The sequence below is a fragment of the Dactylosporangium sp. NBC_01737 genome, from assembly GCF_035963215.1.
Lineage (GTDB): Bacteria > Actinomycetota > Actinomycetes > Mycobacteriales > Micromonosporaceae > Dactylosporangium.
In genome coordinates, this window is sequence record NZ_CP109153.1 from 11,040,648 (window position 1) to 11,495,439 (window position 454,792).

The 454,792-nt window shown below is 72.9% G+C and carries 424 protein-coding genes, 3 tRNA genes, 16 pseudogenes and 1 riboswitch (2 of these 444 only partly in view); of the genes and pseudogenes, 207 read left to right on the top strand and 236 right to left on the bottom strand.

From position 1 onward, the window contains the following. The 6 genes and pseudogenes from OHA72_RS50775 to OHA72_RS50795 form a co-directional block, all read left to right on the top strand. Positions 1–18 carry the 3' end of a protein-tyrosine phosphatase family protein gene (locus OHA72_RS50775; protein WP_327003287.1) on the top strand. The gene continues 516 nt to the left of window position 1, outside the view, so only the last 18 of its 534 coding nucleotides appear in the window; the start codon falls outside the window, past its left edge; the stop codon is at positions 16–18. A 675-nt stretch (positions 19–693) separates the two neighbouring features. Continuing rightward, positions 694–765: pseudogene (locus tag OHA72_RS65275) on the top strand (hypothetical protein); the annotation flags it as partial. A 173-nt stretch (positions 766–938) separates the two neighbouring features. Then, on the top strand, positions 939–1,715 hold the full coding sequence (locus tag OHA72_RS65280; protein WP_442788781.1) for a GGDEF domain-containing protein: 777 nt from the start codon (positions 939–941) through the stop codon (positions 1,713–1,715). Positions 1,716–2,122: 407 nt separating this feature from the next. Then, entirely contained in the window at positions 2,123–2,494 is a 372-nt protein-coding gene (locus OHA72_RS50785) for a diguanylate cyclase domain-containing protein (RefSeq protein WP_327011820.1), read from the top strand. A 645-nt stretch (positions 2,495–3,139) separates the two neighbouring features. Next, the gene (locus OHA72_RS50790; RefSeq protein WP_327003289.1) at positions 3,140–3,427 is read left to right on the top strand and encodes a hypothetical protein; all 288 of its coding nucleotides are present in this window, start codon (positions 3,140–3,142) and stop codon (positions 3,425–3,427) included. A gap of 44 nt (positions 3,428–3,471) precedes the next feature. After that, complete coding sequence (locus tag OHA72_RS50795; protein WP_327003290.1) at positions 3,472–3,672, top strand: hypothetical protein; 201 nt, start codon at positions 3,472–3,474, stop codon at positions 3,670–3,672. A 280-nt stretch (positions 3,673–3,952) separates the two neighbouring features. Here OHA72_RS50795 and OHA72_RS50800 read toward each other — a convergent pair whose 3' ends face one another. From OHA72_RS50800 to OHA72_RS50815, 4 genes are read right to left on the bottom strand one after another with little or no spacing between them, the layout of a single operon-like run. Next, positions 3,953–4,555: a TetR family transcriptional regulator gene (locus OHA72_RS50800; protein WP_327003291.1), complete on the bottom strand. Its 603-nt coding sequence runs from the start codon at positions 4,553–4,555 to the stop codon at positions 3,953–3,955. A 21-nt stretch (positions 4,556–4,576) separates the two neighbouring features. Continuing rightward, the gene (locus tag OHA72_RS50805) at positions 4,577–5,356 is read right to left on the bottom strand and encodes a fatty acid desaturase (protein ID WP_327003292.1); all 780 of its coding nucleotides are present in this window, start codon (positions 5,354–5,356) and stop codon (positions 4,577–4,579) included. Next, on the bottom strand, positions 5,353–6,837 hold the full coding sequence (locus OHA72_RS50810; RefSeq protein ID WP_327003293.1) for a phytoene desaturase family protein: 1,485 nt from the start codon (positions 6,835–6,837) through the stop codon (positions 5,353–5,355). Before OHA72_RS50810 ends, OHA72_RS50805 begins: the two co-directional genes overlap by 4 nt. Before the next feature lie 31 nt (positions 6,838–6,868). Next, positions 6,869–7,513, bottom strand: a complete 645-nt coding sequence (locus tag OHA72_RS50815) for a hypothetical protein (RefSeq protein ID WP_327003294.1) — start codon at positions 7,511–7,513, stop codon at positions 6,869–6,871. 112 nt (positions 7,514–7,625) lie between these two features. Between OHA72_RS50815 and OHA72_RS50820 the strand changes: the two genes are divergently transcribed. After that, positions 7,626–8,825 (top strand): trans-2-enoyl-CoA reductase family protein, encoded by a 1,200-nt coding sequence (locus OHA72_RS50820; RefSeq protein ID WP_327003295.1) that lies wholly within the window; start codon positions 7,626–7,628, stop codon positions 8,823–8,825. On the opposite strand, the gene OHA72_RS50825 is transcribed toward OHA72_RS50820, so the two are convergent. Continuing rightward, a complete protein-coding gene (locus OHA72_RS50825; RefSeq protein ID WP_327003296.1) occupies positions 8,777–9,184 on the bottom strand; it encodes a DUF4345 domain-containing protein in 408 nt (135 codons plus the stop codon). The genes OHA72_RS50820 and OHA72_RS50825 overlap by 49 nt on opposite strands. After that, the gene (locus tag OHA72_RS50830) at positions 9,181–9,981 is read right to left on the bottom strand and encodes a Rossmann-fold NAD(P)-binding domain-containing protein (protein ID WP_327003297.1); all 801 of its coding nucleotides are present in this window, start codon (positions 9,979–9,981) and stop codon (positions 9,181–9,183) included. The genes OHA72_RS50825 and OHA72_RS50830 overlap by 4 nt, the downstream gene beginning before the upstream one ends. 91 nt (positions 9,982–10,072) lie before the next feature. Here OHA72_RS50830 and OHA72_RS50835 point away from each other — a divergent pair, with 91 nt between their 5' ends. Then, positions 10,073–11,032: an AraC family transcriptional regulator gene (locus OHA72_RS50835; protein ID WP_327003298.1), complete on the top strand. Its 960-nt coding sequence runs from the start codon at positions 10,073–10,075 to the stop codon at positions 11,030–11,032. Here OHA72_RS50835 and OHA72_RS50840 read toward each other — a convergent pair. Further along, positions 11,010–12,827 (bottom strand): serine hydrolase domain-containing protein, encoded by a 1,818-nt coding sequence (locus OHA72_RS50840; RefSeq protein WP_327003299.1) that lies wholly within the window; start codon positions 12,825–12,827, stop codon positions 11,010–11,012. The two genes, OHA72_RS50835 and OHA72_RS50840, sit on opposite strands and share 23 nt — an antisense overlap. A 162-nt stretch (positions 12,828–12,989) precedes the next feature. On the opposite strand from OHA72_RS50840, the gene OHA72_RS50845 reads away from it, so the two are divergent. The 3 genes from OHA72_RS50845 to OHA72_RS50855 all read left to right on the top strand — a co-directional run bounded on the left by OHA72_RS50845 (position 12,990) and on the right by OHA72_RS50855 (position 16,257). Continuing rightward, positions 12,990–14,093 (top strand): sensor histidine kinase, encoded by a 1,104-nt coding sequence (locus OHA72_RS50845; protein WP_327003300.1) that lies wholly within the window; start codon positions 12,990–12,992, stop codon positions 14,091–14,093. Next, complete coding sequence (locus OHA72_RS50850) at positions 14,090–14,743, top strand: response regulator (RefSeq protein WP_327003301.1); 654 nt, start codon at positions 14,090–14,092, stop codon at positions 14,741–14,743. The genes OHA72_RS50845 and OHA72_RS50850 overlap by 4 nt, the downstream gene beginning before the upstream one ends. Before the next feature lie 71 nt (positions 14,744–14,814). Continuing rightward, a complete protein-coding gene (locus OHA72_RS50855; RefSeq protein ID WP_327003302.1) occupies positions 14,815–16,257 on the top strand; it encodes a serine/threonine-protein kinase in 1,443 nt (480 codons plus the stop codon). Here the strand turns inward: OHA72_RS50855 and OHA72_RS50860 are convergent. Continuing rightward, positions 16,244–16,369: a hypothetical protein gene (locus OHA72_RS50860; RefSeq protein ID WP_327003303.1), complete on the bottom strand. Its 126-nt coding sequence runs from the start codon at positions 16,367–16,369 to the stop codon at positions 16,244–16,246. The two genes, OHA72_RS50855 and OHA72_RS50860, sit on opposite strands and share 14 nt — an antisense overlap. A 10-nt stretch (positions 16,370–16,379) precedes the next feature. Beyond that, a complete protein-coding gene (locus OHA72_RS50865) occupies positions 16,380–16,808 on the bottom strand; it encodes a MarR family winged helix-turn-helix transcriptional regulator (RefSeq protein WP_327003304.1) in 429 nt (142 codons plus the stop codon). A 76-nt stretch (positions 16,809–16,884) separates the two neighbouring features. On the opposite strand from OHA72_RS50865, the gene OHA72_RS50870 reads away from it, so the two are divergent. After that, positions 16,885–17,496, top strand: coding sequence for a maleylpyruvate isomerase family mycothiol-dependent enzyme (locus OHA72_RS50870; RefSeq protein ID WP_327003305.1), 612 nt, complete (start codon positions 16,885–16,887; stop codon positions 17,494–17,496). 152 nt (positions 17,497–17,648) lie between these two features. Here the strand turns inward: OHA72_RS50870 and OHA72_RS50875 are convergent, their stop codons facing one another. From OHA72_RS50875 to OHA72_RS50890, 4 genes are read right to left on the bottom strand one after another with little or no spacing between them, the layout of a single operon-like run. After that, positions 17,649–18,845: a S8 family serine peptidase gene (locus OHA72_RS50875; RefSeq protein WP_327003306.1), complete on the bottom strand. Its 1,197-nt coding sequence runs from the start codon at positions 18,843–18,845 to the stop codon at positions 17,649–17,651. Then, positions 18,833–19,081 carry an RICIN domain-containing protein gene (locus OHA72_RS50880; RefSeq protein ID WP_327003307.1) on the bottom strand — a complete coding sequence of 83 codons (249 nt, stop codon included), beginning with the start codon at positions 19,079–19,081 and terminating at the stop codon, positions 18,833–18,835. The genes OHA72_RS50875 and OHA72_RS50880 overlap by 13 nt, the downstream gene beginning before the upstream one ends. A gap of 42 nt (positions 19,082–19,123) precedes the next feature. Then, positions 19,124–20,101, bottom strand: a complete 978-nt coding sequence (locus OHA72_RS50885; RefSeq protein ID WP_327003308.1) for a TolB family protein — start codon at positions 20,099–20,101, stop codon at positions 19,124–19,126. 5 nt (positions 20,102–20,106) lie between these two features. Beyond that, the gene (locus OHA72_RS50890; RefSeq protein WP_327003309.1) at positions 20,107–21,444 is read right to left on the bottom strand and encodes an MFS transporter; all 1,338 of its coding nucleotides are present in this window, start codon (positions 21,442–21,444) and stop codon (positions 20,107–20,109) included. A 228-nt stretch (positions 21,445–21,672) separates the two neighbouring features. Here OHA72_RS50890 and OHA72_RS50895 point away from each other — a divergent pair, with 228 nt between their 5' ends. Continuing rightward, entirely contained in the window at positions 21,673–23,049 is a 1,377-nt protein-coding gene (locus tag OHA72_RS50895; protein WP_327003310.1) for a CBM96 family carbohydrate-binding protein, read from the top strand. A 634-nt stretch (positions 23,050–23,683) separates the two neighbouring features. Here OHA72_RS50895 and OHA72_RS50900 read toward each other — a convergent pair. Continuing rightward, the gene (locus tag OHA72_RS50900; protein ID WP_327003311.1) at positions 23,684–26,050 is read right to left on the bottom strand and encodes a hypothetical protein; all 2,367 of its coding nucleotides are present in this window, start codon (positions 26,048–26,050) and stop codon (positions 23,684–23,686) included. 9 nt (positions 26,051–26,059) lie between these two features. Further along, entirely contained in the window at positions 26,060–27,334 is a 1,275-nt protein-coding gene (locus OHA72_RS50905; protein WP_327003312.1) for a WD40 repeat domain-containing protein, read from the bottom strand. A 95-nt stretch (positions 27,335–27,429) separates the two neighbouring features. On the opposite strand from OHA72_RS50905, the gene OHA72_RS50910 reads away from it, so the two are divergent. From OHA72_RS50910 to OHA72_RS50920, 4 genes and pseudogenes are all read left to right on the top strand, one after another. Then, positions 27,430–28,008, top strand: a complete 579-nt coding sequence (locus tag OHA72_RS50910) for a hypothetical protein (protein ID WP_327003313.1) — start codon at positions 27,430–27,432, stop codon at positions 28,006–28,008. Positions 28,009–28,462: 454 nt separating this feature from the next. Next, positions 28,463–28,681: pseudogene (locus OHA72_RS50915) on the top strand (histidine kinase); the annotation flags it as partial. Between the two features lie 118 nt (positions 28,682–28,799). Continuing rightward, the gene (locus tag OHA72_RS65285) at positions 28,800–29,117 is read left to right on the top strand and encodes an ATP-binding protein (RefSeq protein ID WP_442788782.1); all 318 of its coding nucleotides are present in this window, start codon (positions 28,800–28,802) and stop codon (positions 29,115–29,117) included. Continuing rightward, positions 29,114–29,742, top strand: a pseudogene (locus OHA72_RS50920) (response regulator). The gene OHA72_RS65285 and the pseudogene OHA72_RS50920 overlap by 4 nt, the downstream one beginning before the upstream one ends. On the opposite strand, the gene OHA72_RS50925 reads toward OHA72_RS50920, so the two are convergent. The 4 genes from OHA72_RS50925 to OHA72_RS50940 form a co-directional block, all read right to left on the bottom strand. Continuing rightward, positions 29,732–30,913 carry an amidohydrolase family protein gene (locus OHA72_RS50925; protein WP_327003314.1) on the bottom strand — a complete coding sequence of 394 codons (1,182 nt, stop codon included), beginning with the start codon at positions 30,911–30,913 and terminating at the stop codon, positions 29,732–29,734. The pseudogene OHA72_RS50920 and the gene OHA72_RS50925 sit on opposite strands and share 11 nt — an antisense overlap. 56 nt (positions 30,914–30,969) lie before the next feature. After that, on the bottom strand, positions 30,970–32,196 hold the full coding sequence (locus OHA72_RS50930; RefSeq protein ID WP_327003315.1) for an RNA polymerase sigma factor: 1,227 nt from the start codon (positions 32,194–32,196) through the stop codon (positions 30,970–30,972). Continuing rightward, on the bottom strand, positions 32,186–32,521 hold the full coding sequence (locus tag OHA72_RS50935; protein ID WP_327003316.1) for a YciI family protein: 336 nt from the start codon (positions 32,519–32,521) through the stop codon (positions 32,186–32,188). The genes OHA72_RS50930 and OHA72_RS50935 overlap by 11 nt, the downstream gene beginning before the upstream one ends. An 82-nt stretch (positions 32,522–32,603) precedes the next feature. Continuing rightward, positions 32,604–34,190: a methyl-accepting chemotaxis protein gene (locus OHA72_RS50940; protein WP_327003317.1), complete on the bottom strand. Its 1,587-nt coding sequence runs from the start codon at positions 34,188–34,190 to the stop codon at positions 32,604–32,606. Between the two features lie 162 nt (positions 34,191–34,352). On the opposite strand from OHA72_RS50940, the gene OHA72_RS50945 reads away from it, so the two are divergent. Beyond that, positions 34,353–34,526, top strand: coding sequence for a CsbD family protein (locus OHA72_RS50945; protein ID WP_327003318.1), 174 nt, complete (start codon positions 34,353–34,355; stop codon positions 34,524–34,526). Positions 34,527–34,568: 42 nt separating this feature from the next. On the opposite strand, the pseudogene OHA72_RS50950 reads toward OHA72_RS50945, so the two are convergent. The 6 genes and pseudogenes from OHA72_RS50950 to OHA72_RS50975 form a co-directional block, all read right to left on the bottom strand. Beyond that, positions 34,569–35,781, bottom strand: a pseudogene (locus OHA72_RS50950) (cupin domain-containing protein). Next, the gene (locus tag OHA72_RS50955; RefSeq protein ID WP_327003319.1) at positions 35,778–36,044 is read right to left on the bottom strand and encodes a hypothetical protein; all 267 of its coding nucleotides are present in this window, start codon (positions 36,042–36,044) and stop codon (positions 35,778–35,780) included. Before OHA72_RS50955 ends, OHA72_RS50950 begins: the two are co-directional and overlap by 4 nt. A gap of 56 nt (positions 36,045–36,100) precedes the next feature. Further along, positions 36,101–37,747, bottom strand: a complete 1,647-nt coding sequence (locus tag OHA72_RS50960) for a DUF6194 family protein (protein WP_327003320.1) — start codon at positions 37,745–37,747, stop codon at positions 36,101–36,103. A gap of 76 nt (positions 37,748–37,823) precedes the next feature. Next, a complete protein-coding gene (locus OHA72_RS50965) occupies positions 37,824–38,993 on the bottom strand; it encodes a PP2C family protein-serine/threonine phosphatase (RefSeq protein WP_327003321.1) in 1,170 nt (389 codons plus the stop codon). After that, entirely contained in the window at positions 38,990–39,811 is an 822-nt protein-coding gene (locus OHA72_RS50970) for an alpha/beta fold hydrolase (RefSeq protein ID WP_327003322.1), read from the bottom strand. Before OHA72_RS50970 ends, OHA72_RS50965 begins: the two co-directional genes overlap by 4 nt. A 3-nt stretch (positions 39,812–39,814) precedes the next feature. Next, positions 39,815–40,219, bottom strand: a complete 405-nt coding sequence (locus tag OHA72_RS50975; RefSeq protein ID WP_327003323.1) for an ATP-binding protein — start codon at positions 40,217–40,219, stop codon at positions 39,815–39,817. Between the two features lie 174 nt (positions 40,220–40,393). Here OHA72_RS50975 and OHA72_RS50980 point away from each other — a divergent pair, with 174 nt between their 5' ends. Together OHA72_RS50980 and OHA72_RS50985 are read left to right on the top strand one after the other, a co-directional pair. Next, the gene (locus OHA72_RS50980) at positions 40,394–40,720 is read left to right on the top strand and encodes an STAS domain-containing protein (RefSeq protein ID WP_327003324.1); all 327 of its coding nucleotides are present in this window, start codon (positions 40,394–40,396) and stop codon (positions 40,718–40,720) included. A gap of 36 nt (positions 40,721–40,756) precedes the next feature. Continuing rightward, positions 40,757–41,944: a low temperature requirement protein A gene (locus OHA72_RS50985; RefSeq protein ID WP_327003325.1), complete on the top strand. Its 1,188-nt coding sequence runs from the start codon at positions 40,757–40,759 to the stop codon at positions 41,942–41,944. Between the two features lie 138 nt (positions 41,945–42,082). On the opposite strand, the gene OHA72_RS50990 is transcribed toward OHA72_RS50985, so the two are convergent. After that, positions 42,083–43,234: a baeRF10 domain-containing protein gene (locus OHA72_RS50990; RefSeq protein WP_327003326.1), complete on the bottom strand. Its 1,152-nt coding sequence runs from the start codon at positions 43,232–43,234 to the stop codon at positions 42,083–42,085. 10 nt (positions 43,235–43,244) lie between these two features. Continuing rightward, positions 43,245–43,796: a hemerythrin domain-containing protein gene (locus OHA72_RS50995; RefSeq protein WP_327003327.1), complete on the bottom strand. Its 552-nt coding sequence runs from the start codon at positions 43,794–43,796 to the stop codon at positions 43,245–43,247. Between the two features lie 128 nt (positions 43,797–43,924). On the opposite strand from OHA72_RS50995, the gene OHA72_RS51000 reads away from it, so the two are divergent. Together OHA72_RS51000 and OHA72_RS51005 are read left to right on the top strand one after the other, a co-directional pair. Continuing rightward, a complete protein-coding gene (locus OHA72_RS51000) occupies positions 43,925–44,257 on the top strand; it encodes a TraR/DksA family transcriptional regulator (RefSeq protein WP_327003328.1) in 333 nt (110 codons plus the stop codon). 57 nt (positions 44,258–44,314) lie between these two features. Then, the gene (locus tag OHA72_RS51005) at positions 44,315–45,901 is read left to right on the top strand and encodes a cellulose binding domain-containing protein (protein ID WP_327003329.1); all 1,587 of its coding nucleotides are present in this window, start codon (positions 44,315–44,317) and stop codon (positions 45,899–45,901) included. Here the strand turns inward: OHA72_RS51005 and OHA72_RS51010 are convergent. The 3 genes from OHA72_RS51010 to OHA72_RS51020 all read right to left on the bottom strand — a co-directional run bounded on the left by OHA72_RS51010 (position 45,889) and on the right by OHA72_RS51020 (position 47,965). Further along, positions 45,889–46,821, bottom strand: coding sequence for an NADP-dependent oxidoreductase (locus OHA72_RS51010; protein ID WP_327003330.1), 933 nt, complete (start codon positions 46,819–46,821; stop codon positions 45,889–45,891). The two genes, OHA72_RS51005 and OHA72_RS51010, sit on opposite strands and share 13 nt — an antisense overlap. Next, a complete protein-coding gene (locus OHA72_RS51015) occupies positions 46,814–47,227 on the bottom strand; it encodes a MarR family winged helix-turn-helix transcriptional regulator (protein WP_327003331.1) in 414 nt (137 codons plus the stop codon). The genes OHA72_RS51010 and OHA72_RS51015 overlap by 8 nt, the downstream gene beginning before the upstream one ends. A gap of 69 nt (positions 47,228–47,296) precedes the next feature. Further along, positions 47,297–47,965, bottom strand: coding sequence for a hypothetical protein (locus OHA72_RS51020; protein ID WP_327003332.1), 669 nt, complete (start codon positions 47,963–47,965; stop codon positions 47,297–47,299). Positions 47,966–48,137: 172 nt separating this feature from the next. Between OHA72_RS51020 and OHA72_RS51025 the strand changes: the two genes are divergently transcribed. After that, complete coding sequence (locus OHA72_RS51025; RefSeq protein ID WP_327003333.1) at positions 48,138–48,365, top strand: hypothetical protein; 228 nt, start codon at positions 48,138–48,140, stop codon at positions 48,363–48,365. A gap of 34 nt (positions 48,366–48,399) precedes the next feature. Next, positions 48,400–48,570 (top strand): hypothetical protein, encoded by a 171-nt coding sequence (locus tag OHA72_RS51030; protein ID WP_327003334.1) that lies wholly within the window; start codon positions 48,400–48,402, stop codon positions 48,568–48,570. On the opposite strand, the gene OHA72_RS51035 is transcribed toward OHA72_RS51030, so the two are convergent. From OHA72_RS51035 to OHA72_RS51050, 4 genes are all read right to left on the bottom strand, one after another. Next, positions 48,551–49,249 (bottom strand): glycosyltransferase family 2 protein, encoded by a 699-nt coding sequence (locus tag OHA72_RS51035; protein WP_327003335.1) that lies wholly within the window; start codon positions 49,247–49,249, stop codon positions 48,551–48,553. The two genes, OHA72_RS51030 and OHA72_RS51035, sit on opposite strands and share 20 nt — an antisense overlap. Positions 49,250–49,282: 33 nt before the next feature. Further along, on the bottom strand, positions 49,283–49,669 hold the full coding sequence (locus OHA72_RS51040) for an ElyC/SanA/YdcF family protein (RefSeq protein WP_327003336.1): 387 nt from the start codon (positions 49,667–49,669) through the stop codon (positions 49,283–49,285). After that, on the bottom strand, positions 49,669–49,908 hold the full coding sequence (locus OHA72_RS51045; protein WP_327003337.1) for a hypothetical protein: 240 nt from the start codon (positions 49,906–49,908) through the stop codon (positions 49,669–49,671). The genes OHA72_RS51040 and OHA72_RS51045 overlap by 1 nt, the downstream gene beginning before the upstream one ends. A gap of 116 nt (positions 49,909–50,024) precedes the next feature. Then, positions 50,025–50,981: a hypothetical protein gene (locus OHA72_RS51050; RefSeq protein WP_327003338.1), complete on the bottom strand. Its 957-nt coding sequence runs from the start codon at positions 50,979–50,981 to the stop codon at positions 50,025–50,027. Positions 50,982–51,073: 92 nt separating this feature from the next. Between OHA72_RS51050 and OHA72_RS51055 the strand changes: the two genes are divergently transcribed. From OHA72_RS51055 to OHA72_RS51065, 3 genes are read left to right on the top strand one after another with little or no spacing between them, the layout of a single operon-like run. Further along, on the top strand, positions 51,074–51,901 hold the full coding sequence (locus OHA72_RS51055) for a helix-turn-helix domain-containing protein (protein WP_327003339.1): 828 nt from the start codon (positions 51,074–51,076) through the stop codon (positions 51,899–51,901). Between the two features lie 46 nt (positions 51,902–51,947). Next, entirely contained in the window at positions 51,948–56,081 is a 4,134-nt protein-coding gene (locus tag OHA72_RS51060) for a glycoside hydrolase family 38 N-terminal domain-containing protein (RefSeq protein ID WP_327003340.1), read from the top strand. Next, positions 56,078–56,635 carry a DUF7158 domain-containing protein gene (locus OHA72_RS51065; RefSeq protein WP_327003341.1) on the top strand — a complete coding sequence of 186 codons (558 nt, stop codon included), beginning with the start codon at positions 56,078–56,080 and terminating at the stop codon, positions 56,633–56,635. The genes OHA72_RS51060 and OHA72_RS51065 overlap by 4 nt, the downstream gene beginning before the upstream one ends. Before the next feature lie 80 nt (positions 56,636–56,715). Here the strand turns inward: OHA72_RS51065 and OHA72_RS51070 are convergent, their stop codons facing one another. Next, positions 56,716–57,243, bottom strand: a complete 528-nt coding sequence (locus OHA72_RS51070) for a hypothetical protein (RefSeq protein WP_327003342.1) — start codon at positions 57,241–57,243, stop codon at positions 56,716–56,718. Between the two features lie 94 nt (positions 57,244–57,337). Between OHA72_RS51070 and OHA72_RS51075 the strand changes: the two genes are divergently transcribed. After that, the gene (locus OHA72_RS51075; protein ID WP_327003343.1) at positions 57,338–57,523 is read left to right on the top strand and encodes a hypothetical protein; all 186 of its coding nucleotides are present in this window, start codon (positions 57,338–57,340) and stop codon (positions 57,521–57,523) included. Positions 57,524–57,597: 74 nt separating this feature from the next. Continuing rightward, a complete protein-coding gene (locus OHA72_RS51080) occupies positions 57,598–57,843 on the top strand; it encodes a hypothetical protein (protein ID WP_327003344.1) in 246 nt (81 codons plus the stop codon). A gap of 117 nt (positions 57,844–57,960) precedes the next feature. Here OHA72_RS51080 and OHA72_RS51085 read toward each other — a convergent pair whose 3' ends face one another. Then, complete coding sequence (locus OHA72_RS51085; protein WP_327003345.1) at positions 57,961–58,191, bottom strand: hypothetical protein; 231 nt, start codon at positions 58,189–58,191, stop codon at positions 57,961–57,963. Positions 58,192–58,269: 78 nt separating this feature from the next. On the opposite strand from OHA72_RS51085, the gene OHA72_RS51090 reads away from it, so the two are divergent. Continuing rightward, positions 58,270–58,692 carry a Rossmann-fold NAD(P)-binding domain-containing protein gene (locus tag OHA72_RS51090; protein WP_327003346.1) on the top strand — a complete coding sequence of 141 codons (423 nt, stop codon included), beginning with the start codon at positions 58,270–58,272 and terminating at the stop codon, positions 58,690–58,692. Positions 58,693–58,885: 193 nt separating this feature from the next. Here OHA72_RS51090 and OHA72_RS51095 read toward each other — a convergent pair whose 3' ends face one another. Then, the gene (locus tag OHA72_RS51095; protein WP_327003347.1) at positions 58,886–59,164 is read right to left on the bottom strand and encodes a hypothetical protein; all 279 of its coding nucleotides are present in this window, start codon (positions 59,162–59,164) and stop codon (positions 58,886–58,888) included. Between the two features lie 261 nt (positions 59,165–59,425). Here OHA72_RS51095 and OHA72_RS51100 point away from each other — a divergent pair, with 261 nt between their 5' ends. Continuing rightward, positions 59,426–61,438, top strand: coding sequence for a PQQ-dependent sugar dehydrogenase (locus tag OHA72_RS51100; RefSeq protein WP_327011821.1), 2,013 nt, complete (start codon positions 59,426–59,428; stop codon positions 61,436–61,438). A gap of 40 nt (positions 61,439–61,478) precedes the next feature. On the opposite strand, the gene OHA72_RS51105 is transcribed toward OHA72_RS51100, so the two are convergent. Next, the gene (locus OHA72_RS51105; protein ID WP_327003349.1) at positions 61,479–62,348 is read right to left on the bottom strand and encodes a hypothetical protein; all 870 of its coding nucleotides are present in this window, start codon (positions 62,346–62,348) and stop codon (positions 61,479–61,481) included. A gap of 141 nt (positions 62,349–62,489) precedes the next feature. Here OHA72_RS51105 and OHA72_RS51110 point away from each other — a divergent pair, with 141 nt between their 5' ends. After that, entirely contained in the window at positions 62,490–63,359 is an 870-nt protein-coding gene (locus tag OHA72_RS51110; RefSeq protein ID WP_327003350.1) for a dioxygenase family protein, read from the top strand. A 39-nt stretch (positions 63,360–63,398) separates the two neighbouring features. Continuing rightward, positions 63,399–64,670, top strand: coding sequence for a sulfite oxidase (locus OHA72_RS51115; protein ID WP_327003351.1), 1,272 nt, complete (start codon positions 63,399–63,401; stop codon positions 64,668–64,670). A gap of 46 nt (positions 64,671–64,716) precedes the next feature. Here the strand turns inward: OHA72_RS51115 and OHA72_RS51120 are convergent, their stop codons facing one another. Genes OHA72_RS51120 through OHA72_RS51130 form a run of 3 tightly spaced genes read right to left on the bottom strand, consistent with a single transcriptional unit; the run spans position 64,717 to position 66,499 of the window. Beyond that, entirely contained in the window at positions 64,717–65,370 is a 654-nt protein-coding gene (locus tag OHA72_RS51120; RefSeq protein WP_327003352.1) for a response regulator, read from the bottom strand. After that, positions 65,367–65,639: a sensor histidine kinase gene (locus OHA72_RS51125; RefSeq protein ID WP_327003353.1), complete on the bottom strand. Its 273-nt coding sequence runs from the start codon at positions 65,637–65,639 to the stop codon at positions 65,367–65,369. The genes OHA72_RS51120 and OHA72_RS51125 overlap by 4 nt, the downstream gene beginning before the upstream one ends. Continuing rightward, positions 65,624–66,499, bottom strand: a complete 876-nt coding sequence (locus tag OHA72_RS51130; protein ID WP_327003354.1) for a histidine kinase — start codon at positions 66,497–66,499, stop codon at positions 65,624–65,626. Before OHA72_RS51130 ends, OHA72_RS51125 begins: the two co-directional genes overlap by 16 nt. A gap of 110 nt (positions 66,500–66,609) precedes the next feature. Between OHA72_RS51130 and OHA72_RS51135 the strand changes: the two genes are divergently transcribed. From OHA72_RS51135 to OHA72_RS51145, 3 genes are read left to right on the top strand one after another with little or no spacing between them, the layout of a single operon-like run. Beyond that, positions 66,610–67,419 carry an ABC transporter ATP-binding protein gene (locus OHA72_RS51135; protein ID WP_327003355.1) on the top strand — a complete coding sequence of 270 codons (810 nt, stop codon included), beginning with the start codon at positions 66,610–66,612 and terminating at the stop codon, positions 67,417–67,419. Then, complete coding sequence (locus OHA72_RS51140) at positions 67,416–68,369, top strand: ABC-2 membrane transporter-related protein (RefSeq protein ID WP_327003356.1); 954 nt, start codon at positions 67,416–67,418, stop codon at positions 68,367–68,369. The genes OHA72_RS51135 and OHA72_RS51140 overlap by 4 nt, the downstream gene beginning before the upstream one ends. Positions 68,370–68,389: 20 nt before the next feature. Further along, positions 68,390–69,166: an arylamine N-acetyltransferase family protein gene (locus tag OHA72_RS51145; RefSeq protein ID WP_327003357.1), complete on the top strand. Its 777-nt coding sequence runs from the start codon at positions 68,390–68,392 to the stop codon at positions 69,164–69,166. Here the strand turns inward: OHA72_RS51145 and OHA72_RS51150 are convergent. Then, on the bottom strand, positions 69,142–70,371 hold the full coding sequence (locus OHA72_RS51150; protein WP_327003358.1) for an MFS transporter: 1,230 nt from the start codon (positions 70,369–70,371) through the stop codon (positions 69,142–69,144). The genes OHA72_RS51145 and OHA72_RS51150 overlap by 25 nt on opposite strands. Next, positions 70,343–71,011, bottom strand: a complete 669-nt coding sequence (locus OHA72_RS51155) for an ArsR/SmtB family transcription factor (protein ID WP_327003359.1) — start codon at positions 71,009–71,011, stop codon at positions 70,343–70,345. Before OHA72_RS51155 ends, OHA72_RS51150 begins: the two co-directional genes overlap by 29 nt. Before the next feature lie 176 nt (positions 71,012–71,187). Between OHA72_RS51155 and OHA72_RS51160 the strand changes: the two genes are divergently transcribed. Both OHA72_RS51160 and OHA72_RS51165 read left to right on the top strand, forming a co-directional pair. Continuing rightward, positions 71,188–72,306, top strand: a complete 1,119-nt coding sequence (locus OHA72_RS51160) for an epoxide hydrolase family protein (protein WP_327003360.1) — start codon at positions 71,188–71,190, stop codon at positions 72,304–72,306. Positions 72,307–72,339: 33 nt separating this feature from the next. Then, positions 72,340–72,963: a CbrC family protein gene (locus OHA72_RS51165; RefSeq protein ID WP_327003361.1), complete on the top strand. Its 624-nt coding sequence runs from the start codon at positions 72,340–72,342 to the stop codon at positions 72,961–72,963. Positions 72,964–72,967: 4 nt separating this feature from the next. On the opposite strand, the gene OHA72_RS51170 is transcribed toward OHA72_RS51165, so the two are convergent. Further along, positions 72,968–73,666: a tetratricopeptide repeat protein gene (locus OHA72_RS51170; protein WP_327003362.1), complete on the bottom strand. Its 699-nt coding sequence runs from the start codon at positions 73,664–73,666 to the stop codon at positions 72,968–72,970. Between the two features lie 17 nt (positions 73,667–73,683). Then, on the bottom strand, positions 73,684–74,970 hold the full coding sequence (locus tag OHA72_RS51175; protein ID WP_327003363.1) for an NB-ARC domain-containing protein: 1,287 nt from the start codon (positions 74,968–74,970) through the stop codon (positions 73,684–73,686). A 58-nt stretch (positions 74,971–75,028) separates the two neighbouring features. Between OHA72_RS51175 and OHA72_RS51180 the strand changes: the two genes are divergently transcribed. Both OHA72_RS51180 and OHA72_RS51185 read left to right on the top strand, forming a co-directional pair. Next, positions 75,029–75,358, top strand: a complete 330-nt coding sequence (locus OHA72_RS51180; protein ID WP_327003364.1) for a hypothetical protein — start codon at positions 75,029–75,031, stop codon at positions 75,356–75,358. Between the two features lie 173 nt (positions 75,359–75,531). Beyond that, complete coding sequence (locus tag OHA72_RS51185; RefSeq protein WP_327003365.1) at positions 75,532–78,285, top strand: tetratricopeptide repeat protein; 2,754 nt, start codon at positions 75,532–75,534, stop codon at positions 78,283–78,285. Positions 78,286–78,363: 78 nt separating this feature from the next. On the opposite strand, the gene OHA72_RS51190 is transcribed toward OHA72_RS51185, so the two are convergent. From OHA72_RS51190 to OHA72_RS51225, 8 genes are all read right to left on the bottom strand, one after another. After that, complete coding sequence (locus tag OHA72_RS51190) at positions 78,364–80,259, bottom strand: hypothetical protein (RefSeq protein ID WP_327003366.1); 1,896 nt, start codon at positions 80,257–80,259, stop codon at positions 78,364–78,366. 210 nt (positions 80,260–80,469) lie between these two features. Continuing rightward, positions 80,470–81,222: an NPP1 family protein gene (locus OHA72_RS51195; RefSeq protein ID WP_327003367.1), complete on the bottom strand. Its 753-nt coding sequence runs from the start codon at positions 81,220–81,222 to the stop codon at positions 80,470–80,472. Between the two features lie 255 nt (positions 81,223–81,477). After that, positions 81,478–82,269 carry a hypothetical protein gene (locus OHA72_RS51200; RefSeq protein WP_327003368.1) on the bottom strand — a complete coding sequence of 264 codons (792 nt, stop codon included), beginning with the start codon at positions 82,267–82,269 and terminating at the stop codon, positions 81,478–81,480. A 386-nt stretch (positions 82,270–82,655) separates the two neighbouring features. Next, on the bottom strand, positions 82,656–83,483 hold the full coding sequence (locus OHA72_RS51205; RefSeq protein WP_327011822.1) for a siderophore-interacting protein: 828 nt from the start codon (positions 83,481–83,483) through the stop codon (positions 82,656–82,658). Between the two features lie 22 nt (positions 83,484–83,505). Beyond that, the gene (locus OHA72_RS51210) at positions 83,506–84,417 is read right to left on the bottom strand and encodes an acyltransferase domain-containing protein (protein ID WP_327003369.1); all 912 of its coding nucleotides are present in this window, start codon (positions 84,415–84,417) and stop codon (positions 83,506–83,508) included. Positions 84,418–84,562: 145 nt separating this feature from the next. Beyond that, entirely contained in the window at positions 84,563–85,531 is a 969-nt protein-coding gene (locus tag OHA72_RS51215) for an ABC-2 membrane transporter-related protein (RefSeq protein ID WP_327003370.1), read from the bottom strand. A gap of 5 nt (positions 85,532–85,536) precedes the next feature. Beyond that, positions 85,537–86,421 (bottom strand): ABC transporter ATP-binding protein, encoded by an 885-nt coding sequence (locus OHA72_RS51220; RefSeq protein WP_327003371.1) that lies wholly within the window; start codon positions 86,419–86,421, stop codon positions 85,537–85,539. Beyond that, positions 86,418–86,807, bottom strand: coding sequence for a GntR family transcriptional regulator (locus OHA72_RS51225; RefSeq protein ID WP_327003372.1), 390 nt, complete (start codon positions 86,805–86,807; stop codon positions 86,418–86,420). The genes OHA72_RS51220 and OHA72_RS51225 overlap by 4 nt, the downstream gene beginning before the upstream one ends. A 286-nt stretch (positions 86,808–87,093) precedes the next feature. Here OHA72_RS51225 and OHA72_RS51230 point away from each other — a divergent pair, with 286 nt between their 5' ends. The 8 genes and pseudogenes from OHA72_RS51230 (at position 87,094) to OHA72_RS51265 (ending at position 95,308) form a co-directional block, all read left to right on the top strand. After that, positions 87,094–87,834, top strand: a complete 741-nt coding sequence (locus tag OHA72_RS51230) for a hypothetical protein (RefSeq protein WP_327003373.1) — start codon at positions 87,094–87,096, stop codon at positions 87,832–87,834. Between the two features lie 63 nt (positions 87,835–87,897). Further along, positions 87,898–88,461: a DUF7691 family protein gene (locus OHA72_RS51235; protein WP_327003374.1), complete on the top strand. Its 564-nt coding sequence runs from the start codon at positions 87,898–87,900 to the stop codon at positions 88,459–88,461. A 37-nt stretch (positions 88,462–88,498) separates the two neighbouring features. After that, positions 88,499–90,334: a WD40 repeat domain-containing protein gene (locus tag OHA72_RS51240; protein ID WP_327003375.1), complete on the top strand. Its 1,836-nt coding sequence runs from the start codon at positions 88,499–88,501 to the stop codon at positions 90,332–90,334. 490 nt (positions 90,335–90,824) lie between these two features. Further along, positions 90,825–91,214: an alpha/beta hydrolase-fold protein gene (locus OHA72_RS51245; protein ID WP_327003376.1), complete on the top strand. Its 390-nt coding sequence runs from the start codon at positions 90,825–90,827 to the stop codon at positions 91,212–91,214. A gap of 133 nt (positions 91,215–91,347) precedes the next feature. Then, the gene (locus OHA72_RS51250; protein WP_327003377.1) at positions 91,348–92,322 is read left to right on the top strand and encodes a hypothetical protein; all 975 of its coding nucleotides are present in this window, start codon (positions 91,348–91,350) and stop codon (positions 92,320–92,322) included. 2 nt (positions 92,323–92,324) lie between these two features. Next, on the top strand, positions 92,325–93,116 hold the full coding sequence (locus OHA72_RS51255) for an inositol monophosphatase family protein (protein WP_327003378.1): 792 nt from the start codon (positions 92,325–92,327) through the stop codon (positions 93,114–93,116). A 495-nt stretch (positions 93,117–93,611) separates the two neighbouring features. After that, positions 93,612–94,727 (top strand): annotated as a pseudogene (locus OHA72_RS51260) (IS630 family transposase); the annotation flags it as partial. A 77-nt stretch (positions 94,728–94,804) separates the two neighbouring features. Further along, on the top strand, positions 94,805–95,308 hold the full coding sequence (locus OHA72_RS51265) for a hypothetical protein (RefSeq protein ID WP_327003379.1): 504 nt from the start codon (positions 94,805–94,807) through the stop codon (positions 95,306–95,308). A 104-nt stretch (positions 95,309–95,412) separates the two neighbouring features. On the opposite strand, the gene OHA72_RS51270 is transcribed toward OHA72_RS51265, so the two are convergent. Beyond that, complete coding sequence (locus OHA72_RS51270) at positions 95,413–97,587, bottom strand: MMPL family transporter (RefSeq protein WP_327003380.1); 2,175 nt, start codon at positions 97,585–97,587, stop codon at positions 95,413–95,415. A gap of 144 nt (positions 97,588–97,731) precedes the next feature. On the opposite strand from OHA72_RS51270, the gene OHA72_RS51275 reads away from it, so the two are divergent. The 3 genes from OHA72_RS51275 to OHA72_RS51285 all read left to right on the top strand — a co-directional run bounded on the left by OHA72_RS51275 (position 97,732) and on the right by OHA72_RS51285 (position 99,972). Continuing rightward, positions 97,732–98,916, top strand: a complete 1,185-nt coding sequence (locus OHA72_RS51275) for a sensor histidine kinase (protein WP_327003381.1) — start codon at positions 97,732–97,734, stop codon at positions 98,914–98,916. After that, positions 98,913–99,590, top strand: a complete 678-nt coding sequence (locus tag OHA72_RS51280) for a response regulator (RefSeq protein ID WP_327003382.1) — start codon at positions 98,913–98,915, stop codon at positions 99,588–99,590. Before OHA72_RS51275 ends, OHA72_RS51280 begins: the two co-directional genes overlap by 4 nt. Positions 99,591–99,681: 91 nt before the next feature. After that, positions 99,682–99,972 carry a DUF4287 domain-containing protein gene (locus OHA72_RS51285; RefSeq protein WP_327003383.1) on the top strand — a complete coding sequence of 97 codons (291 nt, stop codon included), beginning with the start codon at positions 99,682–99,684 and terminating at the stop codon, positions 99,970–99,972. An 8-nt stretch (positions 99,973–99,980) separates the two neighbouring features. On the opposite strand, the gene OHA72_RS51290 is transcribed toward OHA72_RS51285, so the two are convergent. Beyond that, positions 99,981–100,844, bottom strand: coding sequence for a hypothetical protein (locus tag OHA72_RS51290; protein WP_327003384.1), 864 nt, complete (start codon positions 100,842–100,844; stop codon positions 99,981–99,983). Continuing rightward, entirely contained in the window at positions 100,841–101,242 is a 402-nt protein-coding gene (locus tag OHA72_RS51295) for a hypothetical protein (protein WP_327003385.1), read from the bottom strand. The genes OHA72_RS51290 and OHA72_RS51295 overlap by 4 nt, the downstream gene beginning before the upstream one ends. 111 nt (positions 101,243–101,353) lie before the next feature. Between OHA72_RS51295 and OHA72_RS51300 the strand changes: the two genes are divergently transcribed. Next, positions 101,354–103,135 (top strand): lysophospholipid acyltransferase, encoded by a 1,782-nt coding sequence (locus OHA72_RS51300; protein WP_327003386.1) that lies wholly within the window; start codon positions 101,354–101,356, stop codon positions 103,133–103,135. A 273-nt stretch (positions 103,136–103,408) separates the two neighbouring features. Here OHA72_RS51300 and OHA72_RS51305 read toward each other — a convergent pair whose 3' ends face one another. The 4 genes from OHA72_RS51305 to OHA72_RS51320 all read right to left on the bottom strand — a co-directional run bounded on the left by OHA72_RS51305 (position 103,409) and on the right by OHA72_RS51320 (position 107,078). Beyond that, positions 103,409–103,633, bottom strand: coding sequence for a hypothetical protein (locus OHA72_RS51305; protein ID WP_327003387.1), 225 nt, complete (start codon positions 103,631–103,633; stop codon positions 103,409–103,411). Positions 103,634–103,727: 94 nt separating this feature from the next. Next, complete coding sequence (locus OHA72_RS51310) at positions 103,728–104,165, bottom strand: hypothetical protein (protein WP_327003388.1); 438 nt, start codon at positions 104,163–104,165, stop codon at positions 103,728–103,730. 9 nt (positions 104,166–104,174) lie between these two features. Then, a complete protein-coding gene (locus OHA72_RS51315; protein ID WP_327003389.1) occupies positions 104,175–105,677 on the bottom strand; it encodes an RNA-guided endonuclease InsQ/TnpB family protein in 1,503 nt (500 codons plus the stop codon). A 57-nt stretch (positions 105,678–105,734) separates the two neighbouring features. After that, positions 105,735–107,078, bottom strand: a complete 1,344-nt coding sequence (locus OHA72_RS51320; protein ID WP_327003391.1) for a condensation domain-containing protein — start codon at positions 107,076–107,078, stop codon at positions 105,735–105,737. Positions 107,079–107,208: 130 nt separating this feature from the next. Between OHA72_RS51320 and OHA72_RS51325 the strand changes: the two genes are divergently transcribed. Further along, positions 107,209–107,823: a DinB family protein gene (locus OHA72_RS51325; RefSeq protein WP_327003392.1), complete on the top strand. Its 615-nt coding sequence runs from the start codon at positions 107,209–107,211 to the stop codon at positions 107,821–107,823. Positions 107,824–107,839: 16 nt separating this feature from the next. On the opposite strand, the gene OHA72_RS51330 is transcribed toward OHA72_RS51325, so the two are convergent. Beyond that, positions 107,840–108,154: a hypothetical protein gene (locus OHA72_RS51330; RefSeq protein ID WP_327003393.1), complete on the bottom strand. Its 315-nt coding sequence runs from the start codon at positions 108,152–108,154 to the stop codon at positions 107,840–107,842. Positions 108,155–108,194: 40 nt separating this feature from the next. Between OHA72_RS51330 and OHA72_RS51335 the strand changes: the two genes are divergently transcribed. Next, positions 108,195–109,097, top strand: a complete 903-nt coding sequence (locus OHA72_RS51335) for a serine hydrolase domain-containing protein (RefSeq protein WP_327003394.1) — start codon at positions 108,195–108,197, stop codon at positions 109,095–109,097. On the opposite strand, the gene OHA72_RS51340 is transcribed toward OHA72_RS51335, so the two are convergent. Further along, positions 109,078–109,830: a DUF8817 family protein gene (locus tag OHA72_RS51340; protein WP_327003395.1), complete on the bottom strand. Its 753-nt coding sequence runs from the start codon at positions 109,828–109,830 to the stop codon at positions 109,078–109,080. The genes OHA72_RS51335 and OHA72_RS51340 overlap by 20 nt on opposite strands. Before the next feature lie 91 nt (positions 109,831–109,921). Here OHA72_RS51340 and OHA72_RS51345 point away from each other — a divergent pair, with 91 nt between their 5' ends. Then, the gene (locus tag OHA72_RS51345) at positions 109,922–112,036 is read left to right on the top strand and encodes an MMPL family transporter (RefSeq protein ID WP_327003396.1); all 2,115 of its coding nucleotides are present in this window, start codon (positions 109,922–109,924) and stop codon (positions 112,034–112,036) included. Here OHA72_RS51345 and OHA72_RS51350 read toward each other — a convergent pair. Both OHA72_RS51350 and OHA72_RS51355 read right to left on the bottom strand, forming a co-directional pair. Further along, positions 112,027–112,452: a nucleoside deaminase gene (locus OHA72_RS51350; protein WP_327003397.1), complete on the bottom strand. Its 426-nt coding sequence runs from the start codon at positions 112,450–112,452 to the stop codon at positions 112,027–112,029. The two genes, OHA72_RS51345 and OHA72_RS51350, sit on opposite strands and share 10 nt — an antisense overlap. Before the next feature lie 82 nt (positions 112,453–112,534). Continuing rightward, positions 112,535–113,458, bottom strand: coding sequence for a PhzF family phenazine biosynthesis protein (locus tag OHA72_RS51355; protein WP_327003398.1), 924 nt, complete (start codon positions 113,456–113,458; stop codon positions 112,535–112,537). Between the two features lie 93 nt (positions 113,459–113,551). On the opposite strand from OHA72_RS51355, the gene OHA72_RS51360 reads away from it, so the two are divergent. The 3 genes from OHA72_RS51360 to OHA72_RS51370 are packed head-to-tail and all read left to right on the top strand — an operon-like array spanning position 113,552 to position 115,822. After that, a complete protein-coding gene (locus OHA72_RS51360) occupies positions 113,552–113,995 on the top strand; it encodes an Lrp/AsnC family transcriptional regulator (protein WP_327003399.1) in 444 nt (147 codons plus the stop codon). A gap of 59 nt (positions 113,996–114,054) precedes the next feature. Further along, positions 114,055–115,131, top strand: coding sequence for an NADH:flavin oxidoreductase/NADH oxidase (locus tag OHA72_RS51365; protein WP_327003400.1), 1,077 nt, complete (start codon positions 114,055–114,057; stop codon positions 115,129–115,131). 46 nt (positions 115,132–115,177) lie between these two features. Next, entirely contained in the window at positions 115,178–115,822 is a 645-nt protein-coding gene (locus OHA72_RS51370) for a nitroreductase family protein (protein WP_327003401.1), read from the top strand. Positions 115,823–115,830: 8 nt separating this feature from the next. Here OHA72_RS51370 and OHA72_RS51375 read toward each other — a convergent pair whose 3' ends face one another. Continuing rightward, positions 115,831–116,193: a DUF2203 domain-containing protein gene (locus tag OHA72_RS51375; protein WP_327003402.1), complete on the bottom strand. Its 363-nt coding sequence runs from the start codon at positions 116,191–116,193 to the stop codon at positions 115,831–115,833. 66 nt (positions 116,194–116,259) lie between these two features. Here OHA72_RS51375 and OHA72_RS51380 point away from each other — a divergent pair, with 66 nt between their 5' ends. Next, positions 116,260–116,403 (top strand): suppressor of fused domain protein, encoded by a 144-nt coding sequence (locus OHA72_RS51380; RefSeq protein ID WP_327003403.1) that lies wholly within the window; start codon positions 116,260–116,262, stop codon positions 116,401–116,403. Positions 116,404–116,406: 3 nt separating this feature from the next. Here the strand turns inward: OHA72_RS51380 and OHA72_RS51385 are convergent, their stop codons facing one another. Next, positions 116,407–116,910: a universal stress protein gene (locus tag OHA72_RS51385; RefSeq protein ID WP_327003404.1), complete on the bottom strand. Its 504-nt coding sequence runs from the start codon at positions 116,908–116,910 to the stop codon at positions 116,407–116,409. Between the two features lie 129 nt (positions 116,911–117,039). Here OHA72_RS51385 and OHA72_RS51390 point away from each other — a divergent pair, with 129 nt between their 5' ends. After that, complete coding sequence (locus tag OHA72_RS51390) at positions 117,040–117,936, top strand: TIGR03620 family F420-dependent LLM class oxidoreductase (protein ID WP_327003405.1); 897 nt, start codon at positions 117,040–117,042, stop codon at positions 117,934–117,936. Here the strand turns inward: OHA72_RS51390 and OHA72_RS51395 are convergent. After that, positions 117,926–118,666 (bottom strand): hypothetical protein, encoded by a 741-nt coding sequence (locus OHA72_RS51395; RefSeq protein WP_327003406.1) that lies wholly within the window; start codon positions 118,664–118,666, stop codon positions 117,926–117,928. The two genes, OHA72_RS51390 and OHA72_RS51395, sit on opposite strands and share 11 nt — an antisense overlap. A 60-nt stretch (positions 118,667–118,726) precedes the next feature. After that, positions 118,727–119,443 carry an SDR family oxidoreductase gene (locus OHA72_RS51400; protein ID WP_327003407.1) on the bottom strand — a complete coding sequence of 239 codons (717 nt, stop codon included), beginning with the start codon at positions 119,441–119,443 and terminating at the stop codon, positions 118,727–118,729. Positions 119,444–119,579: 136 nt separating this feature from the next. Between OHA72_RS51400 and OHA72_RS51405 the strand changes: the two genes are divergently transcribed. Further along, positions 119,580–120,410, top strand: a complete 831-nt coding sequence (locus OHA72_RS51405) for a helix-turn-helix transcriptional regulator (RefSeq protein ID WP_327003408.1) — start codon at positions 119,580–119,582, stop codon at positions 120,408–120,410. 10 nt (positions 120,411–120,420) lie between these two features. Here the strand turns inward: OHA72_RS51405 and OHA72_RS51410 are convergent, their stop codons facing one another. The 6 genes from OHA72_RS51410 to mddA all read right to left on the bottom strand — a co-directional run bounded on the left by OHA72_RS51410 (position 120,421) and on the right by mddA (position 128,237). Beyond that, entirely contained in the window at positions 120,421–120,891 is a 471-nt protein-coding gene (locus tag OHA72_RS51410) for a putative DNA-mimic protein (RefSeq protein WP_327003409.1), read from the bottom strand. A gap of 230 nt (positions 120,892–121,121) precedes the next feature. Further along, a complete protein-coding gene (locus OHA72_RS51415) occupies positions 121,122–123,464 on the bottom strand; it encodes a penicillin acylase family protein (RefSeq protein WP_327003410.1) in 2,343 nt (780 codons plus the stop codon). Positions 123,465–124,362: 898 nt separating this feature from the next. Continuing rightward, positions 124,363–124,701: an Imm51 family immunity protein gene (locus OHA72_RS51420; RefSeq protein WP_327003411.1), complete on the bottom strand. Its 339-nt coding sequence runs from the start codon at positions 124,699–124,701 to the stop codon at positions 124,363–124,365. Between the two features lie 75 nt (positions 124,702–124,776). Further along, positions 124,777–125,310: a hypothetical protein gene (locus OHA72_RS51425; RefSeq protein WP_327003412.1), complete on the bottom strand. Its 534-nt coding sequence runs from the start codon at positions 125,308–125,310 to the stop codon at positions 124,777–124,779. Between the two features lie 25 nt (positions 125,311–125,335). Continuing rightward, a complete protein-coding gene (locus tag OHA72_RS51430; RefSeq protein WP_327003413.1) occupies positions 125,336–127,489 on the bottom strand; it encodes an alpha/beta fold hydrolase in 2,154 nt (717 codons plus the stop codon). A 16-nt stretch (positions 127,490–127,505) separates the two neighbouring features. Further along, positions 127,506–128,237, bottom strand: coding sequence for a methanethiol S-methyltransferase (gene mddA, locus OHA72_RS51435; protein ID WP_327003414.1), 732 nt, complete (start codon positions 128,235–128,237; stop codon positions 127,506–127,508). Positions 128,238–128,346: 109 nt separating this feature from the next. Here mddA and OHA72_RS51440 point away from each other — a divergent pair, with 109 nt between their 5' ends. After that, positions 128,347–128,931: a TetR/AcrR family transcriptional regulator gene (locus OHA72_RS51440; RefSeq protein WP_327003415.1), complete on the top strand. Its 585-nt coding sequence runs from the start codon at positions 128,347–128,349 to the stop codon at positions 128,929–128,931. 118 nt (positions 128,932–129,049) lie between these two features. Then, entirely contained in the window at positions 129,050–129,949 is a 900-nt protein-coding gene (locus OHA72_RS51445; protein ID WP_327003416.1) for a pentapeptide repeat-containing protein, read from the top strand. On the opposite strand, the gene OHA72_RS51450 is transcribed toward OHA72_RS51445, so the two are convergent. Further along, positions 129,936–130,100, bottom strand: coding sequence for a hypothetical protein (locus OHA72_RS51450; RefSeq protein WP_327003417.1), 165 nt, complete (start codon positions 130,098–130,100; stop codon positions 129,936–129,938). The genes OHA72_RS51445 and OHA72_RS51450 overlap by 14 nt on opposite strands. Before the next feature lie 90 nt (positions 130,101–130,190). On the opposite strand from OHA72_RS51450, the gene OHA72_RS51455 reads away from it, so the two are divergent. Beyond that, complete coding sequence (locus OHA72_RS51455) at positions 130,191–130,616, top strand: hypothetical protein (RefSeq protein ID WP_327003418.1); 426 nt, start codon at positions 130,191–130,193, stop codon at positions 130,614–130,616. Here OHA72_RS51455 and OHA72_RS51460 read toward each other — a convergent pair. Both OHA72_RS51460 and OHA72_RS51465 read right to left on the bottom strand, forming a co-directional pair. Continuing rightward, positions 130,598–131,797, bottom strand: coding sequence for a cytochrome P450 (locus OHA72_RS51460; protein ID WP_327003419.1), 1,200 nt, complete (start codon positions 131,795–131,797; stop codon positions 130,598–130,600). The two genes, OHA72_RS51455 and OHA72_RS51460, sit on opposite strands and share 19 nt — an antisense overlap. Beyond that, complete coding sequence (locus OHA72_RS51465; protein WP_327003420.1) at positions 131,794–132,894, bottom strand: AAA family ATPase; 1,101 nt, start codon at positions 132,892–132,894, stop codon at positions 131,794–131,796. Before OHA72_RS51465 ends, OHA72_RS51460 begins: the two co-directional genes overlap by 4 nt. Positions 132,895–132,920: 26 nt before the next feature. On the opposite strand from OHA72_RS51465, the gene OHA72_RS51470 reads away from it, so the two are divergent. Continuing rightward, the gene (locus OHA72_RS51470) at positions 132,921–133,595 is read left to right on the top strand and encodes a GNAT family N-acetyltransferase (protein WP_327003421.1); all 675 of its coding nucleotides are present in this window, start codon (positions 132,921–132,923) and stop codon (positions 133,593–133,595) included. On the opposite strand, the gene OHA72_RS51475 is transcribed toward OHA72_RS51470, so the two are convergent. From OHA72_RS51475 to OHA72_RS51505, 7 genes are all read right to left on the bottom strand, one after another. After that, positions 133,590–134,483: an aldo/keto reductase gene (locus tag OHA72_RS51475; protein WP_327003422.1), complete on the bottom strand. Its 894-nt coding sequence runs from the start codon at positions 134,481–134,483 to the stop codon at positions 133,590–133,592. The two genes, OHA72_RS51470 and OHA72_RS51475, sit on opposite strands and share 6 nt — an antisense overlap. 43 nt (positions 134,484–134,526) lie before the next feature. Beyond that, positions 134,527–135,741: a D-alanyl-D-alanine carboxypeptidase family protein gene (locus tag OHA72_RS51480; protein WP_327003423.1), complete on the bottom strand. Its 1,215-nt coding sequence runs from the start codon at positions 135,739–135,741 to the stop codon at positions 134,527–134,529. A 43-nt stretch (positions 135,742–135,784) separates the two neighbouring features. Further along, positions 135,785–136,828 (bottom strand): hypothetical protein, encoded by a 1,044-nt coding sequence (locus OHA72_RS51485; protein ID WP_327003424.1) that lies wholly within the window; start codon positions 136,826–136,828, stop codon positions 135,785–135,787. Positions 136,829–136,889: 61 nt separating this feature from the next. Then, complete coding sequence (locus tag OHA72_RS51490; protein ID WP_327003425.1) at positions 136,890–137,507, bottom strand: hypothetical protein; 618 nt, start codon at positions 137,505–137,507, stop codon at positions 136,890–136,892. 26 nt (positions 137,508–137,533) lie between these two features. Next, positions 137,534–139,909 (bottom strand): family 43 glycosylhydrolase, encoded by a 2,376-nt coding sequence (locus OHA72_RS51495; RefSeq protein WP_327003426.1) that lies wholly within the window; start codon positions 139,907–139,909, stop codon positions 137,534–137,536. A 128-nt stretch (positions 139,910–140,037) separates the two neighbouring features. After that, positions 140,038–142,962 carry a beta-xylosidase family glycoside hydrolase gene (locus tag OHA72_RS51500; protein ID WP_327003427.1) on the bottom strand — a complete coding sequence of 975 codons (2,925 nt, stop codon included), beginning with the start codon at positions 142,960–142,962 and terminating at the stop codon, positions 140,038–140,040. A 396-nt stretch (positions 142,963–143,358) separates the two neighbouring features. Beyond that, positions 143,359–144,876 carry a sigma-70 family RNA polymerase sigma factor gene (locus OHA72_RS51505; RefSeq protein WP_327003428.1) on the bottom strand — a complete coding sequence of 506 codons (1,518 nt, stop codon included), beginning with the start codon at positions 144,874–144,876 and terminating at the stop codon, positions 143,359–143,361. A gap of 203 nt (positions 144,877–145,079) precedes the next feature. Here OHA72_RS51505 and OHA72_RS51510 point away from each other — a divergent pair, with 203 nt between their 5' ends. Then, positions 145,080–145,730, top strand: a complete 651-nt coding sequence (locus OHA72_RS51510) for a hypothetical protein (protein ID WP_327003429.1) — start codon at positions 145,080–145,082, stop codon at positions 145,728–145,730. Positions 145,731–145,816: 86 nt separating this feature from the next. Here the strand turns inward: OHA72_RS51510 and OHA72_RS51515 are convergent, their stop codons facing one another. Continuing rightward, positions 145,817–146,731, bottom strand: coding sequence for a LysR family transcriptional regulator (locus OHA72_RS51515; protein WP_327003430.1), 915 nt, complete (start codon positions 146,729–146,731; stop codon positions 145,817–145,819). Between the two features lie 74 nt (positions 146,732–146,805). On the opposite strand from OHA72_RS51515, the gene OHA72_RS51520 reads away from it, so the two are divergent. The 3 genes from OHA72_RS51520 to OHA72_RS51530 are packed head-to-tail and all read left to right on the top strand — an operon-like array spanning position 146,806 to position 149,779. Then, positions 146,806–147,633: an aldo/keto reductase gene (locus OHA72_RS51520; protein ID WP_327003431.1), complete on the top strand. Its 828-nt coding sequence runs from the start codon at positions 146,806–146,808 to the stop codon at positions 147,631–147,633. Positions 147,634–147,660: 27 nt separating this feature from the next. After that, a complete protein-coding gene (locus tag OHA72_RS51525) occupies positions 147,661–148,140 on the top strand; it encodes a nucleotide triphosphate diphosphatase NUDT15 (protein WP_327003432.1) in 480 nt (159 codons plus the stop codon). Positions 148,141–148,162: 22 nt separating this feature from the next. Next, the gene (locus tag OHA72_RS51530) at positions 148,163–149,779 is read left to right on the top strand and encodes a methyl-accepting chemotaxis protein (protein WP_327003433.1); all 1,617 of its coding nucleotides are present in this window, start codon (positions 148,163–148,165) and stop codon (positions 149,777–149,779) included. Positions 149,780–149,787: 8 nt separating this feature from the next. Here the strand turns inward: OHA72_RS51530 and OHA72_RS51535 are convergent, their stop codons facing one another. After that, on the bottom strand, positions 149,788–150,261 hold the full coding sequence (locus tag OHA72_RS51535; RefSeq protein ID WP_327003434.1) for a molybdenum cofactor biosysynthesis protein: 474 nt from the start codon (positions 150,259–150,261) through the stop codon (positions 149,788–149,790). A gap of 94 nt (positions 150,262–150,355) precedes the next feature. On the opposite strand from OHA72_RS51535, the gene OHA72_RS51540 reads away from it, so the two are divergent. The 5 genes from OHA72_RS51540 to OHA72_RS51560 all read left to right on the top strand — a co-directional run bounded on the left by OHA72_RS51540 (position 150,356) and on the right by OHA72_RS51560 (position 153,373). Then, positions 150,356–151,039 carry a VanZ family protein gene (locus OHA72_RS51540; RefSeq protein ID WP_327003435.1) on the top strand — a complete coding sequence of 228 codons (684 nt, stop codon included), beginning with the start codon at positions 150,356–150,358 and terminating at the stop codon, positions 151,037–151,039. Positions 151,040–151,271: 232 nt separating this feature from the next. Beyond that, a complete protein-coding gene (locus OHA72_RS51545) occupies positions 151,272–151,529 on the top strand; it encodes a PspC domain-containing protein (RefSeq protein ID WP_327003436.1) in 258 nt (85 codons plus the stop codon). Between the two features lie 22 nt (positions 151,530–151,551). Continuing rightward, positions 151,552–151,842: a hypothetical protein gene (locus OHA72_RS51550; RefSeq protein ID WP_327003437.1), complete on the top strand. Its 291-nt coding sequence runs from the start codon at positions 151,552–151,554 to the stop codon at positions 151,840–151,842. 43 nt (positions 151,843–151,885) lie between these two features. Further along, complete coding sequence (locus OHA72_RS51555; RefSeq protein ID WP_327003438.1) at positions 151,886–152,800, top strand: pyridoxamine 5'-phosphate oxidase family protein; 915 nt, start codon at positions 151,886–151,888, stop codon at positions 152,798–152,800. 48 nt (positions 152,801–152,848) lie between these two features. Further along, entirely contained in the window at positions 152,849–153,373 is a 525-nt protein-coding gene (locus tag OHA72_RS51560) for a hypothetical protein (protein ID WP_327003439.1), read from the top strand. Positions 153,374–153,545: 172 nt separating this feature from the next. Here the strand turns inward: OHA72_RS51560 and OHA72_RS51565 are convergent, their stop codons facing one another. Both OHA72_RS51565 and OHA72_RS51570 read right to left on the bottom strand, forming a co-directional pair. Next, positions 153,546–155,030 carry a phenylacetate--CoA ligase family protein gene (locus OHA72_RS51565; protein WP_327003440.1) on the bottom strand — a complete coding sequence of 495 codons (1,485 nt, stop codon included), beginning with the start codon at positions 155,028–155,030 and terminating at the stop codon, positions 153,546–153,548. A 15-nt stretch (positions 155,031–155,045) separates the two neighbouring features. Then, positions 155,046–155,978, bottom strand: a complete 933-nt coding sequence (locus tag OHA72_RS51570) for a GIY-YIG nuclease family protein (protein ID WP_327003441.1) — start codon at positions 155,976–155,978, stop codon at positions 155,046–155,048. Between the two features lie 84 nt (positions 155,979–156,062). Between OHA72_RS51570 and OHA72_RS51575 the strand changes: the two genes are divergently transcribed. Further along, positions 156,063–156,716: a hypothetical protein gene (locus tag OHA72_RS51575; protein WP_327003442.1), complete on the top strand. Its 654-nt coding sequence runs from the start codon at positions 156,063–156,065 to the stop codon at positions 156,714–156,716. Positions 156,717–156,786: 70 nt separating this feature from the next. On the opposite strand, the gene OHA72_RS51580 is transcribed toward OHA72_RS51575, so the two are convergent. The 3 genes from OHA72_RS51580 to OHA72_RS51590 form a co-directional block, all read right to left on the bottom strand. Next, positions 156,787–157,335, bottom strand: coding sequence for a DUF1062 domain-containing protein (locus tag OHA72_RS51580; RefSeq protein WP_327003443.1), 549 nt, complete (start codon positions 157,333–157,335; stop codon positions 156,787–156,789). Positions 157,336–157,547: 212 nt separating this feature from the next. Then, on the bottom strand, positions 157,548–158,654 hold the full coding sequence (locus OHA72_RS51585) for a hypothetical protein (protein ID WP_327003444.1): 1,107 nt from the start codon (positions 158,652–158,654) through the stop codon (positions 157,548–157,550). Next, positions 158,651–159,151, bottom strand: coding sequence for a SigE family RNA polymerase sigma factor (locus OHA72_RS51590; RefSeq protein WP_327003445.1), 501 nt, complete (start codon positions 159,149–159,151; stop codon positions 158,651–158,653). The genes OHA72_RS51585 and OHA72_RS51590 overlap by 4 nt, the downstream gene beginning before the upstream one ends. Before the next feature lie 127 nt (positions 159,152–159,278). Between OHA72_RS51590 and lexA the strand changes: the two genes are divergently transcribed. Then, positions 159,279–159,914, top strand: coding sequence for a transcriptional repressor LexA (gene lexA / locus OHA72_RS51595; RefSeq protein ID WP_327003446.1), 636 nt, complete (start codon positions 159,279–159,281; stop codon positions 159,912–159,914). Positions 159,915–160,012: 98 nt separating this feature from the next. Here the strand turns inward: lexA and OHA72_RS51600 are convergent, their stop codons facing one another. After that, positions 160,013–160,696, bottom strand: coding sequence for a Crp/Fnr family transcriptional regulator (locus OHA72_RS51600; RefSeq protein ID WP_327003447.1), 684 nt, complete (start codon positions 160,694–160,696; stop codon positions 160,013–160,015). Between the two features lie 146 nt (positions 160,697–160,842). Beyond that, entirely contained in the window at positions 160,843–161,601 is a 759-nt protein-coding gene (locus OHA72_RS51605; RefSeq protein ID WP_327003448.1) for a thioesterase family protein, read from the bottom strand. A 40-nt stretch (positions 161,602–161,641) separates the two neighbouring features. Between OHA72_RS51605 and OHA72_RS51610 the strand changes: the two genes are divergently transcribed. Beyond that, positions 161,642–162,187 carry an NUDIX domain-containing protein gene (locus tag OHA72_RS51610; protein WP_327003449.1) on the top strand — a complete coding sequence of 182 codons (546 nt, stop codon included), beginning with the start codon at positions 161,642–161,644 and terminating at the stop codon, positions 162,185–162,187. A 9-nt stretch (positions 162,188–162,196) separates the two neighbouring features. On the opposite strand, the gene OHA72_RS51615 is transcribed toward OHA72_RS51610, so the two are convergent. From OHA72_RS51615 to OHA72_RS51665, 11 genes and pseudogenes are all read right to left on the bottom strand, one after another. Beyond that, the gene (locus OHA72_RS51615; RefSeq protein ID WP_327003450.1) at positions 162,197–164,350 is read right to left on the bottom strand and encodes an FtsX-like permease family protein; all 2,154 of its coding nucleotides are present in this window, start codon (positions 164,348–164,350) and stop codon (positions 162,197–162,199) included. After that, on the bottom strand, positions 164,347–165,027 hold the full coding sequence (locus OHA72_RS51620) for an ABC transporter ATP-binding protein (protein WP_327003451.1): 681 nt from the start codon (positions 165,025–165,027) through the stop codon (positions 164,347–164,349). Before OHA72_RS51620 ends, OHA72_RS51615 begins: the two co-directional genes overlap by 4 nt. Then, the gene (locus tag OHA72_RS51625) at positions 165,024–165,548 is read right to left on the bottom strand and encodes a PadR family transcriptional regulator (protein ID WP_327003452.1); all 525 of its coding nucleotides are present in this window, start codon (positions 165,546–165,548) and stop codon (positions 165,024–165,026) included. Before OHA72_RS51625 ends, OHA72_RS51620 begins: the two co-directional genes overlap by 4 nt. An 82-nt stretch (positions 165,549–165,630) precedes the next feature. Then, entirely contained in the window at positions 165,631–166,320 is a 690-nt protein-coding gene (locus tag OHA72_RS51630) for a WD40 repeat domain-containing protein (protein ID WP_327003453.1), read from the bottom strand. 243 nt (positions 166,321–166,563) lie between these two features. Further along, positions 166,564–166,935: pseudogene (locus OHA72_RS65290) on the bottom strand (hypothetical protein); the annotation flags it as partial. Positions 166,936–167,507: 572 nt separating this feature from the next. Further along, a pseudogene (locus OHA72_RS65295) lies at positions 167,508–168,164 on the bottom strand (hypothetical protein); the annotation flags it as partial. A gap of 428 nt (positions 168,165–168,592) precedes the next feature. Further along, positions 168,593–171,550, bottom strand: a complete 2,958-nt coding sequence (locus OHA72_RS51645) for a WD40 repeat domain-containing protein (RefSeq protein WP_327003455.1) — start codon at positions 171,548–171,550, stop codon at positions 168,593–168,595. Beyond that, a complete protein-coding gene (locus OHA72_RS51650) occupies positions 171,547–173,163 on the bottom strand; it encodes a hypothetical protein (RefSeq protein WP_327003456.1) in 1,617 nt (538 codons plus the stop codon). The genes OHA72_RS51645 and OHA72_RS51650 overlap by 4 nt, the downstream gene beginning before the upstream one ends. Beyond that, a complete protein-coding gene (locus tag OHA72_RS51655; protein ID WP_327003457.1) occupies positions 173,160–174,413 on the bottom strand; it encodes a lipase/acyltransferase domain-containing protein in 1,254 nt (417 codons plus the stop codon). The genes OHA72_RS51650 and OHA72_RS51655 overlap by 4 nt, the downstream gene beginning before the upstream one ends. Before the next feature lie 3 nt (positions 174,414–174,416). After that, positions 174,417–174,539, bottom strand: a complete 123-nt coding sequence (locus OHA72_RS51660; RefSeq protein ID WP_327003458.1) for a hypothetical protein — start codon at positions 174,537–174,539, stop codon at positions 174,417–174,419. Between the two features lie 176 nt (positions 174,540–174,715). Further along, positions 174,716–175,099 carry a BlaI/MecI/CopY family transcriptional regulator gene (locus OHA72_RS51665; protein ID WP_327003459.1) on the bottom strand — a complete coding sequence of 128 codons (384 nt, stop codon included), beginning with the start codon at positions 175,097–175,099 and terminating at the stop codon, positions 174,716–174,718. Positions 175,100–175,232: 133 nt separating this feature from the next. Between OHA72_RS51665 and OHA72_RS51670 the strand changes: the two genes are divergently transcribed. Then, positions 175,233–175,979, top strand: coding sequence for a methyltransferase domain-containing protein (locus OHA72_RS51670; protein WP_327003460.1), 747 nt, complete (start codon positions 175,233–175,235; stop codon positions 175,977–175,979). Here OHA72_RS51670 and OHA72_RS51675 read toward each other — a convergent pair. The 5 genes from OHA72_RS51675 to OHA72_RS51695 form a co-directional block, all read right to left on the bottom strand. Continuing rightward, positions 175,942–176,745: a DUF4184 family protein gene (locus OHA72_RS51675; protein WP_327003461.1), complete on the bottom strand. Its 804-nt coding sequence runs from the start codon at positions 176,743–176,745 to the stop codon at positions 175,942–175,944. The two genes, OHA72_RS51670 and OHA72_RS51675, sit on opposite strands and share 38 nt — an antisense overlap. 2 nt (positions 176,746–176,747) lie before the next feature. After that, entirely contained in the window at positions 176,748–177,986 is a 1,239-nt protein-coding gene (locus OHA72_RS51680; protein ID WP_327003462.1) for a glycoside hydrolase family 3 N-terminal domain-containing protein, read from the bottom strand. 63 nt (positions 177,987–178,049) lie between these two features. Continuing rightward, positions 178,050–178,574, bottom strand: a complete 525-nt coding sequence (locus tag OHA72_RS51685) for a hypothetical protein (RefSeq protein ID WP_327003463.1) — start codon at positions 178,572–178,574, stop codon at positions 178,050–178,052. A gap of 51 nt (positions 178,575–178,625) precedes the next feature. After that, positions 178,626–179,015 carry a BlaI/MecI/CopY family transcriptional regulator gene (locus OHA72_RS51690; RefSeq protein WP_327003464.1) on the bottom strand — a complete coding sequence of 130 codons (390 nt, stop codon included), beginning with the start codon at positions 179,013–179,015 and terminating at the stop codon, positions 178,626–178,628. Between the two features lie 84 nt (positions 179,016–179,099). Further along, positions 179,100–179,396, bottom strand: a complete 297-nt coding sequence (locus OHA72_RS51695; RefSeq protein ID WP_327011977.1) for a hypothetical protein — start codon at positions 179,394–179,396, stop codon at positions 179,100–179,102. Between the two features lie 67 nt (positions 179,397–179,463). Between OHA72_RS51695 and OHA72_RS51700 the strand changes: the two are divergent. Together OHA72_RS51700 and OHA72_RS51705 are read left to right on the top strand one after the other, a co-directional pair. After that, a pseudogene (locus OHA72_RS51700) lies at positions 179,464–179,568 on the top strand (M56 family metallopeptidase); the annotation flags it as partial. 121 nt (positions 179,569–179,689) lie between these two features. After that, the gene (locus OHA72_RS51705) at positions 179,690–180,010 is read left to right on the top strand and encodes a hypothetical protein (protein WP_327011978.1); all 321 of its coding nucleotides are present in this window, start codon (positions 179,690–179,692) and stop codon (positions 180,008–180,010) included. Here the strand turns inward: OHA72_RS51705 and OHA72_RS51710 are convergent. After that, positions 179,982–180,581, bottom strand: coding sequence for a DedA family protein (locus OHA72_RS51710; protein ID WP_327011824.1), 600 nt, complete (start codon positions 180,579–180,581; stop codon positions 179,982–179,984). The genes OHA72_RS51705 and OHA72_RS51710 overlap by 29 nt on opposite strands. 182 nt (positions 180,582–180,763) lie before the next feature. Here OHA72_RS51710 and OHA72_RS51715 point away from each other — a divergent pair, with 182 nt between their 5' ends. The 4 genes and pseudogenes from OHA72_RS51715 to OHA72_RS51730 all read left to right on the top strand — a co-directional run. After that, complete coding sequence (locus tag OHA72_RS51715) at positions 180,764–181,267, top strand: sigma-70 family RNA polymerase sigma factor (RefSeq protein ID WP_327003465.1); 504 nt, start codon at positions 180,764–180,766, stop codon at positions 181,265–181,267. Continuing rightward, complete coding sequence (locus OHA72_RS51720; RefSeq protein ID WP_327003466.1) at positions 181,264–182,004, top strand: hypothetical protein; 741 nt, start codon at positions 181,264–181,266, stop codon at positions 182,002–182,004. The genes OHA72_RS51715 and OHA72_RS51720 overlap by 4 nt, the downstream gene beginning before the upstream one ends. Before the next feature lie 123 nt (positions 182,005–182,127). Next, positions 182,128–182,538, top strand: coding sequence for a GntR family transcriptional regulator (locus tag OHA72_RS51725; protein WP_327003467.1), 411 nt, complete (start codon positions 182,128–182,130; stop codon positions 182,536–182,538). Continuing rightward, positions 182,522–182,827 (top strand): annotated as a pseudogene (locus tag OHA72_RS51730) (ATP-binding cassette domain-containing protein); the annotation flags it as partial. The gene OHA72_RS51725 and the pseudogene OHA72_RS51730, both read left to right, overlap by 17 nt. A gap of 69 nt (positions 182,828–182,896) precedes the next feature. On the opposite strand, the gene OHA72_RS51735 reads toward OHA72_RS51730, so the two are convergent. Beyond that, positions 182,897–183,088, bottom strand: a complete 192-nt coding sequence (locus OHA72_RS51735; protein ID WP_327011979.1) for a hypothetical protein — start codon at positions 183,086–183,088, stop codon at positions 182,897–182,899. Between the two features lie 38 nt (positions 183,089–183,126). On the opposite strand from OHA72_RS51735, the gene OHA72_RS51740 reads away from it, so the two are divergent. The 5 genes from OHA72_RS51740 to OHA72_RS51760 all read left to right on the top strand — a co-directional run bounded on the left by OHA72_RS51740 (position 183,127) and on the right by OHA72_RS51760 (position 187,733). Beyond that, positions 183,127–183,504 (top strand): hypothetical protein, encoded by a 378-nt coding sequence (locus OHA72_RS51740; protein ID WP_327011980.1) that lies wholly within the window; start codon positions 183,127–183,129, stop codon positions 183,502–183,504. Positions 183,505–183,531: 27 nt separating this feature from the next. Further along, positions 183,532–184,299 (top strand): DUF4253 domain-containing protein, encoded by a 768-nt coding sequence (locus tag OHA72_RS51745; RefSeq protein WP_327003468.1) that lies wholly within the window; start codon positions 183,532–183,534, stop codon positions 184,297–184,299. 339 nt (positions 184,300–184,638) lie between these two features. Next, positions 184,639–185,664: a Bug family tripartite tricarboxylate transporter substrate binding protein gene (locus tag OHA72_RS51750; RefSeq protein ID WP_327003469.1), complete on the top strand. Its 1,026-nt coding sequence runs from the start codon at positions 184,639–184,641 to the stop codon at positions 185,662–185,664. A gap of 6 nt (positions 185,665–185,670) precedes the next feature. Then, complete coding sequence (locus OHA72_RS51755; RefSeq protein ID WP_327003470.1) at positions 185,671–186,192, top strand: tripartite tricarboxylate transporter TctB family protein; 522 nt, start codon at positions 185,671–185,673, stop codon at positions 186,190–186,192. Further along, complete coding sequence (locus tag OHA72_RS51760; protein WP_327003471.1) at positions 186,189–187,733, top strand: tripartite tricarboxylate transporter permease; 1,545 nt, start codon at positions 186,189–186,191, stop codon at positions 187,731–187,733. Before OHA72_RS51755 ends, OHA72_RS51760 begins: the two co-directional genes overlap by 4 nt. A 15-nt stretch (positions 187,734–187,748) precedes the next feature. Here the strand turns inward: OHA72_RS51760 and OHA72_RS51765 are convergent, their stop codons facing one another. Continuing rightward, entirely contained in the window at positions 187,749–188,426 is a 678-nt protein-coding gene (locus OHA72_RS51765; RefSeq protein WP_327003472.1) for a response regulator, read from the bottom strand. Further along, a complete protein-coding gene (locus OHA72_RS51770; protein WP_327003473.1) occupies positions 188,423–189,985 on the bottom strand; it encodes a sensor histidine kinase in 1,563 nt (520 codons plus the stop codon). Before OHA72_RS51770 ends, OHA72_RS51765 begins: the two co-directional genes overlap by 4 nt. Positions 189,986–190,080: 95 nt before the next feature. Between OHA72_RS51770 and OHA72_RS51775 the strand changes: the two genes are divergently transcribed. The 3 genes from OHA72_RS51775 to OHA72_RS51785 all read left to right on the top strand — a co-directional run bounded on the left by OHA72_RS51775 (position 190,081) and on the right by OHA72_RS51785 (position 192,932). After that, entirely contained in the window at positions 190,081–191,037 is a 957-nt protein-coding gene (locus tag OHA72_RS51775) for a tripartite tricarboxylate transporter substrate binding protein (RefSeq protein ID WP_327003474.1), read from the top strand. Between the two features lie 23 nt (positions 191,038–191,060). Further along, complete coding sequence (locus OHA72_RS51780) at positions 191,061–191,330, top strand: hypothetical protein (protein ID WP_327003475.1); 270 nt, start codon at positions 191,061–191,063, stop codon at positions 191,328–191,330. Positions 191,331–191,426: 96 nt separating this feature from the next. Next, complete coding sequence (locus OHA72_RS51785; protein ID WP_327003476.1) at positions 191,427–192,932, top strand: alkaline phosphatase PhoX; 1,506 nt, start codon at positions 191,427–191,429, stop codon at positions 192,930–192,932. Between the two features lie 90 nt (positions 192,933–193,022). Here OHA72_RS51785 and OHA72_RS51790 read toward each other — a convergent pair whose 3' ends face one another. Then, positions 193,023–193,409, bottom strand: a complete 387-nt coding sequence (locus OHA72_RS51790) for a DUF5655 domain-containing protein (protein ID WP_327003477.1) — start codon at positions 193,407–193,409, stop codon at positions 193,023–193,025. 100 nt (positions 193,410–193,509) lie between these two features. Here OHA72_RS51790 and OHA72_RS51795 point away from each other — a divergent pair, with 100 nt between their 5' ends. Continuing rightward, a complete protein-coding gene (locus OHA72_RS51795; RefSeq protein ID WP_327003479.1) occupies positions 193,510–194,844 on the top strand; it encodes a condensation domain-containing protein in 1,335 nt (444 codons plus the stop codon). A gap of 16 nt (positions 194,845–194,860) precedes the next feature. Here the strand turns inward: OHA72_RS51795 and OHA72_RS51800 are convergent, their stop codons facing one another. The 5 genes from OHA72_RS51800 to OHA72_RS51820 form a co-directional block, all read right to left on the bottom strand. Further along, positions 194,861–196,207, bottom strand: coding sequence for a vWA domain-containing protein (locus OHA72_RS51800; protein WP_327003480.1), 1,347 nt, complete (start codon positions 196,205–196,207; stop codon positions 194,861–194,863). Between the two features lie 26 nt (positions 196,208–196,233). After that, the gene (locus OHA72_RS51805) at positions 196,234–196,425 is read right to left on the bottom strand and encodes a hypothetical protein (RefSeq protein WP_327003481.1); all 192 of its coding nucleotides are present in this window, start codon (positions 196,423–196,425) and stop codon (positions 196,234–196,236) included. A gap of 110 nt (positions 196,426–196,535) precedes the next feature. Next, positions 196,536–197,630 carry a hypothetical protein gene (locus OHA72_RS51810; protein ID WP_327003482.1) on the bottom strand — a complete coding sequence of 365 codons (1,095 nt, stop codon included), beginning with the start codon at positions 197,628–197,630 and terminating at the stop codon, positions 196,536–196,538. A gap of 7 nt (positions 197,631–197,637) precedes the next feature. After that, positions 197,638–199,422: a CHAT domain-containing protein gene (locus OHA72_RS51815; RefSeq protein ID WP_327003483.1), complete on the bottom strand. Its 1,785-nt coding sequence runs from the start codon at positions 199,420–199,422 to the stop codon at positions 197,638–197,640. 25 nt (positions 199,423–199,447) lie between these two features. Then, a complete protein-coding gene (locus OHA72_RS51820; RefSeq protein ID WP_327003484.1) occupies positions 199,448–200,722 on the bottom strand; it encodes a condensation domain-containing protein in 1,275 nt (424 codons plus the stop codon). Positions 200,723–200,850: 128 nt separating this feature from the next. Between OHA72_RS51820 and OHA72_RS51825 the strand changes: the two genes are divergently transcribed. From OHA72_RS51825 to OHA72_RS51865, 9 genes are all read left to right on the top strand, one after another. Next, positions 200,851–202,311: a class I adenylate-forming enzyme family protein gene (locus OHA72_RS51825; protein WP_327003485.1), complete on the top strand. Its 1,461-nt coding sequence runs from the start codon at positions 200,851–200,853 to the stop codon at positions 202,309–202,311. Further along, the gene (locus OHA72_RS51830) at positions 202,308–203,756 is read left to right on the top strand and encodes a condensation domain-containing protein (protein WP_327003486.1); all 1,449 of its coding nucleotides are present in this window, start codon (positions 202,308–202,310) and stop codon (positions 203,754–203,756) included. The genes OHA72_RS51825 and OHA72_RS51830 overlap by 4 nt, the downstream gene beginning before the upstream one ends. Beyond that, positions 203,737–204,690: a thiamine pyrophosphate-dependent dehydrogenase E1 component subunit alpha gene (locus OHA72_RS51835; protein WP_327003487.1), complete on the top strand. Its 954-nt coding sequence runs from the start codon at positions 203,737–203,739 to the stop codon at positions 204,688–204,690. The genes OHA72_RS51830 and OHA72_RS51835 overlap by 20 nt, the downstream gene beginning before the upstream one ends. Continuing rightward, on the top strand, positions 204,687–205,652 hold the full coding sequence (locus tag OHA72_RS51840; RefSeq protein ID WP_327003488.1) for an alpha-ketoacid dehydrogenase subunit beta: 966 nt from the start codon (positions 204,687–204,689) through the stop codon (positions 205,650–205,652). Before OHA72_RS51835 ends, OHA72_RS51840 begins: the two co-directional genes overlap by 4 nt. Next, positions 205,645–206,835, top strand: coding sequence for a 2-oxo acid dehydrogenase subunit E2 (locus tag OHA72_RS51845; RefSeq protein WP_327003489.1), 1,191 nt, complete (start codon positions 205,645–205,647; stop codon positions 206,833–206,835). The genes OHA72_RS51840 and OHA72_RS51845 overlap by 8 nt, the downstream gene beginning before the upstream one ends. Beyond that, positions 206,832–212,837: a non-ribosomal peptide synthetase gene (locus OHA72_RS51850; RefSeq protein ID WP_327003490.1), complete on the top strand. Its 6,006-nt coding sequence runs from the start codon at positions 206,832–206,834 to the stop codon at positions 212,835–212,837. The genes OHA72_RS51845 and OHA72_RS51850 overlap by 4 nt, the downstream gene beginning before the upstream one ends. Next, complete coding sequence (locus OHA72_RS51855) at positions 212,834–218,182, top strand: non-ribosomal peptide synthetase/MFS transporter (RefSeq protein WP_327003491.1); 5,349 nt, start codon at positions 212,834–212,836, stop codon at positions 218,180–218,182. The genes OHA72_RS51850 and OHA72_RS51855 overlap by 4 nt, the downstream gene beginning before the upstream one ends. A 10-nt stretch (positions 218,183–218,192) precedes the next feature. Continuing rightward, entirely contained in the window at positions 218,193–218,609 is a 417-nt protein-coding gene (locus tag OHA72_RS51860) for an MbtH family NRPS accessory protein (RefSeq protein ID WP_327003492.1), read from the top strand. A 73-nt stretch (positions 218,610–218,682) separates the two neighbouring features. After that, positions 218,683–222,060 (top strand): pyruvate carboxylase, encoded by a 3,378-nt coding sequence (locus OHA72_RS51865; RefSeq protein ID WP_327003493.1) that lies wholly within the window; start codon positions 218,683–218,685, stop codon positions 222,058–222,060. 31 nt (positions 222,061–222,091) lie between these two features. On the opposite strand, the gene OHA72_RS51870 is transcribed toward OHA72_RS51865, so the two are convergent. Then, positions 222,092–222,661: a TetR/AcrR family transcriptional regulator C-terminal domain-containing protein gene (locus OHA72_RS51870; RefSeq protein WP_327003494.1), complete on the bottom strand. Its 570-nt coding sequence runs from the start codon at positions 222,659–222,661 to the stop codon at positions 222,092–222,094. A 50-nt stretch (positions 222,662–222,711) separates the two neighbouring features. Here OHA72_RS51870 and OHA72_RS51875 point away from each other — a divergent pair, with 50 nt between their 5' ends. Both OHA72_RS51875 and OHA72_RS51880 read left to right on the top strand, forming a co-directional pair. Then, positions 222,712–223,962 carry an FAD-dependent monooxygenase gene (locus OHA72_RS51875; protein ID WP_327003495.1) on the top strand — a complete coding sequence of 417 codons (1,251 nt, stop codon included), beginning with the start codon at positions 222,712–222,714 and terminating at the stop codon, positions 223,960–223,962. Further along, the gene (locus OHA72_RS51880) at positions 223,959–224,348 is read left to right on the top strand and encodes a RidA family protein (protein WP_327003496.1); all 390 of its coding nucleotides are present in this window, start codon (positions 223,959–223,961) and stop codon (positions 224,346–224,348) included. The genes OHA72_RS51875 and OHA72_RS51880 overlap by 4 nt, the downstream gene beginning before the upstream one ends. 68 nt (positions 224,349–224,416) lie before the next feature. Here OHA72_RS51880 and OHA72_RS51885 read toward each other — a convergent pair whose 3' ends face one another. The 4 genes from OHA72_RS51885 to OHA72_RS51900 are packed head-to-tail and all read right to left on the bottom strand — an operon-like array spanning position 224,417 to position 229,260. After that, positions 224,417–225,382: an ABC transporter substrate-binding protein gene (locus OHA72_RS51885; RefSeq protein ID WP_327003497.1), complete on the bottom strand. Its 966-nt coding sequence runs from the start codon at positions 225,380–225,382 to the stop codon at positions 224,417–224,419. Between the two features lie 35 nt (positions 225,383–225,417). Next, positions 225,418–226,422 carry an ABC transporter permease gene (locus tag OHA72_RS51890; RefSeq protein ID WP_327003498.1) on the bottom strand — a complete coding sequence of 335 codons (1,005 nt, stop codon included), beginning with the start codon at positions 226,420–226,422 and terminating at the stop codon, positions 225,418–225,420. Beyond that, on the bottom strand, positions 226,419–227,930 hold the full coding sequence (locus OHA72_RS51895; RefSeq protein ID WP_327003500.1) for a sugar ABC transporter ATP-binding protein: 1,512 nt from the start codon (positions 227,928–227,930) through the stop codon (positions 226,419–226,421). The genes OHA72_RS51890 and OHA72_RS51895 overlap by 4 nt, the downstream gene beginning before the upstream one ends. 1 nt (position 227,931) lies before the next feature. Beyond that, complete coding sequence (locus OHA72_RS51900) at positions 227,932–229,260, bottom strand: L-fuconate dehydratase (RefSeq protein ID WP_327003501.1); 1,329 nt, start codon at positions 229,258–229,260, stop codon at positions 227,932–227,934. A 255-nt stretch (positions 229,261–229,515) separates the two neighbouring features. Here OHA72_RS51900 and OHA72_RS51905 point away from each other — a divergent pair, with 255 nt between their 5' ends. From OHA72_RS51905 to OHA72_RS51930, 6 genes are all read left to right on the top strand, one after another. Then, positions 229,516–230,853: an extracellular solute-binding protein gene (locus tag OHA72_RS51905; RefSeq protein ID WP_327003502.1), complete on the top strand. Its 1,338-nt coding sequence runs from the start codon at positions 229,516–229,518 to the stop codon at positions 230,851–230,853. Beyond that, the gene (locus OHA72_RS51910) at positions 230,850–231,815 is read left to right on the top strand and encodes a carbohydrate ABC transporter permease (RefSeq protein ID WP_327003503.1); all 966 of its coding nucleotides are present in this window, start codon (positions 230,850–230,852) and stop codon (positions 231,813–231,815) included. The genes OHA72_RS51905 and OHA72_RS51910 overlap by 4 nt, the downstream gene beginning before the upstream one ends. 7 nt (positions 231,816–231,822) lie before the next feature. Further along, the gene (locus OHA72_RS51915; protein WP_327003504.1) at positions 231,823–232,680 is read left to right on the top strand and encodes a carbohydrate ABC transporter permease; all 858 of its coding nucleotides are present in this window, start codon (positions 231,823–231,825) and stop codon (positions 232,678–232,680) included. Between the two features lie 81 nt (positions 232,681–232,761). After that, the gene (locus OHA72_RS51920; protein ID WP_327003505.1) at positions 232,762–234,831 is read left to right on the top strand and encodes a putative bifunctional diguanylate cyclase/phosphodiesterase; all 2,070 of its coding nucleotides are present in this window, start codon (positions 232,762–232,764) and stop codon (positions 234,829–234,831) included. A 53-nt stretch (positions 234,832–234,884) separates the two neighbouring features. Continuing rightward, on the top strand, positions 234,885–235,826 hold the full coding sequence (locus OHA72_RS51925; protein ID WP_327003506.1) for a sugar ABC transporter substrate-binding protein: 942 nt from the start codon (positions 234,885–234,887) through the stop codon (positions 235,824–235,826). Positions 235,827–236,200: 374 nt separating this feature from the next. Then, positions 236,201–237,853, top strand: coding sequence for a glycoside hydrolase family 71/99-like protein (locus OHA72_RS51930; RefSeq protein WP_327003507.1), 1,653 nt, complete (start codon positions 236,201–236,203; stop codon positions 237,851–237,853). Positions 237,854–237,908: 55 nt separating this feature from the next. On the opposite strand, the gene OHA72_RS51935 is transcribed toward OHA72_RS51930, so the two are convergent. From OHA72_RS51935 to OHA72_RS51945, 3 genes are all read right to left on the bottom strand, one after another. Further along, positions 237,909–241,190, bottom strand: coding sequence for a glycosyl hydrolase family 95 catalytic domain-containing protein (locus tag OHA72_RS51935; protein WP_327003508.1), 3,282 nt, complete (start codon positions 241,188–241,190; stop codon positions 237,909–237,911). A gap of 14 nt (positions 241,191–241,204) precedes the next feature. Then, entirely contained in the window at positions 241,205–243,694 is a 2,490-nt protein-coding gene (locus OHA72_RS51940; RefSeq protein WP_327003509.1) for a discoidin domain-containing protein, read from the bottom strand. Between the two features lie 311 nt (positions 243,695–244,005). Beyond that, positions 244,006–245,175, bottom strand: a complete 1,170-nt coding sequence (locus OHA72_RS51945; RefSeq protein WP_327003510.1) for an ROK family transcriptional regulator — start codon at positions 245,173–245,175, stop codon at positions 244,006–244,008. Positions 245,176–245,306: 131 nt separating this feature from the next. On the opposite strand from OHA72_RS51945, the gene OHA72_RS51950 reads away from it, so the two are divergent. The 8 genes from OHA72_RS51950 to OHA72_RS51985 all read left to right on the top strand — a co-directional run bounded on the left by OHA72_RS51950 (position 245,307) and on the right by OHA72_RS51985 (position 252,941). After that, positions 245,307–246,161: a LacI family DNA-binding transcriptional regulator gene (locus tag OHA72_RS51950; protein WP_327003511.1), complete on the top strand. Its 855-nt coding sequence runs from the start codon at positions 245,307–245,309 to the stop codon at positions 246,159–246,161. A gap of 200 nt (positions 246,162–246,361) precedes the next feature. Further along, positions 246,362–247,669, top strand: a complete 1,308-nt coding sequence (locus OHA72_RS51955; protein WP_327003512.1) for an ABC transporter substrate-binding protein — start codon at positions 246,362–246,364, stop codon at positions 247,667–247,669. 63 nt (positions 247,670–247,732) lie between these two features. Further along, on the top strand, positions 247,733–248,683 hold the full coding sequence (locus tag OHA72_RS51960; RefSeq protein WP_327003513.1) for a carbohydrate ABC transporter permease: 951 nt from the start codon (positions 247,733–247,735) through the stop codon (positions 248,681–248,683). Then, positions 248,680–249,510 carry a carbohydrate ABC transporter permease gene (locus tag OHA72_RS51965; protein WP_327003514.1) on the top strand — a complete coding sequence of 277 codons (831 nt, stop codon included), beginning with the start codon at positions 248,680–248,682 and terminating at the stop codon, positions 249,508–249,510. The genes OHA72_RS51960 and OHA72_RS51965 overlap by 4 nt, the downstream gene beginning before the upstream one ends. Next, a complete protein-coding gene (locus OHA72_RS51970; protein ID WP_327003515.1) occupies positions 249,507–252,179 on the top strand; it encodes a glycoside hydrolase family 2 protein in 2,673 nt (890 codons plus the stop codon). Before OHA72_RS51965 ends, OHA72_RS51970 begins: the two co-directional genes overlap by 4 nt. A gap of 47 nt (positions 252,180–252,226) precedes the next feature. Continuing rightward, positions 252,227–252,370: a hypothetical protein gene (locus OHA72_RS51975; protein WP_327003516.1), complete on the top strand. Its 144-nt coding sequence runs from the start codon at positions 252,227–252,229 to the stop codon at positions 252,368–252,370. Continuing rightward, on the top strand, positions 252,358–252,813 hold the full coding sequence (locus OHA72_RS51980; RefSeq protein WP_327003517.1) for a hypothetical protein: 456 nt from the start codon (positions 252,358–252,360) through the stop codon (positions 252,811–252,813). Before OHA72_RS51975 ends, OHA72_RS51980 begins: the two co-directional genes overlap by 13 nt. Further along, positions 252,777–252,941 (top strand): hypothetical protein, encoded by a 165-nt coding sequence (locus tag OHA72_RS51985; RefSeq protein WP_327003518.1) that lies wholly within the window; start codon positions 252,777–252,779, stop codon positions 252,939–252,941. The genes OHA72_RS51980 and OHA72_RS51985 overlap by 37 nt, the downstream gene beginning before the upstream one ends. A gap of 334 nt (positions 252,942–253,275) precedes the next feature. Here the strand turns inward: OHA72_RS51985 and OHA72_RS51990 are convergent, their stop codons facing one another. Genes OHA72_RS51990 through OHA72_RS52010 form a run of 5 tightly spaced genes read right to left on the bottom strand, consistent with a single transcriptional unit; the run spans position 253,276 to position 257,312 of the window. Then, entirely contained in the window at positions 253,276–253,683 is a 408-nt protein-coding gene (locus OHA72_RS51990; protein ID WP_327003519.1) for a nitroreductase family deazaflavin-dependent oxidoreductase, read from the bottom strand. 52 nt (positions 253,684–253,735) lie between these two features. Next, complete coding sequence (locus OHA72_RS51995; RefSeq protein WP_327003520.1) at positions 253,736–254,233, bottom strand: hypothetical protein; 498 nt, start codon at positions 254,231–254,233, stop codon at positions 253,736–253,738. Next, positions 254,217–255,059 carry a hypothetical protein gene (locus tag OHA72_RS52000; RefSeq protein WP_327003521.1) on the bottom strand — a complete coding sequence of 281 codons (843 nt, stop codon included), beginning with the start codon at positions 255,057–255,059 and terminating at the stop codon, positions 254,217–254,219. The genes OHA72_RS51995 and OHA72_RS52000 overlap by 17 nt, the downstream gene beginning before the upstream one ends. Next, positions 255,056–256,255: an ABC transporter permease gene (locus OHA72_RS52005; protein WP_327003522.1), complete on the bottom strand. Its 1,200-nt coding sequence runs from the start codon at positions 256,253–256,255 to the stop codon at positions 255,056–255,058. The genes OHA72_RS52000 and OHA72_RS52005 overlap by 4 nt, the downstream gene beginning before the upstream one ends. Next, positions 256,242–257,312, bottom strand: a complete 1,071-nt coding sequence (locus tag OHA72_RS52010) for a peptidoglycan-binding protein (protein ID WP_327003523.1) — start codon at positions 257,310–257,312, stop codon at positions 256,242–256,244. Before OHA72_RS52010 ends, OHA72_RS52005 begins: the two co-directional genes overlap by 14 nt. A 110-nt stretch (positions 257,313–257,422) precedes the next feature. Here OHA72_RS52010 and OHA72_RS52015 point away from each other — a divergent pair, with 110 nt between their 5' ends. Beyond that, the gene (locus tag OHA72_RS52015; RefSeq protein WP_327003524.1) at positions 257,423–258,925 is read left to right on the top strand and encodes a sensor histidine kinase; all 1,503 of its coding nucleotides are present in this window, start codon (positions 257,423–257,425) and stop codon (positions 258,923–258,925) included. Continuing rightward, a complete protein-coding gene (locus tag OHA72_RS52020) occupies positions 258,922–259,575 on the top strand; it encodes a response regulator (protein ID WP_327003525.1) in 654 nt (217 codons plus the stop codon). The genes OHA72_RS52015 and OHA72_RS52020 overlap by 4 nt, the downstream gene beginning before the upstream one ends. 115 nt (positions 259,576–259,690) lie before the next feature. Here the strand turns inward: OHA72_RS52020 and OHA72_RS52025 are convergent, their stop codons facing one another. From OHA72_RS52025 to OHA72_RS52070, 10 genes are all read right to left on the bottom strand, one after another. Next, positions 259,691–260,350 (bottom strand): ABC transporter ATP-binding protein, encoded by a 660-nt coding sequence (locus tag OHA72_RS52025; protein ID WP_327011825.1) that lies wholly within the window; start codon positions 260,348–260,350, stop codon positions 259,691–259,693. 91 nt (positions 260,351–260,441) lie between these two features. Next, positions 260,442–262,112 (bottom strand): alpha-keto acid decarboxylase family protein, encoded by a 1,671-nt coding sequence (locus OHA72_RS52030; RefSeq protein WP_327003526.1) that lies wholly within the window; start codon positions 262,110–262,112, stop codon positions 260,442–260,444. Further along, on the bottom strand, positions 262,102–262,899 hold the full coding sequence (locus tag OHA72_RS52035; RefSeq protein WP_327003527.1) for an MBL fold metallo-hydrolase: 798 nt from the start codon (positions 262,897–262,899) through the stop codon (positions 262,102–262,104). Before OHA72_RS52035 ends, OHA72_RS52030 begins: the two co-directional genes overlap by 11 nt. A 29-nt stretch (positions 262,900–262,928) precedes the next feature. Continuing rightward, a complete protein-coding gene (locus OHA72_RS52040) occupies positions 262,929–263,927 on the bottom strand; it encodes a sugar phosphate isomerase/epimerase family protein (RefSeq protein WP_327003528.1) in 999 nt (332 codons plus the stop codon). 2 nt (positions 263,928–263,929) lie between these two features. Beyond that, the gene (gene iolE / locus OHA72_RS52045) at positions 263,930–264,847 is read right to left on the bottom strand and encodes a myo-inosose-2 dehydratase (RefSeq protein ID WP_327003529.1); all 918 of its coding nucleotides are present in this window, start codon (positions 264,845–264,847) and stop codon (positions 263,930–263,932) included. Continuing rightward, positions 264,844–265,326: a hypothetical protein gene (locus OHA72_RS52050; protein WP_327003530.1), complete on the bottom strand. Its 483-nt coding sequence runs from the start codon at positions 265,324–265,326 to the stop codon at positions 264,844–264,846. The genes iolE and OHA72_RS52050 overlap by 4 nt, the downstream gene beginning before the upstream one ends. Next, positions 265,323–266,387, bottom strand: coding sequence for a ferritin-like domain-containing protein (locus OHA72_RS52055; RefSeq protein ID WP_327003531.1), 1,065 nt, complete (start codon positions 266,385–266,387; stop codon positions 265,323–265,325). Before OHA72_RS52055 ends, OHA72_RS52050 begins: the two co-directional genes overlap by 4 nt. An 85-nt stretch (positions 266,388–266,472) precedes the next feature. Next, positions 266,473–268,377 carry a GMC family oxidoreductase gene (locus OHA72_RS52060; RefSeq protein WP_327003532.1) on the bottom strand — a complete coding sequence of 635 codons (1,905 nt, stop codon included), beginning with the start codon at positions 268,375–268,377 and terminating at the stop codon, positions 266,473–266,475. A 14-nt stretch (positions 268,378–268,391) separates the two neighbouring features. Next, on the bottom strand, positions 268,392–269,789 hold the full coding sequence (locus OHA72_RS52065) for a glycoside hydrolase family 15 protein (RefSeq protein WP_327003533.1): 1,398 nt from the start codon (positions 269,787–269,789) through the stop codon (positions 268,392–268,394). Between the two features lie 713 nt (positions 269,790–270,502). Further along, positions 270,503–271,069: a hypothetical protein gene (locus OHA72_RS52070; RefSeq protein ID WP_327003534.1), complete on the bottom strand. Its 567-nt coding sequence runs from the start codon at positions 271,067–271,069 to the stop codon at positions 270,503–270,505. On the opposite strand from OHA72_RS52070, the gene OHA72_RS52075 reads away from it, so the two are divergent. The 3 genes from OHA72_RS52075 (at position 271,068) to OHA72_RS52090 (ending at position 275,352) form a co-directional block, all read left to right on the top strand. Further along, positions 271,068–272,279: a hypothetical protein gene (locus OHA72_RS52075; protein ID WP_327003535.1), complete on the top strand. Its 1,212-nt coding sequence runs from the start codon at positions 271,068–271,070 to the stop codon at positions 272,277–272,279. The two genes, OHA72_RS52070 and OHA72_RS52075, sit on opposite strands and share 2 nt — an antisense overlap. Before the next feature lie 127 nt (positions 272,280–272,406). After that, positions 272,407–273,486 (top strand): cellulose binding domain-containing protein, encoded by a 1,080-nt coding sequence (locus OHA72_RS52080; protein ID WP_327003536.1) that lies wholly within the window; start codon positions 272,407–272,409, stop codon positions 273,484–273,486. Between the two features lie 981 nt (positions 273,487–274,467). Beyond that, positions 274,468–275,352, top strand: coding sequence for a carbohydrate-binding protein (locus OHA72_RS52090; RefSeq protein ID WP_327003538.1), 885 nt, complete (start codon positions 274,468–274,470; stop codon positions 275,350–275,352). A 53-nt stretch (positions 275,353–275,405) separates the two neighbouring features. On the opposite strand, the gene OHA72_RS52095 is transcribed toward OHA72_RS52090, so the two are convergent. Then, entirely contained in the window at positions 275,406–276,179 is a 774-nt protein-coding gene (locus OHA72_RS52095) for a FadR/GntR family transcriptional regulator (RefSeq protein WP_327003539.1), read from the bottom strand. Between the two features lie 271 nt (positions 276,180–276,450). On the opposite strand from OHA72_RS52095, the gene OHA72_RS52100 reads away from it, so the two are divergent. The 4 genes from OHA72_RS52100 (at position 276,451) to OHA72_RS52115 (ending at position 280,570) form a co-directional block, all read left to right on the top strand. Then, the gene (locus OHA72_RS52100) at positions 276,451–277,605 is read left to right on the top strand and encodes an ABC transporter substrate-binding protein (RefSeq protein WP_327003540.1); all 1,155 of its coding nucleotides are present in this window, start codon (positions 276,451–276,453) and stop codon (positions 277,603–277,605) included. A gap of 156 nt (positions 277,606–277,761) precedes the next feature. Further along, entirely contained in the window at positions 277,762–278,589 is an 828-nt protein-coding gene (locus tag OHA72_RS52105) for a carbohydrate ABC transporter permease (protein ID WP_327003541.1), read from the top strand. Beyond that, entirely contained in the window at positions 278,589–279,416 is an 828-nt protein-coding gene (locus tag OHA72_RS52110) for a carbohydrate ABC transporter permease (protein WP_327003542.1), read from the top strand. Before OHA72_RS52105 ends, OHA72_RS52110 begins: the two co-directional genes overlap by 1 nt. Positions 279,417–279,418: 2 nt before the next feature. Continuing rightward, on the top strand, positions 279,419–280,570 hold the full coding sequence (locus OHA72_RS52115; protein WP_327003543.1) for a mandelate racemase/muconate lactonizing enzyme family protein: 1,152 nt from the start codon (positions 279,419–279,421) through the stop codon (positions 280,568–280,570). Between the two features lie 90 nt (positions 280,571–280,660). On the opposite strand, the gene OHA72_RS52120 is transcribed toward OHA72_RS52115, so the two are convergent. The 9 genes from OHA72_RS52120 to OHA72_RS52160 form a co-directional block, all read right to left on the bottom strand. Then, entirely contained in the window at positions 280,661–281,716 is a 1,056-nt protein-coding gene (locus OHA72_RS52120; RefSeq protein ID WP_327003544.1) for a HAMP domain-containing sensor histidine kinase, read from the bottom strand. After that, entirely contained in the window at positions 281,713–282,387 is a 675-nt protein-coding gene (locus OHA72_RS52125) for a response regulator transcription factor (protein WP_327003545.1), read from the bottom strand. Before OHA72_RS52125 ends, OHA72_RS52120 begins: the two co-directional genes overlap by 4 nt. Before the next feature lie 28 nt (positions 282,388–282,415). Continuing rightward, the gene (locus tag OHA72_RS52130; protein WP_327003546.1) at positions 282,416–284,143 is read right to left on the bottom strand and encodes a serine hydrolase domain-containing protein; all 1,728 of its coding nucleotides are present in this window, start codon (positions 284,141–284,143) and stop codon (positions 282,416–282,418) included. 124 nt (positions 284,144–284,267) lie between these two features. Further along, positions 284,268–285,626 carry an FAD-dependent oxidoreductase gene (locus tag OHA72_RS52135; protein ID WP_327003547.1) on the bottom strand — a complete coding sequence of 453 codons (1,359 nt, stop codon included), beginning with the start codon at positions 285,624–285,626 and terminating at the stop codon, positions 284,268–284,270. Positions 285,627–285,784: 158 nt separating this feature from the next. Further along, a complete protein-coding gene (locus OHA72_RS52140) occupies positions 285,785–287,293 on the bottom strand; it encodes an aldehyde dehydrogenase (NADP(+)) (RefSeq protein WP_327003548.1) in 1,509 nt (502 codons plus the stop codon). Beyond that, a complete protein-coding gene (locus tag OHA72_RS52145) occupies positions 287,290–288,159 on the bottom strand; it encodes a fumarylacetoacetate hydrolase family protein (RefSeq protein WP_327003549.1) in 870 nt (289 codons plus the stop codon). Before OHA72_RS52145 ends, OHA72_RS52140 begins: the two co-directional genes overlap by 4 nt. 83 nt (positions 288,160–288,242) lie before the next feature. Beyond that, on the bottom strand, positions 288,243–290,243 hold the full coding sequence (locus tag OHA72_RS52150) for an ABC transporter permease (RefSeq protein ID WP_327003550.1): 2,001 nt from the start codon (positions 290,241–290,243) through the stop codon (positions 288,243–288,245). Continuing rightward, positions 290,240–291,631, bottom strand: coding sequence for an extracellular solute-binding protein (locus OHA72_RS52155; RefSeq protein WP_327003551.1), 1,392 nt, complete (start codon positions 291,629–291,631; stop codon positions 290,240–290,242). The genes OHA72_RS52150 and OHA72_RS52155 overlap by 4 nt, the downstream gene beginning before the upstream one ends. A gap of 750 nt (positions 291,632–292,381) precedes the next feature. After that, positions 292,382–293,422 carry an AraC family transcriptional regulator gene (locus tag OHA72_RS52160; protein WP_327003552.1) on the bottom strand — a complete coding sequence of 347 codons (1,041 nt, stop codon included), beginning with the start codon at positions 293,420–293,422 and terminating at the stop codon, positions 292,382–292,384. A gap of 131 nt (positions 293,423–293,553) precedes the next feature. Between OHA72_RS52160 and OHA72_RS52165 the strand changes: the two genes are divergently transcribed. Then, the gene (locus OHA72_RS52165; RefSeq protein WP_327003553.1) at positions 293,554–294,519 is read left to right on the top strand and encodes an alpha/beta hydrolase family protein; all 966 of its coding nucleotides are present in this window, start codon (positions 293,554–293,556) and stop codon (positions 294,517–294,519) included. A gap of 14 nt (positions 294,520–294,533) precedes the next feature. On the opposite strand, the gene OHA72_RS52170 is transcribed toward OHA72_RS52165, so the two are convergent. Then, a complete protein-coding gene (locus OHA72_RS52170; protein ID WP_327003554.1) occupies positions 294,534–295,313 on the bottom strand; it encodes a maleylpyruvate isomerase family mycothiol-dependent enzyme in 780 nt (259 codons plus the stop codon). A gap of 145 nt (positions 295,314–295,458) precedes the next feature. Between OHA72_RS52170 and OHA72_RS52175 the strand changes: the two genes are divergently transcribed. Further along, positions 295,459–296,211, top strand: a complete 753-nt coding sequence (locus OHA72_RS52175; protein WP_327003555.1) for an acyltransferase — start codon at positions 295,459–295,461, stop codon at positions 296,209–296,211. Between the two features lie 158 nt (positions 296,212–296,369). On the opposite strand, the pseudogene OHA72_RS52180 reads toward OHA72_RS52175, so the two are convergent. From OHA72_RS52180 to OHA72_RS52195, 4 genes and pseudogenes are all read right to left on the bottom strand, one after another. Further along, positions 296,370–297,050, bottom strand: a pseudogene (locus OHA72_RS52180) (O-antigen ligase family protein); the annotation flags it as partial. A gap of 246 nt (positions 297,051–297,296) precedes the next feature. Next, a pseudogene (locus OHA72_RS52185) lies at positions 297,297–298,543 on the bottom strand (glycosyltransferase family 4 protein). After that, complete coding sequence (locus OHA72_RS52190) at positions 298,540–299,646, bottom strand: polysaccharide biosynthesis C-terminal domain-containing protein (protein ID WP_327003556.1); 1,107 nt, start codon at positions 299,644–299,646, stop codon at positions 298,540–298,542. The pseudogene OHA72_RS52185 and the gene OHA72_RS52190 overlap by 4 nt, the downstream one beginning before the upstream one ends. Then, positions 299,643–300,692, bottom strand: coding sequence for a polysaccharide biosynthesis protein (locus OHA72_RS52195; RefSeq protein WP_327003557.1), 1,050 nt, complete (start codon positions 300,690–300,692; stop codon positions 299,643–299,645). The genes OHA72_RS52190 and OHA72_RS52195 overlap by 4 nt, the downstream gene beginning before the upstream one ends. Before the next feature lie 198 nt (positions 300,693–300,890). Between OHA72_RS52195 and OHA72_RS52200 the strand changes: the two genes are divergently transcribed. Both OHA72_RS52200 and OHA72_RS52205 read left to right on the top strand, forming a co-directional pair. Then, entirely contained in the window at positions 300,891–302,702 is a 1,812-nt protein-coding gene (locus OHA72_RS52200) for a DUF4012 domain-containing protein (protein ID WP_327003558.1), read from the top strand. Positions 302,703–302,728: 26 nt separating this feature from the next. Next, the gene (locus tag OHA72_RS52205; RefSeq protein WP_327003559.1) at positions 302,729–303,349 is read left to right on the top strand and encodes a hypothetical protein; all 621 of its coding nucleotides are present in this window, start codon (positions 302,729–302,731) and stop codon (positions 303,347–303,349) included. A gap of 43 nt (positions 303,350–303,392) precedes the next feature. Here OHA72_RS52205 and OHA72_RS52210 read toward each other — a convergent pair whose 3' ends face one another. Both OHA72_RS52210 and OHA72_RS52215 read right to left on the bottom strand, forming a co-directional pair. After that, positions 303,393–304,634, bottom strand: coding sequence for a glycosyltransferase (locus OHA72_RS52210; RefSeq protein ID WP_327003560.1), 1,242 nt, complete (start codon positions 304,632–304,634; stop codon positions 303,393–303,395). Further along, positions 304,631–305,713 carry a glycosyltransferase family 4 protein gene (locus OHA72_RS52215; RefSeq protein WP_327003561.1) on the bottom strand — a complete coding sequence of 361 codons (1,083 nt, stop codon included), beginning with the start codon at positions 305,711–305,713 and terminating at the stop codon, positions 304,631–304,633. The genes OHA72_RS52210 and OHA72_RS52215 overlap by 4 nt, the downstream gene beginning before the upstream one ends. Before the next feature lie 79 nt (positions 305,714–305,792). Between OHA72_RS52215 and OHA72_RS52220 the strand changes: the two genes are divergently transcribed. Genes OHA72_RS52220 through OHA72_RS52235 form a run of 4 tightly spaced genes read left to right on the top strand, consistent with a single transcriptional unit; the run spans position 305,793 to position 311,018 of the window. Further along, the gene (locus tag OHA72_RS52220) at positions 305,793–307,031 is read left to right on the top strand and encodes a glycosyltransferase (protein WP_327003562.1); all 1,239 of its coding nucleotides are present in this window, start codon (positions 305,793–305,795) and stop codon (positions 307,029–307,031) included. Beyond that, positions 307,028–308,191 (top strand): non-hydrolyzing UDP-N-acetylglucosamine 2-epimerase, encoded by a 1,164-nt coding sequence (wecB, locus tag OHA72_RS52225; RefSeq protein WP_327003563.1) that lies wholly within the window; start codon positions 307,028–307,030, stop codon positions 308,189–308,191. The genes OHA72_RS52220 and wecB overlap by 4 nt, the downstream gene beginning before the upstream one ends. Next, a complete protein-coding gene (locus tag OHA72_RS52230) occupies positions 308,188–309,606 on the top strand; it encodes a lipopolysaccharide biosynthesis protein (protein WP_327003564.1) in 1,419 nt (472 codons plus the stop codon). The genes wecB and OHA72_RS52230 overlap by 4 nt, the downstream gene beginning before the upstream one ends. Next, a complete protein-coding gene (locus OHA72_RS52235) occupies positions 309,597–311,018 on the top strand; it encodes a tyrosine-protein kinase domain-containing protein (protein WP_327003565.1) in 1,422 nt (473 codons plus the stop codon). Before OHA72_RS52230 ends, OHA72_RS52235 begins: the two co-directional genes overlap by 10 nt. A gap of 57 nt (positions 311,019–311,075) precedes the next feature. On the opposite strand, the gene OHA72_RS52240 is transcribed toward OHA72_RS52235, so the two are convergent. After that, the gene (locus tag OHA72_RS52240; RefSeq protein WP_327003566.1) at positions 311,076–313,175 is read right to left on the bottom strand and encodes an ATP-binding protein; all 2,100 of its coding nucleotides are present in this window, start codon (positions 313,173–313,175) and stop codon (positions 311,076–311,078) included. Between the two features lie 80 nt (positions 313,176–313,255). On the opposite strand from OHA72_RS52240, the gene OHA72_RS52245 reads away from it, so the two are divergent. Then, entirely contained in the window at positions 313,256–313,600 is a 345-nt protein-coding gene (locus OHA72_RS52245) for a hypothetical protein (RefSeq protein ID WP_327003567.1), read from the top strand. Positions 313,601–313,608: 8 nt separating this feature from the next. On the opposite strand, the pseudogene OHA72_RS52250 reads toward OHA72_RS52245, so the two are convergent. The 3 genes and pseudogenes from OHA72_RS52250 to OHA72_RS52260 form a co-directional block, all read right to left on the bottom strand. Continuing rightward, a pseudogene (locus OHA72_RS52250) lies at positions 313,609–313,905 on the bottom strand (hypothetical protein); the annotation flags it as partial. Continuing rightward, complete coding sequence (locus OHA72_RS52255) at positions 313,788–314,213, bottom strand: AfsR/SARP family transcriptional regulator (RefSeq protein WP_327003568.1); 426 nt, start codon at positions 314,211–314,213, stop codon at positions 313,788–313,790. The pseudogene OHA72_RS52250 and the gene OHA72_RS52255, both read right to left, overlap by 118 nt. Before the next feature lie 80 nt (positions 314,214–314,293). Beyond that, positions 314,294–315,430, bottom strand: coding sequence for an FAD-dependent oxidoreductase (locus tag OHA72_RS52260; protein ID WP_327003569.1), 1,137 nt, complete (start codon positions 315,428–315,430; stop codon positions 314,294–314,296). 234 nt (positions 315,431–315,664) lie between these two features. Here OHA72_RS52260 and OHA72_RS52270 point away from each other — a divergent pair, with 234 nt between their 5' ends. The 3 genes from OHA72_RS52270 to OHA72_RS52280 all read left to right on the top strand — a co-directional run bounded on the left by OHA72_RS52270 (position 315,665) and on the right by OHA72_RS52280 (position 317,031). Further along, positions 315,665–316,300, top strand: a complete 636-nt coding sequence (locus tag OHA72_RS52270; RefSeq protein WP_327003570.1) for an SDR family NAD(P)-dependent oxidoreductase — start codon at positions 315,665–315,667, stop codon at positions 316,298–316,300. A 72-nt stretch (positions 316,301–316,372) separates the two neighbouring features. Then, positions 316,373–316,846, top strand: coding sequence for a GNAT family N-acetyltransferase (locus OHA72_RS52275; protein ID WP_327003571.1), 474 nt, complete (start codon positions 316,373–316,375; stop codon positions 316,844–316,846). Next, the gene (locus tag OHA72_RS52280) at positions 316,843–317,031 is read left to right on the top strand and encodes a hypothetical protein (RefSeq protein ID WP_327003572.1); all 189 of its coding nucleotides are present in this window, start codon (positions 316,843–316,845) and stop codon (positions 317,029–317,031) included. Before OHA72_RS52275 ends, OHA72_RS52280 begins: the two co-directional genes overlap by 4 nt. A gap of 69 nt (positions 317,032–317,100) precedes the next feature. Here OHA72_RS52280 and OHA72_RS52285 read toward each other — a convergent pair whose 3' ends face one another. Beyond that, positions 317,101–319,023, bottom strand: a complete 1,923-nt coding sequence (locus OHA72_RS52285) for an APC family permease (RefSeq protein ID WP_327003573.1) — start codon at positions 319,021–319,023, stop codon at positions 317,101–317,103. A 100-nt stretch (positions 319,024–319,123) separates the two neighbouring features. Next, the gene (locus OHA72_RS52290; protein WP_327011826.1) at positions 319,124–321,292 is read right to left on the bottom strand and encodes a CHASE3 domain-containing protein; all 2,169 of its coding nucleotides are present in this window, start codon (positions 321,290–321,292) and stop codon (positions 319,124–319,126) included. Between OHA72_RS52290 and OHA72_RS52295 the strand changes: the two genes are divergently transcribed. The 7 genes from OHA72_RS52295 to OHA72_RS52325 all read left to right on the top strand — a co-directional run bounded on the left by OHA72_RS52295 (position 321,291) and on the right by OHA72_RS52325 (position 328,965). Continuing rightward, positions 321,291–322,238, top strand: a complete 948-nt coding sequence (locus OHA72_RS52295) for an ABC transporter ATP-binding protein (protein ID WP_327003574.1) — start codon at positions 321,291–321,293, stop codon at positions 322,236–322,238. The genes OHA72_RS52290 and OHA72_RS52295 overlap by 2 nt on opposite strands. After that, positions 322,235–322,960, top strand: a complete 726-nt coding sequence (locus OHA72_RS52300) for an ABC transporter ATP-binding protein (RefSeq protein WP_327003575.1) — start codon at positions 322,235–322,237, stop codon at positions 322,958–322,960. Before OHA72_RS52295 ends, OHA72_RS52300 begins: the two co-directional genes overlap by 4 nt. Continuing rightward, the gene (locus tag OHA72_RS52305; RefSeq protein ID WP_327003576.1) at positions 322,960–324,795 is read left to right on the top strand and encodes a hypothetical protein; all 1,836 of its coding nucleotides are present in this window, start codon (positions 322,960–322,962) and stop codon (positions 324,793–324,795) included. The genes OHA72_RS52300 and OHA72_RS52305 overlap by 1 nt, the downstream gene beginning before the upstream one ends. Next, positions 324,792–326,114 (top strand): hypothetical protein, encoded by a 1,323-nt coding sequence (locus tag OHA72_RS52310; RefSeq protein WP_327003577.1) that lies wholly within the window; start codon positions 324,792–324,794, stop codon positions 326,112–326,114. Before OHA72_RS52305 ends, OHA72_RS52310 begins: the two co-directional genes overlap by 4 nt. Then, the gene (locus tag OHA72_RS52315; protein WP_327003578.1) at positions 326,111–326,242 is read left to right on the top strand and encodes a hypothetical protein; all 132 of its coding nucleotides are present in this window, start codon (positions 326,111–326,113) and stop codon (positions 326,240–326,242) included. Before OHA72_RS52310 ends, OHA72_RS52315 begins: the two co-directional genes overlap by 4 nt. Continuing rightward, positions 326,239–327,894, top strand: a complete 1,656-nt coding sequence (locus OHA72_RS52320; protein WP_327003579.1) for a hypothetical protein — start codon at positions 326,239–326,241, stop codon at positions 327,892–327,894. The genes OHA72_RS52315 and OHA72_RS52320 overlap by 4 nt, the downstream gene beginning before the upstream one ends. A 600-nt stretch (positions 327,895–328,494) precedes the next feature. Further along, positions 328,495–328,965, top strand: coding sequence for an FtsX-like permease family protein (locus OHA72_RS52325; RefSeq protein ID WP_327003580.1), 471 nt, complete (start codon positions 328,495–328,497; stop codon positions 328,963–328,965). A 47-nt stretch (positions 328,966–329,012) separates the two neighbouring features. Here OHA72_RS52325 and OHA72_RS52330 read toward each other — a convergent pair. Beyond that, positions 329,013–329,938, bottom strand: a pseudogene (locus tag OHA72_RS52330) (NADP-dependent oxidoreductase). Positions 329,939–330,105: 167 nt separating this feature from the next. Between OHA72_RS52330 and OHA72_RS52335 the strand changes: the two are divergent. Continuing rightward, positions 330,106–330,681: a TetR/AcrR family transcriptional regulator gene (locus OHA72_RS52335; RefSeq protein ID WP_327003582.1), complete on the top strand. Its 576-nt coding sequence runs from the start codon at positions 330,106–330,108 to the stop codon at positions 330,679–330,681. A 130-nt stretch (positions 330,682–330,811) separates the two neighbouring features. Here the strand turns inward: OHA72_RS52335 and OHA72_RS52340 are convergent, their stop codons facing one another. The 10 genes and pseudogenes from OHA72_RS52340 to OHA72_RS52380 form a co-directional block, all read right to left on the bottom strand. Next, on the bottom strand, positions 330,812–331,633 hold the full coding sequence (locus OHA72_RS52340; RefSeq protein WP_327003583.1) for a PrsW family intramembrane metalloprotease: 822 nt from the start codon (positions 331,631–331,633) through the stop codon (positions 330,812–330,814). Between the two features lie 46 nt (positions 331,634–331,679). Then, a complete protein-coding gene (locus OHA72_RS52345; protein WP_327003584.1) occupies positions 331,680–332,915 on the bottom strand; it encodes an ABC transporter substrate-binding protein in 1,236 nt (411 codons plus the stop codon). Further along, positions 332,806–333,942: an ABC transporter permease subunit gene (locus OHA72_RS52350; RefSeq protein WP_327003585.1), complete on the bottom strand. Its 1,137-nt coding sequence runs from the start codon at positions 333,940–333,942 to the stop codon at positions 332,806–332,808. The genes OHA72_RS52345 and OHA72_RS52350 overlap by 110 nt, the downstream gene beginning before the upstream one ends. After that, entirely contained in the window at positions 333,935–334,825 is an 891-nt protein-coding gene (locus OHA72_RS52355; protein ID WP_327003586.1) for a branched-chain amino acid ABC transporter permease, read from the bottom strand. Before OHA72_RS52355 ends, OHA72_RS52350 begins: the two co-directional genes overlap by 8 nt. Before the next feature lie 150 nt (positions 334,826–334,975). After that, positions 334,976–335,671, bottom strand: a complete 696-nt coding sequence (locus OHA72_RS65300) for an ABC transporter ATP-binding protein (protein WP_442788783.1) — start codon at positions 335,669–335,671, stop codon at positions 334,976–334,978. 138 nt (positions 335,672–335,809) lie between these two features. Continuing rightward, positions 335,810–336,529: pseudogene (locus tag OHA72_RS65305) on the bottom strand (ABC transporter ATP-binding protein); the annotation flags it as partial. Between the two features lie 87 nt (positions 336,530–336,616). Further along, positions 336,617–337,507, bottom strand: a complete 891-nt coding sequence (locus OHA72_RS52365) for an amidohydrolase family protein (RefSeq protein ID WP_327003588.1) — start codon at positions 337,505–337,507, stop codon at positions 336,617–336,619. A gap of 32 nt (positions 337,508–337,539) precedes the next feature. Beyond that, entirely contained in the window at positions 337,540–338,490 is a 951-nt protein-coding gene (locus OHA72_RS52370) for a 3-hydroxyacyl-CoA dehydrogenase NAD-binding domain-containing protein (RefSeq protein ID WP_327003589.1), read from the bottom strand. Beyond that, positions 338,487–340,463, bottom strand: coding sequence for an acetoacetate--CoA ligase (locus OHA72_RS52375; RefSeq protein WP_327003590.1), 1,977 nt, complete (start codon positions 340,461–340,463; stop codon positions 338,487–338,489). The genes OHA72_RS52370 and OHA72_RS52375 overlap by 4 nt, the downstream gene beginning before the upstream one ends. Then, a complete protein-coding gene (locus OHA72_RS52380; protein WP_327003591.1) occupies positions 340,460–341,308 on the bottom strand; it encodes a crotonase/enoyl-CoA hydratase family protein in 849 nt (282 codons plus the stop codon). The genes OHA72_RS52375 and OHA72_RS52380 overlap by 4 nt, the downstream gene beginning before the upstream one ends. Positions 341,309–341,384: 76 nt before the next feature. On the opposite strand from OHA72_RS52380, the gene OHA72_RS52385 reads away from it, so the two are divergent. The 4 genes from OHA72_RS52385 (at position 341,385) to OHA72_RS52400 (ending at position 346,897) form a co-directional block, all read left to right on the top strand. Continuing rightward, positions 341,385–342,278: a PaaX family transcriptional regulator gene (locus tag OHA72_RS52385; protein WP_327003592.1), complete on the top strand. Its 894-nt coding sequence runs from the start codon at positions 341,385–341,387 to the stop codon at positions 342,276–342,278. Between the two features lie 42 nt (positions 342,279–342,320). After that, positions 342,321–342,626, top strand: coding sequence for a hypothetical protein (locus OHA72_RS52390; protein WP_327003593.1), 306 nt, complete (start codon positions 342,321–342,323; stop codon positions 342,624–342,626). Positions 342,627–342,759: 133 nt separating this feature from the next. Next, entirely contained in the window at positions 342,760–343,770 is a 1,011-nt protein-coding gene (locus tag OHA72_RS52395) for a glycoside hydrolase family 5 protein (RefSeq protein ID WP_327003594.1), read from the top strand. A 265-nt stretch (positions 343,771–344,035) separates the two neighbouring features. Beyond that, positions 344,036–346,897: an alpha-L-rhamnosidase-related protein gene (locus OHA72_RS52400; RefSeq protein ID WP_327003595.1), complete on the top strand. Its 2,862-nt coding sequence runs from the start codon at positions 344,036–344,038 to the stop codon at positions 346,895–346,897. 27 nt (positions 346,898–346,924) lie between these two features. Here the strand turns inward: OHA72_RS52400 and OHA72_RS52405 are convergent, their stop codons facing one another. The 5 genes from OHA72_RS52405 to OHA72_RS52425 all read right to left on the bottom strand — a co-directional run bounded on the left by OHA72_RS52405 (position 346,925) and on the right by OHA72_RS52425 (position 352,961). Next, positions 346,925–348,532, bottom strand: coding sequence for a beta-N-acetylhexosaminidase (locus tag OHA72_RS52405; protein WP_327003596.1), 1,608 nt, complete (start codon positions 348,530–348,532; stop codon positions 346,925–346,927). Next, positions 348,529–349,365 (bottom strand): carbohydrate ABC transporter permease, encoded by an 837-nt coding sequence (locus tag OHA72_RS52410; protein ID WP_327011827.1) that lies wholly within the window; start codon positions 349,363–349,365, stop codon positions 348,529–348,531. Before OHA72_RS52410 ends, OHA72_RS52405 begins: the two co-directional genes overlap by 4 nt. Positions 349,366–349,367: 2 nt before the next feature. Further along, positions 349,368–350,216: a carbohydrate ABC transporter permease gene (locus OHA72_RS52415; RefSeq protein ID WP_327003597.1), complete on the bottom strand. Its 849-nt coding sequence runs from the start codon at positions 350,214–350,216 to the stop codon at positions 349,368–349,370. Between the two features lie 139 nt (positions 350,217–350,355). Further along, complete coding sequence (locus tag OHA72_RS52420; RefSeq protein ID WP_327003598.1) at positions 350,356–351,651, bottom strand: extracellular solute-binding protein; 1,296 nt, start codon at positions 351,649–351,651, stop codon at positions 350,356–350,358. 104 nt (positions 351,652–351,755) lie between these two features. After that, positions 351,756–352,961 carry an alanine racemase gene (locus OHA72_RS52425; protein WP_327003599.1) on the bottom strand — a complete coding sequence of 402 codons (1,206 nt, stop codon included), beginning with the start codon at positions 352,959–352,961 and terminating at the stop codon, positions 351,756–351,758. Between the two features lie 103 nt (positions 352,962–353,064). Here OHA72_RS52425 and OHA72_RS52430 point away from each other — a divergent pair, with 103 nt between their 5' ends. From OHA72_RS52430 to OHA72_RS52440, 3 genes are read left to right on the top strand one after another with little or no spacing between them, the layout of a single operon-like run. Further along, the gene (locus tag OHA72_RS52430; protein ID WP_327003600.1) at positions 353,065–354,375 is read left to right on the top strand and encodes a helix-turn-helix domain-containing protein; all 1,311 of its coding nucleotides are present in this window, start codon (positions 353,065–353,067) and stop codon (positions 354,373–354,375) included. Next, a complete protein-coding gene (locus tag OHA72_RS52435; RefSeq protein ID WP_327003601.1) occupies positions 354,365–355,627 on the top strand; it encodes an amidohydrolase family protein in 1,263 nt (420 codons plus the stop codon). Before OHA72_RS52430 ends, OHA72_RS52435 begins: the two co-directional genes overlap by 11 nt. A gap of 5 nt (positions 355,628–355,632) precedes the next feature. Further along, positions 355,633–356,010, top strand: coding sequence for a RidA family protein (locus tag OHA72_RS52440; protein ID WP_327003602.1), 378 nt, complete (start codon positions 355,633–355,635; stop codon positions 356,008–356,010). Positions 356,011–356,022: 12 nt separating this feature from the next. Here the strand turns inward: OHA72_RS52440 and recD2 are convergent, their stop codons facing one another. Further along, a complete protein-coding gene (recD2, locus tag OHA72_RS52445) occupies positions 356,023–358,230 on the bottom strand; it encodes an SF1B family DNA helicase RecD2 (RefSeq protein WP_327003603.1) in 2,208 nt (735 codons plus the stop codon). A 70-nt stretch (positions 358,231–358,300) separates the two neighbouring features. Between recD2 and OHA72_RS52450 the strand changes: the two genes are divergently transcribed. Together OHA72_RS52450 and OHA72_RS52455 are read left to right on the top strand one after the other, a co-directional pair. After that, positions 358,301–358,846, top strand: coding sequence for an Hsp70 family protein (locus tag OHA72_RS52450; protein ID WP_327003604.1), 546 nt, complete (start codon positions 358,301–358,303; stop codon positions 358,844–358,846). 179 nt (positions 358,847–359,025) lie between these two features. Then, positions 359,026–359,700, top strand: a complete 675-nt coding sequence (locus OHA72_RS52455; protein ID WP_327003605.1) for an MBL fold metallo-hydrolase — start codon at positions 359,026–359,028, stop codon at positions 359,698–359,700. 705 nt (positions 359,701–360,405) lie between these two features. Here the strand turns inward: OHA72_RS52455 and OHA72_RS52460 are convergent. From OHA72_RS52460 to OHA72_RS52470, 3 genes are all read right to left on the bottom strand, one after another. Then, positions 360,406–360,488: transfer RNA gene (locus OHA72_RS52460), tRNA-OTHER, on the bottom strand. A 10-nt stretch (positions 360,489–360,498) separates the two neighbouring features. Further along, a tRNA-Ile gene (locus tag OHA72_RS52465) sits at positions 360,499–360,572 on the bottom strand. Between the two features lie 38 nt (positions 360,573–360,610). Next, positions 360,611–360,686 (bottom strand) — tRNA-Asp (locus OHA72_RS52470). A 317-nt stretch (positions 360,687–361,003) separates the two neighbouring features. Between OHA72_RS52470 and OHA72_RS52475 the strand changes: the two genes are divergently transcribed. Beyond that, a complete protein-coding gene (locus OHA72_RS52475; protein WP_327003606.1) occupies positions 361,004–361,330 on the top strand; it encodes a YciI family protein in 327 nt (108 codons plus the stop codon). 5 nt (positions 361,331–361,335) lie between these two features. On the opposite strand, the gene OHA72_RS52480 is transcribed toward OHA72_RS52475, so the two are convergent. Beyond that, the gene (locus OHA72_RS52480) at positions 361,336–361,899 is read right to left on the bottom strand and encodes a hypothetical protein (RefSeq protein ID WP_327003607.1); all 564 of its coding nucleotides are present in this window, start codon (positions 361,897–361,899) and stop codon (positions 361,336–361,338) included. 50 nt (positions 361,900–361,949) lie between these two features. On the opposite strand from OHA72_RS52480, the gene OHA72_RS52485 reads away from it, so the two are divergent. Further along, a complete protein-coding gene (locus OHA72_RS52485) occupies positions 361,950–362,687 on the top strand; it encodes a VOC family protein (RefSeq protein ID WP_327003608.1) in 738 nt (245 codons plus the stop codon). On the opposite strand, the gene OHA72_RS52490 is transcribed toward OHA72_RS52485, so the two are convergent. Both OHA72_RS52490 and OHA72_RS52495 read right to left on the bottom strand, forming a co-directional pair. Next, positions 362,674–363,282, bottom strand: a complete 609-nt coding sequence (locus tag OHA72_RS52490; RefSeq protein ID WP_327003609.1) for a TetR/AcrR family transcriptional regulator — start codon at positions 363,280–363,282, stop codon at positions 362,674–362,676. The two genes, OHA72_RS52485 and OHA72_RS52490, sit on opposite strands and share 14 nt — an antisense overlap. Positions 363,283–363,325: 43 nt before the next feature. After that, positions 363,326–363,619 carry a putative quinol monooxygenase gene (locus OHA72_RS52495; protein ID WP_327003610.1) on the bottom strand — a complete coding sequence of 98 codons (294 nt, stop codon included), beginning with the start codon at positions 363,617–363,619 and terminating at the stop codon, positions 363,326–363,328. A gap of 99 nt (positions 363,620–363,718) precedes the next feature. Here OHA72_RS52495 and OHA72_RS52500 point away from each other — a divergent pair, with 99 nt between their 5' ends. Beyond that, a complete protein-coding gene (locus OHA72_RS52500; RefSeq protein WP_327003611.1) occupies positions 363,719–364,330 on the top strand; it encodes an NAD(P)-dependent oxidoreductase in 612 nt (203 codons plus the stop codon). Here the strand turns inward: OHA72_RS52500 and OHA72_RS52505 are convergent. Then, positions 364,320–364,802, bottom strand: coding sequence for a MarR family winged helix-turn-helix transcriptional regulator (locus tag OHA72_RS52505; RefSeq protein WP_327003612.1), 483 nt, complete (start codon positions 364,800–364,802; stop codon positions 364,320–364,322). The two genes, OHA72_RS52500 and OHA72_RS52505, sit on opposite strands and share 11 nt — an antisense overlap. A 92-nt stretch (positions 364,803–364,894) precedes the next feature. On the opposite strand from OHA72_RS52505, the gene OHA72_RS52510 reads away from it, so the two are divergent. Then, positions 364,895–365,764: an alpha/beta fold hydrolase gene (locus OHA72_RS52510; RefSeq protein ID WP_327003613.1), complete on the top strand. Its 870-nt coding sequence runs from the start codon at positions 364,895–364,897 to the stop codon at positions 365,762–365,764. On the opposite strand, the gene OHA72_RS52515 is transcribed toward OHA72_RS52510, so the two are convergent. Then, entirely contained in the window at positions 365,689–365,949 is a 261-nt protein-coding gene (locus tag OHA72_RS52515; RefSeq protein ID WP_327003614.1) for a hypothetical protein, read from the bottom strand. The two genes, OHA72_RS52510 and OHA72_RS52515, sit on opposite strands and share 76 nt — an antisense overlap. 235 nt (positions 365,950–366,184) lie before the next feature. On the opposite strand from OHA72_RS52515, the gene OHA72_RS52520 reads away from it, so the two are divergent. Then, positions 366,185–366,928 (top strand): VOC family protein, encoded by a 744-nt coding sequence (locus tag OHA72_RS52520; protein WP_327003615.1) that lies wholly within the window; start codon positions 366,185–366,187, stop codon positions 366,926–366,928. An 18-nt stretch (positions 366,929–366,946) separates the two neighbouring features. Here OHA72_RS52520 and OHA72_RS52525 read toward each other — a convergent pair whose 3' ends face one another. The 4 genes from OHA72_RS52525 to OHA72_RS52540 are packed head-to-tail and all read right to left on the bottom strand — an operon-like array spanning position 366,947 to position 369,714. Further along, entirely contained in the window at positions 366,947–367,588 is a 642-nt protein-coding gene (locus OHA72_RS52525; protein ID WP_327003616.1) for an SMI1/KNR4 family protein, read from the bottom strand. Positions 367,589–367,606: 18 nt separating this feature from the next. Then, positions 367,607–368,299, bottom strand: coding sequence for a CPBP family intramembrane glutamic endopeptidase (locus OHA72_RS52530; RefSeq protein ID WP_327003617.1), 693 nt, complete (start codon positions 368,297–368,299; stop codon positions 367,607–367,609). Beyond that, positions 368,296–368,781 (bottom strand): NAD(P)H-binding protein, encoded by a 486-nt coding sequence (locus OHA72_RS52535; protein WP_327003618.1) that lies wholly within the window; start codon positions 368,779–368,781, stop codon positions 368,296–368,298. The genes OHA72_RS52530 and OHA72_RS52535 overlap by 4 nt, the downstream gene beginning before the upstream one ends. A 51-nt stretch (positions 368,782–368,832) precedes the next feature. After that, positions 368,833–369,714, bottom strand: coding sequence for an ADP-ribosylglycohydrolase family protein (locus OHA72_RS52540; protein ID WP_327003619.1), 882 nt, complete (start codon positions 369,712–369,714; stop codon positions 368,833–368,835). Between the two features lie 227 nt (positions 369,715–369,941). Between OHA72_RS52540 and OHA72_RS52545 the strand changes: the two genes are divergently transcribed. Continuing rightward, positions 369,942–370,403, top strand: a complete 462-nt coding sequence (locus OHA72_RS52545) for a hypothetical protein (protein ID WP_327003620.1) — start codon at positions 369,942–369,944, stop codon at positions 370,401–370,403. A gap of 48 nt (positions 370,404–370,451) precedes the next feature. Here the strand turns inward: OHA72_RS52545 and OHA72_RS52550 are convergent, their stop codons facing one another. After that, complete coding sequence (locus OHA72_RS52550) at positions 370,452–371,210, bottom strand: DUF427 domain-containing protein (protein WP_327003621.1); 759 nt, start codon at positions 371,208–371,210, stop codon at positions 370,452–370,454. Further along, on the bottom strand, positions 371,207–371,671 hold the full coding sequence (locus OHA72_RS52555; RefSeq protein WP_327003622.1) for a MarR family winged helix-turn-helix transcriptional regulator: 465 nt from the start codon (positions 371,669–371,671) through the stop codon (positions 371,207–371,209). Before OHA72_RS52555 ends, OHA72_RS52550 begins: the two co-directional genes overlap by 4 nt. Positions 371,672–371,708: 37 nt before the next feature. Between OHA72_RS52555 and pip the strand changes: the two genes are divergently transcribed. Further along, the gene (pip, locus tag OHA72_RS52560; RefSeq protein WP_327003623.1) at positions 371,709–372,647 is read left to right on the top strand and encodes a prolyl aminopeptidase; all 939 of its coding nucleotides are present in this window, start codon (positions 371,709–371,711) and stop codon (positions 372,645–372,647) included. A gap of 15 nt (positions 372,648–372,662) precedes the next feature. Here pip and OHA72_RS52565 read toward each other — a convergent pair whose 3' ends face one another. Further along, a complete protein-coding gene (locus tag OHA72_RS52565) occupies positions 372,663–373,361 on the bottom strand; it encodes an NAD(P)-dependent oxidoreductase (protein ID WP_327003624.1) in 699 nt (232 codons plus the stop codon). Between the two features lie 39 nt (positions 373,362–373,400). Between OHA72_RS52565 and OHA72_RS52570 the strand changes: the two genes are divergently transcribed. Next, positions 373,401–373,988 (top strand): TetR family transcriptional regulator, encoded by a 588-nt coding sequence (locus OHA72_RS52570; protein ID WP_327003625.1) that lies wholly within the window; start codon positions 373,401–373,403, stop codon positions 373,986–373,988. Here the strand turns inward: OHA72_RS52570 and OHA72_RS52575 are convergent. The 3 genes from OHA72_RS52575 to OHA72_RS52585 all read right to left on the bottom strand — a co-directional run bounded on the left by OHA72_RS52575 (position 373,870) and on the right by OHA72_RS52585 (position 376,372). Continuing rightward, positions 373,870–374,733 (bottom strand): dienelactone hydrolase family protein, encoded by an 864-nt coding sequence (locus tag OHA72_RS52575; RefSeq protein WP_327003626.1) that lies wholly within the window; start codon positions 374,731–374,733, stop codon positions 373,870–373,872. The genes OHA72_RS52570 and OHA72_RS52575 overlap by 119 nt on opposite strands. Positions 374,734–374,858: 125 nt before the next feature. Further along, the gene (locus OHA72_RS52580; protein WP_327003627.1) at positions 374,859–375,542 is read right to left on the bottom strand and encodes a class I SAM-dependent methyltransferase; all 684 of its coding nucleotides are present in this window, start codon (positions 375,540–375,542) and stop codon (positions 374,859–374,861) included. A gap of 44 nt (positions 375,543–375,586) precedes the next feature. Next, positions 375,587–376,372, bottom strand: a complete 786-nt coding sequence (locus OHA72_RS52585) for an endonuclease/exonuclease/phosphatase family protein (RefSeq protein WP_327003628.1) — start codon at positions 376,370–376,372, stop codon at positions 375,587–375,589. 79 nt (positions 376,373–376,451) lie between these two features. Here OHA72_RS52585 and OHA72_RS52590 point away from each other — a divergent pair, with 79 nt between their 5' ends. Both OHA72_RS52590 and OHA72_RS52595 read left to right on the top strand, forming a co-directional pair. Further along, positions 376,452–376,916 (top strand): hypothetical protein, encoded by a 465-nt coding sequence (locus OHA72_RS52590; protein ID WP_327003629.1) that lies wholly within the window; start codon positions 376,452–376,454, stop codon positions 376,914–376,916. A gap of 47 nt (positions 376,917–376,963) precedes the next feature. Beyond that, complete coding sequence (locus tag OHA72_RS52595; protein WP_327011828.1) at positions 376,964–377,230, top strand: transcriptional regulator; 267 nt, start codon at positions 376,964–376,966, stop codon at positions 377,228–377,230. Positions 377,231–377,570: 340 nt separating this feature from the next. Here OHA72_RS52595 and OHA72_RS52600 read toward each other — a convergent pair. From OHA72_RS52600 to OHA72_RS52610, 3 genes and pseudogenes are all read right to left on the bottom strand, one after another. After that, a pseudogene (locus OHA72_RS52600) lies at positions 377,571–378,389 on the bottom strand (tetratricopeptide repeat protein); the annotation flags it as partial. Positions 378,390–378,430: 41 nt separating this feature from the next. After that, complete coding sequence (locus OHA72_RS52605) at positions 378,431–380,104, bottom strand: tetratricopeptide repeat-containing protein (protein ID WP_327003630.1); 1,674 nt, start codon at positions 380,102–380,104, stop codon at positions 378,431–378,433. A gap of 246 nt (positions 380,105–380,350) precedes the next feature. Beyond that, positions 380,351–383,062, bottom strand: a complete 2,712-nt coding sequence (locus tag OHA72_RS52610; protein WP_327003631.1) for a glycoside hydrolase family 9 protein — start codon at positions 383,060–383,062, stop codon at positions 380,351–380,353. Between the two features lie 147 nt (positions 383,063–383,209). Here OHA72_RS52610 and OHA72_RS52615 point away from each other — a divergent pair, with 147 nt between their 5' ends. From OHA72_RS52615 to OHA72_RS52630, 4 genes are all read left to right on the top strand, one after another. Further along, entirely contained in the window at positions 383,210–384,310 is a 1,101-nt protein-coding gene (locus OHA72_RS52615) for an endonuclease/exonuclease/phosphatase family protein (RefSeq protein WP_327003632.1), read from the top strand. Between the two features lie 219 nt (positions 384,311–384,529). After that, on the top strand, positions 384,530–385,486 hold the full coding sequence (locus OHA72_RS52620; protein WP_327003633.1) for a hypothetical protein: 957 nt from the start codon (positions 384,530–384,532) through the stop codon (positions 385,484–385,486). Beyond that, complete coding sequence (locus OHA72_RS52625; RefSeq protein ID WP_327003634.1) at positions 385,483–385,977, top strand: hypothetical protein; 495 nt, start codon at positions 385,483–385,485, stop codon at positions 385,975–385,977. Before OHA72_RS52620 ends, OHA72_RS52625 begins: the two co-directional genes overlap by 4 nt. Continuing rightward, positions 385,974–387,914 carry a DNA recombination protein RecN gene (locus OHA72_RS52630; RefSeq protein WP_327003635.1) on the top strand — a complete coding sequence of 647 codons (1,941 nt, stop codon included), beginning with the start codon at positions 385,974–385,976 and terminating at the stop codon, positions 387,912–387,914. Before OHA72_RS52625 ends, OHA72_RS52630 begins: the two co-directional genes overlap by 4 nt. A gap of 56 nt (positions 387,915–387,970) precedes the next feature. On the opposite strand, the gene OHA72_RS52635 is transcribed toward OHA72_RS52630, so the two are convergent. Then, on the bottom strand, positions 387,971–389,350 hold the full coding sequence (locus OHA72_RS52635; protein ID WP_327003637.1) for a glycerophosphodiester phosphodiesterase family protein: 1,380 nt from the start codon (positions 389,348–389,350) through the stop codon (positions 387,971–387,973). Between the two features lie 74 nt (positions 389,351–389,424). On the opposite strand from OHA72_RS52635, the gene OHA72_RS52640 reads away from it, so the two are divergent. Then, complete coding sequence (locus OHA72_RS52640; RefSeq protein WP_327003638.1) at positions 389,425–389,592, top strand: hypothetical protein; 168 nt, start codon at positions 389,425–389,427, stop codon at positions 389,590–389,592. On the opposite strand, the gene OHA72_RS52645 is transcribed toward OHA72_RS52640, so the two are convergent. From OHA72_RS52645 to OHA72_RS52660, 4 genes are all read right to left on the bottom strand, one after another. Then, positions 389,582–390,055, bottom strand: a complete 474-nt coding sequence (locus tag OHA72_RS52645; protein WP_327003639.1) for a TIGR00725 family protein — start codon at positions 390,053–390,055, stop codon at positions 389,582–389,584. The genes OHA72_RS52640 and OHA72_RS52645 overlap by 11 nt on opposite strands. 411 nt (positions 390,056–390,466) lie before the next feature. Then, a complete protein-coding gene (locus OHA72_RS52650) occupies positions 390,467–391,327 on the bottom strand; it encodes a DUF1996 domain-containing protein (protein ID WP_327003640.1) in 861 nt (286 codons plus the stop codon). Positions 391,328–391,468: 141 nt separating this feature from the next. Next, a complete protein-coding gene (locus OHA72_RS52655) occupies positions 391,469–392,686 on the bottom strand; it encodes a ricin-type beta-trefoil lectin domain protein (protein WP_327003641.1) in 1,218 nt (405 codons plus the stop codon). A gap of 189 nt (positions 392,687–392,875) precedes the next feature. Next, entirely contained in the window at positions 392,876–393,421 is a 546-nt protein-coding gene (locus tag OHA72_RS52660) for an AAA family ATPase (RefSeq protein WP_327003642.1), read from the bottom strand. Between the two features lie 333 nt (positions 393,422–393,754). On the opposite strand from OHA72_RS52660, the gene OHA72_RS52665 reads away from it, so the two are divergent. Beyond that, positions 393,755–394,885 carry a lysylphosphatidylglycerol synthase domain-containing protein gene (locus OHA72_RS52665; protein ID WP_327003643.1) on the top strand — a complete coding sequence of 377 codons (1,131 nt, stop codon included), beginning with the start codon at positions 393,755–393,757 and terminating at the stop codon, positions 394,883–394,885. A gap of 101 nt (positions 394,886–394,986) precedes the next feature. Next, complete coding sequence (rph, locus tag OHA72_RS52670; RefSeq protein WP_327003644.1) at positions 394,987–397,590, top strand: rifamycin-inactivating phosphotransferase; 2,604 nt, start codon at positions 394,987–394,989, stop codon at positions 397,588–397,590. Between the two features lie 21 nt (positions 397,591–397,611). Here the strand turns inward: rph and OHA72_RS52675 are convergent, their stop codons facing one another. The 7 genes from OHA72_RS52675 to OHA72_RS52705 all read right to left on the bottom strand — a co-directional run bounded on the left by OHA72_RS52675 (position 397,612) and on the right by OHA72_RS52705 (position 403,748). After that, the gene (locus OHA72_RS52675; protein ID WP_327003645.1) at positions 397,612–398,286 is read right to left on the bottom strand and encodes an RraA family protein; all 675 of its coding nucleotides are present in this window, start codon (positions 398,284–398,286) and stop codon (positions 397,612–397,614) included. A gap of 80 nt (positions 398,287–398,366) precedes the next feature. Next, positions 398,367–399,029, bottom strand: coding sequence for an HAD family hydrolase (locus OHA72_RS52680; RefSeq protein ID WP_327003647.1), 663 nt, complete (start codon positions 399,027–399,029; stop codon positions 398,367–398,369). Positions 399,030–399,056: 27 nt separating this feature from the next. After that, entirely contained in the window at positions 399,057–400,091 is a 1,035-nt protein-coding gene (locus OHA72_RS52685) for a hypothetical protein (RefSeq protein ID WP_327003648.1), read from the bottom strand. 45 nt (positions 400,092–400,136) lie between these two features. Then, positions 400,137–400,790, bottom strand: coding sequence for a hypothetical protein (locus OHA72_RS52690; RefSeq protein WP_327003649.1), 654 nt, complete (start codon positions 400,788–400,790; stop codon positions 400,137–400,139). 9 nt (positions 400,791–400,799) lie between these two features. Continuing rightward, positions 400,800–401,549 (bottom strand): MerR family transcriptional regulator, encoded by a 750-nt coding sequence (locus OHA72_RS52695; protein WP_327003650.1) that lies wholly within the window; start codon positions 401,547–401,549, stop codon positions 400,800–400,802. Between the two features lie 14 nt (positions 401,550–401,563). Beyond that, a complete protein-coding gene (locus OHA72_RS52700; protein WP_327003651.1) occupies positions 401,564–402,943 on the bottom strand; it encodes a serine hydrolase domain-containing protein in 1,380 nt (459 codons plus the stop codon). A 49-nt stretch (positions 402,944–402,992) separates the two neighbouring features. Next, the gene (locus tag OHA72_RS52705) at positions 402,993–403,748 is read right to left on the bottom strand and encodes an SDR family oxidoreductase (protein ID WP_327003652.1); all 756 of its coding nucleotides are present in this window, start codon (positions 403,746–403,748) and stop codon (positions 402,993–402,995) included. 100 nt (positions 403,749–403,848) lie between these two features. Here OHA72_RS52705 and OHA72_RS52710 point away from each other — a divergent pair, with 100 nt between their 5' ends. The 3 genes from OHA72_RS52710 to OHA72_RS52720 all read left to right on the top strand — a co-directional run bounded on the left by OHA72_RS52710 (position 403,849) and on the right by OHA72_RS52720 (position 405,457). Continuing rightward, entirely contained in the window at positions 403,849–404,703 is an 855-nt protein-coding gene (locus OHA72_RS52710) for a helix-turn-helix transcriptional regulator (RefSeq protein ID WP_327003653.1), read from the top strand. 62 nt (positions 404,704–404,765) lie between these two features. Beyond that, positions 404,766–405,059: a hypothetical protein gene (locus tag OHA72_RS52715; protein WP_327003654.1), complete on the top strand. Its 294-nt coding sequence runs from the start codon at positions 404,766–404,768 to the stop codon at positions 405,057–405,059. Continuing rightward, positions 405,056–405,457 (top strand): PIN domain-containing protein, encoded by a 402-nt coding sequence (locus OHA72_RS52720; protein ID WP_327003655.1) that lies wholly within the window; start codon positions 405,056–405,058, stop codon positions 405,455–405,457. Before OHA72_RS52715 ends, OHA72_RS52720 begins: the two co-directional genes overlap by 4 nt. A gap of 225 nt (positions 405,458–405,682) precedes the next feature. Here OHA72_RS52720 and OHA72_RS52725 read toward each other — a convergent pair whose 3' ends face one another. The 4 genes from OHA72_RS52725 to OHA72_RS52740 all read right to left on the bottom strand — a co-directional run bounded on the left by OHA72_RS52725 (position 405,683) and on the right by OHA72_RS52740 (position 408,825). Next, positions 405,683–405,886 (bottom strand): hypothetical protein, encoded by a 204-nt coding sequence (locus tag OHA72_RS52725; protein ID WP_327003656.1) that lies wholly within the window; start codon positions 405,884–405,886, stop codon positions 405,683–405,685. Between the two features lie 82 nt (positions 405,887–405,968). Then, positions 405,969–406,784 carry an SDR family NAD(P)-dependent oxidoreductase gene (locus OHA72_RS52730; protein WP_327003657.1) on the bottom strand — a complete coding sequence of 272 codons (816 nt, stop codon included), beginning with the start codon at positions 406,782–406,784 and terminating at the stop codon, positions 405,969–405,971. A 73-nt stretch (positions 406,785–406,857) separates the two neighbouring features. Then, complete coding sequence (locus OHA72_RS52735) at positions 406,858–408,159, bottom strand: flavin-containing monooxygenase (RefSeq protein WP_327003658.1); 1,302 nt, start codon at positions 408,157–408,159, stop codon at positions 406,858–406,860. Between the two features lie 33 nt (positions 408,160–408,192). Continuing rightward, positions 408,193–408,825, bottom strand: coding sequence for a TetR/AcrR family transcriptional regulator (locus OHA72_RS52740; RefSeq protein WP_327003659.1), 633 nt, complete (start codon positions 408,823–408,825; stop codon positions 408,193–408,195). A gap of 45 nt (positions 408,826–408,870) precedes the next feature. Between OHA72_RS52740 and OHA72_RS52745 the strand changes: the two genes are divergently transcribed. Beyond that, the gene (locus OHA72_RS52745; protein ID WP_327003660.1) at positions 408,871–410,184 is read left to right on the top strand and encodes an MFS transporter; all 1,314 of its coding nucleotides are present in this window, start codon (positions 408,871–408,873) and stop codon (positions 410,182–410,184) included. A gap of 79 nt (positions 410,185–410,263) precedes the next feature. Further along, complete coding sequence (locus OHA72_RS52750) at positions 410,264–411,076, top strand: polysaccharide deacetylase family protein (RefSeq protein WP_327003661.1); 813 nt, start codon at positions 410,264–410,266, stop codon at positions 411,074–411,076. A gap of 12 nt (positions 411,077–411,088) precedes the next feature. On the opposite strand, the gene OHA72_RS52755 is transcribed toward OHA72_RS52750, so the two are convergent. Next, entirely contained in the window at positions 411,089–411,862 is a 774-nt protein-coding gene (locus OHA72_RS52755) for an SDR family NAD(P)-dependent oxidoreductase (RefSeq protein WP_327003662.1), read from the bottom strand. A gap of 130 nt (positions 411,863–411,992) precedes the next feature. On the opposite strand from OHA72_RS52755, the gene OHA72_RS52760 reads away from it, so the two are divergent. Then, positions 411,993–412,889: an AraC family transcriptional regulator gene (locus tag OHA72_RS52760; RefSeq protein ID WP_327003663.1), complete on the top strand. Its 897-nt coding sequence runs from the start codon at positions 411,993–411,995 to the stop codon at positions 412,887–412,889. Between the two features lie 3 nt (positions 412,890–412,892). Here the strand turns inward: OHA72_RS52760 and OHA72_RS52765 are convergent, their stop codons facing one another. Continuing rightward, positions 412,893–413,144, bottom strand: coding sequence for a hypothetical protein (locus tag OHA72_RS52765; protein ID WP_327003664.1), 252 nt, complete (start codon positions 413,142–413,144; stop codon positions 412,893–412,895). Between the two features lie 26 nt (positions 413,145–413,170). Then, the gene (locus tag OHA72_RS52770) at positions 413,171–413,914 is read right to left on the bottom strand and encodes a hypothetical protein (protein ID WP_327003665.1); all 744 of its coding nucleotides are present in this window, start codon (positions 413,912–413,914) and stop codon (positions 413,171–413,173) included. Positions 413,915–414,002: 88 nt separating this feature from the next. Between OHA72_RS52770 and OHA72_RS52775 the strand changes: the two genes are divergently transcribed. Then, positions 414,003–414,449 (top strand): hypothetical protein, encoded by a 447-nt coding sequence (locus OHA72_RS52775; RefSeq protein WP_327003666.1) that lies wholly within the window; start codon positions 414,003–414,005, stop codon positions 414,447–414,449. A 21-nt stretch (positions 414,450–414,470) separates the two neighbouring features. Here the strand turns inward: OHA72_RS52775 and OHA72_RS52780 are convergent, their stop codons facing one another. Continuing rightward, positions 414,471–414,773 carry a DUF1905 domain-containing protein gene (locus OHA72_RS52780; protein ID WP_327003667.1) on the bottom strand — a complete coding sequence of 101 codons (303 nt, stop codon included), beginning with the start codon at positions 414,771–414,773 and terminating at the stop codon, positions 414,471–414,473. A 134-nt stretch (positions 414,774–414,907) separates the two neighbouring features. On the opposite strand from OHA72_RS52780, the gene OHA72_RS52785 reads away from it, so the two are divergent. Further along, on the top strand, positions 414,908–415,471 hold the full coding sequence (locus tag OHA72_RS52785; RefSeq protein ID WP_327003668.1) for a dihydrofolate reductase family protein: 564 nt from the start codon (positions 414,908–414,910) through the stop codon (positions 415,469–415,471). Here the strand turns inward: OHA72_RS52785 and OHA72_RS52790 are convergent. After that, entirely contained in the window at positions 415,461–416,561 is a 1,101-nt protein-coding gene (locus OHA72_RS52790) for a CU044_5270 family protein (protein WP_327003669.1), read from the bottom strand. The two genes, OHA72_RS52785 and OHA72_RS52790, sit on opposite strands and share 11 nt — an antisense overlap. Then, positions 416,558–417,082 (bottom strand): RNA polymerase sigma factor, encoded by a 525-nt coding sequence (locus OHA72_RS52795; RefSeq protein ID WP_327003670.1) that lies wholly within the window; start codon positions 417,080–417,082, stop codon positions 416,558–416,560. The genes OHA72_RS52790 and OHA72_RS52795 overlap by 4 nt, the downstream gene beginning before the upstream one ends. A gap of 116 nt (positions 417,083–417,198) precedes the next feature. Here OHA72_RS52795 and OHA72_RS52800 point away from each other — a divergent pair, with 116 nt between their 5' ends. The 3 genes and pseudogenes from OHA72_RS52800 (at position 417,199) to OHA72_RS52805 (ending at position 419,991) form a co-directional block, all read left to right on the top strand. Beyond that, on the top strand, positions 417,199–419,580 hold the full coding sequence (locus tag OHA72_RS52800) for an Hsp70 family protein (protein WP_327003671.1): 2,382 nt from the start codon (positions 417,199–417,201) through the stop codon (positions 419,578–419,580). A 112-nt stretch (positions 419,581–419,692) separates the two neighbouring features. After that, positions 419,693–419,767, top strand: a pseudogene (locus OHA72_RS65310) (hypothetical protein); the annotation flags it as partial. A gap of 86 nt (positions 419,768–419,853) precedes the next feature. Beyond that, the gene (locus tag OHA72_RS52805) at positions 419,854–419,991 is read left to right on the top strand and encodes a hypothetical protein (RefSeq protein ID WP_327003672.1); all 138 of its coding nucleotides are present in this window, start codon (positions 419,854–419,856) and stop codon (positions 419,989–419,991) included. Positions 419,992–420,018: 27 nt separating this feature from the next. Here OHA72_RS52805 and OHA72_RS52810 read toward each other — a convergent pair whose 3' ends face one another. After that, entirely contained in the window at positions 420,019–420,861 is an 843-nt protein-coding gene (locus tag OHA72_RS52810) for an alpha/beta fold hydrolase (RefSeq protein ID WP_327003673.1), read from the bottom strand. Positions 420,862–420,990: 129 nt separating this feature from the next. On the opposite strand from OHA72_RS52810, the gene OHA72_RS52815 reads away from it, so the two are divergent. Both OHA72_RS52815 and OHA72_RS52820 read left to right on the top strand, forming a co-directional pair. Further along, the gene (locus OHA72_RS52815; RefSeq protein ID WP_327003674.1) at positions 420,991–421,836 is read left to right on the top strand and encodes a metalloregulator ArsR/SmtB family transcription factor; all 846 of its coding nucleotides are present in this window, start codon (positions 420,991–420,993) and stop codon (positions 421,834–421,836) included. Then, positions 421,833–422,435, top strand: a complete 603-nt coding sequence (locus tag OHA72_RS52820) for a dihydrofolate reductase family protein (RefSeq protein ID WP_327003675.1) — start codon at positions 421,833–421,835, stop codon at positions 422,433–422,435. The genes OHA72_RS52815 and OHA72_RS52820 overlap by 4 nt, the downstream gene beginning before the upstream one ends. A 305-nt stretch (positions 422,436–422,740) precedes the next feature. On the opposite strand, the gene OHA72_RS52825 is transcribed toward OHA72_RS52820, so the two are convergent. Further along, a complete protein-coding gene (locus tag OHA72_RS52825) occupies positions 422,741–424,840 on the bottom strand; it encodes an MMPL family transporter (protein ID WP_327003676.1) in 2,100 nt (699 codons plus the stop codon). 135 nt (positions 424,841–424,975) lie between these two features. Here OHA72_RS52825 and OHA72_RS52830 point away from each other — a divergent pair, with 135 nt between their 5' ends. Then, positions 424,976–427,237 carry an exo-beta-d-1,3/1,6-glucosidase gene (locus OHA72_RS52830; protein ID WP_327003677.1) on the top strand — a complete coding sequence of 754 codons (2,262 nt, stop codon included), beginning with the start codon at positions 424,976–424,978 and terminating at the stop codon, positions 427,235–427,237. Then, the gene (locus OHA72_RS52835) at positions 427,234–427,749 is read left to right on the top strand and encodes a GNAT family N-acetyltransferase (protein WP_327003678.1); all 516 of its coding nucleotides are present in this window, start codon (positions 427,234–427,236) and stop codon (positions 427,747–427,749) included. Before OHA72_RS52830 ends, OHA72_RS52835 begins: the two co-directional genes overlap by 4 nt. On the opposite strand, the gene OHA72_RS52840 is transcribed toward OHA72_RS52835, so the two are convergent. Further along, the gene (locus tag OHA72_RS52840; RefSeq protein WP_327003679.1) at positions 427,746–428,936 is read right to left on the bottom strand and encodes a PP2C family protein-serine/threonine phosphatase; all 1,191 of its coding nucleotides are present in this window, start codon (positions 428,934–428,936) and stop codon (positions 427,746–427,748) included. The two genes, OHA72_RS52835 and OHA72_RS52840, sit on opposite strands and share 4 nt — an antisense overlap. A 13-nt stretch (positions 428,937–428,949) precedes the next feature. Beyond that, positions 428,950–429,786, bottom strand: coding sequence for a CPBP family glutamic-type intramembrane protease (locus OHA72_RS52845; protein ID WP_327003681.1), 837 nt, complete (start codon positions 429,784–429,786; stop codon positions 428,950–428,952). A 439-nt stretch (positions 429,787–430,225) separates the two neighbouring features. Between OHA72_RS52845 and OHA72_RS52850 the strand changes: the two genes are divergently transcribed. Continuing rightward, a complete protein-coding gene (locus OHA72_RS52850; RefSeq protein ID WP_327003682.1) occupies positions 430,226–431,131 on the top strand; it encodes a sensor histidine kinase in 906 nt (301 codons plus the stop codon). A gap of 50 nt (positions 431,132–431,181) precedes the next feature. Beyond that, positions 431,182–431,793 (top strand): response regulator, encoded by a 612-nt coding sequence (locus OHA72_RS52855; RefSeq protein ID WP_327011829.1) that lies wholly within the window; start codon positions 431,182–431,184, stop codon positions 431,791–431,793. Positions 431,794–431,826: 33 nt separating this feature from the next. On the opposite strand, the gene OHA72_RS52860 is transcribed toward OHA72_RS52855, so the two are convergent. Next, entirely contained in the window at positions 431,827–431,985 is a 159-nt protein-coding gene (locus tag OHA72_RS52860; protein WP_327003683.1) for a hypothetical protein, read from the bottom strand. Positions 431,986–432,049: 64 nt separating this feature from the next. Continuing rightward, complete coding sequence (locus OHA72_RS52865) at positions 432,050–433,771, bottom strand: MOSC domain-containing protein (RefSeq protein WP_327003684.1); 1,722 nt, start codon at positions 433,769–433,771, stop codon at positions 432,050–432,052. Positions 433,772–434,061: 290 nt separating this feature from the next. On the opposite strand from OHA72_RS52865, the gene OHA72_RS52870 reads away from it, so the two are divergent. The 5 genes from OHA72_RS52870 (at position 434,062) to OHA72_RS52890 (ending at position 439,523) form a co-directional block, all read left to right on the top strand. Continuing rightward, positions 434,062–436,863 (top strand): ricin-type beta-trefoil lectin domain protein, encoded by a 2,802-nt coding sequence (locus tag OHA72_RS52870; protein ID WP_327003685.1) that lies wholly within the window; start codon positions 434,062–434,064, stop codon positions 436,861–436,863. 89 nt (positions 436,864–436,952) lie between these two features. Further along, positions 436,953–437,738 carry an SAM-dependent methyltransferase gene (locus tag OHA72_RS52875; protein ID WP_327003686.1) on the top strand — a complete coding sequence of 262 codons (786 nt, stop codon included), beginning with the start codon at positions 436,953–436,955 and terminating at the stop codon, positions 437,736–437,738. Positions 437,739–437,848: 110 nt separating this feature from the next. Beyond that, a complete protein-coding gene (locus OHA72_RS52880; protein WP_327003687.1) occupies positions 437,849–438,319 on the top strand; it encodes a hypothetical protein in 471 nt (156 codons plus the stop codon). Positions 438,320–438,387: 68 nt separating this feature from the next. Beyond that, positions 438,388–439,173 carry an OmpA family protein gene (locus OHA72_RS52885; RefSeq protein ID WP_327003688.1) on the top strand — a complete coding sequence of 262 codons (786 nt, stop codon included), beginning with the start codon at positions 438,388–438,390 and terminating at the stop codon, positions 439,171–439,173. Positions 439,174–439,226: 53 nt separating this feature from the next. Further along, positions 439,227–439,523: a hypothetical protein gene (locus OHA72_RS52890; RefSeq protein ID WP_327003689.1), complete on the top strand. Its 297-nt coding sequence runs from the start codon at positions 439,227–439,229 to the stop codon at positions 439,521–439,523. Positions 439,524–439,525: 2 nt separating this feature from the next. Here OHA72_RS52890 and map read toward each other — a convergent pair whose 3' ends face one another. Beyond that, the gene (gene map, locus OHA72_RS52895; protein ID WP_327003690.1) at positions 439,526–440,314 is read right to left on the bottom strand and encodes a type I methionyl aminopeptidase; all 789 of its coding nucleotides are present in this window, start codon (positions 440,312–440,314) and stop codon (positions 439,526–439,528) included. A 65-nt stretch (positions 440,315–440,379) separates the two neighbouring features. Between map and OHA72_RS52900 the strand changes: the two genes are divergently transcribed. After that, a complete protein-coding gene (locus OHA72_RS52900) occupies positions 440,380–440,682 on the top strand; it encodes a helix-turn-helix transcriptional regulator (RefSeq protein ID WP_327003691.1) in 303 nt (100 codons plus the stop codon). Positions 440,683–440,849: 167 nt separating this feature from the next. On the opposite strand, the gene OHA72_RS52905 is transcribed toward OHA72_RS52900, so the two are convergent. Then, the gene (locus OHA72_RS52905) at positions 440,850–441,851 is read right to left on the bottom strand and encodes a C40 family peptidase (protein ID WP_327003692.1); all 1,002 of its coding nucleotides are present in this window, start codon (positions 441,849–441,851) and stop codon (positions 440,850–440,852) included. A gap of 8 nt (positions 441,852–441,859) precedes the next feature. Beyond that, positions 441,860–442,009: riboswitch (cyclic di-AMP (ydaO/yuaA leader) on the bottom strand. Between the two features lie 141 nt (positions 442,010–442,150). Further along, the gene (locus OHA72_RS52910; RefSeq protein WP_327003693.1) at positions 442,151–442,585 is read right to left on the bottom strand and encodes a MerR family transcriptional regulator; all 435 of its coding nucleotides are present in this window, start codon (positions 442,583–442,585) and stop codon (positions 442,151–442,153) included. A 23-nt stretch (positions 442,586–442,608) separates the two neighbouring features. On the opposite strand from OHA72_RS52910, the gene OHA72_RS52915 reads away from it, so the two are divergent. The 9 genes from OHA72_RS52915 (at position 442,609) to OHA72_RS52955 (ending at position 451,096) form a co-directional block, all read left to right on the top strand. Then, positions 442,609–444,015 (top strand): MFS transporter, encoded by a 1,407-nt coding sequence (locus OHA72_RS52915; RefSeq protein ID WP_327003694.1) that lies wholly within the window; start codon positions 442,609–442,611, stop codon positions 444,013–444,015. A 10-nt stretch (positions 444,016–444,025) separates the two neighbouring features. After that, positions 444,026–444,430, top strand: a complete 405-nt coding sequence (locus OHA72_RS52920; protein ID WP_327003695.1) for a VOC family protein — start codon at positions 444,026–444,028, stop codon at positions 444,428–444,430. A gap of 33 nt (positions 444,431–444,463) precedes the next feature. Beyond that, complete coding sequence (locus OHA72_RS52925; RefSeq protein WP_327003696.1) at positions 444,464–444,844, top strand: VOC family protein; 381 nt, start codon at positions 444,464–444,466, stop codon at positions 444,842–444,844. A 10-nt stretch (positions 444,845–444,854) separates the two neighbouring features. Next, the gene (locus tag OHA72_RS52930; protein ID WP_327003697.1) at positions 444,855–445,454 is read left to right on the top strand and encodes a hypothetical protein; all 600 of its coding nucleotides are present in this window, start codon (positions 444,855–444,857) and stop codon (positions 445,452–445,454) included. 112 nt (positions 445,455–445,566) lie between these two features. Then, complete coding sequence (locus tag OHA72_RS52935; RefSeq protein ID WP_327003698.1) at positions 445,567–447,657, top strand: hypothetical protein; 2,091 nt, start codon at positions 445,567–445,569, stop codon at positions 447,655–447,657. Between the two features lie 21 nt (positions 447,658–447,678). Then, complete coding sequence (locus OHA72_RS52940; protein WP_327003699.1) at positions 447,679–448,593, top strand: aminoglycoside phosphotransferase family protein; 915 nt, start codon at positions 447,679–447,681, stop codon at positions 448,591–448,593. A gap of 114 nt (positions 448,594–448,707) precedes the next feature. Continuing rightward, positions 448,708–449,511, top strand: coding sequence for an alpha/beta hydrolase fold domain-containing protein (locus OHA72_RS52945; protein WP_327003700.1), 804 nt, complete (start codon positions 448,708–448,710; stop codon positions 449,509–449,511). After that, the gene (locus OHA72_RS52950; protein ID WP_327003701.1) at positions 449,508–450,479 is read left to right on the top strand and encodes a DUF1152 domain-containing protein; all 972 of its coding nucleotides are present in this window, start codon (positions 449,508–449,510) and stop codon (positions 450,477–450,479) included. The genes OHA72_RS52945 and OHA72_RS52950 overlap by 4 nt, the downstream gene beginning before the upstream one ends. A 125-nt stretch (positions 450,480–450,604) precedes the next feature. Then, positions 450,605–451,096: a hypothetical protein gene (locus OHA72_RS52955; protein ID WP_327003702.1), complete on the top strand. Its 492-nt coding sequence runs from the start codon at positions 450,605–450,607 to the stop codon at positions 451,094–451,096. 28 nt (positions 451,097–451,124) lie between these two features. On the opposite strand, the gene lepB is transcribed toward OHA72_RS52955, so the two are convergent. Then, positions 451,125–451,664 (bottom strand): signal peptidase I, encoded by a 540-nt coding sequence (gene lepB, locus OHA72_RS52960; protein ID WP_327003703.1) that lies wholly within the window; start codon positions 451,662–451,664, stop codon positions 451,125–451,127. 152 nt (positions 451,665–451,816) lie between these two features. Here lepB and OHA72_RS52965 point away from each other — a divergent pair, with 152 nt between their 5' ends. After that, entirely contained in the window at positions 451,817–452,335 is a 519-nt protein-coding gene (locus tag OHA72_RS52965) for a TrmH family RNA methyltransferase (protein ID WP_327003704.1), read from the top strand. An 81-nt stretch (positions 452,336–452,416) separates the two neighbouring features. Continuing rightward, complete coding sequence (locus tag OHA72_RS52970; protein WP_327003705.1) at positions 452,417–454,501, top strand: HEAT repeat domain-containing protein; 2,085 nt, start codon at positions 452,417–452,419, stop codon at positions 454,499–454,501. A gap of 46 nt (positions 454,502–454,547) precedes the next feature. Here OHA72_RS52970 and OHA72_RS52975 read toward each other — a convergent pair whose 3' ends face one another. Then, a protein-coding gene (locus OHA72_RS52975) for a tautomerase family protein (protein WP_327003706.1) crosses the window boundary here: on the bottom strand, positions 454,548–454,792 show its 3' portion. 142 nt of this gene lie beyond the right edge of the window; the window shows 245 of its 387 coding nt (coding positions 143–387); the start codon falls outside the window, past its right edge — the gene reads right to left on this strand; its stop codon occupies positions 454,548–454,550.

Genomic DNA, 454,792 nt, shown 5'->3' on the forward strand with positions numbered 1-454,792 from the left:
CCGCTGCGCACCGGCTGAATCCTCAACGCGCCCCGTTCCCGGCCCGGCCGGCAGGGTTCGGCAGGTCGAGCGGGCGCGTTGTTGGGCGGTGCCGGCCGGCGACTGAGCGTGCGGTGCCGGCTGTACGGTATCGCCGTCGTAGGCGTCCTGCTCGCTGTCGTGCTGGGCGTGGTCGGGCTCACCGGGTACGCGCGGCGAACGAGGCCGAGGTGCGCATGGGCACCGTCCAGACCGTGACCCTGGAGGTCCTGGCGCTGCAGCACAAGGTGCGGGCGCAGGTCTGGTTCGCCCGCACCGTCAGCGCCGGCGCGGTCGACCGGCCCGCGACCGAGGTCCGCGCCGAGTTCGACGCCGCCGCCTCGCGCGTCCGCGACGAGGTCGTGCGGCTCTCGGCACTGCTGCCCGACGGCTCGCCCTTCGCGGCCCTGCGGGCGGCGGAGCTGGCGCTGCTCGGCGGAGCTGGCGCTGCTCGGCGACGCGGGCGGGATCATCGACAAGGCGTTCACCGACCGGCCGGCGGCCCTGGTGGACGCGGCGGCGTTCGAGGAGCGCGCCGACGCCCTCGACGCGCAGCTGTCGCAGCTGTCGGCCCAGCTCACCACGGACCGCGCCGCCCGGTTCGCCGCCGCCCGCGCCACCGAGCGGACCTGGAGCCTGGCCCTGCTGGCGGCGGCCCTGGCCGCCGCCGCGGCGATGGTCGCGCTCACGGCGCTGCTCGCCCGGTCCATCCTGCGCGGCCTGCACGCCCTCGCCGCGGTCGCCCGGCGGATCAGCGCCGGGGACCTGGACGCCCGCATCCCGGCCGGCGGCGCCCCGAAATCAACGCCCTCGCCGCCGCCTTCAACGACACCGCCGACACCCTGCGCGCCACCCTGCACCAGCGCACCGCCGAGGCCCAGCGCGAGAGCCTCGGCAGCCAGCTCGCCGAGGCGTTCGAGATGGCCGACACCGAACCCGACGCACACGCCGTCGCCGCCCGCGCCCTGCACACCCTCGTGCCGCGGCACCCGGCCGAACTGCTGCTCGCCGACTCCTCCAACGCCCGCCTGGACCGCCGCTCCGGCAACGCCCTGGACGCCCCGCAGCGCTGCCCCGTCACATCCCCCTTCGGCTGCGTCGCGATCCGCCGCGGCCACCCGATGGTCTTCGACGACAGCACCGCCCTGCACGCCTGCCCGAAGCTGCAAGGCCGCCCACAGGGCCCGCTGTCCGCGGCATGCGTGCCGGTCACGTTCATGGGCCGCCCCCTCGGCGTCCTGCACGCCACCTCCTCACCCGGCGCACCCCCGGACGACGCACGCCTCGCCGGCCTCAGGCTGCTCGCCGGCCAGGTCGGGTCGAGGATCGGCAACCTCCGCTCGTTCGAACAGGCCCAGCTGCAGGCAACCACCGACGCCCTCACCGGCCTGCTGAACCGCCGCGCGTTCGAAACCCGCGCCCGCAACCTGCTCGACACCGGAGAACCCCTCTCCGTCGTCATGGCCGACCTGGACCACTTCAAGCTCCTCAACGACACCCACGGCCACGAAGCCGGCGACCGCGCCCTACGCGCCTTCGGCCAACTCCTGCAAACCGGCCTGCCCCTACCCACTGGCACTTCCTCCCCCGACACCTCCTCCCTGACGACTCGTCCCCTGACACCTCCTCCCCTGACGGCTCGTCCTGTGACGGCCTCGTCCCCTGACGACTCATCCCGTGACGGCCTCGTCCCCTGACGACTCATCCTGTGACGGCTCGTCTCCTGGGAGCTCCTCTCACGACAGCTCTGCCCGTGACAGCTCGTCCCCTGACGGCTCTTACCGCGGCGGCTCACCTCCTGGCAGTTCCTCCCGTGGCGGTTCGTCCCCTGACGACTCCTCCCGTGACGACCCGTCCCCTGACAGTTCCTCTTCCCACGGCTCGTCCCCCCACGGCTCGTCCCCCCACGGCTCGTCCCCCACCGCTCGTCCCCACCGCTCGTCCCCCACGGCTCGTCCCCCCACGGCTCGTCCCCCGACGACCGGATCGCCGACGACCGGACCACCGACGGTCGGTCCCGTGACGGCCCGTCTCCCGGAGGACTGTCTCCCGCGGTCTGGCCCGTGGCGACCTGTCCGGCCGCATCGGCGGCGAGGAGTTCGCCCTGATCCTGAGGGCCCCAGACGTCCAGTCCGCCATGGCCCGCCTCGAGGCGCTGCGCGCCGCTGTGCCCCAGCTGGCCGTGGGCGGCACACCCGCGTTCACGGCAAGCTTCGGCGTCCGCTTCACCCCCGGCGGCGGCACCCTGAGCGACCTGCTCCGCGACGCCGACCACGCCCTCTACCAGGCAAAAGCCGACGGCCGCAACTGCATCGTCCTCGCCGGTGCCACACCCCGCGCGGTCACCCCCGCCCGCCGCCGCACCTTCGACGCCGACGACGCAGAGCACCAGACCCGCACGACAACGGCGGCGCGCGACGTCCTCGACCTGGCCGACCGCCTCCACCCACCCACCGGCGCCCACCGCGAACGCTGAACGCCCCGGCGCCTGAACACACCACCGCCCGCTGCTGCATTACGCAGTGATCGGGCCGCGGCTTCCGACCACCGCGGGCGGAGCCGTGGTGATACGGCGACGGACGTTCCGAGTTGCGGCGGGAGGCCGCGAGGGCAGAAGCGATGACCCGGGCCGGGGCAAGCAGGCAGGGATCGCGATCGCGCGGATGGGGGCGCGGATGCCGATTGGGGAGCACACCGGCCGCTGGTCGGCTGTCGCAAATGCCGGCCCGGCGACGCGGGCACTGGCCGAGCAGGCGCAAGGACGGTCGAGCTGGAACAGGAGCAGATGCCGACCGGCCGGCCGCGAGCGCCGGCCGAGCACACGCGGACGTTGGCCGATCTGGCGCAGGATCCGGTTGAGCAGACGTGCCTACCGGCTCCGCAAGCACGGATGCGGGCGCAGCGGACCGAGCAGTCGCAGGTGCTTGGCGCATGGATGCGGGGCGCGTGGAAGCGGACCTGGCAGAAGCGGACAGGGTAGGCGCAGCTGCTGGCGCTGGGCAGTCAGACGCAGGCCGGACAGGCCCGACCGCTTGCGCTGGGCGTGCTGGTGCGGGGCGGACAGGAGCAGGCCCGGCAGGAGCGTGCCGGGCAGGCGTAATTGCTGGCCCTGAGCGTGCAGGTGCGGAGCGGATCGGAACGGATCTGGCAGGAGCGGGTCGGACAGGCTCATGTGCTGGTGCTGGTGCTGGTGCTGGGCGGGCGCGTGGAGGCCGGGCAGGCGCAGCAGCCGGCGTCGGGCGGGCGACTGGAGGCCGGGCAGACGCAGCAGCCGGCGTCGGGCAGGCGACTGGAGGCCGGGCAGACGCAGCAGCCGGCGTCGGGCAGGCGACCGGAGGCCGGGCAGACGCAGCAGCCGGCGTCGGGCAGGCGACCGGAGACCGGGCAGACGCAGCAGGCGGGTGGGTAGGAAGAGGCGCTGGCTGAGCAGGCACGGGAGTTGGCCGGGCGGGCGTGGGCGTCGAGGTGATGACCAGTGAGTCGTCGGGTGCTGGGCTGCTCGGGGCAGCGCATGCCGCGCGCCTCGGCGGGGATGCGGAAGGCAGCGCCGCCACCGGCCCCGGCGTGGAAGGTCGTGCGACCACCGCCCCCGGCTCGGAGGACAGTTCCTCCAGCAACCGGGCGTTCCTCAACCGAGCCAGCTTCGTCGCATGACGGGCCGCCAACCCGTGCGACCGCGCCTCCGCGAACTCCGCCCTGACCCGCAGCCGCTCCAACCGGCGCCGCGACCACGAAGCCTGCGCCGCCGCGAGCCGGGCATCCCAGTCGATCGGCCCAGGAGCCGCAGAAGACCCGGAAGACGGTGCGTCCAAAGAGAAATACGGTCGTGGCACGTGCCGCCTCCCCCCGGGTAGGCGCTACCCGTCCATTCTCGAACCCGCACACCCCCGAGTCCAGCAGCGCGCCCCCGAGTCAACGGAACAAAGCCAGGCAACTACTCGCCGTCAGCGGGCAGGGAGAAGGCGTCCAGGAGAGCGGCGAAGCGGGTGGCGGCGGCGAAGAGGGTGTCGCTGCGGGTGCGGTCGCCGTCGAGGTGGGTCAGCATCTCGAGGCCCAGGTAGAACGCCATTGCGGCCATCGCCGCCTCGCGGCCCGGGATGAGGGCGGCGAAGGGGGTGTCGCCGAGGAGGCGGGCGATCAGGGCCTCGGTGAAGTCCTCCCAGCGGCGGACCTCGGCGCGCACGCCGTCGGCGAGGCGGGTGGAGCCGACCGCGCCGGCCACGAGCTCCTGCACGGCGGCGATGTGGCCGGTGGCGACGTCCTCGTCGTACAGCTCGCGCAGCACGGGCAGGAGCGCAGCCGCGCCGCGCACGTCGAGGGTGCGGGTGGTGTAGCGGTCCATCCTGCTGTCGCTGGTGTACCGCATCGCCGCCAGCAGCAGGTCCTCGAGGTCCTCGAAATGGTAGTAGATGACGCCCGGGGCGAAGCCGCCTGTGGCCGCGATGGCCCTGGCGGTGGTGGTCGAGAAGCCCTGCGTGGCCAGGGTGTCGACGGCGGCGCGCAGGATGCGCTCGCGGGTCTCTGTTCGGCGCGACATCACCGGCAACCGTAGGCGATGTCAGATCACCCGGTGCGGGCGGACTCCGGAGGCGGCGAGGAACGGGTCGAGGCGGCGGCCCAGCTCGGCGAGCTGGTGGCTGGGCACCTGGGGGTACAGGTGGTGCTCCAGGTGGTAGGTCAGCTCCAGGAACATCGCGGGGATCACCCGTCCGCGCAGCGTCCGGGTCTGGGTGAGCGGGGTGTCGCCGAAGTCGTGGTGCGGCAGGTAGACGGTCAGCAGCGGATAGACCCAGCTGCCCACCACGGCCACCGCGGCGTACCACAGCAGGGCAGGGATGAAGGTCCCGGCGGCGATGACGAGCACCGGCAAGGCGGCCTCGGCAAGCAGCCAGCGGCGTTGAGCAAGGGGGCGGCGGTACGCCCACCACCACAGCCGCACGAGAAACACCGGGCCGTAGCACACGGCGCCAAAAGGTCCCAGGTGCGCGGGGTAGCCCTCCGGGTCGTCGGACGGGGCGGACGGGAACGCGCGGTGGTGCTGCAGATGGGTGGCCCGGTAGGCGTGGCCGCTCTCCAGCAGGACGAGGCCGCACAGGAACAGCGCCCACTCGGTGGCGCGTGGCCCGAGGCCGATCGAGCGGTGCACGACGTCGTGGGTGACGGTGACGACCGCGACGAAGATCCCGAACATGATGAGCGGCGTGAGCCACCACAGCCCGAGCGCGGCGGCGAGCACGTAGGCGGCGACGCCGAGCAGCGGCCGGGCCAGGGCGAGCCGCCGCTGCCACCGGCGGGTGGTCAGGAGGTCCGTGCCGAGGTCGTCCAGCGCCGGCTTCACGACCGCAGCACCCCTTCGGCGACGATGCGGCTGCCGAGCACGCACGCGACGGTGCCGAGGCCGGGCCAGGTGGAGTCGCCGACCAGCCACAGACCTGGCACGGCGAGGCGGTGGGGTACGGCGTGCTGGTTGGCGTTGGACGGCCGCTGCCGCACGCCGCCGACGGCACCCCGGGGGCGGGAGGTGTACCGCGCGTAGGTCCGCGGGGTGCCGATCTCCCGGACCACCGCCCGTGAACCGAGGCGCGGGTAGACCCGGCGGGCTTCGGCGAGGAGCCGGTCGCCGAGCGCGTCGCGGCGCCGCGGGTATTCCCGGTCGTCGAGGTCCGACCAGCCGTCGAGGTCCGTGTGGGTGGACAGCATCACGGCGCGGTGGCCCGGTGGTGCGCTGTCGAGGTCGTCCGGCGCCGACACGGACATGAACATGTTGTTGCCGTCGCCGAGCCGCTCGGCATAGGAGCGCAGCAACTGATGATGGGTAAAGCGCTGCCCCTCGACCTCATCCAAGGGCACGCCGAGGCAGACCATCGCCGCGCCGCCGAGGTCCGGGGTGTCACGGCGCAGGAAGCCGGAGAGCGCGGGCCGGGCATCCGGGCACAGCGCAGCAGTCGTGGCGGCGGGCACCGCGCTGACGACCTGGGAAGCATGCACGGCGCCCCGCGGCCCGTCCACAACGAACCGTCCGGAGACAGCGGTGACGCGCCAGCCGCAGCGCAGGTCGCCGCCCAGCGACCGGTAGTGCGCCACGAGCGCCCGCCAGAACCCGCGCATGCCGCCGGTCGCGCGGGTGAGCCCGGCACCGCGGATGGTGATGCCGAGGGCCGCGTTGACCAGCGGCGCGTCGTCGACGGTGCTGTGGACCGTGTCCTCGACGAGCATCGACAGCAGCCCGACGAGGGCGGCGTCGTCGCGCAGGCCGTGCCGTCGCAGCGCCCCGCCGAGGGTACCGGTGACGTGCCTGGCCAGGTGCAGGTCGCTGACGCGCATCGCGCGGACGTTGTGGACCACGTCGGCGGGGCGCCGCACCGGCATCCGCGCGCCGGCCCGGCTGGCCCGCCAGAACGCGTCGGCGAGCCGGTCGAGCAGCGCCCAGAACCGCCGGTGCCGCTGCGTGTCGCCGAGCATCCGCAGCCGCTCGTCGTGCCACGCCGCGGGGTCGCGGTGCAGCACGACGGTCCGGTCGGGCAGCCATGCCACATACCCGGGCAGTGCCTCGCCGGCGAGCGGTGGCATGCCGACCGCGTCGAAGAGCTCGGCGCCGACGCCGCCCGGCTCGAAGTCGACGAGGGTGGTGGCGCCGACGTCGAAGGAGAAGCCGCGGCGCCGGTAGTAGCCCGCGCAGCCGCCGGCGTGCCCGTGTGCCTCCAGGACCACCGTGGCGCAGCCCGCCGCCTGCAGTCGCAGCGCGGTGGCCAGGCCGGCGAGCCCGCCACCGATCACCGCGACGTCGAACCGATCGTTCTGAACAGAAGTTCTGAACATATGTTCAACGTAGAATCGCGTCAATGCGGTGTCAACGGTTGCGCACCTCGATGACGGCGCCGGTGTCCAGGTCGACGCGGAAGCTGCGCCCGGGCGGCAGCGGCCGGTCCAGGGCGCGCACCCGCAGGTGCATGCCTTCGGGGGCGAGCGAGCGGGCGGCGGACAGCGCGTACTCGTCCGGGTCGACGTCCGGCGAGTCAGCGTCCTTGCCGGCCCGGGACGTCGTGACCGTGGAGAAGATGAACCCGGTGATCGCGTCGAAGACGATCCGGTAGGACTCCAGTTCGAGCTTCCCGTAGCCGGGAAAGACCGCGCCGGTACGGAAGACCAGCCCGGTGATGCCGGCCCAGCCCTGCTCCACGTACACGCGGAAACTGACGGCACGGCAGTCGTCGGATTCGGCGCGGGCCGAGACCGTGTAGTCCCAGCTGCCGGTCGCGCCGTCGCGGAACCCGACGAAGGCGTGCGCGCCGCCCCGCAGGTCCGACGGCGCCGACGGCACCCGCGGGAAGGGGAACGACGGCGGCTGGTGGTTGGACAGGTTCGCCACCGCGAGGACCTGGCAGCGCGGGATCCGCACGACGTGCTCGCCGATCACGTACGACTGGCAGGCCGGGGTGACGGAATAGTCGAGGATGTTGTCCGCACTGGCGTCGGCGCTGGCGATGAGATCCACGCCGCAAACCTAGGCAGTGACGGACGCCGATCACATGGACGCTGCCGGAAACCGGACACCGCAGGCGCCATGACAGGATGGGACGGCACCATCCGATCTTCGAGGGAGCATCGTGGCCGCACGTGTCGTCAGTCCCACCGGGCGAGGGTTCCTGCTGCTCGACGCGCACCCGACCGGTTGTTTCCGCAGCGTCGCCGACATGGTCGCGCAGATCCCCGCGCCGACCGGGACGGAGGCCGACCCGAAGGTCGCGCTCGTCATCGGCTCCAGCGCCGGCTACGGCCTGGCCGCCACCCTCGCGGGTCTGCGACGGCACGGCATCCACGGCGTCGGCGTCGCGTTCGAGCGGCCGCCCGGGCGGCGCACCGGCACCGCCGGCTGGTATCGCACGATCGCCACCGACGCGGTCGCCGCCGAGGCGGGCAGCGACTTCACGTTCGTCAACGCCGACGCCTTCGCCGACACCACCAAGGACGAGGTGCTGGACCTGATCGCGAAGCGCTTCGGTCAGCTCGATTTCCTGGTGTACAGCGTCGCCGCGCCCCGCCGGACCGACCCGCGGACGGGCACCACGTACGCGTCGGTCATCAAGCCGCTCGGGTCGGCGCACACGACGAGGACCCTCGAGTTCGACAGCGACGGCACCCCGCTGCTGCGGGAGGTGACCGCCCAGCCGGCCGGCGAGGCCGAGGCCGCCGACACGGTGCAGGTGATGGGCGGCGAGGACTGGTCCCGCTGGATCACCGCCCTGGAGGACCGCAAGCTGCTGCGCAGCGGGTTCCGCACCGTCGCACTGTCCTACATCGGCTCGAGCCTGACGGCGGCGATCTACCGCGACGGCACGATCGGCGCCGCGAAGGTGCACCTGGAGCAGACCGCCCGGGAGCTCGACGAGCGGCTCGCCGCGATCGGTGGCCGGGCGCTGACGTCGGTCAACGGTGCCGCCGTGACGCAGGCGTCGACCGCGATCCCCGGCATCGCCCTGTACGTGAGCCTGCTGCACGCCGTGCTCGGCGACGCGCTGCAGTCGCCGGTCGAGCAGTCGGTGCGGCTGTGGGACCAGCTCACCGGCGCCGCCCCGCTCGATCTCGACGAGCAGGGCCGGCTGCGGCTGGACCGGTGGGAGCTGGACCCGGATGTGCAGGCCGCCGTCGCGGAGCGCTGGCGGGCGATCACCCCGGAGACGATCGCCGAGGTCGCCGACGTCGACTGGTTCCGCGCGCAGTTCCGCGGCCTGTACGGCTTCGACGTCCCCGGCGTCGACTACGCGGCGCCGGTCGACCCGGACCTGGAGTGGCCCGCGCCGCGGTAGAGCACGGCACAGCAGGCCAGCCCGAGGACCAGCTCGACCACCCCGCCGAGCACCAGGCCGCCGGCGGGGGCGCCGTCCAGCGCGGCGGACAGCCCCCGGGACAGCGCGTACGCCAGATAGAACACGGCGCCGGACACCGCCGCCGCGAACGCCAGCCGGGCGACGAACGCCCCCGCGATCAGCAGCACGCCGACCGCGAGGACCGCACCGCCGGCCGACCTGGTCTCGCTGAGCAGGTTCGGGTCGTCGCCGATGCTGATGCCGTACTGGTCACGGAACGCCACCGGCGCGAACAGGCTCGCCGCGCCGACCGTGACCGCGACGAGTCCCGCCACCGTCAGCAGGATCCGCCGGATCACCGCCAGGCTCCCGCGGCCGCCGCGGCCCGGCAGTAGTCGGCGAAGTCGCGCGGCTCCCGGCCGAGCGCGTCGCGGACACCGGTGCCCAGCGTGGCGTTGCGGCCGTCGAACACCTCACCGCACAGGTCCGCGAACAGGTCCGCCTGCGGGTGCCCGGCGAGCGCGGCGCGGAACTCCTCGACGGTGACCGGCACGTAGGTCACCGGCCGGCCGGACGCGGCCGCGAGCTCCGCTGCCGCCTCGGCGAAGGTGAGCAGCCGCGGGCCGGTGACGTCGTACAGGCGGCCGGCGTGCCGCTCGTCCAGCAGCGCCGCGACCGCGATGTCGGCGATGTCCTCGACGTCGACGAACGGCTCGGCGACGGACCCGGCGGCCAGGACGACCGCGCCGTCCAGGACGCCCTGGCGCAGCTCGCCCTCGTCGAAGTTCTGCGCGAACCAGGCCGAGCGGACCAGGGTGTACCCGAGCCCGGACTCCCGCACGATGTCCTCGCAGCTCTCGGCGTGGTGCTCGCCCCGGCCGGACAGCAGCACGAGCCGCCGGAGGCCGGCCGCGGAGGCCGCCTTAGTGAACGCCTCGATCGCGGCGGGCGCCCCGGGTGCGGCGAGGTCGGAGTAGTACGAGACGTAGGCGGCCTCGACGCCGTCCAGGGCGGCCGGCCACGTCTCGGGCCGCTCCCAGTCGAACGGCGGGTCGGTGCGCCGGGAGGCGCCGCGGACGGGGTGGCCGAGGTCGGTGAGGCGGCGCACGATCCGCCGTCCGGTCTTGCCGGTCGAGCCGATGACGAGTGTTCTCATGCGGTCCAGCCTCGCCGGTACCAGCGAGATGTTGAATCATCAAAGCACCTGAAGTCTTTGCAGATCGTCCAATGTGCAGGACGATGGGGCGGTGACGACGATCCTGCCGCCGGCCGCGGACCCGCTGGGCGAGGCACTGCACCTGCTGCGCCTCACCGGCACGCTGTACTGCCGCTCGGAGCTGACCGCGCCGTGGGCCATCGACGTGCCGGCACTGGACGGGCTGATGGCGCTGCTCGTCGTGACCGCCGGCGAGGCCGTCCTGGAGGTCGACGGCGAGCCGCCGCGGACGCTGCGCCCGCGCGGGCTGACGCTGATCCCGCACGGCACCCCGCACCGCGTCCACAGTGGACCCGGCCACCCGAGGGCCACGCCGCTGTTCGACATCCCGGTCGAGCGGGTCAGCGACCGCTACGAGCTGCTGCGCCACGGCGGCGGCGGCGCGCTGACCCGGGTCACCTACTGCGTGCTGCGCTGCGACCACGTCCCGGCCCGGCGGCTCGTCACGCAGCTGCCGCCGGTCCTGCAGGTCGACGGGTGGGACGACGACGGCGGCTGGCTGCACAGCACCCTGCAGCTCATCGCCGCCGAGGCGACCGCGTTGCGGCCCGGCGGCGAGACGGTGCTGACCCGCCTCGCCGACGTCCTGGTGGTGCAGGCGATCCGCGGCTGGCTGGACACCGCGCCCGAGGCGCACCAGGGCTGGCTCGCGGCGCTGCGCGACGAGCACGTCGGCCGCGCGCTCACCGCGATGCACCGCGCGCCGGAGGCGCCGTGGAGCGTGGAGTCGCTGGCCCGGGAGGCGGCGATGTCGCGTTCGGCGTTCTCGGCCCGGTTCACCGCCCTGCTCGGCGAGCCGGTGATGCAGTACGTGACCCAGTGGCGGATGCAGCTGGCGCACACCCACCTGCAGCAGTCGCCGGAGCCGCTGTCGCAGGTGGCGCACCGCTTCGGCTACGCCTCGGAGGCCGCGTTCTCCCGCGCGTTCAGCCGCACGTTCGGCGTGCCTCCGGGCGCCGTGCGCACCGTCACGGATACCGCCAGCCGATGAGGTTCCACTGCCACACGAACCAGACGAGGGGCAGCATCCCCGCCAGCAGCGCGACCTGGTGGACCTTCGCCACGGCCCGGGCACCCGACGCGCGCCACGCCGTCACGGTGCCGGCCACGGCGAAGGCCCACGCGGCGAGGACCAGCAGCGGCAGCGCGAGCAGCAGCGTGAATCCCGCCGGCACGCCGTGGAGGAACGCGCCCGGGTTGAACAGCACCTCGGCGGCGAGCCCGACCAGGAACACCAGCCCGGTGAGGCAGGCCCCGGCGGCCAGGGCGCGCGACCACCGCCACCGGGCGCTGGTCCCGGTCCTGCGGCGCCACAGGTTCGCCAGTGCGGTGAGCGCGACGACGGTGAAGGCCAGCAGCACCAGCAGGTTGAACGGCAGCGTCTCGGCGCGGTCGAGCAGCTCGTAGGCGGGACCGTCGGTGGCCGCGTACCGCCGGCCGCCGCTGCCGGTCAGGAACACCAGGTGGTCCCGGCCGTCCTCGGCGGTGAACGTGCCGTCCGGCTGCCGCAGCCACGTCCTGCCCTTGAAATGCACGGCACCACCGGCGTCGACGCGCAGGCGCAGCGAGCCGAGCAGCGTCGTCAGTTTCTCCACTGTGGACTCGGCGTGCCGGGCCGGCTGGTAGAACCCCGCCGCCGGCGCGGACCGGGTCAGCTGCACCGGCCACGTCGCGGCGCCCGCCGGCTCCCGCACCGGTGCGGCCGGGGTGAAGCGGTCGAAGAACGCGTCGATGACCTCCCCGACGGCCTCGATGCCGCCGGTGCCGTTGGTGGACAGGAACAGGCCGAGGTCGCAGCCGGGCACCAGGATCAGCACGCTCTGGAAGCCTTCCCAGCTGCCGTCGTGCATGAGGACGCGGTGGCCGTTGCGGAAGCGTTCCATGAACCCGCCCGCGTACCCGCCGAGCACGGTGTCCGCGGCGAACGAGCGGGCCGGTGGCGCGGCGAGTTGCGACCGGGCGTACACGGCCATGTCGGCGGCGGTGGCGCTGATCGAGCCGTCCGGCGGCATCCGGTCGAACGTGAACGGGATCGCCGCCGGAGGCACCACGTCGGAGTCGTAGCTGCGGGCCAGGTCCCCGGCCAGCGCCGCCGGCACCGGCTCGGCGGCCGTCGTGTGCGTCATGTGCAGCGGGTCGAGGATGTGGGTCTGCACGTACCGGTCGTACGGCTCGCCGCTGACCCGGGCGACGACGTGCCCGGCGAGGGCGGCGCCGTAGTTGGAGTACGCGGAGATCTCGCCCGGCGGCCGGATCCGTGCCGGCATGTGCTCGGCGAGGTAGGTCTGCAGAGGTTCGACGTCGCCGGCGGTACGGGCACCGACACCGACGAAACGGTCCTCGAACCCGGCGGTGTGGTTCATCAGCGCCCGCAGCGTCACCGGCTGCGGGTAGGTGGCCGGGACGCTGAAGCCGCGCAGGTACGTGTTGACGTCGGCGTCCAGGTCGAGCCGCCCGGCGGCGGCCTCGCGCCGCACCGCCTCCCACGTGAACAGCTTCGTGATCGACGCGATCCGCACCAGCGACCGTTCGGGGTCGAACGGCACGGCACCGGCGACGTCGGCGGCGCCGTACCCCTTCGCGAAGACCGTCGCGTCACGGCCGGTCACGGCGACGACGGCACCGGGGACGTGGAACCGGTCCAGGCGCGGCGGCAGCATCTCGTCGAAGAATGCGGCGGCCTGCGCCGGATCGGTGCAGCCCGGCGGCGGCGCCGCCCGGGCGGCCGTGGGCGACACCTGCAGCAACGGTACGGCGACACAGATCGCCAGCAGTGCACGGCGCATCGGAACCTCCGAAGTGGACGGGACGGACGCTGCCGAGCCTGCCGCCGCGACCCGCCCCGGCACATCGCCGCCGGGTCGGTGCCCGGCTCCGACTTACGTCGGTGCCGCCGTCGACTCTCGACGCATGGGCGGCCGGCCGCGGGCTGTCTACGCTGCGTGGATATGAACCTCCTGCAGCGGCGTGGCGTGGCCGACGGCGCCCTGGTGCTGGCCTGCCTGGCGCTGACGGCCCTGGCGGTGAAGGCGTCGTGGTCGGCGCTGCCGGCGCCGGTCGTCGCGCTCGCCGGGGTCGCCGGCAGCGCGGCGCAGTGGTGGCGGCGCACGCTGCCGTGGCTGGCCGCGGTCACCGGCGCGGCGGCATACGCGCTGTCGGGCAACCCGGCGCCGCTGCTCGTCGGCGTCTACTCCGGCGCGGTGCACGGCTCCCGCCGCGGCGCGGCCGTCGCCGGGGTCGCGGGCTGGGCCGGGATCGCCGGCTGGTCGTGGATCGACGAGGGCCGTCTGCAGGCGGACGACCTGGCCTTCTCCGCCGTCGGCGCGGTCCTGCTCACCGGGCTCGGCCTGTACGTGGCGGCGTTGCGGGAGCTGCGGGCGTCGTGGCAGGAGCGGGCCGAACGCGCCGACACCGAACGGGTCCTGCGCGACGAGCAGGCCCGCGCCGCCGAACGCACCCGCATCGCCCGGGAGATGCACGACGTCCTGGCGCACAAGGTGTCGCTGATCGCGCTGCACGCGGGCGCGCTGGAGGTCACCACCGACACGGCCCGCTTCCAGCAGGGCGCCGGGCTGATCCGCGTCACCGCCCGGGAGGCGCTGCAGGAGCTGCGGACGGTCCTCGGCATCCTGGAGACCTCGCCCGCCGCCGCCACCGACGACGACGGGTTCGCCGACCTGCCGGCGCTGGTGCTCGCCGCGACGCGGGCCGGGCAGCGCATCGAGCTGCGGGAGCTGGCCGGGACGCTGCCGCCGGGGACCGCCCGGGTCGTGTACCGGGTGGCGCAGGAGGGCCTCACCAACGCCCGCAAGCACGCGCCGGGCACGCCGGTCACCGTGACCGTCGAGCGCCGCGGCGACGGTGCCGTCTGCGTCACCGTCGGCAACCCCGCGGGCGCCGGCGCCGCCCTGGACCTGCCCGGCTCGGGCGCCGGGCTGGTGGGCCTCGCCGAACGGGTCCGGCTCGCCGGTGGCACGCTGCACAGCGGACCCGTCGACGGCGGCTGGCGGCTGGCGGCGGTAGTACCGTGGACGGAGGCGACCCAGCGATGATCTCGGTGCTGCTCGTCGACGACGAGGCCCTGGTCCGCGCCGGCCTGCGGATGATCCTGGAGACCGCCGCCGACCTCACCGTCGTCGGTGACGCCGGCGACGGCCACGCCGCCCTCGAAGCGGTGACCCGGCTGCGGCCCGACGTGGTGCTCATGGACCTGCGGATGCCGCACCTCGGCGGGATCGCGGCCACCGCGGCGATCCGGGCCCGCACCGACGCGCCGGCGGTCGTCGTGCTGACCACGTTCAACACCGACGACGACGTGTTCCAGGCCCTGGCGGCCGGCGCCACCGGGTTCCTGCTCAAGGACACCCCACCGGCCGAGCTGCTGCACGCGGTGCGGATGGCGGCGGCCGGCGACTCGATGCTGTCCCCTGCCGTCACCCGGCAGGTCATCACCCGCCTCACCGCCGAGGACCTCGGCCGGCGCCGCCGCGACGCGCTCGCCCGGCTCGACCCGCTCACCGAACGCGAGCGGCAGGTCCTCGTCGAGATCGGCCACGGCCACCCCAACGCCGACATCGCCGCCCACCTGTACATGAGCGAGGCGACGGTGAAGAGCCACGTCACGCACCTGTTCGAGAAGCTCGGCACCACCAACCGGGTCCAGCTCGCCATCGCCGCGTTCCGCGCCGGCCTGGTCGACTGAACCGGACGGCACACCTGACGTCGACGACCGTGCGGACTGGCGCCGCGATCGATTCTCACGCAGGATACGGCGTGCAGGACGACGTCGATGCTTGGAGGCAGCCGGACGTGCAGGGACGGGTGCTGGGTGGCCGTTACCGGCTGGAGGATCAGCTCGGCAGCGGTGGGATGGCGGTGGTGTGGTCGGCGACGGACGAGGTGCTGGGGCGCCTGGTCGCGGTCAAGATGCTCGCCGGGCAGCACGCCGCGAAGCCCGAGTCCCTGCGGCGCATCCGTGCCGAGGCCAGGACCGCCGCGACCCTTTCGCATCCGAACATTGCCCAGGTCTACGACTACGGTGAGGCCGAGGAGGACGGGCAGACCGTCCCGTACGTGGTCATGGAGCTGGTCCGCGGGCAGAATCTCGAGCAGCGCATGGCCGAGGGGCCGGTCGAGCCGCGGGTCGCGTTCCGCATCTGCGCGGAGGTCGCCGCCGCCCTGACCGCGGCGCACGCCGCCGCGCTCGTCCACCGTGACATCAAACCCGGCAACGTGATCGTCACCGCGACGGGCGCCAAGGTCGTCGACTTCGGCATCGCCGCGTCCGTCACCCCCAGCGGCGACGGGGACCTGCCGCAGGAGGTCCTGGGCACACCGTCCTACCTGGCGCCGGAGCGGCTCACCGACGACGCGGTCGAGCCGGCCTCCGACGTGTACGCGCTGGGCATGCTGCTGTACAAGCTGCTCACCCGGCAGCTGCCGTGGCAGGTCGACAACACGGTGCAGCTGCTCGTCGCGCACGTGTACACGGAGCCGGCGCCCCTGCCGTCGCTGCCCGGGGTGCCCGACGAGGTCATCGACCTGTGCCACCGCTGCCTGCGCAAGGACCCTGCGCTGCGACCCGGCGCGCCCGAGGTCGCGGCGGTCCTCGCCGCCGCCGCCGGCCTGCGCGTCGTCGCGGACGAGCGGGCACACGCGGCGGCCGCCCCGGCCGTGGACGGCGAGCCGTCGGCGGTGCTCATCCCGCCCGCGGCGATCCGCGCCGCGTCGCCGCTGCCGCGCCCCGTCGAGCCGGCCGCCGAGACCGCCACGCCACGGCGCCCCGGGGGCTGGTGGTGGCCGGTGCGGCCGTCCTGGTCACCGCGGGCCTGGTCGCGGCGGCGTTCGCCGCCGGGCCACCCGCCGACCAGCCGAAGGCCGCCGCGTCGCCGACCGCCACGGGCGCGGCGAGCGCCGATCCGTCCATGTCCCTGTCCGGTGCCACCGCCGCAGGCAACCCGGCCGGCGGCGGCACGACCACGGCCGCCGGCGGCGGGCCCGCGGCCGGCGGTCCGACCGGCGGCGGCACCCAGCCCGGGCCCGATCCGACGGGAGGCGAGCCGGAGCCGACCGCCGCGCCGACCACGCCGGACGACGAGCCCCAGCCGCAGCCACGGACGCTGTCGTCGCCTGGCGGCCGGGTCCGCGCGACCTGCACCACCGACGGTCTCGCGCGGATCCTGTCGTCCGAACCGGCGGAGAACTACGAGATCCTGAAGGTCGAGCCGGGACCCGCCACCAGGGCGAGGATCGCCTTCAGGAGCGGCGACACCATAGTGCGGATGACGATCACCTGCGCCGGGGGCGTGCCCTCGGCTGTCATCACCACCAACTGAGCGTCACCGGTACGGGTCGGTGACCTCCCGCAGGTCGCCGAGGATGGCGCGCAGCTGGGCCATGCGTCCCTCGCCGAGCTGGGCGGCCCACTCGGCCTCGACCTCGGCGACCGCGGCGGCGGCGAGCGGGATCACCTCGGCGCCGCGGGCGGCGACGCGCACCAGGCGCGCCCGGGCGTCGGTCGGGTCGGCGACGCGTTCGACGTAGCCCGCGCGCTCCAGCTGGTCGACGAGAAACCCTGCGGACTGCTTGGTGATCTGCGCCTGCTCGGCCAGGTCGGTGAGCCTGCTGCCGTCCGGTGCGATGCGCTGGAAGACCCGTGCCTGCGCCGGGGTCACGTCGCCGAAACCGGCCTCGGCGAGCGCGGCGAAGACGCGGGCCTCCATCGCCCGGTACGGGATGAACAGCAGCAGCCCCAGGTTGAGCGGCACGGTCACCCTCCCTTGACGATAGTCAGAGCCTCTGACTACATTGGTCAGAGAATCTGACTATAGTAGCGGAGTCGTCATGGACGCTGAGACGAGCTGGCGGGTCATCGCCGAGCAACGGCGTGCCCTCGCCGACCTTCTGCAGGGGCTGACCGACGAGCAGTGGCGGACGCCGTCGCTGTGCGCCGGGTGGAGCGTCCGCGACGTCGCCGCGCACGTCGCGATGGCGCCGCAGCCGCCGGGCCTGGGCAGCATGATCCTGGAGGGCGTCCGCGCCCGCGGCAGCTTCGACCGGCTCAACCACGACCTGGCGGTCCGGCACGCGACCCGCCCCGCCGACCGGATCGTCGCCGAGCTGCGCGAGCACGCCGACTCCCGCCGCCTGCCGGCCGTGACCAGCTACCGCAACATCGTGCCGGACATCCTGGTGCACGGGCAGGACATCGCGGTCCCGCTCGGGCTGCCGCACCCCGTGCCGGTCGCGGCGGCGGTCGACGGCGCGACCCGGGTGTGGAGCATGGGCTGGCCGTTCTGGGCCCGCCGCCGCCTGCGCGACGTCCGCCTGGTCGCCACCGACGCCGACTGGACGGCCGGCACCGGCGGCGCCGAGGTGCGCGGCCCGATCGACGCCCTCCTGCTGCTGCTCACCGGCCGCCGCAAGGCCGCACTCCCCCGCCTGACCGGCCTCTGATCGACCCCAGGCCGGTCCCAGGCCGATCGCTTGCCGGCCCCAGGCCCGTCGCAGGCCGGCCCCAGGCCGGTTCCAGGTCGCCGCGCCGCCGGGACGATGTCAGCGGCGCCGGGCTCCGGCCGACGCTCAGCGCCGCCGGCCGCGGGACGACTTCAGCAGCGGGCGGGCGACACCGAAGATGAGCAGCAGCGCCAGCAGGAGCGACCCGCCGCCGACGGCCGCGGCGCGGATCGCGGGCGTGCCCAGGCCGTCCGGGCGCGCGGCGACGCGGCCGTGGAGGGCGGGACCGAGGGCCGCGCCGCGGACGGTGACGCGATCGGGCCGAGCGGGTCGGCGGTCACCGGCGGCACGGTCGCGGTCAGCGCGGCGTAAGGGTCGATCAGGCCGAAGCCGAACGCGTCGTCACGCCCGGCGGTGCCCTTGTCGCGGGCCGTGGCGAACAGGCGGTTCAGGACGTTCGCGGCATCCAGCGCCGGGTACTTCGACCAGATCAGCGCCAGCAGGCCGGAGACGATCGCGGCGGCACCGCTCGTACCGGAGCCGACCGCGAAACCCGAGGGGTAGCGGGACTTCGGGGCCGCGCCGATGATGTCCTGCGCCGGGGCGGCGATGTCGACGCTCCCGTCGGCGATCGAACCGTCCCAAAGCCCGCCGGCGCGGGTGGTGCCGGCGACGGTGACGACACCAGGGTAGCGGGCCGGCAGCGGGACGTGGTCGTCGCCCTGCGGGCGGTTGCCGCCGGCCGCGACCAGGATGGCGCCCTTGGCCCGCGCGTACGCGATGGCGTCGAGCTCGGGTTGCTTCAGCTCGTCGTCGGTGAGCGTGAACGACATGTTGATGATCTTCGCGCCGTGGTCGGCGGCGTAGCGGATCGGCTCGGCGAGGGTGCCTTCGGGGGTTTTCAGGGCCCGGTTGCCGATCGGGATCGCGACCGGGAGGAGCCTGGCCTTCGGGGCGATGCCGAGCACGTGGTTGGGGCCGTCGCCGCCGCGGCCGGCGAGGACCGTCGCCATCTGGGTGCCGTGGCCGTCGGGGTCGTCCCAGCCCTTCTCGCTGGCGACGCCGTTGGTGCCGGTGCCGGGCAGCAGCGCGCCGGCCAGGTCGGGCTGGGTGCCGTCGACGCCGGTGTCGATGACCGCGACGACGACGCCGTCACCCTTGGCGACCTGCTGGGCCTTCGCGATGCCGAGCGCGCCGAGCCACCACTGCTGCTCGCGGACGGTCTCGGCGCGGGCCGGCGCCGGCCGAGGGCGGCCGTGGCGCCGCCGAGCAGCACGGCTGCCATCAGCGACGCCACGGCGCTGCGCGTTGTCACGCCGCGACGGTACAGGCCGGGTCAGGACCACCACCACTTCTGGTTGAGCCCGCCGTGGCAGTCGTACTGCCCGACGGCCGCGAAGTCCGCGGTGCTGGACCAGGCGACCTCCAGGCACTTGCCGCTGTGCTGGTTGACGATCGAGCCGTTGCTCAGCAGGTACCACTTCTGGTTCGTGCCGCCGTGGCAGTCGTACTGACCGGCTGGCGCGAAGTTGGCGGTGCTGGAGTACTGGATCTCCAGGCACTTGCCGCTGTTGACGTTCTGCATGATGCCGGTGGCCGTGTTGTAGTTCCACTGCTCGACCGAGGTTCAGGCGGTCAGCGGGGACGGCGACTCGGCGCCGGGAATCAGCAGCTCAGGCGTGCCCGCGCCGTCCGCCGGGACCGTCCACACGTCGGGGCGGCCGTCGTCCTGCCGCAGCGTGTAGGCGAGGGTCGCGGAGTCCAGCCAGGCCGCCTGGTCGTCGACGCTTGCACGCTCCGCGGTCTGCGTCACGCGCATGCTCGCGAGGTCGAGGACCGACAGCCGCCAGCCTCGCATCGGGTCCGCGTCGATCGCCTGCTTGAACGCGATGCGGGTGCCGTCCGGCGACAGCGACGGGCACTCGACGTTGTCCCGCAACGTCTCCACGGTGCGTGCCGCGAGGTCGCCGCGGACGAGGTACCGGCGGCCCTCCGTCGACATGGTCGCGTAGAACAGGTTGTCGTCGGCGGCGAAGGTGACGCCCCAGAAGTTGACGTCGACGTTGCGGTACGGCCTGCCGTCACGGAGGACGGTGAACTCCTCGAGGGTGCCGACGGCCGCTCCCGTGCGGGTGTCGAGGATGCCGGTACGGGTGGAGAAGCCGCTGCTGGTGTAGGAGTCGCCGCCGACGAACACGGTCCACGCGACGAGCCGCCCCGACGGCGACACCCGCGCCCGGTTGGGCAGGCCCGGGACGGCGAACGTCTGGCGGGGGCGCAGGTCCGCGTCGAGCACCACGACCTCGTAGGCCCACGCGGTCTGCGGCCGCAGGCAGATCCCGGTGCCGGCGGCGGCGTACACCCGCAGGCACTCCACTGTGGACACGGTGCGCGGGCCGCCCGGGTCGCTCGCCGCCACCGTGGCCAGGTGCCGGTCGGTGATCGTCAGCAGCCGCGGCCCCGGGGTCAGGGTCAGCGTGCTGCCGGTGCCGCCGGTGCTGCTTCTGGTGGTGCGGTCCGCGGCCAGTGCCGTGTAGCCGGCCGCGACTCCCGCGAGCAGGACGACGGCGGCGGCGAGCACCGCGATCCGGACGCCGTTCGACATGGGCCTCATCGCACCGGACCTCGCTTCCGCAACAGCATCAGGGTCGCCACCACCACCGTGCCCACGACGGCCGCCGCGACCCGGCTGGCCGCCTCCGGGCCCCACGCCTGCCACGCCAGTCCGAAGAGGACGGACGAGACGAGGTACGCCAGCGCCTGCCCCGTCTGGATCAGCGCGATCCCGGTGGTGCGCAGCCGCGCCGGCAGCACCGGACCGGCGAACGCGACGAGCACGCCGTCCGTGGCGGCGTAGAACAGACCGTGCAGGGCCAGGGTCAGCACGAGCAGCGGCGCGCCGCCGAGCGGGCCGAACAGCAGCGCGTACGCCAGTCCCAGCGCGACGTAGCCGCCGAGGATGACCGGCAGCCGCCCGATCCGGTCGGCGAGCAGCCCCAGCGGCGTGGCGAGCAGCAGGTACGCCAGGCTGGTGCCGACGGCGAGGAGCGGGAACCACACGAGGCTCAGGTCTTCGCGGCGCTGGAGCATGAGGTACACGAATCCGTCGCCGATCGTGGCGAGGCCGAGCAGGCAGGCGGCCGCGACGAGCCGGCGCACCGGAGCGGCGCGCAGCAGCCCGGCCGCCTCCGCGGCCGTGACCTTCGGCGTCTCTGCCGGTTCGCCGGCCGGTCGATCGCTCCCGTCGCCCGGTCGTTCGCTTCCGCCGGCCGGTCGTTCGCTTCCGCCGGCCGGTCGTTCGCTTCCGCCGGCCGGTCGTTCGCTTCCGCCGGCAGGTCGTTCGCGGACGAACAGCACGAGGACCACGACGGCGAGCGCGGCGACGCAGAAGCTGGTGACGAACACGGCGTCGTAGGACTCCCCCGCCGCGGCGAGGACGGCGAGCGCGACCAGCGGCCCGAGGAACGCGCCGATGCCGTCCATCGTGCGGTGCACGCCGAACGCCCGGCCCAGTTCCTCCGGCGGCGTCGAGGCGGTGATGAGCGCGTCGCGGGGCGCGGTCCGCACCCCCTTGCCGAGCCGGTCGACGGCGATGACGGCCCCGATCGCGGTCATCGACCTGCCCGCCAGCAGCAGGCCGAGCTTGGCGACGGCGGACAGGGTGTACCCGATCCCGGCGACCAGTTTGCGCGAGCGGATCCGGTCGGCGACGAACCCGCCGACGAGCCGCAGCAGTGCGGTCGCACCGGTGTACACGCCGTCGACGACGCCGTACGCGAGCGGGCTGACGTGCAGGCCGAGCACCAGATACAGCGGCAGCACCGCGGTGACCATCTCCGCGGACACGTCGGTGATGAGGCTGACGGTGCCCAGCGCGACGACGTTGCCGCTGACGAGAGCCCTGCGGCGGGCCCCGCCGCCGGACGTGGCGGTGACCGGACTTGTCACGGTCGACAGATACACCCGGCTGTTCCCTTCCTGCGGCAGCGGTCCGCCATCGTCCGCCGCGGGCGGATCCCCTTGCAACGGACCGCGGGCGGCAAGCCGGAGTGCAGTTCGTGAACAGCGCCTTACATCGAATGATTTCGCTGCGCGTTCACCCGGCGGCACCGGATCCGTCCATCGATACCCCTATGTTCCTTGCGCTTCTGCACACGCCCAGAGAAGGGTTTCTGGATGGGCATCCGTCTCACCCGCCCCCCGATGACGATGGCGACGGTCGCGGTCCTGGTCGCCGCCACCGCCACCGTCGTCGTGGCCTCCGCGTCCCCGGCGTCGGCGGCCACCGCCACGTTCACGCCGGTCGCCGACACGTACGTCCAGAGCGACGCCACGTCCACCAACTACGGCACGACGACGCAGATCGTCGTGGACAACTCGCCGGTGCGCCGCCTGTTCCTGCGCTTCACGGTCTCCGGCGTCAGCGGCACGGTCACCACCGCCAAGCTGCGCCTGCGCACCATCAGCGGCAACGACGGCAGCGCCAACGGCGGCACGTTCAAGGCCATGAGCAACACGTCGTGGTCCGAGACGGGCACCACGTGGAACAACCAGCCCACGATCGACGGCGCCACCCTGGGCACGCTCGGCGCCGTCAGCCGCGACGGCTGGTACGAGATCGACGTCACGGCACTCGTGACCGGCAACGGCACGTTCAGCATCGGCGCGACCTCCAGCAACACCGACGGCGCCTACTACGACTCGCGGGAGAGCGGCGCCGACGCCCCGCAGCTCGTGGTCACCACCGGCACCACCACCCCGCCGTCGGGCGACCCCGTCTTCGTCGGCGCCGGCGACATCGCCAACTCCGGCTCGGGCGACAGCGCCACCGCGGCGCTCATCGACAACATCCCGGGCACCGTCTACACCCTCGGCGACAACGTGTACGACAGCGGCACGGCAAGCGAGTTCAACTCCTACTACGAGCCGACGTGGGGCCGGTTCAAGTCCCGCACCCGCCCCTCACCCGGCAACCACGACTACGTGACGTCGGGCGCTTCGGCGTACTACAGCTACTTCGGCTCGGTCGCCGGCCCGTCGGGTCGCGGCTACTACTCCTTCGACCTCGGCAACTGGCACATCGTCTCGCTGAACTCGAACATCAGCATGTCCGCCGGCTCCACGCAGGAGCAGTGGCTGCGCGCCGACCTGGCGGCCAGCACCAAGCCGTGCACCCTCGCCTACTGGCACCACCCCCTGTTCACGTCCAGCTCCAACCACGCCCCGTCCACGTCGACCCGCCCGCTCTACCAGGCGCTGTACGACTACAACGCCGACGTCGTGCTGTGGGGCCACAACCACGTCTACGAGCGCTTCGCCCCGATGAACCCCAGCGGCGGCCTCGACACCACCCGCGGCCTGCGCACCTGGGTCGCCGGCATGGGCGGCGCCAGCCACTACGCCTTCGGCACCATCCAGCCCAACAGCGAGGCCCGCAACAGCTCCGCGTACGGCGTCCTGAAGTTCACCCTGCACAGCAACAGCTACGACTGGCAGTTCGTGCCGGTCGCCGGCCAGTCCTACAGCGACACCGGCACCGGCTCCTGCCACTGACCGCACCCACGTGAACGGCGTGCGATCTACCCGCACCAGCGCACCTCGCGGGTAGATCGCACAACCGTGACCGCGGAACTTCACGGGGCTGGAGCGCCGCCGACGCTCCGCGATCACGGAGACGGGCATGCGCCGTCCCAGCGCTCACAAGGCCGGGCCCCGGGTCCGCGTTCCGCCTCGCCCATCGCAAGACCCGCACTCCGGTGATCGATGGCGACATCCGGCCATCCGGACAGCCACCCGGCGACTTCGATCAAGCCGTCCCAAGCCGTGAACACCCGCACCGGCCGCGAGTCTGGCGGAACGAACACGACAGCACATGACCCGCACTCCAGTGATCGACGGCGACATCCGGCCATCCGGACAGCCACCCGGCGACTTCGATCAAGCCGTCCCAAGCCGTGAACACCCACACAGGCCACGAGTCTGGCGGAACGAACACGACAGCACATGACCCGCACTCCAGTGATCGACGGCGACATCCGGCCATCCGGACAGCCACCCGGCGACTTCGATCAAGCCGTCCCGAGCCGTGGACACCCGCACCGGCCGCGAGCTTGGCGGAACGGACACGGCGGGACGTGCGATCGGACCGGGACGGGCCCGATGCCGCCGATCGTTGCGTAATCGAAGATCACAGCACGGGCAGGTCGGGCACCGGCCGGGGCTGCACGGGACGCTGGAGCACCGGCGTGTCCAGGACCGCGACCTCGAACCCGAAGCCGACCACCACACTGCCCGCGGCAGCCACCGAGACGGCGGTGACCGGCTCGGGAAACGGCCACTCCCGGCCGACCTGCTCCCCCGTGGTGAGATCCCACAGCCGCACCGTGCGGTCCTCGCCGCCGGTGACCGCCACCGGCCATCCGCCGCCGGACAGCACCGTCGCGACCGCGTTGACGGCGCCGGCGTGACCCGTGAGGGCCGGGCCGTGCTGCGTGCAGGTGCGCAGATCCCACTGCCGCACGACCCCGTCCACGTCGCCGGTCACCGCGTGCGTCCGCCCGGCGAATCCCACCGTCGCCACCGCCCGAACCCACCCGCCATGCCCGTCCAGCGGGCGCTGCCGGCCGGTGCCCAGGTCCCACACCCGCGGGACGGTCTCGGTCAGGCCGGCGGCAACCGCGACGGCCCGCCTGCCGACGACGGCGGTGGCCACCGAGGTGACGAACGATCCGTGCCCGGCAAGCACCTCGCCGACCCACGCCCCCGCGTCCCCGACCTGTCCACTCCGGCCGATCTCACCCGCCTGCCCACCGAAACCGACACCACCCGCCCCGACACCACCGGACCCGAGGTCGGCAGAACCGGCGCCGGTGGGCGGGTGATCGCCGGTGGGGAGGGCGACGACCCGGAGCTCGCCGCCCCACGCGCCGTCGTTGCCGACGACAACGGCGACCGGGCGGCCGTCAAGCACGGTGGTCGCCACGGACCACAGCCTGCGGCCGGCGACCGACGCGAGCAGCCCCGGCGCCGACCCGGCCTCCCAGCACCACACGTCGGTGCCGCCGACCCCGACGAACCGCACCCGCCCATCGGCGACATACGCGGCGACATCGGTGACGTCGACCGGCAACTCCCCGAGGTGCGCCGCATCGACGGTCCGCGCGGCCAGGTCCCATTGATGCACCGTGCGGTCCTGGCCGACCGAGACAGCGAACTGCCGCCCACCGGCCCGACCGGCCGCAGCCACATCCCCACCGGACACGGCCTCACCCGACGCAACCCCGTCCGACGCAGCCCCATCCGGCCCGGCAACCGTGGCCGTCGCGATGGCCGCCACCACTCTGCGATGGCCCTTCGCCGAGGCGGGCAGGGCACCAGCGCGTCCGGGCCGGGCCACCGAACCGCCGGTCTGCTGGTCCGCTCCTGGATCGGGGGTGAGGTCCCAGATCCGGACCGTCGTGTCACGCATCGCGGTGACGGCGACCGGCACGCCCTCCACAACGGACACGGCCAGCGCACCGACGCCGCGGGCGACGAACGGAGGCACCACAACGGCGCCGGTGACCGCGTCCCAGGCGCAGACGGCGTCGGCCGAGGCGGCCACCACGGCCGGGCGACCGGCGAGGTCGAGGGCGGCGAGGTGCACGGCCATGAAACCCGTGAGCGGCTCGCCGATCGGGGCGCCGGTGGCGAGGTCCCAGCGGCGCACAGTGCCGTCATGGCCGGCGGCGACAACGGCGGGGCGACCGGCCAGGACGGTGGTCGTGACCGCGGCGCTGCCGCCCGTGTGCCCCGCGAACGCCGGGCCGGTTGCCGCGCCGGTGGCGAGGTCCCAGACGCGCAGGGACCTGCCGGTGCTGCCGCCGGACACGACGACGGGGTTGCCGTCGAGGACCGCGGTGGCCACGTGGATGGCGCCGGTGTGGTCGGTGTCGATGACGTGCAGCGGGCGGCCGGTGGCGAGGTCGCTGACGGTGATCTCGGGCCACTCGCAGTAGGTGTCGGGGTCGCCGTCGTTGGTATACATGGTGGACGCGACGACCGGGCGGCCGTCGACCCACGCGGCGGCGAGGGAGCACACGAGGTCGCCCTCGCCGGCGTCGACGCGGCCGGTCGGGGCGCCGCCGGTGACGTCCCAGGTCTGGATGACGCCGTTGAAGCTGCCGGTGACGACGGTGGGCCGGTCGTGCAGGACGGTCGCCGCGAGCGCCCAGGCGTCCTCCTCGCTGGGGCGCAGCACCGCGGTCTGCGTGCCGGTCGCGAGGTCCCAGACGCGCACGGTCGCCTCGGCGAGGCCGCCGGTGACCGCGACCGGGCGGCCGGCCGCGTCGGTGGTCGAGACGACGGTGGACAGCGCCCGCTCGTGGCCGCAGAGGGTGACGCGCAGCCTCGTCGTGGCCTGGACGCCCGTCGACCAGCGCACCTGGGACCGCCCGACGGCCACGCCGAAGCGGGCGGCGTCGACGGCCAGCAGGAACGCGCGGGTCCACGCGTCGGCCGTGGCGTGCAGCGCGGCCGACGTGCGAGCTGCCGCGGCGAGCAGCAGTGACGTCATGCCGGGAACCTATCGCCGGGGTACGACAAGTTTCCAGAACGTGAGGTGCCCCGCGGCGTCCAGCACCACCAGCACGGAATGGTCCCCCGCCGTGGCGCAGACCGGCGCGGCCGGCAGCGGCACCGAGCCGACGACCGCGCCCGCCCGGTCGTGCAGCAGCACCGGACCGTCCCAGGTGGCACGCAGGCCGAGCGCCGGGAACACGGCCGGTGACGTGCGCTCCTCGATGCGCCCAGGGCCCAGGAGCACGCCGGCCGTCGACCACCGCAGGCTCCGCTCGCCGACCCTGACGACCACCTCCCCAGGGCGGGGCACATGCATCGCGAACCGCGGGACGCCTTCGCCGTGGCGCATCTGGTACGGCGGTGCCGAAACCCCCGCAGCCGCCGGATCCCAGTGGCAGACGGTCCCGTCGGCGGCGGCGGACAGCACCACCTGGCGGTCCGCGCTCACATCCAGAGCGGTGACGTAGCCCGCGTGCTCGCCGAGGCGGCGGCCGGCCGAGGGCGCGCCGGTGTCCCAGCGCATGACCGCGCCGTCCCAGCCGCCGGAGACGACGGTGTGTTCGTCCACGAAGGACAGTGCCTCGACCCACCCGTCGTGCCGGCCGAGCACGGTGGCCGGCGGCAGCGACGGCAGGCCGGACACGTCCCACAGCAGCACCTCGTTGTGCCAGTCTCCGGTCGCCAGCAGCCGCCCGGACGGGGAGAACCCGATCGCCGCCGTCGACCCCGCAGCCGGGCCGAAGGTGAAGGCCGGCGACAGCGACGGCAGCAGATGCACCGCGTGCCCGGCCCCGATGCTCCTGCCGACGACCACGAAGCGCTCGTCGGGACTGACCGCGAACGCGTGGGTGCCGGTCGTCGCGACGCTTGCCAGTACCGTGGCGGAGCGCGCATCCCACAGTGTCAGCGTGGACCCGTCGAGGGCGAGGAGCCGCCGCTCGTCCAGGAACCGCAGCATCGACGGTCCTTCGGTGTCGTCCAGCCGCCCGGCGGGCGCGAGCGACGGCAGCGCGTGCAGGGCGATGCCGCGGTGCCGGCGCACGGCGAGGAGGTCACCGGCGGGTGTCACGGCGAACGTGGCCTCGCCCTCGCGGGACTGCCCGGCCCGGCCGCCGATCAGCGGCGAGCCGTCCCAGGTCGTGACGGTGAAGAAGTGGTCGCGGTAGTACGCGACGTCGCCGGCGGGCGTGAACGCGGCGTGCTGGACCGCGAAACCGGCCGAGGAGCTGACGATGAGCGCCGGCGGGTGCTGCCGGGTCGACGCGGCCAGGGCGATCACCGACGCAGCGTGCCACACGGCACATGACGACCGGCCCGGAGGCCTGGCCGCCCGGCACTGCCGCCGGGCAGGGGCGCGACAATACGGTCCAGGGCATGGATCTCACGTGGTTTCAGCGGTTCGGCGCCGTCAGCGGCGTCCTGCTCGCGTTGTCGATCGGGGTGCCGGGCGCGGTCGAGGCGTTCACCGGCGAGACGTCGGCGACGAGCTTCGTCCTCGGCCTCGGGGTGGCGTTCTCCGCGCCCGCGGTCACCGCGCTCTACCTGCACCACCGGGCCACCGCCGGCCGGTTCGGGGCGTTCGCCTACGCCGCGAACCTGCTCGGGCTCGGGCTGTTCACCGGGGTCGCGTTCGCGTTGAACATGGTGCTGTTCTACCTGGATCAGTCCACTGTGGACACGCTCAGGGAAGGGCCGACGGGGTTGGCGTTGCAGATCAGCGCCGTGGTGTTCCTCGCCGGGACGATCCTGTTCAGCGTGTCGATGGTGCGCTCCGGTGGCTTCCCGAGGCTCCCCGCGGTGGGGTACGGCGTGACGCTGCCCCTCCTGGCCCTCCTCGCCCCGCTGCCGGACAGCCCGGCCACCAGCGGCGTGCACGTCCTGGCGGCGGTGTCGGTGGCGTGGCTGTCGCTGTCGGTGCTGCCGGCCCGCCGCGCCGCACCCGTCGCTGCGTAACCTGGTGGGCATGGGTCCGCCGCGTCCGGTGTCGTGGCTGCCGTACGTGGTGTACGGCGCCGTCCTCATCGCGGGCCTGCACGACCAGGTCCGCGGCCGGCACGGCGGCCCGGCGCAGGTGGCCGGGCTCGTCGCCGCGATCGGGGTGCTCGCCGCCCTGGAGCCGCTGGAGCGGCGGGTCACCGCGCCACCGATGGTGTTCCTGGTGGCCCGGACGGCGCTGTTCGTGCTGGTCGCGGCGCTGGACGGGTCGGGGTTGTCGAACCTGCTGTTCCTGCTGGTGCCGTTCACCGCGTACTTCGCCTTCGGCCGGCGGGTGGCGGTCACGCTCGCGGCGGCCGGGGTGGCGGTGCCCGTCGGGTGGGCGACGATCGCCGATCCGCACTGGTACCGCAGCGGCGAACGCGTCACGGACGTGCTGATGCTGGGCGTCGGCATGGCCCTGGCGGTCGCGATGGCGTCGGCCGCGGTCGGTGAGTCCGACTCCCGGGCCCGGCTGCGGCTGGCCCTCGCCGAGGTCGCGGAGCTGTCCGCGGCGGCGGAGCGCGGCCGGGTCGCCCGGGACATCCACGACAGCCTCGGGCACCACCTGACCGCGGTCAGCATCCAGCTGGAGAAGGCGACCGCGTTCCGGGACCTCGACCCGGCCGCGGCGGAGCAGGCGGTGCGCGACGCGCGGGCGTCGGCGGCCCGCGCCCTGGACGAGGTGCGCGGCGCGGTGCGGGCGCTCGCCGCGCCGTTCTCCTCGCCGGCGCGCTCGCCGACCTGGCCGGCGACGGCGGCGGCGGCCAGTGCGCCGTGGACGTGCAGGTGCGCGGCGAGGAGGGCGGCCTTCCCGTGGCGGCGCGGGTCGCGCTGTTCCGGGTGGCGCAGGAGGGGTCACGAACGCCCGCCGGCACGCCGGCGCCGGCCGGGTCACGGTCCGCGCGACGTTCGACGGTGCCACCGCGCGGCTGGTCGTCGCCGACGACGGGCGCGGGTTCGCCGACGGCACCGCCGACGGGTTCGGCCTGCGCGGCATCCGGGAACGCGTCGCCGCGGTCGGCGGCAGCCTCGACGTCACCGGCCGGCCGGGGGTCGTCCTCACCGTGACGGTGCCGGCCGCATGACGGTCGTCAGGGTGCTGGTGGTCGACGACCAGCAGCTGGTCCGCGACGGGATCGCGTCGCTGCTGGGCATCCAGCCGGGAATCGAGGTCGTCGGCACCGCCGCGGACGGCGCGGAGGCCGTCGCGAAGGCCCTGGAGTCCGCGCCGGACGTGGTCCTGATGGATGTGCGCATGCCCGGCATGGACGGCGTCGCCGCGACCCGGGCGCTGCGCCGCGACCTGCCCGCCTGCCGGGTGGTGATGCTGACGACGTTCGACGACGACGAGTACGTGACGCAGGCGCTGCGGGCCGGCGCCAGCGGCTACCTGCTGAAGGACCTCGGCGCGGCCGACCTCGCCGCCGCGGTCCGCCTCACCCACGCCGGCGTGGCGCCCTCGCCGCCGGGGTCGCCGCGCGGCTGGCCGTGGCGCCGGCCGAGCCCGGCGGCGGCGCGCTGACCGCCCGGGAGGTCGAGATCCTGCGGCTGGTCGCGAAGGGTGCGACGAACCGTGAGATCGGCCGGGCGCTGTTCGTCAGCGAGGGCACGGTGAAGAACCACGTGTCGCGGATGCTGAGCCGGCTCGGCCTGCGCGACCGCACCCAGGCCGCCATCTACGCCCGCGAACACGGCCTGCTCAACGAGTGACCGCGACGCCGCGGACGTAGACGGCGCGGATACGGTGCAGCGCGGATGCATCCTGCAGCGGGTCGCCGTCGACGGCGAGGATGTCGGCGTCGTAGCCGGCGGCGACGCGCCCCTTGCGGTCCCCCAGCCCGCACGCCGTCGCGGCCACGGACGTGGCGGCCCGCAGCGCGCCGGTCGGGGTCATCGCGATCTGGCCGAACTGGACGACGGCCCACCGCAGCACGTCGTGGGGTTTGATCGGCGCGATGCCGGCGTCGGTGCCGGCGACCATCACGGCCCCGGCGTCGTGCATCCGGCGCAGCCCCGCGATCATCAGCGGCATCCGGGACAGCACAGCCGGCGGCGGGACGATGCCTGGCACCGGCATGACGCCCAGGGTCATGCCGACGACGACCCGCCGCGAGACGATCGCGGTGAGCACCTCGTCGGGGATGGCGTCGACGCTGTCGGCGTTCATGAACGAGACGTGCTCGAGCCCGTCGACGCCGGCGGCCAGGGCGTCGACGATGGCCTGGGTGCCGTGCGCGTGCGCGGTGACCGGCAGGCCCAGGCGGTGCGCCTCGTCGACGGCGGCGCGCAGCTCGCCGGCGCCGAACTGGGACACCTCCGGCAGGCTGCCCGGCGTGAGGTTCCCGCCGCTCGCCATGATCTTGATGACGTCGACGCCGCGGTCGGCGTGTTCCCGCACGGCGGCCCGGATCCCGCCCTCGCCGGTGACGGCGGCGCCGCCGAGGTAATGGCAGTGCCCGCCGGGGGACGTGATCGGCGGTCCGGAGGCGACGATCGTCGGCAGCGACGGGTCGGCGGCCGCGGCGTCGCGCAGGCCGAGGGACAGGTAGCCGCGGTCGCCGAGGTCCCGCATCGTGGTCACCCCGCCCCGGACGGCATGCCGGGCCGCCACGGTCATCGCGGCGACGGCCTCGGCGTCGTCACGGGCCGCGAGGTTGCCGACCGGGTCGGCGGAGGCGTCGAACGCCAGGTGGACGTGGGCGTCGACGAGCCCGGGCAGGATCGTCGCGGCGCCCAGGTCGACGACGGTCGCGCCGTCGGGGACGGGTAGCGCCGTACCGACGGCGGCGATCGTGCCGCCGTCCAGAATCACGGTCGGGTCAGGCATCAGGGTGTCGGCGGTGCCGTCGAACAGCCACGCCGCGCGCAGGACGGTGGTCACGGCACCGAGCATGCACCGGGGCGGCGTGCAAAACCTCAGTGGAGGTACTGAACCGCTCAAACGGTGGACGCCCGGGCCAGCAGAGCGCGGCGTTCGTCGTCGCTGAACGCCGCCGCCGCGGCCCGCCGGAACAGCTCCGCGGCGCGGTCGCGGTCGCCGAGCCGGGCGGTGAGATCGGCCTCGACGGCGAGCGCGTGCGGGTAGCCGTCCAGGGCGCCGCCGGCGCGGGCCGCGGCCAGCAGCGCCAGCCCCGCACGCGGCCCGGACGCGTAGCCGTGCGCGACGGCCCGGTTCAGCGCGATCACCGGCGAGGGTTGCACGGCGGCGAGCCGGTCGTAGCAGCCGGCGATCCGGGCCCAGTCGGTGTCCTGCGCCGACGGGGCGGTGGCGTGGCACGCCGCGATGTGTGCCTGCAGCGCGTACGGGCCGCCGTCGGACTCGACCCCGGCCAGGATCGCGACCCCTTCGGCGATGGCGGCGTGGTCCCAGCGGGACCGGTCCTGCCGGTCGAGGGTGAGCAGGTCGCCGGCGGCGTCGCGGCGGGCGTCGCGGCGCGAGTGCTGGAACAGGAACAGCGCCAGCAGCGCCGGTACCTCCGGCTGGTCCGGCATGAGCCGCCCGAGCAGGCGCGCGAGGCGGATCGCCTCGTCGGCGAACGCGGGCTCACCGTCGGCGTTGTACCCCTGCGTGAACAGCAGGTACAGCACGGCGAGGACGCCGGGGAGGCGTTCGGTGAGCGCCGGTCCGGCCGGCACCCGGTACGGGATCCCGGCCGTCGCGATCTTCGCCTTGGCTCTGGTGAGCCGCCGGGCCATCGCCGGCTCGGCGACCAGGAACGCCCTGGCGATGTCGCCGGTCGGCACCGCGCAGATGGTGCGCAGCGTCAACGCGACCCGGGCCTCCAGCGGCAGCGCCGGGTGGCAGCAGGTGAAGATGAGCCGCAGCCGGTCGTCCAGTCCGTCCAGCCCCGTCACCGGCTCCCCCTCACCCGAGGTCAGTTCCAGCACCGCAAGGTCGCGCAGCTTGCGCTGCTCGACCTTCGCCCGGCGCAGCACGTCGATGGCGCGGTTGCGGGCGACCGTCATCAGCCACCCGCCGGGGTTGCCGGGCACGCCGTCGCGCGGCCACCGCTGCAGGGCGGCCGCGAGGGCGTCCTGGGCGCTGTCCTCGGCGAGGGTCCAGTCGCCGGTGACGCGGATCAGCGTCGCGACGATCTTCGAGTAGGCATCGGCGGCCGCGGCCGCGACGGCCGTAGCCGTCGCGGCCCGCCCGTCACTGTGCAACGGCCGCGTACGGGCGCAGTTCCAGCCGCCCCCAGCGCGACATCGGGTGCGCCCGGGCGACCTCGATCGCCTCGTCGAGGTCGGCGCACTCCAGGATGTCGAACCCGACGATGACCTCCTTGGTCTCGGCGAACGGGCCGTCGGACACCAGCAGCTCGCCGTTGCGGACGCGCACGGTGGTCGCGGCCGACGCCGGTGCCAGCTCGTTGCCGAGCAGCCGCCGCCCGGCCTGGTCGTTTTGCGCGACCCATGCGTCGATGTCGGGCTCGGGCGCGGTGTCCGTGTCGGGTTCGGTGTCGGTGCAGACGAACATCATGTACTTCATGGTCAGGCATCCTCCGCTGGACGGGATCTCACCATGGTGACGAACGCCGCCGCCGCATCCGGACACATCCGGCGGAAAATTTTCAGACGAGCTGGAACCGGGACACGATCTGCTGCAGCTCGGCCGACATGCGGGCCAGGTCGTCGGCGGCGGTGCGGGTCTGCGCGACGCCTTCGTTGGTCACCTGGCTTGACTCGGCGACGCCGCTGATGTTGCTGGCGATCTCGTTGGCGCTGGACGCGGCCTCGGCGACGTTGCGGGTCATCTCGTTCGTGGTGGCGCTCTGCTGCTCGACGGCGGCGGCGATCGTGGTGGCGTACTGGTTGGTCTCGTCGATGACGGCGGTGATCTCGGTGACCGCCGCGACGGCCGCGGCCGCGTCCTGCTGGATCGCCTCGATGCGGGCGGAGATGTCGCCGGTCGCCTTCGCCGTCTCCTGCGCCAGGTCCTTCACCTCGCCGGCGACGACCGCGAAGCCCTTGCCGGCGTCGCCGGCGCGGGCGGCCTCGATGGTCGCGTTGAGGGCGAGGAGGTTCGTCTGCTCGGCGATCGCGGTGATGGCCTTCAGGACGGTGGTGATCTCACCGCTGGAGTGCCCGAGCCTGCGGATCGTCTCCGACGCCGACCGGGCGGTCAGGACGCCGCCGCCGGCGACCCGGGCGGCGTCGGCGGCGCTGCGGGCGATCTCCGCGATGGCGGCGCCCATCTGCTCGGTGCCGGCGGCGACGGTCTGCACGTTGCTGGACACCTCCTCCGCCGATTGCGACACGACGCCCGCCTGGACGCTGCCCTCCTCGGCGCTCGCGGCGATCTGGTTGCTCACCGCGGACAGTTCCTGCGCCGCGCCGGCGAGGGAGGTGCTGCTCGCGCCGACGGCCTGCATCGACGCCCGCAGCTGTCCGGTGGCGGTGTTCAGCGCGCCCGCCATCGTGCCGAGCTCGTCGCGGCCGTGCACGTCGGCGGTGCGGGTCAGGTCGCCGACGGCGATCCCGGCCACGACGTGCGCGACCCTGGACACGGCGCGCACCAGCTGGCGGGCGACGAGCAGCGCGAACAGCACCGCGAGGGTGAGCCCGGCGCCCAGCAGCCCCCACGTCCAGCGCAGCGCGTTGCCGTACGCGGCGCGCACCCGGTCGTGGTGGCGCTCCGCGGCCACGCGCTCCGCCTCGCCGATGCGCTGCACCAGGTCCGCCGTCCTGGTGGCGAGGGGCCCGGTGACCTCGTCGCTGATCCGTTCGGCCTCGGGGAGGTCGCCGCTGCGGCTGGCGGGCAGCAGCTGGGTGTCGACCGCGTCGCGGTACTGGCCGAACACGGCGCCGAGGTCGTCTGCGAGGGCCGGCCCGCCGGTCGCCGCGCGGTACGCAGCCAGGTTGGCGGCGAACTTGGTGGCGGCGGCGGCGAACGCCTGCTCGTAGGTGGCCTTCTCCTGCGCGTCGGTGGTGTTCGCGTGGTTGAGCACGGCGACGCGCACGGCGGCCATGTCGTCGCGGACCTCGCTGAGCTCGGCGACCGGCAGCAGCCCCCGGACGTACAGCGCCTCGGCCTCGGTCTTGAGCTCGTGCAGGCGCAGGGTCGCGACGCCGCTGCCGGCGAGGGCCACGACGCCGAGGATCGCCACGACGAGCAGCACCTTCGTGCGGACCGCCCGGTTCGCGAGCCAACCCGTCATCACCGATCACCCCGTGGGTCGCAGGACTTCCCCAAGTGCAGATCGGTAGCGCGGCGGTGCGCCTGAGGTGAACCGCCGTTTCGGTGGGTCGGGAGGGGGCACCACTAGGACAGCGTGCCGCGTCGGCGGCGCCTGACGGACCGTCTGGGATTGGGGTTCGCTATGGGACTGAGCGACAAGATCGACAACCAGGCAGAAGAGGCCAAGGGCAAGGTCAAGGAAGGCGTCGGCAAGGCCACCGACGACGAGCAGCTGGAGGCCGAGGGCAAGGTCGACCATGCCTCGGGCAGCGTCAAGCAGGCCGGTGAGAAGATCAAGGACGTGTTCAAGGACTGATGCTCCGCATGAAGGGCCGGCACCTCACGGGGCGCCGGCCCTTCATGCGTCCAGGACCAGGATGCTCTCGGTGAGCAGCCGGCGGGTCAGGACGAGCCGGTCGTCGTCGTCGAGGCCGGGCAGGTCACCGACGCGGTGCACCCGGCCGTCGAGCACCGCGCGCACCGCCGCCGCGCAGATCGCGGGCATCGTGACGGTCCGGTCCGGCGCCTCGACCGCGACCCGGTCCGCCTCGGTGACGCGCACCGGCAGGCCGGGCCGCAGCCGGACCCGGTCGCCGGCGCAGAGCCGGGCGAGGGCCGCCGCCTGCGCGACCGGCCCATCGGCGCCGGCCGGGCGGCGGCGGTGGTCCGGCGCCACCGGCCGGCGACGGCGTGCGGGTCGAGGGTGTCGAGCCACTCGTGCAGCGCCTTGACGGTGTCGGCGAGCACGGGGCGATCGACGCCCCGTCGCCCGGGTCGGTGCCCATCGGCAGCCCGGCGCGCAGGGCCGGCTCGTCGGCGGCGAGGTCCAGCAGCGCCTCGACGACGCTGAGCCGGGTCGGTGCGCGCAGGCCCACCGTCAGGTGCAGCGACCAGTCGTCCTGCGCCTCGGCGGCGTGCAGCCAGCCCCGCGGCAGGTACAGCGCGTCGCCGGGTGCCAGCACGACGTCCAGCGCCGGCTCGCCCGCGGCGACGGCGGCGACCTCGTCGGCGCGGCCGCCCCACGGCTGCCGCTCGACCGGGTCGGTGACGACCGGCGGGTGGACCCGCCACCGTTTGGTGCCGGTGACCTGCAGCACGAACACGGCGTGGGTGTCGTAGTGGGTGGCGAAGCCCTGGTTGCCGGGTGGCGTCAGGTACGCGTTGATCTGCACCGGCACGCCCAGCTCGCGGCCCAGCCCACCGGCGAGGTCGACCAGCGGCGGCCATAGCCGGTGCAGGCCCTGCAGCACCAGGGTCGCGCCGCCGGCGAGGAGCTCGAAGACCCGTTCGTCGCGGACCTGGTCGCCGATCTCAGCGCCCGGCCCGCCGCCGCCGGTGTACCGCGCCGCCGGGATCACCTTGCCCGCCTGTGCCATCCGCACGAACGGCGTGCGCAGCGCCCGGCGGCTCAGCAACTCGTCGACGTCGTCGAGGTCGAGCAGGTCGGTGTAGTCGTCGAGCCGGCGCGACAGCAGCGGCGCGCGGTCCCAGTACCGCTCGGCGAAGTCGTCGGCGGGGAGTGGGACACACCGGCGCAGCGCGGACCGCGCGCCGCCGCTGCCGTCGGTCATTCGCTCGCGCCGCCGTCCGCGCCGCCGTCGGTTGCCCGCGCGTCCGCGCCGCCGTCGTTCGGGCCCTCGTTCGGGTCTGCGCCGCCGTCGGCGCCGCCGTCCTCGGCCTCGATGTTCGCGCCGCCGTCGGCGCTGCCCTCGTCCATCGTCGCGCCGCCGTCGGCGCCGCCGTCGTGCGCGGCCGGCACCGCACCGCCGTCGGCGGGTCCCTCGGGGCCGGGGCCGGGCGGGGTGGTGGTGATGTCGTCGTCGTTGAGCGCCATCGCTGAACTCCTCGTGGTGGGGTTGGAGTCTCCCCGGTACCCCACCCGTCACATGGTCAACCGGATCGACGCAGCCGTGCGGTCCCGGCCGCCCGCCGGTGCGCGATCGCGATGAGCTCCTCCAGGTCCGGGGCGGTCCGCGGGCCGGGGTTGAGGATGCAGACCCAGCCCTGGCGGCCGTACGCGGGGTGCGGCAGGACCGTGTCGAGGCGGGCGAAGTCGATGCCCGCCTGCCGCTCCTCCAGCTCCGCCGGCGGGTATCCGAGCAGCCGCTGGAACGCCTCGCGCCCGGCGTGGACGTTGACGCGGAAGACGCCCGGCCGGTCCAGCCGTGAGGCCTCGTCCCAGCCGGGGGTGTCCTGCCCGACGATCGTGGCGAACGGCATCCGCCGGTCCGGGCCGACGTAGAAGAACCGGTCGCCCCAGCTCGTGCGCGGCGCCCCGCCCTCCTCGGTCGCCAGGAGCAGTTCCACGCCGGGCATCGCAAGGATCCGTTCGGCGAGGTCGGCCGGTCGGGGCCCGTCCGGTGCGGCGGCGGGGACGTGCAGCACGGCGTCGCAGCCGGCGACGGTCGCCGCGTCGAGGGGGAAATACCCCTGCTCGGCGGTGACGTCGGTCCGCTGCCGCAGTCCACGCAGCGCGGCGGCAGGGGCCACGACGGCGGGACCGGCGGCCGCCAGGGCACCCTCGAACGTGTCGGGGTCCGGCGCGGCCAGACCGAGGGCGGCACTCGATCCGAGGCTGCCCGCGATGTACGCGTACCGCTCGCCGAGCAGGGTCGCGACGACGGCGCCGGCGCTGTGCCAGGTGAGGTCCATCCCGGCGAGGTGCCAGGTGCTCGGGTGCCGCTGGAGGTGCCGGTTGTGGGCGAAGACCAGAGTCGGGCCGCGGTGCCGCTCGCGGTCGCGGATGTCGAGGAGGTTGCGGGCCATCAGCGCGTCGCGGATCCCCAGCAGCCGCGACGTGCGCTGGGCCGGCGGGATCGGGTCGGCGGCCACGGCGTGGTAGCGCAGCAGCCCGAGCGCCGTCGTGCCGTGCACCTCGGCGTCCCGCCACGCCCGCGGTGAGGAGGCGGCGACCAGGCGGGGCGCCTCCGCGTACAGGGTGGTCAGCAGGTCGTCGGCGACGACCCGCAGCGTCACGGCGCCGGGACCGCCGCCGACGGACTTCGCGGCGTCCATGAGCGCGGCGAAGTCGCCCCAGCGGGTCTCGTCGCCGAGCAGTGCGGCGAGGTCGTCGTGGCCGTGCGCGAACCCGTCGGCGCCGAGGTGCGCGGTCAGGTATTCGTGCAGGTGCCGCAGGTACGGTCCGGGGCTGGGCGCGGTGGTCATCTCCAGCGGCGCGTCGAAGCCGTGGAACGCCACCTGGTCGCCGGGCGCGCGGCCGGCGTTGTGCTCACGCATCCAGGCGATGAGGTCGCGGTTGGCGTCGACCTGCCCGAGGCCGTGGCTGAGGCCGATGGCCGTCACCGCGTCGAGGGTGCCGTCGCCGCCGCGGACGAAGGCGTCGACGGTGAGCGCGGCGACGCGGTCGGACTCGACGGCGACGGAGCGGTAGCCGTCCTCGACGAGCGACCGCAGCAGTGCGTTGCGCAGCTGCGGGAAGGCGGGTTCGCCGTGCGTCGGCTCGCCGAGGGCAAGGAGTTCCGGCGGCGCGGGCAGCGTCGCGAGCAGGGCCCGGACCTGGGCGGCAACGGCAGTCATGACCTCAACCGTATCGTTGAACCGTCCTGTGAGACTTCCTCCGGACCTGGCACGGCATGGGCCGGAAAAGTCTCAATCAGCGGTGCACCTGCAGGGCGAGCAGGGCGGTGTCGTCGTCGATCCCGGTGCCGAGGTCGGCCAGCAGCCCCGTGAGGGCGTCGATGACGCCGGCGGCACCGGCGCTCGCATGGTCCGCGGCGAACGACCGCAGGGCCTGCGCGCCGAAGCGGCCGGTCGGGGTCCGCGCCTCGGTGACGCCGTCGGTGTACAGCAGCAGCGTGTCACCCGGGCCGAGCTCGACGGTGCGGGTGGCGATGGGTACCCGCGGGAGCAGGCCGATGATGGTGCCGCCGGTGGTGGGCTGGAACTCGGCGGTGCCGCCGTCGCCCAGCAGCAGCGCCGGCGGGTGACCGCCGCCGGCGAGGTCGGCGCGGTAGCCGGTCGCGGTCGGCGTGAGCACGCCGAACACGACGGTGCAGTAGTCGCCGGGGCCGGTGTCGGCGTCCTGGCAGAGCACGGTGTTGAGGTTGCCGAGGACGGCGGCGGGCGACGGGTCGTAGACGGTGGCGGCGCGCAGCGTGTACCGGGCCCGGGCGGTGACGGCGGCGGCCTGGACCCCCTTGCCGCACACGTCGCCGAGGAAGAACGCCCAGCGGCCGTCCGGCAGCGGGAACAGGTCGTAGAAGTCGCCGCCGACCTCGTCCGGTGAGGCCATGTGGTAGTGCGCGGCGGTGCGCATGCCGGGCGGGACGGGCAGGACCGCGGGCAGGAGGCTGCGTTGCAGGCCGGCGACGAGGCGCCGCAGCCGTTCGCGGTCGCGGTCGGCGGCCTGCCGGGCGCGCAGCAGCTCCCGCTCGTAGTCGCGGCGGTCGCGGGCGTCGAAGACGGTGGTGCGGATCAGGGCCGGGTTGCCCTCGGCGTCGTGCTTCACGGCCGAGGTGACCAGCACGGGCAGCCGCGCGCCGGTGGCGGTGCGCAGGTCGAGCGCGACGCCGCGGACCTCGCCCTGCATGTGCAGCAGCGGCGCGAAGTGCGTCTCGTGATACATGCGGCCGCCGACGGTGAGCAGCTCGCTGAAGCGGCGGTGGCCGACGACCTCGTCGCGGGTGCTGCCGAGCCAGCCGAGCAGCGTCGCGTTGATCTTCGCGATGGTGCCGTCGAGGTGGGTCGAGAGGTACCCGCACGGCGCGTTGTCGTACAGGTCGGCCATGTCGTCGTCCAGGCCGTCGCCCGGCGGCCCGGTCACGGCAGCGTCGACACGAACGATCTGATCGCCTCGGCCGTCTCGGCGGGGGCGCTGAGCTGCGGGCAGTGCCCGGTGGCGTCGAGGGTGACCAGGCGGCTGCCGGCGATCTGCGCGTGCACGAACGCGCCGACCTCCGGTGGCGCGATCATGTCCTCGCGGCACTGCAGGATCAGCGTCGGGAGCGTGACGCGGGCGAGGTCGGCGCGGTTGTCGGACAGGAACGTCGCCCGAGCGAACGCCGAGGCGACCGCCGGGTCGGTGCGGCAGAAGCTGTTGGTCAGCTCCGCGCCGAGCTCGGGACGGTCGGGGTTGCCCATGATGGCGGGTGCCATCGCCGCGGACCAGCCGAGGTAGTTGCTGTCCAGGGAGTCCAGCAGCTCTTCGATGTCGTCACGGCTGAAGCCGCCGGTGTAGCCGTCGTCGTCGAGGTACCGCGGCGACGGCGTGACCAGGACCAGCGCGGCGAACCGGCCGGGGGCGCGGTTGGCGGCGAGCACGCCGATCATCGCGGCCACGGAGTGCCCGACAAGCACGACCCGGTGCAGGTCGAGGGCGTCGCAGAGGGCCAGGACGTCCTCGGCGTAGCCGTCGAGGGTCGCGTGGCGCTGCGGGCTCCAGGCGGCCGGGTCGGCGCCGCCCGCCCCGGCGTGGTCGAAGGCCACCACCGTCGTGTCGCGGGCGAGGGTGGGCGCGACGAGCCGCCACATGTGCTGGTCGCAGCCGAACCCGTGGGCCAGCAGCAGCACGTGGCCGCCGCCGGGCCCGGACTCGGGCGCGGGGCCGCTGAAGGTCACGTTGTGCCGTGCCGGCACGTCCACGCGTCAGGCCGCCGGCTCGGTGCGGGGCATGAACAACCGGACCGTGACACCGCGGGCGGTGCTGGAGATGTGCAGGTCGCGGCACAGGTGGCGGACCATCCACAGGCCGCGGCCGCTGACCGCGTCGGGCGCCGGCAGCTCCTGCGACAGGTGCTCGGGCAGGCCGGGACCGTGGTCGCTGACCTCGACGCGGACGCCGTCGTCGGTCTGCTCGATGAGGATCCTGCCGCTGCCGCCGCCGTGGCGGACCGCGTTGGCGGCCAGCTCGCTGACCGCGATCACGAGATTGTGGGCGTTGGCGGCGGAGACCCCGGCGACGCGGGCGGTCTGGTCCACGAGGTCGCGGATGCGCCGGAGACCGTCACCGGTGAACTCCCTGGACACGGAGCGTAAGCGGTCGCGTGTCATCTGTCACCGCGCCCCTGCGCATAGATCGTGCCCTGCCATGTTGCCCCCGATCGTCACTGTACCCACACCGTGCATCAGCGAACCGTGGCGGGTTCGCGGCGGGTTCGTGACGGCCGGGGCGCGGGCGATACCATTCGCGCGGGCAAGATCAGACCTGGTCATGAAGGAGGCGGCATGGCGGCGTCGTACACCACCGGCGGCCCCCGACCGGACGGCACCGCGCGCCTCGACGTCGAGGGTGACCTGGACCTGACGACCAGGTCGGCGCTCGTCGGGCACGTCGACGCGCTACTGGAGGACGCCACGGTCACGGGCATCGTCATCGACGTGTCCGCGGTCGGGTTCATCGACTCCAGCTGCATCGGCGCGCTCGTGGGCTGCAAGCTCAACGCCGAGAAGACCGGCCGGACCCTGCGCGTGCAGGGCGCCCGGGGGCAGGTCGACGAGGTGTTCGAGATGACCGGCGTCACCGCGATCCTCAGCGGGCCGCCCGGGGCTTGAGGCGTGGCGCGCGAGCCGGATGGGTAACCGCGGTGGATGCCCGATGCCGAGCAGCGCCCCGCACCGTTGATCCGCCCGCCACGGCTGCTGACCGACGTGGACCGCGCCGCGACCCGGCTGGAGCTGTTCTTCGACCTCGCCTACGTGCTGGTCATCGCGGAGCTCGCGGCGCGGCTGGCCAAGGACCTGACGGCCGAGGGCGTCGCGGTGTTCGCCGGGCTGTTCACGGTCGCCTGGTGGTCGTGGGTGACGACGACGCTGTACGCGAACCGTTTCGACACCAACGACGTGCTGTACCGGCTGGGCAAGCTCGCCTCGACCGCCGCCGTGCTCGGCATGGCCGCCAGCGCCCCGGACGCGACCCGCGGCACGGCGACCGCGTTCACGCTGAGCTACCTGGCGACCAGGGTCGTGCTGTTCGCGTTGTACGCCCGCGCGTACCGGCACGTGCGGCAGGCACGGGCGACGATCGGCATCTACCTGATCGGCGCCGCGGCGGGCGCGGCCTGCTGGGTGGCGGCACTCGCGGTGCCGGGCGACTGGAAGTTCCTGCTGTGGGGCCTCGGGATCGCGCTGGAGGCCCTCGCACCGGTCGCCGCGACCCGGTTCGGCGACAACGTCCCGCTGCATCTGGAGCACCTGCCGGAGCGCTTCGGGCTGTTCGTGATCCTGGTGCTCGGCGAGTCCGTCGCCTCGGTCGTCCTCGGCGTCCACGACACGCACTGGACGACGGCGCCGGTGCTCGTCGCGGCGGTCTGCTTCGTGGCGGTGGCGGCGCTGTGGTGGAACTACTTCGACCTGGGCGGCGCGGCCGGCAAGCAGCACCTCGTGCACACCGACGACGAGCAGGAGAGCGGCGCCGCCGACGGTTACGTGTACGCGCACCTGCCGCTCACACTGGGCCTGGCCGCCGCCGCGATCGGCGTGGAGCAGCTGATCCTGCACCCGGAGGGTGACGTGTCGACGCTGGGGCGGTGGATGCTGCCGGCCGGCGCGGCACTGTTCCTGCTCGGCACCGCCGCGGTCATCGCCGGCACCGCCCGGCGCTGGCTGGCCGCGTGGCCGTGGCCCCTGGCCGCGGTGCCGTTCGTGGTGGCCGCCGGCGCACCGACCGCGTGGCCGCCGGCGGCGACGGCCGGGCTGGTGGCGGCGGCGCTGCTCGTGGTGGTCCTGGCCGGGATCCGGGCGCAGCAGCGCGGCGCCCTGCGCACCACCGAGACCTGACCGGCCGCGCACCGCGACGCCGGGCCGCAGCGGCCGGCCACCTACCGGGACGGCGGGCTTCGGCGGCCGGCCTCTCACACCGGACGCCGGGATCCGGCGGCCGGGCTCACCTCGGACGCCGGGAATCGGCGGCCGGGCTCACACCGGGACGGCTGGCTTCGGTGGCAGGGGGAAGCGCAGCCGGGCGCCGAGCCCGGGCAGGTCGGTCTCGGCGCGGATGTGCCGGACCGTGCCGCTGTCGTTGGTGACGGCCTCGATCAGCTCGTCGACGACGTCGGCGGTGGCGCGGGTGGCGCCGCCGCACACCGCGCAGGTGTCCCCCGTCAGCGCCATCCACCCGTCCCGGTCGCAGACCACGCCCGGCGCCTCGACACCGTCGGTCACCGCGAGCTTGTCGATCGCGGACACCGAGCCGGCCCACAGGCACGTCTCCAGGCCGAGCGCCGCCCACCGGCGCTCTGCGACCGCCTCGGTGATCTCGGCGACCAGGGCTTGCTGCTCCTGCTGCTCGTAGGCGTCCATGATGGTCTCGGCGGCCTGCCGCACGTCCGCGGGCGTGGCGGTGGCGGCGTCGACGGTGAAGGTCCCGGCGAGCCGGTCCCGCAGCTCCCGCGGCAGGAACCCGGTCACGGTCGACACCTGGTGCGATTGCCCGCCGACGGCGAGCAGGTCGAAGCCCTCGGCGCGGAACAGGTCGCCCAGCGTCGCCGCGACCCGCCGGTGGTGCCGCTTGGCGAGCTCCTCACCCTTGTTGTGGATGCGGTGCTCCACCATGCCGTACGCGTAGTCGGGCTTGCGCAGTGCCGGGTCCCGCAGCTGCCGGACCTCGCGGATCTCGCGCTGGTGCAGCTCCCAGATCTGCGCCGCCGCGTCGTCGGCGATCAGCACGCACATCCGGCGGTACTCCTGCAGGACGGCGAGCATCGGCCGCACCCACGGCGTGCCGTCCACGACGAGCCGGTCGCGGACCGGCCGCGGCAGCGAGACCTCCTCGAAGAAGTCGTGGCCGGCGCAGGAGAACAGCGCCATCATGCCGGGCTTCCAGCGCGAGTCCGCGGCGGCGCGGGTGATGCGGTCCAGGTCGCCGCGCAGCGACCGGCGCGCGCCGGCCTCCACCGAGCGGTCCTTCTCCCGGGCGCGGACGGGGTCCAGCAGGCTGTTGACGCGGGTCTGGACGTCGCCGTCGGTGTGCGGGGAGCCGTCCGGCTCGACCTTGACGTACAGCGACACGACGGGCAGCCCGCCGCCGTCGAACCGGATGATGCGATCGGTCTGCTCGTGCGTGGTCATCGACGCCTCCTCAGGCGGACACCTGCTGCCAGGTCGGTCGCAGCACGTCGCGGACCTGCAGCGACGCCTGCGGTACGCCCGGGCGCACCGGGCTCTCGGCGACGGCCCGGGCCTGCGCCACGCGCACGACGTCGCCCAGGTCCTGCAGCTCGCCGGCGGCGACGGCGAGCCGCAGCCGCGGGAACTCCTCGCGCAGCTCGCGGCGGATGTGCGTGGTGAGCATCTGGTGCAGCACGGCCAGGCCGTCCACCTCGCCGAGGTTGGCGGCGGCGTCGACGCGGACCATGTCGTCGAGGGCCTCGCTGATGCGGCGCTCCTCGTCGAGCAGGTGTTCGGCGAGGTGCTCGGCCGGGTCGAGGTGCCGGGTGATCGGGTGGATGACCTCCTCCTCGATCGTCTCGTGGACGGCGATCAGCCACGCGAGCTCACCGAACGCGGCGTGCCGCTCCTCGCCCGCCGCCGACAGGGTGCGCCGGAACTGCCGGTCGATGTGCTGCTGCTGACCGGCGAGCTCCCCCGGCAAGTCGGCGGGCTGCACCGGGTGTTCCAACAGGTTGAACATGAGGCCCTCCTCGGGATCGGTACGGAGGTGGGCAGCCGTCTGGCATGCCCGGGTGCGCTACCCCGCTTCTGCGGTGCGACACCTCATCCTCCTCCCGCCGGTGCACCGCGCGGGGCAGGATGGGCGGCATGCCCGCCGGACCACGCGAGACCCTGCTGCGCGCCCGCGAGGACGCCGCGGCGCAGATCGCCGCCCTGCACCGCGACCTCGACGGCGTCATCGACGCGTCCCGGTCCTCCAACGCCGACGACGAGCACGACCCGGAGGGCGCCACGATCGCGTTCGAGCGCGCGCAGGTGGCCGCACTGCTGGACGCCGCCCGGCGGCGGCTCGCGGAGCTGGACGCCGCCCTGGAGCGGGTCGAGGCGGGCACGTTCGGCCGGTGCGAGGTGTGCGGGCAGCCGATCCCCGCCGAGCGGCTGGAGATCCGGCCGTTCGCCCGGACGTGCGTCGGGCATTGACTTTTAGTTAAGTTTCTTTATCGTTGTGCCTCAATATACCTCGTCCTGGAGGCATTGATGGCGCTCCGACTCCGGCTGGTCCTGGCCGCCGCCGCGACACTCCTGGCGGCCGGTGGCACCGCCGTGATCACCACCACCCCCGCCGCCGCGGCCGGCTCGCTGACCGCGACCCTCACCTACGACTCCGACTGGGGCTCCGGCTACCAGGCGAAGTACACGATCGCGAACGGCACCACGGCGACCGTCACCGCCTGGAAGGTCGAGTTCGACCTGCCGGCCGGCTCGACGCTCGGCAGCTACTGGGACGTCCTGGCCTCCCAGTCCGGCACGCACGTCACGGCGACGAACCGGACCTACAACGGCACCCTCACACCGGGCGCGTCGACCAGCTTCGGCTTCCTGGTCACCGGGTCCGGCAAGCCCGCCAACTGCAAGCTCAACGGCGCGAGCTGCGCCGGCGTGATCGACACCCAGGCACCGACCGCCCCGGCGAGCCTGCGCAGCACCGGCGCCACCTCCAGCAGCGTCAGCCTCGCCTGGAACGCCGCCACCGACAACGTCGGCGTCACCGCGTACGACGTCTACCGCGGCGGCACCCTCGCCACCACCGTCACCGGCACCACCGGCACCGTCGGCGGGCTGTCGGCGTCCACCGCGTACACGTTCACCGTCAAGGCCCGCGACGCGGCCGGCAACACCTCCGCGGCCAGCAACCAGATCAGCGTCACCACGACCGCCGGCGGTGGCGGCGGAGGCGGAGGCGGCAGTCCCCTGCCCGTCGCGCCCTACGTCGACATGGGCGCGTGGCCGACGCCGTCGCTGGTGGACATGGCGACCGCCGGCAACCTGAAGAACTTCACCCTCGCGTTCGTCAACAGCGCCGGCTGCAAGGCGTCGTGGTTCAACGCGTACGACCCCCGGGCCGCGTGGGCGAAGGACCAGATCGACGCGATCCGCGCCCGAGGCGGCGACGTCAAGATCTCCTTCGGCGGGGCGAGCGGGATCGAGCTGGCCCAGGCCTGCACGACCGCAGCCGCGGTGAAGACGGAGTACCAGGCCGTCGTCGACGCGTACCAGCTCAACTACATCGACCTGGACATCGAGGGCGCGGCGGTGGCCGACCCGACCACGGTCGCGCGCCGCTCGCAGGCCCTCGCCCAGTTGCAGGCGGCCCGGCCGAACCTGAAGATCTCGCTGACCCTGCCGGTCCTGCCGGAAGGGCTCACCGCCGACGGGGTCGCCGTGGTCCGCTCCGCCCGCGACGCCGGGGTGAACCTCGACCTCGTCAACGTCATGGCGATGGACTACCAGCGCTCCAGCGGTGACTACGGCAACTTCGCCGTGCAGGCCGCGCAGTCGACGTTCGCGCAGCTCAAGACCCTGTACCCGGCGAAGACCGACGCGCAGGTGTGGCGGATGGTCGGGGTGACGCCGATGCTGGGCAAGAACGACGACGGCGGCACCTACGACCAGGCCGACGCCCGGCAGATGGTCGCCTTCGCGCAGGCCAACCACCTCGGGATGCTCTCGTTCTGGGAGACCACCCGCGACCGTAACGCCTGCACCGGCGCGCTCTACATGTGCACCAACGTCCCGCAGCAGCCCTACGAGTTCAGCCGGATCTTCGCCGCCTACACCGGCTGAGGCACCAGCACGATCTTGCCCCGGGTGTGCCGCTCGTCCAGGTCCTCGAACGCCTGCCGGACCTGGGCGAGCGGATACACCCGCGCGATCGGGACCTCGATGATCCCCGCCGCGACCAGGTCCGCCATGTACGTGAGCACCTCGGCGTTGGACGCGAGCACGCTCCCCTCCGCCTTCACCCCGACCTCCTCGGCCAGGTCGAAGGCGATGATCGTGTTGATGCGGTCCTTGGGCACGCCGAGCTCCAGCGCGAGCCGGACGTACTGCGGCCCGTACAGGTCGATGAACGCGTCGATCCCGTCCTGCCGGGTCGCGTCGCGGAGCCGCTGCGCGAGACCGTCGCCGTAGGGCACCTGGGTGGCGCCGTGCGCGGCCAGCCATGCCGCGTTGGCGTCCGACGCGATGCCGACCACCCGGGCGCCGAGATGCCGCAGCAGCTGCACGAGCACCGTCCCCACGCCTCCCGCCGCCGCCGACACGACGACGGTCTCGCCCGGCTTCACCTCCACCGCCCGCGCCGCCGCGAAGGCCGTGGCGCCGACGACGTACAGCGCACCGGCCACCTCCCACGACAGGGCCGCCGGCTTGTGGATCAGCTGGCTGACCGGCACCGCGGTATGGGTCGCGTGGCTGGACCTGGTCCAGGAGAAGCCGAGCACCTCCTCGCCGACGGCGAACGCGGTGACGCCCGCGCCGACCGCGGTGACGACCCCGGCGAGGTCGCTGCCCTGCCCGGACGGGAACCGAGCCGGGAAACGGGTCGCCAGGGTGCCGGAGCGGATGCCGGTCTCGCCGGGGTTGATCCCCGCCGCCCGGACCTCCACCACGACCTCCCCTTCCGCCGGCTCCGGCATCGGGATCGCGGCGAGGTGAAGCACCTCGGGTCCGCCGTACCGGTCGAACTGCACTGCCTCAGGCATGACGATGTCCTCTCAGTGTGCGCAGCACCTCGGCGAACTGCCCGATGTCCTCGGTCTCGAACCACCGGGCGAGCTCCGCGTCGAAGACCGGGCCGGCCAGCTGGAGCGCCGCCGCGCCGGCGCCGGTCAGCGCGACGACCGAGGACCGCCGGTCGGCGGGGTTGGCGCGGCGCTCGCAGAGCCCCCGGGCCTGCAACCGGTCGACCGCCTGGCTGGCCCCGCCGATCGTGATCGACAGCTGCTCGGCGATGTCGTTGACCCGGCACGCGGGGGTGCGCTCGATGACGAGCATGACGTTGAAGCTGCCCAGCGGCAGGTCACAGGACTGGCGGAGGGTGGCGTCGACGCCGTTCCACAGGTCCGTCTCGAACCTGACGAGGTCGTCGAAGAGCTGACGGTGATCCACACGAAGTACATTAGCACTAATCTGATTAGCGCTAATGTATGTTCGTCGTCACATGCGGCCAGGGGCCGGTCAGGCGCTGAAGGGGGTCTGCGGCGGGGCGGAGCGGCGGCGGCGGTCGTCGGTGTCCGCGAGGGTCTCCGCGGCCGGGTGCGAGAACACCGCGGGCGCGATCTTGGCCCGCGCGGCGGTCTCCTCGGCCTCCTCCTCGGCGGCGGGCTCCGGCGGCGCCTTGAACGTCTCCGCGGCGGGACGGGCAGTGCCGGCCTTGTAGGCACCCGGCGACTCGGGCGCCGACGCGCTGAAGGCGTTGTGGGACGCGCCGCGGGACTGGCCGGGCGTGGCGGCGGGCTGCTCCGCCCGCGAGGACGGGCCGCCGCTGAACGTGCCGCCCGACGGAGTGCCGGACGGGGCCGCGGCGGGCTTGAACGCGGCGGCGGCTTCCTCGGCGGACATCGCGCCGGAGGAGACCGCCCGCCACAGGGTCGTGGTGGTGCCGGCGGTGGTGACGACGTGCCGGTCCAGCGCCTCCGGGGTCGCACCGGCCGCGGCGAGGACCGCGGCGGCGGCCGGCTGCAGGTCGACCCATGGGCGGACCGTCGCGGAGTTGAAGCCGTGCGTCGCCCACTGCGCGGCGAGGCGGCTGATCCGCTCGGCGACCTGGGCGGGGACGACGTCGCGCCCGCTCGGCCGCTCACCCAGCAGCGCCCGGGCGAGCTCCGTGAGCTCCGTGATCGGCACCCATCGCACCGCCGTGTCGCCCCCGCTCACGTCGGTGTTCGGGGGTGTTGCCACTCGGGTGGCACGGCGGCCAGCGGTCGGTTCCATCAGCTCATGATCCCCCATCGCGTAATCGGACGGCTACGCACACCCCGGCACGGTGATGATCCCCGGCGTTGATAGGTTGCCCCCGATGAAGATCGACGCGGCCGGAGCCACAATCCTCGCCGCCGTGGCGGCTGGTGACGTCGAGCCACTACGAAGCCTACCCGGGTACACCGCCGCCGTCAGCGAACGGGTCCGGCGCACCGCCGACATGCTGCGCCGCCGGGACCTGATGCTCCACCTCGGCTGGACGCCGGAGGAGATCGTCGGCGCGATCCTGCGGGACCTCACCGCCGGCGCCGACCCCGCCGCGTGAGCGCTGGGAGACCCTCATCGACCTCGCCGACGGCGTGGACACCCGCACCGCGGCGCTGGACGGCTACACGTGGGGCGGCGGCACCGTCGAGCGGTTCGCGCCGCGGGCCGCGCTGGTGGCCGCGGAGCACCGGGCGGCGGTGTTCGCGGTGGGCTGGGCCCTGGGCCTGGCGCCGTTCACCGACCTCACCGGCTGGACCGCGTAGACGGGGACAGGGCGTAGCGCAGCAAGGGGCGGTAGACGCGGGCCGAGTCGGCGATCGAGCCGAAGTGCGAGGCGCCGTTGTCGCCGATGTACGTGGTCGTGATGACCGTCTCGGCGATCGGCCGGTCGGCGCGGGCGGCGTGCAGCAGGACGTTCATCTCGTACTCGAAGCGCTCGCCGGGTACCTCGCAGAGCCAGCCGAGCAGGTCCGCCGGGTACCCGCGCAGCCCCGTCTGCGTGTCCTGGACGGCGCAGCCGGTCGCGGCGCGGAACAGCAGCCGGGTGACGGTGTTGCCGAAGCGGCTGCGCAGCGGCACCCGGCCCTCGAACCGGCGGACCCCGAGCACCATGCGGCCGCTGACGTCCACGTGCTCGGCAACGCGCAGGATGTCCGCGACGTGGTGCTGGCCGTCGGGGTCGGCGCAGACGACGGCGTGCCCCGGGTGCGCCTCGGCGATGTGGCGGAACCCGGTCTTCAACGCCGCGCCCTTGCCCCGGTTCGTGTCGTGGCGCAGGACGGTGCAGCCGAGGTCCTCCGCGTCGCGGAGCATCCGCGCGGACGCGGGGCCGCTGCCGTCGTCGACGACGACCCGGTGGACGCCGGGCGCGGCGTCGCGCAGTGCCGTGACGGTCGTGACGAGGCCGTGGCTCGGTTCGTACACCGGCAGCAGGAAGATCATTGGGGCCCCTCACTCGATGTGGTCGAGTGGGTGTTACCCCGCGGCGCGCCGGCGCAACGACTCGACCATCGCCCGCTCGCGGCGCAGCAGGCGGGCGGGGTCGGTGGCGCCGAGGAACCACAGCCGCGACGCGACGTGTAGGGCCCGCTCCCGCCGCGACGCCGGCTCGCCACCGGTCGCCGGCACGTCCAGCAGCGCCGCGCCGCGCAGCCGCAGCACCTTGCGGGCCAGGAACCGGATCCGCGGCAGGTGCCACGCGTGCGAGACGAGCCCGAGCGGGTGCCCGGGGCCGAACACGTGCCCGTCCAGGAGCCCGTCGGCGGCGGTGTGCAGCAGGTTCTCCAGGGTGCTGCGGGAGCGGCACTCGGTCTTGAGCTCCGCGTGCGCCGACAGCCCCGCCGCGCGGGCCCGGGCGAGCATCAGGTCACCCTCGCGGCAGCCTTCGGGCGGCTGCGGCGCCCCCGCGACGCCTCGGCCCAGCCGCCGCTGAACACGACCAGGGGCGCCGCCGCGGCGGCGAACGCGCCCGGATGTGCCAGGACGTAGCCGACCGCGGCGTCGACCCTCGCCGCGCCGGCCGGGGTCAGCTCATACCGGCCGCCGGTCGTCGTGACGCCCCGCCCGAACACCAGCAGCACGGTGGCCACCGGTGCCGTCATGATCTCCACGGTACCGAAACGATCTGACGTTTCCGTCCGGCCGCAGTCACCTCAGCTGCGACGTCGTCGGCTCCGGACCCTGGTCTCCGGACTCCGGTTCTGCAGCGGCGCGGGGATCACTGGAACCTCAGGTACGGCAGGCGCTGCCCGGTGAAGGCGTCCAGCACGACGTCCGGCCGGGCCACGACGCTGTCCACGCGCACCACCGAGCCGGTCACCGTGACCGTGACCTCGTCGAACTGCGCGGCGATTGGCGTCTGGCCGTCGATCGGCGACCGGTACGACCAGTATGCGGTCTTCTGCGCCGCGGCCGCGCCCTGCGCCGCGCTCGGCGACGGCCACGCCGAGCACACCACGGCGTGGGTCCTGCCGTCGCCGGAGCGCAGCGCGCCGACGGCGATGGTGTCGGCGGGCGTGTCGGCGTACTGGGCGACCACGACCCCGCCGAGGCATTCGGCCAGCGAGCGCAGGACCGGGTCCGCGGCGAGCGACTTCGCCTGGTCCGCGGTGGCGAGCAGCGCGGCGTCCCTGCCCATGAGCACGTCGGAGCCGATGGCCCGCACCATCGGGTACGCGCCGCCGGCCGCCGCGGGCGCCACCAGGCGGTCGCCGTCGGCGGTCCAGCCCTTCGCGGTCAGCGCCGTCTTCACCGCGGCCGGGTCCTGCCCGCCGGACAGCACGGTCACGACGGGGCCGGTGACGGCCGGACCGGTCCCTGCCGTCACGGCGTACCGGGCCTGGGTGGAGCGGATGCCGGCGCCCTGCGCCTGCGCGAGCACCGCGTCGGTGGCGCCGTAACCGGCGAGCGCCGTCCAGTCCCCGCCGAGGCCGCCGAGCGCGGCGCTGTCGGAGAACCGGACGGCCGTGCGGGTGGCGTCGGTGGCGACGATCCGGCCGAGGGCGGTCAGGAAGACCTGTCCGGCGCCGGCGGCCCCGGGCGTGCTGCTGGCGCGTCCGGTCGCGCTGCTGCCGGTGGTCCCGGAGTTCTTCGACTTGGACCGCTTCGGCTTGGACGTGCAGGCCACCATGGAGCACACCAACGCGAAGGCGAGGATCACTCGCAGCGAATACATGGGCGCGATCCTAGAAGTGGCCGTCAAGCGCCGGCATTGACCGCGGTACATGGCAGCGTTACTTTGAGGATTGTTTACAGAAGGGTGGGGCGGTGCTGCCGAGGCACGAGCTGGACGTGCCGGACCCGGCGCCGCTGCCGTTCGCGATCGGCTCCTTCGAGTGGTTCGGGCCGATGGCGAAGGCCGGGTTCCCGCACCGGCACACGTTCCACGAGATCGCCTACGTCACCCGCGGCAGCGGCGCCCACGTGGTCGACCTCGCCGCGCACCGGCTGCGCCCACCGCAGCTGTTCGCGGTGGCGCCGGGGCAGGTGCACCACTGGCGGGACGTGTGCGGGCTGGACGGCTGGGTCGTCGTCTTCACCGACGACGCGCTCCTGCAGCACCCCGAGGACCGCCGCGCCCTGGCGGTGCTCGCCGGGTCGGGCGGGCTGCGGCCGGCGCACCGTGACGCCGCCGAGCTGGAGTCGCTGCTGACGGTCATGGCGCACGAGTACACCGAACGCCCGGCCGGCTTCGCCACGGTCCTTGCGGCACTGCTGCACGTGCTGGTCGTGCGGGCGCTGCGCATCGGCCCGCCGCCACGCCCCGGGCGGGAGGCGGGTGTCGCCGAGCGGTTCGGGCGGCTGCTCACCCACGACACCGGACCGGCGCCGACCGTGCGGGCGTACGCGGCCCGGCTCGGCGTGTCGACGAGCCACCTGACCGAGGCGGTGAAGGCGTCCACCGGGGAGCCGCCGGGCAGGCTGATCCGCCGCGCCCAGGCCCTGGAGGCGCGCCGGCTGCTGGCGCGCACCGGGCTCAGCGTCGCGCAGGTCGCGCACGCCGTCGGGTTCGCCGACCCCGCGTACTTCTGCCGTTTCTTCCGCCGCGAGGTCGGCGTCACGCCGGGCCGGTTCCGCGACCAGCACCGGCCCTGACGCCGACCCTCGTAGGCTTTGCGGGACGCAGAAGGGACCACAGCACATGCGCATCCTCGCCGTCACCGGCACCGAACTGTTCGTCACCGGCCCGCTGCAGGTCGTCCGCGTCGAGGTCTCGGACTGGCCGGGCCGGCTCGACATCACCGGAGACGGTGTCCACGGCCATGCCGACGTCCACAGTGGACCCTTCGTCGATGTGGGCGTCGCCTGTACGGCGTCGCCCGGCACCGCCGTACCGATCCAGGTGACCGCGGACGGCACGCAGACCGTCGGAGCGACGTTGGTCGTGGCCGAGCCCGGGTGGACGGTGTGGATGGTGTCGCACTTCCACTACGACCCGGTCTGGTGGAACACCCAGGCGGCCTACACGGCGACGTGGGACCGCGAGGGCCGCCTGGGCACCGGCTTCCGGTCGGCCTTCCAGCACACCGGCTTCGACCTGGTCCGGCTGCACCTGGAGACCGCGCGCCGCGACCCCGACTACAAGTTCGTGCTCGCCGAACTCGACTACCTCAAGCCCTACTGGGACAGCCACCCCGAGGACCGGCGGTACCTGCGGACCCTGCTCGCCGAGGGCCGCCTGGAACTGATGGGCGGCACCTACAACGAACCCAACACGAACCTCACCTCCGCCGAGTCGACGATCCGCAACCTGGTGCACGGCATCGGCTTCCAGCGCGACGTCGTCGGCGGCGACCCGCGCACCGCCTGGCAGCTCGACGTGTTCGGGCACGACCCGCAGTTCCCCGGCCTCGTCGCCGACGCCGGCCTGGACTCCTCGTCGTGGGCGCGCGGCCCGTTCCACCAGTGGGGCCCGATGCTGTGGACGTACGAGCCACGCGACGGCTGGGGTGACCCGTCGGGCATGCAGTTCAGCTCCGAGTTCGAATGGATCTCGCCGTCCGGGCGCGGGGTGCTGACCCACTACATGCCGGCGCACTACTCGGCAGGCTGGCACATCGACGCGCAGCCGACGCTCGCCGGCGCCCAGCAGAGCGTCTACGAGATGTTCCTGCTGCTGAAGCAGGTCGCCGCGACCCGCAACGTGCTGCTGCCGGTGGGCACCGACTACACACCACCGGCGAAGTGGGTGACGCAGATCCAGCGGGACTGGAACGCCCGGTACGTGTGGCCGCGGTTCGTCTGCGGGCTGCCGCGGGAGTTCTTCGCCGCGGTCCGCGCCACCCCCGGTTTCACCCCGTCGCCGCAGACCCGGGACATGAACCCGATCTACACCGGCAAGGACGTGTCGTTCATCGACACCAAGCAGGCGCAGCGGCACATCGAGGCGCTGCTGGTGGACGCGGAACTGTTCGCGACGGTCGCCGCCGCGCACGGCGCCGGCTTCCCGCACGCGGCCGTGGACAAGGCGTGGCGGCAGCTGGTGTACGGCGCCCACCACGACGCGATCACCGGCAGCGAGTCCGACCAGGTGTACCTCGACCTGCTGACCGGCTGGCGCGAGGCGCACGACCTGGCCGCGTCGGTGCTCGACGGTGCGCTGCGCCGGCTCGGCCCGCCGGACGCAAGCGGGCCGAGCCGGCACGACGGCCGGCGGGTGGTCGTGTTCAACCCCTCCGCGTGGTCCCGCACCGATCTGGTCCGGGTCCGCGTCGACCTGCCGGAGCCGGGCGTCGCCGGCGTCGGGGTCGGTGACCTGCCGGTGCTGCTGGAACACGCCCGGCACCACGACGACGGCACCCTCGCCTCCGCCGACGTCGTGTTCCGCGCCGCCGACGTCCCCGCGCTCGGCTACCGGGCCTGGTCCCTCGTGCCCGGCGGCGCCGCCGCGGGCTGGTCCGACGTGGACGGCCCGCCGGCCATCGGGAACGAGGCCTACCGGGTGGTCGTCGACCCGGCCCGCGGCGGCTGCGTGGCCGGTCTCGTCGACCTGCGCACCGGCCGCGAACTGCTGCAACCCGGGCAGGTCGGCAACGAGCTGCTGGTGTACGACGAGTACTCCGCCCACCCCCGCTTCCACGAGGGTCCCTGGCACCTGCTGCCGAAGGGCCCCGCCACCCACGGCTCGTCCCGCGCCCCCGCATCCGCGGTGCGGGTCGAGCACAGCCCGCTCGGCGAGCGGCTCACCGTGACCGGCGCGACCGGCCCGCTGCGGTACACCCAGACCCTGACGCTCTGGTACGGCGGCGACCGCCTGGAGCTGACCACCCGGGTCGACGACTTCACCGGCGAGGACCACCTGGTCCGGCTGCGCTGGCCGGCCGACGTCGCCGGTGGGCTGCCGGTCAGCGAGGTCGGCAACGCCGTCGTCGGCCGCGGCTTCGGCCTCATCGACGTGGACGCCGAGCGGGCGCCGTGGACGCTGGACAACCCGGCGCAGCACTGGTTCGCGGTCTCCAGCACCGCCCGCGTCGACGTGCACGACCTCACCGGGGTCCGCCGGCACAGCCGCGCGATCGGCATCGCCGAGATCGTCGCCGCCGACGCCGACCGGCCTGCCGTGCGGGATCTCGCCGTCGCCCTCGTCCGCCGCGGCGTCACCGCCACCACGTCCCGGCCGGACGGCACCCGGTACGGCCGGCTCGCCGTCGACTCCAACCTGCCCGACGTGCGGATCAGCGTCGGCCGGACGTCGTTCACCGCGGCGGTCCTCGCGGCCGCCGGCCCGGACTACGCCGACGAGGTCGACCGGCAGATCGCCACGCACGGGCGGGCCCGCGTACTGGTGCCGGCGACGAAGGCCCTGACCGGCGTGTGGCTGCCCGACGCGGACCTCACCGGCGTGCTGGACCTGCCGGTGCTCATCGTCGTCGGCGACGGCGCGACCGCGGCACTCAGCGCCGACCTGGCCACCGGGGTCGTGCCGGTGACGCAGCCGGCGACCGGCATGCCCGACCCGGACCTCGACGACCGGACCGTGGCACTGATCAACCGCGGCGTGCCGGGGTTCGCGGTCGACACCACCGGCGCGCTGCACCTGTCGCTGCTGCGCTCCTGCACCGGCTGGCCCTCCGGGGTGTGGATCGACCCGCCGCGGCGCACCGCACCGGACGGCTCGACGTTCCAGCAGCAGCACTGGACGCACACCTTCGAGACCGCGCTCGTCGCGGGCGCCGGCGACTGGCGCACCACCGGGCTCGTCCGGCACGGTCACGCGGTCAACCATCCGTTGCACGCCCGCGTCGCCGCCGGTACCGACGCCGCCGCCGGAAGCTACGTGACGGTGGAGTCCGCCGGTGACGTGGTCGTCGCGGCGCTCAAACCCACCGGCAACCCCCTGGCGGCCGGCGCCGCCGCCACCACCGTCGACAGCGTCACGGTCCGGCTGTACGAGGCCGCGGGCAGCCCCGCCGACGTCCAGCTGCGGCTGTGGGTACCTGCGACGGAGGCCGCCGCGACGAACCTCCTCGAGGTGCCCGGCGAGTCGCTGCCGGTGCGCGACGGCGCGGTGGCCCTGTCCCTCGGCGGCGCCGACATCGCCCAGGCCGTCGTCCGGGTCGGCCCCCTGCCGGCGGCGGCGGAGCCGGCCGCGCCCGCGTACGCGAAGTACTGGTTGCACAACACCGGCCCGGCGCCGACCGGGAACCTGCCGGTGACGGTGCACCTCGACCCGCCGGTCACCGCCGTGAACGGCCCGGTGTCCGTCACCGTGACCGTGGCGTCGGACCTGACCGCCGACCACGCGGCGGGCGCCGTCGAGCTGGAGGTGCCGCCGGGCTGGCGCGCCTCGCCTGCCGTGTTCCCGTACGACCTGGCGCCGGGCGGCTTCACCCGCAGGCAGGTCGCCGTCCACCCGCCGGAGTCGCCGGGGCGCGGCGTGTACTGGCTGCGGGCCCGCACCGAGGCCGGCGTCGAGGACGTGGCCCGGCTGCTCGTCGGCACCGACGGCCCCGAAACGGTGACGGCCACGTGGAGCGACCCCGCCGATCTGCTGCTGCGGCCCGGGCAGGAAGCGGCCCTGCACCTGGACCTGGCGACCGACGCCGCCGGCCCGATCACCGTCGAGGTGCAGCTGGTCAGCCCGTGGCACACCTGGGACCTGTTCCCGGTGGCGGAGCAGCGGGTGGGTCTGCCGGCCCGCGGCCGGGCCCGGCTGCGGCTGCCCGTCCAGGTCCCGGACGGGCACGAACCCGGCCGGTGGTGGGCGCTGTGCAAGGTCGCGCACGCCGGCGAGCTGCACTACACCGCGCCGGTCACGGTCGAGGTCGCCCCGTGACCGTCGCCGCCTGGGTCGCCGACCGGCCGCTCCTCGTCGCCACCGTCGAGGAGCGGCTCGACGCGCTGCGCCAGGGCCCGTACGCGTCCCGGCTCCCTCACCCGGGCACCGCCGAGGGCCGCAACCTGCGCCGCTGGCTGGTGCAGGTCCTCACGGTCGAGGCCGTCGTCGAGCACGAGGCCCGGGCGCGGGGGCTGTCCGCCGGCGACGACGCGCCGCGCCCGGTGACCCTCGCCGAGGCGCTGCGCACCGGCGGGGTGACCGCCGCCGTCGTGGCCGCCCACCCCCTGGCCAGGTCGCTGCGGGCCGCCGTGACGCCGCCGGTCCCGGCAACGGCGGCCGAGACGGCGGCGTACTTCGACCGCAACCGGGACCGCTATCCGCAGGATTTCGCCCCGGTACGGGATGAGCTCGCGGCCCGGCTCGGTGCCGAGGACGCCGAACGCCGGTTCGCGCACTGGCTCGACGAGCGCTGCGCGGCGCTGGTGCGGCTGGAACCGGGCTACGAGCACCCCGGCGACCCCCGGCACCCCGACGCCGTGCACCGGCACTGATCGGGCGCTGACCTGGCGCTGACCTGGCGCTGACCGGGTGTTGGGCGGGCGCTGGGCGGGCGCTGGGCGGGCGCTGGGCGTCAGCGCGTCAGGTCGAGTGCGGCGCGCACCACCGAGTCGGTGTCGATCCCGTGGTGCCGGTAGACGTCCTCGAGCCCGTCAGCCAGCCCGTGCCGGGCCTGTACCGCCTCGAACAGCCGGCCCGGGCTGGTCACGCAGACGACCTCGGTGTCGACACCGAGCGCGGCGAGCCGGTCCGCGGCGGCGAAAGCCTCGGTGATCATCGCGCCCATCCCGACGAGCGTGACCGCCGGTCGTGCGTCGTCCGCTTCCGTAGCGTGTACCCACGGCCAGCACCTGCCGCAGGCGCCGCTCCCGGGCGGCGGGGTCGATGGGGACGGCGCGACGGCGGCGGGCTGGCCGCGGTGCAGGCGGGCGGCGGCGCGGCACAGGCGCCCGGCGGCGGTGTCCGGCGCGAAGGCCGCCCAGGCTTGCCGGCGTCCGTGCCGTGCCCGGCGGCGACACCGGACGACCTCGGCGAGGCCGACCGGCTGCTGAAGGAGTTCACCCAGGCCGACGTCGACGCCGACGAGTCCTGGGAGATCCACAAATGCTTCCACCTCGCTGCTGCGACCGGCGCTGACCGAGTGGGACCTGCGGCTGCTGGAGCAGCTGTGGCACGCTTGCGACCGGTACACCCGGGTGGTCTACGAGACGTATCAGATCGACCAGGAGGAGCGGCGCCGCCGGGAGATCGCGCACCGGCTGCTAATCGACGCGGCCCGCACCGGCTCTCCCGCAGAGCTGAAGCTCACGGTCAACGAACACCCCGCCGAGCACGAGCCCGCCTGCCTGGAATGGATGACGGCACTCCCCCCGTCCACCTGACCGGCGCTACGATGGGTGACGTCCCTGATCCGATCCGTTCAAGACGGGCCGTCAATTTTTTCGACGGTGCTACGGTGCTTGGAAGCAGCCAGCCGTCACCGGGCCACGAGGCCGGACGCCACCCGATCGCGGCGAAGTTCGTCGTCGCCGCGGCGGAGAACGGCCGGACCGGGCCGGCGACGCTGGCGGTGGCCGGGCCGATGGGTGACGACTTCGAGCAGGTCAAGGCCGAGGTCGCGGCGGGCATCCAGGCGTCCAACGCATCGAGTTCCACAGCGACGGCCTGGTGGTCGGCCTGTGCTACGCCGACTACGCCGTAGGTCCAGACCACCAACGGGTCGGACTACACCCCGGTCGCCGCCGCCGGCAACCGCCTCCCGTACACCTGTCTGCCCAACGGGCAGTCGCTGTTCGACGTGCTCGGGCCGAGCTCACGATCATCGGCCCGGCCCGGCCCGGCCCGGCACATCGCCGGATTCGTTCGCCACGCCGATCGGCACGGCCTCCCGCTGGCCGTGCTCGACGATCCTGCGCTCGGGCTCGACGCGTTCTTCAGCGAACGACTGGTGCTGGCACGCCCCGACCAGCACATCGCATGGATCGGCGGTCCGGTCCCGGACGTCGAGGCCGGGCGGATCCTCGACGAGGCGATCCGCGGCCAACTCCATGCTGCCGCTGAAGCTCAGGCCGGTGTTCGAGCGGGGCGTGTTCGCGAAGCGAGGGTGAGCGCCACTACGGCACCACGTATGAGCTGGCCGGGCCCGGCCGGTACATCCGCGCACGAGCTCGGCGCGATCATCTCCCGGGTGCTGGGGCGGCCGGTCGAGGCGCGCCGCATCGACGCCGACACCTACCTCAGGGCGTGGGTCGGCGACGCGGACCCGGCCGAGGTCACCCACCAGCTGCGGGTGCTGCGCTCCATCACCACCTGCATCGGCCGCGGGCTCGCCGAGGAGCTGCGCCGCCGTGGCAACACGGTCACCGTCGCCGGCGCCGCCTGCCCGTCCTGCAGGAGGTCGCCGCGGCCTGCCCGGGTACGCGGTGCGTCCGGCTGGACGTGTCCGGCCCGGCGTCGATCGCCGCCGTGGCGCCCCGGCTGCTCGCCGAGCAACCGGACCTCAACGTGGTGGTCAACAACGCCGGCATCATGTTCGGCGACGAAGGCCTGACCGAGACCATGGCGGTGCTCGCCACCGACGAGGTCGAGGTCCTGGTGCGGCGGGCGGCGTCCCGACGAGGACGGGGTGACCCGGCGCTTCAACGACCTGATGCGCGGTGTGCAGGCATTGGCGGGCTGACCGGAAACGGTCATCGAGGTCCGCTTCCGGAGGGTTCCGTATGGAACGGAGTGTCCGAAACTGATCAGAACGGCGCCGGGCCGGTGCCGGCCAGCGACATCAGCACCTGGGTCGCGAGCAGGCGCCGCACGTTGGTGACGGCGACGGTGCCGATCTGCTCATACGGCAGCTCCAGCTGCAGCCCGTCCGTCGCGTTGCGGACCTCCGCGTTGACCTCGTTGGGCCGGAACGTGCCGCTCCAGCCGTTGAGGTTGCCGCGGTTGTTGGTGCCGAGCGAAGCCATGCCGGTGACCCGTGCCCCGTTGGCGAGGATCAGCGTTGCAGGTCCCGAGTAGGTGGTCATATGTGTGACCGTATCGGCTGGCGCCCGCCCGGGTCCACGTAAGCCCCACGCACGGTGTGGCGAATGCCGCCTGAGGCGCGCCTGAAGTGTGCCTTAAATGTTTCCCAGGGGTGTCCCTCGCGTTGACGCCCGCCTATCTTTCCTCTTCGATCGGACTTGTCGCACTTTGCGCGCAAAGCAATGGTCCTGGAGGCAACGATGCGAGTGTCGAGACTGCCCAGATGGTCCCGCCTGCTGGTCGGCGGGGTCGCCGCGGCGGGCGTGGTCGCCGCCGTCACGGTGGCGGTGCTCGTCCCGGCCGGCGCCGCGACCGGGTCGGCCATCGTCAGCGCCGCCTCCGGCCGCTGCCTGGACGTGGTCGGGCAGTCGCAGGCCGACAAGGCGGGCGTCAACATCTACGACTGCAACGGCCAGGCGAACCAGGCCTGGACGTTCACCGCCGCGGGTGAACTTCGGGTGTACGACACCCCGAAGTGCCTGGACGTGGCGGGCAACGATACAACCGCCCCGGCCGTGGTGCAGATCTACCCCTGCCACGGCGGCGCCAACCAGAAGTGGCGGATCAACGCCAACGGGACGATCACCGGCGTCCAGTCGGGCCTGTGCCTGGACGTCACCGGCGCCGCCACCGCCAACAGCACCCTGGTCGGCCTGTGGACCTGCAACGGGCAGAGCAACCAGCGGTGGACGACCACCGCGGGTGACACGCAGCCGCCGACGGTGCCCGGCAACGCCCGGGTGAGCAACCTGACCTGCGACGCGGTCACCTTCTCGTGGAACGCCTCCACCGACAACGTGGGCGTGGCGTTCTACGACGTGTTCCACGACGGGCAGCTGATGAAGTCGGTGACCACGCTGTCCACCGACCTGACCGTGGTCGCCGGGGTCACCTGGGGCCTGTACGTCAACGCCCGCGACGCCGCCGGCAACGTGTCGCAGGCCAGCACGACGGTGCCGATCACGCCGCCGCAGTGCCAGGTGGACACCACGCCGCCGACCGCACCGACGCAGCTGACCGGGTCGGCGTCCGGCACCACCGTGACCCTGCGTTGGACCGCGGCGACCGACAACGTCCAGGTCCGCGCGTACGACATCTACCGCGACAACGTGAAGGTCGGCACGATCACGGGCACCGCGACCACCACGCCCGCGACCACGTTCGTCGACAGCGCCCTGGCCGCGAACACCGCCTACGCCTACCAGGTCGTCGCGCGGGACGCGCAGGCCAACGTGTCCCCGCGCAGCAACACCGCCACCGTCACCACCGGCGCCGCCTGCGGCAGCTCCGTCTGCGCCGTCACCCAGATCGGCACGGACACCGACATCCCCTGGGGGCTGGCCACGCTGCCGGACGGCACGATCCTGTACACCCGCCGCGACGCGCACGACATCGTCCACCTCAACCCGGCCACCGGGGCGAAGACGAGCATCGGCACGGTGCCCAACGTGCAGAACACCGACGGCGAGGGCGGCCTGCTCGGCCTGGCGATCTCCGCGACCTACGCGAGCGATCACTGGCTGTACATCATGCACACCTCGCCGACCGACAACCGGATCGTGCGGATCAGGTACGAGAACGGCACCCTGAACACCGGCAGCGAGCAGATCCTGCTCAGCGGCATCCTGCGCAACAAGTTCCACGACGGCGGCCGGCTGCGCTTCGGCCCGGACGGCAAGCTGTACGCCAGCACCGGCGACGCGCAGAACGGCGACAACGCCCAGAACCTCAACAGCCTCAACGGCAAGGTGCTGCGGCTCAACGCGGACGGCACGGTGCCGTCGGACAACCCGTTCGGCAACTACGTGTGGAGCTACGGTCACCGCAACCCGCAGGGGCTCGCGTTCGACTCGCAGGGCCGGCTGTGGGAGCAGGAGTTCGGCAACTCGGTCATGGATGAGACGAACCTGATCACGAAGGGCGGCAACTACGGCTGGCCGGCCTGCGAGGGCACCAGCGGCACCTGCGGCACTGCCGGGTACATCGCGCCGAAGCGGACCTACCCGACCGCGGAGGGCTCCTGCTCCGGCATCGCGATCGTGCGTGACGTGCTCTACATCGCGTGCGAGCGCGGGACCCGCATGTACCGCGCCGTCATCAGCGGCACCTCGCTGACCAACGTGCAGTCGTACTTCAACGGCACGTACGGGCGGCTGCGCACCGTGGAACCGGCGCCGGACGGCGGACTCTGGCTGACCACCAGCACCGTCGGCGACAAGGACAGCATCCCCAACAACAGCAACGAGAAGCTCTTCCACGTCACGCTCGGCGCCTGACCCCGGCCCGGCCCGCCCCGGATGTCGCGGGGCGGGCCGGTCACCCGGTCGACAGGTGGGGCCAGACCTCGTCCCAGCTGAGCGTGAAGTCGTGCCCGGCGAGCCGGACCCGGTACAGGTCGACGTCGCCGGGGCGCCCCGGCAGCACCGCGACGACCCGCCGCCGGTCACCCGGCCGTGCGGGCAGATGCACCTCGTCGCCGACCGACGGCACCGGCGGCAGCTCGTAGCTCAGCAGCCGCCGCCGGAACGCCGCGGGGCGCCACTCAGCATCGGCGCGGCACACGGTCGGCACGTCCGGGACCGTCGCGGGCACCGGGTACGCCTCCAGCGCGGCGAGCAGCTGCGGCCCGTGGTACCGCCACGGCTGCCGACGCGGCAGGGTCAGGTCGCCGTCGAGGTGCGCGACGATCCGGTCGGCGACCGCGGCGGGCTCGGGCAGCAGCCCGTCGAACCAGTGCCAGATCCGCTGGCCGCCGGGCGGGAGCACGCCGCCGGGCGGCTCGATGACCGTCGCCCAGCCGCGGCCGGTGCCCCACTCGACGGCGAAGCAGGGCGTCACGGGGTGCGCGCCGACCGCCCTGGCCAGGTCGAGCACCAGCCGGCCGCGCAGGTCCAGCGACGGGCGCTCCAGCTCCCGGCACAGCACGCCGACGCCCCGGCCGGCGAGGGCGCGCTCGACGGCCAGGAGGTAGCCCAGCTGCGGATACCGGCCGTCGGGCAGCGCCGGGCCGGTCCCGTCCGCGGCGGCGCGCAACGCCATGAGGCCGGCGGTCGCCTCGAGCAACTGCCGGACGTCGCCGCCCCAGCCGGCCGCCAGGGTGCGCGCGGCCAGGTCGAGCTCGAAGCCTTCGACGTCGCGGACGGCGGCCAGCACGATGAACGCCTCAGCCCGCCGCACCGTCGACACGGCCGCAGATCGTACCCGGCGGCGGCGCCGTCGAATGCACCACGACTCCGGCGACCTGTCCATCGACCCACACCGATGCGGCTCCCTAGTGTCGGTCGGGCCCGGCACGACCGGGCCGACCAGCGAACCGAGGAGCCGGCAATGACAGGCCAGCGCAACGATCCGCACGACACCACCGGCGAGACCCGCACCGGTGGACCTGCCCTCACCCGCAAGCAGCTGCTGCGCGCCGCGCTCGTCGCGGCGCCGCTGCCGATCCTGCTCGCGGGGGTCCCGGCGCTCGCCGGGGACGCCACCAGCACCGACCTGGAGCCGACGCCGATGTGCGACGACGGCGACGACGAGACCCCGCCGCAGATGGAGGGCCCCTACTTCAAGCCGGACTCGCCGCAGCGCACCGCGATCGCGACCGGCCTGCCCGGCACCCGGCTCACCGTCTCCGGCTACGTCTTCGGTACGTCGTGCCAGCCGATCGCGGGCGCCCTGCTCGACTTCTGGCAGGCCGACAACGCCGGCGCGTACGACAACGCGGGGTACCGGCTGCGCGGGCACCAGTACACCACCGGCCAGGGCGCGTTCAGCCTCACCACGATCGTGCCCGGCCTGTACCCGGGGCGGACCCGGCACCTGCACGTGAAGGTCCAGGCGCCGGGCCGCCCGATCCTCACCACGCAGCTGTACTTCCCGGGTGAGCCGCGCAACGCCACCGACAGCCTCTACGACCCGCGCCTGCTGATGACGGTCCGCTCCGCCGGCGGCGGCCGGGAGGCGACGTTCGACGTTGTGCTCGACGTGCCGGGGGTCCCGCCGACCACCCCGCCCACCACGCCGCCCACGACGCCGCCGACCACGCCGCCGTCGACGCCGGGCGGGACCTGGGCCGCCGGGCAGACCTATGCCGCCGGCGCGCAGGTCACCTACGGCGGCGTGGCGTACAGCTGCCTGCAGGGCCACACCGCGCAGCCGGGCTGGGAGCCGCCGAACGTGCCCGCCCTGTGGCAGCGCCTGTAGTGCTTGCCTATTCATGGTAAGTCGATAGACTTTATAGGTATGTCGATCGACCACACCGACGAGCACGCATACGACGCGCTGCGCACGCGCCAGTGGCTGGCGGGTGAGGCCGACGCGCGCGGCTTCTCCCGCCGGCACCTGCTGCGCCTCGGCGCGGCCGCCGCCGTGGCCGCACCACTGGCGGCCGGCGCCGCCGCGGCACCCGCCTCCGCCGCACCCGCGGCCGCCGAGCCCGCCGCCGGGCCGATCCGGAAACCGCTGCCGCCGGAGCTGTTCCACACCTACGGCACGAACGCGGAGACCCGCTGGGAGGCCATGGCGGGGCAGGGGTACTACACGCCCGCCGACCGGTTCTTCGTGCGCAACCACACCAGCACCCCCACCATCGACGCGCAGGCGTGGCGCCTGCAGCTGTTCGGCAGCGGGCTGCGGCACGGGCCCGTCGAGCTGTCGCTGCGGGACCTGCGCCGCCTGCCGAGCGTCACCGACGACGCCGCGATCGAGTGCACCGGCAACGGCCGCAGCTTCTTCACCACCCAGCAGGGCCAGACCGTCAGCGGCACCGCCTGGAAGCTCGGCGCCGTCGGCGTCGGCCGCTGGCGCGGGGTGCGGCTGTCCACGGTGCTGCACCGCGCCGGGATCCGCCCCGACGCGGTCGACGTGCTCCCCGAGGGCCTCGACGACGAGTGGGTCACCGGCGGCGTCAACCTCGGCCGGGTCCGCCGCCCGCTGCCGGTCGCCAAGGCGATGCGCGACGTGATCCTGGCCTACGAGCTCAACGGCGAGCCGCTGCCGGCCGACCACGGCTACCCGGTGCGGGTCGTGGTCCCCGGCTGGATCGGCATCTCGGCCATCAAATGGCTCGGCCGCATCGAGGTGTCCACCGCCCCGCTGTTCTCGCCCTGGAACACCCAGTTCTACCGGAACTTCGGCCCCGGCTACCCGGCCGAAGGCGAGCTGCTCAGCCGGCAGGTGGTGAAGAGCGCGTTCGAGCTGCCGTGGCAGGCCACCCTCGCCGGCGCCCGGACCCACATGCTGCACGGCCGGTCCTGGTCCGGCAACGGCCCGATCCGCCGGGTCGAGGTCAGCACCGACGGCGGCGCCTCCTGGCACCCGGCGACGGCGACCGGGCGGCGCGGCGGGGCGTGGCAGCAGTGGAGCTACCGGTGGCGGCCGGCGGGCCCCGGCGCCTACACGCTGCGGGCCAGGGCCGTCGACGTGACCGGCGCCGGCCAGCCGGACGTGACGCCGTTCAACACCCTCGGCTACCTCTTCGACGCGGTCGTCGCCCATCCGGTGACGGTCGCCTGAGGCCCGCCACCCGGGCCGGTTCCGGTTCAGCCGGCCCGGGTGGCACCTACCCCGGGCCGGTGACGACGCCGTGCTCCCAGGCCCAGGCGGCGATCTCGACGCGGTTGCGCAGGCCGAGTTTCGTCTGGATGCCCGACACGTGGCTCTTGACGGTGCTCAGTGAGATGAACAGCTCCGCGGCGACCTCCAGGTTGGTGCGCCCCCGGGCGATCTCGCGGACCACCTCCGTCTCCCGGTCCGTCAGCGGCCGCGCGGCGGGTGACGGCGACGCCGGCACCGCCATGCGGCGCAGCAGCCGCACCGTCACCGACGGGGAGATGAGCGCGTCGCCGGCGTGCGCGGCGCGGACCGCCTCGACCAGCAGCGCCGGCCCGGCGTCCTTGAGCAGGAACCCGACGGCACCGCCGCGCAGCGCGCCGTAGACGTATTCGTCGAGGTCGAACGTGGTGACCACGATGACCCGCAGCGGGTCCGGCACGCCGGGGCCGGCGAGCGCCCGGGTCACCTCGAGGCCGCCGGCGCCCGGCATCCGGATGTCCACCAGGGACACGTCGGGTCGCAGCCGGCGGGCGAGGTCCAGGGCCGTGACACCGTCGGCGGCCTCCGCGACCACGGTGATGTCGGGCTGGTCCTCCAGGATGAGCCGCAGCCCGCCGCGGACCATCGCCTGGTCGTCGGCGATCAGCACCCGGATCGTCATCGCGCCACCGGGTCCCGCCCGGGCAGCGGCAGCGACCCGTGCACCTGCCAGCCGCCGCCGGGGCGCGGCCCCGCCGACAGGGTGCCGCCGAGCGCCTCGACCCGCTCCCGCATGCCGGCGATCCCGTATCCACCGTGGACACCGGGCAGGGCGCCGTCGCCGTCGTCGGCGACGAGGAACGTCACCGTCCGGTCCACTTCGGACACTGCGACGCTGACGCTGCCGGCGTGCGTGGCGTGGCGGGCCACGTTGGTCAGCGACTCCTGCACGACCCGGTGGACCGCACCGGCCACCTCGGCCGGCCACCGGTCCTCGTGCGGCGGCAGTTGCAGGTGTACGGCCGGCCCGACCCGCTCGAACCGGCTGACGAGGTCGGCGATCCGCTCCGGCCCCGCCGCCACGCCCCACGCGCCGGTGCCCGCGCCCTCGTCGTCGCGCAGCAGCCCGACGACCCGGCGGACCGCGGCGAGCGCCTCGGCGCCGGCGGCCTCGATCCCGGCGAACGCCTCCCCGCCTTCGCCGGGTCCTTGCGGGCGACCAGCTGCGCCGCCTGCGCCTGCACGACGATGCCGGTGACGTGGTGGGCGACGACGTCGTGCAGCTCCCGGGCGATGGTGAGCCGCTCGTCGCGGCGCACCGCCTCCACCGCGGCGAGCCGCCGCGCGTCGAGCAGCCGCAGCGCCCCACCGGTGAGCACGCCACCGGCCCAGGCGAGCACGCCGAACACGGTGACGGCGAACGCGCCGGACCAGCCGGGACGGGTGAACGCGCCGGCCGCGACGACCGCCAGGCCGGCCGCGGCGACGGCGGCGACCGTGCGCACTGGCGCGACCCGCGTCACGGACCCGATGAGCACGGCGAGGGCGAGCGCGGTCGCCGGCGCCGGCTCGGCGGGCAGCCCCGCCGCCTGCGCGACCACCACGGCGGCCGCCGCGACGGCGAGCCCCGCCAGCGCCGCCCGCAGCCGGCCGCCCCGGCTCCGGAGCAGGGCGGCCGCGCTGGTGAGGATCCCGGCGGCAGCGCCCGGCAGGAAGTAGGCGCCGCCCCAGCTGGCCGCGATCGCGACCGCCGTGCCGGCCACGACGGTGGCGAGCGCGACGGCGAGCCCGAGGTTCCCGACGAATCTCACGCCACCAGGGTACGAGCGTCATGATCCTCGGCGGACCGGTCAGAAGTACGGTCGCGGTGCCCCGTCGCAGGACCGATGTGCGCGGCGGGCGGGCTGCCGACGATGGGCGCATGGCCACTTCCGTCACCACACCGGCCCTCGCGACCGAGGGCCTCACCAGACGCTACGGGCGCCGGGTCGCGCTCGCCGACTGCACGCTGCGGATCCCGCCCGGCCGGGTCGCCGGGCTCGTCGGGCCCAACGGCGCCGGCAAGTCGACGCTGCTGCAGCTCGCCTGCGGGCTGATCGCGCCGACGTCGGGGACCGTGTCGGTGCTCGGCGCCAGGCCCGGCACACGGCTGGCGCGGGTCGGGTTCGTCGCCCAGGACACGCCGGTGTACGCGGCGTTGACCGTCGCGGAGCACCTGCGGCTCGGCGCCCGCCTCAACCCCGGCTGGGACGCCACGTTCGCCGCGCGCCGGGTCGCGGCGCTGGGCCTGGACCCGCGCCAGCGGGCGGGCCGGCTCTCCGGCGGGCAGCGCGCCCAGCTGGCGCTGACCGTCGCCACCGCGAAACGGCCCGAGCTGCTCATCCTCGACGAGCCGGTCGCCGCCCTCGATCCCCTGGCCCGGGAGCAGTTCCTGCGCACGCTGATCGAGTCGGTGACGGAGCTCGGCGCGACCGCGGTGCTGTCCTCGCACCTGCTGTCGGACGTCGAGCGGGTCTGCGACCACCTGGTCGTGCTCGCCGGCGGGCGGGTCCAGCTCGCCGGGGACGTCACCGCGCTGCTGGACGCCCACCACCGGGCGGAATCGCCACCACCGGGCGCGGACGTCGTGCACGGTGGGGTCGTGCGCGGGCCGGGCGCGGCGCCCGTCCAGCTGGAGGAGCTCGTCCTGGCCTACCTGCACCGTGGCGCCGTCGCGGGCGGTGCGCGATGACGTGGCTCGCCTGGCGGCAGATCCGCACCCAGCTGCTGGTGACCGGTGCCGCCCTCGCGGTGCTCGCCGTCTACCTGGTCGTGCTCGGCGTCCAGATCCGCGAAGAGCACCACGACGCGGTCGCATCGGGCTCCCTGCGGGAGTTCCAGGCTCGGTACCAGGCACGGCTGTACCTGCTCGACGCGCTGCTGCTGGTGACCCCCGCGCTGCTCGGCATGTTCTGGGGTGCGCCGCTGGTCGCGCGGGAGCTGGAGAGCGGCACGCACCGCCTGGTGTGGAACCAGAGCGTGTCCCGGCGCCGCTGGCTGCTCGTGCGGCTCGCCGTCGTGTGCGCCGCCGCCGCGGCGCTCACCGGGCTGTTCAGCCTCCTGCTGACGTGGGCCGCCAGCCCGTACGACGCGGTCGCCGCCGACCGGTTCACCGCCCTGCTGTTCGGCACCCGCAACCTCGCGCCGGTCGCCTACACCTGCTGCGCCGTCGTGCTCGGCGCCCTCATCGGGCTGCTGCTGCGCCGGACCGTGCCGGCGATGGCGTTGACGGCGCTGCTGTTCGCCGCCGTCCAGGTCGCCGTGCCGAGCGTGGTCCGGCCGCACCTCAGCACGCCGGTGCACGGGTCGCAGGCCATGTCCGCCGAGGTCATCCGCAACCTCAGCTTCCTCGGCGCGGAGGCGGACGTGGAGGGCCTCAGCGCGCCGAACGCCTGGGTGGTGTCCACCAGCAGGCTGCTGACCGCCGACGGCCGCACGGTGGACCTCGACCGGTACCACGGCTGCCTCTCCGGGCAGTTCGACGTGATGGCGCAGTGCGTGGCCGCCCTGGACCTGCACGTCGACGTCGCCTACCACCCGGGCGGGCACTACTGGCGGTTCCAGTGGCTGGAGTCGCTGCTGTTCCTCGCCTCGGCCCTCGCCCTGGCCGGCGTGGCGCTGTGGCGGATCAGGGTCGCCTGAGGGCGTCGTAGGCTGGGGCGATGGACGAGGCACGGGTGGACGCCTATCTCGACCGGATCGGCGTGCCCCGGCCCGCCGCCGCCGACCTCGCGACGCTGCGCACGCTGCAGCGGGCGCACCTGGCCACGGTGCCGTTCGAGAACCTCAGCGTCCACCTGGGCGAGAAGATCGTGCTGCAGCCCGCCGCGCTCGTCGCGAAGGTCGTCGACCGGCGGCGCGGCGGCTTCTGCTACGAGCTCAACGGCGCCTTCGCGGCGCTGCTCACCGCCCTGGGCTACGAGGTGACCCTGCACTCCTGCCGGGTGTGGACCGGCCGGCGGTTCGGCGTGCCCCTGGACCACATGGCGGTGCGGGTGCAGCTGGACGCCCCGTACCTCGTCGACGTCGGGTTCGGCAAGTTCGCGCACCACCCGCTGCGGATGGACGTCACCGACGCGCAGCCCGACCCGGGCGGCGTCTACGAGGTGCTGCCGCAGGGGCCCGACCTCGCGGTCCGGGGCGACGGCACCTGGGAGTACCTGCTCGACCAGCGCCCCTACGAGCTGCTGGACTTCACGCCGCTGTGCTGGTGGCACCGCACGTCGCCGGAGTCGCACTTCACCCGGAAGCTGACCTGCTCGATCGTCACCGGCACCGGCCGGGTCACGCTCAGCGGCCGGACGCTCATCACGACGGCGGGCGCCGAGCGTACCGAACGCATCCTGGACGACGCGGAGATCCTTGCCGTCTACCACGACGCGTTCGGCATCGCACTGGACGCCGTCCCGGCCGCTCAGGTCGAAGGCGCGACGGCCTGAGCCGTGACCGGCCGGTGTTCACGCAGCAGCAGGAACGCCGTCGCACCCGCGGCGAGGTAGAGGGCCGCCTGGAGGTTCAGCATGGGCATGATGCCGATCCGGTCGGCGAGCAGACCGGCCGCCAGCATCCCCACGCCGCTGCTGCCCTCGTAGATCGCGCCGAACACCCCGAAGGCCCTCCCCCGCACCTGATCCGTGGTCTCCTGCTGCAGCAGGCTGATCAGCCCGGTGAGCATGGCGATGCCGGGCGCACCGACCACAATGAACAGTCCGATGTAGACGGGCAGCGCGGTGGTCAGCGCCGGCCCGTTCCACACGACCACCGAGATCAGGCCGAAGGCGGCGGACCCCGCGGCGATGAGCGTGGCCGGGCCCGGGGTGCGCCGCCCGGTGGCCAGCAGCAGGCCGACCCCGATCGAGCCGATCGCCTGGACGCCACGCAGCAGGCCGGTCTCCGCGGCGCCGCCGCCGAGCTCGCGGACCACCCACACCACGAACAGCACGACGAAGATGCCCTGGGCGCAGCCCGCCAGGACCGCGACCGTCAGCCCGGCCCTGATCCGGCGGCCGGCGAAGACGCGCTGCCGCCCCGCCGCTGCCTGTGCCTGTGCCTGTGCGGCGTCGTCCCGGTCGCCGGTACCGGCGGCGATGCTCGCGATCAGGGCGGCCGCGGCGACGAACGTGACCAGGTCGACCGCGACAATCAGGGGCAGGCCGCTCACCACCAGCAGCAGCCCGCCGAGCGCCCCGCCGGCGAGCCGGCCCAGGTTCTGGTTCAGCCCGATGAGGGAGTTGGCCGGCACCAGCTGCTCCGCCGGGACCAGCGTCGGCAGCAGCGCGTTCTTCGCCGGGCCGAACAGCGTCAGCATGGCCGCCTCCACGGCGATCACGGCGTACAGGACCGGCAGGTCGGCGCGGTCCTGCACGAGCAGCAGCGGCAGCAGCGCGACCGCCTGGACCAGCGTGATGCCGACCAGCAGCCGCCGCCGGTCCCAGCGGTCGGCGAGGTGCCCGGCGACCGGCCCGAGCAGGACCGCCGGGGCCAGCTCGACCAGGAACGCGAACGACGTCTGCAGCGGCGAGCCGGTCAGCTGGAACACCAGGATCGGCAGGCTGACCAGCAGCAGCCAGTCGCCGCTGTCGGAGATGAGCCCGGCCAGCCACAGCCGGCGGAAGTCACGATGCGCCAGCGGACCCTGCTTCATGGGACGTCCCTTCGCTGTCGATGTCTGTGTCGATGCCTGTGTCTGTTTCGGTGTCTGTTTCGGTGTCTGTTTCGGTGTCGTCGAGAGGGAACCCGTGGAAGCCGAAGTGCACCGCCCCGGCATCGGCGGGCGCGTCGTCGCGGGTCGCCCCGATGTACGGGCGGATCAGCGCGTCGATCCGGTCGCCGAGGGTGCGCAGCTCGTCGGGGGTGAGCCGCAGCGTGTACAGCCCGTACTGCTCGGCGTCGCGCCACTGCGCCGGCGACCGGTCACGCCGGGCCAGGCGCTCGCGGACCAGGCGCTGGTCGCGCTGGATCGACAGGGCCGCGATCACGGCCACCTGCCGGCCGTCCGGCGAGTCGGGGTCGGCGTCGGGCGGCACCGAGAAGCCGGTGACCAGCGCCCGCCACGGCCGCTCCCGCCCGTCGGCCGAGTCCTCCGGCGCGACGAGGCCCGCCTTGGCCAGCGCGCGCAGGTGGTAGCTGCAGTTGGACGGGGTGTCGCCGACGGCCCGCGCGCACTGCGACGCGGTCGCGGGACCGGCGGCGATGAGATGGTTCAGCAGTTCGTAGCGCACCGGATGAGCGAGGGCCCGCAGCGCCTCCGGCTCGGTGATCGTGCGTCGTGCTTCCCGCCCCATGCCCGCGCCCTCCACGAAACTCTAAAAGTCTCTTTCAGACTGCCACACGTCCGGGCAGATGTAAAAGTGTCTTTTAGATCTGACATCCGCTGATGAGGACAGAAGCTGTCCGCATCCGTTGGCATCCTCGGGTGCAGGGGGCAAACGCCCGCAGTCGACGCTGAGGAGTCCGATTCATGAGCACCGACATCACGCCGTTCCGGATCGACGTCGACCAGGCGGACCTCGACGACCTGCGCCGCCGGCTCGCCGGGGTCCGCTGGCCCGTTCAGGTGCCCGGCACCGGCTGGAGCCGCGGCGTACCGGTCGAGTACCTCAGGGACCTCGTGGAGCACTGGGCGACGAAGTTCGACTGGCGCGCCGTCGAAGAGCGCATCAACCGGCACCCGCAGTACACCACCCGCATCGACGACCACGAGCTGCACTTCCTGCACGTCCGCTCGCCGCACGAGGGGGCGCTGCCACTGCTGCTGGCGCACGGCTGGCCCGGCTCATTCGCCGAGTTCCTCCAGGTCATCGAGCCGCTGACCAACCCCGCCGACCGGGCCGACGCGTTCCACCTGGTGATCCCGTCGCACCCGAACTTCGGCTTCAGCGGACCGGCGGGCGCCGGCTGGGACTCCCGGCGCATCGCGGGCGCCTACGCGCAGCTGATGGCCCGCCTCGGCTACGACCGGTACGGCGCGCAGGGCGGCGACTTCGGTGCCTTCATCGCGCCCGACCTCGGCCGGGTCGACCCCGGGCACGTCGTCGGCGTGCACGTCAACGCCGCCACGGTCGGGTTCATCCCGTTCGGCGACCTGCCCGAGGGCACCGTCCTCACCGACGCCGAGCAGGTCCGCCTCGACCGGATGCACCGGTACCTCGCCGAGGGCAACGGCTACTTCCAGATCCAGGCGAGCCGCCCGCACACGCTCGGTTTCGCCCTCGCCGACTCCCCCGCCGGGCAGCTGGCCTGGATCGGCGAGAAGTTCCACGACTGGGCCAATCCGGCCGGTTCGATCGACGCCGATCACGTGCTCACCCACGCGACCCTGTACTGGCTCACCAACACCGGCGCGTCCTCGGCCCAGATGTACTACGAGTCCATGCACACCCGGCACTGGCCCACCCCGTCCACGGTGCCGACCGGCGTGGCCAACTTCGCCGAGGACATCGCGATCCGCCGGTTCGCCGAGCCGCTGAACACCATCACCCACTGGGCCGAGTACGACCGCGGCGGCCACTTCGCCGCCCTCGAGGTCCCGGACCTGTTCACCGCCGACGTCCGCACGTTCTTCCGCACCGTGCGCTGACCTCGCCCCACCGCCGTGGCATGCTCGGCGGCCATGAGCACGTTCGCCGACCTGGGTGTACCGGTGCCGCTGTTCCTGGGCCCGCACCGGTACGCCGAGGGCGCCACCGACGGCCGCCGCTGCGTGCTGTGCGACCGGCGCGGCGTCTGCCTCCCGCTCGACGACGTCATGGTCCCCTGCGACGCCTGCGGCGGGCAGACCCGCGTCCGGACCCGCCGCCGCTCGGACACCTGCCACCGCTGCGCCGCGCCGGTCACCCTCCCGTTCGCTTCCGGCGTGCCGTTGCCGCTGCGCGGCTGCGTGGCGTGCCTGCGTGCGGGCCGGTGGGCGCAGTCCCACGTCACCGAGGCCGGCGTGATCGACGCGGAGCTCCTCCGCACCCCCCGGTACGCGACCTTCCAGGGCGAGCGCTGGTTGTTCTGCCACGACCTGCCCATGGTGTACCTCGGTGAATGGACCCGCCCGGACTTCGAATCCGCCCGGCCCGGCGCCGGCTACGACCTGTTCGCCGAGATCATCCGCGACGTCGACCCGGCCACCATCGCCGACGCGTGGGAGCACGGCCTGACCCTCCACCACGGTGAGCCCGACCTGCGCGTGTACGTGTTCCGCTGCCGGCACTGCGCCACCCTGCGCACCCACAGCGACTGCGGCTGAGACCTCACTGCTGCCACTCCCGGAGCACCTCGACCGCCACCTTGGTGTGGGTGTGCTCGGGCCCGAGGATCCGGCGCGAGTCGACCACCACCTGCCGCTGGACCTCGACCGCCTCATCGGTGCGGCCGGCCTGCCAGTACGACGCCGCCAGATTCGCGGACACCGCCAGCGTGTCCGGATGATCCGCACCGAACAGACGCGACGTGTCGGCCGCGACCCGCTCCTCCAACTCGATCGCCTCATCCGTGCGGCCGGCCTGCCAGTACGACGCGGCCAGGTTCGCGCACGCCGCCACCGTGTCCGGATGGTCCGCGCCGAAGCGGCGGCTGATGTCGGTGAGGAGTGCCTCCTCGATCGCGATCGCGTCCAGGAGACGGTCCGCCTGCGCGTACGAGGTGGCCAGGTCCGCCCGGACGGCCAACGCGTCGGGGTGCCGCGGGCCGTAGCCGGCGACGACGCTCTCCTGCAGCGCGATCGCCTCGGTGGTGCGGCCGGCCTGCTGGTAGGCCCGTGCGAGACCGCCGCGCGCCGCAAGGGTCGCCGGATTCCGGGCACCCCGGGCGCGTTCCGCACCGGCGACGAGGTGCTGCCATCGCGTCGCGGCGGCGGTCCGCTGGCCGACGTCCTGCAGGCTGGTCGCCGCGCGGCACTGCAGCCGGTACCCGTCGCCGTGCCAGCCGCGGTCACCGGCGAGGCCGCCCAACGTGTCCGCGTTCGCCCTCAGCGCGGCGGCCCGTTCCCGTCGACATGATCCGTCTCCGGCCAGAGTTCGAGCAGTGCCCGCGTCGCGGCGCCGACCGCACCGGGCACAGCGGCAGGTGCGGCCTCCCGGACGGCCCTCGCGGTCAACGCGTGCGTGCGCACGGTGGCTCCGTCGTTCGTCAGCAGCCCGTACCGGTGCAGCACCGCAAGGGTGGCGCGCACCTGGTCGCCGTCCGCCTTCCTGCTCAGCAGGCGGCGCCGCATCGGCCAGGTCCGGTGGCGCGTCAGGTGCGCGGCGATCGCCGGGTGCGCCCACAACTCGACCGGGTGACCGGCCGGGTCCAGGACCGACACCAGCCGCAGCGCCGCTGCGACGAACCCGTTGGGGTCCGCGTCGACCGCGGCGTCGATCGTGAGCAGCAGCGTGTGTGGCACGTGCCGGCCGTAGCCGTCGGCGTCCGCGTTCGGCGGCAGCAGCGCATCGAGGCGGACGGTCGTGTCGGACAGCAGCCGCCGGTACCGGGCGCCGGTCACCGCCTCGTTGATCAGATATCCCGCGGCGTGCGACAGGGCGAGCGGCAGGTGGCCCAGATCCTCGGCGACCCCGTCGAGCGCGTCGTCGATCAGGTCCGCCCTGCCCGCCTCACGCAACCGGCTCCGGAGGTAGTCGCGCGACTCGCCCGGACGGAACACGTCCATCGTGACCACGGTCCGGCCGCTGCCGGACAGGGCCGCGTCATCCTGACGCCGGGTCGTCGCCAGCACCCGCCCGGATCCGTTGCTGCCCGCCGGCCACCACCCGGCCAGCTGCGCCACGTCGGTGACGTCGTCGAGGACCACCAGCCAGCGGCGGTCCGTGGTGGCCAGCCAGTCCAGGAACGCGGCGGCGTCGCGCTCCTGGTCGCCGTCGGCGCTCACGCCCGGAACGCGGATCCGGCCGGCGGCCTCGGCGTACCCGTCGACCACGGTGTCCACCCGGCGCCCGTCGATCCACAGCACCAGATCCAGCCCGGACGCGGCCGCCTCGGCGCAGCACCAGGCGGCGAGCTGCGACTTGCCGACGCCGCCACCACCGGACAGCACCAAGGTCGGGGTACCTCGTCCGCCGTCAATGTCCATGATCGCCGGCGCTTCGGCCCTCGGCTGGAACGCCGACGCCTGAAGCGGGATCCGGCCGATCCGCATCGGCCAGGTCACCGAAGCCGGCGGCAATTCGAAGACATTGATCTGCGTGTTGCCCGGCGCCAAGTTGACCTGGATGCCCTGCGCATTCGAGAACGACATCGGCACCGACACGCCGTCCACACACCACCTTCGGGTCAGCGACCTCGACCGTGGGCACGAGTGTGACATACTCGCCGCCATGGGCCGACGCGACTTCCGCATGCGGGGGTTCCGCGTGTTGGTCGCCCTGTTGATCTCTTTCTTCGCCGGCTTGCGGTCCCGTGTGGCGCGCCTACGCCACAGCAATGACATGCCGCCGGTGCACCCGGCGCTCGTGCCGGTCGCCGTTGCCGCCGGCTTCAGCCTCAGCGCCGCCGGCGAGGCGGACACGTCCGCATCGGTCGACGTCGCCATCGCCGCTGCGCTGCTGTTGGCGGGCGCGGCCACCTACCGGTTCCCCGGTTTTCTGCACAAGGGGGGTGATGCGGCCTTCAAGAAAAAACATAAACACATACAGCGCCGCTTGTAGCTCGCCGTCGTGCAGTCGAACGTGCCCAAGAACGGGATCCTTGTCATGTGACAATGGATCCTTCTTCATTTGGCGCCGAGGAGGCGGGGAATGCCGATTCTGACTCCCATTCGGTGCCGGACCGCCCGAGTACCTGATAAGGCCCAGATCGACGCGTTCGGCACGTCTCCGCGGTGAGCACGGCAGGGAATCAGCCGACCAGCGCCGAGCCGCCGCCGCAGGTGTCCATCACCGCGAGCCAAGGTGTTCAGGTCGGCGATCACTCCACAATGAACAACCTGGGTGTGGACGCTGCGACACTGCCGGTGCAACGCGTCGCCGAGGGCACGTTCGTGCACAACCTACCTATCGCGTCCGGGGTGTTCGTCGGCCGTGACCTGGCCATGCTGGACAGGCTGCTGCATGACGGCAGCGCCGGTGTGGTCGTCGGGCAGGCCGCGGTGCACGGTCTCGGCGGGGTCGGCAAGACCGAGCTGGTGGTCCACTACGCCCGCGCCCACATCTCGCGGTATCGGCTGGTGTGGTGGGTGACGGCCGACACCGCTGAAAACGTCAACCTCGGCCTGGCCGCGCTGACCAGCCGGCTGCACCCGGTCGCGACGCTCGCCGACGCGCAGGCGTGGGCGGTGGGCTGGTTGCAGTCCAACACCGGCTGGCTGCTCGTCCTGGACAACGTGGAGAACGTCGAGGACATCACCGGTCTGCTGGGGCAGATCGCCGGCCGCGGGCACGTGGTGGTGACCACCCGCCGCGATCTGGGCAAGGCACGCTGGACCCGGCTGCGACTGTCCCCGCTCCAGCTCGGCGTCCTCGACCGCGCCGCCAGCATCGAACTGCTCACCGAACTCACCGGCCTCCACGACGATCACAGCGCGGACCGGCTCGCCGCCGACCTCGGCGACCTGCCGCTGGCCCTCGAGCAGGCCGCCGCCTACATCAGCCAGCACCGCCACCTCACGTTCGACACGTACCGCACCCAGCTGACGGCGCAGTTCGCGCAGCTCGCCGCCAACGGCGGGGAAGGCGGCGACGCGCACCGCACCATCGCCTCGGTCTGGCAGATCACCATGACCGCCATCCACACCAGATCACCGCTCGCCGGCGTCGTGATGGCCGTTTTGGCCTGGCTCGCCCCCGACGACATCCCCGAAGACCTGCTCCAGCCGCTCGCCGACAACCAGACCGACGTCGGCGACGCGGTCGCTCTGCTCGCCTCCTACAACATGATCACCTGCAATGCCGACACGATCAGCATGCACCGGCTCGTCCAAGCCGTCACCCGCACCAACACAGCGGTCCCCGAGGCCGGCGATCCCATCACCGGCCACGTCGGACGGCTCCTCGCCGCGGCGATCCCGGACGACCCGATCAACAAGTACAGCGGCTGGCCCCGCTGGAACACGCTCCTGCCCCACTTCGACGCGTTCCTGGCTCACCTGCCCGCCGGACACGACAACTCGACCTCGATCGTCCTCGGCAACCACGCCGCCACCTACCGCCAGCATCAGGGACAGATCAGCGCCGCCATCACGCAGTTCGAGCACACCGTCGCCGACGCCCGGCGCATCCTCGGCGACGACCACCCCGACACCCTGGCAAGCCGCAACAACCTCGCCGTCGCCCACCGGGTGGCGGGCCGTCTGGCCGAGGCGGTCGAGCTGTACGAACAGGTCCTCACCGACCGCCGCCGGATCCTCGGCGACGACCACCCCCACACCCTGACCACCCGCAACAACCTCGCCCGCGCCTACGCCACGGCGGGGCGCGTCACCGCGGCGATCGAGCTGTATGAACGGGTCCTTGCCGACCGCCGCCGGATCCTGGGCAACGACCACCCCCACACCCTCACCACCCGTAACAACCTCGCGCTCGCCTACGCGACGGCCGGCCGCATCGCCGCGGCGATCGAACTGTACGAACAGGTCCTTGCCGACCGCCGCCGGATCCTGGGCAACGACCACCCCCACACCCTCACCACCCGCAACTACCTCGCGCTCGCCTACGCCACGGCCGGCCGCATCGCCGCAGCCATCGAACTGTACGAACAGGTCCTTGCCGACCGCCGCCGGATCCTCGACAACGACCACCCCGACACCCTGACCACCCGTGACAATCTCGCCAGCGCCAACCTCACGGCGGGCCGGGTCACCGAAGCCATCCGGTCGTATGAAGCGGTCCTCACCGACTCTCAGCGCATCCTCGGCGACGACCACCCTGACACCCTGACGACCCGCAACAACCTGGCGCTCGCCTACGCCACGGCCGGCCGCGTCGCCGAGGCGATCGAGCTGCACGAGCAGGTCCTCACCGATCGCCGGCCCATGCTGGGCAGCGATCATCCCGACACCTTGGCCACCCGCAACAACCTCGCCCGCGCCTACGCCCTGGTCGGCCGCATCACTGAAGCCATCGAACTGCACCAACAGGTCCTCACCGACCGCCGCCGGATCCTCGGCGACGACCACCCCCACACCCTGAGCACCCGCAACAGCCTCGCCCGTGCGTACGCCTTGGCCGGCCGCGTCACCGAAGCCATCGAACTGCACCAACAGGTCCTCACCGACCGCCGCCGGATCCTCGGCGACGACCATCCGCATACCCTGACCACCCGCAACTACCTCGCGCTCGCCTACGCCACCGCCGGCCGCATCACCGAAGCCGCCGAGTTGCACGAGCGGGTCCTCACCGACTCCCAGCGCGTCCTCGGCAATGACCATCCCGACACTCTGGCCGCCCGCAGCCACCTCGCAGTCGCCTGTGCCGCGGCGGGCCGCATCACCGAGGCGATCGAGCTGCACGAACAGGTCCTCACCGACCGCCACCGAGTCCTCGACTACGACCACCCTGACACCGCCGACACCCGCAACAACCTCGCTGCGCTGCGCGCAAGGATGCAGCAGATCACCGCGCCACCGGCAGGCACCTGAAGCAGGGCGCCGCCTCCAGTGTTTCCGCGTTCCGACCGTGTTTCCGCGTTCCGATCGCCGGTTCCCGTGACCGACGGCCTACCGCACCTGCGGAGCGCCGATCTTCACCACGGTCTTTGCGTGCAGGGTCGGGGCGTAGCCGATCGCCACACCGACACCGTGGACGATCGTCAAGCGGGAGCCGCTCGACCGGACCGTCAGACGCTGCCGGCGCGCCGCCCACGCGACGATTTCGGCCTCTGACACGAGCTCGGCAGGATCGACGCCGGCCGCCACCTCGGCGACGACGTCAGGGAGGCGTTGCCTGGCGCCGTCCGCTTCGGGAGAGTTGGACAGGCACAGCGCCAGTACCGCCCGGAGCCGCGCATTCCGCAGCAGGACTGCCAGGCGGACGGGGCAGCTTTCCATGGTCTGCCGGTACGTGTTGCTGACCCGGTTCTGGTCACCGACCGAGACGCCGACGCAGTTCCAGACGTCGATGACGGAACCCTCGGTCAGGGTGCTCGACCCGACCGGCAACGCACCGCCGGCCCACTCGTACCCCCAGTGCGAGTGACCGAAGACGGGCCCGTCCGGCCCGATCTCCAACAGTTCGGCGATCTCGACGACCGGGTGCTCGACCTCGCACAGATGCACGACGTCCACCTCGTTGTCGGCACCGATGGTCACGCCCATCGACTTGCGGACCTCGACGGCCGACATGGCGCGGCGCTCGACGGGCCCGTCGAGCGTACCGTCGGCAGCGGGTGCGACCAGGATCTTCGGCGCGCCGTGGCGCTCGACCTGATTGGCCACCTCGCACAGGTCGCGCACCCAGTCGTTCAGCCCATCGAGCCGCTCGGCGCACCGCTCATCGCCGGTGATGTCGCGGAGCACCCCAGCGACGGCGCCGACGCAAGCAGCGGTGTCCGTCCAGTCGAGCCCCTCCAGCCGGTCGACCAGACCGCGATTCTTGCGCACCTCCGCCAGCTGGCGAACCTGCTCCACCAGCCGCTTGACCTCGGGCGGGACCAGCCGCGTCGGTGCGGTATCGCGCACCGCCTGACGCAGGACGTCCATCGCGAGCGTCCGGTGCTCCTTCACCAGCCCGGGCTCAGGATGCCAGCGGGGAGCCGGAGCCGGCCTGTCGAACCGGTCACGGTCGACCGTCGCCGGCCGATCACGGATCTCGTCCAGCTTGCCCGCGAGTTCGGGCGACGTGACCACCACATCGACCGCGTGTGACGGCTCGCCCGCTGCGTGCACAGGTTCATCGACCAACCGCAGGGCCGGCTCGGCCGGGGCCTCCGGCTCGACATCGTCCACCACGACCGCAGACTCCACGACCGGAACGTCCGGCACGACATCGTCCACCACGACCGCAGACTCCACGACCGGAACGTCCGGCACGACATCGTCCACCACGACCGCAGACTCCACGACCGGAACGTCCGGCACGACATCGTCCACCACGACCGCAGACTCCACGACCGGAACGTCCGGCACGACATCGTCCACCACGACCGCAGACTCCACGACCGGAACGTCCGGCACGACATCGTCCACCACGACCGCAGACTCCACGACCGGAACGTCCGGCACGACATCGTCCACCACGACCGCAGACTCCACGACCGGAACGTCCGGCACGACATCGTCCACCGCAGCCGCTGATCCCGCGGGCCGCCGGTCAAGAACCTCCTCCGGCTCCTCCGCGTCCTCGACCACCGTGACCCGCTGGGCTTCGATGACCTTCGCATCCGGGTCGTCACCGACATCCTGGACGCCGACCGGGACCGGGAGACGGACGGGGGGCAGCGGATACAGCAGGTGTGTGGCGGGCCCGGCCGCGTCAACATCAGACCTGGTGGCGGCAAGAAGACGAGCCCAATGTCGCGGCAGCGGCACACTGTCAGCGTCGCGGTAAGGCGGCGCGTGTCGCAGCGCATCGCCGGCCATGGCCAGCCACGCACCGCCGGATGGCACGTCCGGCACGTCCGGCTCGCTTGGTAGCTCTGGGACCGACGCGGATCGGGGCATGTCACGCATGGCCAGCTCCCACGATGCGTTGACAGACGAGTGCCCCATTGTCGCCTTGACCGGCCGGGCGCGCCGTCAACTACCGGACTCGCCGCCGTCGGAGGATCGCCGCGCACGAGCGGTCCCCCGACGACGGCGGCGCCGGCGCCAGTGGTGGTGGGTTGGTCAGGCCTGGGGGTTGAACGGGATCGCGGCGGGCTTGGAGGCGGTGAGGAGCGACTCGAACGAGCCGTTCTTGATTTTGATGGTGGCCGAGCCGAAGTCGGCGGTCATCAGCCGATCGCGCAGGGCCGTGGTGGGCCAGCCGTTCCAGTCGACCAGCGGCGGATAGCGCCACAGGTGGTAGTGGTTCTCCGGCGGGTCGTCGTTGGAGTTGGCGAGCCGGAAGAAGTGCGTGGACACGCCGTCCTTGTGGTACACGGTCTTGGGGTGGCTGCCGTCGAACCGGACCTGCGAGCGCGGGTACGTCACCTGGCTGCTGTGCTGCGTCGTGGTCACGTACTCGACCTGGTTGCTCGCCTGGTTGACCCAGGAGATGACGTGCTCCCAGTCGTGCCGGTGGCCGCCGAGGCTGATGCCGGGCAGCGCCTGGTCCTTCTCGAAGTAGCTGGCGTAGACGATCGCGCACCAGCCGTTGTTGCACTTCGACCGGGCGTACGTCTGGGTCCTGTCCAGGTCGGACTGGTCCCGGCAGTTGCCGTTGAGGGCGCCGGTGGGGTTCAGTCCGGGGTTGAGGGTGCCGGCCGGGCTGATGGCCGCGACGGCGTAGCAGCCGTCGGTGTCGTAGTCGTACGCGGGTGAGAACGACTGCTCATAGCCGCCGGCGTTCTGCGGCAGGTTGGGCAGCGAATCGGCGAACGCCGCCGTCGCGGGCAGCATGACGCCGAGCGCGGCCAGGACGGCCACGGTCCATGACACGGCCCGGCGGCGCCTCGGTGCGGCAACTGGTGGCGATGACACGTGTTCCAACGCATGCCTCTCGTTGATCGACACTCGTGGGCCGCCCCGATCGGCGGCCCACACGAATATCGATGATCGCGAGTATGTCACGCGACCGGCAAGGCGTGAACATCCCGTGACCGCCGGGCGAAACCGCCTCTGACACGAAGGTCAGCCAACGGTGAGGGCCGTCACGCGACAGGCCCGAACGGATCCGCCGCATTCCGCACGGCGTCAGCCCGTGGTCACCGCGCGGGCCGGGGAGGTCAGCGCCCAGCGCCACAGCAGTTGGACGGTCAGGGTCGCCGCGACCGCGACGATGAACGTCACCGGGGTGCCGAGGTGCTCGACGAGGACGGCGACCAGCAGGCAGAAGACGGCGAAGCCGAGCAGCCCGCGCGGGACGCCGCGCAGCGTGCGCACGGCGGCCTCGCTGCCCTGCTGGGCCAGGACGAAGGCGGCCACGACGCTCGTCGCGATCGGGAACGGGGCGAGGACGCCGGTCATCGACGGGCCGACGGTCGCCGCCGCCGTGGTCACCGTGACCACCAGGGCCGCGGTGGCGAGGGCACGGCCGGGCAGGTCCCACCACGGCCAGACGGGCGCCGCGGGCGCGGCAGCGGCCGGTGAAGGTGGCGGCGGGAAGGCCCGCAGGGCGAGCCAGGCCGCTGCCAGTACCACGGCGAACGCGGCGAATGCGGGGACGTGCAGGCGCGCCAGGCCCACGTCGAGGGCGAGGGTCACGAGCCAGGCCACCGACAGCGAGCCGGCCCAGCCGGTGCGGCGGGAGCACCAGGCGAACGCGACCGTGAACACCGCCAGGGAGACCAGGCCCAGCAGGGCCGCCGACGCGGCGCGGGCACCGAAGCGGGGGCCCTGCTCGAGGCAGGTGACGAGCAGGATCGGGCCGGCGACGATCGGCAGGGCCACGAGGGTGCCGGCGACCGGGGCACCCCAGCGGCGGCCGGCGAGGGACGAGCCGACCACGAGGAGCGGGCCCAGCAGGAGCTTCAACAGCAGTGCCACCGCGACAGCCTAGAGTTGCAGGTCATGGACCTCTGGGAGCGTGCCCCGGCGTTGGAGACGCTCGACACGCTGCTCAGGCGGGTGGCCGGGTCGCGGTCGTCGCCGGGGAGGCGGGGCTGGGCAAGTCGTCGCTGGTGGCGGAGTTCACGCGGCGGTGCGGGGCGCGGGCCAGGGTGCTGTGGGGCGGGTGTGACCGGCCGGTCACGCCGCGGGCGCTGGGGCCGTTGCAGGACATCGGGCGGCAGACGGGCGGGGCCCGGAGGTGGTGCGGCGCCTCGCGGGCGGCAACCCGTTGCTGGTGACGGAGCTGTTGAAGGCCGACGGCGACGCGGTGCCCGGCGCGGTGCAGGACCTGATCCTGGACCGGCTGCGATGGTCCGGTGACGTCAGGCCGAGGCTTCCTGCTCGGCCTCGACCTGGGTGTTCCAGTCGCGCTTGGAGGCCTGCCAGCCGTCCTCGTCGTGGCCGAGGCGCCAGTAGCCGGAGATGGACAGCCGCTCGAGGGGGACGCCGCGGTCCAGGCGCAGGTGCCGGCGCAGCTCCTTGACGAACCCGGCCTCGCCGTGGACGAAGGCGTGCACATCGTCGCCGCGCCACGCGACGGCGGTGACCGCCTCGACCAGGGCCTCGCCGTAGGGCCGCCCGCCGCGGCGCAGCCAGGTGACGCCGGGGATCTTCTGCTCCTCGCGGGCGTCGGCGACCTCGACGAACGCCTCGGCCGTCGCGCCCTCCGGGAGGCGCTCCATGGCCGCCGCGATCGCGGGCAGGGCGCTCTCGTCGCCGGCGAGGAGGTGCCAGGCGGCGGCCGGGTCGGGTGCGTACTTGCCGCCGGGGCCGCCGAAGGAGATCTCGTCGCCGGGCCGGGCGGCGATCGCCCACTGCGCGGCGATGCCGCTGTCGCCGTGGATGACGAAGTCCAGAGTGATCTCGCGGTCGATCGGGTCCCATGCGCGCACCGTGTAGGTGCGGGTCACCGGCCACTGCTCGCGGGGCAGGCCGTCCCGGATCGCGGCGAGGTCGAACGGGCGCGGGTAGACGACCCCGGCCGGCGGGAACATCAACTTCACGTAGTGGTCGGTGTACTGTCCGGCGTCGAACCTAATGAGGCCCTCGCCGCCGAGCACCACCCGGTGCATGTTCGGGGTGAGCCGCTCGGTGCGCACCACCCGCCCGGTGTGTGCCTGCGGTGCCCGCCGCGCCGGTTGCTCTGCCATCACGCGTCAACGGTATACGCCGCTACCAGGGGAACCAGCCACTGCCCTCGTACCAGTGACCGCCGGCGCCCAGATGGTCCAGGACGACCCGGCGCAGGGTCGTGTCGCGCGGGAGCCGGTCCAGCGGCAGGGCCGGGTCGTCGAAGACGAAGTCGAGGAGGTCCGTGTCCGTCGGGGTCTCCGCCTGGTACGCGGGGGTGAAGCGACGCTGGAAGGCGGTGATGTTCGACCCCGGTGGGAGCAGCGCCGCCAGCTGCCGGTCGAGCAGCCACGAGTGGCAGGTCGCCACGGCGGGCGCCTCGTCGGGGAAGTGGGTGGCGAAGAACGCGTGTGCGGCGTCGATCGACCGGTCGCACGCCGACGGGGTGATGGGCCCGCGGAAGTCGGGAATGTGCAGGTCCAGGCACGGCCCGCCGGGGTGTCCCGCGGCGGCGCCGGTGCGCCTGCCGAGCACGGCCCGCTGGAACTGCAGCCGGCCGAGCTCGAACAGCTGGCCGCGCAGTGCGTTGCCGAGCCAGTACGGCGACAGGACGCCCGGGACGCCGTGGCGGAGGCGGTGCTTGGCGACCTGCCGGCCGATGTCGGCCAGGGACCGGAGGGTGACCGTCGGTGCGATGCCGAGGGCGGCGTTGTGGCGCACGGTGTGCGGCGCGACCGCCACCGCGACGAACACGGCCAGCAGCCGGCCCGCGGCGCCCAGGGACGGTGGCAGCGCCCGCAGGTCGGCGTTGCCGTCGTACACGGCGCCGAGGCCGGACAGCACCGTCCAGGCGCACCGGTCCCGCAGCCGCGCCAGGTCCGGTGTCGCGCGGTGGACGGCGACGATGTCGTTGACGGCGTCGTGCGGCACCGAGAGGTCCAGCAGCGCGTCGGGCAGGTCGTCGGCGTCGGGGAACGGGACGTCCGGCCCTCGACCGGCAGGCGGTCGACCCACTCGGCCAGGTCCTCGGACTCGCGCCGGACCGTGTCCAGGAACGCCGTCATGCCCCCCAGCATTCCACGAGTGATGTCAAGCTGTGACGAGCGGAGTCGCCGGGGTCATGCCCGTCCCCGGCGGCTCCGCGCCTGACGCCGCGCGCTCAGGTGACCCGGTGCCGGATCCACCAGAACGACAGCAGGGTCAGCAGGGCGGCGAGGGCGAGCAGCAGGCCCGTCTCCACCAGTTGCAGCGGCCAGAAGTGGCTCAGCGGCTGGTACACCACCTTCTGTTGCAGGTGCTGTGCCTCGATGGCAGCCTCACAGGCCCGCATGCTGTCGTTCTCCCGCAGGCAGGGGGTCGGGTCGTCCAGCCGGACGAACGGCGTGCCGTCGGGCTTGACGGTGTCGTTCGACAGCAGCCAGGCCCCCGGGATGGTGACGTCACCGGTGATCGAGATCGACGCGTCGGGCCTGATCCCCAGCTCGTCGAGGTTGTTCATGTCGAGGGCGACGGTCGCGTGCACCGGCGGGACGAGGTGCTGCCGCAGCGCGAACGGCAGGGCGAGCTGGACCGCGGCGAGCACGGCCGCGGTGACCGCCATCGCCGGGACGGTGCGGCGCAGCAGCAGGCCGGCGGTGGTGCCGACGGCGAGCGCGAACAGCGCGTAGCCGACCGGCACGAGCCCGCGGGCGCCGAAGGCGGCCGGCGTCAGCCGGTCCAGCGCGGCGGCGTCGATCGGCGAGGCCCACCAGCCGTAGACGACGCTGGTCACGGCGGTGACGACGGCGGTGGCGAGCGCGACGGTGCCGTACCTGACGGCGAGCCAGCGGGTGCGGGTGATGCTCTGGTTCCACGCCAGGCGGTGCGTGCCGGTCTCCAGCTCGCGGGCGACGAGCGGCGCGCCCCAGAACACGCCGACGACGACCGGCAGCGCGAACAGCAGGGCGCTGCCGAGCTGATAGACCCTCGCCTCGTAGCCCTGCTTGAGGTCGGAGAGGAACAGGTCCGGGGTGCCGCTGGCGTTGCGGACGTTCACGATGTGGGCGGCGGTCGCCACGAGCAGCACCGCCACGACCGCGACGGCGCCCGCCAGGGGCCGGAACTGGCCGCGGAACTGTCGCCATGCCATCCAGGTCATCGTTGCGGCTCCAGGACTCGGGTGCGCCCGGCGGCGTCGGTCATGTACGCGAGGACGACGTCCTCGAGGCTGAGCGGCTCGACGACCCACGCCGGGTCGTCGATGGGGGCGGTGCTGCGCACGACGAGCGTCGACTGCTTCGTGGTGTGCCCCGCGTAGACGAGCTCCTGCCCGCCCGGCAGCGTGGCCGGGTCGCAGCGGGCGCCGGTGAGGCGGTGGTGGGTGCCGACGAGCTCGTCGACCTCGCCGGCGACCTGGACCCGGCCGGCGGCGAGCACGATCAGGTAGTCGCAGACCCGTTCGAGGTCGGCGACGAGGTGCGAGGAGAGGATGACGCTGGCCTCGTGCTCGACCGTGAACTCCATCAGGCTCTGCAGGAACTCGCGCCTGGCCAGGGGGTCGAGGCTGGCCACGGGCTCGTCGAGGATGAGCAGCTCGGGGCGTTTCGCCACGGCGAGGGTCAGGGCGAGCTGGGCGCGCTGGCCGCCGGAGAGCTTCCCGGCGCGCTGGGCGGGGTCCAGGCCGAGCGCGGCGATGCGGCGTTCGGCGACGCCGGCGTCCCAGCCGGGGTTGAGCCGCGCGCCGAACTTGAGGTGTTCGGCGATGGTCAGCCCGGCGTACGTCGGGGTGTCCTGCGCGACGAAGCCGACCTTGGCGACCTGGCCGGGTCCCGAGTTCGGCCGGCCGCCGAGGACCTCGATGGTGCCGGACGTCGGGCTCAGCAGGCCGCAGGCGAGCTGGAGCAGGGTCGACTTGCCGGCGCCGTTGGGCCCGACGAGACCGACGACGCGACCGGTCGGGATGGTGATGGTGCAGTCGGTGAGGGCCTTGCGCCGCCCGTAGACCTTCGTGAGGCCCTTGGCCTCCAGCACGTTGGTCATGCGCGGTCGCCGACCGGCTCGCGGAAGGTGCTGACGAACAGCGCCTCGATGCTCTCCTCGTCCAGCCCCGCGGTCCGGGCGTCGGTGAGCCAGCGGCGCAGGTCGCGGCGCAGCGGCTCGTGCGCCGCGAGGGTGTCGCCGCTCAGGGTCCGGGTGACGAAGGTGCCGATGCCGGGGCGGGCCTGCACGAGGCCCTCGTATTCCAGCTCTCGGTAGGCCTTGAGCACGGTGTTCGGGTTGATCGCCACGCCGGCCACGACCTCCTTCACGGTGGGCAGGCGGTCGCCCTCGACGAGCACGCCGAGGCGCATGGCCTGGCGCACCTGCTGGATCAGCTGCATGTACGGCGAGACCCCCGAGCGGGTGTCCAGATGGAACTCGATCACCGCCACCTCACTTCAACTAGGTTACTAGCACAATAGCTTCCCAGTTGTTTGTGTCAAGGCCGGTACAAGCGGTACAGCAGGAGCACACCGGCGACGACCGCGCACTCGTCGACGTGCGCCGGGTGGTTGTGGTTGCCGTCGGTCCACGCCGAGGTCGCAGCGCCCGGGCGTGCTCGACCGCGACACCGATCCGTGCGCCGATGCCCTGCCGCGCCACCCGTTCGGCGCGGGCGACGTCGCCGTCACTCACCGCGGACGGTCCACCGGCGTCCCGTACGATGCGCCGATGCCTGAGGACGACTGGGAAACCCAGCTGGCACAAGGATTCGAGATCCTGCTGCGGGCACCCCTGACCACGTTCGACCCGGACGCGACGTACGCCTTCCACCACTGGGACGAGGTCGTCTCCGACGACTTCTTCGACGAGGACCTCGACCTCGCGCTGCTCACCGGCGGCGCGGTCGTCGGCGCGCCGTTCGACGGGGTGCCCGCCCTTGCGGACCCGGACGAGGACGAGACCCTGTCGTGGAAGGACTGGCGGGTCGACCTCGGCCGGTCCGTGTTCCTCATCGACACCGACATCCCGAAGCTGGGCAAGCCCCGGCCCGGCACGCACGTCGGCAAGGTCCTCGCCGCGCGCGGCCTGACGGCCGAGGACCTCGCCGAGGACCTCGTGCACCTCGACGCCCGCATCCACACCGACGGCACGTTGTTCGACGCGATGCGCCACGCGACGTGGACGATGGGCGGCCCGGACCGCCTGGTGCCGTTCGACCCCGAGTGCGTCGTGCAGCCGAAGTGGGAGCGCCGCCTCGCCGCGGTCGGCCACGACGGGCTCCGCGACCACCTGCGCATGCTGTGCCTCGACGCGCACTCGGCCCGCTGCGCCGGCGCCCACTACGTCCGCAACCGCCACCCCGGCTTCAACGGCATGCGCAAGGCCGGCGGCCGGGTCGTCGCGGCCTGGGAGCTCGGCGAGGCCCAGGCGTACTCGGTCGTCACCGCCCTGCCGCCCGAGGCTCCCTGACCGTCCCGGGGTGCGGACGGGGTATACGGTCGACCGCACTCGATGGATATGAAGGGATGCGTCATGGGGTACGGCGTGATGGCCTACCGGGTCGACATCGACAAGCTCAGCGCGCTGTGCGGCAGCGGCGACAACCAGGTGCGGCGGGTGATCTGCGGCAGGTTCCGCACCGACATCGCCCGCCTCAACGACGACCTCGACTGCTCCAACGACCGCGGCGCGCCGTCGGTGTTCACCGCGATCGAGCACCTCGTCATGGGCGGCGACAAGACCCTCCCCGGGCACCTGTACGGCTACGGCTTCAAGTACATCGTCGAGTTCTCCGGCCGGTTCCTCAACAACGAGCACTTCTACCCGTGCCCGTCGTCCTACCTGGACAGCACCGTCGACCCGGCGCTGAAGGCCACCGGCGCCGGGATCACCATGTCGGACCTCATCTTCCGCGGCGCACCCGTCGACTTCCCGTCGCCGGACGACTTCCCCTCCATCGGATACTGGACGGCGGACGAGGTCGCCGCCGCCGCCGAACCGCTGCGGGCGGGCACGACGGACGAGGTCCGCGCCGTCGCCGCCTGGACCGCCGACGCCGCCGCCGAGCACAAGGGCATCATCGGCTTCTACCACTGATCGCCGGCGTGGATACTGGTCGACGGTGGCCGATGCGTTGAGTGCCCGACGGGCGGCCCGGCTCGCGCGCAGGGCGGGGACCGGACCGGGCAGCGGTGTGCTCGCCCGGCGCGCGTGGCGGCGGCTGCTCGCCGCCGGTGACGCCGGGGACCGCAAGGCGATCGAGGCCGTGTGGCAGCGGTGGCTGCGGGAGCCGCGGCCGGAGGCGTTCGAGGCGTTGCGCCGGTGGCGGCCCACCTTCACCCGCGACATCTGCGAATGGGCCGTCTCACCGGTGGCGTCGCCGGCCATGCGGGCGACGCTGGCGCGGCTGTGCATCGAGCACGGGCTGGCGCCCGGCGAGCCCGTCGAGCGGGTCGTGTTCCACCTGCTGACCGGGCAGTTCGAGAAGGTCCACGACAGCGACCCCGACGGCACGCTCATCACCGAGGGCTACCAGACGGCCGCGCCGGCGGTCCGCGCGATGCTGCGTGAGGCGCTGACCGCCGACGGGGACCTGGACCTGCCCGGGATCCTGGCCCGCACGAACCGGGCGGCCGGCCTCGCGGACAACGAGGTCGAGCTCCTCACCGGGCACCTCGCCGCGACCGGCGAATGGGAACGCCTGTGGCGGCTCACCACCGAGCTGCCGGTGCGCTCCGCGGTCACGACCGTGCGCCGGTTCGACGACTGGTGCCCCGGTGACGCGGCGGGACGGCAACTGTTCGCGCGGCTCGCCCGCGCCGACCCTGACATGTTGGCGCAGGCCGAGCGGGAGCTGGCGGCGACGCCGACACGCATCACCGTCCTGCCCGACCTGCGCGCCGCCGCGTTCGCACCCGACGGCCGCAGCATCGTCCTGGCCTCCAGCGACGGGATGTGGCAGGCGGACGCGGTGCGGCGCTTCTCGCTGCCGGGCGGGCAGCCGCTCGCCCAGTGGCCGGTCCCGCTGCGGGAGGGCGCGCTGCTGGACCTCGGCGACGTAGTCGTGGCCGAGGTGCACGACCGCTACCACCTGTACGAGCTGACCGCCGACGGCCACCGCCGGACATTGGCCGACGAGCAGCGCTACGACCGGGTCGGCAACGGCATGAACTCCCGGCCGCTGATCCCCTCCGGCGACGGGTTCATCACCATCGTCGACGGCAGCGAACTGCTCGTCGGCTCAGGCCGCCCACTGACGGTCCGGCGGATCCCGGCGCTGCGCATGCCGCCACCGCGCTGGGCGAGCTGCCACCCCCTCGCCGTCGATCCGGACAGCGGCCGGCTCGCCGTGCACGGGCACCGCAGCATCGCGGTGCTCGCCCCGAGCCGGCAGGCGGTCGCGTGGACCGACGACACCGGACCGGTCCACGAGGCCGTGTTCCTGGGCCCGGACCGGCTCGTCACCAGCGACCACGGCCGGCTGACCCGCTGGCAGGTCGACGGCCGCCGGCTGATCCCGGAGGCGACCGGCCCGAGCGTCGGCTGGCTCACCCACGTCACCGCGCTGCGGGACCGGGGGCAGGTCCTCGCGGTCGGGCCACGCACGCACGGGAGCCGGATGCGGCTGCGGCTGTTCGACGCCGAGACGCTCGACCCGGCCGACGACCTGCCGGCGCTGCTCGGCCGGCCGGCGTGGTGCGTGTGGGCGTCGCAAGACGGCGGCCGGATCGTGTTCTCCGACCGGGACCGGACCGCGCACGTGCACGACGTCGTCAGCGAGTCGGTCCTGGACGTGCTGACCCGCCCGGCGGCGCGGCTCGGCCCGGTCGACGCCGACCGGGTCGACAACGCCCGCCGGCGGGCGGCGGGCGGGACCGGGCCCGAGGGGTGGCGGCGCGACTACGGCCCAGCGGTCCACGAGGCCCTGGACGTGCTCGCCGCGGTCCTGCGCCACCGCCTGGAGACCTGAGCGTCGTTGGACAGTGCGGGCGGCCCCGGCAGGCCGCCCCGACACCACGACACCACGACACGACGACACCACGGCGCCTGGCGGGCGCCACGACAGCGACGGGGTGGCTGGATGCGGCGACGGCTCGTGCTCACCGGCGCCGCCGGTATCGTCGCGGCGGCGGCGCGCAACTGCAGGGCCGCGGCGGCCCGGACCCGGTCGTGCCGGACGCGGCGCTCGGCGACGAACGCCTCGAACAGCGCCGTTCCGAGGCCAGGGGCCGGACCGTCGACCTGTACACGTGCGTGCCAGCCGGACACGGCGACGGCCGGGGGCTGCCGGTGTGCCTGGTCCTGCACGGCGGCTCCAAGACCGCCCGCGACTTCCCCGCCCTCGGCCTCGGCCGGCACCTGACCGCCGCCGTCGACGCCGGCGCGGCGCCGTTCGTCCTCGCGGCGCGACCGGCGACCGCCTCGCCTGGCGGCCCGGCGGCACCGACGACCCGCAGCGCATGGCCCACGAGGAGGTCCCGCGGTGGTGCGCCGGACGGGGCTTCGACACCTCGCGGATCGCGGTGTGGGGCTGGTCGATGGGCGGCGCCGGCGCGCTGCTGCTCGCCGAGGCGTTCCCCGGCTTCGCCCGCGCAGTCGCCGCGTTCTCGCCCGCGGTCGCGCCCGGCGACGCCGTCTTCACCGGCGCCGACCGGCTCCGCGGCACCCCCGTCGGCCTGTGGTGCGGCCGCGACGACCCCCTGTACCGCGACGTCCGCGCACTGCACCGCTGGCTGCCCGAGCAACCGGCCGCGGGCGGGTACACCGGCGGCAGGCACAACTTCGGCTACTGGAGCACCGTCGTCCCTGCCGCGTTCGCGTTCGTCGCGACCGCCCTCACCCTCGGCTGAGGTTGGTAGGGACAGCCACACCCCCGCGCAGGGGGATGGCGGGACGCCGGGTCCGGGGGGCGGCGGCAATGTGCCGGGCACCCCCGGATTGGGACGCTGAGCGCATCATCAGCCCTCGATCGTGGAGTCCACCATGACCGGTCCGCAGCCCCTCCGTTGGCACCGCCCGCTGCTGTGGTTCGCGGCGGCGATGGGCCTGCTCACCATCGTCGCCGTCGCCGGCATCGTCGTCGACGACCGGCTCGTCGTCGGCAGTCCCGCATGGCTCAAACCGTTCAAGTTCGCTGTTTCGATGGGGGTGTACGCCGTCACCCTCGCCTGGCTGCTGCGCGCGGCACAGCGTGCCCGGCGGACCGGATGGTGGGCCGGCACCGTGGTCGCGGTCGCCTCCACCGCCGAGATGTGCCTGATCGTGCTGCAGGCGGTCCGCGGCGAACCCAGCCACTTCAACAACACCACCCCGTTCGACGAGGCCGTGTGGTCGCTGATGGGCAACATGGTCGTGGTGCTGTGGACGGCGAGCCTCGTCGTCGCGATCGTCGTCGCCCTCCAGCGCGGCGGTGACCCGGTGCTCAAGTCGGCCGCCCGGCTGGGGTTCGCGCTGTCCCTCGCCGGGATGCTGGTCGCGTTCCTCATGACCACGCCCACCGAGGAGCAGGACGCCGCCCTGGACCGGGGCGAGACCGTCGGCATGATCGGCGCGCACAGCGTCGGCGTCGCCGACGGCGGCCCGACCATGCCGGTCACCGGCTGGTCGACGACCGGCGGCGACCTGCGCGTCCCCCACTTCGTCGGCATCCACGCCCTGCAGGCGCTGCCGCTGCTCGCGCTGCTGCTGGCCTTCGCCGCCCGCCGATGGCCGGCCGGCGTGCTCGGGTCGCAGCGGGCCCGGCGCGGCCTCGTGCGGGTCGCGGCCCTCGGGTACGCCGGCCTGATCGGCCTGCTGACCTGGCAGGCGCTGCGCGGGCAGCCGGTCGCCGCGCCGGACGCCCGCACGCTGCTCGCGGCGGGCATCCTCGCCGTGACCGTGCTCTGCGCCGGCGGGATCGCCATGCGGCTGCGGGACCGGACCCCGACCGTCGCCGAACCGGCCCCGGCTATCGTCTGACGGTGACGATCGACGACCTCGAACTGGCCATCGCCGCCGCCGAAGCGGGCGCGGCGGTGGTCCGTTCCCGTTTCGGGACCCAGCTGGAGCACTACGAGAAGGGCGGCGGCGACTTCGCGACCGTCGCGGACATCGAGGCGGAACGGGCGATCCTGGACGTGCTGCGGGCCGCCCGCCCCGGCGACGCCGTCCACGGCGAGGAGAGCGGCCACACCGGCGGCGGCGACCGGACCTGGCTCGTCGACCCGCTCTGCGGCACCCTCAACTACGCGGCCGGCGCCATGCTCGTCGCCGTCAACGTGGCGCTCACAACACCCGCGGGCACCGCCGTGGCCGTGTCGGCCGACCCCTTCTCCCGCGAGGTGTTCTGGACCGCCGGCGGCCCCGCCCACGTGCGCAGCAACGGCAAGGACACCGTGCTCGCCCCGACGGCGCGCTCGACGCTCGTAGACGTGAACCTCGACCCGCCGTTCGCGAACGGCCCGGTGTTCCGGCCCGCCCTGCTGCTCGCCGACCCCGCCTTCGCCGAGCGTTTCCGGCCGCGGGTCGTGTCCACCACCCTCGCGGTCGCGTGGGTCGCCGCGGGCCGCCGGGCGGCGTACGTGACCGACGGCGACCTGCAGGGCAGCGTGCACTTCACGCCCGGCATCGCACTGTGCGAGGCCGCCGGCTGCGTCGTGACCGGCCTGCGAGGACAGCCGCTGCACACCGGAGCCGGCGGCCTCGTCGTCGCCGCGGACCAGCAGACCCACGCCGCACTCATCGAACTCATCGAGCAACAGTTCCAGCGCTGACCCTTCACCGAGCGGCACCTCCCGCCTGACCACCTCACCGGACGGCACCTCCGGCGTCGAACAGCTCACCGAGCGGCACTTCCGGCGCCGGACTGCCCGTCGAGCGACAGCCCCAACGCTGACCACCTCACCGGGCAGCAGTCCCACCGCTGGCCCTCGGCCGCGAGGTAGCCGGCCAGAGTCGGACCGCCCATCGAGCGGCAGCCCGAACGCCGACCACCTCACCGGGCCGTAGTCCCAACGGCGGCCCTCGGCTGTGAAGCCGGCGGCCAGCGTCGGACGGCCCACCGAGCGGCGCATCCAACGCTGGCCACCTCACCGGGCGGCAGCGCCAGCTCTGGCCAGCCCACCGGGCGGCAGCTCCGGCGCTGACTAGTGCGCTGACCAAGAACGTTCACCGGGTTGGTGACACGCCGGTTGCGGTGTGCCCGAATGGGCTGGTCCGGCCTCACCCTCGATAGCGATCAGGTCGTTGTCGAGGGGTGAGGTGGGTGGATGGCTGAGCCGGTCCGGGCGCGGCGGCTGAGCGATGAGGAGGGTCGCCGGCTACAGCAGATTGTGCGGCGGGGGAAACACGAGTCGATTCGGGTCCGCCGCGCGTTGATCATCATGGCGTCGGCGTCGGGGACGCAGGTGTCGGCGATCGCCCGCCTCGTGGCCGCGCACGAGGACACCGTGCGGGATGTGATCCACCGGTTCAACGAGATTGGGCTGCGTGCGCTGGACCCTAATTGGGCGGGTGGCCGTCCCCGCCGTATCAGTCCCGACGATGAGACCTACATCGTCGAGACGGCCAAGGCCCGGCCGAGGACGCTGGGTCGCCCGTTCACGCACTGGAGCATCCGCAAGCTGGCCGATTACCTGGCCACGAACAAGGTCCGGCGGGTGTACCTGGGACGGGAGCGGTTGCGGCAGCTGTTACGCCGTAACGACATCTCGTTCCAGCGGACCCGTACCTGGAAGGAGTCCACTGATCCGGACAAGGATGCCAAGTTCGACCGGATCGAGGAGGTCACGTCGAGGTTCCCGGATCGGTGTTTCGCCTTCGACCAGTTCGGGCCGCTGTCGATCCGCCCGCACCACGGCTCGGCGTGGGCACCGGCCAGCAAACCGCAGCGGTTGCCGGCCACGTACAAGCGCACCCATGGCATCCGCTACTTCCACGGCTGCTACAGCCTCGGCGATGACCAGCTCTGGGGTGTGATGCGCCGCCGCAAAGGCGGCGATCACACCCTGGCCGCGCTCAAATCGATCCGCAAGGCGCGACCGGACGGCGCCCCGATCTACGTCATCCTGGACAACCTGTCGGCGAACAAGACCCCAGCCATCCGCGCGTGGGCGGCCCGGAACAAGGTCGAGCTGTGCCTGACCCCGACCAGCGCGTCCTGGGCGAACCCGATCGAGGCCCAGTTCGGGCCGCTGCGCCGCTTCACCATGGCCAACTCGAACTACCCCAACCACCCCGTCCTGGCCCGCGACCTGCAGCAATACCTGCGCTGGTGCAACGCCAACGCCCGGCACGCCGACGTCCTGGCCGCCCAACGCCGCGAACGCGCCCGCATCCGCAGCGAACGCCAACAACGCTGGGGACGCCCACGACCGAAAGCCGCGCGAGCCTCAAACCCCGGTGAGGCGCCGCGCGGCGTCACCACGGTCTGGCGGATCGGGTTGTGGGGAAGAATCAGCCCATGATCTCTCCACTACCCGCCTATGCGGTGCCCGATGTCAAGCCCGCAGGCGGCACCGACGACCTGCGCAGGGTCTGGTACTGGGGCTCCCAACTCGCCACCTATGCACCGGTCGCGGCGGTCCTCGACCGTATTCCGGCGGTCATGACGACAATCGAGGAGGCGTGGCCGGGGCACACCCTCACCACTACCCGTGCCCAACTCTGCGCCGTAGTCGGGGTGGGCACCGGCGACGGCTTGCTCTGGGGGCTGAGCTTTTTTGAGGAGGTGGGGTTTCTCGTCCAGCCCTACCAGTCCTACCAGGAGTCCGACCCCGACCTGGTCGAGGAGGCGCTCGCCGCCCAGCCCGACGTCGACTCCGCCGATCAAGTCGACACGGGGCAATTCGAGGTGCGCATGGCCCGGGTGCACCGTGCCGACGAGATGGCCGCCCGCTGGCTCGACGCGATCATGACCGCCCACCGCGAGTTCGCCCGCCGCCGAGGCATCGACCTGCCGTACTGAGGCCGGCAACCGATCGTTCCCAGCGGCGTGGGAGCCACGCGGCCTTCGGCCGTTGGCCGTCTAACCCGGTGAACGTTCTTGGTCAGCGCACTAGCGCACCGAGCTCATCGGGTGGCAGTTCCGGCGCTGACCAGCTCGCCGGTGGGCAGCTCGGGCTCCTCGGCCCGCAGCTGCTCGCCCTCGACGTCGACGTTGGGCAGGAGCCGGTCGAGCCAGCGCGGCAGCGCCCAGGCGCGGCGGCCGAGCAGGGTCATCACCGCGGGCACCAGGGTCATGCGCACCACGAACGCGTCGAAGAGGATCGCCGCGGCGAGCGCGAACCCGATCGACTTGATGATCGCCTCCGGCGACAGGATGAAGCCGGAGAACACGCTGATCATGATGATCGCGGCGGCGGTGACGACCCGGGCGCCGTGGCCGAACCCGTTCACCACGGCCTCCTGCGGGGCGGCGCCGTGCACGTGCTCCTCCCGCATCCGGCTGACCAGGAACACCTCGTAGTCCATCGCGAGGCCGAACACGATGCCGATGAGCAGGACCGGCAGCAGGCTGACGATCGGGCCGGTCTGCTCGACGCCGATGAGGCCGGCGAGCCAGCCCCACTGGAACACCGCGACGACCGCGCCGAACGTGGCGGCGACGCTGAGCAGGAACCCGCCGATCGCCTTCAACGGCACCAGGAGCGAGCGGAACAACAGCATCAGCAGCAGGAACGCGAGCACCACGATCACCGTCAGGTACGGTCCGAGCGCCGAACCCATCTTCGTCGACACGTCGATGTTGATCGCGGTGGTGCCGGTGACGGACAGCGCCGCCCCGTCCGCGGCCGGCAGCGCCCGGATGGCGTGCACCAGGTCCGTGGTCTGCCCGCTGTCCGGCGCGGTGGCCGGGACGACCTGCAGGATCGCGGTGTCACCGGCAGGGTTGAAGGCCGGCGGGCTGACGGCCACGACACCGGGCAGCGCCGTGATGCGCCCGGCCGCCCCGGCCGCGGCACCCTTCGGGTCCGGACTGCCGGCGGCGTCGACGACAACGAGCAGCGGGCCGTTGAAGCCGGCGCCGAAGCCATCGGTCAGCAGGTCATACGCCTTGCGCTGGGTGGTCTGCGGGCCGGCCACGTTGTCGCCGGGCAGCCCGAGGCGCATGTCGAGGGCGGGGACCGCGACGAGCCCCAGGCCCAGCACCGTGATGACCAGGGTCAGCACGGGGCGGCGGGTGACCAGCAGCGCCCAGCGGCGGCCCATCGTGCCCTTCGCCTGGTGCTTGACGGCACGACCACCGGCGACCCGCCGACCCGCGAAACCGAGCAGCGCAGGCAGGAGGGTGAGCGCGATCAGGACCGCGACGACGACAGCACCCGCGGCGGCGAGCCCCATCTGGGTCAGCATCGGGATGTTGACGACCGTGAGCGCGGCGAGCGCGATGACCACCGTCAGGCCGGCGAACGTGACCGCGGACCCGGCAGTGCCCACGGCCCGCCCGGCGGCCTCGATGTCGGACCGGCCGGCCGCGACCTCGTGCCGGAACCGCGACACGATGAACAGCGCGTAGTCGATGGCAACGGCGATGCCGAGCATCAGCGCGAGCGTCGGCGTGGTGCTGCTGAGGTCGACGAAGCCGGTCACGATCTGGATGCCGGCCATCGCCGCGCCGACGCCGAGCAGCGCGGTCAGCAGCGGCAGGCCCGCCGCGACCAGCGAACCGAGGGTGATGATCAGCACCAGCGCGGCGATGAGCAGGCCGATGGCCTCACCGATGCCCTGCTCGGCCGGTGCCTGCAGGGCGTCGCCGCCGACCTCGACGGTCAGTCCCGCGGCACGGCCCGTGCCGGCCGCCGCGAGCAGCGCGTCGCGGTCCGCGTCGGTCAGCTCGATCTGATCCACCCGGTAGGTCACCTGCGCGTAGGCGACGGTGCCGGCCTCGTTGACGGTGCCCTGCAGCGGGTCGGTGACGTTGGCGACCTGTCCGCCGGTGCGCAGCGCGTCGACGGTCCGCCCGATCGCGGCGGCGTTGGCCGGGTCGGTGAGCTTCTGCCCCTGCGGCGCGGCGAAGACCACCCTCGCCTGGGCGCCGTCGGCACCGGCCTGTGGGAAGCGCTGCGCGAGCAGGTCCAGGGCCTCCTGCGCCTGTGTGCCGGGGATGGTGAAGCTGCCGGCGGTCGGCCCCGACAGGGTGGCCGCGCCGACGCCGAGGGCCGCGATCAGCGCCAGCCAGAGCGCGAGGACCAGCTTCCGCCGGCGGAAGCTCAGCTTCCCGAGCCGGTACAGGTAGGTTGCCATACCCTCACGGTCCCGGTGCGCGGGCCGGAAAGCGTCGTCCAGCCGTAGACACCGCCGTACCATGGCCGTGGTATTCGCGGCGGCGCCGGATACCACCGGCAGACGACGCGCCGGGACCCGCCGCCCGCGTACGGTGCAAGGGTGATGAACAGCAACGACACCGCACTCATGCGAGTGTGGAGACGCGCGGCGGCCAAGCCGTTGCTGCTGGACATGCTGCTCGCGCTCGTGCTGGCCATCGCTGTGCTGCGCGCCGCCGCGGACGCCCGAGCCACCACCGGCGACGTGCTCGTGGCGAGCGTCGCGTTCGTCGCCGTGCTGATCCGCCGGATCCGTCCCTTCGCCGCGCTCGGCATCGCCACCGCCGCCACCGTCGGCGCGGTCCTGCAAGGCGTCAGCAACCCCGGGCTGATCGTGGCGCTCGGGGTCACGACGTTCTCGATCGCCGCGCACACCGACCGGCGCAAGAGCTGGATCTGCGCGCTCAGCGCGTCCTCCGCGGTGTATCTGACGGGCCTGATCGTCGCCGCCGAGGACTGGTGGCGCGGCGAGACCCTCGGCGTCTTCGCGTGGATCTTCATGGCGGCGGCTGTCGGCGACGCCGCGCGCACCCACCGCGCCTATGTCGCCGAGGTCGAGGAGCGCGCCCACCGGGCCGAACGGACCAGGGAGGACGAGGCACGGCGCCGCGTCATGGACGAGCGGCTGCGCATCGCCAGGGAGCTGCACGACGTGGTCGCCCATCACATCGCGGTCATCAGCGTGCAGGCGGGCGCCGCCGCACACATCCTGCAGCGCCGCCCCGACCAGGTCGGCCCGGTCCTCGACCACATCCGCGAAGCGTCCGACACCGTGCTCAAGGAGATCCAGTCGGTGGTCGGGGTGCTGCGCAGCGCCGACGAGCACGAGAACACCGAGCCGACGCCCGGCCTCGCCCGGCTGCCGGAGCTGCTGGCGACGCTGGAGACGACCGGCTTCCCGGTGCAGCACCGGCAGGTCGGCGACGCGCGGGAGCTGCCCGCGATGGTGGACCTGGCCGCGTATCGCATCGTGCAGGAAGCCCTGACCAACGCCCACAGATACGGTGACGGCTCGGCCCGGCTGGACATCTCGTACACCACCGGCGACATCGAAGTCGAGGTCAGCAACCGGATGCGGCCGGCCGCGACCACCGGCTCCGGTTCCGGCTACGGGCTGCTCGGCATGCGCGAGCGGGCCACCGCCGCCGGCGGCAGCGTGACCGCGTGCCCGGTCGGCTCGCACGTGTTCCGGGTGCACGCGGTGCTGCCGGCCGACCCGCTCGTGCGGCTCCCGGCGGGACCGGCATGACGATCCGGGTGCTGCTCGCCGACGACCAGGCGCTGATCCGCGCCGGCTTCAAAATGATCATCGACTCGGAGCCGGAGTTCGAGGTCGTCGCCGAGGCCGCCGACGGGCGCGAGGCGGTCGACCTGGCCCGCACCGCACGCGCCGACGTCGTGCTCATGGACATCCGCATGCCCCGCATGGACGGCCTGGAGGCGACCCGCCGCATCGGTGCCGACGACAACCTCGCCGGCGTGCGGGTCCTCGTGCTCACCACGTTCGAGACCGACGACAACGTGGTCCTGGCGCTGCAGGCGGGCGCCAGCGGCTTCCTCGGCAAGGGCGTTGCCCCCGCCGACCTGCTGCACGCGATCCGGGTCGTCGCGGGCGGCGAGTCGCTGCTGTCGCCGCGGGCCACCCGGGGCCTCGTCAGCCGCTTCCTGACCAGCCTGCGCCCCGGCGCCGAGGGCGTCATGCCGGCCCTGGACCTGCTGACCGAGCGGGAGCGCGAGGTCCTGATCCTCGTCGCGCACGGCCTGTCCAACGACGACATCGCCGAGCGGCTGTATGTGTCGCCCCTCACCGCGAAGACCCACGTCAACCGCGCCATGACGAAACTCAACGTGCGTGACCGTGCACAGCTGGTGGTGCTGGCGTATCAGAGCGGCCTGGTCCGGCAGGGCGACCAACTGCCCTGAAAATCTTCGACGGTCCTGTCGAAACGCGGCGGCGCCGTTCGACGCGTCAGTGAGCGGCACGGAGGGCGTGCCGGCGACGGGAGGATCGGACATGTCGTTCCAGGCGTATCTCGACAACATCGAGACCAAGACCGGCAAGACCCCGCGGGAGCTGCTCGCCCTCGCCACCGAGCGCGGCTACGACGCGCCCGCCACGAAGGCCGGCACCATCGTCGACTGGCTGAGGGCGGACTTCGACCTGGGCCGCGGCCACGCCATGGCCCTCGTGCACGTCATCAAGCACGGCCCGACGATCCCGGGCAAGCATGTCGGCACCGCCGGCACCCACCGCGACGCCAGCAACACGCTGTGGCTGGACGGCGCCGCGACGCGACCCGCGTGACGGCGGCATCACCACCCGATCCGCGTGAGGGCGATCGCCACGAAGCCTCGCAGGGCGCGGCGGTCCCAGCCCGGGACGTCGGCGGGCAGGGGCCGGTCGTGGTCGGCGGCGACCGCGAGCAGCGTCAGCGCCGGTTCGGGCGTGGCCTCGCCGCGCCGGTACGCCAGCGCGACCGCCGCGGTGAGCGCAACCTGCCCGTCGGCCGCGGTGAGCAGCCCCTCAAGGCGCCGGTCGACGGCCGGGCCGACGACGGGCAGGTGCGCGAGGGCCAGGTTGGCACTGGCCCTGGCCGGCCCGGCCGGCACGTCGAGCAGCGTGGCGACGGCCTCGGGCGCCGGTGGAAACCAGGCGAGTAGCGCCGCCGCACGGGCCGCGACGTCCGGGTCGGGGTCGCGCACCCAGCCGGCGACGGTGCTGGCGTGGGCGGCCAGGGCGCGGTACGCGTCGCGCGCCCACCGGTCCGGGCCCGACCGGTCCCAGTAGAACTCCCCCACGGGTTCGTCGTCGCTGCCCTCGTCGAGCCACACGTTCAGCAGGCGCAGCTGCTCGTCGGTGATCGCGTCGGCCTCCGGATAGGCGGCGTCGGCGTCGAACGGGAGCCGGTCGTCACGGTGGTCACCGATTGCCACGGCCGCGAGCATCCGGACCAGCGCCGCCCGGTCCGGCGTGGCCGGGGCGTCGACGAGCGCGACGAGGAACGGCACCACGACACCGCTGGCCTGCCATCGGGTGCCCTGGTGGCACAGGTGGTTGAACAGCTCCGCGTACGCCCCGGCCGCAGGCTCCGGCCCCGCCAGGGCGCGCAGCAACCCCGGCACGTGACCGGAGGTGCCGTCGCAGCCGTAGACCGCGTCCCAGTCGACCCCGCTCACGCGGTGACCGGCCGCCCGTTCTCGAAGCGTTCGAAGGAGCCACCGGGCCGCACGTACACCCGGACCACCGTCTGATCGGTCGGCGTGACGTCGCACGGGAAGCGTGCACCCGCCACCACCTTGGCCACGTCGCGGTTGACGACCGTGACGTCGTAACGCCGGCGCCCGCCGCTGACCCCCGGCCCGCTGAGCGTCGCGTCGACCGTCAACCGCACGTCATACTCCCGGTTGATCTTGTCGTCGTTGGCGTCGCCGGTACGCCACTGCTCCTGCACGCCCGTCACCACCAGCTCCCCACGGACGGCCCCTCCGTCGTCCTTCGCCCGCAGCCGCAACACCACGGCACCGACCACGACGAGCACGACGAGCACAACCCCGATGATGATCACGGCTTCCACGCCGCCATCATCACGCCGCGACGCCGCCACCACCAGACGTGCCGCGTTGTTGACGGAATCCGGTCACTGCTCCCAGACTGGCCACCACACTGCTCACCTGCGAGGTGGTTGATGTCCTCGGACACCCCTGAGGTTGCCCAGCTGCTCGCCGATGACGGCTTCGCCGGACGGCTGGCCGAGCTGGCCACCTCGCTCGGGCGCGACCAGGACGAGGTGACGGCCGAGGCCACCGGCTATCTGCGCGAGATGGGCGCGATGCACAGCGCGCGGGCGATGAGCGCCTGGTTCAGGTTCACGAAGTGGATGTTCCGCGCCCACGAGCTGCTCGTGGACGAGGAGGCCGCGCGCCGCCTAGAAGGGCTGGACCGCAAGTATTCGCTGCTGTTCCTGTTCTCGCACCGGTCGTATCTGGACGGCGCGGCGGTCCCGGTGGCGCTGGACCGGCACGGTCTCAGCCCGGCGTACACGCTGGGCGGGGCCAACCTGAGCTTCTTTCCCGTCAACCATCTGGCGCGGCGCTCCGGCATCGTCTACATCCGCCGGTCGACGCAGGACCAGCCGGTGTACCGGCTGACGCTGCGCGCCTACATCGGCCAGCTGATCCGCAACCGGCAGAACCTCAGCTGGTCCATCGAGGGCGGCCGGACCCGCACGGGCAAGCTGCGGCCGCCGACCTACGGCATCCTGCGCTACGTGGTGGACGCGATCGACGCCGCCCCCGACACCGAGGCGCTGATCGTCCCGGTGTCCATCGTGTACGAGCAGCTGCACGAAGTCGGCTCGATGACCGCGGAGGCACGCGGCGCCAGGAAACGACCCGAGGACGTCCGCTGGCTGATCAACTTCGCCCGGCTCCAGGCCAACCGGCTCGGCCGGGCCTACCTGGACTTCGGCGAGCCCGTCCCCCTCCGCGAGCGGATGGCCGAGCTGCGCGGCGGCGACCAGCAGGGGCGGCACGTCGTCGAGCGGATCGCCCTGGACACGTCGCACCGCATCAACCAGGCGACCCCGGTCACCGTCACCGCCGTCGTCTGCCTCGCGATGCTGGCCGCCGACCGGGCGCTCACCCTGGACGGGGTGCTGCAGACCGTCGCGCCGATGGCGACCTACATCGAATCCCGGCGCTGGCCGGTGGCCGGCGCGGCGAACCTCACCGACCCCGGGACGCTCCGCCGCACGCTGCAGGAGCTGGTCGCCTCGGGCGTACTGACAACCTACGACGGCGGCACCGACCCGGTGTGGGTGATCGGTCCGGGCCAGCACCTGGTGGCCGCGTTCTACCGCAACACGGCGATCCACCTGCTGGTCGACCGGGCGATCGGGGAGCTCGCCCTGGTCGCCGCGGCCGAAGGCGGCCCGGACGGCCTGGCGACCGCGACGCAGGAGGCGCTGCGGCTGCGGGACCTGCTGAAGTTCGACTTCTTCTTCGCCCGCCGCCGGGACTTCGCCGAGCAGATGGCCCTGGAGCTGGCGATCATCGAGCCGGGCGACGGCGACGGGCTGCGCGAGTTCACCCCGGCCGACGCGCGCAACTGGCTGCAGCACGGCAAGCCGCTGGTCGCCCCGCTGGTGCTGCGACCGTTCCTCGACGCATACCACCTGGTAGCCGACCGGCTCGCCGCCTGGGAGGACGAGACGTTCGACGAGCCCCGGTTCCTCGACGAGTGCCTGCGCGTCGGCAGGCAGTGGGCGTTGCAGGGCCGGCTGGCCAGCGAAGAGTCGGTGTCGCTGGAACTGTTCAAACCTGCCCTGCAGCTGGCCCGCCACCGCGGCCTCCTCGATGCGAGCACGCCAGAACTGCGGCAGCGCCGAGCCGACTTCCACGACGAGCTGCGCGAGACGGTCCGCCGCGCCACCGTCGTCGCCGGCCTGGTGCGTCAGCCACCCGCATAGCGTCGGTGGCCCGGATCGACATCACCGTGCCGATGGAACTCGACGGCATCGAGGTGTCGCCGGTGCAACCACGGGCCGACTCAGCACCGGCTCCAACGACGTGCGGATGCGCGACGATTGCGGAATGCGAGGTGCGCCGACCGAAGATCTACGTCCGTTGTTCACCGAGCGAAGCGCTCATCGAGCGGCTACCAGGTCTACGAGGCGCGGGTCGGCAGGACCACCATCAGATCCTTGGCCCGATCAGGAGAACATTCGCCCCGGCGAGGGCGCCTAGCGTTTTCTGAAGCGGCGGACCGCGAAGACGACCACACCCACGACGACGGCGATGCAGCACAGCGTGCTGGTGAGGCGTCCGAGCGCGTACGCAACGTCTTCAACCGAGTCTCTGGACGTGTGTGTGCCGGAACCTGCCCAAGCCGGAGCGCCGACGACGGTCGAGACGACGACACCGGCGGCGGCAGCGCAGATGCGCGCGGAAAGCGCACGGAAGTTCACGATCCGGCAGCGTAGACGATCAACGTCGGCACCACCACGGTGAGGCACGGTCAATCTAGGGCCTGGTTCAGGTGCGGCGGACAGCAGCCAGCGGTCAGCGGCGGCCGGTGGACAGGGCGACGAGGAACTGGCCGCCGCCCGCGTCGACGCTTGCGGTCACCGGCAGGCCGGGCACCAGCCGGGAGAACCGGTCCACGAGCCAGTCCGCCGTCTCCTGGGCGTCCTTCTGGCTCGGGCAGCGGGCGACCAGCTCGCGGCCGCCCTTGCGCTCGAGGCGCTCGGCGACGGTGAGCAGCGGGGCGGGCTCCACCACGTGCAGGCGGTCCGGCCAGGCGATGACCACCTTGACCGCGCCCTTGCGGGTGTTGCAGGCGCGGTGCGCGAGCCGCTCGGTGACCTTGGCCTTCCTGTCAGCGGTGCGGCTGTCGACGCTGGGACCGCGCGGGTCGTTCACCGACATGTCGGCGTCGACCGGCTCGTCGCAGACCCAGCATCGCCAGCCGTCGCGCTTCGCCACGTCATCAAGACTCATCCGAGCAACCTAGTGCTGTGACCACGAACGTTCACCGGGTGGGTGGTGTTGTGGTTCCTCGCCGCGTGGTGCGGTCGAGCGACTCCCCACCGGGTTGGTGGTGGGGCGGGCCTCAGCCGGCCAACTGACCTTCGCTGCCCCTGTCGTGCCGGCCGCGACCGTTCTTGCTGGTGGTGGCTGGTGTGGTGGGGGTCGGCGTGGGTCACGCCGGGACAGTCCGGCACCGGGGAGGTGGCGTCCTGCTCGACGGTGCGTGAGCGTCCGCGGCGGCACAACCGCCGGGATGCTGGTGCCGCCGTCCGTGTCCTTGCCCGGTGACGGGTTGGGGGTGCGGGTGGCGATGGTGGCGGCCGCGAACAGGTCGCGGTGCCCGGTGAGCTGGCACGGGCGGCAGGTCATGGTCCGGCCGGCGGGTTTGGTGATCTTCTTGCGGCAGGTGGGGCAGGTGGATGAGGTGCCGCGTTCGTCGACGAGGTGCACGACGATCCCGGCGAGTTCGGCCTTGTCCCGCAGCATGGCGATGGCCCGCCCGACCTGCCACTGCCGCAGCCGCAGGTTGTGCCTGCGCCCAGCCTTCAGGTCGAGCACGCCGCGGGGGTCCCCGACGGTGAGTGTCCCGACCTGATGCTGAACGGCCCAGCCGATGACGGTCTTCGCCGCTTCGTGCTGCGCTTGGCGGATCCGGCGGCGGTGCCGGCCCTCGATGAGGCGGGCGCGGCGGCGTGCCTGCCGCCACCGCTGTGACCCGCGCTGGCCAGGTTTCGGGGCGTGGGCGGCGGTTGCCCGCTGCCGGTGTTTGGTGTCGGTGAGGTGCATGCGGTGTTCGGCGCGGATGGCGCGGCCGGAGACGAGCAGTCCGTGCCTGTCGGGTCCGGCGACCGCGTAGGGGTGGATTACTTCGAGGTCCACACCGGCGACCCGGCCCGGGTCCGGTGCGGCACCGGGCGGGTAGGTGGTGACCGGGACCTCGGCGGTGACCTCGACCCACAGTCGGCCGCCGTCTGCGAGGAGCGTCACCGACCGGATCTGCTCCATCGGGTAGGGCGGTTCCCGGTCCAGGCGCAGCCACAACGGCGCACACCCCGCAGCGGTCGGTAGCCGCAACCTTCGCCCGTCCAGGGTGAACGTGCCGTGGTAGTAACGCACCGGCAACAGCCCACGCCTGCGACGCGGGAAGCGGGCGGTGACGTCCCCGGCGTTGCGGCGTTTCGCCGCGGCGAACCACGCATCGGAGAACCGGCGCAGCACCGACCTCGCCCCGACCGAGTCGACGTCGCTGAACACTCCAGGTCCGGCCGTGGACAGTTCTCGGCACAGGGCCTGATACGACACCACCGGCGGCGCGTCATGCCGCCACCGCCAATGATTGACCTCCAGTACACACGACCAGACATCCCCGGCGGAGCGCAGCAACCCGAAGCACCGATCCCGCTGCGCCCGGGTGGCGCGCAGCCCGATCCGGGCGGTGCGGTGCACCACCCGGACCGCGTCGGGGTCGCGGCGTCGAGGCATGCCGACACTCAAGCACAGGGGTACGACAAAACCCGGCCAACATCTCTGGCCACAGCCCTAGCCTGTCAGTTCCTCGGCGGGTGCCAGACCGGCCGCGGCGACCGTCACGGCCTCCATCTTCCGGACGCAGGCCTCCAGCATCGCCGGGGACAGGTGCTCGGTGTCGCCGCAGATGTCGAGGTCCACCGTGTCGGGGGTGGCGCTGATGGTCAGGAACAGCCGCTCGTTCGGACGGTCCTGCCGGGCCATCCAGTGGAACCTCGTCTCGGCGAGCGCAGCGCGCACCTCGGCGGTGCTCGGCGCCGGGTCGGCGGTCGCGCCCTGCGGGCGGCGGTCGTTGAAGTAGCAGGCGATGTCGAGCTCCTCGCCCCGTTCCCGGCCGACCCGCTGGATGAGCGCGTCGAGCTGGTCCGGGTCGTAGTACGCGTGCTTGTACGCGGTGAGCGCTCGCCGCCCGGTCAGTGCCACTGCCTCGTCGAACGGCAGGCCGTCGACGTCCAGGACGCACAGCGCGGGCTGGCTGACCGGGCTCACCGAGCCGGCCAGCGTCCGGCGGAAACGGTTGCTGACCACCACCTTGACCACCGCGGGGTGGATGCCGGTCGCCTCGGTGAGCCCGACGGCGAACGCGGTCAGCAGCACCGTGGCCCGGTCCGTCCCGGTGCGCCGGGCAATGACCCGAGCCGCGAGGTGCAACGCACGGGAGGCGAACCCGGCCTGCCAGTGCCGCGGCCGGCGCGGGTCGACCGGGCCGGGGAAGCGCCGTGCCGGGATGGCGCGCAGCGTGTGCTCCCAGTGTCGCAGCGCCGCCGCGCACTGCCGCTGCCCGGCGGGCGAGCGCTGCCATTGGGCCTGCTCCAGCGGCTGCATGCCGTCGGGAGAGGCGTCCAAGGCTTCCGACCGGCGCCACCGGTCTACCTCGTCGACCAGCACCATCGCGCCGAAGCCGTCGGCGACCAGGTGGCACACCACCGTGACCTGGTGGGTCGGCGCGCCCCGGTGCCGGATGACCGCGGTCCGCACGGGCCAGTCCCGCTCGAAGTCGAAGGCGGTGTCCTCGAGGCGGCGCTGCACCTCCGCCGCGGTCACGGCCGGATCCCCGTCCTCAGGGGCGTCGACCACCTCCAGCGGCATCTCGCCGGCCTCGGACAGCACCTGCTGGGGCGGCCCGTCCGGGCGCAGCCGCAGCCGCGTGCGCATCGACTGGTAGCGCTCCACGACGAACCGCAGCTCGGCCACCACGTCGTCCACGCTGCTGCCGTCCAGCAACGGCACCACGATCCCCATGGGCATCCAGGTCCGCTGTCGGCGCATCCCGCCCCACAGCTCGCGCTGCCCCCAGCTCAGCTCGTCGACGCCGCTGCCGGCACCGCGGAACGGCACCATGATCCGGTCCGGCATCGCGCCTCCTGGCTCACCCGGCACATCGACGGAGGGAAGTTTACGTTCTCGACGGCCGTTCGCCATGATCCCCACTTCTCACGCGGGCGGGGTGCGCACGCCGCGGCGACGCATGGCAGGCTCATGGCGCATGATCGATGAATTCGCGAAAGCGTACCTGCACAACGACCTGCGCGAGATCCGCGAGACGATGGTGTGGAAGCTCGACGGGTTGTCCGAGTACGACGTGCGCCGCCCCCTGACCTTCACCGGAACCAACCTGCTCGGCCTCGTCAAGCACCTGTCGATCTGGGAGTCCAGATACCTCGGCGAGGTCTTCGACCGGCCGTTTCCCGAGCCCGTGCCCCGGTGGGACGACGCCGCCGAGCGTGGCACCGATCTGTGGGCGGACGAGCACGAGACGCGCGAGCAGCTCGTCGACCGGTACCGCCGCGTATGGGCGCACTCGGACGCAACGATCAGCGCCCTGGCCATCGATTCACCCGGTCGTGTGCCCTGGTGGCCACGCCCCGACGTGAACCTGTTCACCGTCCTCGTCCACCTGCTCACCGAGACCACCCGGCACGCCGGACACGCCGACATCCTGCGCGAACAGCTGGACGGCACGACCGGGGCGGCGGCCGGGCACCCCGCCCCGCGGCCCGACCCGGCATTCTGGCAGGCGCACCGCGCGAGGATCGAGAGCGCCGCCACGGCAGCCGCCGCCAAGGCCGATCACGGGAGTTCCACCACCGCACGGGACTGAACCGCCGCCCGCGGTATCACGCGGCGGATCTCGAAGCCGAGCGATCGGTAGAGCCGGATGGCGGTGACGTCGGCGCGCCCGGCGTGCAGGAACGGGGTCTCGCCGCGCGCGGATGGAGTTCCTTTCGCGAAGTGCTTTGGGCGAAGGCGAAGCGCGGGTCCGGGCGGGTGCCGTCGCCGGCGAGGTCGGCCAGGACGCGGCCGATCGCGGGGACGAACTTGAACCCGTGGCCGAAGACGTCGGCGTCGACGCCGGGCAGCCAGCGGCGGGCGTACTCGCGCAGCGCGGCCAGCCCCGGCGTGGCCAGCGCATAGACGCCTACTAAACCCATCGGATTACCGTGAGTTACGAGGCTTTTGTAGGATCCAGCGGTGGGCGACGATCTGCTGGACGACTTCATCTGCGCCGATCGCGAGCGCGGCCTGGGTATCTACGGCATCCACCTGCACCGCGAGGGCAGCCCGCCGGTCGAGCGGCGGGTGCGCTCCGACGACCGGGTGAACCTGTACTCGGTCTCCAAGACGTTCACCTCGGTCGCGCTCGGGCTCGCGGAGGCGGAGGGCCGGCTCACCGTCGAGGACCGGTTCCTCGACCACTTCCCAGAACTGCGGGCGGTCGCGGCCGACGGATTCGAGGCGGTGACGCTGCGCCAGCTGCTGACGATGACCAGCGGCACCAGCCACGAGTGGTTCGCCGACCAGCGCATCGACGCCGCCGACCTGCTCCACGAGATCGTCGCCGCGCCGCTGGACGCCGCACCCGGCACCCGCTTCGCCTACACCGACTCCGGGCCGTACGCGATCGGCCGGGTCATCGCCCGGACCACCGGCGCGGACCTGCGCTCCTACCTGCTGCCCCGGCTGTTCGCGCCGCTGGACCTGCACAACCCGGCCTGGCACACCTGCCCGCTCGGGTTCCCGTTCGCGGGCAGCGATCTCTTCCTGCGTACCCACGAACTCGCCCGCTTCGCGCAGCTGCTGCTGCAGGACGGCGAGTGGGACGGCCGCCGGCTCCTGCCCGCGGCGTATCTGCGACGGCTGACCGCCGACCCGGCCGACACCGGCGCCATCACCGAGGGCGAGCGGTTCACCTACGGCTACGGCCTGGGCGTCTGGCTCGACCGCTCCCCCATGTACCGGATGGACGGCCGCTACGGCCAGTACGCCGTCATCTGCCCCCAGCTCCGGGCCGCCGTCACCGTGACCGCCCACTCCGACCGCGAGGTCGAGCTCCTCGACGCCATCCACGAGCTGGTCATCGACCGCTTGGCGTGACGGGGAGCCACGGCGCGATCAGGGCCGGGTCGGCGACCGCGGCCCCGACCCGGCGGCGCTCGTCATCGGTGAGGGTGAGCCCCCGCAGCCGCTCGCCCCACTCCGCGACCCGGTCCGGCTCGTCGAGCGCCGTCGACAGCTCGATCAGGGCGGCGAGGGCGGTCGCCTGCTCCACCGGCGGCGCGCTGTCGCCGTGACGGCGCAGGCCGGAGTTCAGCGCCCGGAAGGCGGCCAGGTCGTCGTTCTTGAACTCGCGCAGGATCCGGGCGTTGTCCAGGACCTTGGCCAGCCCCTGCAGCTTCTTGGAGCCGCCGTACTCCACCTCACCCGGCTCGTCGCGCTGGATGAAGATGATCGAGTTGCCGGACGGGTCCATGACGGTGAAGCGTGAGGCGCCCGGCCGGAACCGGGTGATCCGCGGCAGGCCCTTGACCAGGATCTTGCCGTGCGCGGCGCGCATCGCCGCGACGAACGCCGCGTGGTAGGGCGCGACCGCGTCGACCAGGACCAGGCAGCCGCCGGTGGCCTCCTGCGCCGGGTCGACGCCGGCGGCGGCGCGTGAGTAGTGCAGCTCGAAGCCGCTCCACCGCAGCGCCAGGTACAGGTAGGGCTTCTTCTGCTCATACGTGACGGTGAATCCCAGGGCGCGCCAGAAGGCCAGGGTCTCCTCCGGGGCTGTGCACGGCAGCAGCGGCACGGTGGTCTCGTTGGGCGCAGGTCGCTCGTCAGTCACGCCATACAGTGTAGAGCGTTGCGGGATCGTCGATGTGGATGTTGGATGGCGTCGGCAGCGGCCAGCCCGGCGGCGGCCCGAGGAGGATGCGGTGCTTGCACTGCTCGGCCGGTGGACCGCCAACCACCGGATGCTGGTCCTCGCCGGCTGGGTCGTGATCACCCTCGCCGGCGCGGTGTTCGGGGGCTCCGTCTACGACCGGACCCAGTCGGTGGACAGCCTGCGGCCCGACGCGGAGTCCGCGGTCGCGCAGGCGCGCATCGACCGGCTCGCCCCGGAGGGCGAACGCGTCGTGGCCGTCATCTCCGGGCGGGACTTCAACGCGACCGCGCTGGTCGACAACGCCAGCAAGGTGATGTTCGAGATCCGGGCCATCCCCGGCGTCGCCAAGGTCATCGACGCCTACACCGCGGGATCCGGGCAGGTCTCCTCCGACAACCGCAGCTCGCTCGTCACCGTCGAGCTGCGCCCCGAGCTCAGCGACGACGAGGCCCTCGCCGTGGCCGACCGGGTCGCCGCCGCGCTGCACCGCATCGACGCGCCGCAGGTCCTCGTCGGCGGTGAACTGCTCGCCGAGCGCACCTTCGGCGAGCAGGCCGTCAAGGACGCCGCGTTCGGGGAGACCGTGGCGCTGGTGGTGCTCTGCGGCGCCCTCGCCGTCATTCTCGGTGGCCTGCTCGCGGGCAGCCTGCCGCTGCTCACCGCCCTTGCGACGGTCGCCGCGACGCTGCTCGCACTGACCGGGCTCGCCGCGGCGGTGCCGGTCAGTGAGTACGCGGTCAACGTTGTCACCCTGCTCGGGCTCGGTCTCGCGGTCGACTACAGCCTGCTGATCCTCACCCGCTTCCGCGAGGAACGGGCCGCGGACCGCAAGGCAACGGTGCCGGACCTCCTCGCCCGGACCGTCGCGACGGCCGGGCGGGCCGTGCTCGTGTCCGGGCTCGCGGTGGGCGCCGCCCTCGCGGGACTGTTCGCGTTCGCCGAACCGCTCCTCGCGGCGATGGCACTGGGCGGTGCACTGGTCGTCAGCCTCGCCACGATTGCCGGCCTGACGCTGGTACCGGCGCTGATCGCGGTCGCACATCAGCGGATCCCGGCGCCGGGGGCACGGGCGAAGAAAGCCCGGACGACAAAGACCCGGTCCGCGCAGCGCCCGCCGGGCCTGCTGGCACGGCTGGCCGGGTTCGCGCAGCGGCGCCCGGCACTGGTCGCCCTCGCGGTGACCGCCGGCCTGGTCCTGCTGAGCCTGCCGCTGCTGCAGGTCACCCTCGCCAACTCCGACGCGCGGTCGCTGCCCGCCGGCAGCGAGGAGCGGCTGGCCTACGAGGCCGTCGAGCGTGACTTCGGCAAGTGGACCACGCAGCCGGTCACCGTGCTGATCGCGGCGAACGCCGGCGAGCCGTCGGTGCCGCCCCTGCTCGACCGGCTCCGCGAACTGACCGGCGAGGCCGAGCTCGACCTGCGGACCGGCCTGCCGGCCGACGTCACCGTCGTCGACCTGCGCCCGGCCGGCCCGGCCGGCGGCGAACCGGCCCAGCGCCTGGTGCGGCAGCTGCGCGCCCTGGACTCCCCCGTGCCGGTCCTGGTCGCCGGGCCCGCCGCCGAGCTGATCGACGCGCGGGAGTCCACGGCGTCCCGGCTGCCGATCGCGGTCGCCGTCATCGTCGTCGCGACCGCGATCCTGCTCTTCGCACTCACCGGCTCGCTCGTCGTGCCGGTGAAGGCCCTGTGCATGAACATCCTGACGCTGCTGGCCACCCTCGGCGTCCTCGTCGCGGTCTTCCAGTGGGGCTGGGGCGCCCCGCTGCTGGGCTTCCAGCCGTGGGGTGCCGTGGACCTCACCACGCCGCTGCTGCTGTTCGTGTTCATCTTCGGGTTGTCGATGGACTACGAGGTGTTCCTGCTCGCCCGGATCAAGGAGGAATGGGACCGGCGGAGCACCGGCGACCGCGCGGCCAACGACCGCGCCGTCCTCGCCGGCATCACCGCCACCGGCCCCGTCATCACCACCGCCGCCCTCGCGATCGGCATCGTCTTCCTCGGCTTCGCCCTGGGCGACCTGATCGCCGTGAAGGAGATCGGCGTCGGCATGACCGTGGCCGTGCTGCTGGACGTCACCGTCGTGCGCGGCCTGCTGCTGCCCGCCGTCATGTCCCTGCTCGGCCCCGCGAACTGGTGGCGCCCAGGCCGCCGCCGTCAGGTGTAGTAGCCGTCCACGGCGACGCGGGCCTCGGCGTACAGCAGCGGCCCTTCCTGCGGCACCGGCGCGAACCCGCCGCCGGTCCTGAGCGCGCCGAGCTGCTCCCCGGACAGGGCGTAGACGACCCTGCCGAGGCCGGAGCGTTCGATGGCGCCGGTGCACATCCCGCACGGCTGGCAGCTGGTGTACATCGTGACGCCAGCCGCCACGTCGGCGCTCAGGTGCCGGGCCGCCCAGCGGGCGAGCTTGAGCTCCGGGTGGGCGCTGATGTCGCCGTCGGACAACACCGTGTTGTGCTCCTCGGCGAGGATCCGGCCGCCGCCGTCGGCCAGCAGTGACCCGAACGGCGCCTCGCCGGCGGCGCGGGCGTTGACGGCGAGCTCGATCGCGCGGCGCAACAGCCGCTCCTCATCCGCGGTCACGCGGCCACCTCCGCTACGCTCCGGCGTCCGCATGACGGCCTGCAACACCGATGCCCGGACCCTCCGCTTCGCTCCGGTCCGGTCATGCGGCCACCTCCGGCAGGGTCATCGTGCCGCGGGCCACGACCAGGCCCGAGCCGCTCACCTGTACCCGCGATCCGGCCACCGTCACAGTGATCCGGCTCGGACGGCCCATCGAGTGCCCCTGCTCGACGACCACGGTCGCCACACCCGTCGGCGCCGGCTCGACGACGCCGGCCGCGACCAGCAGCGCGCCGAGCGGGCCGGCCGCAGTGCCGGTCGCCGGGTCCTCCCAGATGCCCATCGCCGGGTTGAAGAACCGTGCATAGGCCGTGGCGCTGCTGTCCACGGTGTCGCCGGTGTACAGATAGCAGCCCTCGCCGCCGACCGCCTTCAGCGCGGCGGTGAGCCGCGCGCCGTCCGGTGCGGCGCGGTCGACGGCGGCGCGGTCGCGGACCGCCACGTGCAGGTGCCCGGCGCCGGTGTCCACCACCTGCGCCGGCCGGTCGGCGACCAGGTCGTCCTCGCGCAGGCCGAGCGCGGCGGCGAGCCCGGGCCGGTCGGTGACCACGGCGCCGAACACCGGCGGCGCCTGCTCCATCGCCACGACGATGTCGCGGCCGTCCACGCGGCGCACGTGGACCGGCAGGATCTCCTCGCCGATGTGCTGCGTGAACGTGGTCTCGTCGCCGTCCAGCCTGAGTTCGCCGGAGGAGGCGAGCCACAGCCAGGCGCCGAGCGCGTTGTGCCCGGCGCCGTACACCTCCTGGCCCGTCGGGGTGAACGAGCGCAGCCGCCGGGTCGCGGCGGCCGTGGTCGCCCGCTGCACGAACGTCGTCTCGGACTGGTTGAACTCGCGGGCGACGGCGCGCATCTGCTCGTCGGTGATGCCGTCCCCGTCGGTGACGAGGGTGAGCGGCGCCCCGGTGAGCGGCGTGGAGGCGAACACGTCGACGTAGACGAACTGGATATCGGTTCTATACACAACCACGACGCTACGACCGGCGGCGACCGTGGTGTAGTCCGTTCGTGCGGTATCGCGGCCGGTCCGCCGCAAAAACTGCGGTAGCCTGCCGCGATGACCGCACCCACGCTCGACGACGTGGACCGGCAGCTGCTCGCCGCGGTGCAGCAGGACGCCCGCGCGTCGCTGACCACGCTCGCCGCCGCGATCCACCTCGGCGTGTCCGCCACGCGGGCCCGGCTGCGCAGCCTGGAGGAGCGCGGCGTGATCACCGGCTACGCCGCCCGCGTCGACCCGGTCGCGTGCGGCCTGCCGCTGCGGGCGGTGGTGCGGATGAAGGTCCACGGCGCGCTGTACGACAAGGTCGCCGAGGTCCTGGCCCGCGAGCCGCAGATCGTGCGGTGCGTGCGGGTGACCGGCGAGGCGTGCTACGTCGTGGAGGTCCTCGCCGCCGACATGCCGGATCTGGCCCGCATCACCTCGGACCTGGCCCGGGTCGGCTCCATCACCACCGACCTGGTCTACGAGGTCCTGGTCGACCGCGCCGTGCCGTCCTGACGATGTTGCGTATGTCATAGCGCGGAAGGGCAATGGCGGGCGCGGATGTTGGTGGCGGCATGAGCCGACTCTTCGAGCCGCTGACCCTGCGTGGCGTCACCTTCCCCAACCGCGTCTGGGCCGCACCGATGTGCCAGTACTCGTCCGTGGACGGGCACCCCACCGACTGGCACCTGGTGCACCTCGGCGGCATCGCCCGCGGCGGCGCCGGGGCGGTCATCGCGGAGGCGACGGCGGTGCGCCCCGACGGCCGCATCTCGCCGCAGGACGCCGGCATCTGGTCCGACGGGCAGGCCGCCGACTACGCCCGGATCACCGCGTTCGTCCGCGGCCAGGGCGCGGTGCCCGCCATCCAGCTGGCGCACGCCGGGCGCAAGGCGTCGACGTTCGCGCCGTGGCGCGGCAAGGGCAGCGTGCCGCTGTCCGAGGGCGGCTGGCCGACCGTCGCGCCGTCGGCCGTGCCGTTCGACGGGTACGCGACTCCCGCCGCCCTGTCCACCGACGAGCTCTGGACGCTCGTGCAGGACTGGGGTGCCGCCGCCCGCCGGGCCGTCACCGCCGGCTACGACGTCGTCGAGGTCCACGCCGCGCACGGGTACCTCATCCACGAGTTCCTGTCGCCGCTGTCGAACCTGCGCACCGACGCGTACGGCGGCGACCTGCGGGGCCGTTCCCGGCTGCTGCTGGACGTCGTCGACACCGTCCGCGCCGCCGTCCCCGACCGGGTCGTGCTCGCCGTGCGGGTCAGCGCCACCGACTGGGTCGACGGCGGTCTCACCGTCGACGAGGTGGCCGACGTGGCCGCCGCCCTCGCCACGCACGGCGTCGACCTGGTCGACGTGTCCAGTGGCGGCAACAGCGCCGCCCAGCAGATCACCGCGTCCCCCGGCTACCAGGTGCCGTTCGCCCGGGCGGTCCGCGAGCGCAGCGGCCTGCCCGTCGCCGCCGTCGGCCTCATCACCGAGCCCGAGCAGGCGGAGAAGATCCTGCTGGAGGAGTCGGCCGACGTGGTCCTGCTCGGCCGGGCGCTGCTGCGCGAGCCGACCTGGCCGCAGCGCGCCGCGTTCGAACTCGGCGACGACATTGTTTGGCCGCCGCAGTACCGGGCAGGACGCCGGGTGGTCACGCCCGCGTGACGTCAGGATCAACCAGCCGTTCTGCCCCTTACCTGAATGGGTGTGCATGTCGACGCTTCCGCTGTCGCCCGACGAGCTGCTGACCACGACCCGCTCGGTCCGCAAGCGCCTCGACCTGTCCCGGCCGGTGCCGATGGAGCTGATCCGGGAGTGCCTGGAGATCGCGCTGCAGGCCCCCTCGGGGTCCAACGCGCAGAGCTGGCACTGGATCGTGGTCACGGACCCGGCGCAGCGCACCGCGATCGGCGAGGTGTACCGGCGCGCGTTCCGGGCGTACGCGGACGCCGGCGGGCCGAACCCGGATCGGTACGCCGGCGACCCGGCCCGGCAGGCCACGCAGGTGCGGGTCGGTGAGAGCGCCGCCTGGCTCGGCGAGCGCATGGGCGACGTCCCGGTCCTGGTCATCGCCTGCCGCCGCGTGGCGAAGCTGTCCGCCGACAGCCAGGCCGACGTGTGGGGCTCGCTGCTGCCGGCCGCGTGGAGCTACATGCTCGCCGCCCGCGCCCGCCGCCTGGGCACGGCGTGGACCACGCTGCACCTCGACCACGAGGCGGAGGTCGCCGAGCTGCTCGGCCTGCCGGACGACATCCGCCAGGGCGTCCTGATCCCGACCGCCTTCTACACCGGCGAGACGTTCAGGCCCGCGCCCCGCGAACCCCTCGACGCCGTCCTGCACCTCGACCGCTGGTGACCGGCCCGTCAGCGTAGGGGGCGGCGGCCGGCGAAGCCGAGGTCGGCGCGGTGATACCAGGCGATGTCCTGGTCGCCCTCCAGCCAGCACAGCAGCACCGGGACGCCGTCGAGCTCGGCGGGGAAGTCCAGCAGCAGCGGGGCCAGGCCCTTGAGGTGAATCCCGGTCTCCTGCACCTCGGTGACCAGCTCGTCGAGCCGGGCGGAGCTGGCCTTGTACTCGGGCAGCCCGCCGAGCGCGGTCGGGTCGCCGCCCGGGGCGAGCGCGGCCGCCAGTTCGGCGGTGTCCGCCCGGACGGCGATCAGCTCGTCGAGCAGCGGCCGCAGCCGGGCGAGCTCGGCCCGCGCCTCAGTCAGTGTGTACAGACCCATGCGGGTCAGCGTGGCACCCCGCCCCGCCGGGCGATGACTTAGGGTGCGTGCGTCGGCGACGGCACCGTGATCGACCTGCTGGCGCTGGTGCCGCTGCACGCGGACGAGATGGCGGTGAAGGTGCGGCGGGGCACGGACGCGCTCATCGACGTCCTCGACCGGGGCGGCGTCAACGAGCTGCTGGACCCGTCCCGGCCCTCGTTCGCCTGAGCCTCAGGCGGGCGCCGGGTCGTTGCTGTGGGCGCGGACCACGACCACCGGGCGGTCGGCCTTGTGCACCAGCGTGTCGGAGGTGCTGCCCAGCAGCAGCTCGCTGAGCTTGCGGTGGCCGTGCGCGCCGACCACGATGCCGGGGCTGTCCCGCTCCCGGGCGACGCGCATCAGCGTGTCGGCGACGGCCAGGGTGTCGGCGACGGCGAGGCCGGTGGCGTCGGCGAACCCGGCGGCCCTGGCCAGGCGCGCGCCGTGCCGCGCGGTGCGTTTCGCGGCCTCGTACAGCTCCGTCTCGGCGTCGATCGCGCTGCGCAGGTCCAGCACGGTCGGCGGCTCCTCCAGGCCGATCATCGGCAGGGTCGCGGCGTCGAAGCTCCGCCCTGCCTCCCAGACCGTGACGACGAGCGCCGGTTGGTGCCCGAGCAGCGGCGCCGCGTCGCGCACCGCCCGCTGCGCGGCGGCTGAACCGTCGAACCCGAAGATGACCGGTGCGGCAGTCGTCATCTTCCCCACCGTACCGACGGATCCGCCGCGGACCGGATGAGCCGCGGGTGGTCGGCGGCGGTTTACCCCGGCGCGCGGGTGGTAGTGCTGCGGCGACGTCACTTCGCGCATCGTGTTCGGGAGGTTGCCATGACCGTTGCGGACCGCGTCGCCATGGGGCCGGTGGGTGTGTGGCTGGGTGCGCTGCAACGCGAACCCGCACAGATCCAGCGGACCGTCGCACGCCGCGTCGAGGAACTCGGGTACGGCTCGCTGTGGGAGGGTGAGGTCGTCGGCCGCAACGACGTCTTCGCGCAGGAGGCGGCATGGCTGAGCGCCACCTCCCGGCTCGTCGCCGGCGCCGGCATCGCCAACATCTGGGCCAGGCACCCGGCGACCGCGAAGGCCGCCGCCGGCGCGCTCGGCGACGCCTGGCCGGGCCGGTTCGTGCTCGGGCTGGGCGTCAGTCACGCCGCGGCCATCGACCGGACCGGCATGACGTACGACCGGCCGCTGGAGCGGATGCGCGACTACCTCGACGACATGGACAAGACGCCGGCGGCGATGCCTGACACCGCCCCGGACGTGCCGGTGGTGCTCGCCGCGCTGCGCCCGCGGATGCTGCGGCTGGCCCGGGACCGCACCGACGGCGCCCACACGTACTTCGTCCCGCCGGAGCACACGGCACTGGCCCGCGAGGACCTCGGCCCGGACCGGCTGCTCATTCCCGAGCAGGCGGTCGTCGTGGACACCGACCCGGAGACGGCCCGGGCGACCGCCCGCCAGCACACCGCGTTCTACCTGGGGCTGCCGAACTACGTGAACAACCTCGAGCGGCTCGGTTTCAGCGATGACGACCTCGCCGGTACCGGCAGCGACCGGCTCGTCGACGCGATCGTCGCCTGGGGTGACGAGTCCACGGTCGCCGCCCGCATCCACGAGCACCACGCCGCCGGCGCCGACCATGTCCTCATCCAGCCCCTGGCGGCGGACATCGACGGCGCGGTGCGGCAGCTGGAGACCCTCGCGCCGCTGGTCAGCGGCTGAGCCACTCGCGGAGCAGGCCGCTGGTCCGCTCCCCCAGCCGCTCGGCGGCGCGGGCGGCGAGCAGATCCAGGTCGGCGCGTTCGGCGGCGGTCGGGGTCAGCTCGCCGTCGAGGCGGCGCCGCGCCCACGCGTCGGTGGCCGCGCGGGCGAGGTAGGTGGCGTCGGCGTGGCCCCGCCGGGCGAGGTCCGGGACGGGGTCGATGGCCAGCGTCAGCGCGGCCCGCAGCCGCACCAGCGGCGGGCCGCCGTTGAGGAGGCGGTACCCGGCTCGGCGAACCTCGGGCCGCCCGTCGGTGAGCAGGTCCCACGGGAGGCGGTCCGGCAGCCGTCCCGTGAACGGGCGCAGGGCGGTGGCGGCATCCCGTACCACGGCCGCCGCCGGATCCCGCAGCAGCGCGGCGAACCGGTCCGGGCCGGCACCACCGAGCCGGGCGACGGCGCGCACGGAGAGGGCCACGGGGATCGGGCCGGTCCTCTCCGCCATGATCTGCAGGTAGATCGCGGAGACGTGGGAGCGTTTCGCATGGTGGTCGACCGCGACAACGGCTTCGGGCGCCGTCGCGAGCAGCTGGACCGCCGCCCGGCCGCGCTCCTCGTCACCGGCCGCGTCGAGCTCGGCGAGCAGGGTGAGCAGCCGGTCGCAGGCCTCCGCGCCGCCGCCGGGGACGTCGGCGACCGCCTGCGCCACGGGCGGTTCCTGCCGGGTCCGCTGCCACCATCTGCGTCTCACGCCGCCATGCTGCCCGATTCGCGGCGGGAACGGACGGCAGTTTCCCGCAGCGGCGGCCGCCTACCAGGGCACCTGGCCGTCGTCGTCGTGGAACTGGCCGGTCGGGCCGGCGGCGTCCAGCAGCGCCAGGCGCGCCACGATGGCGGCGCCCTGCGCGGCGGTGCGGGGGCCGGTGTGCCGGTTCAGGTCCGTCGCGCAGTAGCCGGGGTCGGCCGAGTTCACCTTGATCGTGGTGTCCCTGAGGTCGGCGGCGTAGGCGACGGTCAGCCCGTTGAGCGCGGCCTTCGACGAGCTGTACGCCATCATCGGGATCCCGCCGTCCGGTGCCGCCAGGCGGGTCAGCGAACCCATCGAGCTGGACACGTTCACGATCCGCCCGGCGTTGCTGCGCCGCAGCAGCGGCAGCATCGCGTTGGTCACCGCCACCACGCCGAACACGTTCGTCTCGTACGCCTGCCGCACGTCCTGCACGGACAGGTCCGACGGCCTGCCCCAGCCGACGAGGACCCCGGCGTTGTTGACAAGGATGTCGAGCCGCCCGTGCTCGGCGCCGATCCGCGCCGCGGCCGCGGCGACCGACGCCGGGTCGGTCACGTCCAGCGGCAGCGGCACCGCTTCGAGATCCTCCGCGCGCAGCGTCGCGACGGCGGCACCGCCACGGCCGGCGTCGCGGGCGCCCAGCAGCACCGTCACCCCGGCCCGGGCGAGGAGCCGGGCCACCTCGAGGCCGATGCCCTTGTTCGCGCCGGTCACCAGCGCGATCGTCGTGTCGTCCATGCAGCGACCGTGCGGCAGGGGCGCCGCCGCCGGAAGAGCACGGCCGCATCCCCGGACCGGCCGCATCCAGGGACCGGCGGCATCCAGGGACCGGCGGGTCCCGGATGCGCGGGCCGGCGGCGGGCACGATGTGCGGGTGGACCGCCGTCAGCTCGCCGACTTCCTCCGCGCACGGCGCGACCGCGTCCGGCCCGCCGACGTCGGTGTCGTCGCGGGCCCGCGCCGCCGGACGCCCGGGCTGCGGCGCGAGGAGGTGGCACAGCTCGCCGGGATCTCCGTCGACTACTACACCCGCCTCGAGCAGGCCCGGGGCCCGCGGCCGTCGCGGCAGGTGCTGACGGCACTGGCCCGGTCGATGCGGCTGACCGACAGCGAACGCGAGCACCTGTTCCAGCTCGCCGGCGCCCGCGACGAAGCGCCGGCGGGCCCGCCGCGGGACGTGCCCGCCGGCATCCTGCACCTCATCGACCGGCTCGACGACACCCCGGCGTTCGTCATCGACGCCGTCTACAACCTGCTCGCGTGGAACCGGATGGCCACGGCGCTGCTCATCGACCCCACCGTGTGGCCCGTGGCCGACCGCAACCTGATCTGGCAGCTGTTCACCAGCCCGTACACCGACTTCGACGACCCGCAGGTCGACGAATACGCCCGGCACTGCCTCGCCGACCTGCGCCGGGCCGCCGCCAGGTATCCCGACGACCCGGGTGTCGCCGCGCTCGTCGCGCGGCTGCGCGCGACGGGTCCGGGGTTCGTCCAGCGCTGGGTCGACTATCCGGTCGACCCGCCCCGGTCCACGTCCACGAAACGGATCCCGCATCCGGTGGTCGGCGAGCTCGAGCTGGACTGCCAGTCCCTGCACATCACCGAACGCGACCAGCGGCTCATCCTGTACACCGCGGTCCCCGGCACCCGGTCGCAGGAGGGTCTGCGACTGCTGTCCGTGGTCGGCACCCAGCAGTTCTGAGGCTTCCCGCCTACCGGAAGACGATGGCGTGGCCGCCGGCGATGCTGGCCCGGCACGCCTCGTGCAGGGTCAGCCACACCGACGCCTCGATCATGAACGGGTCTGTCTCCGGCAGGTCACCGACCCGCCGCGCCTCGTCGTCGGTGAGCTCGCCGCCGTCGAGGGCGATGCCGAGCGCCGGTGCACAGCCGCGCAGCTCGTCGAGCAGTCCCTGGCTGGAGCCGACCATCCCGCCGCCGGCCACGCCCGCGTCCGGCGGCAGGAACAGCGGCTCGTCGAACGCGACCGGCACGTAGTAGCCCTCGCAGTCGGAGTGGCACAACAGGTGCGAGTCCAGCATCGAGGCCTCGTCGTCGACGGCGGCACGGTCCCCGGTGCGTGGCTCGAGCTGCTCGCCTCCTGACCGGATCCGCTGGTCCGCAGGGCGCTGGCCGGACATTCGTGGGAACGGCCGGGCCTGCTGCACGCCATCGCCACCCACCCGGACAGCCCGCCCGGCGCGGTCGAAGGCGTCGCGTGGCAGGAGACGGCGTCTCCTGCCACGCTGCAGGCGTGCCTGCGGGTCCCGTCAGCGGCGGTCTGCGTGGCCGGCAACCCGTCGCCGCCGCCCGTGATCCTGGCCGGGCTCGTCGCCCATCCCGACCCCCGCGTGCGTACGGAGCTCGCCAGCAACCCCGCCCTGCCACCGCAGGCCGTCCACGATCTGCTGGCTCACCCCCAGACCGTCTTGACGGACAGCTTCGGGTCGGACGCGATCGACGACTCCGAGTAGCGGCAGTCACGCAGCTGCTTGTTCTTGTACAGCAGCGTCTGGTCGGCGTAGTGCGGTGAGGCCGGGTCACCCGACTGGCTGAACGTCAGGATGCACCGCGCCGACGGCCCCGACGACGTGTACGCGAGCGTCAGCAGGAAGCTGGTGCCGTAGTTCACGACGTAGCCGCGGTCGGTCAGGTCGCTGCCCTCCACGAACGTGCCGGGGTTCATGAACGGTTCGCGGGACGAGCCCGGGAACGGTTCGTACTGCGCCATGTTGGCGATGCCGACGTTCTCCGTCGAGCCGGGCACCGGGATGCGCTGGCCCGCCTTCACCGTGTACTGCACCGACTGCAGCTGCACGTTCAGCGGCAGTCTCACGGCCCGCATCCGCAGCATCGCGCTGGCCAGGCCGGTGAGCAGCGGCGCCGGGTTGGTGGGTGCACCCCGCGGGGTGCGGCCCGGGTTGGCCGGGTCGAACGGCACACCGAACAGCGGCCCGGCGACGGTGAGCGCGTCCGGGTGCTCGGCGAGGACCGCGCCGATCGTCTCGCGCCACAGCACCGCGCCGCGGCTCGGCAGTTCGAACAGCCGGTCCCAGCCGGCGAGGGCGGTGCAGCCGGCGCTGATGTCGACCGGGGTGCCGCCGACGTACACCGGGCGGGTGCCCTGCGCGCGGCAGGACGTGACCACGTAGCCGGCGAGTTCGGCGGCGGTCAGCGAGTCACCGGAGAGGATCGCGGTGCCCAGGCCGGTCAGGTCGAACCGGCCGGTGCCGTTGATCAGTCGCAGGTTCTGCCGGGAGCGCGCCGACAGCGGCGTACCCTCGCCACCCTGCAACGGCGAGAACCCTGTCAGGAACTGGTTCTGGTTGGGCACCCAGTGGCTGTCGTTGGCGTTGAACACGTAGTCGCGGCGCTGCAGCTGCGGCTGCTGGGCGAAGGGGATCAGGCCGGGCGAGCGCGCGCCGGGCTGCACGACCCACGCGTTGGCGCTGTTGCTGCCGTCGAGCGCGCCGAGCGGATGGGCCGCCCACTCGGCGATCGAGGCGGCGGACAGGTTCGGCGTCGGCGACGAGTCCGTGTACCAGGCGTTGCCGGCCGAGTCGGTGGCGATCGTGTTGACCCACGGGATGCCCTGGTCGCGGCCGATCGAGGCGCGCAGGCCGGCGACGTCGGTGGCGCGGGCCATGTTGAGCCACACCCGCAGGAGCCGGTCGTTGTCGATGTTGGCGTCGCGGTACGTGTACGCCGTCGTGGTGCTCCACCCGAACGCCGGGTCGATGGCGGACAGGTCCAGGACCGGGCCGTAGCGGGTGAACCACATGGTGCGGGTGACGTTCTGCTGGCCGACCCGGATCGTCACCTGCTTGGACGTCATCGCCTCGGGGCGGCCGTCGATGTAGTAGGTGGTCGGCGAGCCGGGGACCAGGTCGACGGAGTAGAACGTGAACCGTGAACCCTCCGCGATGGTGTGCGTCCACGCGACCTTGTCGCTGAACCCGATCTGCACGCCGGGCAGCCCGCCGAGGCTGGCGCCGTAGACGTTGAGGTTGCCGGGCACGGTCAGCTGCGACTCCCAGAAGCGCAGCTCGCCCTCCCACGGGAAGTGCGGGTTGCCCACCAGCATGCCCCGCCCGGTCTGCGACTTGTCCGCGCCGAGCGCCCAGCCGTTGCTGGACAGTGCCCGCTGCTCCTGCAGGCCCTGCAGTCCTTCGGTGGTGACGGCCGCCCCGACCGGCAGCGCGCCGTCCAGGCTCGACGGCGGTGCGGCCGTGGCGATCGGGCCGAGCAGCGCGTCACCGCTGGCCAGGATCGCGATGTTGCGCTGGTACGCCAGCACGTCGACGGCGGTGATCGGCGCGATCCACGGCTGCCCGGCGCACCAGCCGGGCACCCTGGCCGCGCCGGTGGCCGCGAGGAACGCGTTGTAACCGCGCACGTAGCCGTTGAGGACGTCGCGCTCCTCGGGCTGCAGCCGCGTGAGCTGGTCGCGGGCGCGGTCGACCAGGCCGAGCGACTGGTAGGCGAAGTCGGTCGCCAGGTTGACGCCGTCGGGTCCCGGGCCGAACCACCGCGACCGCTCGCTGCGGACCTTGACGATCTGGTCGGCGAGGTCGCAGAACCGGTCCTCGGCGTAGGCCCACGCCTGCCCGAAGGCGGCGTTGCCGACGCTGGTGGCCAGCACGTGCGGCACCCCATAGCTGGTGCGCCTGATCACGGCGGTGTAGCCGCCGGAGGCGACGGCCTCGCCGTGCGCCGCGCCGGCGGCGACGCCGACGACCGCAGGGGTCAGCAGCACGGCTGCCGATAACAGTGTGACGATCCGACGGGCGCGAGGCACGGTTCCTCCGAAGTGACGCAGCGGACTGATGGCGGTTCGAATCCGTTGAACCCTGGTCGCATTCACCATGTGCAAGAAAGGCGTTTCGGTGACCAATTCGGCAATTGGCGCAGGTGACGGCCGCAGGGGCGCCCGCCAGGAGCGCAGCGGTGGTGGCGCAACCCGTGAGATCACCATATTGCACTCGGTGACCTTTGGACTACAGCAAATTGACCATTATTCATAGTCGATCTTGAATGGTGATCAAAAGCCACGTCCGATCGACCGTTCAGCCATTTCCCCGCCGCCCGCCCCCGGTTCGCAATGCCTTCCCCGCCGCACTTGATCGAAGGACACCCCTGGCCGCTGGGACGACCACCGCCGTCCTTCGATCACGGTCGCAAAATCGTCCGATGGCGGCCGTCGGCCGATGCGACACCCGACGAGGGGGAAACACCGATCACGGGCGGAATGGACCTGCGGCCGGCGCTCGGCCGGTGCCCGAACGCGCGACCACGGGCAAGGACGCTCTACGGGGCACCGTCGCGCGCTGCATTGCAGTGATCAACGGCGCGTGCTGGTCGCCCCGACGGCCGCGGGGCGACTTCGATCACGCGGCCGGGGTGAAGATCGCCGTCTCAGTGGGGGGCAGCGCCGACCCAGCGGGCGAACCGGTCGGCGTACGCGGCGGGGTTGAGCCGTCGGATCCGGGCGGGGTCGAGCCGTCAGGTCCCGGCGGGGTTGAGCCGTCGGATCCGGGCGGCGTCACGTTCAGGATCGTCGGTGTCGGGCGCTGCGAAACGTCGCCCTGACCGCGGCGAGGACCGCGCTGCGCGGCCGGCCGCGGTCGGCGCTCAGTGCACGGTCGCCGCGGAGGTCAGTCGTCGAGGTCGACGCCCTTGGCCTTGGCCAGCTCGACCACCTTGCGGGCCTGATCGGCGTCGGTGGCGACGACGTTCAGCAGCTTCGCCAGCGACTCCAGCGCGCCGCGGTCCGTCCCGTACGCGCAGAACATGCCGGCCTCCGGGTCGTAGGAGAACCGGCCTTCGAGCGCCGGTGCCTCGGTGCTGACCAGCAGCCGCGCGACGCCCGCCCAGAAGTAGCCGCCGGGGTCGTGCCCAAGGCCTTCGATGACCCTGTCGACGTCGGTGGTCCCGGCGTTGAGCAGCAGCGAAAACCTGCCCGGCGACGTCTCGACCAGTTTCAGTGCGCTCATGGTCGGATCTTGACAGCCCCCGCCCCGAAACAGCAAGCCGCCCGGCCTCGGGGACCGGGCGGCCGGCCGGACGGACTACGAGCAGAACCAGTTGCAGACGGGGAGGGACCCGTGCAGGATGCCGGTCTTGTAGGTGTGCGTGGCGGTGGTGCCGTTGGCGCGAACCTCGAAGAACACGATCTCGGCCTGGAAGGCGTTGTCGCCGTTGACCCGGTTGAGCCAGTCGTTCGACAACGAGTTGAAGCCGAACTCGGCGCTGAGGCCTGTGGGTTGGGCCTGCGGCCAGCCGTTTCGCATACCCAGGACCGTGATGAAGTGGCGACCGCCCCCGGTGGCGTGGAACGAGACCCCGAAGCTGCTGCCCCGGGACACGGCGGCCATCGCCTCCGACTCGGTCATCCGCAGGTCGATGCCCACGGTCGCCCTGGTGGAGAACAGCTGCCAGCTGGGCTCAAGGGTCAGGCAGGCGTTGTAGGTGACGGAATCGAAGGAGCAGGCTTGTCCGTAAGCCGAGGAGGAGGCGGCGGCGACCGGACGGACCCCGACGGTCAGTCCCAGCAGCAGCATGACGGCCGTCAACGGCGCGACGATCCAGCGCTTTCGACGCACAGCTGGCCCCTTCCAAAGGCAACGGTCAGAAGAGTTCGGCGAGCAGGGCGGCGGCGCGGGCGGCACCGTCGCCGGGCACCGGCAGGTAGGTGACCGGGCGGTCGATCTCCTCCGCGATCGCGGCGGCGAGGGCGTCGGGGGTCAGGGTGTCGTAGTCCATCCGCCGGCCCGCGCCGTGGCGGCGGAGCCGGTGGGTGACGTGGAACTGCTGCTCGAAGTGGTTGCGCAGCGGCACGTAGATGAACGGACGGCCCGCCGCGGTCAGCTCCATGCAGGTCGTCAGGCCGCCCTGGACCACGGCGAGGTCGCAGGCCGCAAGATGCCGGTCCAGGGACGGCACGTATGGCAGGACCTCCAGACCCGGCGGGGCCGGCACCGACGCCGGGTCGATGCGCGGACCGGCGACCAGGATCATCCGCAGCCCGGGGACCCGCCTGGCCGCCTCCGGGAACGCCGCGGCGACGAGCCTGAGCAGGTGCCCGCCGACGCCAGACCCGCCGACGGTGACCACGCAGACGCGCTCGTCGGCGCGATACCCGAGCGCGGCGCGCATCGCGGCGCGCGAACCCTCGTCCGGTGCGGGCTGTTCGGCGCCGGTGACGTAGCCGACGAAGTCGTAGTGCGCCGAGGTCCAGTCCTGGATGTACGGCAGGTCCGGGCCGAACCGTTCGTCGACGACGTCGCCGATGTCGCCGACGAAGATGGAGCGGTCGCGCAGCCGTGGATAGCGGGCGATGTGGCCGATCATCTCCGCGTTGTAGTCGGCGGCGACCAGGGCCTCCCGCTCGCCACCGGACGGCATCGGCAGGAAGCCGACGAAGTCAGTCAGCCAGGCATACGCCGACCGCTTCAGCTCCGGATTCTCGTGCAGGAAGTGGTCGACGTCCCAGGCTTCGTCGCCGACGACGAGGTCGTAGCGCTCAGCAGCGAGCAGGTCGTGGAAGACCATGAAGTTGGCGACGAGGATCTCGTCCATGCGCCGCAGCGCCTCGAAGCAGTGCAGGTCGTGCTCGCCGGACTCGCTTTCCACGTGCGCGGACTCGTTGACCAGGAACCGGCTCGCGGGGTGGACCCGCTCGCCGGCGTCGGCGAGCATGCGGGTGACGGGGTCCTGGGTGAGCCAGTCGAGCTGGACGCCGGGGCGCAGCTCGCGCAGCTTCGCGGCGATGGCGAGGTCACGCCGGGCGTGGCCGAGGCCGATCGGCGAGGACAGGTAGAGCACCCGCTGCGGCCGCGACTGCCAGCGGCTCCACACCGTGCGGGTCGGCGCGGGCGGGCGGAACCGGTCGGCGAAGTCGCGCACGAGCAGGTTGACCTGGACGGGGTCGCGAGCGATCGGGATGTGCCCGCCGCCCTCCAGGACGACCAGGTCGCCGCCGGTGAGCTCGGCGAGCGCCTCGCTGCGGGCGAGCGGGACGACCTGGTCGGCGCTGCCGTGCAGGACCAGCAGCGGGCTGGTCAGCCGGGCACACCAGGACTCGAGCGTGTCGCGGTCCGGGCGGTCCGCCTGGCTCTCCACGTCCAGCACCGCGCCGGTGGTCTCCAAGGCCCAGCCGACGCCGTCCTCGACCGCCTTCGTCGAGTGCGGCTCGCCGAAGCACTGACCCATGAAGAACCAGGCGAAGTCGTCGTGGTGCTCATGCCAGTAGCGGCGGTTGTACTTGCGCCAGTGGCTCGCCGGATCGGTGCCGAGTCTCGGCACCGCGGACGGTGGCAGGTCGAGGGCGGGCGGGTCGTCCAGCCCGCCGGAGGCGGCGCGGGCCTGGCCGGGCGCGGTGAGCGCGATCGAGGCGCCGATCGCGACCATGCCGTGGACCCGCCCGGGGTGCTCGGCGGCGAGCTCGAGGGCCCAGTTGACGGCGCGGGACAGGGCCACGACGACGGCCCTGCCGGTGCCGGTGGCGTCGAGCACGGCGAGGGCATAGGCGACCTGGGCCGCCTGCCCGTAGGCCGGTGGTGTCAGCGGCCGGTCGGAGCGCCCGTTGCCGGGGCCGTCGTACGTGACGACGCGGAAGTGCCGGGCGAGATACGGCAGCTGCATCTTCCAGATCCGCTTGTGCACGAGCGTCCACGTCGGCATCAGCAGGATCGTGGGGCCGCCATCCCCGTGCACCTCGAAATGGATCTTGACGCCGTCGTGCTCGATGAAGCCCTCGGCGTCCGCCAGTCTCGCCCGCATCCCGCCGGTCCCTTCCTCAGCGCACCGGGCGGGGCACGAAGCGCGGGACCCGCCGCAGATAGTCCTCGTAGGGCTCGCCGAGTTGTGCCTTCAGGTCGTGCTCCTCGAGCCGGACACCCACCATGATGTAGCCGGTCCCGGCGACGGCGAACACCAACCGGCCGACGCTGAGGTCGGGCGCGGCCCAGAACGCGATCAGGAAGCCGACCATCAGCGGATGCCGGACCAGCCGGTAGACCCACGGCTCCCGGAATCCAGGCTCGGCGTATTGCCGGTCGCGGGCCCGGTCGAGGATCTGCCGCAGGCCGAAGAGGTCGAAGTGCCCGACGGCGAACGTGCTGAAGACGAGAATGATCCAACCCAGTGCGTAGAGGCCCCAGAGGATGCCACGGGCCCACGCCGGGCCGACCGTCCACACCGTGGCGGGCAGCGGCTGCCACAGCCACAGCAGCAGGACCAGCACGGCGGTCGAAGCGAGGACATAGGTGCTGCGCTCGATGGCGGTCGGGACGATCCGGGTCCACCACCGCTTGAACCAGGGCCGGGCCATGACGCTGTGCTGCACCGCGAACAGGGTCAGCAGCGCGGCGTCGACGAGCAGCGCCCGCCACGCCGGGCCGGTCGTGCCGTCGTCGACGCCCTTGGGCACGACGACACCGGCGAGGAATCCGATCGTGTACAGCAGGGTCGCGAGGAAGCCCAGATAGGCCGTCGCGCCGTACACGAGGACCAGTGCCTTGCGGATCATGTGCGAAACACCTCCCTTGTTCGGTCGACCGACCGACAGTTCGCACGCTAACATTCGGTCGATCGGCCGACAAGCCAGTGTCGGGCAACCGGCAGAAGGGGGACGACGGGTGAACACCGCCGGCCGCATCATCGAAGCCGCGAGGACGTGTCTGCTCACCGACGGCTATGCCGCGCTGTCCACCCGCCGCGTCGCCGAGCGGGCGGGCGTGCCGCTGAGCCAGATCCACTACCACTTCGGCGGGAAGCAGGGCGTCATCCTCGCGCTGCTCGACCACGAGAATCAGCAGCTCGTCGAGCGCCAGGTCCGCATGTACGGTGCCGGGACGCCCCTGTGGAAGCGCTACGAGCAGGCGTGCGACTTCCTCGACGACGACCTCGCCTCCGGCTACGTGCGGGTGCTGCAGGAGATGATCGCGGCGGGCTGGTCCGACCCGCAGGTCGCCGCCCGGGTGTCCTCGATGCTCCAGGCGTGGTTCTTCGTCCTCGTCCAGGTCGCCACCGAGGCGGAGGAGCGCTTCGGCTCGCTCGGCCCGATGCGCCCGTCCGACGTCGCCGGCCTCATCGGCCTGTCCTTCCTCGGCGGTGAGGCCGTCATCCTGCTCGGCGGTGAGCACGACGACGACTGGAGCCCGCGGGTCCGCGCCTGGCTGCGCAGCGTCGGCGACCTGATCCGCCACTTCGAGGAGCGCTGAGCGCACGGGCACCGGCGCGCACGCGCCGCCGTGGTGTCCGCGAGCCGTCACGTGATCCGGGCGACCGTGTCGAGATCCTGACGGAGCGCGGCGATCCGGCACCGGGACCGTCGATGCTGTGGCCGTGCCGACCTCCCGCCTCACCCACGCCATGGGTGTCCTCCTGACCATCGCCGCACTGACCCTGGCCGGCGCCGCCCCCGCCGGCGCCGAGCCGCCGACCCGCGGGCCGGAATGCCCGGCCACCCGGGCGCAGCTCGCCGGCCAGCACATCACCACCGTCGAGGGCCTGCCCGACCTCACCTGCGCCGACCTGCACGACGCCGTCCTGGACGGCCTCGACCTCGGCCAGGCCGACCTGTCCGGCGTCGACGCGCACGGCGCCTCGTTCCGCAACACCGACCTCGTCCAGGCCACCTTCACCGGCGCCAACCTGCGCGGCGCCCACTTCGACGGCGCCGACCTCACCCAGGCCGACCTCGACACGGTCGACGCCCGCGACGCGTCGTTCGCCGACGCCGACCTCGGCCAGGCCGAGCTGACCGGCTCGGACCTGCGGGGCGCGGACTTCACCGGCGCGTCGCTGACCCAGACCGACCTCGTCAAGGCGGACCTGCGCGGCGCTCGTACCGTCTTCGCCGTGGCCATCCAGGCCGACGCGTCCGACGCCAAGGTCGACGTGCTCAACCCGGGCACGTTCCAGCTGCCGCTGCTCGCCGTCCTGATCGGCGTGGCCCTGCTGGTGAAGTCCCTCATCGACGTGGCCCGCGGCAAGACCCCCGGCGGGCGGAGCCTGCACCGCGGCCTGGCCCGGCTCGCCGTCTACGCCGTCGTCAACGTGATGGCCTGGCTCGTCGTCGGCCTGCAACTGCTGCCGTTGATGTACATCACGGTCCTCTACCCGCTGCTCGTCGGCGCGCTGTTCGTCTACCTGTCCGGTGCCGTGCGCGGCTACCGGCCGGCACGGTTCGGCCCGAGCGACCCGCACCGGCCCCGGATCGGCGTCACCATCCGCTAGGGGCGGCCCGCGCCACGATCGCAACGAGCAGCACCGCGGCCACGCACACCAGCGCGACGACCGCGAGCCCGACGATGAGCATCGGGCGCTGCGGCCCGCCGCGCGGGGGCGGCGGCGGAAGGAACGACGACCACCGATCTACTGCGCCCATGGACCGACGGTATTCGGCCCGGCACCGCCGTCGTGGCAGGTGCCGGGCGGACCCTGTGAAACATTCGTGAAGCACGATACCGTTGCGGCAATGGGAAACGGCCGGTCGTGGGGGATCCTCCTGTTCCTGGCCGCACTGGGCGTGTTCGGGCTGCTGACGGCGTGCAACGCGGGCGCGTTCCTGGCCGGGTTCGGCCCGCAGCGCACCGTCTACGTGGACAGCGTCCGCACCGATGAGATCCCGACGACCGACGGCAGCGGCATGCCGATCGTCACCACCGTGCGCGTCGGCGAGGGCTACTACCTCGACGGCGGCGGGCGGCGGCACGCGGTCGAGCTGACCGGGTTCGCCGGGGAGCCCGGCGACGTCGTGCGCACCCGCGGCCCCCTGCTGCCGGGCTGGCTCGCCCTGGCACCGCACCGCACCGGCCAGGCGGTCGGCATGCTCCTGCTCGGCCTGTTCCTGATCGCCGCGGGCGGCGGCGTGGGCACGTTCCTCTACCTCGAACTCGACTGAACGGCACCCGGCCGGCAGAGCACCGGCAGGGACGCCGGGCCGTGGACGGTCGGGTCGTGGTCGCGCCACGACAGGGTGGTGTCCCGCAGGGTCAGCGCCGGGAACGACGACAGCAGCGCGTCCAGGGCCGCGTGCGTGGTGAGCCGGGTCAGCGCGGCGCCCGGGCAGTAATGCGGTCCCAGCCCGAAGGACAGGTGCGGGTTGGGCGCTCGGCGGACGTCGACGGTGTCCGGGTCGGGGAAGCGGGCCGGGTCACGGTTCGCGGCGCCGACCATCGCGACGAGCTCGGCGCCCGCCGGGATCCGGGTACCGGCCACGGTGACGTCGCGCGCGGCGCGGCGCAGCACGCCGAGGACCGGCGGGTCGTAGCGGGCGAGCTCCTGCACCGCCTCCGCCAGCAGCGCGCGGTCCCGGCGCAGCGCGGCCCACAGCTCGGGGCGCCGCAGCAGCGCGTGGACCGCGTTGGCGATCAGGTTCTGAGTGGTCTCCACCCCCGCGAACAGCAGCATCAGGCTGTGCGCCCCGACCGCGTCCCGGTCGGCTCCCCACGCCGCGTGCAGCGCCGCCGGTACCGGTGGCGACGCCATGACCGGCGGCGCGGACCGCAGTGCGTCGGTCGCGGCGGCCATGGCGGCGAGGCCGGCGCGGCGGGCGGCCGGGTCGCGGGCGTTGGCCGCCGCGTGCTCAAGGGTCCGGGCGCGGGCCAGGAACGCGTCGGTCTGCTCCCCCGGCTCGCACAGCAGGTCCGCGATCACCCGCGCCGCCAGCGGATGCGCGACGTCGGCCACGACGTCGAACCCGGTCGCGGGCAGGCCGGCGACCAGTGCGCGGGCCACGGCCGCGCAGCGCTCGGCCGGGCCGGCGACGGCACGCGCGGACAGCGCCCGGGTCAGCGGCGCCCGCCGGGTGGTGTGCTCCGGCGGGTCGAGGAAGAACAGCCACCGCGCGGACCAGTCGGTGAACCCGGCGAGGGCGTCCCGGTCGCGGGGCGGCACCTGCGGCACGACGGCGGAGGAGAACGTGCCGGGGTCGTGCAGCACGGCCGCGACGTCCTCGTACCGGGTCAGCACGAAGCGCCGCAGCCGCTCGCTCCAGGACACGGGCGTGGTCGCGCGGAGCCGGGCGAACGCGGGGTACGGGTCGGCCGCGTACCCGGGCCCGAACGGGTCGCCGCCGCTCATCGTCCCGGCTGCGCCAGCAACGCGTCGACCGCTTCGACGGCGGTGGCCAGCCGCTGGTGGTAGTCGCCGCGGATCGGCACGAACGGGCGGCCGAGCCGGGTCAGCTCCGCCACGCAGCGGGCGTGGAAGGTGGCCCGCTCGGCCGGGGCGCCGCTGAACGGCTGGTCCGGCTCGGTCAGCAGGTACAGCTCGGCGGTCGGTGACTCGCTCGCGGCGCGCAGCCAGTCCGGCGCCGCCTCGTACAGCCGCTCGCTCCACAGCCGGACGGACAGCAGGTCGGTGTCGCAGAACATGACCCGGGTGGCGCGCCGGGCCAGGAGGTCCTCGGCGGTCTGCTGCGCGTGCGCGACCCTGGACACGTCGGCGGCCCGCAGCACCGGCAGCGTGCCGGCGTGCTCGGGCACGCGGACCGTGCCGTAGTGCTCGGCGAGGCGGCTCGACAGCAGCGTCTTGCCGGTCGCCTCGGGGCCGATCAGGCAGACCCGCCGCACGTACCAGGCGCGCACCGGCGGCGGCAGGTACCGTTCCCACGCCCACGGGTCGGCGCGGATCTTCGTGCCGGAGACGCGGACGGCGTGCCGGTCGACGGGCACGAACTGCGCGCCCAGCAGATGGGCGAGCGGCCCGCCGTGGTCCTCGCCGGCGAACAGGTAGCCGGGGTCGGCGTGCGCGCGGATCTGCGCCGTCCAGTGCCGCACGCTCTCGTCGCGGGTTGGGACGCCGGGCAGGTCCTCGACCGGCACCACGGTCACGTCCGGGAACAGCTCGGTGAGCCAGTCGCGGCGCACCGGGAACGGCACCGGGTCGGCCGCGCCGACGCGGACGAAGACGTGCACCCGCGCCGCGAACGCACGGGCGTACTCGATCAGGTAGCGGTGTCCATCGTGGACGGGCAGGAACCGGCCGAGGACCACGCCGCTGCTGTCGCCGCCGCCGGGCCGCGGCTCGAACTGCTTCGGCGAGAACCCGGCGAGCCTGCCGGCCCGGGCCCAGACCGCGGCGGCGTCGCGCTCCTCGTCGGTGCGCGGCTCGTCGTCGTAGTACGCGAAGCTCGACCCGTACCACGCGATCGGCGGCGGGGGCACGATGATGGTCACCGCCGAAGAATACTGAGGGAGGTCCCGTGGACGCCTTCGCCGGGTATCTCGCGTCACTGGTGGGTTCGTGGGAGGCCCTCGCGGCGCCGCACGCCGACGCGTCGGTGGTGCGGGGCGAGGGCTTCGTCGCGGCCCGGTTCCCGAGCCATCCCGTGCTGTGCAACGCGATCCTGCTGGAGCCGGCCGCCCTGCCGTCGATCGCGGGCGTGTACGGCGCGCTTGCGTCCTACGCGATCTGGTCCGCGGACCACGCGACGGCCGCGGCGCTCACCGGCGCCGGGTGGCGGCGCGACGAGACGACCGTGCCGATGCGGTGCGACCTGCGCGGCCTGCGATCGGAGCCCGCTGCCGGCGACGTGTCGGTGGACGCCGACCCGGGTGTGGTCGCCGGCATCACCGGGGTCGACGAGGCGCTGGTGCGCGGCGTGCCGGGGTTGCGGGTGTTCGCCTCGGCCGGGCGCGAGTCGTGCGTGGTGCTGATCGCGGTCGGCACGGACGTGAACGTGTCGTTCGTGGCGACGCTGCCCACCGCCCGGCGGCGGGGGCTGGCCCGGTCGGTGCTGCGCCGGGCGCTGCGCGAGGCGGCCGCAGGCGGGTTCGACACGGCGAGCCTGCAGTCCACGCCGATGGCGGAGCCGCTGTACGCGGCCGAGGGCTTCGTCCCGGTCGGCGCCTGGCAGGAGTGGCTGCCTCGCTCATGACCAGGCGAGCGCGGCGCGGTGGCGCCAATACGCCTCCGGCGTCTCCGCCTCCGGCAGCGGCCCGGGGTCGCGCACGTCCAGGGCCAGCAGGTTGCCGGCCAGCTGGGCCGTGGTCGCGGCGCCGGACAGCACGACGCCGGCCCACGGCTCGCGCAGTGCCGCCGCGATGACGGCCGCGTCGCTGCCGGCGAGCCTGCCGTTGGCCAGTGACTCCTTGACGATGACGGTGCGGCCGTCGGCGTGCGCCTCGGCGAGGGCGGGCCCGGCCGACGGCTCCAGCGGATTCCAGGTCGCCTGCACGGTGCGGAACAGTGGCGCGCCGCCGGCCTCGATGCGCAGCGCGGCGCGGATCGCGTCGGCCTGGCGCGGCCCGCTGGTCGACAGCCCGACGGTGACGCCCCGGGCGGCCAGGTCCGCGAGCCGGCGGTGCAGGACCCGGTCGGTGAGCGCGGTGCTGTCCGGTGTCACGGAATGGATCTGGTACAGGTCCAGCCGGTCCCCGAACAGTTCCATGGTCTCGGCGACCTGCCGGTCGAACGTGGCGACGCTGTGGTCCTTGGCCTCGTGCACCGCGGCGTCGACCCGCCACCCGGCCGTGTACGTGTACCCCCACTTGGAGCCGACGACCACGTCCCGCCGATCGCCGAGCCAGCCGGCCAGGAACTCCTCGGCGAGGCCATAGGAGCGGGCCACGTCGACGTAGCGCACGCCCGCGGCGTAGGCGGCGTCGAGCAGCTCGTGGCTGCGGGCCCGCAGCGCCTCCACCGACCGGTCGTCCGGCAGGTCCCGCCGGCGCCCCAGGTTGATGTACCCGGGCCGCCCGACCGCGGCGAGCCCGAGCCCGATCCGGTGCACCGGCACGCCGAGGTCCAGCCGATCGAATGCCATCGCCCGATCGTAGGCCGCACCGGTCAGCCGCTGACCTTGGGTGTCAGACCTTCCGGCGGCGGCGCAGCACCGTGAACACGGTGACGGCGACGGCGGTGAGGGCGACCGCGGCGAGCGCGAGCACCGTCGGCCAGATCGAGTACGCGCCGGCCGGCTGCGCGACGGGTGTCGTGGACTGGACCGGCGCCGTCGTCGGCGGCTTGGCGTGCAGCGCGGCCGCCTCCTCCGGGGTGACGAGGTGACCGACGGACGTGGCGGCGGGCAGCGCGAACCCCCAGTCGAGCAGCATCGTGCCCTGCTTCCAGGCGCGGGCCGGCACGATCTCCGCGCCCATGATGGTGACGACGAGGCGCCGGCCGCCCCGCTGGGCGCCGCCGACGTAGGTGTGGCGGGCCTCGTCGGTGAAGCCGGTCTTGCCGCCGATGGCACCCTCGTACATGGTGAGCAGCTTGTTCTCGTTCTGGATCTGGAAGCCCTTCGGGTCCTTCGGCGGCTGCGCCGGCCACTGGAAGACCAGGGTGGTGTCGTACTTGAGGAAGTCGGGGCGGGCGAAGTCGGCGCGTGCGATGAGCGCCAGGTCGTAGGCGCTGGTGAGCTGGTCCGGGGCGTCCAGGCCGGACGGGGTGACCGCGTGGGTGTCGTCGGCGCCGAGCCGGCGCGCCTCGGCGTTCATGGCCGCGACGGTCGCGGCGACCCCGCCGTCGCCGCCGGCCATGCGGGCCAGCGCGTTGGCGGTGTCGTTGCCCGACTGCAGCAGCAGCCCGAGCCACAGCGTCGACACGGGGTACTTCCCGCCGACGATCATGCCGACGGCGGAGCTGTCCTTGGGCAGCGCGAGGTCCTCGGCGGTGGCCTCCACGACCAGGTCCGGGTCGAGCTTCGGCAGCGCGGTCGCGGCGAGCAGCAGCTTCTGCACGCTGGCCGGGCGGCGGCGCAGGTGGGGCGCGCAGGCGCCGAGGACCTCGCCGGTGTCGAGGTCGGCGACGACCCACGACATCGCCGACAGCGTCGGCGGCGCCGCGGTCCCGGCCGCCACCGCGAGGGCGCTGGTGCCGAGCTGCCCGCCACCGACGGCCGGGGCGGCGGGGTCGAGCACGGGCGACGCCGGCGTCGGCGGGATGGTGGCGATCGAGGCGTACGGGCACGGCACGACCGGCGCCGGACCGGACGCCGGACTGCTCGACGGGCTCACGACGGGCGCCGGCCACGCCATGAGTCCCGCGCTCACCATCGCGGCCACCAGTCCCGTCGCTCCCATGGCGGCGAGAGTAGCCGCTGCGGGCCGTCCCGGTCTCGGGTGGTCAGGACGGCTGCGCCGCGGGGGTCGCGGCGGCGGAGGCGCGGCCCTCCTCGCGGGCGCGGTCCAGCAGCAGCGTGAGCCGGCGCCGCCGCCGGCGGGTCACCGTGCGGATCGTGAGGACGAGCCCGGCGAGCAGGGCGGCGAGGGCCAGCTGCGGCCAGGGCAGCGCCCAGGCCGTCACGGTCGCCGAGGTCGTGCGGAGCTCGGCGCCAGCCTGGTCGCCGCCGAGCAGGGCAGGGGTCACGTCGACGGTGGTGCGCACGTGGCCCAGCGCCCAGACGCCGCCGACGCGGGTCTCGACCGTCCGGGTGCCACCCGGCAGCAGCTCCTCGACGTCGGTGGTGATGCCGTGGCCGGTCAGGCCGAACAGTTCGGCGACGGTGACGCGGCCCTTCCCGGTTGCCCAGGCGTTGCCTTCGTTGGTGACCGTGTACCGGACCCGGACCGTGCCGCCGGAGAACGGGTTCCACGACGGCGTGTACGCGACGGTGAGGTCCTTGACGGGCAGCGCGGCGGTGACGGTGCCGCTGACGCGGGTCATGACCCGGAAGCCGACCCGGCTCTCGACGTTGACCGTGCCGCCCGCGCTGGTGACCGTGGCGGCGATGCCGGCCGGGTGGTCGCCCGGCGTCGCGCCGCCCGGCACGGTGATGGTGAACGGGACGACCTTCGTCTCCCCCGCGGCGACGGTGACCCGGTCCTGCACGGCGATCCAGGTGCCGCCGTCGACCGAGGTCTGATCGGAGGCGAGCATGTTGAAGCGTCCCTTGTCGGTGAGATAGCCGTCGGCCGCCTTGAGGGCGAAGACAACCGTGGTGTCGCTGAAGTTGCGCACCGCCAGGTGTTCGGTGACGCCCTGGCCGGGGTCGAGGGTGCGCTCGATCCAGCGGCGGCCGTCCGGGCCGCTCGCGCCGGCTGGCTGCACCGTCCACGTCAAGGTCGTCCCGCCCGGATCCGCCGCCGCCGCGACCGGCGCCGCCGCGACGGCGAGGCAGACGACGGCGACGGCCACGAGTGTCCGGCGCAGCGGGGAGATGACGGTCATGGCGGGGTCGATCCTTTCCACGGGCTCGGCGGGGGCCCGGTCAGGGCCCCCGCCGAGGCGGCTACTCGAACAGGGAGAGGGTGAGCGTGGAGGTGTACTGGCCGGCGGCGACGTCGGCCGGGGTGCGCAGGTAGAGGTCGGCGTTGACCGCGTACGCGTCGCCGGCGACGGCCTGCGAGTCGTACGTCGAGACCAGCAGTTCCTGGTCGGTGAGGCCGACGTTGTTGCCCGGCTGGGTCGGGTCGTCCAGGACGGTCACGACCTCTTCACCCTCGGTGACCAGGCCGGTCGACCCGCCGTCGACCAGCCGCGGCTTCCAGCCGAGGTGGTTGGCGGTGATCGGGGCCTGGCCGGCATTGCCGGTGAAGCTGGTGGCGCTGCCCAGCACCGCCCAGTTGGCGCCGCCGGGCACCTCGTCCGCGGTGCGGGTGTCGGTGACGGTGACCGTCGGCAGGATGCCGGTGAACTGCCGGACCAGCAGGGTCGAGCCGTTCTCCGTCAGCACGACGGCGTTGCCGGCGACGGACAGGGCGAGGACGCCCGGTTCACGGATCTCGGCGATGTCGACCGTCACCTGGACGTCGGCGTCGTCACCGGGTTCGGCGAAGGCGGTTGACGGCAGTGCCATCGTCCCGGCCAGGACGGTGCCGGCGGCGAGCAGCCGGTTCCACTTGTTCATGGGAATGCTCCGTTGTCGTAAGGGGGTCAGGCGCAGGTCGCGCCGGAGTGGGCTGCGGTGATGACGGTCGTGACGTCGGTGCCGTCGACGGTCCCGTGGGCCCGGACCGTGACGGTTCCGGCGGCGACCGTGCTCGAGCGGGTGGCGAACGACTGGTAGGCGTTCGCGCCCGGCGCCACGCCGGTGAACGTCCGGGTGCCGTACGGGGTCTCGAGCGTGATGTCGACGGGGGTGGTGTGGCCGTTGCCGGCCTGGACGGCGACGTACGCCTTGCCCGCGGTGCACCGTGTCTGCGCGGTCGCGGTGACCGGCAGGTCGGCGCGGCGGTCGAACTTCCAGGAGTCGACCTCGACGAGGTCCTGGCCGGCCGGGCCCTCGTAGGTGAAGTAGACGTCGTGCACGCCGGTGGCGCCGTCGAGCGTGGCGGTCACCTCCGACCAGCCGCCGGTCGGCGTGCCGGCCTGGATCGTGCCGGCCACCGGGCCGGTGACGCTGTCGAGCCGCACCTGGATGTTTGCGCCGGCAGCGAGCGCGCGGACCTTCGCCGTCACGGATTTCGCGCCGCCGGTGCCGAAGTTGACGGCCGACAGGGCCGTCCAGTCGCCGTTGTCGACGTCGCGCACGGCCAGGTTCGGGGCCGATGCACCGAACTGGGCGGACCCGCCGTCGATCTTGGCGGTGGCGATGCCCTTGCTCCACCCGAGGGTCTCGGCCTCGAAGACGCGGTACGGGTTGAAGTCGCGGACCTGGCCGACGCCGGCGTAGGTGCCGACGACCTGCTGGATCGTGCCGTCTGGGTTGAAGGCCAGTTCCTGGATGTGGGGGCTGCGGTACCCCTGGGTGGTGTTGCCGTTGATCCGCTTGTTCAGCGTCGGGGCGTGGTAGGTGAAGTAGTACTTGCCCTCGAACTCGAACACCGACTGGTGGTTGTTGCCGCCCGTGCCGGCGCCGAAGAACTGCGACTGGTTCGGGAACAGCACGCCCGCGTAGGTTTCCTTGGTCCACGACATCGGGTTGTCGGAGATCATGTACCCGATCTGGCCACCGCCCGGGTAGCCGGGCAGCGGCGTCTGGTTGCCGCCGAAGTCGCTGCCGCCGAAGTGCGAGGAGTACGAGAAGTAGTACTTGCCCTGGCGCTTGAAGACGTGCCCGGCCTCGAAGGCCACCGGCGCGTCGACCACGACGGCCGATCCCTGCGTGGAGACCATGTCGCCGCCGAGCTCGATCGCGCGGATGTTCTTCGGGTTGTTGAAGCGCTCGGCCGCCGGCATGCTGGTCGACGCCGGGCCGCCACCGAAGTACAGGTAGGACTGGCCGTCGTCGTCGACGAGCGGCGCCGGGTCGAAGCGCCAGACGAGGGGCTCGGCGCCGGGGGTGCTGCCGTTGATCAGCGTCGACGTGCGCTCGCTGCTCCACGGCCCGAGCGGCGACTCGCCCGTGATGACGTTGCTGGACCCGCCGCCGTTGGCGTAGTACAGGAAGAACTTCTCCTTGCCGTCGACCATCTTGCTGGCCATGCCGGGTGCCCATGAGTTGCTGGTGAACGGGGCGACCCCGCTCGGCCCGGCGACCTGGATCTCGCCGTGGTCGGTCCAGTTCACGAGGTCGTCGGAGGAGATCAGCGTGATCTGGTTGATGTTGCCGTAGTTGATGGACGCCGAGACGCCGGTGGCCGGGTCGGGCGCGTAGCCCTGGGTGTCGTTGGTCATGTACATGTACACCCGGCCGTCGTGGACGAAGCCGAACCCGTCCGCGCCGAACTTGTGCCCGATCAACGGGTTGTGCTCGCCGGGCAGCTTGCCGACGACCTCGACGGTCTTCGACGGCGGCGGGGGCGGCGGGGCGCCGATCACCGACACGTCGTCGAGCTTGAAGTCCATGAGGTGGGTGTCCGGGGCCGTCGACGGGGTCGACGTCCACGGCGTCTCGAAGAACAGCCGCGCGGTCGTCACGCTCTGGCCGGCCGGGATCGTGAACGTGCCGTTGAACTGGGCCCACTGGCCCTTGGTCGCCACGGTGCTGACCAGGTTGGTGTAGGTGCCGCCGCCGTAGTGCATGGTGGCGAAGAACTGCTTCGTCGCGGGCCCGGCGGCGTTCTCGTACTTGATGCGGGCGGTCAGGGCGTAGGTCTGCCCGGCCTGCACCTTGCCGCTGAGGTCCTGCATCGGCCCGGAGCCGGTGGTCGTGCGGCCGGTGACGAGCGCCGCGGCCGCGCCGGCGTAGGCGTCCGCGGTCGACGCGAGGGTGGCGCTGTCGGCGGCGTTGCCGTTGTTGACGAACCAGCCGGTGAGGCCGCTTTCGAACCCGCCGTTGACGATCAGGTTCTCATCGGCGGCCTGGACCGGGGAAGCACCGGCGACGAGACCTGCGCCGAGCAGCGCGCCGATTGCCGCGAACGCCACGGCCCGCCGGCGAGCCGCTCTTCGTAAGCGATGTACCACGGACATCCTCCTTGGTTTCGACGTGGAACTGGGGTGTGGGCACCGCGGGGCCGGTCGAGGACCGGTCCCGGGCGACGGATGCGGTGGTGTCAGGCGCAGGTGACGGCGGAGTACTGGACCGTTCGGACGGTGGTCACGGTCCTGCCGCCGACGGTCCCGGTGGCGCGGACCGTCGCCGTGCCGGCCGGCGCTGCCGTGGTACGGGTGGCGAACTGCTGGTAGGCGTTGCCGTCGGGAGCGACCGCGGCGAAGGAGCGCTCGCCGTAGGAGGTCTGCAGGGTGATGCTCACCGGCGCGTCGTGGTCGTTGCGGGCCTGCACGGCGACGTGTGCCTTGCCGGCCACGCACCGGGCCTGCGCGGTGACCGTGACGGGCAGCGCCGGGTCGGTCCTGAGCACACCGAGCCGGGCCAGTTGCAGGCTCAGCGCCCGCTCCGGCGCGTCGATCTGGTTCTGGGTGCCGAACTGCCCGGCCCGCGCGGCGGTCGCGCCGGCGAGTGCGTCCTGCATCGCGACCCACGCGTCGTGCGGGTAGGAGCCCGCGTCCAGCGTCTGCGCGTGGGCGATCGCCACGTCCAGGGCCGCGGTGTCCAGCGGCCGCTGCTGCGCGCTCAGCGTGTCGCTGAGGTTGAAGTAGTCGAAGTCGACGCGCCCGCCCACCTGCTGTGTCGCATAGTTGAACAGGCCGACCCGGTGGCCCATGAAGTGCGCGAGGCTGCCGTCGAGGGTCTGCGGGCCGACGCGGTTGCCCAACTGGTTCCACTGCCGGCCGTCCAGGCTGTAGGAGAACGTCGTCCACAGCTGCCCGGTCGGCGAGGCGAAGTCGAGGTCCGCCTTCACGTACACCTCGGTCGCGGCGCCCAGCGCCACCGTCGTGCCGGACACGAAGCTCTCCAGTGCCGCGGGGTCGAGGTCGACCGCGAACGGCTGCCCCCGGTTGACGACCCCCAGCGTGGTGACCCCGGCGGTGCGCTTGACCGCCACGTAGGAGAAGCCGCGGTTGAAGGCGGCCAGGCCGGCGACGTCGCCGTCCTTCATGCCGGAGATGTCCATCCTGGTCTCGGCCGACTGGCGAGGGCCGAACGTGCGCTGGGTGAGCATGTTGCGGGCCTCCTCCAGCCAGGCCAGCTCCGCGCGGTTGGACAGCTTCGTGTAGACGTACCTGCCGGTGACGACCTTGCCGTTGGTCAGCCGCAGCCAGCCGTCGTGGTCGGTCAGCGACCAGTAGCGGTTGTCGGGGGCGTGGTTCCACTGCCACACCGGGTCGAGCCGGGAGCCGTTCGGGGCGATCTCCGCGGCGGCCGGGTATTCGGTCGTCACGGCCTGCCCGACGATCGAGACGTCGTCGATGAGGTACTCGACGGTCGACGACGCCGGCTGGGGGTTGGCCCACGGGGTCTCCACCGCGAACTTGACGGTGGTGACGTTCGCCGTCGCCGGGACCGTGTACTGGCCCGACACCGTCGTCCACTGCCCGGCCGGCACGTCACCGGCCGCCATCACCTGGACGCCGCTGCCCCAGTCAAGGGCGAGGTTGAACCGGACGGTGGCCGGTCCGGACGCGTACCTGATCTTCGCGGAGACGGTGTAGGTGAGGCCCGGCTGCAGCTTGCCGTTGAGGTTCTGGTTCGGCCCCGAACCGTTGAGCGTGCGGTTGCCGACCCGCAGCGCCGCCGCTCCGCTCGCCGGGGCGGTGCTGTCCAGGGCGAGGCTCGCGCCGAACTGGGCGGCCCACGGCGCGGCCGTCGCGGCCTCGAAGCCGGGGTTCTGCAGCAGCTCGACGCCGATGAGCGACGCGTCGTAGGTGGGCGGCGCCGGGATCGTCCACTGCTCGTCCATGTACGCCTTGTGCGGCGCGTCGTTGTCGAAGTCGTCGGAGCCGACGAGGGACTTCTGCCGTTCGAGCAGTTCCTGCTCCGCGGTGAGCCGGATCGGCTTGGCGAAGACGCCGTCCACGGGCACGACCCCGCCGGTGCCGAACGTCGGCCAGCCGTCCTGCCAGGTGGCGGGGATGAGCGCAGGGATGCGCCCGACGGGGAAGGTGTCGCGGAAGAACATGCCGTACCAGTCGGTGCCGCCACCCTGGCGGGAGATCGGCACGAGGCTGCCCTGGGCGAAGCCGTTGGAGTTGAGCACCCCGCGCGCCTCGTACGTGTTCACGCCGCCCGCCGCGGTGTACCGCCCGAGCAGGTCCCGGGACCGGAACATGACGACCTGCCGCCCCTGCCCCGACGGCCAGGTGATGATGACGCAGTAGTAATAGCCGTCGATGTAGTAGAACTGTGCGCCCTCGAACAGGCCACCGATGAACGGGCGGCCGGCGTAGTCGGCGGCGGTGAAGATGTTCGGGTAGTCCTGCGCGATGGCCGTCAGGCCGGCGTTGAGGCGGACGGCGCTGGTGCCGCCGGAGCCGTAGAAGATGTACGGCGTGCCGTCGACGTCGAAGAACAGCGACGGGTCGTGCAGGGCGCGCCCGAGTGCGGTGCGCTGCCATGCGCCGTGCTCGATGTCGTCGGTGCGATAGAGGTACGCGCCGTTGAGGTTGTTGGTGTTGAAGACGGCGTAGAACGTGCCGTCGTGGTAGCGCAGCGACGACGCCCATTGACCCTGGCCATAGGAGTTCTGCCCGTTGCGCAGGGAGAATGCGTCGCCGATGCTGGCCCGGTCGAAGACGTAGCTGACGGTCTCCCAGTTCACCAGATCGTAGGACTTCATGATCGGCGCACCCGGGCTCAGGTGCATCGTCGTGCTGATCATGTAGTAGACGTCGCGGCCCTCGCCGTTGGCCGAGGCCGGGACGCGCTCGACGCTGACGTCCGGCACGTCGGCGTTGAGCAGCGGCACCGAGTACGTGCCGTCGCCCTTGTCCGTCGACGTGTAGGACGAACGCGGCGACCATGCGTCGGCGGCGTGCGCCGGGGCCCCGGGGTGCATGAGCCCCGCACACAGCAGCGCCGCGGCGACGGCGGCCAGGGTCCAGCGACGGCGGGCGAACACGGTGAGCACCTTGAACATAGCTGCGACTCCGAGCTGCTTGGGCACGGCAAACCGGCCGGAGACACCGGTCCCTTGTTACTCCAGGGGCCGGCGATCCGGACGCGAATGCGACGGGGACTTCATGATGTGATCGCTAACATCAATTGTCAAGACGCCTTGCTAACCGCCCGGAAATCAGCGCGAAATGCCCTCGGACGCGATTCGGGAACGCTCCCATTTGCCGTATCAATGCAGGTCGCGATCGCTGACCTGGGCAAATGTCGGCAACACAACTCAGCGACATCGATTCATTCATGTGATATTGATTGCGCCCACTGCTGCGACCGGAAATCCTCTCCGGCATAACAGGTTTTTTTGGCGAGAATATTGTTGTTATGCCGGGGACGGTGGTGCGGTCGCCGGCGGAGCGCGGCCTCAGGACAAGGGCGGGCGGACGCGGAACGCGCTGTCGGCGCGGAAGGCGGCGCTGCCGTCGCCCTGGTCCACCCAGAGCTGGTCGTCCTGCCGGTGGATGAAGTAGCCCCGGTAGTTCGCCGATTCCAGGAACACCTGGCCGTCCTCGGTGAGGATCGGGCAGAACGTGGCGTCGCCGCGGAACACGTGGCTGCCCTCGTCCCCGCTCAGCCGCAGCCGCCATGACAGGTGCCGCAGATACTGCCCGTTCGCCGCCCGGAACGAGTAGCAGGTCGCATCGGACAGGCCCGCAACGGCCTCGAACGTCGCCTGGTCCCGCGCCGCCGGGCTGGTGACGGCGGCCAGGACGCCGAACTGTCCATCGATGCCCAGGTAGCGTCCGGGCACGGCACTGGACTCGAACGACATCGGCCCCAGACGCAGCGTCGCCGGGGACGGCGCGGACGATGGGGGCCGGCTCGGCGGCGCGGCCGTGGTGGGCGGCGCGGCATCGCTCGACCAGGTCAGGGCGGTGGTGAACCCAGCGACGATCACGGCGGCGACCGTCAGCTTCGCGACCGGCAGGCCGGCCAGCCACCCGCTGGTGACGGCCGTCCCGCCCGCGGCCGTGGCCGCCGTCGCGGTCAGCGAGCCGCCGCCAGTGGCGGCGGCCCCGCCGGTGGTCGCGGCCGCGGCGGTCAGGGGCGCGTGCGCGGTGGTGGCGACCGCGCCGCCCGCGCTGCTCGCCGCCGGCCCGATGACCGGGCCATGGCCGGTCAGTGCGGCGGTGAGTGCCGCCGGTACCGGCAGCAGCGCGAACCCGGCCAGCAGCCGCTCGGTGGCGACCATCTCGTCGGCGGCGACGGCGCACGTGCTGCAGGAGCGGGTGTGCCGGCTGATCCGCTTGCGCCACAGCGGCCCCGGGAAGCCGTCCCAGGTCGCCACGACGGTGTCCAGCCATGGACAACGCGGCCGGGCGTCCAGCGCCGCGACCAGTGCGCGCGCCTGGTCCAGCCGTCGCCGCATGCGCTGCACCCGCACGCCGGCGTGCGCGACGCTCACCCCGAGCGCGGCGGCGAGCTCGGCGCGGCTCAGCTCCTCGCCGAGCTCCAGCCACCACAGCGACCACACCGCCCGGTCGTCCGGATCGAGCCACGCAACCGCCTGCCCGACCTGCCGGCGCTGCCCGGCGAGCTCGACGCGCAGCATCGTGAGATCCTCGAAGTCGACGGCGTCCGGCGTGCCCATCACGGTGTCCAGCGTGGCGGTCCGCCCGACGGTGAGCCGCTCACTGTGCAGCTGGGTCGCGGCCTGCCGGACGGCGATCGCGGCCAGCCAGGCACGGAAGCGCTCCGGGTCCCGCAGCGACCGGAGCTGGCGCAGTGCGCGCACCATCGTGTCCTGGACGACGTCGTCGACGGACGCCGGGTGGCCTGCCAGCGCGCGGCGCACGATCGAATACACCAGCGGCAGGTAGGCCGCCATGAGCTCGTCCCGGGCCCGTTCGTCGCCGGCCTGTGCCGCTGCGACCAGCGCCACCCTCTTCGTTCCTGCCCCACCCATGTGCCATCACCGATCCACGGACCCGGAGCCCTCCCACCAGGCGATCAGCATGCCAGTGTCGGACCGGCAACGCCACGTCACCACAATGGCGACCCTCGTGGCGGTCGGCGCATAACACATTTCCCGCCGGCAATTCCGGCGCTTTTCCGCGGCGAGGTCCGGTCGTATCGTTCTGGTCGATGACTGGGTTCGACACGGCGGCGGCGCTGCGGGGGCGGCTGGGCGAGCGGGCCGCGGTGTGGGAGTTCCTGCGGCTGTTCGCCGCCGTCTGGGACCTGCCGGTCTCGCCGGCCGTGGCGCACGAGCGCCTCGGGCCGCGACCGCCGGCGGCGCTGCGGGAGGCCTACGCGTGCGGCACCCCGCTCGACCCGCGCGGCGCGTCCGTCGAGGACGGGATCCTGGAGTTCCACTGGGCGGACCCGCTGATCGCGGAGACGGCGTGGGGCATCCCCCTGGACGGCGCGGACCTGCCCGACCCGCCGGTCGTCATCGACACCGGGTCCGGCTGGCAGCCGTACGTCGACCGGCTCTCCCTCGCCTGCGTCGACTTCGCGCTCACCGCCGCCCTCGACCACCCCGACGCGCCGTCCAACGCGTGCGAGCTGGCGCCGGACCAGGTGCCCGCGGCGATCGCCGGCCTCGACCGGCTGCCGCTGCCGGACCTGCCGATGTGGGTCGAGCTGGAGGAGTCGCCGGTGCGCTGGTACTCCACACCCGGCGGGCTCGTGCGCACCCACGGTGACGGCTGGGTGTGGCTGTGGGTCCGCGCGCAGACGGCGGCGGACCTCGACTCGATCTGCGCGACGATGCCGGAAGCCCGCTGGAGCTGATCCTGGCCGGCGGTTTCCCGGGCCGATGTGGCCTTGTGCGGTCGTGGACCGGTGCCCGCCGGGGCGCCGCGACCCGGCCCGGCGGGTCAGGGGCCGGGCGGGCCCAGCCGGGCGGCGTGCGCGGCGAGGACGTCCACGGCGGTGGCGACCGCGGGGCGGGCCGCGGCGCTGTCCCGCCACAGCGCGAACACCCGGCGGGCGGGCTGCGGGTCGATCGGCACGATGCGCACCGACGCCGGCACCGGATCGCGGCCGAGGCGCGGGATCACGGCCGCGCCGAGCCCTGCGGCGACCAGCGCCAGCTGGGTCGAGTGCTCCGACGCGGTGTGCCGGATCCGGGCCTGGGCGCCGTGCCGGCGCAGGGTCGCGGCGAGCCAGTCGTGGCAGATCTGGCCGGTGCTCCAGCCGATCCAGTCGTCGCCGGCGAGGTCGGTGACGGCGACGGCGGCGCGACCGGCTAGGGGGTGCGCGGCGGGCAGGGCGACGTCGAACGGGTCGTCGAGCAGGTGCCGCCGGGACAGCCCGTCGGGGACGGCGAGGACGTCGTCGGACCAGTCCTGCACGACGGCGACGTCGAGGTGGCCGCGGCGCAGGCCGGCGACCGCCGCGTCGGGCTCCAGCTCCGACAGCGACACGTCCAGGTCGGGGCAGCGGGTCCGCAGTTGCGCCAGGACGCCGGGCAGCAGCCCCCGGGCCGCGGTCGCGAACGCGGCGACCGCGAGGGGCCCGGCGACGACGCCGCGGTGCTCCGCGAGACCCGCCTCGACCCGCTCGACGAGCGTCAGCACGTCACCCGCGCTGCGGGCCAGGACGGCGCCGGCCTCGGTGACGCGGACGCCGCGGCCCTGCCGCTCCAGGAGCTGCTGGCCGACCTCCCGCTCGAGCCGGGCGATCTGCTGCGAGACGGCCGACGTGGTGACGTGCAGCGCCGCGGCGGCGCCGCCGACGGACCCGGTGGTCCACACGGTGTGCAGGACACGCAGCCGCTCCAGGTTCAACACCGTAGCGATGCTACGCGATTGGGTCCACAACCTGTCACTTGTCCTAATGGATCGCGCCCCGCAGGGTGGAATCCATGGAGACCACCACCTTCACCATCGGCGGCGACATGCCGGTGCACCGGCTCGGCTTCGGCGCCATGCGGCTCACCGGCCGCCCCGCGTCCCTGGAACGCGCCGCGGCGACCGCGGTCGCCCGCCGGGCCGTCGAGCTCGGCGTCACCCTCATCGACACCGCCGACGCCTACGATTTCGGCGCCAACGAGGAACTGCTCGCCGAGGCGCTGCACCCGTACCGCGACGACGTCGTCATCGCCACGAAAGGCGGCCAGATCAACCTCGGCCGGGAATGGATCCCGCTCGGCCGGCCCGAGTACCTGCGCCAGCAGGCGGAGCTCAGCCTGCGCCGGCTCCGGGTCGAGCGCATCGACCTGTACCAGCTGCACCGCGTCGACCCCAAGGTGCCCCTCGCCGACCAGGTCGGTGCGCTGCGGCGGCTGCGCGACGAGGGCAAGGTCCGCCACATCGGGCTGTCGGAGGTCACCGTCGAGCAACTCGCCGAGGCGTCCCGGATCGCCCCGATCGCCAGCGTGCAGAACCGGTACAACCTCACCGACCGCCGGTCCGAGGCCGTGCTGTCGCACTGCGAGCGGCACGGGATCGCGTTCCTGCCATGGCTGCCGGTCGCGCCGCTCACCGGCGCGGGCACCGCCTCCGCCGCCACCCGCGTCGCGGCCCGCCACGGCGTCACCACGACCCAGGTCGCCCTGGCCTGGCTGCTGCACCGCTCCCCCGCCGTCCTGCCGATCCCCGGCACGTCACGGCTCGCGCACCTGGAGGAGAACGTCGCCGCGGCCCGCGTGGCGCTCGACCTCACGGACCTCGCCGAGCTCGACACGGTGTGACCCTTCGCCGCCGGTACCATGGCCGCCGTGGTGGACGCCGAAGTCAGGGTCGGGATCGGGGTGTTCGTGTTCCGCGACGGCAGGTTCCTGATGGGGCGGCGCCGCGGCGCGCACGGCGCCGGCACGTGGTCCGTCCCCGGCGGTCACCTCGAGTTCGGCGAGTCGTTCGAGGACACCGCGGTCCGCGAGGTCGCCGAGGAGACCGGCGTCCACATCACCAACGTCCGCTTCGGCGCCGTCACCAACGACGTCTTCACCGACGAGCACCGCCACTACGTCACCGTCTGGATGCTCAGCGACCACGCGTCGGGCGAGCCGGCGATCCTCGAGCCCGACAAGTGCGTCAGCCTCGGCTGGTACGACTTCGACACCCTCCCCGCGCCGCTCTTCCTGCCGTGGCGGCAGCTGCTGCGTTCCCCGCTGTTCGGCGCCATCAAAAAGTCTGCGGATTTTGCTGCCGGGCCGCCGCCGGCCGCCGATGAAGCGGAGGAGTGCCCGATGGCGTAACCCGTTCAGGAGGCTGGACGACATGCACATGCTCCGGCGGACCCGGGTCGCGACGCGGCTGGCGGTCGGGTTCCTGATCGTCTCCCTGTGCGTGGTGGCCATCTGGTTGACGGCGTTGTCGTCGGCCGACGGCACCCGCACGACCGCGTCCAGCCTGTCCGCGGCGCAGGCCGAGCTCGACGCGGCGCAGCAGCTGAAGTTCCGCAGCACCGACGTGCTGGGCTGGCAGGCCGGCTACGCGTTCGACATCGTCCGCGGCGCCGAGGACGCGGCCGCGGACACCGCACCGTCGCGTTCGGCGTTCCTCGCGGCGATGGACAGCTTCAGCGCCGAGGTCGACGCTATGGCGGCGCTGCCGCTGACCGCCGGCCAGCAGGCGGACGTGCGCGCGATCCGGGCCGCCTTCACCGAGTTCCTCGACCTCGACGAGCGGGTCATCGCCGCGTACCGGGCGGGCACCGCGGCGCAGACGTCCGAGGCGAACGACATCGTCGCCGGCGAGGCGCTGGACGTCTACCAGACGATCAGCGACGGCGTCGACGACCTGCTCGCCGTCGCGCGGGAGAAGGCCACGGCCGCGCAGCACGCCGCGCACGACTCGGCGAGCACCACCAGCCGGACCGCGACCGTCGCCGGCAGCGCGGCCCTGCTGCTGTCGATCGTGCTCGCCGTCGCGCTGTCGCTGTCCATCATCAGGCCGCTGCGCGCGATCGGCGACCGGCTCGCCGACATCGCCGACGGCGACGGGGACCTGACCCGGCGCCTGGACGCCGGCGGCGACGACGAGTTCACGTCGGTCAGCCGGTCGTTCAACACGTTCGTCGCGAAGATCGGCGACACCGTCCGCGCCATCGGTGGGTCGGCCGCGACCGTCGCCGAGGCCAGCGCCAGGCTCACCGACACGTCGACCAGCATCATGACCGGCGCCCGGCAGACGTCGGACCGCTCGGGGCTCATCGTCGCCTCGGCGGACGAGGTGTCGGGCACCGTGCGGACCGTGGCGAACGGCGCCGCGCAGATGAGCGTCTCCATCCAGCAGATCGCCGGGACCGCCGCCGAGGCGGCCAGGATCGGCGGCCAGACCAACCAGCTGACCCAGGCGACCTTCGACCTGATCGGCCGGCTCGCCTCGTCCAGCCGCGAGATCGGCGACGTGGTCAAGGCGATCACCGCCATCGCCGCGCAGACGAACCTCCTCGCCCTCAACGCGACCATCGAGGCCGCCCGCGCCGGGGAGGCCGGCAAGGGCTTCGCCGTCGTCGCCGGCGAGGTCAAGCAGCTGGCGCAGGAGACCGGCCGGGCCACCGAGGACATCACCGCGAAGGTGCAGAGCATCCAGCAGGACACCGCGGCGGCCACCGACGCGATCAACCAGATCGTCGAGATCACCGGCCGGCTCGGCGACTACCAGAACACGATCGCCTCCGCCGTGGAGGAGCAGACCGCGACCACCGACGAGATCAGCCGCAACATCACGCAGGCGGCGACGAGCTCCGCCGACATCGCCGCGAACATCGCCGGGATCTCCGCCGCGGCGCAGAGCACCACCGGCGGCGTCCAGGACACCCGCGCCGCCGCGCACGAACTGTCGGCGATGAGCCACGACCTGCGCGAGCTGGTGGGCCAGTTCCGGGTGTGACCCTCCGCTCAGCGCTGCACGGTGACGGTGACGGGTCCGACCCGCAGGATGCCGTCGTCGAGCGGTTCGCAGCGCACGCCGCCCTTGCCGCGCAACGCCTTCCAGGCGCCCGGGCCGACGGTGACGTCCATCCACGCGCACGGGTGCGCGGCCCGCCGCACCCGCAGCCGGACCGGGCCGTCACCGGAGTCGAGGGTGAGCACCGCGCCGACGAGGTCGTCGACGGCGATGCCGGCCACCATGATGTTGCGCCGCACCTCGACCAGGCCCGCGCCGCCCGGCAGCGACTCCCGCGCGATGACGGTCACGCTCGCCTCCCGGTGCGCGGGTCTGCCGAAGTACCGGTCGCCGACGACGCCGAGCCCGGCACGGATCCGGATCTCCTCGACGAGCTCCCCCACCGGCGCCGGCAGCGGGCCGTCGGCGGGGCGCCCCACGTACCGGTGCACCGGCGAGGCCAGCAGCTGCACGATCTCCGGCATGGCCAGCAGTCTGCCATCGCCGCGATCCCGTGTATCGCGGGCGTATGCAAAACCGCATACGCCCCTGCAACGGCCCGCCGTCTGCAATGAGGGCATGAACCACAGCGCATCTCCGTCAGCGTCGCCCCGCCCCGCCCGCAGGATCGCGCCCATCGGCCTGGTGGCCATCGGCCTGGCGGGCGCGGTGTTCGCCGTGCGGCGGCCGCTCATGATGTCCGCCCCGGCGTGCCTGTCCGGGCGGTGGCACGGCTGCTACGACACGGAGAACGGCGTGCTGCTCATGACGCTGGTCGCGGTGCCGTTGGCCGCGCTGGCGGTCTGGGCGCTGGCAGCCGGCCGGCGCGCCGCCGGCGTCACGTCGGCGTGGCAGGTGTCGCTGGCCGAGGTGGGCATGGTCTACGGGACGGTGCCGTTCGTGTGGATGACCATGATGCCGGGCCCCGGGGCGGGCATCGTCCCCGGCCGGGTCAGCCTGGTCCCGCTGCGGGACCTGGTCACGATGGGACCGATCGGGATCGGCGGCAATCTGCTGGTCTTCGCGGCGCTGGGGTGCTTCGCCCCGGTGCGGTTCGCGGCGCTGGCGTCCGTGCCGCGGATCCTGGCGCTCGGCGCGGCCTGCTCGATCCTGGTCGAGACCGCGCAGTACGCCCTCCAGCTGGACCGGGTGTCGTCGGTGGACGACGTCCTGGTCAACGCGGCCGGTGCCGGGCTGGCCGCGCTGGCGTCACGCCCCTGGTGGCGCACGGCGGTTCATCGCATTCCGGTATGCGCGTACTGATCGTGGAGGACGAGCCCTACCTGGCCGAAGCACAGCATTGTCCGCGCCCACGCCGGGACCGTCGACCTCGTCCCCGGCCCCGGCGGTGGCCTCCTCGTCACGGTCCGGCTCCCGGGCTCAGGGACGGCGAGGCGATTTCCTCAGGGGCCGACCGGGGCCGTTCCCTGATGCCGTCAAGGGTCTGCCTGCCGCACGCTTGAGGCACAACACACAAGCGTGAAGGAGCAAGACGATGGAGACCGTGTACCAGTCGATGCGACAACAGGGCCTGGTCCGGCCGGCGCAGGGCCGGGTGCTCGGCGGTGTGTGCGCCGGGCTCGGGCGGCGCTTCGGCATCGACCCCTGGCCGGCGAGGCTGCTGTTCGTCCTGATCCTGCTGCTGATCCCGGGCAGCCAGATCCTGGTGTACCCGATCCTGTGGATCATCATGCCGGCCGAGCCGGTCACCGTCACCCCGCCCTCGACGGTGTGGGCGTCGAGCACTGACTAAGATCCACGGGCATGTCTGAGCAATGGCGTGCCCGGCTCACTCCCGCGTTCGAGGTGCTGCGACCCAGGTCGGCGACGGCCCCGAGGACCTCTTCGACTTCGAGGGCGACCCCGACGAGGAATGGGACGCGGCGCTCGCCGAGGCGGGCGTCGACGAGGGACTCCGCGCGCATCTGCGCTGGTGTTGCGGCGACGGCCTGATCGGCATGACGTACTTCGGCGCCGACGAGGCGGCGTTCGTCCCCCGCGGCACGATCGTCGGCTCGCGGGAGGACCAGAACGGCCAGTGGGACATGGTGGTCGTGCGGCTGTGACCGCCGTCCCGGCGTAGATCGACGATCGCCCACGATGTCGATCATGCTGTCTGCCGCGCCGGAAACCGCCACCGCCATCGACGCGTACCGCACGTGCGAGCTGCTGACCCTGTCCAAGGACGGCAGCCCGCTCGCGTGGCCGACGTCGGGCCTGCTGCTCGCGGACGGCACGTTCCTCATCACCACGTCGATCGGCTTCCCGCAGAAGGCGTTCAACGTCCGCCGGGACGCCCGCGTCGCGGTGCTGTTCTCCGACCCGACGGCGAGCGGGCTGGCGGACCCGGGCCAGATCCTGTTGCAGGGCACCGCGACCTGCCCCGACGAGATCCACACCGAACCCACCGGCGACCTCGCCGCGTTCTGGGCGCGGATGTTCCAGCGGCAGCCGAAGTCGCGCGCCTACCTCGACTGGCCGGCGACCCGGCTGACGGACTTCTACTTCATGCGCCTGCTCATCACCGTGACGCCGACGGCGGTGTCACGGCGGTCGCTGCCGGACGCCGCCGCCCCGCCCGCCGGCGGCCTTCTGGGTTCGGCGGTCCTCGGCGGGTACCGGACGGCGGTGCTCTGCGCCCGTGACGCGTCCGGCGCGCCGCTGCTGGTCCGCACCACGATCGGCGCGGACGCCCGCGGATACCGGCCGGCGGTGCCGCCGGACGTGGCCGTCGCCGAAGGCCCCGCGAGCCTGCTGGTCCACCGCCACGACGCCCAGTTGTCCGGGCTGCACAACGCCAACGTGTGCGGCGACCTGGTCCGTGACGGCGACGGCTGGCTGCTCGTACCCCGGCGGCTGATCGAACCCAACGGCCGCAGCCGGACCGGCGCCGGCGACGCGATCCGCACCGTGCGCACGTGCCGGGCCACGACGCGGCGGTACCTGCAGCACCGGTCCCTGTCCCGCCCCGAGGTGCCCTGGAAGGCGTACCGCGCGATCCGCGCCGCAACGCCGAAAGCCTGAGCGCGCCCGGATGCTACCGTCGACGCATCGACGTCGATGGAGGTGTCCATGGAGCACGTGCCGCAGTCCGAAACGGTCGGGGCCATCGAGCGCACCTTCGACGTGGCCACCGGCCGGCGGCTCAGGCAGGGCATCGGCTTCACCCTCGCCGGCGCCGTGGTCACCTGGATCGGCGTGACGATCAGCGCCGCGTACATCGCCGACGCGGGCCAGGGCGGGTTCAGCCCGCTGCCCGGCCTGGTGCTCGGCATCGGGCTGGTGCTGCTGATGTTCGGCGTGGTGCGCCTGGCGCAGAGCGCGCTGCGCCCGGCGGAGCGCTTCGACATCGGTGAGCGCGGCCTCGTCCACCACACCGCCCGCGCCGACCGGGTCGTGCCGTGGACCCAGATCACCGGGGTCCGCGAGCTCGGCGTGACCCGCACCGGCGACCTGGCCGTGTGGCTCGGCGTCGCCCTCCGCGCCGTCATCGTGGTCCGCGGCGCCCGCAACATCCGTTTCAACTCCCTCGCCGGCGACGCCAACCTGCTGCTGTGGACCATCCAGCAGCACACCACCCCCGCCGGCCGCCCCTAGCGCTCGCCGCGGCCTGTACAGACGACGACATCGAGGGCCACGCTGCTGGACGAGGCGCTCGATCGCGGCTGGCACCCCGCCGAGCCCGCGGCCGTCAGGTTCGACGGCTGGGTCCTGTGCGACGTCATGGCGGCCCGGCTCCGCGCGTTGCCGGCGTAGCGGCCCGCGGGCCTCACCGCTCCGGGCGGGTGTAGCGGTGCTTGACCTGCGGCGGGAAGTAGTCCGGGTCGCCGGTGGGGCGCAGCTCGACGTGCGGTGTCTGATATGCCGCCGGTACGTAGTTGGCGAACTCGCTGTTGAGCCGCAGCAGCTCCTCCCGGATCGCGCCGGCCAGCAGCCCGGCCCGCGCGGGCTCCACGGGTTCGCCGGGCGCCAGTTCGGCCACAATGGACAGATGGCGCTCCTCGTCGCTGTCGGAGACCACCTGCAGGACGAACTTGCCCGTCACCCAGTCGCTGATGCCGGCCCGTTCCAGCGCCACCGTCACGTTCTCCGGGTAGATGTTGGCGCCGAAGTAGGAGACCGTGAACAGCGACCGGCCGAAGACCCAGACGAACGGCAGGTCCGGGGCTGCGGCACCGTCGAGGCCGGTCGTCGGGTCGAAGCCGTGGGTGCGGCAGAACGCCAGCATCGCGTCGTGGGAGATCAGGCCGCCCTCGTCGGCGATGTGGTAGCGCACGAGAGGGATCCCGCCGTCGCCGGTGAACAGCAGCGTCCCGTCGTGCGTCTCGAAGTACCGCGTCGCCGGGTCGTACTGCACGAGCGTCGGCAGGCGCGGGTCGCCGAACAGGGCGCGGGCGGCGTCGGGGCGCCCGGCGAGGAACCGGCGGATCGCGACGCTCAGCGGCGTCTCGGTGCCCAGGACACCGGCGTCGGCGGTGCCGTACAACGAGACCGAGTCCGCCAGCGGGTCGGCCATCCCGGCGCGTGAGCCGACGAGCGTGCGCCACTCCTCGCTGAACACCTCACCGGCGAGCAGGAGCCGGATCGAGTAGGCCGGCCAGTCCACGCCGCGCTGCCGGCCGGCGTCGACGACGTTCTTCACGAACGGCGGGTAGCCGGCCAGGACCACCTGCTCGAAGTGCGGCCCGAGCTCCTCGACGACCCGCAGGATCTCGTCGAGGTTGTTGCCGGGCGTCGCCACAGTGATCGGATACCCCTTCGCGGCCAGGTGCCGGCACGCGGCGGCGGTGTACATGCCGCCGACCCAGGAGCCCAGCGCGAAGCAGACCACGACCAGTGTCCGCCTGCGGTCCGCGCGGAAGCTGCCGACCATCGCCTGCTCGAACCGGCGGGCGACGACCAGCTCGTCGAGCACCGAGCGCGGCCACACCGTGGGCTGCCCGGACGACCCGGACGACACCGCGACCGTCTCGGCACCGTCGAGGCGGCCGCCGCGGCACAGCTGCGGCAGTGGATACCTGCGGTGGTAGTCGGCCTTCGTCAGCAGCGGTACGCCGGTGAAGTCGGCCGCGGACACGACCGCCGCCGGGTCGATCCCGTGGTCCCGCAGGAACGCCTGGTAGGCGGGCACCGTCGCGGCGACCTCATGGAAGAGCCGCAGCGCGCTCCCGGCGCCGTCGCCGCCGGAGCCACCGGGCGACGCCGCGTAGAACTCGCGCAGCCCGGCCAGCACCCGTTGCGCCCGTTCGTCCACTGTGGATACCCCCGTTCATCGGTCGTCGTGCGCGGCGGACAGCCGGCTGGACAGCTCGGCGCTGCGGCCGGCGAACGCCCGCCAGCTGTCCGGCGTCCGGTCCAGGTACCGCTGCGCGTTGGCGCGCCGGCAGGTGCGCTGCGTCCAGGTCGACAGCCGCCCGCCGCGGATCTCGAAGCGGACCAGCAGGTCGTCGGCCCAGCCGTACACGTCGCTGTCCGGCTCGGTCAGCACGGTCACCTTCTGCTCCGCGACCAGCCAGTCGATCGCCTCGATCTCCTGCTGGATCCGCTCGGCGAACTCGAAGGCGAGCCCCTCGGCGGCCCGGTCCCGCTGCCGCGCGAGCTGCTGCCGCACGCCGTCGACCGCGTCCGGCAGGCGCTGCAGCACCGCGATCGTCGTGGCCAGGAACGTGTCGCGGTCGGTCGCGTCGACACCGCGGATACGGGCCATGTCCCGTGCGGCGCCGGTGAGCCGCTCGTCGGTGTACCCGAGCGGCAGCACCCGGCCCAGCCCGGACATCGCCAGCCGCGCCTGCGTCCCGCCGAGGTACGGACCGAACACGTCCCCGGGACGGTCGGCCCCGAACGGCCCGTAGTCGACCACCAGCCGCGGCACGCTGCCCTTCCGGTCGATGCGCAGGTAGATGGGGACCTCCAGGCCGCCGCGGATCCGGTTCCAGCGCGGCTTCGAGCGCTCCAGCAGGTTGCGCTCCAGCCACGCCGCCTCGTGGACGGAGTCACACGTGACCGCCTCGACCTGGGCGATCTGCGCCACCATCTTCGTCAGGTGCCGCCTGCCCCGCAGGTTGGTCCAGTAGGAACCGACCCGGTGCCGCAGCTCGGTGGCGCGGCCGATGTACAGCACCTTGCCGCGCTCGTCGCGGAACCGGTACACACCGGGTGCGTTGGGCAGGCTCGCTGCCGCCGTTCGAGGCGCCGTGCTCACCTGCGGCATTCTACGGTGCGCCCCGCCCCGCCCCGATGCCGTCGGCGGCACCACGCCGGGCGCCGGCCGGGCGATACTACGGTCATGATGGACGGCGCCGACTGGCTCGATCGGATCCTCACCCCGGCGCTGGAGCGCGGATCGCCGGCCAGGTCGATCCTGCGGGCCCAGGTGCACGCGCTGCAGGAGTGCGGCGTCCTCGACGCCGGCCAGGCGGCCGAGGCCGTGCGGCGCGTCGACGCGAGCCGGCCGTCGATCGGGCCACCCGCATCGGCCGCCCCGCCGCCCGCCAGCCGCCTGCAGCGCGTGCTGGCCCCGGCCCTGCCGGTCGCCGACATCGACCAGGTGACGTACGTGCTGACCAGCATCGAGCTGTGGGACCACGCGGTCGACGTGTTCGTCGCCGGGGTGCCCAGCGCCGTCACGGCCCGCCGCGAACGCGAGGCCGAGGCCGCCCTTGATCGCTGGGCACAGCGGCATCGAACGGGCCACGGCAACCTGGGGCCACCTCCCGACGCCATGCGCACGCACCACCTCGGCATCCTGGTCGGCATCGGCGACGACGTCGGCACCCGGTACCGCACGCTCCACGCGAGCGCGGGCGGGTCGGGCACGACTTGGCGCATCCACGTGACGTCGGCGCCCGGCGTACCGCCGACCGCGAACCACCTGGTGATCTCCGTGAACGACGACGACGGCCGCCCGTTGCACCGGCACGTCATCGAGCTCGCCGCTTGAGGCCACGGGCCTGCCCGGCGGATGAAGCCGGACAGGCCCGTGGTCCCGCTCAGCGCTCAGCGCTCAGCGCTCAGCGCTTGAGTGTGAAGGCGAAGTCGCCGGAGACCGTGCCGGTCAGCCGGACCGCCGACACGACCTTTCCCTCGGCGAGCAGCCGCTCGGCCTCGGCCCGTGCAAGACCGCAACCTTCAGCGATGAGCCGCACCGGCCGGACCGGGATCCGCGCCGCGAACCGGACCGACACGTCGATCACCTCACGGTCCAGGCGATCCGATCCGCCGGTGTCCAGGCGCCACGCGTTCTGCCAGTCCAGGGCGATTCGGTTACGGCGAAGCACCAGCGGATCCTGGAGCAGCTCGGCGGTCAGGCCGGGGTCGTTGCCATGCAGCCGGTCCAGCAGCTCGGGCCGTATGGAGCGCACCGTCACCCGCTCCAGGACCGTGAGCTTCGCGGTGTCCCCGCAACCGCTACACAGCACGAGCAGCCAGACGTCGATGAGCTTGTGGTTGGCGTTGACACGGAACTTGCCGCTCGCCCGGAACCGCTCGGACCCGCACGCGTGGCAGCGGCGGCGTATCAGCGGCAGGCAGGTGGGCACGACTATCCAGTTTTCGAGCACAGCAGTACACCGTTTCCAGTGAGAAGTCCGCAGCAGGAAGGCGCGCGGCGCACACGCGCGACGCGCAGATCACTCGGCAGGTCTCACAGGATGTACAACGGCACGGCCTTACCTAGACGACTCCGTCGCGCAGCACGGTAGCGGCGCACAGCGCCGCCGCTCCACCGGTTTTCGTCAGATCGGTGGTGGCCGTGGATCTCGGCGGCAGGCTGTCATCGGGGGCCGACCGTGAGCCAGGCGGCGCCCGGGACGGTGATGTCCTGTTCGACCGTGCCGTCCGGGGTGAAGACCTTGACGTGGCCGCCGTCCACGACGAGCAGGCGGGTCGGCGACGTCCAGCACGCGGAGTCCGGGTTGGCGTTCGCCATCGCGGGGAGGCGGGCCTTGCGCCGTCCGGTGGCGGCCTCGGTGATCTCGAGCCATGAGTCGCCGTTCTCCGGGCGCATCTCGGTCAGGACGTACCGTGCGTCGGTCGACCAGCTGCAGGCGCCGGCGACGTACCCCTTGACGGGCAGCGACCTGATCAGCGTGCCGGTCTCGGCGGAGATGACGTGGACGCCGGTCTGCTCGCCGGTGGACGGGTCGAAGACCGCGACGGTGGCCTCGGCGCCGCCCCGGAACCACACCGGGCCGCAGCCGATGGTGCGGTCGCAGCCGACCTGCGGCGCGTTGAACAGCACGTCGCGCCGCTCCCCCGTGTCGGCGTCGAGCAGGTGCAGCCAGCCGGGTGTCGCGCTGCCGTCCAGGAGCGTCCTGGCGTCCTGGCTCCACATCTGCCCGGACACGTTGTCCAGCTTCGGCCACGGCCGTGCGGTCAGGTCGCGCAGGTCGATCAGCCACGGAGCCAGGGTGGCTGCCCGGGCCTGCACGATCGCGCGGGTACCGGACGGCGCCAGCGACGCGTACGCGTACGGGGTGGCGACGAACGAGCCGGTGGCCCGGCTGTAGATCCACAGTGGCGGCTCGGCCGATGCGCCGCCGGACGGCGCCCCGATGGCGGTGACGGTGAAGCCGTCCGGCAGGTCCACGCGGGCCGGGGCGGGCGTGATCGTCAGGACCGGGACGGGCGCGGCATCACCGGTCCGCGTCGGCGTCGGCGAGGGCCGCGACGGGGTGTCGGCCCGCCCGCCGGCCAGTGCCGGCGCCACGAGCACGGCCAGCACCGGCAGGACGGCCGCCCCGGTGGTGAGGGCGGCGCGGCGCCGGCGGATGCGCCGGGCGCGGCGGACGGTGCCGCCGAGCAGCTGCGCCGGCCGGGACTCGCCGGCCAGGTCCTCCAGCACGTCGCGGACGATGTGGTCGAGCCGCTGCTCCGTCACCGTGCCTCCACTCCGTCGAGCTCCGGCATCCTGCCGCGCAGCGTCGCCAGCGCGCGCGACGCCTGACTGGCGACCGTGCCGGGCGACACGCCCAGCAGGTCGGCGACCTCACGTTCGCTGAGGTCTTCGAGGTACCGCAGCACCAGCACGGCCCGCTGCCGCGGCGGGAGCGTGCCGAGCGCGGCGCGCACCGCCAGCCGCATGACGGTGTCCTCGCCGGTGGAGACGCCGCGCTCGGGCGGGTCGGCCGTGAGCACCTCCGCACGCCGGCGCCGCCACCGCCACCAGGAGACGTATTCGTTGTACATGATCCGGCGCACGTACGGCTCGGCGTCGCCGTGCATCCGGGACCAGCGCAGCATCGCCTTGGCCAGCGCCGTCTGCACGAGATCCTCGGCCGCGTGCTGACTGCCGGTCAACGCGTACGCCGTCCGCAGCAGCGCCCGCCCGCGCGCCGAGACGAACTCGGTGAACTCCTGTGCCGCCCCGCCATCCATTCACGCCTCCCACCATCAGTACGCGCGCGGGCCCCACAACCTTGCACGCGAACCGCGGCGACTTTGCGCCGCTCACCGATCGAGGGAAGTTCGTACAGATGATCGAATCATGCCGTATGGTGATCGCATGGCGGACAGTGTTCTCAGCGATCGGCAGCAGCATGTCCTGTCCGTGATCCGGGGCTGGGTCGACGAGCACGGGTATCCGCCCACGGTGCGCGAGATCGGCGCCGCGGTCGGTCTGGTCTCGACGTCGTCGGTCTCGCATCACCTCAAGTCCTTGGAGCGGCTCGGATACCTGCGCCGCGACGGGCGCTGGCCGAGGGCGATGGACGCCCGCACGGGCGAGGCCGACATCACCGGCGGAGCCCAGGCGGCCTACCGCGACGCGGGCGTCAGTGTGCCGGTGCTCGGTGCGATCGCCGCCGGTCAGCCGATCCTCGCCGAGGAGCAGGCCGAGGACGAGCTGACGCTGCCGTCGTCGCTCGTCGGTCACGGCAGCCTGTTCGCCCTGCGCGTCAAGGGTGACTCGATGATCGAGGCGGCCATCTGCGACGGTGACTTCGTCGTGGTGCGCCGCCAGCCGGTCGCCGAGAACGGCGACATCGTGGCCGCGATGATCGACGGCGAGGCGACCGTGAAGGTCTACCGCCGCCGCGACGGCCACGTCGACCTGGTGCCCCGCAACGCGTCGTATGACGTGATCCCCGGTGACGAGGCCGTCATCCTGGGCCGCGTCGTCAGCGTGCTGCGCCGCCTCTGACCGTCACTCCCCGCGAGATCCGGCAACCCGGAGGATCTCCGGTCCTCTGACCCCGGCGATCCTCCGGGTTGTCGCGTTGCGCCCCAGGGGCGGCGGGGTCATGCGGCTCGGGAGACCGGGTCGGGGGTGCCGGCGCGTCGGCGCAGGGCATCGAGGTCCAGGACGGTCACCGATCGGCGGCCGGTCCGGATCCAGCCCTGCCGGCGCCACACGGCGAACGTCTTGGCGATCGCCTCGCGGGACACCCCGACCCAGTGGGCGAGGTCGTCCTGCGACAGCATCGGTCCGATGTGGACGGAGCCGGCGTGCGGGCGGCCGAAGCGGTCGGCGAGCTCGACCACGCGCGTGGCGAGCCGGTCCGCGGCGCTCTGCACGCTCAGCTCGACGCGGGTGCGGTCGGCGTCGCGCAGCCGGCGGGTGACCTCCCGCGTCAGGACCGTGACGACCCGCGGGTGCGCGTCGAGGTACCCGTCGAGCGCGGCCATCGGCATCAGCGCCGCCGTGACGTCGCCGAGCGCCTCGACGGTCCCGGACCGCGGGCGCCGGTCGATGGCCGCCAGGTCCCCGATCAACGCTCCGGGCCCGCAGATGGCGAGCATCACCGTGTCACCACCGGCGGTGTCGTAGGAGACCTTGACGTGCCCGGCGAGCAGCAGCGCCACCCACGCCGGCGCGTCGCCCTGGTGGAACAGCACGTCGCCGCCGCGCCAGCGCCGCCGGGCACTCCGGCCGTTGAACGCCTGCCGCTCCGCAGCGGTCAGGTGACCCCAGAATCCCGTCACGGCCGCGCCCCTCCAGCGATCGAGCGAACGGGCATGTTCGCTGGAATCAGATTCCAACGGCCGCCCGTCCCGCCCCAACCTCACTGGAACGATCCGCCGCATCGTTCCACCGGGTGGATGGCCGCGTCGGACCGGTGACCGCCCGGCTACCGGCGGGGCGCGACGAACAGGCTCTGCGCCGAGCGGCCGATCGGGCCGTGCTGGTCGTGCAGGGCGGTGTCGGCCAGGCCGATCCCAGCGGCGTCGATGGAGGTGACCGAGCGCAGGCACACCCATTCCCCGACCGGATGCCGCAGCAGGTGCACGGTCAGGTCCGCGTTCACGAACAGGAACCGCTTGAGCTCCAGCTCGTTGCTGATCCCGTTGCCGGAGTCGGCGGCGACCAGCACCCGGCTGAGCGGACCCGGCTCCTCACCGTCCACAAGGGACTCCCGCATGCGCATCCAGGCGGTCGCCGGTCCCCGCTCCAGGAACGAGCCCTCGGAGAAGCGGACCTCCATCGCGGTGTGGTAGCCGACGTCGTGCGTGGTCGGGTACATCGGCTTGACGGTCGCCCCGTCGAGGTGGACGGTGACGGGCGGCGTGGCGGCCGGCACCAGGTCCTCGCCGACCCGGATGAGCAGCGCCGAGCAGCGCATGAACGGGTCGATCGCGGCCTCCACGAGGGTGACGCCGCGGCCCTGCCGCACCACCCGCACGGTCACGTCGAGCACCGCGATCGGCACGGGCCGCGCGATCTCGTAGGTCAGCCGCGCCACCCGCATCCCCGGCGGCGCCACCGACTCCACGGCCCGTCCGAGCAGAGCCGCTGGCGGGCCGGCGTGCTGCGAGCCCGCGTCCCACGGACCACGGGTGTGCTCGGTGGACTCGAACCGGCCGTCGCCGAGCGGTAGGTAGAACGCCATCGGGACATCCTAGGTCGACCGCGGCCGATAGCCTGCGACGATGCCTGACCTGATTCCCGTCGGCCGGGCCGTGCCCGCACCCGATGGTGCACCGCTCGCCGCGTACGGCAACCATCAGGACTGGCGGGTGTCCTGGCACCCGCCGGGCTCACGCCCCGAGGGCCGCGCCCACGGCGCCAACGGCGTCTGCCTCGGCGCCGCCGGACTGGTCCTGATCAGTCACGAAGGCGTCCACTTCGGACTCCCCGGCGGCCGTCCCGAGGGCGACGAGACCGACCTGGAGACCCTGTGCCGCGAGATGCGCGAGGAGGCGTGCGTCCGCGTCGTCGAGGCCCGCCTGCTCGGCTTCACCCGCTCCGAGTGCGTCGCCGGGCACGAGCTCGGCCTGGTCCTGATCCGCTCGTTCTGGCGGGCCGAGGTGCTGATCGATCCGTGGGAGCAGCGGTTCGAGGTGCCGCACCGCCGGGTCGTGCCGGCCGCCGCCGCCCTCGACGAGGTGTGGGACCACGCCGACGGCCTGGCCCGCGTCACGGCCCGCGCGCTCGCCGAGGCCGGCCTGTCGCAGGCTCGGCCGGCACCCGGCTGAGCACGGTCGTCACTCGCTGCGGGCGGTCTCCGGGCCGGTGATGCGGCGCAGCAGGGGGACCGTCGCGGCGATGATGGCCAGCGACAGCACCAGCCCGCCGACGACGATCAGGCTGTACGTGAGCCCCGGTGGGTGCAGGTTGTACCGCATCTGCGCGGTCAGGAACAGCTGCGCGCCCAGCAGCCCGGCGCCGATCGCGAGGACGGCGGCGGCCAGCAGTGACACCGCGCTCTCCAGGGCCACCACGCGGTGCAGCACGCCCAGCGGTACCCCGGTGAGCCGCAGCAGGCTGAAGGGCCGTTTGCGGTCGGTGAGGCCGGCGATGACGCTGACCGCGAGGCTGCACCCGGCGATCGGCAGGCTGGCGAAGATGATCACGGCGGCCAGTTGCTGGAAGCCGGCCAGTTGCGAGTTCTGGTCGTTGGCGTGGTCCCACTCGGTGGCCGGCATGATCCGCACGCCGGGGAAGGCCAGCTGCAGTGCCGTGCGGGTGCGTTCGAGGGTGGCGGTGGCGCCGTCGGTGCTGACCACGACCTCGATGACGGGCTGCGCCGCGAGTTCGGCCTCGGTCGCGGGCGCGGCCGGCCAGACGACGCCGGGGCCGTGCGGGGCGCGGTACTGCATGAATCCCCCATCCACCCAGGCGACCGCCGCTCCGTCGGCGCAACGGCCGAACTGGGGCGACCGGGCGAGGTCAGCGCACGACACCATGCCGGCGTGGCCCGCGCCGGTGAACGGGTTGTCCCGGATGAGGGTCACGGACCGGACGTCGGCGGGTGACGCCAGCGCCGCGAGCACCGGGGCGGGGATGTCGCTGGGGTCCTGTTCGAACTTGGTGACCATCGTCGAGGCGGCGAGGGCGTCGACGTACGCGCCGCGTTCGGCGGTGATGCTCTGGATGATGCCGATGGAGACGGTGGTGACGAACAGGCCGATGACGACGCCGCTGATCGCGCGGAACGCGGCGGCGGGGTTGTCGGCGAGGCGGCGGGCGGCGATGAGGGTCGCGGGGCGCTGCGCCCGGCGGGCCAGGAGCCGGGCACCGAGCATCGTCAGCCAGGGGCCGGCGATCACCAGCCCCACCATGATGCACAGCAGGCCGGGCAGGAACACCGCGACCTGGGCGGTGGAGTGCTCCGGCACCCTGCCGATGAAGAACGTGAGCTCGGCGATGCCCAGCAGCAGCGGGATCAGCCGGTACCAGCGCGGCGGTTTCGGCGTGACCCGGCGCACGACGCCGAGCGGCGAGATGCGGACCCTGCGCAGGGCGACGCGGGCGGCGAGGGCCGCGCCGAGCGGGACGCCCACGACGACCGCGGCGGTCATCAGCGGGCCCAGGGTCACGTCCTCGGGGTGGAACGGCATGCCCGTGAACGGGATCCCGGCGAGCTGGACACGGAAGGCGAGGTACAGCGCGAACCCGGCGGCCGTGCCGAGCAGCGCGGCGACGGTCGACTCGACGGCGGCCACGACCGAGATCTGCCGGGGCGTGCCACCGATCAGCCGCATCGCGGCGAAGCGCTGCTCGCGGCGGGCGGCGGTGAGCCGGGTCGCGGTGCCGATGAAGATGAGCACCGGGAAGAGCAGGCCGCCGGCGACGACGGACAGGATCAGGTCGAGCGCGGCGACGGGGATGCCGGGCGCCTCGGTCGGGAAGGCCGTGACGCGGCGGGCGCCGTACAGCTGCGAAACGACGTCGGGAGTGCTGCCGACGATGACGGTCAGGGTGCCGGGGGACGGCAGCGCGGCGGCACCGACGAGCCCTGCCTGCCGGCCGGGGAACCGGTCCGCGAGCTGGTCGGCCGGGGTCGCCGCGATCAGGTCGGCGAGCGCCGGGGAGACGTAGTACTCCCCCGGTCCGGGCAGCCGGGGCAGGCCCTTCGGCACGGGCGCGCCGGCGGCGGTCGTGGCGAGGTCGATGCGCTGGATGGACCGGCCGTCGTAGTAGTCGTTGCGCTCGGCCCACCACAGTGGACCGTCGGCGGCGCCGGCCTGCGGGCTGAGCACGGCGAACCTGGCGAACTGGCCGTCCACGGCGTTGACCCCGGCGAGAGTGCTCAGCAGCAGCCACACGCCGAGCCCGACGGCGCCGGCCATGACGGCGAGGCGGAGCACGGCCTCGCGCCCACCGGCCACCGTGAGCCGCACCCCGAAGCGGATCACGACGCACCCCGGGCGGCGGCGAGGGCGTGCACCCGGCCGTCGCGGACGATGACCTGGCGGTCGGCGTACGCGGCGACCCTGGCCTCGTGCGTGACGAGCACGACCGTGGTGCCCTGCGCGCGGGCGGAGTCGACCATGAGGTCCATGACCTGCTCGCCGGTGAGCGAGTCGAGGGAGCCGGTGGGTTCGTCGGCGAACAGGACGCGGGGCCTGGCCACCAGCGCGCGGGCGAGCGCCACGCGCTGCGCCTGGCCACCGGACAGCTCCCCGGACCGGCGTTGCTCCAGCCCGTCGAGGCCGAGCCGGGCGAACCACGGCCGGGCCTCCTGGATCGCGGCGGCGCGGCGGGCACCGCCGAGCAGCAGGGGCAGCGCCACGTTGTCCTCGGCGGTCAGCTCCGGCACCAGCTGCCCGAACTGGAACACGAACCCGAACCGGTCGCGGCGCAGCGTGCTGCGGCGGGTCTCGTCGAGCCGGTCGACACGGTCGCCGTCGAACAGGATCTCCCCCTGGTCCGGCACGAGAATGCCGGCGAGGCAGTGCAGGAGCGTCGACTTGCCGGACCCGCTGGGCCCCATCACGGCGACGATCTCGCCCTCCTCCACGGCGAGGGTGGCCCCGCGCAGCGCGGGCGTCTGCCCGAACGACAGGTGCACGTCGCGTGCCTCGAGCATCATCGCTGTACCTCTTTCGTCAGCGCGCCCAGCCGCGCCACGGTCGTCTCGATCCAGTGCAGGTCGGCCTCGAGGTGGAACAGGCCATGGTCGGCGAGCATCGCGTCGACGAGGTTGCCGGCCCGCTTGACCTCGGTGAGCTGCTGCATGCGCCGCAGGTGCGCGCTGCGCTGCATGTCGAGGTAGTCCTCGGCGGAGCGGCCCAGCATCAGCGACAGCACGACCTTGGCGAACAGGACGGTCTGCAGGTGCGGCTCCGGCTCGACCGGTTCGGCGAGCCACGCGTCGACCTCGGTGGCGCCGACGTCGGTGATGACGTACCGCTTCCGGTCGGGCCCTTCCCCGGGCTCGACGTCGCTGATCACCACCTTGCCGTCGCGGGCGAGGCGGCCGAGCGTCGCGTAGACCTGCCCGAACGACAGCGGCTTGCCGCGGCCGAAGAAGGTGTCGTAGTCGCGCTTGAGGTCATAGCCGTGGCTGGGCTCCCGTTCCAGGAGCCCGAGCAGCGTGAGGGGAACGCTCATGAGCACCACCATACGCTGAGAGTATACGCCGCGTATATACCCTCAGCGCATGTACCGGAGATGCTCCGTTGGGGTGCTCGGGTCAGGCTCCGGTTGCCGGGCCGAGCAGGGTCGCCAGGTCGATCGCGACGATGCCGGCGGTCGAGCCGACATAGAGCGCGCCACCGGCGACCGCGAGGCTCCGCACCGGCACGCCGAGCGGCAGGTCGCGGATCAGCGTGCCGGTCCGCGGATCCCAGAGCGCCAGGGACACGTCGTCGCCGACGGCCAGCACCGTGGTGTCCGGCGCGGACCGGACCACGGCGAGCGCGTGCACCGCGCGGCCGCGCTCGATCGGCCGGGGCCCGGCGGCATACCCGCGGCGTGGGTCGTCCCAGAGCCAGACCCGGTCGCCCTGCGCGGCCGCGAGCACAGCGGTCCCGTCCGCTGCCGGCAGCGTCGCCAGCGCCCGTACCGGCCCGTCCCCACCGGTCGTCAGGTGCGCCAGCCGGCGACGGCGATCGGTGTCCCACAGGTGGACGACCTCACCGCCGGCCGCCGCCAGCAGCCCGGGGCCCAGGTGCGCCAGTGCACGGACCGGGCCTGGATGGCGCATGGATCCCCGGCGACGCCGGAGCCGTCCGCCATGCACGCGTTCCCACAGTTGCACGGCGCGGCCGGACGCCACCGCGAGGAGGACGCGGTCGCCGGGCGGCGACACGACGCCGATGGCCGTGATCGGGGTGCGGCGCGCCGCCGGTGGCAACACCAGGAGCAGCCCGTTCCAGGTCATCCAGCGGCGCCCGGACCACCAGGGGAGCCGGTAGGTCGACCGCGCCGGCCCCGGCACCGCCGTGTCGGGGTCGACGATGCGAAGCGTGCGGCCGCTGCCGACGGCGAGTTCGGCGCGCCCGTCCGGCAACGGAACCGGCGCGAGGGCGGTGGCCCCGGCCAGCCAGGTGATGGCGCCGTCCTGCGGCAGGACTGGCGCGTGCGCGAGTGCGCCGAGGTCGGCGTCCCACAGGCGGACCAGGCCGTCACCGCCGCCGGTGGCCAGCCAGGCACCGCCGGCGCGGCCCGGGCCCGCGGCGACGGCGCTGAGCGTGAGCGCCGCCGCGATGGCCTCGACCGGCTCGGCCGGCTCGGCGGGCTCTCCCGTGGACGGCGCGGTCCCCACAGCTGGACCGCGCCGTCCGCGGCCGCGGTCGCCACGAGCATGCGCCCGTCCGGCAGCGACACGCTGGCGACCGCCGACACGGCACCACGTCCGGCGGCAAGGTACTCGCCGGCGGGCTCGAGCCTGCCGCGTCCGCCCGCGGTCGTGCCGTCGCCGATCCACGCCCGGGTACCGCCGGCGCCCGCGGCGATGAGCATGACCCGGCCGCCGATGAGCGGCGCGACGCCCCATGCGGTGGCGTCGCGGACGCGCTCGACCGACAGCAACCGCCGCAGTCGCAGCGACGCGTCATACAACGAGAGCGTGTGCTCGAACGCCTCGCGCCGGACGATCGCGAGCGCGGTGCTGCCGTCGGGCAGCAGCACCGACGACACCGTCTCCGCGTTGCGGGCCCAACCGATCCGGGGACCGGACCGTGGTCCGGTCGGCTGCCCGAGGTCCAGGTCCCAGGCGAGCACGTTCTCCACGTGCCCGACACCGAACGGCGGGCCACCACAGGTCACGAGCAGTGGCTCGCCGGACTCGCGCGGCACCACCGCGATCGAACGCACGGCCGGCGGGCCGGTAGGTGCCGCCGAGTGCCCCGGCTCCAGCACCTTGGCCAGCTGTCCTGTGGCCGGATTCCAGAGTCTCACGGCGCCCGTCGGGCCGCCGACCGCGAGCAGTACGGCACCGTCCGGCATCGGCACCGCCGCGATGGCGTGCACCGGGCCGTCACCGGCCGCGAACGGCTCGCGTACGAGCAGCCCGCTCACCGGATCCCACAACCGCACCGTGCCGTCGTGGTGGCCCGACGCGAGCGCGAGCCGCCGGTCGGGCAGCGCCACCGGCGTCAGCGCCAGGACCCTGCCGGCGTACCCGGTCAACGGCTCGCCGACGGGGCGGGCGGTGAGCGGATCCCACAACCGCACCGTGCGGTCGTCGCCCGCGCTCGCCAGCAGGGTGCGGCCGTCCGGCAACGGCACGGCGGCGAGGGCCGCCACGGCGCCGCGGTGACCGGCCAGAACGATGTGCGGCGGGGCGGCGGCGAGCCTCGCCCATCGCACCGCGCCGCCGGCCGTGGACGCCCCCCGTCCGCCGGCGGCACGGTTCGCCGGGCGTGCGGTGGCGGCGTCCGTACCAGCACGACGCTGCGCGCGCCGACCTGCCAGCGCTGCCCGTCCGTCGCGCCCGCCGACCAGGTGTTGAGCGACAGGCCGGAGTCGTGCGGCTCGTGCGGCGGGAGGCCGCGGTTGGGTTCGACCGGCGGCGGGTCCGGACGCAACCGTGCCGCGGCGACGGCCCGCACGCTCGCGCGGTCGCCCGGCGGCACCGCGGCGAGCAGGTGATGGGTCATCAGCGTGGCCGCCACCTGCGGCGGGAGGTCGGCCCGCCCGAAGGCGCTGCGCAGCACCTCGGCGGCGACCCCGGCCGGTTCCAGGTGATCGAGCAGGTCGGGATGGCGCTCCAGTTCCTGCCACGCCTGAGCCCGGGCGGCATGCCCGGCGAGGTACCGGACGAGGTACGGGTGCGGCGGCCGCGGCAGGTCGGCCGCCGCGGCGCGCACCAGTGCCTCCGTGACCCGGCGGTGCCGGTCGGCGTGGCCGTCGCCGATCAGGAAGGTGGTGAAGCTGTGGTGCGCCAATCGGTAGACGCTCTGCCCGTGCTCGGCGTCGAGCAGCACGTAGGGCGCCGCCTCGCGCAGCAGCCGGTCGATGGCGTCCTCGCCGAAGCTCGCCTCGGTCAGCGCGCCCGCGACACTCAGCCAGATCCGGCCGGCGCGGGGCAGGCCGCGGCCCAGCGCGAGCGCGAGCGCCTCCAGCAGCGGCCGGGCGGCGTCGTCGGGTTGGGTGATCCGGCGCACGGCGGCGGCGAACAGGGTCCGGTCGTCGCTGTCCAGCAGGTCCATTCAGGCGCCGGCGGTCTCGTCGGGATCGATGCGGAGCAGTCCCTCACCGGTGGCCACGACCACCATCGGCCCCGAGGTGGCCAGCCCGGACACCGCCACGCCGAGCGGCAGCGCGCGGACCGCGCCGCCGTGCCCGGGGTCCCACCACCGCAGGGTCCGGTCCTCGCCGCCGCTGAGCAGCAGGCCGTGCCGGACGGCGAGCGCGCGCACCGCGCCTCGATGGCGGCCCACAGGCTCGCCGGACGGCAGTCCGGTGTCCGGTGTCCACAGCCGGACCACTCCGTCCTCGTCGCCGGTGGCGAGCAGCGTCGACCCGTCCGCCATCGGTACCGCGGCCAGCGCCCGCACCGCGACGTGGTGCACCGACAGCAGGGCCCCGGAGCCGGCGTCGCTGAACTGCAGGGTCGCGTCGGTCGCGATCGCGAGCAGCGGCGCGCCGGCGGGGCGCGGCAGGAGCGCCACGAGCCTGATGTCCTCGTCGGTCCTTGCCTGCGGTTCGAGCCTGCGCAGGCCGAGACGGCCGGTGGGCGCGAACAGCCGCACGGTCCGGCCGCCGGCGACGGCCAGCATCGCGTCGCCGTCCGGCAGCGCCAGCGCGGCCATCGCGACGACCGGGGCGAAGGCCGCGATCCGCTCCTCGCCCAGCATCAACGCGTTGACCGGCTTGTCGGAGCCACGCCACGGATGCCAGCGCACGGGGCCGAGTTCGGTCGCGGCGCCCGAGGCACCGGTCGCGGGGTCGACCAGCCGGACGATGTGGCCGCTGCCGGTGGCGAGCAGCGCCGACCCGTCGGGCATCGGCACCGCGGCGACCGTCGCCGTCCCGGTGAACCACGTCGTCCGGTCCGCCTGGGGGTCCATCGGCGGCTGGGCCGGCGTGCCGTGCTCCGGGTCCCACAGCCGGACCCATTCGTCGCGACTGGCGGTGGCGAGCCATGCCCTGCCGTCCGGCGACGTACCCGCGGCGACGGAGGTGACGGCGAGCGCCGGGTCGACGCCGGTGCTGGTCCGGAACCACGCGCCCTTGGGCGGCGCGGCGTACCCCCGGTCGCGGGCCGGGCTCCACAGCCGGATGGTGCCGTCGTCGGCGGCCGTCGCGACCAGCGCGCGACCGTCCGACATGGGGACGGCGACGACGTCGCGGACCGCGCCGAGGTGCCCGGTCAGCGCGTCGCCGTACGGTTCGACGCGCAGCCGCAGGAGGCCGCGGCGCACCGACCACAGCTTCACCACCCGGTCGACGGAGGCGGCCAGCAGCGTGTGGCCCCGCAACGGCAGGACCGACCAGCGGGCGACCCGGTGGCGGCGCTCGCCGATGCCGGGCCCGGCGATGCCGGTGTGCCACTCCCGGTTTTTGGCAAGGTCGTGCAGCCGCAGCGTCCGCTCGTCGCCGATGCCCTCCTCGACGACCGCCAGCAGCGTCCGCCCGCCCGCCGTCGGCATCGGCGCGACCAGCGCGGCCTTGCCGGACAGGCTCCGGTTCGGCAGTGTCGCCGCCGGGCCGCCGGGTTCGACCGGGTTCCACAGCTGCACCCGCGGGTCGCCGGTGAACACCGTCTCGTGACCGGTCGCGATCGTGATACGCCGGTCCGGGCCCGGCACGACGGCCAGATGCCGCACGGCGTACAGCGCGTGCGCGCCCGCGTCCAGTCGGCCCGGCGACTCCCCCGCTTCCGGATCCCAGAGCCGGACGGCACGGTTGTTCCCGCCGACGGCCAGCACCTCCCGCCCGTCCGGCAGCGGCACCGCCGCGAGCAGGCGCACCGCACCGGCCCGCTCGGTGAACTCCTCTCCGGCCGACTGCCCGGTGGTGGGGTACCAGAACCGCACCGTCTGATCCTCGCCCCCGCTGGCGAGCAGGAGGTCCCCGTCCGAGCGTCTGATCGGTGCCAGCGCGAGCACGGGGCCGTCGTGCCCACGCAACGGATCGCCGACCGGCTGCCCGGTCGCCGGGTTCCACAGCCGCACGGTCCCGTCGTCTCCGCCGCTTGCCAGCAGCACCCGGCCGTCGCCGACAGGCACCGTGGCGAGGGCCCGCACCGGCCCGTCATGGCCGGACAGCGTGACGTGCAGCGGGAAGGGCTGCAGCCGGGCCCAGCGCACCGCGCCGCCGCGTACCGACGCCTCGGCCCGCTCCGTCCGCTTGGGGGTCGCCCGCCGGCCGCGCGACCGGTGCACCACGATGATCGGGCGGCGGCCTTCCAGCCAGGCCTCGTGCGTTGTCAAGCCGTTGTCGGTCGCGGTCCGCTCGGACGACACCACGCCGGCCTCGGGCGCGAACGGGGTCGTGGGCGCATCCGGGTTGGTCGCCACGAAGTCCGGCTGCCGCGCCATCCGCGCCATCGCGACGGCCCGGACGCTTGCCCTGTCCTCGGGCGCCGCCCCAGCGAGGTCGTGTCGCGCGGCGAGCACGGCTGCCACCTCGACCGGCAGGTCCACGCGGCCGAACGACGCGCGGAGCACGTCGGCGGCCAGGCCGCCGGGTTCCAGATGGTCGATCAGCCGCGGCAGGCGCGCCAGTTCGTCCCAGGCATGCCCGGCGGCGGCGTGACCGGACAGGTGATGGACCAGGTAGGCGCACGGCGCCCGGGGCAGCCGCTGCGCCGCCGCGGCGCCGAGGGCGCGCACGATGCGGCGGTGCTGTGCGGGGCCGGCCCTGTCCCGGAAGTGCTCGACGAACGCCCGGTGCCCGAGCCGGTAGACGGACCGGCCGTGCTCGCCGTCGAGCATGATGTACGGCGCGGCGGCCCGCAGCAGCAGGTCGACGGCCTCCTCGCCGACCGGCCGGCGAACCAGTGCCTCGGCGACGGCGACCCAGGTGCCGTCGACCCGCGGCAGGCCGCGGCCACGGGACAATGCGAGGGCCAGCAACAGGGCCGGCGCGTCCCGGTGCCCCGCGGCCAGCCGTTCGACCGCCGCGCCGAAGAGCGCGTGCACGTCGCCGTCCACCGGCCTCACTCGCGGTCCTGATCGGCCCGGATGTACGTCTCCGGCTCGGCGAGGATCTCGGAGACGAGCATCTGGGCATCGAGGAACTGCCGACCGGGCTTGCCCGCTATGCGTTCGGCGAGGCTGCTGATGGTGGCGTCGTCGGCCGCGAAGGTGCCCGCCGCGCGCGCCGCCCTGAGCCGGCGCTCGACGTACTCCGCAAGGGCGGCGGGCTCCCGCTCGATGTGGAACACCGTCGTGGACCGGGCGCGGCCGAGTGCGTCGAGCATGTTCTCGTCCGCCGGCGTCGGGCCGTCCAGCTGATAGTTCGTGGACGCGCGGGTGCCGACCACGAGGCGGGTGTGAGGCAGCGCGGCGAGCCGGCGCAGCACGGAGCCCGCCACGGCGAGCGGCAGGACGGCCTCGTCGACGGCGTCGACCAGCAGCGTGAGCGGCGCTGCGCGTTCGCGGAGCCGGTCGAGCAGCCAGTCGACCCGCTCGCTGGTGCCGACCTCCGCGCCCGCCGGGGCGAGCCCGGCCGAGGCGGCGACCCGGGTCAGCAGGTGCTCGACGTCCAGACCGGTGAGGTGGATGAACGCGTCGAACACGCCGTCCGGCGGCCGCTCGTCCGGCGGCAGGTCCTCCAGCTCACCGGCCTGCACCAGCAGCGCGCGCAGCGCCGGGTCGGCGTACGCGAGCAGGTTGTCCAGCAGCGCGGACTTCCCCGATCCCGGCGGCCCGGTGACGACGGCCATCCCGGAAGTCGCGGTGCGCAACCAGACGCTGATGCGACGCCGGTCGTAGCGCCGCCCGGCGAAGAACCAGGAACGCTCGCCCTGCTTGCCGCCCTCCCCACCGGGGAAGAACTGCGCACGCCGGTCGGCGGGTAGCTCCTCGATGAACGCCATCAGGGCCCGGTAGACGTCGACGGGTGCGGTCACCGGGCTGCCCGCGTGCCCTGGGCGGGGCAGCGGCGTGGCCTCGTGCAGCCAGAACGACCAGACCGCGCCGCCCTGCAGCTGCCGCTTGAGGTGTGACACGAGATCGTCGAGGTCGATGGTCTCGTCGTTGACCGTGTACGAGGCGATCGTGCGGTCCAGCGCCGCGCGCAGCTCGCCGAGGTACGTCTGCCCGTCCCCGCCGACGCCGATCACCGCCATCCGCCGGGGCACCTCGGGCCGGCCGGCGAGCTGCCCGTTGAGGCGGGTTGCCACCATCTCGGCGCGGCACGCCTCGACCACCACGAGGCTCCACGTGTCGGCGTTGCGCCGCCGGCGCCACTCCGCCCGGATCGCGTCGGCGAGGGTGGTCAGGTTCACCGCGGTGTTGCTGCGACCCGGCCGGCTGTCGTAGACGGCGAGCCAGGCGTCCTCACTGTTGGACTCGCCGTGCCCCATCCACAGCAGCACCGAGCTGCGGGGCCGGTCCGGTTCGGTCCACTCGTCCAACCGGGCGGAGACGGCGCTGAGCGTGCGCTCCTGTGCCGGCACGTCCCAGTGCCGCGCCGCGCCGCCGAGCGAGTCGAACAGCGCGACCACCCGGCGCAGCTCGTCCTCCATGCCGTCCAGCTGTGCGTACTCCCGGAAGGCGCTGAACGCGACCGGGACCACCTCGAACAGCGGACCGTCCACTTCGGACGTCATGGCGCCGGCTCGCCGAGGTCCGCGGCCGGCACGGCCATCATCAGGTCGCTGACCGGGGAGGCGCCGCCGCCGTCGAGCTCCACCCGGTACATCCCGGGGCCGGGCAGCGTCACCGTCGCCGAGAGACTGCCGTCGAACAGCCCCACCCCCGGACGGTCCACGAGCGCACCGGTGGTCGCGTCCGTCACCTGGCACGTCACGACGGCCGGGTCCGCGCCGGTGATGCCGATGTCGAACGGAACCCCGACCGCGACGACGTCGGGCAGCCGCAGCCCGATCGCGGCGGCGCCCAGCGGCGGCCCCAGCGGCACCTCGGTGAGCACCGCCCGCAGGTGGGCCACCGCCTCGCGGGTCCGGGCGATCGCGGTGTGCGTCTGCGGCAGGTACACCGGTTCGACACCGACCGGCGCGGCGGCGTCCCGGTAGACGGTGCCGTCGCCGCCCCGGTCGACCCGCACCATCGGTCCGCCGTCGACGGCCTGGCAGGTGTATTCCCGGCCTTCCGCAACCCCGTCCGCCAGCACCAGGCTCTGCGTGGTCGGCTGCTCCACGCCCACCAGCGCCCGCAGCCCCTGGCCACCGTCGGCGCGCAGGACCGCCTGGGTCGCCATGGCCTCCGCGGCGAGTTCCGCGTCGCCGCCGAGGCCGGCGACGTCCGACGGGGTCAGTGCCCGGGCGGCGTCACCCTCGTCGACGCAGCGGTACGCCGGTAGCAGCGCGTACAACCCGGGCATGCGGCCGACCAGCCGCCGCAGCCGCGCACGCGGCAGGGGCAGCGGGCCGCCGCGTCCGGTGCTCAGGATGACCGCGGCCTTGGCGGAACCGAAGAACGGTGTGCCCAGCGTGAGCGTGTGCCGCGTCTCGCCGGCGCCGTGCAGCTGCTCGGTGAACCAGCGGGCGACCAGCCCGCCCATCGAGTGCGCGACCAGCACCAGCCGGGCCGAGCGGCTGCCCTGCCGATGCGCGCGCCACCGCCGCAGATGCGCCTCGGCGGCGTCTGCCAGCGCGGCCGCGTTGGCCGGCACGGGCAGGCGCCAGTCGTAGGCGAACTCCAGCACCGCGTCGGGATGCGGCGCCGCGTGGCGGACGCCGTTGAGCAGCGCCGTGTAGGGCTCGACGCCACGCAGCATCGGCGCGAACGCGGGCACCCGCAGCGCCCGCGTCGCCCGCACCCGGCCCAGGCGCCCGGCGCGCTCGTCCTCGGTAACGGCCAGCGCGTCCAGCCCGGCACCGGAGGTCCAGGCCCGCACATATCAGCCGGCGTCGGCCAGGCCCCACAGCACCCGCCCCGTGCCGGCGTCCACCAGCTCGCTGCCCATGATCCCGGGCAGCACGATCACCGCGTCCCGGCCGACCGAACTCGTGACCTCGTCCACCGCGTCCACCCGCCTGGAGTCACCGCACAACCACCCACGGCATCTGACGCACCCTAGCGTGAGCGCACTCGCACCGTACAGTGAACGATCCCGGCATCATCGGCCGCGGACCCTTCGCACCACCACCGCCGCGACGCCGACCCCGACCTCGCGTGGGGCCGGCGAGCCCGCTGCGGTCAGGGTGTGGCGTCGGGGCGCTCCAGCAGCGCGCGCAGCGCCTCGGCGTCGGCGGGATCGAGGTCGGCGGCGAACTGCCGCAGCACCGCGCGGCGGTCCCAGGGGCCGTCGAGCACCGCCCGCATCTGTCTGGCGGCGGCCGTCGTGGCGTCGTGGACCGGCCAGTACGCGTGGGCGCGGCCGGACGGCCGGCGGCGCAGCAGGCCCTTGTCGTGCATTCTCGTGAGGATCGTCAGCGCCGTGTTGTAGGCGAGAGTGCCCCCGGCGCGTTCCACGAGGGCCGCCTGCACCTGGCCCGGCGTCAGTGGCTCGGCCGCGGCCCACAGCACCGTCATGATGCCGGACTCCAGCGAACCCCGTGCCCGCCGCCGCCGTTCGCCCACCGGCACACGATATCCACAGTGCGCCGCTGGGCGGGGCCGTGACACTCCACCACCGAGGCCAGTTACTGCCCGTATCCGGGTCGTCACGGAGAAGTTGCACGTGTAGGGGCACCGAACGAAACGGGGATCAGCTTTGGACACGAACTACGCGCGGGTGTTCCAGGACATCGGCGCGGTCGACAAGTACGAGCACGTCACCTACGCACCCGGCAGCTACGCGTCGCGGATCAACGAGCGGCAGCGCGCCTACCTGCGCGCGCTGGTCCGGCGGGCGTTCCCGGGCGTCCGGCCCGTCCAGCACGACTTCGCCTGTGGCACCGGGCGGGCGATCCGCAGCCTGCACGGGCTGGTGCGGGAGGCGCACGGGTACGACACGTCCACCGACATGCTGGCCAAGGCGGCCGAGGTCGGCACCCGGGCCCGGCTGCACGCGGTCGCGGCGGACGGCCCCGTGCCCCGCCCGGCGGCGGCGGAGGGGCCGGCGCTGGTCACCATGTTCCGGCTGCTGCTCAACGTCGACGACACCGTCCGCGACAGGGCGCTCGCGTTCGCCGCGCTGGCGCTGCCCGAGGCCGGCTCCGGCCTGCTCGTCATCGAGAACCACGGCAACGCCCGGTCGTTGCGGCATCTGCGGGCGCGGCGGCTGCGGGGGCAGCGGTGGTTCGCCGAGCTGTCGCACGACGACGTCGACCGGCTGCTGCACCGGCACGGGTTCGAGATCGTGGAGCGGCGCGGGTTCTCGATGCTGACCCAGGGGTGGTACGAGCGGCGCGGCCTGGACCGGATCGCCCGTGGCGTCGACTCGGCGGCGAGCGTGCTGCCCGGCACCGACCGCTACGCCGTCAACGTCGTGTACGTGGCACGGCGCCTGCCGACCTGACCACGCGCCGGTGTGCGGCCGCGGCGGCGATCAGCGACGCCGCGGTGATGCCCAGCACGCGCGCGGACAGCACCGCGGGCCGGGGCAGCGGGGGCAGGAAGGGCACGATCCGTTCCCGTGAGGTCGGGGCGAGCACCGCGGCCGCGACGCCCGCCGCCCCGGTCGCCGCGGCCGCGCCCCAGAACACGGCGGGCCGGCGCCGGACCGCCGGCGCCGGCCCGTGCCAGGCCGCGAGCCGCCGCCGGCGGCCGACCCGGGCGGACAGCGCGAGCCACCCGAGCGCCCCGGCCGCGCTGGAGGCCAGGTGCAGCGGCATCCACGCCGGCACGCCCGGCAGCACCTCCCGCTTCAGGCGGGGCAGGCCGACCTTGGTGCCGCGCACCGAGGCATGGGTGACGTGGTCCCAGGCGACGTGGCTGGCGGCGCCGATGAGCGCCGAGCCGGCGGCGACCCACCACGGGTGCCGGACGCGGCCGAGCGCGCCGTAGTCCCCGACGGCGAACGGGCCGAGCCCCGGCAGGTGCGCGGCGACCTCCGGGGCCGCCCGGCGGACCAGCCGCGTCGCGGCCATCGTGGCGGGCACCGAGGCGAGGACGCCCCACCAGGTGTGGCCGTAGGTGTAGGGCGCCGGGCTGCTGCGCCCCAGGGCGTACGGCAGGTCGGGCGCCGCGGATCCGATGACCAGCGCGACGCCGTCGAACCAGGTCGGCTGCCACAGCTTCAGCGGCAGCACCGCCGCGGCGTGCGACGGGAACGTGGCCGGCATGATCAGGACCCGCAGCGGGCCAGGCCGGCCCGGATCTTGGCGCGCACGACCCGGGTGGCCGACTCTTTCACGCGGGCGGCGAACGCGGGGTCGGCCTTCGCCGCGGCGATGAGCGCCTCCGTCCACGGCCCGGCGTCGGACAGCTTCACCGACAGGGCCACGTCGCCGCCGGCCTTGATGAACCGCACGGCGCGCTGCCCGAGCGGCACGGAGCCGACCGCGACCGCGGCGCCGAGGTCGTCGGACAGGACGAGGCCGTCGAAGCCGAGCTTCTGCCGCAGCAGCCCGGTGACGATCTCGGTCGAGAACGCGGCGACGTTGGCGGGGTCCAGCTTCGGGTACGTCGCCGAGGAGATCATGACCGCCGCCGAGCCGACCTCGATCCCCTTGACGAACGGCTGCAGGGCCGGGTCGTCGGCGGTGGTCACGTCGTCGCGGGCGCCGGTGGACGTGTCGGTGTTGACCCGGACCCGGCCCAGTCCCGGGAAGTGCTTGAGCGTGGTGAGCACCCCGGCGCCCTGCATCGCGGTGACGACGGTCGCGACGTCGGCGGCGACGGGTTCCGGGGTCGAGCCGTACTGCCGGTCGAAGCCGCCGATCGGCGGGTTGGACCTGCCGACGTCGGCGGGGACCACGTCGGCGACGGGCGCCAGGTCGATGGTGACGCCGATGGCCTTGAGCCGCCCGGCCCACTCCGCGGTGCGGGACGTCAGCGTCGCGTCGTCGAGCTTGCCCTGGTTGACCGCCGACGGGATGGCCGGGAAGTCGGCGCCCTTCAGCGTCTGGACCTGTCCGCCCTCCTGGTCGACGCCGATCTGCAGGCCGAGGCCCGCGGACTTCGCCCCGGCCGTCTGCAGCTGACCGATCGCCTGCTTGAGCGACGCCGCCGAGGCCGTGCTGCGGCCCGCGAGGAAGATTCCGCCCAACTGGTACCGCTGGATCGGCTGGACCGCGTTGAGCGGCGTGCCGATCGGGGTCCCGATCATGAGCAGCTGCCCGACCTGCTGCTCCAGGGTCAGTTTCGCGACGATCTGCGCGGCGCAGTCGGCGCTCGGCGACGCGGAGCCGGCCACGGAGGACCCGGCCGCCGCGCCGGTGGCCGGCGGGCGGGTGCCGGCGTCAGGAGTACCACGGCCGTCGGCGACGAACCACAGCGCCGCGCCCCCGGCGAGCAGGACCACGGTCGCCACGGCGACGCTCCACCGGGATAACGGGCCGATCCGGCCACGATGGCTTGCCATGGGCCGCTCCGTCCGACGGTTCACGTGATGCCGACCGGGGGGACGTTACCCGGGCCCCGCCAGTCAACCGGCGGCGGACCTGGGGTAGCGGTGGTCGGGGAGCTGGTGCAGCCACAGGGCGAGGGCCCGGACGGTCTCGCGTTCGAAGGCGTCCTTGGCGCGGGTCACGGCCGCCGCCCCGGCCGCGTCGTCGGCGAGTGCGTTCATCCGGGCACGGGTGACGGCGAGGCCGTTGCGGACGAAAGTCTCGAACGTGGCCTCGTCGGCGGACTCGACGGCCAGCATCCCCCGCACGTAGACGTCCTCGATGCTCACGTCCGGGGTCAGGTCGCACAGCCAGGACCGCTGGCGCTGGCGGCCGGCGGCGGTGAGCGAGCAGGTGCGCCGGTTGCCGCTGGCCATGCGGGCCGGGACGGCGGTGTCGACCCGCAGGAAGCCGGAGCGCTCCAGCCTGGTGACGGCCGCCATCACCCGGACGATGTCCAGCCGGCGGGCGCTGCCGAAGATCTCGCCGTGGCGCTGCATGAGCTCCCACGCGCTGCTGTCGCGGCCGCCGAGCAGGGCGAGCAGGACGTCGTCCAGCACCATCGCCTGGCACCTCCCCCGCGAACTTCTACACGACGTAGAAGCTAACAGAGCTTAATCCTCGGGATGCTCCCGCAGCAGCGCCCGGAGGGTCTCCTCGTCGCGGTCGTCGAGGGTGCCGACGAAGCGGCGCAGCACCGAGGCCCGGTCGGGCTCGTCGGCGAGCAGCCGGCTCATCCGCTCGGCGACCAGGCCGGCGGCGTCGCTGAGCGCCCCGTAGCGGAACGCCCTGCCGTCGCGGTGCCGGGTGACGGAACCCTTCTCGTGCAGCCGGGTCAGCGTCGTGACCACGGCGCTGTAGGACAGCGCGCCGGTGGGGTCGAGCAGGTCGCGGACCTCGCCCGGGGTCAGGGGTGCCGGGGCCGCGCCGAGCACGGTGATCACCTGCGCCTCGAGCTGTCCGGGCCGGCGCCGCCGGTCGCCCGCGGGCGGGGTTGTGCTCACCGGCATGACTCTATCGACCGCCGGGCCGCCGTCACCGCCCCGGCGTGGCAGACTCGACCGGTCTGGACGGAGTCACATGTTCGATCATTTCGTGTGGTCGGTGGTCGTGGTGCCGCCGCTGATCGTGCTCGTGGTGCGGCTCCTCGCCGACCGGCTGCCGCCGGCGACCGCCGCCCGCGCCGTGGCCTGGTCCGCCGCCGTGGTCGCGGCCGCCAGCACGGTCAACCTGCTGCTGTTCGCGATGAAGGCGGTCGCCCAGGTCCCGGCCGTCGGCCGCGCGTTCGGCTGGTCCGCGCGGGTCGTCACGGCCGACACCGCCGCCGAGCCGTGGGTGCCGTGGCTCAGCGTCGTGCTGCTGGCCGCCGTCGCCGTGTCCGTCACCCGCCGGTGGCTCCTGCACCGTTCGGTCCTGGCGCTGGCCCGGTCCGCCGCCGACGGTCCGCTGGTCGTGCTCGACGACCCGACGGCCCAGGCGTTCGCGGTCCCCGGCACGCCCGGCTACGTCGTGGTCACCACCGGCATGCGGTCGCTGCTCACCGACCGGCAGTTCGACGCGCTGCTGGCGCACGAGCGGGCACACCTGGCCGGCCGGCACCACCGCCTCGCCCGGCTCGCCGGGCTGGCCGCCGCCGCCCACCGCGCTGTGGTGGGTTGCCCGGCACGTCGACTACCTCGTGGAGCGGGCCGCCGACGAGCAGGCCGCCGACGAGGTCGGCAGCCGCCGCACCGTCGCACACGCCATCGGCGTCGCGGCGCTCGCGACCGCCGGCACCGGCGCGTCGGCGGCCGGGTCGGCCCTGTCGGTGCTGCACGTCGCGACGCCCCGCGGGATGGTGCCGAGGCGGGTGTCGCTGCTGCTGACGCCCCGCACGTGGCATGCCGCCGGGCTGCTGCGCCTGCTGCCGGCGGCCGTGGCCGCGTTCTCCTGTGTCTGGTCCGTCGAGGCGGCCGTGGACCTGGTCGAGCTCATCGAGACGGCCCGCGGCGGCCGGTGACGCGCCGCCGGCCGGCCGGCACGCGGGCGCGCAGCAGTCCGGCGGCGACGGGCAGCAGCGACAGCACGACGACGCCGACGAGGAAGAACTCGATGTTGGACCGCACGAACGGGACCTGGCCGAGGACGTGGCCCAGGGTCGTGACGCCGGTCGCCCACAGCACGCCGCCGACGACGTTGTACCGGACGAAGGTGCGGTAGTCCATGCCGGCGGCGCCGGCCACGATCGGGGTGAACGTCCGCACGACCGGCACGAAGCGGGCCAGCACGATCGAGCGGGCGCCGTGCCTGGTGAAGAACTCCTTCGCCCTGGCGAGGTGTTCCCGCCGGAACAGCCGTGCGTCCGGCCGCCGGAACAGCGCCGGGCCGAGCCGCCGGCCGAACAGGTAGCCGACCTGGTCGCCGGCGACCGCAGCGGCCGACACCAGCAGGCACACCAGCCACAGCGGCTGGTGCAGGTACCTGCCGTCGGCGACGAGCAGCCCGGTGGTGAACAGCAGCGAGTCACCCGGCAGGAAGCAGCCGATCAGCAGGCCGGACTCCGCGAAGACGACCGCCAGGACGCCGAGCATCCCGAAGGCGGAGGCGAGCCGTTCGGGGTCCAGGAACGTCACGTCGGTTTCCTCACGGTCGTGGCGGCCGGTCTCCATGCATGGCCAAGTCAACGCCCCGCACCTGAGAATCCGGTGAAGGGCGGCTGCGGACCGGCTGCCGGTCGGGTAAGCGGATCCGGTCCCCGGAACGTATTCAGGGCGTGGGGCAATTGGAGTTCACAGAGTTCTACCGGTCCGACCGGGACAGGTGCCTCAGAGCGGTGCTCGCCGGCGTCGGCGATCGACAGCTGGCAGAGGACCTGGTGGCCGAGGCGTTCACCCGGGCCTGGATGTCGTGGCACAAGGTGCGGCGGCATCCGGCGCCCCGGGCGTGGATCGTACGCACCGCGCTGAACCTGCGGGTCTCCTGGTGGCGCCGACGGCGACGCGAGGTCGACCTCGACGACGGCCACGACGTCGCGGACATCACCGGCGACCCGGGCCAGGCCGCCGGGCTGGACCCCGCGCTGCTGCAGCTGCTGCGCCGGCTGCCGCAGCGGCAACGGGAGGTGATCGCGTTCCGGGTCTTCCTCGACCTGGACACGGCGGCCACCGCCAAGGCCCTCGGCATGGCACCGGGGACCGTCACCGCCCACCTGTCGCGGGCGATCGCGACGCTGCGCGGGCATCTCGTCGTCAACCACAACCAGGAGGGTGGATCATGAACGACCACGACACAGGGGTACTGGACACGCTGCGCGACGCCATGGACGGAGTGACCATGTCCACGCCGGTCGAGCAGATCGTGAGCGCCGGCCGCACGCGCCGGCATCACCGCCGGGTGGCGACCGTGGCGGCGGGCACGGTGGCGGTCGCCGGGCTCGCGCTGGGCGTGGCGACGCTGGCCAACCCGTCGGCCGCGCCGCCCGGGGGCGGGGACGACGTCCACGTCCGCACGGTCGCGTACAGCGTCGACAAGCTGGCCGACGGCACGGTCCAGGTGACCTGGACCAAGCGCCAGTACATCGAAGACCCCGCGGGACTCGAGGCGGCGCTGCGCCAGGCCGGCTTCCCGGTGCTGGTCAAGGTCGGCGAGTTCTGCGTGGGGCCGCAGGACGACCCGACGCTGGAGCGCGGCACCGGCCCCGGCGTGCAGAGCGTCGTGCAGCGGGAGGCCGACACGGACGGCGAGGTCACGTTCATCTTCGTGCCGTCGGCGATGCCCGCCGGGAAGCAGTTGTTCATCGGCTACCTCAGCCCGGCGCAGCTGGAGATCACGGGCGGCATCCCCGGATCGGTCGAACGGCTGGTGCCGATCGGCGTGCCGCTCGTCTGCACCACCGAGCTGCCGCCCGGGCACGGCGTCGCCGGCGTCAAGGGAGACCCGAACGCCAAGCCGTCCGGCGCGGAACGTCCGGGCGCGACGATGGACCCGAGCGGGAAGACGCTCAGGAACAAGTAACGGCAGCAGCAGGCCGCCCCGGTACCCGTCGGTGCCGGGGCGGACTGCTGTTCGGGGCGTCCTTGACAACCGTGATCCTCCATGACCATCATTCCACTAAGCACTTAATGGATTGAGGTTTTGGTGATCGACTTCCAGCTCGATGACCGGTCCGGTGTCGCGACCTATCTGCAGCTGGCGCAGCAGGTGCGGCACGCACTGCGGCTGGGGCTGCTGGAGCCCGGCGACAAGCTGCCGACGGCGAAGGAGGTCGTCGCGAAGCTCGCCATCAACCCCAACACGGTGCTGAAGGCCTACCGGGAGTTGGAGCGCGAAGGGCTGCTGGTGGTCCGGCAGGGGCTGGGCACGTTCGTGCGCACCTCACTCGCCCCGCGCGACCAGGCCGAGCAGCTCGAGCTGCAGCAGCGGCTGACCGACTGGGTGTCCGCGGCCCGCAGGGCGGGCCTGGTCGACGAGGACATCGAGGCGATGTACCGCGCAGTGATGCGCCAGGACACCCATGACACGGAGGGACTGCATGACACCCGCACTTGAGGCGGAGGCCCTTGGCCGCCGCTACGGACGGAAATGGGCGCTGCGCGACTGCACCCTGTCACTGCCGGCGGGGCAGGTCATCGGTCTGGTCGGCCCGAACGGTGCCGGCAAGACCACGCTGCTGAGCCTGGCGGTCGGCCTGCTGCGCCCCACCGAGGGCGAGGTGCGCGTCCTGGGCCGTGCGCCGCGCTCCCCCGGCACCGTCGCCGAGGTCGGGTTCGTCGCGCAGGACAAGCCGCTGTACCGCAACCTCAGCGTCGCCGACACGCTGCGCATGGGCGCCTGGCTGAACCCCGGCTGGGACGACCACGCGGCCCGCGACCGCATCAACCGGGTGAACATCCCGACCCACCGACGGTCAGGTCACCGGCGAACGCGACGAGGTCGAACGGCCCCGGCGCGACCGCCTCGACGGCCGGCAGAGGTCACTGTCGAACGTGGCGTCACCGGCGAAGAACAGCACGGACTCGTAGTGGCCCTGGAAGCAGGCGGACAGGCCGCCGTCGAGACGGGCGTCGGCTTCGTCGAACGTCAGCAGCTCCGGGATCACCCGCGCGATGCTATCCGGTGTACGACTACCGTCGGTCCATGCATGCACGACGATCCGGACTGCTCACCGCCGCGGCGCTGCTGGCGCTCGCGGCGTGCACCGGCTCCCCCACGACCACGACACCCACGCCCGGCGCGTCCACCACCGCCGCAGCCGGCCGCGACGACTGCGGCGGCGCCGTCACCAAGGTCCAGGAGCGTCTCGCCCGGCCCGGCGTGCAGGGGGTGAAGGCCGAGGGCCAGTGCACGACCGTCGTCGTCACCACCACCCTGTCCGACGGCGACGCCGGCACCGCCCGCCAGCTGTGCGACCTGGCCGCGGAGGTGGCGTACACCGGCGACGTCAAGGGCATCCGGGTCCTCGGCCAGTCCGGCAAGGAGCTGGCCCAGGGCATCTCCGGCGCGAAGTGTATTTGACCGCGCCGATCGACTACGGTCGTGATGGTGTTCGCCAAGCGTCTGACGCTGCCCGGCCGGGTCAAGGCCCTCACGGTGCCGCTGCCCGCCGGGAAGCACATCCGGCCCGACCTCGACGACGACGAGCCCGCGGTGCTCTGGCTGAGCAAGACGGCACCCCCACCCGGTCTCTGGGAGCAGCTGCGGGCCGCGCACCCCACCTCCGGCCTGTGGCCGCTGCTGCTGACGCCGCTGGACGGCGACGCGGCCCGGCCGTGGGTCGAGGGTGAGCTCGTCCCCGACGACATGTCCGACCCCGCCGAGCACGACCCCGCCCACCTGCTGTCGTCATGGTGGTCACAGACCGCGACGGGCAACGCCGCCTGGCCCGGCCTGGCACCGGCGACCACCACTGACGGCGCCGACGTGGCCAAGGCCGACGCGACCGCCGACCGCGAGGCAGCGGCCCTGCTCGCCTCGCGGCGCCCGTGGCGGCTCGGCCTGGTCGCCGCCGGCCGCGGCGCGGACGCGCCGACCGTCGCCGGCTGGGACGGCCCCGCCAACCACACCGACGACACCGCCCACATCTCCGCCGTCCTGCGCAGCTGGGAGGACCGCTTCGGCGCCCGCGTCGTCGGCCTCGGCTTCGCCGAGCTGTTCCTCAGCGTCGCCGCCCCGCCGGCCACCGCCGACGACGCGCTGCGGGTCGCCGCCGAGCACTTCGCGTTCTGCCCCGACAACGTGAGCGAGCAGCCGCTCGCCGAATACGCCGCAGGCCTGGTCGGCATGCCGGCCTGGCACTTCTGGTGGGACTGACCGGCTCCGGCGGCGTCACTGGTCGCGACGCCGCCCGGGCCGGTGTCGCAGGCCCACCGCGGTAGCGGCGGCAAGGCTCGCCAGAGCGGAGTCCAGCGTCGGCGGCCGCATGCCCCGGCGCGGCACCCGGAACCTCGCAGCGCCGCGCGGACCGTTGCGTGGCCATGCGCCATCGCCTTTGCGAGGGCCCGGGTGCTCGGCCCGCCGGCTGGAGGCGGGGCCGAGAGCGCGACCACAACGACCAATACGACGGCTGCGTTCACAATCGTGACCTGGGTCACCTGGTGGGGGATGGTCCGTAACACGTTCGCCTCCTCCTTGTGACAGGAGCACACCCCCATGTTGAAACGGAGCCTCGCGGTGGCGTTGCCGGCCGTGCTGCTGCTCGCCACCGGCTGCGCCAACCAGTCCGTCGGTGACTCCCCCGCGCCGTCGGGTGCGGGGGCCGTGGCGTACCCGACCAAGACACTGCAGATCATGGCGCCGGCCGGGGCCGGTGGTGGCTGGGACACCACCGCGCGGTCGATGCAGAAGACGTTGCAGGACGCCGGGCTGCTCAACGGGCAGTCGGCGGAGGTCCGTAACGTCACGGGCGCGGCCGGCACGATCGGGCTGGCCGAGCTGGTGACCAGTCACCAGAAGGACCCGCACCAGCTCATGGTCACCGGCCTGGTCATGGTCGGTGGCGTGGTCACCAACAAGTCGCCGGTCGACCTGGGCAGGACGACGCCGATCGCGACGCTGACGGCCGAGTCCGAGGTCATCGTGGTGCGCAGCGACTCGAAGTACACGTCGCTCAAGCAGCTGGTCGACGACGTCAAGACGAACCCGGCCGCGGTCAAGTGGGGCGGCGGCTCCGCCGGTGGGACCGACCAGATCCTCGTCGGCCTGCTCGCCAAGGCCGCCGGCGCCGACGCCAAGGCGGTGGCCAAGCAGTACGTGGCGTACTCCGGCGGCGGCGAGACCAAGGCGGCGCTGCTGTCCGGCGACGTGAGCGTCGCGGTGTCCAGCACCAGCGAGTTCGCGGACCTGGTCCAGGCCGGCAAGCTCCGGGCGCTGGCGGTGTCGAGCCCGAAGGGTGAGGACGCCGGGGCCGGCACACCCGCGCCGAGCATCAAGGAGTCCGGCTACGACCTGGATCTGCTCAACTGGCGCGGGGTGGTGGCACCGCCCGGGCTCAGCGCCGGCGACCGGGCCGCCGTGCTCAAGCTCGTCGACGACCTGCACAGGTCGGCGCAGTGGCAGCAGGAGCTGAAAGCCAAGAAGTGGCAGGACTTCTACAAGTCCGGTGACGAGGCCGTCGCTTTCTACCAGGCCGAGAGCACCCGCATCAAGACGGTACTGACCGAGATCGGTCTGGGCTGAGCGCTCATGACCGCAGCGACGCCTCCCGTTCCGGAGGACGCACCCCCCGAGGCCTCCAGCACGACGACCTCCGGCCCGCTGATCGTCGGCGGCCTGCTGCTCGCCGTCGGCGCCGTCCTGCTGTGGCAGGCGGTCGCCGCCGGCGTCGACAACGGCGTCACCCTCGGCGGCCCGACGCTCGCGCCGATCGTCGTGACCGCGCTGTGGGTCGCGGTGGCGCTCTGGTATCTCCTCGAAGCAGCCCGCAAACGGGCGAAGAGTGAGGCAGGGACAGTCGCGTGGCGCACGCCGCTGTTCCTGCTCGTGGCGCTCATCGTCTACGCGGTCGTCCTCAAGTACACGGTCCTCGGGTACGTGCTGTCGACCGCCGCGTTCGTGCTCGTCTCCGCCCGCCTGCTCAGCACCCGCCCGATCCGCGCCGTGATCGTGCGGGACCTCGTGACGGCGGCCGCGCTGTCAGTGGGCATCTACCTGGTCTTCACCAGGTTGCTCGGGATCGTCCTGCCCGCGGGGGTGCTGCCGCTGTGAGCTCGCTGATGGATCTGCTGTCGGGGTTCGAGACGGTGCTGAGCCCGCAGAACCTGCTGTACGCGGCGATCGGCGTCACCATCGGTACCCTCGTCGGCGTGCTGCCCGGTATCGGGCCGGCGCTGACGATCGCGCTGCTGCTGCCGGTGGCGCTGCGCCTCGACGACCCGACCGGCACGCTGATCATGTTCGCCGGGATCTACGCCGGCGCCATGTACGGCGGCTCGACGACCTCGATCCTGCTCAACACCCCGGGCGAGTCGGCGTCGGTGGCGACGTCGATCGAGGGCTACCAGATGGCGCGGCGGGGGCGGGCCCGTGCGGCGCTCGCCACCGCCGCGATCGGGTCGTTCGTCGCCGGCACGGTCTCCACGGTGCTGCTCGCGTTCGTCGCGGCGCCGATGGCGAGCCTCGCGGTGACGTTCCGCGCGTCGGACTACTTCGCCCTCGCGGTCCTGGCGATGGTGACGGTGACCGCGATGGTCGGCGCGTCGCTGGTACGGGGGCTGATGTCGCTGACGTTCGGGCTGTTCCTGGGCCTGATCGGGATCGACTCGCTGACCGGGCAGGCCCGGTTCACGTTCGGCGTGCCGGAGCTGCTCGACGGCGTCGACATCGTCACCATCATCGTGGGGCTGTTCGCGATCGGCGAGACGCTGTACATCGCGTCGCGGCTGAAGGTGCTGCCGGCCAAGGTCGCGCCGCTGGAGCCGGCGGGCAAGGGCTTCGCGTGGCTGAGCCGGGAGGACTGGTCACGGTCGTGGCGGCCGTGGCTGCGCGGCACCGCGCTCGGCTTCCCGTTCGGGGCACTCCCGTCAGGCGGCGCAGAGATCCCCACCTTCATGTCGTACACCTTGGAAAGACGACGCTCGAAGCGCCCTGCGGAATGGGGGCACGGCGCGATCGAGGGGGTCGCGGGCCCGGAGGCGGCGAACAACGCCTCGTTCTCCGGTGTCCTGGTCCCGCTGCTCACGCTGGGCATCCCGACGTCGGCGACGGCCGCGGTGATGCTGGCCGCGTTCGGGTACTTCGACCTGTCTCCCGGCCCGCAGCTGTTCGAGAAGTCCCCGACGCTGGTGTGGGGGCTGATCGCGTCGCTGTTCATCGGCAACGTCATGCTCCTGGCGCTGAACCTGCCGATGATCCGGATCTGGGTGAAGGTGCTGCAGATCCCCCGGCCGCTGCTGTACACCGGCATCCTCGTGTTCGCCACGCTCGGCGTGTACGCGGTGTCCGGCAGCATCGTCGACGTGCTCATCGCCTACGCGATCGGGGTCGTCGCGGTGTTCATGCGGCACTTCGAGTTCCCGATCGCGCCGGTGATCCTCGGCGTCATCCTCGGGCCGATGATGGAGATCCAGTTCCGGCGGACGCTGCTGTTGTCGGACAACGACCTCACCGTGTTCGTGCGGCGGCCGCTGACGCTGGTCCTGCTGCTCCTCGCGGTTGCCGCGCTCGGGCTGCCGCACCTGCCGAAGCTGATCGCCCGCGTCCGCGGCCGGGGCGACGCGCGCCGCCTGGCGTTCGGCGACGAGGACTGACGCGCGGGGCGGGGCTCAGGACGGCCGGCCGCGCCAGGCGTACCGGTGCTCCGGCCGGCCCGCCCCGCCGTAGCGCAGCCGCACCTCCGCCTTGCCCGTGCGCACGAGATGCTCGAGGTAGCGGCGGGTGCTCACCCGGGACAGGCCGGCCAGGACGGCGCACTCGGCCGCGGACAGGTCCGTGCCGCTGTCGCGCAGCACCGTGACGACCAGTTCCTCGGTCGCGGCGGCCAGGCCCTTCGGCAGCGCGCCCGCCCGGTGCGGCGGGGCGCCGAAGAGCCGGTCGACGTCGACCTGGGCCGGGCGGCGCGCCTCTGTCAGCCGCTGGACCGCCTCGGCGTAGCGCTCCAGGCGCTCGCGCAGCGTGTCGAAGCTGAACGGCTTGATCACGTAGTGCACGACGCCGCCGCGCAGCGCGACCCGGATGGTGTCGGCGTCCTGGGCCGCGGTGATCGCCAGGACGTCGACGGTGCTGGCACGCTGGCGCAGCCGGCGCAGCACCTCGAGGCCCGAGATGTCCGGCAGGTAGATGTCCAGCAGCACCAGGTCGGGGTGGAGCCGCTCGACCGCGTCAAGGGCGGCCGAGCCGGTGTGGGCCGTGCCGACCACCGTGAACCCGGGCACCTGCTCCACGAAGCTGTGATGGATGCGGGCCACCATGAAGTCGTCGTCGACCACCACGACGCGGATCATCCGGCCTCCCCACGACCGTTGACCGGCAGGCGGGCCGTGAACGCGGAGCCCTCGACCGTGACGGCGCCGCCCCTGGCCGCGCAGACCCGGCTGATCAGGGCGAGCCCGAGCCCGCGGTGGCCGTCGCCGGCCTTGGTGGTGAAGCCGCGGCCGAAGACCTCCTCGGCGTGCTCGCGGGCCACGCCGCTGCCCGAGTCGGCCACCGTCACCGCGATCTCGGCGCCGAGGTCCCGCACGGACACGCTGACCCAGCCGCCGGCCTGGACCGCGTCGACCGCGTTGTCGACGAGGTTGCCGGTCACCGTGACCAGATCCGCGGCGAGGCGGTCGCCGGCGGGCCGGGGCATCGTGGTGTCGTCGGTGATCCTCAGCTCGACGTGCTGCTCGGACGCCACGCTGGCCTTGGCGATGAGCAGCGCCGCCAGCGCCGGGTCCGCGATGCGTGACTGCACCTCGTGGTTGAGCGCGTCCTGGGTCTGCCCGGCCCGCAGGATGAACGTGACCGCCTCGTCGTACTGGCCGAGCTGCACGAGCCCGGAGATGGTGTGCAGCCGGTTGGTGAACTCGTGCGCCTGCGCGCGCAGCGTGTCGGTGGCGCGGCGGCTCAGGTCCAGCTCGCGCTCCAGCGACGTCAGCTCGGTCCGGTCGCGCAGCGTGGTCACCGAGCCGGCCGCGTGCCCGCGGACGAGGACCGGCATCCGGTTGAACACCAGCACCCGCGCGTCGTGGACCACCACGTGGTCCGGCTCGTCGGAACCGTCCAGGAGCAGGGCCACCACGTCCTCGGCGACGCCCAGGGCGCGCAGCGGCCGGCCGGTCACGTCGCCGGACAGCCCCAGCAGGCGCAGCGCCTCGTCGTTGGCGAGGGTCACCCGGCCTGCGGCGTCCAGGCCGATGAGGCCCTCCTTGATCCCGTGCAGCATGGCCTCGCGGTGCTCGACGAGGCCGGCGATCTCGACCGGCTCCAGGCCGAGCGTCTGACGCTTGATCCGCCGGGACAGCAGCGTCGAGCCGACGACGCCCAGCACCGAGCCGAGCAGCAGGTAGGTCAGCAGGTCCGGGGTCGCGGTCGCGAGCAGCTCCGGCCACGACGGGTAGGTCTTGCCGACCACGACCAGGCCGAGGACCTTGCCGTCGGCCGGGTCGAGCACCGGGGCGTGGGCCACCAGCGCCCGACCGTCGTGCTCGACCACGCCGAGCCAGGCCCGCCCATCCGCGCCGCCGCTGGCACCGAGCCTGGCCGGCTGCCCCCGCCGCGGCCCGTTCAGCAGCACGCCGCGGGCGTCGGTCAGCTCGACGAACGACGCCCCGGACACGCTGCGCGCGGTCTCCGCGCCGGCCGCCAGGGACTCGTACCAGATGGTGGTGCGCATGCCGGCCCGGATGATGTCGGTGGCGGCGAGGTTCTCCGCGGTCGAGCGCAGCTTGGCGCCCTGCTCCCGGCGGAACGCCGCGTCCGCCTCGGCCACGGACACCGCCGCGACCGCGCCGACCACCAGCAGCACGATGCCGAGCTGCAGCAGGAGAAACTGCCTGGCCAGGGAGAACTGCCAGCGCACGGCACCCTCCTCGCTGCGACGCCGCCTGGCGGAGCGGCTGCCTGGCGGTAGGTTACCCGCCGCTGCGGGCCCCGGGACACAACTATGGTGGGCGGGTGCACCGCCGTTCGCTGCTCGCCGCTCCGCTGGCCGCCCTGCTGGCCGGCGGGTGCGCCGCGGACGACGACCCGGAGCTGCGGCTGATGGTGCCCAACGCGCCCGGCAGCGGGTATGACATCACCGCCCGCACGATCGCGACGACGATGGACGTGGCGGCGGTCCGCCACGGCGTCGAGGTGTTCAACCTGCCCGGCTCCGGCGGGATGGTCGGCCTGCGGCGGCTCGTGTACGAGCAGGGCAACGGCGCACTGATGATGCTCATGGGCCTCGGGCTGGTCGGCGCGCAGCACACCACCCCGATCTCGGTCACGCTCGACGCGGTCACCCCGATCGCCCGGCTCATCGAGGAGCCGGAGGTCGTCGTCGTCACCAGCGACTCGCCGCTGCGCTCGCTCGACGACCTGGTGCGTGCCTGGCGCGCCGGCCCGGAGGGCCTGGCGGTCGGCGGCGGCTCCTCCCCCGGCGGCCCCGACCACCTCGCCGCGATGCTCATGGCGAAGGCCGCCGGTGTCGCCCCGACCACGGTGCGCTACGCCCAGCACGACGGCGGTGGCGTGCTGCTGGCCGCGGTGCTGTCCAAGCGGGTCGCGTTCGCGGTGTCGAGCCTCGGCGAGACCGCCAGCCAGATCGCCTCGGGGCAGCTGCGGGTGCTCGCGACCACCGGCCGTGACCGGGCCGAGGGTGTCGACGCGCCGACCTTGCGTGCGGCCGGCCTGGACGTCGTGTTCGCCAACTGGCGGGGGCTGGTCGCCCCGCCGGGCCTCGACGCGGCGCACCTGGCCGACCTCGGCACGGTGGTGGCGCGGCTGCGTGACTCGGCGACGTGGCAGCAGGCGATCGCCGGGCACCGGTGGACCGACAGCTGGCTCGCCGGCGACGGCTTCGGCGCGTTCCTGCGTGAGCAGGACACCCGGGTCACGCAGATCCTCGGCGAGCTGGGGCTGGACACCTGAGCCGGCCTAACGAGAATGGGCTCGTGCAGGTATCCCGCGGAGTGATGGCGTACCACCTGACGACGGTCAGCGAGGGCATGGACACGGTCGAGCAGACGCTGCTGGCCGCCGGGCTCACGTTCACCCGGACCCCGGTCACGGTCGTGTGGCCCGGCGGGCGCGGCGAGGGCGCGGAGTTCGTCTTCGTGCTGCCCGGCCCCAACCAGCGCACCGGCCTGGACGTCGTGCAGCGGCTGCGGTCCACGGTGTCGTGGCTGCAGGTACGCACCGTGGACGGTTCGGCGCCGACGTAGCGACGCACTGTGTTCACCATGCGTTCCTTTCCGCGTCACCGGCGTCTCCGAGGCTGCGTAGGAAATCAAGCAGCCATGTCTTTGGAGCGTGTCAGCGTGACAGTTTCTCGCCGTCAGATTCTCAGTGGTGGCGCCGCGGCGGGCGTCGGCCTGACCGTCGCCGGGGCGCTGCCGACCCTCGCCGAGCCGGCCGCCGCGCACGAGGCGCACTGGCCCGGCGGCGGCTCGTCGTCCGGTGGTCGCCCGTTCCCGCCGTTGAAGGACGACCCGAACGGCATCCTCGCCCTGCCCGAGGGCTTCACGTACAACATCGTCACCCGTGAGGGCAGCACGGAGATGTCGGGCGGCCAGGGCAAGACGCCCGGCTACCACGACGGCACCGGCGTCGTGGCGGACGGCCGCAACAAGCTGGTCGTCATCCAGAACCATGAGCTGACCCCACACCTGTCCGTCTACGGGGTGCCGCACATCGCCGGCACGGTCTACGACCCGGGCGCGGTCAACGCGGGCGGCTGCACCGTCATCACCACCGACGGCAACGGCCGTCGTACCGGCGAGTGGGTCGGCATCTCCGGCACCGTGCGCAACTGCGCGGGCGGCGTGACCCCGTGGGGCACGTGGCTCACCTGCGAGGAGACCACCATCAACGCGGGCGCCACCTGGACCGCGGGCGGCCAGACCGGCGTCTACGAGAAGAACCACGGCTACGTCTTCGAGGTCCTGCAGTCCGAGTCCGGCAAGCAGCTGCCCAAGCCGATCAAGGCGTTCGGCCGCTACGACCACGAGGCCCTCGCGATCGACCCGGACCTCAAGCACGTGTACCTGTCCGAGGACGCCAGCAGCCCCAACGGCCTGTTCTACCGCTGGAGCTCCACCGACGGCCGGCGGCTCGGCCTGGGCATCGCCAACTCGCTCAGCGACACCGCCGGCAAGCTCGAGGCGATGCAGATCCGGCTCGACGACGGCAGCATCCTGCCCGACGTCGCGTACCTCACGTCCGCGCAGCTCGGCCGGCCGTTCAAGGTGACCTGGCTCGAGGTGCCGGACCGGGAGGCGACCACCAAGCCCGTCCGCACCCAGTTCGCCGACGGCACCGTCACCCGCGGCAAGAAGTTCGAGGGCGTGTGGAGCACCCGCAAGGGCTGCTACATCGTCAACAGCTTCGCCTTCGGCGCCAGCGACCTGCCCGCCGACGCGACCAAGCACGACGGCATGGTCTGGTTCTACGACTACTCCGACCAGACGATCACGCTGGTCTCGTACTTCCCGCACAACGCCGCCGCCGAGGGCGAGGGCCCGGCGCCGAAGTACGCCGACCTGACCTTCGACGGCCCCGACAACGTCACCGTCACCCCGTGGGGCACCCTCGTCCTGGCCGAGGACGGCGTGCGCGCCTCGCACGTGCTCAGCTCCGTCCCGGGCGGCCCGACGTACGCGATCGCCCGCAACATGCTCAGCAACGGCACGTCCAACGGCTCGCCGACCTACTCCGAGTTCACGGGCCCGACGTTCTCACCGGACGGCAAGGTCCTGTTCGTCAACATCCAGGTCCCCGGCATCACGCTGGCCATCACCGGACCGTGGCAGCGGTACCTCGGCTGACCAGCACCACCCGCGTCACCGGGGGCTCCGCCGAGATGCTCGGCGGAGCCCCCGCGCCGATCGATCCCTGCCTGTCCCTCGGGTCCGGGTCTACCGTGCCTCCCGGCGCTTCAGGTGATCGCCCTGGCCGACCCGGTACGCCTCCGCCAGCCAGCCGGCGAAGTCGTCGTCGAGCTGCTCCAGCGAGACGACCCGGTAGCGGTTGACGAACAGGCGCTTGGTGTAGGGCGTGGAGCGGCGAATCCGTTGGTCCTGCAGCTGCCGCTGCAGATCGATGTATCCCTCCAACCACCCGTCGCTGAGGCTCGCACCGGCGAACCCACGCCTGCTTCCCTTCAGGGTGATCGCGGTCTTCGCCACGGCGTAGGTGAACGGCCCGCACGCCTCGGCCAGCTCGATGAACCGGTGGTACAGCGCGACGATCCGGGCGGGTCTGCCCGCCAGATGACGCTCCACGGTCCACTCGTCGTCATCCATGCGGCGATGGTACCGGCAGCGCCCCGCCTATCTGTTAAGAAACTGTACGATACTGCCGGGTGATCGATGGACGTCGCGGATCCACGGAAGGACCGGTGGCATGGCAGAGCAGATCATGGTCGCCTTCGAGGGTGAGGGCTCCGGCGTCGACGATCTGTCCTGGGGCCAGCTGGACCTGTGGATGGCGATGCAGCGCCAGAACTCCTGGCTGCCGATGGGCGGCGCGACGCCGTTGCCGGCCGGCACCACCCTCGCCGACACGGTGGAGAACCTCCGCTATCTGATGAGCCGCTACCAGACGATGCGGACCCGGCTGCGCTTCGACGCCGACGGCCGCCCGTCCCAGGTCGTCTCCGGTTCGGGCGAGATCGCGCTGGACGTCGTCGAGGCGGGCGAGGCCGACGACCCGGCGGACCTCGCCGACGCGATGCGCCGCCGATTCGAGGAGACCGGCTACGACTACGTGACACAGTGGCCGCTGCGCATGGGCGTGGTGGTCCGCGCCGGGCTGCCGACGCACCTGGTCGCCATCATGTGCCACCTGGTCACCGACGGTTCGGGCGCCGCGGTGATGCTCGCCGAGTCGGGCGCGCGGGTGACGACGCCGGTCACCGGGATGCAGCCGCTGGAGCAGGCCCGCTGGCAGCGCTCCCCGGCCGGCGTCCGGCAGAACGAGGCGGCGCTGCGCTACTGGGAACGACTCCTGCGCACCATCCCGTCGCGCCGGTTCGCCGGCTCCGACGACCCGCGGCAGCCACGCCACTGGCGGGGCGAGTTCAGATCCCTGGCACTGCACCTGGCGACGCGGGCGATCGCCGACCGCGCCGGCATGGACGCCTCGCCGGTGCTGATGGCCGTCTACGGCGTGGCCCTGCACCGCATGACCGGCATCAACCCCGTGGTGTTCCGGCCGACGGTGAACAACCGGTTCCGCCCGGGGCTCGCCGACGTCGTGTGCACCATCGCCGAAAGCGGCCTGTGCGCGCTGGACGTCGCCGATGTCCCGTTCCCGGAGGCCCTGACACGGACCAGGCGGGCGGCGATGACGGCCTACAAGCACGCCTACTTCCATCCGGTACACCTGGACGAGCTGATCGCGAAGGTGGCCCAGGACCGGGACCCGGACTTCGACCTCGGCTGCTTCTACAACGACCGCCGCATCACCACGCGAGCAGGCGCGAACGGCCCGGCACCGACCCCCGAACAGATCCGCGAGACGCTGTCCGGCGACCACACCACGTTCCGCTGGACCATCCAGCAGGACGATCCCTTCGAGCGCCTGTTCGTCCACATCGACGACGTCCCGGACACCATCCAGATCACCGTCTTCATGGACACCCACTTCGTCTCACCCGCCGACGCGGAGGCGTTCCTGCACGGCATGGAAGCGGTCGCCGTCGAGGCGGCGCTCGACCTGGCACCTCAGCCGGGCTGACGCAGTTCCGCCGGGATCAGCCCCCTGGATCAGGGCGCGGCAGGACGGCGGTGAGGAACTCAGACAGCAACGTCGAGTGGTTGAGTTGCACGAAGTACCTGGCGCGATTCGGGACGTGCCAGCCGTGCGCCTTGAGGGTCTTCACGAACTCGCCTCGGGCCTCCACCCGCGACGCGGCGCTGAACATGGATCTCGCACCGAGGTCCCAGTCCGGCGCGGCGGAGGACAGCAGCCGCCTGGGTTCGAGCACGTCGCTGTTGGTGACATAGCAACAGACAACCGTGACGCCCATTGACCTGATGCGCTTCAGCGCCCCGGATGGGTTGCCGTCGGTGGACTCGCCGTCCGAGACAAGGAAGAGGATCGAGCGCGCCGGGGCCTGGGCACGGGTCGACTCGCGCTGAAACCGCTCCGCCACGAGTTGCAGTGCCTCGCACATCGGCGTCCGGCCGTAGATGAAATCCTCCACGCTCATCACGCCGTCGTCCGACACGTTGAGCAGCGACGGGACGTCGGACATCGCAACGGTGGTGTCGCCCAGGCGGGCCATCTCGTCGACCAACGTCCTGCCGACCTCGGTGCGCAGGAGTTCGAACAACTCCCGCTCTTCCGCGAGCACCTGGTCCAGCGGAGCAGACGCCAGGGCCCGCACGAGCCGTCCCGCCTTCTCGATCTCGGACCGTCTGAAGGCCAGCCGTACCGCGTCGAAGCCGACACTCAAGGATTCTCCCCGACGGCTCTTCGAGAACAGCCCTTTGACCAGATTCGTGCCCACCGCCTGTGCGCCCTTGTCCCGGCTGACCCGATCGACAAGGTCTGCCTCGCCGGCCGAGACCTCGGGAAGGATGTCCTTGAGACGGCTCGCCAGGGCCGGATACTGCCGAAGGTTGGCCAGCAGCTGGTGTGCCTCATCGGCGGTCAGATGACGAGCGACCCACTCACGCCAGCCTGCGCGACCGTGTTCCTGGGCGATGTCTCCGATGGCCGCGTGCGGGTCCCGGGTCGCAGCGTGCTGCGCGGGCGTCTCGCCCGCGAGGTGGAATCTGGAGGCGGCCTTCGACAGGGACAGGAAGTCGCAAACGGCGACCGGCAGGTGCGTCAGTCCAAAGGCGTATGCGAACACATTCAGGATGGCGCCAGGGCCGGCGTCGCCGGGCCCGAAGGTCGAGCGGGCCTGTCGTGCCACATCGCGGATCGCGCCGCGCAGGCTGTCGAGCCGACTCAGATCGCCGTCCGTCTCGTTGGCGATGCTTGTCCTCATCGATGCGGACACGTCGATCGCCAGCCCCACGAGCACAGGGCCGCTCGCCTCGGTCTTCTCCCTCGAAAACATCATCACCCGTTCCGTACGCTCGGCGATCACCAGAACTTGTGTTTCCGCGACATCAGCTACGGCTCCAGGAGCATCTGCGCGATCTCGGCCAGCACGCTGGAGTGGTTGACCTGGAAGAACAGCCGGCCACCGCGCGGGAACGTCCATCCCCGCTCCGTCAGGTAGTCCAGGTAGCGGCCCTCGGGGACGGGCGAGGCCCAGCCGAACATCCGCCGGGCATCCACGTCCCAGGACGCGTCGGGCGCCATCGGGAGACGCCTCGGGTCGCCAGTCACATCCCGGTCTGTGACGAAACATGAGATGACGGTGATCCCGGCATCGCGCAGCGCCGCGAACCTGTCATTCGGATCGCCGTCGGTCAGCTGCCCGTCGGAGACGACGAGCAGCGTGGAGACCGGCCGGGCGTGCCTCTTGCCACGTCCGCGACGTGGTTGACTCCGCGCTTCACCAGGTCGGCGAACCGCGCGAAGGCGGCCGAGCCGTCCTCGGGCTCACTGCGGCTCAGCGCGCGCCAACCGTCGCGAAGTTCTCCCCAGGGAACGTCGGTCTTGAGGCGGTCGAACTGGTAGGCGATCCGCTCGCTGGAGAATCGCTGCGCTGCCCGGTCGACGGCCAGGCACATGGGCGTGTTGCCGTACAGCAGCTCCGACACACCTGCGCCGCCGAATCCCGCCCGGGACCGCCGGGCCAGCAGGTCGGCCAGCTCCGCCGGCGTGAGGGTGGCGAAGCCCGCCCGTTCCAGCCTCTCCGCCGCCAGCTCGGCGAAGGTGACCCGACGGCTCGACATGTCGCGGACAAGCTTCTCCGCCTGCTCCAGCCGGGTCTGGAAATCTTCGTCCGCCGCTTTCGCCGCCAGTGTCAAGGCGCTCCAGATGTCGCTCTTTCCTCGGATCATCGGACCGCCGCTTTGATGGTCCTTCGCGATCCGCGCCTGAGTCTCGGACATGTCCGGCAGAGTCCGGGACAAGCTCTGCAGCAGGGCCGGCGAATCGCGAAGGTTCGCCAGCAGCGTCGATGCCTCCGCGTCGCTCAGGTTGGCGCGAATCCATTGACGCCATCCGGCCTTCCCATGGCTCAAGGCCAGCCGGTCCAACTCCTCGTATGGATCACCATCGGCGAACGCTGTTACCGGAGCGCTCGCAGCGTCGGGCGGCTCGCCGTCCGCGTCGTGTTCGTCGACCAGGCGCAGCAGAGACAGCAGGTCGCAGACCTCGCCAAGCGCTTTCTGCACGCCGACCGCATACGCGAACACGCGCACCGGCGGGCCGGCGGTCTCGGAGGCGTCCCCGCCGGCTGCCCGCGCCGCGGCCTTGCGCAGCGCCTCGGCCCAGCCGTCGAGCCGGCTGCTCGCACCACCGGTTTCATTGCGCAGGCTCGCCCTCATCGATGCCGAGACGTCGACCAGCAGGCCGACCACGGCCGGTATCTGCGGGGTCGATGCGCGATGGTCCATGTCCGCATCACCGGCCCTTCGGCAGCAGCTCGGTCTCACCGGTGCCGGGGGTCGACAGCAGCCGGACGAACCCGTCGAGGGCCACCGAGTGGTTGACCTGCACGAAGCAGGCCGCGTCGGGCTCGACCTGCCAGCCCTCCGTGAGCAGATAGCGGCACAGCGACGAGTCAGCGTCCAGGCGCGACGCCATACGAAAGAGCTGGGCCGCGCCGGGCGGCCAGCCGGCCGCGGGTGTGGCCCGCACCAGTTTGGGCGAGGCCAGATCGACGTTTGTCAGGTAGCACGCCACGATGGTCACGCCCAGGTCCCGGATCTGTGCGGCAATCGGCTCCGGGTCCCCGTCCGAGGCATCGCCGTCCGATACCAGCAGCAGTACCGCCGCCGTTTGTCCGGCAGGGCGTTCGTGCAGCTCCCGCGCGAACCGGTCGCGGACGGCCTCCAGCGCCGCACGCATCGGCGTGTCGCCGTAGATCAGTGGCCCGGCATCACCGAGCCGGGCCGCACTGCCCCGCCAGAACTCGGCGAATTCGGACACTTCCATGGTCGTATCGCCAAGCTCGTCCAGACGACCGGCCAGTCGGTGCTGTACTTCCACCGCGACCCGGCGCTGCACCTCGTGCTTTCCGAGCCCTTCGGCGAGGTTGACCAGGCCGCCCAATCCATAGGCGCGGGCGACGCCGGCCAGTCCTCCGAGGCCCCCGCCGGAGTACTGCGCGCGCAACTCGTCCGCGTAACGCTCTGCCAGCGCCTCAGCCTCCGCCTTGCTCATCACCCCATCGGCAGCCGTCATCAGCGAAAGCAGGTCGCAGACGGTGCCGCTGCGGAGGCCGAACGCGTAGGCGAAGATGTGGACGGGTGGCGTGGGCCCGGTATCGCGATGCTCGATCTCCGCATCGGCGAAGCGTTCGAGCGAGGCCCGGACGCTTTCCAGCCGACTGCGCGTGTCGCTGTCCCGGTTGTCGAAACTGTCCTCCATCGAGCCCGACACGTCCAGGGCGACGCCGATGAGCGTGGCGATGTTCGTGGTGGGTTGCGCTGAACGTCCGGCCGGGCCGGAGGCATCCGGTTCGGATTGCACCAGGTGCCACGTCTCGCCTTGCCGCAGCAGTACCGGCGTAGCGTGCTCGGGACTGTTCAGCAGGCGTAGTTCGTGCACACCCTGCCGGTATGAGAACTCGATGTCCTTTCCCGCGCCGATCGAGTCGTAGAACGCCGAGGTGAAGGCGATCGCCGCGGTGTCGGAGATCGGCTTCTCCATGGCCACCGTGAACGGCAGCCTGAGCGACGTGAACCCGGCCTGTCCGACGGAGTAGCAGGCGTTGAGCACGACGCACTGCAACGGCGGTGCGTACTCGGCGAGCAGGTCGGCCAATGCCTCCTGCGGCGGAATGTACCGAGCGCCGGAATGGTCCTCGAACACCAGACCGAGGCGGGTGCCGTGGCCCGAGAAGTGCACGATACTGAAGTCATCGTCCAGCAGTGCCCTCCGGACGTCGTCCACCGTCGTGGCGTGCCGGATGGAGAGCTCGATCTCATTGCGGGACTGGCTGCGCCGTATGCATTCCCGGATGGTGCGATCCTCCGCTCCGAGCCGGAGCGGGTCGGTCCCTCTGGGATTGGCGAACAGAGCGAGGACCTTCATCGGCATGCCGAGGAGGATGCCGCAATGCTCACCGGAGTACATCGGCTGATGGGTCCGACGTGGGACAGTCGTCAGGACCTCAAGGAACTCGGCATACGCCCGGAAACGTTGCTGCCGACGTACATCGGCGGCCACCTCGCTGTCGTGCACAAGCCGCGTCCGCCGACCGGCGGACCTACTCGGACGCGCGGATCAGCATGTCCTCGACGTGCCGGAGCATGTCGGCGGCCGCTGGTGCCCAGGTGGTGTCGCTGTGGCAGGCGATCGTCAGCAGTGCCGCGGACGGGCGGTGCTGGACCGACAGGATGTAGCGTGAGCCGCCGGGGCGGTCGGGCTGTTCGGTGATCCGGTCCTGGACGGCCGGGTCGGTGAACGGGATGGCCTCGGCGCCGAGGGAGCGGCTGTTCGCCGCGCTGCCGACGATGGATGCGTCGATGTAGTTGAAGCGGGCCGTGGCCGCTCCCGTTCCGGCCAGGTCGCCGAGGACCTCGGCGGCGTGGGCGGCGGCGATCGCCGGGTCGAGGTTGGCGAACCGGTGGCCGTGCAGCTGGTTGCTGGCGGTGGCTGCCAGCCGGGCGGGCAGGTCGCCGGTCCCCGGCACGAGGACGGGTACGGGCATGACCGCCTTGCGGACGGACGCCTGCGTGGCCGCCGACAGCCGGTTCGCGGCCAGCGACCGGATGCCGGCGCACGGCGAACCCTCGACCAGGCTGATCGCCGAGCCGAACGCGGTCAGGTAGATCGCCGACACCGGCAGCCCGGTGCGGGTGGCGACGGTCTGTGCGGCTCGGGCGGCGTGCGCCGAGGCGAGCCACCGGGACTGGAGCACCGGGTCCGGCGGCGCGGTCCCGCCGTCCGGGCGCCAGCCGGTCAGCCCGTCGCGCAGCGCGTCCAGCTGGCGGCGCCAGTGGGTCTCGGCGCGCTCGGCGTAGGACCGGCCCGGTTCGGACGCCTCCCACTCGGCCGTCTCCAGGGGCTGCTCCGGCGCGGGGCGGCCGGCGAACGCCGCTCGTCCGCTCGTGCGGCTCCGCAAGGCTTGCATGAGGTCGCCGCGGAGCACCCGCATGCCCCATCCGTCGACCGCGGAGTGATCGACGACGATGCCGATGCGGTGCACGGTGCCGGCGGCGACCTCCAGCACGAACAGCACCGGCTGTTGCTCCGCGAGCCGGAACGCCGTGGCCGCGGCCGCCGCGATCGCCTGGTCCGCCTCCGGGCCGGCCGGCGCGACCCGCACCACCTCGCCGAGCCGCTCGGCCGCCGGGAGCACGTGCTGCTCGCGACCGCCGGCGCCGGTCGTGGGCAGCAGCGTCCGCAGCCCCTCGTGCCGGTCGAGCAGGTCACCGATCGCGGCCAGCACGACGCCCAACCGTGCGGCGGCGCCGTCGACCACGGTCGCGAAATTCGTGGCGTACGACCAGGGCGTGTCCGCGTCGATACCGACGTCCATGAACCACTCACGTTGCGCGCAGGTGAGCGGCCCACGTCGAGTCGAGTTCATTCCGGTTCCAGTCCAGTTTCTAAAGTAGGCTGCGTGAAATATTGCAGTACATCACTGCGCCATGCAACCCTGTTGCCGTGGTTTTGCACGCGGGTCCGACAACGGTTCCACGTCTCCTCGCCGACCGATCCGCATCGGAGCCGGACCGCGAGGCGCTGGTCGTCGACGGCGTCGGCGCCCTGACGTTCGGCACCTGGCAGCGCCGTGCGGCCGACCTCGCCGAGCGGCTGCGGCAGCGTGGTGTCGCGCCGGGCGATCGCGTCGGGCTGCGGTTCGGCGCGGCCGAGTGGCTCGACTACGCGGTCGCATACGTGGCGGTGCAGCGCCTGGGCGGGGTCGCCGTGCCGGTCCCCGGCGACGCGGCACCCGCGGAGCTGGCGCACGCGCTCGCCGACTGCGGTGCCGCCGGCCTCGTGCACGCGGGCGACGCGCCCGGCGGGACCGGTGGATGGACCCTCGCGGTCGACGACGGCGCGGGCGCGCGGTGCGGCGAGGATCTGTCCACACCGGACGGTCTGGCCCAGATCCTGTACACGTCCGGCACGACGGCGAAGCCCAAGGGTGTCGCCGCCAGCCACGCCAACGTCACGTACGGGTCGGGCGCCCGGCACCGGCCGTTCCGGCACTCGCGCCACCTGCTGCACGCGTTCGCGATCGGCACGAACGCGGCGCAGGTCATGCTGATGAACGCGCTGCTGGCCCACCCCGCCGTGGTGACGGTGCCGCAGTTCACCCCGTTGCGCTTCGCGCGCGCCATCGCACGCTGGTCCGCCGGCACGGTGTTCGTGGTCCCGGCCATGGCGATGGAGCTGCTCACCGTGGCCGGCGGCCACGACCTGAGCAGCGTGCGGCTGCTCGGCTCGGCCGCCGCGCCGCTGCCGGCGCCGGTCGCCGCGCGCCTCTCGGCAGCGTTCCCGAACGCGACGATCGTCAACTACTACACCTCGACCGAGGCCGCCCCGGCGCAGACCGCCATGACGTACGACCCGGAGCGCCCGGGCAGCGTCGGCCGGCCGATCGCCGGCGGTGGCCTGCGCGTCCTGCACGACGACGGGCGGCCCTGCGGGACCGGCGAGACCGGCGCCGTCTGGATGCGCTCGCCCGCCCCGGCGCGCACGTACTTCGGGGGCGGGAGCGGCACCACGAGGCACGACGTCCAGGACGGCTGGGTCCGGATGGGCGACGTCGGCTACCTCGACGCCGACGGCTACCTGTACCTCGTCGAGCGGGACAGCGACGTGATCAAGACCGGCGCCCATCGCGTGTCGACGCTGCAGATCGAGGCCGCCATCCACGAGCATCCGGCGGTCGCCGACGCCGCCGTCGTCGGGCTGCCGCACGAGGTGCTCGGCGTCGAGCTGGCCGCCGTGATCGTGGTCAGCGGCGACACGCCGCTCACCCCATCGGCGCTGCGGGCGTTCCTCGCCGAGCGCCTCGCGCCGCATGAGATCCCCTCCCGCGTCCACGCCGTGGACAAGCTTCCACGCAACCGCGGCGGCAAGGTCGACAAACGATCCCTGCAAAGGAGCCTGACATGATCCAGGCATCCGCGGCGCAGCACGGCATGTGGGTCGCCGCGGCCGGCGCCGCCCCCACCGCCTACCACATGCCGCTGGCCGTCACGTTCGCCCACGACCCGGACGTCGGCCTGCTGACCAAGGCGTGCGCCGCCGTCGTCGAACGGCACGCGCTGCTGTCCAGCGCCGTCGTCGACCGCGACGGCGTCGCCTACCTCACCCGCGCGCCTGCGCGTGCCGCGCTGCGCGGGCCGGGCGAGCCGGCCGGCGAGGAGATCGCGCGCCCGTTCGACCTCGCCGAAGGGCCGCTGGTCCGGTTCGCGCTGTTCGGCCGGACGCTGCTCGTCACGGCGCACCATCTGGTCTTCGACGGGCAGTCCAAGGAGGTGCTGCTGCGCGATCTCGCCGCCTTCTACGCCGGTGAGATCCCGGCGCCGTTACCCGGCACCGCCGAGGACGAGCTGGCCGCCGACGCCGCACGGCTGGCCGCCGGCCGGACCGCGGCGGCCGCGTTCTGGGAGGGCCGGTGGGCCGAGCCGCTGCCCGCGCTCGTCGGCGACCGCGTGCTGACCGGACGCGATCACGGCCCCGGACAGGTGCACGCGTTCAAGCCGCCATTACCCGACCTGCCCGGGCTGACCCGGTTCGAGACGCTCCTTGCCGCGATCCACGCGACGCTCGCCGGGTACGGCAACCCGCGCGTCACGACCGGCGTCGACCTGTCCACCCGGGAGCCCGGCCCGGCCGGCACCGTCGGCCCGTACGCGACGGAGCTCCCCGTCGACTCGCAGTCCGACCCCGACGCCCCGTTCGCGCAGTTCGCCGCGGCAGTGCGCGCCACGCTCCGCGCGATGTACCCGCACCGGTCGGTGCCCCTCGCGCGTGCGGTGCGCCGGCTGCGGCCGCACGCCGCCGTCGCGCCCGTCTCCGTCAGCTACCGCCGCATCGGCGCCGCGCCACGGTTCGACGGCGCCCCGGCGGACGTCGACTGGCTGGCGTTCGCCGGCAGCGTGCGGGGCGACCTGCAACTGCAGGCAGTCGACGACGGCGCGACCGTCACCGCGAGGCTGCGTTACTCCACCGCAGCGGCGCCGGTCGCCGCCCGGTTCGCCGAGGACCTGTGCGAGGTCCTCACCCGGGTCGCCGCCGCCCCGGCGACCCGGGTGCGCGACCTGTCCACTTCGGACGCGTCCGCACCACCCGTCGCGGTCGGGGCGCAGGAGTCCGAGCCGGCGCCGGCGGGAGGCGGTGAGCTCGTCGAGCCGGTCCTGGCCATCTGGCGCGACGTCTTCGGCAACGACGCCATCGGTCCCGACGACGACCTGTTCGACCTGGGCGGCGACTCGCTGACCGCGACGCAGATCATTGCGCGCATGCGCAGGACGCTCGGCCTCGACGTCGACATCGACACGTTCTTCGACCACCCGACGGTCAACGGAGTCGTGCATGCCGCCGGCGACCGCTGAAGCCACCGGCAAGACGGCCGCCGACCGGGCAGCCACGGACGGGACAGCCACGGACCGGGCAGTCTCCGACCGGGCAGTCGCCGACCGGGCGGCGATGCTGCTCATCCGGCACTTCGAGACGGCGCTGCTCGACCTGTTCGCGCGCGGCGAGCTGTCCGGGACCACGCACACCTGCCTCGGCCAGGAGTACGTGCCCGTCGCCGTGAGCGGCCTGCTCGAACCGGACGACCACGTGCTGAGCAACCACCGCGGTCACGGCCACTACCTCGCGCGGTTCGACGATCCGGAGGGACTCCTCGCCGAGATCATGGGCCGGGCGGGAGCCGTGTGCCACGGCGTCGGCGGCAGCCAGCACATCCACCGGCCCGGATACCTCTCGACCGGGGTGCAGGGCGAGAGCCTGCCGGTCGCGGCCGGGCTCGCCCTGCACCTGCGCCGGCACAAGCCGGGTGCCCTGGCATGCGTGTACATCGGCGACGGCACCTGGGGCGAGGGCGCGGTGTACGAGGCGCTGAACCTGGCCGCGCTGTGGCACCTGCCGTTGCTGGTCGTGGTCGAGCACAACGGCATCGCGCAGTCGACGCCCACCGAACGCGCCATGGCCGGCACCGTCGCCGGGCGCGCCGCCGCGTTCGGCCTGGCCCACACGCAGATCACCGCGACCGACCCGGCCACGATCCGGGCGGAGCTGGCGCCGCTGGTCGCTCGCGTGCGCGCCGGTGCGCCGCTGATCGCCGAGTTCCGCACCCCGCGTCTCGGCCCGCACAGCAAGGGCGACGACACGCGCCCCGCCGGCCAGGTCGCGGCACTGGCCGACTGGTATCCGGCCCTCGCCGCCGCCGCGCCGGACCTCGACCGGGCGCAGCGGGACCGCGTCGCCCGCGTCGTCGCCGAGCTGTCGGCCCGCCCGCCCGCCGAGTGGGCCGACCGGTGAGGGTCGCCGAGAACATCAACGCCGCGCTGCACGCCGTCCTTGCCGGCGACGAGCGGGCGTACCTCATCGGCGAGGACCTGCTCGACCCGTACGGCGGCGCGTTCAAGGTCGCGCGGGGGCTCTCCACCCGGTTCCCGGACCGGGTGCTGTCCACCCCGATCAGCGAGTCGGCGATGACCGGCGTCGCGGCCGGCCTGGCCCTCGCCGGCGACACCGCGATCGTCGAGTACATGTTCGCCGACTTCCTGACCCTCGGCTTCGACCCCCTCGTGAACTTCGCCGCGAAGTCCGTGACCATGTACGGCACGCGACTGCCGATGCGCCTGATCGTGCGCTGCCCCAGCGGCGGCGGCCGCGGCTACGGGCCGACGCACAGCCAGAGCCTGACGAAACACCTGCTCGGCGTGCCCAGCCTCGCGGTGTTCGAGATGTCGCCGTTCCGCGACGCGGCCGAGGTGTTCGCCGAGATGCTGGCGCTCGCCCAGCCGTGCGTGTTCGTCGAGGACAAGATCCTCTACACCCGGCGGATGCACACCGTGATCGACCCGTTCACGGTGCGGGTGCGTGCGGGGGTGGCGTACGTCGGTACCGCGGAACCGCCGGAACTCGTCCTCGTCGCGGCGGGCGGCATGGCCGAGCGTGCCATGGCCGCGCTGCGCATGCTGCTGGTCGAGCAGGAGATCGCCGGCCTGCTGGTGGTGCCGTCACGGTTGTACCCGGTCAAGCTCGACCTGCCGCCGGTCGCGCACGTGGTGGTGGCCGAGGACGGCACCGCCGGCGGCACGTGGGGCGCCGAGGTCGCGCATCACGTGCACGCGCGCCACTTCAAGGACCTGGCCGCGCCGGTGACGCTCGTGCACGCCGCCGACACCGTCGTCCCCGCCGCGCCGCATCTGGAGCGTCAGGTGCTCGTGAGCGCCGAGACCATCTACGACGCCATGGTGAGGACGGTCCGTGGCTGAGATCGCGGTGCCCAAGCTCAACACCAACGACGACAGCTATCTGCTGCTCGCCTGGCTCGCCCCCGACGGCCAGGCGGTGGCGGCCGGCGCCCCGGTCGCCGAGGTGGAGACGTCGAAGGCGGTCGAGGAGCTGACCGCCGCGACGGGCGGTGTGCTGCGCCACCGGGCCGCGACCGGCGCCGAGATCGCGCCGGGGCAGGTCATCGCGCTCCTCGACGATCCCGCCGTCCCTGCCGCGGCACCGGTTTCGCATCCGGCCGGCGCCGGCGGTCCGACGATCACCGCACCGGCCCGCGCCCGCATGGCCGAACTCGGCATCACCGAGGAGCGCGTGGTCGCGCTCGGCCGCCCGATCATCCGCCGGGCCGACATCGACACCCTGGCCGCGACACCGTCCACTTCGGATGGACGGCACCTCGGCGCGCCGGCCGTTGTCACGTCCACAATGGACGAACGTTCCACCGGCGCCACGCCCGCGACGCCGTCCGCGGCGGACGCGCCGTCCGTCGGACTCTCCCGCAACCAGCGTGCGGTCGCGCGCACCGTGGCACGCTCCGCCGCCACCATCCCGGCCGCCTACACCGCGACGACGATCGACGTCGGCGTCGCGCTCGACCAGGCGCCCCGGCTGGCCCGCGCGGTGCGGCGGCCGGTCGGCCTCGCCGAGCTGTTCGTCGCCGCGATCGGGTCGGTGCACGCCGGTCAACCGATGTGCTTCGCCCGGCTCGACGACGACGGCACCACCGTGCACCCGTCCGGCGCCGCCCACGTCGGCGTCACCGTCGACCTCGGCGAGGGCCTCTACGTCCCGGTGGTCCGGGGCGCGGACACCGCGACGATCGCCGAGATCGCCCGGACGCTGACCAGGCACCGGGTGACGGCGGCCGGCGGCACGTTCCGCCAGTCCGACCTCGACGGCGCGAACATCACGCTGACGCTGCACCTGGACGCGCACGTGAGCCTGGCGATACCGATCGTGTACCCGGGGCAGACGTGCGCGGTCGCGGTCACCGCCCCGCGTCCCGAGCTGTACCTCGACGACGACGGCCGGCCGGCGACCCGGACCGTGACCCAGGTCGGCCTGGCCTACGACCACCGCGTCATCAACGGCCGCGAAGCGGCCCGGTTCCTGGCCGCATTGGCGCGGACACTGCAGAACCCGCCACACGAGGAGCCGCGATGAGCGCACTGCGCGCCGCCCAGGAGCGACTGTGGTTCCTGCACCAGCTGGATCCGGCCGACGCGTCGTACCACCTGCCGCTCGTCATGCACGTGCGCGGACGCCTGGACCGGGCGGCACTGGAACGCGCGCTCGACGCGGTGACCGGCCGGCACGAGAGCCTGCGGACCCGGGTCGAGCTGCTCGACGGCGCGCCCGTGCTGGCCGCGGCGCCTGACGGCGTCCGCCTCGAAACCGCCGTCGCGACCGGCCTCGAGGCGGCCCGCGACCTGGTCGCCACGTTCGTGACGCGGCCGTTCGACCTCACCGCCGGGCCGGTGCTCCGCTGCCTGCTGATCGACGCCGGACCGGACGGGCACGTGCTCGCCCTGGTCGCCCACCACATCGCGGCCGACGGCTGGTCGCTGCAGGTGCTGCGCCGCGACCTCGACGCGCTGTACCGGGCATACGCCACCGGCGCCCCGGCCGTGCTGCCGAAGCTGCCGGACCTGCCGCCGGCGACGACCGAGGACGCGCCGGACCTCGGGTACTGGACCGGACGGCTGGCCGGCGCGGCGGTCCTGGAGCTGCCAACCGACCACCCCAGGCCCCCGGTGCGCCGCGGCCACGGCAGCTCCGTCGTCTTCGACATCCCCGTCGACCTGCTGCGCCGCCTGGAGGCCGTGGCCCGGGCCGAGCGCACCACCGTCTACACCGCGCTGGTCGCGGCGTTCTCGCTGCTGCTCGGCCGGATGAGCGGCCAGGACGACGTCTGCCTCGGCACGCCGGTCCTCGGCCGCGACGACCCCGACCTCGCCGACCACGTCGGCTGCTTCGCCGAGACCCTCGTCCTGCGGACGGACCTGTCGGGCGACCCGACGTTCCGGGCGCTGCTGCGGGTCGCCCGGCGGACCGTGCTCGGCGCGCTGAGCCACGCCACCCCGTTCGAACGCGTGGTGTCGGCGATCGGCGCACCCCGCGACCGCAGCCGCACCCCACTGTTCCAGGCCATGATCATGTACCTGCGGCAGGAGCAGGACCGTCCGCGCCTCGGCGACCTCGACGTCGCGTTGCTGGACCATCCGTTCGACTCCGCCCGCACCGACGTCTCCCTCGACGTCATCCAAGGCCCCACGGCCGCAGTCGGCGTGCTCACGGTCGACCGCGACCTGTTCGACCCCGGCACCGCGCAGCGGCTGATCCGCCGCCTGCTCGTCCTGCTCGACGACGCGGCCCGCCGGCCCGGCACCGCGATCGGTGACTTGCGCTGGTTCGACGACGACGAGCGGCGCGAAGCGCTGACCCGCTGGAACGGCACCGGCGCCGGGCACGTCACGCCGCTGATCACGCAGCTGTTCCAGGCGCAGGCCCGGTCCGCGCCGGACGCGGTCGCGGTCACCGGCGGCGGCGTCGAGCTCACCTACAGCGACCTCGACGCCGAGGTCGACCGGCTCGCCGCCCGGCTGCGCGGCCGTGGACCGCTGATCGGCGTCGGGCTGTCGCGGAGCCCGGCGATGGTGGTCGCGCTCCTCGCCGTCTGGCGGGCCGGCGCCGCGTACCTGCCGCTCGACCCGGCGTACCCCGCCGACCGGCTCGCGTTCGTCATCGCGGACGCCGGCGTCGGCACCGTGCTCACCGAGTCCGCGTTCGCGGCACGGTTCGGCGCGGCGTCGCTGCTGATCGACGCCCCCGCCGAGGTGGCGCCGGCCACCGCGCCGGAGACCGCCACCGCCCCCGACGACCCCGCCTACGTGCTCTACACCTCGGGGTCCACCGGGCGGCCCAAGGGCGTGGTCGTGCCGCACGGTGCGCTCGCCGCGTTCGTCGCGGCGATGGCCGATGTCACCGGGCCGCAGGCCGGCCGCGTGTGGCTCGCGCTCACGTCGCTGTCGTTCGACATCTCCGGGCTCGAGCTGTACCTGCCGCTCAGCCGCGGCGGCCGGGTCGTCGTCGCCGATGACGGGCAGACCGGCGACGGCGCGGCGTTGCGGGCGCTCATCGCCGGGCACGGCGTCACCGACGTGCAGGCCACCCCGTCCGGCTGGCGGATGCTCCTCGCCGCCGGCTTCGACCATGACGTGCCCGCCGCGCTGGTCGGCGGCGAGGCGTTGCCGGCGACCCTCGCCGCGGAGCTGCGCGGCAAGGTCGGCCGGCTGACCAACGTGTATGGCCCGACCGAGACGACGATCTGGTCGACGTCCTGGCCGGTGCCCGAGCGACCGGCGACGATCTCGATCGGCGGCCCGATTTCGGGCACCCGCGTGTACGTCGTCGACGGCCGGATGCGGCCCGTCCCCGCCGGTGTACCCGGCGAACTCGTCATCGCCGGCGCCGGCGTCGCCCTGGGCTACCTGCGCCGGCCGCGGCTGACCGCCGAGCGCTTCGTGCCCGACCCTTGGCCCGATCCGCAGGGCCCGGCGGGGGCACGCATGTACCGCACCGGCGACCGCGTCCGCCGGCGGGGCGACGGCACCCTGGAGTTCCTCGGCAGGCTCGACACCCAGGTCAAGGTGCGCGGCCACCGGATCGAGCTGGGCGAGGTCGAGACCGTGCTCGCCGGCTGCCCGGGCGTCGCCGCCGCGGTCGCCGCGGTCCGCGACGACGCGCTCGGCGCGTACGTCACGGCCCGCCCCGGCGCCGTCGCCGACCCCGCCGCGATCCGCGACGCGGCCCGCCGCACGCTCCCGGCGTACGCCGTGCCGTCCACCGTCACGGTCCTCGACGCGCTGCCGCTCACCCCGAACGGCAAGGTGGACCGGGCCGCCCTGCCCGACCCGCGACCGTCCGCCGCCGCCGCGTACGTGCCGCCGCGCACCGAGGCCGAAACACGCGTCGCCGCTGTGTTCGCCGAGGTGTTCGGCGCCGCCGAGGTGGGCGCGCACGACGACTTCTTCGCGCTGGGAGGCCACTCGCTGCTGGCCGCCAAGGTCGCGGCGCGGCTGCCCGGCCTGACCGTCCGCGATCTGTTCGACCATCCGGCGGTCGAGGCCCTCGCACGGCGGATCCCCCTTGCGGGCGACACCGGTGGCGACGCCTGGCTGGACGGCGCTGCGCCGCTGACCGACGCCCAGCGCCGCCTGTGGTTCCTGCAGCGCCTCGATCCGCACGACGCCTCGTACAACATGTTCCTGGTGCTCCGCCTCCGCGGCCGCGTCGACGGCGGCGCGCTGCGGCGGGCCCTGGACGCACTGGCCGCCCGGCACCTCGCGCTGCGGTGCGCCTACCCGGAGATCGAAGGCGATCCGAGCGTCGAGGTCGGACCCGCCACCGTGCCGTTCGAGGAGCTCGCCGTGGAGTCCGAAGCGGCGGCCCGCGCCGCCGTCGCGCGCAGGACGAACGCCCCGTTCGACCTGCGCTCCGGCGCGCCGGTGCGGGCCTCGCTACTGCGGCTCGGCCCGGACGATCACGTCTTCTGCCTGGTCATGCACCACATCGCCGGTGACGGCTGGTCGCTCAACGTCCTGCGTGGAGACCTCGCCACGCTCTACGCCGGGCATCCCCTCGCGGCGCTGCCACCGGTACCGGCGGCGAACGGCGACCCCGAGGCCGATCTCGCGCACTGGCGGGAGCGGCTCGCCGACCCGGCCGTGCTCGACCTGCCGACCGACCGGCCCCGCCCGGCCGAGCCCACGCACCGCGGCGGTTTCCTCGGCGCCCACCTGCCCCCCGACGTCACCACCCGCCTCGAGGACCTGGCCGGCCGCGCCAGGACCAGCCTCTTCGCCGTGCTGCTCGCGGCCTACCAGGTGCTGCTCGCCCGGCACACCGGCCAGTCCGACGTCCTGGTCGGCTCGACCCTGGCCGCCCGGGACCGGGTCGAGCTCGAACGGGCCGTCGGCTACTTCGCCCGGACCGTCGTGCTGCGCAACCGGATCGACCGGGCCGAGCCGTTCACCGATCTGCTCGGCCGTGCCCGCGAGTGCGTGCTGGACGCTCTGACCCATACCGAGGTGCCGTTCGAGCGGCTCGTCCCGGACGCCGGGCCGCTGTTCCAGACCATGTGCATCCTGCACACCCAGGACGAGGGCACCCCGGTCGAGGCGTTCGCCGACCTGCACGCGTCGTTCTTCGACTCCGGCTACGGCCACGCCAAGTTCGACCTGATGCTGGAGGCGTGGCGGGCGGCTGACGGCCTGTCGCTGGTCTTCGGCTACGACACCGACCTGCTCGACGCGGCGACGGTCGAACGCTGGGCGCGCCGGTTCGAGGTGCTGTGCGCCGGCATCGCCGCCGACCCGGCCACCGCCGTGGGCGCGCTGCCACTGCTGACCGCCGGCGACGAGGCCCTCGTGCGTTCGCTGTCCGCCCCGGCGACCGACGGGCCGGCGCCGCCGCCGGTGCACGGGCTGCCCCGCCTCGCGGCGCCGGACACGGTCGCGGTCCGCTGCGGCACCGGGGCGCTGACGTACGCCGACCTCAACCGCCGAGCCGACGCGCTGGCGGCCACGCTGCGAGCATCGATTGCCGCGGGCCCGGGGGTCATCGCCGTCGCCGCCCACCGCGACATCGACACCATCGTCGCGCTGCTGGCGATCTGGCGCGCCGGCGGCGCGTACCTGCCGATCGACCCGGCACAGCCGGCCGAACGGATCGCCCGGCTCGTCGCCGGCAGCGGCGCCGTGCTCACCGTCGGGGACGCACCGTGGCCGCCGCTCACGCCCGCGGAAGCGACCCTGGGCGGCGCCGCATACGTGCTGTACACGTCCGGATCCACCGGTACCCCGAAGGCCGTCGTCGTCGACCACGAAGCCCTGGCGGCCCGGGTCGACTGGATGCGCCGCGACTACCGGCTCGGACCCGGCGACACGGTCGTGCAGTTCGCGCCGCTCGCGTTCGACACGCACGCGGAGGAGATCTGGCCCGCGCTGAGCGCCGGCGCCACGGTGCGGCTCCTACCGGACGGCCCGCTCAGCCTGCCCGACGTCCTCGCCGGTCCGGGCGGCGCCGACGTCACCGTGCTCGACCTGCCGACCGCCTACTGGCACGACCTGGTCGCCCAGATCGACGCGATCGCCTGGCCGCCCCGGCTGCGGCTGGTCATCCTCGGCGGCGAGGCAGTGCACGCGGCGGCCGTGAGCCGCTGGCACGCCCGGTTCGGCGGCACCGTACGCCTCGTCAACACGTACGGTCCCACCGAGGCGACGATCATCGCCACCTCGACCGACCTCGGCCCCCTCGACACCGACGGCCCGCCGGCGATCGGCGTGCCGCTGCCCGGGGTACGCATCGCCGTGGTCGGCGCCGACCTGCGACCGGTGCCACCCGGCGCGTACGGCGAACTGCTGCTCGGCGGCGCCGGCCTCGCCCGCGGGTACCTCGGCCGGGACGACCTCACCCGGGACCGGTTCGTCACGTGGCGCGGCACGCGCTATTACCGCACCGGCGACCGCGTGCGGCTGCGAGCCGACGGCCGCCTCGACTTCGCCGGCCGCCTCGACGACCAGCTGAAGGTGCGCGGGTTCCGGATCGAACCGGCCGAGGTGGAGCACCACCTGCTCGCCTGCCCGGGCGTGACCGGGGCGGTGGTGACCGCCCACAACGGCGCCCTCGTCGCGTACGTGGCCGGTGTCGCACCGGCCGACACGCTCCGCGCCCGGCTCGCCGCCCAGCTCCCCGCCCACATGGTGCCCGACCGCTGGATCCCGGTCGACGCACTCCCCCGCACGCCCACCGGCAAGGTCGACCGGCGTGCCCTGCCCCCACCGGTGGACGGCACCTCCGCGGTGACCTTGCCGCCGCGCACCGACGCCGAGCAGCTGATCGCTGACGTCTGGGCCGACGTCCTCGGCCTCGACGGCGCCGGCGTGGACGACGACTTCTTCGCCCTCGGCGGGCACTCCCTGCTCGCCGTGCGCGTCGCCGCCCGGCTGCGCGCCATGACCGATCTCGACCTGCCCATCCGCCTGCTCTTCACGCATCGCCGGCTGGCCGACCTGGCCGCCGCGGTCGAGCAGCGGCTGCTCGACGACCTGGCCGGACTCACCGACGCCGAGGTGGCCGGCCTGCTGGAAGCGGAGACCCGATGACCGTGGATGACGCCCGCCAGGCGCTGCTGGCCCAACGACTGCGCCGGCGTACGGCGACCCGGACCATCCCCACCCGTCCGGCCGGCACGGTGCCGCCGCTGTCGTACGCGCAGGAACGGCTCTGGTTCATGGAGCAGTACACGCCCGGCAACCGCGCCTACCTCGTGCCGGTCGCCAGGCGGATCCGGCGCGCCGTCGACGCCGACCGCCTCGCCGGGGCGCTGCGCCGCGTCGTCGGCCGGCACGAGGCGCTCCGAACCCGGTTCCCGGCACGGGACGACGGGGTCCCGACGCTGGTCATCGACGAGGAACCGGCCGTCGACCTGGACGTCGTGGACGCCACCGACGAGGACGCCGCCCGGGCCGCGGTCTCGTCCCTGCACGCCCGGGGATTCGACCTCGCCGCCGAACAGCCGCTGCGCGCCTCGCTGATCCGGCTCGCCCCGGACCACGCGATCCTGGCCATGACCGTGCACCACATCGCCGTCGACGGCTGGTCCGTGCCGCTGTTGCTGACCGAGCTGATGACCGCGTACGACGACGGCGGCGACCTGCCACCCGTCGCCGTCCAGTACGGCGACTACGCGGCCTGGCAGCGCGACCGGCCGACGGCCGGCGTCGCCCGGTGGGCGCAGCGCCTCGACGGCGTCGAGCCCCTCGCCCTGCCGACCGACCGGCCGCGCCCGGCCGAACTGACCCACGACGGCGGCAGCATCGAGTTCGAGCTCGACGCCGGCCTCGCGGCCCGCGTCCGGGCCCTCGCGGACAATCACGGCGCCTCGCTGTACATGACGATGCTGGCCGCGTACGCCTGCCTGCTCGGCCGGCACGCGCGCCAGAGCGACCTCACGATCGGCTCCCCGGTCGCCGGCCGCGGCGCCCCTGAACTCGAAAATGTGATCGGCTGCTTCGTCAACACCCTCGTCATGCGCGTCGACCTGAGCGGTGACCCGACGTTCACCGAACTGCTGCTGCGGGTACGGGAGACCGCGCTCACCGCGTACGCCGACGCCGACACGCCCTTCGAACGCATCGTCGCCGACCTCAACCTGCCGCGCGACGTGTCCCGGTCACCGCTGTTCCAGGCGCTGCTCGCGGTGCAGAACTACGGCTCCGCGGGCCGCGGCGACGGCCTGGACGGCTACGAGATCACGGCGTGGGCGACCCGGTACGACCTCGAGCTGTACGTCAGCGACACCGCCGGCGGCGGGCTGTGGGGCCAGTTCATCTACAACACCGCCCTGTTCGACGCGGCGACCGTGCGGCGGCTGGTCGGCCATCTGACCGCGCTGCTGCGCGGCGCCGTCGCCGACCCGCTGTCGCCGGCGGCCGCGCTCGACCTGCGCGACGACGGCGAACGCGCCGCGCAGGCCGCCTGGAACGCGACCGCCGCCCCGTTCGACGCCGCTGCCACCCTCCCCGGCCTGTTCGCCGCGCGGGTCGCCGCGACGCCGGCCGCGCCTGCCGTGACGTTCGAGGGCGCCACGTGGAGCTACGCGGAGCTGGACCGGTACTGCGACCAGGTCGCCGCCGCGCTGCGGTCGGTGGGCGCCGGGCCGGGCACGCGGATCGGCGTGTGCGCGCCCCGCTCGCTTCAGCTGCCCGGCGCGCTGCTCGGCGTGCTGCGCACCGGGGCCGCGTACGTGCCGCTCGACCCGGAGTATCCGGTCGAACGCCTGGCGTTCATGGCCGCCGACGCCGACCTGCGTGCCGTGCTGGTGCTCGACCCGCCGACCGGGCTCAGCGAGGCGCTCCCGGTGATCCGCCTCGACGCGCTGGCTCCGGCGGACCCGCAGCCGGACGTCGCGACCGCCGGCGACACCGCCTACGTCATCTACACCTCCGGTTCGACCGGACGGCCGAAGGGTGTGCCCAACGGGCATCGCGGCGTCGTCAACCGGCTCACCTGGATGCAGGAACGCTTCCGGCTCACCGCCGGCGACGTGGTCCTGCAGAAGACCCCGGCCGGGTTCGACGTGTCCGTGTGGGAGTTCTTCTGGCCGCTGACCATCGGCGCGCGCCTGGTCCTGGCCACGCCCGGCGGCCACAAGGACGCGTCGTACCTGCGGACCCTGATGGACCGCGAAGGCGTCACCGTCGTGCACTTCGTGCCGTCGATGCTCGCCGCCTTCCTCGCGGAGGAGACCACGTCCGGCGGTGCCGCCCTGCGCGCCGTCGTCTGCTCCGGTGAGGAGCTGCCGGCCGACCTCGCCCGCCGCTGCCTCGCGGAACTGCCCGGCGCCGAGCTGCATAACCTGTACGGCCCGACCGAGGCCGCCGTCGACGTCAGCGCCTGGGCCGTCACCGCCGCGGCGCTCGGCTCCTCCTCGCGCGTGCCGATCGGCGCCCCCGTCGCCAACACCACGCTGCACGTGCTCGACGACCGGCTCCGGCCGCAGCCGGTCGGGGTGCCCGGCGAACTGCACATCGGCGGCGTCCAGGTCGCGCTCGGGTACCTGCGCCGGCCGCGGCTGACCGCCGAACGCTTCGTGCCCGACCCCTTCGGCGGGCCCGGCGCCCGGCTGTACCGCACCGGCGACCTGGCCCGCTGGCGGCCCGACGGCACGATCGAGTTCCTCGGCCGCATCGACGGGCAGGTCAAGCTGCGCGGCCTGCGCATCGAGCCCGGCGAGATCGAGGCGGTGCTGCGCGAGCAGGCGGGGGTGCGCGACGCCGCCGTCATCGTCCGCGAGGACCGCCCCGGCGACCAGCGGCTCGTCGCGTACGTGGTCGGCGCCGCACCGCAACGCGCCACACTGAAACGGCTGCTGCCCGACTACATGATCCCGGCCGCGTTCGTCGAGCTGGACGTGCTGCCGCTGTCGGCGAACGGCAAGCTCGACCGGCGCGCGCTGCCGGCGCCGGTCCGCACGGCAAGCGGTGGCGCCGCGCCGGCCACCGCGACCGAACGGGTCGTCGCCGACGTCTGGGCGGCCGTGCTCGACCTGCCGTCGGTCGGCGCCGACGACGACTTCTTCGACCTCGGCGGCCACTCGCTGCTGGCGACGCAGGTGGTGGCCCGGCTCCGCAAGGCCGGCGCGGCGGTCGGCGTCATCGACCTGTTCCAGAACCCGACGGTCCGGGAGCTCGCCGCCCTCATCGACCGGCCGGCCGACGGTCCGCGGGCGCTGATCCGCCGGCTCACGCCGAACCGGCCACGGGCCGACATCTCACTGGTGTGTGTGCCGTTCGGCGGCGGCAGCGCCGTGGTGTACCAGCCCCTGGCGGACGCGCTGCCGGAACGGTACGCGTTGTACTCGGTCGCCATCCCCGGCCACGACGTCGGCATCATCGAGGACCGGCTCGACTTCGACGCACTCATCGACCGCTGCGTCGAGGAGATCATCGCGACGATCACCGGGCCGATCAGCCTCTACGGCCACTGCGCCGTCGGGTCGGCGCTCGCCGTGGCCCTCGCGCGGCGGCTCGAAGCGGCCGGCCGCGACGTGCACGCCGTCTACGTCGGCGCGATGTTCCCGTTCGCCAACCCGCGCGGTCGCCTGGCCCGGACCCTGTCGAAGGTCGCGCGGATGGAAGGGCTGCGCAGCGACCGCGTCTACCACAACTGGCTGACGTCGATCGGCGCCGACCTCGGCGGCCTCGACCCGGCGGAGGCCCGGCACATCGTGCGCAACCTGCGCCGCGACTCCGTCGACGCCGAGCAGTACTACACCGAGATGTACGCGACCGGCGCCGAGCGGCTGCGCGCCTCGTTCGTCACCGTCGTCGGCACCCGCGACCCGGCCACCGAGTTCTACGAGGAACGGTTCCGCGAGTGGCACTTCCTGTCCGACCACAGCGCCGTGGTGGTGCTGCGGGAGGCCGGCCACTTCTTCCTGAAGTACCGCGCCGCCGAGATCGCCGAGATCATCGACACGCCGATGTTCTCCTCGGAGGCGCCGGCCGACGAACCGGAGCGCACCTGGTACCGGCACGCCGTGTCGCACGACCGCAACGTCGCCACCGGCCCGCAGCCGAGCCTGGGCCGGTTCGCGGCCGTCTCCGCCGGCCAGCTGGTGTCGATGTTCGGGTCCGCGCTCACCGAGTTCGCGATCCCGGTCTGGATCTACCTGACCACCGGGTCGATCGCGCAGTTCGCGGTGTTCGCGGTACTCGGCCTCGTGCCGGGCCTGCTCACGTTGCCGATCGCCGGGGCGCTCGTCGACCGGCACGACCGGCGGCGCATCGTGCTCGCCGCCGACCTTGCCGCCGGCGGAGTCCAGGCGGTCCTCGCCGCGCTGCTGTGGGCCGGGCACCTGAGCGTCGCCGCGCTCTACCCGGCCACGGTCGCGCTGTCGATCGCGTTGTCGTTCCAGCGCATCGCGTACACCTCGGCGATCCCGCAACTGGTGCCGAAGCGGCTGCTCGGCCACGCGGCCGGCATCGGTCAGCTCGGGGCCGGCCTGGCCCAGCTGCTCGCCCCGCTGCTGGGCGCCGGGCTGCTGGCCACGATCGGGCTGCGCGGCATCCTCACGCTCGACGTGGCGAGCTACCTCGTCGCGTTCGTCGTCGTCCTCGCGGTGCGGTTCCCGGCCACCATGCCGTGGCGCCGCCACGAGACGCTGCGCGCGGAGATCGCCGGCGGCTTCCGGTACGTCTGGGGCAACCGGAACTTCCGGCGCATGCTGCTGTGGTTCGCGGCCCTGAACGTGCCGCTGTCCGCGGCCTTCCTGATGATCTCGCCGCTGGTGCTGTCGTTCGGCGAGCTCCGCCAGGTCGGCACGGTGTCGTTCGTGTCCGCGCTCGGGGTGTTCGGCGGCGGCCTGGTGATGGCCGCCTGGGGCGGGCCGCAGCACCGGCGGATGTTCGGCGTCCTCGTCGCGACCCTCGGTCTGGCCGTGTGCGCGCTCGTGACCGGCCTGCGGGAGAACCTCGTCCTCATCGGCGCCGGCGCGCTCGGCATGGCCCTGGCCCTGACGCTGCTCAACGGCGTGTACACCACGATCATCCAGGTCAAGGTGCCGCAGCGGCTGCACGGCCGGGTGTTCTCCCTGAACACACTGATCGCGTGGTCGACGATGCCGATCGGGTTCGGGATCGTCGCACCGTTCGGCGCCGAACTGTTCCGGCCGCTGCTGCGCGACGGCGGCCCCCTCGCCGGCAGCGCCGGCCTGGTGTTCGGCACGGGCCCGCAGCGCGGGCTCGGCCTCATGTTCGCCGTGTTCGCCGTGGCCATCGCGGCCATCGCCGCGGCCGGGCTGTACACGCTGCGCCGCTTCGACGACGAGGTGCCCGACGCCCTCGCCGACGACCTGGTCGGCCTGGCCGTGCTGGACGCGCCGGCCACCGACATCCGCCACGCCCTGGACGCGGCGGCGCACGCCGCCGAACGCCGTCCCTCCTGAGGAGGACCCTGTGGACCACCGCGTAGTGATGAACGCCGACGAGCAGTATTCGGTCTGGGCCGTGGCCGACGACCTGCCGGCCGGCTGGGTCGCCGAGGGCCACCGCGGCACCCGGGACGAGTGCCTCGACCACGTCGAGCGGGTCTGGACCGATCAGACGCCGGCCCGCACCCGGATCCGCGCCTGGCTGGCCGGTGCCGTCTCGCAGGCGTCCGACGGCCTGCTCACACCCGGCGACGTCGCCACGGCCGGCTGCTCGTTCGTCGCCATGGGCGTGTCGTCGCTGGCGACCGTCCGCCTGGTCGACGCGATCGAGCTGGAGTACGACGTGACCGTCGACTTCACCCGGCACGCACTGGAGAACCTGGACACCCTGACCGACAGCATCGCGACCGAACGGCTCCGCCGCCGCGCACCCGTCGAGTGACAGGCCCGCGCCACCCGGCGGCGACCGGTGACCGATCATGGACCTGGACAGCATGGGAACGTACCGTGCGAGCATGTTCGAGAAGATGCTGGTCGCCAACCGCGGCGAGATCGCGATCCGTGCGTTCCGCGCCGCGTACGAGCTGGGTATCTCCACCGTCGCGGTCTACCCGCACGAGGACCGCAACTCGTTGCACCGCGCCAAGGCCGACGAGGCGTACCGCATCGGTGAGCTCGGCCATCCCGTGCGCGCCTACCTCGACGTCGACGAGATCATCCGGGCGGCCCGGCAGGCCGGTGCGGACGCGGTCTACCCCGGCTACGGGTTCCTGTCGGAGAATCCGCAGCTCGCCGCCGCGTGCGTCGAGCACGGGATCACGTTCGTCGGCCCGCCGCCGGCGGTGCTGCACCTGACGGGCAACAAGTCCCGCGCGGTCGCCGCGGCGCGGGAGGCCGGCGTGCCCGTGCTCAGCTCGTCCGCGCCGTCCACCGACGTCGACGAGCTCGTCGCGGCCGCGGAGGCGATCGGGTTTCCGGTGTTCGTCAAGGCCGTCGCCGGTGGCGGCGGCCGGGGCATGCGGCGGGTCACCGAGCCGGCGGAGCTGCGGGAGGCGATCGAGGCCGCGTCGCGGGAGGCGCAGTCCGCGTTCGGTGACGGCACCGTGTTCCTGGAGCGGGCGGTCGTCAACCCGCGCCACATCGAGGTGCAGATCCTCGCCGACGCCCACGGCGACGTCTCGCACCTGTACGAGCGGGACTGCTCGGTCCAGCGACGCCACCAGAAGGTGGTGGAGATCGCGCCCGCGCCGAACCTGGACGCGCGGCTGCGCGACCGCATCTGCGCCGACGCCGTGGCGTTCGCCCGGCACATCGGCTACGTCAACGCCGGCACCGTCGAGTTCCTGCTCGACGAGCAGGGCCGGCACGTCTTCATCGAGATGAACCCGCGGATCCAGGTGGAGCACACGGTGACCGAGCAGGTCACCGACCGCGACCTCGTCATCGCGCAGCTGCGGATCGCGGCCGGGATGTCGCTGGCCGAGCTGCGGCTCACCCAGGACCAGGTGAAGCTGTCCGGGGCGGCGCTGCAGTGCCGGATCACCACCGAGGATCCCGGCAACGGTTTCCGGCCCGACACGGGCACGATCTCGGCGTACCGCTCGCCGGGCGGCCCCGGCGTCAGGCTGGACGGCGGCACGATCCACACTGGCGCGGAGGTCAGTGCCCACTTCGACTCGATGCTGGTCAAGCTCACGTGTTACGGCCACGACTTCCCCAATGCGGTGCGCCGGGCACGGCGGGCCATCGCCGAGTTCCGCATCCGCGGCGTGGCGTCCAACCTGCCGTTCCTCGCCGCGGTCCTGGACGATCCCGACTTCCAGCAGGGCCGGATCACGACCGGGTTCATCGAGGAGCGGCCGCAGCTGCTGCGGACGCGCCCGTCCGCCGACCGTGGCACCCGCCTGATGACCTACCTGGCGGAGACCACGGTGAACAAGCCGCACGGCAACCGCCCGGCGGGCGCCGAGCCGGGCGGGAAGCTGCCGCCCGTCGACCTCGCCGCGCCGGTCGCCGCCGGCTCCCGGCAGCTGCTGCAGCAGCTGGGCCCCGAGCGCTTCGCCGAGCGGCTGCGCGCCCAGACCGCGGTGGCCGTCACCGACACGACGTTCCGCGACGCGCACCAGTCGCTCCTCGCGACCCGGGTGCGGACCCTGGACCTGCTCACCATCGCACCGTACGTGGCGCGGACGGTGCCGCAGCTGCTGTCGCTGGAGTGCTGGGGCGGTGCCACCTACGACGTCGCGCTGCGCTTCCTCGCCGAGGACCCGTGGGAACGACTGGCGGCGCTGCGGGAAGCCGTGCCGAACGTGTGCACGCAGATGCTGCTGCGCGGCCGCAACACGGTCGGCTACACCCCGTACCCGGCCGAGGTCACGGACGCGTTCGTGCAGGAGGCCGCGGCGACCGGGATGGACGTCTTCCGCATCTTCGACGCCCTCAACGACGTCGCCCAGATGCGCCCGGCGATCGACGCGGTGCGCGCCACCGGCACAGCGGTCGCGGAGGTCGCGCTCTGCTACACCGGCGACCTGTCCGATCCGAAGGAGACGCTCTACACCCTGGACTACTACCTGCGGCTGGCCGAGCAGATCGTCGCGGCCGGCGCGCACGTGCTCGCCATCAAGGACATGGCGGGCCTGCTGCGCCCGCCCGCGGCCCGCACCCTCGTCGCCGCGCTGCGGCAACGCTTCGACCTGCCCGTCCACCTGCACACCCACGACACCGCCGGCGGGCAGCTGGCCACCCTGATCGCCGCGATCGACGCCGGGGTCGACGCGGTCGACGCCGCGGTCGCCTCCATGGCCGGCACCACGTCGCAGCCCGCGCTGTCGGCGCTCGTCGCGGCGACCGACCACACCGACCGGGCCACCGGCCTGTCGCTGCAGGCGGTCAACGACCTGGAGCCGTACTGGGGCGCCGTGCGCAAGCTCTACGCCCCCTTCGAGTCCGGCCTCGGCTCCCCCACCGGGCGCGTCTACCACCACGAGATCCCCGGCGGGCAGCTGTCCAACCTGCGCCAGCAGGCCATCGCGCTCGGGCTGGGCGACCGGTTCGAACTGATCGAGGACTGCTATGCCGCCGCCGACCGCATGCTCGGCCGCCTCGTCAAGGTGACCCCGTCCTCGAAGGTCGTCGGCGACCTCGCCCTGCACCTCGTCGGCGCCGGGGTCCGGCCCGAGGACTTCGAGGCCGACCCGGCCCACTTCGACATCCCGGACTCGGTCGTGGGCTTCCTGCGCGGGGAGCTCGGCGAGCCGCCCGGCGGCTGGCCCGAACCCTTCCGCACGCGTGCGCTCGCCGGCCGTCCGCCGCGGAAACCGGGTGTGGCGCTGACCGACGAGGACGACGAAGGGCTGCGCACCGCCCGCCGATCCACGCTGAACCGGCTGCTCTTCCCCGCGCCGACCCGCGAGTTCCTGACCCACCGCGACACCTACGGCGACACCTCCGTGCTGTCCAGCGGCGACTTCTTCTACGGCCTGGAACCCGGCGTCGAACACACCGCCACACTCGATCCGGGTGTCACCCTGCTCATCCACCTCGAAGCGATCAGCGAACCCGACACCCGCGGCTACCGCACCGTCCTGGCCACCCTCAACGGCCAGCTGCGGACCTTCACCGTGCGGGACACCTCGATCACGACGGACTTCAAGCCCGCCGAGAAGGCCGACCGCACCGATCCCGGACACCTCGGCGCCCCGTTCGCCGGCGTGGTCACCCTGCAGGTCCGCGAAGGGGACACCGTCACGGAAGGCCAGACCGTGGCCACCATCGAGGCGATGAAGATGGAGGCCGCCATCACCGCCCAGCACGCCGGCAGCGTCCGGCGCGTCGCCATCGGCAAGGTCCAGCAGGTGGAAGGCGGCGACCTCATCCTGGACATCGGCTGAGCCACCGGCCGGGCGCGACCGGGCGACGCGGTCAGCCCAGCAGCCGCGCGACGCCGAACTCGAAGCGCTCGTCGAAGGACTCCTCGATCAGCATCGGGGCGACGCGCTGGAGGGCGGGGCGGGGCCCGACGTCGAGGTCGCGGGTGAAGCGCCCGGGCAACGCCTGCTCCTCCTGGGTCAGCCCGAGGACGAAGTAGACGAGGCTCCAGCAGGCCCAGGCGGCCTCCCGCTCCGGCAGGCCGCCGTCGAGCATCGCGGTGACCAGCGCCTCGGCGAAGTCCAGCGTCGCCGGCTCGGCCGCATAGGTGCCGGCCACGACCGCCGCGCCGTCGCGGCGGGCGAGCAGTGCGCGGCGGTAGCGCCGGGCGAGCTCCGCGGCCCGCTCCCGCCAGTGCTCCGGCAGGTCGTCGAGGGGGGCGGCGCCGACGATCGCGTCGGCCATCAGCTCCATCAGCCGGGCCTTGCTCTTTGCATGCCACAGCACCGTGTTCATCCGGACGCCGAGCCGCTCCGCGATCGTCCGCATCGAGACGGCGGCCACGCCCCGATCGTCGAGGATCTCGAGGGCGGCACGCACCACATCCCCTTGACTCTTGGTCACTGACCTAGTCTACTCGACGCACACTGTTGGTCAGTGACCAAGGAGGTTCCATGGACGATGTCGTCATCGTCGGCGCCGGGCCGACCGGCCTGTGGCTTGCCGGGGAACTACGGCTGGGCGGGGCATCCGTCACGGTCCTGGAGGAGCGGGAGACGCGGGACCCGAACTCGAAGGCGCTGACGATCCACCCCCGCACGGTCGAGATCTTCGACTGCCGCGGCGTGGCGGAGCCGTTCCTCGCCGAGGCGCTGCGCATCCCGAACGGGCACTTCGGAGGGCTGCCGGACCGGATGGACTTCTCGGTACTGGACACGCCGTACCCGTTCACGCTGGCGCTGTTGCAGGCCCGCACGGAGGAGCTGCTCGAGGCCCGCGCCGAGGGGCTGGGCGCGACGATCCGCCGGGGCAGCAGGGTCACCGGCCTCGCGGGCGGTGGCGTGGAACTGGCCGACGGCACCGTCGTCGAGGCCCGCTACGTGGTCGGCTGCGACGGCACCCGGAGCACCGTGCGCGCGGCGGCCGGCATCGCGTTCCCCGGCACGGACGCCACGACCTGGGGCTGGCTCGGTGACGTCGTGCTCGACTTCCCACCCGGACGCGGCTTCGCGAACCTCGCCGGCGCCGGCGGCGGCCTGATGATCGTGCCACTGCCCGGCGGCATCCACCGGCTCGTCGGCGGGGACCCGGGCAGCGACGGGGCGGCCTGGCCGGGCGAGCTCACCCTCGAGGAACTACGGGCGACGGTCCACCGCATCGCCGGCACCGACTTCGGCATGCGGGACCCGATCTGGCTGTCCCGCTTCGGCAACGCGACCCGGCAGGCCGCGACGTACCGCAAGGGCAACGTCCTGCTGGCCGGGGACGCCGCCCACATGCACTTCCCGACCGGCGGCGTCGGCATGAACGTCGGCATCCAGGACGCGCACAACCTCGGCTGGAAGCTCGCCGCGGTCGTCACCGGCCGGGCGGAGGAGACACTGCTGGACACCTACCACGAGGAGCGGCACCCGGTCGGGGCCGACCTGCTGCGGCACACCCGGGCGCAGACGGCCCTGATCACCGCGTACTCACCCGAGGGGCAGGCACTGCGGGCGGTGCTGAGCGAGCTGATCGCCACGGCACCGGACATGTCGCGGGCACTCGCCGAACGGCTGTCCGGACTCAGCGTTACCTACGCCACCGGCAGGCGGGTCCCGAACCTGCGGCTCCCCGACGGCGGCACGCTCTTCGAGCGGCTCCGCACCGGCGGGCACGTCGCGACCGAAGCGGGCCTGGTCCGGCCGGACGGGCATCTCGCATGAGCATCGAGCGCCTCAACCCCGCGGGCCTGTACGCCGTGCCGCACCTCATCAGCCAGGCGGTCAGGAGCACCGGCCGCACCGTCGTGCACCTGTCCGGTCAGGTCGCCTGGGACGTCCACGGCAACCTGACCGGCGCCGGCGACCACGCCGCACAGGCGGCAACGATCGCGGACAACATCACCGCCGCCCTGGCAGCGGCCGGAGCCGGCTGGGACGACGTGGTCAAGGAGACGATCTACGTCGTGGACCACCGGCCGGAACTCGTCCCGGTCATCTTCGCCGCCCTGCGCCGCGGACCGGCCCCGGCCAGCACTCTCATCCCCGTGCAGGCCCTGTTCCAGCCCGGATACCTCATCGAGGTCGACATCGTCGCCGCGGTGCCGTAGGCGTCCCGAGGGAAGGCCGCACCACGCTGCCGGGCACCCCGTGGTCGGGGCGCCCGGCAGGTCCGGGGTTACTGGTACAGCACCGCGGTGATCTTTGCGTCCTCGATGTTGGTCTTGTCGTACCAGTAGAAGCCGGTGTCGATCGACTTCGGCAGCTTCTCGCCCTTGATGGCCGCGACCGCCGCCTTGACGGTCTCGTAGCCGATGCCGACGGGGTTCTGAGTGATCGCGCCGTACATGGTGCCGGCCTTGATGGCGTCGATCTGGTCCTTGCCGGAGTCGAAGCCGACGATCACCAGCTTGCCGGTGAGGCCCTTCTCCTGGGCCGCGTGCAGCACGCCGATCGCCGCGCCCTCGTTGGAGCCGTAGATGCCCTTGAGGTCGGGGTTGGCGGTCATGATGGCCTTCGCGAGGTCGGTGGCCTTCAGGGGGTCGCCGCTGTACTGGACGTCGACGATCTGGATCTTCGGCTCGTTCTTCTTCATGTACTCCTGGAAGCCGTCGCGGCGCTGGACGCCGGTGACGCTGGTCTGGTCGTGGACGACCATGGCGATCTTGCCTTCGTGGCCGATCTTCTCGGCCATGTGCTTGGCGGCCTCGGCGGCGGCGGCGAGGTTGTCGGTGGAGGCGGTGGCGACCGGTACGTCGCTGTCGACGCCGGAGTCGAACGCGATCACCGGGATCTTGGCGTTCTTGGCCTGCGTCATGAGCGGGCCGGCGGCCTGGCTGTCGATGGCGGCGAAGCCGATGGCGGAGGGCTTCTTGTCGATGACGGTCTGCAGCAGCTGGATCTGCTGCTCGACGTTGCCCTCCTCCTGCGCGCCTTCGAACGTGACCGTGACGTTGAGCTCCTTGCCGGCCTGCTCGGCGCCCGCCTTGACGGCCTGCCAGAACTGGTGGCGGAAACCCTTGGAGATGAGGGCCACGTAGGGCTTCTTCTCCTCGCCGGGCTTCTCGGCGGCGTCGGAGCATGCGCCGAGCGCTAACGTGATCGCGGTCGCGCCGAGCAGCGCGACGAATGCCTTCCTGTGCATCGAACGAACTCCTTCAAGTGGGGGTGTGGGAGGGTTCAGGTTCCTTTTCTGCGCAGCATGTCGACGTAGACGGCGACGAGGATGACGCAGCCGACCACGACCGATTGCCACTCCTGCGGCACGGCGGTGACGCGCAGGCCGTTGGTGAGCACTGCGACGATGAGGGCGCCGACGACGGTGCCGGCGATCGAGCCGCGCCCGCCCTGCAGTGAGGTGCCGCCGATGACGACGGCAGCGATGGCCTCCAGTTCCAGGCCCATGCCGCCGACAGGTTGAGCCGAGCTGAGCCGGGATGCGGCCAGCACGCCGGCGATACCGACGAACAGCCCGGCGAGCGTGTAGATGGTGAGTTTCCAGCGCACCACGTTGACGCCGGACAGCGCGGTGGCCGCCTCGTTGCTGCCGATCGAGAACGCGTAGCGCCCGACGATGGTCTTGCCGAGCACGATCGCGGCCACGACGGTGAGGATCAGGAAGATCAGGACGCCGAGCGGGAACCGGGCGCCCGGGATCACCGAGTAGTTCATCAGCAGCTGGAAGTCGGGGTGTTCCTTGAAGTAGATCGGTTTGGTGCCGGAGATGACCAGGGACAGGCCGGACGCCACGAGCATCATGCCGAGCGTCGCGATGAACGGCGGCAGGCGCAGGACCGCGATGTTGAACCCGTTGACGAACCCGATCAGGCCGCCGAACAGGATCGCGCCGGTGACGCCGGCCCAGGCGGGCCAGCCCCAGTACGTCATGAACACGCCCGTCATGACCCCGCAGAGGATCATGCCGGTGCCGATGGACAGGTCGATGCCGCCGGAGACGATGACGAAGGTGGTGCCCAGGGCCAGGATCCCGGTGACCGTGGCGGCCATGAGGATGCCGACGAGGTTGCTCGGCGTGAAGAAGTACGGGCTGGCGAAGGAGAAGAACACGAGGATCGCGATCAGGCTGGCGAGGGCCAGCAACTGCTGCACGGAGCCACGGATCCGGGCGACGATCGGGTTGTTGGCGGAGATCTTGGCCGTGACTTTGGCGGGGATCGAGGTCACGAGGTCACCGTTCCTTCGGTGCTGAAACGGGTGGCGTAGTCCATGATTTTTTCCTGGGTCGCGTCGGTACTGCTGAGCACTGCGGTGATCCGTCCCTGGCACATGACCGCGATCCGGTGCGACATCCGCAGGATCTCGGGCAGTTCGGAGGAGATCATCACGATCGCCTTGCCTGAGGCGGCGAGCTCGTCGAGCAATGCGTAGATCTCGTCCTTCGCGCCGACGTCGATGCCGCGGGTCGGCTCGTCGAAGATGAGGACGTCGCAGTCGCGGGCGAGCCATTTCGCGATGACGGTCTTCTGCTGGTTGCCGCCGGACAGGTTCTGCACCAGCTGCCCCGTCGACGGGGTGCGGATGCGGAGCTTGGCGACGTAGTCGGTGGCGGTCCTGCCGATCATCCGGTCGGCGACCAGGCCGAGCCCGGAGGTGTAGCGGGGCATCGAGGCGAGCGCGATGTTGTCGCGCACGTTGCGGCCGAGCAGGACGCCGTAGCGTTTGCGGTCCTCGGACAGGTAGCCGATCCCGGCGCGGGCGGCGTCGGCGGGGTTGGCGATGGCGACCTCGCGGCCGTGGACGGTGACCGTCCCACCGTCCTTGCGGTCCGCGCCGACAAGGGCCCGGGCGAGTTCGGTGCGGCCGGCGCCCATCAGCCCGGCAAAGCCGAGGATCTCCCCTCGGCGCACCTCGAAGCTGACGTCGCGCAGGAGTGCCTTGGTGTGCAGGCCACGCACGGACATCACCGGCTCCCCGGTGGCGACCACGCCCCGGGGCCGCTGCTCGCCGGTGATCGTCCGGCCGACCATCAGCGAGATCACCTGCGGGACGGTGCTCGACGCGGTGTCGAGGGTGTCGACGTAGCGACCGTCGCGCAGCACCGTGATCCGGTCGGTGATCTGGGCCAGTTCGTGCATGCGGTGCGAGATGTAGATGACGCCGGTCTGCGGGGTGACGAACCGCCGGATGAGCCCGAACAGCGTGCCCACCTCGACCTCGTTCAGCGCCGCGGTCGGTTCGTCCATGACCAGCACCCGCGCGTCGAAGCTGAGCGCCTTGGCGATCTCCACCATCTGCTGCCGGGCCACGGTCAGGTCACCGACGAGGTCGGTGGGCTCCAGCGGCAGGCCGAGCCGGGCGAGCAGGTCCCTGGTCCTGCGGTTGAGTGCCCCCTCGGACAGCAGGATGCCGCCGACGCGAGGCTCACGACCGATGTAGATGTTCTGCGCGACCGTGAGATCCGGCATCAGGTTGAGCTCCTGATGGATGATCGAGATGCCGAGCTCCTGGGCGTGCCGGGGGCTCGCCGGGGTGTATTGGTTGCCGTCGAGGAAGAACTCGCCGCTGTCGGGCTTGTCGATGCCGGACAGCAGTTTCATCAGGGTCGACTTGCCGGCGCCGTTCTCCCCGACCAGCGCCAGGACCTCGCCGTGGCGCAGCTCCAGGTGGACGTCGTCGAGCGCCTGGACCCCGGGGAAGCTCTTGCTCGCGCCGCGAACCTCCAGCAACGTCACGTCAGGCTCCCCTGCCGTCGGCGCTGTGGGTCCGCGTCTGCCAGTAGCCGCCGTTGGGGTAGCCGAACTCCAGCAGCGACCGCTCGTGCATCTGTGCGCTGTAGCCGGGCGCCTCCGGCAGCACGTAATGGCCGTCGGCGATGATGCACGGGTCGACGAAGTGCTCGTGCAGGTGGTCGACGTACTCCGTGACGCGGCTGTCCAGGGAGCCGGACACCGCGACGAAGTCGAAGATCGACAGGTGCTGGACCAGCTCGCACAGCCCGACGCCGCCGGCGTGCGGGCACACCGGGACGCCGAACTTCTTCGCCATCAGGTAGACGGCGAGGATCTCGTTGACGCCGGCGAGCCGGGCCGAGTCGAGCTGGCAGTAGTCGATCGCGCCGGCCTGGAAGAGCTGTTTGAACAGCACCCGGTTCATGCCGTGCTCGCCGGTGGCGACGCCGATGGGCGCCACCGCCCGCCGGATCGCGGCGTGCCCGAGGACGTCGTCGGGGCTGGTCGGCTCCTCGATCCACAGTGGACGGAACTCGGCGAGCTTGCCGACCCAGTCGATCGCCTCCGGCACGTCCCAGACCTGGTTGGCGTCGATCATGAGGTTGGCATCCCAGCCGATCACCTCGCGGGCGATGCGCAGCCGCCGCATGTCGTCGGCGAGGTCCTGCCCGACCTTGAGCTTGACGTGGCGGTAGCCCGCGTCGACCGCCTCCTTCAGCAGCCGGCGCAGCTTGTCGTCGTCGTAGCCGAGCCAGCCGGCGCTGGTCGTGTAGCACGGGTAGCCGCCGAGGTCGCGCAGCTGCTGGAGCCGCTGCGCCCGGGTCGGCTCCATCTCCCGCAGCATCGCGAGGGCCTCGTCCGGGGTCAGCGCGTCGGTGATGTACCGGAAGTCGGTCGCGGCGACCAGCTCCTCGGGTGACATCTCGGCGAGCAGCCGCCACAACGGTTTGCCGGCGCGGCGTGCCGCGAGGTCCCACAGCGCGTTCATCACCGCGGCCAGCGCCAGGTGTACAACGCCCTTCTCCGGCCCGAGCCAGCGCAGCTGCGAGTCGGCGCCCAGCTCCCGGTACACGGCGCCGAGGTCCTGGCACAGCTCGTCCGCGTCGCGGCCGAGCAGCGGCTGCGCGCGTTGCCGCACCGCCTCGGTGACCAGGTCGGTGCCGCGCCCGATGGTGAAGGTGAAGCCGTGCCCGGCGAGCCCGGGGGTGTCGGTCTCCAGCACCACGTAGGCGGCCGAGTAGTCGGCGTCCTTGTTCATCGCGTCCGACCCGTCGAGTCTCAGCGACGTCGGGAAACGCACGTCGTGGACCCGTACTGCGGTGATCGTCGTCATGCGCACACTTCCGTCCGGCGCGCGGACCAATCCAAGCGGTGGCGAGGATTGATCCGATCTATTGGCGTCGGACACTAGCACCGCCGATGGTCGCTCGTCTCCACCGAATCGGCACATTCATAGGATGTTTTTTGCCAGCCGTGGCGGCAGCTCGTAGCAGGCACCAATTTGTCCGGGTTGACGTTTCGAGACGTCCCATGTCTAATCCCACCGACGCTCCACTAGACATCCGATGGCTTCGGTAGGGAGCCTGTGATGACCCGCCCCCGAACGCGAGCCGCCACCGCCCTGGCCCTGCTCGCGCTGATCGGCCTCACCGCCTGCAAGGGCCCCGAAGGCACCGGCACCGCCGACGACGCGACCGATTCCGGCGGGCGCATCACGGTGTGGGTCGACCCGCCCCGACTGCCCGCGGTGAGCGCCTTCCAACTGGCACACCCCGAGATCCCCGTCGACGTGATGACGATCAACGGCAACGTCGGCAGCACCGAGCTGCAGCAGAAGTTCGTGCTGTTCAACCAGGCCGGCACCGGCTGGCCGGACGCCATCTTCTTCCCGTCCAACGACGACATCGCGTGGGCCGCCAACTCGAAGATCAACTATGTCCGGGACCTCACGGACGACCTCGCCGACGTCATCGCCCAGTACGCACCGAGCTCGATCTCGCAGTGCCGCATCGACGGGCTGTACCGCTGCCTGCGCAACGACGCCGCACCCGACGTGCTGTGGTACGACAAGCAGCTGATGTCCGCCTGGGGCTACCAGCCGCCGGTCACCTGGGAGGACTACGGGAAGCTCAGCGAGCGCATCGCCGCGGAGCACCCGGGCTACGTCACCGGCTTCCTCGGCGACGCCTACGCACCCGACCGCTACCTGTGGGCGAGCGGCTGCCCCACCAACGACCGGCTCAGCGAGCGGCAGGTCCACATCAACCTCGCCGACCCGCGCTGCACCCGCGTCCGCGACCTGCTCGACCGGCTCGTCGCCGCCGGCGCCGTCGTCCCGGCCGGCATCTTCTCCCCCGACGCCGCCGCGCTCGGCCGGCGCCTCGTCATGAGCCCGGGGGCGGTGTGGTGGGGCAGCTTCCTGTTCCGCGACACGTGGAAGGTCCCGCCGGGCCGCATCGCCGCCGCCGCACCGCTGCGCTGGGCCGCGGATCCCACGCCGTTCACCAGCTCCGAGGGCGGCGGGCTGTGGGGGTTCTCCCGGCACATCAAGGGCACCCAGCTGAGCAACACGCTGACGTTCGCCCGGTTCGTCGCGGCCGACCCGCGCTGGCAGGTCGAGCTCAGCGTCGGGCTGCCCGGCGTCGGCCCGCTGCAACAACCGTGGCTGAAGCGGCAGCGGGAGGCCGGGTACCTCGCCGACTTCGACAGCGCCGCGGCCGCGTTCGTCCTGGCGAGCACCATCGTGCGGCCGGAGCGCGACTACACGCGCTACAACACCGGCACCGTGTGGACGCACACCGTCACCCCGGCACTCACGTCGAGCCGCTCCTTCGCCCACGCCTGGACCGTCTTCGGCGAACGGCTGGTCGGCGAGGCACGGTCGTTCGGCTACACCGTCCACGACAGCGCGGAAGGTGCACCGTGACGACGTACCAGAGCCGCCGGACCGAACCGTGGGCCCCGCGCCACCAGGTGCCCACGCACACCCAGCCAGCGCCGGTCCGCAAGGTCGGGCGGGCCGGGCGGATGGGCCGCCGCGCCGCCGCCGTCCTGGTCCTGCCGTACGTCGTGCTGCTGCTCGTCGGCGGCCTCGTCCCCGCCGGGTACGCCGTCGTCAAGAGCCTGCAGAACGAGTCCGAGACCGGCTTCGGCGGGATCAGCGCATACCGGCGGGTGGTGACCGACCTGCGCTTCGCCGAGACCTTCGGCAACGTGGCGCTCACCCTGGTGATCTGGCTGCCGCTGATGCTGCTCGGCGTCGTCGGGCTCGCGCTGCTCGTCGACGCGAGCCCCGGCCGGTTCGGCACCACCATGCGGTTCGTCTACTACCTGCCCGGCGCCCTGGCCGGCGTCGCCAACTTCATGCTGTGGCTGTTCCTGCTCGACCCGGGGCAGAGCCCGATCGCGTTCCTCTGGCACGGCTTCGGCTACAGCACCCTCAACGAGGTGGCCCAGCCCGGCAACCTGCCCTACATCCTCGCCGCCATGCTGTTCTTCCAGGGCGCCGGCACGTGGGTCGTGGTCCTCGGCGGCGGCCTGCACAGCATCCCCGACCACGTCCTGGAGGCGGCGCGGATCGACGGCGCGGGCGCCTGGGACATCGCGTGGCGGGTCAAGCTGCCGATGATCCGGCCGTGGCTGGGATACCTGACGCTGCTCAACCTCGCCTACGGCTTCCAGCTGTTCCTCGAGCCGCAGGTCCTCAGCCAGGTCACGCACGGGCTGATCGCGCCGCAGTGGACACCGAACCAGCTCGGCTTCTCCTACGCGTACCAGATCCTCGACACTCCGATGGCCGCGGCGATGTCGGTGATCCTCCTGGCGATCACGCTGGGCGTCGGCCTGCTGGTCGTGCGCCGCAGCGGCCTCTTCGACGACGGACGGTGACCCGATCATGTCCCCAACCCTCGGCCGTGCCGGCCGGATCGTGGCCCTGCTGGTCGTCGCGGCAGGGTTCGCCTACCCCGTCGCCGCGTTCGCGCTCGTCGGGCTGCGCCGCGACGACGGCACCGGCCCCACCGGCCTGGCGCTGGGCAACGCGCTGGACAGCTGGCGCACGGTGCTGCGGTTCAACGACGGGGTGGTGCTGAGCTGGCTCAGCAACTCGCTGCTCGTGGCCACCGGCGGCGCGCTCGTCGCCGTCCTCGTGGGCATACCGGCCGGCTACGCGCTCGCGCGGCTGCGCTTCCCCGGCCGCCGGCTGCTGCGCTTCTGCACGCTGCTGACGATGGTCGTGCCCAACACGGTGCTGGTGATCCCGGTGTACCTCGAGGTGAGCGCGATCGGGGCGGTGAACAACATCTGGATGGTGGCGCTGCTGATGGGTTTCCACCCGTTCGGCGTGTACCTCACCTACATCCACTTCCGGACCACGCTGCCGGTGCCGCTGCTGGAGGCGGCCCGCATCGACGGGCTGTCGGAGACCGACATCTTCCGCCGGGTCGCGCTGCCTGCGTCCAAGCCGGCGGTGGCCCTGGTCGGCTTCTTCAGCTTCGTCGCCAACTGGACCAACTTCTTCCTGCCGCTGGTCCTGCTGCCGCTGTCGTCGAGCACCACCATCTCGGTCGGCCTGCCGCAGCTGGTCTCCTCCAGCCCGCTGTTCGACCCGACCAACGCCGCCGGGCTCGACGTGCGGCTCTACGCACCCCAGCTGGCCGTCGCCACGTTCGTCACGGTCGCGCCGGTGCTCGCCGTGTTCGTGATCGCCCAGCGCGCACTCACCCGCGGCCAGATGCTCGGCGCCGCCCGGTAGGCGCCCCGCATTCCCTTCATGCCGTCGGTGTCCTGCCGATCTGCGGTGTGACGCCGTCGACGCCGGAGGGGGATGACTGCCGTGTTCGTTCGGGCGGTCGGCCGTGCCGCCGCGATGGCGTTCCGGCCGGCGGCCGCGCTGACCGGCCGGCTCCGGTATGCGCAGAAGTTCGTCGTGGTGGGCCTGGTGCTGGTGGTGCCGCTGCTGACGGTCGTGCTGCTCTACGTCGACGAGCAGCGCAACGACATCGCCGCGACCGCGCGTGAGCGGCACGGTGTCGAGTTCATCGGCCCGCTCACGATCCTGACGACCCATCTGGTGAACGCCAGGCACGAGGTCGCACTGTCCAACGGCACGGCCAGGCCGGACCTCTCCGCCGACCTGGCCCGGATCGACCTGCTGGACCGGCGGCTCGGCTCGAAGCTCGGGATCAGCGCCGACTGGCGCTCGGTGCGGCGTTCGGCCGAAGCGGCCAGGCAGTCCCCCGGCGGCGCGCTGGACCGGGTGAGGATCTACGACTCCGCGGTCGACGCCGTGCTCGCCTTCATCACCAAGGTCGGAGACCAGTCCGGGCTCACCCTGGATCCCGATCTGGACTCGTACTATCTGCTGCAGATCGTCCAGAACGACCTGCCGATGCTGCTGGACGCCGTCGGGCGGGCAACCGACCGGGCCTCGTTCGCCGACCCGCAGTCGTTGTCGCCGGACGCGGACGCCTTCATCGAGCTCGGCGTCTACAACGGGGTCGTGTCCAGCGCCCACAAGGCCATCAAACGGGCGTCGCGGACCGTCGCGGCGCTGACCGCCGACGAGGGTGTGCGGCGGACGGTGAGCAGCCACTTCGCCCGGCTGGACGTCGTGACCGCGGCCTTCGACCGGCAGCTGCAGGAGGCGGTGGGGACCCGGCGGGTCGGCGCCGCCCTGGCCAACGGCGCCGACAGTGTCCGGTCCGAGGCCACGTACTTCGCCACCGACTCGGCGGTCGCGCTGGACCGGCTGCTGCTCACCCGGATCGACACGCTCACCGCCCGCGCCGACCGGGTGCAGGTCGGCGCCGGCCTCGCCGCCGCGCTCGCGGTCTACCTGTTCGTCGGCTTCTACCTGTCGGTGATCTCGCCGATCCGCCGGATCGTGGCCGTCCTGGACGCCGTCGCGGACGGCGACCTGACCCGGCGGGTCACCGTCGACACCCACGACGAGCTCAGTTTCGTCGCCCGCGCCCTCAACGACACGATCGGCAAGACCGAGATCGCCACCGGCCGGCTCGGCCGGCAGGCCAGCCACGACACGCTCACCGGGCTGCCGAACCGGGCGTTCGCCCTGCGACGGCTCGACGAGGCGCTCGAACGGTCCCGGCGCGGCGACCGGTCCCCGATGGCGGTGCTGTTCATCGACCTCGACAAGTTCAAAATCATCAACGACACGCTCGGGCACGCCGCCGGTGACACCGTGCTGCGCACCGTCGCCGAGCGCCTGGCCAACACCATGCGCCCCACCGACCTGGTGGCCAGGCTCGCCGGCGACGAGTTCGTGGTGATCATCGAGGGGCTGGACCGGCCGGCCGAGGCGTGCCGGCAGGCCGTGGAGTGGCGGACGACCCGCGACGGCCACGCCGATCTGCGGATCTCGGTCAACGTGTCCGGCAGGCAGTTCGGCGAGCCCGCCTTCGTGCCCGCCGTGGCCGCCGCGCTCGCCGCCAGCGGCCTGGATCCCGACGCGCTCTGGCTGGAGATCACCGAGACCTCGATCATGTCCGACACGGCGACGACGAGAGCGACGGTCGACGCCGTCCGGGCGCTCGGCGTCCACCTGGCCATCGACGACTTCGGCACCGGGTACTCGTCGCTGGCCTATCTGCGCCGGCTGCCGGTCGACGTGATCAAGATCGACCAGTCGTTCACGGCCGCGCTGGGGCAGGATCCCGAGGCGGAGGCCATCGTCGCGATGATCGTGCAGCTCGCCGCGACGCTGCACATCCATGTGGTGGCCGAGGGAGTGCAGAGCGCGGACCAACTGGCCGGCCTGCTCCGGCTGGGCTGCAGCGCGGCGCAGGGGTTCCATCTCTGCCCACCCGCCCCAGCCGGGCAGGTCTGGGACCGCGTCGAGGAGTCAATGCCGCCAATCCGGTCCGAATTCGAGCAAGTCGGATAAAATGGGCATCGTACGGTGCCCGCAAGCGGCCCGTCGGGAGGACGAGCGGGACGATGAAGAGCGCCAGGGTCATCGCCGTGTGCGTGCTCGGCCTGCTGCCGTTGCAGAGCGCCGCCTGCGCCAAGGACCCGGACCCCGCCTCGACCGCCACGGGACCGGTCAGGATCGGGTTCATCACGAAGTTCCCGGGCGACTTCTACGGCACGATGGTCGACGCCGTGCGCAAGTACGACGCCGAGCACGACGACGTCGAGGTCGTGTTCGGCCAGGGCAAGAGCGGCACCGACGACGAGAGCGCGATCGGCTTCATCGAGGACATGATCCGTCAGAAGGTCAACGCGATCGCGATCACGCCGACGAGCCCGAACGTGCAGACCTCGCTCGACAAGGCGGTCGCGGCCGGCATCAAGGTCGTCCTCGTCGACAACGACCTGCCCGGCTGGACCGGCAAGTCGACCGTCGTGGCGATCGACAACCTGGCCGGCGGCAAGCTCGCCGGCGCATGGCTCGCCGAGCGGTTCCCGGCCGGCTCGACCGTCGGCCTGCTGCAGGGCCGGCTCGGAAACCCGTCGCTGGACGACCGGGTGAACGGGATGAAGGCGGGGCTCGGCGACAAGCTCAAGGTGGTCTCGGAGGTCGCCACCGACTGCGACCGGACGAAGGGGTTCAACGCCGCCCAGGACATCCTGGCGACCCATCCCGACGTCGTGGCGATCTACTCGGCCTGCGGCCCGCCCGCTCTCGGCGCGCTCGAGGCGATCAAGGCCGCGGAACGGCAGCAGCAGGTCGCCCTGGTCGGCTTCGACGCCAGCACCGCTGAGATCGCCGCCATCGCCGCCGGCGACCTGGCCGGCTCGGTCGCGCAGTTCCCGGCACGGATGGGCACCATGGGGGCGGAGGCGGCCGTCGCGGCCGCCAGGGGGCAGTCGGTGGCGCCGAGCATCGACACCGGCACCGAACTGGTGACCAAGTCCAACGTGGACGCGTTCCAGTAGCGGCGCGGCCGTGAAACCCCCGATGTCTGCGGTCTGAACTTCGGCCATAGACCGCCTTCCGTACAGGTCGACACCGATACATCCGATCAAAGTGTTGACAAGACGGCAATCCTCTTGCAAGGGTCCATTGAAGACGGCCGTATCCTGCGCACCCTCATCGCGGAACGCCGTTCATCCAGGTGCGTCGGCGCGCTCCTCCGCGATGTGCCGGAGTCCGCCCGTATGCCCGCGCGCCGATCCCGTTCGCCGCCGCTGCCCGCCCGTGTGGCCGGGGCACGGTCCCTGTCCTCACGAACGACGCGGAAGCCTGCAGCGCGGCAGGCGCCCACCGCCATGTGGCATTCCACCCGCGTTCCCGTCTGAAAGGACACCCCATGAGTCTCTCAAGACGCCAGATTCTGGTCGGCGGCGTCGCCGCCGCCGGTCTCGGTGCGACCGCGTACGTCGCCGGGACGGCCGAGGCCGCCAGCCCGCCCGGTGACGTCGTCGGCAAGATCTCCGTCGGCTACCAGGGCTGGTTCGCCTGCCTCGGCGACGGGTCACCGATCAACCAGTGGTGGCACTACAGCGCCAACGGCAGTCAGCCGCCGTCGCCGAGCAACACCACGCTCGTCTCCTGGCCGGACATGCGCGAGTTCACGAAGAGCTACACCACCGCGTACGCCAACCTGGGCAACGGGCAGCCCGCCAAGCTGTTCTCGTCCTACGACCAGCAGACGGTCGACACCCACTTCAAGTGGATGCGCGACTACGGCTGCGACACGGCCGCGCTGCAGCGGTTCAACCCGGTCGGCGGCGAGGGACCGATCCGCGACGCGATGACCGTCAAGGTCCGCAGCGCCGCGGAGGCGTTCGGCCGCAAGTTCTACATCATGTACGACGTCACCAGCTGGACGAACATGCAGTCGCAGATCAAGACCGACTGGACGACGAAGATGTCCGCCTACACCGCGTCGCCGGCGTACGCGCGGCAGAACGGCAAGCCGGTGGTGTGCATCTGGGGCTTCGGCTTCAACGACCCCGGCCGGCCGTTCGCGCCCGCCCCGTGCCTGGACGTCATCAACTGGTTCAAGGCGCAGGGCTGCTACGTGATCGGCGGCGTGCCGACCTGGTGGCGCACCGGTGTCAACGACTCCCGCCCCGGGTTCCTCGACGTGTACCACGCGTTCAACATGATCTCGCCGTGGATGGTCGGCCGCACCGGCGACGTCGCCGGGCTCGACTCGTACTACAACAACGTCAACGTCGGCGACCAGGCCGACTGCAACGCCAGAGGCATCGACTACCAGCCGTGTGTCATGCCCGGCGACCTGTCCAACGGCGCCCGCGCCCACGGCGACTTCTACTGGCGGCACATCTACAACATGACCCGGCTCGGCGCCCAGGGCCTGTACGTGTCGATGTTCGACGAGTTCAACGAGGGCAACCAGATCGCGAAGACGGCCGAGAACAGCTCGATGCAGCCGACGAACTTCGGCCACCCCGCCCTCGACGCCGACGGCGTGGCCTGCTCCTCGGACTACTACCTGCGACTCACCGCCGACGGCGGCCGCATGTTCAAGCGGGAGACGCCACTGACCGCCACCCGGCCGACCCAGCCGATCGCCGGCGGCCCGTCCACCCCACCGACCGGCACCGCCTTCGCGTTCCGGTCCCGGGCGAACAACCGCTACGTCACCGCACCCAACAGCGGCGACTCGCCGCTGATCGCCGGCGCCACGGCCGTCGGCAACGCGGAACGCTTCGAGGTGGTCGACCTCGGCGGCGGCAACATCGCGCTGCGCGCCAGGGTCAACAGCCGCATCGTCTGCGCGGAGAACGGCGGCAACGCGGCGCTGATCGCCAACCGTACCGCCGCCGGACCGTGGGAGACGTTCAAGCTGATCCGCAACAGCAACGGCACCGTCAGCCTGCTCGCCACGGTGAACAACCGGTACGTGTGCGCGGACAACGCGGGCGCCGCGGCGCTGATCGCCAACCGCACGGCGATCGGCGGCTGGGAGCAGTTCGACCAGCTCCCCGCGTAGCACAACAATGCGGGAGGGGGCGCCGACACCCCCTCCCGCACGGTTCCTCGTCAGGTCAGCCGTAGACCTCCATCTCGTACAGCGAGTAGCCCCATTGCCCGGACAGCTGGGTGCCTTGCATCCGGACGTACCTGGCCTGGCCGCTGACGGTGATCCGTTCGGTGCCGCCGGACGAGTTCGTCTGGGTGTAGAGGTCACGCCAGGTCGAGCCGTCCGTCGACGCCTGGAGCTTGTATCCCTTCGCGTACGACGCCTCCCAGACCAGGTCGACCTCGCTCACGTTGACGGTGCCGCCGAGGTCGACCTGCACCCAGTTGTTCACGTTCTGGTTGGCGGCCCAGCGGGACGACGCGTCGCCGTCGAACGCCTTCGCGGCGGTCTGCGTGGTGCTCGACTCCGACGACGCGGAGGCGGGCTTGCCCAGGGCCAGGTTGGTCCGGCCCGCGGTCGTGGTGATGTTGAGGGTGGTCGCCCGGCCGGCCTGCAACGGCACGACGCGGGCGATGTTGCCCAGCGGGGAGCTCTGCACTGCGCTGCCGTCGGTCGTGATCGAGGCGATGCCGTTGCGCTGGATCACCGTCAGGTTCTGGTTGATCTTCGACGTCAGCGTCACCTTGACCGTGTGGGCGTTGTTGTCCCACGTCAGGTTGTTGATGGTGAACTGGCCCTTGCCCAGCATGCCGTTGATGGAGCCCTTCGGCAGGCCGGCGGGCATCGCCGGCAGCAGGTCGATGGTGCCCGGTGACGTGGCGGCCGCCATCTCCATCATGATCGTGGGCACGGAGTTGACCACGTCGGTGGCGAACACGCTGTGGTTGTTGTAGTGGGAGGTGGCCATGCTGCTGTAGTAGTAGTCGTCCTTGGCGAAGCGCAGCAGCTTCGCGTTGACCGAGGCGGCGTTGTTGAGGTCGGCGGCGATCAGCGCGCCGTGCAGCAGTCCGTGGCCGGCGTTCTCGTAGCTGCCGGCGTCCTTCTTCTGCAGGAACACCTTGGCCGCGTTGAACTGCGCCTGGTTGGTCTCCGGGGTGAGCTCCCGGTACGGCCAGACGGGCATCAGGCCGCTGGAGTGCCGGTGCTGGTACTGGTTCTGGTTGGCCAGGCCGGGCCAGGCCCACTCGGCCAGCGCACCGTCGTTGTTGACGATGTACGGCGGCAGGTTGTTGAGCTTCTCCTGCCAGACCGGGATCTTGTCGGCGTCCCGGCCGAGCGTCTGGCTGGTCTTGATCAGCGTCGACAGGGCGAACCGGGCGCCGGAGATGTCATACACCGAGTTGTTGGCCAGCGGCACCCCGCCCGACGGGCGGTTCTCCGGCGAGATCGACCCGGTGAGGATGTACTTGCCGTTGGCGTCCTTCTTGACCAGGAAGTCCTCGTAGAAGTCGCCCATGTCCCGGATCAGCGGGTAGTACTTGTTGGCCAGGAACGTCGTGTCGCCGCTGACCTGGTAGTACTCCCAGAACGGCTGCAGCAGCCACGACTCGCCGCCGGTGACGTACTGATACGGGTAGTCGAAGTTGATGTTGGAGATGAGCCCTTCCTCGTTCGGCGTGTTGCCGCCGGTCAGCATCCCCCGGGTGCCCAGCAGCTTGCGGGCGTTGGTGCGGAAGTCGGTCTGCCACTGCTGGTTGAGGTAGAAGTACCCGGCCATGGCTTCGGGCATGTTGCCGACGTTGCCGTTGGAGATCTGCAGGTTGAGGTTCGCGTCCAGGTGGTAGTAGCCGTCCCAGCCGACGTTGCTGTCGCCGGTCCAGTTGCCGAGCAGGTCGGGTGCCGCCGTCTCGTTGCTGGAGGCGAGCAGGTGGTAGCGGCCGGCGTAGAACATCCGCTCGTACAGCGCCGGGATCGGGTTCCCCGACGCCTTCTGCTCGGACAGCAGCTGCTCGGTGGACTTGGCCCGGTCCGACGCGCTGGCACCGAGGTCGAAGGACACCCGGCCGAAGATCTCGCGGTGGTTGCCGGTGTGGCGGTTCAGCAGCGCCTGGTAGGTGTCGGTGATCCCGGACAGCCTCGACTGCAGCAGCTGCCGGTTCCATTCCGTCTCGGCGGTGACGCCGCCGTTGTAGGTGCCGTTGTAGCGCTGGGTGAGCGACAGCAGCGTCACGTAGGTCGCGTTGGCGACGACCACGTTGGTGCCGGACATCGTCTTCGTGCCGTCGGTCAGGATCCGGGTGACACCCTCGTATCCGGCGTTGTAGCTGCCGCTGGGGTACTTCGCCCGGATGTTGAGGAAGTTCACGTTGGAGTTGTTGGTGAACGTGACACCCTTGCTGGTCAGGTTCATGCCCGCGTCGACGGACAGGCCGAGCGTCACGTTCAGCCGCTGCCCGCTCGGCGCCGGCAGGTTCTGCACCGTGATGCCGTCGGTCCGCGACACGAACGAGTCGCGTTGCCAGCTGCCCTTGTCATCGGTCCATTTCACCGACACCACGCCGTTGGCGTAGTCGGTGGAGCGCACGTAGTTGCGGACCGTGCCGGCGTCGGGCATCTGCATGGTCATCTTGAAGCCCGGGTGCTTGCTGCCCTCGCCGCCGCCGCCGTATCCCTGGACGTCGGCCGCGAGCTGGTTCGCCGACTGGTACTGCCCGGCGATCAGCCGGTCGCGGATGGTGTTGATGTTGGCCGCGCTGACGGTGTTGAACGTGCGGTGCGGGCGGGCCTCCGACCGCGCCATGAAGAACCGCTTGTCGTTGAAGACCACGGTCTCGTTGCGCGGGTTGCCGAAGACGATGATGCCCTGCTTGCCGTTGCCCGCGAGGAGCCCGTTGGCCCAGTCGCCGTAGGTCTGCGGGTAGGTCGTCGAGGGCGCGACCGTCGCCGAGCCGCTGCCGCCGCCACCGCCATTGGGCGGGCCTTCGCCGTACACCTCGAACTCCCACAGCGAGTAGCCCCACTGCGTGTTCGGGGTGACGCCCTGCATCCGCACGTAGCGGGTGGTCCGGCCGATCGTCACCGTGTCCGAACCGCCGTCGCCGGTGGTGGTGGAGAAGACGTCCGTCCACTGTGTCCCGTTGTCGGAGACCTGGACCTTGTACGCCCTGGCGTAGGCCGCCTCCCACGACAGGACGGCCGTGGTCAGCGGGTAGGCGGCGCCGAGGTCGACGGTGATCCAGGCGTTGTTGTCGTTGTTGTGGTCGCTGGACCAGCGGGAGGCGCCGTTGCCGTCGATGGCATTGGCGGCCACGAGCGTGCCGTCCTGGTAGGAGGCCGTGGCACTGGCGGCGGAGTTCCGGGCGAGGTTGACGGTGTCGGCCAGTGCGGCGGGCAACCGGACCGCGGCGGTGCCGAGGATCAGCACGGCGGCGGCGATGCCGAGCAGCCGGCGAGCGCGAGGGCTCATGGGGTGTCCTTCTTTCACCGGGTGGCGATGCGCAGCGAGGAGATGGCGTCGTTGTTGCCCGTGGGCAGCAGGTTGGCGGTGTCCGCGGTGAAGGTCCAGGCGGTGCCCGCGAAGCCCGCGTCGGCGTAGCCCGTGACCTGGTAGCCGGCCGGCACCCGGATCGAGGAGATGCTGTCGTTGGCGATGCCCGCGGCCTGCAGCTGCGGCAGGTCGTAGCTGCCGACGCCGAGCGTCGCCGAGGTGCCGGCGTAGTTGTCGTCGCCGTAGACCGTCGGTCCCGTGCCGCCCGCCGGGGTGCCGTACACCTCGAACTCCCACAACGAATAGCCCCATTGGGTGTTCGGGGTGACCCCCTGCATCCGCACGTAGCGGGTGGTCCGTGCGACGTTCACCGTGTCGTTGCCGCCGTCGCCGGTGGTGGTCGAGAAGACGTCCGTCCACTGTGTCCCGTTGTCGGAGACCTGGACCTTGTATCCCCTGGCGTAGGCGGCCTCCCACGACAGCACCGCCGAGGTGACCGAGCAGGCGGCGCCCAGGTCGACGGTGATCCAGGCGTTGTTGTCGTTGCTGTGGTCGCTGGACCAGCGGGAGGCGCCGTTGCCGTCGATGGCATTGGCGGCCACGAGCGCGCCGTCCTGGTAGGAGGCGGCGGCGCGGGCCGAGGCGTTCCGGGACAGGTTCACGGGCACGCCGACCGGCGGCGCGGGCGGCTTCGGCACGGTCTGCCCGGCCGGCGGCCACAGCGTGAACGTGTTGCTGCCGGCGCGTGCGGCGGCGAACGGGCCCGCCATGGTGTTGGTGGCGCTGACCTGCGCGCCGAAGAAGTCGGTGGTCACGTCGGCGGCGATGCTCTCGTTCGCCCGCGGGATGACGCCGACCCTGGACCGGGTCACCGGGGTCAGGCCGGTGATGCCCGTGGTGTTGAGGTCGAAGCTCAGCGACATCGCCGTGTTGGTCGCCGTGTACCGCACGTTGGACAGCGCGCCGGTGGCGTTGCCCTCCTTCACGTGGGTCTTGCCGGTCGCGTTGTCGGGCAGGGTCGAGCCCTGGACCAGGTTGTTGTACCAGAAGTCCTTCTGCGGCGAGGTGAGCGCGGTCGACTCGTTCATCGTGCCCGGCTGGAAGTAGTAGGCGTTCCGGCCGCCGCCGTCGATGGCGAACCGGCCGTTGTCGACGAACAGGTTGTTGGCGAAGACGATGCCGGTGGCGTCGAGCGTGCGGATGTCGCTGTTGCCGATGAAGACGTTGTTGTCCACCAGGATCGGGCCGTGCACGGCCTCGGCGTAGTAGCCCCACGGGCTGTTCATGACGATGTTGCCGGTGACGCGGACGTTCTGGTTGCCCCAGTCGGTCCAGATGCCGGCGGAGTTGCCGCCGCGGGAGTTCTTGATGTAGTTGCCCTTGATGAGGCCCTCGTTCATGTAGTGCACCTTGATCGGGGCCGTCTCCGCGCCGCTGAACTCGTTGCGGTAGTTGGTGTCCTCGATCATGTTGTAGAGGATGTCGGAGTTCCACGAGAAGACGCCGGCGATGCCGGACTGCCCGGACCTGCCGATGTAGTTGTTGCGCACCACGTGCGAGCCGTACTTGCTGGTCTCGCGGAAGTTGGTGCGGGTGGTGCCGGGGCGGTTGCCGGCCCATTCGTCGTTGCCGAGGCCGATGTCGATGCCGATGGTGCGCGCGTTGACCACGACGTTGTTCTGGATGATCCAGCGCAGGCCGCCGTTGACGCTGATGGCGCCGGCCTGCCGCCGCGTCGGGCTGTCCGGGAAGTCGGAGTAGGTGTTGGCGGCGTGCTTCACGGTGAGGCCGTCGACGGTGATGTAGCCCAGGCCCCACGCGTCGGGGGCGAAGATCTGCCGCCGCACGTTGATCTCGGCCAGCTTGGCGTTCGGGTCGGCGCCGTTGAAGTTCGCCCAGACCGTCGTGTTGGTGCCGGCCACCTGTGAGTACCAGGTGTTCGCCGCGGCCTGCACGTCGCTGAGCGCGGGCTTCTCGGAGTACGCCTGCTCGTCGAGGTAGACGTCGCCGGCGTTGTAGCCGGGGAAGGTGCCTCCCCCGCCGCCCTGCGGGTGGCCGGTCGCGTACGGGTTGTAGGCACCGAAGAAGGTGTTGGGCAGCGTGACGCTCCAGACGTTGCCGGTGCCGCGCACCCAGGTGTTGATCTCCTCGGAGCCCTTGACCACGACGTCGCCGTCGCCGGCCTTGGTGTAGACGATGCGGGCCGACTCGCCGGTGCCGCCCCGGGCCGGTTTGACCGTCTCGCGGTACAGCCCGGCGTGCACGAGCACGGTGTCGCCCGGCTGCGCGTCCTGCGCGGCGCGGTTGATGGTCAGGTACGGCGCGGCGGCGGTGCCGGCGTTGGCGTCGTTGCCGTTCTTGGCGACGTGGATGGCCCGCGCTGCGTGCGCCGGGACTGCGGGCATCACGATCACGACGGCGGCGGCGCAGAGCGCCGTGATCCCGCCCGCGAGCAGTGTCGGGCGGGTCCTGCTGTGTCTCATGTGGGGTCCTTTGCGGGCGGATTCCCGCTGTGATCGCCGATCACAGCGAGCAGCGACGGTGGCAGGCGGCACGGCCGTCCGGGTGTGAGACGCCGTCCATCGCCGCCTGGCGAGGCCTCAGGCGGTTGGCGGGTGCGAAGAAGGGCCGACCGTGGCGGTTACGGTCGGACCGTGGCGCTCAAGGACCCTCGAGGCCGCCGATGACCTCGGGATCAAAAAGTTAGATTATTAATCTAAGCTGGTCACGGGTCGCCGTCAACCTGGCTGGTACGGCCGATCCGCGCACGCTACCCGGGGCCGGCCGGGCAGCGCTAGACCCGCGCGGACACCAGAGGGCCGTGGCCAGGGGCGACGGAGCCCTGCAGGACCAGGGCCGCGCCGCCGATCGCCGCGGAGTCGCGCGGATTGCTGGACAAATCGACCTGCACCTCGTGCACGTCGCGGGCGAACGCCCGCTGCACGAGCCGGCGGCGGATCTCGGTGACGTAGATCGACCCGGCGACGGCGAACCCGGGGCCGGCGAGCACGAGCGTGTCGATGTCCCACAGGTTGGCCAGCAGCACCGCGCCCTCGGCCAGCAGCTCCGCGGACTCGTCGATCAGCGCGGCCGCCTGCTCGTCGCCGTAGATCGCGGCGCGGGCGAGCACGTCGAAGGCCCGCGCGTCGGGGTCCTCGGCGCGGATGCGCAGGCGGTCGGCGAGGCCGGGGATGGCCCGGGCCCGGGCGACGAGCACGCTCGGCGCGGCGTACTGCTCCAGGCAGCCGCGGTTGCCGCAGTGGCAGCGCTCGCCGTCGCGGACCACCGCCATGTGGCCGAGCTTGCCGGCGTTGGAGCTCGCGCCACGGTGCAGGGCGCCGTCGAGCACGACGCCGGAGCCGATACCCGAGTTCATGTACAGGCAGCCGAAGGTGCGCTCCCGCGACACCTGCCGCCCCCAGAACTCCCCGACGGTCGCGGCGGCGGCGTCGCTGTCGACGAGCACCGGCACGCCGAGCCGGCCGGTCAGGGCGTGGGCGAGGTCAAGCCCGGCCGGGCGCTGCGGGCCCGGCAGCGCGAGGAACCGGCCGCGGGCCACGTCGACCGGTCCCGGCCCGACGACGGCCATGCCGGCCACGCTCTGCGGCGGAAGGCCAAGGCCCTGCGTGACCTCGTGATACAGGCCGGCGAGCCGGGCCACCACGTCCGTGCCGCCCTCCGCGGCGGCGACGAGCTGGCGGCCGACGGTGCCGCCGCGGGTGTCCGTCACCACGCACGTGAGGGTGTCCGCGCCGACGTGGATCCCCACCCCGTACGCCGCGCGGGAGTTGATGACCAGCATGGAGCGGGGCTTGCCGCGGGTCGCGACCATGTCGCCCGTCTCGCGCACGACCCCGTCGTCGATGAGGCGGCGCACGATGTTGGAGATCGTCGGCTGGGTGAGCCCCGTCGCGTTGACCAGCTCCACCCGGCTGATCGGTCCGGAGGACCGGATGAGGTCCACGATGAGCGCACGGCTACCGGGTCCCGCGGCCGCAGACTCCCGTCGCGCCACGCTCAACCGCCTCTCGTCTCGCCGTACGCTGTCGCACGACTACGTTACGGGGACGAAGGTTAATCCACGAGGAGGCACTCATGGCCGCGGCATCCACCGCCTCGGTGTCGAAGGGCACGCCGGTCGGCCTCGCCCTGGTGCGCGACGCGGAGGTCCTCGGCGCGGAGCCGTTCTTCCACGAGTTCATCGCGGGCATGGAGCGCATCCTCGTCCCGCTCGGCGTGCCGGTGCTGCTGCAGGTGGTGGCGACCGTGCCGCAGGCCGTCGAGCGGATGCGGGCCTGGGCGCAGTTCGGCCTGGTGCAGGGGGTCATCCTGATCGACCTGCTGCCCGGCGACGAGCGGGTGGCGCTCGTGCAGAAGGTGGGCCTGCCGTGCGTCGTCATCGGCGACCCGGTCACGGCCGAGGGGCTGCCGACGGTGTGGACACAGGACGAGGTCGCCATGCGCGACGTCGTCGTCGAGCTGGTCGCGGCCGGTCACACGCACCTGGGCCACGTCGGCGGCCCGGCGCAGATGGCGCACACCATCATCCGGCGCCGCACGTTCGAGGCCGTCGCCGCCGAGCACGGCGTCCGCACGACGTCGTGCGACGGCGACTACTCCGAGGCGGCCGGCGTGCGCGCCGTCACCGCCCTCGCGGCGCTCGACCAGCGGCCGACCGCGCTGGTCTTCGACAACGACGTCATGGCGCTGGGCGCCCTGCACGAGGCGGCCCGCCTCGGCCTGGCCGTGCCGGCCGAGCTGTCCCTGGTGGCCTGGGACGACTCGGCGTTGTGCCAGCTGGCCGAGCCGCCGCTCAGCGCCGTCAGCCACGACGTGCAGGAGCTCGGCGAGCTGGCCGGGAACACCCTGGCCGAGGCGCTGTCCGGAGCCGAGCCGCGCACGGTGCGGGCGGCGCCGGCGCGGCTGGTGGTCCGCCGCTCCAGCCGCTGACACTCCCGCGTACAGCACGAACATCGCTGGGTCTGTTGAGTTCATAGATTAAAAATCTTTGTTATTGACTTCGCCGGTGCCGTCGGACACGCTGGGTCCCAGCACCTCCCCGGGACACCCCCTCCCCACGCGTCACCCAGCGCCGGTCGTCACGTCGACGCGCTGTCACCCTTCCCTGCCCAGGACGTAAAGGAATCCTCATGGACCACCGCACCAGGCCGCGGGCCGTGCGCGCCATGGCCGCATTCGTCGTCAGCGCCGTCGCCCTCGCTCCCGCGCTCGTCGCCTGCGGCTCCGGCGAGAAGACCGCCGCCCCCGACTCCATCGACGTCGTCACCCGCTGGTCGGCCGGCAACTCCGCGGCCGCCGCCCAGAACCGCATCTTCCAGGCGTTCACCGCGGAGACCGGCATCAAGGTCAACGTCACCGAAGGTCTCGAGACCATCGACGACCAGGTCGAGAACGCCGTGGCCGCGGGCAAGTCGCCCGACCTGGTCATCGTCAACCTGTTCGACAAGACGCTCGGCTGGCTCGACGCCGGCGTCACCGTCCCCGCCGACCAGTACGTCAAGGACTGGGGCCTCGCCGACAAGATCAAGCCCGTGGCGCTGGACGAGTGGCGTGTCGGCGGCGCACCCGCCGGCAAGCTGCAGGGCCTGCCGTTCTCCGGGTTCAGCTGGCCGCTGTGGTACAACACCGACCTGCTGAAGAAGGCCGGCGTCGACAAGATCCCGGCCACCACCGACGAGCTCATCGCCGCGGCCCCGAAGCTGCGGGCGGCGGGCGTCGCGCCCCTCGCCGTCGGCGGCAACGACTGGACCGGGCAGAAGCTCTTCTACCAGATCGCGCAGTCCTACACCGACGCGGCGGCGCTGAAGCAGGTCATGCAGAAGGGCGGCTACTGCTCCACGCCGACGGTCCTGGAAGGCATCAAGCTGTTCACCCAGCTGCGCGACGCCGGCGTGTTCGTCGACAACGCCGCCGGGCTCACCGCCGACGCCATGTACGCGTCGTACTACTCGGGCAAGGCCGCGATCATGCCGGCCGGCTCGTGGGCGTACACCGAGTCCACGGCGTCCGGCACCGGCATCGACAAGCACACGACCCTCGGCGGGTTCCCCGTCCCGAGCGGCTCCACGTTCAAGAAGCCGACGGCGTACCGGGGCTTCACCGGCGTCGGCTTCATGATCACGAAGAAGGGCGCCGAGGCGGGCCGGATCGACAACCTGCGCAAGTTCATCACGAAGTTCTACGCCGACGCGTCCGTCGGTGACTTCGTCAAGGACTCCGGCATCCTGCCGCCCACCACGGGCGACTTCGCCTCATACGCCACCAACCCGCTGCTCACGCAGTCGCTCGGCCTGGACGCCACCGTCGACTACGCCGTGGTGCCCGACGTCTGGATCGGCACCGCGTCCGACCGGATCCTCCAGGTCCTGACCGGCGCCTACGGCAAGTCGACGCCGCAGCAGATCTGCGCCGGACTCGACACCGCCACCAAGGGCTGACCCCAGCCAGTCACGCGGGGGCCGCGCTGTCTCGCGGCCCCCGCCTCGTCGGAGGAACGATTGATGTCATCCATCAGCACCCTGGCCCGCCCCGGCGCCGTGCAGCCGGTCGGCGCCGGTCGCCGGAAACGCGGAGGCGGCCTGCACTCCCCGCGCGTCCTGTGGCTGACGGTGCCGTCCCTGGTGTGGTTCGCCGTCTTCGCCGTGGGCCCGCTCGCCGCGATGTTCGTCATCGCGACCCTGCGGTGGAAGGGCCTGCTGTACGAGCCGGCGTACGCCGGGACGGAGAACATCAGCAAGGTCTTCGCCGACCCGACGTTCTACGCCGCGGTGCGCAACAGCGCCGTGCAGGTCGCGATCGTGATCCCGCTGATGATCCCGCTGTCGTTCATGCTCGGCTACCACCTCAACAGCCGCCCCCGCGGCTACCGGGTGCTGTCGGTGCTGTACTTCTCGCCCGGCCTCATCTCGATCTCCATCACCGGGATGGTCTTCTACGGGGTGCTGTCCCCCGACGGCGGCGTCAACGGCCTGCTCCGCGCGGTCGGCCTCGACACGTGGGCCACCGCGTGGCTCGCCGACCCGGGCACCGCGCTGGCCACCCTCATCGCCATCGACCTGTGGCGTGGCATCGGCTGGACCGCCGTGCTGTTCGCCGCCCGCCTGGCGAGCCTGCCCGCCGACGTCCTCGAGGCGGCCCGCATCGACGGCGCCGGACGCCTGCGCACGATGTGGCAGATCGCGTTCCCGATGGTCAAGGACTACGTCCGCACCCTCACGATGCTGCAGTACCTGTGGACGCTGTTCACCTCGGCCGCCCTGATCCTGCTGCTCACCAAGGGCGGGCCCGGCACCTCCTCCACGACGCTGTCCTACCTGGTCTACGCGAAGGCGTTCGCCCAGCGGGACCTCGGCTACAGCCAGGTGGTCGGGGTCGTGCTCCTCCTCCTCGGCATCGCCGGGATGGCCCTGATCCACGTCCTGCTGCGCAGCCCCCGGGAGAACTCTCGATGAACCCCATCCGCCGCACGGGCGGGCCGGCCGCGACCGTCCTGTCCTGGCTCTACGCGCTGCTGCTCGCCGCGCCCCTGTACTACCTCGCCGTGAGCGCTCTCAAGACCAACATCGAGATCTTCACGCGGCCGTTCGCGCTGCCGGCGCACTGGCTGTGGTCGAACTTCAGCACCGCGTGGCGTACCGCCGACCTCGGACACGCACTGCTCAACTCGCTGCTCATCTCGGTCATCGCCATCGCGCTGACCCTGGCGCTCGCGGTGCCGGCGGCGTACGCCCTGGCCCGCCAGGACAACCGGCTGACCCGCGTCATCACGGGCGCGTTCTCGGTGGGCTTCCTCATCCCGCCGTTCGCCGCCCTGATCCCCACCGTCATCCTGGCGATCAAGCTGGACCTGTTCTACACCCGCGAGTTCCAGATGCTCTTCCTGCCGGCCAGCGCGCTGCCGCTGTCGGTCCTGCTCCTCACGCAGTTCATGCGCACCGTGCCACCGGCGCTGGTGGAGTCGGCCGCCCTCGACGGCGCCGGCCACTGGCGGCTGCTGACCAGCGTCTTCGTCCCGATCGCGATGCCGGGACTGGTCAGCGTCACGATCCTGCAGCTGCTCACCTTCTGGAACGAGTACCTGTTCTCCCTCACCATCACCGGCACCGCGCCGGACGTCCGCACGGTGCAGGTCGCCCTGCCCACGCTGATCTCCGACGCCACCAACTTCGGCGTGCTCACCGCCGGCACCGTGCTCACGCTGCTGCCGGTGTACATCACGTACGCGATCTCGAGCCGCCGCATGCAGGAAGCACTCACCGCAGGGGCGGTCAAAGGATGACACTCACCACGCAGGCAACGACCGCCACCGCCACCCGGCTCGACCTCGCCGGCACCTGGCAACTGACCTGGGTCGCCGGCCCTGCCACCGTGCCGGACGCCGTGCGCACGGCGACGATCCCCGCGCAGGTGCCCGGCGAGGTGCACACCGCCCTGCTCGCCGCCGGTCTCATCGACGACCCGGACGCCGGCTGGGGCGAACACGCGCAGACGTGGGTCGGCCATTCCCGCTGGAACTACCAGCGCCACGTGCGGTGGTCACCGACGCTGGGCGCCCGCACCGACCTCGTCGCCGACGGTCTGGACACCATCGCCGCCGTCTTCGTCAACGGGCTGCGCGTCGGCGCGGCGCAGGACCAGCACCTGCAGTACCGGTGGCGGGTCGACGACGTGCTGCAGCCGGGAGACAACCTCGTCGAGGTGCGCTTCTCCTCGGCCTGGGACGCGGCGTATGCGCACGAACGGGCGCACGGGCCGCTGCCCAGCCCGTACGACGAGCCGTACGCCCACGTGCGCAAGGCCGCGGCGAACTTCGGCTGGGACTGGGGACCGCACCACGTCACGGCCGGCATCTGGCGCGGCATCCGGCTGGAGACGTACACGGGCCGGATCGATCACGTCAGGCCGCTCGTCCGGCTCGCCGACGACCACACCACCGCCCACGTCACGGCGCACGTCCGCGTCGACGCGCCGGCGGGCGCCCTCATCCGGGTCGATCTGACCGATCCGGCCGGCCGGGCGGCCGGGTCCTCGACGGCGACGGTCACCGGGTCCGCGACGGGGACGGTCACCGGGTCCTCGGCGGCGACAGTCACCGGGTCCTCGGCGGGGACGGTCACCGGGTCCTCGGCGGCGATGGTCACCGGTGGCGAGGTGGCGGTCACCCTCACCGTCGACGACCCCGAACTCTGGTGGCCGATCGGGCACGGCGGGCAGCCGCTGTACCGCATCCAGGCGACGCTCGAACACGCCGGCGCCGTGCTCGACGCCGCCACCGCCCGCCTGGGCCTGCGATCCGTGACCGTCGACGAGTCGCCCGACGCGCTCGGCACCCGCTGGGCACTGGTCGTCAACGGCCGGCTCGTGCGGGTCCGCGGCTACAACTGGATCCCCGACGACACCTTCGCCTCCCGCGCCACCCCCGACCGCGTGACCACGCGCATCGACCAGGCCGTCGCGGGCAACGCCAACCTCCTGCGCGTCTGGGGCGGCGGCCACTTCGCGACCGAGGAGTTCCTCGACGCCTGCGACGAACGCGGCATCCTGGTCTGGCACGACTTCCTCTTCGCCTGCGCCGCGTACTGCGAGGACGACGACATGGTCGAGCTGGTCACCGCCGAGGCCACACAGGCCGTCGCGCGCATGGCCGCCCACCCCAGCCTCGTCCTGTGGTGCGGCGGCAACGAGACCGTCCTCGGCCGGCACCACTGGGGATGGGCCGACCAGCTCGGCACCCGCGGCTGGGGCGCGGCGTACTACCTCGACGTGCTCCCCCGCGTCCTGGCCCGCCTCGACCCGACCCGCCCGTACCTGCCGAACTCGCCCTGGTCCGGCACCCTCGACCGCGACCCGGTGGCCGACACCCACGGCCCGACCCACCTGTGGAACCCGTGGAACGACGCCGACTACGCGCACTACCGCGACCACGACCCGTCCTTCGTCGCGGAGATGGGCTGGTGCGGCCCGGCCGCCTGGACCACCCTCGAACGCGTCCTGGACGGCCAGACCCCCGGCCCCGGCTCGACCCTCACCCAGCACCACCTCCGCGCCATCGACGGCATGCACAAGCTCACCCGCGGCCTCCAGCCACACGTGCCCACCCCCGCCACCGGCGCCGACTGGCACTTCGCCACCCAGGTCGTCCAGGCCCGCGCCGTGGCCACCGGCGTGGAATGGCTGCGCTCCCGCGACCGCTGCGGCGGGGTCGTCGTGTGGCAGCTCAACGACTGCTGGCCGGCGATCAGCTGGTCCGCGATCGACCACGCGGGGATCGAGAAGCCCCTCTGGCACGCGCTGCACCGCTCGTACGCGCCCCGGCTGGCCACCGTCCAACCGGTCCAGCCGGGCCCGACCCACGACCCGACCGGCGCCGAGGGCCTCGCGCTGACGCTCGTCAACGACACCGGCGCCGCCTGGCATCCCCAGGTCCTGATCCGTCGGATCGGGCTGGACGGCCAGGAACACGCGCGGGCCCACCTGTCGCTCTCCTGCCCCGCGGGGCAGCTCGTCCACGTGCCCGTCGACCCCGGCGTCGCCCGGCCCGCCGACCCGCACGCCGAGCTGCTCGTCGTCGACGCCGACGGGGTACGGACCACGTGGAGCTACCGCCCCGAGCGTGAACTGGCGGCCCCCCGGCCCGCACGCCGGCTGGACGTCGCGGTCGCCGGCGGCGAGCTGCACGTCACGGTCACGGCCGTGACGGTCCTGCGCGACGTGTGCGTGTTCGCCGACCGGCTCGCCGCAGCCCTCGGCGTCGAGCCGTCCTTCCTCGCCGTCGACGACGCCCTCGTCACCCTCCTGCCGGGCGAGCAGCACGTCTTCCGGATCACCCGCCGCGACGGCACCGCGATCCGCCTCGGCCGGACCACCACCCTGCCCGGCGCCGCCCTGCTCGACCTCGCGGTCCGCTCCTTCGGCGAGGTCACCGGCTGGACAGCGGCGACACGCTGAACATCAACAGGTCGCTGGCGTTCGCCCCGTCAGGACAATGGCTGGAGGTGTCGTTCTCGGGCACCGAGCGCGACCCGGCGATCGGCTTCTGCGTCGGCGGCAACAACGACACCGGCTCCGTGGACGAGTTGCTGGACGCCGGCCGTGGCGGATCTGGCTGGTCACCGCGGTGGCGTCGGTGCTCGTGGTGACCCGTGCCGTGGTGTACGTCCAGCCGGGCGGGACCACGCACGCGCTGCCGCAGGACGCCGCCGCGGCCGCCTTGCCCACGCCGAGCGGGCCACCGCTGGAGCCGCGGCCGACCGGCGAGGCGTGCCGCGGCGTGCGGGCGGGCATGTGCGGCGACGATCAGGGCCTCGCGCCGATCCCCCGGGTCACGGTGAGGGACTGGCACGACCGGCTGCCGCAGCACGTCCGCCCGGACCACGAGCCGCAGACCCGCGACGGCCTGGTCAGCGGCCGGGTGTCGTACCCGGCGGCCGTCGAGGGCGAAGAGGTCGACATGGACGACCGGCCGTTGCCCGCCCCACCGGCACTCCCCGCACGATCGAGTGCCAGGTCGATCTGTACGCACCGTTCATCCTGGCGCCGACGGCCATGGATCTGCTGGACAAGTGCGTGCGGGCGGCCGTGACCGACGACATCGCCGCCGCGGCCAACGCATGGGTCGCACAGCGGCTGCGCCCACTTGAGGAGGAGTTCGACCCGGCGCAGGGGGTCGACCCGATGCACCCGATGCCCGTGGGCGGCCGCCGCCGGTGACGAGCCGCTTCGCGTGCGGCTAGCTGGCGCTGACGCTGACCGTCGGGTGCCAGAACGGCGCGGTCACGCTGTCGGCGCCGACCGGCCAGGTCGCCGCAGCCTGCGCCGAGGTCTCGCAGCGGTAGCAGCGGTGCCCGGCCTGTTCGGGCCGGACACCGCTGCGGTGCCTACGCGGCGCCCAGCCTGTTCGGGCCGGACACCGCTGCGGTGCCTACGCGGCGCCCAGCCTGTTCGGGCCGGGCACTGCGGCAGTTATGCCATGCCCGGCCACACGGGCCGGACACTGCGGCAGCCGTGCGGTGCCCGGCCGCGCGGTCCGGGCGCACTGCGGCGGCTACGCGGCGGGCTCCAGCACGACGACCGGGATCTCGCGGTCGGTCTTGCGCTCGTAGTCGGCGAAGCCCGGGTACGCCGCCTTCTGCGCGGTCCAGATCCGGTCCCGCTCCTCCCCTGCGGTGACCCGTGCAACGAGTTCCACGGTGCCGGTGCCGATCTCGGCGCTGACCTGCGGCTGGGCCAGCAGGTTGTGATACCAGTCAGGGTTGGTCGGCGCCCCGCCCTTGGACGCGAACACGGCGTACCCGCCGTCGACCTGCTGGTACATCATCGGGTGGACCCGCTCCTGGCCGGTGCGGGCGCCGACGGTGTGCAGCAACAGCAGCGGCGCACCCTCGAAGTTCCCGCCGACCCGGCCCTCGTTGGCCCGGAACTCCTCGATGATCTTGTCATTCCAGTCGCTCATGAACACCAGTCTTGCACCATCCCCCCGCCCGCATCCGTTGCCATGCACGGTCCTACTTGTCGAAGTGCATGCCGCTGGGCTCCAGTGCCTCACATGCCTTGCGTGCCTCCTCCCACCTCGGCTGGGCCGTGATCGGCGACAACTGCGGCGGCAGCTGGAAGTCGCCGTTGCTGTCGGGGTCCGGCAGGTCGGGGATGCCGTTGGTGCGGATGCAGGCGCCCCACTTGCGCAGCTGGGCGACCTCCTCGGCGGTGCGCTCCCGGCGCGGCGCGGAACCTTTTGCTCCCTGGAACAGCTCCAGGCACGCCGGCGGCGGGGTCAGGCCCGCGGCGGGCTCCGGGATCACCCAGAAGCCCTCGTCCTGGATCGGGTCGGGGAAGTCCGGGAAGCCGCTGGCGCGCATGCACTTGACGGCCTCGACGAGCTTGTCGTGGTCCGCGCCCCCGGTCGGCCGGGCGGCGGGTTCGCCGCTGCCACACCCGGCGAGGGCCGCGAGGGTCGCCGCCACGACGAGCACGCGGAGCTTGCTGGAGTCAGTGGTTCTTGCCATTGAGCGGACCTCCGTCGATCGTGATCGGGCCCGGCTGGAGCGGCTCGCACGCGGCGTCCGCCGCTCTCCACGCGGGGTTGTCGTCAAGCGGGAACAGCCGCGAAGGCACGTGGAACACGCCGTCGCTGTCCGGGTCGGGCCAGTCGGGCAGGTTGTTCGCCCGCATGCACTCGCCCCACTTGCGCAGCTTGGTGATCTGTTCTGCCGTCGCCGGTGTCCGGCTCGGCTCGCCGCCCTTGGCTCTGGTGAACAGCGCCCTGCACTCCGCGGCCGGGACGATCTCGTTCGCGGGCTCCGGGATGATCCAGCGGCCGTTGCGTTCGACCGGGTCCGGGTAGTCGGGGTAGCCGTGTCCGCGCATGCACTTCGCGGCGTCGACAAGCGCTGCGCGGTCCAGCCCGTCGGCCGGGGCGGCGGACGGCCCGGTGCCGGACCCGCCGCCGGCGTCACACCCGGCCAGAACGAAAACGCCGGCCAGAACGAGGACCCTGATCGGAGCGAGGAATTTCATCAAGCGGGGACCCCTAACCAAAGCGAGAGATCTGATCGAAGCGAGCACCCTTGCCAGGGTGAGAACCGGCGCCGCAGCGAGCACCCTTGCCAAGGCGAGGACCGGCGCCGCAGCAACGACCGGCACCGCGGGAAGGACCGGCACCGCGGGAAGGACTGGCGACGCGTGGAAGAGAGGCGCCGTGGCAACAACCGACGCCGCAGCAACGACCGGTGCCGCGCGGAGGACCGGCACCGTGGCGAAGACCGGCGCGGCGTCTAGAGCCGGCGCCGCGGAGAGCACGCGGAGCCACGCAGTCGTGCGCTGGCCGGTCATGACGTTCGCAGCGCGTCGGTCGGCGCCAGGTAGGCGGCGCGCAGCGCTGGATAGAGGCCGGCGACCGCACCGGCGGCGACCGAGACGAGCATCCCGCCCCACAGCGCCTCCGGTGGGATCAGCACCGTCCAGCCCTGGTCGGTGGCCATTGCGACGGTGGCCGCAGCGCCGATGGCGACGCCGACGGCGCCGCCGAGGGTGGCGAGCACGAGGGACTCGGTGATGAACTGCGCCGCGACGTGGCCGCGGGCCGCGCCGAGCGCCCGGCGCAGGCCGATCTCGACGCGCCGCTCCAGCACCGAGATGACCATGACGTTGGCGATGCCGATCGCGCCGACCAGCAGGGCGATCGCGCCGAGGCCGAGGAACAGGAACGCTCCTGCCTCCTTGACCTTCAGCTGGGCGGTGAGCGCGTCCGACGGGCGGCTCACCTCCACCCGCGACGGGTCGACGGGGTCGGCCGTGCGGGCGAGACGGGTCGCCACGTCCGCAACGTGGTCCGGGTGTGCGCGCAGATACAGGCGGCTGGGGTGACCGTTGTAGTCGAGGAACCGGGCGGCGGACTCGAACGACACCAGCGCGGCCTGGTCGAGCTCCGGCGCGAGGGGGAACGGGGTGAGGATGCCCACGACGGTGTACCAGTGATTGCCGAGCCACACCCGATCGGTGCCGGTGACACGGTCGATGCCGAGGGTGCCGGCCGCGGAGTAGCCCAGCACCGTGACGGGGGCCGGCCCGCCGTCGAGGAACTGCCCGGCGAGCAGCGCACCGTCGAGCGTGGCCAGCAGCGAGGCGTCGCAGGCGCGGACGCTGCGCCCGCCGGTCTGGCCGACCGGCACGTGGTCGTTGCGATACACGGCGGTCGTGCCGAGCTTGGCGGTCGGCGCCGCGGACAGCAGCTCGGGGATCTGCCGGATCATGGCGGTGGCGTCGGTCGGCAGCTCGGTCTCCAGGCCGTCGCGGTCGGTGCCGTTGGCGACGGTCAGCAGGTTGGTGCCGAGCTCGTCGAGCTGGGCGAGCAGGTGCGACTGGCTGGAGCGGGTGACGCCGAGGACGGCGACGATCGAGGCGATGCCGATCGCGATGCCGAGTCCGGACAGCAGCGCCCGCATCCGGCGGGACCGCAGGCCGAGCGTGCCGACCGGCAGGAGGTCCGCGAGCCGCAGCGTGCTGCGGGGCGCGTCATGCGTCCTCATCCGGCACCTGCACCTTCTGCTCCTCGGCGAGCCCGGGTCCGGTCACTTCGGCCAGCCCGGCGAACTCGTCGAACAGGACTGTGCGCACCGGCACGCGGCGGGTGCCCGAGCCGTCCACGACGATGACCTCGTAGCCACCGCTGGGTGCCGCGTTCAACGCGTTGATGGGCACGGCGAGGACGCCGCGGTGCGCGGCCACGGTGATGGCGACCTGGACCTGTGCCTGGTCGAGGAAGCCGGGTGCGGCGCCGTCGAGCCGGACCGCGACCGGGGCCGCCGGTTGAGGCGCGGGGCCGCCGCCGGTCGCTGCGGGCACGGTCACCGCGCCGATCGACGTGATCTGCCCGGTGCGGGTCGCGCCGTCGGGCAGGATGACCACGACGGGGTCGCCGACCTTTGCGGTCGGCAGCTGGCGCGGTGACAGCTGGATCGTGACCGCCGGGGTGTCGCTGGTGCCGTGCTCGACCGGCACACCGGGATCCAGTGGCACGCCGAGGGCGAGGTCGTGGCCGGCGACGCGGATCGCGTCGGGGACGAAGACGACCTGGCCGAGTGGCACCGCGCCGGTCACCGTCAGGCCGGCGGCGCGCTGCCAGCGGCGCACGGCGGCGGTGGTGGCCGCGGTGAAGTGATCGTCGACGGTCAGCCCGGCGCCGTGGCCGAGTGCGGTGAGGTTGTGCTCCAGCTGCCGGACGTCGACGCCGTCGGTCATGCCCGCCTGCAGCGGACGCCAGGTGGGTCGCTGGCCATACAGCAGGATCACCGGTTTCCCGTCGACCTCGTAGGCGGTCTGGCCGCGGCGCACCACCGTGCCCACGGCCGGCAGGCCGGTGAGGACGCCGGGCCCGGGCGCGGTGACCGTCGTGGCGCCTTCATAGCCGAGGGTCCCGGTGACGTGCTGGCGCTCCGAGACGTCCGCCCTGCGCACCTCGGCCGTCCCGGTCGCCACCGCGGCCGGCTGCGGTGCGGCGGTGCCGCCCGCCCGCAGCTGGATCGCGGCGATGACGGTGGCGCCCGCCAGGGCAGCGAGCCCGAGTCCCGCGCGTGTCCGATTCATGCCCCACATCGTGGCGGCGGGCGACCTGTCGCTACTTCCCCCAAAGGTGGCCGGACGGGACCCCAATTCGGGGGGCGAACCGCCGCCGTGCGCTCGATAGCCTGGGGCTCGTGAACTTCCGTTTCGGCCTCCGCGAGCGCATGGCCGTGTCCTATGTGCTCGTGTCGGCGGCGGCCGTCCTGATCGTCGAGGCGGCGCTGCTGGCAGTGATGATCCCGCGGATCCGCGCCGCCGGCGACAGCGTCACCGAGGCCCAGCGGCGTGAGGCCGCGACGGGCAGCGCGAATCTGCGGCTCAAGAGTGAGGTCGCGGCGTCGGATGTCGCGACCGCCATGAGTGACGCAGTCACCGCGATGGATGCCAAGGCGCAGGGCCGGTTCGGCGCGCCGGAGCTGCTGAGCAGTGCCGCCGCCGAGCGCTACCGGGCCCGGCACGACAAGCCGACGGGCGACGGCGACGCGATCGAGGTGGTCGCGACGACCGACGGGCGGGTCGTGCACAGCAACTCCACGGCGTTCCCGGCCGACTCGCGGCTCCCTGCCGAGGCCGACGGGGACGCTGCCGTGCCCCGCAGCGGCACCGCGGACGTCACGGGGATGATCGTCGGCTGGGCCACCCGACCGGTCGAGCTCACCGCCGCGTCGGGCACCTCCCGCACGGTGATCGGGATGGTCTTTGTCCAGACCCCGCCGAAGTCCGCCGGGAGCGGCACACCGGCGACATCCAGGATCGGGGCGGCGGTCACGTCCCTGCAGGCCGCACTCGCGGTGCTGGTTCTGCTGCTGCCGGTCGGCGCGGTGTTCGGGCTGCTCAGCACCGGCCGGGTGATCCGGCGGGTGCACCGGCTGGCCGCCGGTGCCACGGCGATGGCCGGCGGCGACCTGCGGGCCCGCATCCCGGTCGACGGCGCCGACGAGCTGGGCCAGCTGGAGGAGGCGTTCAACACCCTCGCGCAGCGCCTGGACGCGGCCGTCGAGGTCGAGCGGAGCATGGCCGGTGCGGAGGCGCGGCGGGCCGAGCGGACCCGGATCACCCGCGAGCTGCACGACTCGATCTCCCAGGACCTGTTCTCGGCGAGTCTGCTCGCCGGTGGGCTGCGCAGGGCGCTTCCGGCGGACTCGGAGCTGCGCCGGCAGGCCGAGGCGATGGAGGCGTCGCTCGGGCGCACGATGCGGGAGATGCGCGCGATGCTGCTGGAGCTGCGGCCCGTCGCGCTGGAGGACGCCGGCCTCGCCGACGCGCTGACCGAGCTGTGCCGGGCATACGAGGCACGCCTCGGCATCGCCGTCACGGTGCACGTCGATTCCGTGCCGCTGGAGCCGGCGGTCGAGCACGCGGTGCTGCGCATGGTGCAGGAGGCGCTGGGCAACGCCGCCCGGCACGGCGATCCCGGCGCGGTCGACCTGCGGGTGACGGCGGCCGACGGCACGGTGACGGTGACCGTCCACGACGACGGCAGGGGCTTCGACCCGGCGGACGCCGGGCGGCGGCACGGGATGGGGCTTGGGCTGATGCGCGACCGGGTCCGCGAGCTGGGCGGCACCCTCGACGTGGCCAGCGCCCCGCAGCAGGGCACCACGGTCACGGTGCTCCTGCCGGGCGGCGAAGGATGATCCGGGTCCTGATCGTCGACGATCATCAGGTGGTGCGGCAGGGGCTGCGGTTCGTGCTGGAGCAGGAGCCCGACTGCACCGTCGTGGGCGAGTGCGCCGACGGTGACGCGGCGCTCGCGCAGATCGACGCCGTGCGACCCGACGTGGTGCTGCTGGACATGGTGATGCCGGGCCTGGACGGCCTGGGGGTGCTGCACGCGCTGCGGGACCGCGCCGACCGGCCCGCGGTGGTGGTGCTGACGTCGTTCCCGGCCGACGATCTGGTGATGGACGCGGTGCGGGCGGGAGCCACGTCGTATCTGCCGAAGACCACCGCGGTCGACCGGGTCGTCGAGGCGGTCCGGGCGGCGGCGACCGGCGGCAGTGTCCTGGACCCGGGTGTCGCCGCGCTGCTGGTGCGCAGCGTCCGTGACGGCGGTGGCGCCGGTCCGCTGGCGCGGTTGTCGGCCCGGGAGCTCGACGTGCTGGCGGCGTTGTCGCGGGGGCGGTCCAACCGGGAGATCGCCAGGGCGCTGTCGCTCGGCGAGCAGACCGTGAAGTCGTACGTGTCGAGCATCCTGACCAAACTGGACCTGCAGGATCGAACGCAGGCCGCGATCTTCGGACTGCAGCAAGGGCTGGTGCCGCTACGCGACGCCCTGGAGCCCTGACGCCGCAAGGCCGCAAGCCGCGATCTCCGGACCGCAACAAAGCTGGAGCCGTGACGCCACCGCAAGGTCGCACGCAGGCCACGGCGACAAAGGGCGGTGCCCGGGAGCAAAGGTGCTACGGCAGCACCTGGCCGTCGCGCATGACAATCTGGCGGCGGCAGGCGTCGGCGACGGCCTCCTCGTGGGTGACGATCACCATGGTGGTGCCCTCGTTGTTGAGCTCCTGGACGAGGCGCATGATCTCGCCGCCGGCGACGGAGTCGAGGTTGCCGGTCGGCTCGTCGGCGAACACGACGGCCGGCCGGCCGACGAGGGCGCGGGCGATGGCGACCCGCTGGCGCTCGCCGCCGGACAGCTTCGAGGCCAGGTGCGTGAGCCGGTGGCCGAGCCCGACCCGCTGCAGCGCCCGCACCGCGGCCTCGCGCCGTTGTGCTCCCGGCACTCCGCGGTAGAGCAGGCCGGTCGCCACGTTCTCCACCGCCGTCAGCGACTCCAGCAGGAAGAACTGCTGGAAGACCACGCCGACCCGGTGCGCCCGCAGCCCGGCGAGCTCCCGGTCGGACAGGTCCTGCACCGGCTGCCCGGCCAGCAGCACCTGCCCGCTCGTCGGCCGGTCCAGCGCCGCCATCAGGTGCAGCAGCGTCGACTTGCCGGACCCGGAGGCGCCCCGCACGGCGAGCATGTCACCCGCCTCGACGGTGAGGTCGACCCCGCGGACCGACTCGACCGGCGGGTCGCCAGGATAGGTCTTGTACACGTCACGCAGCTCAAGCACGGCCATGCGTCGAGGATCGCCGCCGAGGCGGCGGCCGCGCCTCCCGCAAACGTGGTGCCGTCGCACCACAATCTGGGGGAGGCGCGCCCCGTCAGTTGGTCTTCCACCCCGCGTTGCTGGGGATCGACTTGCCGGCCACCACGACCTCGATGATGGATGGGCCGGTGTCGTTGGCGAGGGCGTCCTTCATGGCGACATCCAGCTCCGCGTACGTGCTGACCTTCCAGCCCTGGCAGCCGAAGACCTCCGACAGCTTGCTGTAGTTCCACGGGTGCAGGACGCAGGACTTGTAGAACGGCTTGTCGGTGGAGAAGACCGACGCGTCGGCGAGCCACTGCTCGACGCCGTAGACGCCGTTGTTGATCACGAAGATGATCGGGTTCAGGCCGAAGCGGGTCTGCGTCGAGAGGCACTGGGCGGTCATCTGGAATCCGCCGTCGCCGGAGAAGACCATCACCCGCTGGTCGTCGCGTTTGGCCAGGGAGAGGCCGGTCGCGGCCGCGGCGATGTAGCCGATCGCCGAGTACGACGACTGCGCGATGAAGCCTCTCGTGGCCGGCACCTTGAGCAGCAGGCTGCCGAAGTAGTTCAGGCTCGAGTCGCTGCCGAGCACGGTGTGCTCGTCGATGTACTGCGGGATGGCGTCGTAGAACCCCTGGTACGTGAGCTCGTCGTCGCCGGCGGGTGCGAGCAGCGCCTTGCTCGCCGGGCGCTGCGGCCGGCCGGCGGCCTTCGGCGGGATCCCGCTCGCCAGCAGCCCGTCGATGAGGTGCTCCAGGGCGATCTGGGGGCTGAAGTAGGTGCCCCACTTGACGGTGTCCAGCGACGCGAAGGCGGTCCTGTCGAAGTCGTGGGTCCAGCCCAGCGTGTTGATGTCCGTCAGCCAGACGCCCAGTGCCAGCACGAAGTCCGACCGCTGCGCCAGGTCCTTGACGTCGGCCGTGGACGCCTGGCCGTCGAACACGCCGGCGAACAGCGGGTCGTCCTCGGACAGGACGGACTTGCTCAGCAGTTCGGTCATGTACGGGACGTTGAGCTGGTGGATCAGGCGCGACGCCTGCTCGTGCAGGCCGAACCGGTCGACCTCCACCCCGACCCAGATGAGCGGGCTGGTGGCCGATTCGAGGCGCTTGGCGATCCGTGCGACCGACTGTTGCAGGTTCGCCTGATCCGACATGACCCTTGCCGGCTTCAGGGTGCCCACCGGCCGCTCGCAGGCGAGGTCGACCATGTCCTGGAGCAGCTCGATGTAGACCGGGCGTCGTTCGGTGATGCACTGCAGCAGCGCGTAGTCGATCAGGACCGGCGCGAGGTCGGGGTTGTCGACCCGCACCGCCGCGGCCGTCAGGTGCTCGAACGCCTGCAGGTCCGTCTCACTGCCGCTGATGAAGTGGTGCGCGCTGAAGCCGGTCTGCTGGAACGTGAGCGTCTTCTTGATGTCCGGGGTGCCGTTGATCAGGACGACCGGCACCTTCTCCACGTAGGCGCCGGCGATGGCGTTCACGGCGCACAGCGCGCCCGCGGAGTAGGTGACGCACAGCGCGCCGATGCCTTTGAGCCTGGCGTACCCGTCGGCGGCGTACCCCGCGTTGAGCTCGTTGACCTCTTCGACGATCTCGATCGTGCTGGGTTGGACGTAGCCGTTCACCCAGTTGATCGTGTAGTCGCCGGCGATGGAGAACAGGTGCTCCAGGCCCAGTTGCGAGAGGCGGTCGACCAGATACTGTCCGACGGTGTAGGGCTTGCCCAGGTCAGTAGTCACTTGCCCCTCCGAACAGCCGCGGCAGGTAGATGTCGAAGATGCCCGGGCACTTGCGCTCGGGGTACCGGTGCAGCATGAAGTCCTTGAATGCCTGGTTCGTCAGTCCGCCCGCGATCGCCTCGCCGGCCGCGGCGAGGTATTCGATGTTGCGGGCGACCTCGTTCTTGTCGGCCGGGAGGCCGTGGCCGGGCATGAACAGGTCGTAGTCCGACAGCAGCATGTCCTGCAGCACCCGGCTCCAGTGCCGCAGGTGGCTGGTCAGGTAGAGATGCGTGCCGCTGTAGATCAGGTCCTGGACGAACTGCACTCCCAGCTCAGGAAGTTTGATGGTGAGCATGGAGTCGATCTCGGTGTCCGTCACCTCCTCGAAGAGGTAGGTCACGCCGCCGATGATGGCTTCGCCGGGCTTGACCATCTCCTGAGGGACGACCACGGTGGAAGGTGCAAGATTGCCCAGCTTCCAGTGGTCGTTGCGGGAGTCCTCGCCGTGCTCCTTGATGAAGCCCGCGGTCTCGGTCAGGGCGTAGATCGGGACGTCGCCGAACGCGGTGCCGAGCCCGAACCAGTGGTCGGGGTGCCGGTGCGACACGTACAGCCGGTCGATCGGTTTGCCGAGACCGTCCGCGTAGTCCCTGAACTGCCGCGCGTACGGGGCGAGGAACTGCGCGTCGACGAGGACCAGGCCGCTCCGGCTCTCGATGATGTGCGTGGCGTTCGCGATGTTGTCGTCCGCGAACGACGCGACGAAGGTGTGGATGCGGACGTCGCCCGCGTGTCTCGCGACCATCGTGACGGGATCTGACAACTGGGCCGGCATCAGGCACCTCCGACGTGAGCGAGCTGCTCCCGCAGCGTCTCCAGCCCGGCGCGGGCGACGTCGTAGGCGCTGGCGCGGTTCGGCTCCGGTTCGTCCTCGCCGGGGCGCCAGAAGCGCCGGCGCGCCATCCGCATGGAGCTGTCGAACGGCGGGATCGCGTTGAACACCTCGACCAGGTACGGCCCCCGGTACACCGGCTCGATCTCGCCCAGGACGGTCTGCCAAGGGATCCAGCTGTCGTGCACCGCGCCACGGTCGGGCGCGGAGATGTGCACGTAGAACAGCCGGTCCTGCTGCACGGCCCTGGCCACGTTGCGCTTGAAGACCGACGGGCCCTGGCTCTCCATCACGACCTGGGCGGTGTCGACCGTCACGCCGCCCGGCAGGCCGTCGAAGCCGTCGAGGAAGTCCAGCACCTCCGAGACCATGTTGGGCGGCGGCGTCTCCCAGCTCTTGACGGGCTCGATGGCGAGCTTCACGTGCTTCGTCGCGGCGTACTCCCCCAGGTCCCGGAAGATGGATCGGGCCGCCAGATACCGCGGCTCCATCCAGTCCAGCAGGGCGTCGCTCCAGATCCCCTCACCGGTGTCCGTGAGCGGGAAGACGCCGTAGGGGTAGAGGAACGGCCCGGACATGATCGAGTCGCCGCCGAGCACCGACGTGATGTCGACCCGTGACTTCAGGTAGGACAGGGCCTCCTTGCGCTGCTCCTCATACGGCGACGTCGGGTCGAAGGTCCGCGTGGTGCCGACGTTGGTGGTGAACTTCGCGTCCTGCAGGCCCGCCTTGTCGAACGCCTTCTTCAGGCCGATGTAGCTGTCGACCTCGAGCTTGTGGTCGACGGACGCCGGCTGGGACGCGATGTGCAGGTCGAAACCGTCGTAGCCCATGTCGGTGAGGGCCTTGAGATGGTCGATCAGGATCCGGGTGTACTGCGTGTCGTCCGGCCGCAGATCGGCGGTGAACATGAAGAAGCTGCAGTAGATCGCTCGACGCATCGTTACCACCCCAGGATCTCGGTGAGATAGGCACGGGCCTTCTTGGCGTACTCGAGCGGGATCGCCTTGTTCGGGTCCTGCTCGGCCTCCACGACCAGCCACCCCTGGTAGCCGGCGTCCGCGAGCGCCTCGAGGATGGGCCGGAAGTCGATGGCGCCGTCGCCGGGCACGGTGAAGACGCCGAGCTCGACGCCCTCCTGGAACGACAGGCCCTCTTCCCGGACCCGGCTCACGACCTCGGGCCGGATGCTCTTCAGATGCACGTGACCGATGCGGTCGGCGTGGGCCCGGGCCAGGTCGAGCGGGTCGTCACCGGCGAAGGCGATGTGCGCGGTGTCCAGCAGCAGGTGTACGAGGGCAGGGTCGGTCGAGGCCATGAGCCGGTCGACGTCGGCGCGGGTCATGACCCCGGTGCCCATGTGATGGTGGTAGCTGAGCTTCATCCCGGCCGAGTTGGCGATCTTGCCGAGGTGCTCCAGGCCCGACGTCAGGGCGTCCCACTGGGCGTCGGTGAACACCGGCCGGTTGGCGAACACGTCGATCGGCAGCAGGTGCGAGGAGGCCCCGAACTCGGCCACGACCAGTTCGGTCCCGCCGAGGGCCTTGATGAGGGCGAGGGTCTCCTCGAAGCTGTCGATCGTCTTCTGCCGCATCTCGTCGATCGTGAAATAGGTGCTCGTCCACGGCTCGGAGATCTGCAGTCCCCGCAGGTCGAGCGCGGCCTTGAGCACCGCCGGCTCGGAGGGGTACTTGTGCCCGATGCTGCAGCCCTGGAAGCCGGCCAGCGCCATCTCGCTCACGGCCTGCCCGAAGGGGATGTCGGCGTCGATGGTCGGGAAGTCGTCGTTCCACCACAGGGTGCAGCAGACGCCCAGCTTCACCCGGTCCGGGCCGAGGCGCTCGGCCAGTAGTGCCGTCATGTCGCTGCACCTTTCAGGTAACGGTTGTCGATGCGGGGTGGCTGGGCCCAGGACCCGTAGCCGGGTGCCTTGGCACCCGGAGGGTTGGCCCCGATGGCCCGCCACAGCAGCCCTTCCTGGTAAGAGGCGGCGGTGACGGCGGAGGCTTCGGCGGCGGCCTTGGCCCCGAAGCTGTCGGTCCACTCGGGTGGCAGTCCGTACCACATCCCCGCGTACCAGAGCTTGATCACGGCGCGGGCCACCGGGCCGAGGCGGTCGTCGCTGAACACCTTGTGCCGCAGGGCCCGGTCGAGGCCCTCGGGGTCGGCCCGGGCCGCCCGGTGCGCGGCGAGCAGGTCGGCGACGACGGCGTCGCCGCAGGCGGCCCGCACCTTCTCCAGGTAGTTGTTCCCCAGGCCGGTGCCGAGCAGGTCGGTCTCCGGGAACGCGGTGAGGTCGACGGACAGGGCGAGGAAGTCCTCCAGTTCCGGCGCGGTCATGACAGCACCCCCTCGAGCACGGGCACCTCGAAGGTCGGGGCGGCGTTCAGCCCGTCGCTGCCGGGCAGCGGATTGCGCATCAGCCGGTTGAAGCCGTCGCGGAGCCGGAACATGTGCCAGACGGCCTCCTGCAGCCGGTCCGGATCGCCGTTGAACGCCGTGGTCAGCAGGGCGAGGAACACGGCGTAGTCGGCGTTGAACGCCTCGGCGGCGGCGGCCAGTTCCGAGCCCGGCGGGTAGTCGGACAGCCGCGCGTTCGTCTTCACCTTGAGGACCTTGTCCCAGTCGACGTCGAGCTCCGGCCCCGACGGCAGGTCGGGGTGGTCGCCGTGCTGGTAGTAGCGGCCGCAGTGCAGCTGCCGGAACCGGTAGTAGTGGGCGAGTTCGCCGTCGGCGTCGTACAGGCCGCTGTCCGAGCCTTCGCCCTGATCGGCGATGAACTGCAGGGCCTTCCGGGCCGTCTCCAGGTCGTGTACCGGGATGATCGCGCCGCCGCCGGAGTAGAAGTACTCAGGCCCGACCTGTCGGGCCGCGTCCCCGCAGAACAGTCCCGGGTCGGCGGCGGCAAGGCGTTCGAGCCCTTCGATGATCTCGGCGTAGAACTCGCCGATGCTGTAGAAGTGCATGCCGTCGACCGTCGGGCTCGCCGCCAGCATGGGTTTGCTGGCATCCGTGCGGATCAGCCGGGACCCGCGGTCCGGCGCCTTGCCGGGTCGTTCGATGTTGCAGAAGGTGTCCACCGCCGCCGGGGAGAACGACCGGAGGTCGACGGTGAAGTCGTCCTCGCCGTCGGGGAGGCGCGCCGGGTACAGCGGCACGAAGCCGGGGCGGGTCAGGTCGGGCCTCCCACCGACGGCGTTGAGGACGTTGGCGACGAGGGTGAGGTGCAGCATCTCCTCGACCGCCACCACCCGGATGATGTGGGCCGCGTCGGAGTTGGTGGTGGAGTCGATCGAGTAGTAGGCGGTGAGGTACGGCGGGATCGTCGCGTGCTCCAACGCCATCGCGGCGTCGAGGTAGCTGATGAGATCGTCCCGGTTGTTGATCGTCGACCCGGTCATGCCGCCACCTCCGCTACGCTCCGGCGTCGGCCTGACCCGAGACTGCGCCCATGGTGCCCGGCTCCTGCGCTGCGCTCCGGCCCGGTCACGCGCCCACCCCCTGCAGCTGCGCGATCTGAATGGGCGCCTGATCGGCGTCGAGCTGGGCGAGCATCGCCCGGGCGCTGCGCAGGCAGAGCGCGGCGACGGTGAGGGTGACGTTGGACGTCCCGATGGTCGGCAGGCTCCCGCCGCCGACCAGGTACAGGTTCTGGTGGTCCCACGAGCGCTGGTCGACGTCGACGACGGAGCTCGACGGGTCGATGCCCATCATGTGGGTCCCGGCCAGGTGGTTCCCGCCGCGTACCTCGTAGCCCTGGCCTTCGTAGGTGGCGTAGCCCCAGAAGTTCGGGTCGTAGTCCGTATGGTCCTCGGCGCCCAGCCGGGCGAAGATGCGCCTGGAGAGCTGGCGGGCGTAGGCGATGCCGCGCATGGTGTAGTCGGGCGTGGCATAGCTCAGAATCGGCCGCATGTTGCCGAGGTGGTCGGTGTACGCGGGGTCGACGCTCACCCGGTTGCTGGGGTTGGCCGGCACCTCGACCATGAACGCCAGCTGCAGCTGGCGAGAGAGCCGGTCGACCAGGCCCTGCCGGAGGGCCTCACCGTAGCGGCCGCCGTTGTCCACCAGGTCGATCAGGTCGGTCGTCGGCGCGCCGCGGGCCCAGCCCCAGCCGTCGTTGTGGATGTCGACGCTGAACGCCGCCTGCCGGCGCCGGAACCGGCCGCCGCGCAGGTCCGTGATACCGCCGGTGCAGTTCGTGCCCCGCCAGGTGCCGGCGACCTCCGGCAGCAGGGCCCAGGCCAGCAGGTAGGCGTGGTCCATGAAGTTGCGGCCCATCAGGCCGCTGGAGCTGTGCAGGCCGGAGGCCAGCATCAGGCGCGGGTTCTCGACCGCGTTGGCGGCCAGCACGTACAGCCGGCCCCGGGCCCTGACCGTGGTCCACTCGGTGCTGTCGGGACGCTCGTAGCGGCGGTACTCGATCTCCCGGACCCGGCCCGACACCTCGTCGACGTGCACCTTGTACGCCACCGCCTGGGCGACCAGGTCCACCAGCCCGCTGCGCAGCGCTGGGGCGAGGGTCTTGCCGGCGTTGTACTTCGCCTGCACCGGGCAGATCGGCACGCAGTTGTTGTTGCCCTGGCAGCGGCCGCCGACCTCGACCTGGTAGGTGCTGACCGCACCTCGGGGGACGTAGCCCTTGCCGCCGTCGTAGGCGGGGTTGGGGATGCCGTTGCGGCCCTGCGGGAACGGCCGCACCCGCAGCTGCGTCCGCTCGCCGTCGAGCTCGACCGGCATGCCGTCCACGTCCCTGGCCACCATCTTGTCCAGGTAGGACAGCGGCAGGCCCTTCATCGGGAACACGTAGCCGTCGTCGAAGGTCATGCCGAGGTAGGCCTGGTCCTCGACGTCGGCCGACACGCCGATCTCCCGCTCGGCCTCGTTGTAGTAGGGCGCGAGGTCGTCGTAGGTGAGCGGCCAGTCGTTGCCCTCGCCGTACAGGGTGCGCATCCGGAAGTCGTCGGGCAGCATGCGCAGCGTCTTGGCCTCCCAGTGCATGGTCGTGCCGCCGAGGACGCGCGTGTACGTCGTGTCGGTGGCGAACGGCCCGCTCTGCACGATGTACGCCGAGGCGTCCGGGGTGCCGGGGAAGATGCGGCGCGCGTCGGTCCCCCTGGGCATCGGCGCGTTCAGGTTCAACGGGTACGGGGACTGGTTGTCCTTGCTCGTCGCGGTGTAGAAGCGGTCGAGGTAGCTCTCGTACCCGCGCAGCGTCAGGTCCTCGGCCGGTCCGGCCTCGAGGATCAGCACCCGCTTGCCCGCCTCGCTCAGCCGGGCGGCGATGATGGCGCCGGCGATGCCGGCACCGACGATGACCGCGTCGTAGAGCACGTCGGCGGCGGCGTCGTGGTCGGTGCGGTTCGCCGCACCTTCGGGGAATTTCACGAACATGGCGCGGTCACCCTTCAGACGGCCGCGGCGCGGGCACGCATGGCCGACAGGTAGGCCGCGTAGCTCCACGTGAGGTTGTGGACGCTGCGCTCGTACCCCGTGGTGCCGTCGAACTGCTCGGACAGCTCGAAGTGGTCGCTGTGGTACACGACGGCCCGTACCATGGCGTCACCGGTCGCGACGAGGGCCTTGGCTGCGCCTTCGGCGGGGGTCGACCCGCTGATGCCCGACTGGGCGAAGAACGGCGCGGACACCTCGTCGAAGGGCACGCGGCCGCTCGACCTGATCTCGGTGGCCAGCCGGTAGTGCAGCTCCGCGCCGTTGCAGGTGGACAGGGCCCACGGGTGACCGCCCAGCACCGGGTGGGCCGTGTCACCGTCGTACACGTCGCCGGGGTAGCGGCCGAAGAGCGGGCCGATGCCCAGGCGCTTGTCGGTCTGGTTGATCGGGTAGCAGGCGATGCCGCCCTCCTCCCACTGCGCACGCAGCTGGGCGGCGGTCGCCAGCAGCTTGGGGTCGGTGCAAGGCACCGCGCCGTAGACGGACGCCTGGACGATGTCGATGTTGGGGTCGTAGCCGCTGACCACCGGGTGCTGCGGCGAGGGAGCGCTGCCGTCGCCGGGGTCGGCCACCATGCTGATGTACTTCGTGCCGTCCCAGTGCCAGTCGAGGGCCTGGCGCAGCCAGTCGACGGCCGCCTGCAGCCCGCCGGGCTTGTCGATCCCTTCGACCCGCGTGGCCTGCACCTCCATGAAGCAGCGCAGCTGGGCGGCGCGGGCGAAGAAGCTGTAGCCGACGTGCTCCTCCCACAGGTTGGTCGTGGGTTCCCGGTACACGTCGAGCAGGAAGGCCACATTGGCGTTGATGAGCGCCACGGCGGTCTTCTGGATGCCGGGGTCCAGCTGGTCGTAGGCCGCCAGGATGGTGACCGTCTGCAGGGCCGGCCCGTCGTTCTGCTCCGTCCACGGCCGGGCGTCCCCGGCGATGGTGAAACAGGCGTGGCCCTTGGTCGGCTGCGCGTTGGAGTGGCACAGCTCGGCGAACTGGACGTAGTCGTTGAGCGTCTGCGCCGACAACCCGCCCGTGCGGGCCGGCACGTCGGCCCTGGCCACCTCCATGGCGGTGATGGCGCCGTCACGGACCCAGTTGAAGACGTAGTCCTCGTCGATGCCGGCGGTGTCGGCCGGGAACGACGGTGCGGCGATGACGCAGCCCGGCTTGGAGTCCTTGGAGTAGTCGCCGGGCGCCTGCGGGTCGCTGAAGATGAACCCGTCACTGGCGATGTTCCTGGACATGAGCGCATACATCAGTGGCACAAGGGACGGCAGGTCGACGGTCCCGGGCGCCAGAGAGTTCTGGACCAGGGCCCGCGGCTGCGCCGTGGCTTCCGAGCGGTTCGTGCGGGCTGGCACGCTGAGCGTGGATTGTGACATTCGAGGTACGCCTTTCGTGTTCTACGAAACGGGAACAGTTGGGCGCCGGGATGCGGTCACTCGCGCCGGCAGATGATGCGCATGTCCTCGGGGACAGTCCTTCAACCGGTCGACCTTCCACCCGTTCCAGACGGGCTCGACAACCCAATCTTCCCAGGTCAGAAGGCTTCTGTCGGAGGTTTGATCACATCACCGGCACGACTCCGGCCCGGCCGTTGCCGACGGTGTCGAGCCCGTCGATCCGCCCCGGGCCGGCCCGGTCGCCGTCGCGTCCTATGTGGACAGCCACCCCGGCCGTGCGGACACTCGTCCGCCGGCGCGGACCTGCGCGACAGATCGGTGCGGTCCTCGCCGCCGCCGGCGGAGTCCGGCAGGGCTGACCGGGCGGTCCCCGGGGTGGAGCGGAGGGGGCGGAAGGGTTACGGTTCTCGATCGGTGGCAGGGTGCGGGGGCAGCTCACCGGGTGCGGCCCCGGCCATGCTGGATCGGGAGGCTGGTGGCATGGCGGCGAACGGTAACGGGTGGCCCCCGCCCGCCCAGCCCGGGCCGGTCGGCGACCAGGGGCAGCCGCGCTGGACCGCCCCGCCCGCCGCCGATGCCGCACCGGCCGACGTCTGGAGTCCGACGGATCCCGATGAGACGGGCACCGCCGAGCGGCCGCTGGTGGTGCCGTCCGGCCCGCCGCCGCTCTCCTACGGCCCCGCCGCCAACCCCGCCCCGCCGTTCCCGGCGCAACCGTCGCCCGCGCCGTCTGCGGCCCTGCCCGCGCCCGCGGCGCCGTTCGTTGCGCCACCGGTGCCGGCGCCGCCAGCCGTGACGCCGACCGCGTCGTCGTTCGCTGCACCACCATTGCCCGCGCCGCCGACCGTGGCGCCGTTCGTTGCGCCACCACTGCCCGCGTCGTCGTTCGCTGCACCACCATCGCCCACGGCATCGTTTGCGGCGCCACCGGTGTCGATGCCGATGGCCACGGCGCCGTTCGTGGCGCCGCCACTGCCCACGGCGTCGTTCGCGGCGCCCCCGGTGTCGGCGCCCCCGGCCGCGCCGTCGTTCGCGGCGCCACCGGTATCGGTGCTACCGGCCGCGCCACCGGTATCGGTGCTACCGGCCGCGCCACCGGTATCGGTGCTACCGGCCGCGCCACCGGTATCGGTGCTACCGGCCGCGCCGCCGGTGTCGGTGCCGGCCGCCGGTGTCGTGCCGGACGTGCCGCCGACGCCCTTCGTCGCTGAACCGGCCCCGGCGGTGCGCGGGCGCATGGGGATGATCCTCGCCGCCGCCGGGCTCACGCTGCTCGTCGTGGTCGGCACCGTCGTCGCCGTCAAGGTGTCCCGGTCCGGTGGTGGCGCCCCGCCGGCCGTCGCGCAGGACGCGGACCCGTCCAGGGCCGGCAACGAGGCCGCCGCCGCGTCCGGAGCCCCGGACGGCGCGCGTGACCCCGCGTCGCCGCTGCCGAGCGCCTCGGTGCCGCCCGCCCAGCTGAAGCCCGGCTTCCGGCTCAACGCGGGCCAGGCAATGCGCTCGGTCAACGGCAAGTACACCCTCACGCAGCAGCCGGACGGCAACCTCGTCCTCGCCGACGACGCGAAGAAGGTGCGGTGGTCGTCGCAGACGCCGTCGAACGCCGGCGCGTACACCAGCTTCACCCGCGACGGCGACCTCGTCGTGTACGCCAAGGGCGGCAGCGTGCTGTGGCGCAGCGCCACCGGCGGGAAGGGCGCTTTGCTGGAGGTGCAGGACAACGGCAACGCCGTGGTGTCGCAGGCCGGACGGCAGGAGGTGTGGTCCAGCCAGGCGGAGCAGGCGCGGCTGTACCCCGGCCAGGCGCTGATCTCCGGGCAGCAGCGGCGCACCGCCGACGGCCGGTTCGCCCTCGCGCAGCAGCCCGACGGCAACCTCGTGGTCGTCAACGCCGACAAGAAGGTCATCTGGAGCGCGCAGACCGGCGGCCACTCCGGCGCGTCGACGCGGATGCAGACCGACGGCAACCTCGTCGTCTACGGTACCGACAAGCAACCCCTGTGGTCGTCGAGCACGTACGGCAGCACCGGGGTCGCAGCCGTGCTCAACGCCGACGGCAACCTCGTCCTCAGCACCGGCGGAAAGGTCCTCTGGGCCACGACGACCGACGGCATCAGCAAGCTGACACTCGGCCAGCGTCTCCTGTCCGGGCAGTCCCGCGCCGCCGCGAAGGGCGGCTACACGCTGCTGCAGCAGCCCGACGGCAACCTCGTGCTGCAGAATTCGGCGAAGACCGTCGTGTGGCGCAGCGGTACCAGCGGACACCCCGGCGCGTCGACGCGGATGCAGACCGACGGCAACCTCGTCGTCTACGACGCCGCCGGCAAGGCGCTGTGGAGCACCAAGACCTACGGCAAGGCCGCCACGTACCTGCTGGTCCAGGACGACGGCTCGGCGGTGCTGTACACCGCGGCCAAGAAGGCCGTCTGGACGAGCAAGACCGCCTGAGCCGCCAACGCCCGGTGAAAGTTTCGTCGCATTCCCTGCGGATTTCCGCTCCCACCTTGCCGAAAAGGTTTTCGGCGCGCACCGTGACGGAGGTCAATATCCGACTCCATTGATGAAAGGGGATGCGATGCGGTATCGCGGCCTCTTGCTCGTCGCCGCCACGATCGGCCTCGTCGCGGGCGGCGCGGCGGTCGCCACCACGTCGGCCGGCGCCGCCGCGGCCGGCTGCCGGGTGGCCTACACGATCAGCTCGCAGTGGCAGGGCGGGTTCGGCGCCACCGTGGCGGTCACCAACCTCGGCGACCCGATCAACGGCTGGACGCTGACTTGGAGCTTCGCCACCGGCCAGAGCGTCACGCAGGCCTGGAACGCGACCGTGACGCAGAGCGGCACCAGCGTCTCGGCCGTGAACGCCGGCTACAACGCCGCGCTGGGCACCGGCGCGAGCACGTCGTTCGGCTTCAACGGCGCCTGGAGCGGCTCGAACCCGGTGCCCGCCACCTTCCGGCTCAACAACGTGGTGTGCACCGGCACCGTCGGACCGACCACAAGCGCCTCACCGACACGAACGGCATCGCCGTCGCCCAGCACCTCCGCCACGCCCGGCAACCCCGGCACGAGGACGGTGCGGGTGTTCTGGCTCAAGCCGACCAACGTCGCCTTCGACCAGCGCTACCCCGACGGCATCGCCAACGTCATGCGCGAGGCGCAACGCTACTACCGCCAGGAGCTCGGCAAGACGTTCGCGCTCAACGCCACCGTCGTCGAGACCGTCAACGGCGAGCACGACACCACCTGGTACATCAACACCAACTGCGACCCCGGCGGCGACCGCTACTGGTGCGTGGTCGCCAACATGCAGGCGGAACTGCGGCGCCGCTTCGGCCTCGCCAACCCCGACAGCCGCTGGCTGGTCGTCGGCGAGATCAGCGCCGAGGACGTCGGCAAGTCCGGCGGCGGCGCCAGCCCCGGCTGGGTCCTGCTCTCCGGCCACGACGCCGACGGCGGCGCCGGGCTCAACGGCCCGATGAACCGCTGGTACGGCGGCATGGTCCACGAGCTCGGCCACGGCTTCGGCCTGCCGGACTCCACGTCCACGGACGGCACCCCCATGTCCGCGTCGTTCTACAGCTACCCGAACACCCACTTCAGCCAGGCACAGAAGAACGCCATCCTCGCCGGTCCATACGGGAGTTTCCTCAGCTAGGGCGGCTCACGTCAGCGCCACGTCAGCGGTGGCTGCGACCGTGCCCGGCACGGGTGTTGAGGGCGGAAGCGACACGACGGCGACGGGCTCGGTGATCTCGTTGCCCAAGGGCGGCGGCGCGGTCGGCGGGTTGGGTGAGAAGTTCGCGCCCGACCTGTTCACCGGGGCCGGCACCTTCTCGGTGCCGGCCGAGGTGCCGGCCGGTCGGCTGCACGTGCAGCCGACCCTGGCGTTGGAATACAGCACCGGCGCCGGGAACGGGCCGTTCGGGCTGGGCCGGCAGCTCGCCGTGCCGGGGTCGCGTCGCTCGACCCGGCCGGCGCCGGGTCGCAGGTCAAGTACGACGAGCACGACCTGCTGCCCGTCATGGTCGTCGACCCGGCCGGGCTGCCGGTCACCGCAAGCCACGACCACCGGCCCCTTCGGGTCCGAACGACAACCGACGTCAACGGCAACACCACCGCCGTCACCTACTCCCCCGCCGGGCTGGTCACCGAGGAGTTCGTCCGCGGCAAGCAGGGCGACGGCGACCAGCGCGTGCCGTCGATCCGCACCTTCCACGATCTGGGCGCGTTCGACCGGCTCGGCGCCCGCGTCCGTGCGCACCGTGCGCCGCGTCCACCACGACGCCGAGCCGGGCGAGCCGGCCGCGGCGCTAGACGAGGTGATCGTGGCGGTGAACTACCACTACGGGTTCGGGCGGGTCGTACAGACCCGTGTGGTACGCGCTGAACAACCCGGACACCGTGGCACCGGCCGGGAGCGCTTCGACCGGCAAACCTCCGGCGGGCGGCCTCTGACCAGGGATTTCCCTACCGCGGGTGCCGCGCCGGTAGATCGGCACCCGCGCCGGTGGGCCCGTTCGGCGTGCCGTGCACCGCGGAACCTTGCCCCGAGCCTGGCCAAGGCCGACCGCGGGTCGCTATCTTCGTGGTCCATGACGCCTGCCGACGGAGACGCCGAACCGCTGCGCGTGCCTCCGTGGCTCGCGGGCAACGCTCCGTCCCCCGGGCCCGAGCAGCCCCCGGGTGCGCTGCCCGGGCCCGAGCCGGCGGACACCCCGACGCTGCGCACGCCGCCGCGGCGCCGGTCGCCCCTGGCCCCGCGGGCGGGTCGGAGGACTGGGCCGCGGCGCCGGACCGCGACGGCTGGCACGCCGCCGACGAGCCGCCGAAGCTCCGCGGCCTGCTCAGGCCCTGGCGGGCACGGCTGATCGTGGCCGGCGTCGCCACGGTGCTGTCGCTGCTGTCCATCGCGCTGGGGGCGGCGCTGTTCGGCGGCGACGACCCAGACCGCCGGGCCGTGCCCCCGGCCGGCGTTCCCTCCTTGACCGGTGTGTCCGTGCCCGGCCCCACGCTCACCGAGGCCGCGCCGGCCTCCGTGTCGCCGTCGGCCTCGCCGTCGCGGTCCGGTTCGCCGGCGGTGACGGCCACGCCGCGCTCATCGCCGCCGCCGACGTACGGGCCGGTCACGTTCGAGGCCGAGGCGGCCGGCAACACGCTCGGCGGGTCGGCGTGGGTGGACCGCTACCCCGGCGCGTCCGGCGGCTCGATCGTGCGCAACATCGGGGACTGGGGCAGCCGCGACGGCGACGGGTCCCTGCGGTTCGAGAACGTCAACGTCCCGGCCGCCGGCACCTACACCCTGCGGCTGTTCCACGTGAACATCGACAACGAACGGACCCGCACCGCCGTGGTCACCGTGGCCGGCCGGGACCCGCAGCCGGTCACGCTCAACGGCAGCGCGACGTGCTGTACCGGGTCGACGCTGAAGGTGCAGCTGCGCAAGGGCGGCAACGCCATCACCGTGTCCAACCCCGACGGTCACGCGCCGTCGGTCGACCGGATCGTGCTCAGCCTGCCCTGATCCGCCCTCGTCGGCGAGACCCGCGATCGGCCACCGAAACGGCCGGGGTGTCGCTACCGCTGCAGGCGTGCCGAGTCGCCGGGCCCGCCACGACGGACGAGCCAGGCGTCGGTGATGTGGGTGAACATCGCCTCGGCGGCCCCTTCGGGATCGTGCTCGGCGATGCGTTCGTAGACCCGCCGATGGCCGGCGTTGGACGCGACGCACAGCGCCCGTTCGGTGCGTCCCACGTAGCGGGCGGTGTGGATGACCTGGCTCTCCAGCGACTTCACCACACCACGGGCGATGCGGTTGCCGGACGCCTGCATGATCACGTCATGGAAGACGCGGTCGTGCTGCTCATACGTGACGTGGTCGCCCACCAGGTCGTCCATCTGCTCCAGCAGGCCGAGTAACCGCCCGAGGGTGTCCGCGTCGGCCAGCCGGGCCGCCACGTTGGCCATGTCCGACTCGAGCAGGCGCCGGGTGACGACGAGGTCGTCGAGGATCGCCATGGTCTCGTCCTCGGCGATGGTCGCGGCGAGGACGAGCTCGTCGAGCATGTTCCACTCCGTCTGCGCGGTGACGATGGTGCCGGTGCCCTGCCGGACCTGGACCAGCCCCTTCTCCTGGAGAATCTTCCCCGCTTCGCGGATCACGGTCCGGCTGACCGCGAAGGTCGCGCACAGCGCCGGCTCCGGTGGCAGCGGCGTGCCGGACGGGTGGAGACCGCGCACGATCTGACCGACCAGCTCCGCGGTGATCGCCTTGGCCAGGGTGGCCGGTCGCCGCGGCCAGGCGGCGGGCGCGACGGTGCTGCTCGCGGCGGCTTCGCGTGATGTCGTCATGGCCCCTCCGGATAACGCGCCGCTCCTTGAACGTCACGACTTGACCGTCAGCATACGGCCAGTGTGTTGACGTCTAACGTCATACGAGTTATGTTTCGGCCCACTCGCGAAGCGACCCCCGATCGCCCGGACACCCCCCTCTTGGAGAGTGATCAGCATGAAGCAGCGAGCGTTATGGTCGGCCGTCCTGATAGCGGCCCTGGGCCTTGCCGGCTGCGGTAGCGCCGGTGGATCAAAGTCCACCGACAGTGGTACAAGCGGGAAACTGGTCGTGTGGGACTGGAAGTCCAGCGACGCGAACGCGGCCAACTACGTCGCGAAGGCGAAAGCCGACTTCGCCAAGACGCACCCCAACGTCAAGGTGGAGTTCGTAGCGCAACCGTTCGACCAGTACTACACACTGCTCGGTTCGGCCATTCAGGCCGGCAAGGGCCCCGACGTCATGCTGTTCAACGGCGGCGGGCAGCTCCGGGACCGCACCGACTCGCTCGTCGCGCTCGACGAGTACGTCGCCGCCGACAAGAGCCGGCTCGCGGGCTGGGAGGCGTTCACCAAGAACGGCAAGATCTACGCGGCGCCGATCACGCTGCAGGGCCACCCGATCTACTACAACAAGGCGCTGTACGAGAAGGCGGGGCTCAACCCCGACAAGCCCGCCACCACCTGGTCCGAGTTCCTCAGCAACTGCGCCGCCATCTCCAAGGCCACGGGGACGAAGTGCCTGGCGATGGGGAACAAGGAGGGCTACGGCATCCAGTTCTTCATGTCGAGCTTCGGTCCCGGCATCCTCACGCCGCAGGAGTACACCGACTGGATCGCGGGCAAGCGCAACTGGGACTCGCCCAACGTCAAGAAGATCTTCCAGCTGTGGAAGGAAGCCGGCGACGCCGGCCTGAACACCGACGGGGCCAACTCGACCGCGATGTTCATGGACATGTTCGGGCTCTTCCAGGGCGGCAAGTCCTCGCACGTCCTCGGTCTGATGTCGGACGTGGGGGCCTGGAAGGACTTCAACGAGTTCCTGACGCCGCAGAAGGTCGGCGTCATGCTGTCGCCCGTCATCACCCCCGGTGCCACACCGGTCCTCGGGTACGACGGCGGCGTCGGCTACGGCGTGGCCAAGTGGACCAAGGACCCGAAGCTGGCCGCGGAGCTGGTGCGGTCGCTGACCTCGGGCGAGGCGCTGAAGGCGTACTCCAACGACGCAGGGTCCGTCCCCGCTGACACCTCGCTCGACCTGTCCAACGGCGGGCCGGCGCTCACCAAGATCGCATCGGAGATCAAGGCCGGCAAGCCCGCGCTGCACGTCGCACTGTCGGCGAAGACGCAGGATGTGATGGGGCGGCTGTCGCAGGCCCTGCTCAGCGGGTCGGTCACGGTCGACGAAGCGGTCAAGCAGCTCGCCGAATCCGACAAGACGGGTTGATCGGTGTCGTTCGGAGGCTCTCTCTCGTCGCTTCGCCCGGCGCAGGCCGGGCGGGGCGGCGAGGCCCTCGACGCGCAGCGTGCACGCGGTGGCAAGCGTGACTCGCGGCGTCCGAGCGGCGGAGCGCGAGCGGAACGCCTCGCGCCCTACATTCTGGTGGCACCGTCCCTGCTCATCATCGTGGCGCTGCGGCTGTGGCCACTGCTGCTGGGGGTCAACTTCTCCTTCACCGGCGACGCCGAGCGCGACGGCGAGGTGATCGGCCTCGACAACTATGTGACGCTCCTGCACGACCCCCTGTTCCAGACCGCGCTGCGCAACGTCGGACTGCTGGTGCTGCTGCTGCCGGTGGCGGTGGCGATTCCGGGCCTGCTGGCCACCTTCATCCACCTGCGGGTGCCGGGCCACCGGTTCTTCCGCAGCACGTACTTCTTCCCCGCGGTGCTCTCCCCGGTCATCGTCGGTGCGATCTTCAACATGCTGCTGGCCGTCGACGGGCCGCTGAACGAAGCGCTCGGGGCGGTCGGCATCGGACGGGTCGACTGGCTCGGCGATCCGGACGTCGCGATGTACACCGTGGTCGCCGTGCACATCTGGGGCAACTTCGGCATGGCGCTGGTGGTGTTCCTGGCCGGCTTCGCCGCGCTGGACGCCGCACTGCTGGACGCCGCCCGGGTCGACGGCGCGTCACTCCTGCAGACCATCCGGCACGTGATCATCCCGGGGCTGTCACGCACCATCCAGTTCGTCTTCGTCACCACGATGATCGGGATGCTGACGTCGATGTTCGGTCTGCTGTACATCATGACCGCCGGCGGCCCGGAAGGCTCGACCTACCTGCCCGAGTACTACATCTGGATCCAGCAGGGCCAGATGAGCCGGCCGGCGCTCGCGTCGGCCGCGTCGACGGTGCTCTTCTTCGTGATGCTGTTCGTCGGCCTGCTCCAGATGAGCCTGCTCCGCCGGACGGGAAAGGAGGACTGATGCGGCAAGCCCGCGTAGGCCGGTGGCTGGTCGCCGGTCTGATGACCCTGCTGGCGTTGGCGACCATTTATCCCCTGCTCTTCACTGCGAACGTCGCGATGAAGACCCGGCGCGAATACATTCTCGACCGGTTCTCGCTGGCGGACTCGCTTCGCTGGGAAAACGTTGCCACAGCATGGCAGAGCGCCGGCATGGACCGGTACTTCCTCAACTCACTCATCGTGGTCACGGCCGCGGTCGTGCTGTTGCTGGTGCTCGGATCCATGGCCGGGTTCGCGCTGAGCCGGGTGCGGGTCCGTGGTTCCGGGACGCTGTTCATGATCTGCCTGGCGGCGCTGTTCATCCCGTTCCAAGTGATCATGGTCCCGCTGGCCCGCACCATGGGCAGCACCGGGCTCGTCGACACCTACCCGGGACTGATCCTCGCCTACGTCGCGCAGTTCCTGCCGTTCACGATCTTCCTGATGACGAGCTACTACCGGACCGTCCCGACGGAGATCATCGACGCCGCGCGGATCGACGGGAACACCCTGTACGGCGTGTACCGGCGCATCATGCTGCCGATCGGCCGCCCCGCGCTGCTGTCGGTCGGCATCCTGAACGCGTTGTTCTGCTGGAACGACGTGCTCATCGCGCTGCTCATCATGCCGTCGCCCGAGCATCGCACCCTGATGGTCGGGGTCACCTCCCTGCGCGGGCAGTACTCGGCCAACATCCCGATGTTCGCCGCCGGCGTGCTGATCGCCGCGGTGCCGGTGCTGCTGACCTACCTGTTCCTCCAGCGGCAGATCGCCGACGGCGTCACCGCTGGCGCAATGAAAGGCTGACGTTGCACATCACCGGCTATCGCACGCTGACGACCGTCCAGGAGTGGGGCAGGCCCGTCGGTGACGCCAACGGCGTCTTCGCCGACGGGGTCACCCCGATCTCGATCGTCCTGGTGGACACCGACGAGGGCATCACCGGCGTCGGTCTGGGCCCACATCTCGACATCGACACCATCTTCGCGGCCATCGAAGGCGAGGATCCCCGGAGCGTGACCGCGCTCTACGACCGGATGCTGCGCCAGACCTTCAAGGCGGGCCACGCGGGGTGCGTGTTCGGCACGATCGGGGCGTTGGACACCGCGCTGTGGGACATCAAGGCGAAGGCCGCCGGCGAACCGCTCTGGCGCCTGCTGGGCGGTCGCGACCGCACCGTGCCCGCCTACGCCTCCGGCCTGGACATCGGCCTGACCGACGACCAGCTCGTCGCGGTCTACCGGGAGTACGCCGAGCACGGGCTGCAAGCGGCGAAGCTCAAGGGCGGGCTCGACGTCGAGCGCGACAAACACCGACTGACCCTGGTCCGACAGGTTCTCGCCGAGGCCGGGCCCGCGCGGCGGCCGGGCCTCATGCTCGACGCCAACGAATGCTGGACCCGCAAGCAAGCGGTTCGTCACGTCGGCGAGATCGAGCAGGCGATCGACCTGATCTGGGTCGAGGAGCCGGTGCGCCGCTGGGACGCCGACGGCCTGGCGGCGGTGAGCCGCGGGGTGCGCGCCTCGGTCGCCACGGGTGAGAATCTGACCGGGCTCGAACAGTACCGGCCGCTGATCGTCGCCGGCGCGGTCGACATCGTGCAGGCCGCCGCGGTCTGGGGCATCAGCCACTTCCTGCGGGTGGCCACGCTGGCGCACGCGCACGACCTTCCGGTCAGCCCGATCGGCACCACACCGATCGCGCTGCTGCACGCCGCGACGTCGGTGCCCAACCATCTGACCAGTGAGCTGCAGGACCTGCACACGCCGATCGGGGTGTCCGTCGACCTGGAGGTCGAGGACGGATCCTTCGTGCTGGGCGAGTCGCCCGGCATCGGGGTGACCGTCGACGAGGACGTCATCGCCGCCTCCACCCGACGGCCGCAGACCGCCGCGACGGACAGCCCGGGCGTCCGGCCGGAGCATGCCGGGCGGCGGCTGCTGGCCGTCGCGGAGCGGTGATGAGCGGCTGAACGCCGGCACCGGGCGGTCGGGAAGGAGCCGGCCGCCCGGTGGCCCGTTCGGGCCGGCGTCAGCGCTGTCGATTGCGCTTCAGCGGCGCAGGGTGAGCCGGAAGACGCACCCGTCGCCGGCCGGGCCCGGCGAGCGCAGCGTCAGCTCGCCGCCGTGCGCCAGCGCCACCTGGTTGGCGATGGGCAGGCCGAGGCCGGTCCCCCGGGTGTCGCCGCGCCCGCGCCAGAACCGCTGGAACACCCGGTCCTGCTGCTCGGGTGGGATGCCGGAGCCGTGGTCGGTCACCACGACGGCCACCATGTCGTCGGCCGTCTCGACCGCCGCGTCGACCGCCGAGCCCGCCGGAGCGTAACGGATCGCGTTGTCGACGAGGTTGGCGATCGCCCGCCGTACCGTCGGCTCGTCCACCGGGCAGCGCGCCGCCGGCGACGGACCGGCCGGTGCGGTCAGCCGGATTCCCTTCGTCTCGGCCAGCACCGCCGCATCGGCCACCACGTCGCGAACCAGTGCCGCGACGTCGGCGGGCGCCCGGGTCATCCGGCGGGCCCGGCCCCGCGCGTCGACGAGCAGCTCGTCGATGGTGGTCTGGAGCCGGACGGCGGCAGTGCGGGTGCGTTCCAGGCCGGTCCGGTACACCTCCAGGGTCGGCCGGGGATGCGCGAGCAGGACCTCGGCGTTGCTCATCAGCACGGCCAGCGGTATCCGCAGCTCGTGGCTGGCCTCCTCGATCAGCCGCCGCTGCGTCTCGGCGGCGGCGTCGAGCCGCGCCAGCATCGCGTCGAAGCTCGCGGCGAGCGCGACCAGCTCGGTCGGTCCCCGGCGCAGGCCGATGCGCCGGCTCAGGTCGGTCGCCTCGATGTCCTCGGCGGCCGTGCGGACGCGGTCGATCGGGCGCACCGCGCGGCCGGCCCACCACCAGGCCAGTCCGGCGGTGACCGGGCCGAGCGCGAGAACGGTCCACATGAAGGGGCTCTGCCGCGACGTACGGTCGACCGTCGGTGCCGCGTCGGCGCCCATGCGGGTCTCGACCTCGGTGGCGACGCCGACGCCGAACACCAGCAGGACCGGTGCGTAGATCGCGACGAATCCCAGCAGTGCCAGCCGCACACGCAGCGACGCCAGCGCGGTCCTCATGACGGCACCTCCAGCTGGTACCCCACGCCGGTGACCGTCACGATCAGCGGCGGGTCGCCGAGCTTGCGCCGCAACCGGCTCAGGATCACCCGCACCGATGCGGTGAACGGGTTGGCGTTGGCGTCCCAGACGTGTTCGAGCAGGTCCTCGGCGGACAGCACCTGCCCGGGGTGGTGCATGAAATACCGGAGCAGCGAGAACTCCCGCGCCGTCAAGGCGAGTGGTGTCCCGGACCGCCAGGCGCGATGACCGGTGAGATCGAGCGTCAACGGACCGGCCCGCAGCGTCGTGCCGTGCTCACCGTCGCGGCGCGCCAACGCCCGCAACCGGGCCAGCAACTCGGCGAAGTGGAACGGCTTCACCAGGTAGTCGTCGGCGCCGGCGTCGAGCCCGCCGACCCGGTCACCGACCGCGTCGCGGGCGGTCAGCACGAGGCACCGCCGCGGCCGGCGCAGGTGCCGGTCGAGGCCGACCCGCCGGACGAGGTCGAGCCCGTCCCCGTCCGGCAGGCCCAGGTCGACGCACGCCACGTCGTAGCTCGTGGTCGTGAGCAGATCCTCGGCGGTTGCGTACGTGCCGGCCACGTCGACCGCGTACGACTCGTTGCGCAGGCCGAGCGAGACGATCTCGGCGAGATCGGGATCGTCCTCGACGAGCAGGATGCGCACCATGTGCTCCTTGACGTGTGCCCGGATGGGCTCAGCCGGTCCGCCGGGCGATCAGTTGACCGGCCGGTGTGGTGATGCTCAGCTGGTCGGTGCCGAACCCGATTGTCACGTCGGGACCGGTGCCGGTCGGGTCGTCCGGACGGTACCGGTCGCCGCCGACGGGGACGAGGACCAGCGCCGGTGGTGTGGTCGGCAGTTCCGCCGCTTCGATGTTGCCGTGGTCGTTCAGCGCGTACCAGCCCAGCACAGTCCTGGCTCCGAACGCCACCGTGACGTAGGTGCGCATCTCGCTGTCCGCCACGACTGTCCCGGCGAGGCTGACGTCCGAGATCTTCCCGTACTGCCGCTCCAGCGCCGCGCGTTCCTCCCGCCCCTCCTTGGACTGCCCGGCGAGGAGCGCCTGGACCCGGCCCTCGTGCGCACGGAACCCGTCCACGGAAAAGCGCCTGCCGGGCGGGAAGAGTGCCCCGACCGCGTCGACGCCGCCCGGTGTGACCGTCAGGCGGTTGTCCGGTGCGCTCACCTGCAGGGTCCCGCCGGAGTCGAGCCGGTATGTGCCGACCGCCCTGCCGAGGTCGGCGTTGCCGGCCGGCGCCGACGGCGTCGGCAGCGCCGCACCGGTGACCAGGGCCGAGATCGTGGCGGACAACAGCTTTTCCGCCGTCAGCAGCGGCCGGTTGGACGCGACGACGACCACCTGGTCCCGCCCGGGGATCCACACCGCGGCCACGTTGTGGCCGACGTCGCCACCACCGCCGGCAATCCCCACGAACGGTTTGCCGTACACGGCGGCGTCGAACGCGACCATGCCGCCCACCGTGTGCGACCGCCCCTCCCCGACGTCGTACGCGCCGGCGGCGACGCTCCTCGTCGACTCCGGCGACAGCAGCCCTCCGGTGATCAGGGCCCGGGTCCAGGTCGCCACCTCGCGGGGCGTCATGGCGAGGGAGCCGTTGCCGTCCACCGCCCAGTGCGGTCCCGGGCGCTCGCCGGTCGGGCCCGGTTTCCCGTCGTCGAGGTACCCGAGCGCGCGCGGACCGGCAGCGGCCGGCAGGCCGTCCCAGAAGCCGCCCACCCGGCCGCCGGGCAGGGCGAGCGTCGTGGAGACCGTGTAGTCCCGGTAGCTCTGGCCGGACACGGCCTCCACGACGATCGCGAGCAGTGTGTATCCGGCGTTGCTGTACGCGTCGTCGGTGCCCGGCGCGAAGGCGAGGGCGAGCTTGTTGATCGCGGCGATGGCCTCGTCCCGGCTCAGCGGCCGGTCGTCAGGGCCGACCGAGCCGCCGATGCCGCTGGTGTGCAGGAGCAGGTGCCGGACCGTCGCGCCGGAGACCGGACCGGTGACCGCCGGTACGAGCGTGCCGATCCTGTCGTCCAGGGAGAGCTTCCGCTCGTCGGCAAGCTTGAGGATGCTCGCCGCCGTGAACATCTTGGTGACCGATCCGATGCTGTACACCGTGTCCGCCGTGTTCCGGGCGCCGGTCGTGTCGTTCGCCGATCCGTAGCCGGCGAGGCAGTCGAACCGGCCCGCCGTCGACACGGCGACGGCGCCGCTGAACCCGGCCCGGCCCCACGCCTCCAATGCCGCCCCGAGCGGGCCGGGGCAGCTGCCCGGGCCGGGAGCGGGGCCGGGGTCGTCGTCAGCGGTGCACGCGCTCACCCCGGCGGCGAGCGTGCCGGCGACCAGCACGGCGAGGCCGTATCGCACAGCGTCGGCCAGTCGGTGGCGCGCGTTGGTCATGACGTGCGGCAGTCTCATGCGGCCGACCGTAGGAGCGCCGCTGCGAACCTCGTGTAAACGACGATCCCGGCGCCGGTCCGGTATCCACCGGTAGGAACCTGCACCGGAGACCCGTGGACGCAAACGGCGCCCCGGTGCCGGGCTACCGGTGCCGACGCCGCCGGATCGGGGCAAGGACGAACACGCGCAGCAGCCGATCCGGGCGCATGAGTGCCGGCGGCGGGTCCAGCATGGCGGCGACCCGCGCGAACGCCACCGCCAGCGCGGTGTCCCGCTCGGCCGCGGCCAGCACCCGGCCCACGTAGGCATTGACCATCGCGACGGCGGCCGATCGTTCACCCTGGACGTCGGGAAAGGCCAGGTCCCCGCCGGCGGCCACCATCCACGGCCGGTCGACCACCTTGGCCGCGGCCCGCAGGAACCGCCGGGTGTCGGGTTGCTCCCGACGCCTGCATGCCCGGTTCAGCGTGTCACGCAACACCCGGGCCTCCAGCGCGGACACGCTCATCCCCTGCGCGTACGCCGGGTTGAAGCTGCACAGCGCGTCACCGATGACGAGCAGGCCCGCCGGGAACCGGTCCATCCGTTCGTAACGCCGGCGGACACTCTCGGGGAACCGGAAGCTTGCCGCCGCGCCGACCGGCTCGGCGTCGCGCACGGTGCTGTAGATCTCCGGCACCGCCAACGACTTCGCAAACGCGCGGAAGCCCGCGTCGTCGATCGGGGGGTAGTCACCGAGAATCCCGATCAGTGACAGCAGCGCGCGGCCGCCCTCGAGCAGTTGCAGCACCGCCCCACGCGGGTTCTCCGGCGTGCTGGCCAGCAGCACCACGTTGTCGCCGTCAAGCGCGTCCGGGCCGAGCCGGAACACCCGCGACGTGTACGCGAGGTCGATGCCCACCCGATCGGTCCCGACCTCCGGGTAGCCGCGCCGGGCCAGCCACTCCGGCGTGCGGGATCCGCGCCCGGACGCGTCGACGACCAGGTCGGCGTGGATCGAACTGGCGACCCGGTCACCTCCCCGCGGCACCACCCGGATTCCCGTGACCCGCGTGGCGTCAGGGTCCAGCACGAGGTCCACCACGTCGGTGCGCTCCATCACCGCGACCGTGGGGATCGCCAGAATCCGTTGCCGCACGAAGGATTCGAGCAACGGGCGGCTTGCCCCCACCGCGACCATGCGGCTGTCGTGGCGCACCAGCCGGTGCCCACCGAAGTAGTACCGGCCACGGCTCAACAGGTCGCCCGACGGGGCTCCGGCGGCCACGAGGTCCTCGATGAGACCCGGGAACAACTCCTCCAGCACCTCCCGGCCACTGGCGAGCAGGCCGTGTGCGTGCCTCCCCTGGGGAACGCCGCCCCGGGCGGCCGGATCGACCGGAAGCTCGTCACGATCGACGACGGTCACCCGGTCGTACGCGTCGGCGAGCACCCGGGCGGCGAGCAACCCGGCCATGCTGCCCCCCAGCACCACCGCATGCGAGCCGATTCGTCCAGTCACCGTGAGGATCGCCCCCTCGCAAGCCGGTGGGGCACTGCCCACCGTGCGTCGAGTAGATCAGTCGTGGTCCTGCCGAAACAGGTCGCTCATCGATACAAACGGCGATACACGAGGCGATACGGGCTCCCGTCGTCTGCGCGGTTCACAGGGCGCGGCGGTCATCCGAGCACGAGCGTCCGGCTGACGCGGCGCGGGATGCTGCCGTGCTCGGGGACGTCGCGCAGCTCGTCCGGCAGCAGTTCCTGCGGGACGTCCTGGAAGCAGACGGGGCGCAGCCAGCGGCGGATCGCGCTCGTGCCGACGCTGGTATGCAGGGCGTTGGTGGTGGCGGGGTAGGGACCGCCGTGGTGCATCGCCCACGCGACCGCCACACCCGTCGGGTAGCCGTTCCACACGACGCGCCCGGCCGTGCGCTGCGCGTGGTCCAGCAGCCGGGCGGCCAGCGGCCGGTCCCCGTCGTCGGCGTGGATGGTGGCGGTGAGCGCGGGCCCGAAACGGCGCAGCATGGCGAGGGCGTCGTCGTCGGTGTCGTACTCCACGACGATCAGCTCGGGCCCGAAGCACTCTTCCAGCAGCGGGCCCTCCAGCGCGTCCGGCCGGGCCCGCAGCAGCAGCGGCGTGCCCCGGAAGCCCTCGGCCGGGCCGTCGCCGCCCCGGGCGAGCACCTCGACACCGGCCGCGGCGAGCAGGCGGCCGGTGCCGTCGGCGTACGCGCCGGCGATGCGCTCGCTCAGCATGATGCCGGCGCCGGACGCGGCGACCCTGTCGACGAGCGCCTGCGTCAGCGCCGCACCGGCCGCACCGGCCGGAACGACCGCGATCCCCGGTTTGGTGCAGAACTGCCCGACGCCGAGCATGAAGGAGGCCGCGAGCCCGTCGCCGATCTGCGCGCCGCGGTCGCGTGCGGCGGCGCGGCCGACCACGAAGGCGTTGACCGCGCCGAGCTCGCCGTAGAAGGGGATCGGCGCCGGCCGGGCGGCGGCGAGGTCGGCGAGCAGCCGGCCGACGCGCAGCGAGCCGGTGAAGCCGACCGCAGTGATGTCCGGGTGCTGCACGAGCCGCGCCGCGGCCTCGTCGCTGTACACGAGCGACACCACCTCGGTGCTCAGGCCCGCGGCGCGGGCGCCGGCCAGCAGCGCGTCGCGGGACAGCAGCGAGGTGGCGGGGTGGGCCGGGTGGACCTTCGTGATCACGGGGCAGCCGGCGGCCAGCGCGGAGGCGGTGTCGCCACCCGGAACGGAGAAGGCGAACGGGAAGTTGGCGGCGCCGAAGACCGCCACCGGCCCCAGCGGGACGAGCATCCGGCGCAGATCCGGGCGCGGACCCATCGGGGTCGACCCAGCGTGGTCGATGGCCGCCTCGAGGTACGCGCCGTCGTCGAGCACGTCGGCGAAGAACCCGAGTTGGTACACCGTGCGGGTCAGTTCCGTGTTCAGCCGCTGCGGGCCCAGGCCCGTCTCGCGGTCGGCCACCGCCACCAGGTCCGTGCGGCGCTCCTCGACCGCCGCCGCCATGGCCCGCAGCATCGCCGCCCGGCCGGAGCGCCCGGCCCCTTCGAGTTCGTGGTGTGCGGCGTGGGCGCGCTCACCCAGTCGGTCGAGGTCCTCGGCGGGGACGTCGAGGACCTCGGCGGCGGCGCCGGTGCTCGGGTCGATACTGACGATCATGGTGTGTACTCCTGAGGGATTCCCCGCCGGACCGGGTTGGTCAACGTACCGATCGCGTCGATGGTGATCCGCACCGTGTCACCGGCGGCCAGGGTGAACGGCGCCGGCGGCACGAGACCCGTTCCGGTGGACAGCACCGCACCGTCGGGATGAACATCACCGCGCATGATGTAACCGACCAGCTCATCCAAACGCCGGTGCAGCAACGACGTGCTGGTACGACCCCGCCAATGCTCGCGACCGTCCCGCTCGATCGCGAGGTCGATCGCGAGGTCATACGGATCGCTCACATCCCAGGCAGGCGTGATCCACGGGCCGAGGGCACACGACCCGTAGTAGGTCTTCGCCTGCGGCAGGTACAACGGATTCGCGCCCTCGATACTGCGGGACGACACGTCGTTGCAGACCGTGTAGCCAACGATCTCACCGAACCGGTTGATCACAACAGCAAGCTCCGGCTCCGGAACATCGACCTCGGAATCAGCCCGGATGCCGATCGGCGCACCAGGACCACGAACCCGCCACGGCACCGACTTGAAAAACACCTCCGGCCGCTGCGCGTCGTACACCAGCGAATACACGTCCGCGGCCCGCTCGCTCTCCTCGATACGGGCCTCCCGCGACACCTGATAGGTGACACCGCACGCCCACACCTCGGTCGAGGCGTCGACCGGGGCCAGCAACCGCACCCCGGACAGCGGCACCACAGGACCCGACCCGGACCGGGACAACCGCGCCCGCAACTGCGTGGCCGGCAGATGCCACAACTGCGCCAGCGCCGAGACGCCCTCGACCTCGGTGACCGTGCCGTTGGCATGAAGCCCGACATGGACGTCGCCATTCAACTCGTACCTGACGATGTTCAAGGCCTGCACTCTCCGAAGTCGTACGTGCGATTCGCCAGTAGGTGGACCAGGTCGAAGTCGATGCCGAGACCGGGCCGCGGAGCTCAGCCCTTCACGGCGCCGGCGGTGAGGCCGTCGGTGAGGAAGCGCTGCCCGAAGGCGTACATGATCACGACGGGAATGCTGACGAGGAGTGACGCCGCGGCGAGTTGTCCCTGCGGGACGACGTCTCCGGCGATCATTGATTGCATGCCGACGGGGAGCGTCTTGTACTCGTCCTTTGTGATAAATACGAAGGCGAACAGGAATTCGTTCCAGGCGTTGGTCAGGGTGAACAGTGCGACGGCGAGGAGTCCGGGCCGGGCGAGGGGCAGCACCACCCGGCGGAACGCCTGGACGCGGGTGCAGCCGTCGACGAGGGCGGCCTCTTCGAGCTCGACGGGGATCGACGAGAAGTACCCCGCCAGCAGCCAGGTCGCGAACGGCAGCGTGAAGGTCGGGTACGTCACCACCAGCGACCACAGTGAGTCGGTGAGCCGGACTCCGATGAGGAGCTGGTAGAGCGGGATGAACAGCAGCGCGCCGGGCATGACGTAGGTGAGCAGGACGGTGACGGTGAAGGTCTGCGCGCCGCGGAACCGCAGCCGGGCCAGGGCGTAGCCGGCGAGGGCGGCGCAGACCAGTGCCGCTGCGGTGGAGGCCAGGGACACCAGCACGGTGTTGAGGTACCAGCGGCCGAAGGGCTGGTTGTTGAACAGGTCGGTGAACTGTTGCAGGGTCCATGGTGTGGGCCACAGGTCGCTGTAGTGCATGACGATCTGGTCTTCGGACTTGAAGGCCGTGACGGCGATCCAGTACAGCGGGCCGAGGACGAAGAGGAGCAGCCCGGCCAGCGCGGCGGCGGATCCCAGGCCCGACACCAGGGATGAGGTCCGGCGACGTCCCCAGCCGTGGAACGCGGAGGCCAACCGGCCGACCGCCGCGGCGACCAGCATGATCACGCCGAGGACCACCGCCGCCTTCCAGAAGATGTGCGGCGACGTCCAGAGCATCAGCAGGGCGACCGCGGCGGCGATGACCCACGGCAGCGCCTTGCGCACCTTGCCGGGCGGCCGGGACGGCGAGGGGGCGGCGTCCCGGCGCATCAGCCGGACCAGGACGAACACCAGCCCGCCGATGATCGGGAGCATCACGAGGGTGACCGCTGCTCCGGCGCCGTACTGCAGTTGCAGGATCGCTTTGGAGTAGGCGACGAGTACGTATGGTGCGGTCGCGTCGCCCGGGCCGCCCTGGGTGAGCAGCCAGATGAGGTCGAAGTTGTTGAAGGTCCAGATCGACGACAGGGTCACCGTGACGGTGATGACGTGCCGCAGCCCGGGCAGGGTCACGTGGAGGAACCGTTGCAGTGAGGAGGCACCGTCGATGGTCGCGGCCTCGTACAGGTCGGCCGGAATGGCCTTGAGCCCGGCGAGGAACGTGACCGTGAAGAACGGGACGCCCTTCCACACGTTGACGAGGATCACCGATGGCATGGCCAGCGACGCGTCGGACAGCCAGCCCGCGGGCCAGCTGTCCACCAGGTGCGCGCTGGCCAGCAGCGGCCCGATTCCGGTATCGGTGAGCAGGGTGTTGACGCTGCCGAAGATCGGGTCGAGCAGGGCGCGCCAGCTGAACGCGGTGACCACCGTCGGCACCACCCACGGCAGCAGGAGCAGCCCGGCGATCAGGGCCCGCCCGCGGCGGCGGTGATGCAGCAGCAGTGCCGCGGACAGTCCCAGCACCACCTTGAACACCTCGGCGTAGGCGGTGAACACGAACGAGTTCGTCACGCCGGTGCGGAACTGCTCGTCGCCGACGAGGGCGAGGTAGTTGTCCAGGCCGACGAAGACGCTGTCCTGCCCGTGCCGCTGCGTGGTGCTGGTGAAGACCGACCGGGCGATGGGCACGAGCACGAGCCCGCCGACCAGCAGGGCCATCGGCGCGAGGAACAGCGCCGCCAGCCGCCAGTCGCGGCCCAGCCGTCGCTGGGTCGTGGTGAGGGAGCCGGACCCCGGCGGCGAGGATGCCCTCGTCGCCGGGGGCGGCGCTGTCTGGACCGGTCTCACTGCGGCAGGCCCTGCTGGTTGAAGATCTGCACCATCTTCGCGTGGGCGGCGGTCACGGCCTTGGCGGGTGCGGTGCCCTGCACGACCTGCTGCATCATGTCGGTGAGGACGTAGGCGGCGACGACCGCCTGCTGGCCGGCGTTGGCCTTCTGCGGGAATGCCAGGCCGTTCTTCGTGGTCAGCGGCAGGGTCAGCTGGGTGATCTTGCGCAGTACCGGGAACGCGGGGTCGCCGCTGGTGAAGAACGGGTCGGCGTCCCAGACCTTCTCCCAGGCGGGCAGGGCCAGGCCGGGTGCCTCCTTCGCCACCCCGAGCAGCGCCTTGGCACTGACCAGGTACTGCGCCAGCAGCTTGGCAAGCGCGGCGTTCTTGGCGCCCTTGAAGACGACGAAACCCTGGGACTGGCCGAGCAGCAGCGGCTTGTCCGTCGCGGGGCCGATGCAGTCGGCGAAGACGTGCGTGTTGTCGTAGACGGGGTTCTTCTTCGTCTTGGAGTCCGCATAGACGCTGAACTGGTTGCGGGTGTAGCCGAGGATCCCGGCGAGCCAGTTCTCGTTGTTGCTGGAGTCGGTCCAGGCCGCCACACCCGGCGGCAGCATCGGCTTGTACTTCGGGTTGGTGTAGACGTCGCCCAGGAAGCTCACCGCCTGCACCGTCTCGGGCGAGTCGAAGATGACCTTCCTGCCGTCGTTGTCGACGATCGACCCGCCGTAGGCGTTGATCAGTCCCTCGATCATGCCGTTGGCGTCACCGGACCGGTTCACCGTCATGCCCCAGCCGTACCGGCGCTTCCCCGGATCGGAGATCGACAGGCACAGGTCCCGCAGCTCCTCCCAGGTGTAGATCTCCTTCGGGGTGATGCCCTTCTCCTGCATCCAGTCCTTACGCAGGAACGACCCGATCCCGATGAAGTGATACGGGATGGCGAACCACTTGCCGTCGAACACGCAGAAGTTCTTGGACTCCGCGGTGGGCTCGCCGTACTTGGCCGTCAGCGCCTTGACGATGTCCGTCACGTCCTCCAGGTCGCCCAGCGCGTGGAACTGCGCGACGAACCGGGAGTCGGTCATGAACGCCAGGTCCCGCGCCACACCGCCCTTCACCTCGGCGTCGATCTTCGCCACCACGTCACCGGCGTCGGCCTGGACCAGACTGTTCTCGATCTTCGTCCCGGTCGCGTCGGCGAAGGTCTTGATCGAGCTGTCGAGCGCCGCGTTCGCCGCCGTCGAGTACAACTTCTGCGACAGCACCCCCATCGAGGAGCCCTTCAACGACGCGGCGGCGTCGATGAGCTCCTGCGGAACCTCCGGCTGGACCTTGGGAGCCGACTTCGAGGGGCTGTCCCCGCACGCACCCAGACCAGCCGCGCCCAGCATCCCAACCCCCACCCCCAGAAAACCTCGCCGGGACCACAACGGTTTGTCCTCCATGGCCATTCGCCTCCTTCGTCTCGCCACTACTGCACGTCCAAGGGGTCCGGGAGGCATGTCGCCCTCTCCGGCTGGCACCTGCGGGGCCGCCGGCCGCCGCGGCGCGAGCTCCGGGGTAGGTCAAGAAACGACCCGAAGGCTCAGCGGTGCGGGGACGGTGATGCGCCAATTCCATTGCTCGGAACAGGGCCGAAACTTTCGAGCGATTTCCCCGATACATTTCGGGTGTGCCGCACGCTACGGCTACGGAACTGGGTCGGTCAATACTTCGAACACGACCGCATTGAAGAGTTACATCTGAATGACCTCTGATACCTGGAAAGGAATGCAAGACATTGACGCACGTGCCCAGCGATAGCACGGCGTCACGGTGATACCCGGTATTCGATTCAGGTGATGCGGCACTCCCTTCCGGAGGCGGGCACGATGGCGGCAATCGTCAGTCCACATAGGACACCACGGCCCACTCCGGCATGCCCTCGCGAGCACCCCTTCGGGACCTTGTTCGATATTTCGAACTGAGTTCGATATTTCGATTGGACGCGACGGTAGAGGACCCTGTGAGAGGTGTCAATGCGTTCGATGTGAGCTGCCGGCAGCGTGCGCCGGGCGGGCAGATCAGTGCGGTGTCCGGTACACCGGCCCGGCCGACGGCGCGGCCGGGGTACCCGTCCGGCGGCGGGTCCGGCCGCCTTCCGGTGCGGGGAGCTACTTCCTCGGCTCCGGGCCCGACGGCGCGGCGTGGTCTTCGCCCGCCGTGATGCCCGCCGTGCTGCCCGCCGCCGCAAGGCGCTGAGCACGGCCGGGCCGAGGCAGGTCGCGCGCAGCGGAACGAACACGGGGGGCCCCCGCCACACGGTGCTTGAAGCGTAGTGGCGCCTCGCCGACCTCGCGCTTGAACGCTGTGCTGAACGCGGCCTCAGACGCGTAACCCAGCTCCGCCGCGAGCGACGCGATCCGGACGTCGCCGTCGCGCAGGGCCCGCTGGGCGAGGAGCATGCGCCACCGGGTGAGGTACGTCAGCGGTGGCGCTCCCGCCACCTCGCGGAAGCGTACGGCGAACGTGGTGCGCGACATGGCGGCGGCGTGGGCGAGCTCCTGCAGGCCCCAGGCCCGGTCCGGGCGGTCGTGCATGAGGTCGAGGGCCGGCCTGAGGCGTTCGTCGCGGAGAGCCGCGAGCCAGCCCGGCGGCAGCTCGCTGGTGCTCATGAAGGCGCGCAGGACTTCGAGCAGCAGGAGCTGACCGTGCTGGCGGATCGCGAACGCGGCGCCGGGCCTGCCACCGGTCATCTCCTCGACGATGCGGTGCACGCAGCCCCGCAGCGAGGACGTGGCCGGGATCGACGGCCCGATGTGCACCACCGGCGGGAGCGCGTTGAGCAGGAGCGCCCGGCCGGCCGGGGTGAGGTCGATGCGGCCGCCCACGACCACGTCGTCTCGTTCGCGGTCGACGGCGAAGGAGAAGTGCTCGTCCGGCTGGACTTCGCGTGGCGGCTCGTCGCCCGTGCCGCCGTCGAGCCGCAGCCACGACCGGTCGTTGAGCATCGCGACGTCGCCGGGCCCGAGGAACAGCGGCGAGTCGAGGCCGTCGGTGCTCAGGCGGACCTGTCCGTACGGGACGGCGAGGAACTTGAGTGGCAGGTGCACCTCGCCGCGTGCGAACCACCGCCCCCGGGCGGCGAACCCGCCGGACAGCACTCCACGAACCTCGACCAGGTCGAACACCTCGGACAGCCGGTCAACAGCCACGTCCGTACTTTCACACAAGAAATACGAACCGACAACCATTCAACGTACACCGCTCAGCGCGCAGGCTGGAGGCGTCAACCACCATCCCGTCACCCCGACCTGCAGTGCACGCGGAACAGGAGTCGAGCACCATGAGCTCTGCCTTCACCGAGGCCGCCGGCTTCCCGGTCAACCGGGCCGGTCCCGTCCTCTCCTACGCCCCGATGGCCGTTCCCGTCCCAGGCCGTGCCGTCGACCTGCAGATCAAGGTCTCCGTACCCGAGACCGGCGGGGAACTGCCGGTCATCGTGCTGTCCCATGGCCACGGCCCGTCCAACTTCGTCTCCTCGATGTACGGATACGGTCCGGTCGCACACTTCTGGGCCGCGCACGGCTTTGTCGTCATCCAGCCCACGCACCTGGACTCGATGGCGCTCGGGCTGCGCGAGGCCGACAGTTTCGAGGCGCCGCTCTACTGGCGTACCCGGGTCGAAGACGTGCGTACGATCCTCGACGACCTCGACCGGATCGAGTCGACCGTGCCCGGTCTGAGCGGGCGTGTCGACCGTGGCCGCATCGCCGCGGTCGGCCACTCGATGGGCGGGCACACCGTGGGGATGCTCTGCGGCTCGACGGTCACCGACCCGGTCGACGGCTCGCAGGTCCACCTGCCCGACCAGAGGATCAAGGCGGGCGTGCTCCTCGGCGCACCCGGCCTGGGCGAGGACCTCGCGCCGTACGCCACCGAGCACTGGCCGATCCTCAGCGCCACCCGCTTCGACCGGATGACGACGCCGGCGCTGGTCGTCACCGGCGACGACGACACGAACACGTACTTCAGCGAGCGCAAGGACTGGCGTGCCGACGCCTACCGCCTGGGCCAGGGCCGCAAGAGCCTGCTGTGGCTGCACGGAGCCGGGCACAGCTTCGGTGGCATCAGCACCTACGACGCGGCGGAAACCACCGACGAGAACCCCGAACGGGTCGCCGCGCTCCGCGCCCTGGTGTGGGCGTACCTGCGAAGCGAACTCTATCCGGACGACAAGTCCTGGAACGATGCGGTGACCATGCTGCGGAGCATGGACACCCCGTGGGGCCGGGCCGAAACCAGACCCTGATCGCGCCGGCAGGGTCAGCTGCCGGTGACCCAGTTCATGTGTTCGATCCAGTGGTCGAGCAGTGCCCGATCCCCGAACAGGTCCAGCGCGGGAGCCGCGTGCAGCGGGCGGCGGCGGCTGAGGACGAGCAGCAGGTCGCTGGCTGGGCCGCGCACCGCGACGTCCGCCTTGATGTGCGCGTGTTCCAGGACGACCTTGTCCGGTTCCCGGCGTACCAGCCACTCTCCGGGCGCGTCGGTGGCGTGGAAGTGCAGGGTCTGGCCGTCGCCGCGCACTGCATCGGCGAAGTCCGGCCTGTTCTCCCAGTAGCCGCGGGAGGTCATCGTGTCCAGCCAGTCCTCGACGGCCGCGACGGCAGGCTCCGGCTCCAGCTCGTATCGCATGCCGAGCGTCGCGGCCGCGTCCGCGCGATGCACGCAGGCCTCGCCGAGCAGCCGGCGTGACCAGAACGGCACGCCCGCGGTGCCGCCGGACGGATCCCACACCGGTGTGTCGTCGGCGATCGATTCGAACGCCCGCTGCACCTCGGCCGCGCCGTCGGTCAGCCAGGCGCGCCACTGGGCCGAGTCGGCCGGACCCGGGACGTAACCGGCGAACGCCCTGCTCGGCTCGGTCATCCGCTCCCCCACGAGCATTGACACCATGCGCTGTGTCGCGCCGACGTGGCCGACGAGATCGGCCAGTGTCCACTTCGGACATGTCGGCACCGGGGCCGCCGCGTCCCGGCCGTGGACCCAATCGGCGAACGTGCCCGTCTGTTCGACAACGGCCTGCAAATACGCGGACGTGTCCATCGCTGCGCCTCCAGGTGCTCCGTCGATGCCTTTCAGAGGCGGCTGGTGGAGAGCTGGGATCATCATCGCCGCCTCACGCATGGTAACCATGACGACAGGTAACCTTTTTGTACCTAATGTAACGAGTGTGACTGGATGGTGCGGGGTGCGCTTCGCCGGACATGTCAACGGGCCGCTGCGGCACGCGGCGGTGCTGTTCGACGGGCTCTGCTCGGCGGCCCGCCGCACGCGCCGCGCCCTGCGCGGATACGCCACCGTGGACCGGTTCGCCGCCCGCGGCGCCGGCTTCACGTTCGACCCGGACGGGGTGTACACGTACGAGACGATCGAGGTCGGCAGCGGCGTCGATCTCGGCTACCGGCCGATCCTGATCGCCGCCCGGTCTCGCATCCGCATCGGCGACCACGTGATGTTCGGCCCGGAGGTGACCATCCGCGGCGGCAACCACAAGGTCGACCAGGTGGGCGTGCCGATGACCGCGGCCGCGAAGGATGCCGGCGACGACGACCTCGACCGGGGTGTGACGATCGGCGACGACGTCTGGGTCGGCACCCGCGCCGTGATCCTGTCCGGCGTCACGGTCGGCCGCGGTGCGGTCGTCGGTGCGGGGGCGGTGGTGACCCGGTCGGTGCCACCATATGCGATCGTCGCCGGCAACCCGGCCCGGATGATCCGGCTGCGCTGGCCGGTCGGCACGATCGCCGAGCACGAGCGCCTGCTCTACCCGCCGGACCGGCGGCTGACACCGGCGCAGCTCGCTGAGCTCACCGAGCTGACGGGCTTGGACAGCACGGAGACCGGGCCGGCCGACGGCGCGGGCCGCAGCAGTGTGAGGCGGGAGCAGATGGCGAGCGCGACCCAGGCCGCCGGCGACAGCTCCCAGTGCCCGGACATGTAGATCGGGCCCGACACGAGGATGAACGCGCCGACCAGCGGTGCGCGCACCGACGGGTCCGCGTCGCGGGTCGCGTGCACGACCGCGGCGTAGATCGTGCCGAGGAACAGCACGACGCCGACCGCGCCGAGCCCCGCACCCAGCTCGAGGACGACGTTGTGCGCGCCGATGCCGAACGGGTTGACGAACCGGAACGAGGCCGATCCGAGCCCGAACCAGAAGTGCTCGGCGATGACGTCGCGGGCGATCGGCCACGTCGTCAGCCGGCCGGCGATGTCACCGGTGGCCCGGCCCGACACGCCGTCCAGTGCGTTGAGGGTGTCGTCGATGGACCCGTAGGCGACCGCGAGGGCGAGGGCGAGCATGACGGTGGCGAGCACGCCGACACCGATGCGCCGAGCGGTGCGCCACACCAGCAGCCAGACGGCCGCGCAGGCCATGCCGAGGAACGCGGCCCGCGACCCGCACCACACGACGCCGAGCGTGAGGCCGGCCAGCGGCAGCACGAGCGGGAACCGGGCCGCCGGGTTGGCGACCATGCGGGACAGGACCACGATCATCACTGCGCCGAGCGCGAGCGCATAGCCGAGGTAGTTGTAGTTCAGGCCGTCGATGCCGTACCGGGCGCCGGAGGTCCGGGACAGGGTCAGCACGTGCAGGTTCTGCACCACGATCAGGGTGACGCCGTAGACCGCGCCGGCCACGTAGCCGGCCACCACGAAGCGCAGCTTCGCCGCGTCGGTGACGACCAGCCGCACGGTGACGAAGACGGCCAGCGCCGCCCACTGGTTCTGCACGGCGAGCAGCGTGCCGGCGGCGTCCACCGTCCAGTTCAACGACATGGTGGCGTACAGGGTGAGCGCGACCGCCGCCACGTCCGGCAACGCCGGTCGCAGCTGCCGCAGGTGCAGCAGCAGCACGACGGCGCAGGCGGCGGCGCCCCACCGCAGCGTCAGGGTCGGCTCGACGACGCTGCCGCCGCCGACCGCCGCGGCGAGGAGCGACCACCGATGGTCGGTGCTGTCCCAGATGGTGCGGAAGTGCGTGGGGCCACCGGGCCGGGCACGCAAGGTCGGTGTCCGCACCGCTCACCGCCCGGTCGCGACGGGCGTGTCCCGCCTCGCTGCCGAGGTCAGCAGCCGCTCGATCCGGTCGACGCCGAGCTGCATGCGCATGTCCGTCTGGTACGCCACCCGGGCCCGGGCCCCCGCGGCGCGTCGCTGGTCGACCGGCATCGCGGCGGCGTCCAGGAACCGTTGCGCGAGGGCGTCGCAGTCCTCGGGCGGGCACACCAGACCCGCCCCGGCGTCGTGCACGATGGCCGCGGCGTCGCCGGCCGCGCTGATGACGACCGGGGCGGCGCACGCCAGCGCCGCCGGCAGCTTCGACGGGATGACCGCGCGGAGCAGGGCAGCGCGCGGAGGCTGACGAGCTGGAAGTCCGCCGCCGTGTGCAGCTCGGCGACGTGCGCGGCGGGGCGGCGGCCGGCGAAACGGACGTTGCCGGCGCCGAGGTCCGCGGCGAGCGCGCGCAGCCGGGTCTCCTGCACGCCGGAGCCGACCAGCAGCAGGTCGACGCCGTCGCGGCCGGTCGCGTGGGCGGCCCGCACCGCGCTGTCCAGGCCCTGGAAGTGCCCGAGGTTGCCGGCGAACATGACCGTGCACCGTCCGGGTCGCACGAGGTCGTCGGCGGCGGTGCGCGGTCCCGGACGGAACACCGTCTCGTCGGTCCAGTTCAGCGAGGTGTGCACCTTGCCCGGGTCGACGCCGCGACCGATCAGCAGGTCGCGCATGCCCGGCGCGATGACGACGACCGCCGCGGCGGTCGCGTACAGGTGCCGCATGACCGCGTCGAGGGCGCCGTGCAGCAGCCGGCCGGCGGTGCCCGACGGGGCCATCGTCGAGGCCGTGACGGCGTCGGGCCAGACGTCCTGGACGTGCAGCACCAGCGGGGTGCGCAGGGCGAGGTGCACGAGCAGGGCGGCGGCGGCCGCGGTCGCCGGCGGGTGGTACACGTAGAGCACGTCCGCGCCGCGCAGGTAGGGCAGCGCCGCGGCGGAGCTGCTGGCGGCGAAGGACAGGTAGTTGCCGGCGCGCCGCAGCCCGGAGTTGTCGTGGCTGGCGAACAGCGGCACCCGGCGCACGGTCACGCCGTCGTGCTGGCGCCGGTGCCGCCATTGCTGCCGGAAGCCCGGATACACCACGCCGTCGGGATAGTTGGGGAACCCGGTGAGGACCCGGACGTCGTGCCCACGGCGGGCGAGCTCACCGGCGAGGCTGCCGGGGATGAACGCGGGCTCTGGCGGGAACCACTGCGAGACGATGCCGATCCTCATCGGTGCGGTTCGACCGCTTCCGGGAAGGTGTCCGGGTGTTCGGGGTCGAAGACCTCGTTGGCCCAGAAGAGGGTGAGCAGCTCGTCGGGGCCGACGTTGGTGATGCTGTGGGCCCACTTGGCCGGCATGTCGATCGCGTGCGGGTCGTCGCCGCTGACCCGGATCCGCACGACGGTGTCGTCCAGCATCCGGCGGAGCCTGATTTCGGCGGTACCGCTGAGCACGACGAACCGTTCGATCTTGTCGAGGTGGAAGTGCTGCCCGCGGGTCTGCCCGGGCGCGGTGGTGGACACGAAGACCTGTCCCCCGGCGCCGGTGGTCCTGGCCGCCTCGTACAGCTCGCCGCGCCCGTCGCGGTTGCGGGGCAGGCCGTGCCGGCCCGTGGCGTGCGAGCGGTACGCGTTGAACAGCCGCACGTCGAAGCGGTCCGCCAGGTGCGGGATGGTGCTGCCGCGGTAGCCGGCGGCGAAGCGGCCGAGGCGGTCGGCGAGGTCGCGCACGCCGGTGCGCACGCACGGTGCGAGCGGCCGGTCCGGGTCGAGCAGGTGCGCGGCGGCGTCGGTGGCGTGCAGCAGCTCGAGCTCGCGGTCGCCGTGGACGGTGGGCGGCTGCCCGTCGGCGAGCTGCCGGCAGAAGGTGGCGACGACGGAGTTGTGGAACGGCCGCCCGTGCTCGCCGAAGAGGTTGGGCAGCGCGACGTCGCGCAGGGTGCCGCCGGTCGCGGCCACCGTCGCCCGCAGCAGCGCCGCCGCGTGCTGTTTCGCGTCGCCGTACGGGGTGCCGTTGCCGGCCTGGACCGAGTTGGCGTAGACGACCTCGGCCGGTGGCCGGGCGCACCGGCGGATCGCGGCGTCGAGGTGGTGGGCCGGCGTGACGTTGCCGTCGCGGACGTCGGCCGGCTCGCCGCGGCACGCGCCGGCCAGGTGGTAGACGCGGTCGGTGCCCTCCAGCAGGCCGGCCAGCCGGTCGGGCGGGCCGGTGAGGTCGGCGCGGGTGATGATGCGGGGCTCCGGGTGTCCCTTCGCTCGCATCAGGACCCGCAGGTGCCAGCCGAGGAACCCGGACGCCCCGACGACGGCGACGGTCGCGGACGGGTCGCTCACGCGACGCCGATCAGGGCATGGGACGCGGCCAGCTCGGCGCGGATCTCCGGCAGGGACGCCAGGAGTGTCTCGAGCTCCGCGACGGTGAACCGGCGGGCGCTGCTGGAGTCGTAGTCGGACGGGGAGCCGTTGACGGCGTGCCCGTGCCCGTTGCTCTGGTGCAGCACGTAGTTGAGGTCACGGCCGTCGACCGGGATGCGGTAATACTCGCCGTGGTCCTCGGCGTGGGCGAGCTCATCGGCGGTGGCGAGGGTCTCGTGCAGCCGCTCGCCGTGCCGGGCGCCGATGACGGCGGTCGTGACGGGGACGCCGAAGAGGTTCGCGACGGCCTCGGCGAGGTCGCCGATGGTGGCGGCGCCGGCCTTGCGCACGAACAGGTCGCCGGGGCGGCCGTGGGTGAACGCGTGCTCGACGAGCCCGACGGACTCCTGGATCGACATGAGAAAGCGGGTCATCCGCGGGTCGGTGACGGTCAGCGGCCGGCCGGACCTGATCTGCTCGATGAACAGCGGGATGACCGAGCCGCGGGAATACATGACGTTGCCGTAGCGCACGATGGTCACCACGGTGCTGGAGTCGCGGCTGCTGCGGCCGTGCGCGCGGGTGAGCTTCTCCATGATGGCCTTGCTCATGCCCATCGCGTTGACGGGACGCACGGCCTTGTCGGTGCTGAGCAGCACGACGGTGCGCACGCCGTTGCGTTCGCACGCCTCGACCAGGTTGGCGCTGCCGAGCACGTTGGTGCGCACGGCCTCGAGCGGGAAGAACTCGCAGGAGGGAACCTGCTTGAGCGCGGCGGCGTGATACACGTAGTCGACGCCGCGCGAGGCGAACAGGACGCTGTCGAGGTCGCGGATGTCGCCGAGGTGGCAGCGCAGCCGGGGGTCGTTGAACCGGTCCCGCATCACGGACTGCTTCGTCTCGTCGCGGCTGAGGACCCGGACCTCCTCGACGTCGGTGGCCAGCAGGCGGGCGACCATGGCCTGCCCGAACGACCCCGTGCCTCCGGTGATGAGGAACCGGCGGCCGGACATTGCTGCGCTCATGTCAACTCCACCCCCGGATGATCTGACTCGCCCATTTTCGCATAAATTCAGACGTTAAACCCGGAAACGCTGTGATGTACGCAAAGCGAACTTTCTGCGCTTTAGTAGAAACGATCACGTAAATCCCGTATCGCAGTACCGTGGTGATATGCGGGCTACATGGCGCTTCGCCTGGTTGACCGGCCGGACGCTGTGACGGTGACCGGCCGGCTGCTGCGGACGGTCGAGCGCCGCCACCGGATGCTCGCCGCGCTGGTGCCCCTGACGCTCGTGCCGATCGCCGTCGTGGGCGGCCTCGGCGGACACGCCGCCCGGACCTACACCCACCTGCGCCGCGCCGCGGAGCTCACCACGATGCTGCAGCACGCCGTGGTGGGCGCCGAAGCGGACCAGGCCCGCACCCTCGCCGCCGCGCTGCGGCGGGAGACCGCCGCGGCACGGCAGGAGGTCGGCGGGCCCGGCTGGCGCGCCGGCACCCGCCTGCCCGGCCTCGGCGCCGACCTCGCCGCGGTCACCGACGTGGTCACCGCGCTCGACCAGGTTGCCACCGACGTTCTGCCCGCGGTCCTCGACACGGCGCACCGGCTGACCGGCGCCGCCCTGCCGGGTGGCCTGACTGCCGGCGGATCACTGGACCAGGCGGAGGCCGCGGCACGGCAGGCCAGCGCCCGGGTCGCCCGGATCGACCCGGACGCGCTGCTGCCGCAGCTGCGGGCGCCGGTGCGCACCGTCCAGCACCAGCTGGACCGGGCCGCAGGCATGGTCTCGGCCGGCGCGGCGCTGCTGCGGGTGCTGCCCGCGGTCCTCGGCGCCGCCCGGCCCCGGACCTGGCTGGTGCTGTTCCAGAACCCTGCCGAGCTGCGCGCCACCGGCGGGATGCCGGGCGCCTGGATGGTGGTCCGGTTCGCCGGCGGCGCGCTGTCGATCGTCGAGCAGGGCAACGCGAACATGACGCGGCCCTTCGACGCGCCGGTACTGCCGCTGGACCCGCAGCTCAAGGCGCTGTACGGAGATCGGATCGGCAGATTCCCGGCCAACGTCAACCTCACGCCGGACTTCCCGACCGCCGCCGCGCTCGCCGCGGAGATGCACCGCCGGCGCGGCGGCTCGCCGGTCGACGGCGTCATCGCGCTGGACCCGGTCGCCCTGTCGTATCTGCTGCGCGCCACCGGACCGGTGACCTTCCGGGCCGGCGCCGGCGCCGACGGACGGCTGTCGTCGGCCAATGCGGTGCGGCTGCTGCTGTCGGACGCCTACGCGCGACCGGGCTCGCCGACCGAGAAGAACGACTACTTCGCCGACGCGGCCCGCGCTGTCTTCGACACCGTGGTCAGCGGCCGGCTCGACCCGCGCGCGGCGCTGTCCGCGGTGCTGCAGATGGCGCAGGAACGCCGCCTGCTGCTGTGGAGCGCGCACCCCGACGAACAGGCACAGATCGAGCGGCTGCCGGTCGCCGGCCGGCTGCCGCTGCGCGACGAGGCCGGGCCCAACGTCGGGATCTTCCTCAACGACGGCAGCGGCGCGAAGCTGAACTACTACCTGCGCACCGCCGTCACGCTCACTCCCGTCGCCTGCGCGACCGAGCGCAGCCGCCGGATGCTGCGGGTGGAGACGACGTTCACCTCACAGGTGCCGCCGTCCGGCCTGCCCGCCTACGTGCTCGGGCTGGGACTCGCCGGTGACCCGTACACGATGCGGCTCAACGTGTCGGTGTTCGCGCCGACCGGCGGGGGTCTCGCCGAGGCACGGCTGGACGGCCGGCAGGTCACGGTCGCCAGCGGCTTCGAACGGGCCCGCCAGGTCAGCATGGCGACCGTCGACATCGCGCCAGGGGCGACCCGGACCCTGGTCGCCCTGCTGGACGCCGGCAACACCGAAGGGAGGCAGACGCAAGCACTGACACCGCAACTGTGGACGACCCCGACCGTCAACGGCTGGACCATCCGCACCGCACCGGCACCGGAAACCAGCCATGGCACCAGCCAGGCACCGGTGACGTCCGCGTGCTGAACCTGCCCAACCCTGAGGGATGCAACATGATACAAGTTCGTCTGTTCACCGCGGCGGTCCTCGTCGCGGCCGGGCTGCTGGGTGTGCCAGCGGCCGCGCACGCCACCGATCCGCTCTACCCGCCGACGGCGGTCACCGGCGGTGTCAACAAGCCGGTGGTCACCGCCGGCGGGTCCGTCTCATTCGGCGGTTCCGGCTTCAAGCCGGGCGAGACCATCACCGTGACGATCGAGCGCTTCAACCTGACGGAGAACGCCACCGGCGCCGCCTACACGGAAGGCACCGGCACCGTCCGCACGGCCGGGCTGGCGAACGTCGCCGGCGTGCCCGAGGTCGCCGCGGTGGCCGTGCAGGCCGGCGGAATCACGCACGAGACGGTCATCGCGGACGGTCTCGGTGCCTTCCTGCTGGCTGTGCGGGCCCGCGAGGTCGGCCGGTACGTGCTCACCGCGACCGGCTCGATCACCGGCAACCTGCTCACCGCCGAAGTGGTGATCCGGGCCAGGTCGGCCTCGTCGAGCGACTCGCTGGCGGTCACCGGGCCGGGCGCGGGGCACTGGGCCGGGCTGCTGGCGACGGGATTCATCGCGATCCTGCTCGGCGCGGTGCTGGTGCGGCAGTCGAGGCGGCGCCGCACGGCGGAATGACCGGCCGGGCACGGGGACACCGCACCACCGGGTGTCCCCGTGCCTACCGGGTGGCGGCGAGCTCCTCGAAGAACCGGCGCAGCCGCTGTCCCTGCCGCGCCGGGCCGCACCGGTCGCGGAGCAGCTCGCGGCCCTTCGCGCCGATGGCGCCGGCATCGGCATCCGGCAGCGCCCGGACCCGGGCGATCGCCGCGGCAAGCCCTGCGGCGGTGTCGGCCTCCGCGAAGACCATGCCGGCGCGGTACGCGTCCGGGATGCACGGCAGTGCGGTGGTGACCACGGGTACGCCGGTGTCCAGGTACTCCAGCAGCTTCGACGGGAACCCGTAGCGGGCCAGGTCCCCGTCGACGGGGCGGGGGTTCACCAGGACCCGGGCGGTGCGCAGCCGGTCGGGCAGCGACTCCCGGGGCACGAACTCGGGTGCGACGATGCGCGGGTCGGCCGCGGCCTGCCGGTGCAGCCAGGGATCGAGCCGGCCGCGCCCGAACAGCAGCAGCCGGACGTCGGGGTCGGGCATCCCGCGCACGGCGTCGACGAGGCGGTCCACGCCGTAGTCCCGGCTCAGGCCGCCCGCGTAGACGATGTCGAACGTCGCCCGCGGCGGCTTGACGGCCGGCGCCGGCCGCACCGGGCGGCTCCCGGGGCGGCCCTCCGGGCGGCCGATGATGCCTTCCATGAGCATCGATCTACGCCCGGGGGCGAAGTCTCGGGCGAGGTCCTCGGTGACGGTCACGACGCCGTCGTAGCGGCGCAGCGCCGCGCGGACCACGGCGACGTCGAGGCGGCGCAGCGCGGTCAGCACCCTGGGCTCGCCCGGCAGGCGGACCCCGGGCGCGTCGGTGAGGACCGCGACGATGCGGGTACCGGTCGCGGCGCGGGCCAGCACGCCGAGCCACAGGAACGGCGAGTGCACGCCGTGCACGAGCAGCACGGTGCTGCGCCAGCGGCGCAGGGCGGGCAGGCCGGTCAGGCAACCGCCGACGAAGCGGGTGGCGTGCCGCACCAGCGGCAGGTTCACGAACGGGATCAGGGCACCGTCCACAGTGTCCTGTGCGACGGCGCCGCCGCGGAACACCAGTTGCGGATAGCGGGGGTACGTCGACACCGGCGGGACCGACAGCACCGTCGTGCGGCACTCCGCGACGCGCAACGCGTCCAGGACGGCCCAGGCGAAGGCGTGCGTCTGCACCGGCATGGTCGGCTCCCGGCGCAGCACCTCGCGCATCATGGCATCCTCGACGGTGAACCCGAGCAGGGTGACCGCCGGCGGCGCGCCCGCGGTCACGGGCGGTCCACCAGCATCTGCTGGTAGAGGCCGTCGAGTGTGTCGATCATGTGGTCGAGGCTGTAGTGGTCGCGGACCACCTGCCGGGCCTGCGAGCCGAGCCGCTCCCGGGTCGCGGGGTCGCGTTCGAGCTCGGTGACCGCGTTGGCGATGGCGACCGGCGCCTGGGCCGGCACCAGCAGGCCGCCGCCGCGCTTGAGGATCTCGACGTTGCCGCCGACGGCGGTGGCGACCGCGGGCAGGCCGTGCGCCATCGCCTCGAGCAGCGCGTTGGACAGGTTCTCATGCAGCGTCGGGAACACGAAGACGTCGGCGGCCGCCAGGTAGGACGCCACGTCGTTGCACTGGCCGACGAAGCGCACCTCGGTGCCGGTGACGGAGGCGAAGTCGGCGCGGATGCCTGCCGCGTCCGCGCCGTCGCCGAGGACCAGCAGACGGCGGCGGTGCTCGGCGCGCGGCAGCAGACGCATCGCGTCGGCCAGGGAGCGGTACCCCTTCTCCCAGGTGAGCCGGGACGCCGTGACCATCACGAAGTCGGTCGCGGCGAAGCGGTGCTGGCGGCGGGCGGCGGACCGGCGGCGGGCGCTGGGCTTCGGCACCGGCACGCCGTTGGGCACGACCCCGGCGAACTTGCCGGCGAACTGCTCCAGGAAGCCGCGGTGCGCGGCCCGCTGGCTCACCGTGGCCACGTGGGTGGCGCTGCGCAGCGTGAACGGCTCGGCCAGCTGGGTCAACGCCTTACGGCGCAGGCTACGCGGCCCGAACTGCAGGTCCCGGACCGTGCCGTGGACCGTCACCAGGACGCGGGGGCAGCCGGCCAGGCGGGTCGCCACGGCGGCGTGGAAGCCTTCGTTCTGCAGCCCCCGGATGTGCACGATGTCGGGGCGCGTCTCGCGCAGCATGCGGATCCAGGCCCGGATCAGCGGCACGTCCACGAGACCGTTGCCGCGCAGCTGTCGCATCGGCACGAACTGGTACTGCATCGCCAGGCGCGACCTGAGGATCCGCTCGGCGGCGGTGGCCGGCCCGCTGGCGCCGGGTACACCGGCATAGTGCTGCACGATGACCGGCCGTGTCATGGCGTCACTTCAACGAACATAGCGACATCTTGGCTGAAATAGCGCAAAGTGTCCTCACAAACACTCATAGTAGCTGTTTATGAGCACCTGCCCGTCTCCGCACCTGCTCGCGATCAGCGCGAGCCGGTTCCCGCAGGGCGAGGCGACGGCGAACCGGCTGTTCCACCTCGCACGCTCCGTCTGCCATGCCGGCGGGCGGGTCACCGTCGCCAACGACGCGACCGCACTGCCGTCCGACGGGTCCTCCGGCACCGTCGCGGCCGGCACCCCGGACACCGCCGGCCTCGCGGTCGTGACCCTGGGCGGCCCGGTGCCGTCGCGGGTGCGCCGGCTGTTGCTGCGCTCGACCCGTCCGGTGCGGGTCCTCGTCGCGCTGCGCCGCGCCGGGGTGCGCCCCGGCGACCTGACCGCGACGCTGGTGCCCCTCGCGCTGCTCACCGTCGGCCTGTGGGCGGCGCTGCGGATCGCGTTGCGCTGCCCGGTCACCGTCGACGTCACCGAACGCCACGACCCGCACCAGTTCCGCCGTGGCCGGTGGGACCCGCGGTTCCTGCGCCACCGCTGGGCCGAGGCCCTGACCGGCTGGCTCGCCGACGGCGTCGTGGTGCCCTCCAGCGCGCTGGAGCGGCGCTTCGCGGCCCGCCGCGTCCCGGTGCTGCGGGTGCCGCCGCTGGTGGACTGCGCCGCGTTCCCGTCGCCGCAGCCACCGTCACTGGGCACCGGGCTGCGGCTGCTGTACGCCGGCACCCCCGGCGCCAAGGACCTGCTGGACGTCGTCGTCGCTGCCGTCGCCGCCGAGCCGGGTCCTGTCCGGCTCGTCGTGGCCGGTCTGGACGCCTCGGACGCGATCGGCGGCTCGGACCTGCGCACCGGTACCCTCGCGGCGGCCGGCGAACGGGTCGAGTTCGCCGGCCGGATGCCGCACCGGCGGGTCCTCGAGCTGCTCGCCGCGTCGCACTGCTCGGTCCTGGTCCGGCCGCCCGGCGGCTACGCCGACGCCGGCTACCCGTCGAAGGTCCCCGAGGCCCTCGCGGCCGGCTGCCCGATGCTGGCCAACCTCACCAGCGACCTCGCCGACACGCTCCAGGACGGCCGCAACAGCGTCGTCGTGGCCGGCATCCGCACCGAGGACGTCGCTGCCGCCATCGGCCGCGCGCTGACCCTCACCGACGCACAGTGGCGCGAGCTGAGCGCCGCCGCGGTCGCCGCCGCCGACCGGTTCGACTATCGGCGGTGGGACGAACCGGTGACGGCGTTCCTCACCGACCCGAGATCGCCGGCGGCGCCACGGCCCGCCACCACCAGGGAGCACGCGTGACCAAGGTCCTCACGATCGTCGGCACCCGGCCCGAGGTCATCCGCCTGTCCCGGGTGATCGACCGCCTCGACCACGCCGTCGAGCACGTGCTCGTGCACACCGGGCAGAACCGGGACTACCAGCTCAACGGCGTGTTCTTCGACGAGCTCGGGCTGCGCCGACCCGACCGGGAGCTGGGCATCCGCACCGACTCCATCGGCGTCATGCTCGCCGACGTGCTGGTCGGCACCGAGGCCGCGCTGCTGGCCGAGCGCCCCGACGCGGTGCTGATCCTCGGCGACACCAACAGCAGCATCGCCGCGGTGATCGCCCGCCGCATGCACATCCCCGTGTACCACATGGAGGCCGGCAACCGGTGCTTCGACCTCAACGTGCCGGAGGAGACCAACCGGCGCCTGGTCGATCACGTCAGCGACTTCAACCTGGTCTACACCGAGCACGCCCGGCGCAACCTGCTCGCCGAGGGTCTGCATCCGCGCCGGGTGCATCTCACCGGCTCGCCGATGCGCGAGGTGCTGACCCACTACCGGGACCGCGTGGAGGCAAGCACCGTCCTCGACCGGCTCGGCCTCACCCCGGGCAGGTACTTCGTGGTCAGCGCGCACCGTGCCGAGAACGTCGATGACCCGTCCCGGCTGACCGAGCTGATCGCCTGCCTGGACGCCGTGCGGCGCACCTGGGGCCTGCGGCTGCTGGTGAGCACGCATCCGCGGACCCGGACCCGCCTCGCCGGCCGCGCCGACGCCGACCTCGACGGCGTCACCTTCCACGAGCCGTTCGGCTTCTTCGACTACATCCGGCTGCAGCGCTCCGCGTTGTGCACCCTGTCCGACAGCGGCACCGTGAGCGAGGAGTCGGCGATCCTCGGCTTCCCGGCGGTGACGTTACGCGACTCGATCGAACGCCCCGAGGCGCTGGAGGCCGGCTCGATCACCGCCACCGGCCTCGACCCGGCCGGGGTCGTGGAGGCGGTGCGGTCCGCGACCGCCGGCGCCGGACCCGCCGCGTGCCCGCCGGACTACCTGATCGACGACACGTCGCACCGCGTCCTGCGCATCATTCTGTCCACGGTGCGCCGGCACCACGACTGGGCCGGGATCCGCCGTCCGGCGCCGCGCAGCCATGTATCTGCGCTCGAGGCGATCGGCCGCCGCCGGTGACCGTCCGGCTCGCCGCGACGACCCGTAACCGCCGGCTCGTCAGCGGCGTCGCGGCCTCGTTCGGCGCCATGGGCGCCGGCTCGGTCGCGTCGCTGATCGTCGCGCCCGTCATGTTCCACCACCTCGGACCGGCGCTGTTCGGCGTCTGGGTCGCGGTGACCGCGCTGACGAGCGTCGCCCTCTTCGCCGACCTCGGCATGGGCAACAGCCTGCTCACGCGGCTGTCGGCGCACCGTTCGGCGCCGCAGGACATGGCCGGCGCCGTCGCGGCCGCCTACCTCACCCTCGCCGGCACGGCCGCGGCGCTGCTGGCCGGCGTCGTGACCGTCGGCGTCGCCGTGCCGGTCGGCCCGCTGTTCGGCGTCACCGACCCCCGCCTCGGCGCCCAGGCCGCCGCGGTGCTCGTCGTCTGCTTCGGCGCGTTCGCGGTCAACCTGCCCCTCTCGCTCATCACCAAGATCCAGCTGGCCATGCAGGACACCGCCCGCAGCGCGGGATGGTCGGCGGCCACCGCCGCATGGACCGTGCTGGCGGTCGGCGGCGCGGCCGCCGCCGGCGCCGGCCCCCTCACCCTCATCGTCTGCACCGCGACTGCCGCACCGCTGGGCAACCTGTGCAACACCGTGCACTACCTCACCCGGGTCCGGCCCGGCCTGCGGCCGGCGCGGTGGGTGCTGCAGCCCGGCGTCGCCGGTGGGTTGCTGCGCCTGAGTGCCCGGTACTTCGCGCTGTCCCTGCTGAGCTCCACCGCGGCCAGCATCGACGGTTATCTGGTCGCGCGCTGGCTGGGCCCGGTGGCCGCCGCGCACTACGGCGTCACGGTCCGCATGTTCGTCCTGCTGAACCTGATCGTCACCGTCGTCAACACCCCGCTGTGGCCGGCCAACGCGGAGGCGCTCGCCCGCGGCGACCTGCCGTGGGTGCGGCGCACCACGCGCCGCATGTGCCTGCTCGGCGCCGGGCTGGTGGGCGCGGCCGCGGCCACCCTCGTGGCAGCCAGCGAACCGTTGCTCGCCGCGTGGATCCGCTCGCCGGACTTCCACGGCCTGCCGACCGGCGTCGTCGCCCTGCTCGCCGTATGGCCGGCCCTGCTGGCCGTCGCCTCGCCGATGTTCATGGTGCAGAACAGCGTCGGGCTGCTGCGCCCGCAGCTCGTCGGCTGGGGCGCATACCTGGTGCTGTCGCTGCCCGCCAAGGCGCTGCTGGTGCGCCACCTCGGCCTGGCCGGGGTGCCGCTCGGCAGCGCCGCGGTGTTCGCCGTCACCGTCCTGCCGGCGTGCGCCGCCGGCTACCGCAGCGTGGTGGCCCGGCAGGCGGGTCACCGGCGCCGCATCGCCGCACTGGCGCCCGGCCCCGCCTACGCACCGGCGCTGACCGGACCCGGACAACCAGCAAGGGAGGGCACGTGTTCGTAGCCGGCTATCTCAAGGTCGTGCTGAAACGCTGGTGGTGCGTCGCCATCGCGGTCGCACTCGCGGCGGGGGTGGCCTACGTCTACTGCGCCGCGCAGACGCCGCAGTACGCCACCTCGCTGACGTTCTTCGTCACCACGCCCAATCGCGGGGTCAGCGACGCCTACCAGGGCAACCTGTTCACCCAGCAGCGGGTCAAGTCCTACGCCAGCCTGCTGGTCAGCGACCGGCTGGCCGCGAAGATCGCCGGTGACCCGCTCATCGGCCTGGACGCCAAGCAGGTGCGGGCGCGGATCACGGCCGCCCCGGTGCCCGACACCGTGCTGCTGCGCGCCGTGGTCACCGACGTCAACCAGGCCCGGGCCGAACGCATCGCGGCCCGCGTCGCCACCGACTTCAAGGCGATGCTCGAGTCCCTGGAGACCCCGGCGGGCTCGACCGACACCCCGATCAAGGTCGAGGTGATCAGCGGACCCGAGTCGCAGGCCGGACCCGTCTCCCCCCGGCCGGTGCGGGACATCGGTGTCGCCGTCCTCGTCGGGCTGATCCTCGGCATCGCCCTGGCCATCCAGTTGGAGCTGCTGGACTCCAGCGTCCGCGACGCCGACCACGTCCAGGAGATCACCGAACGGTCCGTCATCGCACACGTGCCGTTCGACACCTCGGCCCGGCGTGAGCCGCTGCTCGTCGGCGAGGCGGGCTTCTCCGCCCGCGCCGAGGCGCTGCGCGGGCTGCGGACCAACCTGCAGTTCCTCGACGTCGACGACCCGCCGACCGCCGTCGTCATCACCAGCTCGCTGCCCGGGGAGGGCAAGTCCTCCACTGCCGCGAACCTCGGCATCGTCCTGGCCGAGACCGGCCAGCGGGTGCTGCTCATCGACGGCGACCTGCGCCGGCCGTCGCTGGCCGGCTACTTCGACATCGAGGGCGCGGTCGGGCTCACCAACGTCCTGGCCGGGCAGGTGAGCATCGACGAGGTCGTCCAGCAGTGGAACAGCAGCTTGTGGATCCTGCCCAGCGGCATCATCCCGCCCAACCCCAGCGAGCTGCTCGGCTCACGGCAGATGGCGGACCTGCTGACCGCCGCCAGGGCCGAGTTCGACATGGTGATCATCGACTCGCCGCCGCTGCTGTCGGTCACCGACGCGGCGATCCTCGCCACCCGCACCGACGGCGTCGTCTACGTCAGCCGCAGCGGCCGGACCACCGTCGCGCAGATGTCGGCGGCCATCAAGGCGATCAGCGCCGTCGACGCCCGCCTTCTCGGCACCGTGCTCAACATGGAGCCGCGCCGGCAGTCCAGCCCGTACCACTACTACCAGTACCCGGCCGAGGCCTCGGCGCAGCCGGCCCCGCACACGCACGAGCCGGCCCTGACCGGCGACCGGCACCGCTCCCGCACCAATGCCGGATAGCCCGCAACCGGGTCACCGCGGCGGTGCGTCGACCGCCGCGGCGTAGCGCGGGACGGTTCAGGCGAGCAGGTCGTCCATGAGCGCGCCGATGCGGCCGTAGACGACGGCCCCGGTGAGGCCGCCGGCTGCTGCGAGCAACGGCTCGCGGCTGCCGCGGTCGCCCAGGGCGGCGGCGAGCCGTTCGCCGCGGCCCTGCGGGAAGAACCAGCTGACGGTCGCGCCGACGCGGGTCCCCAGCGCCCACAGCTCGCGGGCGGTCGCGGTGTCGCCGCGGAAGGCGGCCAGTTCGGCGCCGCCCATCGCCCACGCGCCGAGCAGCGGGCGGTCGTGGGCGGTCAGTACCTCGGTGCGGGACTGCCGCAGCGCGTCGGTGGCCCGCGTGTCGGCGCCGGTGGGCGGCTGCGCCGGGCGGGCGTCGGCGACCCACAGGTGGATGACGGCGACCGCGATCCGGAACAGGGTCCGCGGCTGCGTCGGGTCGGGAGGGCCGGCGTCCGCGATGGCCCGCAGCACCGCGCCGGCGTGGGCCAGTGCCTCGTCGTGGCGTTCGCGTCGCCAGGCCAGCTGGGCCAGGCCGAGGTTGACCTGACAGGCGTCGATCTCGTCGAGATGGTCCGAGCCGGCCGCCTCCAGCAGCCGGCGTTCGGCCTCGGCGTCGCCGGCGAGCGCCAGCTGCGTGTCGAGCAGCACCCGGGTCGAGCGGGCGTCCTGGGCCGCGCCGACCAGCTGCAGGTGCCGTTCGCTGCGGCGCAGCCACTCGTCGGTGCGCGGGTCGGGGCCGGTGCTGGCCGAGTACCCGGCCGCCTGGGCGGCCATGCCCATCCCCCAGTGGTCGCCGACGGCCTCGAACCGGCGGTACGCCAGCTCGGCGTCGCCGGTCGCGGCGTGCCGGGTGCCGACGTTCTCGATCAGGACGGCCCGGATGAGGTGGCCCATCGCCTGGACGTACGGGTCGGGGTGGGCGATGAGGACCGCGGCGTCGGCCAGGCTCTTGTCGGGGTCGGCCTGTTCCAGCCCGGGCAGTGCCGCGGCCAGGGCCGCGTTGCGGGGCGAGACGTCGCCGGGGCGGGAGGCGAACAGGTTTCGCAGGGCGCGGCGGGCCAGCACGCTCAGGCGCATGGGGCCGGTGTTGCCCGCGCTGACACCGATCAGGACGCACAGCCAGGCGAGCCGGTCGGCGTGCGGCAGGGGGCGGCCGCCGGCCCGGCCGTGCAGGATCGCCGAGCGGCGGCGCGCGGCGGGGTCGTCGATGTGCAGCAGCATGCGCGACCAGGCACTGGCCTCCACGTGCTGGCCGCGCATCGTCCACAGGTGGAACAGGGCGGTGGCGACGTCGACGGCGGCCGGTTCGTCGTCGTGGTCGTGGCACCAGCGCAGGGCGGCGACCAGGTTGTCGTGGTCGGCCGCGCAGCGGTGCAGCGCCTCGATCTGGGTGGGGCCGATGAAGCCGGCGGCGAGGGTCACCGCCTGCCGCACGGCCCATCCGACCAGTCCGGCCATCGCGGTGTCGCGACCGCCGGCCGCGTCGAGTCTGGCCTCGCCGTACTCGCGGACCGTCTCCAGCATCCGGTACCGGGGGTCGCCGTCGCCTTCCTCCAGCCGCAGCAGTGACTGCTCGACCAGGATCGCGAGGCTTCGGCGTACACCACCGGCTGTGGCAATGGCGAGATCCGCCGTGAACGGGGCGGGGATGACGGACAGCCGCTCCAGCAGGTCCCGTTCGGCGGGCTCGAGCAGCTCGCGGCTCCAGTCGACCATCGCCCACAGGCCGGCGTGCCGGTCGGGCAGCCCGCGCAGCGCGTCGTCGAGCAGCGCGAACCGGTCGCTGAGGCCCGCGAGGACGTCGGCGATCGGCATGTGCCGGAGCCTGGCGGCGGCCAGCTCGAGGGCGAGCGGCAGGTTGTCGAGCCGGTGGACGAGGGCCAGTGCCTGGTCCCGCCGCCACGCGGGCGCCGATCCGCCGGCGCGGACACGGGCCTCGATCAGGGCGAGCGCCTCGTCGTCGGGCAGTGCGGGCAGCCGGTGCACGACCTCCGCGGCCAGGCCCAGCGGCGCCCGGCTGGTGGCGAGCACGCTGAGCTCGGGCGACGCGACGGCCAGCAGGTCGGCCACGACGGTCGCGGCGGCGTCCAGGACGTGTTCGCAGTTGTCGAGCACGAGGAGTCCGTCGAGGTCGGGGCCGGCGGCCCGCAGCCGTTCCCGGGGCTGGCGCGCGGCGGTCCCCTGCCGGACCGGCGGTGCCCGTCAGGGCGGCCAGGACGGCGGGCAGCACCTCGGCCGGCGTGCGCAGACCGGCCAGCTCCACGACGCGGACCGGGCGGGAGCCGCTGACGGAGCGGGCGATCTCGGCGGCCAGCCGGGTCTTTCCCGCGCCGCCGGTCGCGACCACGGTCACCAGCGGCGCCTCCAGCAGCGCCCTGCCGACGGCGGCGAGATCCGGCTCGCGGCCCACCAGCGGGGTCGCGGCCCGGCGCCAGGCGGCGGGGAGATACCCGGTCCGCTTCGGACGCGCGACCGCCAGCTGCCCGCGCAGCAGGGCCAGATGCGCCTCGGCGAGCACCGGTGACGGGTCGGCGCCGTAGCGGTTCGCGAGGTCGGCGCGGACCTGCTCGACCAGGTCGAGCGCCTCGGCGTCGCGTCCCTGCGCCGCGAGGACCCGCACGAGCAGTGCGGCGGCCGGCTCGTCTGGCGGGACCCGGGCCGCCAGCAGGCGCAGGTCCGCCTCGTCGAACGGGCCGCCGCCGGCCAGGGCGGCCTCCGCGCGCAGGGTCACGACGTCGCCGAACAGCCGGGCGCTGCCCGCCTCGGCCAGCTCCGGGCTCTGCGGGAACAGCGCCCGCGCCTCGTCGGCACACGCTTGCGCGCCGGCCGCGTCGCCCTCCCGCAGCGCCTGCCGGCCGCGGTCGGCCAGCACGCGGACCGTGACGGCGTCGATCTGCACCTCGTCGGCCGGGATGCGGTACCGCCCGGCGCGGCGAGCACCGGCACGCCGAGCCGACGCACCCGGCCGACCAGGGCCTGCACCGCGCCGACGGCGTCATCGGGCGGCGCGCCCTGCCAGACCGCGTCGACCAGGGCGCCGGTGGAGACGGTGCGGTCCCGGGCGTCGAGGAGCTCACGGATCACCGCGGCCAGCCGGTCGCCTCGCACCGGGCGGCCGTCCACCGCGAGGGGGCCGAGCGTCGTGATCCGCACGGCACCATCATCGCGCGCCGCCGGCCACCGGTGCGCTCCGGTGAGCCGGTGGCCAGCGGTGCGCTCCGGTGAACAGGCGGCTACCGGTCCGCTCCGGTGAACAGATCGGTGAGGTGCCGGGCCGCGTCGTCGCCCAGGATCATGGCGATGAAGGCGGCACCGTCGGCCGCCGCGGCGGCGCTGCGGGGAAACATCGCCCGCTCGTATTCGGTGAGCGCGGTCTCGATGTCGCCGGGGTACGCGGCGACGGCCGTGCCGAGTTCGGCGCCGTCCTGCATCGCCAGGTTGGCGCCCTTGCCGTTCGGGGGCTGCAGGTGCGCGGCGTCGCCGAGCAGGGTCACCCCCGCCACCCTGTCCCATCGGTGCTCGACCGGCAGCGTGTAGTGGGGGCGGTGGACCGGGTCGGTGTCGCTGCCGGTGACCAGCGCGGCCAGTTCGGGGGCCCAGCCGTCGACCTCCCGCGCGATGCGGGCCCTCGCCGCGGCGGGATCGGCGAAGTCGATGCCGTCGAACCAGTCCAGCGGCCTGGACAGCCACAGGTAGGCGTGCAGGTTCCCGTCGCCCTCCCGGTGCCCGATGAAGATCTTCCCGCTCGCGGTCGTGTCGAACGCGAACAGCGACCCGCCGCCGACCGCCTTCGCGGTGGCGGGGTGGCGGTTGTCGGCGTCGAACAGGAACGTCTCGACGGAGGAACTGCCGCTGTACTCGGGCGTGACGTCGGTGAGCAGCGGCCGGACCCGCGACCACGCGCCGTCCGCGCCGACGAGCAGGCTCGTGACGGCGGTGGCGCCGCCGGTGAAGGTCACCTCGTGGCGGCCCCTGCCGAGGGCGCGCACCCCGCTGACCCGGTGCCCCCACTGCACGGTGCCGGGCGGCAGCGAGTCCAGCAGCATCCGCCGCAGCGCGGCGCGCTGCACCTCGGGGCGCAGGCCCTCGCCGTCGTCGGGCCTGTCGAACAGGACGGTGCCGTCCCGCTCGACGATCCGGTACGACTCGCGGCCCGCCAGGACGAGGCCGCGGAACTCGTCCGTCAGGCCGGCCGCCGCGAGGGCCGGCTGCCCGCTGGAGTCGTGGATGTCGATCATGCCGCCCTGCGCCCGGGCCGCCGGTGATGCCTCCGCCTCGTAGACCGTGGCCTCGATGCCGTGCACGTGCAGGACCCGGGCCAGGGTGAGGCCACCGAGGCCGGCGCCGACAATGGTGACTGGAGTGCTCATTGTTGCTCCTTCGGCTGCTGTCGCGTGCCTCAGAGCCTGCGTGCCCCCGCCGACACGACAGCGATACGGCACCGACACACCGGCGTTCCTACTGCGTGGCCGCCGGCTGCCGGATCGCCGGGTGGTGCGCGGCGCGGTAGCGGCCGGGTGGCTGGCCGTGACGCCGGCTGAAGGCGCGGTTGAAGGCGTACTCGGAGGTGTAGCCGACCCTGCGGGCGACCGCACCGACGGGGGTTGGCGTTGCTCGACGCGGGCGTGGCGACCGTGTACGCCACGGCCGGCATCGCCGCCGGCGTGCGCGACGACCCCCGGGTCCGCACCCTCGTGCTGGACGTCACCGACGACGCGAGCGTCGCCGCGGCCGCCGCCGCGGCACCCGACGTCACGGTCCTGGTGAACAACGCCGGCGTGCTGCACTTCGGGGGTGTGCTCGACGGCGACCTCGACTGCATCGGGCAGGACCTGGCCACCAACTATCTGGGCCTGCTGCGGGTCAGCCGGGCGTTCGCGCCCGTCCTCGAACGCAACCGGCCGGCCACCCTGGTCAACGTCCTGACCCTGATCGCGCTCGCGCCCGCGCCACCCATGGCCGGGTACAGCGCGTCGAAGGCCGCCGCGCACTCGGCCACCCAGGCCCTGCGCGCGGAACTGCGCGACCGCGGCGTCCACGTGCTGGGCGCCTACCCCGGCGGCATCGACATGCTCGCCGGGATGGAGGCCGCCAAGGCCGCACCCGAGCTCGTCGCCGCCCGCATCGTGGCGGCCGTCGCGGCCGGCGAGAGCATCGTGTTCCCCGACGACGCCTCCGCCGGCGCCGGCTCGGTCTACCTCACCGACCCGGTCGAACTGGAGGCGATGCTCGCCGCCTGACCGGCGGCGGCCCGCCGCCGGGCGCTGCCATGCTGACCTGTGGACGCCCGCCACGAGACTGTGGAGCCGCACATGACCCAGCCGTCGTTGATCGTGCGTGCCGCCCGCCCCGGCGACGGTCCGGGCATCGCGGGCGTCGCACGCGGCAACGCGCAGCCCGGCCCACGGTCCGGCCCGCAGTCCGGCCCGCAGTCCGGCGTGGACGGCGGCTACCTCGGGCGTCTGCGCGGACGGGGCAGGCTCCTCGTGGCCGAACAGGACGGGGGCGTCGCCGGGTACGGCGCCACCGTCGGCGTCGGCGCCGCGAGCATGCTCACGGATCTGTTCGTCGACCCCGTACGCCACGGCACCGGGATCGGCAGGGCCCTGCTCGCGGCGCTGTGGCCCGCGGAGGATCGCGAGCCGGCCCGCTTCACCTTCGCGTCCCACGATCCCCGGGCGATGCCGCTGTACGTCCGCGCCGGGCTGATCCCCTACTGGCCGCTGCTGTACCTGCAGGCACGCCGACCGCGCCGCCCGCGGTGCCGCTGCGCGCCGTCCGCGTGACACCGGCCGAGGCCGCCCGTGCCGAGGCCCGGCTGACCGGCACCGACCGGGAGACCGATCTGGCCTTCCTCGCCGGTGACGACACGGTCGGTGGCCTCGTCGTCACCGCCACCCAGGGCGCCGTCACCGAACTGGGTGCGATGTCGCAGGACCTCCGGCGCCTGGTCGGCCAGTTCCGGCTGTGACCGGCGCGGCCGGCCGGGCATCGCATCCTCCCCGCCCGGGAAGCTCAGGGTCGGCGCGGCGGGTGTTGCTCAGCCGACGTGGACGTGCGGCCGGTGGCGGCGGTCGGGCTCCTGCCGGCGCAGCACCTCGCGGGTGACCGGCGCGACCTCGCCCTGACCGAAGATCAGGAAGCGGAGGAAGTTGGCGGCCGGGTTGCCCTCGGTCCACTCGAAGTAGATGTGCGGGCGCCGGCCGGTGCGGTCGCGGATGCCGAGCAGCAGCGCGGCGATGGCGCTCGCGACGGCCGGGCTCTGCAGGACCAGGACCCGGTAGCGGCCGTGCGTGACCTCACCACGGACGACGACGGCCGACGCGAAGTCGGAGGCGTCGGTGATGTCCACCTCGACGAAGATCACGTCGGCGTCGTCGGGGATGTCGTTGTCGGCCTGGATCTGCCGCAACTTGTCCCGGTAGTCGGCGGCTGAGCGGTGCGCGGGTTCCTTGGCGACGAGCCGGATCGTGCGCCGGGCGCAGTCGTGGATGAAGGTGCTGGCGATGTCGTCGAACTGCAGGTCGGTGACCCGCAGCTCGAACGACCGGCCGATGCGGGACAGCACCGACACCAGCACGATGCCGGCGATGAAGCACCCGGCGATCTTCACACCGTCCGGGCGTTCGGCGATGTTGGCGATCGTGGTGTACGTGAGGACGGCGGCGATGACCGCGAACATGCCGAACGAGCGGTACTGCCGGTGCCGGCGGGCGGACAGGGTGACCGCGACGGCGGCGGAGGTGATCAGGACGAGGACGCCGGTGGCGTACGCGCCGCCCTGGGCGTTGACGTCGGCGTCGAAGTAGAGGGTGATCAGGACCGCCACGGCGAGGAACACCAGGACCAGCGGCCGGACCGCCCCGGCCCAGTCCGGTGCCATCCCGTAGCGGGGCAGGTACCGCGGGACCAGGTTCAGCAGGCCGGCCATCGCCGACGCTCCGGCGAACCAGAGGATCGCGATGGTCGACAGGTCGTACGCGGTACCGAAGGCCGGGCCGAGGTGCTCGTGGGCCAGGAACGCCAGCGCCCGGCCGTCGGCCTTCCCGCCCGGCTTGAACGCGGCCGGCGGGATCAGGACCGTGGTGACGACGCTGGTCGTGAGCAGGAACCCGCTCATGATCAGCGCCGCGGTGGTGAGCAGTCTCCTGGTGTCGCGGATCCGCCCGGTCGGGTGTTCCTCGCTGTCGGCCGGATCGCCGCGCACGTGCGGCATCACCGCCACGCCCGTCTCGAACCCGGACAGGCCCAGCGCCAGCTTGGGGAACACGACCAGGGCGATGGCCACGACCAGCAGCGGATTGCCGTGCCGGGCCGTCAACGCGGCCGACCAGTCGGTGAGCATCGAGGGGCGGGTCGCGATCAGCCACAGGCCGTCGACGACGACGATCACGTTCAGCGTCAGGTAGATCCCGACGATGGCGACCGCGATGCCGACCGCCTCGGTGAACCCGACGAGGAACACCGCGCCGAGCAGGCCCAGCAGGAGCAGGGTCACCAGGACCTCGTGGTCGTGCAGGACCGCGGGCCAGAGCGGGTTCTCGTCCAGGTGCGCGGTCGCGTCCGCGGCGGACAGCGTCATCGTGATGATGAAGTCGGTGGCGGCGAACCCGAGCAGGACCAGGACGAACAGCTTGCCCTGCCAGAACGGCAGCAGCCGCACCAGCATCGCGATCGAGCCCTCACCGTGCGGGCTCTCCGCGGCGACCCTCCGGTACACCGGCAACGCGCCGAGCAGCGTGACCAGCACCAGCACCGCCGTCGCCACGGGCGACAGCAGCCCGGCGGCGAGCGCGGCGATCCCCGGCTGGTAGCCCAGCGTCGAGAAGTAGTCGACACCGGTCAGGCACATCACCTTCCACCACGGGTGGCGGCGGTCCGCGGCCGGTTTGGCGCCCGGTCCGGCGTGCTGCAGCGACCGGTCGTTGATGCCTGAGAGCAGCCAGATCCGAACCCAGGTCATCGCCGGTCGACCCGAGCGTCGGTTACGTCCCGCACCGCCGGCCTCTACCCGGCAGGCCCGGATGTAGCGACCACCCGGCGGATGACCGCCCGGCGCCGTGTCAGGCCGCCACGGGTGGCGTCGACGTCTCGGCGGAGGGGGTCGGGCCGAGCGGGATGGTGAACCACAGGGTGGTGCCGTGTCCGGGCGGGCTGGCGAGCCGGCTGCTGCCACCCAGGGCGGTCACCCGGTCGCCGATCCCGCGGATGCCGGAGCTGACGCTCGGATCGGCACCGCCGACGCCGTCGTCCCCGATGCGCAGCCGGAGGGTCTGCTCGTCGGCGGTGGCGTCGATGCGCACATACGAGGCGTGCGCGTGCTTGGCGGTGTTGGTGAGCGCCTCGGCGACGACATGATATGCACTGGTCTCGATATTCGGAGGCAGCCGGAACGGCAGGTCGACGTGCAGCTCGGCCGGCACCGGCGAACGGCGGGCCAGGGCCTTGAGCGCCGGCTCCAGGCCGCGCTCGGTCAGGATCACCGGGTGGATACCGTGCGAGACCTCCCGCAGCTCGTTGATGGCGTCGGCCAGGTCGTCGGTGACCTCGGCCAGGTCGTCGGCCAGCCCGGTCGGCTCCACCGGCGTCAGTGCGTGAATCCGGCGCAGATCCAGCAGGAGGGCCAGGAGCCGTTGCTGGGTGCCGTCATGCAGATCGCGTTCGAGCCTGCGGCGGGCCTGGTCGCTGGCTTCGACGATGCGGACGCTGGCGGCGGTCAGATCGGCGCGCGCCTGCAGGTTCGCGACGGCCAGGCCGACGAGATCGGTGAAGTCGGCCGTACGGGCCGCGTCCTGCGGCCGGAGCTGTTCCTCGCTCGCCGCCATGACGATCAGGGCCCCCCACAGGCTGCCCTGCATCACGATGGGCGCACCCACGGAGATCCTGATCCCGTGCCGGGCCAGGAACGGGTCGGGCACGGACGTGCCCTCGCCGACGCGGGTCCACCAGGACCGCTGACTGGTGTAGACGTGCATGGCGGCGCCGTCCGGCGGCAGCGCCGTGCGGGTGCCGACCACGATGGGCACGGCGTACTGGCTCCACCCCGCGACGACGACCGCCTCCTTGTCCGGCTCGTACCGCAACAGGAGGGTCATGTCGGCTCCCAGCAGTTGCCCGACCTCCTCGGTGACCGCGCCGAACACCGCGTCCGACGGCGACGCACGGGCCACGAGCGTCGCGATCCGCCGCAGGGCGCCCTGTTCGGCCACGAGCCGATGCAGGTTGTCACGGTGCGCCTCCAACGACGTGGCCATGGCGTTGAACGACCGCTGCAGCACGCCGATCTCGTGCGGCCCGTCCTCCGGCATCCGGGTGGACAGGGCACCGGCCGCCAGCTGATCGGCCATCCCGGCCGCCGCCGCGACCGGCCGCACGATCCCGCGGTTCACGAACGCCGCGAACATCACCACGACCAGCACCGACCCGGCGAGCGTGACGCCCGCCGTGGCCCACGCCCACGCGGTGTCCGCGTCGGCGCTGGCGGCCTGCCTGGCCGCATCGCGCATCTCTCTCGTGGTGAACTGCGCGAACTCCGCGTGGATCGCGTCGACGCGTTGCTGGCTGTCGAGCAGTTGCACGGCGTCGGGCGACCCGGGACTGCCACCCGCACCCGCCGGCCCCGACATATCGGCCGTGAAGGTCGCGATCTGCTGATTGAGATGCCGGACGCGCGCCTGCTGCTGCGCATCCTCGGCGACGAGCATCTCAAGCCGCACCGACTGCGGCGCTATCGCCGCACGGGCCTGTTGCCACGCCATCACGAACCGTGGGTCGTGGGTGATGACGAAGCCGCGCTCGGCGCTCTCCATCGACAGCACGGAGGTCTGCAACTGCCCGGCGGTGATGACCGCGGCCTGCGAGCTGCGCGCCGACCGTACCTCCCGATCCAGACTCGCCACAGCGGCCAGCATCGTCACCAGCGCCGCGCTCAAGGCCACCGCGCACACCAGGCACAGCACCATCACCCGGCGGGTCAGCCCGAAACTGCGAGTGTGTGCCTTCACCCTGATCTCCATCCAGCGCACCACCACCAACGGGCGGCGGGAGCGCACCTCCTGGAAGCCTACAACCGGATATGTCGACATTTTCCGCTCTGTACCAGAATGCGACATTACGGCTGGAAGTTCGCGACGCTGCTGCCGACCGCGTCCGCTTCCAAATGTTTCGAAAACACGGATCCGTATATTGGGGCGGGATTTCCAGGGATCCGCGGAATCGCCGAGGAGGGGCATGTCCAGCACGCCGCTGTCGTTGTCACTGCCGCAGCCGCCGGCGCGGGCGCCCGAGTTCGGCCGGGACGCGCTGATTGCCTGTGAGAGCCTCGTGCGCATCTATCAGACCGGGTCGGTCGAGGTGCAAGCGCTCCAGGGACTCGATCTGACCGTCGACAGCGGAGAAATGGTCGCTGTCGTCGGCGCCTCCGGCTCGGGCAAGTCGACGCTGCTGTCGATCCTCGCCGGGATCGACGCCCCGACCGCCGGCCGGGCCCGGGTCGACCGGTGGAACCTGCTGGCCATGTCCCGCGCCGACCGGGTTCACTACCGGCGGCACACCGTGGGGTTCGTGCGCCAGCAGACGGCCAGCAACCTGGTGCCGTACCTCACCGCCCGGCAGATGGTGGACCTGCCGATGACGGTCGCCCGCACCCCGGTCCGGACCCGCCGGGACCGCGCCGCCGAGCTGCTGGCCGCGCTCGGCGTCGCCGACTGCGCCGACCGGCGCCCCGGGCAGCTGTCCGGCGGCCAGCAGATGCGCGTCGCGATCGCGGTGGCGCTGGCCAACCAGCCGAGGGTCCTGCTGGCCGACGAACCCACCGGCGAGCTGGACTCCGCCACGTCCGCCGAGGTGTTCGGGGCGCTGCGGGACGTCAACCGGCACTTCGGTGTCACCGTGGTGGTGGTGACCCATGACCCGGCGGTGAGCGGCCAGGTCGAGCGGACCGTGGCCATCCGCGACGGCCGGACCAGCAGCGAGGTGCTGCGCCGCGCCACCGTCAACGCCGACGGCGACACCCACGTGTTCGCCGAGGAGTACGCCGTGATGGACCGCGCCGGCCGGGTCCAGGTCCCCCGCGACTTCCGCGAGGCCCTCGCCCTGACCCGGCGGGTCCGCCTGGCATTGGAATCCGACCACGTCACGATCCGCCCCGACACCGCCGACACCGCCGGCACCGCATGAGCGCCGACCGCACCACCGAGCCGGCCACCGACCCGGCCGCCGAGCCCATCGCAGGGCCGCTGCTGTCGGTCCGCGACGTCCACCGCCGCTTCGGCGCCGGACCGACCGTGGTCCATGCGCTGCGGGGCGTGTCGTTCGACGTCCGGCCCGGCACCATGGTCGCCCTCGTCGGCCGGTCCGGCTCCGGCAAGACGACCCTGCTCAACGTCATCGGCGGGCTGGACCGCCCGGACGGCGGCACCGTGCACATCGACGGCACCGACGTCACCGCCCTCGACGAGGACGGCCTGTCCCGGCTGCGCCGGGAGAAGGTCTCCTACGTGTTCCAGACCTTCGGGCTGATCCCGGTGCTGTCCGCCGCGGAGAACGTCGGCGCGCCGCTGCGGCTGGCCCGCGTCGCGCCCGCCGAGCGCGAACGCCGCGTCGCGCTGCTGCTCGAACTCGTCGGCCTCGCCGAGCACGCCGAGCAGCGGCCCACCGAGCTGTCCGGCGGCCAGCAGCAGCGGGTTGCGATCGCCCGGGCACTGGCCGGCTCGCCCCGGCTGCTCATCGCCGACGAACCCACCGGCCAGCTCGACGCCGAAACCGGCCTGGCGGTGATGGCGCTGCTGCGCGGGGTCGTGGAGTCCGAAGGCGTCACCGCGCTCGTCTCCACCCACGACCCGGTCATGATCGCGCTCGCCGACCGCGTCATCAACATCCACGACGGGCAGCTCGACTGATGCTCATCCTGCTCGCCCGCCGCGCCGGCGCCCAATGGCCGCTGCTCGCCGCGCTGCTCGGCGTCGTCACCGTCGGCGCCACGCTGCTCGGCACCTGCGCCCTGCTCACCACCCGCACCGCCGAGCGGGCCTACGAGGTCGCCGCCACCCGCGCCGCCCCCGACGCCGTCGACGTCACCGCGTACACCGGCACCGTCGAGGGCCACGACGCCGGCACCGTGGCCACCGACGCCCGCGACGTCATCACCGCGGCCCTCGCCCCGTTCCCCACCACCACCCACACCCGCGCGTCGAGCATCCTGCGGGCCCTGCCGGCAACCATCGCCGCCGGCACCACCGTCGCGCCCCAGGCCTACCTGTCCGGCATGGACGATCTGTCGGCCCGCGCCCAGCTCACCGCCGGACGCTGGCCGCAGGCCGCGAAGACGCCCCTGGAAGCGGTGCTGCTGGAGCAGACCGCACAACTGCTCGGCCTCGCCCCCGGCAGCCGGCTCCACCTCGGCGCCGAACTCGCCCACGCCGCCGTCCCCCCGCTCGACGTCACCGTCGTCGGCATCGTCCGCCCGCTGCCCGGCGCCGGCTGGGACCGCGACCCGCTCGCCGCCACCGGCTACGCCCCCGGCTACCTCGACGGCCGCTTCGGCCAACCGGTCAACGCCTACGGCCCGCTCATCGTCGACCTCGGTGACCTGCTCACCAGCGGCGCCACCATCGACCGCCTCCAGGTCACCGCCCACCCCGACCTGTCCCATCCCACCGGCCGCGACCTCGACGCCGCCGCCACCGCCGTGCGCGGCGCCGACCGCCACCTCGCCGGGGTGCTCGGCAACCGCGTCCAGCTCGAACGCGTCTCCTCCGCCCTGCCGCTGACCCTGCAGGCCGCCGACGACCAGCGCCGCGTCACCGCCGCCGTCGTCCTCGCCGTCGCCGTCCTCGGCGGCGTCCTCGCCGCCACCGCCCTCGCCCTCGCCGGCCGGCTCACCGCCGGCGTCCGCACCGACGAGACCGCCCTGCTCACCGCCCTCGGCGCCAGTCCCCGCCAGCTCGCCGTCGCCGCCACCGTCGAGGCCGCCGCGCTCGCCGCCGTCGCCGCCGCGCTCGCCGTCCCTGCCTCCTCCGCCCTGCACGCCGTCCTCACGCACCTGCCGCCGCTCGACGGCGCCGGGCTCGCCGCGGACCCCGCCGTGACCGGCGCCCAGACGCTCACCGTGGCGGTCGGCGCGCTCGCCCTGGCCGCGGTCCTCATCGTCCTGGCCGTCCGGCCCGGCCCGGCGCCCGGCGACCGCCGCAACCGCCGCGAACTGCTCGCCAGGTCCGGCGCGGACGTGCTGCTCGTCGCGTTCGCCGGGATCGGCTGGTGGCAGCTGTCGACCCAACCCGCCGACGCCACCACCCGCGCCGACGCCGTCCGCGTCCTCGCCCCCGCGCTGCTGCTCACCGCCGGTGCCGCGCTGGCCCTGCGGCTGATGCTGCCCGCCCTGCGCGGGGCGGACCGGCTGGCCCGCCGCGGCCGCGGACTCGTCCTGCCGCTGGCAGCGTTCGAGGCCGCCCGGCGCCCGCAGGCGGTCGCCGCCGGCCTGCTCATCGGCCTCGCCTGCGCCGCCGGCACGTTCGGCATCGCCTTCGACGCCACCTGGCAGCGCTCGCAGCACGACCAGGCCGACGTGTCCGTCGGCACCGACCTCGCGCTCACCCTCACCACCCCGCCCGTCGCCGGGCAGGGCAGCACCGTCGCCGCCGCCACCGGCGGCACGGTCAGCCCCGCCGTCAACCGCGGCATCGCCGTGGGGCAGTGGCTCGGCAGCGGCGGCGCCCCGCCCGCCTCGTCGCCGTGAACACCACCGACGCCGGCGCGCTGCTGCGGGGCCGGCTCGACGGCGACCGGAGCTGGACCGGCGTCGGCACCGCCCTCGCCCCGGCCACCCCCGCCGCCGGCATCGCCGTCCCGGCCGGCGCCGAGGTCACCCTCACCGGCACGACGACCGGCGACGCCCCGCTCGCCGTGACCCCCCGCCTGCTCCTGCAGGACTCCACCGGCCTGCGCAGCCCCTGCACCGGTGCCACCGTCCCACTCGACGCGGCCCCGCACCGGCTGCCGCCCTGCGCGACCACCGGCGGGCTCCAGCTCGTCGCCGTGTCCCTCAAGGTCGAGGCCTCCGAAGCGGACTTCGCGGGCGGCATCAGCAAGATCGCCGTCACCCTCACCGTGCCGGGCGGCACGCCACCGTCCGCCCCGTGGACCGCGACCTCCGCTCCGCCGGTGCCCGGGAAGGTGTCCGGACCGGAGGTCGCCGTCGCCGGCGCGGACCTGCACCTGACCGCGACCGTCGACTTCGGCGGCGCCCCGGACGCCGCCCGCACCGTCGTCGCCACCGCGTTCCCCGACCCCGGACCCGTGCCGGTCGCCGTCTCCGCCCGCTTCGCCGACGAGATCGGCGCGAAACGCGGGTCCACGCTCAGCATCACCGTGGGCACCACACCGGTGTCGATCAAGGTCACCGAGGTACTGCCCACCGTCCCCGCCGCACCGGGCGCCGTCGCCGTCCTCGCCGACCTCGACACCCTCTCCCGCGTCATGGCCGTCGCCGGTGACCTCACCTTCCCGGTCGACGCCTGGTGGGTCGGCCACCCCGCCGGCGATGCCGCCGACCGGGCCGCCGCCCTGCGCCTGGGCACCATCACCACCCGGGCCGACGAGACCACCCGCCTCAGCGCCGGCCCGCTGCGCGCCGGCCTGCCCGCCGTGCTCCGGCTGCTCGTCCCGGCCGCCGCGCTGCTCCTGCTCGCCGGCGTCATCCTGCACGTCACCTGCGACCTGCAGGTCCGCGCGCTGGAAGTGGCGCGGCTGCGCGGCATCGGCATGGCCCGGCGCGACATCCGGGCGGTCATGCTCGGCCAGCACGCCGGGGTGCTGCTGCCCCTGCTCGTCGCCGGCGCCGCGGTCGGCGCGCTCGCCACCCGGCTGGTGGCACCGCTGCTCGTGCGCTCCGACACCGGCGCCGCACCGGTGCCGTCCGCCGCACCGCTGTGGCCGTGGGTGGCCGAGACGGCCCTGCTGCTCACGCTGCTGGCCGGCTGCACGCTCGCGGTCGCCGCCGTCGTCTCCGTCCAGGTCCGCCGGGCCGACGCCACCCACCTGCGGGTGGCATCGTGAAGTGGCCACGCCTGCACCCGCCGGCCCTGCTGCTCACGCTGCTGGCCGGCCGCACGCTCGCGGTCGCCGCCGTCGTCTCCGTCCAGGTCCGCCGGGCCGACGCCACCCACCTGCGGGTGGCATCGTGAAGCGGCCACGCCTGCACCCGCCGGCCCTGCACTGGCCCAGCATCCGTGGCCGGGCCCGCGCCGACGCCGGACCGCTGCTGCTCGCCGCCGCCGTCGTCGCGGCCGTCGCCCTCCTCGCCGGTGCCATGCCGCCGCTGCTGCGCGCCACCGCCGACGACGCCGTCCAGGACACCGTCCGCCGGGCCGGCGACGACGCCGACGTCCTCGTGCACGCCCGCTGGGAACGCGACGACGGGCCCGGCGGCGGCCGGCTCCGCGCACCGCACCTCGCCGAGGACGTCGACGAACTCCGCGACCGGGCATCGTCCGAACTCGGCCCCGACCTGCGCGCCGTCCTGCAACCACCGGTCGCCGTCGTCACCAGCCCGGTGCTCAACGTCACCGACGGCAGCGTCCTGCGCACCTTCCAGCTCACCTACCTCGCGCCCGACGGCGGCGGCCCCGCCGTCACCTGGATCGCCGGCACCGCACCGGGATCCGCCGTCGGGACCGACCGGTCCGTCGAAGCGCCGTACGTCGGCCCGCCCTGGCCGGTCCAGGTCGGACTGTCCGAAGTGGAAGCCGCCGCGCTGCGCCTGAAGCCCGGCGACACCATCCCGCTCAAGGACGAGCAGAAGCAGGTCAAGGACGTCCGGGTGAGCGGCATCTTCCGGCCCGTGGACGGCACCGACCCCGCCTGGCGGCTCGCCCCGTCGGTGCTGCAGCCCGTGCCCGGCGCCGACGGCGTCGGTACCACCCGGCTCGGCGGCCTGCTCTCCCGCGACTCCCTGCCCGACGCCCGCCTCGCGTTCGACATGGACCAGCTGCAACGCACCATCCGCTTCGCCCCTCGGCCGGACGCCCTCACCTGGGCCACCGCGTCCGCGCTCGCCGCGACCGTCGTCGGGCTCAAGGCCACCTCCGGCGCCTCCAGCCTCTTCGACGAGTCGCTGCGCTGGGAATCGCGGCTCGACACCGTGCTGCGGGACGCGCAGACCCAGATCGACGCCGCCTCCGCCCAGGCGTCCGCCCTGCTCACCGGCGTGTTGCTGGCCACGGTGCTGGTCCTGTTGGTCGCCGCCGACCTGCTGGTGCACCGCCGCACCGCGACCCTCACCGCCGCCCGGCACCGAGGGGCGGCGCTGCCCGACCTCGGCGCGGAACTGTTCGTCGAGTCGGCCGCGGCGGCGCTGGCGGCGACCGCGATCGGCCTCGCGCTCGCCCGTGCCGTCGCCCCGGCGTCGCCGTGCTGTCGGCGCTGCCACTGGTCCTGGCCGCCGCCACCGCCGGTCCGGCATTCGGCACGCTCGCCGCCGCCCGGGCCACCAGCGACCGGCGTACCCCGGCGAACAGCAGCGCCCGCCGCTGGGCCCGGCGCACCGCGCAGCGCCGCGCCGCGCTGGACGTCGCGATCCTCGGCGCCGCGGTCGGCGCCCTCGTCGCGCTGCGCCAGCGCGGCATCTCCTGACCGGCGCGGCCGGCGGTGCCGCCCTGCCCACCAGCGCGCCGGCGCTCGGTGCGCTCGCCGCGGCGCTGGTGCTGCTGCGGCTGCTGCCCGCCGGCACCCGCATCGCGCTGCGCCAGGCGTTGCGCTCGCGCCGCCCCTCGCCGTCTTCGGCGCCGCCCGGGCCGCCGCCACCGCCGGCCGGATCCTCCGCCCCTGGCCCTGGTGACCGCCGCCGCGGTCGCGTCGTTCGCGCTCGTCCTCGACGCCTCCGCCGGTGCGGGGCTCGCCGACGGCGCGTGGCGCACCGTCGGCGCCGATGCCCGCCTCGACGTCGCCCCGGCGGCGGTGGCCTCGACACCCGCCCTCGCCGCACGCATCGCCGCGGCCCCCGGGATCGACCACGTCGTCGTCGCGCAGGTCACCGACCGGGCCCGGGTCATCGCCGACACGACGGTCACCGCACCGCGCCTGGTGATCGTCGACGCCGCCGCGTTCCAGCGGCTGCTCGCCGCCACCGCGCTGCCGGACGCACCGGCGCTCACCCGGCTCACGAACCCCGCACCCGGTGACGTCCCCGCGCTGGTGCTCTCCGGCGACGGCAGCCTCCGGCCCGGCATGCGCCTGCAACTGCCCCAGCCGGACGGCGCCCCGGCGATCCGGCTCACCGCGGTCGGCACCGCCCCCGCCGTCGGCGACGCCACCGAGGTGGTCGTCGTGGACGCCGCGAGCCTCGCCGCCGCCGGCCTGCCCGCCGCGCCCAACACCGTGTGGGTGGCCGGCCCCGGCACCCCGGGCCGTCGCCGGCAGCGACGCCGCCGCGAACGTCGTGCTGCGCGCCGACGTGGAGCACACCCGCCGCGACGCGCCGTTGACCGCGGGCCTGCTGCGGCTGGCACGGAACGCCGCCGCGGCCCTGCTGGTGCTGGGACTGCTCGGGTTCGCCCTGGGCGCGTCCGCCGGCGCACCGCAACGCTGGCAGACCCTCACCCGGCTGCGCACCCTCGGCCTGCGGCCACGGGACGCCCGCTGGATCGCGGCCGGCGAACTGCTGCCCCCGGTGCTGATCGCGGCGGTGGGCGGCCCGCTGCTCGGCATCCTGCTGGCCCGGCTCACGCTCGGCCCGCTCGAGCTGCGGCTGCTCACCCGGCAGGCCGTCGATCCCTCCCTCGCGCTGCCGTGGGGGTGGCTCACGCTGATGGCCGCAGCGCTGGTGGTGACGGTCGCCGTGGTCGTGCCGGTCGAGGCGGCGCTGCGCCGGCGCAGGCAGCTCGGCGAGGTGTTGCGCGCGGGCGAGTGACACCGCCCGGTGCCCGATCGGGTCCTGCGGGGCCGAATGGGGCGGCTTCAGTCCGCCGCCACCCGCAGCACGACCTTGCCGCGGCCTGCCCCGACGCGGCGAGCTCGTGGGCCTCGGCCGCCCGGTCCAGCGTGAACGTCGCCCGGACCGGGACCCGCAGCCGGCCCGCAGCGGCGAGCCCGGCGGCGACGGCGAGTCCGTGCCGTCCGTCCGGGTCGCCGGAGCCGGCGTGGGACAGCCGGACACCGTGCCCGCCGGCGGAGAAGTCGGCGATGGTCACGACCCGGCCGGGGTCTCCGGTGACGGACACCAGCGCCGGCAGCGATCCGGCACCGGCGACGTCCAGGGCCGCGTCGACACCCTCCGGGACGAGCTCGGCGACCCGGTCGGGCAGGCCGGGGCCGTAGGTGGTCGGCAGGGCTCCGATGTCACGCAGGAAGTCCTGGTTGCCGGGGGATCCGGTGCCGACGACCCGTGCCCCGCGGGCGACCGCGAGCTGGACGGCCACGCTGCCCACGCCGCCGGCCGCGCCGTCGACGAGCAGGGTCGTCCCGGCGCCGACGCCGAGCAGGTCGAGGACGCGGGTCGCGGTCTCCGCGCTCGTGCCGAGGGCGGCGGCCTGCTCCCAGGTCAGTGCCGCGGGGCGAGGCGCCCAGAACTGCAGGACCGCGTACTGCGCGGTGGCCCCGCCCAGCCGCATCACGTCCACGGCGCCGAAGACCTCGTCGCCGGGCCGGACGTCGCCGACGCCCTCGCCGACCTCGTCCACCACGCCCGCGGCGTCGACGCCCGGGACGTGCGGCCACGCCAGCGACGGTCGCAGCCTGCCCGCTCGCAGCAGGGCATCTGTCGGCGCGACCCCGGCGGCCCGCACGGCGATGCGGACCTGCCCCGGACCGGCGTGCGGCGCGTCGACGGGCCCGACCGTCAGGACGTCCGGGGCGCCGAAGCTGGAGTACTGCAGAGCGAACACGGCTGTTCCTTCCACGCTGTTGCGCCGGTGCGACCGCACCGCCACCGGAACCTAACGCTCGAAGTGGAACAGGGCGTCCGTCTTGTGCTGAACTGAGACGCGTGGACCGCGAAGTGACTCGGAAGCCTCGCTCGGATGCCCGGCACAACCGTGCACACATCCTGTCCGTGGCGCGCGCGACGTTCGCGGCCGAGGGGCTGGAGGTGACGATGCGAGAGCTCGCCCGTCGTTGCAGGCTCGGCGTGGCCACGCTCTACCGGCACTTCCCGACCCGGGAGGACCTCGTCGTCGCCGCGTTCGCCGAGCAGGTCCGCGAGTGCGTGGCGACGGTGGCGGGCGCGGCGGAGGATCCGGACGCGTGGCGAGGCATCAGCACGGTCGTCGAGGAGGTCTGCACCCGCCAGGCGCTGGACCGGAGCTTCAACGCCGCGCTGCTGGGATCGGCGGCGACCGGGAAGGTCTTCGCCGCCGAACGCGCCCAGAACATCCGGGTGCTGACCCGGCTGGTGGACCGGGCACGCCGCGAGGGGGCGGTGCGCCCGGACCTGACCGTCGAGGACTTCCGGCTCGTCCTCGCCGCGACAGCGACCCCACCCCGCTACCCTCCCGGCAGCGGGCGGGCCCTCGTCGAAATGCGCCGGCTCGCGGCGCTGCTCCTGCAGGGCATCCGCGCGCAGCCGGCCACCGCGCTCATCCCGCTGCCGGCCTGGCCCGCCGAACGGCAGCGTCGTTCAGTCTCCTGAAACGACCTGCCCGGCCCGCCGGGCGGTCCCGTCGAACGGCACCCGCGGTGCCCGACCTGCACCGGCCCTGACGCCGACCCCGCCGGCCCGCCCCCCGAACTGCGCCTGCGTCAGGCCGCCGGCGGACAGCTCACGTGGGCAGCGCACCCACGGGCACGGGCTGCGGCGCCGCCGCGTCGGCGGACTCTCCGGCCAGCCGGATCCTGCGGATGCGCCAGAGCAGCCAGCCGACGGAGATGATCCCGAGGACGCCGTAGGCGATGGGATTGCCGAAGCCGTCCCACGCCGTGTGCAGGATCACCACACCGGCGAACGTCGCGGCGAAGGCGACGGCCGTGCGCAGGCCCGGGCGGATCACGAAGGTCCAGAGCGCGGCACAGGTCAGCCCAGCCCACGCCGTGTGACCGGCGGGCGACAGCAGCCCCCGCACCAGCAGGATCTGCTCGACGGCGCCGATGCTGCCCTTGGACTGGATCAGCGTGACGAACGCGTAGCCCATCGTCTCCAGGACCGCGAACCCGAGCCCGCACGCCATGCCGATCATCAGCCCGTCGGCGGTGCCGCCCCGGCGCCGCCAGGCGGCGAGCAGCACCGCGACCGGGACGACCAGCTTTGCCGTCTCCTCGATCAGCCCGACCCCGGCGACGCCGAGCCAGGGCAGCTCACGCATCTCGTCGTATTCGAACCACCCGGCGAACACGATCCCGACCACACCCCCGACGAGGGCGATGAAGCCGAGCAGCCCACCGGACACCTGCCAGCCGGCGGTCCGGCCGGCCGCGAACGCGAGGAACGTCGCGGGGACGAACGCCGACCCCAGCAGGATCAGCGCCGGCACGAAGTTCGGGTTCTCCGTCGCGATGACCGTGACCAGCACGGCGATGTTCAGCATGAGCCCCCCGGCGAGGACCGCGATCCACGCGTACCGGCTCGGCCACCTGCGCTCGACCATGGCGCGAGTATGCACGGGTACCCGCCGGGGGCGCGACATCCGACGCCTAGGTGGCGTCGACCCCGCGGTACGGGCCCTTGGCCAGCACCAGGCCGCCGGGGGCGTCGCTGGCCTTCATGATGTACGACTCGCGGGTCGGCGGCACGCCGGCGGCGCTGTAGTCCAGCACCGGCGCCAGGCCGTTGGTGTCCACCTTGGTCAGTGACTGCCGGGCGTTGACCAGCCCCTGCCGGGTCAGGTCGCGCGACGCGCACGCACGCTCCAGCAGTTGCCGCATGACGTCGGCGCGCGCCCAGCCGTAGGAGATCTGCAGCGTCGGGTTGGTGCCGGGGAACTTCTTGAGGTACTTGTCCAGGATCGCCTTGGAGGCGGGCTGGTCGAACGGCGACACCGGCTGGGCGCCGAGGAAGTGGCTCTTGAGGTACGCCCCACCGGGGGTCTTGAGCGTGCCGGGCGCGAAGGTCTGCGTGTTGCCCAGCAGCGGCACCTGCATGCCCTGGGTGGCGGCCACCGCGGCGGCGGAGGCGAGCGGTCCGCTGCTCGTGGACATCACGATGGCCTTGACGCCCTGGGCCTTCATGGCGGTGACATGGGCGGTCATGTCCGTGTCGGTCGGTTTGATCTTGGCCTCGACGAGCTTGAGGTTGTGCGCCGCGGCGACCTTCTTGGAGCCGATGAGCCCGCTCTCGCCGAGCTCGCCCTCGAAGTAGATGTGGCCGATCGGGTCGCCGTCGGCGAGCTGCTTCTGCTCGAGCAGGTGGTCGAGCAGGTTCACCACCTCGATGTCGGTGGTGGCGCCGACGATCGTCATGAGCGGGTTCTTGAGCAGCACCGGCGCCCAGCTGGCGGGCAGGGTGACGATGCCGTCCTTCTGGATGTCGGCCGAGAGTGCCGCGTTCATCGGCGAGCCGAGGATCTGTTCGAAGACGAGGTTCTTGGTCTTCATGCTCGCGTACAGCGTCACCGCGTTCTGCACGTTGTATCCGTGGTCGCGCACGTCGAGGTCGACCTGGTAGCGGCCGTCGCACACGCCACCCGCGGCGTTGCGCTCCTCCCAGTACAGCTTCTCGGCGCCGGTGAGCTCGGTGGCCAGCGGCGCGAACTGCCCGGTCAGGTCCGTGAGGACGCCGAGGCTGATCCGGTTGCCGCTGACGCCGATGTCGGTCTTGACGTCACCGGTCGAGCTGGGGCGTGCGGTGTTCGCCTTCCCGCTGCACGCGCTCAGGGCGACGCCGAGGGTCAGTGCGGTGGCTACCGCCAGCAGACGGCTGGTTCTGTTCATCGGTACTCCTGGGGGGTGTCTGGCGGATACGGAGGCCGGTGGCGCGCACGAGCACGGCCGCGATGACGGCGATGCCGAACGCGTACCGGGCGGCATGGCCGGCGGTGATGCCGCCGCTGCCGGGCTGGGCGAGGAACGGCAGGTCGGCGGCGTACTCCTGGAGCAGGACGGGCAGTGCGGTGACCACGGCGGCACCGGCGATCGCACCGCCGATGGAGCCCAGCCCGCCGATCACGATCATGACGAGGTAGAGCACGGACACCTCGAGCGCGAAGGACTGCGGTGCGACGCTGCCGATCGCGACGGCGCTGAGGACGCCCGCCAGGCCGGCGTACATGGACGAGACGACGAAGGCGAGCGCCTTGTACGTCTGGACGGGAATGCCGACGGCGGCGGCCGCCGGTTCGCTGTCCCGCACGAGGATGAGGGCCCTGCCGACCCGGCCGTCGACGAGGTTCCGCGCGAACAGCGCGGCCAGGATCAGCGCGACGCCGCCGAGGTACCAGAGCTTCTCGTACTCGCCGAACGGCACCTGGGCGACCGTCGTGACGGTGTCGTCGACGAGGTCGGGGGTGCGCCGGCCGTTGAACCCTCCGGTGAGCGGCTGCGCGACGTTGAGCACGTGCTGGCCGATGAACACCAGCGCGATGCTGGCGATGCCGAGGTAGATGTGGCGCAGGCGCGCGGCGATGGGCGAGAACGCGAGCCCGGCCAGGCCCGCCAGCACCATGCCGGCGACCGCCGCGACCGGTGCGGGCAGGCCGAGCCCGGCCAGGCGGTCGCCGGTGGGCGCGGCGAGCACGCAGTAGGCCACCGCGCCGACGCCGAGGAAGAACCCGTGGGCGAGGGACAGCTGGCCGGCGGTCCCGGTGAGCAGGGTCAGGCCGATCGCGCCGATCCCGGCCGCGGCGACCGACAGGCCCAGCCGCAGCCAGGACTCGTCGAGGTAGTAGGGCGGCACGAGGAGCGCGAGCCCGATCGCGGTCCACAGGACGGCTCGGCGGATGCGCGGCGAAATCTCAGACACGGTTCGCCGCCCGGGTGCCGAACAGGCCGGTCGGCCGGACCAGCAGCACGCCGATCATCACGATGTACGGCACGACCTGGTCGAAGCCCCGCCCGAGCACGGACAGCTCGTCCTGGTAGCCGGCGGCGAGGGACTCCGCCACGCCGACGATGAGGCCGCCGGCGAGCGCGCCGGTGGTCGAGTCGAGGCCGCCGAGGATGGCGGCGGGCAGGGCCCGCAACGCGATGACGCCGACGGTCGGCGAGAGTCCGGGGGTCGGGGAGCCGGCGAGGAAAATCCCGGCGATGGCGGCCAGGGCGCCGGCGAGCAGCCAGCTCGCCGTGACGACGCGCCGCACCCGTACGCCGGTCAGCGCCGCGGCCTCGGGATCCTCGGCGGTCGCGCGCATGGCCGCGCCCCAGCCCGTCATGCGGAACGCCAGCAGGAACAGCGTGATGACCACCGCGGCGACGCCGAGCGCGACGATCCGGTTGGCCGGCACGGCGACGTCGCCGAACCGGACGGCCGAGCCGCCCCAGGGATGGCCGAGCACGACGATGTCCGGCCCCATCCGCCGGTTCAGTTCGGTCGCGAGCAGGATGTCGACGCCGATGGTCATGATGGCGAGATCGACCGGCGCCGCGTCGCGCATGCGGTCGGCGAGCAGCCGCTGCACCACCAGGCCGGCCGCCGCCGCGGCGGACAGGCCGAGGGCGGCGGCGACGGCGAACCCGAGCGTCTCCCAGGTCAGTGCCGTCACGTACGCGCCGAGGAGCAGCAGCGAGCCGTGCGCGAAGTTCAGCACGCCGGAAGCCTTGTACAGCAGCACGAGGCCGAGCGCGACGAGCGCGTAGACGGCGCCGGTGGACAGCCCGGTGAGCAGCATCGACAGCAGTTGGCTCATGCCGCCACCTTCCGCTGCGCTCCAGGCGTCAGCATGAGCCGAACCTGCGACATGATTCGCTCGCGGAGCTCGCTCATGCCGCCACCTTCCGCTGCGCTCCAGGCGTCAGCATGAGCCGAACCTGCGACATGATTCGCTCGCGGAGCTCGCTCATGCCGGTGCCCCCAGGTATGCGCGGAGCACGTCGGGGTGGTCCTGGATCGCTTCGGGTGGGCCGTCGGCGATGCACCGGCCGAAGTCCAGGACGGTGATCCGGTCGGCCAGGCGCATGACCATCGTCATGTCGTGCTCGACGAGGACGACGGTGACGCCGGCCTCGTCGCGCAGCCCGCGGATCAGCTCGGCGACGGCCGCCGTCTCGGCGGCGTTGAGGCCGGCGACCGGCTCGTCGAGCAGGATCAGGCGCGGGTCGGCGCACATCGCGCGGGCCAGGTCGACGCGTTTGCGGTCGCCGTAGGACAGCTGCGCCACGGGCCTGTCGAGGACACCGCTCAGCCCGAAGCGCCCGGCCTCGGCCACCGCCCGTGCCCGCTCGCGGCGCTCTTCCCGGCGCGCGCCGGGAAGCCGCAGCCCGGTCCGCACGGGACCGGCGGTCATGCGCTGATGGCAGCCGAGCAGCAGGCTCTGCAGGACCGTCTGGCCGCTGGACAGCGCCACGTTCTGGAACGAGCGCGCGATGCCGAGGCGGGCGATGGCGTGCGGCGGCATCCTGGTCAGCTCGTGACCGTCGAAGCGGATGCCGCCGCTCGCCGGCCGGTGCAGGCCGGACAGGACGTTGAGCAGTGTCGACTTTCCTGCGCCGTTGGGGCCGATGACGGCGTGGATGGTGCCCTGCGTGACGGTCATCCCGACCTCGGCGAGGGCGGCGACCGCGCCGAAGCGGACCGTGATGTCCTGCACCGTCAGGTACGGTGCCGCGGGCGCCGACCGTGCCGCTGGTTCGTGGACGGGCTCTGGGCCGGTCCCGGCCGCGGCGCTCGCCGCCGACGTGCCCAGGTAGAGCCGGCGCACCTCGGGGTCCTCGCGGAGCTGGTCACCGGGTCCGTCCAGCGACACCCGCCCCAGCTCCAGCACGTATGCGTGGTGGGCGGCGCTCAGCGCGACCGCCGCGTTCTGCTCGACCAGCAGGACCGCCACGCCGTCGGCGTTGAGCTGGCGCACCACGGCCATGACCCGCGCGGCGGCCTGCGGGGCGAGGCCGAGCGTCGGCTCGTCGAGCATGAGCAGCCGCGGGCCGGCGGCCAGCGCCCGGCCGATCGCGAGCATCTGCTGCTCGCCGCCGGAGAGCAGCAGGCCACGCTGGCGGCGGCGGGCGGCGAGCTCCGGGAACGTGTCGTAGACGCGCCGCAGCGCGGCCCGTTCCCGGCGCCGGCCGCCGGCTGCCGTCGCGAGGCGCAGGTTCTCCTCGACGGTGAGCGTGCCGAAGATGCGCCGCCCTTCCGGGACCTGGACGATCCCGCGCCCGAACGACTCCTCCGGTCCGCGGCCGAGCAGCGGCTCGCCGTCGAACCGGATCTGCCCGCTGGTGATCCGGCCGCGGTGCCGGCGCAGGTTCTGGCTCACCGCGCGCAGCAGGGTGGTCTTGCCGGCGCCGTTGCTGCCGACGAGGGCGACGATGGCGTGCTCCGGCACGGTGAGGCTGACGCCGCGCAGTGCGGCGATGCTGCCCTGATAGGCGATGCTCAGGTCGCGGATGTCCAGCATGGGACCCCTTGGACGTCGCCACCCTCACAGGGGTGGTTCGAGTGAATAGATACTACACACTTGTGTTACTGCTGCAACAGAACTGTCTCAGGTTTCGAGGCCACCGAGGACGCGCAGCGCGTTGTGCTTGAGGATCAGCGGGCGGACCTCGTCCTTGATCGGCAGCGCGGCGAACTCCGACAGCCACCGGTCGGGGCTGATCAGCGGGTAGTCGGTGCCGAAGAGCACCTTGTGCCGCAGGGGTCCGTTGGCGTACGTGACGAGCTGCGGCGGGAAGTACTTCGGCGCCCAGCCGGACAGGTCGATGTACACGTTGGCCTTGTGCGTCGCCACCGCGAGCGCCTCGTCCTGCCAGGGGAACGACGGGTGCGCCAGCACGACGGTCAGCTCCGGCAGGTCGGCGGCGACCGCGTCGAGCAGCATCGGGTTGGAGTGTCCGAGGCGGATCCCGGCGCCGCCAGGCATCCCGGCGCCGATCCCGGTCTGTCCACTGTGGAACAGTGCGGGCACGCCCAGCTCGGCGATCGTCTCGTACAGCGGGTACGCCATCCGGTCGTCGGGCGCGAAGCCCTGCAGGCTCGGATGGAACTTGAACCCGCGGACCCCGTGCTCGGCCACCAGCCGGCGGGCCTGCCGCACCCCGTCGGCGCCCCTGTGCGGGTCGATGCTGGCGAAGGGGATGAAGACGTCCGGATGCCGGGCCGCGGCCGCGGCCACGTGCTCGTTGGGGATCGGAGGGTGTCCCGTCACCGACTCCGAGTCGACGGTGAACAGGACCGCCGCGAGCCGGCGCTCCCGGTACACCTGCGCGATCTCGTCGATGGAGGGCGCCCGGTCGCCGGTCGTCCTGAAGTACTTCGCCGACGCCGCCATGTGGACCGCCGGCAGGCTCTCGTGCCCGTCGTCGGCCCGCTCGGCGTGGACGTGGAAGTCGATGGCGTCCACGGTGCCCGGATCGGGGCCTCGGTACCGGTGCATGCGCGGCTCCTTGCATCGTGGGACGGGGCCGGTCAGGGAAGCGCATCCTCGTGGGCCTTGGCGGCGAGCAGCCCGACGATCAGCCGGTCGCGGGCCTCGGCGAGCTCGGGTCCGGCCCGGTCGCCGAGCTCGGCCCGCACCCCCTCGACCAGTGCGGCGGCCAGCTCGGCGGTCAGCGTCGGCGTGGCGAGGTCCTGCCACCACCGCACCATCGGCGGGCCGAGGTGGGCCAGCGTGTGTGCCAGGCCGCCGGCGCCGCCGGACAGGTGCTGGTTGACGAACGGCCCGAGCACCGACCAGCGCAGCCCCGGACCGTTGGTGATCGCGGCGTCGACGTCGGCGACGGTGGCGATGCCGCGCTCGACGAGGGAGTACGCCTCGCGCCACAGCGCCGCCTGGAGCCGGTTGGCGACGTGCCCGGGGACCTCGTGCCTGACGTGGATCGGTCGCTTGCCGAGCCGGGTGTAGACGTCCATGGCACGCGCCACGGCCGCCGGCGCGGTGCGGTCGCCACCCACCACCTCGACCAGCGGGATGACGTGGACCGGGTGGAACGGATGGCCGACGAGCACCCGCTGCGGGTGGTGCGCGCAGCCGGCCTGCAGCGCCGTGGCCGGCAGCCCTGACGAGCTGCTGGCGATGATCGCGCCGGCCGGCGCCGCCGCGTCGAGCGTCGCGACCAGGTCCCGCTTGAGCGCCTCGTCCTCGGGCCCGTTCTCCTGCACCAGGTCCGCGTCGCGCACCGCGGCCCGCAGGTCGTCCACCACCGTGAGCAGGCCCAGATCCGGTTCGCCGGCGAAGCCGAGCAGCCGCATTGCCGGCCAGCTCGCGCGCACGGCGGCCGCGAGGCGTTCGGCGGCGCCGGCCGCCGGGTCGTACGCGGTGACCGGTACCCGGTGCGCCAGCAGCGTGACGACCCAGCCTGCGCCGATGACGCCGGTGCCGATCACCGCCGCGCTGCGCAGTGCCGCGGTGCCGGTCATCGCCCGGCGCTCCCGGGCCGCGGCCGGTCCCGCACGAACTGGTCCAGCGAGGACGGGTCGAGCAGCGCGTCGCGGCTGGCCGCGGCGTCGGGCGCCATGCCCTGGAGGATCCGTTTGACGGGAACCTCCAGCTTCTTGCCCGTCCGGCTGCGCGGCACCGCCGTCACGGCGTGGATGGCGTCCGGCACGTGCCGCGGCGAGAGGCCGTCGCGCAGTGCCGAGGCGAGCCGGTCGCGCAGCGCGTCGTCGAGCGTCACGCCGTCGGCCGGCACCACGTAGAGCAGCAGCTCGCCCGGGCCGCCCGCACGGTCCTCGAGGTGGACGACCAGGCTGTCCACGACCTCGGCGAACTCCTCGACGACGCGGTAGAACTCGGCGGTGCCCAGGCGTATCCCGCCGCGGTTGAGGGTCGCGTCGGACCGGCCCGTGATGACGCAGCTGCCCCGGTCGGTGTAGCGGATCCAGTCGCCGTGGCACCAGACGCCCGGATACCGCTCGAAGTACGTGGCGCGGTACCGCGCGTCGCCGGGGTCGTTCCAGAAGCCCACCGGCATCGACGGCAGCGGCCGGGCGATGACCAGCTCACCGAGCTCGCCGACGACCGTGTTGCCCTCGGCGTCCAGCGCCCGGCCGTCGACGCCCAGCAGGTTGCCGGTCATCTCGCCGGCCCAGACCGGCTGCATGGGGCTCCCCGCGACGATGCCGGTGCACAGGTCGGTGCCCCCGCTGCCGACGTTGAGCAGCACGTCCGGGCCGAACCGCTCGTGCGCCCACACGAAGCCCTCCAGCGGCAGCGGCGAGCCGGCCACCCCGAGCTGCCGCAGGGCGGAGAGGTCGTGCTGCCGGGCCGGGTCAAGGCCCTGCTTCCGGCACGCCATGAGATACCCGGGGCTCGCTCCGACGAGCGTGGCACGCGTCTGCGCGGCCAGCCGCCACTGCTCGCCGAGGTCCGGGTAGAGCGGGTTGCCGTCGATGAGCACGATGCCGGCGCCGAGCAGCAGGCCGGAGACCAGCGTGTTCCACAGCATCCAGGCCGTCGTGGTGAACCACAGCAGCCGGTCACCGGGGCGCAGGTCCCAGCTCAGGGCGAGGTTCTTGAGGTGCTCGACGAGGATGCCGCCGTGGCCGTGCATGATGGCCTTGGGCTTGCCCGTGGTGCCGGAGGAGAACAGCACGTACAGCGGGTGGTTGAAGGGGACCGGCTCGAACGCGAGCGGCTCGGTGGCCGCGAGCAGGTCCCGCCAGCCGACGGCGTCGGGGAGCGGACGCGCACCGTAGGCGACGTCGACCGTGTGCCGCAGCGTCGGCAGCGCGGCCCGGATGGCGGCGACGTCGTCGCCCCGGTCGATGTCACGGTCGCCGTAGCGGTAACCGGAGACCGCGAGCAGGACGGTCGGCCGCAGCTGCTCGAAGCGCTCCACCACGCTGCGGACGCCGAACTCGGGGGCGCAGCCGGCCCAGATCGCCCCGAGGCTCGCCGTGGCCAGCATCGCCACGACCGCCTCCGGGATGTTCGGCAGGTAGGCCACCACGCGGTCGCCACGGCCGACGTTGAGCCGGCGCAGCCCGGCCCGCGCCCGGCTCACCTGGTCCGCCAGGTCGCCGAAGGTCAGCGTGATCGGCGGGCGCGTCTGCGAGTACGCCAGAATCGCGTACTGCCCGTCGTCGCGCGGCCGGCCGACGGCGTGCTCGGCGTAGTTCAGGCGCGCGCCCGGGAACCAGCGGGTGCCGGGCATCCGCTCGCCCTCGATCACCGCGCGGTACGGCGTGTGCGCCCGCACCTCGAAGAAGTCCCAGATGGAGCCCCAGAACCCGGACAGGTCCGTGACCGACCACCGCCACAGGTCCGCGACGCCGGCGAAGTCGAGCGCGCGGCGGTCCCGCAGCCAGTCCAGGTATCGCCCGAGCTCACTGCTCCGGCGGGCACCGGGCGGCACCGGGCGCAGCAGCCGGCCCTCGGCGACGCTGCTCATGGTGCAGCCGCCCCCGGCCCGCCGGGCGCCCGCCCGTCCCCGCCGACCTTGGCGGCCCGGCCGTCGAGGAATGCCTGCATCCGCAGCTTGGCCTCGTCGCTGCCCTGCGCGACCGCACTCATCAGCGCCTCCAGCAGCATGCCGGTGGCCGGTTCGGCCGCGGCGATGCGGGGCAGCGCCTGCAGCACCGCGAACGTCGTGAGCGCGGCCGCGCCGGCGACCCGGCCGGCGAGGTCGAGGGCGGTGTCGAGCCCCTCGCCGTCGCCGACCAGGTATTGCGTGAGTCCCGCGGCATGCGCCTGCTCCGCCTCATAGACCCGGCCGGTCAGCATCAGGTCGACCATGCGGGCGGTGCCGATGAGCCGGGGCAGCCGCACGGAGCCGCCGCCGCCGACGAAGATGCCGCGCTGCCCCTCCGGCAACGCGTAGAAGGCGGACGGCTCACCGACCCGCACGTGCGTGGCGCACGCCAGCTCCAGCCCGCCGCCGATCACCGCACCGCGCAGCACCGAGATCACCGGCACCGTCCCGAACTCGATCGCGGCCATCGCCCGGTGCCACATCCGCGAGTGGGCGATGCCGGCCACGATGTCCGTCCCGCTCAGCTCGGCCAGGTCCAGCCCCGCGGAGAAGTGGTCGCCGCTGCCCGTGAGCACGACGGCCCGCACGCCGGCGGGCGGCGTGGTGAAGAACCGCTCGAGTCCCAGGAGGGTCTGGTCGTCGATCGCGTTGCGCTTGTGCGGGCGTGAGAGCGTGAGGACGGCAACGGCATCCTGGCGCCGGACGGCGAGGCCCGGCGGCAGATCGATCGGGTCGGACGGTGGGGCGGCACCCGTACCGGACATGCCGTCAATGCTAGACACCTTTGTCGATTGCAGTCAACGGACAGTCGAAGGTCCGGGGAGCGCGTAACCTGTCGGCGTGACCACGAACGAACTCGTCGTCGCCGCCGATCCGGCGGTCGCACAGGTGACCGCCGCGGTCGTGCTGCGGCCGCAATCGGTGCTGCTGACCTTCTTCGGTGACTACGTGCTGGACGGCGACGTGCTGGTCTCCGCGGGCAGCGTCGTCGACGTGCTCGGCCGCGTCGGCATCGGCGAGCACGCGGCCCGGGCCACGCTGACCCGGATGGTGCACCGCGACCTCCTGCGCCGGGAGGTGCGGGGACGGCGTGCGTATTTCGGACCCACCGAACACGGACGGCGCATCATCCTCGACGGCCGCAACCGGGTGCAGGACGGCGACATCGTGACCCGGCAATGGGACGGCACCTGGACCGTCGTCGGCTTCTCCATGCCCGAGTCATGGCAGCGCGAACGGCACGACCTGCGATCCCGCCTGCAGTGGGCGGGCTTCGGCATGGTCCAGGCCGGGCTGTGGGTGGCACCGCGCCGGGTCGATCTCGCGGCGGTGCTGGAGGACTCCCAGCTGGGCGAGTACGTGCACGCGTTCGAGGCCGCGCCGACCGGGCCGACGGAGCCGGTGCGCCTGATCGCCGAGGCCTACGATCTGCCGCCCCTGGCCGCCCGGTACATCGACTTCGCCGCGCGGTGGACACCGTTCGACGGCGACGCCCCCGCGGCGGACCCGGTCAGCCGGCGGGTCGTGCTGACGACGGACTGGCTGCAGACGGTCCGCGACGACCCCCGGCTGCCGCTGGAGTTCCTGCCGGCCGACTGGCCGGCGATGCACGCGGAGGTCCTGTTCCGGCGGATCAACGCCCGCCTGCGCCGTGCCGCCGAGCGCGAGATGCGGCAGCGCCTGGACGTCATCCCCGGCGCGGCACCGGAGTCCTCGGCGCCACAGGACGCCTGACCTCGCGATCGGCAGGACCTGAGGCCGGTCGGCGACATTGGGGTGGCGCGGTCGACCGCCGCATACCTGGATTTCCGGCACGGCACGCCGCACGGCGCCCGCGCCTACGTACCGGGGCGGGAGGAGCCCGTCCACCTCGGCCTCGACGATCTGCGCGACTGGGGCACCACGCTCGGGCGCCTCCCCGACGGGATGCGCCCACCCCGCCGCATCGAGGTCCACCACTCCGCGCCGCTGCTGCAGTTCCTCATCGAGGCCAGCAAGCAGGTCAACTTCGTGCTGTTCGCGTCCGCCGATCGACGTCGCACCGCTGCGCACGGCCCCGGGCCGGGGCCTGTTCGATTCTGAACGTACCTGACCGCTGCTGTTCGACGCATGGACATGTTTCGTTCTGCCGACGATATTGCGTTCGACAGTGGCGTGACCCTCGGAAACAGGCTCAGGAGAGGCGAGAAACATGCAGGCAGGACCAACCCGGTCGTTGCGTCGGTTGCTGACCGCCGTCGTGGTGACCGCACTCGGCACGCTGGGTGGTGTCGTCGCCGCCTCGGCGCCCGCCCACGCCGCCACCAGCCAGTTCCGGGGCATGAACTGGGCAGTCCTGGGCGACAACTTCAGCACGGGCCCGCTGGTCGTGCAGGGCCTGAGCCAGTCCGACAGCAACGCGACGGTGCGGGCCAAGGCCAACGCGCTCTACGACGACATGGCGGCCATGGGGGTCAACACCGTCCGGCTGCCGATCAACACCCACACCGTCGGCACGACGTGGTGGAACAACTACCGGGGCGCCATCGACGCCGCCACCGCCCGCGGCTTCAAGGTCATCCTCGCCTACTGGGAGGACGGCGCCGCGTCCGGCGGCCGGATCACGAACATCGCCGCGTGGAACACGATGTGGTCCCGCGTGACCAACATCTACGGCGCCAACACCAACGTCTACTTCGAGCCGATGAACGAGCCGCACGGCTACAGCTCGGCGGACTGGCGCAACGTCGCGGCGAACTGGCTCAGCTACCACTACTCCGCGGTGCCCAGCCGGGTGCTCATCGGCGGCACCGGCTACAGCCAGGACCTGCGGGACATCTGCAACGACAGCCGCTTCAGCGGCACGCTGCTGTCCTTCCACCACTACGCCTTCTTCTACAGCGCGATGACGTACGACGCCTTCCGCAGCCACATCCAGACCCGTCTTGGCAACTGCGCCTCCCGTGCGGTCGTGACGGAGTTCGGCGCGCCGATGTCCACCGGGCTCAACTACGCCAACGCGAGCAGCACCGACAACTTCGTGCGGCACATCCGGGCCGTCACCCAGGTCATGCGCGACAACCAGATGGGCGGCACCTACTGGCCCGGCCTCGGCGGCAAGCCCACCGGAAGCCTCGGCTACGACAGCTACTCGATGTTCTCCTTCAGCGGCAGCGGCACCGATCTCAACCTGACCGTCCGCAACGCCTCCGGCCGCGACCGCATCCGATACGGCTGGGGCCTGTAGAACCGGCACACCACGCCCCCGGCGCCGAGCTCCGTGCTCGGTGCCGGGGGCCTCGTCGTTCCCGCGCACCGAAACGTTCCCGGGCACCGAAACTGTAAGGGGTGTTGACAGATTTGGGGCCAGGTCGCAGTATCGGTGGGCACGCATCGACCTTGGGCGATTGCGTACCCCGCCGCCACACCCCGCACTTCCGCCGTTGCGCACAAGCGGCACGGCCGCACAATTGTTGAAACGTTCTAATTGAAACGTTCCATCAGGAGGCGACATGACGAAGCCGACCCGTCGTTCGATCGCGACGCGATTCTGGAGCCTGATACTGCTGGCCGGCGTGGCCGGCGGCGCGGGCCAGCTGCCGGGTTCGCCGACCTCGGCCGCCCCGCCCGCCGGCGCCCTGGCCGCCCTGAACTACGCGCCGACGTCGCGGACGGTGCGTCCCACGGCGGTCTATGGCACGTCGGGCACGGTCGCGAACCCGCAGAACGTGCTGTCGGGCGCCGCGACCCGCATCAGCGGCGCCGGTTCTGCGCTGTCACTGGACTTCGGCAAGGAGGTGGGCGGTCTGGTGACGCTGTCGTTCGGCTCGACGAGCGACGCGAACCAGCGCGTCGGCCTGGCGTTCAGCGAGTCGTCGCTGTACGTCGGCACGAGCAGCGACGCCAGCAGCGGCGGCAACGCCGACGGGGCCATCTACGGCGCGGCGCCGTCCGGCGGCACGTACACGATGCCGGCCGCCCGGCTGCGCGGCGGCTTCCGCTACCTCACCGTGTTCCTGTCCACCGGCGGCTGGGTCGACCTGCGGGGCGTGTCGCTGAACTTCACCGCCGCACCGGGGATGGCGGACCCGAGCGCGTACGCGAACTACTTCTACTCCAACGACGACCTGCTCAACCGGATCTGGTACGCCGGCGCGTACACCGTGCAGATGAACACGATCGCCTCGAACCAGGGACGGGCCTGGCCGCCGCCGCCGTCGGAGTGGGACAACGGCGCCACCGTCTCGGTCGGCTCGACCGTGCTCGTCGACGGCGCGAAACGGGACCGCACCGTCTGGCCCGGCGACCTCGGCGTCGCGGTGCCCACGCAGTACGCCTCGACCAACGATCTGGTGTCCACCCGCAACGCGCTCACGACGATGTTCAACGTGCAGGCCGCATCGGGTGAGATCCCGTGGTCGGGTCCGCCGTTCAACCTGACCGGCTCGGACACCTACCACACCTGGACGCTGCTCGGCTCGGCCACGTACTACACGTACTCGGCGGACCGGGCCTGGCTGGACTCGGTGTGGGGCAGGTACAAGCTCGGCATGAGCTTCATCATCAACAAGATCGACGGCAACAACCTGCTCAACGTGACCCGCACGCAGGACTGGGCCCGCAGCGGCCAGGGCGGCGAGAACATCCAGGCCAACGCGCTGCTGTACGCCGCACTCATCGGCGGCGTCAATCTGGCCACCGTGGAGGGTGACACGGCGCTGGCCTCGACCTACGCCGCGAGGGCCGCGGCGCTCAAATCGGCCGCCAACGCCCGGCTGTGGGACGCGAACGCGGGCATGTACCGCGACAACCCGACCAGCGGCATGTATCCGCAGGACGGCAACTCCCTCGCCGTGTGGTACGGGCTGACCGACACGACCGCGAAGGCGGCCGGTATCTCGCAGAAGCTGGCCACCCGGTGGAACATCTACGGCGGGGTGACCCCGGAGTGGGGCGGTGTCCACCCGTTCGCCGGGTCCATGGAGCTCAACGCGCACTTCGTGGCGGGCGACGACCACACCGGCCTGGCCCAGATCCGGCGCACCTGGGGTTACATGCTCAACAGCCCGATCGGCACGAAGAGCACGTTCTGGGAGGGCATCGCCTCCGACGGCGGGCTCGCCTACGGCGGCTCGTTCATGAGCCTGGCCCACGGCTGGTCCACCGGCCCGACGTCCGCGCTGACCTTCAGCGTCCTCGGCATCGCCCCGGAGGTCCAAAGTGGACAGTACCGGTTCGTGCCGCACCCGGGCGACCTGACGAGCGTCGAGGGCCGCATCACCATGCCGCAGGGCGCGGTCAACGCCTCGTGGTCGCGCAACCCATCCGCCGGCACGTACACCGCGCGGCTGAGCGCTCCCGTCGGCACGACCGGCCGGATCGGCGTGCCGAAGCTCGGCAGTTCCGGCGTCACGGTGTCCGTCAACGGCGCCGTGGTGTGGAGCGGCGGGACGTTCACCCCGCGGCCCGGCATCGGCGGCGGGACACAGGACGACAGGTACATCTACCTCACCGGCGTCACGCCCGGCACGTACGACGTCTCGGCGACCGGACTGGGCAACCCGGCCCCGCCGCAGCCCCCGTCGCTCGGCCCGGCCGGCCTTCCCGACGGGTACACCCGGTGCGCGGGAGAGGGCGGCCAGTGCACGTTCACGGGCACCCGCATGGTGGCGTTCGGCGCCGGGTCGTACGCGTACAGGACGGCGTCGTCCGGCACGGCGTGCACGAGCGCCGCGTTCAACGGCGACCCGGCACCGAACCTGCTCAAGTCCTGCTACGTCGCTCCGCTCGGCGGGCCCAGCGGGTACACCACCTGCGCCGCGGAGAACGGCACCTGCGCGTTCAGCGGCTTCGGACGCAACATCGCCTACGGCGCCAACGGCGCGTTCAACTCCCAGGTCCGCGGTGCGAGCACCACGTGCTCGAACGCGCAGTTCGGCGATCCGCTGCCCAACGTCGTCAAGAACTGCTACCTGCCGCCGGCCGGCGGGCCGGGCAGCGGCTGGACGCAGTGCGCGGCCGAGGGCGGCACCTGTGCGGCACTCAACGGCCAGCCGGTCGCGTACGGCGCGTACGGCGCCTTCAACCACGCCACCGCGAGCGGGAACACGGCGTGCTCCAACGCGATGTTCGGCGACCCGGTCAACGGCGAGGCGAAGGCCTGCTACACGAGGACGGGCGCCCCGCCCGGCTACGGCACCACCTGCGCCGCCGAGGGCGGCACCTGCGCCTTCACGGGCCAGCGAACGGTCGCGTACGGCGCCCGCGGGGTGTTCGTCTACAAGTCCTTCACCGGCGGCACCGCCTGCACCTCCGCGGCGTTCGGCGGTGACCCGCTGGCCGGCGCGGCGAAGTCCTGCTACCTGACGCCGTAACGGTTGCCCGGCGACGCCCACCGCTGCTCAGCGGTGGGCGTCGCCGGGCCCCAGCATGGTGCGCAGTTCCTGCTCGCGTTGCGTGCGCGTCTTCGGAAAGCCCGGCGCGTCCGGGCGGCGCTGCCACGGGTGCGGGCCCGCCGCCAGGCGGTACTCGACGCCGAGGGCGTCCAGCCGGTCGAGGTGCGCGGCCAGCCGGGCGTCGAAGCCGTCCGCCGGGCCCGACCACAGCACCTCGGCGAACGCGGACAGGCGCGGGAACGCGGCGTAGTCGACGGCGCGGGCCGAGGCGAGGTGCTCGGTCCACACGTTGCACTGCCCGCCGATCACCCTGGCCGCCTCCTCGGCGGTCAGGCCGGGCGGGACCGGGTCGAAGGCGTACACGTCCTGCACGGCGAGCCTGGTGCCGACCGGCACCGGCTCGTCGGGCGAGTCGGACTGGCGGTAGTCGAGGTAGGTCCACATGTCCGGGCAGGACACCACCCGATGGCCCGCCCGGGCGGCGCGCACGGCCGCCTCGGGGCCGCGCCACGCCGCGATGAGCGCGCCCTCGGGGGCGCCACCCTCGAGGATCTCGTCCCAGCCGTAGACGGTCCGGCCGTGCGCGGTCACGTGCGCGGCCACCTGAGCGACGAACCACGCCTGCAGCGCCGTCTCGTCGGGCAGGCCGAGCGCCCGCATCCGGTCCTGGGCGGCCGGGCTCGCCCGCCACTCGCCCTTGGGGCACTCGTCGCCGCCGATCCCGACGTACGGGCCGGGGAAGATCGCGCACACCTCGTCGATCACGGCGCGGCAGAACTCGAGCGCGGCGTCGGAGACGTTGAGCACGTGCGGGGAGACGCCCCAGCCGGTGCGGACGCCGACCTCGGCGAGGCCGTTGCCCAGGTGCGGGTACGCGGCGACGGCCGCCTGCATGTGGCCGGGCAGGTCCACCTCTGGCACGACGGTGATGTGGCGGTCGGCCGCGTACGCGACGATCTCGCGTAGGTCGGCGGCGGTGTAGCGGCCGCCGTGCGGGCGCTCGTCGAGGATGCCGTGCTGCCGCGACCCGCGCATGCTCGCCGGGCGCCACGCGCCGACCTCGGTGAGACGCGGGTATCCCGGCACCGGCAGCCGCCAGCCCTGGTCGTCGGTCAGGTGCAGGTGCAGGACGTTGAGCTTGTGCATCGCGAGCAGATCCACGAACCGCAGCACTTCCGCCTTGGGCATGAAGTGGCGGGCGACGTCGAGCATGCAGCCGCGCCATGCGTACCGGGGCGCGTCGTGGACCGTCACGGCGGGCAGGATCCAGTCGGCGCCGCCGACGGCGCCGCGGCGGTACACCGCTGGGGGCAGCAGCTGCAGGAGCGTCTGCACGCCGTGGAAGACGCCGGCCGGACCGCCGCCGGTGAGCTCGACGCCGCCGGCGGTGACGCGCAGCCGGTACCCGCCGTCGGCAAGCGCCGGGTCGGTGGACAGGCGGATGGCGTCGCCGGGCGGCAGGAAGCATCCGGTGGCCGGCCCGAGTGCGCCGCGCAGCCAGGCGGCCACCCGGTCCAGCCCCGGACCGGCGGCGAGCGTCGTGGCCGGGGTGAGCCGGAACGCACCGCTGCTCGGCTCCACTGTGGACGGCCGTGGCAGGAGAGCCGGGGTCACCCCTTCACCGCCCCGCCCAGGCCGGCCACGAGACGGTGACGGACCAGGAGGAAGAACAGCAGCACCGGCACGGTCATGAGCACGGACGCGGCCATGATGGCGCCCCAGTCGTTCTCATCGGGCTTGAAGAAGACGACCAGGGCCATCGGCAGGGTCTGGTGCTCCGTCGCGCTGATGATGAAGGTACGGGCGAACAGGAAGTCGTTCCACGCGGTGATGAAGGAGAAGACGCTCGTCGCGGCGAGGCCCGGCGCCACCAGCGGGAACAGGATCCGCCACAGGACGGTGAAGCGGCTCGCGCCGTCGATCACCGCCGCCTCCTCCAGTTCGTCGGGCACGGCGGCGACGAAGCCGCGCAGCATCCAGACCGCGAACGGCAGCGTGAACGCGGTGTGCACGAGCATGAGCGAGCCGAGCGTGTTCAGCCCGACGCCCGGCACGACGGCGCCGACGTCGCGGATGAGGAAGAACAGCGGGATGGTCAGCGCCTCGATCGGCACCATCTGGGCGATGAGGAACATGACCAGGATCGTGGTGCGGAACCTGAAGTGGTACCGGGTGAGCAGCACCGCGGCGAGGAAGGCGATGAGCGCGGACAGCGTGACCACGACGAGCGCGACGACCAGGCTGTTGAGGAAGTAGCGGCCGAAGCTCTCCACGCCGAGCACCCGGCGGAAGCTGTCCAGGGTCGGCGCGAGCGTCCATGGCCGCTGGTCGAGGGAGTGGATCTCGCCCGGCGGCTTGAGCGCCGACAGCAGCATCCAGTAGATGGGGAAGGCGGTCACGGCCGCGACGAGGACCGCGATCGCGTTGAGCGCCTGCCGTCGCAGCATCTTCACAGTGCCTCTCCGCTTCTGCCCAGGGCGCGCAGGTAGAGCACGGTCACCGCGAGCAGGATCAGCATCACGACCATGCCGATCGCGGAGCCGAGGCCGTACTCGGAGGCCGCGAACGCCTGCTGGTAGGCGTACACGTTGAGCACGAGGTTCTGCCCGGCGATCCCGCCGCCGCCCGTCATCACGTAGATCTGGGTGAACACCTTGAAGTCCCAGATGATCGACTGGATGACGACGATGGTGAGCAGCGGCCGCAGGATCGGCACGATGATCCGCCAGAACTGCTGCCAGGCCCCGGCGCCGTCGAGCGCGGCAGCCTCCAGGGTGGCGTCCGGGATGGCCTTGATCCCCGCGTACAGGGTGATCATCACGAACGGGAACGAGTGCCACACGACGACGGCGCCGACGAGGGAGAAGGCGCTGTACCGGTCGTACATCCAGTTGTGCCCGTCCAGGCCGAGCACCTGGTTGACCAGGCCGAGGTTGGCGTCGAACAGGAACATCCACACGGTGGAGCCGGTGACCGCGGGCGCGGCCCACGCGGACAGGGCCGCGACCGACAGCAGCATCCGAGGCCACCGGCCGATCCGGGTGAGCAGGACCGCCAGGGCCGCGCCGACGGCGAGTGTCGCCACGACACAGGCGGCGGCGAAGCCGACGGTGGCCAGCAGCACCGACCAGAACTGCCCGGCACCGAACAGTGCCGCGTAGTTGTCGGCGCCGACGAAGCGGGTCGGTTGCCCGCCGCTCACCTGCGCCTGCCGGAAGTCCAGCACGGACAGCAGGCCGAGCTGGTAGATCGGGTAGACGAACAGCGGCACGAGCACCGCGGCGGCCGGCAGCAGCATCCACCATGGGGTGCGCCGCCGCCCGCGGCGGCCCGGCGGGCGGTGGCCGGGCGCCCGCCACGACCGTCCACCGGCCCGCCGGGTGCGGGCGACCGGCGGGCCGGTCGTGCCCGGCCCGCCTCGTCCACCGGGAGCACCGTCACTTGAACGCCGCGTTCATCGCGGTCGCCGCCTCGTCCGTGGCCTGATCCACCGTCGCCTTGCCGGTCACGATCTTCTCCAGCATCGTCGGCACGACGGCCTGCGCGTCGATCTTGCCCCACCCCGGGTGCAGCGGCACGAACCGTGTGCCGGCCGCGATCGTGTCCATGAACGGCTTGAGGAACGGCTCCCTGCCGGCCAGTTCGGTCCGTGCCGAGGTCAGCGTCGGCAGGTTGCCCATCGCGGTGTACATCTGCTGCTGGTACTTCCTGCTCGCCAGGAGCTTCATGAAGTCTGCGGCGAGGGTGCGGCGCTGGCTGCTCTTCATGACGCCGAGGTTGTTGCCGCCGGCGAACGCGGGTGCGACCGACCCCGGTTTCGTGCCCGGCAGCGGCACGACCGCGTACTTGCCCTTGGCCGCGCCGGCCTCGACGGCCGCCCGGTTGAAGTTGCCGAGGATCGCCATGCCGGCCTTGCCGCTGGCGAACAGTTCCACGGTCTTGCCGCCGGTGAGGTCGGCACACTGCTGCGGCGGGCAGTTGTCGGCCTTGATCAGGTCGGTGTAGGCCTTCACGCCGACCCGCGACTGCGCCGAGTTGATCGCGGCGGTGTAGGTGTCGCCGGACTTCGTGGCGAGGTCACCGCCGGCGTCCCAGACGAAGGGCAGCGCGGCGAAGGTGTACTTGCCGCCGACCGCGAGCCCGAACAGCTCGGGCTTCTTGGCCCGGATCTGCCGGGCGGCGGCGACGAGGTCCGCCTGCGACGTGGGCGGGTTCAGGCTCAGCTCGCTGAACACGTCGGTGCGGTAGTACAGCGCGCGGACCCCGACGTACCAGGGCACGCCGTAGAGCTTGCCGTCGATGGTGGCGCTGGCCCGCAGGTCGGCGCCGAGGTCCTTGCCCTCGGCCCAGCCGTCGACGTCCTTGCCGACCTCGGCGAGCCCGCCGGCCGCCACGTATTCGGGCAGGTCCGTGTTGCCGTACTCCACGACGTCCGGCGCGCTGGACGGGTCGTTGAACGCGCCCTTGAAGCGCTCGCTGCGGGTGTTCACCGCGATATAGGTGACCTCGACGCTCACGTCCTTGTGCGCGGCGGTGAACTCGGCGATCGCGTCGTTGACCACCTTGTCCTTCGGGGCGCGGTTCGGCTCGTCGAACAGCCACACCCGCAGGGCGCCGGTCTGCTTGTCCGCGCCGTCGGTCTTCGCCGGTGCCGTGGACGGTGCGCACCCGGCCAGACCGGCGACCAGACCGGCTGCAAGGAGACCGGCGAGCGCTGTTGCGCGAAATCTCATGGAGGCTCCCTGGGAGTGGTAAATACGGACCTGGTTCGTATATAGTTCGTTGAACTGGCCCCTAGCCTGAGACGCCGGTCACTGCCGCGTCAAGAGGTCGGCACTCAGAAATACGTCCTCAGGACATCCGTTACCGTGCCGTCATCGTCGAGGACCGGGATCGCCCGCCACTTGTCGAAGGCGGTGCACGGATGGGAGATGCCGAGCCCGACGAGGTCACCCGGGCGCAGCACGCCCCGCGGGTCGGCGACGAACATGTGGTGGTCGTTGACCCTGGTCACGCCGAGGCCGTGGCCGGGCCGCCCACCGCCCGCCGCCGACCTGACGACACGCGGCACCGGCAGGCCCTCGTCGTAGGAGACGTCCCGCTTGCCGGCGCCGAGGATCGCCAGGCCCGGCTCGGGGGTGGACAGCACCTGCGCCCACAGCGTCAGCGCCGGCAGCAGCTCCCCCTCGACGCGGTTGAACGGGGTGCGCTCGCGGTAGAAACCCTCGTCGTGCGACAGGTACGCGCCGCTGCGCAGCACCGTCGTGACCCGGTGCCCGGGCGGCCACGGCCCGCCGGCGTCGCCGCCGAGCCGGGCGGCGACCAGGTCGAACCAGGCACTGCCGCCGGTCGCCACGATCACCTCCGGGCCGAGCAGCCGGTCGGCGGCCAGGGCGTGCACGGCGGCGCGCAGCCCGTCGAGGAACCCCGTCACGGCCGCGGCGTCCGGCAGGCCGCCCTCGTAGCCGGCCACCCCGGCCAGGCGCAGCGCCGGGTCGGCGGCCACCGCGGCGGCCACCGCGCGCAGCTCGCCGAGCGTGCGGCAGCCGGCCCGGCCGCCAGGGTGCCCGAGCTCCACCAGCACCGGCAGGGCGAGCCCCGACGCGGCCCGTACACCTTCGGCCGAGTCGACCTGGAACAGCACCTCGAATCCCGCCCCGGCCTCGGCGGCGAGCCAGCGCAGGACGCCCCGGTCGAGCAGCTGGCCGGCCACGACGACCCGGGCCGCACCGAGGCGGCGCAGCGCGAGGACCTGGTTGGCGGTGGCCGCCGTGACGCCCCACGCCCCCGCGGCGCGCTGCGCGTCCAGCAGCGACGGCGCCATGTGCGTCTTCGCGTGCGGCGCGAACGCGAGGCCGTGCGCGGCGCAGAAGCCCGCCAGGGTGCGCAGGTTGTGCTCCAGCGCGGCCCGCCGGGCGACCAGCACCGGCCAGGTGAACGCGCCGTCGAACAGCCCGGGCCGGCCGGCCAGGAAGTCGGCCGTGCGCACCGGATCCGGCTGCCAGAATCCCTTGGTACGCCAGTCCAGCAGATCTTCGTCCATGGCAACTCCCGCTTGATTCTTCGGCCGCGAACCCGCAAGCTTCAACGAGCTACTTACGAACCTGCTTGTGTTGCGCTGGATCATAATGGAAGGGGCTCCGCCGGTGCCGGTGCCGATGGTGATCGGGCTCGTCGTGCACGCGAGTCATCGCAGCCTGTTCCAGGACGCGGCGCGCACCCTGACCGGCGTCACCCTCGAATGGGTGGTGTACCAGCACGAAGGCCAGATCCGAGACGGCGTCCGCGCCCTGCTGGACCGCCGCACCGTCGACGGGCTGCTGCTCGGCCCGGTGCCCTACGCCCGCTGCCGCGACGTGCTGCCCGACGGCCTGACGGTCGCGGTGACCCGCTCCGCCGGGCTCGACCTCGCCCTCGCATGGAGCCGGGCGCTGATCCGGGGGCTGCCGGCCACGCCGGTGAGCATCGACACGTTCACCCAGGAGGCCGTCGATCAGGTCGCCTACGCCCTCGGCCTCAACCGGGCCGACGTCGCGTGCCTGCCCTTCGAGCCGGAGCAGGGCGTCGAGGAGATCGTCGCGTTCCACCGCCGGTTCCGCGAGCAGACCGGCAGCGCCTACGCCATCAGTGTCCGCACCGGCGTCATGGCCGCGCTGGACGGCGAGCTCCCGGTGCTCAGCGGCGTGGCCGGCCTCGCCACGCTCCGCGCCGAGCTGCACGAGCTCGCCCTGCGCATCCAGTCCAGACGGGCCAGCGAGCTGCGGTTCGCCGCCGGGGTGTTCCTCATCGTCAACCACTCCCCCGACCTCGACCGCGCCCGGGTCGGACTGATGAACCTGCTGCTCAACACGCCCGAGCTGGCCGACGGCTGGATCGAGAACCGCGACCGCCGCGGCGTGGTCGTCTTCGCCCACCGGGCGCTGTTCGAGACGCTGACCGGCAACTGGGTGAGCCTGCCGGTCCTCGCCCGCGCCCAGGAGACCCTCGGGGTGCGGGTGGTCGCCGGCTTCGGCGTCGGCGCGAGCGCACGGACCTGCGTCGCCCTGGCCGAACGGGCCGCGGCCCGCGCCGAGCACGACGGCTCGCCGGTCGCCTACCTCATCGAGGACAGCGGCGTCGTGATCGGCCCGATGGGCACCGCCGGGACGCCGCTCACGTACACCTACCGCGGGCACGGCGACGACCTGGAGACCCTCGCCCGCGGCATCGGCCTGAGCCCGGCGACGGTGTCGCGCCTCGCCGCGCTGGAGCGCACCCTCAACGGCCAGCCGATCTCACCGAGCGACCTGGCCAGCTCGCTCGGCATCACCGACCCGAGCGGCCGGCGGCTCATCCGCAAACTCGGCGAGCACGGCCTCGTGACCGCCGACGGCAGCACCCAGGTCACGCCGAAGGGGCGGCCGACCAGGCTGTACCGGCTGGCGATCAACGAGGCGATGGCCACCGATGGGCGGTGACCTCCTCCTGACCGGCGGCGAGGTGCTCGACCCGGCGGGGCGCTCGGGCCGGCTCGACGTCGCCGTGCACGGCGGGCGGATCGCCGCGGTCGGCCCGGACCTGCCCCGCGACGGCGCCCGCGAGGTCCTCGACGTGCGCGGCCGCCTCGTCACCCCCGGCCTGATCGACCTGCACACCCACGTCCACCCCGGGGCGACCTACTGGGGTATCGACCCCGACGCCGTCGCCTGGTACTCCGGCGTCACCACCTGGGTCGACGCGGGCTCCGCCGGCGCGTACACCCTGGAGGGACTGCGCCGGGCGGTGCGCACCATGACGGTGCGGGTGCCGGTGCTGCTCAACATCGCCGCCGTCGGGCTGACCGGGCGCACCGGCGAGAGCCGCGACCTCGACACCTGCGACGTGGACCTCGCGATCGCCACCGTCGCCGCCAACCGGGACCTCGTCGCCGGGATCAAGGTCCGCGTCGACCGGGAGACCGTCGGCCGGCACGGCACCGAGCCGCTGCGGCGCGGCCTGCGCGTCGCCGAGGCGTGCGGCGTGCCGCTCATGGCGCACATCGGGGCCGGCCCGCCCTCCGTCGACGAGGTGCTGGACCTGCTGCGCCCCGGCGACCTCGTGACCCACTGCGCCAGCGCGATCGCCGCCGGTCCCGCCGTGCTGCGGCCGTCGCTGCTCGAGGCGTACCGCCGGGGCGTGCGCTTCGACATCGGCCACGGCTCCGGCGGCTTCGCGTTCGACGTCCTCGAGGCGCAGCTGGCCGCCGGGCTCACCCCGTTCAGCGTCTCCTCCGACCTGCACGCCCGCTCCCTGTACGGGCCGGTGTTCGACCTTCCCACGACGATGGCGAAGCTCCTCGCGGCCGGGCTGCCGCTGGCCGAGGTGGTGGCCGCCGCGACGAGCCGGCCGGCCGCCGCGCTCGGCCTGCCCGGCGGTTCGCTCGCCGCCGGGGCCCCGGCGGACCTCGCCGTGGCAGGTCCTCGACGAGCCGTTCACCGTCGTCGACGCGCACCGGCAGCGGCGGACCGCCCCGGCACGGCTGGTCAACGAGGCGACGTTCGTGGCCGGGCGGCTGCTGCCCCGCGCCTGCCCGCCGATCCGCCGCCCTGGGTGCCGCTCACCCCGGCGCAACGCTCCGCCCTCGCGGCGCGGGCGGACGGGCTGCGGGCACTGCTGAGCACCCCCATCGTCGGCCCGGACGACCTCGCGGAGCAGTTCCCGCGCGGGACGCCGGCAGAGAAGAGAGGCTGACCCACATGCCCAAACGGATCGTCATGTCCGACCAGGCGGCGCCGCCCGGCGGCCCGTACTCGCACGCGGTCGTCGCCGGCGACACCGTCTACCTGGCCGGCGCCATCCCAGCGCTGCCGGACGGCACCCGCGTGACCGGATCGTTCGAGGAGCAGGCGCGCGCCGCGTTCCGCAACCTCGCCGCGGTCGCCGAGGCGGCCGGGGCGCGCCTCGACCAGGCCGTCCGCGTCGGCGTCTACCTGCGCGACTTCGCCGACTTCCCGGCGATGAACGCGATCTACAGCGAGTTCTTCGGCGCCGAGAACCTGCCGGTGCGCACGACCGTCCCGGTGCCGCTGGTCGGCTTCGACATCGAGGTCGACGCGGTGCTGTACACCGGCTGACCGCCGCTTCGCTCAGTCGCCGATGCGGTGCGTGAGGGCGGTGTAGCGCCGCCCGGCGCCCACGGTCCGCACGGCGGCGGCGAGGGCCCGGCGGGACCCGACGAGCACGACGAGCTTCTTGGCGCGGGTGACGGCGGTGTACAGCAGATTGCGCTGCAGCATCATCCACGCGCTCGTCGTCAGCGGGATGACGACCGCCGGGTACTCGGAGCCCTGTGAGCGGTGGATGGTCATGGCGTACGCATGGGCGAGTTCGTCGAGCTCGTCGAAGCTGTACTCGATGTGCTCGTCCTCGTCCGTGCGCACCGTGAGGGACTGGTCCTCCGTGGACAGTGCGGTGATGACACCCAGGGTGCCGTTGAACACGCCGGCCTGGCCCTTGTCGTAGTTGTTGCGGATCTGGGTGACCTTGTCGCCGATGCGGAACACCCGTCCCCCGAAGCGGCGTTCGGGCAGCCCGTCGCGGCCCGGGGTGAGCCGCTGCTGCAGCAGGGTGTTGAGCGCGCCGGCGCCGGCCGACCCGCGGTGCATCGGGGCGAGTACCTGGACGTCCCGGCGCGGATCGAGGCCGAACTTCGCCGGGATCCGCGTGCACGCCACGTCGACGGTCAGCGCCGCCGCCGCGTCCGTGTCGTCGCACGGGAACAGGAAGAAGTCGGTCATCCCCTCCAGCTGCGGCGGCTTCCCCGCGTTGATGCGGTGGGCGTTGACCACCACACCGGACTTCGCCGCCTGCCGGAACACCTGCGTGAGCCGCACCTGCGGGACGCTGTCCGCGGCGAGCACGTCCCGCAGCACCTCACCGGCGCCGACGGACGGCAACTGGTCGACGTCACCGACGAGCAGCACGTGCGCGCCGGGCGGGACGGCCTTCACGAGCTTGTTGGCGAGGATCAGGTCCAGCATCGAGGCCTCGTCGACGACGAGCAGGTCGACGTCGAGGGGGTTGTCCCGGTCGAAGGACGCGTCGCCGCCGGGGCGCAGCTGCAGCAGCCGGTGCACCGTCCCGGCGGGGTGCCCGGTGAGCTCGGCGAGGCGTTTCGCGGCCCGCCCGGTCGGCGCGACCAGGGTGACCTTCGCCTTCTTCGCCACCGCGAGCGTCACGATGGACCGCACGGTGAAGCTCTTGCCGCAGCCCGGCCCGCCGGTGAGGACCGCCACCTTCGACGTCAGCGCGAGCCGCACCGCCTGCTCCTGCTCCGGTGCCAGGGTGGCACCGGTCCGCGTGTGCAGCCACGCCAGGGCCTTCGGCCAGTCCACCCCGGCGAAGTGCGGCATCCGGTCCGCCCGCTCCCGCAGCAACCGGTTCAGCGAACCGGCGAGCGCCGTCTCCGCCCGGTGGAACGGCACCAGGTACACCGCCGCATCGACACCCGGCAAGCGCTCCCGGACGACGCCCTCCTCCGCGACGAGGGCATCCAGGCAGGTGCCGACGAGCACGCCCGGGACGTCGAGGATCTTCGCCGCGTCGGCGATCAGCTGCTCCTGCGGCAGGTAGCAGTGCCCGGAGTCGGTCGCCTCCGACAGGGTGTACTGCAGGCCGGCCTTCACCCGCTCCGGGCTGTCGTGCGGGATGCCGACCGCCTGCGCGATCGTGTCGGCGGTCTTGAACCCGATGCCCCACACGTCGGCGGCCAGCCGGTACGGCTCGTTGCGGACCACGGCGATCGAGGCGTCCGTGTACTGCTTGAAGATCCGCACCGCGAGCGACGTCGACACGCCGACGCCCTGCAGGAAGACCATCACCTCCTTGATCGCCTTCTGCTCCTCCCACGCCGCGGTGATCTTCGCCGTGCGTTTCGGGCCCAGCCCCGGCACCTCGATCAACCGGCCGGGGTGCTCCTCGATGATCTGCAGCGTGTCCAGGCCGAAGTGCGCGACGATCCGTTCGGCGAACACCGGCCCGATGCCCTTCACCAGACCGGAGCCGAGGTACCGCTGGATCCCCTGCACCGTGGCGGGCAGCACCGTGGTGTACGACTCGACCTCGAACTGCCGCCCGAACTTCGGATGGCTCGACCACCGCCCCAGCAGCCGCAGACTCTCCCCCGGCTGCGCGCCGAGCAACGCCCCGACCACGGTGAGCAACTCGTCGCCACCGCGGCTGGTCGCCACCCGCGCGACGGTGTAGCCGGTGTCCTCGTTGACGTAGGTCAGCCGCTCCAGCACCGCCTCGAGGACGGCGCCCGGCGGACGGTTCGAGGCGGCGGTCGCGGTCACGGCGACCATGGTGCCCGCTCACCCGTCCCGGCCGCCAGCACCCGGCCCGGTTCCTGAGCCCGCTGGACGTGTGTCTGCCCACCTCACGGTCGGCTCCGGGACTTCCAACACGGTCGCGCTGCTGCGCTGGCGAGAGGGCCGGGTCCAGCCGATACCGTTCGACAGCTCGCCGCTGCCGTCCTCCGCGGTGTACGCCGAGGTCGACGGCCGCCTGCTGACCGGCCGCGACGCCACCAGGGCCGCCCGCCTCGACCCTGCCAGGTTCGAACCCAACCCGAAACGCCGCGTCGATGACACCGAGGTCCTGTTCGGCGACGCCGCCGTCACGGTCGTCGACCTCATCGCCGCGACGCTGCGACGCGTCAACGACGAGGCCGTCCGCGCGCTCGGGCAGCGCCCGCAGACCGTCGTCCTCGGCCTGCCCGCCACCCCGACACTCATCGCCGCCGCGATCGGCGCCTGGCTCGACGAGCGCCGCGGTGTGGCCACCCGACCGGCGTGGCAGTTCACGGTCGTCATCCTCGCCGGCGCCACGATCAGCCCGCTCCTGCTCGCCGCAGCCCCGATCACCCTGGTCATCGTCGTCTGGCAACTCCGCAAACGCCGCCGCGCGTAGTCCCACGGCCGCGTGTCCAGCGCTCAGAACGCCTTCGTGCGCATCCCCGTCCAACCCTTTCGTGTCGCACCATCCGATCACGGTCGCTCCGTGCGCTGCCGTCGAAGAGTGAAATCCTGGTGTCCGGGGGCGGTTTGCCGTCCGGTTCGCGCACGCTGAGGCCGGCGGAAGGGGCCAGGATGCGGCGGATCGTGGACGGTGTGTGGGAGATCGGGATCGGATACGTCCACGCGCACCTGATCGAGGTCGACGACGGGCTCGTCCTCGTCGACACCGGGCTGCCGCGCAAGGCGGGGAAGCTGGCGCTGGCGATCCGCAGGACCGGGCACGACCTCGCCGACCTGCGCACGATCCTGATGACGCACCAGCACCCGGACCACATGGGCTCGCTCGCCGCCCTGCGGCAGCGCACCGGCGCACAGGTCGTCGCGCACCGTCAGGACGTCGCCGTCATCGCCGGGGAACGGCCGCAACCCCTGCACCACTGGGCGATGCGGCTGACGGCACCGTTCCTGCGGACGGACCCGTCGCCGGTCGACCGGGCCCTCGACGGCGACGGGCCGACCGGGGTTCCCGGGATCACGGCGGTGCACACGCCAGGGCACACCCCTGGGCACGTGTCGTTTCTGCTCGACCGGGCCGGCGGAGTGCTGTTCGTCGGCGACGCCGCCACCGCGATGTTCGGCCGGGTGCGGGCGTCGCCGAAGATGACCAGCGCCGACCCCGCCCTGGCGCTGCGCAGCGCGGCCCGGCTCGCCGAGCTCGACTTCCAGGTCGCGGTGTTCGGCCACGGCAAGGCCGTCACCGGCGACCCGGTGTCCCGCTTCCGCGACTTCGCCGCCCGCCACCGCTGACGATCCGGCGCAGCCCTTCTGCCGTCCCGCTCGGAGGCCGCCGCGGGTGGGTCCCGATTCCATGGCGCCCGTGCGTCGCCCGCCGCCTCCAGGGGCGGGTGGCCGGACGCGTCACACCGCCGGCCTCGCGGGTGGCAAGCGCTTCGCGGCCCAGCAAAGACAGCACTTCCGCGACAGCCCCAACGCCCCCGAAACTGTCAGACCCCACCGATAGGCTGACCACAGCACCATCGCAGAAGGCGACGACCCCCCGACCGAGCGATCGATGGGAACGGGCTGAGCAACGACGCAGACATGAAGGGCCGCACCAGCCGCAGGGCGGCCTCGGGAATGGAAAGTGAGCAGGTTCAACACTCGAGAGCACACGAAGCCGGACAAGGGCGAGACCACGGCCGGCCACGTGACATCAGGAGCAGCAACGCCGACCGCCCTTCGCGGCAACAATCCAGTGACGGCAGCCCAGTGACGGCAGCCCAGCGGCGACAGCCCAGCGGCGGCAGTGCAGCGGCGGCGGCATCAGGCGAGCGGCAGCGGCAGCGGCACCAGTCCGGCGGCGACAGTCCAGCGGCGCCTGGGCCCCGGATGCACGCGCAGCGAATCCCTGCCAGGCGGCACGCCGGCAGTGCGAGGCGAAGCCGACGCATGGGGGGTGCGGGGTGGCGCAGCCCCCCGCCTGGAGCGGCCGAAGGCTGCGCGGGGATCAAGCGGAGGAGGTGGGATTCGAACCCACGGCGCCCAAGGGGCGCCCGCCGTTTCCAGCGGCGGTTCCGAAGCCGGCCGGCTCCTCCAAGCGGGACGTCCCGTCGGCGCGAGTTGAACGCGCTGTCTCCTCGTTATCAGCGAGGTGCCTCTACCACTTCGGCCTCGACGGGGTGCCGGGAGGACCGCCGGCGGCGGGGCTCCCGTGGTGCGATGACGACCGGATTCGAACCGGCGACCTCGGCCGTGACAAGGCCGCGCTCTGGACCAGGCTGAGCTACGCCACCATGGGGTTGGAACGAAAAACCGCCCGGATCCCTGTGCGGGGCGGGCGGCGTCGAGGAGTGGTCCTTCTATCCTCGTCGCCGTCGCGGCTGATCGCTGATGCGGTCAATGGGCAGCGCGACGGAGCGCGCCCGCAGCTGCCGGATCTCCGTGGCGGTCCATGTCCTCATCGTGCGCTCCTGCCGTGAAGGTGTTCCTGTCTGCGTTCGACGATACGAGCGCGGCCACGGAAGCGAAACCGGTTTTCCCGCCGCGAACCCTGCGCCGTGGAGCGGGTGCGCATACGATCCGAAGGAGATGCCAAGGAGGCGGGGCTGACGTGGCGCGATTCGTGACGATCGGGTATGGCGACCAGGCGGGCTACGACCGCACCGACCCAGCGGTCCGTGACGAGGCGCACGCGCATGACGCCCGGATGCTCGCCGCGGGAGCCAGTGCGGGGAGGGCGGGGCCACCCGTACAGGTGCGAAACCATGACGCCAACGGGGTGAGCGTGCAGAACGGCCCCTTCATGTCCGCCGGGCTGCCGCTGGCCGGGTTCGGGATCATCGAGGCCGAGACCATCGACGAAGCGATCGAGCTCGCGTCGCGGACCCCGTGCGCGGTCGCGCAGGGCGTCGTCGAGGTCTGGCCCCTCCTCGAGTAGGCCGCTCAGCGCAGCGGCACCCGCGGCAGGATCGGGATGCCGGCGGCGGTGGACAGCCACGCGGCGAACGGTTCGGCTCTGGCGTCGGTGAGGGCCTCCTGGAAGATCTCGTTGTGCCGTCCCTGCGACGAGATCGCCCACAGGCGGACCGTCAGGGTCTCGTCCTTCTCGTCCTCCCAGAGCTGCAGCGCCGCGACCCGCTCCGGCGGGCGCCGGAACCTGCCGTTGGCGACCCAGGCCCGGCCGCCGAACAGCCCGGCGGGCGTGAGCATCCACGCGTCCTGGGTCGTGGCGATGACGGCGGTGCCGAGCGACCCGATCAGCACCATGCACACCATTCCGCAGAGGATCGGGCCGCGTTCGCCGTGCCGGTACATCACGATCGTGAGGGCGGCGAGCAGGAGCATGCCGGCGATCGCGGCGATCGACGCGGCGCGCCGCCAGAGCGGTCGCAGCCGCAGCAGCAGGAAGGGCCGGCCCGCGGGGTCGACGCGGTGCACGCCGTGCCAGCCCGGTGGCAACCTGGGCGGGGACGGCGGCGGCCAGGTCCGGGGCGCGGGTGCACTCACGGCCGTCATTGTGTGCGTGCCGCGCAAGGGCGCCTCGTAGCATTGCCGGCATGGCGACGCGGCTGGTGCAGATCAACATGAAGGCCCGGGACGACGCCGCGCTGGGCGGCTTCTGGGCGGAGGTCCTCGGCTGGGGAGTCTCCAGCGAGGAGCCCGGCGTGACGAACCTCGAACCGGAGGGCTTCGTCTATCCCGACCCCGTCGCCGTCTGCATCGACCTCGTCGCCTCCCCGGAACCCAAGACGGTGAAGAACCGCGTGCACGTCGACCTCGCCACCACCTCGGCCGCCCACCAGGCGGAGGTGGTCGCGCGCCTGCGGGGTCTCGGCGCGACGCCGGCTGACGTCGGCCAGGGCGACGTCGCGTGGACGGTCATGGCCGACCCGGAGGGCAACGAGTTCTGCGTGCTGGACCCGCGGCCGCGGTACCGCGACACCGGGCCGATCGCGGCGGTGGTGGTCGACTGCGCGGATCCGCGGGCCATGGCCCGGTTCTGGGGTGAGGCCATGGACTGGACGGTGCATGAGGTGGCGGACGAGATCGCGGTGCTGCGCTCCGCCAAGGGCGTCGGCCCGTATCTGGAGTTCCTGCGCACGCCGGACGTGAAGACCGGGTGGAACCGTGTCCATCTCGACGTGCGCCCGTACCCGGGCGACGACCTGGAGGCAGAGGCAGCCAGGCTCCGCACGCTCGGCGCCACCGCCGTCGACCTGGGCCGCAGCGATCTGCCGTGGAAGGTCCTCACCGACCCGGAGGGCAACGAGTTCTGCCTCCTCACCCCGCGCTAGGGCGGAGTCCGTTGCAGGCGATCTCGATCATGCGCTGCTGGGCGGTCCCGTCGTCGTCGCGGGCGATGCAGCCGGCGATGAGCGCTTTGAGGTCGGCGCTGTCGGCGTCACCGCGGACGGCGCCGGCCTGCTGCGCCCGGGTGAGCAGGCCCGCCAGCGCCGCGTTGAAGTCGTGGATGGCCGTGGACGCCGCGGACTGGAGGTCGAAGCCCGCGCCGGTGAGTGCGTCGCCGACGGCGTGATCGGCGGCGCTCTGGCGCACCAGGAACGCGAAGAACGTGAAGAAGGCCGTGGACGGGTGTTCCTTGGCGGCGATCTCTTCCGCGCTGTGGACGAGGTGCTCGATCCGGTGAAGTGCGACCGCCCGGAAGAGCGCCTCCTTGGTGGGGAAGTGCCGGGTCACGGTGCCGGTGCTGACGCCGGCCCGGCGGGCGATCTCGCGGATGGAGACCGCCGCACCGTGCGCCGCGAAGGCGGCGAAGGCCTCTTCCAGGACTCGCGCCTGATTGCGTCGGCCGTCGGCACGCTGGGGGGCGGTCGGCGCCGCGGTCGCGTCGAGGTGCGCGGCATGCGGGGTCCGGTCCGATGGTGGCATCCCTGTGATCGTATGCCGTGCCGCCGACGCGGCGTCAGGTTGCTCAGCCCTGGAGTGGGCGGGACCCGCTGATGTCGTAGCGCACGACCTCCACGCCGCGGACCTCCGGCATCGGCGGTGCCGTCCGTGCGATGCCGGCCAGATGGTCGGCGAGGTGCGCCTCGGACTCCCACCGCTCGTAGATGTTGACCCGGTCCGGCTCGATCGGGTCGGCCGCCACCACGTAGTCCAGGCATCCCGGCGTGGTCCGGGCCTGGCGCAGGGCGGGGGCGAGGCTTTCGAGGAGTGCGGCGCGGTGGTGGGGATCGACGTAGCCGGTTCCGGCGACGATCAGCATGACTGACCTCCAGAGTTGACGTCTCGCTGTCTGCGGGGCACTGTAGCAGCTAAACGGCACATGCGTGCCGGATAAGTTGATCATGATGAGGAGCATCCATTGCGCCTGGCTGTCTTCGGCGCGACGGGCCGCGCCGGCCGTGTCGTCGTCGACCACGCCCTGCGAGGCGGTCACGAGGTCGGCGCGCTCGCCCGCGACCCGGCCCGGATCCACCCGCATGCCCGGCTCCGCGTCGTGAGCGGCGACGTGCGCGACCCCGTGGCGGTGGCCAGGACGCTCGACGGCGCCGACGCGATCGTCAGCACGCTGGGCAGGCGGCGGCGCGGTGGCGACGTCTGCACCGACGGCATCCGCACGGTGCTGTCCGCCGCGGCCGGCGGCATCCCCCGTCGCCTCATCGTCCTGAGCAACTACGCGGTTGCGGACAGTCGCCACCGCACCGCGTACGTTGCCGTGTCGTGGCTGCTCCAACCGGCCGTGCTCCGCGACAAGGAGCAGATGGAGGCGCTCGTGCGCGACAGCGGCACCGACTGGACCGTCGTGCGCGCACCGGCCCTCACCGACGGGCCCCGCACCGGCCGCTACCGCACCGGAATCGACCTCCGGCCGTCCCTCACCGCCCGGGTCTCCCGCGCCGACCTCGCGGAGTTCATGCTCGCCGAGCTTCGCGACAACGCGTACGTGCGCCGGTCCGTCACCATCACCCCGTAGGCGCGGGCGGCTCCCCGGAGATCCAGCCGGGGGACTCCAGCTCGATGGTGGCGTCCCCGACGAACGCCGTGAGCTGGGCCTCGAGACGGGCGAGATCGTCCTGGCCGAGCTGGTCGGCCCACGCCTGCCGCAGGTCGTCGAAGATCGACTCGCCCTCCCGCATGACCCGGTGTCCGAGGTCGGTCACCCGGATCCGCTTGCGGCGCCGATCGGCTGCGTCGTCCTCGACCGCCACCCAGCCGCGCTCCATGAGGATCGCGATCGTCTTGGCCGCCGCCTGCTTGGTGACCGAGAGCGCCCGGCCGAGCTCGGACGCGCTCTCGGCGCCGAGATCGATCGCACTCATCGCGTAGTGCAGCGAGGGGCGGACGTCCTCGTAGCCGCGGGCCTGCAGTTCGAGCACGGCGGCGTCGACGAGCTTGCGGTAGCTGCCCAACAGCAGGAGCGCGAGGTTGGGCCCAGGTCTGCTCACCGGATCAGCGTAAGCGCAGGACTGGACAAGGACAACCGGGTTGTCTACGTTATTGGACAACCCGGTTGTCCAATAACTGAGGAGGCCCCACCGTGAGCACCATCGCCGCAGTCACGCACCACACGGCCGCCGTCAACGGCACCGAACTGCACTACGTGTCCGCCGGAGACGCCGGCTCCCCGATCCTGCTGGTCCACGGGTTCCCGGAGAGCTGGTGGGCGTTCCACAAGGTCATCCCCCTGCTCGCCAGGACCCACCGCGTGTTCGCGGTCGACCTGCGCGGCTTCGGCGACTCCTCACCCGCCGAGGACGACCACAGCAGCGCCACGGCGGCGGAGGACCTGCACCAGCTGATCGCCCACCTCGGCGTGGGGCCGGTGCACCTGACCGGCCAGGACATCAGCGGCGGCACGGTGTTCCGCCTCGCCGCCACGCACCCCGAGGACGTCGCGAGCTTCACGGCCATCGAGATGGGTCTCGCCGGGTTCGGTCTGGAGGGCCTCGCGGACGTCACGCACGGCGGCTCGTGGCACATCGGCGTCCTGGCCGCGCCGGGCGTCCCCGAGATGCTGCTGGCCGGCCGGGAGCAGGAGTTCCTGGGCGGCTGGGCGTTCCCCGCGATGACGGCCGTGCAGGGCGCCGTCACCGGTGAGGACGTGGCCGAGTTCGTCCGCGTCTACGCCCGCCCCGGCGGTTGGCGCGGCGCGATCGGGCTGTACACGTCGATGCTCGGCGAGGGCGAGCAGCTGCGGGCGCTGGCGGCCTCGGCGCCGCTGAGCGTCCCGGCCCTCGCGGTCGGCGCCGCCGGCGGGCCGTTCACCGAGAGCACCCTCAACCAGGTCACCACCGGGCCGGCCAGGAACGTCCTGCTTGAGGGCGTCGGGCACTACGTGGCGCTCGAAGCGCCGGAGTCCCTGGCCGCGGCGGTCCTCGAGTTCGTCGGCGACGTCGACGGCAGGTAGACCCCGGCGCTGCCCGTCAGCCGGGTTCCCGGGCCGGCGCGGTGCCGGTGCAGCACCTGCCGGATCAGCGCGACCCCGGCGTCGAGGCGGTCGAAGACGCCGATGCTGAGCGTGGCCTCGCGCTCGCCGCGGCCCGGGGTGTACGACGCGCCGCTGAGCTCCGCCCAGTTCCAGCGTCCGGGCACTGCCCGGGATGCGCATGCCCAGGTCGATCGTGCCGAGCCCGGCGCTGACGTCGAGCACGAGGGTGTGGCCGCCACCGACCGGGAACTGCGCGACCAGCGGCCCGGCGTCGCAGCCGTCGCCGCCCTCCAGGCCGTCGGCGAAGAAGTACGCACGCCAGAAGTCCGGATCGTCCAGGAGGGCCTGCAGCTCGGCGGGCAGCGGCACGCGGGGCAGCCTGAACATAGGATCGCCGGCATGCCAGTGCGACCGGTCCACGTGAACATCAAGGCCGTCGACGCCGCGGCGGTCGGCCGGTTCTGGGCGCGGGCGCTCGGCTGGAGCGTCACCAAAGAGGGCACCGTGACCACCTACGTTGCGCCGCCCGGCGAGTTCGTCTGGCCGGACCCGGCCGCCGTCTGCGTCGACGTCGTGACCGTCCCGCGGGCCAAGCCGGCGGCGAAGAACCGGGTGCACATGGACCTCGCCACCACCTCCGCGGCGCATCAGGCGGAGCTGGTCGCACGCGTCCAGGCGCTCGGCGCGACACCCGTCGACGTCGGTCAGGGCGACGTGCCGTGGGCGGTCCTCGCCGACCCGGAGGGCAACGAGTTCTGTGTGCTGGAGCCCCGGGAGGTGTACGGGGACACCGGGCCGATCGCCCGGATCGTCGTCGACTGCGCGGATCCGCGGGCCATGGCCCGGTTCTGGGGTGCGGCGACGGACTGGCCCGTGCACGAGGTGACCGGCGATCGCGCGGTGCTGCGCTCCGGCAAGGGTTCCGGCGCGTACCTCGAGTTCCACCGCACGCCCGGCGGGAAGACCGCGCCGGACCGTGTCCATCTCGACCTGCTGCCGTACCCGGGGGACGACAAGGCGGCGGAGGTGGCGCGGCTGCGGGCGCTCGGCGCCACCGACCTCGACCTCGGTCAGGGCGACGTGCCGTGGTCGTGCCTGGCCGACCCGGAGGGCCACGAGTTCTGCGTCCTCGCCCTGCCCTGAGGCCTCAGCGGCAGCCGGTCACGCCTCGGCCCCGTCCAGCCAGCGCCGGTACCAGCGGGCGAACCCGATGCGGTTGCCGGCCTGGTCCAGCAGCGGCCGGACGGGGCCGTCGCCGGCGGTGTCGTCGGCCCACATCTGGCCCCGGGCCGGGCCGCTGACGACGAGCGCCTCCCGGTACGCGCAGCCCTGGTGGCACAGGTAGAGCAGGCCGGGGATCGGCTCGAACGCGTAGGCGTCGTCGCCGTGCAGCTCCCAGTACTCCTCCTCGGCCGCCTCGTACTCCTCCTCCGTGGCGAAGTCGGCCTCGTCCGGCGGGTCCGGCGCCTGCTTCGCAAGGTAGAAGGCGCGCTCGTGCGGGAACGGCGTGGCCAGGGTGTCCAGGTCGGTGAGGTCCGCGCCGTCGCCGTCCCACCGCCACACACCGTCCGCCAGCAGCAGCGGGAACAGCCCGTACGCGGGGCCGGCGCCGCCACGGCCGGCCTGCAGCAGGAACGTGCGGTATTCGGCGGGCAGCTCGACCCGCAGCTGCGCCTCGACCGCGGCCAGCTCGGCGGCGGTCAGCGGCGCATCGAGCCGCCACCGGTGGGCGTCGGCGCCGAACACGGCACCGGGACGCGCGGCCAGCCGCGCGAGCCGGCCGGGCACATCGGACCAGGTCACAACCGGCACCCTACAAAGTCAGTTCGCGATCAGCGGGGGCAGGGCGAACAACATCACCATCGACCAGGTCACGTGGGTGAGGATCGGGGCGAGGACACCGCCCGACGCGCGGCGTTGCAGGCCCAGGATCACGCCGAGGAGCACGGCGGCGAAGACGAGCATCGGGTTGCCGGTGGCGACGGTGACGACCGCGTACACGGCGGTCGAGATGGTCACCGGCAGCACCCGGCCGACGGCGGCGAAGAGGGCGCCGCGGAAGAAGAGCTCCTCGGCGGCGCCGTTGGCGAGGGTGACGACGGTGATGAGGACGATGGAGCCGTAGCGGGCGTGGTCGAGCACGTCATCGGTGTACGCGCGCAGCGGCGGGATCTCCCGCACGATGAGCGCTCCGGCGACGAAGACCGCACCGGCGAGCAGCCCGGTGAGGATCGGGGTGGCCACGGGGCGGCGCAGCGTGTCGCGGAACGGGATGCGCCCCAGGTGCAGCGGCCCGGACAGCAGCGCCCCGGCGACCCAGGTCGCGGCGACGGCGAGGGTCATCGGGTAGAACAGCGCGTCGCCGGGCCGGATCGACAGCGACACCCCGAGCAGCACCGCCCCGGCGACCAGCGTCACCGCGGCCACGATCCGCCGCCGCCGGAACGCTGCGTCGGGCTGGCTGTGGTCGCGGGGTACCCGGCCGATGAACGCCGGACCGAGCAGGCGTCTCATCGGTGCAGCGCCAGCCGGACCGCCTCGTCGTGGCTGATGCCGCCGGCGCCGATGACGACCGCGGCCCGCAGCGCGGTCACCGGCACCGGCCCGTCCTGCAGGATGCGTTCGACGGCGCGGCGTGAGCGCAGGTGCGCGGACAGCTCGCCGTCGTCGGCGCCGAGCCCGCCGAGGTACACGATGCGCTCCAGTCCCGCGTCGGCGGCGGCCGCGGCGAACGTGCGGGCCGCGGTGGCGTCCTTGTCCTCGAAGTCGTCGGAGTCCAGGGAGTGCACCAGGTAGTAGGCGGCGTCGGCGCCGTGCAGGGCCTCGGCGACGCTGCCGGGGTCGAACACGTCACCCCGCACGGGGGTGCCGGCGCCGTCGTAGTGGTCGGGGTGGCGGGTCATCGCCCGCACGTCGTAGCCCTTGCCGGTCAGGGCACTGGCCAGATGCGACCCGATGAACCCGGAGGCGCCGGTCACGACCACAGTTCTTGTCACGCTCCCCTGGTACCCCACCCGGCCGGGACCACCGCAAATCGACGCAACGGCCTACCCGGGCGGGAGCGGCTCGCGGGCGTCGGCCCATTCGGCGGGCACCGCGTCCAGGCCGGTGCGGGCCGCGACGATGCCGCCGACGATGGCGCAGGTGGTGTCCATGTCACCGCCAGCGCTGACGGTCGCCCACAACGCCTCGACGAGGCTGTCCAGGTGCCGGGCCGCGCACCAGATCGCGTACGGCACGGGGTCGGGGGCGGAGATCAGGCTCCCGCAGCCGACCTCGTCGGCGATCCACTGCGGCTGCCGGGACAGCGGCCGGTGGCACAGCAGACGGAGCCGGGCGGCGACCTCGCCGTCCGGCGTGCGGGCGGCCACCTGCGGCAGCAGATCCTCCGCGGCGACCTGCCGCACCGCCAGCGCGGCGGCCACGGCCACGGCGACCGCGCCGGCGGCCGCCTCGGGGTGCGCGTGCGTGACCGCGGCGGACAGCGCCGCCTGCTCGACGACCCGGTCGAGGTCCTCGGCGAACCACGCGCCGAGCGGCGCGACGCGCATCGCGGCGCCGTTGCCCCACGAGCCCTGCCCGTCGAACTGCGCGGCCGTGACCGACTGCCACGCCTCGCCGTCACCGATGGCCTGCAGCACACCGTGCATGGACGGGCCGTAGTTGCGGTACGGATCGGCGGCGTACGCACTGGCGAACCGCTCCGCCAGCTCGTCCTGGACCACCTGTCCGTGCTCGCGCAGCGTCCGGTACAGCGAGACGGCCATCGCGGTGTCATCGGTCCACGGCCACGGTCCCTGCGGCACCAGCCGCTCGCCGATCAGCCACTGCATCTGCTCCGCGGGCCGGAAGAACCACGTCTCGCCGAACGCGTCGCCCAGCGCCGTGCCGTGCAACGACCGGGTCGCGGCGTCAACGTTGGCGATCATGGCCAGATCGTGACAGCCGGTCGCGCACCCTGTCGAACCAGTTCCGCACCCGCCTCAGCACTTCGGGGTCGACGGCGAGTTCTTCGGCCTCGGCATGGCCGCCTTCAGCGCCCGCACCCGCAAGCTGCTCGACTGGGCCCCGGCCGGCCTCACCCTGGTCGAGGACATCCTGGCCGGCGGCCACGGCACCGCGCCGTGACGTTGCCTGGCGTGGTTACCCTCGGGGCATGCTGATCGCGAAGCGGACCAGTGTCTGGCGCACGCGCTATCAGGTGAGCCAGGACGGTCACCTGGTCGCCGCGTGGGACGGATCGCTGTGGCGCAGTGGCGGTGACCTGAACGTGGCGGGGCAGGGGTTCCAGGTCCGCGGCAACGCGTGGGGCAGCCGCTTCTCGATGCTGGACAAGGCCGGTGGTGTCGTCGCCGCCGCGGACCGGGTCGGGCGGAAGCGGTGGACCGTGGCCGCGGGCGGGGTGACGTACCACTTCCAGCGGGCGTCGATCTGGAGCCAGGCGCAGGAGCTGTACGCGGACGGGCGCAAGGTCGGCTCGGTGCGCAAGACCAGCGTCTGGGGCAGCGACATCGCCGTCGATCTGCCCGGCGTGCCGCTGCCCGTGCAGGTGTTCGTCCTCGGGGTCCTCGTGACCATGTGGCAGGCGCAGGCGTCCGCCGCCGGTGCCGCCGGCTGATCACGGACGTGATCCCGCCGGCGGGCGCCGCGGACCCGCCCGGCGCGGTCAGGAGAAGGGCGTGACGGGGCGGTCGAGCGGCCGGCCGTCCAGGTGGATGTCGACCTTCTCGTTGTAGAAGCTGACGAGGCCCGCGATCGGCAGCAGCGCCGCGGTCGGGAAGTTGTAGGCCCACGCCAGGTCCTGGTGGACGGCCTCACCGGTCCGCACCGACCAGTAGTCACTGGTGCGCCCCTTGTACGGGCACGAGGTGCGGGTCGGTGACGCCTCCAGGTGGGTGAAGTCGACGTCGGTCCGGTTGAGGTAGTAGCGCGTCGGCAGGCCGGTCTCGAAGACCAGCACCGGCGAGGACGACTCGGCGAGGACCACCGCGTCGACGGAGATCCGCACGGTACGGGTGGAGCGCAGCGCGTCGACACGGCTGTACGGGTTGCGAGGGTGGACGAAGACCTCCTCGTCCTCCTCGTACCACGCGTCGAGGGAGTCCCATTCGAGGCGGGCGAGGCCTTCGACCGGGCCGTCGGCGTAGATCCGGCCGGCGGCGGGGCGGTCCTGGTCGCCGACCCGCAGCCCGATGCGGCGGGCGCTGCCGCGTTTGAGCCGCTGCACGTGGTCCTCGTCGACGACGGCGGCCGGGTCGAGGTCGGCGGCGGGGAAGTAGTACTGCGGATAGTTCGGCCACTCCCACAGGTACACGGCGCGGGTGGTGTCCAGGACGGTCCGGCCGTTGAGCACCGCGCGCACCCGGCGCGGCACCGGCTCGATGTGGTCGACCGGCACGATCATCTTCGGGTAGTCGGCTGTCACATCTCCCTGCTTATCACCACGGGGCCGATCCGGTGGCGCATCGGGCGGCGCTCCAACGCCGCGACGGCCTCCTCGACCAGGCGGCTCAGTGGATACGGCAGCTCCGCGTCGAACGCCTCGGCGGCCGCGACGGTGGCGGCCATCTCCGCCTCGATGACCGGCAGCAGCCGCGCCGCCCGGTCGGTGAGGTGCGCGATGCGCTGCCGGGCGTCCTCGCCCGGCTCCAGGCGGACGAGGTCCTGGCGCACCATCTCCGCGACGGTCTGGCTGGCCGCGGAGTGGGTGACGCCGATCGCGGCGGCCAGATCCCGGATCGTGTGCGGGCCGTGCCGCGCGAGGGTCCGCACGACCGGCGCGAACCTGGGCCGGACGTCGGGCAGGCCGAGGTCGGCGTAGACGGCGGCGACATCGCCGTCGAGCAGTTCGAGCAGGTGCCGCAGCCGGCTGCCGAGGAATGTCACAGCACTAATATAACAGCGCTGTTGTATTCTGCGTGCCATGTACCCGCTCATCGACCCGCACGACGAGGGCATGCTCGACGTCGGCGACGGCAACCTCGTGCACTGGGACGTCGCCGGCAACCCCGCCGGCCTGCCCGCGCTCGTCGTGCACGGCGGCCCCGGCACCGGCTGCACCCCGCGCACCCGCCGCTACTTCGACCCGGACCGCTACCGGATCGTGCAGTTCGACCAGCGCAACTGCGGCCGCAGCACCCCGCACGCGTCGAGCCTGGACGCGGACCTGCGGCACAACACCACCGAGCACCTCATCGCCGACATGGAGCTGCTGCGCGAGCATCTCGGCATCGACCGGTGGCTGCTGTTCGGCGGGTCCTGGGGTTCGACGCTGATCCTCGCGTACGCCGAACGCCACCCCCACCGCGTCGCGGGCATCGTCATCGACGGTGTGACGTCCACCCGCCGCCGCGAGATCGCCTGGCTCTACGAGGGCGTCGGGCGGTTCTTCCCCGCGCAGTGGGCCGCGTTCCGCGACTTCGCCTCACCCACCGGCGGTGACGTGGTCGCCGCCTACGCCCGGCTGATGCACTCCCCCGACCCGGCCGTGCGCGCCGCGACCGCCGAGGCCTGGTGCACCTGGGAGGACACCGCGGTGTCGCTCGAACCGAACGGCGTGCCCGACGCGTACCGCGGCCGCCCCGACGACGCGAAGCTCGCCATGGTCCGCATCTGCACCCACTATTTCGCCAACGCCGCGTGGCTGGAGGAGGGCGTCCTGCTGCGCGACGCGGGCCGGCTCGCCGGGATCCGTGGCGTCCTGCTGCACGGCCGCTTCGACATCAGCAGCCCTTTGGAGACGGCCTGGCACCTCGCGGAGCGCTGGCCGGACGCGGCGCTCACGATCGTCGAGGACTCCGGGCACACCGGCAGCGACACCATGCGGACCCTGATCCGGGAGGCCCTCGACTCGTTCGTCTGACCGGAGGGCCGGGGTTCACCGCTTTCCGCCCGCGATCGCCTCGCGCCAGATCAGGCCGGCGATGCTGGGGCGCACCTCGGTCGTGATCACCGCCATCGCCCGCCGCACGAATCGCGCCTCGTCCAGGTGCGCGACCATGCTCGCGGCGAGGTCCGGACGGGCCGTGAACAGACCGTCGGCCACATCGGCCCGCACCGTGTACCCGGTGACGGCCGGATGATCGAACAAGCCCGACGGACGCACGAGGGTCCAGTCCAGGTCGCTGTCGCGCACGAGGGCCTCCATGCGGCGCATGTCGTCGTGGACGGTGCGCCCCATCCGGCGGTTGAACAGCGGGTCCATGACCGTGTTGAAGAAGCGTTCGCCGGTGGGCCGCCACGCCGGGTCCATGACGCTGGAGCTGACGGCCAGGAGCCGCCGCACGCCGTGGCGGTGCATCGCGGCGACGATGTTCGCGGCGCTGCGTGAGTACACGGTGACGGGTTGCCGGGTCAGGGGGGTGCCGAGGCTGGACAGGACCGCGTCGGCGCCCGCGACGGCACGGTCGGCGGTGCCGGGGTCCAGGACGTCACCGGTGACGACGGTGAGCCGCGGGCGCGGGGCGAGGGCGTCGGGGCGGCGGCCGACGGCGGTGACGTCGTGGCCGGCGGTGAGGGCCTGGTCGACGAGGTGGCGGCCGGTGGGACCGGTGGCGCCGAAGATGACGGTTCGCATGCGGTTGACGGTGCCGCGGCCCCGGCGCAATATTCAACCGTGCTGAATAAACCCCGGGGCCGCCCGCGTGGCCGCCCGGACACCAAGGCGCGGATCGCCGCGGCCGCCCGTGAGCTGTTCCTGCGGCATGGATACCGGGGCACGACCGTCCGCGCGGTCGCCGCCGCGGCCGGGGTCGACCAGGCGCTCATCAGCTACCACTTCGGCTCCAAGCAGGGCCTGTTCGGCCAGTCGCTGGAGCTGCTGTGCGTGGAGCCGGCGGCGCTGGACGCGGCGTTGCGCGGGGACCGGGCCGGTCTCGCCGACCGGCTGCTGGACGCCGTCACCGCCCTCTGGGACGCCACGGACCCCGCCGAGCACCGCGTCGCCGCGCTGGACGACGCGACGATGCGGGTGCTGCGCGACTACCTGGACTGTGACCTACGCGTCCGCGTCGCTGAATTTCTCGGCGGCCCGGACGCGACGCAGCGGGCCACCGCCGCGGTCGGCGTCATCGGCGGTGTCATCTTCACCCGCTACCTGCAGCCGGTCCGTTCGATCGCGGCGCTGCCGGCGTCGCAGGTGCGGCTGCTGTTCGGCCCGGCGCTGCACGCCGCGCTGTTCCCACGGCTGCGTGCGCCTCGATGAAGGCGAGGATGCGGCGCCAGGCGTCGTCCTGCGCGCCGGCGTGCCCGGGCAGCTGCTCGTCGAAGAAGCCGTGCGGTGCGCCCGGGTACACGACGATCTCGTGCGGCACGCGGTGCGTGGTCAGCGCGGCGTCGAACGCGTCGACCTCGGCCGCGCCGATGCCCTCGTCGGCGCCGCCGAACATGCCCAGGATCGGCGCGACCAGGTCCGCCGCCCGCTGCGTCGGTCCGGGCCTGCCGAGCAGGACGCCGGGCATGCCGTAGAGGCCGATCGCGCCGGCCAGGCCGAAGCGCGCCGCGGCGGTGAGGAAGGCGAAGCGGCCGCCGACGCAGAACCCGAGCGACACCACCGCCTGCGCTGCGTGCCGCAGCCGTCCGATCGCGGCGGTGAAGTCGGCGGACAGCTGCTCCTCGCGCAGCTGCGCCAGGTGCGGCATCAGGTTGGCCATGTCGCCCCAGCCGTCGCCGCGGGCGGTGTGGTCGAGCCCGGCGGTGCGGCCGAAGTAGTCGATCGCCAGGGCGGCGTGCCCGTGCCGGGCGAGCTGGGTGGCCAGCTGCTCGTAGAAGCCGGACAGGCCCCGGTTGTCCGGCAGGACGAGGACTCCGGCTCCACTGTGGACGGCCGGTGTCGCGAGGAACCCCGCGAACCGCGCGCCGTCAGCGGACTCGAGGACGACAGCGCCGGCCTCGACCTCTACCTCGGACTCACTGGACTGCGGCGGGCGGGCGTCAGCGTCGTAACACACGAACATCTCCGATCGATCGGCGAACCTTCCGCACCGAACGATAGGAGACATTCACGCTTATCATACCAAATTGGGCATTCCAGATCCAGTACCGATGGGTCCGTCACACGTCGGCCGTTCGGTCATCAGGTGCCCCGTGGGGAATCAAGATCCGGCAGTCCCTTGGCACATCCGCTGCCCCAGTAGAACGGTCCCCCGGTCGGCTGGACCTTGATGCGCCAGCCGATCCGGTCGAGCTGCCGCTCCAGCGCCTCGGGCCGATGCGGGACCTTGACGATCCGGTACGCCGTCCCGTCGGTGAGCCGCCGCTGGATGACCGCCGAACCCTCACCCTCGATGAGCTCCTCCTCCGTGCGGTGCCAGTCGTCGACGAAGAACACCCGCCCGTCCGGCTGCAGGCAGTCGGCCACCAGCGACCAGAACGACGCGAAGCGCTCGGCCGGCACGTGCGACAGCCAGAACCCGAAGAACACGACGTCGTAGCGACGGTCGGGCCGCCAGCCGAACACGTCGGCCTGCACGAACCGCACCCGCTGCCGGCCCACCCGGGCCGCGGCGATGCCGAGCATCCCCGCCGAGGCGTCCACGGCCGTGACGTCCGTGGCGTGCCGCAGCAGCTGCCCCGTCCAGGTCCCCGGCCCGCAGGCGAGCTCGAGCACGCTGCCGGTCGGCCGGAACGCGTCCAGCGCCGCGGCCAGCTCACCCCCGCCGGCGAACGGCAGTGCATGGTCGTCGTACTCGGCCGCAACCGCCTGATAGAACGCGGCCTGCTCGTCCAGCAACGCCGCCAGCTGGTCCCCATCACCCATCTGCCGAGAATCCCGAACTCCCGCCCGGGCCGCAACAGGTCCGGTCACTGCGGTGACGCGCCGAAGGACAGGTCGGCCTCGATGCCGTAGTGGTCGGACAGGAACAGGTCGCGGCCGTCGGCGACGCGGACCGGGTCCTGCAGCACGGTGCGGGCGCGCACGGCCGCCGGGCGGTCCTCGACGGCGCGGATGAGGACCTGGTCGAGGGGCGGCGGCGCCGGCCAGCGCGGGGTGGGCCGGTATGTCGTGGACGTGTCGCCGGCGAGGACGTCGCGCAGGCCCGCGGCGGCGGCGAAGCGGGTGAACACCGGCGAGTCGCGCGGCACGTTGAAGTCGCCGACGACGACCGCGGGCAGCGACGGCTCGAACCCGGTCACCGCCCGCGCCAGATGGTCGAGTTCGCCGCGGATGATGCCGGTGTACCGGTTGCCCTCCGACCAGTCGTCGTCCCGGTTGGCGGACAGGTGGGTGTTCACGACCGCGAGCGGCCCCGCGGGCGTCCCGATCACGGCGAGCTGCGCGCCCTTGCGCATGAGCAGCTCGGTGCGCAGCGGCCGGGTCATCGGGTACCGCGCGAACCGGTACCGGCGGATCGGCCACCGCGACAGCAGCATCAGCCCACCGGCGAGCACCGTCACGCCGGTCGCGGCCCGGTGCGGGTAGCCGGGGGTGACCTGGCGCAGCAGCCGCGCGCTGCCGCGGTGCAGGACCTCCTGCAGGCACACGATGTCGTACCCGGACCGCTCCAGCACCGGGCCGAGCGCCCGCAGCCGGGCCGGGACGTTGTCGCGGATGAGCGCGTTGAGGGTGAGCAGCCGCACCTCGATCATCGAAGCATTCCATCACCCGGGCGGCGGCGCGCACCACATCACTTGCCGGGCCGGAAAGTGATCGCGTATGGTTTCCAGTATGGAAAGTGATGAGGTCCGGGAGCAGCTGGCGCTCGTGCAGCGGGCGGAGGCCGCGCCGTACATCGACTATCCGCGCACTCCCTGGTGGTACTCCCCCGCGGTCGGCACGTGGGTCGCCGCCATGATCGGCGCGTTCACCTGGTGGCGGTCGGACGCCGTCCTGTTCACCGGGTCCCTCGGCGCGCTGATCGTGCTGGAGCTGCTGTTCCTGACCTGGATGCGACGCCGGCACGGCGCGCTGCCGGTGCCGGGGCGCGGCACGCCGCCGCGGGAGATCGCGGCCGCCTGGCGCGGCTACGCGATCGCGCTGCCGGTCGTCGCCGTCGCCGTCGCGCTCACCTGGTGGCTGGCCGGCGTGCCCGTCGCCGCGGGGGTCGCGTTCGTGCTCGTCACCGCCGGGCTCGCCGTCTACGAGCGCCGATACGCGGCCGCCGCGGCGAAGGTCAGGTCGCGGCTCGCATGATCGACGGCATCGACCCCGTCATCCACGTGCCGAAGCGGCTCGCGGCGATGGCGATCCTGGCCAACGCCCCCGCCGCGTCGTTCCGGTTCCTCCGCGACCACCTGCAGATCAGCGAGTCGGACCTGTCGAAGCAGATGTCGACCCTGGAGAGCGCCGGCTACGTGCGCTCCACGAAGGACGGGCACGGGCGCGGCGGGAGCACCACGTACCGGATGACCCCCGCCGGCGAACGGGCCTACAAGGCGCACTGCGCGGCGCTGCGTGCCCTGCTCGACGGGGCGCCCGGGTCTGTGTCGCACCCGCCTGCCGGGTAGGAAGGGTCCGCGAGAGGCCGTCACAGCTGCGCGACGAGCGCCCGCAGCCGATCCGCCGCCGGCACGCCGAGCTCTTCGTACAACGCCAGCGCCTCGCGCAGGTGCGGCAGGCCGCCGGTGCCCAGGGCGAGGCCGATCCCGGTCTCGGCGTCGGCGCGCTGGTGCCGGTCGCCTGTCGCCGCGGCCACGGCGCGGGCGGCGGTGTGTGCCGCAGGGCCGCGTCCGCGTCGCCGGTCGCGCGGGCGGCGTCGCCCAGGCCGTTGAGGGCGGACGCCTCGCCGTAGCGTTCGCCGGTCGCGCGGTGGATGGCCAGGGCCTGCCGGTGCAGGCCGAGGGCCTCGGCGGGTGCGCCGCGCAGGGTGGCCGCGGTGCCGAGGTTGTTGAGCGTCCACGCCTCGCCGTCACGGTTGCCCGCCTGCCGGTACAGCTCCAGGGCCCGCCGCAGGTGCCCGTCGGCGCGGTCGTGGCCGCCGAGCCTGGCGGTGACGTCGCCGAGGTTGCAGCGGGCGGCGGCCTCGCCGATGCGGTCACCGGCGGCGAGGAACACCGCGAGCGCCTGCTCGTGCCGGCCGGCGGCGGCCCGGTACCGGCCGAGGCGCTCCTCGACGATGCCGAGTTTCGTCAGCGCGTGCGCCTCGCCGGTGCGGTCGCCGGCCAGCCGGGACAGCCGCAGCGCCTGCCGGAGCCGGTACGCGGCCGGGCGGTACCGGCCGAGGCGCTGCTCGACGTCGCCGAGCGCGGCGGAGGCGCGGGCCTGCCCGGTGCGGTCGCCGGCGCGGCGGAACAGGTGCAGCGCCTCCCGCAGATGTCCGGCGGCGGGCCCGTCGTCGCCGAGGCGCAGCCTGGTCTCGCCGAGCGCGGTGAGCGCCATCGCCTGCGCCGGCCCGTCACCGGCGTGGCAGGCGGCCCGGTGCGCCTGACCGTGGATGCTCAACGCGTCGCCGTGGTGCCCGCCGATGAGGTACCGGGCGAGCGTCGCGGACAGTTCGGCGGTGTGGGTGTGCCAGCCGTGGGTGGCGGTATAGGCGGCGACGGCGATGAGGTTGGGCCGTTCGGTGTCCAGCCAGCCGCGGGCGGCGTCGACGCCGGCGGGTGCGGCCACGGCCCGGGTCGCGATCCGCGGGCGGTGGTGGGCCTCGGCCGGCGCGAGGGCGTCCATGGCCGCGGCCGAGGCGGCGAGGTAATGGTCGAAGAGCCGGGTCAGCGCGGCCCGGCGTTCGGGCGGGGCGTCCTCGTCGCCGGCGCGCCCCGCGGCGTAGACCCGCACGAGGTCGTGCAGCGTGTACCGGCCGGGCGTCGTCTCCTGCAGCAGGTGGTCACGGCGCAACGCCCGCAGCCCTGCCCCGGCCGCGTCGAAAGCCGCCGCAGCGCCGGCACGGGCCACAGCACCCCGGCAGCAGCGTCACCGCCGGCACCGGCAGGCGTCGCGCCGGCACGGGCCACGGCATCCCCGGCAGCAGGGTCACCGCCGGCACCGGCGAGCGCCGCGCCGGCCGCGGGGCCGCCAGAGGAAAAGGCCGCCTCGACGCCGTCACCGGACAGGACCGCCCCACCGTCGTCACCGGACAGGACCGCCGCGCCGCGGTCACCGGCAAGGGCCGCCCCACCGTCGTCACCGGACAGGACCGCGGCGCCGTCGTCGCCGGCAAGGGCCGCCGCGGCGCCGTCGCCGGAAAAGGCTGCGTCGTCACCGGAGAGGGCCGCCGCGGCGGCGGTGTCGAAGTCCTGGCCGGGGTGCAGCGCCACGAGCCGGAGCAGCCGCTGCCGGTCCGCCGGCAGGTCCTGATAGGACAGTCCGAGCGCGAGTTCGACGCCGCTGTCGAGGCGCCGGTCGCGGTGCCGTTCGTCGAGCCGGTCGGCGTGGTCGGTCATCGTCCACCCCGGCTTCGCCCGGATGTGCCCACCGGCGAGCCCGAGCGCCAGCGGCAGGTGCCCGCACCGGGCGGCGACCCGGGCCGTCGCGCCGGGATCCCGGCCCGCTGGCACTCCCGGCGCCGCGGCCGTCAGGAACGCGACGGCCTCCTCCGCGCTGAACACGTCGACCGGGACGTCCGTCGCCGCGAGGCCGTGCAGCGCCCGGCGGCTCGTCACCAGCGTCACACACCCGTCGACGCCCGGCACCAGCGGCCGCGCCTGCTCCGCACCGGCCGCGTTGTCCAGCACGACCAGGCTGCGCAACCCGGTGAGGCGCTCCCGGAACGCGGCGGCACGGGCGGGCAGGTCGTGCGGGATGTGCTGCCCCGGTACGCCGAGCACCCGCAGGAACCCGTCCAGCACCGCGGCAGCGTCGGCGGGCGGCTGCCCCGGGTCCGGGTGGAAGCCGCGCAGGTTCACGAACAGCACCCGGTCGAACGCCCGGTCCGCACCGAGCAGGTGCCCCGCCTGCACCGCGAGGAGCGTCTTGCCGACCCCGGCCATCCCGGCGATCACGAACGTGCCCCCGTCGGCGGCCGCGGCCCGCAGCCGGTCGAGCACGGCGGTGCGACCAGTGAACTCCGCCAGCGGCTGCGGCAGGCTGTCCTGCACCCGGACCTGCGCGGCCGCCGCCGTCTCCCCGCCGACGACCCGCAGCGCCTGCTGCCACTGCGCGCCGTATCCGGGGTCGGGGTGCAGCGCCGCCACCACGGCCGCCACCAGGTCCGGGTTGAGGCGGCGCCGCCCGGGCCGGAAGCAGTCCGCGACGGTGGTCCGCCGGGTCAGCTCCCCCGGTGGCCGGCCCGCCGCCGTCCAGGCCGCGTTGACCCTGGCCGCGATGGTCTCGTAGGACACGTCACCGGCCCACACCTTCAGCGCGCGCAGACACCTGGCCAGGTCGTCGAGGGTGGTCGCGCGCCCGGGGTCGGGCGGCGCCGAGAACGCTGGGGTGGAGGGCATGCGTGGCTTTCCGGACGGGGGTCGGTCGGCTCCGCCAAACGTAGGCCATCGCCGCCGTCCGGATTCGTCCGGGATCCGCGCCGGGGCGGTCCCGGCGGCGCAGACTCGGTCCTCTACGGGGGCGTCCGCCGGGTGCGGCGCCGACGGGGGGTGGTGCGCCGGTCCCGGGCGCGCCACGACCGCCGCACCCTGCACCCCTGTGCACGCCGGCCGGCCGAGGGGAACGGCCGGCCGGCGTGCACGGGGTCAGGTGCAGGTGGTGCCGTTGACGGTGAACACCGCCGGGTTGGCGTTGGTCCCGGTGTACGAGCCGTTGAAGCCGAGGCTCACGGTGCCGCCGACGGGGACGGTGCCGTTCCAGGTCTCGTTGCTGACGGTCACCACCGACCCGGTCTGCGACCAGCGGCCGGACCAGCCCTGCGTGACGCGCTGGTCGCCGGGGAACGTGAACGTCAGCGTCCACGACGTCCACGCGGCCGGTCCGCTGTTGGTGATGGTGACGCTGCCGGTGAACCCGGTGCTCCAGCTGTTCGCCGAGTACGCGACCCGGCAGCCACCCGTCGGCGTCGTCGGGGTCCGTACCGTGACGGTCGCGGAGAACCCGGAGAACTGCCCGGCGGTGTCCTTGGCGCGGACCATCAGCACGTATTCGGTGTTCGGGGTCAGCCCGGTCAGGACCGTCGACGGCCCCGTGCTGCTGCCGAGGATCGACAGGGCGTCGCCCTGGATGCGGACGATCTCGTATCCGGCGATGCCGTGGTCGTCGGTGGCAGCGGGCCACGTCAGCGTCATGCCCGTCGCGGTCACCGCCGACGCGACCGGGGTCCCCGGCGCCGTCGGCAACGCGTCCGCGGGCGGGGCCGCGGTGGTGACCGTGACCGGCGCCGACGCGGCGGAGGTGAGCCCGGCACCGTTGCGGGCCGCCACCGTGAACGTGTACGCGGTGGACGGGCTCAGCCCCGTCAGCGACGCCGACGCGGTGGTGGTGGTCGCGACGACCGTCGACGTGCCACCGGACACCCGGCGCACCTCGTAACCGGTGACGCCGCTCTCCGCGTCGCTGGACGCCGCCCACGTCAGCCGCAGCCAGGTCGCGGTGACGTCGGACGCGACGGGGGTCCCCGGTGTGGTCGGCGGGGTCGTGTCCGGCGGCAGGATCGTGCCGGTGTGGTCGGCGGCCCAGCTGGCCAGGGAGGCCAGGCCCGAGTTCCAGTTGATGGCGACCTCGTTGACGGAGTACGCGCCGATGTCGTCGACGAAGCACTTCTGCGCCTTGCACCCGGCAAGCTGCGCCTGCGCGACCGGGTCCTGCAGGCCGCTGTTCGGGCCGCCGGACAGCGACCCGGGCGGCGCGGTCGGCAGCGACGCGTCGGACTGGTTGGCCCAGAACCGGTGGTGCACGTTGCGGACGGCCTTCTCGCCGTAGCCGGCGATGTAGGACTGGTTCAGCGGGTTGCGGCCCAGCAGGTAGTCCAGGGCCTGGAACGCGCCTGTGCGGTACTTGGCGAGGCCGGTGAAGTCGTGGGCGAGCCCGAGGACGGCGGCGTTGTTGGCGATCTGCCCGTCGGAGCCCCAGTTGTAGGTGGTGCCGCCGTTCGGCGCCGGGTAGCCCTGGGTCGCCATCTGGCTGAGCAGGCCGTCGGCGAAGGACGCGAACCTCGCCCGGGTCGCGGCGATGTCGGCGGCCGGCAGCCCGTTCGGGACGAGCGCGAGGGTGGTGTCGCCGAGCGCGGCGACCCAGCCCCACCAGTAGCCGCCCTGGTTGAACGCTGCGCCCTTGTACAGCGACGAGCCGGTCACGTCGGTGCGGTAGGACGCGCCGCCGGTCGTCGTGTACAGCTCCGCCGCCGCCCAGTAGAACTCGTCGGTGACGGTGGCGTCGTCGTACGCGCCGCCGCCGGTGCTGTCGGTGCCGCTGGCGAGGCGGTTCGGGTTCGCCTTCGCCGCCGCGTACGCCTTCTCGGCCGCCGTCAGCGCGCGGGCGGAGAACGCCGGGTCGATGGTGCGCCAGATCCGGGCGGCCTGCGCGGCGACGGCGGCGAGGTTGAGGGTCGCGGCGGTGCTCACCGGCGACAGCAGGCGCCGCTGCGGGTCGGCCTCCGGGCGCATCGGCAGCCCGGTCCAGTTCTCGTCGTGGATCTTGTGGTGGACCATGCCGGCGTCGGTACGCCCGTCCGGCACCTGCATCCGCAGCAGGAACTCGACCTCCCACCGCGCCTCGTCCAGGACGTCCGGGACGCCGTTGGCGCGTTCGGGGATGGCGAGGGTGCCGTCGCCGAGCGCAGCCCGGTCGCTGCCGGCGACGTTCGCGGCCCGCTCGTAGATGTTCAGCAGCTGCCACGCGGCGATACCGCCGTTGACGACGTACTTGCCGTGGTCGCCGGCGTCGTACCAGCCGCCGCGCACGTCCAGGGAGTAGCCGCAGCTCGTGCGGCACGGCACGGACGTGTCGCCCTGGTTGGGCGCGACACCCACGTGCCCGGCGGGGCGGGCGTAGCGGCTGCCGACGTACTGCGACTCGATCGCGATGCCGCTGCGCTGGTGGTAGAAGAACACCAGCGAGTCGTAGCGCAGCTGCTTGACCGGCGCGGCGGAGATGTCGAACGGGTAGCTGTCCGCGCCGCCGGCCGACAGCACGTAGCCGCTGCCCGGGGTGTCGTAGCCGGAGAAGTCCGCGACGTGCACGGCGTCGCCGGACAGCGCGTCGGCGCCCTTCACGCTCGTCTGTCCAGTTGCGACGGTCGTGCCCGCGCTGTTGCGCAACGTCCAGGTGATCGGCGCGGTGGCGGCGCTGACGACGGTCGCCTGCTTCGGCAGCCCCGGCACGTAGGCGACCTGGTTGACCTTGACCGGCGACCCCGGGTCCGGTGCGGCGGCGGCGGGCGGCGCGGACACTGCCAACCCCAGCAGCGCTCCGGCCGCGACGATCGCCACGGTACGGCGTGAGCTTCGACCCATCGGGAATCCTCCTGCGGAAAAGGTGCCGGCACTGGCGGGCGCCGGCGTGCCGGACCGTAGGCGGAGCCTCGACACGCTGTAAAGCGCACCCGGCATCGCGCGGCTTCGAACGGGCGTCGGCCATGTAACTTACGGACAGGGGGTTCGATGCGGATCGCGAGCTACAACGTCGAGAACCTGTTCAACCGGGCCAAGGCCCTCGACCAGCGCACCTGGGCGGCCGGACGGCCGATCCTGGAGGCGTTCCAGCAGGTGTGCGAGCTGCTGGAGGAGCCCGTGTACACCGACGAGGTCAAGCACGACATCCTGCGCGAGCTCGGCAGGCTGGGGCTGCGCAACGGTGACACGGCGAAGTTCGCGCGGCTGCGGCAGAACCGTGGCCGGCTGCTGGTGCGCCGGCGCACCGGCCGGGTCGAGGTCGTCGCGGGCGGGCGGGCCGACTGGATCGGCTGGGTCGAGCTGACCACCGACCGGGTCGACGAGCTGGCGCTGCTGAACACCGCGCGGGTCATCCTCGACGTCGGCGCCGACATCCTCGGCGTCGTGGAGGCCGAGAGCCGCCTGGCGTTGAAGCGGTTCGCGGACGGCGGCCTCAACGGCGTCTACGAGCACTTCATGGTCGTGGACGGCAACGACGAACGCGGCATCGACGTCGGCGTCATGTCCACTGTGGACTACCCGCCGGCCGGGCAGCGGACCCACGTCGACGACGCCGACGAGCACGGCCGGATCTTCAGCCGCGACTGCGCCGAGTACCACTTCCGGCTGCCCGGCGGGCAGATCCTCGCGGTGCTGGTCAACCACCTCAAGAGCAAGGGCTACGGCGGGAAGGTCGCCTCCGACGCGCGCCGCCGCCGGCAGGCCGCCCGGGTCGCGGACATCTACCGCGCGCAGGACACCGCGTTCGTCGCGGTCGTCGGCGACCTCAACGACACCCCGGCCAGCGAGCCCCTCGCGCCACTGCTGGTGGGCACCGACCTGCGCGACGTCAGCACCCACCCCGGTTTCGAGGACGGCGGCCGCCCGGGCACGTACGGGTACTGCACGGCCCCGAACAAGCTGGACTACGTGCTGCTGTCCCCCGCGCTGTTCGCCGCGACGACCGGCGGCGGCATCCTGCGCAAGGGTGTGTGGGGCGGCCGGCGCGGAGCCCTGTGGCCGATCTACGAGACGATGACGAAGCCGGTGCACGCGGGCTCCGACCACGCCGCCATCTACGCCGACATCGACCTGACCCGGCTCCGCTGACCCACCGTGGCGGCGCGGGCCTACCCTCGGCGCATGCCGACACGCGGCCGGTCCGGGTCCTCGGGGCGTGGCCGCGTCACCTGTTCGGGCGACCAACATCCGGTGAAAAGTCTGGGAAAAGCGCGCTCTTGGTAGCGGATCTATAGCGGTCCGTGACAACCTGGAAGTCGCGAAGATCAATGGGGGTCGGACGCTGCGGCGCGAGCGGGAGGAGGGGCGATGACCGCGACTGCGGCCGCGATGAGCCTTGCCTCCGGTGAGCCCCCGATCAACTTCGCGGCGCATCAGGTGCGGGCCGGCAACATCGCCGGCGCGCGCGACGACTTCGAGCAGATGCTGGCGATGCTGCTCGCGGCGATCTACCCGGGCGCGCGGGCGGTCACCGCCAACCCCGGCGACTGGGGCATCGACATCCTGCTCGGCGAGCTGTCCGGACTCGTCGTCATCTGGCAGTCGAAGTACTTCTGGCCCGTGGTCGGCCGTGCGCAGCAGGGGCAGATCCGCGAGTCGTTCGACTCCGCGCTCGCCGCGGCGGCCCGCAACGGCTACCGGCTGAGCCAGTGGGTGCTGTGCGTCCCGGCGAGCATGGACCCGCAGACCGCGCAGTGGTGGGACAACTGGCGGGCGCGGCGGCAGCGGGAGAGCGGCGTCGCGATCGAGCTCTGGCACGAGAACGTGCTGCGCAACCATCTGATCCGGCCGGACTGCGCGCACGTGCGGCGGCACTTCTACGACCCGTACGTGCCGGTGCAGGCGCAGCGGACGCCGGTGCGGGACCTCGCCGCGGACGACGCGGCCGCGCTGGACGAGGCGCTGTTCGTGCGGCAGCTGCGCGCGGCCGGGCACACCGAGGTCGGCGCGGCGAAGCGGGAGTACTTCAACGCCGAGCTCCTCGCCCGGGAGGTCCTCGACAAGCGGGTGCCCGCCGAGATCATCGCCCTCGGCGAGGCCGACGGGGTCGTGCACGGCATCTGGGAGGCGCGCTTCAACGCCATGACCGCGACCGTCGACCCGCGGCTGCCCGGGCTGCACGCCGACGTGATGCGCGAGATCCGGGAGTCCGGGGCATTCCCGGGGCAGCTGCGGGCCGGGCCGGTGCACCGGTGCGGGCTGATGCACCGCGTGGTGGAGGACCGCCGCGCCGGCTGGGTCAGGCACTGGCGGGAGGTCGCGTGACACCCGAGGACGTTTCGGTGTTCCGGCAGGCACGTGTCCTGCTGGTGCTGCAGTGCGCCGGTGAGCCGCTCGACGTCGAGCACCTGGGCGTGTACGACTTCCTCGCCGCGCACCCGCTGCTGCTCGCGCGGGCGGAGGACGACCCGGACCGCACCGCGCTGCGCCTGGCCGGCTTCGACGACCGGGCCGTCGCCTACGCCAGCCCCGCACAGCGGTTCGTCACCGCGCAGCTGCACCTCGCCGGCGACCTCGCCGCGCTCGTCGGTCGCGGACTCGTCCAGGTAACGGCCACCGGCCGGGTGACCTACCAGCTCACCCCGGAGGGCGCGAGCATGGCCGCTCGATTCACTGCGATGTATGCTCAGCTGTACCGCACAGCGGCGCGCATCGTCATCCGCCGCCTCCGCCGCCTGAGCACGCGGAGGTTGCGGGAAGGCCTGCGGCAGTGGCTCCTTCCGGCTCCTTCGTCCGCGCTGAAGGACCTGACATGATCGGTTTGCGAGCACACGGCATCCGGCTCAGGCGGCTGCGCCTGCACAGCGGCGACCGGACCTACGACGTGGACTTCCGCGCCCCCGACGACGCGCCGCGCCCGCTGTCCGTGCTCGCCGGCGCGTTCAGCACCGGCAAGACCACGATCCTCGAGTTCGTCGACTACTGCCTCGGCGCGTCCGACCATCCGCGGCACCCGGAGATCATGCCGAAGGTGCGGGCGGCCACGCTGGAGGTCGAGCTGTCCGGGTCGCCGTATCTCATCGAGCGGGCCGTCGGCGAGCCGTCGATGTTCGCGTACGTGCGGGCGGGGCGCCTCGACGAGCCGGGCGCCACCCCGCCGGTACGCCGGCCGCTGCGACCGGCAAGCCACCCTGAGAGCCTCTCCACGTTGCTGCTGTCGCACTGCAAGCTCGAAGGGGTCCGGCTGCGCGACACCCTCGGCCAGCAGCAGCCCGGTGGCGCGGACACGGACCCGTTGAGCTTCCGCGACCTGATGTGGCTGTGCTTCCTGCCCAACGAACGCCTCGACGACAAGGACCTGCTGTTCCGCAGCGTGCCGATGAAGCACCTGAAGCTGCGGCAGGTGGTCGACGTCGTCTTCGACGTCCACGACGACCATTCGGTGGAGATCGGCCGACGGATCCGGGCCGTGGAGTCCGAGCTGTCGGCGGCCCGGGCGGCGTACCGGGCGGCGGAGCAGATCGTCGACGAGCAGCACGTCGGCGACCGCGAGGACCTGGAGGCGTTGCACCGCACCGCGAAGGACGAGCTCGCCGCGTGCGCACAGGCCATCGCCGCGCTGGACGCGCAGGCCCGCGCCGACACCATGTTCGCCGAGGAGCTGCGCGAGCGGCACCGCGGCGCGGCCCTCGAGGCCCGCCGCACCGCGACCGAGCTGCGGGACCGGGAGACCCAGCTGCAGCGGATGCTGACCCTGCACGGCAGCTACGCCGACGACGTCGCCAAGTGGACGATGCTCGCCGAGGCCGACCACCTCTTCGAGCCGATGCGGGTGTCGGCGTGCCCGTCGTGCCTGGCGCCACTCGCCGGCGGGGAGGAGCGGTGCCCCGCCTGCCTGCTGCCGATCACCGACGGCGGCTCCGTGGACGTGACCGCCGAGCTGCGCTCCGCCAAGACCCGCCTCGCCGAGCTCAACCGGTACGTGGAGGAGCTGCAGGAGCAGCTGCCGCGGCTGCGGGACGCGGCGGAGCGTGCGCAGCAGGGCGAGGCCCGCGCCGCCGCGGAGGTCGACGAGGCGACCGCGCACACGATCACGCCGTTCCTGTCGCAGCGCGACGCCCTCGCGCGGCGGCGTGAGGAGGCCGCGGCGACGCTGCAGCGGGCGCTGAGCGGGCTGCGGCTGGTGCAGAGCCTGGAGCGGCGCGCCGCCGGCATCCTGCACCAGATGGACCAGGTCGCCGCCTACCGCGAGGAGCTCGCCGCGGCCGGCCCGCAGGCGCGCCGCGCGGACCGCACCGCCGTCGTGCGCCGGGTCAGCGAACGGTACCGGGAGATCCTGCAGGAGTGGCGGTACCCGAAGCTCGCCGACGCGTACCTCGCCGAGGACCTCACCCCGTACATGCGCGGCGAGCCCTACACGGCGGCCTCGTCCGGCGGGCGGACCCTGATCGCGCTCGCGTGGCAGCTCGCCCTGTTCGAGGTGGCGTGGGAGTCCCGGTCGTCGCATCCAGGGTTCCTGATGCTGGACAGCCCGCAGAAGAACCTGGGTGTCGCCGGTGACCTGGCGGACAGCCTCACCATCGAACGCATCTACCGGCACCTGGAGCAGTGGCTGGCCGGCCGCGGCGTCGGCGCGCAGATCGTGGTCGCCGACAACGCCCCACCGCCGGCGGCCGCCGACGACGTGGTCGTGCGGTTCTCCCGGCGGCCGGAGCAGCCGCCGTACGGCCTCATCGACGACGAGACCACCTGAGCCCTCGTCGGCGCCCGGCGGGGCGGCGATCTGTCTGCCGCCGCCCCACCGGATCGTCAGCGCAGTCCGGCCCGCCGGGCGACGGCGATGAGCCTGTCGGGGTCGTCGGAGATGATGCCGTCGACGCCGAGTGCGATGACCCGGTCCATCGTCGGCTCATCGTCCACTGTGTACGGAACGACCTTCAGCCCGTCCCTGCGGTGCAGCACGTCGACCGCGGGGCCGTGGAAGTAGGACGGGTCCTGCCGCAGGTACCGGTCCTCGGACACGACGGTGCCCTGGGCCGGGTCGTGCACCTGCCAGTTCGCCGAGACCGTCGACGCGCCGCTGGCCTTGACGAGCTTGCCGAGGTCGCGGAACCTCCACCAGTCCAGCGTGCCGGTCCAGGGGCTCTTCACCTTCGGATCGCCGTACACCGCCTGCAGCGAGCACTCGTCGGCGAGCGTCGCGCACTCCTTCGGCCCGTACTGCCAGACCAGTGCCACCGTCTCGATGCGCGGATCGAGCTTGCGGGACAGCTGGATCGTGCGCCAGTCGAACGACTGGATGGTGACCCGCCGCGCGAACCCGGCCCTGCCGACGGCGGTGACGAGCCGGATCGTGAAGGCCCGGTACGGCTCGGTGTCCGCGACCGTCGGGCTGATCTTCGTCTCGATGTTGAGCCGGATGTCGTCGCGGCCGCTGGCCTTCACGAAGGCGAACAGTTCGTCGAGGGTCGGGATGCGTTCGCCGGGCACGGACGCGTTGCCGCAGTCGACGGTCTTCACCTGGGCGAGCGTCAGGTCCTTGATGTTCCTGCCCACGTACGGGTACAGCGGGTCGCCGGGGCGTACCGGCGCGGTGTCGCGGCAGTGCCCGCCGTTGATCGCCCGGTCGTGGCTGACGACGAGGACGCCGTCCTTCGTCACGCCCGTGTCGAGCTCCAGGGTGGAGATGTCGGCGTTGCCCAGCGAGTTGCGGAACGCGGCGAGGGTGTTCTCCGGCCGGGTCGCCTTGCCGCCGCGGTGCGCCTGCACGTCGAACGGCGACTTCGTCCCGCGCGGCAGCGCGAAGCCCCGCTGCGCGGCGACGGCCCGCAGCCGGTCCGGGTAGTCGGTGATGAGCCCGTCGACGCCGTCGTCGATGAGCTTGTGCATCGTCGCCGGGTCGTCGACCGTCCACGGCACGACCTTGATGCCGTTGGCGTGCGCGTGCTGCACCATGGCCTTGGTGACGTACGGCTGGTAGCCGGTGTCGGTGACCTTGCCGTTCTGCGGGAGCCCGTGCACCGGCGAGAACGCGACCACGCCGAGCGTCTTCACCGCGGCGATCGGGTCGCCGCCGAAGTCGTCGATGTCCAGGCCGCCCAGCCACGGCGACGCGCCCGGCTGCCCGGTCTGCAGGAAGTCACGGTTGGTCAGTGCGACCAGCCCGAGCCGCGGCTCGACCTCCCGCATCCGCTTGAGCGCGCCCCAGTCGAAGCTCTGGATCGTGCGACGTCGTCCCGCTTGCCGGCAACACCCCGCACACGGTGCGCAACGAGTCCACGGCCGCCGCGGTCGCCTTCGTCGTCCACGCACCCGGCGCACCGATGGAGGGCTTCAGCCGCGCCGTCGCCGCGCTCGCCACGCCGGACATGGAGTCGGTGCTGAAGGCGGCCGCCGACAACGGCATCGAGCTGCTCGGCCCTATCGGCTGACTGCCCGCAGCACCCACGAGACGGCCGCCTCGGCGGAGTCGACCGTCGGGTAGGACGGACCGCCCGCCGGACGGGCGACCGTCCAGCTGCCGACCGCGACGAGCGGCCTGCCGATGCGCATCGCGAAGCCGATCTCGCTCAACGTCCCCCATCCGCCGCCGACGGCGATGAGCCCGTCCGCGGTCCTGGCGACGAGCCCGTTGCGCAACTCCCCCATGCCGGTCGGCAACGCGATCGTCAGGTACGGGTTGCCGTCGGCACGGTCCGATCCCGGCAGCAGCCCGACGGTGAGGCCGCCGCGCTCGTGTGCTCCCCGGCACGACGCCAGCATCACCCCGCCACGCCCGCCGGAGAGGACGACGGCGCCCGCCTCCGCCAGCAGCGCACCGACCCGCTCCGCGACCCGCTCCTGCTCCGGCGTGGCCTGCCCGGCCCCGATCACCGCGACGTACGCCCCACCCACCACCCGAACATACCGCCCGTGTCGTCACGGCGCCCCCGGTACGCCTGCCGACGCGTCGTGGCCGCGCCGGTCCGGGATACTGCGCTGATGGGGGACCGCGAGCAACCGCTGACCGGCGGCAGGATGACCCACAACATCGCCCGCCGCGGCGATCGGGTCCACCGGCCGCTGGGCTCGTGGTCCGCGGCGGTGCACGAGTACCTGCGCCACCTCGAGTCGGCCGGCCCGGCTCCGCCTGTTCGTGGACGCCTACGGGCTGCCCGACCGGCGGGCGATCCTTCCCGCCCTGCAACGGGCGAACCTGTCCGATCAGGAGCCGGTGAACTGCACTGCCACCTGGTCGGTGTCGTGCGGTCGGTCCATGAGGCCCGCCCCGAACGGGACGGGCCTCTCCTGCGGGCGCGATCCGGGTCAGGGCTTCTTCGAGTCCACGCCGAAGCCGTTGCACTGGCGGCCGCCGTTGATGCAGTACGACACCAGGTAGGCCTGGCGGGGCGCGTCCCAGCCGTTCATGAAGTCGTAGTGGAACGTGTAGCTCGCGCCCGAGGAGTACGCGAGGCCGGTGGTGTTGCCGTTGACCAGCGGGTAGGGAATCTTGATCTCGAGCATCGGCAGCGGCACCGGGTGGTCGGCCGGGCAGACGCCCTTGACCGGCCAGGCCATGTGGGACTTGTGGTCGGCGGTGTCGAGGTGGACGCCGTCCCAGCAGCTCGGGGCCTTCAGGCGGACCTCGAGCTTCGCGCCGGACGGGCAGGACGGCGGGATGTCGGCGCCCTTGTAGCCGGTGCACTGGAAGTTGCCGGTGAAGTGGGCGACGTCGGCGGTGCGGGCGTCGCCGACCAGGAGCTTGAAGCCGGCCGGGAACGGCTTGACGGTGCGGTAGTCCTTGACGCCGGACTTGTAGTAGACGGTCGACCGGGTCGGAAGGACCGGGGTGCCGTTCTGCAGCAGCGTCGGGAACCAGTAGCCGGACGCATCCTTCGTGTCCTCGCACGAGGTGGTGCCGCCGACCAGCGACTCCGGGGTGGACCCGGCGTTCGTCGACGGGTTGCCGATGAACGTGTGGTTGTGCGAGGCGCCGGCCAGGCCGGGGAAGACGATCGGGTCGTCGCCGAGCCGGTGGGTGACCGTGCAGTTCGCGTGCATCTCCTGGTACGGGGCGAAGGGCGGGTTGTCGGCTGCCACGGCGGTCGCCGTGCCGGCCGCGCCCACGGCGGCGACGGCGATCGCCAGCATGAGGACGGCGCGGGGCAGCCTGAAATTGATGCCCATGGAATCTCCTTGGCGGCGGGAAACAGGGCCAAGGCGCACGGTATGGAACATCGGCCTGGGACGGATGAGTCGGAAGTCCCAGAAGCGGCGAATCCGGGCGGGCCCCGCGTCACGGGGACGCGGGGCCCGCGGGATGACGGGTCAGACCCGGGTCCACTTCTGGTTGGACCCGCCGGTGCAGTCCCACAGTTGCAGCTGCGAACCGTTGGCGGTGCCGCGGCCGACCACGTCGACGCACTTGTTGGCGCCGATGTTGACGATGTCGCCGGCGGCGCTGACGGTGAAGCGTTGCGCGTTGCTGCCGTTGCACGTCCACAGCTGGATCGCCGTGCCGTTGGCGGTGCCGGCCGAGGCGGCGTCCATGCACTTGCCGAGCCCGCGGATGGTGCCGTCCGAGCCGATCGTCCACTGTTGCGCGCCGGAGCCGTTGCAGTCCCAGATCTGCAGCCGGGCCCCGTCCGCCGGGTTGGCGCCGGGGATGTCGATGCAGCGGTTGCTGCCGGTGCCGCGCAGGGCGTTCGTCCCGCCGGTCGGCGGCGTCGTGCCCGAGGTGCTGACGCGGACGTAGTCGATCAGGAACCGGTTGACCGACGGGGTGCTGCCGCTGGGACTGCCGGGGAAGTTCCCGCCGACGGCCAGGTTGAGGATGATGAAGAACGGGTGGTCGTAGACCCACCGGTTGCCGCGCAGGCTGGCCGGGGTGGCCCGGAAGTACTCCGAACCGTCGACCGTCCAGACGATCAGGTTCGGCGACCAGTCGATCGCGAACACGTGGAACGCGTCGCCGACCGGCTGGCCGAGGTTGCGGGTACCGCCGACCGCGTTGCCGCCGGAGTAGCCCGGGCCGTGCAGGGTGCCGTAGATCGTGTTCGGGTCGCGTCCGACGTTCTCCAGGATGTCGATCTCGCCGTCGGTGGGCCAGTTGCCGCCGCCGAGCATCCAGAACGCCGGCCAGAGCCCGGTGCCCTTCGGCACCTGCGCCCTGGCTTCGATGTGCCCGTACTGCTGGGTGAACTTCCCGGCGGTCTGGATCCGGCCGGACGTCCACTGGCACGTGCCGTACCAGCAGGTGCGGCCGCCGCTCTCCCGGCGGGCCTCGATCACCAGGTTGCCTTGGCCGTCCTGGTACACGTTGCTGGTGCCGTTGTTGTAGTACTGCAGTTCCTGGTTGCCGAAGCCACCGCCGCCGGTGTCGAAGTTCCACCGCGTGGTGTCGACGCCTTGCCTGGCCGGGCCGTTGAACTCCTCGGCCCAGACCACTGCGGCGTCCGCAGCGTCCTGGCTGGCCGTGACGACCACGCCGGCCGCGACGGCCGTTGCCGCGACCACGGCGGCGGCCAGGGTCTTGAGTTTGCGCAATTCAGGTCCTTTCTGGGCAAAAAGGACCCGCCATGGACCACGTCAGCCGAGGGGGTGGGAGTCCCGTGGCGGGCGGGAACCGCTCCTGCCGACCGGGTGGAGCCGGCAGGACGACCGATCTGTGAAGTTGCTTAACAGATCCACCGCAGGCTATGCCCCTCGGGATTTCGCGTCAATACGGGACTTGAATTAAGACCAGGATCGTATGCACCTGTCGATCAGGTCCACCCGTTCCTCGACGGTTCCGGCGGGTACGTCGACCAGTTCGAAGCCGTGGGAGCGGTACGCCTCCTCGTGGAACCGCTCGAACGCGACCGACTGCGCGAGGCTGATCCGGCGTACCGCTGTCGGGGTGATGAACCCGAGCAGGTGGACGAAGAAGATCCGGCGTTGATAGCTCGCCTCCGCGGTCACGCGGTCGATCTCCCCGGCAAGGACCGGCGTCACCGGCTGGCCGAGGTAGGCGGCCAGGGCGAGGGTGCAGATCGGCGACCGGTCGAAGACCTGGACGTCGGTTGCCGGTGGTGCGGGCTGCTCCAGGCGCTCCCGCTGCAGGAGCGTGATCGCGTCGATGAATTCCGGATCGCGCCACGCCTGGTCCCGGCCAAGGGCCTGCAGGCGGAGGTTGACGTCGGTCGCGGCCTCCTCGACCACCGCGTATCCGCGGCCCCGCAGCGCCGCCAGGATCGTCGTCTTGCCCGCGCCTGGCGCGCCGGTGATGATGTACCGCCGCATAACGGAACTCCTTCTGGGCATGGTGGAGGACCGGCGCACTCGACCGGCCGGGCCTGCAGGGTGATGGGGATTGCCGCGATGACGCAGTGGGCGGCGGGTGGACCGGCGATGCGGTCGGATGCGCTCCGGTGACGATCCGCGCGGCCGAGCCGCGCACCGGGGGGCCGTCGAATCACGGCCGAGGCGCGCCACCATCATAGGCCGCCGTCACGCCGCTCGCGCACCCCGCGGACCGGAAAGCACCCCAGGGCAATGTCTTGCGGCAGCGGCCCTGATATCGACGCGACTCGTCGCGTTCAGGCGGTCCTCATCTCGTTGCCGCACTGTACGCGCATGAGCACTGCCCTGATCCGGGTGACCGTCGCGACGCGGACGCGGACCTGGCCGCGGTGGGTGGGTTTCGCACTCACGCTGGCGGCGGTGACTGCGGCGTTCGTCCTGCTGCGCCGGTCCCTGCCCGACGCCGGCACCGTCCTGCGGTCGCTGGTCGACGCCCAGTGGTGGTGGCTGACCGCGGCGGCGCTCGTGCAGGCCGGGTCCGTGCTCATGTACGCCGTGCAGCAGCGCCGCCTCCTGGCCGCCTATGGCGGCGCGATGTCCAACGTCAGGGCGGTCGGCGTGTCACTGGCCCGCACGGCACTGTCCACCGCGATGCCGGCCGGTGGCCCGGTGTCGACCGCGTTCGCCGTCCGGCAGTTCTGCGCGCACGGCCTCACCAGCGCGCACGCCCTCGCCACCACGGCCCTGGCCAGCATGCAGGCGAGCGCGGCCATCGTGCTGGTGTACCTCACCTGGTACCTCAGCGGCCTGAGCACCGCCGGGCTGCTGAGCACCGCCGCCGTTGCGGCCCTGCTGTGGCCCGCCGCCGTCCTGGCCCGGCGTCTGAAGGACCGCCTGCGACACCACCTGGTACACCACCCGGTGCACCGTCTGGCGCACCGCCTGGCCGGGCAGAGCGCGGCCCAGCGCGCGCCGGGTGTCCCGGCGCCGCCCGACGGGCCGCTGCACCGCGGCGCCCGCGCCCTGATCCGGCTCGGCGCGGACACGTCCCGCGCCTGCTGGTCACTGCCGGGCAGGTACTGGCTCACGGCCGGCGGCGCGGCCGTCGCGCGGCGGCTGTTCGACCTGGCCTGCTTCGTCGCGGCAGCGCACGCATTCCGCCTCGACACCGCCACCACGGCCCTCGTCGGCGCGTACCTCACCGGCCAGCTGGTCCGGCAGATCCCGCTCGTCGCCGGTGGTGCCGGGCTCGTCGAGGCCGGCCTCCTGGCCTCGCTGATCGCCTCCGGCGCCGACCCGGCGGCAGCCACGGCCGCCGTCCTGACCTACCGGCTGCTGTCCTGCTGGTTGATCGCGCTCGCGGGGCTGCCCATCGTGATCGGTCTGGGCGCCGCCAAGCGGCCCGCGTCGGATGACAAAAGTCAAGGCAGGGACATCTCGCTCCCTGCCACTTCTAACGTATAGCGCACCGGGGGGCTTGCGGCAAGACCGGGGTGGTGCCGCAGAATCGGCGGCCGGACACGGCACCGACGAGGAACTGGGGGCGCGACGTGGGTGTGTTGCCGATGATCGAGCGGTACGTGCTGGACTTGCAAGAGGTCGACCAGACGCAGATTGCGGTCGTCGGCGGCAAGGCCGCGCACCTGGGCGAGCTGTCACGCATCGACGGCGTCCGCGTACCGGCCGGATTCTGCGTGACAACGGCCGCCTTCCGGACCATCATGGCCGAGGTGCCGGCGATCGACGACCGGTTGTCCCGCCTGCATCCGGATGACCGGGAGGCGATCCGCACGCTCAGCGCGGAGATCCGCCGGAGCATCGAGGCGGTCGCCGTCCCGGACGACCTGGCGGCGGCGATCACCGGCGCGCTGAGCCGCCTCAGCGAGGACGGTGGCGCCGGGCACGGTGCCTTCGCCGTGCGGTCCAGCGCGACGGCGGAGGACCTGCCGACGGCGTCGTTCGCCGGCCAGCAGGACACGTATCTGAACATCATCGGCCCGGCGGCGATCCTCCGGCACGTCAGCCGGTGCTGGGCGTCGCTGTTCACCGAGCGGGCCGTGACCTACCGCCTGCGCAACGGCATCGACCACCGTGCGGTCCACATGGCCGTGGTCGTGCAGCGGATGGTCTTCCCGGACGCGGCCGGCATCCTGTTCACCGCCGACCCGGTCACGGGCAACCGCAAGGTCGCCACCGTGGACGCCGGCTTCGGCCTCGGCGAGGCCCTGGTCTCCGGCCTGGTGAACCCCGACGTCTACCAGGTGCGCGACGGCGAGGTCATCACCAGGGCGGTCGGCGCCAAACACCTCGCGATCCGCGCCCTGCCGGCCGGCGGTACGCAGGAGGTGGCGCTCGACCCGCAGCAACAGCGGCAGCCCTCGCTGACGGATGCGCAGGCCGTGCGGCTCGTCCAGCTGGGGCGGCGGATCGAGGCACACTTCGGCCGCCCGCAGGACATCGAGTGGTGCCTGGCCGGCGGCGACTTCCAGATCGTGCAGAGCCGGCCGATCACCACGCTGTTCCCCATCCCCGCAGCCCGCGACCAGGACAACCACGTCTACCTCTCCGTCGGTCACCAGCAGATGATGACCGACCCCATGAAGCCGCTGGGCCTGTCCATGTGGCAGCTGACCGCGATGGCGCCGATGTACGAGGCCGGTGGGAGGCTGTTCGTCGACGCCACCCGGTTCCTGGCCTCACCCGCGAGCCGCGCCGGTTTCCTGGACATCGCGGGCAGGTCCGACCCGCTGATCAGGGACGCGCTGGAGACCCTCCTGGACCGTGACGGCTTCGTCCCGGCGCTACCGGACGCCGGTCCCGGCGGGCCGCCGGTCAGGGGCGCGTCCGCGGCGCTCGAGACCGATCCGGCCGTCGTCACCGAGCTGATCGGGCGCAGCGAGGCGTCCCTCGCCGCCCTGCGGCGCGACATCGCGGCGGTGAGCGGGCCGGCGCTGTTCGACTTCCTGCTGGAGGCCGTCCAGGAGCACAAGCGGGTCCTCAGCGACCCGTTGAGCATGCAGGCGATCATGGCCGGGATGGAGGCCACCTGGTGGCTCAACGACCAGCTGCAGGAGTGGCTGGGCGAGAAGAACGCGGCCGACACCCTCACGCTGTCCGCGCCCGGCAACGTCACGTCGGAGATGGGGCTGGCGCTGCTCGACGTCGCCGACGCGATCCGCCCGCATCCGGAGGTGGTGGCGTACCTGCAGGGCGTCGACGACGACGGCTTCCTGGACGAGCTGCCGAAGCTCGCGGGCGGGACCGAGGCGCGTGACGCCATCGAGGTCTACCTCGACCGGTACGGCATGCGCTGCGTCGGCGAGATCGACATCACGAGGCCACGCTGGCGCGAACGCCCCACCACGCTGGTGCCCCTGATCCTCGACAACATCAAGCTCTTCGAGCCGGGCGCCGCCGCGCGGCGCTTCGAGCACGGACGGCAGCAGGCGCAGCAGGCGGAGCACGACGTGCTGGCACGCCTGCGGGCCCTGCCGGACGGGGAGCAGAAGGCCGACGAGACCAGGCGGATGATCGAGCGGGTCCGGACCTTCATCGGCTACCGGGAGTACCCGAAGTACGGCATCATCAGCCGCTACTGGATCTACAAGCAGGCCCTGATGGCGGAGGCCGAGCGCCTCGCGCGGGCCGGCGTGATCGCCGAGCAGGAGGACGTCTTCTTCCTCACGTTCCAGGAGTTCCACGACGCGGTGCGCACCGGCCGCGTGGACGACCGGCTCATCCGGCAGCGCAGGGACGCGTTCCGGTCGTACCAGGTGCTCACGCCACCGCGGGTCCTCACGTCTGACGGCGAGGCCCTCACCGGCGCGTACCGGCGCGACGGCGTGCCGGACGGCGCCCTGGCCGGCATCCCGGTCTCCGCCGGGACCGTCGAGGGCAGGGCCCGCGTCATCCTGGACATGGCCCAGGCCGACCTCGAAGCGGGCGACATCCTCGTCACGGCGCACACCGACCCCAGCTGGTCGCCGCTGTTCGTCGCGATCACGGGCCTGGTGACGGAGGTGGGCGGCCCGATGACCCACGGCGCCGTGATCGCCCGCGAGTACGGCCTGCCGGCCGTCGTGGGCGTGGAGCAGGCCACCCGGCTGATCCGGGACGGGCAGCGGATCCGTGTGCACGGAACGGACGGCTACGTCGAGATCCTGCCGTGAAGGGCCGCGGCCCCGGTCCGGTCAGATGGTGAACCGCAGCCGTGACGGTTCGCCGCGGGCCAGCCGGTCGGCGTGTGCCGTCACGTTCAGGCAGTCGCCGAGGGTCGCGCCGGCGGCCAGCCGTTCGACGACCCGCGTCTCGGCCGCCATCACCTCGGCGGCGGCGGTCAGCTGGGCGACGGCACGGTCCGGGTCGAGCACCACGATGCCGTCGTGGTCGGCGATGACGATGTCGCCCTGATGGACGGGCACGCCGCCGCAGCTGATCGTCTCGCCCGGCGTCGCCAGGCGCGTCGTGGTGCCGGCCTTCGGGGACACGTGCCGGCTGTACACCGGCAGGCGGCAGGTGGCGATGAACCGCAGGTCCCGGTACCCGCCGTCGACGATGATCCCGGCCAGTCCCCTGGCCATCGCCGCCCGGGCGATCAGCTCGCCGGCCAGCGCGGTCTCCCGGCCGCCGCCGTCGACCACCAGGACGTCGCCGGCCTCGGCCCGCTCCATCGCCTGGACCACGCCGAAGAAGTCGTCGCGGCAGCGCACGGTCAGCGCCGGCCCGCACAGCACCGGGTCGGCCGACCGGCACCGCAGGGCCGGCGACACGACGCGGATGTCCGCGGCCGCGTCGCACAGCGCGGTGGTGTCGACCTCGGCAGCGAGCCGCCGGATCGTGGCCAGGTCAGCAGGTGGACGCTCCATGCCCGTGACGCTACCCGGACCACCCGCCACGGCAGAGCGCCGTCCTGCGGCGTGCCGTGCCGGCGCCGGCTCATCGCCGGTCAGCGACCGTCCACTGCGGTCAGGACCGCGTCGAGGGGCAGGTCCGCGGCGCTGGGCAGGAGCAGGTCCGCGGCCGTGAAGCGGGCGTGGTCCGCGTGCGGGTTCGGCACCGCCACGCAGCGCAGCCCGGCCGCGTGCGCCGCCGCCACGCCGTGCACGGTGTCCTCGAACGCGACCGCGTCCTGCGCCGGCAGCCCGAGGCGGTGCAGCGCGAGCAGGTACACGGCCGGATCGGGCTTGTGCACGGCCACCTCCTCGCCGGTCGCCAGCACCTCGAAGCGCGCCCGGAGCCCGGCCCGGTCCAGCATCGCGCCCACGTGCGTGATCGCGGAGCTGCTCGCCACCGCCAGCCGCAGCCCCAGCTCCCCGGCCCGGTCCAGCCAGTCGACGATGCCGGGCGCCGGCTCCAGCGCCGCATTCAGCGTCAGCCGGTGGGCCATCCGCAGCTCATGACTGGACCCGCGGTCGAACGAGGGTCCGACCGCCGCGGCGAGCGCCGCGTACCGCGGCTCGTTCGCGTCGCCGCCGTGGTCGGCGAAGAAGCCGGTCGGGTCGAGCTCCAGGCCGTGCCGGCGCCACTCCCAGCGCCAGCTCTCCAGCAGCGTGGTCTCCGTGTCCATCATCAGGCCGTCGAAGTCGAAGATCAGCGCCTTGATCGTCACAGCGGCAGTATCGCCTCCCGTGCCGGCTCAGTTCCAGTTCGAGGCGGTGCACGACGTGACGCGGCAGTCCTCGCAGATGTACAGGCTGCGGAACCCGTCGCCGTGGCCCCGGATGTGGTTCGTCACCGTGGCGACGTGGAACATCAGCCGGTCGCAGGAGCGGCACGACGGGTTCGAGTACACGCCGATCGGTGGCCCGCCCACCATGCCGTAGACGTCCGGCGTGGACAGGATGTGGCCGTTGCAGTAGACCAGCGTGTCGTCGAACGGCCGGAGCACGACCATGCCACGGCCGTCCGGCTCGTCGTTGTCGCGCTCGGAGTCCTCCGGCGGCCCCTCGGCTTCGACGCTCTCGTCATACCAGCGGCCGTCGTCGCCGACCGTGCCCGCGACCGCCCACCCGTCGTCCGTCTCGACCAGGTGCAGGCGTTCGGCGGGCCACGCGGGCACGCCGGGCAGCGCGGCGGCGCGCAGCGACAGGAAGTGCCAGTCGACCGGGGTGGCCTCCGGGCGGCGCACGACGCGGTCCAGCGGCAGACCGACGGGATGATCGGCCCCGAGCAGCTCCGCCAGGTCGGCCACCGGACGGCGCTGCAGGGCCAGCCGGTGCGACGAGAACCGCTGCCGCAGCGGGCCGCTCGGCGGCGTCCAGAACCCGGCGTTCTCCAGCTCGTCCGCGCCGCCGTGGCTCCGGACCACGTCGGCGGCCACGGTCAGCGCAGGCTCGGTCCCGATCGCGGCGAGCACGTCCAGATGCCATGGCGAGCGTTGGCGGCGCAGCTCGCGCTCCAGATGCTCCACGCAGCTGTCCGGCGCCCCGTGCAACAGGGCGCAGAGCGTGTCGAACGTGACCTGGAAGCCGCCGAGCAGCTCCACGACGACCCGCTCCTGGTGCGGGCGGAACCACTCCACGTGGACCCCCGCCACGTAGGCGAAGTGGTCGCAGAGCGAGTTGCGCAGCCGGTCGTCGGTGGCGGCCGGCCCCAGCAGATCGACCAGCGCGGCGACGTCCCCCGGGCTGTCGACGGGCAACGCGGGACCACGGACGGATTCGAACGGCATGCCCGGACCGTACGGTACGCCGCGTGCACCTGGCGTGCAGCGCGGTCAGTAGCGCCTGGCGTACACGGTGTCGTCGGAGCCGACCATGAACCGGATCCGGATGATGTTGCGGCCGGGTGGGTAGCCGTAGCAGATCGGCGGCAGCGGGCCGTCCTGGACGAACACCGCGCGGTCCTCGAGGCGTTCGCAGCGCAGGCCGGTGTGGTCGGCGAAGTCGCGGAACAGCGCCGTGAGCACCCCGTCCCGCGTATACACGAGCTTGCGGCCGCGCACCCGCAGCATCGACTCGTCGTAGGGGCTGCCCGGGTTCAGGCCGACGAGGTCGTAGACCCCGGTGTACACGTCGACCTCGGTGATCAGACTGTCGTAGTCGACGACGCAGCGCCGCCAGCCGTCCTTCGGCGGGTCCGGGCAGTTGCCGAACGTCGACTGCGGCACCCCGGCGACGTTCAGGACGAACTTCTCCGCCCGGGACCGCGCCAGGTCCGCCACGGTGCCGTCGAGGACCGCCGCCCGCTCGATGCGGACCGTCGCGACGGCGGGCGCGGTCACCGGCTCGCCGCGGCTCTGCCAGTCCGTGTGCTCGTCCAGGAAGATCCAGGCGGCCGCGGCGGTGAGCGCCGCGAGCACCAGTGCGACGGTGGCGACCGTGCTCCAGGCAGCCAGCTTCGAACCACGGTCGCGCCCCGATCGACCCATTCACATACTTTACCTGTCAGCGGTCGCCGGACGAGCAAGTTCGGCCAGTCGGGTCCACGCCGGCGACGACGCACCGACCGAGGCGGCGGCCAGCTGGCTGATGGCCGGGTCGACGTCACCGGCGGATTCGGTTGCCTGATACCGCATCGTGTACCAGCGGCGCGCCCGCGCGGCGAGCGCCGGCAGACCCGGGTCGTCGGGCGGGAGGTCGAACGCCGCGTCGTAGGCGAGGTAGATGGCCTGGAACTCGGGGTCGTCGAGGGCGTCGAGCTTGTCGGCGATCCAGCCGTCGGCGTCCTTCGGCGACACCGCGTGCAGCAGCAGCCAGAGGTCACGCTCCAGATGCACCGTGCGTTCGCTGATGCCCAGGCCCTGCAACCGTTCCAGGTACGTGGCGACCTCCGCGGCGACGAAGAGCCGGTCGCCGTTGCGCAGCTGCGCGATGCGGTCCCGGCTCCGGCGGATCTTCTCCGCCTGCCGGCGCAGGTCCCGGTCGATCTCGGCGATCGCGGCGGCGAACTCCTCGGCGCCCGCGGTGAGCAGTTCCTTGACGCGGGCGAGCGGAACACCCGCGTCCGCAAGGGTTTTGACCTTCACGAGCTGGATCGCGTGGCGGGCGTTGTACCTGCGGTACCCCGACGCGTCGCGCGGCGGCTCGGGAAGCAGGCCACGAGCGTGGTAGTGGCGCACGGCCTTGATGGTCACGCCCGCGTAGTCCGCGAGCTGGCCGATGGTGAGCAGGTGCCGCTCGTCGCTCATGGCCCGCATCCTTGTCAGCGCTCGCCCGGCGTGACGCGGCGGGTCATCCGCCCGCCCGCGCAGCGATGCGTCGGCCCGTCCCCGGTGTCGCCATGGTACGAGATGAGGTACTGCCGCGACGTGAGATCCAGCTCGCCGACGGGCATCCCGGCCGGCGCGAACAGATCCCGGCCGACGGGCGCGTACCGCATCGGCGGGACCACGAACGGCCCGCCGGCGAAACCGGTGAACGTCGCCTCCTGCACGCCGTCGGCGGGTTCGTAGGTGATCTGCTCCTCCAGCTCGCCGTCCACGACGCGCACGTCCACGCGGAGCTGGTCCGAGCGGTACGTGCCGGCGTAGCGCGCCAGGTCCGGCTCCGCCGGCAGCGGCCTGATCGCGGCGACGTCCAGGCGGCCCGGCAGCAGCGACGGCAGCAGCTCGTCGTGCAGCGCGAGGGCCCGCGGGTCGTTGCCGTACGCCGCGAACACCAGGTCGTGCTCGGGCGCCACGGCCAGCACGGCCACCCCGCCGGGTGACGCGCCGGTCATCGTCATCACGGTCGCGCCGCCGAACGTCGGCAGCAGCCAGCCCATCCCGACGGGTGGGAGATTCGGCGTACCCATGTCATGCGAAACGGTCCGCATCAGCCTCGCCGACGCTCCCCCGGCCAGATGGACCCGGCCGAGCGCGAGCAGGTCGGCGACCGTGCCGATCGGCGTGCCACCGGCCGGCGCCCACGTGTCGGGCAGCATGAACATGTCGGTGCGCCGCACCTGCCCGGTCACCGGGTCGGCGAAGTGCCCGACCGCGGTGCCGCGCAGGATCGCCTCGGCGGCGGAGGTGCCCGAGCCGGCCATGCCGACCCGCTCGAACACCTCGCGCCTGAGCAGTTCGTGGTATGGCGTGCCGGTGACCGCCTCGAGCAGCCGCCCGGCCACCATCATGCCGCCGTTGGAGTAGCTGACGTGCTCCCCCGGCGCGAACAGCGTGCCGCACTGCCGGGCGAGACCGGCGAGGTAGACCCGCAGTGCGTCCGGCCCGCCGCCCGCGGGGAAGAACAGGTCGGCGTCGATCCCACTGGTGTGTGTCAGCAGGTGGCGTACGCGGATCCGGCCGGCCGCGCCCGGTTCGGCGAGCGCGAACTCCGGCAGGTACGTGACGACCGGCTCGTCGAGGTCGACGGCGCCGCGCTCGACCTGCCGCAGCACGAGCATCGTCGTCATCACCTTGGTGATGGACCCGAACAGGAACCCGGTGTCCTCCCGCATCGGCGCGCCGGTGACGATGTTCGCCACCCCGTGCGCGAGGACACGCTGCTCGCCGTCGCGGTACACGCCCACGACGTACCCGGGGACCTTGGTGGTGTCGCAGAAGGCCGCGACCCGCTCGCTGATGTGCGTCATCTCGTTCATGCCGCCCATCGTCGAGCCCTGCCCCTGGGTCAAGGTCAAGCCCCGTGGCTCAGCCTTGTTGGGTGGGGACGATGATCACCTCGGCCAGGTTGACGCGGGTCGGTGCGGCGGCGATGTACGCGATCGCGTCGGCGACGTCCTCAGGGGTGAGGACCTCCATGGAGTCCCGCCACTGCGCGAGGGTCTCGCGCTGGCCGGGGTCGAGCATGCCGTCGCCGAGCTCGGTGAGGACGAAGCCGGGTTCGACGTTCTTCACCCGGACGCCGCGCGGGCCGAGCTCGGCCCGCAGGTTGCGGGTGAGGTGCGCGACGGCGGCCTTGGTGGCCGTGTACACGCCGTAGTTCGGGAAGACGGTGTGCCCGCCGATCGAGCCGACGTGCACGAGGTCGGCGGGCCTGCCGTCGGCCGCGGCGGCGAGCAGGTCGTCGATGAACGCCCGTCCGGTGTACAGCAGCCCGGTGACGTTCGTGCCGATCATCTGGTCCCACTCGGCGGTCTCCGCCGACTCGAACGGCGCGGCGAGCATGACACCCGCGTTTGCCACGACGAGGTCCACCCGGCCGAACGCCGCGCGGATGGTCGCCGCCGCGCCCCGCAGCGCGTCCAGGTCGCCCACGTCCGCGGCGACGGGCAGGGCGTTGCCGCCGATGTCCGCGGCGAGCTCCTTCAGCCGCCCCTCGCGCCGCCCGATGAGCGCGACGGACGCGCCGCCCTCGGCGAGCCGTTTCGCGGTCGCCGCGCCGATGCCGCTGGTCGCTCCGGTGACGACGGCGACGCGGCCGTTCAATGCGTTGGTGTTGGTCATGGATCCACCGTCGCGCCCGCACCGGGCGGCTGCCAGGACGGCGTCTTCCTAGGGGTACGGGGGCCAGGCAATCACCCGCGATGCCACCTAACCTGGGATGATGCACAGCGACAACCGCCTCGGCGAGTTCCTGCGGGCGCGCCGGGAGGTGGCCCGCCCGGAGGACTTCGGCCTGCCGGAGCCCACCCGCCGCCGCACCCCGGGCCTGCGGCGCGAGGAGGTCGCGCTGCTCGCGGGGGTCAGCGCCGACTATTACGTCCGCCTCGAACAGGGCCGTGACAAGCACCCGTCCGACCAGGTGATCGACGCCCTGGCACGGGTGTACACGCTGAACGACGACGCCGTCGCGCACCTGCGGGAGCTGGCCCGTCCCGTCGCCCGCCCCCGCCGCCGGGCCCGTCAGCCGGAGCGGGTCAGCCCCGGCCTGCTGCGCCTGCTGGACCTGTGGTCCGACACGCCGGCCCTGGTGGTCGGCCGCCACCTGGACGTCCTGGCAAACAACCGGCTCGCGGCCGCCCTGAACCACTGCTCGGTCAAGGGCCAGAACATGGTCCGTGCGATGTTCCTGGACCCCGGCACCCGCCGCGTCTACGCCGACTGGCCCCGCGTCGCCGTCGAGACCGTGGCGAGCCTGCGCGCCAGCGCCGGCACCGACCTCGACGACCCCCGCCTCACCGACCTGGTCGGCGAGCTGTCCCTGAAGAGCGACGACTTCCGCCGCCTGTGGGCCCGCCACGACGTCGCGGCGAAGACCGCCGGCATCAAGCGCTTCGTCCACCCGATGGTCGGCGAGCTGACCCTGTCGTACGACACGTTCACGGTCAACGGCGCCCCGGGCCAGCAGCTGCTCGTCTACCACGCCCCGCCGGGCACTCCGTCGGCCCAGGCCCTGACCCTGCTGGGCAGCATCGCCGCCGACCTGCCCCTGCCCCACGAGTCCCGCCAGGATGCCTGAGCTGCTACGGCAGCCGGTCGGCAGTGGCGCACCAATGTTCATACCGTTGTAGGCTGTTCAGTATGACAACGGTCAGGTTTACCGTATCCCTGCCGGAAGACGTCGCCGGGCCCCTGAAGGATCTGCCTGCCGGGCAGGTGTCGGCCTACGTCACCGAGGCACTGCGGCGCCGTCAAACCTTGGAGCGCATGCAGGCCGCACTGACCGCTGCCGGGCATCGGCAGTTCACCCCCGATCCGGCCGAGGCTGCCGCACTGCGGGAGCAACTGCGAGTGCCGGGACATGTCCGGGATGACGTCATCACCCGCCTGAAGTCCGAAGGCGTGCTTCCCGATGACTGGCAGCCGCGCAGATGATCGTCGAAGCAGTCCTCGACACAGGTGCCCTCATGGCATATGTGCACGGTGTCGACCGCGTAGGTGAGCTGCTGTTCCGTGCGGCCGAGGAAGGCTTCGGCGTGACAATTCCGAGCACATGCCTGCTCGAGGCCTATCAAGCAATGGACTACGACGGTGACTTGGACATGCTGCGAGTGCTGCGGCTGCATCCCGTCGTCCTGGTTGATGAGCCGCAAACCAACGTCAACGGTCCTGACGACCTTCCTATCATCGGGGGAATGGCAGCACGGGCCGGGCGGATCGGCGCGGGGCATGCGGCGTTGACGGCGGCGAGCCACTCCGCGGCCGTCTTCACATCACTCCCCGGACAGATCGAGGCCGTGCTCGGCAAGAGCTGGCCGATCGTCGAGGTCTGACGACCACCTGCGCTTGGTCGAGCCGAACGCCGCCCTGATCGGTGCGGCCGCGGGTGGCGGGCTCGGCCTCGTGCTCGCCGTCGTGCTCTGGCTGACGGAGCACCCGCGGGCGATCCTGCCGGTCGGCGCGGCCTTCGTCATCGCCCTGGCCGTGCTCGGGGCCGCGCTGTTCGGGCCTCAGGAAGGCTGGCAGGAACGGGGGTACGTCCGCCCTCGCGCGGCCGGTCAGGTGCTGCTCATCCAGCTCCGCGCGACCCTCTTCCTGTACGGTTTCGTGTCCCTCGGGTTCGCCTCCGTCGTCACCGTCCTCGTCGCGACGAGGGCCGCGCAGCACAGCGCCGCGGTCGCCGCGACCGTCAGCACGGCGGCGCGCTTACGGGCGCGGCTGATCGGCGGTGCCGGCAGGGGTGGCGTCGTGAACGAACTCATGCGGCCGATACTGGCAACGCAGGCGCCCGCGCCGCTCGACCTCGTCGCGATCTTGACAGAACTCGGCGATCGGGGTGAACGGTCAGCGGCCCTGGCGGTGGCGGCGCACCATGCCGGCGGCGAGGGGTGCGTCGTCGAAGGCGGCCGCGGCGAGGCGGGACGCCACGGTGCGGCGGACCATCGCGTCGGCGAGGGACGGGAAGTGGCGTGCCACGGCCATTTCCAGGCGGCCGCGGCGGGTGGTGGCCACGTCGCGCGGGGGTCTGCGGGCGGTGGCCGCGCGCAGGATCGCGGCGACGACGCCCTCGACCGGTTCGAGGCGGGACACGCCCTGCAGGGACAGGCCGGCCGCCGCGGTCGTGTCGTGGATCGGGGAGGCGACCATGCTCGGATACACGACGCTCACCCCGACGTGGCTGCCGACCTCGAGCCGCAGCGCGTCGGCGTAGGCGACCAGGGCCCGCTTGCTGACGCCGTAGGCGGCGGCGAGGGGCAGCGGCAGGACCGCCATCCGGCTGGCCACGAACACGACCCGGCCGCGGGCGGCCTCCAGCGCCGGCAGGGCCGCAGCGGTGGTCCGCCAGGCGGCGAGGAGGTTGACCTCCAGCTGCCGGGCGACGACCTCGTCCGGTGGCAGCTCCGCCGGTGCGGGGCCGCCGACGCCGGCGTTGTTGACGAGCAGGTCGAGCCCGCCGAGGTGTGCCACGGCGGCGGCCACGACGGCCGGCACGGCGGAGGAGGTCAGGTCGCAGGCGAAGACCGGCACGGGCGCGTCGACGGCCACGAGGTCGAGGCCGGCCACGACCGCGCCCTCGGCGGCGAGCCGCGAGCAGAGCAGCCTGCCGAAGGTCCCGTTGGCGCCGGTGACCAGCACCCGCCGGCCGTGCAGCGTGCTCATGTCGCCACCTTCCGCTGCGCTCCAGGCGTCGACATGAGCCAAACCTGCCACATGATTCGCTCGCGACGCTCGCTCATGCCCGTTTCCGTCCTGCTGCCAGCTCGCGCGCGGCGAGGTCGAGGTATGCGTCGAAGTCGATCCGCATCGCCGGGCGCCGGTCGCCCCACCGGTCCTGGGCGGCGCGCAGCTCCGCGGCGCACGCTGAGCGCTGCACGTCCGGGGGCGGCGGCGCGTAGGTGCCGGCCAGGTGCCCGGCGACGAGCCGGGCCTGCGCCTCGACGACCGGCAGGGCGGCGCCGGTGGACTGCATCAGGCCCACGAACATGAGGCCGGGCGCGTCGAGGTGGAACACGTGCCGGTAGAGCGGCAGCCGGTCGGCGCCGCCGCCGAGCAGCAACGGGTCGAGGAACGGCAGGTCGACGCGGTACCCCGTGCACCAGACGATGAGGTCGACCGGGTCCTTGCCGCCGTCGGCGAAGACCACGTCGGTGCCGTCGAAGCGGGTGATCGCCGGGCGCACCGCGATCTCGCCGTGGGTGATGCGGGGCAGCAGCGCGTCGGACAGCGTGGGGTGGTCCTGCAGGAAGCCGTGCGTCGGTGCCGGCAGCCCGTACCGGGTGGGCGGGCCGACCGCGAGCCGCAGCATCGTCTGGCTGATGCGCTGGCGGGCCCGCCACGGCAGGCGTTTGGCGAGGGCGCCGTTGAGCGTGTCGGACGGCTTGCCGAACAGGTACTTCGGCACGATCCAGACACCGCGGCGCACCGACAGCAGCGTCCGGTCGGCGGTGTGGGAGGCGTCGACGGCGATGTCCATGGCGGAGTTGCCGCCGCCGACGACGAGGACGCGACGGCCGGCGAGCTGCTCGGGTCCGCGGTAGTCGTGGCTGTGCAGCTGATCGGCGGTGAGCTCGCCCGGATACGGCGGGTCGGGCAGTCGCGGCACGGTGTTGTGCCCGTTGGCGACGACGACCGCCTCGGCGCGCACCTCGACCGTCCCTTGTGGACCCTCGGCGGTCACCGTCCAGCCGCCCGCCGGTTCCTGGCGGACCGCGGTCACCACGTGCCGGTGCCGGATCGCGTCGGAAAGGCCGAACGTGCGGGCGTAGTCGGCCAGGTACGCCGCGATCGTCGCGTGACCCGGGTAGTCGGGCCAGTCGGCGGGCATCGGGAAGTCGGCGAACTCGGTGCGGGTGCGGCTGGTGTTGAGGTGCAGCGTGCGGTACGCCGAGGAGTGCGGCCCGCCGTAGACCCACAGCCCGCCGGGCCGGTCACCGGCGTCGAAGCACACGGCCGGCACGCCCGCGTCGGCGAGGGCCTTGAGCGTGGCGAGCCCGGCCGGCCCGGCGCCGATCACCACCACCCTGTATTCCAACACGCGTTGGATTCTGGGTCACCGGTGTCGGGTGCGTCAAGGCCGCCCGTACATGCGGTCCAGCCACCGGTGCACGAACGCCCGCAGCGCGAACCGGCTGTCGGCGGGGACGTCGCCGTGCAGGGCGGTCACCGCGTGCGCGTGCACGGCCCAGATGAGGCTGCGCACCGCGAGGTGCGGCTGCGGCTCATGCAGCACGCCGGCCTTGTCGGCGGCGGCGAGGACCCGCTCCACCTGCTCGTACAGCGGCGTCGAGTACCGCTCGTCGAGGCCGGCGTGCCGGCCTGGCTCCAGCCACCGCCGCAGCCACAGCCCGGTGGTCTCCGGCCGCTCCTCCAGGAAGTCGACGAACGCGTCGAGCACCCGGTGCAGCGCGGCGAGGAGGTCACCGTCCGCGGCGGCCGCGATGACCGGTTCGAGGGCGCGGCGCTCGGCCTCGAAGACCTGCGCGAAGCACGACTGGTACAGCACCAGCTTGCCGCCCGCGTGGTGGTGCACCGTGGCGACGTCGACACCCGCCGCGTCGGCCACGGCCCTGATGCTGACCGCGTCGAAACCGTTGCGGGCGAACAGGTCCGTCGCCACCCGCAGGATCACGTCGCGGGTCGGTTCGGCGCCGTCCGCGCGGGGCCGGCCGGGCCGTCGTCGCGTGCTGTTCAGATCGTCCATCGTCGCCTATTATCCATCGCACGTTGGATTACGGGAGCGTGGTTGATGTCGAAGGTCCGGCTGCCGCTGCGCGGGCTCATCCCGTTCGCGACCGGCTCCGTCGGCATGGGCGTCTGGGTCACCGTGCCCGGCCTGCTCCTGCTGTACTTCCTCACCGACGTCCTCGCCGTCCCGCCGCTGCTCGCCGGGTTCGTGCTGCTCGCGCCGAAGGTCGTCGACGTGGTGCTGCACCCGTGGGTCGGCCGGCTCTCCGACGCCGACCTCGCCCGGCGCGGCCACCGCCGGCGGCTCATGCTCACCGGCTGCGCGCTGGCCGTCGCGTTCGCCGCGATGTTCGCCGTGCCCGGCGGCCTGCGCGGCGCACCGGCGGGCCTGTGGGTCGCGGTCGCGTTCATCGCCGGGAACCTCCTGTTCGCCGCCTACCAGGTCCCCTACCTTGCCACCCCGGCCGACCTGAGCATCGGCTACCACGAGCGGACCCGCCTGATGGGCTTCCGCATGGTGGTCCTCACCGTCGGCATCCTGCTCAGCGGCGTCGCCGCTCCCCTGATCGCCGGCCAGGACGACGCGACGGTTGCCGGGTACACCCGCATGGGCCTCGTCCTCGGCGCCGCCATGCTCGCCGCGATGCTGGTCGGCATCACCGGCGTGCGACGGCTCACCGCCGCCGCCCCGCTGTCCGTCGTGTCGGAAGGCAGCCGGCACGGGCTGCTGACATCGCTGCGCGACCGGCAGTTCCGCACCCTGACAGCGGCCTATCTGGCGATGTCGACCACGACCCACCTGGTGCTGGCCGCCGTCCCCTATTTCGCGGAGTACGAGCTGGGCCGGCCGAAGCTCACGACCGTCCTGGTCGCCGCCTTCGTGGCACCGGCGATCCTCGCGACACCGGTCTGGGTCGTCGTCGCCCGCCGCATCGGCAAGCAGCGCGGGCTGCTCGTCGCGCAGGCCGCGTTCGTCGCCGGCTCGCTCGTCCTGGCGCTCGGCGCCGCGGCCGGCCTGCCGCTGATCGTCGGCGCCGTCGCCGTGCTCGGCGTCGCGTTCGCCGCCATGCAGCTGCTGCCGTTCTCGATGGTGCCCGACGTGATCGCCGCGTCCGGGCCGGACGGCACGACCCGCGCGGGCAGCTACACCGGCGTGTGGACCGCGACGGAGGCCACCGGCGGCGCGCTCGGGCCGTACGTGTACGCCGCCTGCCTGGCCGTCGGCGGATTCGTGGCCAGCGCCGCCGGCGAGCACACCACGCAGTCCTCCACCGCGCTCGCCGCCGTCCGCTACGGATTCGCCGTGGTGCCGGCCGTGCTCATGACCGTGGCCGTCCTGCTGCAGCGCCGGTACACCCTCGACGCGCGTATTTGAACGGGTCTCCATGCAACGCAATGGGGAGCGGGCACGTCATGATCAGTGCGAACCCCGCGCGCCCCGGAGGTGGCCCCCCGTGAACGGATTGTCCCGCAGACGCCTGATCGGCGCCGGACTCGCCGCGACGGGCACCGCGCTCGTCACCGGCGGCTCAGCGGGACCGCACCGCCGACCGGCGACCGTCCCGGCCGCCTCGACCGATCCGGTCGCCGCGCCCGCCACGTCACCGCCGCCCGCGCCCTCACCGACGGCGACCGCCCTGCCGGCGCAGGAGCGACCGGTGTTCACGCTCTCGGAATACCGGCGGCTGGTGCCCGGCCCGGCGTTCCCCGGCAACGCGGTGGCCCTCACCATCGACGACGGCCCGCACCCCACGTGGACACCGAAGGTGCTGCGGTTGCTGGAGCGGTACCACGTGCCCGCCCTGTTCTGCCTCATCGGCAACCAGGTCCTCGGCCACGAGACCGTCGCCCGGGACATCGTCGCCGCCGGCCACCAGGTCGCCAACCACACGTGGAGCCACCCGGGGAAGATCGCGCATCTCGCCCAGGACCGCGTACAACAGGAAATCGACCGCGCACAGAACAAGATCTACGACGCGACGGGGAAGCTGCCGGCCATCTTCCGCTCCCCCGGCGGCGCCGTCTCCCCGGCCGTGTTCGCGGCCGCGGCGCAGGCCCGGATGCTGCCGATCAACTGGACGAACGACCCCCGCGACTGGACCCGCCCCGGCACCCGCTCCATCACCGACCGGCTCCTCGCCGCCCGCCCCGGGCAGATCCTGCTCTGCCACGACGGGGGCGGCGACCGCGCCCAGACGTGCGCCGCCCTGGAGACCGTCATCCCCGCGCTGCAGTCGCGCGGCTACCAGTTCGTGGTCCTGTCCTAGAGGTCATGTCTCTTAGAGGTCATAACCGCCGGACACCTCGATGTTCTGGGCGGTGATCCAGCGGCCCTCCTCGCCGAGCAGCGTGGCGATCACCATGCCGATGTCGTCGGGTTCGCCGATGCGCCCGAGCGCGGTCTTCGCGGCGAGCATGGCGATCGCCTCCGGGTACGCGTCGAACGCCACGACCCCGGCGGCGTCGGAGAGCCGGGTCCGGGTGGGGCCGGGCGAGACGGCGTTGACCCTGATGCCCCGCGGCGCGAGCTCCTTGGCCAGAACGCGGGTCAGCACGTTCAGGCCGCCCTTCATCGTGGCGTACGCCGAATATCCGGCGTCGACCAGGCCACTGGGCAGTGCGGAGTTGCTGCTGACGTTGACGATGGCGCCCCCGGCGGCCATCAGTGGCAGCAGCAGCTGCGTCAGGAAGTACGGCCCCCGCAGCAGGACCCGCATGAACTTGTCGAACAGCTCCTCGGTGGTGTCCTCGAACATGGCCATCCCACCGAACCCGGCGTTGTTGACCAGGTGGTCGAACGTGTCACGCTGCCACGTGTCGCGCAGCGCGGCGACAACCTGCGCGCGGAACGCCGGGAAGGTCTCCGTGCGGCCGACGTCCAGCCGCAGCGCGACCGCCGTGCGGCCCTCCTTCTCGACGGCGGTGACCGTGTCCTGCGCGCCGGCCTGGTTGCCGCTGTAGGTGAGCAGGACGTCGGTCCCGCGCTTGGCGAGCTGGACGGCCGTGCTCTGCCCGATCCCGGAACTCGCTCCGATGACGATCGCTACACCCATGACTGAACCTGCCCGTTCTTTCGCATCCGGCGATTTCGACAGTCCAATCACATCAGCCTGAGCTGCCAACACCATAGAACGATGCTCTCCAGGGCTTGCCTGATCCTCTCGATTTCGGGAGTATCTTCCTGTGGAAGAACTGCGCGCGCTGCTGGAGCGCCACGCCCGGCCCGACTGGACCACCGCCATCGACGGCGTCCTCATCGGCCGGGCCGAGCGGGCCCACGAGCCGTCGGCGTCGATGTCGGGCGTGGTGATGGCGCTCATCGCGCAGGGCGCCAAGACCCTGGCACTCGGTGATCGGGTGTACGAGTACCGCGCCGGGCAGTACCTGATCGCGTCCGTCGACCTGCCGGTGACCGGTCACTACACCGAGGCCAGCAAGACCCACCCGGCGCTCGGGTTCGGGCTGAGCCTGGAGCCGTCGGCGATCGCCTCGCTGCTGCTGCAGGCGCAGCCCGGCGATCTCACGCGCACCTCCGTCACCCCGTCCGCCCTGGCCGTCAGCACCGCGCCGGCCGAGCTCGTCGACGCCGCCGTGCGGATGCTGCGCCTGCTCGACCACCCGCGCGACATCCCGGTGCTCGCGCCACTGATCAAGCGGGAGATCCTGTGGCGGCTCATCACCGGCGAGCAGGGCGCCGTCGTGCGCCAGCTCGGCCTCGCCGACAGCGGCCTGTCCCACGTCGCCCACGCCGTCGCGTGGATCCGCGACAACTACCGCGAGGCGTTCCGCGTCGACGACGTGGCGAAGATGTCGGGGATGAGCGTGTCCGCGTTCTACCGCAACTTCCAGGCGGTGACCGCGATGAGCCCGATCCAGTTCCAGAAGCAGATCCGGCTCCAGCAGGCCCGGCTGCTGCTGTCCACCCACCCGAACGACGTGACCACGGTCGGCCACCGCGTGGGCTACGACAGCCCGTCCCAGTTCAGCCGCGAATACCGCCGCCAGTTCGGCGCACCCCCGAGCCAGGACGCCGCGCGCCTGCGCGACACGACCCCGGCCGCCGCCCAACTCGTCCCGTAGCACTTACGACCTCACCGCGTGGTCGCAGTACCTGTCCGACCACTCGATCTGCCATTCCGAGCTGTCGAAGACGCGGTGCAGTTCCTCCACGTTCTCCGCCCAGTGGTCACCACCGGCCGAAGGATTGTCGATGTCGTCGACGAAGTAGACGTAGTAGCCGCCCGTGTCCTTCGCGTCGAAATCGACGTGCAGGAAGTATCCCTCCTCCTCACCCGCCACGATTCGCCCGAACCGGCCGATCGGAATCTCGCGCACTGTGCCATCCCCTCGTGTCGCCGGCCTCAGAAGTCCGGAACGACCCGGAGCCGGTCGAGTTCGGCGGGGGCGTCGTCCGGCGCGGTCGACCAGCCCGGCAGGCCACCCCACGCGATCGACGTGCGCAGGTACTCGACCAGCGTGATCGGGCCGGTCCGCCACGTCACGCCGATCAGCGGCGGGTCGATGGCGCCGCTGGGCAGGTCGATGTCGTAGGAGAGGCCGCTGATGTTCGCCTTGGTCAGGTCGTCGGGCGAGAACGTGAAGCGGAACGGGCCCGGGTCGCCGTACGCGTCGCGGTGGTCGTCCCAGGCCTGCCGCAGCCACTCCACGCCGGGGATGACCAGCGGATCGGGCAGCGGCGTGTCCTCGGGCTCCATCTCCTCGTACGTGATGCCGAGCACGGGACAGTCGCCGGTGAACATCACCTGGCCGACGTTGCGCAGGCACGCGGACAGCGCCGCGGGCAGCCCGCCGATCTCCGCCTCGAGCCGGGGCAGGTCGGCGAGTTCCGCACCGGTCGGCGGCAGGTGCAGCGGGCGCGACGAGACCAGGCCGAACTCCTGCAGCGCGCCGGCGATCCGCCGGACGTGCACGGCGACGCGGCGCATCGTCTCGTCCGCGACCGCCGCCACGTCGTCGGCATCAACGGCTCCGGCGGCTGCTTCTGTTCCGGCGGGTGCTTCTGTTCCGGCGGGTGCGAGGCGGCCGAGCTCGGCCCAGACCTGCGCGTGCTCGCCGGCCAGGAACCGCTGGTGGTAGGACGTCACGACCCGCACCGTACAGCGTCGTGGATCATGCAGCATCACCCCCCGTCGACCACGGTTGGTTCAGAGGTCGTCGACGTCGTCGAGGTCGATGAGGCCGTCCTGCAGGGCCCGGGCGACCAGGGACGCCTTCGTCGGCGCCGAGCGGCCGGCCCAGGTCTGCGGGTCCGGCTACACCCAGCTGCACCGCCTGACCCTGAAGACCTCCTACGTCGGCAAGAAGACCATGACGGGCGTCGTCATCGACGTCATCGACGGCCGCGAGGCCCACGACAAGAACAACTACGAGTACTACGCCGACACCAAGGTCTACGCACCCCATCAGTGCGTGACCCACAACGGTTTCATCTACTCCGAGGGCAACTACGGAGGAACCTGGGCCGGCGCGGCCTACGGCCACTTCGACTGGTGTGACCGACCGACCACCCAGGGCCGCCCGCCGCTCCACCGGCGGGCGGCCCCAGCCCAGCCCCAGCCCAGCCCCGGCCCCGGCCCCGGCCCCGGCCCCGGCCATCTTGCCCGCAGGCTCAGACCATGACCGGAGGTCGCGGCACCGCGGTCACACGTCGAGCAGCTCGACGGTCACCGTGGCCACGTCGCCGACGTCGATGGATTCGGCCCTGCGGACCGGGCGCTTGAGCGGCAGCACGTAGGCGCCGCCGCCGCTGCCCGGGAAGATCGACGTCTTCCAGCTGGTGCCGCCGACCGTCACCCTGACCCGCAGGGACCCGAAGCCGCGCCGCACTCCCCCGGCCACGTCCCGGATCTCCTCGGACTCGTCGTCCGGCAGCGTCACGAACACCCAGCTGTCGGCCCGCCGTGCATCCCACGACCACAGCTGCCCCTCAAACACGACCACCACCCGCACACCTTCGCACGTGGGTACGACAAAACCGCCGGACCGACTGTGCCCCGCGTCACACTGATCCCGTGTCGAGAAACCCCGAGCCGGGCCGACCGATGAGTGACCGAAGCGATGACACAGAGGAGCCGGCCATGCGGAAGATCATCTACTGGGTGCACACGTCCGTCGACGGGTTCATCGACGGGCCGAACGGGGAGTTCGACTGGCCGACGATGGGGCCGGAGCTGTCCGCGTACTCCGACGGCCTCGACCGGCGGGTCGACACGCTGCTGTTCGGGCGGCCGGTCTGGGAGATGATGGTCGGGTTCTGGCCCACCGCCGACCAGATCACCGACGACCCGCACGTCGCCGCCTTCGCCCCGTTCTGGCGGGCGACCCCGAAGATCGTGTTCTCCCGCACGTTCCAGGGCGACGACTGGACCAGCCGCGTCATCGGCGACGACCTCCACGAGGAGGTGGCCGCGCTGAAGGCGCAACCGGGCGCAGACCTGCTGCTGACCGGTGGCGCCTCCCTCGCGGCCACGCTGACCGAACACCGTCTCATCGACGAGTATCACGTGGCCGTGCACCCCGTCGTCCTCGGCGGCGGCCGGCGGCTGTTCGCCGAACCCAAGCAGCGCCTCAACCTCAGCACCGTCGCCTCACAGCTGCTGGACGGCCGGATCGCCGTGACGCAGTACCGGCTCACGCAGTAGGCGCGTCCTCATCGGTGTACCGGGCGCTGACCTGCACCGTCCAGCTCATGAGCATGCCGGTCGCCGCGGGCGCCCCGCCGGAGCCGAAGAACCACGACTCCTGCGCGAGCGCCCGCCCGGTCCCCGGGTCCACGATCAGCCGCTGCTGACCCCAGCCGCCGTCGCCGCGCCGCGTGAACGCGACCGCCATGCCGGACCTGCCGTGGCGGTCCTGCACCACGCCGAGGAAGTCGACGCCCTGGAGGTCGGCGAGCATCCGGTACGCCGCCGACCGCACCGCCGCGCTCACCGGCAGCTCGGCGACCAGGTCGCGACCGGCGTAGAACAGCGCCAGGTCCTCGCGTTCCGTGCCGCCGCCCTGCCGCAGCCGCGCGGTCAGCCACGCCTGCAACGCGGCCGGATCGGTCGGCAGGGCCGCGAGGTCGGCGGTGGTGACCCGTTGGCCGGCGATCATGAGCAGCTCCCCGCCGGGCAGCGGCCGGACGGTCCGCGGACCGGGCGAGGTGGTCCGCACGATCGGCTTCGTGCCGGGAGGTCCGTTCTCGGTCCACTGTGTGGGCGAGCCGTCGGCCTTCCACGCGGCCTCGTCGGCCGCGGTGAGCGGAACGGCGCCCAGTGCCTGGCCCACGTCGACGGTGGGGTCACCGGCGCCGGTCGCCAGCCACCGCTCGATGCTCATGCGCGACGCGATGGCGTAGCGGCCCACGTCCTTGCGCTCACCGTACTCCTGGACCCGCACCCAGTACCGGCCGCTGCTCGCCGTGTCGCCCGCCGCGGTCTTCTCCGCGGCGACGAGCAGCAGCGCACGCGCCGAGTCCGGCGGGGCGGCGGCAGTGGCGTCCGGGGCGCCCGTGGCGGGTGTGGCCGGCGGGCTCGAAGGGCCGGTGCCGCCGCCTGTCAGTACCACCGCTGCGGCGGTCGCCGCGGCCACCAACGGCAACGCGCCCGCCAGGATCAGGCGCCGGGCCACGGGGCGACGGCTGCGTTCCACCGGAGCGGTGAACGGCCCCGGAGCAGGGCGGACGTCAGGGTCGAGACGCCCCGGCCGGGCGTCGGCGAGCAGCTGCATCACGTCGGGTCGGGTGCTCATCGGCTGTACTCCTCGGCGAAGGTGATCCCGGCGCGGCGGCCGGCGGGCGAAATGGCGTCCTGCAGTCGTTTCCTGGCCCGGTGCAGGCGGACGAAGAACGTGGCCGTCGAGCAGCCGACGACCCGTGCCGCGTCCCGGGCGGACAGGCCGTGCCAGGCGGTCAGGGTCAGCACCTCCCGGTCGTCCTCGCTGAGCGAGCCGAGCGCGATGAGGACCGCCGCCCGGTCGGTGACGTGCTCGGCCACGTCGTCGTCCGCCTCGCGGATCCAGGTCCGCAGCTCGGCGGCGATGGCGGTCTGGCGGACCTCGTCACGGAACCGCGAGCGGGCCACGTTGCGCGCGACGCCCAGCAGCCACGGCAGCGGAGCAGCCGGCATCTCGCCCACCCTGCGCCAGGCGACGAGGAAGGTGTCGGCCACCACGTCGTCGGCGTGCTCCCGCCCGGCCCGGGTCACCGCGTACGCGTACACCTGCCGATGATGCGCGTCATAGATCGTGGTGAAGCGTTCGGCATCTGTCACATGCTGCTCCTCGGATGGAAGGTACGCCGTCACGAGTAGTGCGAGCAGGGCCCGGATTCTTACCGCCGATCCTGGCCTTCGAGGACCCGTTCGTATATTGATAGACGGTGGCCGCGATGCGACTGGGTGTCGACTTCGGCACCTCCAGCACCGTGGCCGTGCTCCGGCGCCCGGACGGCACCGCGGCGCCGCTGCTGTTCGACGGCTCGCCGCTGCTCGCCTCCGCCGTGTTCGCCGCACCGGACGCGCTGCTCACCGGGCTCGATGCGGTCCGCGCCGCGAGCGGTGACCCGGGCGCATACGAGCCGCATCCGAAGCGCCACATCGACGACGGCACGCTGTGGCTGGGCCGCGAGGTGCCGGTGACCGACGCCGTCGCCGCCGTCTTCGCCCGCGTCGGCGCGGAGGCGCGGCGGGTGGCCGGCGCCGCGCCGGACGAGGTGGTGCTGACCCACCCGGCGGCGTGGGCCCGGACCAGGCTGGCGGTGCTCGCCGGGGCCGCCCGGCAGGCGGGCTGGGCCGAGGTGGCCTTCGTGCCCGAGCCGGTGGCCGCGGCAGCCTATTTCGCCGGTGTACTGGGCAGCGCCGTCACGGGCAACCGGTTCCTCGTCGTGTACGACCTGGGCGCGGGCACGTTCGACGTGAGCGTGGTGCGCGGCGGGCCGGTCGTGACGGCGACCGCCGGGCTGTCCGACGTGGGCGGCCTCGACCTCGACGCGGCGGTGATCGCGCACGCCCGCGCGCACGGCGGCGCGGTGGACGAGCCGTGGGGGCGGCTCTCCTGGCCCACCACGCCCGCGGAGCAGCGGGCCCGCCAGCAGCTGTGGCAGGAGGCGCGGGCGGCGAAGGAGCAGCTGTCCCGGCACGCCACGGCGGACCTGCACGTGCCGCTCGCCGACGTCACCGTGCACCTGACCCGCGAGGAGCTGGAGCGCCTCGCGCGCCCGCTGCTGGAGCCGACCGTCCAGCTCACCGTGCGGACCCTGCGCGACGCCGGCGTCGCGCCCGAGTCGGTGGCGGGCGTTCTGCTGGTCGGCGGTGGCAGCCGCCTGCCGCTCGCTGCCACGCTGCTGCACCGTTCGCTGCGCATCGCGCCGACGGTGCTCGACCAGCCGGAGCTGGTGGTGGCGACCGGCAGCCTGCACGCCGTGACGTCGGCCGCACCTGACCCGACCAATGCACCTGACCTGACCGCAGTGCCGGACCAGGCCACAGTGCCGGACCAGGCCACAGTGCCGGACCAGGCCACAGTGCCGGACCAGGCCACAGTGCCGGACCAGGCCACAGTGCCGGACCAGGCCACAGTGCCGGACCAGGCCACAGTGCCGGACCAGGCCACAGTGCCGGACCAGGGCACAGTGCCGGACCAGGGCACAGTGCCGGACGAGGGCACACCGCCCACGGCCACGCCGGACACCACGGCCGCCGTGGCCGCCGTGGCTGCCGTGGCTGCCGCGGTCATCGAAGCGCCGCCGGTGCCCGAACCCCTCACCGCGGCGGTCCCCGCTTCGCCGAACCGGGCGGGCCCGGTCCTGGCGGTGCTGGTGCCCGTCGCCTGGCTGGCGCTGCTGTGGACCACCGCCAAGACCGAAAACGCCGGCGAGTACTTCGGCTACGGCATCAAGGCGGCGCTCGCCCCGACCGCGCTCGCCACCGTGCTGCCCCTGCTGCTCCTGCTCGCGGCCACCGCCCTGCCCGACGGCAGCCGCGTCCCGACGGCGACGCTGACCGCCCTGGGCCTGCCCGTCCTGTTCGCCGTCGGCGCCGGCATCGTCCTGGCGACCCACGACTACCTCCCGGGCCTGGTCGGCTTCAACAGCGACGAGGACACCTGGGCGGCCGTCACCCATCTGCTGGCCGCGCTGGCACTGGTGGCATACGCCGTCCGCCTGCTCGTGCGCGTCTTCGCCGCCCAGCGGCGCAAGGCCGGCACCCGGCCGCGCCGCATCGCCGGGATGCTGCTGCTGGTCGTGGCGTTCGCCGGTACGACACTGTCCAGCATCTGGACCACCGACGTGCACCCGCCCGACCCGATGCTGGACCGCGACGCCTTCGGCATCTCGCTGTTCGTGATCGGCATGAGCACCGGCGTCCTGCACGGCATCGCCGTCAACGCCTGCTTCGCCGTCGGCCTCGCCATGACGCTCACCCTGCTCTGCGTGCCGGCCACCGTCGCGCGGATCGTGCTGCAGACCCGCTTCCCGGGCGCGGCCCGGACGCTGCGCATCGCCGCCGGCGGTGGTCTCGCCCTGGCCGGCCTCCTCGCCGCCCTGTTCTGGCGCCGCATCCTCACCGCCCCCGACGACGACATGGCTGCGCCGACCGGACCCCTCGACTGGGGCGTCAGTGTCTTCGGCGCGCTCGCCGACGTCCTGCGCGCCGTGTCCGTCCGCGAGGCCCTGGCGCTGATCATCCTGTTCGGCGGCGTCAGCCTGGCCCTGGAACGCGGCAGCGCCGGCCGCCGGGACACCGTCGCGTCGCCGGCAGACGCGGACTGACCCGCCGCCGGCGTCAGCCGATGCGGCTCGCGCGGCGTTCCTCGGCGGCGGCCTCGATGCGCTCCTCCAGGGCGTCGAACCACTGCCGCCCGAGGCCGCCGGCCTGCGCGGCATGGCGCTCGTGGACGTGATCGCCGTCGGCGCCGACCTGCGATCCGTCCGTGCCGCCGGCGCGAACCTCCTGCGCGCCGATCTCACCGGCGCCGACCTCGAACGGGCCGACCTCTTCACGCCTCCCTGCGCCACGCCGTCCTGCGCGACGCCCGCCTGCGCATGGCCCAGCTGTTCCAGACCGACGCCACCGCCGCCGACTTCCGGGGCGCCATCGGCGTCCCCGCGGTCCACGTCGGCATGAAGGTCGACGGCGCAAGGCTGACAGCCGAACTCCGCCGCGCACTCAGATCATCGTGAGGGTGGCCGCCTTCCGGCGGTGACGTCTCAGGCCTTCCCGGCCCAGAATCGGTCCAGCTGGTCGTAGATGAAGTCGGGCCGCTCCTGGAAGACCCAGTGACCGCACTGCTCGATGATGCCGCCGTGCGCCTCGGTCGCAATGGCGTTGGCGCTGTCGATGCAGTGCGAGCCGAAGGACGACCGGCCGCCCCAGGCCATCATCGGCACCGTCAGCCTGTCCTTGGTCAGTTGCCTCGTCTGCTCGGCGATCTGCGGGATGTATCCGTACAGGTTGAGGCTGGCCCGCAGGTTGCCCGGCTGCCGCATCTGCTGGACGTAGGCCTGGATCTCGGACTCGGGCACCGCGTCCGGGTCGTAGGCGAAGTCGCGGAAGAAGTGCCGCAGGTACTGCTCCTCGCGCCCCGCCACCAGGAGGTGGGTGATGTCCATGTTCATGTGCATGCGCAGGTGCCAGTAGGCGACCTGCGGTTCGACGTACCCCGGGTAGTCCAGGCCGAAGAACGGCGTCTCAATCGTCGCGAGTGACAACGCGCGGCCGGCGGCCAGGTATGCGAGCGCGACCGCGGGCGGTCCGCCGAGGTCGTGGCTGAGTATGTGGAACTGCTCGACGCCTTCGACCTCGAGCAGACCCAGCATGTCGGCCGCGATCGTCTTCGGCTCGTAGCCGCTGAAGGGCTTGTCGCTGTCGGCGCAGCCGCGCAGGTCCGGTGCGATGAAGCGGTACCGGTCGGCGAAGCGCTCGATGATGCGCAGATATTCGCGGTGCGACTCCGGCCAGCCGTGCAGGCAGAGCACCACCGGCCCCGACCCGGCGGTGACGTAGTGCAGCCGGACGCCGTTGGTCTCGGCGCGATGATGGCGTACTTCCATCAGGCTTCCCTCCGATCGCGGGTCGGCGCACAACAGCTCCTGCCCTACCCACCCAGGCACGGCCAAACAGCTGCGATCACATAAATTATTCCTTGACAAGAATATTCTCTGTGGAGAATACTTCGGAGCGTGGACGTACTCCTCACCGCCCTGGCCGATCCGGCCCGCTGGCGGCTCGTGTGCCTGCTGGCCGAGCGGCCCCGCTCGGTCGGGGTCCTCGCCCAGCTCACCGGGGCCCGCCAGCCGCAGACGACCAAGCACCTGCAGACCCTCGAGCGCGCGGAGGTCGTCACGTCCGAGCGGATCGGGCAGCGGCGCATCTACGCGCTGCGGCCCGGCCCGCTGCGGGACCTGGCGGCGGAGCTCGGGCGGCTCGCCGACGCCGCCGGCCGGTTCGGCGGCCCGAACGCGATCTTCGAGCGCCACGGGCTCAGCCTCGACGCCGAGCGGCTCGCCGCCGACGCCCCCGGATGGGCCGACGGCCGGTCGTTCACCTTCCACCGCTCCCTGACCGGCGACCCGGCCCTCGTGTGGCGGCACCTGACCGAGCCCGATCTGCTCGCCGCCTGGTGGACGCCGGACGACCTGCGCGTCTCCGAGCTGATCTTCGAGACGCGACCGGGCGGGCGGGTCGTCCTCGAATACCGCGACGCCGAGGACGCCGACGACTCAGATCTGGTGGCCGGGCGGGCGGAGGGCGTCGTCGAGGACGTGCGGCCCGGCGAGCGCCTCAGCTACCGCAGTTCACCGCTGCTGCCCGACGGCAGTGCGGCCTTCACCTCCCACGTCGACCTGCACCTGCGACCCACCAGCGACGGCACGGACCTCGAGGTGCTGCACCGGATCACCGGCAGCACCGTCGACTCCGCGGACTTCATCGCGGGCATCGAGCTCGGCTTCGGCCAGAGCCTCGACAAGCTCGCGGCAGCCCTCACCGCAACCACCGGCACCACCGAATCCAGGAGCGCGAAGTGACCGAGCAGACCGGCGGCCGCAGGGTCGTCACCAACATGAGCCTCTCCCTCGACGGCCGGTACGCCGCGCCGGAGAACCCCTTGGACATGCGCTGGGTGATGCCGTACGCGATCACCGACGTCGCCCGCGACCACCTGACGAGCCTCTGGAAGCCGGCGACGACGGCCCTGCTCGGGCGGGTCAACGCCGAGGGGTTCCTCGGGTTCTGGCCGACCGTCATCGGCATGGAGGGTGCCGACCCGCGCGACGAGGCGTTCGCGCGGTGGCTCGTCGACACCGAAAAGGTGGTCCTGTCCTCCTCCCTCGGCGCGGCGCCGTGGGAGCGCACGACCATCGCCGGCAAGCCGACCGCGGAGGTGGCCGCGGACCTGAAGGCGGCCGAGGGCGGTGACATCCTCGTGCTGTCCAGCGCGAGCGTCATCAAGGCGCTGCTGGCCGCCGACCTGGTCGACCGGCTGGCGCTGACGATCTTCCCGGTCTTCCTCGGCGGTGGCCCTCGCCTCTTCGACGACGGCCTGCCCGCCGGGCGGTGGACGCTCGCCAGCCAGGCGGCCGGCGAGCACGGCACCCTCGCGCTCGTCTACGACCGGGTCCGCTGACCCGGTCCCAGTCCCACCAGATCGGGTGGAGCGGCGGCGCGCCGCTCCACCCGTGGTCACCGAAGGGGCCATTCGTCCGGTCCCATGACCTCGCTGATGGCCACAAGGCTGCCGGGCGCCGGTTGAGGCATTCGACACAGTTTGATTGAACTTCGTGGCGGGTATCAGGTAGCCCGCAACGAAGGGAAGGTATGCATGCTTTCGCATGACGAACGTGAGTACCGCGAGTTCGAGCACGACGAGGACCTGTTGATCGTCGAGGAAGAGCACGTCAGCGGCCCGTACCGCGACGGTCGCCCGATCCTCTAGGCGGCGACCCGGTCCTTCTCCAGGACCGCGGGTCCGGTGGTCCGGCCGAGAGCGCTGGGCCACCACATGCGTTCACCGACGTCGAGGTTCAGCGCGGTGACGAGCACGGAGCGCACGACGATGGTGTCGAGCAGCACACCGAACGCCACCGCGAAGCCGATCTCGGCGAAGGCGGTGAGGGGCAGCGTGGCGAGGACCGCGAACGTGCCCGCGAGGACCAGGCCGGCCGAGGTGATGACACCCCCGGTGGCCGACAGTCCGATCAGGGCGGCGCGGCGGGTGCCGTGCTTGACCGCCTCTTCCCGCACCCGGGTCATCAGGAAGATGTTGTAGTCGATCCCGAGAGCGACCAGGAACACGAAGACGAACAGCGGCAGCGACGAGTCGGTGCCGCCGAAGCCGAAGACGTGGCGGAAGACCAGCGCGCTGATGCCGAGGGCCGCGCCGAAGGACAGCACGACGGTCGCGATGAGGATGACCGGTGCGAGGACCGAGCGCAGCAGCAGGATCAGGATCAGCAGCACCACCGCCAGGACGATCGGGATGATCAGGTTGCGGTCGTGCTTGGCGGCGCGCTGGACGTCGAGGTTGATGGCGGTGGTGCCACCGACCTTCGCGGCGGCGCCGGGCACGGCGTGCACCGCGGCACGGACCCGGTCGACGGTGTTGTAGGCCGCCTGGCTGTCGGCCTGGTCGACGAGTTCGCCGGACATGTACGCGAAGCCGCCCTGGACGGCCGGCTCGCTGATCGACGCGGGGTCGATGCCGGGCACGGCGGCGAAGGCGGCCCTGGTCGCGGCGGCGCCATCGGCGGTGCTGATGACGACGACGGGGCTGCCGGCGGAGCCGGCGCCGTGCCGGGCGAGGACCTCCTCGCCGACGATGGAGTCCTGGGTGTTGCGGAAGGACTCCTTGTTGGTGAGGCCGGTCGCGTCGAGCTGGACGACGCCGATCGCGGCGACGGCGAGGACGAGCGCGGTGGCGACCCACACGCTGCGGGGGCGGCGGGCGATGCGGTCGCCGACGCGGGCCCACAAGCCGGTCGCGGTGGGTTCGGCGGAGCCGACCTTGGGCCGCAGCGGCCAGAAGATCCACCGGCCGCAGATGGTGAGCAGCACCGGCAGCAGGGTGAGCATGACGGCGAGGCCGACCGCGATGCCGATGGCGGCGACCGGGCCGAGGCCCTTGGTGGAGTTGGTCTCGGCGAAGAACAGGCAGAGCATGCCGAGCACGACCGTGGCGGCGCTGGCGATGATCGCCGGTCCGGAGCGGTGCAGCGCCTCGGCCATCGCCTCGTGGCGGTCCTCGTGGCGGCGCAGTTCTTCGCGGTACCGGGCGATGAGCAGCAGTGCGTAGTCGGTGCCGGCGCCGAAGACCAGGACGGTGAGGATGCCGGCGCTCTGCGCGTTGACGACCAGGTCGGCGTGCTTGGCGAGCAGGTAGATGACGGCCTGGGCGGTGATGAGCGCGACCCCGGAGGAGATGACCGGCAGGAGCCACAGCAGGGGGCTACGGTACGTGATGAGCAGGATCACGACCACGACGGCGACGGTGCCGAGCAGGAGGCTGCTGTCGATGCCCTCGAACGCGGCGCTGGAGTCGGCCGCGGTGCCGGCGGGGCCGGTGACGTGCACGGTGAGCCCGTTTGCACCCTGCGTAGCGGTGTCGCGCAGGTGGTCGACGAGGGTGCCGGCCTTGGCCCAGCCGTCGGCGCCGAGGTTGACCGGCACGATGATCTGGGCGGCCTGGCCGTCCTTCGTCGGGATGGGGCCGGCGACGGTGCCGTCGAGCTCGGCGAGGCCGCCGAACGCGGCGGCGTCGGCCTTCATCTTGGTGTCGTCGTCGCCGGTGAGGCCGGAGGTGCGCTCGTAGACGATGATGGCGGGGATGGTGTCCGGCGAGGCGAAGCTCGACTGCACGTCGATGACCTGCACGGACTCGGCGCCGCCGGGCAGCCACGACTTGTTGTCGTTGCGCTCGACGTCGGTCAGCTTGCCGGCCAGCGGGCCGGCGAGGGCCGCGACGGCCAGCCAGAAGATCACGAAGACGTACTTGATCCGGCGGCCCGAGACGGCGCCGGCGACAGACTTCCCCATGCGTCGATGCTCGCATAGGTAGGCGCGCTACGCATTGTGACCCGGGACACGCTCCGTAACGCCCCGAGGCAGGGGGTTCTCCAGAGAGCGCTCTCCCGCGTATCGTTCTCGGCGGACCAGTGTGAAAGGAACTCCGTGCCAGCGCCTCTGCCCTACCTCGACCCATCTCTCGCCGTCGCCGAACGCGTCGCCGACCTGCTCGCCCGCATGACGCTGCCCGAGAAGGTGGGACAGATGCTGCAGCTCAACGCGCGCGACGGCGTCCGCCACCTCGTCGAGGACATGCACGCCGGCTCGATCCTGCACGCCTCGCCGGAGCGGGTCCTGGAGGCGACGGCACTGGTGGAGCGCACCCGCCTGCGGATCCCCCTGCTGGTCGCCGAGGACTGCATCCACGGCCACTCCTTCTGGAGCGGCGCGACGATCTTCCCGACCCAGCTCGGCATGGCCGCGTCCTGGGACCCGGCGCTCGTGGAGCAGGTCGCCCGCGTGACCGCCGTCGAGGTCGCCGCCACCGGCATCCACTGGACCTTCTCCCCCGTCCTGTGCATCGCCCGTGACCTGCGGTGGGGCCGGGTCAGCGAGACGTTCGGCGAGGACCCGTTCCTCATCGGCGAGTTCGCCTCCGCCATGGTCCGCGGCTACCAGGGCGACGGCCTGGGCGACCCGACCGCGATCCTGGCCACCGCGAAACACTTCGCCGGCTACTCCGAGACGCAGGGCGGCCGCGACGCCAGCGAGGCCGACATCTCCCGCCGCAAGCTGCGCGCCTGGTTCCTGCCGCCGTTCGAGCGGGTCGCCCGGGAGGGCTGCCGCACATTCATGCTCGGCTACCAGTCGATGGACGGCGTGCCGATCACCGTCAACAGCTGGCTGCTCGACGAGGTGCTGCGCGGCGAGTGGGGCTACACCGGCACCCTCGTCACCGACTGGGACAACGTCGGGCGGATGGTCTGGGAGCAGCGGGTCCACGTCGACTACGCGTCCGCGTCCGCGGCCGCCGTCAAGGCCGGCAACGACATGGTCATGACCACCCCGGGCTTCTTCGAGGGCGCCCAGGACGCGGTCGCCAAGGGCATCCTCGACGAGGCCGACATCGACCAGGCGGTCCGCCGGGTGCTGACGCTGAAGTTCGAGCTCGGCCTGTTCGAGCAGCCCCGCCACCCCGACCCGGACCGGCAGGCCGCGGTCATCGGCTGCGGTCCGCACGCCGCGGTCAACCTGGAGATCGCCCGCCGCAGCCTGGTCCTGCTGCGCAACGACGGCACCCTGCCGATGGCCGGCGCCGCGAAGACGATCGCCCTGGTCGGGCCCAACGCCGACGACCAGCACACCCAGCTCGGCGACTGGGCCGGCGCCTCCGGGCAGACGGAGTGGCTGCCCGACGGCCACCCGCGCCACCTGACCGAGACCGTCCTGGACGGCCTGCGCGCCGTCGTCCCTGCCGACTGGGCCGTCACGACCGCCCGCGGCGCCGACATCCTCACCGTCGGCCCCGACCCGGAGGGCGAGTTCTTCCCCGACGGCCAGCCCCGCCCGCACGTCGTGCACCCGGCCGCCGCCGACCCGGCGATGATCGCCGAGGCGGTCGCCCTGGCTTCCGAGGCCGACTACGTGGTGGCGGTGGTCGGCGACCACATCGAGCTCGTCGGCGAGGGCAAGTCGACCGCCACCCTGGAGCTCATCGGCGGGCAGATCGCCCTGCTCGACGCGCTCGCCGCCACCGGCACACCCCTCGTGGTCGTCCTGATCAGCTCCAAGCCCCTGGTCCTGCCGCCCTCGGCGCTCAACGCCGCCGCGATCATCTACGCCGCCAACCCCGGCATGCGCGGCGGCCGCGCCATCGCCGAGCTGCTGCTGGGCGTCATCGAGCCCACCGGCCGGCTGCCGATCTCCTTCGCGCAGCACTCCGGCCAGCAGCCCACGTACTACAACCAGGTCCGCGGCCAGCACGGCAGCCGCTACGCCGACCTGACCCAGCGCCCGACGTTCGCGTTCGGGCAGGGCCTGAGCTACACCACGGTCGAATACGACGACCTGCGCATCGAGCAGGCCGAGGTGACCGCCGCGGACACCCTGCGGGCCACCGTCACCCTGCACAACAGCGGCGCCCGACCTGCCCTGGAGACCGTCCAGGTCTACGTCAGCGACACCGTCACCTCCGCGACCTGGGCCGACAAGGAGCTCAAGACCTACACGCAGGTCCACCTGGCACCCGGCGAGCGGCGCACCGTGACCCTCGACCTGCCCGTCGCCGCGTGCACGTTCGTCAACGCCGCCGGTGCACGGGTGGTCGAGCCGGGCGCGTTCGAGCTCCTCGTCGGCTCGTCCTCGCGCGACGAGGACCTGCTGCGCGCCGCGTTCAACGTCAGCCAGCCCGTCCACCCGGCGCTGTGATCCAACCGGACGTCCCGGACACCGACCCGTCGTTCGTGGCGGCGGCGCACCGGATCCTGGCGGACCTCGTCCGTGGGGGCGCCGCGCTCGGCTGGGTCGAGCCGCCGTCGCTGCCCGAGGTCGCCGAGCTGCTCGCGCACGTCGCCGACGCGGCGCGGGCCGGGGACGGTGCGCTGCGGGCCGCGTACGTCGACGGCCGGCTCGCCGGGCTGGGGTACTGGCTGCGCTACGCCCGCCCGACCCACCGCCCGCACGCCGACCTGGAGAAGCTCGCGGTCGCCGCCGACGTCCACGGCCGCGGCATCGGCCGGGCGCTGACGGCGGCGCTGATCGACGACGCCCGGCAGGCCGGGATCGAGGTCCTGACCCTGGACGCCCGCGGCGACAACGGCAACGCGCTGCACCTGTACCGGTCACTGGGCTTCACCGAATACGGCCGGCTGCCCGGCTTCGTCGCCGTCGGCCCGCGCCGCTACGACAAGGTCCTGCTGATGCTGGATCTGCGGATCTAGACGCCCGCCGCCGGGGTCCACGTGAGCAGCAGGGCGGTCGCGTCGTCCTGCAGCTGGTCGCGCTGGTGGGCGAGCAGCGTGCGCACCATGCGGCGCATCGTCTCCGCCGGCCGCAGCTGATCCGCCAGGGCCTTCGTGACGCATTCGACGAGCCGGTCGACGCCGAACTGCTCGCCGTCCTCGGTGCGGGCCTCGATCACGCCGTCGGTGTAGAGCAGCAGGGCGTCGCCCGGCTCCAGGCGCTCCTCGGCGACGAGGGGGATCGGGTCGCCGAGGTAGCCCAGGCCGAGCGGCAGGGCGGTCGGCGCGGTCAGGGTCCGCACCAGCCTGCCGTCGCGCAGCAGCAGCTCCTCCGGGTGCCCGGCGCTGATCTTCCGATAGGTGCCGGTGGTGATGTCCAGCTCGCCGAGGACCGCGGTGACGTAGTCCTCCGGGTGCTGGGCATGCACCCACTTGTCCACCGACCGGTACGTGTCGACCAGGTCCAGTCCGCAGCGGCGGGCGTTGCGGTACGCGCTGATCGCCAGCGACGTCAGCGCGCTCGCCGCGATCCCGTGCCCGACCGCGTCGAAGACCACCACATGCAGCACGCAGTCGTTGATGGCGTAGTCGAACGCGTCTCCGCCGACGTCGTAGCAGGGCTCCAGGATCGCCGCGACCGCCGCGTCGGGGGTCGCGAACGTCAGCGGCGGCAGCTGGTTCCAGATGATCTCGGCGGCGAGCTGCATCGGCAGCCGCCGCCTGGTGCGCTCCAGGGCGTCGCCGTAGGTGCGGCGGGTCGCCACGATCCCGGCGAACGCCGCCGCGAGGGCCCGCAGGTCCCGGACGAACTCCGCGTCGTCGTCGGGCGGGCTGCTCAGGTGTGCGGCCAGGACGCCGAGCCGGTCGGCGCCGCTGATGACCGGCACCCAGATCCGCTCCCCGTCCGGGGTGCCGGCCCGCACCGGCTCGCCGCTGGTGTAGGCCCGGCCGGCGAGGGTGCCGTCGATGCGCACCGGCTCCCCCACGACGCCGTCCTCACCGGCCAGCGGCAGCAGCTCCACCTGCCCGTAGTCGACCAGGAACAACGCGATGTCCAGCGCCCCGAGCCCGGTCGCGACCCGGGACGCCACCGCCGGCAGGTCCTCCGGGCGGGCATGGTGCAGCGCCTCGACCAGGTCGCGGACCGCCTGCATCGCACCCGTCACATCGTCACCCCGGTCAGACCGTCACCTCGGCTGGTGCCCTCACGCCTCCCCGATGGTGCTGCACCATGCCCGAAACACCAAACGCGACGGCGATCACCAGGGCGGTTGTGACGACGCCGGTCTCGCCGGTGGTGTACGTGAACGCCACCGGCACCGACAGCGTCGCGCCCCGCATGACGGCCTCGTTGACGGTGTTGAACGTCTGGTGCATGAGCACCACCGACCAGACGCTGCCGCTGCGGTCGCGCAGCCACGCGTAGACGGCACCGGCCGCGGTCAGCGTCACCAGGAACACCGGGATGATGACCAGCGGGCTGCCCGGGATGCCGGCGAGGTACCCGGTGAGCAGGAACAACGGCAGATGCCACACGCCGTGCAGGAAGCCCACGACCAGCGCGCCACCGCGCGGCAGGCGCTGACGGACCAGCGGCAGCATGTATCCCCGCCAGCCGATCTCCTCGCCGAGCCCGAGGACGACCGTGATCGCAAGGCCGACCACGAAGTCGCCGACGACGTCGGTCTCGGCCATCGCGCCGAGGTCGAAGCCCGCCAGGCCGGCCGCGGCGGCGACCAGATAGCCCACGACCAGGATCGCGGTCGGCAGCAGCATCGCCACCGGCCAGCTGCGCAGGCCCAGGCGGTGCACGCCGAGACTTCGCCAGTGCTCCCGCCGCCGCCCGTCCGGCGTCACGACGAGCAGCATCACCAGCACGGCGACCAGCGGCGAGAACATGCCGAACAGCGCCGCGCCGTCCTCGCTGGGCACGATCAGCGCCAGGACCGTCGACATCGACAGTGCGATGAGGTAGAAACCGGCCGCCTTCTGCGGCGCGGTGAGGTTGGGGAACATGGTGGAATCTCCTCCGTCGGGTGTGCCACCACCATCGGACGGGGGGACCCTCCGGCGCGTCTGGCCACGGACCCGACCTGTCTCTGTCCGCAGACAGAGGCGGCCTCCACCGCGCGGAGGACGAACGGCGCCCGACCCGCGCGTACGGTCATGACCGTGACCCTGCGACCGTCGGCGACGTGGCGCGACGCGCTGCTCGCCGTCGCCGCCGCCGGTGCCGCCTGCCTGGTCCTGCTGCGCACCGACGTGCACGCGGTCGACCCCGCGCTGCGCGATCCCGACGCGTTCGCCACGGCCGTGACCGCCGGCGCCGGCCTGGCGGGATACTGGTGGCGCACCCACCCGGCCCGCTGGTTCGCCGCGACCACGCTCGCCGCGGTCGTCGTCGGCGGGGCCGGGCACTACGCCGGCCTGCTGCCGTGGCTGGCCACGGGGCCCTGTGCGCGGTCGCGGCCCGCCACCCCGCCGCTGGAGCCTGGCCGCGCTGGCGACCGCCTTCGCCGGGTACACCGCGATCAGCGCCGCCGGCATCCCCGACAACGCGGGCGACGCGTTCCTGTCCACGGTCGCGCTGCTCGTCGCGGCGTGGGCCCTGGGCGACGGCGTCCGCCTGCGCCGCGCCCGGGTCGCGGCGGACCTGCACGCGGCCCGCAGCGATGCCCTCGCGGCCCGGCAGGAGGCGGCCCGCGCCACCGGCGAGGAGCGGCTGCGCATCGCCCGGGAGCTGCACGACGTGGTCGCGCACAGCATGTCGCTGATCGCGGTCCATGCCGGCGTCGGCGCGCACCTCATCCACACCAGACCGGACCAGGCCGCGCGCACCCTCGAGGTGATCGCCGACACCAGCCGAGAGGCCCTGGCCCAGACCCGGTCGCTGCTCGGCCTGCTGCGCGACGACGCCTCCGACACCTCCGACACCTCGCAGGCGACGCCGCTGCCGGGCGCCGGCGGGCTGCCCGGGCTCGTCGAGGCCGTGCGCGGCAGCGGGCTCGACGTCACGCTGCACGTCCAGGGCGAACCGCCGGTCGGCGCGCCCGCGGTGGAGCTGGCCACGTACCGCATCGTGCAGGAGTCCCTGACCAACGTGGTGAAGCACGCGCACGCGACGACCGCCGCCGTCCGCGTCGAGCACACCGGCGCCGCCACCACCATCGAGGTCACCGACGACGGCACCGCGGGCGGTGGCGGCGGCTCGGCCGTGCCGGGTCACGGGCTGCGCGGGCTCACCGAACGGGCGGCGCTGCTCGGCGGCCGGTTCACCGCCGGCCCCGCACCGGACGGCGGCTTCCGAGTCCGGGCCACACTGCCCCTGCCTGCGTCGCGCGCCGGGACGGTGCCGTCGTGATCCGGGTCGCGGTCGTCGACGACCAGGCGCTCGTGCGCACCGGGTTCGTCATGCTCCTGGACGCCACCGACGGCATCGAGGTCGTCGGTGAGGCCTCCGACGGCGCCGAGGCCGTCGACGTGGTCCGCCGCACCCGCCCCGACGTGGTCCTGATGGACATCAGGATGCCCCGCGTGGACGGCATCGAGGCGACCCGCCGCATCTGCGCCGACCCCGCCTGCCACGGCGCGCGGGTCCTCGTCCTGACCACGTTCGACCAGGACGACCTGGTCTTCGCCGCGCTGCACGCCGGCGCCAGCGGCTTCCTGCTCAAGGAGACCCGCCCACAGGACCTGCTCCAGGCGATCGAGGTGGTCGCCGCCGGCGACGCGCTCCTCGCGCCCGGCGTGACCCGCCGGCTCATCGCCCGCTTCACCGAGCTCGGCCCCGCACCCGCCCCGCCACCGGCCGTGCCGGACCTCACCGGCCGCGAGCGCGACGTCCTCGCCGCGGTCGCCACCGGCCGGTCCAACCGCGAGATCGGCGAGGACCTGCACATGGGGTACGGCACCGTGAAGACCCACGTGAGCCACCTGCTCACCAAGCTCGGCTGCCGCGACCGCGCCCAGCTGGTCGTCTTCGCCTACGAACACCACATCACCGTCCCCGGCGACCGCCGCTGACCCGTAGCACTACGAGGAGTCCGACTACACCTCCTACGACCACAGCGCCGCCGAGACCGACCACGTCTTCGCCGCCGAGGGCTCCGAGCAGCACCACGCCGCGGAGTGCAACGAGCTCGACGCCCTGCACCAGCAGCTCGACTCGGCGTTCGCGTCGGCCACCGAGATCAACACCGTCTCGGCGTAACCCACCCGCACCACCCCGCCCCTGGCGTGAGGCCGGCCACCGACACGGTGACCGGCCTTCGCCATGCCGTCACAGGTCCAGGACGAGGTCGGTGCGGGGGCGGGCGCAGCAGATGAGGACGGTGCCGTCGGCGGGCGGGTCCAGGGGCTCCGGGTCCGAGTCGATGTCGCCGGACAGCAGGCCGGTCTCGCAGGTGTGGCAGACGCCGGTGCGGCAGGACCAGCGCACCGGCACGCGGCAGGTCTCGGCGAGGTTCAGGACGCTGCCGTCGTCGTCGGACCAGCCCGCGGTGACGCCGCTGCGCGCGAACGTGATCGTCGGACCGGGCCCGGGCCGGGAGCGGGGCGGGCCGGCTGCCGATGGGCGTACACCTGGCGCCAATGTTGCCAGAGCGGTGAACTGCTCCCGGTGGATCTGCGAGACGCCGGCCGCTGTCAGGGCCGCGGTGACGTCGTCCATGAAGCCGGCGGGGCCGCACACGAACGCGACCGCCGGCGGCGGCAGGTCCAGGCCGCGCAGGACGTGGGTGTCGAGGCGGCCGGCGATCGTGTAGTCGGTGCCGGGGCGGTCCTGCGGGCGCGGGTGGCTGTAGCAGATCACCTCCCGGGTCGACGGCAGCCGCGCGAGCAGGGCCCGGACCTCCCCGGCGAACGCGTGGCCGGCGCCGTCGCGGGCGCCGTGCAGCCACCAGACCGGGCGGTCGGCCCGGCGCTCGACGAGGTCGTGCAGCATCGCGAGCAGCGGGGTGGCGCCGATCCCGGCCGAGACGAGCAGCACCGGGTCGCCGGAGCGGTCGAGGGTGAAGGTGCCGCGTGGCGCGGCGGTGTCGAGCAGGACGCCGGGCCGCACATGGTCGCGGAGGTAACCGCTGCCCGCACCGCCCGGCTCGTGTTTGACGCTGATGCGGTACGACGGCCCGGCGGGTGACCCTGACAGCGAGTAGCTGCGCACCAGCCCCGGACCGAGGCGCACGGTGAGGAACTGCCCGGCGGCCGCAGCGGGCAGCGGCGCCCCGTCGGGCGCGGCGAGCCGCAGCGACGTGATGTCGGCGGTCTCCGGGTGCACGCCGGTCACCACCAGCGGCCGGAACCCTGGCCACGCCGGCGGTGCGGCGACGGCGGCGAGCCCCGCATTGCCGGCGTGCTCCTCGGGCTGGTCGAGCAGCGCCCGCAGCGACGCCTTCCAGCCGGGGCTGAGCGCGTCGATCCGCAGCGCCCGCGCGGCCAGGTCGCGGTCGTGGCCGCGCAGGTAGAGCAGCGCGTCGATCTCGGCGACGGTGACCCGCTGCGGGCCGTCGGCGACCTTGACGATGTCGTCGCCGGCGCGGACCTCACCCTCGGTCAGGACCCGCAGGTAGAACCCGGGCCGGTGGTGCGCGACCAGCAGCGCCGGCAGCTGCGGCTCGCCGAGGCGCAGCCCGACCCGGTAGCAGGTGACCCTCGGCTGGGTCACCTCGACGAGCGCTGCCCCGACCCGGAACCGGTCGCCGACGCAGACCTCGTCGTCGGGGAGGCCGTCGACGGTGAAGTTCTCACCGAAGCTCCCGGGCGTCAGGTCGTCCCGGCCGAAGACGCCGCTCCAGTGCCGGTAGGAGTCGAGCTGGTAGACCAGCACGGCCCGCTGCTCACCGCCGTGGCCGGCGAGGTCGCCCTGGCCGTCGCCGTCGAGGTTGAGCCGGCGCAGCATGACCGGCCCGTCGACCGGCGCCTTCCAGACGCCCGTGTGCACGGTGCGCCCCTGCCACGCGACGTCCTTCGGCATGCCCACGTTCACCGACACCAGCGTCGCCACGGTACCGACCGTAGCGGCATCGGTCGGTACCGCCCCACTCACCGGGGGTGACGTACACGGCCGCCCCGCCGCGGCGCGGACAGTGCCGGCGTCCCACCGCTGCACCGCCCGGTGACTTCTGCCTACGGTCAACAAACTTTCGCATTAGCCAGCGAAAGGTATGGACTTGTTGATTGAAACTGCCTAATCTTCCGGCGGGTGGACCAGTCGTCGGCGTCGATCGGCCGCCTGGGCTTCAGCGTCTCCTGACCGCCATCAGGGGGCGTTTCTCCATCCCCTCAGGAGGAAGCATGGGCATCAGGCCTTTGCGCTCGTTCACCATCGCCGCAGTCGCCGCCGCAACCATGGCCGCCATCGGACTCTGGGGCGTGCCCGCCAGCGCGATCCCCGCCCAGGAGCCAGGAGTGACGCTGCGCGTCTACGACGTGCAGACCGCGCTCAGCACGATCTGCACGCTCAAGACGGGCCAGACACCCAACGTCGACAAGCTGATGCCGACGATCAACTGGACCACGCCCGCCGACTTCGGGTTCGACAACCTCTTCGTCAGCCAGGTCCTCGGCAACGTCAACATCGCCACGGCCGGCAGCTACACGTTCCGGCTCAGCAGCGACGACGGGTCACGGCTGGCGATCGACGGTGCGACCGTCATCAACCACGACGGGCTGCACGGCGCCACGCCGCCGAAGGAGGGCACCGTCACCCTCACCACCGGGTACCACGCTTTGCGCATCGACCACTTCGAACGCGACGGCGGGCAGCAGATCACGCTGGAGTGGAAGACGCCCGGCTCGTCGGCGTTCGTGGTCGTGCCCAACTCGGTGCTCAGCACCGACGCCGGCGTCGTGCGGGTGACCGCGCCCGGCCGCAAGGAGTGCGAGGGCGCCGGCGACTCCCCCGGCGACGGGCTGCCGCTGACCTCGGTGCACCCCGGGTTCACGCTGACGAACCTGCGCCCCAACAGCAGCTTCCAGCCGAAGGTCACCGGCATGGACTGGCTGCCCGACGGGCGCCTGGTCATCTGCACCTGGGGCGGCAACGACCAGTCCGGCACGTCGCAGGCCGGCGAGGTGTGGATCCTCGGCAACACCGGCGGGGCGACCTCGCCCGGCAACGTCACGACGAAGCGCATCGGCAGCAACCTCAAGGAGCCGATGGGCCTGAAGGTCGTCAACGGCGTCGTGTACGTGTCGGAGAAGGCGCGGCTGACCCGGCTCGTCGACACCACAGGTGACGAGGTCGCCGACCAGTACCAGACCGTTGCCACCTGGCCGTTCAGCGGCGCGTTCCACGAGTTCGCGTTCGGCCTGCTGTACCGCGACGGCTTCTTCTACCTGAGCCTGTCGGTCCCGATCGACTACGGCGGCGCGAGCACCGTCCCGCAGCCCGCGGCCAACCGTGGCACCTCCGTCAAGGTGAACGCGACGACCGGCGCGGTGGAGTACGTCGCCGGTGGCCTGCGCACGCCGCACGGCATCGGCTGGGGCCCGGAGAACGGGCTGTTCGTCACCGACAACCAGGGCGGCTGGGTGCCCGCGTCGAAGCTGGTGCAGATCAAGCCGGGCCGCTTCTACAACCACTACAACACCCCGGCCGGGCCGTTCGACTACAACGCCGTCACGCCGCCGGTGCTGTACATGCCGCAGAACGAGATCGCCAACTCCCCGAGCACGCCGATCGTCATGCCGACCGGCGTCTACGCGGGGCAGCTGCTCATCGGTGACGTCACCTACGGCGGCCTGCAGCGCGCGTTCCTGGAGAAGGTCAACGGCGAGTACCAGGGTGCGCTCTTCCGGCTCACCCAGGGCCTGGAGGCGGGCGTGTCCGAGGTGAACATCGGCCCCGACGGCGCGGTCTACGTCGGCGGTGTCGGCGCCGGCGGCAACTGGGGCCAGGCCGGCAAGCTCACCTACGGCCTGCAGAAGCTGACCCCGAACGGCACCGCCACCTTCGACATCCTCGCGATGCGCGCCACCGCGGCCGGTTTCGAGATGGAGTACACCCAGCCGCTGTCCGCCGCCACCGCCACGGATCTGGCGTCGAAGTACAAGTTCAAGCAGTGGCGGTACGAGGCGACGTCCGCCTACGGTGGCCCGAAGGTCGAGGAGGAGAACCTGACCGTCACCGCCGCGACCCTGTCCTCGGACGGCAAGAAGGTCTCGCTGACCGTGGCGGGCCGCAAGCCCGGCCGGGTCGTGTACGTGCGCTCGCCGAAGCCGTTCAGCTCGACCAGCGGGCTGTCGCTGTGGAGCACCGAGGCCTGGTACACGCTCAACGCCATCCCCGGCGGCGCCACCGTCGCCAACCTGGCGCTCAACGCACCCGCCACCGCCGACAGCTCCTGCATCGCCGCGGAGAGCCCGGCGAAGGCCGTCAACGGCACCGTCTCCGGCGGTAGCAGCGACAAGTGGTGCTCCAACAGCGCCAGCAAGTGGCTGCAGGTCGACCTGGGCGCCGCGAAGCCCGTGGGCCAGATCGTGGTCCGGCACGCCGGCGCGGGCCGGGAGAACGTGGCGAACACGCTCAACTTCACCCTGCAGACCAGCACGGACGCCACCACGTGGACGACCCGCGCGACGGTCACCGGCAACACCGCGAACATCACCACGCACAACCTGTCGGGGGTGACCGCCAGGTACGTGCGGTTCACCACCACCGATGCGTACGCCCGCGTCTACGAGCTGGAGGTGTACTCGCAGACTGGACCGGTGTCCGGGCCGATCACCGGCATCGCCGGCAAGTGCCTCGACATCGACAACGCGGGCACCGCCGACGGCACGAAGATCCAGCTGTGGACGTGCAACGGCAGCGCCGCGCAGCGGTGGTCGCGGGTCGGCAGCACGTTCCAGGCGCTCGGCAAGTGCCTCGACGTCGACAACGCCGGCACCGCCAACGGCACCAAGGTCCAGCTGTGGACCTGCAACGGCACCGGCTCCCAGGTGTGGACGCCGCAGGCCAACGGCACGATCCTCAACCCGCAGTCCGGCAAGGTCCTCGACGCCGTCGGCGGCGCCTCCGCCGACGGCACCCAGATCCACATCTGGGAGGCCGCCGGGGTGGCCAGCCAGCAGTGGGTGGTTCCGACCGGCTGACCTGCGACGCGCCCGGCGTGGGCCACGGCTGGGGGCCGTGGTCTACGCTGGGCGCACATCACCCATGACGGAAAGGTCCAAGGACGGGCATGCCGTTGAACGAGGAGCTCGACACGACCGTCGCGCACTCCGCGCGACTGTGGAACTATCTGCTGGGCGGCAAGGACAACTTCGCCGTCGACCGTGAGGCGGCCGAGCAGGTCCTTGCCTACATGCCGGAGCTGGTGCAGTCGGCGCGGTTCAACCGGCAGTTCCTCGGCCGGGCCGTGCGGCACCTGGCCGGCGAGGGCGGCATCCGGCAGTTCCTCGACATCGGCACCGGCCTGCCGACGGCGGACAACACGCACGAGGTCGCGCAGTCCGTCGTCCCCTCGTCACGGATCGTCTACGTCGACAACGACCCGATGGTGCTCGTGCACGCCCGGGCCCTGCTGACCAGCCACCCCGACGGTGCCACCGACTACCTCGACGCCACCGTCCGCGACCCGAAGGCGATCCTCGCCGAGGCCGCCCGCACCCTGGACTTCACCCAGCCGGTCGCGATCATGCTGCTGGGCATCATCAACTTCGTGGTCGACGACGACGAGGCCGCCGCCGTCGTCCGCACCCTGGTCGACGCGGTCCCGTCCGGCAGCTACCTGGTCATGTCCCACCCGACCCGCGAGGTCAACGCCGCCGCGGTCGACCGGGCCGTCGAGATGTGGAACAGCAGCGGCGCCGCGCCCATGGCGGTGCGCGACCCGCAGCAGATCGCCGCCTACTTCACCGGCCTCAAGCTGCTCGATCCGGGCGTCGTCACCTGCTCCCAGTGGCGCCCCGACGGCAACGACACCACCCCCGCCTCCGAGTTCGCGGGCGTGGGCCGCAAGCCGTAACCGGATGCCATAGAGTCCGGCCTGTGCCACGGGGACTCGCACCGCTCGCGCTTGTAATTCTGTTCGCCGCCGGCTGCGCGCGACCCGGCACCGCCGACTCGGCGGACCAGGTGACGCCGCCGGCGCCGGCGGCCACACCGAGCCGCTTCGTCGCCGCCTGCGCCGATCCTGCCGCGTCGCCGGCGCCCGGGTCGGCCGCGCCGCCTGCCGCCACGCCGAATCCTTCGGATCCTGAGGAGCGGTTCCGGCAGAACAAGGCGTTCCGCAACCGCAACCCGCTGCCGCCGCAGGCCGTGGCGGCCGTCCAGCCGTGCGTGGAGAAGGTCAGGGCCGGGCTGGACCGGCTACGCGCGGAGGGCCGCTTCGACGGGCCGTCGATCGAGCGGGTGCTGACCGACGCCGGTCTGGTCGACGTGGAGAGCCGCAAGCCCGGCCGCCTGGACACCGCCGGCGGTGGCGGCCTGCTGTTCTGCGGCAACTCCGGGTTCGGGTACGTCTTCGGCGAGCATGGCCGGACCCTCACCAGCGTCGAGGCGGGCGGCGGGATCGCCGACGGCGGCTGCCTGCCGGCACCGGACTGAGTCCCCCGAAGGTGTCGGCTACCCGCCGGTCGCGAGCGGCACCGTGGCCGGAAACCTACGCTCCCGCCATGAGACGTGTGCGGAGTCACGCCGGCGCCTGGTTGCCGGTCATGGTCGTCGGCGTGCTGCTGCTCACCGGCTGCGGCGGCTCGGACAAGCCGGCCGCGAGCCCGGGGGCCGCCGCCCCGTCCGCCTCCGACGCCGCCACCGAGGCACCCGCGGAGGAGCCGCCCGTGTCGCTGCCGCCGGGCGCCCAGCCGGGCCTGGACGACTACGACGGTGACGGGCAGAAGGACCCGACCTGCTCCACCCAGGACTTCGGCGCCGGTCTCGTCCTGCGCATCCCGTGCCAGATCGGCAACGCGCACGACCCGGAGAACGACACCCGCCTCGTGAAGGACTCCCTGTACCGGCTGCCCGGCCCCGACGTCGACCTCACCGGCGTGTCCGGCTCGGTCCTGGAGGCCCGCGACCCCAACGGCGGGCACGTCTACATCGTCACGTTCAACAGCGACGCCCTGTTCGCCACCGGCAGCGCCGACGTCGGCAGCGCCGACACCCTCGACAACACCATCAAGGTCATCAACAAGCTGTACCCGAACGGCACCATCCAGGTCCGCGGCCACACCGACGCCACCGGATCGGCGGCGAACAACCAGGCCCTGTCGCAGCGCCGGGCGGAGACCATCCGCGCGTACCTGACCGGGCACGGGGTCGTCGCCGCCTCCGTCACCGCGGTCGGGCTCGGCAGCACCCAGCCCCTCGTCGAGGAGAAGAACGCCGACGGCTCGGCGAGCGTCGCCGGCCGCGCCTTCAACCGCCGCGTCGAACTGGTCATCCGCCTGCCGAAGTGACCCGGCTCCGGTGCCGCCGACGCGCTCGCCGGCGCGCGCCCGGCTTCGAGCGCGTGCGCCGCACATTTCGCAGGAGCGTAGCGCGCCTCCGGGCCGAGCGGGCCGCCGGCGGCACCGTCGAGCACCGCGTCGGGTTGGGCTCCAGCAGCCCGGGGCTCGCCATCCCCAGGTGCACCGCGTCCCGCCCGACGACCAGCCCACCATCCGCGTCGAGGCAGACCGCCGAAGGCATCAGCGGCGACCCGTCGAACAGCAGTGGCCGCGGCTCCCGCCCGTCGACCGCCAGCACCGCCACCGTCGTCGACGTCCCGAAGTCGACACCCAACCGCGTCACGCCACTACGGTACTGACCTCACGGCTGCGCCTGCTCCGGCACCGGCAGGGTGAAGATCTCGACGCCGTCGTCGGTGATGGCGATCGTGTGCTCGCTGTGCGCCGTCCGGCAGCCCGTCGCGCTGCGCAGCGTCCAGCCGTCGGCGTCGGTGACGAGCTTGGCCGTGTCCGCCATGATCCACGGCTCCAACGCCAGCAGCAGCCCGGGGCGCAGCGTGTACCCGCGACCGGGCCGTCCCGTGTTCGCGACGTGCGGGTCCTGGTGCATCGTCGATCCGACGCCGTGCCCGCCGAACTCGGTGTTGATCGGATACCCCGCCGCGCTGAGCACCGAGCCGATGGCGTGGGAGATGTCCCCGATGCGGACTCCGGGCCCGGCCGCGGCGATCCCCGCGCGCAGCGCCCGCTCGGTCACGTCGATCATCGCCACGCTCTCCGCGGGCCTGGCGTCGCCGACGATGAAGCTGATCGCGGAGTCGGCGACGAAACCGCCCACGGAGACGGCGAGGTCGAGCGACAGCAGGTCACCGTCGGCGAGCGTGTAGTCGTGCGGCCGCCCGTGCAGCACGGCGTCGTTCACCGACGTGCAGATGTAGTGGCCGAACGGCCCGCGCCCGAAGGACGGCTCGTAGTCGACGTAGCAGGACTTCGCCCCCGCCTCGGTGATCATGCTGTGTGCCCACGCGTCGATGTCCAGCAGGTTCACGCCGACCGCGCTGCGACGCTTCAGTGTCTGCAGCATCTCGGCGACCAGGGCGCCGGCGTCCTTCGCTCGCAGCAGGTCGGCAGGGTTCAAGATCTCGATCATGCAGCGTCTTCCTCGCGCACCAATAAGTATCCCGGCCATATTATCCCGGTATTAGAATCGGAGCCATGGTCAGGTTGCCGCTCACCCCCGCAGAGGTCGCACGCGGAGAGCGCCTCGGCGCCCTCCTGCGCCGCGCCAGGGGGCCGAGATCGATGCTCAACACCGCGCTGGACGCGGGCGTCTCACCGGAGACCCTCCGGAAGATCGAGTCCGGCCGCGTCGCCACCCCCGCGTTCCCGACCATCGCCGCGATCGCCGACGTCCTCGGCCTGTCCCTCGACGCGGTGTGGTCCGAGATCAACCAGTCGGACGGCGAGGCCGGACTCGCAGGATCGACCCGCACCGCACCCGAGCGACTGGCCTCGTAGCCCGGCGCGCGGGTTTCACGGTCAGCGACCGGCACCGGCAGCTACGTGACGCAGCGTCCTTGATGCTGGGGGCTCGCGGTCACCGACAACGGCACAATGTGACGGCCCACCGGCGGCGCTGCGGGGGGCGCAGGCGGCCGGTGGGCCGGTGCAGGTCCTGCCGGACGTCAGGACACCCGGCCGTAGCCGTACAGGGTGTCGATGTCGACCGGGGCGACCTTCACCACGGTGCGGCTGTTGGGGGCGTGGATGATCTGGTTGTTGCCGATGTAGATGCCCACATGCCCGAGGCCGTTGTAGAACACCAGGTCGCCCGGGGCGAGCTGGCTGCGGGAGATGTGGCGGACCTTCTGCCACTGCTGCGCGGCGTTGTGCGGCAGGGACACCCCGGCCGCCTTCCACGCCATCATGGTCAGCCCGGAGCAGTCGAACGTGTTCGGTCCGGCGGCGCCCCACACGTACTTCTTCCCGAGCTGCGCCCACGCGTAGCTGACCGCCTTGCCGGCCGTGCCGGAGACCGCCGGCGGCTTGCCGGGTGCCGGGGGCGCCGCGGTGGTGGTCGTCTTGGCCTTCGCCGCCGCGGCTGCGGCAGCGGCGGCCGCTTCGGCCTTGCGCTGCAGGTCGTCGAGGCGGGCGATGTCGCCCTCGATCTTCTTGCGGCGGGTCTCCAGCTCGATCTTCTGCTGGCTCTGCGCGGCACGGGTCTCGTTGAGCCGTTGCTGCTCGGCGTTGAAGGCGTCCTTCGCCGCGGTGTACGCGGCCAGGTCGCGCTGCTGGCTGTGGGAGATCTGCTGGAGGGTGCCGACGCGGTCGGTGAAGGCACCCGAGGAGCTCGCGCCGAGCATGAGCGACCAGGTGCCGAGGTGGCCACCGGTCTTGTAGGCGTTCACCGCGAGCGTGTCGGCGGTGACCTGGGCGGCCTCCATGGTCGCCTGCAGCGGTGCCAGGTCGGCCTGCAGCTTGGTGATCGCCGCCTGGGTGGCCTCGAGGTCGCCGTTGACCTTGTTGTACTGCTCGACGATGTGCTCGACCTCGTTGTTGCCCTTGTCGATCTGGGCCTGGAGCTCCTCCGGCGTCGGATCCGCGTGCGCGGCGCAGGCCGGAGCGATCAGCGCCGACACCGCCAGCGCGACGACCGCGGCACGCAGCGTCGTGCGTCCGTTGAACACGGCACAGTCCTTCTTCCTTTGACCGCCTACCGGGTTAGCTGACGGATTCGGGCGAGAAGAAGGCGCGCCCTACCGCGCCGCGGCGCGGATTCACCCCATGGGAAACCTGGTGGTTCCCCGGCTCATCGACCGTCGCCCGTATGCAGCGACGCGCGGCCGACGACTCGGCGGCGGCTGCCCGGCCACCCCGGCGGGGCGGGCGACATCCGGCAGCCAGGCCAAACGTAGCGGCCGCACAGACCGCCGGGCCTCGATCTAAGCCACACTTAACGAAGACTTGGCGAGGAGCTGCAGATCATCTACGGGGTGCCGGTCAGGCGGCTGGGCGCCCAGAGCTGATCGGCGTCGCCCGCGGCGATCCGCCCGCGGTACACGTCGATCTTGTGGTCGATGAGCTTGAGGTTCTCCTGGATCTCCGCGAGCCGGGCGTGCACGTCGGCGCGGTGCGACTCCATGAGCGCGAGCCGCTCCTCCTCGTTGCCGGGTCCGGCGGCCACCAGCTCGGCGTAGCGCCGGATGAACCGGATCGGCATGCCGGTGGCGCGCAGCTTCGTGCACACCACGATCCACTTGAGATCGAGGTCGTGATACCGGCGCTGGCCGCCGCCCGTGCGGTCGACCGGGGTGACGACCAGGCCGGCCCGCTCGTAGTAGCGCAAGGTGTGCACGCTCACCCCGGTGCGGCGGGCGGCCTCGGCGATGCTGAGGCCGGGCTGCGGTTTGACTTCGAGCACGCTCTAGATTTTAGCGTCGCGTGATGAGCGACATGACGCACGCGGACCGGCGGCGCCGGATGCTGGTGCTCGCGGTGTGCTGCACCAGCATGGTGGTGGTCGTGATGGACATCTCCATCGTCAACGTGGCGCTGCCGGCGATCGGCCGCGACCTGCACTCCCCGGTGTCCGGCCTGCAGTGGACCGTCGACGCGTACACCCTGGTGCTGAGCAGCTTCCTGGTGATGGCCGGGTCGCTCGCGGACCGGGTCGGCCGGCGGCGGGTCTTCCGGCTGGGGCTGATCGCCTTCGGGCTGGGCTCCCTGGCGTGCAGCCTCGCGCCCGGCATCGGCTGGCTGATCGGCGCGCGAGCGCTGCAGGCGGCCGGCGGCACCATGCTCAACCCGGTCGCCATGGCGATCATCGCCACCGCGTTCCCGGACCGCGGCGAGCGGGCCCGCGCCATCGGCGTGTTCGGCGCGGTCTCCGGCCTGGCGCTGGGGCTGGGTCCGGTGCTCGGCGGCGCCCTGGTCGACGGGTTCGGCTGGCGCTGGATCTTCTGGGTCAACGTGCCCGTCGTCATCGTCGCGCTCCTGGGTACGGCGCTGTTCGTGCCCGAGTCCCGCGCCGCCCGCCCCCGGCGCTTCGACCCGGTGGGCCAGGCGCTGGTGTTCCTGGTCCTGGGCAGCGCCGTCGCCGCGATCATCCAGTCCGGCGAGCTCGGCTGGACCTCCCCGGCCGTCGTGGCCCTGCTCGCCATCGCGGTCGCGGCCGTGCTGGGCATCCTGTGGTTCGAGCCGCGCCGCGCCGACCCGCTGCTGGACCTGCACCTGTTCCGCAGCCTGCCGTTCAGCGCGGCCATCCTCACGGCGCTGCTGGCCCTGTCCGGCTTCGGCGCGTTCCTGTTCGTGACCACCCTGTACCTGCAGGAGGTCCGCGGCCTGTCCCCGCTGCGGGCGGGCCTGTGCCTGCTCCCGGTCGGCGCGCTGATCATCGTGCTGTCCCCGCTCGCCGGCCGGATGGTCGCCGGCCGCGGCCCCCGGCGCCCCCTGCTGATCTCCGGCGTGGCCCTGGCGCTGGGCGGCGCCGCGTCGCTGCGGCTGGGACCGGCCACGCCGATGCCCGTCGTGCTCGCCGTCTTCCTCCTGTACGGCGTCGCCCAAGGCACCGTCAACCCACCCATCAGCAACTCGGCGGTCTCCGGGATGCCGGCCTCGATGGCCGGCCTGGCGGCCTCCCTCGCGTCCGCCGGCCGGCAGACCGGCATCACGCTGGGCGTCGCCGTCTCCGGCACGATGGTCGGCGCCGCCGTCACCCACGGCCAAGCGGCGTTCACGACCGCCGAGCACCGGGTGTGGTGGCTGGTGATCGCGCTCGGCGCCGGCATCACCGCCCTGGCCCTGCTCAGCACGGGCCGCGTGGCGGTACGCCATCCGCCCGGCCGGCACTGACCTGCCGGGTATGCGGATGTTGCATCTCGGGTTGCGGGTCACCGACCTGGAGCGCTCGCTCGCCTTCTACACCGCGGTCGGATACGCGAAGATCGGCACCGCCCCCGAGACGGGGTTCGGCAGCCTGACCATGCTGCAGCTGCCCGGCGACCTGTTCGTAAGCCTCGAGCTCGTGCACGACCCCGCCAGGCCGGTGACCGACATCAGCGCCGTCAACCACCTCGTCATCCAGGTGGACGACAAGAGCGCCACCATCGCCGGGCTGGCCACCAGGGGCGTCGAGGCCGAGCCGCCGGCGGACCTGGGGCCGGGCATGCGCTCGTCGTGGCTCACCGACCCCGGCGGCTACCGGATCGAGCTCGTGCAGTGGCCACCCGGTCATCCGGCCGGCATGACGGCGGCCGACCTGGGCTGACCGGCCTCCGGCACGGGCGGTTACGGTGATCGGATGGCATGCCGCATCACCGAACTGGTCCTGGACGCCCGCGATCCCGACCTGCTGGCGCGGTTCTGGTGCGAGGTGCTGGGCTATGTCGAGCTGCAGCGCATCGGCGCGGACATCGAGATCGGGCCACCCGGCGCCGGCTTCGGCGGCCCGCTGCCCACCATCGTGCTCAACCAGACCGACGAGCCCAAGACCGGCAAGCTGCGGCTGCACATCGACGTGAACGCCACCGACCGGGACCAGGACGAGGAGCTGGAGCGGCTCCTCGCGGCCGGCGCCCGGCGCGCCGACATCGGGCAGACCGGCGAGGAGTCCTGGCACGTCCTCGCCGACCCCGAAGGCAACGAGTTCTGCCTGCTGCGCCGACGGGTACCGGCCGTGTAGGCGGCGCCGGATGACGGACAGGACCGACCTCATCCAGGCTCCGGACTGGACCGTCACGCTGGTCTGTGGCGCGTCCGGCGTCGGCAAGTCGCGCATCGCGGTCGCGCTGGCCCGGCGGTACGGCGTACCGCTGAGCGAGGTCGACGACATCGTCACCGCGGTCAAGGCGTTGACCACGCCCGATCAGCTGCCGGCGCTGCATCTGTGGGACACGAGCGTGGCGGCCCGGGACTGGACGCCGGCGCGCATCGTCGGGCACACGGTCGCGGTGGCCGAGGCGTTGCGGCCCGGGATCGAGGCGGTCATCGCCGATCACGTCGGGTCGGCGGCGCCGGTCGTCATGGAGGGCGACTACCTGCTGCCCGAGTTCGCGGCCGGGTTCGGTGACGCCGTCAGGGCGGTGGTGATCTCCGAGCCGGACGAGGACCAGATCGTCGCGAACTATCTGTCCCGCGGGCCGGGCGCGGCAGCGCAACGGTCCCGGGCCGTGGTCAGCGCACGCTTCGATGCCGAGCTGCTGCTGCGGGCCGCCCGGGCCGGTGTCCCGGTGGTCGCCGCGCGGCCCTGGCCGGGAAACGTCGAGCGGGTCGACGCGGCGCTGCGACGCTGACCGTCACCGCGGGCGGACGCCGAACCAGAAAAGTCGAAAAATTCTCGCCTCCTGTTGACAGTCATCGGGGTCTATCAGACGCTGATCTGACTTCACACCGGCCCGCCGGATCGTGCGTTCCGGCACGCTTGAATGGGGCACCGCCATCATGTCCCTGTCGCTGCGCCACCCTGCCCGACTGACCTCCCTCACGTTCGGCGTCCTCCTCTCCCTCGTCGCGACCACGGTCGTCGCCGTGCCGGCCGCCTCCGCCGCGGCGATCACCGCCAACCCCGACGCGCTGGACGGCACCTGTGCCTCGCTGCGGGTCTACAACGGCTCCAGCTCCGTCGGTTACGTGAACCGCAGCGGGGCCGGCTACGGCTTCACGTCCTCGGCCTCCGGTGCCATGTCGTTCCGGTTGGAGGCCACCCAGCTCGGCCGTTACGAGGTGTTCGGCTCCGACGGCAAGCCCGCGTACCAGAGCGTCGTCGGCTTCATCATGGCCGGGGACTCCTACGGCGACCGGGCCGACTTCACCGTGACCAAGGTCGGCGACCGGTACCGGTTCACCGCGACGGCCACCGGCCAGGTCATGGGCTCGTTCCTGTGGAGCCTCGGCGCGGCCGGCTCCGCCTACACCGTGGCCCTCGCCACCGCGACGGGGTGCTACACCCCGCCCGACATCGACCCGGGCGTCACCGGGACCGCCGCACCGGGCGTCGACGGCAGCGGCAAGCTCGTCGGGACGATCGACGCACACGCCCACATCACCGCCGCCGCCGCGTTCGGCGGTCAGATGCACTGCGGCGAGGCATGGGCGTCCGGCGGCGTGCAGGTGGCGCTCGCCGGCTGCGACACGCACCGCAGCCTCAACGTGGGCGCGCTGTTCGAGGCAATCGTCGGCGGCACCGACGCGGTGAACTCACCGGAGGACGGCTGGCCGACGTTCGGCGACTGGCCGCAGCACAACTCGCTGCTGCACGAACAGTCCTACTACCGGGGCATCGAGCGGTCCTGGCGGGCCGGGCAGCGGGTGCTCAACGCGCTGCTGGTCGCGAACCGCGCCATCTGCGAGCTGTTCCCTTACCGCGACACCTCCTGCGACGAGATGGACCAGATCCGGGTCCAGTCCCGCTACCTGTACTCGATGCAGGACTACATCGACGCGCAGAACGGCGGCGCCGGCAAGGGCTGGTTCCGCATCGCCACCACCCCGGCGCAGGTGCGCAGCATCGCCGCGCAGGGCAAGCTGGCCGTGACGATCGGCGTGGAGAACTCGGAGATCTTCGGCTGCCGCGAGGTCAACGACGTCCCGCAGTGCACCACCGCCCAGATCGACGCCGGCCTCAACGAGCTGCAGTCCCTCGGCGTCTCCGGCCTGTACCCGATCCACAAGTTCGACAACGCCTTCGGTGGCACCCGGTTCGACGCGGGCCTCAGCGGGGCGTTCGTCAACCTGGGCAACCTGCTGTCCACCGGGCACTGGTGGACCGCCACCAGCTGCACCGGCCCGTCCGACAACGAGCAGCCGCTCGTCAACGACGACCTCGTCAAGCTGCTGGCCTTCGGCGTCGTCGGCCTGCCGCCCGGCACGGTCCTGCCGGTCTACCCCAGCGGCAAGATCTGCAACACCCGCGGCCTGACCAGCCTCGGCCGCTACCTCATCCAGGCGATGATGAACCGCGGCATGATCATCCACGTCGACCACATGAGCGTGAAGACCGCGCAGGCCGTGCTGGACATGGCCGAGGCGGCGCACTACCCGGGCGTGACGTCGGTGCACAGCTGGTCCGACCCGACGATGATCGACCGGATGCTCGCGCTCGGCGGGTTCGTGGCCACCTACGCGAACTCGGTGCCGGAGTTCCTCAGCGAGTGGCGCGCCAACCGCGCCGCGCCGCACGGCAACGCCATCGTCGGCTACGGCTACGGCACCGACGTCAACGGCCTCGGCGACCAGGCGAACCCGCGCCCGAACGCCGCCGCCAACCCACTGGTCTACCCGTTCACCGCGCCGAACGGCACCACGGTGACCAGGCAGGTCTTCGGGTCGCGCACCTTCGACGTCAACACCGACGGCGCCGCGCAGTACGGCCTGTTCGCCGACTGGACCACCGACCTCATCAAGCAGGCAGGCAGCGACAGCCCGCTGCTGCGACAGCAGCTCCTGGCGGGCGCCGAGGCCTACGTCCGGATGTGGGAGCAGGCGATCGCCTGGTAGGCGGCACTACTGTTGCTCCGCATGACCCATGCCGAGTTCGAGATCACGGCGGAGCTGGTCGGGGAGCTGGTCCGCGACCAGCACCCCGACCTCGCCGACCGCCCGGTGCGGCTGGGCGCGCGCGGCTGGGACAACCAGCTGTGGCGGCTCGGTGACGACCTCGCCGTCCGGCTGCCCTGGGCGACCGGGTCCGCGGACGCGCTGCTGCGCAAGGAGCACGCCTGGCTGCCCACGCTCGCCCCGCACCTCCCGCTGCCGGTCCCCGTCCCGCAGCGGCTCGGCGAGCCGTCCGCACGGTTCCCCCGGCCGTGGCTCATCACCACCTGGGTGCCCGGCGCACCCGCCGACCAGACCCCCGTCACGCGGGCCGCCGACGCGGCCACATCCCTGGCCACGTTCCTGACGGCGCTGCACCGGCCCGCCCCCGACGGCGCACCCACCGGCCGGGACCGCGGCGGGCCGCTGGCCGACCGCGCCGGCCAGTTCGCCAGAGGACTCACCGCCGCCACCGAACTGGGCCTGATCCCCGACCCGGACGCGGTCCGCACCGTCTGGCACGACGCGGTCACCGCGCCGCCGTGGGCCGGCCCGCCGCTCTGGCTGCACGCCGACCTGCACCCCGCCAACGTCCTCACCGCCGACGGCACCATCTGCGGCGTGATCGACTTCGGTGACCTGTGCGCCGGCGACCCGGCGTACGACCTCGCCGCCGCATGGCTCCTGCTGCCGGACGACACCATCGAGCACTTCTACGCCGCCTACCGGCCGGCCCCTGACACGGCCACCATGCGCCGCGCCCGCGGCTGCGCCATGGCCCGCGCCCTCAGCGGCATCCTCATCGGCGACGCCGGCGTCCACGGCCGCCCCGGCGGCAAACCCACCTGGGGCCCGCCCGCCCACGCCGCCCTGCACCGCCTCGTCGCCACCATCGGCTGACCCGGACCGGGTCACGCTCGGCGAGCTGCCGGCGGTCCATGCCCGCGACGACGCCGGCACGCTGGCCGGCAAGACGGTCATCGTGCTCCGACGCGGTCCGGCAGACTGCGTGCCATGACCGACTTCCACCCGCTCCCGGAACCGCGCGCGACGCTCACCCACGCCAACTGTGTGGTGTCGACGCCGGTGGGGTACCGCCCGCTGCATCTGGACCTGCACGTGCCACCGGGCGACGGGCCGTTCCCGGTGCTGCTGTGGATCCATGGCGGGGGCTGGCTGACCGGCAGCCGGGTGTGGACCGTCGATCAGCGGTTCCACGAGCGCATGGTGGCGCGGGGTTACGCGGTCGCCGATGTCGACTACCGGCTGGTGCTGGAGGCCACGTACCCCGCGCAGCAGGCCGACATCGACGCGGCCGTGCGCTGGCTGCGCCACCACGCCGCGGCGCTGCGGATCGACCCCGGCCGCTTCGCCGTGCTCGGCGAGTCGGCCGGCGGCCAGCTGGCGGCGATCGCCGCGCTCACCGGCACCGGCGACACCGCGATCCAGGCCGCCGTCATCTGGTACGGCCCCGCGGATCTGGCCGGCCTGCGCGAGCAGCACGACCCGTTCACGGCCCCGGCGATCCTGCTCGGCGGGCCCATCGCCGAGCGCGCGGCCTTCGCACGGCTCGCCAGCCCCCTGCACAACATCCACCCGGAGGCGCCGCCGTTCCTGCTCGTGCACGGCACCGAGGACGAGACGGTGCCGTTCGCGGAGGCCGCCGGCTTCGCCGAGGCGCTGCGGGCGCAGGGTGTGCGCTGCGACGTGCTGACCGTCGAGGGCGCGGGTCACGTCTTCACCGGCGCCGCCGTCGAGGTCGGCACCCTCACCGAGGCCGGTGCGGACTTCCTCGACGACGTCCTGCCCGCGAGGTGACGGACCCCGCATACGAGCTGGCCGTGCCGCCGCTGTTCGCCGCGCTCGCTCCGGCCCGCAACATTCTCATCGCCGGAGCGGGCGGCGGGTTCGACGTGTACGCGGGGCTGCCACTGGCGCTCGCCCTCTGGCACCGCGGCGCGCAGGTGCACCTGGCCAGCCTGTCGTTCTCCGAGCTCGAGCTCATGGACCGCGACGCGTGGGCGGCCGAGCACGTCGCGGCGGTGCGCCCGGACACGGCCAGCCCCGACTGGTACTTCCCCGAGCGGACCCTCGCCCGGTGGCTGGCGGCGCGGGAGCTGCCGTCGACGGTGTACGCGTTCCCGCCGCTCGGTGTCCAGACGTTGCGGGAGGCGTACCGGTACCTCATCCGGCACCTGGACATCGATGCCGTGGTGCTCGTCGACGGTGGCACCGACGTCCTGCTCCGCGGCGACGAGAGCGACCTCGGCACCCCGGTCGAGGACATCACCAGCCTCGCCGCGGTGGCCGCGCTGGACGTGCCGGTCAAGCTGGTGAGCAGTCTCGGCTTCGGTATCGACGCGCACGACGGCGTCAACCACGTCCAGGTGCTGGAGAACCTCGCCGCGCTCGACCGTGACGGCGGCTACCTCGGCGCCCTGTCCATCCCCGGCAACAGCCGGGAGGCGACGCTGTACCGCGACGCCGTCGCCGACGCCCACGCCGCCACCCCGCAGCGGCCGAGCATCGTGCAGGGGCAGATCGCCGCGGCCACCGGCGGCGCCTTCGGCGACGTCCGGTTCACCGGGCGCACCAGCGGCAGCACCCTGTTCGTCAACCCGCTGATGGCCGTCTACTTCACCGTCGAGCTCGACAAGCTCGCCGCGCGATGCCTGTACCTCGACCGCATCGAGAACACCATCGGCCGGCGCCAGGTGATCACCCGCATCCAGGCGTTCCGCGACGAGCTCGGCAGCGCCCGCATCCCCCGCGCGTTCCCGCACTGACCGTGCCCGCCGGACCGTGACTACCCGGCGGGCACGGCGCGGAACCGGTCGGCATCGCGACGCCACGAACGGCCGCTGATACGGCCTGACGCGACGCTGAACCGGCGGCTGGGTAACCTCCGTCCGTGGGTCACAACATCGTCGGGCTGCTCCTGCCCGGTCCGTGCGACCGGCGAGCGGTCACCGACTGGGACGTCACCGAGGCGCCCCTCGGGGGCGGGCTGAGCCTGGCGCACCTCACGCACTACTACACCGCCTACTGGCAGGCGCGACGGGGCGAGACGGGCCTGCTCGACCTGCCCGCCGGCCTGCCGCCGGTCTTCCCCCGGGAACGGGTCGTGCTGCGCCTCGCGGCGGCACTGACCGGGACCGCCGAGCCCACCTTCGCGCTGGTGATGACGGACTACTTCGGCGGGGCCGGCGACCAGTGGGCGTGCGTGTTCACGGCGGGGCAGCGCACCGGCGGCGTCCGGACCGTCAACGACGCGCTGCGCGCACTCGGCGTCCAGGCAACCGGCGGCACCGACGAGTTCGACACCGTCGGACTCGGCCGGCACAGGCACACCCCGGACCGCCTCGACCGCTACGAGGACCTGTGCGCCGAGCTCGGCATCTAAGGCGTGTGGGTGTCGGCGGACGCCGACCTCACCCCGTGGTCATGACGGCGAACACGGACGCTACCGGCACCGGCCCGGCGCACCGTGAGTCGTTCGACCTCGCGCGGTTGTCGCCCAGGACGAAGACGGTATCGCCCGGCACCGTCAACGGGCCGAACCGGCGCGGCTCACAGGAGCCCGGATTCGGCGGCACGTCCAGCGGCGCGTCCTCGGCCACGTACGGCTCGTCCAGGGGCTCACCGTTGACCGTCACCTTCCCGGCCACGGTGCAGCAGGCGACCGTCTCACCGCCGACCGCGACGACCCGCTTGAGCAGCGGCGACGAGCTGTTGACCCAGTGCGGTCCGTCGCCGTGGAACAGCACGACGTCGCCTCGCGTGGGCTTGTATCCACCCTTGAGCGTCCGCACGGTGATGACCTGGCCCGCCTTGACCGCCGGCTCCATGCTGACACCGCCCTGCGTGAACCGCTCGGTCCCGCCGTCGGCGGCGCTGTCTTCGGTGGCGCCGCTGCACCCGCCCGTCCCGGCGAGCGCAGCGACGACGAGCAACGGCCACAGCCTTCTCATCCGGCCGATCCTGCCAGAGCACGGCGGCACCGTGTTGCCGGATCATCGGCGCTGTATGGTGGTGGGGACCACGTTGTCGTCGATGGCCCGCGTGCGCCGAGAAGCGCGTCCCACATGACCTACGAATACTGGAGCGTCTCCGCTCCCCTGCGGTGAGTCCCGCGATCCGGGTCCGGACCCGGCGGGAGATCCAGTCGGCGCGACGCCCACGCCGGCACCGGTGCTGGGGGCATCTCGTCGCCGCGCCGCTCTGGCCGATGCACGGCGCCAACCTCGGCACGCTGGTGCGCACCTGCGACGCCGTCGGCGCGTGCATCGCGGTGCCGCCGTTCGGATGGGTGGACGAGGCGCTCGCCCGCGGCAACACGCTGCGGCAGCCCGCCTGCGTGCACCGGGTCAGCAGCCCGCTGCAATGGCTGGCCGACGAGCGCCGCGCCGGGTCCGCCGTCCTCGGGGTGGAACTGGCCGACGAGGCGGTGCGACTCGCGGACCTGCCCGCCGCCCGCCGCCGGACCGTCATGGTGCTCGGGCACGAGGCCACCGGCATCCCGCCGGAGGCACTCGACCTGCTCGACGGCGCGGTGGAGATCCCGATGATCGGCACCGGCATGAGCCTCAACGTGGCCGTCGCCGGATCGCTGGTGCTGTACAAGCTCGCGGGCCTCCTGTAGGGCCGCCACACCCCCGCGGCACTGCGGCCCGCCGGCGGCGCGTAACCACGGACGGTATCGGCCATGCCCTATATTGGCGCGGTGCTCGAGGGACTCGATGCGGTCGACTGGCCGGCGTTCGACGGGGCGTACGGCCCGGCGACGGACACCCCGGACATCCTGCGGGCGATGGCCGATCCCGATCCGGAGACCGCCCGCGAGGGGCAGCACGAGTTCGCCTCGTCAGTCTGGCATCAGGGCAGCGTCTATCCGGTGACCGTGGTGGCCGTGCCGTTTCTGGTCGAGCTGGCGACCACACCCGGCGTGCGGCACCGCGACGGGCTCCTCATCACGCTGGGCATGCTCACCGACCCGGAGCACAGCAGGGGCGATGACCTGCCGGCCGTGCAGCAGGCGATAGCGGCTCGCGGTGCCGCGCTGGTGCCGCAGCTCGCCGATCCGGACCCGGAGGTCCGGGCCGGGGCCGCGTACGCGCTGGGCCGCTGCGGGGCGGGCGCGCTCGAGGCGCTGCGCGACCGGTGGACGGTCGAGTCCGACGAGGCGGTCCGGGCCGCGCTGCTGCTGGGGATCGCCCATCACGACGGGGCGACGTGCGCCGAGCTGCTGCGGGCGGCGGCGGCTGGCGGTGCGGGACCGGTACCGGCGGCGGCAGCGCTCGCACACGCCAAGGCCGGGCTCCCGCTGCCGCCCGAGATCGTGGCCGCGGTGGCGGCGTCCTTCGCCGCGCACGATTGGCGCACCCCTTGGGCGGAGGGCGGCGCGCTGAACGAGACGCTGCAACGGCTCGACGCCGGGTCCGCCGACGCGCTCGCCGCGGCGATGCTGGCCGGCGGGGGCGCCGCCGACGGGCGGGTCCGCCTGGCGTGGTCCCTGCAGTCCCGGTTCCGGGCGAAGCGATCCGCGCCGGTGGCGCTATTACCCAGGCTCCGCACGCTGCTGAACGACCCTCACGACAAGGTCGTCGCCGCTGCCGTGGACGCCGCCGTGCACGCCGGCACGGCCGCGTCGGCGGTCGCCGGGGAGCTGGCCCGCATCGCCGCCGGTGGCCTCGCGGCCGACGCGACGCCGGCGGCGACGATGCCTTTCCGCCACGTCAACGGTGGGCTGACCGGGTACCCGGAACCGGCGAACACCGCGCTCGCCGTCCTGGTCCGGCTCGGTGACCGGCGCTGGCGGGACGTGGCGCTGCCCGCGTGGGAGGCCGGTCACTGGACGTCGGCCGACGGGCTGCTCGACAGGTACGTCCCGCAGTTCGACCCGGTCGCCCTGGGTGGGGTGCGCCGCCGGATCACCGCGCTGCTCGCCGCACGCGTGCCCGGCAACCCGATCATCGAGGCGGTGATGACGCTCGTGGGGTGGGGACCGGCCGCGGCCCCGGCGGTGCCCGAGCTCATCGCCGCGCTGCCCGCCGCCACGGCCGCCGTCCCGCTGGCCCTTGCGGCGATCGGGCCGGCCGCACGCGAGGCCCTGCCCGCGCTGCGCAAGGCCGGCGACACCCGCGCCGGACACGCGATCTGGCGGCTCACCGGCGATCCCGAGCCGCTGGTGACGGCCGCGGCCGCGATGCTGGAGCGCACACCGCCGTACCGGATGGACTACGAGCTGAGGCTGGTCGCCGACACCGGTCCGGCGGCCGCGCCGCTGGTGCCGCGACTGCGCCCGGCGCTGACCGGCACAGCCGACCGGACCGCCTCCGAACGCGCGGCCCAGATGGCCGTCGCCCGCCTGGTGTGGCGGGCCACCGGCGACGCGGCGGCGGTGCTGCCGACCGTCGCGGCCGTGCTGCCCGCCGGTGACGCATCCGCCCGGCCGGCCGCCGCGCTCGCCGCCGACCTGGCACCCGCCGCGGGCGGGCTGCGGCCACTGCTGCGCGACGCGTTGGCCAACAGCTGGGCCCGCGTCGACGCCGCCCGCGCGCTGTGGCGGCACGGCGTCGACCCGGCCGAGCTCATCGACGCGCTGCTGACCGCCGCCGCCGATCCCGGCGGCGACTCGGGGGCGGTGGCGCTGCTGGTGGAGATGGGCGCGACCGCAGCCGTGCCCGGACTCATCGAGCTGGCCGAGCGCGACGAGCGGGTCGTGCGCCACGGCACCTGGACCGACACCGTCTGGGCGGACGACACCCTCCGCCGCAACCTCTGGGCCGCGGTGACCACACTGAGCTGATCACGCCGCCAGACGCTGAGGTCGCACGCGGGGTTGGACGGGTCCGCTACGTCGTGACGACGGCTCCGCCGATCGCGGTGCGGCCGGCCACGGTGCCGACGAGTTCGACCGTGACGCCGGCGCGGACGTGCTCGCCGAAGACGTCGACGACGGCGTCCGTGACGCCGGAGGCGAGGCGGGCGACGATCTCGTCGGCGTCGGGGCGGCTGAACGCGGCTTCCCTGATGCCGAACGTGACGGTGGGCGAGGGCGCCTGCGCCGGCGCGCCGCCGATGCCCCAGCGGGTGGAGG

What these genes read in the sequence shown, in the direction of transcription:
- OHA72_RS51685 (WP_327003463.1), bottom strand. Translation starts at nt 178,574, where the DNA reads ATGGTGCTGGACGACGTCCTGCTCGCCCTGCTCGGCGGCCGCGACAGC.
- OHA72_RS52620 (WP_327003633.1), top strand. Translation starts at nt 384,530, where the DNA reads ATGACCGCGACTGCGGCCGCGATGAGCCTTGCCTCCGGTGAGCCCCCG.
- OHA72_RS51905 (WP_327003502.1), top strand. Translation starts at nt 229,516, where the DNA reads ATGACCCGCCCCCGAACGCGAGCCGCCACCGCCCTGGCCCTGCTCGCG.
- OHA72_RS50985 (WP_327003325.1), top strand. Translation starts at nt 40,757, where the DNA reads ATGCCCGATGCCGAGCAGCGCCCCGCACCGTTGATCCGCCCGCCACGG.
- OHA72_RS51040 (WP_327003336.1), bottom strand. Translation starts at nt 49,669, where the DNA reads ATGCTCGCCCGGGCCCGCGCGGCGGGGCTGTCGGCGCACGCGGAGCTC.
- OHA72_RS52845 (WP_327003681.1), bottom strand. Translation starts at nt 429,786, where the DNA reads ATGTTCCCCAACCTCACCGCGCCGCAGAAGGCGGCCGGTTTCTACCTC.
- OHA72_RS51960 (WP_327003513.1), top strand. Translation starts at nt 247,733, where the DNA reads ATGTCATCCATCAGCACCCTGGCCCGCCCCGGCGCCGTGCAGCCGGTC.
- OHA72_RS51490 (WP_327003425.1), bottom strand. Translation starts at nt 137,507, where the DNA reads ATGAACAAGTGGAACCGGCTGCTCGCCGCCGGCACCGTCCTGGCCGGG.
- OHA72_RS51230 (WP_327003373.1), top strand. Translation starts at nt 87,094, where the DNA reads ATGCCTGAGGACGACTGGGAAACCCAGCTGGCACAAGGATTCGAGATC.
- OHA72_RS51485 (WP_327003424.1), bottom strand. Translation starts at nt 136,828, where the DNA reads ATGACCGTCATCTCCCCGCTGCGCCGGACACTCGTGGCCGTCGCCGTC.
- OHA72_RS51605 (WP_327003448.1), bottom strand. Translation starts at nt 161,601, where the DNA reads ATGGCGTTCTACCTACCGCTCGGCGACGGCCGGTTCGAGTCCACCGAG.
- OHA72_RS50880 (WP_327003307.1), bottom strand. Translation starts at nt 19,081, where the DNA reads ATGCAGAACGTCAACAGCGGCAAGTGCCTGGAGATCCAGTACTCCAGC.
- OHA72_RS51915 (WP_327003504.1), top strand. Translation starts at nt 231,823, where the DNA reads ATGTCCCCAACCCTCGGCCGTGCCGGCCGGATCGTGGCCCTGCTGGTC.
- OHA72_RS50910 (WP_327003313.1), top strand. Translation starts at nt 27,430, where the DNA reads ATGGATCTCACGTGGTTTCAGCGGTTCGGCGCCGTCAGCGGCGTCCTG.
- OHA72_RS51990 (WP_327003519.1), bottom strand. Translation starts at nt 253,683, where the DNA reads ATGAGCGACTGGAATGACAAGATCATCGAGGAGTTCCGGGCCAACGAG.
- OHA72_RS52420 (WP_327003598.1), bottom strand. Translation starts at nt 351,651, where the DNA reads ATGAGATTTCGCGCAACAGCGCTCGCCGGTCTCCTTGCAGCCGGTCTG.
- OHA72_RS52775 (WP_327003666.1), top strand. Translation starts at nt 414,003, where the DNA reads ATGAGGCCGTCCTGCAGGGCCCGGGCGACCAGGGACGCCTTCGTCGGC.
- OHA72_RS51650 (WP_327003456.1), bottom strand. Translation starts at nt 173,163, where the DNA reads ATGACGTCCGAAGTGGACGGTCCGCTGTTCGAGGTGGTCCCGGTCGCG.
- OHA72_RS52435 (WP_327003601.1), top strand. Translation starts at nt 354,365, where the DNA reads ATGGGCGGTGACCTCCTCCTGACCGGCGGCGAGGTGCTCGACCCGGCG.
- OHA72_RS52120 (WP_327003544.1), bottom strand. Translation starts at nt 281,716, where the DNA reads ATGAGGACCGCGCTGGCGTCGCTGCGTGTGCGGCTGGCACTGCTGGGA.
- OHA72_RS51620 (WP_327003451.1), bottom strand. Translation starts at nt 165,027, where the DNA reads ATGATGCTCGAGGCACGCGACGTGCACCTGTCGTTCGGGCAGACGCCC.
- OHA72_RS50845 (WP_327003300.1), top strand. Translation starts at nt 12,990, where the DNA reads ATGAACCTCCTGCAGCGGCGTGGCGTGGCCGACGGCGCCCTGGTGCTG.
- OHA72_RS52370 (WP_327003589.1), bottom strand. Translation starts at nt 338,490, where the DNA reads ATGACCGGCACCGCGGCACTGCGCAGCGCGGCGGTGATCGGCACCGGC.
- OHA72_RS51430 (WP_327003413.1), bottom strand. Translation starts at nt 127,489, where the DNA reads ATGCGGGCGAGACTGGCGGACGCCGAGGGCTTCATCGAGCACGACGGC.
- OHA72_RS51810 (WP_327003482.1), bottom strand. Translation starts at nt 197,630, where the DNA reads ATGGACCATCGCGCATCGACCCCGCAGATACCGGCCGTGGTCGGCCTG.
- OHA72_RS51365 (WP_327003400.1), top strand. Translation starts at nt 114,055, where the DNA reads ATGAGCCGACTCTTCGAGCCGCTGACCCTGCGTGGCGTCACCTTCCCC.
- OHA72_RS51165 (WP_327003361.1), top strand. Translation starts at nt 72,340, where the DNA reads ATGAGCACGTTCGCCGACCTGGGTGTACCGGTGCCGCTGTTCCTGGGC.
- OHA72_RS52945 (WP_327003700.1), top strand. Translation starts at nt 448,708, where the DNA reads ATGACCGACTTCCACCCGCTCCCGGAACCGCGCGCGACGCTCACCCAC.
- OHA72_RS50850 (WP_327003301.1), top strand. Translation starts at nt 14,090, where the DNA reads ATGATCTCGGTGCTGCTCGTCGACGACGAGGCCCTGGTCCGCGCCGGC.
- OHA72_RS51930 (WP_327003507.1), top strand. Translation starts at nt 236,201, where the DNA reads ATGAGTCTCTCAAGACGCCAGATTCTGGTCGGCGGCGTCGCCGCCGCC.
- OHA72_RS52095 (WP_327003539.1), bottom strand. Translation starts at nt 276,179, where the DNA reads ATGACGACATCACGCGAAGCCGCCGCGAGCAGCACCGTCGCGCCCGCC.
- OHA72_RS52920 (WP_327003695.1), top strand. Translation starts at nt 444,026, where the DNA reads ATGCGGATGTTGCATCTCGGGTTGCGGGTCACCGACCTGGAGCGCTCG.
- OHA72_RS51720 (WP_327003466.1), top strand. Translation starts at nt 181,264, where the DNA reads ATGAACGACCACGACACAGGGGTACTGGACACGCTGCGCGACGCCATG.
- OHA72_RS52580 (WP_327003627.1), bottom strand. Translation starts at nt 375,542, where the DNA reads ATGGGTGATGGGGACCAGCTGGCGGCGTTGCTGGACGAGCAGGCCGCG.
- OHA72_RS52410 (WP_327011827.1), bottom strand. Translation starts at nt 349,365, where the DNA reads ATGCTGCGACGGCAGGCGCTCAACGCGATCGCGGTCCTCGTCGCGGCC.
- OHA72_RS51550 (WP_327003437.1), top strand. Translation starts at nt 151,552, where the DNA reads ATGGCGTGCCCGGCTCACTCCCGCGTTCGAGGTGCTGCGACCCAGGTC.
- OHA72_RS52800 (WP_327003671.1), top strand. Translation starts at nt 417,199, where the DNA reads ATGCGACTGGGTGTCGACTTCGGCACCTCCAGCACCGTGGCCGTGCTC.
- OHA72_RS51385 (WP_327003404.1), bottom strand. Translation starts at nt 116,910, where the DNA reads ATGACGACTGCCGCACCGGTCATCTTCGGGTTCGACGGTTCAGCCGCC.
- OHA72_RS51835 (WP_327003487.1), top strand. Translation starts at nt 203,737, where the DNA reads ATGCCGCCGGCGACCGCTGAAGCCACCGGCAAGACGGCCGCCGACCGG.
- OHA72_RS51830 (WP_327003486.1), top strand. Translation starts at nt 202,308, where the DNA reads ATGATCCAGGCATCCGCGGCGCAGCACGGCATGTGGGTCGCCGCGGCC.
- OHA72_RS51370 (WP_327003401.1), top strand. Translation starts at nt 115,178, where the DNA reads ATGTCGACGCTTCCGCTGTCGCCCGACGAGCTGCTGACCACGACCCGC.
- OHA72_RS52485 (WP_327003608.1), top strand. Translation starts at nt 361,950, where the DNA reads ATGGCGACGCGGCTGGTGCAGATCAACATGAAGGCCCGGGACGACGCC.
- OHA72_RS52440 (WP_327003602.1), top strand. Translation starts at nt 355,633, where the DNA reads ATGCCCAAACGGATCGTCATGTCCGACCAGGCGGCGCCGCCCGGCGGC.
- OHA72_RS52785 (WP_327003668.1), top strand. Translation starts at nt 414,908, where the DNA reads ATGCGGAAGATCATCTACTGGGTGCACACGTCCGTCGACGGGTTCATC.
- OHA72_RS51875 (WP_327003495.1), top strand. Translation starts at nt 222,712, where the DNA reads ATGGACGATGTCGTCATCGTCGGCGCCGGGCCGACCGGCCTGTGGCTT.
- OHA72_RS52650 (WP_327003640.1), bottom strand. Translation starts at nt 391,327, where the DNA reads ATGGGCATCAATTTCAGGCTGCCCCGCGCCGTCCTCATGCTGGCGATC.
- OHA72_RS51060 (WP_327003340.1), top strand. Translation starts at nt 51,948, where the DNA reads ATGCGCATCCTCGCCGTCACCGGCACCGAACTGTTCGTCACCGGCCCG.
- OHA72_RS51180 (WP_327003364.1), top strand. Translation starts at nt 75,029, where the DNA reads ATGGGCCGACGCGACTTCCGCATGCGGGGGTTCCGCGTGTTGGTCGCC.
- OHA72_RS51940 (WP_327003509.1), bottom strand. Translation starts at nt 243,694, where the DNA reads ATGAGACACAGCAGGACCCGCCCGACACTGCTCGCGGGCGGGATCACG.
- OHA72_RS51245 (WP_327003376.1), top strand. Translation starts at nt 90,825, where the DNA reads ATGGCCCACGAGGAGGTCCCGCGGTGGTGCGCCGGACGGGGCTTCGAC.
- OHA72_RS52490 (WP_327003609.1), bottom strand. Translation starts at nt 363,282, where the DNA reads ATGCCACCATCGGACCGGACCCCGCATGCCGCGCACCTCGACGCGACC.
- OHA72_RS51630 (WP_327003453.1), bottom strand. Translation starts at nt 166,320, where the DNA reads ATGACCTGGAACGGGCTGCTCCTGGTGTTGCCACCGGCGGCGCGCCGC.
- OHA72_RS51740 (WP_327011980.1), top strand. Translation starts at nt 183,127, where the DNA reads ATGCATGCACGACGATCCGGACTGCTCACCGCCGCGGCGCTGCTGGCG.
- OHA72_RS65280 (WP_442788781.1), top strand. Translation starts at nt 939, where the DNA reads ATGGCCGACACCGAACCCGACGCACACGCCGTCGCCGCCCGCGCCCTG.
- OHA72_RS52615 (WP_327003632.1), top strand. Translation starts at nt 383,210, where the DNA reads ATGCGGATCGCGAGCTACAACGTCGAGAACCTGTTCAACCGGGCCAAG.
- OHA72_RS52925 (WP_327003696.1), top strand. Translation starts at nt 444,464, where the DNA reads ATGGCATGCCGCATCACCGAACTGGTCCTGGACGCCCGCGATCCCGAC.
- OHA72_RS51480 (WP_327003423.1), bottom strand. Translation starts at nt 135,741, where the DNA reads ATGGGAGCGACGGGACTGGTGGCCGCGATGGTGAGCGCGGGACTCATG.
- OHA72_RS52520 (WP_327003615.1), top strand. Translation starts at nt 366,185, where the DNA reads ATGCCAGTGCGACCGGTCCACGTGAACATCAAGGCCGTCGACGCCGCG.
- OHA72_RS51155 (WP_327003359.1), bottom strand. Translation starts at nt 71,011, where the DNA reads ATGGGGCGGGAAGCACGACGCACGATCACCGAGCCGGAGGCGCTGCGG.
- OHA72_RS52875 (WP_327003686.1), top strand. Translation starts at nt 436,953, where the DNA reads ATGCCGTTGAACGAGGAGCTCGACACGACCGTCGCGCACTCCGCGCGA.
- OHA72_RS51680 (WP_327003462.1), bottom strand. Translation starts at nt 177,986, where the DNA reads ATGGCAAGCCATCGTGGCCGGATCGGCCCGTTATCCCGGTGGAGCGTC.
- OHA72_RS52415 (WP_327003597.1), bottom strand. Translation starts at nt 350,216, where the DNA reads ATGCTGCTGCCGGCCGCCGCGGTGCTCGTGCCGCTGTTCGTCTACCCG.
- OHA72_RS51235 (WP_327003374.1), top strand. Translation starts at nt 87,898, where the DNA reads ATGGGGTACGGCGTGATGGCCTACCGGGTCGACATCGACAAGCTCAGC.
- OHA72_RS52125 (WP_327003545.1), bottom strand. Translation starts at nt 282,387, where the DNA reads ATGGTGCGCATCCTGCTCGTCGAGGACGATCCCGATCTCGCCGAGATC.
- OHA72_RS51400 (WP_327003407.1), bottom strand. Translation starts at nt 119,443, where the DNA reads ATGGACGACACGACGATCGCGCTGGTGACCGGCGCGAACAAGGGCATC.
- OHA72_RS51850 (WP_327003490.1), top strand. Translation starts at nt 206,832, where the DNA reads ATGAGCGCACTGCGCGCCGCCCAGGAGCGACTGTGGTTCCTGCACCAG.
- OHA72_RS51110 (WP_327003350.1), top strand. Translation starts at nt 62,490, where the DNA reads ATGACAGGCCAGCGCAACGATCCGCACGACACCACCGGCGAGACCCGC.
- OHA72_RS51885 (WP_327003497.1), bottom strand. Translation starts at nt 225,382, where the DNA reads ATGCACAGGAAGGCATTCGTCGCGCTGCTCGGCGCGACCGCGATCACG.
- OHA72_RS52365 (WP_327003588.1), bottom strand. Translation starts at nt 337,507, where the DNA reads ATGCACCGGTACCGAGGCCCCGATCCGGGCACCGTGGACGCCATCGAC.
- OHA72_RS51275 (WP_327003381.1), top strand. Translation starts at nt 97,732, where the DNA reads ATGAACAGCAACGACACCGCACTCATGCGAGTGTGGAGACGCGCGGCG.
- OHA72_RS52790 (WP_327003669.1), bottom strand. Translation starts at nt 416,561, where the DNA reads ATGAGCACCCGACCCGACGTGATGCAGCTGCTCGCCGACGCCCGGCCG.
- OHA72_RS51330 (WP_327003393.1), bottom strand. Translation starts at nt 108,154, where the DNA reads ATGGGTTTAGTAGGCGTCTATGCGCTGGCCACGCCGGGGCTGGCCGCG.
- OHA72_RS52220 (WP_327003562.1), top strand. Translation starts at nt 305,793, where the DNA reads ATGAGCACCTGCCCGTCTCCGCACCTGCTCGCGATCAGCGCGAGCCGG.
- OHA72_RS52070 (WP_327003534.1), bottom strand. Translation starts at nt 271,069, where the DNA reads ATGCGCCCGCGCACCGCCGGGGCCGGTTCAGCGACGAAGGGCGTCGGC.
- OHA72_RS51135 (WP_327003355.1), top strand. Translation starts at nt 66,610, where the DNA reads ATGGCCACTTCCGTCACCACACCGGCCCTCGCGACCGAGGGCCTCACC.
- OHA72_RS51755 (WP_327003470.1), top strand. Translation starts at nt 185,671, where the DNA reads ATGACCGCAGCGACGCCTCCCGTTCCGGAGGACGCACCCCCCGAGGCC.
- OHA72_RS52215 (WP_327003561.1), bottom strand. Translation starts at nt 305,713, where the DNA reads ATGACACGGCCGGTCATCGTGCAGCACTATGCCGGTGTACCCGGCGCC.
- OHA72_RS51750 (WP_327003469.1), top strand. Translation starts at nt 184,639, where the DNA reads ATGTTGAAACGGAGCCTCGCGGTGGCGTTGCCGGCCGTGCTGCTGCTC.
- OHA72_RS52050 (WP_327003530.1), bottom strand. Translation starts at nt 265,326, where the DNA reads ATGACCGCGCCGGAACTGGAGGACTTCCTCGCCCTGTCCGTCGACCTC.
- OHA72_RS50895 (WP_327003310.1), top strand. Translation starts at nt 21,673, where the DNA reads ATGGGCATCCGTCTCACCCGCCCCCCGATGACGATGGCGACGGTCGCG.
- map (WP_327003690.1), bottom strand. Translation starts at nt 440,314, where the DNA reads ATGATCGAGATCTTGAACCCTGCCGACCTGCTGCGAGCGAAGGACGCC.
- OHA72_RS51520 (WP_327003431.1), top strand. Translation starts at nt 146,806, where the DNA reads ATGGAGACCACCACCTTCACCATCGGCGGCGACATGCCGGTGCACCGG.
- OHA72_RS52720 (WP_327003655.1), top strand. Translation starts at nt 405,056, where the DNA reads ATGATCGTCGAAGCAGTCCTCGACACAGGTGCCCTCATGGCATATGTG.
- OHA72_RS50980 (WP_327003324.1), top strand. Translation starts at nt 40,394, where the DNA reads ATGGCGGCGTCGTACACCACCGGCGGCCCCCGACCGGACGGCACCGCG.
- OHA72_RS50900 (WP_327003311.1), bottom strand. Translation starts at nt 26,050, where the DNA reads ATGACGTCACTGCTGCTCGCCGCGGCAGCTCGCACGTCGGCCGCGCTG.
- OHA72_RS51310 (WP_327003388.1), bottom strand. Translation starts at nt 104,165, where the DNA reads ATGAGTCTTGATGACGTGGCGAAGCGCGACGGCTGGCGATGCTGGGTC.
- OHA72_RS51270 (WP_327003380.1), bottom strand. Translation starts at nt 97,587, where the DNA reads ATGGCAACCTACCTGTACCGGCTCGGGAAGCTGAGCTTCCGCCGGCGG.
- OHA72_RS52165 (WP_327003553.1), top strand. Translation starts at nt 293,554, where the DNA reads ATGAGCTCTGCCTTCACCGAGGCCGCCGGCTTCCCGGTCAACCGGGCC.
- OHA72_RS52205 (WP_327003559.1), top strand. Translation starts at nt 302,729, where the DNA reads ATGATACAAGTTCGTCTGTTCACCGCGGCGGTCCTCGTCGCGGCCGGG.
- OHA72_RS52755 (WP_327003662.1), bottom strand. Translation starts at nt 411,862, where the DNA reads ATGGGTGTAGCGATCGTCATCGGAGCGAGTTCCGGGATCGGGCAGAGC.
- OHA72_RS51250 (WP_327003377.1), top strand. Translation starts at nt 91,348, where the DNA reads ATGACCGGTCCGCAGCCCCTCCGTTGGCACCGCCCGCTGCTGTGGTTC.
- OHA72_RS51450 (WP_327003417.1), bottom strand. Translation starts at nt 130,100, where the DNA reads ATGGGCGCAGTAGATCGGTGGTCGTCGTTCCTTCCGCCGCCGCCCCCG.
- OHA72_RS52810 (WP_327003673.1), bottom strand. Translation starts at nt 420,861, where the DNA reads ATGGAAGTACGCCATCATCGCGCCGAGACCAACGGCGTCCGGCTGCAC.
- OHA72_RS51390 (WP_327003405.1), top strand. Translation starts at nt 117,040, where the DNA reads ATGACCGTTGCGGACCGCGTCGCCATGGGGCCGGTGGGTGTGTGGCTG.
- OHA72_RS51555 (WP_327003438.1), top strand. Translation starts at nt 151,886, where the DNA reads ATGCTGTCTGCCGCGCCGGAAACCGCCACCGCCATCGACGCGTACCGC.
- OHA72_RS52870 (WP_327003685.1), top strand. Translation starts at nt 434,062, where the DNA reads ATGGGCATCAGGCCTTTGCGCTCGTTCACCATCGCCGCAGTCGCCGCC.
- OHA72_RS52730 (WP_327003657.1), bottom strand. Translation starts at nt 406,784, where the DNA reads ATGAGCACGCTGCACGGCCGGCGGGTGCTGGTCACCGGCGCCAACGGG.
- OHA72_RS52340 (WP_327003583.1), bottom strand. Translation starts at nt 331,633, where the DNA reads ATGGTCGAGCGCAGGTGGCCGAGCCGGTACGCGTGGATCGCGGTCCTC.
- OHA72_RS51095 (WP_327003347.1), bottom strand. Translation starts at nt 59,164, where the DNA reads ATGACCACCTACTCGGGACCTGCAACGCTGATCCTCGCCAACGGGGCA.
- OHA72_RS52930 (WP_327003697.1), top strand. Translation starts at nt 444,855, where the DNA reads ATGACGGACAGGACCGACCTCATCCAGGCTCCGGACTGGACCGTCACG.
- OHA72_RS52915 (WP_327003694.1), top strand. Translation starts at nt 442,609, where the DNA reads ATGAGCGACATGACGCACGCGGACCGGCGGCGCCGGATGCTGGTGCTC.
- OHA72_RS51000 (WP_327003328.1), top strand. Translation starts at nt 43,925, where the DNA reads ATGCCCGCCGGACCACGCGAGACCCTGCTGCGCGCCCGCGAGGACGCC.
- OHA72_RS65300 (WP_442788783.1), bottom strand. Translation starts at nt 335,671, where the DNA reads ATGACCGTCACGCAGGGCACCATCCACGCCGTCATCGGCCCCAACGGC.
- OHA72_RS52885 (WP_327003688.1), top strand. Translation starts at nt 438,388, where the DNA reads ATGAGACGTGTGCGGAGTCACGCCGGCGCCTGGTTGCCGGTCATGGTC.
- OHA72_RS52055 (WP_327003531.1), bottom strand. Translation starts at nt 266,387, where the DNA reads ATGACCGGGTCGACGATCAACAACCGGGACGATCTCATCAGCTACCTC.
- OHA72_RS52110 (WP_327003542.1), top strand. Translation starts at nt 278,589, where the DNA reads ATGCGGCAAGCCCGCGTAGGCCGGTGGCTGGTCGCCGGTCTGATGACC.
- OHA72_RS52545 (WP_327003620.1), top strand. Translation starts at nt 369,942, where the DNA reads ATGCTGATCGCGAAGCGGACCAGTGTCTGGCGCACGCGCTATCAGGTG.
- OHA72_RS52000 (WP_327003521.1), bottom strand. Translation starts at nt 255,059, where the DNA reads ATGACCGGCCAGCGCACGACTGCGTGGCTCCGCGTGCTCTCCGCGGCG.
- OHA72_RS50935 (WP_327003316.1), bottom strand. Translation starts at nt 32,521, where the DNA reads ATGAAGTACATGATGTTCGTCTGCACCGACACCGAACCCGACACGGAC.
- OHA72_RS51035 (WP_327003335.1), bottom strand. Translation starts at nt 49,249, where the DNA reads ATGATCTTCCTGCTGCCGGTGTACGAACCGAGCCACGGCCTCGTCACG.
- OHA72_RS52585 (WP_327003628.1), bottom strand. Translation starts at nt 376,372, where the DNA reads ATGATCGAGGTGCGGCTGCTCACCCTCAACGCGCTCATCCGCGACAAC.
- OHA72_RS50810 (WP_327003293.1), bottom strand. Translation starts at nt 6,837, where the DNA reads ATGTTCAGAACTTCTGTTCAGAACGATCGGTTCGACGTCGCGGTGATC.
- OHA72_RS51205 (WP_327011822.1), bottom strand. Translation starts at nt 83,483, where the DNA reads ATGGCAGAGCAACCGGCGCGGCGGGCACCGCAGGCACACACCGGGCGG.
- OHA72_RS50960 (WP_327003320.1), bottom strand. Translation starts at nt 37,747, where the DNA reads ATGACTGCCGTTGCCGCCCAGGTCCGGGCCCTGCTCGCGACGCTGCCC.
- OHA72_RS52695 (WP_327003650.1), bottom strand. Translation starts at nt 401,549, where the DNA reads ATGAGCGACGAGCGGCACCTGCTCACCATCGGCCAGCTCGCGGACTAC.
- OHA72_RS51090 (WP_327003346.1), top strand. Translation starts at nt 58,270, where the DNA reads ATGAGCTGGCCGGGCCCGGCCGGTACATCCGCGCACGAGCTCGGCGCG.
- OHA72_RS51010 (WP_327003330.1), bottom strand. Translation starts at nt 46,821, where the DNA reads ATGCCTGAGGCAGTGCAGTTCGACCGGTACGGCGGACCCGAGGTGCTT.
- OHA72_RS52590 (WP_327003629.1), top strand. Translation starts at nt 376,452, where the DNA reads ATGGAAAGTGATGAGGTCCGGGAGCAGCTGGCGCTCGTGCAGCGGGCG.
- OHA72_RS51965 (WP_327003514.1), top strand. Translation starts at nt 248,680, where the DNA reads ATGAACCCCATCCGCCGCACGGGCGGGCCGGCCGCGACCGTCCTGTCC.
- OHA72_RS51460 (WP_327003419.1), bottom strand. Translation starts at nt 131,797, where the DNA reads ATGAGCGGCGGCGACCCGTTCGGGCCCGGGTACGCGGCCGACCCGTAC.
- OHA72_RS52495 (WP_327003610.1), bottom strand. Translation starts at nt 363,619, where the DNA reads ATGCTGATCGTCGCCGGAACCGGCTACGTCGATCCCCACCACCGCGCC.
- OHA72_RS51005 (WP_327003329.1), top strand. Translation starts at nt 44,315, where the DNA reads ATGGCGCTCCGACTCCGGCTGGTCCTGGCCGCCGCCGCGACACTCCTG.
- OHA72_RS52900 (WP_327003691.1), top strand. Translation starts at nt 440,380, where the DNA reads ATGGTCAGGTTGCCGCTCACCCCCGCAGAGGTCGCACGCGGAGAGCGC.
- OHA72_RS51265 (WP_327003379.1), top strand. Translation starts at nt 94,805, where the DNA reads ATGATCTCTCCACTACCCGCCTATGCGGTGCCCGATGTCAAGCCCGCA.
- OHA72_RS51790 (WP_327003477.1), bottom strand. Translation starts at nt 193,409, where the DNA reads ATGGATGACGACGAGTGGACCGTGGAGCGTCATCTGGCGGGCAGACCC.
- OHA72_RS52715 (WP_327003654.1), top strand. Translation starts at nt 404,766, where the DNA reads ATGACAACGGTCAGGTTTACCGTATCCCTGCCGGAAGACGTCGCCGGG.
- OHA72_RS51575 (WP_327003442.1), top strand. Translation starts at nt 156,063, where the DNA reads ATGATGGACGGCGCCGACTGGCTCGATCGGATCCTCACCCCGGCGCTG.
- OHA72_RS51320 (WP_327003391.1), bottom strand. Translation starts at nt 107,078, where the DNA reads ATGCCGGACCGGATCATGGTGCCGTTCCGCGGTGCCGGCAGCGGCGTC.
- OHA72_RS52380 (WP_327003591.1), bottom strand. Translation starts at nt 341,308, where the DNA reads ATGTCCGGTACGGGTGCCGCCCCACCGTCCGACCCGATCGATCTGCCG.
- OHA72_RS52305 (WP_327003576.1), top strand. Translation starts at nt 322,960, where the DNA reads ATGCTCATCCTGCTCGCCCGCCGCGCCGGCGCCCAATGGCCGCTGCTC.
- OHA72_RS50955 (WP_327003319.1), bottom strand. Translation starts at nt 36,044, where the DNA reads ATGGCGCTCAACGACGACGACATCACCACCACCCCGCCCGGCCCCGGC.
- OHA72_RS51140 (WP_327003356.1), top strand. Translation starts at nt 67,416, where the DNA reads ATGACGTGGCTCGCCTGGCGGCAGATCCGCACCCAGCTGCTGGTGACC.
- OHA72_RS52630 (WP_327003635.1), top strand. Translation starts at nt 385,974, where the DNA reads ATGATCGGTTTGCGAGCACACGGCATCCGGCTCAGGCGGCTGCGCCTG.
- OHA72_RS52565 (WP_327003624.1), bottom strand. Translation starts at nt 373,361, where the DNA reads ATGCGAACCGTCATCTTCGGCGCCACCGGTCCCACCGGCCGCCACCTC.
- OHA72_RS51325 (WP_327003392.1), top strand. Translation starts at nt 107,209, where the DNA reads ATGATCGATGAATTCGCGAAAGCGTACCTGCACAACGACCTGCGCGAG.
- OHA72_RS51805 (WP_327003481.1), bottom strand. Translation starts at nt 196,425, where the DNA reads ATGGCGCCCGACGCGTCCTGGGACGTGGATGCCCGGCGGATGTTCGGC.
- OHA72_RS52400 (WP_327003595.1), top strand. Translation starts at nt 344,036, where the DNA reads ATGACGAAGCCGACCCGTCGTTCGATCGCGACGCGATTCTGGAGCCTG.
- OHA72_RS52260 (WP_327003569.1), bottom strand. Translation starts at nt 315,430, where the DNA reads ATGAGCACTCCAGTCACCATTGTCGGCGCCGGCCTCGGTGGCCTCACC.
- OHA72_RS51360 (WP_327003399.1), top strand. Translation starts at nt 113,552, where the DNA reads ATGACCGCACCCACGCTCGACGACGTGGACCGGCAGCTGCTCGCCGCG.
- OHA72_RS52660 (WP_327003642.1), bottom strand. Translation starts at nt 393,421, where the DNA reads ATGCGGCGGTACATCATCACCGGCGCGCCAGGCGCGGGCAAGACGACG.
- OHA72_RS52455 (WP_327003605.1), top strand. Translation starts at nt 359,026, where the DNA reads ATGCGGCGGATCGTGGACGGTGTGTGGGAGATCGGGATCGGATACGTC.
- OHA72_RS52040 (WP_327003528.1), bottom strand. Translation starts at nt 263,927, where the DNA reads ATGCGTCGAGCGATCTACTGCAGCTTCTTCATGTTCACCGCCGATCTG.
- OHA72_RS50840 (WP_327003299.1), bottom strand. Translation starts at nt 12,827, where the DNA reads ATGCGCCGTGCACTGCTGGCGATCTGTGTCGCCGTACCGTTGCTGCAG.
- OHA72_RS52605 (WP_327003630.1), bottom strand. Translation starts at nt 380,104, where the DNA reads ATGCCCTCCACCCCAGCGTTCTCGGCGCCGCCCGACCCCGGGCGCGCG.
- OHA72_RS51025 (WP_327003333.1), top strand. Translation starts at nt 48,138, where the DNA reads ATGAAGATCGACGCGGCCGGAGCCACAATCCTCGCCGCCGTGGCGGCT.
- OHA72_RS52530 (WP_327003617.1), bottom strand. Translation starts at nt 368,299, where the DNA reads ATGAGACGCCTGCTCGGTCCGGCGTTCATCGGCCGGGTACCCCGCGAC.
- OHA72_RS51880 (WP_327003496.1), top strand. Translation starts at nt 223,959, where the DNA reads ATGAGCATCGAGCGCCTCAACCCCGCGGGCCTGTACGCCGTGCCGCAC.
- OHA72_RS52140 (WP_327003548.1), bottom strand. Translation starts at nt 287,293, where the DNA reads ATGATCGTCAGTATCGACCCGAGCACCGGCGCCGCCGCCGAGGTCCTC.
- OHA72_RS51145 (WP_327003357.1), top strand. Translation starts at nt 68,390, where the DNA reads ATGGACGAGGCACGGGTGGACGCCTATCTCGACCGGATCGGCGTGCCC.
- OHA72_RS51050 (WP_327003338.1), bottom strand. Translation starts at nt 50,981, where the DNA reads ATGTATTCGCTGCGAGTGATCCTCGCCTTCGCGTTGGTGTGCTCCATG.
- OHA72_RS52285 (WP_327003573.1), bottom strand. Translation starts at nt 319,023, where the DNA reads ATGACCTGGGTTCGGATCTGGCTGCTCTCAGGCATCAACGACCGGTCG.
- OHA72_RS51120 (WP_327003352.1), bottom strand. Translation starts at nt 65,370, where the DNA reads ATGACGATCCGGGTGCTGATCGCCGACGACCAGGCGATGGTCCGCGGC.
- OHA72_RS52940 (WP_327003699.1), top strand. Translation starts at nt 447,679, where the DNA reads ATGACCCATGCCGAGTTCGAGATCACGGCGGAGCTGGTCGGGGAGCTG.
- OHA72_RS52345 (WP_327003584.1), bottom strand. Translation starts at nt 332,915, where the DNA reads ATGAACAGAACCAGCCGTCTGCTGGCGGTAGCCACCGCACTGACCCTC.
- OHA72_RS50940 (WP_327003317.1), bottom strand. Translation starts at nt 34,190, where the DNA reads ATGACGGGTTGGCTCGCGAACCGGGCGGTCCGCACGAAGGTGCTGCTC.
- OHA72_RS50945 (WP_327003318.1), top strand. Translation starts at nt 34,353, where the DNA reads ATGGGACTGAGCGACAAGATCGACAACCAGGCAGAAGAGGCCAAGGGC.
- OHA72_RS52275 (WP_327003571.1), top strand. Translation starts at nt 316,373, where the DNA reads ATGACCCAGCCGTCGTTGATCGTGCGTGCCGCCCGCCCCGGCGACGGT.
- OHA72_RS51765 (WP_327003472.1), bottom strand. Translation starts at nt 188,426, where the DNA reads ATGATCCGCGTCGTGGTGGTCGACGACGACTTCATGGTGGCCCGCATC.
- OHA72_RS52010 (WP_327003523.1), bottom strand. Translation starts at nt 257,312, where the DNA reads ATGAATCGGACACGCGCGGGACTCGGGCTCGCTGCCCTGGCGGGCGCC.
- OHA72_RS52665 (WP_327003643.1), top strand. Translation starts at nt 393,755, where the DNA reads ATGAGCACTGCCCTGATCCGGGTGACCGTCGCGACGCGGACGCGGACC.
- OHA72_RS52705 (WP_327003652.1), bottom strand. Translation starts at nt 403,748, where the DNA reads ATGACCAACACCAACGCATTGAACGGCCGCGTCGCCGTCGTCACCGGA.
- OHA72_RS51475 (WP_327003422.1), bottom strand. Translation starts at nt 134,483, where the DNA reads ATGGCATTCGATCGGCTGGACCTCGGCGTGCCGGTGCACCGGATCGGG.
- OHA72_RS51375 (WP_327003402.1), bottom strand. Translation starts at nt 116,193, where the DNA reads ATGGGTCTGTACACACTGACTGAGGCGCGGGCCGAGCTCGCCCGGCTG.
- OHA72_RS51950 (WP_327003511.1), top strand. Translation starts at nt 245,307, where the DNA reads ATGGCCGCGGCATCCACCGCCTCGGTGTCGAAGGGCACGCCGGTCGGC.
- OHA72_RS50830 (WP_327003297.1), bottom strand. Translation starts at nt 9,981, where the DNA reads ATGAGAACACTCGTCATCGGCTCGACCGGCAAGACCGGACGGCGGATC.
- OHA72_RS51710 (WP_327011824.1), bottom strand. Translation starts at nt 180,581, where the DNA reads ATGCTCGGCGTCCTGGCGGTCGTCTTCGCGGAGTCCGGCCTGCTGATC.
- OHA72_RS50990 (WP_327003326.1), bottom strand. Translation starts at nt 43,234, where the DNA reads ATGACCACGCACGAGCAGACCGATCGCATCATCCGGTTCGACGGCGGC.
- OHA72_RS51215 (WP_327003370.1), bottom strand. Translation starts at nt 85,531, where the DNA reads ATGGCATGGCGACAGTTCCGCGGCCAGTTCCGGCCCCTGGCGGGCGCC.
- OHA72_RS51160 (WP_327003360.1), top strand. Translation starts at nt 71,188, where the DNA reads ATGAGCACCGACATCACGCCGTTCCGGATCGACGTCGACCAGGCGGAC.
- OHA72_RS52725 (WP_327003656.1), bottom strand. Translation starts at nt 405,886, where the DNA reads ATGAGTTCGTTCACGACGCCACCCCTGCCGGCACCGCCGATCAGCCGC.
- OHA72_RS52675 (WP_327003645.1), bottom strand. Translation starts at nt 398,286, where the DNA reads ATGGAGCGTCCACCTGCTGACCTGGCCACGATCCGGCGGCTCGCTGCC.
- OHA72_RS51955 (WP_327003512.1), top strand. Translation starts at nt 246,362, where the DNA reads ATGGACCACCGCACCAGGCCGCGGGCCGTGCGCGCCATGGCCGCATTC.
- OHA72_RS52290 (WP_327011826.1), bottom strand. Translation starts at nt 321,292, where the DNA reads ATGCCCCTCCTCGGCGATTCCGCGGATCCCTGGAAATCCCGCCCCAAT.
- OHA72_RS52295 (WP_327003574.1), top strand. Translation starts at nt 321,291, where the DNA reads ATGTCCAGCACGCCGCTGTCGTTGTCACTGCCGCAGCCGCCGGCGCGG.
- OHA72_RS52130 (WP_327003546.1), bottom strand. Translation starts at nt 284,143, where the DNA reads ATGAGACTGCCGCACGTCATGACCAACGCGCGCCACCGACTGGCCGAC.
- OHA72_RS52170 (WP_327003554.1), bottom strand. Translation starts at nt 295,313, where the DNA reads ATGGACACGTCCGCGTATTTGCAGGCCGTTGTCGAACAGACGGGCACG.
- OHA72_RS51455 (WP_327003418.1), top strand. Translation starts at nt 130,191, where the DNA reads ATGGGAAACGGCCGGTCGTGGGGGATCCTCCTGTTCCTGGCCGCACTG.
- OHA72_RS52075 (WP_327003535.1), top strand. Translation starts at nt 271,068, where the DNA reads ATGGGGATGATCCTCGCCGCCGCCGGGCTCACGCTGCTCGTCGTGGTC.
- OHA72_RS52080 (WP_327003536.1), top strand. Translation starts at nt 272,407, where the DNA reads ATGCGGTATCGCGGCCTCTTGCTCGTCGCCGCCACGATCGGCCTCGTC.
- OHA72_RS51970 (WP_327003515.1), top strand. Translation starts at nt 249,507, where the DNA reads ATGACACTCACCACGCAGGCAACGACCGCCACCGCCACCCGGCTCGAC.
- OHA72_RS51420 (WP_327003411.1), bottom strand. Translation starts at nt 124,701, where the DNA reads ATGAGCGCACTGAAACTGGTCGAGACGTCGCCGGGCAGGTTTTCGCTG.
- lexA (WP_327003446.1), top strand. Translation starts at nt 159,279, where the DNA reads ATGGCGGACAGTGTTCTCAGCGATCGGCAGCAGCATGTCCTGTCCGTG.
- OHA72_RS52355 (WP_327003586.1), bottom strand. Translation starts at nt 334,825, where the DNA reads ATGAGCCAACTGCTGTCGATGCTGCTCACCGGGCTGTCCACCGGCGCC.
- mddA (WP_327003414.1), bottom strand. Translation starts at nt 128,237, where the DNA reads ATGATCCGCAAGGCACTGGTCCTCGTGTACGGCGCGACGGCCTATCTG.
- OHA72_RS51610 (WP_327003449.1), top strand. Translation starts at nt 161,642, where the DNA reads ATGCCTGACCTGATTCCCGTCGGCCGGGCCGTGCCCGCACCCGATGGT.
- OHA72_RS52685 (WP_327003648.1), bottom strand. Translation starts at nt 400,091, where the DNA reads ATGCCGTTCGAATCCGTCCGTGGTCCCGCGTTGCCCGTCGACAGCCCG.
- OHA72_RS52740 (WP_327003659.1), bottom strand. Translation starts at nt 408,825, where the DNA reads ATGGACGATCTGAACAGCACGCGACGACGGCCCGGCCGGCCCCGCGCG.
- OHA72_RS51300 (WP_327003386.1), top strand. Translation starts at nt 101,354, where the DNA reads ATGTCCTCGGACACCCCTGAGGTTGCCCAGCTGCTCGCCGATGACGGC.
- OHA72_RS52195 (WP_327003557.1), bottom strand. Translation starts at nt 300,692, where the DNA reads ATGAGCGCAGCAATGTCCGGCCGCCGGTTCCTCATCACCGGAGGCACG.
- OHA72_RS51855 (WP_327003491.1), top strand. Translation starts at nt 212,834, where the DNA reads ATGACCGTGGATGACGCCCGCCAGGCGCTGCTGGCCCAACGACTGCGC.
- lepB (WP_327003703.1), bottom strand. Translation starts at nt 451,664, where the DNA reads ATGAGAAGGCTGTGGCCGTTGCTCGTCGTCGCTGCGCTCGCCGGGACG.
- OHA72_RS51995 (WP_327003520.1), bottom strand. Translation starts at nt 254,233, where the DNA reads ATGGCAAGAACCACTGACTCCAGCAAGCTCCGCGTGCTCGTCGTGGCG.
- OHA72_RS51150 (WP_327003358.1), bottom strand. Translation starts at nt 70,371, where the DNA reads ATGAAGCAGGGTCCGCTGGCGCATCGTGACTTCCGCCGGCTGTGGCTG.
- OHA72_RS52855 (WP_327011829.1), top strand. Translation starts at nt 431,182, where the DNA reads ATGCTCCTGGACGCCACCGACGGCATCGAGGTCGTCGGTGAGGCCTCC.
- pip (WP_327003623.1), top strand. Translation starts at nt 371,709, where the DNA reads ATGTACCCGCTCATCGACCCGCACGACGAGGGCATGCTCGACGTCGGC.
- OHA72_RS52020 (WP_327003525.1), top strand. Translation starts at nt 258,922, where the DNA reads ATGATCCGGGTCCTGATCGTCGACGATCATCAGGTGGTGCGGCAGGGG.
- OHA72_RS52425 (WP_327003599.1), bottom strand. Translation starts at nt 352,961, where the DNA reads ATGGACGAAGATCTGCTGGACTGGCGTACCAAGGGATTCTGGCAGCCG.
- OHA72_RS52745 (WP_327003660.1), top strand. Translation starts at nt 408,871, where the DNA reads ATGTCGAAGGTCCGGCTGCCGCTGCGCGGGCTCATCCCGTTCGCGACC.
- OHA72_RS51820 (WP_327003484.1), bottom strand. Translation starts at nt 200,722, where the DNA reads ATGGACGTCGGTATCGACGCGGACACGCCCTGGTCGTACGCCACGAAT.
- OHA72_RS51510 (WP_327003429.1), top strand. Translation starts at nt 145,080, where the DNA reads ATGACTGGGTTCGACACGGCGGCGGCGCTGCGGGGGCGGCTGGGCGAG.
- OHA72_RS52825 (WP_327003676.1), bottom strand. Translation starts at nt 424,840, where the DNA reads ATGGGGAAGTCTGTCGCCGGCGCCGTCTCGGGCCGCCGGATCAAGTAC.
- iolE (WP_327003529.1), bottom strand. Translation starts at nt 264,847, where the DNA reads ATGACGGCACTACTGGCCGAGCGCCTCGGCCCGGACCGGGTGAAGCTG.
- OHA72_RS51590 (WP_327003445.1), bottom strand. Translation starts at nt 159,151, where the DNA reads ATGGATGGCGGGGCGGCACAGGAGTTCACCGAGTTCGTCTCGGCGCGC.
- OHA72_RS52060 (WP_327003532.1), bottom strand. Translation starts at nt 268,377, where the DNA reads ATGTTCGTGAAATTCCCCGAAGGTGCGGCGAACCGCACCGACCACGAC.
- OHA72_RS52035 (WP_327003527.1), bottom strand. Translation starts at nt 262,899, where the DNA reads ATGGTCGCGAGACACGCGGGCGACGTCCGCATCCACACCTTCGTCGCG.
- OHA72_RS51545 (WP_327003436.1), top strand. Translation starts at nt 151,272, where the DNA reads ATGGAGACCGTGTACCAGTCGATGCGACAACAGGGCCTGGTCCGGCCG.
- OHA72_RS52700 (WP_327003651.1), bottom strand. Translation starts at nt 402,943, where the DNA reads ATGAACGAGATGACGCACATCAGCGAGCGGGTCGCGGCCTTCTGCGAC.
- OHA72_RS51625 (WP_327003452.1), bottom strand. Translation starts at nt 165,548, where the DNA reads ATGAGCGTTCCCCTCACGCTGCTCGGGCTCCTGGAACGGGAGCCCAGC.
- OHA72_RS52610 (WP_327003631.1), bottom strand. Translation starts at nt 383,062, where the DNA reads ATGGGTCGAAGCTCACGCCGTACCGTGGCGATCGTCGCGGCCGGAGCG.
- OHA72_RS51085 (WP_327003345.1), bottom strand. Translation starts at nt 58,191, where the DNA reads ATGGAGTTGGCCGCGGATCGCCTCGTCGAGGATCCGCCCGGCCTCGAC.
- OHA72_RS51530 (WP_327003433.1), top strand. Translation starts at nt 148,163, where the DNA reads ATGCACATGCTCCGGCGGACCCGGGTCGCGACGCGGCTGGCGGTCGGG.
- OHA72_RS51865 (WP_327003493.1), top strand. Translation starts at nt 218,683, where the DNA reads ATGTTCGAGAAGATGCTGGTCGCCAACCGCGGCGAGATCGCGATCCGT.
- OHA72_RS51045 (WP_327003337.1), bottom strand. Translation starts at nt 49,908, where the DNA reads ATGACGGCACCGGTGGCCACCGTGCTGCTGGTGTTCGGGCGGGGCGTC.
- OHA72_RS51560 (WP_327003439.1), top strand. Translation starts at nt 152,849, where the DNA reads ATGGAGCACGTGCCGCAGTCCGAAACGGTCGGGGCCATCGAGCGCACC.
- OHA72_RS51935 (WP_327003508.1), bottom strand. Translation starts at nt 241,190, where the DNA reads ATGAGCCCTCGCGCTCGCCGGCTGCTCGGCATCGCCGCCGCCGTGCTG.
- OHA72_RS52375 (WP_327003590.1), bottom strand. Translation starts at nt 340,463, where the DNA reads ATGAGCAGCGTCGCCGAGGGCCGGCTGCTGCGCCCGGTGCCGCCCGGT.
- OHA72_RS50800 (WP_327003291.1), bottom strand. Translation starts at nt 4,555, where the DNA reads ATGTCGCGCCGAACAGAGACCCGCGAGCGCATCCTGCGCGCCGCCGTC.
- OHA72_RS52635 (WP_327003637.1), bottom strand. Translation starts at nt 389,350, where the DNA reads ATGCGGGAGGTCGAGCCGCGGCTCGGGCTGGTCGCACTGACCAACCGT.
- OHA72_RS51900 (WP_327003501.1), bottom strand. Translation starts at nt 229,260, where the DNA reads ATGACGACGATCACCGCAGTACGGGTCCACGACGTGCGTTTCCCGACG.
- OHA72_RS52690 (WP_327003649.1), bottom strand. Translation starts at nt 400,790, where the DNA reads ATGGGTCGATCGGGGCGCGACCGTGGTTCGAAGCTGGCTGCCTGGAGC.
- OHA72_RS51280 (WP_327003382.1), top strand. Translation starts at nt 98,913, where the DNA reads ATGACGATCCGGGTGCTGCTCGCCGACGACCAGGCGCTGATCCGCGCC.
- OHA72_RS52005 (WP_327003522.1), bottom strand. Translation starts at nt 256,255, where the DNA reads ATGAGGACGCATGACGCGCCCCGCAGCACGCTGCGGCTCGCGGACCTC.
- OHA72_RS51985 (WP_327003518.1), top strand. Translation starts at nt 252,777, where the DNA reads ATGGATCTGCTGGACAAGTGCGTGCGGGCGGCCGTGACCGACGACATC.
- OHA72_RS51220 (WP_327003371.1), bottom strand. Translation starts at nt 86,421, where the DNA reads ATGACCAACGTGCTGGAGGCCAAGGGCCTCACGAAGGTCTACGGGCGG.
- OHA72_RS51925 (WP_327003506.1), top strand. Translation starts at nt 234,885, where the DNA reads ATGAAGAGCGCCAGGGTCATCGCCGTGTGCGTGCTCGGCCTGCTGCCG.
- OHA72_RS50885 (WP_327003308.1), bottom strand. Translation starts at nt 20,101, where the DNA reads ATGTCGAACGGCGTCCGGATCGCGGTGCTCGCCGCCGCCGTCGTCCTG.
- OHA72_RS52540 (WP_327003619.1), bottom strand. Translation starts at nt 369,714, where the DNA reads ATGATCGCCAACGTTGACGCCGCGACCCGGTCGTTGCACGGCACGGCG.
- rph (WP_327003644.1), top strand. Translation starts at nt 394,987, where the DNA reads ATGATCGAGCGGTACGTGCTGGACTTGCAAGAGGTCGACCAGACGCAG.
- OHA72_RS51115 (WP_327003351.1), top strand. Translation starts at nt 63,399, where the DNA reads ATGTCGATCGACCACACCGACGAGCACGCATACGACGCGCTGCGCACG.
- OHA72_RS50995 (WP_327003327.1), bottom strand. Translation starts at nt 43,796, where the DNA reads ATGTTCAACCTGTTGGAACACCCGGTGCAGCCCGCCGACTTGCCGGGG.
- OHA72_RS51795 (WP_327003479.1), top strand. Translation starts at nt 193,510, where the DNA reads ATGGCAGAGCAGATCATGGTCGCCTTCGAGGGTGAGGGCTCCGGCGTC.
- OHA72_RS51500 (WP_327003427.1), bottom strand. Translation starts at nt 142,962, where the DNA reads ATGTTCAAGGTGCTCACCGTGTTCGCCCGCCGTCGCTGGACCCTGGCC.
- OHA72_RS52805 (WP_327003672.1), top strand. Translation starts at nt 419,854, where the DNA reads ATGGCCCAGCTGTTCCAGACCGACGCCACCGCCGCCGACTTCCGGGGC.
- OHA72_RS50975 (WP_327003323.1), bottom strand. Translation starts at nt 40,219, where the DNA reads ATGACACGCGACCGCTTACGCTCCGTGTCCAGGGAGTTCACCGGTGAC.
- OHA72_RS51675 (WP_327003461.1), bottom strand. Translation starts at nt 176,745, where the DNA reads ATGCCGGCCACGTTCCCGTCGCACGCCGCGGCGGTGCTGCCGCTGAAG.
- OHA72_RS52300 (WP_327003575.1), top strand. Translation starts at nt 322,235, where the DNA reads ATGAGCGCCGACCGCACCACCGAGCCGGCCACCGACCCGGCCGCCGAG.
- OHA72_RS50870 (WP_327003305.1), top strand. Translation starts at nt 16,885, where the DNA reads ATGGACGCTGAGACGAGCTGGCGGGTCATCGCCGAGCAACGGCGTGCC.
- OHA72_RS51540 (WP_327003435.1), top strand. Translation starts at nt 150,356, where the DNA reads ATGAACCACAGCGCATCTCCGTCAGCGTCGCCCCGCCCCGCCCGCAGG.
- OHA72_RS52595 (WP_327011828.1), top strand. Translation starts at nt 376,964, where the DNA reads ATGGCGATCCTGGCCAACGCCCCCGCCGCGTCGTTCCGGTTCCTCCGC.
- OHA72_RS51285 (WP_327003383.1), top strand. Translation starts at nt 99,682, where the DNA reads ATGTCGTTCCAGGCGTATCTCGACAACATCGAGACCAAGACCGGCAAG.
- OHA72_RS51535 (WP_327003434.1), bottom strand. Translation starts at nt 150,261, where the DNA reads ATGCCGGAGATCGTGCAGCTGCTGGCCTCGCCGGTGCACCGGTACGTG.
- OHA72_RS51315 (WP_327003389.1), bottom strand. Translation starts at nt 105,677, where the DNA reads ATGCCTCGACGCCGCGACCCCGACGCGGTCCGGGTGGTGCACCGCACC.
- OHA72_RS52710 (WP_327003653.1), top strand. Translation starts at nt 403,849, where the DNA reads ATGCACAGCGACAACCGCCTCGGCGAGTTCCTGCGGGCGCGCCGGGAG.